Genomic DNA, 455,875 nt, shown 5'->3' on the forward strand with positions numbered 1-455,875 from the left:
CCTGCGCGTCGTGCTGAACGACGCCGAGCGTGCGGCCGTCACGTCGAACGTGTGGATGAACGACACGCTGTTCGCGTCGCTCGACGCGTGGATTGAGAAGCACTACCGCGACCGTCTCGCACCGGAAGACCTCGCCGATCCGACGCTGCTCGACGAATCGCGCACGGCGCTCGACGCGCTCACGCAGATCCTGCGCGTCGGGTCGCTGTATGACTTCCAGCGCTGAGCCACGCATGCCGGCCGCCGCGCTGCTCGACGACTTCCTCGCGTTCACGCTCGCGGGCGACGCGCCGGCCGTGAAGGACGGCGCGTGCGCCGACGGTGCGGTGCGCTGGCAATGGCTCGGTGACGGGCTGCTCGCGCTGGAGCCGGCGGCGGGCGACGATGCCGATGCGTCGCCGCGCGCGAGCGTGCTCGTGTCGGCCGGCGTGCATGGCGACGAGACCGCGCCGATCGAGCTGCTGTCGATGCTCGTGCACGATCTCGCAGCGGGCACGCTGCCGCTCGCGTGCCGGCTGCTCGTCGTGCTCGGCAACGTGCCGGCGATGCGCGCGGGCGAGCGCTATCTCGACGACGACCTGAACCGCCTGTTCAGCGGCCGTCACGCGCAAGTGCCGACGAGCCGCGAAGCGCCGCGTGCGTTGCAGCTCGAAGCGGCGGCCGCCGCGTTCTTCGCGGCCGCGCCGACGGGCGGTGCGCGCTGGCACATCGACATGCACACGGCGATCCGTGCATCGGTGTTCGAGCAGTTCGCGCTGCTGCCGCACACGGGCACGCCGCCGACCCGCGCGATGGTCGAATGGCTGGGCGATGCGCGCATCTCGGCCGTGCTGCTGCATACCGCGAAGGGCAACACGTATTCGCATTACACGGCCGAGCAATGCGGCGCGCTCGCGTGCACGCTGGAGCTCGGCAAGGTGCGGCCGTTCGGCCAGAACGACCTGTCGCGTTTCGCGCCGGCCGACCGTGCGGTGCGCAAGCTCGTCTCGGGCGCGGCGCGTGACGCTGGCGCCTCGTTGCCGCGCGTGTTCACCGTGATCGATCAGATCACGAAGCAGAGCGACGCGCTCGAGCTGTTCGTCGCGTCCGACGTCGCGAACTTCACCGCGTTCTCGCGCGGCACGGTGCTCGCGCAGGACGGCGACTACCGCTACACGGTGAAGCATGACGAGGAGCGCATCGTGTTCCCGAATCCGACCGTGAAACCGGGACTGCGTGCGGGGTTGCTCGTCGTCGACACGACGCGCGACACGCTTGCGGCACTCGTCTGACCCATGACCGGCTGCTTGCGGCTGCGGTGATCCGCGGCCCGCGCACCGCCCGGCAACAATTCCATTTTTGAGATGACGCCCGTACGCCGCGCAGACGGCCCGCGCGTCGCGCTTGCGTATTTGCGACATCGTCTTGCAAGTTCGCCGGGCCGCCGGGCTGCTGCCGGCGCACGCAGCGCAGCATCGCGTGCCGGCGGCCGCTTTGCCATATCGGGCCGCGCGGATTGGTACAATCGCGGCCTTGCGGCTGTTGCGCCGCATCAAGGCGCGGCATCGGGATTGTCGTTGTCATCCGACCCTGCAATGATGCATGCGCCCGTAGTTCCGGAACATTCGAGTATCGAGGAGAACACCTGATGAAGTTGGATTGGCGTAAAGTGGCCGCGCACGCGGTAGTGGCGGCATCGGCCGTGGCGGCAGGCAGCGCGACGGCAGCGGATCTGAAGGAGATCCGGTTCGGCGTCGAGGCCTCGTACGCGCCGTTCGAATACAAGACGCCCGACGGCAAGCTGACCGGCTTCGACATCGACATCGGCAACGCGGTGTGCGCGAAGCTGAAGACGAAGTGCGTGTGGGTCGAGAACGACTTCGACGGCTTGATCCCCGCGCTGCAGGCGCGCAAGTTCGATGCGATCAACTCGGACATGACGATCACCGACCAGCGCAAGCACGCGATCGCGTTCACCGATCCGATCTACACGATCCCGAACCAGCTGATCGCGAAGCACGGCAGCGGCCTGCTGCCGACCCCGCAAGCGCTGAAGGGCAAGCGCGTCGGCGTGCTGCAGGGCACGATCCAGGAAGCGTACGCGAAGAAGAAGTGGGCGCCGGCCGGCGTCGAGGTCGTGCCGTACCAGACGCAGGACCTGGCCTACGCCGACCTGAAGTCGGGCCGTCTCGATGCGACGTTCCAGGATTCGGAAGCCGGCTCGAAGGGCTTCCTGTCGAAGCCGCAAGGCCAGGGCTTCGGCTTCGCCGGCGGCACGGTCAGCGATGCCGAGATCCTCGGCTCGGGCGTCGGTTTCGGTCTGCGCAAGAACGACGCGGCACTGAAGACCGCGCTCGATCAGGCGCTGAAGGAGCTGAAGTCCGACGGCACGATCGACAACCTCGCGAAGAAGTACTTCAGCGTGCCGGTCACGCTCAAGTAAGCGTTTCGATCCGTCGCACGATGCAGCCGGCCGCTTTCGCGGCCGGTTTGCATTTGGGGCGCCGCTCGTCGCACACGTGCCGGCGAGGCGGCCGCCGGCTGCGTGTCGCGTGCATCACGCGGGGAAGAACCGCCCCAGTTCGCGCGCGAGCTCGTTGAGCACGCCCATCTCCTGCTGCGTGATCTTGCGCGCGGGCTGCGCGCCGGCCCAGTCGCCGTACAGCAGGCCGACGGTCTTCGTGCCGACGCGCACCGGCAGCAGCACGAATGCGCGCGTGTCGGGGAGCGCATCGAGGTACCACGCGGGCAGGCGCTTCACCATCTTCGGCTCCTGCGCCTGCTCGATGAAGATGCCGACCGAGTTCGTGATCGCGAGATGGAACACGTCCGGTTCGAAGCGCTCGTCGAAGCACAGCCGGTCGAGCGCTGCATCGACGCCCGGGCCGAAGCCGAGACGCGCGGCGAACGAGCCGTCGTCACGACGCACGAACATCACGGTGCGCGTGAACGCGAGGCCTGCGAGCAGGCTCTCCGACGCGAGCGCGAGTACTGGCGTCAGCACGTGCTCGGACGGCAGCGCGCGCAGGTCGGCGAGGCCGGCTTCGAGGCACGCCTCGGGCTCGGGCTGCGCCCGCGCGATCGCGTCGGCGTTCGCGCGCAGCTCGACGATCTCGCGCATCACGGTGTCGCTTGCTTCCTCGCGTGCGAGCCGGTCGGCAATTTCCACCAGCGCGTCGGAATCGATCTCCAGCTCCTGCCCGTAGTACTGCGCGAGCACCGCGATGTCCGCGTCGCGCTGCGGGCCCGCGGGCATCGCGAGCGCACCGGCGACATCGGTCGAGCAGCGGCTCACCGCACGCAGCCAGTGCACGCGCTCGGCGCCTTCGTCGCCGTAGGCTTCGGGCCGATGGCGATCGTCGCGGTCGTCGTCCTCGTCGAGGATGGCGGCGTGCGCGGTGCGACCGTCGCCGTCGGCCATCCCGGCGCGGATCACGTCGGGCAGCCGCCAGCTCGCGGCAGCCTCGAGACCGATCTCGTCGAAGCCGACGCCCAGCACGTCGACGCACGCGGCCGCGTCGTCGCCGTTCAGCTCGGCGGCGCGGCGGCGGATCCGGTCCCATTCGCTGTCGAGATAGCAGACCACGAGCAGCTTGCCGACCTGGCGCATCAGCGTGCAGACGATGGCTTCCTCGCCGCCGCGCAGCTCCGCATGCTCGGTGAGCTTGCGGGCGACGCAGCCGGAGAGCAGCGCGCGGTTCAGCTCGAGCTTCGCGTCGATGCGGCGCGGCGTGCTGTGGTGGAAATGGTCGACGAGCTTCAGCCCGACGACGAGATGGCCGACCGTGTCCATGCCGAGCACCATCAGTGCTCGCGTGACGGTCGTGATGTTGCCGCCGAACGCCATGTACATCGCGGAGTTGGCGAGCCGCAGGACTTTCTGCGTGAGCGCGAAATCCGACAGCACGACGCGTACGAGCGCGGTGAAGTCGAGATCGTCGTTCTTCATCGCGGCCATCGTCGCGCGTAGCGATTCCGACAGCAGCGGGAAGTCGCCCCGTTCGCTCATGCGGGCCCACAGCTTGTCGAGCAGCGCCGTGCGGGGCAGGTGTGCAGTGATTGACATACGGATCAGTCCGGTTCGCCGCGCGCGTCAGGCGGCGTGCAGGCGCAGCTGCTGCGCCTCGAAGCGCCGGGCGAGTTCCTCGGACGGCAGCGCCTGGCACACGAGCCAGCCTTGGATATGGTTGCAGCCCATCTCGGTCAGCAGCTCGCGCTGCGCCTCGGTTTCGACGCCTTCGGCGACGAGCTCGAGATCGAGCGTTTGCGCGAGGCCGACCACCGCCGACACGATCGCGCGATCGTTGCGCGACGTCAGCAGGTTCTCGACGAAGCTGCGGTCGATCTTCAGCTTCGCGAGCGGGAAGCGCTGCAGGTACGCGAGACTCGAATAACCGGTACCGAAATCGTCGATCGCGAAGCGGATGCCGAGCTCGGTCAGCTCCTCGAGCAGCCCCTTCGCCTGTACGGGGTCGTGCATCAGCAGGCTTTCGGTGATTTCCAGCACGATGCGGCGCGGGTCGATGCCCGTCAGCGCGATCGCCTCGCGCACGCTTTGCGTGAAGCGCGGGTCGCGGAACTGCTGCGGTGACACGTTGACCGCCACATACTGCAGCGCGAGCCCCTGGTGGTCCCAGGCGACGAGCTGCATGCACGCGGCCTTGAGTACCCAGTTGCCGAGATAGTTGATCAGGCCGATCGATTCGGCGAGCGGAATGAAGGTCGCTGGCGGCACGAGGCCGTGTACCGGATGACGCCAGCGGATCAGCGCCTCGACGCCGTCCACCGTACCGGACTGGCTACGCGTGATCGGCTGGAAATGGAGCGAGAATTCGCCGTTGCGCACGCCGTCGTACAGATCGGCCTCGAGCTTGAGCCGTTCCGCGTCGGCCGGGTCGTCGACCGGCTCGTGAAACGCGAGTGCATTGCCGCCCGACGCCTTCGCCTGCGCGAGCGCATGGTCGGCGCGGCGCAGCAGCGGGCTGTGGTGCTGCGCGCGATGGGGCGCAGTACGTTCGTCCGGGTACAGTGCGATGCCGATGCTCGCGGACAGGTGCACGGTCTGCCCCTGGAACACGTAAGGTTCGCGCACGGCGGCCTGCAGTCGGCGCGCGAGCGCGTCCGCGGCGTTGCTCGCGCGCGTGCGGTCCGGGGCACTGAACACGATCGCGAACTTGTCGCTCGCGACGCGCGCGAGCTGCTCGCCGGGCGCGACGAGCGCCCGCAGCCGCTGCGCGGTGTCGCGCAGCAGCGTGTCGCCGGCGTCGTAGCCGAGCGCGCGGTTGATGCGCTGGTAGTCGTCGAGGTCGAGCAGCAGCAGCGCCGCGCACGTGCCGCTCTCGTCGGCGGCCTGCTGCGCGCGCATCAGCGCGGGCACGAGCGCGGACAGGTTGTCGAGTCCCGTCATCGGATCGTGGTGCATCTCGTACGTCAGGCGGGCCTCGAGCGCACGCCAGGCCGACACGTCGAACGCCGCGATCGCGAAGCCGTCGACGCCGTGGTGGCGGCTCTTGAACGCGCGGATTTCCACGTCGAGCGGGTAGGTGAGCGACTTGACGATGCACATCGTCGCCTTCTCGACCTGGCCGGAGCGCGCGGCGCGCGCAAGCAGGCCTTCGAGCGCCGCGGTATCCTGTTCCGCGATCAGGTCGCGCAGCGTCAGCGTGTGCAGGTAGTCGCGGTGATAACCGATGAAGCGCAGGCTTGCATCGGATACGTACAGAAAGCGCAGCTCGCGGTCGACATGGGCGAGGAAATCCACCGTGCCGACCGTCTGTTCCAGCCAGTTGCGCACGGTATCGTCGCGCCGCGGCGCGCCGGCGCGCGCAGGCATCAGCGCGCCGCCCGACCAGGCGAAGCGGCGCAGCGTATGCAAGGCATTGCGCCAGGAGCCCTTGCGTGGCGTCTGTTTCCTGTTGGCTTCCATGTTTCTCGCTGACGTGAAGGGCTGGAACCGGTTGTCCGGAAGGAATAACGGCAGGCTGCGCGGAATCTTTAACCGGCCAGCCGGCAGCGGCTGGCACTGCCGCTGAACCGGGGCGTACATGCCGGCGTTCGACGGGCGAACGCCGACGTGGCCTCGATCGAGGCTGACTTTATAAGAAATGAGGACGCAGATGAAGCGAAAACTATTGGTGGGCGCCGCGGCGGCGCTGCTGGTGGCCGGTCATGCGCTGGTCGCGCAGGCGCAACCGAAGCCGGGCGACATGGCGCCCGACTTCACGACGCAGGCGTCGCTGGGCGGCAAGACTTACACGTACTCGCTCGCCGATGCGCTGAAGCACGGGCCGGTCGTGCTGTACTTCTACCCGGCCGCGTTCACGAAGGGTTGCACCATCGAGGCGCATGCGTTCGCGGACGCCGTCGATCGTTACAAGGCTTACGGCGCGACGGTGATCGGCGTATCCGCCGACAACATCGACACGCTGACCCGGTTCTCCGTGAGCGAATGCCGCAGCAAGTTCCCGGTCGCGGCCGATCCGGACGCGAAGATCATCCGCCAATACGACGCGAAGCTGCCCTTGCTCGATCGCGCGAACCGCGTGTCCTATGTCATTTCGCCGGAAGGGAAGGTGCTGTACGAGTACACGAGCCTGTCGCCCGACAAGCATGTCGAGAACACGCTCGGCGCGGTGAAGGCGTGGGCCGACGCACATCCGAAGCAGTAAGCCGCGGGCAGCCAGCCCGCATCGCGGGCCGCAGGCGCGACGAAACGCGCCGCCCGGGTGGCGGCGCGCGCATGGGTTACGCGCGCAATGCCTGTTCGATCGGCGCGCCGCCGCCGACGAACCCGATGACCTTGCGCGAGATGCCAAGCTTGATCGCCTCGATCGCGGCCCATGCCACATCCTGGCGCGACACCGGTGGCGCGGCGTCGAGCGGCTCCTCGGTCAGCGCGATCTTGCCGACGCCCGGGCCGTCCGCGAGCGGGCCGGGGCGCAGGATCACGTAGTCGATGCCCGACGCGATCACGCGCTCGTCGCCTTCGCGCTTCATCTGCGAATAGTGGCGCAGCGCGTCGCCGCTGCGCTCCGGCCAGTACGCGGTCAGCGAGCTGATCACGACCAGCTTTTGCACGTTGTAGGCGAGCGCATGCTCGGCCGCGCGCGCGACCGCGTCGCGATCGATCTGCTCCTCTTCGGCTGCGCCTTCCGATTCGGCCGAGCCGGCAGCGTAGATCACGTGCGTGATGCCCTGGAATGCGTGCGAGAAATCGCCCGTCAGATCGGCCTCGACGACCTTCGCGCCCGGCAGCACATAGCCGTGCCGGCGCACCAGCGCAGTCACCTCGAATTCCGGCTGCTTGAGCAGCAGATCCGCGCACGCCAGGCCTGTGCGGCCGGTCGCGCCAATCAGCAGTACCTTCGTCGTCATGAAACCGCTCCTTGCTCGATGCGTCATCCTTCCAGATAGGGACGGACGACCGATACTCAAGTGTATGTCGATTTGGGCCGGCGGCGCGCGGGTAATTGGGGCTGTACCGCTCGAGGCTTGCCGGCGAGGCCGGGCGGGGCCCCGTCGGTGCGCCGCTGTGCGCGCGGATTGCGGGATCGACCCGCCGACCGGCTATCATGTGCGCGATGCATTTTTCGCCGCTACGCAATACAACGCGGCGGCCAACCGGTTGGAGTACACATGGCATTACCCCTGGACAACGTCAGCATGGCCGTGTTCTGCGACTTCGAGAACGTCGCGCTCGGCGTGCGCGACGCGAAGTACGAGAAATTCGACATCAAGCCGGTGCTGGAGCGGCTGCTGCTGAAGGGCAGCATCGTCGTGAAGAAGGCCTATTGCGACTGGGAGCGCTACAAGGGCTTCAAGGCGTCGATGCACGAGGCGAGCTTCGAGCTGATCGAGATTCCGCACGTGCGCCAGTCGGGCAAGAATTCGGCCGACATCCGGCTCGTCGTGGACGCGCTCGATCTCTGCTACACGAAGTCGCACGTCGATACGTTCGTGATCATCAGCGGCGACTCGGATTTTTCGCCGCTCGTGTCGAAGCTGCGCGAGAACGCGAAGAAGGTGATCGGGGTCGGCGTGAAGAAGTCGACGTCGGACCTGCTGGTCGCGAACTGCGACGAATTCATCTTCTACGACGACCTGGTGCGCGAGCAGCAGCGCGCGCTGGCGAAGCGCGAACAGCAGCGCACGGGCAATGGCGGCGCGAAGCGCCCCGACGAGCCGTCGCGCAAGCCCGAGATGGAAGCGCGCCGGACCGAGGCGATCGCGCTCGCGGTCGAGACGTTCGATGCGCTGGCATCGGAGCGCGACGACGTCGGCAAGATCTGGGCGTCGGTGCTCAAGAGCGCGATCAAGCGCCGCAAGCCGGACTTCAACGAGTCGTATTACGGCTTCCGCGCGTTCGGCAACCTGCTCGACGAAGCGCAGGCGCGCGGCCTGCTCGATGTGGGGCGCGACGACAAGTCGGGCGCGTTCGTGTCGCGGCCGCGCCAGTCGGCGGTGGCCGAACCGGTGGCGGCGGCTCGTGATACGGGTGGCGCGCACCACGGTCACGGCGCGCGCCACGCGGAGGCTGCACCGGCCGGGCGTGAACCGCGGCGTCGCGGGCGGCAGGCGGAAGCCGCCGTGCACGAAAGCGTGCAGGTCGATGCGGAAGAGGCGACCGTCGTCGACGTCACGAACGAAGCGGCGAGCATGCCGGCAGGGCCGGTCGAAGCGGCCGAGACGCACGGTGACGCGAAGGACGGCCGCAAGCGCGCACGCAAGAGCGCGGCGAAGAAGACCGGCGCGAAGAAGGGGGGTGATGCGAAGGGCGCTGGCCATCATGCGGCGTCGAAGCCGGAGGAGGCCGCGCACGGCGGCGACAAGCATGCGGCAGGCAAGCATGCGGAAGGCAAGCACGCGGAAGGCAAGCACGCGGAAGGCAAGCATGCCGAGGCGAGGCATCGGGAGGCGGAGCACGGTGAGGACCGGCACGTCGCGGCGAAGCACGCGGCGCCGACTGCCGGCGAGTACGGTGCTTCAGCAGCCGGAGGGCAGCCGCCGCACGATGCGGCACCGGCCGCCCCGGCAGCCGAATCGACCAATGAAGCGGCCGGTGAAGCGGCTGCCGACGCCAAGCCGAAGAAACCGGCCCGCAAGACGGCGCCCCGCGCGCGCCGCCCGCGCAAGACGGCCGCCGCCGCCGAGTAACGGCGTCAGGGCGGAGCGGCGTCGGACCGAGGCGCCGCCCGTGTCGACCCGTCGGCCGGTGCAACGCCGGCCGACGCATCACGTCATCCGTTCAGCACGTACGGTTGCGTCATCACTTCGAGGAAGTGACCGTCCGGATCGTCGAAATACACCCCGCGCCCGCCGTAATGGCGGTAGATGTCATCGGGCTGCCGCTTCGCCGGATCGGCCCAGTGCGGCAGGCCGCGCTCGCGAATGCGCGCATACACGCGATCGAAGCCGGCCTCGTCGGTCAGGAACGCGTAGTGCTGGGCGGTGATCTCCCCCTCCTTTTCGTAGAAGTCGAGCGACACGCCGTTCTCGAGCGGGACGACCAGCATCGCGCCGAACGGCGTCGGCGGCGGCAGTTCCAGAAGCTCGGTGAGGAAGCGGCTCGACGCGTGCTTGTCGCGGCACCAGACGATCGTATGGTTCAGCTGGACGTTCATGGCGGGTCCCCGGGAAGGGGCGCGAGGGTGGACATGGACACACGATAGTCGATCGCCGCCGGCGTGCAAGCCGGATCCGCGGCGCAGGCGATCGACACTGCGTCGGCTGCGCGCGAATCGTCAGGTGAAACGATCTGGACGATCGGCCACATTTCGGGCGCAGAGGTCATTCGCTCGGCTTTTTGCGCCGCCAGGAATCTCCGGCACGTGCCCGCGATGCTCGACGGCGCGGTACAACGCTTGTCGGACGCGCTGCCCGATACGGCAGCCGTCGCCGAATACCGCTGGCGATTCCTGACGGGAAGCCCGCACGGCGCCCGACACGCAGCGCCGGCCGGCACACGGAGCGGGGCGGTGCGGCAGGCCCCGTCGATCCGTGTGCCGGCCGCGTGCCGTTATTCGCCAGCCACCGCCGGTCCGCCCGACTTGCCGCGGCGGTTGCGGCGCTTCTCGGCCCACACGCGCAGGCGGTCCATGTACAGATAGACGACCGGCGTCGTATAGAGCGTCAGCACCTGCGACATGATCAGGCCGCCGGCGATCGCGATCCCGAGCGGCGCGCGCAGCTCGGCGCCGTCACCGTGGCCGAATGCGAGCGGCAGCGCGCCGAGGAGCGCCGCCATCGTCGTCATCATGATCGGCCGGAAGCGCAGCAGGCACGCCTCGTGGATCGCATCGAACGACGACTTGTTGCCGTTGCGCGTCTGGTCGATCGCGAAGTCGACCATCATGATCGCGTTCTTCTTCACGATGCCGATCAGCAGGATCACGCCGATCAGCGCGATGATGCTGAACTCGGTCTTGAACAGCAGCAGCGCGAGCAGCGCGCCGACGCCGGCCGACGGCAGCGTCGACAGGATCGTGATCGGGTGGATGTAGCTCTCGTACAGGATCCCGAGCACGATGTAGACCGCCAGCAGCGCCGCGAGGATCAGGATCGGCTGGTTGTTCAGCGATTGCTGGAATGCCTGCGCGGTGCCCTGGAAAGTGCCGACGATCGTCGGCGGCACGCCGATCTGCGCCATCGTCTGGTAGATCACCTGGGTCGCCTGCGACAGCGACACGCCCGGCGGCAGGTTGAACGAGATCGTCGTCGCGACGAACAGGCCCTGGTGGTTGACCGACAGCGGCGTCGTGCTCGGGCCGAAGGTCGCGATCGTGGACAGCGGGATCATCGTCGACTTCGACGTCGACACCGCCGCGCCCGACGACGCGCTCGACTTGCCGCTCGACGCGATCGAGTTCAGCGCCTGGTTGCGCGCGGAATCGGACGCGATCGCCGCTGCGCTGGTGGCGGCCGTGCCGGCGCTCGACGTGCCGGCTGCGGTTGCCACGAAGGTGCCGGCCGCCGCGTTGGTCGTCTGCGAGCCGTTCGCGCTGCCGCCCGACGTGCTGATCCATACCTGGTTCAGCATTTCCGGGCTTTGCCAGTATTTAGGCGCGACTTCCATCACGACGTGGTACTGGTTCAGCGGGTTGTAGATCGTCGAGACCTGGCGCTGGCCGAACGCGTCGTACAGCGTGTTGTCGATCTGCGCGGGCTTGATGCCGAGCCGCGCGGCGGTCGCGCGGTCGATCGTCACCATCGCCTCGAGGCCGCCTTGCTGCTGGTCGGAGTTCACGTCGGTCAGCTCGGAACGCTTCTGCAGCGCCTCGGTCAGCAGCGGCCCCCACTTGTACAGGTCGGCGGTCGAATCGCCGAGCAGCGTGAACTGGTACTGCGCGTTGCTCTGCCGGCCGCCGACGCGGATGTCCTGCGCGGCCTGCAGGAACGTGCTTGCGCCGGCGACTTCCGACAGCGGCTTGCGCAACTGCTGGATCACCTGGTCGGCCGACAGCTTGCGCTCGGTGCGATCCTTCAGCATGACGAACATGAAGCCCGAGTTGGTCTGCGTGCCGCCCGTGAAGCCCGCGGCGCTCTGCACGTTCGGGTTGCTTTGCACGATCCGCATCATCTCGGTGAACTTCAGCTTCATGGCCTGGAACGACGTCGACTGGTCGGCCCGAATGCCGCCGATCATCAGCCCGGTGTCCTGCTGCGGAAAGAAGCCCTTCGGCACGATGATGTACAGATAGACGTTCAGCCCGATCGTCGCGAACAGGATCAGCAGGACCAGCAGCGGGCGGCGCAGCGCCCACGACAGCGAGCGCTCGTAGCCGCGCTGCATCCGTGTGAAGAAGCGCTCGAGGAAACGGCCGAAGCGGCCTTCCTCCTGCACGTCGTGCGACTCGCGCAGCAGCCGCGCGCACATCATCGGCGTGACGGTGAGCGATACCGCGAGCGATACGCCAATCGCGAGCGACAGCGTCAGCGCGAATTCGCGGAACAGGCGCCCGACGATGCCGCCCATCAGCAGGATCGGCAGGAACACCGCGACGAGCGAGATGCTCATCGACAGCACCGTGAAGCCGACCTCGCGCGCGCCGTCGAACGCGGCCTGCAGCCGCGGCTTGCCGTTCTCGATGTGGCGCGTGATGTTCTCGAGCACGACGATCGCATCGTCGACGACGAAGCCGGTCGCGACGATCAGCGCCATCAGCGACAGGTTGTCGATCGAGAAGCCGAGCAGGTACATCGCGCCGAACGTGCCGATGATCGAGATCGGCACGGCGACGCTCGGAATCAGCGTCGCGCGCCAGTTGCGCAGGAACAGGAACACGACCATCACGACCAGGCTGACCGCGATCAGCAGCGTGTGCTCGGTGTCCTTCAGCGATGCGCGGATCGTCGTCGAGCGGTCGAGTACCGGCGTCACCGTGATGTCGGCCGGCAGCGACGCGGTGAGCTGCGGCAGCGCCGCGCGCACGCGGTCGATCGTCTCGATGATGTTCGCGCCGGGCGAGCGGTACAGGATCACGAGCACCGCGCGCTTGCCGTTCGACAGACCGAGGTTGCGCAGGTCCTCGACGCCGTCGACGACCTCGGACAGGTCGGACAGCCGCACGGCCGCACCGTTGCGGTACGCGACGACCAGGTCGCTGTACTGCGACGCCTGCGAGGCCTGGTCGTTCGTATAGAGCTGGTAGTGCTTCGGGCCGAACTCGATCGCGCCCTTCGGGCTGTTCGCGTTCGCGGACGCAAGCGCGGCCCGCACGTCCTCGAGACCGATCCCGTAGTGGAACAGCGCATGCGGTTCGAGCTCGACGCGCACGGCCGGGTTCGCGGAACCGCTCACCGTCACCTGGCCGATCCCGTCGATCTGCGACAGCGACTGCTGCAGCACCGTCGATGCGGCGTCGTAGAGCTTCGCGGGCGACGACGTTTCCGACGTGAGCGACACGATCATGATCGGCGAGTCGGCCGGGTTGACCTTGCGGTACGTCGGGTTGCTCTTCAGCGACGCGGGCAGGTCGGCGCGCGCCGCGTTGATCGCCGCCTGCACGTCGCGCGCGGCGCCGTCGATGTCGCGGTTCAGCCCGAACTGCAGGATGATCCGCGCGTTGCCGACCGTGCTGGTCGACGTCATTTCGCTGACGTCGGCGATCGAGCCGAGGTGCCGCTCGAGCGGGCTCGTCACGCTGGTCGCGACGGTCTCGGGGCTCGCGCCGGGCAGCGACGCCTGCACCGAGATGGTCGGGAAGTCGACCTGCGGCAGCGGCGACACCGGCAGCTTGATGAACGCGAACAGGCCCGCGAGCGCGACGCCGAGCGCGAGCAGCGTCGTCGCGACGGGGCGGGTGATGAAGGGGCGCGACAGGTTCATCGCTTACGCACCCGTGTGCTTGCCGGCACCGGGGCCGTGCCGCTCGAACCAGCCGCGCACGCGGCGCGCGAGGCTGTCGAAGCCGAGGTAGATCACCGGCGTCGTGAACAGCGTCAGCACCTGCGACACGATCAGGCCGCCCGCGATCGCGATCCCGAGCGGCTGGCGCAGCTCGGAACCCGCACCGGCGCCGACGATCAGCGGCACCGCGCCGAGCAGCGCGGCGAGCGTCGTCATCAGGATCGGCCGGAAGCGCAGCAGGCACGCCTGGTAGATCGCCTCGCGCGGCGGCTTGCCTTCGACCCGTTCGGCCTCGAGCGCGAAGTCGATCATCATGATCGCGTTCTTCTTCACGATGCCGATCAGCAGCACGATCCCGATGATCCCGATGATGTCGAGGTCGTGCCCGGTGATCATCAGCGCGAGCAGCGCGCCGACGCCGGCCGACGGCAGCGTCGACAGGATCGTGATCGGGTGGATGTAGCTCTCGTACAGCACGCCGAGCACGATGTACATCGTGACGACCGCCGCGAGGATCAGGAACAGCTGGTTCGACAGCGATGCCTGGAACGCGAGCGCCGCGCCCTGGAAGCGTGTCTGGAACGAGCCGGGCAGGCCGATGTCCTTCTCGGCGGCGTCGATCGCCTTCACGGCTTCGCCGAGCGATGCGCCCGGTGCGAGGTTGAACGAGATCGTCGTCGACGGGAACTGCGACAGGTGCGCGACGAGCAGCGGCGACGGCCGCTCGTGGAACGACGCGATCGACGACAGCGGCACCTGGCCGCCGCCAGCGGACGGCAGGTAGATGTCGTTCAGCGATTCGGCGTAATGCTGCTCCTTCGGCTCCGACTCGAGAATCACGCGGTACTGGTTCGACTGCGTGAAGATGGTCGACACGATGCGCTGGCCGAACGCGTCGTACAGCGCGTTGTCGACGGTCGCCGGCGTGATGCCGAAGCGCGCGGCGTTCGCGCGGTCGATCTCGATGTAGACCGACTGGCCGTTGCTCTGCAGGTCGGTCGCGACGTCGGCGAGCGACGGCTCCTTCTGCAGCCGCGTGACGAGCTTCGGCACCCAGGTCGCGAACTCGTCCGGGTTCGGGCTCGTCAACATGAACTGGTATTGCGTCGGGCTCACGGTCGAGTCGATCGTCAGATCCTGCACCGACTGCATGAACAGCGTGATGCCGGTGACGTTCGCGACGCGCTGCTGCAGGTCGCGGATGATCTGCGCGGCGGTCTCGGAGCGGTCGTCGCGCGCCTTCAGGTTGATCAGCATGCGGCCGCTGTTCAGCGTGATGTTGCTGCCGTCCACGCCGATGAACGACGTGAGGCTCTCGACGTTCGGGTCCTTCAGGATCTCGGCCGCGAGCGCCTGCTGGCGTTCGGCCATCGCGCCGTACGAGATCGATTGCGGCGCCTGCGTGATCGCCTGGATCACGCCGGTATCCTGCGCGGGGAAGAAGCCCTTCGGCACGTAGACATAGAGCAGGGCGGTCAGCCCGAGCGTCAGCAGCGCGACGACGAGCGTCGAGCGCTGGCGGTTCAGCACCCATTCGAGCGCGACCGCGTAGCGCGCGATCACCCAGTCGATCGCGCGGTGCACGCGCGCCTCGAAGCGGTGGCTTTCGGGCGGCGGCGAATGGCGCAACAGCTTCGCGCACATCATCGGCACGAGCGTGAGCGACACGATCGCCGAGATCACGATCGTCACCGCGAGCGTGATCGCGAATTCGTGGAACAGGCGGCCGACCACGTCGCCCATGAACAGCAGCGGGATCAGCACCGCGATCAGCGACACCGTCAGCGAGATGATCGTGAAGCCGATCTGCCTCGAGCCCTTCAGCGCGGCCTCGAGCCCCGAATCGCCTTCCTCGACGTAGCGCGCGATGTTCTCGATCATCACGATTGCATCGTCGACGACGAAGCCGGTCGCGATGGTGAGCGCCATCAGCGACAGGTTGTTCAGCGAGAAGCCGGCCATGTACATCACCGCGAGCGTGCCGATCAGCGACAGCGGCACCGACAGGCTCGGGATGATGGTCGCGTAGATGTTCGCGAGGAACAGGTACATCACCAGCACGACCAGCGCGACCGCGAGCAGCAGTTCGAACTGCACGTCGCGCACGGCCGCGCGGATCATCGTCGTGCGGTCGGTGACGACCTGCACGTCGAGCGCCGCGGGCAGCGTCTCCTGCAGCTTCGGCAACTGCGCCTTGATCGCGTCGACGGTCGCGATCACGTTCGCGCCCGGCTGGCGCTGCACGTTCAGGATGATCGCGGGCTCCGAGTTCACCCACGCGCCGAGCTTGGTGTTCTCCGAGCCGGCGACCACCTTCGCGACGTCGGTCAGCATCACCGGGCGGCCGCTCTTGTACGCGACGACCGCGTCGTTGTACTGGTCGGCGCTGGTAAGCTGGTCGTTCGCGTTGATCGTGTACGCACGCGTCGGGCCGTCGAAGTTGCCCTTCGGCGTGTTGACGTTCAGGTTCGAGATCGTCGTGCGCAGGTCGTCGAGGTTCATCCCGTACTGCGCGAGCGCGGTCGGGTTCGCCTGGATCCGCACGGCCGGCCGGTTGCCGCCCGACAGGCTGACGAGGCCGACGCCCGCGATCTGCGAGATCTTCATCGCGAGGCGCGTATCGGTCAGGTCCTGCACCTGCGTGAGCGGCAGGGTCTTCGACTTGATCGCGAGCGTCAGCACCGGCGCGTCGGCCGGGTTGACCTTCGCGTAGATCGGCGGGGCCGGGAGATCGGACGGCAGCAGGTTGCCGGCCGCGTTGATCGCGGCCTGCACTTCCTGTTCGGCGATGTCGAGCGGCAGGTCGAGCGAGAACTGCAGCGTGATCACCGACGCGCCGGCCGAGCTTTGCGACGACATCTGGTTCAGCGACGGCATCTGGCCGAACTGCCGCTCCAGCGGCGCGGTGACCGACGACGTCATCACTTCCGGGCTCGCGCCCGGATAGAAAGTCTGGACCTGGATCGTCGGGTAGTCGACTTCGGGCAGCGCGGCGAGCGGCAGGAAGCGCAGCGCGACGAGACCGGCCAGCATGATCGCCGCCATCAGGAGGGCGGTGCCGACCGGCCGGAGAATGAAGAGGCGGGATGGATTCATCGAGCGGCCCGCGCGTTACTGGGCCGCGGGGGCCGCTGCCTGCGACGCGCCGTGCTTGTGTCCGCCGCGGTGGCCGGCCGCATCCGATGCGCCGGACGCCGCCCCGGCGCCGTGCGCGCCCGACGCGCCTTTCGGCTTGTCGGCCGGGATCGAGATCTTCGCGCCTTCGCGCAGCCGGTCGGAGCCGTCGGTGACCACGCGCTCGCCGAGCGCGACCCCGCTGACGATGCTGGTGCGTTCGCCATCGACCGGGCCGATCGTGACCTTGCGCACCGTCACGGTGTTGTCGGGCTTCACGATGTAGACGAACTGGCCGATCGAGCCCGTCAGCACGGCGGCCGTCGGCACGATCGTCGCATTGCGCAGCACGTCGACGAGCAGGCGCGTGTTGACGAACTGATTCGGGAACAGCAGGCCTTCCTTGTTATCGAACGTCGCGCGCAGCTTGACCGTGCCGGTGCTCGTGTCGATCTGGTTGTCGAGCGTTTCGAGCGAACCCGTCTCGAGCGGCACCGTGTTGTTGCGGTTGTATGCGGTGACCGACAGCTTCTGGCCCGCGTTCACCTGCTTGACGATCTGCGGCAGGTTGTCTTCCGACGTCGTGAAGATCACGCTCATCGGCTGCAGCTGCGTGATCACGACGATCCCGTTGGTGTCGCCCGGCGTCACGTAGTTGCCGGGGTCGACCTGGCGCAGGCCGACGCGGCCCGACACCGGCGCCGTGATGCGCGCGTACGTGAGGTTCAGTTTCGCGGAATCGATCGCCGCCTGGTCGGTCTTCACCGTTCCTTCGTATTGCTTGACGAGCGACGCCTGCGTGTCGACCGTCTGCGAGGCGATCGAGTCCTGCGACAGCAGCGTCTGATAGCGCTTCAGGTCGATGCGGGCCGTCGCGAGCAGCGCCTCGTCGCGCGCGTGCGTGCCTTCGGCGTTCTCGAGCGCCACCTGGTACGGGCGCGGGTCGATCTGCGCGAGCACGTCGCCCTTCTTGACGATCTGGCCTTCCTGGAATGCAACGGACTGCAGATAACCCGACAACTGCGTCTTGACCGTCACGCTCGCGAGCGGTGTCACAGTACCGAGCGCGGACAGCACGATCGGCATCTCGCCTTGCGTCGCGGTCGCGACCGATACGGGCTGCGGAATGTTCGCCATGGCGGCGGGGCCGCCGCGGCCGCGATGCCCGCCGCCGCCGGCGCTCGCACCGGAGGCGGCGCTGCCCGCTGCCGGCGTGCGGTTCCACGGGTGCCACCACAACAGGCCGCCGATGACGACGATCGCGAGCGTCCCGATCACCAGCGTGCGGCGCGAGCGGCGCGCGGCGGGCGAGGCGGGATCCTTCGAAGGGGGCGTGGGCTTTTGTTGATTGTCCATCGTGTTCTGTCAGGAAGACGGCGCGGCGTGCCGGGAAACGGGCGGGGAGCGGCGCGTGGGCATACGGTGCCGGGAGGGCCGGCTCGGTCCGGCTCTCCCGGTCCGCGCGGGAAAAGAGCGGTGCGCACCGCGAATGCGGTGCGACGATGGGCATGATGCTACGTCCCGTCCCCGTTAGAGTCCAGTGCGCTATCTTTCAACGGGTTACGGTCGTTACAGAACGCGACAGGACGATGACGGATCGATTACACGGCGCTGCGCCGGGCCGGCGCTCCGCCGATCTCGCGGGTGATTTTCGCGATGCACTCGTGCAGCGCGGGCACCACGTGTTCCTGCAGCCACTCGGGCGGGCACTGGCTCGATGCGCCGCCGCAATTCACCGAGTAGCGCTGGCCCGACGGACCGACGAAGCCGGCCGCGACCGCGTTCAGTCCTTCGCGCCATTCGCCGATCGCGATCGCATGGCCTGCGCGCACCGCGTCTTCGAGGGCGGGGGTCAGGCGCGCCGAGACGTGCGGCCAGTCGTCGCCGGCCGTCGCGCGCAGCGCGTCGAGCAGCGTGCGGCGCTCGTCGTCCTCCAGCGCCGCGAGATACGCGCGGCCGACTGCGGTGCGCGCGATGTCCATCCGCGAGCCGATCTCGAGGCGCGTGACAAGCACGGCCGAGCGCGGCCGGATCACGTCGATCGCGACCATGTCGAGCCGGTCGCGCACTGCGAGGTGCACCGACAGCGACGTGCGCTCGGCGAGCTCGATCATGAACGGCCGCGAGCGCGCGCGGATGTCGAAGTTGCGCAGGAAGCCGTGGCTCAGCTCCAGCACCGACGCGGTCAGCACGAAGCGCTCGCTGTCGGGCAGCTGGAACAGGAAGCCGGCGCTGACGAGCGTCGCCGTGATGCGCGACACCGTCGGCTTCGGGATGCCCGTTAATTCGGTCAGCTCGCGGTTGCTGACCGGGGCGTCGGCGGCCGCGATGCGGCGCAGCACGGCGAGGCCGCGCGCGAGCGCGGTGATCTCGTCCGGCGACGATTCGCGGTCTCGGGGCGCGGGAGGCGTTACAGATGTCGACACGAGGGGTTCTCTCTATTTCCGAAACTCGATTTCAATTTTGTTGGTATTGTAGGACGATTGTCAAAAGATGCATGTTCCATGGGTGAATCGTTCATTGGATGAGATTTTACGGGTTCACCCTTGGTTTATTAGGAAAGCGCTCAAAGGAGCCTTGCCGGAAAGTGCAGAAACCGGTGCAAATACCGCTTGACTTGTCGGGCGGAAACAGAAAGAATGTCTCACGTTTTCGAAACATCGTTTCAGGAGTTTAACCGGCAACGGTGTTTCGCGCAGTCTCTCAGGTTCTAGCACGGCCCTCGGAATGGCTAGAACTTTTTTAGCGCCACGGTCTCCGTGGCGCTTTTTTTTGCCCGTCCGCCGGCCGCGTCAGGCCCGTATTATCCCCCCGATCGCTGAAAACACCCGTTCGACCGGGTTCGCGCATGCCTGTGTGCTCACGTATCGTGACGTGACGCGCGCGCAAAAAAAAGCGCGACGCCCGCAACGGGCATCGCGCATGAAACGGCGTGGAGCGCCGACGAATGAAGCGTGATGAAGGGACGGACACCCGGCCAGGGGCGCCCGGCCAGGGGCGCCCGGCCAGGGACGTTCAGGCCTTCGCGAGCTTGATGCTGGTCGCCTCCGCCGTGAGGTAGCCGACGCTTGCGCCGAAGCGGTCCTTGTAGTTCGCGCGCACGAGCGGATCGAGCGTCGCCTTGACCTTGTCGTGCAGCGGCGACTCCCAGTCGCCTACGTGCTGGAAGTTGCTCATGATGTAGGTCCAGCCGTTAATCTCGTCGACCGCGTGCAGGCCCGTCGATTCGGCGCCGGCCGGGCACGACAGCACGCGCGCGAGCGACTTCGTGTCGACGTTGTACGCCCACAGGAAGTTGTTGACGTGCATGCCCGAGTCTTCGCCGATGAAGAGCGTGCGCAGCTTCTCGGAGAACTTCAGGTTGTCGGGGTTCGCGATCTTGTCCGGGTTCGCGAGGTTGCCGAGCGTGTCGGCCGCGGCGAGGTCCTCGCCGACGAGCGCGGCCGGCGCGCCCATGTCGACCGGCACCCATTCGCTGTCGATTGCGCCGCCCGACGTGTCGCGCTGGCCGGCCTTCAGGTTCAGCGCGTAAACGGCGCCTGCCGTGATCTTCTTGTCCACCGCGACGTCGCGCGATACCGCATTGCCGCTGACCATCGACGTCTCGATCCGCGACATCGCCGTGTAGACGATCTTGTCCTTCGCGTTGACCGTCGTGCCTTCGAGCTTCGTGAACGCCATGCTGCCGCCGATCAGCGCCGCGTAACGGTGCGTCTCGAGGAACGCGGCCGCCTTCTCCATCCCGGGCTTCACGCGCATCCAGTTGAACTTGCCGCCGAAGTGGATCTTCGTGTAGCTCGCGTCGTTCGGGTCGGTCGTCGTCAGGTCCATGATGTCCGACGCCTTCAGCGTGTTCGCGAGCGTCTCGATCTCGCTGCTCGTCGCGTGGCCGATTTTGATCCACGTGAGCGTTGCGCTGCCCGCGCCGGCGGACGACGTCTGCGTCCACTTCGCGACGTACAGCGTGCCGGCCGACAGGTCGGCCGCCTTGTCGGCGACGAACATGAACAGGCCGCCGTTGGTGGCATCGTCACCCATCATCACGGTGCGCTGGTCCGGCATCACCTGGATCAGCTCGTGCGAGATGCGGCCGAGGCAGTAGTGCTTCTTCACCGTGCCGGTGCCGTCCGGGTTCACCGTGATCTCGGGCAGGTGGCCGTAGTGGTAGGGGTTCGCCTTCGTCTCGTCGCCGAACGTGTTCTTGCTGAACGCCTTGAACTGCGCGTCGGTCGCGGCCTTCGTCGCGTCCGGCTCGTATTCCTCGCTCGACAGGTGCGTGCCCCACGGCGACAGGCTCGCGCCGCACGTGATCCACAGGCCGTGCGCCTTCGACGTGTCGACGTTGTGGTACTTGACGACCTTCAGCGCGCCGTTGGACGGATCCTGGTCGAGCGTGATCACCGCGATCGGCGACGGCAGCTGGCCGTACTGCGATGCGCTCGCCTGGTCGCGCGTCGTGTATTCGAACTGCACGACCGCGAAGACCGTGTTGCCCTTCACGCCGGCGACGTTCGTGTTCTTCAGCGTCAGCAGCGAGCTGCCGTCCGGGCAGTCCGAATAGAACTGGCGCTCCTTGCCGGCCACCGAGCGGTCGATGATCGGCTGGTTGTTGATGTCGTAGTAGCCGCCCGCGAGCGTCGTGCCGCCCTTGCCGTCCGGCACCATGTCGCCCGTCACGAAGAACGGCCGGTACGCGAGCTTGAAGTTGCGCGACGAGCCGTCCGAGAACGACACCGCGAGCGTCGAGCCGACCGTCGTGGTGGCCATCGCGGCCGCGTTGTCGAGCGTGGGCGCGGCCATTGCCGAGAACGCCGCCGACGTGTACGCGGCGGCGGCCGGCGTTGCCGCCGGACTGTCGTCGCCGCCGCAGCCCGTCAGCAGGGCCGGCAGCGCGAGGCCGGAGAGGGGCAGCATGGGCGCGCCGGCGAGGATCTTCAGGGCCTGACGACGGGAAGCATTGGGCAACGCGGGCATGTGGAGTCCAGTTTCGAATGTTGGAAGAATGGCCTTCGCGAGGCAGGCAATCGGCAAGCAATGCGAAGGCGAGTTGAAAACTGGACCGAAGTGTAGGGATGCTCGATGAAAGTTTTTTGAATTGAAAACGTAATGATGCGTCGGGCGTCCGTCAGGCGGGCTGCCGGACGCCGGTCGGACGCGTGACGGGGTTCAGTCGCGCTCGGGCGTGGCCGAGATGCGATGGATCGACAGGTCGGCGCCGTCGAATTCGGCTTCGCGATCGAGGCGCAGGCCGACGGTCGCCTTCAGCGCGCCGTACACGAGCGCGCCGCCCGCGGTGGCGATCGCGATGCCGCCGAGCGTGCCGATGAGCTGCGACACGAACGATACGCCGCCGAGACCGCCGAACGCGGGCTGTCCGAACACGCCGGCCGCGAGGCCGCCGAGCGCGCCGCACATCCCGTGCAGCGGCCACACGCCGAGCACGTCGTCGATGCGCCACTTGTTCTGCACGCAGGTGAACATCGCGACGAACACGGCGCCGGCTGCGGCGCCCGTGACGAGCGCGCCGATCGGGTGCATCACGTCGGAGCCCGCGCAGACCGCGACGAGGCCCGCGAGCGGGCCGTTGTACGTGAAACCCGGGTCGTTGCGCCCGGCCATCCATGCGGCGAGCGTGCCGCCGACCATCGCCATCAGCGAGTTCACCGCAACGAGGCCGCTGATCTTGTCGAGCGTCTGCGCGCTCATCACGTTGAAGCCGAACCAGCCGACCGCGAGCACCCACGCGCCCAGCGCGAGGAACGGAATGTTCGACGGCGGATGCGCGGCGATTCGGCCGTCCTTCGCATAGCGGCCGTGGCGTGCGCCGAGCAGCAGCACGGCCGGCAGCGCGACCCAGCCGCCGAACGCGTGCACGACGACCGAGCCCGCGAAATCGTGGAACGGCGCGCCGAACGCATGCGTGAGCCAGTCCTGCACGCCGAAGCGGTCGTTCCATGCGATCCCTTCGAAGAACGGATAGATGAAGCCGACGATGATCAGCGTCGCGACGAGCTGCGGATTGAATTTCGCGCGTTCCGCGATGCCGCCGGACACGATCGCGGGGATGGCCGCCGCGAACGTCAGCAGGAAGAAGAAGCGCACGAGCGCGTAGCCGTTGTGCTGCGACAGCGTGCCGATGTCGTCGAAGAACTCGACGCCGTACGCGATCGTGTAGCCGATGAAGAAGTACGCGAGCGTCGACACCGAGAAGTCGACCAGGATCTTCACGAGCGCGTTGACTTGGTTCTTCTTGCGGACCGTGCCGAGCTCGAGGAATGCAAAGCCCGCGTGCATCGCGAGCACCATGACGGCGCCGATCAACAGGAACAGTGTGTCGACGCCGGATTTCAGACCATCCATGCCGGAGCTTCCTTGCGCAAAAAACGGGCAAGGAATGCAAGTATCGAGCCAACTTGGTGAACGACTGCGTGCAATTGGTGCGGAAGACCGAGCGGTGCGGCATTCCGGTGAAGCATGCACGGTAGCGGGGCAGCACGTGTGCGGTCGGGATGCCGCGGCAAGTGCACGTGCGTGGTGCGAAACGTGCGCAACTGGTGCGTATGCCGTTCGGCGCGGTGCGGCGTGGTGCGCCGCGATGCACCGGTCTGGCGCGTCAGCGGCGCGCGAACAGCGTGCGCGGCCGTCGCAGCCGCAGCGCGCAGGCGGACCAGTACGCGGCGACGGTCGAAATCCCGAGTGCGGCGAGTGCGAGTGCGGCGAAGCCCGCGTGCGACTGTCCTTCGCCGTCGGGGCCGAGGATGCCTTGCGCGACGATCAGCGCGGCCGTCCAGAAGCCGATGACCGCTTGAGCAAGCAGGCGCGCGCACGCCACGCGGCGCGGGCGCCCGGCGGCGCGCAGGCGCGTCGCGGACGGTGAGCGAAGACACAGAAACAGGGTGGCGGCGAGCACGGCGGCCAGCGCGATGAACCAGTCGATGAGGAAAGCCATGAAGAAACGGAAAGCGGACGGAGCGAATGAAAGCCTGCCCACTTTAGTGTCGGCGCGCCTGCGATTGAATCAGACGAATCCGAAATTGAAAGGCATTTTTAATCGGGAGTGGTCATTGGCCCTGTTCCACAGGCGGTATCATCGACACCGGTCCAACCATTCAGGCCGTGCGGCGCACGGCCGGAGATTGCTGATGAAGATGAAGACTTCGCGGGCGCGTCGCGTGCCCGGGTTCGTGCTGGCGGCCGCGGCCGTCGGCGCGGCGCTGTTGCTCGCAGGCTGCGAGAAGTCCGGCACGCCGGCCACGCAACCCGATACGGCCGCGAGCGCGGCCGCCGATGCCGCGAACAACGCGGCCAAGGCGCTCGACCAGGTGGCGAGCACGGTCAACCAGCAGCTCAATGCCGCAAAGGCCGGTATCGCGTCGGCCGCATCGGCCGTGCCGGCGCTGTCCGCGAGCGGCCTCGCGTCCGCCGCGCAGGCACAGTTCGATGCGGCCGCTTCCGCGGTCGTCGCGCACGCGGCGTCCGAAGCGGGCGCGAGGATGGCGGAGGCCGGCAAGAAGCTGCAGCAGTGGAGCCAGCAGAATGCGTCCGGCGCGAAGCCGGCCAGCGGCGAGTAACCTGGGCCATTGCGCAATCCGTAAAATGTAATTATAGTGGTTACATATTGTCGCCGGCTGCCGTTCGGGCCGGCGTCGTCGAGTGAGTGAGGAATGAATACCAGCAGCCGGTTCGCGTTTGCCGTTCATGTGCTTGCGTTGCTGTCGATGCAGGAGGGCGCGCCGCTGTCGTCCGACATCATCGCGGGCAGCGTGAACACGAATCCGGCGCTGATTCGCCGTCTGCTGTCGATGCTGGCAGCCGCAGGGCTGACCACGTCGCAGCTCGGCGCGGGCGGCGGTGCGCTGCTGGCGCGCGAGCCTGATGAAATTACGCTGCTCGACGTGTATCGCGCGGTCGACGATGCGCAGCTCTTCGCACTGCACCGCGAGGCGCCGAATCCGGCGTGTCTCGTCGGGCGGCACATCCAGGGCGTGCTGATCGACTATATCGGCGACGCGCAACGCGCAATGGAAGCATCGCTGGCCACGCGCACGCTGGCGGACGTCACGGCAGACGTGCTCGAATCGGAGCACCGCAGCCGGCCTGCGGGAAGCGCCGGCGGGTGAGCGCAGGCAACGGGTGACGCAGGGCAGGAGGCCGGGCGGCGCGTACGCGCGGCGACCGGTACGACGGAGTTTCGCTCCGTTTTTTTTCGGTCTTATATGTAATCAATGTAGTTACTTTTTTCTGGAGAATCGTCATGACGCAACGTACCTTGAACATCGCCCTCTTCGGTGCCACCGGGATGATCGGCTCGCGCATCGCAGCGGAAGCCGCGCGCCGCGGCCATCGCGTGACTGCGCTGTCGCGCCGCCCGGGCACGGCCGGTGACGGCATCACCGTGAAGGCGGCCGACCTGTTCGATGCGGCCAGCATCGCGGCCGCGCTGCCGGGTCACGACGTCGTCGCGAGCGCGTACGGTCCGAAGCAGGACGATGCCGCGAAGGTTGTCGCGGCGGCGAAGGCGCTGGTTGCCGGCGCGCGCCAGGCGGGCCTGAAGCGGCTCGTGGTGGTGGGCGGCGCCGGTTCGCTCGAAGTCGCGCCGGGCAAGCAGCTGGTCGACACCGAAGGCTTCCCGGACGCGTACAAGGCGGTCGCGCTCGCGCACCGCGATGCGCTCGACTATCTGAAAACGGCCGGCGATCTCGACTGGACGTTCTTCGCGCCGGCCGCCCTGATCGCGCCGGGCGAGCGCACGGGTACGTTCCGCACGGGCGTCGGCAAGCTGATCGTGGACGCGCAGGGTAACAGCAGGATCTCGGCGGAAGACTACGCGGTTGCCTTCGTCGATGCGCTTGAGCAGCACAGCTTCGTGCGCGAGATCGCGACGGTCGCGTATTGAGCGGCATCGCGGCGAGGTGGCGCGCACGTGCCGCATTCGCCGTGAGCGGCCTGCAGCAGGCAGCGCAAATGGCAGTGACTTCAGGCGATTCCACCTCGACAGGTGGAATCGCCTGTTTCGTCCTGGGTGCCGATGATCGATGGACGGGCGCGCACGGGATCGCGCGCATCGCGCATCCTTTCCTTGCCTGATTGGTATTTATCCCGGTCGACGCCGCGTGGCGGTTTCCATATTGTTCCCCGTCATGCACGATGCATAGAAAAAATTTCTATCTACGAGGGACCGGGTAAATGGATGCCATCGATCGCAAGCTGCTGGAGCTGTTGCAGGCAGATGCCACATTGCCGATCGCGGAACTCGCGCAGCGCGTGAACCTGTCGCAGACGCCCTGCTGGAAGCGCGTGCAGCGGCTCAAGGAAACCGGCGCGATCCGCGCGCAGGTCGCGCTGTGCGATCCGCGCAAGCTCGGAGTCGGCACGACCGTGTTCGTCGCGATCCGCACGAACCAGCACACCGAGGAGTGGGCGCAGCGTTTCACGCAGGCCGTGCGGGACATGCCGGAAGTCGTCGAGGTGTACCGGATGAGCGGCGAGACCGACTATCTGCTGCGGGTCGTGGTGGCCGGCATCGACGACTACGATCGCGTGTACAAGCAGTTGATCCGCGCGGTGCCGCTGTTTGACGTGAGCTCGTCGTTCGCGATGGAGCAGATCAAGTATTCGACCGCGCTGCCGGTGCGCGATCTGTCCGAGCCGGCGTAGCGCGATACGGCAGCGCATCGCACCGGTACGCGTGCGTACCAGCCGACGTGTGCGCCATTATCGTTATCGCCTGCCGCCTGCCGCCTGCCGCCTGCCGCCTGCCGCCCGCTCAGCGGCCGCGCGCCAGTGCCTGGGCGCGTTCGTCCGCCAGCGCGTCGCGACGCACGAACTCGGCGATGAACGGGCTCGCCGGGTGATGGTGCAGTGCATACGGCGTGTCCCATTGCGCGAGCTGGCCATCCTTCATCACGCCGATCCGGTCGGCGATCGCGAACGCTTCCGCCTGGTTGTGCGTGACGAGGATCGCGGTATGACCCGTGCGCTTCAGGATGTCGCGCAGCTCGAACGCGAGCCGCTCGCGCGTATCGACGTCGAGATTCGAGAACGGCTCGTCGAGCAGCAACAGTTCCGGTGATGGCGCGAGCGCGCGGGCGAGGGCGACGCGTTGCTGCTGGCCGCCCGACAACTCGTGCGGATAGGCGTTGCCCGAATCGGCAAGACCGACGAGTTCGAGCATGTCCGCGACCCGGGTGCGCCGCTCGGCCTTCGGCATGCGCCGCAGGCCGAACGCGACGTTGTCGGCCGCGCTCAGGTGCGGGAATAGCGCATAGTCCTGGAACATCATCCCGATACGCCGCCGCTCGGGCGGCACATCGAGCGACGGTGCCGCGACGGGCATACCGTCCAGCATGATGCGCCCCATGCGCACGGGCTCGAAGCCCGCGATCGCGCGCAGCACGGTGGTCTTGCCGCAGCCCGATGCGCCGAGCAGGCAGCCGATGTCGCCGCGCGGCAGCGCGAGGCTCAGCCCGTCGACCACCGTGCGGCGGCCGTGCGGCGTGTCGTAGGTGACGCAGAGGTCGTCGAGTTCGAGCAGGTTCACGGTGTCAGGCTCCGATCTTGTGACGGGTGCGCGCGAGCAGGATCACGGGCACGAGCCCGGCCAGCACGATCGCGAGCGCGGCGACCGCGCCTTCCTCATAGGTGCCGCGCGCGGCTTCCGCATACAGCCAGGTCGCGAGCGTGTCGAAATTCAGCGGGCGCAGCAGCAGCGTCGCCGGCAGTTCCTTCATCGCGTCGACGAAGACGAGCAGGGCGCTCGTCGTGAGCGCGGGCCGCAAGAGCGGCAGGTGCACGCGGCGCAGCGTGCCGCCGGCCGTCTCGCCGAGCGAACGCGCGGCCTGTTCGAGCGACGGCGGAATGCGCGCGAGGCCGGCTTCGATGCTGCCGGCCGAGATCGCGAGAAAGCGCACGGTGTACGCGATCACGAGCGCGGCTGCCGAACCCATCAGCAGCAGCCCGTCGCGACCGAGTACCGCGCCGAGCAGCCGGTCGAGCGCCGCGAACGGGATCAGCAGGCCGATCGCGAGCACGGTGCCCGGCACCGCGTAACCGAGGCTCGCGATGCGTGCACACACGCGGGCAGGGCCCGTACGCGCGCTGTCGCGCTGCGCGCGTGCGGCCCATGCGACGACGAGCCCGCAGGCAAGTGTCGCGACGGTCGCGGCGGCCGCGATCGTCAGCGTGTTCGCGAGCCCGGTCAGCAATGGCGCGGACACGCCGCCAACGAGATGCAGCCGCTTGCCGGTCTCGACCGCGAGGTACGCAGCCGGCGCGCCGAACCCGAGCAGCACCGGCAGCCAGCCGAGCGCGGCGGCGCTCCACGCGGCCGTGCCCGTCAGCTTGCGCGGCGTGACGGCACGCATGCGCCGGCCGTGCGCGTAGCGCTGGCGGCGGCGTCCGTAGCGTTCGAGCACGATCATGCCGACGACGATCGCGAGCATCGCGAGCGCGATCTGCGCGGCGCCGGCGAGATCGGAGCGCGTGATCCACGTCGTGTAGACCGATACGGTCAACGTCTGGACGCCGAGGAATTCCGACGCGCCGATGTCGTTCAGCGTTTCGAGCAGCGCCAGGCTCACGCCGACCGCGATCGCGGGCCGCGCGAGCGGCACGACGACGCGCCAGAACGTCGCGATGCGTCCCGCGCCGAGCGTGCGCGAGGCTTCGAGCAGGCTCGCGGACTGCGTGACGAACATCGCGCGCGTGCTCAGGTACACGTACGGATACAGCACGAAGCCGAGCACGAAGATCGCGCCGGGCAGCGAACGCAGGTCGGGCAGGCGGAACTGGCGCGGGCTGTCGAAGCCGAGCAGCCAGCGGATCGCCCCCTGCACGGGACCGATCGGGTGGAGCAGGTCGAGATACGCGAATGCGACGATATAGGTGGGTACCGCGAGCGGCAGCAGCAGCGCCCAGGTCAGCATCCGGCGGCCGGGAAAGTCGTACGCGGTGACGAGCCATGCGCAGCCGGTGCCGACCACCGAGACGATCGCACCGACGCCCGCGAGCAGCAGCAGCGTGTTGGCGAGCGCCTGCGGCAGCACGAATGCGGCGAGATGCTTCCAGTGCGCGAGATCGGCGCCGAACGCGGCGGCGACCAGTACCGCGAGCGGCGCCGCGACCGCCGCGGCGATCGCGACGGCCGCGCCGAGCCAGAGGCTGCCCGCGCGCGCACGGAACGGCCGGCGGCGCGCGCGGACGAACGATGCATCAGTTGTCAAAGCCGACCTTGTCGACGAGCTGGCTGGCCGCCTTGCGGTGCTTCGCGATGTCGGTCAGCGGCAGCGGATCGACCTTCAGCGTGCCGAAGCTCGCGATCACCGGATCGAGCTTCACGTTCGCGCGCACCGGATATTCGTAGTTCGCCTGTGCATACAACGCCTGCGCGTCCGGCGACACGAGATACTCGAGCAGTTTCACCGCGTTGGCCTTGTGCGGCGCGTGCTTCGCGACCGTCGCGCCGCTGATGTTCACGTGCGTGCCGCCGCTCTTCGCGTTCGCGAACGTCGGCCGCACGACCTTGATCGCGTCGCCCCACTTGCGCGCGTCGGTGCCGGCTTCCGCGTTCTTCATGTGACCGACGTAGTACGCGTTCGCGAGGCCGACGTCGCAGATGCCGCCGAGAATGTCGCGCGCGACGTCGCGGTCGCCGCCCGTCGCCTTGCGCGCGAGGTTCGCCTTCACGCCGCGCAGCCATTTTTCGGTCGCGGCTTCGCCGTCGTGCGCGATCATCGCCGCGACGAGTGCCGTGTTGTACGGATGCTGGCCCGAGCGGATGCAGACTTTGCCCTTCCATTTCGGATCGGCGAGATCCTCGTAGCGGAATGCATCGACCTTCAGGTCCTTCTCCACATACAGCACGCGATCGCGCAGCGACAGCGCGTACCAGTCACCCTGCGCGCCGCGCAGGTTCGCGGGAATCGCTTCGTTGAGCACCTTCGAGCGCACCGGCTGCGAGAGTCCGCCGTCGACGAGGTCGAGCAGGTTGCCGATGTCGACCGTCATCAGCACGTCGGCTGGCGACTGCGCGCCCTCCGCCTTCACGCGCTCGAGCAGGCCGTCCTTCACGAACACCGTGTTGACCTTGACGCCGCTCTGCTTCGTGAACGCGTCGATCAACGGCTGGATCAGCTTCGGCTCGCGGGTGGTGTACAGGCTCACTTCCTCGGCCGCGTGGGCCAGCGGCGCGAACGCGGCGGCGGCAAGGGCGAGGGCGCCGGCGAGCGGCAGCAGGCGGGTGCGCGGGTTCGACATGGAGACTCCGGTGAGGCAGGCGGACGAAGAGGCGTTCCGGGGCGTGCCTGCCGCCTGGGCGACCCGAAACATTACAAAGCGAAAGATTTCGGATTCTAGATCGGAATGGGAATGATTATCAAATGAAAGATATCGGGAAGTCGCGGGAAAGGTGGGGGAGAGGGCGCGCAACGGGGCGTCGCAGCGCGGGCGCAAGCGCGTAGAATGCCCGCTTCAATGAATTCGACGGAGCCGCACCGACCATGAACGATCAGCGCAAGAAGAACCCTGTCCGCAACGTGAGCATCCTGATCGTCGTGGCGGTGCTGCTCGTGATCGGGACGATCCTCTACAACGCGATCTCGCAGAAGCGCGCGTACGACGAGGCCCATCCGGCCGAGGCCGCGAGCGCCGCGTCGCACTGACGCCGGCACGGCGAGCATGATCGCTGCGGCCCGGCTGATCGGGGCGCAAGCGACATGCGGAAACGGCGGGAGGCGCAGAAGGAGCGGCGGGCGACGCGCGATATCTCGCGTCGCGCCGGGACAGACACGGGCGCCGGACCCGGCGCGCCGCATGGAAAGATCAGTCGTGCGTCAACGTGACGCAGGCGCGAACTTCGGACGGACCCGCGCGTAGAACACGGCCGCGAGCAGCACGAGCCATGCCGCGCCGACGTAGAGCGCGACGCGCGTGTCTTCGAACCAGCCGAGCATCACGATCACGAAACCCATGAACGCGATCGTCAGCGCAGGCGCGACGGGCCACAGCGGCACCTTGAACTTCAGCGCGGCGACTTCCGCGCGCGACAGGCGACGGCGCATCGCGACCTGCGACAGCAGGATCATCAGCCACACCCAAACGGTCGCGAACGTCGCGATCGCCGCGACCACCAGGAACACGTCCTTCGGCATCAGGTAGTTGAGCAGCACGCCGACCAGCAGCGCGCCGGCCATCACGAGCACCGTGACCCACGGCACGCCGTGCCGCGACGTCGTCATCAGCACGCGCGGCGCCTGGCCCTGCCGCGCCATCCCGAACATCATCCGGCCCGCGCCGAAGATATCGCTGTTGATCGCCGAGATCGCCGCGCTGATCACCACGAGGTTGAGGATCGTCGCGGCCGACTTTACGCCGAGCGCCGAGAAGATCTGCACGAACGGGCTGCCGTCGCCGCCGACGCCGGTCCACGGGCTGATCGACATCAGCACGACCATCGTCAGCACGTAGAACAGCAGGATGCGCGCGGGCACCGCGTTGATCGCGCGCGGAATCACGCGCTCCGGATTCTTCGCCTCGCCGGCGCTCATCCCGATCACCTCGATGCCGCCGTACGCAAAGATCACCACCGACAGCGACGCGATCAGCCCGCCGATCCCGTTCGGGAAGAAGCCGCCATGGTTCCACAGGTTCGCGAACGTCGGCACGTCGGCCGAATGGCCGAAGTGCATGCCGGTCAGCAGGATCGCGACGCCGCCGCCGATCATCGCGACGATCGCGCCGACCTTGATGATCGACAGCCAGAATTCGAGCTCGCCGAACACCTTCACGTGGCACAGGTTCAGCCCGCAGATGACCGCGACGACGCCGAGCACCCAGATCCATTGCGGGACATCCGGAAACCAGAAGCCCATGTAGATGCCGAACGCGGTGATGTCGGCGATCGCGACGATCACCATTTCGAGCGTGTAGGTCCAGCCGGTGACGAAGCCCGCGAACGGGCCCAGATTTTCGGTCGCGTAGTGGCCGAACGAGCCGGCGACGGGCTCGCGCACGGCCATCTCGCCGAGTGCGCGCATCACCATGTAGACAGCGGCGCCGCCCAGGATGTAGGCCAGGATTACCGCCGGGCCCGCGAGCTGGATCGCGGACGCCGAACCATAGAACAGGCCGGTGCCGATCGCCGAACCCAGCGCGAGAAAGCGGATGTGCCGCGCGCTCAGATGGCGTTGCAAGTTTTTCATCGAGTCTCCGATATCGTTATGCGACGGACCGGGCGAGCGAGGCCGATCCGGTTGGCTTAAGTTGTCTATACAACTTAAATGTGAACGAATGATAACAAGCTGGGCCATGGGACCGGAATCGGGTATTCCCTGACTGGCGCAACCGGCGGAATCGGGAATGAGGCCAGCGCGCGGCGTGCGCACGGGCTGTGTGAGGCGGGCGGGTCATGCTTCGGGAGGGTATTGCGAGCGCAGGGAGGGCTGCCGGCCGGCCCGCTTGCGTGTGCGGGCCGGCGGCGGGACAACGTCATGCGGTCATGCGGTCATGTAATGCGGTCATGTAGTTACGCAGTCATGCGGGCAGGCGGATAACGCTCGCGTCCTTGCGGATCAGCAGCGACGACGCGAGCATCTGCTTGCACTGGTGCGCGAGGACCTTCAGGTCGTGCGTGAGATCGGCACCCACCGCGTCGGATTTCTCCGCGGACACGACCATCGCGTCGAGGTCGCGCGTGATCTGCTTCGTTGCATCGAGCTGGTCGGCCGGCGGCGGATCGCCGGCTTCCGCTTTCTCGAGGTTCTCCAGCACGGCGGACAGGCCGCGGTGCAGCGCGTCGTCGTGGACGAAGTTCTCGTCTGCCGCACATGCGCTGCGGATCAGCGGCGCGGCGGCGGTGATCTGCGCGCCGAGCACGTGCGTCTGCACGAGCAGGTCGTTCAGCTCCGGCACGAAGCGCTGGTGCGCCTTCGGCTCGATCATCATCCGCTGGAACGCCTGACCGAGGTTCGCGAACGCGATGTGCACGTCCTTGCGCGCGAGGCGGTAGCGGTAGTCGTCGTCGAGGGTAGTGGCAGGCGCTTCGATCGCCGCGGCGACGCCCGGCACGACTGCCGCGCCGTCGGCGGCCGGCACGGGCGGCGGCGATGCGCCGCGCCCGGCGCGCCACGCGGCCTCGAAATACTTGCGGGTCGACGTCAGCATGTCGGTGACGAGCTTGCCCATCAGCCGGTATTCCCAGTACGGGAACAGGCGGCTCGCGGCGATCGCGATCATGCACCCGACCACGGTGTCGATCGCGCGCTCGCCGATGATCCGCATGCTGCCCGGCGCGAGCAGGTGGAACATCAGCAGCACGTACGACGACGTGAACACGACGCTCGCCGCGTAGTTGAACAGCAGCAGGCTGTAGCTCATCACCATCGACCCGAACATGATCGCGATCAGCAGGTGCGGCTCCTTCACCGTGTAGATCAGCGCGATGCTCGCCGCGCAGCCGATCAGCGTGCCGACGATACGCTGCGCGTTGCGCTGCTTGGTCAGCGAGTAGCCGGGCTTCAGGATGATGATGGTCGTCATCACGATCCAGTACGCGTTCGTGAGCGGCAGCAGCCGGCCGAGCCAGAAGGCGACCGCCACCGCGATCGTCACGCGCAGCGCGTGGCGGAAGCTCGGCGAGCGCATGTTCAGGTTGGAGAAGATCAGGAGCGGCGACATCCGGCGCCGCTGCAGGAAGCGCGTGAGCGCCTTGTCGATCTTCAGTTCGGTTTGCTGCGGATCGGCATGACCCGACAGGTTGCGGCGCATCCGGTCGATGAGGCGCGTCGCGCTCCAGATGCGCCGGAACGTCGCGAGCACGGCCGCGTACGCCTCCGCATTGCTGGCCGGGAAGTTCTTCTTGCGCATCAGCTCGATCTCGTACTCGATCGCGCGCAGTTCGGCCTTCACGCTGATCCGCGAATGCGGCGCGCGGTTCTCGAGCACCGCGAGGCCGATCTCCTCGAGATCGGCGGCCGCCTTGCGGATCAGATCGCGATAGAAAATGATCAGGTCCGAGCCGCCGAACGTGTTGCGCACGAGCGGGTAGTCGGTGTGCGCGCCGACGAACAGCTCGTGCAGGTCGACGCTGTTGATGAACAGGTTGTACATCGTCGTGCGGCCGGGATCGAGCTTGCCGCGGCGCAGCTTCGGCAGGTTGCGCAGCACGATGTCGCGCGCGGTTTCCTGCGTTTCGACCGCGGTGATCTGCTTCGCGACCAGATTGCGGTAGCACTCGTCGAGATCGGCGTCGAGATCGTAGAACTGCGCGCGCGCGAGCAGGTAGTCGGCGCACGCGAACAGGCTTTCGGCGAGCGCCTGCTGCTCGATCCGGCGCGCCTGCCATTGCGACACGAACGTCGCCCAGTACGTGTACCAGAGGCCGCCTGCGAGAATCCAGCCCGCGTTGATGAACGCCTGCAGCGGCGTGAACTTCTCCTCGAGCGTCATCACCATCATGAACAGCGTCGCGAAACTGATCTGCGGCCAGCGGTTGCCGTAGACGACGATCAACGACAGCACGAACGTGAGCGGCACGATCGTCAGCCACAACGCGAAGATGTTCGGCGTGGCGAGGCCGGTCGCGAGCGCGGCCAGGAAGCCGATCACGCTGCACGCAAGCATTTCGTTGTGCTTGTACTTCAGCGGGCCCGGCATGTCGACGACGCACGCGCCGAGCGCACCCGTCGAGATCGTGAAGCCGAGCTCCCGGTTGTGAAACACGATCAGGCACAGCACGGCCGGCAGCGACACGCCAACCGCGATCCGCAGGCCGCCGAAAAAGTACTGGCTGTAGAAAAACTTTCTGATTTCGACCGAATAGCGCATCGATGGGCTGAATGACAGACGAAGACGCCCGGGGCGGCGTATTGACTGGCGACGAGTCTATCGTATTTCGCGGTCCGCAAAACCTGGCCGTTCGGACGAGGTTCGCCGCGACGCCCCTTTTGCTATCCTTGGTGCTCCTGTTCGCGCGGCCCGGCCGGCGCGAGGCTTTGATACCCGTTTCATGCTCCATCTCTTCTATTCGAACCGTCACGAAACGCTGGCCGACGCGCTGCTCGAGGACCTGGCCGCGTTCCCGGCCCGCAACGGCCCGTGGGCGCCACAACAGGTCATCGTGCCGAGCGCGGCGCTGCGCCGCCGTCTCGAGCTCGACATCGCCGCGCGCCACGGCGTGTGCGCGAACGTCGAGTTCACGTATCTCGCGCAATGGCTGTGGGCGCAGATCGGCCGCGTGCTGGCGGTGCCTGCGCGTTCGCCGTTCGCACCCGATCGCCTCGTGTGGCGCTGCTACCGGTTGTTCGCGCAGGCCGCGGGCGGCGCGCCGTGGCTCGCGTCGCCCCGGCTGGCCGCGTATCTGTCCGCATCCGACGACGCGATGCGCTACGAGCTCGCGCAGCGCGTCGCGGCTGTGCTCGATCACTACCTGACCTATCGGCCCGAATGGCTGGCAGCTTGGCAGGCCGGCGAGTCGGTGCTTGCGGGCGGCGCCGCGCCGCGCGGGATCAGCGATGCCGCGCGCGACGACGAACACTGGCAGGCCGCGCTGTGGCGCGCGCTGCTCGCGGAACTGAGCGACAGCGGCACGCCGCCCGCGCATCGCTTCCTCGTGGAGGCGCGCAACCTCGATCCCGAGACCGTCGCGCGCGCCGATTGGCCGGAATCGGTCAGCGTGTTCGCGCTGCCGACGATGCCACCGCTGCACGTTGCGCTGCTGCGCGAGCTGTCGCGCTGGATCGACGTGCGCGTCTATGCGCTCAATCCGTGCCGCGAATTCTGGTTCGACATCGTCACGGCCGCACATGCGGAAGCGCTCGATGCAGCCGGCCGGCTCGACTACCAGGAAGTCGGCCATCCGCTGCTCGCGGAGTGGGGCCGGCAGACGCAGGCGCAGCTGCACATGCTGCACGAACTGACTGAAAGCGCTGCGTCGGGCGACGCGTCGCGTTTCGTCGGAAATCCCGCACCGACCTGGCTCGCGCGCGTGCAGAACGCGATCCTCGACCTGCAGCCGGAAGCCGACCTCGGCGACGCGCCGGCCGAGCGCGGGATCGAGGTGCACGTGTGCCACAGCCTCGCGCGCCAGCTCGAGGTGCTGCACGACCGCCTGCTCGCGTGGTTCGATGCCGATGCGACGCTGCAGCCGTCCGACGTGCTGGTGGCGGTAGCCGATCTCGCGGCGGCCGGGCCGCTGATCGATGCGGTGTTCGGCACGGCCGGCGCCGGCGGCGCGCGCGTGCCCTACCGGATCACCGGCCTGCCGCCGTCGCAGGCGAACCCGGTCGCGCGCGTGCTGCTCGAATGGCTCGCGCTGCCGGAACGGCAGGTCGGCGCACCGGAGCTGGTCGAATGGTTGCGCGTCGACGCGGTGGCGGCCCGTTACGGCATCGACGCAGCCGCGCTCGAGACGGTTCAGACCTGGCTCGCGGCCGCCGGCGCGCGGCGCGGGCTGTCGCCGATGGCGAGCGACGATGTGGCGGTGCCCGCGCCGCGCCATACGTTCTCCGATGCGCTCGCGCGGCTCTTCCTCGGCTATGCGATGCCCGAAGGCGCCGCACCGGTCGGTGCATGGCTGCCGATCGAGGCGGCCACCGGCAGCGAGGCCGAACTGCTCGGCCGGCTCGCGCGCTTCACCGACGATCTCGACGGCTTCGCGCGGCGGCTTGCCGACGCGCACACGCCGCGCGCATGGAGCGAACTGTTTGCCGATACGCTCGCGCGGTTCTTCGACTCCGGCGCCGCGTATGCCGATGCACTCGCAGGCGTGCGCGACGCGCTCGACGCGATGCTTGCCGCAATGACGGAAGGCGCGCCCGACGAGGCCTTGCCCGCGGCCGTCGTGCGCGCTGGGCTGGCAGCCGCGCTCGACGATCCGGCGCGCGGCGGGGTGCCGTGGGGCGGCGTCACGTTCTCGTCGCTGACGAGCTTGCGCGGGTTGCCGTACCGCGTCGTCTGCCTGCTCGGGATGGACGACGGCGTGCTGCCGAGCCTCGCGCGCGCGGACGAGTTCGACCTGATGGCCGTCCTGCCGAAGCTCGGCGACCGGCAGCGCCGCGACGACGAGCGCAACCTGTTCCTCGACCTGCTGCTCGCCGCGCGCGATCGGCTGATGATTGCGTATACGGGGCGCAGCATTCGCGACAACGCGCCGTTGCCGCCCGCGGCGCTCGTCGACGAACTGCTCGACCATCTCGCGCTCGTCACGGCCGGCGCGGACGCAGCGCCAGATGCGGTCGATGCCGCGCGGCGCGGGTTCATCGTCGAGCATCCGCTGCAACCGTTCGCGGCCGAGTATTTCCGGCACGGCAGCGAACTGGTTTCCTACGATGCCGAACGCGCGACGCTCGCGTCGCTGCTGGCGGCCGAAGCCGCGCGCGATGCGACGCGCGAGCAGCCGTTCTTCGCGCAGCCGCTGCCGGCCGAGCCGGTCGAGCCCGTCGCGTTCAGCGAATTCGACCGTTTCTGGCGGCATCCGGCCCGCGCGCTGCTGCGCGCGCGGCTCGGCATCGTGTTGTCCGATGCGCAGGCCGAACTGCTCGACACGGAGCCGTTCGCACTCGATTTCGCTGGCAGCGACGCGCTCGCCGAGCGCGTGCTGCCGCTCCTGATCGAATCGGATGAAGGCGGCGTGCACGATCATGCGCTGCGCATCGCGGACGCCAGCCCGGAATTGCCCGGCGGCGCGACGGGCGCTGTCTGGCGGGACCAGGCGCTCGGCTCGATGACGCAGCTTGCGTCGAACGTGCGCCGTGCGCTGGCCGGCGGCATGGAACGGCGGCCGTTCACGCTCTCGATCGCGCCCGCATGGCCCGACACCGACCAGGCGCTGTTCGGCGCAGATGACGCGATGCTGTCGGCCGATGCGGTGAGTGCACCGCTCGAACTGTACGGTACGCTGAACCGGCTGACGCCGGCGGGCCAGATCATCTATCGCTATGCACGGCCGAGCGCGCGTGACTACCTGTCTGCCTGGCTTGCGCACGTCGTCTACTGCGCGGTGGAGCCCGGCGGCCCGCGCCGCACGCTGTGGTTCGGCAGCGGCGGTGCCTTCGAACTCACGCCGGTCGCCGCACCGCTCGAGCGTCTCGCGCCGCTCGCCGCGCTGTTTCGCGCGGGGCGGCGCATGCCGCTGCGGTTTTTCCCGCGCAGCGCATGGGCGCGCATTTCCGACGGCGAGGCGAAGGCCGCGAGCGTGTGGATCAACGAGCGCGTGGTGAGCGAAGCCGACGATCCGGCCATCGCGATTGCATGGCGCGGCGCACATCCGTCGCTCGACGAGCCATTCGGCACACTCGCACGGCTCGTATTCGAGCCGATGCTGGAACACCTGAAGGAGGTCGCATGAGCGCCGCATCCCAGCCGCAGGCGGCGCTCGAACTCGACGTATTCGCGTGCCCGCTCGACGGCGTCAACCAGATCGAGGCATCGGCTGGTACCGGCAAGACGTGGAACATCTGCGCGCTGTACGTGCGCCTGCTGCTCGAAAAGGATCTCGGCGCGGACGAAATCCTCGTCGTGACCTTCACGAAGGCGGCGACGGCCGAGCTGCATGAGCGTATTCGCGGTCGGCTCGCGCAGCTTGCGCATGCGCTCGATACCGGCGACGATGGCGGCGATCCATTCGTCGCGCGTCTGCTCGAGACGACGCTCGGTGAAGCCGGCTTGCTCGACCCCGAGACTGCGGCGAAGCGGATCCGGCGCGCGCTGCGCGCGTTTGACCAGGCCGCGATCCATACGATCCACGCGTTCTGCCAGCGCGCGCTGCAGGAGGCACCGTTCGCGGCCGCGATGCCGTTCGCATTCGACATGCAGACCGACGATGCGGCGCTGCGTTTCGAGCTCGCGGCGGACTTCTGGCGCACGCGCGTCGAACCGATGGCCGCACGCTGGCCCGGCTTTGCAACATGGCTCGTCGATTCGGGCGCAGGCCCGGCCGCGCTCGACGCGCAGCTCGCGCGCCGGCTGAAGAAGCCGCTCGCCGCGCTGCGTTGGGATGGTGTGGCCGAACCGGACGAATCGGCCGAGGCTGCTGCGATTGCGTGCTTCGAAGCGGCCGCGCGGATGTGGGCCGGCGAGCGCGATGCGATCGACGCGTTGCTACGTACCGCACAGCCCGCGCTCAACCAGCGCTCGCACAAGCCCGACGCGGTGGCCGATGCGCTCGGCGCGTGGGCCGCGCATTTCGCGCAGGGCGATGCGACGGCTGCGCTGCCGAAGGCGGCGCTCAAGCTCACGCGCGCCGCGCTCGTGAAGGCAACGAAAAAAGGCGGCGCGACCCCCGAGCACGCGTTCTTCGACGTGGCCGACGCGCTCGAAGCGGCGGTGGCCGCGGCCGAGGCCGCGCAGCGCGCGCGCTGGCTCGCGCTGATCGCCGACTGGCTCGACACCGCGCCAGGCGAGCTGGCCGAACGCAAGCGTACGCGCCGCGTCGTGTCGTTCGACGACCTGCTCGCGAACCTGTATCACGCGCTACACGCGCACCCGTGGCTCGCCGAGACGCTGCGCGCGCGTTATCCGGCCGCGCTGATCGACGAATTCCAGGATACCGATCCGCTGCAGTTCGCGATCTTCGACCGGATCTTCGCGCCGGGCGGGCCGCTCTTTCTCGTCGGTGATCCGAAGCAGGCGATCTACAGCTTCCGCGCGGCGGATTTGCATACCTATCTCGCTGCACGGGCAAGCGCGAGCGCGTGCTATACGCTCGCGGTCAACCAGCGCTCGACGCCGGCGATCGTCGACGCGTGCAACCGCTTCTTCATGTCGAACCCGCGCGCGTTCGTGCTCGACGGGCTCGACTATTACGCGGTGCGAGCCGGCACGCGCGTGCGTGCTCCGTTCGTCGACGAAACCGATCCTGGCCCATGCGGCGATTTCCGGATCTGGGCGCTGCCAGGCGGCGACGGCATGCTGCTCAAGCGCGACGCGCAGGCGCAGGCCGCGCAGGCATGCGCGGCCGAGATTGCCCGGCTGATGCGCGGCGCGCGCGAAGGGTATGTGCGGCTCGGCGATACGCCGCTGTCGCCGGGCGACATCGCGGTGCTGGTGCAGACGCACCGGCAGGGCAGTCTCGTGAAGCGCGTGCTCGCCACGTGGGGCATCGGCAGCGTCGAGCTCGCGCAGGCGTCGGTGTTTTCGACCGGGGATGCGGAGCAGCTCGAGCGTGTGCTGGCGGCGATCGATGCGCCGGGCGACCTGCGGCGCCTGCGCGCGGCGCTGGCAGCCGACTGGTTCGGCCTCGATGCGGGTGCGTTGTGGCGGATGGAGCAGGGCGACGGCGACGCATCGCGCGAAGCGGCGGACAGCGCGGACGCGATGAGCTGGGTCGAGCGCTTCTCACGCTATCGGCTGTTGTGGCGCGAACGCGGCTTCGCGGTGATGTGGCGTACGTTCACGCGCGAGCTGCGCATCGCCGAGCGGCTGATGGCCGGCGCGGACGGCGAGCGCCGCGTAACCGACCTCAACCATCTGGCCGAACTGACGCAGGCGCGCGCGTCCGCGCAGCCGGGCATCGCGCCGACGCTGCGTTGGCTTGCCGCGCAACGGCTCGACGGCGGCGGCGAGGAAGCGCAGCTGCGTCTCGAGTCCGATCGCAACCTCGTGCAGATCGTGACCGTGCACAAGTCGAAGGGTCTCGAATACGCGGTCGTGTTCTGTCCGTTCCTGAACGACGGCGGGCTGCGCGAGCCGCCCGCGTCGGGGTTGCCGGACGCGCGCGAGTATCACGACGACGTGGGCGACGCCGTGCTGCATTACGGGTGCGACGACGAAGCCGCCGCGCATGCCACGCGCCAGGCGCTGCGCGAGCAGGCGGCGGAACGCGCGCGGCTCGTCTACGTGGCGCTCACGCGCGCGGTCTATCGGTGCTATCTCGTCGCCGGGCCTTATCTGTCGTCGCGCTCGACCCGCGAGGCGCGGCGCAGCGTGCTGAACTGGCTCGTGGCCGGCGCCGGCCAGTCGTTCGACGCGTGGCTCGACGAGCCGCCCGACGAAGCGGTGCTCGACGCTGCGTGGCAAGCGCTGGCCGGTGGCCCCGTGAGCGTTGCACCATTGCCGATGCCGGCGCGTCGCGAACGGCTCGCGGCCGGCCACGATGCATCGCAGACGCTCGCGGCACGCCATGCGACGCGCGTGTTGCGCGACGCGTGGCGGATGGCGAGCTTCAGTTCGCTGACGGCGTCGATGGCGCGCGAGGAAGCGGGCGTCGCGCTCGTGCCGGACGACGAACTGCGGCCCGATCACGATGCGCTTGCCGCCGTGGCACCGGACGGCGCGGCCGTCCTGGCCGACACGGTCGCCGCCGAGCCTCCGGACGACGACATCCTCGTGTTTCCGCGCGGCGCTGCAGCAGGCGAGTGCCTGCACCGCTTGTTCGAACTCAGCCGCTTCACGGAGCCCGATTCATGGCGCCAGGCCGCGCTCGGCGCGCTGCATGACCGGCCGGTCGAGGCCGAGCCCGAGCTCGCGACGCGCCTGCCGGCGATGATGGCGCGGCTCGTTGACGATGTCGTGCGTACGGAACTCGTGCCGGGCATGCGGTTGGCGGATCTCGATCCCGCCAAGCGGCTCGATGAAATGGGTTTCCTGTTCCCGGCGCCGTCGCTCGAGTTGGGCGCGCTGCGCCGGCTGCTGGTCGCGCACGGTTATCCTGACGTTGCGCTCGACACGGGCATGCTCGCCGGCTTCATCAAGGGTTTCATCGACATGATCGTCGAACACGACGGCCGGTTCTGGATCGTCGACTGGAAGTCGAACCATCTCGGCAATACGCCGGATGCCTACGGCCCGCGCGCGCTCGACGTCGCGATGGCCGATCACGCGTATCACCTGCAGGCGCTGCTCTATACGGTTGCGCTGCATCGTTATCTGCGCGGGCGGCTGCCGGACTACGACTACGACACGCATATGGCGGGCTACCTGTACCTGTTCGTTCGCGGCGTGCGCCCGGGCTGGCGCAGCGGTGGCGAACCGGCCGGCGTGCATGCGCGGCGGCCCGAGCGCGAACTCGTCGACGCACTCGACCGGATGATGGAAGGGGGCCGCGCATGAATGCGTCCGACGATACGCTCGAATTCACCGGCGGCCTCGTCGCACGCCTGCCCGAGCCCGCGGATTTCGGCATCGCGCTCGCGGAAGGATTCGCGCGGCGCATCGGCGACCTGTCGCGCCGCGCGGGTGCGCCGGCCGCGGCCGCGCGCTGGGCGGCGCGTGCCGCGTTCGCGACGAGCCGGGCGACCGCGGGCGGTCATGTGTGCGTGTCGCTCGGCGCGCTCGCGCAGCGCTACGAAGAACCGGTCGACGACGTGCGCGCCGCGCTTGCCGCGAGCGGCGTGGTGGCGTTCGGCACGCTCGCGCGCGGCGACGAGCGGCCGCTGATCGTTGACCGGCACGACCATCTGTATCTGTCGCGCTATTTCGACTACGAACGGAGGCTCGCCGATGCGCTCGTCGCGCAGGCCGGCGTCACCGTGCCAGGCGACGCGCTGTCGCCCGACCGGTTGCGCGACAGTCTCGCGCGTTATTTCGGGCCCGCGACGGGCGAAGTGGACTGGCAGCGCGTCGCGGCGATCGTTGCGCTGACCGGACGCGTGACGATCGTCAGCGGCGGCCCAGGCACCGGCAAGACGACGACCGTCGTGGGCGTGCTGGCTTGTCTGCTCGATGCGCATCCGGGGCTGCGCATCGCGCTGGCGGCACCGACCGGCAAGGCCGCGCAGCGGATGCAGGAAGCGCTGCATGCGCGGGCGGGCGACCTGCCGCCGGAACTTGCCGCGCGCCTGCCCGATACGTCGTACACGCTGCATCGCCTACTGGGCGGCGGCGGAGCGGCGGGCTTCCGCCATCATCGCGACAATCCGTTGCCGTACGACCTGATCGTCGTCGACGAGGCGTCGATGATCGACGTCGCGCTCGCCGCGCATCTGCTCGATGCGCTTGCGCCCGGCGCCCGGCTCGTGCTGCTCGGCGACAAGGATCAGTTGGCCGCAGTCGAGGCCGGCGCGGTATTCGCCGAACTCAGCGCCCGGCCGACGTTTACCGCCGCCGCACGCACGCGCATCGCGGATGCGCTCGGGATCGACGAAGCGGCTTTCGTCGCGGCGTTGCCGGTGCCGGACGGCGAGGCGGCCGAGAGGGTTGCCGCGCCAGCTCCAGCTCCGGCTCCGGCATCCGCCCCGTTGTCGGCGACCGCTGCGCGCAAGCCGTCGGCGCGGCGGAACGTGGATACGCGCCAGGCGTCGCTGTTCGACGACGACCCGCAGGACGAAGCGGCGTCCGCTGCCGATGTCGCGCCGCCGGCCGCTTCGTTGCCGCCTGCGGCACCCGCACCGACCGGCATCGATAGCGCCAGCGCGGCAGCCGATCCCGCATGGATCGAGGCCGGCGAACTCGCGTGGCTCGACGCGGTCGAGCTCGTACCGTTCGGCCCTGCCGATGCGACGGGTTCGACGCTTGCGTCGACTAGCGCAACGCGAGCCGACGGCATCGCCGTCGCGTCGCCCGCACCCGCACCGCTCGCCGACTGCGTCGTATGGCTCGAACGCAATTACCGTTTCGGTCTCGATTCGCCGATCGGCCGCCTGTCGCTCGCGATCCGCCGCGGCGACGTGCAGGCCGCGCTCGATGCGTTGCCGATGGACGATACCGCTGCCGCGTCGTTTCATGACGACGCGGGCGATACGCTTGCTGCATCGACGGTCGTGCGGCTCGCGCATCGGTTCGGCGCGTACCTTGATGCCTTGCGCACCGCGTTGTCCGAGCCGGTGCCCGATCCGCTGCCCTTGTTCGATGCGCTCAACCGCTTCCGGATCCTGTGCGCGACGCGCACGGGCTCGCGCGGCGCCGAGCACGTCAATGCGCTGGTGGCCACGCACGTGCGACATGCCGCGCGCGTGCCGCTCGCGGTCGGCGCACACTGGTTCACCGGGCGGCCCATCATGGTGACGCGCAACGATTATGCGTTCGGGCTGTTCAATGGAGACATCGGCATCGCGTTGCCGGACGCGAACGGCGTGCTGCGCGTGTGGTTCCGGCGCGCGGACGGCACCGCGCGCGCCGTGTCGCCGGCCGCGCTGCCGCCGCACGAAACGGCGTTCGCGCTGACGGTCCACAAATCGCAGGGCTCCGAATTCGACGAGGCCGCGCTGGTGCTGCCGGCGTCGTTCGGGCGCGTGCTCACGCGCGAGCTCGTCTATACCGCCGTTACGCGCGCACGCACGCGCGTGCAGGTGATCGGCCCGCGACGCGTGCTGGCGCAGGCGGTCGCGACGCGCACACAACGCGATTCGGGGCTGGCGGCCCGCGTCGACGAGGCGCTCGCGCGGCGAAGCAAGGAGACGTCGCGATGATGATCCGCTACACGCTCGATCCGGCCGAAGTCGAATGGACCGCCGTGCGCGCCCAGGGCGCCGGCGGGCAGAACGTCAACAAGGTGTCGAGCGCGATTCACCTGCGCTTCGACATCCGCGCGTCGTCGCTGCCGCCCGTCATCAAGGAGCGGCTCCTCGCGCTGTCCGACCAGCGCATCACGCGCGACGGCATCGTCGTGATCAAGTCGCAGGAATACCGCACCCAGGAGAAGAACCGCGAGGCAGCGCTCGCGCGGCTCGATGCGTTGATCGGCAGCGTCGCGTTCACGCCGCGTGCGCGTGTCGCGACACGGCCGACGCGCGCATCGAAGGAGCGGCGGCTCGAACACAAGTCGCGGCGCAGCATGGTGAAGTCGGGAAGAGGCAAGGTGATCGACTGACGAAAGGCCGAACCGGCCAGGGCGGCGGGCGGATCCGTACCGCCCGCGCTCGCTACCGCATCACGGTGCCCGCGCTGTCGAGCACGAAGTCGACGCAGAACACGACGAGGCGACTTTGCGCGCGAATCGCGACGGCGGCCGTATAGCAGTCGCGGCCTTCGGTCAGCGAGAAGTGCGGGCCCATCAGCGCGACGCGTCCCGGCGCCGCGATCGCGCGCTGGAAGTACGGACGCCGCGACCAGTTGCTGTGCGTCTCCGGGAACAGCGGCGCGAGCCGTGCGCCGCTCGCCTGGCCGTCGTCGGGGCGCGCGCCGATCGACGGCAGGAACTGTTCGCCGATTTCGTCCGTCACGAACACGCGGCGCGCGGCCGGCACCGCGAATACGCGCTGCGCGGCGTCGTTCAGATTGCCGCTCGCGGAAAACGCGGCCGCGCCGGCGAGCACGAGCCGCTCGATCGCGTCGAAGCCCGGCTGCTCGGCGACCGCCGGTGTATGCCGCTGCGCGATGAATCGTTGCCACGCGGCGTCGAGCATTGCGGGCGCCGCTGCGCTCGCATATGCGATCGACGCATCGGGCTGGCCGAACTGGAAGCCCTGGACGAAATCGATATCGGCCTCCATCAGTGCCTGCAGCGCATCGTCGCTTTCGACGCCCTCGGCGAGCACCATCGCGCCGGCCTGGTGGAGCATCGATACCAGGTGATGCATGATGCGGCGATCGTCGGCCGACGAGTTCGCGCGCTCGACGAGCGATCGATCGAGCTTGACGATATCGGGCCGGGTGCGCCACACGCGGTCGAAATTCGAGAATCCGGTGCCGAAGTCGTCGATCGCGATCAGGAAGTCGCGATGCTGGATCATGTCGATCGTGCGGGCGAGCGCGGCTTCGTCGCGCGCCGGTTGCTCGACAACTTCCAGCACGATGCGGTTCGGCGGCAGTGCGAAATGCCGGCACAGTGCCTCGACGAATTCACGCTGTACGAGGCCCGAATCGAGTACGCGCGGCGTCACATTCAGGAACAGCCAGCCGTCGCCGATACCTTGCGCAACGAAGTTGGCCGTGTGCAGGCAGCGGGCGAGCCGGTCGAGCAGCAGCGCATCGGCAGCAGCGCGCGTCCTGTCGAACAGCGCGACCGGCGACACCAGCGTGCCGTTCTCGTCCACGACGCGCAGCAGCGCTTCATAGCCGACCACGCGCTTGTGCGTGATCGACAGCACGGGTTGAAACACGCTGCGCAGCGTCGTGTCGCGATACGTGGCGATCCAGCCGCTGGGCGTCGGTGTCAGGCGTTCGAGCAGGGAATCGAGCGAGATGTCGCGGGCGGGCTTCATGTCAACGGTGCCCTGCGGCGATCGGGGGGGCGGTGTCGTGCCGCCACGCCGAAGCCGTCGCACGCGCAGGTGGACGCGAAAGAACGTGGAGCATCGTAACCGCCTTCTGCGGATGAGTGTTTCGAGTGTAACGGGATTAGCGCGGTGCGCGTATCAGGGTAACTCCAGACGCAAACGCTACACTGACGCGCGAGCGGGGCTGTCCGTCTGGAGCGTGCACCATGCAGCAGCAGTCGCCGACTGTCCACGCGGCGATAGCGCCGCGTGTGTCGCGCGCATTGCGTGCGACGAATGCGAGAAATTCGGAAAGCGGCGGAATGCCGGCGCCGCTGCGCAACCGTGCGCGATCATCGGCATCGGGTGAAGAACGACATGCTCCGGCACGCGCCGGTCGATGGGCGGCGTTCGAAGACCGAAGGCTGGCGGCCGGCGCTTCGCCGGCAACGGGCAACGGGCGGTCGTCGGCTGAGCGAGCCGCGTATGCCGCTCAGGCCGCCTCGCCGCCCCGTGGGCGGAGCCCGGGAATCCGCTTGATCACGCCGGTCGCAAGCGCGGTGCCGACGAGCACGATCGCGCAGCCTTCGATCATCACGACCGATACGTGTTCGCCGAGGAACAGTGCACCCCACAGCAGGCCGAACACCGGGATCACGAACGTCACGGTAATCGCGCGGGCCGGGCCGACGTGCGCGATCAGATAGAAGAAGATGAAATACGCGATGCCCGTACAGGCGATGCCGAGCGCGAGCACGGCCCCCCACGCATGCGTGCTGACGGCCGCCGCCGGCCACGTCGCGATCGCGAACGGCAGCAGCAGCACGGTCGAGCCGATCATGCTGCCGGTCGCGTTGACGAGCGGATCGACGCCGCTCAGCTTGCGCTTCGTATAGTTGGCCGCGATGCCGTACAACAGCGTCGCGCCGAGCGCCGCGGCGGCGGCCAGTGCGGTCGCGCTGGCGCCGGTGCTGCCGTGCGCGTTCGCGATCTGATCCCACACGAGCGTGAGCACGCCGGCAAAGCCGATCACGAGGCCGAGCGCGCGCGGCAGCGACAGCTTGTCCTTCAGCCACAGGTACGCGACGAGCGCGCCCCACAGCGGCGTCGTCGCATTGATCACCGAGGTCACGCCGGCGGACAGCGTCAGTTCGGCATAGGCGAACAGGCAGAATGGTGCGCCCGAGTTCAGTACGCCGACGACGAACAATGGCCACGCGTGCCGGCGCAGCCGCGCGCCGAGGTCGGCGGGCTTGAAGCGCGTCAGCGCGAGGCCCGTCAGGAACAGCGCGCCGATACCCACCCGCAGCGCCATCAGCGGCGCGACGCCGAATTCGGCAACGCCGATCCGGATGAACAGGAACGACGCGCCCCACAGGGCAGCGAGGACGGTCAGCAGAAGGGCGTTCTTGGGTGACATCGAGCGTGGCGGGCGAGGGGACGGGATGCGGTGAATCTTACACCGCGTTACCGCACCGTCGTTTCACGATCGGATGAAACGACAAGAAACGAGAACTCCGCCTGCCGCCGACGCGAACCGGCCGGATGGCCGGCACGGCCGCTCAATGATGGTGCCGGCCGCCGCGTCCGCCAAACCCGAAGTTCAGCGACAGCGCGGGGCCCCAATAACCCCCCCATGCCGGGGCATATGCAGGGGCCGGATAGTAGTACGCGGGGCCGGGGTCGACATACACGGGCGCGGGCTGTACCGGCGCCGCCGCGTAATAGCCGGACGGATAGTAGCCGTAAGGGTAATAACAGCCGGCGAGTGTCGCGCACGCGAGCGTCGCGGCGACGAGGGTCCTGTTCATGATGTCTCTCCGGCGGCGCCGGCAATCGGCAGATGCTTAAGCTTAGGCCGCATGGAGGCAACACGGTGCGCAAAACGGTAACGGATCATTTCGGGGCATCGCCCCGGAGCGCCCGGGCGACCGCTACCGCCAGATGCGAAAACGGCGCTTCCGCACCGCGGAAACGCCGTCTGGCCGAAACCGAAACGCGCCGCGCAGCGTGCGGCACGCGGGCGCCGGGCCGGCTTACTTGCCGACCTGGTTGCCGATGATGCCGCCCGCTGCCGCGCCGCCCAGCGTCGACAGCGCGTTACCGCCGATCGCCGCGCCGGCGACGCCGCCGACACCCGCCCCGATGGCCGTATCGCGCTGGCGCCGCGTCATCGAATCGCATGCCGACAGGCTTGCCACCGTTGCGACGAGCAGAGCGCATACCCCAAAACGCCGAATCGAGTAACTCATGATCATTGTCCTTGTGGTAGTGAATGGAGGACGCGCGACCGGCTGACGGCCACACACAACCCCAATCTACCCGCCGCCCCGAGGGGCTGCTGTAAGGACTTGTTAAGGCTCGGACGGTTTCGTAATCAATTGTTTCCCCTGCGCCAGCAGGCATGCGGGATGCGGCCGCGCGCGCAAAAAAGCCCGCTCGAAAGCGGGCTTCCTGCAGCGCGTCACGATGCGATCCGTTTGGCGGACCGCAGCGTTCGCTTACTGACGATGATAGATCTCGGCACCGGTCTTCACGAACTCGACCGCCTTGACTTCCATCCCCTTCTTCAGCGCCTCGGTTTCCGACACGCCCTGCTGCGCCGCGAATTCGCGCACGTCCTGCGTGATCTTCATCGAGCAGAAGTGCGGGCCGCACATCGAGCAGAAGTGCGCGACCTTTGCCGAATCCTTCGGCAGCGTCTCGTCGTGGAATTCGCGCGCCTTGTCCGGATCGAGGCCGATGTTGAACTGGTCTTCCCAGCGGAACTCGAAGCGCGCCTTCGACAACGCGTTGTCGCGCACCTGCGCGCCCGGGTGACCCTTGGCGAGGTCGGCCGCGTGCGCCGCGAGCTTGTACGTGATGATCCCTTCCTTCACGTCGTCCTTGTTCGGCAGCCCGAGGTGCTCCTTCGGCGTCACGTAGCACAGCATCGCGGTGCCGAACCAGCCGATCATCGCGGCGCCGATGCCCGACGTGATGTGATCGTAGCCCGGCGCGATGTCGGTGGTCAGCGGCCCGAGCGTGTAGAACGGCGCTTCCTTGCACCAGTCGAGCTGGAGATCCATGTTCTCCTTGATCAGCTGCATCGGCACGTGGCCGGGGCCTTCGATCATCACCTGCACGTCGTGCTTCCACGCGATCTGCGTGAGTTCGCCGAGCGTCTTCAGTTCGCCGAGCTGCGCTTCGTCGTTCGCGTCGTAGATCGAGCCGGGGCGCAGGCCGTCGCCGAGCGAGAAGCTCACGTCGTACGCCTTCATGATCTCGCAGATCTCTTCGAAGTGTTCGTACAGGAAGCTTTCCTTGTGATGCGCGAGGCACCACTTCGCCATGATCGAGCCGCCGCGCGACACGATGCCGGTCATCCGGTTCGCGGTGAGCGGCACGTACTGCAGGCGCACGCCCGCGTGGATCGTGAAGTAGTCGACGCCTTGCTCGGCCTGCTCGATCAGCGTGTCGCGGAAGATTTCCCAGGTCAGGTCCTCGGCCTTGCCGTTGACCTTTTCGAGCGCCTGGTAGATCGGCACCGTGCCGATCGGCACCGGGCTGTTGCGGATGATCCACTCGCGCGTTTCATGGATGTGCTTGCCGGTCGACAGGTCCATCACCGTATCGCCGCCCCAGCGGATCGCCCACGTCATCTTGTCGACTTCCTCGCCGATCGACGACGTGACGGCCGAGTTGCCGATGTTCGCGTTGATCTTCACGAGGAAGTTGCGGCCGATGATCATCGGCTCGGATTCCGGGTGGTTGATGTTCGCGGGGATGATCGCGCGGCCGCACGCTACTTCCGAGCGCACGAATTCCGGCGTGATCTCGGCCGGCGCGTTCGCGCCGAAAGCCGCTGCGCCGAACGCCTGGCCCGGGTGCTGGCGGCCCATCATCGCGGCGAGCTTCGCGCCGTTCGGGCCGCTCGCCTTCAGGCTCTCGAGGTACTCGGCGCGGCGCTGGTTCTCGCGGATCGCGATGTATTCCATTTCCGGCGTGATGATACCCTGGCGCGCATAGTGCATCTGCGTGACGTTCTTGCCGGCCTGTGCGCGGCGCGGGTTGCGGTGCAGGCCCGGGAACCGCAGGTCGGCGGTGGCCGGGTCGGCCGCGCGCTCGAGGCCGTACTGGCTCGACAGGCCGCCGAGCACTTCGGTGTCGCCGCGCGCTTCGATCCAGCCCTGACGCAGCGCGGCCAGGCCCGCGCGGATGTCGATCTTCGCGTCCGGATCGGTGTAGGGGCCCGACGTGTCGTACACGTAGATCGGCGGATTCTTCTCGCCGCCGAAGCCGGTCGGCGTGTCGGCCTGCGTGATTTCACGCATCGGTACGCGGATGTCGGGCTGCGAGCCGGTTACATAAACCTTGCGGGAATTCGGCAGCGGGGCGACGGCCGCGGCATCGACATGAGCGTCGGCGGACAGAAACTTCGGATTGGCGTTCATGCAATCTCCTGTGTGAGCGCCGGACACGCGCTTCGGCGCTTGCCCGGAGCCCTTGACGAATGTGGGGCTCGAGCTAAGCAGGAGACGAGGTTTGGTGAGGCGGCGGATTTCGTCAGAAGGATGGCGGCGAAATCCGTACGCTTCCCTGCGCTGGCATTATCCAGATCAGGTTCAAAGGGTATTTCTCACCCGCAATGCCGGTTGTTTGACCGAACGCATTGCAGGACCCCCGCGTTAGCAAGGGCACACGATACACCGGCTTCGCGGCGGTTTCAACCGGGGGCAGATCCGATGCGGCGGTGCAGCCGCAGCATCGCGGGCGGTGCGCGCGGCTGTCGCCCGGCCGCCAGCGCGCCCGCCGGGGCGAAGCGGTGCAGCATCGCGGCCGTTCGGTTCCGGCCGAAAGCGTCGGCTAAAAAAAATTTCAACACGGCTGTCATTTCCGGCGTCCACGTCCGTCTATTCGGCTCCTTAAACCCATGTATCGGAGAAATGTCATGAAAAACGGAATCCTGGTCGCCTGTGTCGCCGCTATCGCGATGGTTGCCACGAGCGCTTATGCGCAGAGCGACGCGATGTCGAAGGACGGCATGTCGATGTCGAAGGACGCGATGGGCCACGACGCGATGGCGAAGGACGGCGCGATGAAGAAGGGCGCCATGAAGAAGCATGCGATGAAGAAGGACGCGATGTCGCACGACGCGATGGGCAAGGCGATGTCGGGCGACAAAATGGCGCCGTCGAACTGACGCAGGCGGGCCGGTCGGGTGGTGCGTGCATCGCATCGCCCGACGTCTCGCATCGAGTGCGTTTGCATCATCCCCGCATCCTCTGAGGCTCCACCATGCAAACCGTTCCCGCCACCGGTCGCGACGCGGCGTCACCGCCCGCGCGCCCGATCCATCCGCCGTGGGTGCGCGTGAGTCACTGGCTCAACGCGCTCGCGGCCATCGTGATGGCGCTGTCCGGCTGGCGCATCTACGATGCGTCGCCGATCTATCCGCCGTTCGCGTTTCCTCACGGCATCACGCTCGGCGGCTGGCTGGGCGGTGCGCTGCAATGGCATTTCGCGGCGATGTGGCTGCTCGCCGCCAACGGGCTGTTCTACCTGGCGATGTCGATCGCGACCGGGCGCTTCGCGCGCATGCTGCTGCCGGTCACGCCGGCGTCCGTCTGGCGCGACCTGCGTGCCGCACTGCGCGGGCGGCTGTCGCATGACGACCTCGGCGTCTACAACGCGGTGCAGCGCGCTGCGTACCTGGTCGCGATCGCCGATCTCGTCGTGCTGGTGCTGTCGGGGCTCACGATTTGGAAGTCCGTGCAGTTTCCGCTGCTGCGCGACCTGTTCGGCGGCTACGACATGGCGCGCGCCGTGCATTTCTGGGCGATGTCGCTGCTGGTCGCATTCTTCGTCGTGCACGTCGCGATGGCGCTGCGCGTGCCGCGCTCGCTGCTCGCGATGCTGCGCGGGCGCTGACCCGCAGCGTGCGGACAAAAGGAAATCATCATGTCGGAATCCGAAAGCACACGCGACCGTTCGCGCTGGACGCTCGATCGCACGTCGCTCGAACTCGACGTGCGCCGCACGCTCGAGATGCCGTCGCGGCGGCTCTTCAATCGCCGCATCCTGACGCTCGGCGGCTTGACGATGCTGACCGGCTGCACGCTGCAGGACGACGCGTCGGTCAACACGTTTCTCGAGCGGGTATCGCGGCTGAACGATCGCGTGCAGGCCTGGCTCTTCAGCGGCGAGCGGCTCGCGCCGACCTATACCGAAGCCGACATCACGCGGCCGTTCCCGTTCAACGCGTACTACGGCATCGACGAGGTGCCGCACGTCGACGCGGCGACGTACCGGCTCGTGCTGTCGGGCCGCGTGACGGGCAAGCGCGTGTGGACGCTCGACGAGCTGTATGCGCTGCCGCATGAGGAGCAGATCACGCGGCACATCTGCGTGGAAGGGTGGAGCGCGATCGGCCGCTGGGGCGGCACGCCGTTCGGCGCATTCCTGGCGCGCGCCGGCGCCGATACGCACGCGAAATACGTCGGCTTCAAATGCGCGGACGATTACTACGAAAGCATCGACATGCCGACCGCGCTGCATCCGCAGACGCTGCTTGCATTCGACTACGACGGCCGTCGCCTGCCGCCGGAATTCGGCTTTCCGATGAAGCTGCGGATGCCGACCAAGCTCGGTTACAAGAATCCGAAGCACATCATGGAAATCTTCGTGACCGATACCTACCCGGGCGGCTACTGGGTCGACCAGGGGTACAACTGGTTCGGCGGATCGTGAGCGACGAGGCGCGCCCGCCCGCGCCCGCCGTCGTGCCGCGCGGTGCGTTACGCGGATTCACGCACCTGCAGATCGACGCGCAGGCCGACGGCCGCCGCCATGTTCACGAGCGCGTCGAGCCCGAACAGGTTGATCTTGCCGCGCAGCAGATCGGACACGCGCGGCTGCGTGACGCCCAGCCGTTTCGCGGCCTGCGCCTGGCTGAGTTCGAGCTGCGCGATGCGCTGCTTGAGCGCGATCATCAGTTCGGAGCGCAGCTTCATGTTCTCGGCCTCGGCCGGCTGGTCTTCGATTGCGTCCCAGGCGCTCGCATGGCGTTCGTTGCTCATCGTTTCCTCTCCATCATCAGCGCCCGATAGCGCCGGGCGGCCAGCTCGATATCGGCCTTGCGGGTGCGCGCCGATTGCTTGCGCAAGCAGTGCAGCACGTAGATCGCGTCGGCGAAGGTCGCGACGTAGATGATCCGGAATGCGCCGCTCGCATCGCGCAGGCGAATTTCCCGCACGCCGGGGCCGACTGTGCGCATCGGTTTCCAGTCGTCGGGCGCCAGGCCGCGCTGCACCTGGTCGATCTGGTGGCCGGCTTCGCGGCGCGCCGGCAGCGGAAAGCCGCGAAGTGCGTCGAGCGCGCCGCCGGCGAAGACAACCGGCTTCGGCGGAAGAATGGTGGAATCATACAAAATTTTGTATGGAAGTGTGCGGATCGAATGAGCGGAACGTCGGCGGCCGGACGGGCATGCCGACCGTCACGATAAGCGGGAAGCGATACCTGACGCGCATGACTGGCCATCAGGCCGAGGTATCGATCGTGACGCGAGGGAAGGGGGGAGCAGGGCGCCCGCGACGCCCGTGCAGCGCGTATCCGGCGCCGGATTTCACACGTCCCGCGGCCCGAAAATTGTCGCGTCGAAACATCAGTCGATATCCTTTCAGACATGTCCGACGATGCTTTCGAATCCTTGATGCCATAATGCCGAGCGTGCGTGGACGAAGCCGTTCGCGCACGTTTTTTGACCCCCTGCCGCCGCTTGCCGGTTCTTATTCGTCGCCGTTCGCACTGCCATGTCGTCCCGCACGTTCGTCTCCGCCTTCCCGGTCCCGTCAGGGCCGTTTGCCGGCCTCTCCGGCGTCTTTCAGCGGAGCACGCAACGCGTCTCGTGCGGGCGGGCTGAACGATGACCCCGCTCGACCGTCTCCTCGATTTCTTCGCCCGCCTGCCGATCCGGATCCGCCTGCCGCAAAGCCGCGGCGGCCGCGTCGCACTGGCGCTGGTATTCATCTATTTCGTCTGGGGTTCGACCTACAGCGGCCTGCATTTCGCGCTGCAGTCGTTCCCGCCGCTGCTGCTGTCGGGGCTGCGCAACCTGCTCGGCGGGATCGGCCTGTTCATCTTCGCGCTGCGGCGCAAGCCCGAATGGCCGACGTTGCTGGAAATCCGCAACTCGGCGATCGTCGGCACGATGCTCGTCGCGCTGTCGTCCGGCACGATCGCGCTCGGGATGCGCACGGTCAGCAGCGGCTCGGCCGCGGTGATGGTCGCCACGGTACCGCTGTTCGCGACCGTGATCGCGGCGGTCGCCGGGCGCCCGGTAACGAAGGGAGAGTGGGCGGCCGTCGCGCTCGGGATGGTCGGCATCGTCGTGCTGAATTCGGGCGGCGCGGCCGCCGCGAACTCGGCGCTCGGCACGATCTGCGTGCTGGCGGGCGCACTGTTCTGGGCGGGCGGCGCGCATCTGTCGACACGGCTCAAGCTGCCGTCGGACCTGTTCCTGTCGACGTCGCTGCAGATCGGTCTGGGCGGCCTGATGTCGACGATCGCCGCCTGGCTGCTCGGCGAGCGCATCGAGCAGGTCGCGGCGGGGCCGGTGTTCGCGTTCCTGTACCTGATGGTGTTCTGCACGATGGCGGCGTACGTCGCGTACGGCTACCTGATTCGCCACACGAGCCCGATCATCGCGAGCAGCTGCATGTACGTGAACCCGATCGTCGCGGTCGCGCTCGGCGCGCTGATGCTCGGCGAGCCCGTGACCACGGCGACCGTGATCGCGACGATCGCGATCCTCGGCAGCGTGGGGCTGTCGTTCCTGTTCGATCCCGCGCGCCGTCCCGCCGCGCGCGCGGCGGCCGATGCGTCGTCGGCCGTGGCGGCCGTGGCCACCGATTCGGCCGCAAGTGCGGCGCCCGCACCGGCTCAGGCCGCGATGCCCGAGCCGGCGCCGATTCTCGCGCCTTCCGCGGTACCGCTTGCGGTGCCGGCACCGGCTGCCGTCGTGGATCCGGTCGCGGTCATGGATCCCGCGCAGGTATTCACGCCGCCGCCCGCCGGCGAACCGGCCGCGTCGCGGGCCGACGCTTGACGCCGGCGCGCGCGGCAGCGGTCAGCCGCGCCGTGCGCAGCGATGGTGGAACCAGCCGGCGAGCGCGGTAAACAGCAGTCCGGCCGTGCACATGCCGATCCAGCCGAATGCGCGCCACGCGGCGACGCCGGCCGACGAGCCGAGCGCGCCGCCGATGAAGTAGCACACCATGTACACGGTGTTCACGCGGCTGCGCGCCTCGGGCTTCAGCGCGTAGATGCGTGACTGGTTCGAGATCTGTGCGGCCTGCACGCCGACATCCAGCACGATCACGCCGATCACGAGCCCGACGAGGCTCGTCCCCGACAGCGCGAAAATCACGAACGACGCCGCGAGCAGCGCGATCGCGAGCGAGATGATCGCGCGCGGGCCGCGCGTGTCCGCGAAACGGCCCGCGTACGGCGCGGCCAGCGCACCGGCCGCGCCGACGATGCCGAACAGCCCCGCGGCCTGTGGGCCGAGATGGAACGGCGCGCCGGCGAGCAGCAGCGTGAGCACCGGCCAGAACGCGCTGAACGCGGCGAACAGCGCGGCGCCCGTCAGCGACGCCTCGCGCAGCCCGCGCAACTCGACGGCCAGATGCCACATCGAGCCGAGCAGCTTGCCGTACGACAGCGTCGACGTCGGCGAACTGCGCGGCAGCCGCAGCACGATCACCGCGGCCAGCCCGACGAGCGCCGCGACGGACGCACCGAACACCGCCCGCCACCCGAAATATTCGGCGACGAAGCCGGCCGCCGTGCGCGCCAGCAGGATGCCGAGCAACAGCCCGCTCATCACGGTGCCGACCGCATGCCCGCGCTCGGCGGGCGGCGCGATCTCGGCCGCGAACGGCACGGCCTGCTGCGCGATCGTCGCGAGCACGCCGATCGCGAGGCTTGCCGCGGCGAGCACCGCCAGCGACGGCGCGGTGGCGGCGACGATCAGCGCGATCGACAAGCCCGCGATCTGCAGCAGGATCAGCCCGCGGCGATCGAAACGGTCGCCGAGCGGCGCGAGCAGGAACATGCCGGCCGCATAGCCGAGCTGCGTCGCGGTCGGCACTGTGCCGATCCACGACGCGCCGTCGGGAAACGCCGAGCGGAAGCTGTCGAGCAGTGGCTGGTTGTAGTAGATGTTCGCGACTGACACACCCGCGATCGTCGCCAGCAGCAACAGCAGGCTGCGCGAGTAGTGGGGCGAGGCGGCGTCGGTCGGACGGTCGGTGGAGGCGGCGGACATGGCGGCAACGGAACGGAATGGGGCGGCGTGGCGCGCGGCGCGGCGTCGGTCGCGCAGGCGGCCGGGTGCCGATCAAGGCTGCCGATCATACCGGAGCACCGTGAATCCTGCCGGGCGCGCGGCCAGGCGGCTGGGCGGGCGCGATCCGGGTGCGGCGGGCCGCTGTCGGTGCCGATCGGCCGCAACGGGCGCCGACCGACGGCCGCCGCGCGTCATTCCGCGTCATTCGCTCGCGATGCGCGCCGTCAGTCGACCAGTTCCCCGTTCGGTTCATAGAACGGATAGGGCCCGTCGCCTTCGTCCACATATACGTGATGGGACATCATCCCCGTTTCCGGCGTATGGACGTGTACCGCGAACGCGGGCGGCTCGAGCCGGAACGCGGATGGCGCGTCCGCGCGCAGGTCGAACGCGACCTGATGCGCGGGCGCCGGCACGGCCGACGCGAGCGTGCCGCCGAAACGCGTGAACATCGTACGGTGCACGTGGCCGCACAGCACGCGCTCGACGTTCGGATAGCCGCGCAGCAGCGCATCGAGCTGCGCGGCGGCGGCGGGCGCGAGGCGCAGCGCGTCCATGTGCCCGATCCCGGACGCGAACGGCGGATGATGCAGCGCGACGATCACCGGCCGGTCGCGCGCGGCGTCGAGCTGCGTGGCGAGCCACGCGAGCCGCGCGTCGCAGAGGTCGCCGTGGCTCGTACCGGGCACCTGCGAATCGAGGGCGAGCACGCGCACCGCGCCGACGTCGAATGCGTATTGCACGAATTCGCCCTCGTGCAGCTCCGGGCGATCGGCGAACGCGCGGCGCAGCCCCGCGCGATCGTCGTGATTGCCGACCATCAGGTAGTACGGAATCTCGAGCGGCGCGAGCAGGTCGCGCAGATGGCGGTATTCGTCGTCGTGGCCGAAGTCGGTCAGGTCGCCCGTGACGAGCACGGCGTCGGGGCGCGGCACCAGCGCGTTCAGTTTCGCGATGCAGCGCGCGAGCGCGGCGGCCGTGTCGACGCGCCGGTACGCGAGCTGGCCCGGGCGCTTGATATGGAGATCGCTGATTTGAGCAAGCAGCATCGTCGTTCCTCGGAATGTCTGGTTATCGTGGGGCGGTGTTACGCGGCGAGTGCGATCAGGCCCTCCGACGCGATCGCGATGCCGACCGCCGTGCCGCGCGCAAGCTCGACGCGGCCCGGCACGTCGATCACGAGCGCGTCGGGCGCCGCATGCTCGATCGTGAGTCGCGTGCGCTCACCGAGGAACGCGCACGCGCCGATCGCACCGCGCAGCGGCGCATGCGCGGGATCGGCAAGCTGCGCGTCCTCCGGGCGGAAGAACCACTCGTCGGCGGCGTGCGGCGTGACGATCGAGCCTCCCGTTGTCACGAGCGCGCCTTCACGCCATTGTCCTGCAAGCCGGTTCAGCGTGCCGATGAACTGCGCGACCGTGCGGTTCGCGGGCCGGTAATAGATGTCGCGCGGCGTGCCGATCTGCTCGATGCGGCCCGCGCCCATCACGACGATCCGGTCGCCGAGTTCCATCGCCTCGGCCTGGTCGTGCGTCACGTACACGGTCGTCACGCCGAGTTCGCGCAATAGCGCATTCATCTCGCGGCGCAGCACGTCGCGCAACTTCGCGTCGAGCGCGGTCAGCGGCTCGTCGAGCAGCAGCACGCGCGGGCGCACCGCGAGCGCGCGCGCCAGTGCGACACGCTGGCGCTGGCCGCCCGACAGCTGATTGACGGGTTTGTCCGCGTGCGCGTCGAGCCGCATCATCGCGAGCAATTCGTCGACGCGTTCGCGCAGCGCGCGCGGCTCGGTCTTGCGGATCTTCAGCCCGTAGCCGACGTTGCCGCGTACCGTCAGGTTCGGAAACAGCGCGTAGTTCTGAAACACCATGCCGACCTGGCGGCGCTCGATCGGAAGCAGGGTCACGTCGTCGCCGCCGAACAGGATCGTGCCGCCAGCGTCCGGCGTGTCGAGCCCGGCGATCAGGCGCAGCGTGGTCGTCTTGCCGCAGCCGGACGGGCCGAGCAGCACGAGCGTCTCGCCCGCGCCGATCGACAGGTCGAGCGGTTCGAGCACGCGCGTGCCGCGGAACGTCTTCGCGCAGCGGGTCAGGGTGATGGGAGTGGAGTCGAGTTTCATGGGAGCGGTAGGTTCAGCGCGGCCGGCGCTTCAGTGCGCGCGTACCGGACGGATCGACGCCGAGCCACTGCATCGCGACGAGCAGCGGCAGCGTCATCAGCAGGAACACGATCGTGTAGGCGCTGCCGACTTCGAGACGCAGCGATGCGTAGGTGTCGGCGAGCCCGACGGGCAGCGTCTTGGTGTCGGGCGTATGCAGCATCCATGTCAGGTTGAATTCGCCGATCGACAGCGTGAGCACCGCGAGCGCACCCGCGACGATGCCGGGGCGCAGGTTCGGCAGCACGATCGTCACGAAGCGCGTGACGAACGATGCGCCGAGGCTCGCCGCGCCTTCCTCGAGCGTGCGCAGGTCGGCACCGGCCGCGACGGCCGCGACCGCGCGCACCATGAACGGCAGCGTGAACACGACGTGGCCGACGACGATGAACCACAGGCTCATCCGGAACGCGGTGAAGCCGCCGTACACGACCAGCAGCGCGAGCGCCGACGCGAGGCCCGGCAGCGCGACCGGCAGCACGAGCGCTTCCTCGATCACGCGGGCGACGCGGCTCTGGCTGCGCGCGAGCGCATAGCCGGCCGGCACGCCGACGGCGAGCACGATCGCGAGCGTCGCGAATGCGACGCCGAGCGACAGCGCGACCGAGCCCTGGTATTGCTGCCACACCTGTTCGAGCCAGCGCAGCGTGAGGCCGCTCGACAGCCCGCGGAAATAGTTGACGGTGAGGCCTGCGAGCACCGACATCACGACGGGCGCGATCAGGAACGCGCACAACAGCAGCGTGACGCCCCATTGCAGCGCGGCGATCGCGCGCGCGCCGGACACGCGCGGCGCGCGTCGTGCGGCGCCGTTCGCGTGCGACGCAGCGGGCGCTGGCGACGGCGCGGACGAACCGGAAAGCGATTGCATGACGGAATCCTCAGGCCGCGGCGGCGGCGGTGTGGCCGGTGAACCGGCGTGCGAGCGCGAGCACGGCCCACGTGACGATGCCGAGCACGATCGACAGGCCGGCGGCTGTCGCGATGTTCGCGTTCAGCGTGAATTCGGTGTAGATCGTCATCGGCAGCACGTTCAGGTCGGTGGCGAGCGTAAATGCGGTGCCGAACGCGCCCATCGCGGTCGCGAAGCAGATTGCGCCGGCCGCGATCAGGCCCGGCGCGAGCGCCGGCAGCACGATGTCGACGAAGATGCGCCACGGCGACGCGCCGAGCGAGCGCGCGGCTTCCTCGAGCGACGCGTCGAGCTTTGACGCAGCGGCAATCACGGTGACGATCACGCGCGGAATCGAGAAATACAGGTAGCCGACGAACAGCCCGGCAACCGAATACGCGAACACCCACTTGTCGCCGGTCAGCTTCGCGGACAGCATTCCGATCAGCCCCTGCCGCCCGGCAAGCATGATCACCATGAACCCGACCACGACGCCCGGGAACGCGAGCGGAAACGTGAGCAGCGCGAGCAGCACGCGCTTGCCCGGGAACTCGCGGCGCGCGAGCAGCAGCCCCGAGATCATCGACAGCGCGAGCGTCGCGAGCGTGACGCCGGCCGACAGCGCCACCGTCTCGCCGAGGCTCTTCATGTAGCGTGCATTGCCGAGCAGCGCCGCGTATTGCGCGAAGAACGCGCCGTCGGCGGACACCTGTACGAGTGCCGCCATCGGCAGCAGCCAGAACGCGGCGAACACCGCGAGCGCCGGCGCGACGAGCGCGATGCGCCAGCGTAGCGGGAAAGTCAGGTCGAGCATGGCGTGGTTCCGGCTGCTTACTGCATCACCTGCAGGTATTGCAGGCCGAACGCTTGCTGGCCGGCCGCCATCTTGCCGAAGTCGACCGGCTTCGCCCGCGCGTATTCGCTCGCCGGCAGGAACTTCGCGGCGACGTCGGCACCGAGCGTCTGTGCGCGCACCGGACGCAGGTACGCGTTGGCCCACAGCTTCTGGCCTTCGTCGGACAGCACGAAGTCGAGCACCTTCCTGCCGTTCGCGTCGTGCGGCGCGCCCTTCACGAGGCTCATCACGTAGGGCACCGCGATCGTGCCTTCCTTCGGAATCACGAACTCGACGTTCGCGTGATCCTTGTACTTCGCGCGATACGCGTCGAAGTCGTAGTCGAGCAGGATCGGAATCTCGCCGGACAGCACGCGCGCGTACGCGGTCTGCTTCGGCACGATCGGTGCGTTTGCCTTCAACTTGCGGAACCAGTCGAGTGCCGGCTTGAAGTTGTCGAGGCTGCCGCCGAGCGCCTGGTTGACCGCCACCGCGCCCGCGTAGCCGACGAACGCGCTCGACGGATCGAGGTAGCCGACCATGCCCTTGTATTCGGGCTTCAGCAGGTCGGACCACGAGCGCGGCACCGGCTTGCCGTCGAGCGCGTCCTTGTTCACGAAGAAGCCGAGCGTGCCCGAGTGGATCGCGAACCAGTAGCCTTGCGGGTCCTTCAGGTTCGCGGGGATGTCGTTCCAGTGCGCGGGCTTGTACGGCGCGATCACGCCCTTGTCCTTCGCCTGGAATGCGGACGACACGCCGAGATAGACGACGTCCGCGACCGGGCTCTTCTGCTCGGCGATCAGCTGCGCGATCGCCTGGCCCGAGTTCTTGTTGTCGAACGGCACGCGAATGCCGGTCTTCTGCTTGATCGCCGCGATCTGCGCGGCCCAGTCGGCCCATTCGGGCGGGCAGTTGTAGCAGATCGCGGTTTCGTCGGCGTGGGCGACGGGTGCGAGCGCGACGAGCGTGGCGCAGGCGACGGGCGCGGCGAGCACGCGCAGCAGCGAGGTCAGGCGAAAGGACACGGTGGGTCTCCGGGCGGGGTATGGGTATTTCGTCGCACCGCGCACGACACGCGCGGCGCGTTCGTTCAGGCGTGGCGCAACTTCAGGCGTGGCGCAACTGCAGGTCGGCAGCCGGCGGCGCGACCGTCGCGCCGTCGCGCACCGTGTGCGGCAGGATCAGCGACGTGCGCTCGATCGTCGCGCCGCCGATGCATTCGACGAGGCGCCGCCACGCATGGCGGCCGATGTCCTGGTTCGGCGTTGCGACGCTCGCGAGCGGCGGCGCGAGCAGCTCGCCGATCGCGATGCCGTCGAAGCCGAGCACCGACAGGTCGTCCGGAATCGAGAAGCCTGCGCGGCGCAGGCCGCGCATCACGACCATCGCGAGCAGGTCGTTGCTGCAGAAGAGGGCGGTCGGGCGCGTGGCTTGCGCGGTGAGGTGCGCGAGCACCGCATCGGGCAGCTCGGCCGCGTTGAAGTCGACTTCGACCGGCGGCAGCGTCGCGACACCGGCTTCCTCGAGCGCCTGCGCGTAGCCGAGGTGACGCTGGCGTGCGCGATCCGATGCGGCGAGCGAGCCGGCCAGCATCAGCACGCGGCGATGGCCGCGCGCGGTCAGCAGACGGACGCCGTCGTAGGCGGCGCGGCGGTTGTCGACCGACACCGATGGGCGGCGTTGCGTGTCGTTGTGCATCAGCACGTAGTGCGGACCGTCGTGGTCGAGCATGTCGAGCAGCGGATGCGTGTCCGCATCGGCGACGGTCAGGGTCAGTCCTTCGACGCGCTGCTCGCGCAGCGTCTCGATCGCGTGGCGCTCGCGCGCCGCGTCGTATTCGGTCGTCATCAGGATCAGCTTGAAGCCGGCCGCGGTCGCGAGTTCGTCGATGCCCTGCAGGCAGTCGGCGAACACCGGGTTCGACAGTGTCGGCACGATCACGCCGACGAGGCGCGTGCGCTCGCCGCGCAACTGCCGGCCGAGCGGGCTCGGGCGGAACTGCAGCGTGTCGATGGCGGTGCGGATCGTCGCCAGCGTGGCGGGGCTGACGGTATGTGGCGCGTTGATCGCGCGGGAGACGGTGGCGATCGAGAAGCCGGCGAGCGCGGCGACGTCCTTGATGGTCGGGGTCATGAAGTTACGCGATGTAAACGTTTTCGGCGGGGAAATTATCGAAAACGTTTGTGACTTCGCGATGACGCGCGAGATGTCGGTTTCGCAAAAAGCACGATACAAACATCAGACGTTTGACGCCTGGCGAGCGGGGCGGAGTCGATTGTATCGGTGGATGCTGCGGCGCGGGACGAAATCGATGACGGTGTTGCGCGATGTCGGTTGCGCATGTGAAGCCGCGCGAAGACGGAGCAGGCAAACATGCTGCGTCGCGATGTATTGCGCGTGAATCAGCGAACGCATGTGCAAGCAATGGTAGAATCGCGTCCGCCCTTTTGCCGGGGTGATGAAATTGGTAAACATAGCGGACTTAAACGATTGAGTGCCCGGCCGGAAACGGTCGGTGCAGAACCCTTCAAATTCGGCGAAACCCCTGATGTGCGCATGCGCATCGAGGCAACGCCGAGCCAAGCCTCGCGGGTACAGCGCCGCGAGGAAGGTGTAGAGACTAGACGGGGGGCGCCTAAGGCACACGGGTGGCGATCACGCCCGCGCGCGACGGCGAAGGCATAGTCCAGCGCACGAACGGCGTCGTTTCGACGACGCCGGCTTTGAAAGAAGCAGTGTGACGAAAATCCGCCGCCTTCATTGGCTTGCCGGTTCGAGTCCGGTCCCCGGCACCAGAAACTGTTCCAACGAATTCTGCTGAAATCCTGAAACCCGCGATAGCACAAGGCTTCGCGGGTTTTTTATTCCTGGTTCGTCCATGGACAGCCGGAGGCAAGTTCGGACAACGTTGGGGGGCGCTGCACCACTATCTCAGATTCTGCTCTGAAGTTGCCCCTGGCGGGGGCAAGCGGTGGCGGCTCCAGTGCTGACGGTCAGGTGGTGCGCGTGTATAGGCGGTTCGCGCTGGTCGGCGTGGCGGGGGAGTTGGCCGGCGAGGCGGGAATTACCGGGCGGGCACCTAGCGAATCCTTGGGTGCAGCTGCAGAGTGCTTCCGTAGCGGGATTGCCGATCGTGGCGGCGTGGGAGGTGGTGAGATGGCCGCGATTCTGCGGCAAGTGCGCGCGTTTTTCGAGGCGCGCGGCGAAAGCCGCTTTTCGGGCTTGGATGCGGTGGACGCTCTTTAAGCGGCGCGTTGTGCAGGCTTAAAACAAATTTTGTCGCATGGTAGATCGCCGTCGATGAAGCGCTGTTTGTCGCGCTCAAAGTAACGCACGCTGTTTAGTCTAATTGGCAATTGGCACGCAGGCGTAGTGTGGAGCCGTTTTGGGCGACGCGCGGTCCGACGCAGGGGAGAGCCATCTAACATGCCGGCGTGCCCGCGAACGTAGATCTGGCGGCCGGCAGGCATAACCGCAATGTGCGATCGAGCCGCCAAATTTTGGATCCTTACCCGGTGGCCCCCTATGCGGGTAACGCGCGACTCCCGCTATTCGTCTAGATGCATGCTGCCAACTTGGCTGGCAGCCAAAGTGCGTCGTGTTTCGGTGAGTACGACCAATCCGATTGCTGCGTGAACATTGCAATCGGCAATTGGAATCCCTTGTCCAACAGGTGATGGCGGCTAACATTACGTTAGTTTCACAACTGATCACGACACTTGCCGTATAGGCGCGAGCAGAACTCGCGCCTATACGCCTGATTCATGTCGCGGCCAACGAGACTTACTCGCCGATCAAGAACCGATTGCGATTCTTCGCATCCTTGATCCATGCCGGAGCGCGACCGCGACCAGACCATGTCGCGCCGGTCTTTGGATCGCGATATCTGGCCTCCGTCGGGGCCTTTGCCGGCGCTGCGGTTCCGCGGCGCCGCGGGCCGAATATGTCCTTCTCGGTAATGCCGTATTCCGCGACCTTGATGCGGATGTCCTCGATGACGGCTTGAAATTCTGCCAAGCGAGCAGCTTCAGCTTTCTCTGCTAGCGCTTCCATCTGTGCTTTGAGTTCCTTGTAAGTCGCCATGCTCTTTTCCTCCTTGATTACGTTATATCCATGATAGCCGGTTTGTATCGGTACAGGAAAGGCACAGGTGATTTGCTGTACTAAAGCATGTCGATCGTCGGAATCCCGCAGTTTCCACCTACATTTGCGTCCGTACCTGTACAACTGGCTCGCGCCAAAGATCTGGTCAAGCCTGCATTCGAGAGCACGCAACGTTCGGTGAAAAAGCTTCGTCGTCCACTCGAAGGCCAAGCATTTGAATTCGTTTGCCGCACCGCACTTCTCGCCAAAATAAAGTGATCTTCAACACCTTGCTAGCCGCTTTCCATACCGAAAAATAGTCTCCATTCTGGAGAGCACCTTTCCGCTGCCGGCCACTAACAGTAGAAAAACGGCTCATTACACTGCGCCCGTCGCATCGCGGGGGAACATCGACGCGGCACGCATTCGCAGCGCGCAAGCATTGCGACCGGCAAACGAACGACCTGGGGGTAAATCACATGAACAAGCGTTGGGGGATCATTGCGCCCGCCGCGTTGCTTGCAGCCGCCGCGCATGCACAAAGCAGCGTGACGCTGTATGGCAAGATCGAGGACGGGATCAACTACACGAGCAACGCACGCGGCCACGGAACCGTGCAACTGCAAAGCGGCTACGATTACGGCAGCCGCTGGGGCATCAAGGGTACGGAGGATCTCGGCGGAGGTTATCAGGCCATTTTCACGCTGGAGAGCGGCTTCGACGTCAACAACGGAAAAATGAGCCAGGGTGGCCGGGAATTCGGCCGCCAGGCTTTCGTCGGCATCGCGTCGGACCGTTACGGTACCGTGACGCTCGGCCGCCAATACGATCCGAGCGTCGACATTTTTTCGCCGCTCACCGCGAACGGAAACTGGACCGGCTATCTGTTCGCGCATCCGTATGACAACGACAACACCGATTACTCGTTCCGGGTGAACAACTCGGTGAAATACGTGTCGCCTGTATGGCACGGAATTACCGCGGAAGCGATGTACGGATTCAGCAACCAGGCGGGCGGCTTTGCGAACAATCGTCTGTATGGCGCCGCGCTGCAGTATCAGCAGGGAGGGCTGACGGTCGGCGCGTCGTATTTGAAGATCAACAATGCACGCAATGCCGATACGACAGGCGCGATCACCGGCGACAACACGTTCGACGCGTCGTCTCAGCAGAACATCGGCATTGGCGTGAACTACGCGTTTTCGAATGCGCTCGTCGGATTCACGTACTCGCACGTCGATGTGTACGATCCGACGTCGAATGCGTATTTCACCGGTACGACGCAGCCGGCGGGCGGCGCATGGAACGCGTGGAAATTCGATAACTTCGAGGTGAACGGGCTGTATCACTTCACTTCCGCGTTGTACCTCGGCGCGGCTTACACATACACGCAGGCCCGTGTCGCTTCGACGGTCGGCGCGTTCAATCCGAAGTGGCATCAGTTGAGCACCAAGTTGAATTACGACATGTCGAAACGCACGTCGGTATTCGTGGAAGGGGTCTATCAGCATGCGATGAATGCGCACACCGGAACCGACTTCGACTACGCGTACGTTCCGGGCGCTGCCGACATCTCGTCGAGCCCGAACCAGTACGTCGTGCGTGTCGCGCTACTGCATCATTTCTGACGTTGCTGCTGTTCGCCGGCTACCTCATCGGCTTCCCCGGCGGCCCGCACGCGACAGCGTGAAGGATCGCGGGGCTTTCTCCTTTTGCCGCGATTCCTGGCGCCGGGGCCTCGGCGAGACGCGCGAGAAGCGATGCACTCGCAGATTTTTGATTCGGCATGCCGCGTGCGCCGGCGTTGCAACACGGCCCGTGGCGCGCTTCACTGCGACGAATGTGAGGCCATGTGATACTTGGCAAAGGACGTCGCGCCGCACGCGTGTGCTCCACCGGCACACGCCTGCGCCGATTGCTTTCAACGCAATTTGCCAGTCGCAGGACCACCCGCCATGACGCACCCGACCTACCACTATTACGAACCCTCGCAAGGCCACGGCCTGCCGCACGATCCGTTGAATGCGATCGTGGGCCCGCGCCCGATCGGCTGGATCTCTTCCCGCGGCAGCGACGGCACGCTCAATCTCGCGCCGTACAGCTTCTTCAACGCATTCAACTATCGCCCGCCGATTATCGGCTTTTCGAGCACGGCCGCGAAGGACAGCCTGCGCAATGCGCAGGAGACGGGCGAGTTCGTATGGAACCTCGCGACGCGCGACCTTGCCGAGAGAATGAATCAGACCTGTGCCGCCGTGCCGTACGACGTCGACGAATTCGAACTCGGCGGCCTGACCGCGATTGCGTCGCGTCTCGTCAACGTGCCGCGCGTCGCGGAAAGCGGCGTCAACTTCGAATGCAAGGTGACCGACGTGATCCGGTTGCGCGATCACCACGGCGTCGAGACGCCGGCCACGCTGGTGCTGGGCGAGGTCGTCGCCGTGCATATTCGCCACGACCTGCTGAAGGACGGCATCTTCGACACGTTCGGCGCGGGCATCATTCTTCGCGCGGGCGGCCCGTCGGCCTATGTGCACGTCAAGCCGGACAGCCGCTTCGACATCGCGCGCCCCGACGCGTAACGCATCGTGCCGGAACGACCCGGCACACGGGTGCGGAAACGCCCGGGCCCCACCAAGACCCCGCCGAGATCCAGGATTTCGCGGGGTCTTTTGCTTCGCACCCTCCGGCATGATCGGCCGTACCGGTTCCGACCGGCCTCGATACGCGCCGCACCGGTCGTTGATGCATCGCAGCACGCGCGTGCTTCATCCGCGACGCCGGCAACACCGATCGCCCGCCGATACCCGCCATGGCAAATCTGCTCACCGTAATCGAGCGGCTTGGTCATCGACGTCGCGCGTCGCGAGGCATACATTCCCAAGGTTGGCGTGCTTATCCGTGCGCCAGCCCGCGCGCGAGCCGGCAACCGGCCGCGCGTTTCCAACAGCGTGAGACACAATCGAGCGTGGAGACAACACGATGAGCCTGTCAGAGCCATTGCGTCTGCATGTGCCGGAGCCCACCGGGCGTCCGGGCTGCAAGACGGATTTTTCCTATCTGCATCTATCGCCGGCCGGCGCGGTTCGCCGACCGCCGATCGACGTCGCGCCGGCGGACACCGCCCATCTCGCCCGCAGCCTCGTGCGCGTGCTCGACGACCACGGCCAGGCCCTCGGCCCGTGGGCACCGGACCTCGACGATGCGCGTCTGATCGCCGGGATGCGCGCGATGCTGAAGACCCGCATCTTCGACGCGCGCATGATGATCGCGCAGCGTCAGAAGAAAATCTCCTTCTACATGGTGAGCCTCGGCGAAGAGGCGATCGGCGCCGCGCATGCGATGGCGCTGCGCCACGGCGACATGTGCTTCCCGACCTACCGCCAGCAGAGCATCCTGATCGCGCGCGACGTGCCGCTCGACCGGATGATCTGCCAGCTGATGTCGAACGAAGGCGATCCGCTGAAGGGGCGTCAGCTCCCGGTGATGTACTCGGACCGCGAAGCCGGCTTCTTCTCGATTTCCGGCAATCTCGCGACGCAGTTCATCCAGGCGGTCGGCTGGGCGATGGCCTCGGCGATCAAGGGCGACACGAAGATCTCGTCCGCATGGATCGGCGACGGCGCAACCGCGGAAGCCGACTTCCATACCGCGCTGACGTTCGCGCACGTGTATCGCGCGCCGGTCGTGCTGAACGTCGTCAACAACCAGTGGGCGATCTCGACGTTCCAGGCGATTGCGGGCGGCGAGGGGACGACGTTCGCCGGGCGCGGCGTCGGCTGCGGCATCGCTTCGCTGCGCGTCGACGGCAACGACTTCCTCGCGATCTACGCGGCATCGACCTGGGCGGCCGAACGCGCGCGTCGCAATCTCGGTCCGACGCTGATCGAGTGGGTCACCTACCGTGCCGGTGCGCACTCGACGTCGGACGATCCGACGAAGTACCGGCCGGCCGACGACTGGGCCCATTTCCCGCTCGGCGATCCGATCGCCCGCTTCAAGCAGCACCTGATCGCGAAAGGCATCTGGTCGGACAGCGCGCACGACGCGCTCGCGGCCGAACTGGAAGCCGAGGTGATCGCCGCGCAGAAGGAAGCGGAGACGTTCGGGACGCTGGCCGACGACCGGATTCCGTCGCCGGCGTCGATGTTCGACGACGTGTACAAGGAGCTGCCCGCGCACCTGCGCCGTCAGCGCCAGGAACTGGGAGCGTGATCATGGCGCAACATGAAACGACGACGGCATCGGCGCAGCCGATGTCGATGATCCAGGCGCTGCGCTCCGCGATGGACGTGATGCTCGAGCGCGATGGCGACGTGGTCGTGTTCGGCCAGGACGTCGGCTACTTCGGCGGCGTGTTCCGCTGCACCGAAGGGCTGCAGGCCAAGTACGGCAAGTCGCGCGTATTCGATGCGCCGATCTCGGAAGGCGGGATCGTCGGTGCGGCGGTCGGGATGGGCGCGTATGGATTGCGGCCGGTCTGCGAGATCCAGTTCGCGGACTACTTCTATCCGGCGTCCGACCAGATCGTGTCGGAAGGCGCGCGGCTGCGCTATCGCTCGGCGGGCCAGTTCACCGCGCCGATGACGATCCGCATGCCGTGCGGCGGCGGCATCTACGGCGGCCAGACGCACAGCCAGAGCCCGGAGGCGATGTTCACGCAGGTTTGCGGATTGCGCACGGTGATGCCGTCGAATCCGTACGACGCGAAAGGGCTCCTGATCGCATCGATCGAGAACGACGATCCGGTGATCTTCCTCGAACCGAAACGCCTGTACAACGGGCCGTTCGACGGCCATCACGAGCGTCCGGTCACGTCGTGGCTCAAGCATCCGGGCAGCGTGGTGCCGGAAGGCTATTACACGGTGCCGCTCGATACGGCCGCCGTCGTGCGGCCCGGCAACGACGTGACGGTGCTGACGTACGGCACGACCGTCCACGTGTCGCTGGCCGCGGCCGAGGAGACCGGCATCGATGCGGAGGTGATCGATTTGCGCACGCTGTGGCCGGTCGATCTCGACACGATCGTCGCGTCGGTGCGCAAGACCGGGCGCTGCGTCGTGGTACATGAAGCGACGCGCACCTGCGGCTACGGCGCGGAACTGGTGTCGCTCGTCCAGGAGCACTGCTTCTACCATCTGGAAGCACCGATCGAGCGGACGACGGGCTGGGACACGCCGTACCCGCACGCGCAGGAATGGGCGTATTTCCCCGGCCCGGCCCGGGTTGGCGAAGCGTTGCGACGCGTGATGGAGGCCTGAGATGGGGATTCATGTCATCAAGATGCCGGATATCGGCGAAGGGATTGCCGAGGTCGAGCTGGTGGCCTGGCACGTGCAGCCCGGGCAGGTGATCGCTGAAGACCAGCCGCTCGCCGACGTGATGACCGACAAGGCGGCGGTGGAGATTCCGTCGCCGGTCGCGGGCAAGGTGCTCGAACTCGGTGGCCGGATCGGCGAGATGATGGCGGTCGGCAGCGAGCTGATTCGTCTGGAGGTCGAAGGCGATGGCAACCTGAAACAAGGTGCGAAGGCATGCGATGCCGGAGCGGAGGCGACGCCACGTCCGGTAGCCGTCGATGCGCCAGCGAAGTCGTCGACAGTCACCGAAGCAGCCGAAGCGCACGACGCGTCGAAGACGGCGCGTCAACCCGCTGATCGTGCGCCGGCCGAGCCGCGTCGTACCGGACACGCGGTGCCGCCGCGCGCGGCACTCGCGCCGGGCGAGCGGCCGCTCGCGTCGCCGGCGGTGCGCCAGCGCGCATGGGACATGGGCATCGAGCTGCGCTACGTGCGCGGCACCGGCGAAGCCGGGCGGATCCTGCACGCAGACCTCGATGCGTATGCACGTACGGGCGGCGCCGCGGTGCGTGGATCGCAAGCGCACGGCTACGACGAACGCAATGACGAAACCGAGGTGCCGGTGATCGGCCTGCGGCGAGCGATCGCGCGCAAGATGCAGGAAGCGAAGCGCCGCATTCCGCACTTCAGCTATGTCGAGGAGATCGACGTCACCGAGCTCGAATCGCTGCGCGCCGAACTGAACCGACGCCACGGCGACGCGCGCGGCCGGCTCACGCCGCTGCCGCTGCTGATCCGCGCGATGGTGATCGCGCTGCGCGACTTCCCGCAGATCAACGCACGCTACGACGACGAAGCCGGTGTCGTGACGCAATACGGTGCGGTGCACATGGGCGTCGCGACGCAGACGGACGGCGGCCTCACGGTGCCGGTACTGCGTCATGCGGAAGCGCGCGACGTATGGTCGATCTCGGCGGAAATCGCGCGGCTTGCGGACGCGGTGCGTGCGAACCGCGCGCAGCGCGACGAGCTGAGCGGCTCGACGATCACGATCTCGAGCCTCGGCGCGCTCGGCGGAATCGTGTCGACGCCGGTCATCAACCATCCCGAGGTCGGCATCGTCGGCGTGAACCGGATCGTCGAGCGGCCGATGATTCGCGACGGTGCGGTCGTCGCGCGCAAGATGATGAACCTGTCGTCGTCGTTCGACCATCGCGTCGTCGACGGTGCGGATGCGGCCGAATTCATCCAGGCCGTGCGCGGGGTGCTCGAGCGCCCGGCGCTGCTGTTCGTGGAGTGAGCGCGATGCCGAACGAACACACCACATTGCTCGTGGTCGGCGGCGGTCCGGGCGGCTACGTCGCGGCGATTCGCGCGGGGCAGCTCGGCATTCCCACGGTGCTCGTCGAGCGCGAACGCCTTGGCGGCACGTGCCTGAACATCGGCTGCATTCCGTCGAAGGCGCTGATTCATGTCGCCGACGCGTTCGAGCAGGCGTGCGGGCAGGCCGGTGAAGGCATGCTGGGGATTCGCGTGCGCACGCCGGAGATCGACATCGCGAAAAGCGTCGCGTGGAAGGACGGCATCGTCGAGCGGCTCACGCGCGGCGTCGGCGCGCTGCTGAAGAAGCACGGCGTGCGCGTGCTGCATGGCGACGCGTGCGTCGTCGACGGCAAGACGGTCGATGTCGTTGCCGGCGACGGCACGACGCGCATCGCATGCGAACATCTGCTGCTCGCGACGGGTTCGGAGCCGGTCGCGTTGCAGTCGATGCCGTTCGGCGGGCACGTCGTGTCGTCGACGGAGGCGCTGTCGCCCGCATCGTTGCCGAAGCGGCTGGTTGTCGTCGGCGCCGGCTACATCGGGCTCGAACTCGGGACCGTCTATCGCAAGCTCGGCGTCGACGTCAGCATCGTCGAAGCGGCGGAGCGCGTGCTGCCCGCGTACGACGCGGAACTCGCGAAGCCGGTGGCCGATTCGCTCGCGCGGCTCGGCGTCGGATTGTGGCTGGGCCACCAGGTGCTGGGCCTCGCGAGCGACGGCGCGGTGCGCGTGCAGGCACCCGACGGCGCAGAGAAGACGCTGCCGGCCGATCGCGTGTTGGTCGCGGTCGGCCGTCGGCCGCGCGTCGACGGCTTCGGGCTCGACGCGCTGCCGCTCGATCGCAACGGCCGCGCGCTGCGGATCGACGACGCATGCCGGACGTCGATGCGCAACGTATGGGCGATCGGCGATGTCGCCGGCGAGCCGATGCTCGCGCATCGCGCGATGGCGCAGGGCGAGATGGTGGCCGAGCTGATCGCGGGTCGGCGCCGCAAGTTCACGCCGGCGTCGATCCCGGCCGTGTGCTTCACCGATCCCGAGGTCGTCACGTCCGGCTGGTCGCCCGATGACGCGAAGGCGGCCGGCGTCGATTGCATCGGCGCATCGTTCCCGTTCGCGGCGAACGGACGCGCGATGACGCTGCAGGCGACCGACGGTTTCGTGCGCGTCGTCGCGCGGCGCGACACGCACCTGATCGTCGGCTGGCAGGCGGTCGGGCGCGGTGTGTCGGAGCTGGCCGCGGCGTTCACGCAGTCGCTCGAGATGGGCGCGCGGCTCGAGGACATCGGCGGCACGATCCATGCGCATCCGACACTCGGCGAAGCGATGCAGGAGGCGGCGTTGCGCGCGCTGGGGCACGCGTTGCACGTGTGACGCGCACGCCGGTATCGATGGCCGAACGAAGCCCCGCGGTGACGGGGCTTTCTGTTTGCGTCGTCAGCAGGCATGGATCGTTGTGCTCACGACAATTCCCGCGCCCGAGCGGGCTGCGCCGTCACGTCGCGATAGAACGCATCGATCGCCTCCACCATCTGCGCAAGCCCCGGCTGTTCGAGCGGATAGTGGCCGGCGTTCTCGAGCATCGCGACCTTGACCGGCACGTTGCGGATGCGCGCGAGGAACGGTTCGCTCAGGTGCTTCGGTGTCCAGCGGTCCGCGGCCGGCTGCGTGAGCAGGACAGGGCAGACGCGGAAATGCTCCGGCTCGAGCGCCGGCCGATACGACATGTACGAATCGAGAAAGGCCATCGTCATCGCGTTGCCGGCCGACGTGCGATCGGACAGCCATACCTTCAGCGCGTCGTCGCGGTTGACGAGCGCGTGCATCTTGCTCGCGAGCGACATCGGGATGCGCATCGCGCGCAGCGGCGTCTTCGCGGTGAAGTGCGTCATCGGGCCGCCGACGCGGCTCATGAACAGGTTGCGCGCGGTTTCGTCGCGCACCTGCTGAAGGCGCTGATCGAGGAACGTCATGCCGACGATGCCATCGACCCTGTCGTTCAACGCGGCCACATGATAGGTCAGCATGCCACCCGCGCTCAGCCCGTAGAGCACGACCGGGCGGTCGTCCTTCGCGCGCTCCGCGTCGATCAGGTCGCTGCCGGCGCGCACCCAGTCGTCGTAGCGCACGAGCGCGCCACGTGCGACTTCGGTCATCCCGTATTCGGGCATGTCGACCGCGATCGTCTCGTAGCCGCGACGCGCGAGCTGCTCGCCGGCGATCATCGACATCTGCCGCCCGTTGGTGCCGACGCCATGGAACAGGATCACCTTCACCCTGGCCTCGGGATTGCGATACGTGTCGAGGTGGAGGCGATGACCGTTCCAGTGCCACCATTCTTCGTGCGGCTCGCGCTCGGCCGTCCACTGGAAGTCGGGCGGCAGGAAGGCCTGCATGGCGCGCCAGGCGGGCTGGTCTGCATAGGTCCTGGACATGGCGGCGGTCTCCGGTCGATTGCCCGAAAGGGCGGGTTGCGATGGCTCCCATCATGATTCGGCGACCGGTCGCCGACCATGCTGGCGCGGGCCAACCGCTTTAGAATCTAGGCCAACATACGTCCAACACCCGTCACGAGGCGTCCGATGAACGTCTGGAATTTTGCCCGCAGCCCGGCTTCCGTCCTGCTGATGATCGCGTTCGGGCGCGCGCGCGGGATCGCGCCGGCGGCCTTGCTGAAGGGCTCGCAACTGACGCTGAAGCAACTCGCCGATCCGGACTTCACGGTGCTGGCCGCGCAGGAACTGACGGTCGCGTCGAACCTGCTTGCGCTGACCGGCGACGCACCCGGCGTCGGCCTGACGGTGGGCCTGTCGTACCAGCTTTCGGCATACGGGCTGCTCGGGTACGGGCTGCTGAGCAGCGCAACCGGCATGGACGCCGTGGCGCTCGCGGGCCGCTATCTGGCGCTGACCTATACGTTCGTCGGGATGACGTACCGTCGTGCCGGCCGGCACGACGCGATCGTATTCGACGCGGCGCCGGAGCTGTCCGCGCCGCTGCAGCGCTTCTTCGTCGAGCGCGCGATGGGGGCGACCTGCCGCGTGCTGCACGACGCGGTCGGCGACGCGTTCGAACTCGCGACGTTCGATCTCGCGTACGACGCGGAGCCGGGCGGTCGGCAGGTACTCGGCACGCGGCTCCGGTACGGGCGGCCGGCCAATACGATCACGTTCGAGCATGCGCACCTCGAACGGCCGTTGCCGCAGGCCAACGCCGCGACCGCCGCGATGTGCGAGCGCATGTGCGCGGAGCTGATCTCGCGCCGGCGCACGCGCGTCGATTTCGTGTCGTTCCTGAACGAGTACCTGTCCACGCGGCCGTTCGATCGCCCGCCGCAACTGAAGGACATCGCGACGCTGCTGAACACGAGCGAGCGCACGCTGAAGCGTCGGCTGCAGGAGGAGGGCGCGAGCTTTCGCGACATCTCGAATGCGGTGCGCAAGACGCGCGCGCAGACGCTGATTGCCGAAGGGCGGCTGTCGGTCAAGGAGATCGCGCAGGAGCTGGGGTTCAGCGACATGTCGTCGTTCTCGCAAGCGTACAAGCGTTGGACCGGTGTTGCACCGAGCGTGTCGCGGCAGGCGGGAACGGGGGCATAGCGGGCGGTTGCGGGTTGCCGTTGACCCGCCCGCGCGAAGCGTTCATCGTGTCGATTCCACGCTGATTCACCGGCGGCACCCGGTGGGACCACGGCGGCCTGTCATGGCGACAGCCGGTGCCGGCCTCATACGGAACAAACGAACATGAAACTGTTGCTCGTCGGCGCGACCGGACTTGTCGGGCGCCACGTCCTCGAAGTCGCACTGGCCGACGCGCGGGTGGACGAGGTCGTCGTGCTCGCGCGCCGGCCGCTGTCGCCGCATCCGAAAATGCGCGCGCTGACGATCGACTTCGATCACCTGCCAGAGGCGGCCGACTGGTGGCAGGCCGACGCGGTGATCTGCACGCTTGGCACCACGATGCGGGCCGCGGGCTCACAGGCCGCGTTCCGCCGCGTCGATCACGACTATCCGCTCGCGGTCGCGCGGCTCGCGCACCGGTCCGGCACGCCGACCTACGTGCTGAATTCCGCGCTCGGGGCGGACCCGGCGTCGCGCATCTTCTACAACCGCGTGAAGGGCGAGGTCGAGCGTGCGCTCGCGGGCATCGGGTTCGCGTCGCTCACCTGCGTGCGGCCGGGCCTGATCGGCGGCAACCGCGACGAGTTCCGGTTCGGCGAACGGATGCTGGTGCTTGCGCTGAGCATCGCCGGACCGCTGCTGCCGTCGAAATGGCGCGTGAATCCCGCGCCGCGCATTGCACGCGCGCTGCTCGACGCGGCCCTCGACGCGCGGCCGGGCGTGCATGTCATCGGATCGGAACGGCTCGCCTGATCCGGAACGGGCGACGTGCTGCCCACGCACGTCGCCGGCACGGATGAACGAGCGGACGCACGCGCCGGCTATTCGCGCGCGAAGCTGTCGAGCGGGCCGAACTGTCCCGCGAGCGCATCGCAGAGCGCGTCGTCCGCCGACACCTGAGCTTTCATCTTCCATACGCACGCCCGGCGCCTTCACGGTTGGGCGTGTCCCGTTTTCTCAGACGATTTCGAAAATTTCCGGACACCGGGTAATCACCGATATCACCAAAGTTGTATATACAAGATCATCCGCTGGCAATCTCGGCACACGTCGTGCCGGTTGCGCGCCAGCGTGCAGACCGTGCGTGCGTGGCGCATGCCGGCGATCCACGGCGCACCGCACCCGACGAGCCGAACGGCCGGCTCGGCACGTTTCCTGTCTCGTCCAAACCATTTGTGATCCTCAGTATCTTGGAGATTTTCCCGTGTCAACGAATCCCAGTGGAAAAGCCGGCGGCCTGATCGAGGTACGCTCGATCGATTTCATTCCCGACGCCGAGCGCCACGGCGGCCTGCTGAGCCAGTTCACGCTGTGGCTGTCGGCGAACATGCAGATCACGGCCATCGTCACGGGCGCGCTGGCGGTCGTGCTCGGCGGCGACGTGTTCTGGTCGCTGGTCGCGCTGCTGCTCGGCCAGTTCGTCGGCGGTGCCGTAATGGCGCTGCACGGCGCGCAAGGGCCGCAGCTCGGCTTGCCGCAGATGATCTCGAGCCGCGTGCAGTTCGGCGTCTACGGCGCGATGATCCCGATCGTGCTCGTGTGCCTGATGTATATCGGTTTTTCCGCCAGCGGCTCGGTGCTCGCCGGGCAGGCTGTCGCGCAATTGCTGCACGTCGACGACGCGGCCGGCATCCTGCTGTTTGCGGCCGTGATCGTCGTGCTGACGGTGTTCGGCTATCGCGCGATCCACTTCGTCGGCCGGATCGCGAGCGTGGTCGGCATCGCCGCGTTCGTCTACATGTTCACGCAGCTGTTCGCGAACCACGACGTCGGCGCGCTGCTCGCGAACAAGCACTTCTCGCTCGCGAGCTTCCTGCTGTCGATGTCGCTGTCCGCATCGTGGCAGATCGCGTTCGGCCCGTACGTCGCCGACTATTCGCGCTACCTGCCGCGCTCGACGTCGTCGGTCGCCACGTTCCTCGCGGTCGGCCTCGGCTCGGTGATCGGCGCGCAGGCCGCGATGGTGTTCGGCGTGTTCGCGGCCGCGCTGGCCGGCAGCCAGTTCGCACACCATGAGGTGTCGTACATCGTCGGCCTCGGCTCGACGGGCGCCGTCGCCGCGCTGCTGTACTTCAGCATCGCGTTCGGCAAGGTGACGGTGACCGCGCTCAACGCATACGGCAGCTTCATGTCGATGGCGACGATCGTCAGCGGTTTCCGCGGCAAGGGCGCGGTGTCGTCGCGCAGCCGTCTCGTCTACATCTTCGGGATGATCTGCGTGTCGACGCTGATCGCGCTCGCCGGCCGCCATTCTTTCCTGAAGGAATTCACCGCGTTCATCCTGTTCCTGCTCGCGTTCTTCACGCCGTGGAGCGCGATCAACCTGGTCGACTACTACTGCTTTACGCGCTCGCGCTACGACGTGCCGGCACTGTCCGATCCGGATGGCCGCTACGGCCGCTGGAACGTGATGGCGATCACGATCTACGTGGTCGGCATCCTGGTACAGCTGCCGTTCATGTCGACGCACATCTACACGGGGCCGCTCGTCGACGCGCTCGGCGGTACCGACATCTCGTGGATTCTCGGACTCATCGTGCCGGCCGCGCTGTACTACGTCGGTGCGCGTGCGTCGCGACGCAGCATCCCCGAGCGCCTGATCCTGCCGCTCGAGCGCGGCGAGGTTCACCACTGACGCATCGCGTCATCCATCGGGCCGGCCAGCAGTCGGCCTGAGCGGCCCGCCGCGCCTGGCAGCCGCGCTGCACATTCCTTCGTTATCCGCGATGCCGGCACGGCAGACCACCGTGCGCGGCATCGTTCCTTTCTCTTTTCATTGGATAGTATGACTAAACGAGTGAACGCACGAGACAATCGTTCCCGGGCGCGATCGGCGCATGCCGGTCTTCGCATGACCGTCGCGGCCGCATGTCTTGCCGGTTCAGGCGCCGCGCTCGCGCAGGACGGCGTCACGCTGTACGGGGTGATAGACGAATTCGCGCAGTACGTGAACACCGGCAACGGCTACACCGCGGCGATCGGCTCGGGCGGCCAGTGGGGCAGCCGCTTCGGGGTGAAGGGCGGCGAGGATATCGGCGGCGGCCAGAAGATCGAGTTCGCGCTCGAGAACGGCTTCAATCCGAACGACGGTTCGCTCGCGAGTTCGGGCAGCATGTTCAATCGTCAGGCGTGGGTCGGCATCGCGGGGCAGTGGGGCAAGGTGCGCGCGGGCCGCCAGAATTCGCCGCTGTTCAACGACCAGGGCGGGCAGGACGCGTTCGGTGGTGTCACGCAGGCGTCCGGCATGGACAACCTGACCGTGTTCTCGTTCCGCACGAGCAATACGCTGTCGTACCAGAGCCCCGAGATCGCCGGCTTCCAGGCCGGGCTGTACTTCGGCTTCGGCGATGCGGGCGGCGTGCGTTCGGCAGGCTCGAGCCAGCAGTTCGACGTGACCTACGAGCACGGTCCGTTCGCGGCGTTCGTCGCGGGGCAGTGGCTGAAGAACGCGACGGCGACCACGACCGATCGCACGATCATGGCCGGCGCATCGTACGCGATCGGCAAGGCGACCGTGTACGGCGGCTTCTCCGCGGTGAAGTGGGCCGACCTCGGGATCGATTCGCGCGTGTACGGGTTGTCGCTCAAGTACCAGCTCAACCCGGCGAACTATGTCGCGCTCGGCTATGCGTACCTGCACGACCAGACGTCGCAGGGCGACAACGCGGACCAGTTCGGGCTGATGTACGAATACGACCTGTCCAAGCGCACGAGCTTCTATGGTGCGCTGTCGTACCTGCGCAACCGCAATCAGGCCGGCTACACGCTCGCCGGTGCGGCGAACCCTGGCCTGCCGCTCGCATATCCGGGCGCGAACGCGCGCGGCGTGCAACTCGGCATCGTGCATCGCTTCTGACGGTGCATCGGGCGCTGGGCCGTGTGGCGCGGCGCCGGCTTCCTTCCTTTTGCGAGAGCGCGCATTCGCGCGCCTACATTCCCGGCCGTTCCGCTCGAGCGCCTCGATGCGCATGCGCATGCGTTCTTCGGCGGGTTCGCCACCGCGTGGATACGTCGAGGCGACGACGCGCGGCCCGTGAGCGAAAACGCCCGCGTCGAGATCTCCACGCGGGCGTTTTCAATTGCAGTGCCGTATATCGACGCCGCGCGCTTACGAATTCGCCGCGGCCGGCGCACGGCGGCGTTGCATCATCTGCACTGCGACCAGCGCAAGCCCTGCCGCGGCGATCAGCCCGCCGACGAGCGGCACGGCCGCGTAGCCGAAGCCGGCCGAGATCGCGGCGCCGCCGGCCGCCGCACCGACTGCGTTGCCGAGGTTGAACGCACCGATGTTGACGGCCGACGCGAGGCCCGGCGCGTCATGTGCGGCACGCATCACGCGCATCTGCAGCGGCGGGACCACCGCGAATGTGGCAACACCCCAGACCAGCAGCGTGACCGCGGCACCGGCATGCGTGCGGGCGAGCAGCGGGAACGCGGCCATCGTCACGATCAGCAGCACCAGGAAGCCGATCAGCGTGCCGTCGAGCGAGCGGTCGGCGAGGCGGCCGCCGGCGATGTTGCCGATCGAGAAGCCGACGCCGATCAGCACGAGCATCGCGGTGACGAAGCCGGGCGTCGCACCGGTCAGGTGTTCGAGCGTCGGTGCGACATACGTGTACAGCGTGAACATCGCGCCGGCGCCGAGCACCGTGGTCGCGAGCGCGCCGAGGACGACGGGGCGCGTCAGCACCGACAGTTCGGCACGCAGGTTCGGCATCTTGCCGGCCGCGCCCTTCGGCAGTGCGGCGAACAGGCCGGCGATCGCGATCACGCCGAGCGCCGCGGTAGCCGCGAACGACATGCGCCAGCCGATCATCTGGCCGAGCCAGGTCGCGGCCGGCACGCCGCCGACGTTCGCGATCGTGAGGCCCATGAACATCGTCGCGACCGCGCTGGCCTGCTTTTCACGCGGCACGAGGCCGGCCGCGACCACCGAGCCGAGCCCGAAGAACGCGCCGTGGTTCAGGCTCGTGACGAGTCGTGCGAGCAGCAGCGTCGTGTAGTCCGGCGCGACGGCCGACAGCAGGTTGCCGATCGTGAAGATCGACATCAGCGCGATCAGCGCCGAGCGGCGCGACCAGCGCGCGAGCAGCAGCGTCATCAGCGGCGCGCCGACCATCACGCCGATCGCATACGCGCTGATCAGCATGCCGGCCTGCGGAATCGACACGTGCACGCCGTCGGCGATCACGGGCAAGAGGCCCATCGGCGAGAACTCGGTCGTGCCGATGCCGAACGCACCGGCGGCGAGCGCCAGCAGCGGCAAAGCCGCGCTGCCGCCGGGGCGGGAAGGAGAAGAAGTCGTGGTGTTCACGCGATGCGCTCCTGTAAGCAGTGGGCAACGGCACCGGGCCGTTGTGGACAGGATGAAGTGTGCCTGCATGACTTTTGCGAAAAAAGCCGTGTTCGGACGAAATTATCTTGATTTCATGTCAACAATACGCGGATTCGGGGTGGCGTGTGCGGTGTGCGCGGCTCGCGGCGCCGGGGCTTGTGGCGATTCGTGGCTCGAAGCCGGCTGCCGGCCGTGCCGACGATCGACTGCGCGCCGGGTGAAAGGCTTTCGTCATCCGAAAGGCGTGTGGTGTCGGGACACGGAGCACGAGCCGGTTGTGCGCCGCGTTTGCGATGTGGCCGGCTTTCGACGCAGGGCGGGCGGCAGACGGCGGCGCAGTGTCGGTCAGCCGACTGGTCGCGGCGCGAACGCGTCATCCTTGCCACTGACCCTTTACCGGCGCGGCGCGAGGCCAAAAAAAACCCGGTCACAGGGGGACCGTGACCGGGGTAGAAAGGCATCCTCTCATTGGCACGAGGGTTGGATGCGGGCGCAGTATATTTCGGGGCAGAGCATTTCGAAATGACGTTAAACGGCTGTTTTTGGTGTCAATTTAAAAAGTACCGGCGTCACGGCGCCGATCGTCATCGATTTGAAAGATATTCCGTCCGTTCGAGCGGATGTTTGGCGTGCGATGACAGGGAAGCCGGCCGTCTTGCGACGCGCCGCGCAGGTGAGCGGATCCGCGGCCAGGCGATGCTGCGCAATCCGTCGCAGGCGCGCGGGTCGAGCACGCCGGCGGGCGGTCAGTCCGTGTGGCCGGCCGCGGCGCGCACCGCGTCGAGAAACCGCGCGACGACGGGGGAAGGCGGCGCCGCCGCGCCGTCGAACACGAACTCGATGTCGAAGCGGCTCGCGAGTTCGTCGAGCGCGACGAGCCTGACCGTGCGCGGACACGTCGGCGATGCGCTTTCCGGCACGAATGCGCAGCCCATGCCGGCCGCCACGAGACCGATCAGCGTCGGAATGTCGCTGCCGACCTGCGCGATGCGCGGCGTGAAACCGGCCCGCTCACACTGCGCCATCAGGAAGCGGTGGTGCGCGGCGGAGCGCTGCGCGTCGAACCAGACGAACGGTTCGTGCGCGACGTCGGCGAGCGTGCGCGGCGCGTGGAAGCGGCCGCCGGGCGGCGCGGGCATTGCCAGCACAAAGCGGTCGCTCAGCAGCCGCACGCCCGACAGATGCGGTGCCTCGTCGCGGCGCCACGCCATGATGCCGCCGTCGAGCTGGCCGCGCGTCAGTGCCGCCGCCTGTTCGGCCGACAGCATCGGCGCGATCGACAGCTTCACGTCCGGACACGCGTCTCGAAACGCCTTGAGCACGTTCGCGACGACCGGCAGCGGCAGCCAGTTCGGCAGCGCGCCGAGCCGCAGTTCGCCGAGCCGGCCGGCCGCGCTGCGCAACGCGCGCTCGCGGCTCTCCTGCAACGTCGCGAGCAGGCCGGTTGCATCCTGCAGGAAACTCGCGCCGGCCGCCGTGAGCGTGACGCCCGTCGCGCGGCGGACCAGCAGCGGCGTGCCGATCGCGTCCTCGAGTTCGCGGATCTGCCGCGACAGCGCGGGCTGGACGATTCCGGCCGCGCGGGCGCCGGCCATCACGCTGCCGGCTTGCGCGACCGCCACGAAGTAACGCAGGTGACGCAGTTCGATCTGACGCATGCGGGGCGGGCTCCGGTTTCGATTCAGTGCGATTCAGTGGATATGCCTGTAAAGCATAGCAAGTGCCATTCAATAGTATTGGAAAGCATGACGGGCGTGTCGTACGATGGTCGCCGTTGCCGGGCCTTTCAGAGGCCGCGTGCGTTCCCTTCGTCCCGACCGCGTCCCGCACCATGCCGCTTCATATCCAGACCCCCTATATCCGTTCGCAAATCGCGTCGCGCCGCCTCGGCACGAACATCCGGCTGAAGCTCGACGCGCTGCAGCCGTCCGGCTCGTTCAAGTTGCGCGGCATCGGCGCGGTTTGCGAAGCGCGGCATGCGGCCGGCGCGCGCCGGTTCGTGTCGTCGTCGGGCGGCAACGCGGGCATCGCGGTCGCGTATTGCGGTCGCGAGCTCGGCGTGCCGGTGCTCGTCGTCGTGCCGGAAACGGCATCGGCCCGCGCGCGCGAGCTGATCCGCGTTGAAGGCGCGGAGGTGGTCGTGCACGGCGCGAGCTGGGCCGAGGCGAACGCATTCGCGCTGTCGGCCGTCGGCGCGCACGACGCGTTCGTGCATCCGTTCGACGACCCGGTGCTGTGGCAAGGGCACGCGACGATCATCGACGAGATGGCGGCGACCGGCCCGAAGCCCGACGCGGTCGTGCTCGCGGTCGGCGGCGGCGGGCTGCTGTGCGGCGTGCTCGAGGGGCTCGCGCGCAACGGCTGGCACGACGTGCCGGTCGTTGCGGTCGAGACGGAGGGCGCCGACAGTTACGCGCGCTCGCTCGCGAAGGGGCACCCGATCGAATTGCCGGCGATCACGAGCATCGCGACGTCGCTCGGTGCGAAGCGGCCGTGCGACGCGGCGGTCGAATGGGCGACGCGGCATGCAATCCATCCGGTCGTGGTGTCCGATGCGCAGGCGGTCGCTGCATCGCTGCGGTTCCTGGAAGAGCACCGGATCGTCGTCGAACCGGCGTGCGGCGCCGCGCTGGCCGCGCTCGAACGGTCGGTGCCGGTGCTCGCTTCGGCGGCTGATATCGCGGTGATCGTGTGCGGCGGCGTGACGGCGACGGTCGAGCAGTTGCAGACGCTGAACGCGACGTTGCGGTAACGCGTCAACGCGCGTGACACGGCGCAGCCGGCAGGCGATGCGGCCGAAGACGTAGCGGCAGGGTGACGGCGGGGCGGGAACGGCCGCGGGCATCCGCGAAACCCCGATTGGCGTTGTCTGTCGCGACGGACTGTTCCCGAGCGCCGGTCACGTCACGGCGAGCATGCGCAGCCGGTGGGCGGGTGTGCGGCCCACTCGCCGGACGGTGACAGGCAGCGGCGCACGTGGCGCGCCGCGCGCAATGGGCGCACGGCGCGCAGAGGCGGTCGCGCAGTCAGTTCGTGGATGGTGCGCTGGCACCGGTCGGTGCGGACGAGGCGACGGGATTGGCAGCTGGAGGCGCCGGCGTCTTCTCTGCCGATGCCGAAGCAGCGTTCGACGGTGCAGATGCGGATGCCTCAGATATGGGCGTGGACGATGCCGGCGTTGCGGCAGAAGGCGTCGATGCCGAAGCGGGTGTCGGAGCAGAGGCGGGTACCGAAGCCGAAGCAGGGGCCGGGGCCGAAGCACTAGCCGGAGCCGAAGCACGGGCTGAAGCTGAAGCACTGGCCGGAGCCGAAGCACGGGCTGGAGTCGAAGCCGTGGTCGGAGCCGAAGCAGGCGCCAAGGTCGAAGCCGGTGCCGAAGCAGAAGCCGGCACCGAAGCCACACCAGCCCCCACACCCCGCATCGCCCCCGGCGCGACCACGGCCGATGCCGCGCCAGGCACGGCCGGCACGACGGGCGTGCCCGAAGTCGGCGCGACGCTCGGCACCGACAGCGGCACCGGCGCGGCCGGCGGCGTCGGCACGACGGGCGTCGTCATCTTCATCGGCTCGCCTTGCGGCGTCGGCGCGGGTTCGGGCAGCGGCGTGACCGGCTCCTTCTCGGCCGCCTTCACGGTCGCGCGATCGCGGTGGGCCGGATCGATCTTCAGGAAATGCTCGACGAGATTGAAGAAGCGCTCGTAGAACACGCCGGCGGGAATCGTCTCGCTCGCGGTCTTCACGAGCGCGTCGTCGCTCGACCCGATCGGCAGCGACAGCGAACCGAACACGCTGAGCCCGACGCTCGCCGACGTATTCGACTTCTTCAGCGTGTAGCGGTCCTGCACCGCGTTCACGTACGCGATGCTCGACGTGCCGTCCGCGTTCGCGTCCGCGCACACGACGTGAAACTCGATCACGACGTGCATGTCGTTGCTCGGCTGGAAATTCTTGCTGCCGTCGACCGCATCGTTGCGCGACGACGACACGACATAGCCCTGGCTCAGCAGCGCGCGACGCGCGGCCTCGCAGGCCGCGTCGGATTTCGAGCGGAACGTGTGCGCATACGGGCTGCTCGTCGCGTCGAACTGCTCCTGCTGGTAGATCGGCTTGGGCGGCGACGAGCACGCCGCCAGCACGGTCGCGGCCGCGAGTGCGCACGAAACGGAAAACAGGCGAAATCGGTTGTGCATGGCGTCTTTCAAAAGGCTCGGCGAGATGCCGCGCGGGGCTGCGGCGCAGGGCGCACAACGGCGGTGCCGGTGCGATGCGCGTGGCAATCTCGTATGGCCGGGGCGTCATTATAGTTTCGTTTGATGTCGCGCTTGCTTCAGCCGGCCGGCGCCGGCCGCGCGGCGGCGAGCAGTTGCGACGCGAGCGGATGGTGTTCGCCGCGCCGTGAGCGGATCGCGTGGATTTCCTCGGTCACGTCGCCCGCACGGCCGAGCCGGCGCAGCCCACGCAGCAGCGACGCGTCGTTCGCGCCGAGTTCGCTGAGCGGAAACACGCCGAGGCCGCGTGCCGCGAACACGGCCATCAACGCGCTGTCCTCGAATTCCCCAGCCACGCGCGGTACGACCCGTTCCTGCTCCAGCCACCGGTCGAGGCGTGCGCGCAGCGCCGAATGGGCGGTCGGCAGCAGCACCGGCAGCTCGGCGAGGCACTGCGGAAAGCGCTGCCGCGCGGCCGGCGTGACGAGCACGGCCGGCCCGTACCAGTCGACCGGCGATGCGACGAGCCGCTCGCTCGTCACGCGCAGATTCGACCCCGACGGCGCACCCTGGCCGGCCAGCACGAGATCGAGGTGATGTAGCGCCAGCTCCGCGAGCAGTGCATCGTGCTCGCCCTCGTGGCACAGCAGTCGCAGCGTGGGCGTATCGAGCACCGGTGCGAGAATCGCATGCGCGGCGAGCTTCGAGATCCCGTCCGCGAGGCCGACCGCGAGCCGCACGGTCGGCTGGCTGGCCGCCGCGCGCACTTCGTCGGGGATCAGCCGGCCCATCTCGAAGATGACCTCAGCGCGCGCATACGCGGCCTGGCCGGCATCGGTCATCGCGACGCCGCGCCCGGCCGGGCGCAGCAGCTGGTGGCCGAGCGACTTCTCCAGTTCGCGCACCTGCGCGCTGATCGTCTGCACGGCCATGTCGAGCCGCTCGGCGGCGCGCGCGAAGCCGCCTTCCTTCACGACGACCCAGAAATAGTACAGATGTCGGAAATTCAGCATCGGATCAATATTTCGGAAAAACCGAACCAAAAATCAGATTCTCTCTGATTTTTGCGAAGTCGTGAGTCGCCTATCATCGGGCTTTCCACATTCGAATCGGCCCTTTTCATGGACTACCTGCTGACGCTTGCCGCCGACCCCGCCGTCTGGGCTGCGCTCCTGACGCTCGTCGTGATGGAAGTCGTGCTCGGCATCGACAACCTGATCTTCATCTCGATCCTCAGCAACAAGCTGCCCGAAGCGCAGCGCGCCCGCACGCAGCGCCTGGGCATCGCGCTCGCGCTCGTGATGCGCCTCGCGCTGCTCGGCAGCGTCGCGTGGATCGCCAGTCTCACCGAACCCGTGTTCACGCTGTTCGATCACGCGTTCTCGTGGCGCGACATGATCCTGCTGGCGGGCGGCCTGTTCCTCGTGTGGAAGGCGACCACCGAGATCCACCATCACGTGTCACATGACGGCGACGGCGCGGGCGCATCCGGCGGCGCGGCCGGCCTGACGGTATGGGCCGCGATCGGCCAGATCGTGATGCTCGACATCGTGTTCTCGATCGACAGCATCGTGACCGCGATCGGCATGACCGAGCACATCCCGATCATGTTCGTCGCGGTGATCGTCGCGGTGAGCGTGATGTTGTTCGCCGCGCAGCCGCTCGCACGCTTCATCGACCGCAACCCGACCGTCGTGATGCTCGCGCTGTCGTTCCTCGTCGTGATCGGCATGACGCTGATCGCGGAAGGTTTCGGTTCGCACGTGCCGAAGGGCTATATCTACGCGGCGATGGCATTCTCGGCGTTCGTCGAGGGCATGAACATGCTGGCGCGGCGTGCGAAGGCAAAGCGCGCGGCGCGGGGCGAAGCTCACTGAGCAAGCGGGCGGGCCGAGGCCCGTCCTTGATTCGGAATTCTCAACGAAAGGAGAAGCGCGATGAAATGTCCGGTCTGCAAGACGCCCGACCTGCTGATGGCGGAGCGCCAGTCGATCGAGATCGACTACTGTCCGACGTGCCGCGGCGTGTGGCTCGATCGCGGCGAACTCGACAAGCTGCTCGCACGCGAAACCGGCGACGTGCCGGCACGCCGCGACGAGCCGCCCGTGCGGCACGATGCGCATGCACCGCGCGGGCGTGACGATGGCTGGGGGCGCGACGGTCGCCCGCACGATGATCGTTACCGGCACGACGGCCAGCGTCGCAAGAAGTCGGTGTTCGACCTGTTCGATTTCGATTGAGCGCGACGGCGTGCGCGTGTCACGTCGCATGTTGAAAAAAGCCCCGCCAGGTGTCATGCCTGGCGGGGCTTTGTCATGCGCGTTACGCGATGAGCACGTGCCGGCGCTTACGCGTTGCCGGCCGTCACGTCGATGCGGCGCGGGCGCGTTTCCTCGCGGCGCGGAATCGTCAACGTGAGCACGCCGTCGCGCAGGCTCGCATCGATTCTCGACGTATCGAGGTCGGGGCTCAGCACGAACGTGCGCACGAAGCGCGGCGCGCGGACTTCGGCGTGCCGCACGCGCAGGTCGGCCGGTGTGTCGATGCGCGTGTCGGCTTCGATCGTCAGCGTGTTGTCGTGCACCTTCACGTCGAGGTTCTCGCGCGGCACGCCCGGCAGGTCGGCGCGCAGCGTGACGCGCTGCCTGTCTTCGACGATATCGACGGCCGGCGTGATCGCAGGCCGGCGCGCGGCGTCGATGGCAGCCGCATGGGCGGCACCGGTCTGGCGTTCGCTCAGGGTCTGGCTCGTATTCATGTCGTTCTCCTGAAGGTTACTGAACGGGGATCGCACGCGGCTTCGATGCCTCGCGCCGGCCGACGCGAATCAGCAGGCAGCCGTTTTCATAGCGGGCGCTGACGTTGTCGGCGTCCGCGTTCTGCGGCAGTTCGACGACGCGGCGGAATGCGCCGTGAAAGCGCTCCTGCGCATAGGTGCGCAGCTCGTCGCCGGCATCCTGCGGCACGGGCTTGCGCTCGCCGCTGATCGTCAGTAGCTCCTTGTCGATCGATACGTCGAAGTCGGCCGCGGCCATGCCGGGAGCGAACGCGACGATCTCGATCGCGTCGTCGGTCGCGCCGACGTTCAGCGCGGGAAACGCGCTCGGCCGCACCGCGCGGATGCCGGTCGGAAGCTCGCCGAACAGGCTCGCCATCTGCCGCTGCACGCGGGCGAATTCGTCGAACAGGTCGTGGCCGTTATGGATGCTGCTCATGAAGGTCCTCCGGAACATGGAACGCGAAAGACGCGACGACGCGACGCCGATGGCGAGTGCGACGCGCGGTTTTCCGCTGAGTCGAAACGGGGGCAGTGCGCGTGACGGGCACTGCCTGACAACCGGTAATTAGAGGCTGCCGCAGCGGTTTTCAAGAGGGAAATTGCAACCGGCATCAACGCGTGGCGATGCGGTTCGATGCGACAATCGTCGCGCTATCCACAGACCACGGAGACGGAACGGACATGGACATTCAACGCATCGCGATCGTCGGGGCCGGCGTGATCGGCGCGAGCTGGGCGGCTTTCTATCTGTCGAAGGGCTTCGACGTCGTCGCGACGGATCCCGCGCCGCAGGCCGACGCGCGGCTGTGCGACGCACTCGCTGCATTCCTCGGCGAGCGCGCCGCCGAGCTTTCCGCGCGGCTGTCGTTCGACGCGGATCTCGTGCGCGCGCTCGACGGCGTCGATTTCGTGCAGGAAAACGGCCCCGAGCGGCTCGACCTGAAGCGTGCGCTGTACCGGCAGATGGACGCCGTGCTGCCCGCGCGCGTACCGATCGCGTCGAGCTCGTCGGGCCTGAAGATGTCCGAGATCCAGACCGCGTGCGACAAGCATCCGGAACGCTGCCTGATCGCGCATCCATTCAACCCGCCGCACCTGATTCCGCTCGTCGAGCTGGTCGGCGGCGACGCGACCGACCCCGGCGTGATCACGCGCGTGAAGGATTTCTACGACGCACTCGGCAAGCAGACGATCGTGCTCAACAAGGAAATGACCGGCCACGTCGCGAACCGGCTCGCAGCCGCGCTGTTTCGCGAGGTATATCACCTCGTGGGCGAAGGCGTGGTGAGCGTCGCCGATGCGGACAAGGCGGTCGCGTGGGGCCCGGGGTTGCGCTGGGGCCTGATGGGACAGTGCCTGACCTATCACCTCGGCGGCGGCGCGGGCGGGATCGCGCACTTCCTCGAACACTTGTCGGGGCCGATCACGTCCTGGTGGGACGACCTCGGCACGCCGTCGTTCGATCCGGCCGTCGATCGCAAGCTGAACGACGAACTGCGCGCGATCCAGGGCGAGCGTTCGATGCAGGAACTGGCGGCCGAGCGCGACCGGCTGCTCGTCGAGCTGATCGACGCGCGGCGCCGCAGCTTCCTGCCCTGAGCGGGTCGCCGCGCCGCGTTTCGGCCGGGTCGTGAAAGGGCTATTGCTGCGTGACCATCTGCGGTGCCTGCGGCGTCTGCGCGAGCCACGCGGGCTGCACGGCCTGCACCAGTTCGCGATTGCGCGCGCGCGTCGCGGCATTCGGCGGATAGTTGCCGTCGTTGGTCGGCAGTTCGCCGTCGAGATAGGCCTGCTTCAACTGGGCGATGACCTCCGCACGCGTCAGGCCCTGTGCGGGTACCGTGGCATCGGTTTGCGCAAAGGCGGGGGACAGCAGCGCGGCTGCGGCGGTCGCGACGGCGAATCGCAAGACGTTCATGGTGTGCTCCGATCAAGGGGACGGGACAGCGGGCGCGCGGCACACTGCCGTGCGTTCCGATGGGTCCCATTGTCGCGAGCGCGTACTGCACGGACGCTGACGCGTTCCGGGCGAGGCTGTCAGTTGCGCGCGAACGCCGCCGCGGGGCGGCACCGGCGCGATGGCGAAGGCTTTCGCTACAGTTCGGCCGCCGCCGCGATCAGCGTCGCTTCGAGCGCGAGCGTCGAGCGTGACGCAGCCGCGGGCCGGTCGATCACGTATTCGAGTTCGCCGAGTTCGGGCAGCCCCGCGTCGAGCCGCGCGAGCCCGGCCGGAATCACGTAGCCCGCGAATGCGCTGACGCCGAGCCCCGCGCTCGCGGCCGCGCGCAGCACCGCGATGCTGCTGCTCACGACGGCGATCCGGTAAGGGCGGCCGACCGCCTCGAGCGATTCGAGCACGCGGCGGCGCGACACGCTCGGCTCCGGATGCATCGCGAGCGGCAGCACGGCTTCGTGACCGGTGATCCGCGAATCGGGGCCGGTGCACCAGTACAGCGGTTCGCTGCGGATCACGCGGCCGCGCCGGCTGCCCGCGACGCGCTTCGCGAACACGAGATCGTGGCGGCCTTCGTCGAGCGCATCGAACAGGTCGCCCGACAACCCCGTCGAGATCGCGAGCTCGACTTCCGGATTGCGCTGCACGAAGCTCGCGAGCGCGGCCGTCAGGTGCGCGGACGCGAAATCCTCCGACATCGCGAGCCGCACCTTGCCCGACAGCGGCGGCCCGCACACCGACGTGACGGCCTCGTCCATCAGTTCGAGGATGCGCACCGCGTAGCGGAACAGCGCGTCGCCGTGCTGCGACAGGTGCACGTTGCGCGTATCCCGCTCGAACAGCGGCCGGTCGAGCAGCTCCTCGAGGCGGCGGATGTGCTGGCTGACGGTCGACTGCGACAGGCTCACGCGCTCGGACGCGGCGGTGAAGCTGCCGGACTGGGCGACGGCGACGAAGCTGCGCAGCAGCTCGGGCGGTAAGGGACGCATTGCTAAATCCACTGAATCGGTTTCGACAACTTCATAAATGGCCGGATTTTGCGGCGCTAGTATCGGATCACGCCCTGGTGCGGCCCATGCAAGCGGGGCGCACCGGACGCGTAGCCCGTGTCGCGCCGCCGGCTTGCTTCGGTCAGTCTAAGCCATCCGGCGTCCGGCCCGAAACCGCATCATTCCATCGACCCCGAGAACGCGCTCGCACGACGAGCCGCCGGGCCGCGGCGCACCGCCGCAGGAGACAGGCAGTCCGCACGGGATCGGCGTGCGGGCCCGGCTCCCGCAGGTGTCAGGCGCCCGTCACGAAGAGACTGGAGACGACTCATGATCATCTATGGAACCGCGCTGCTGGCGTTCTGCCATCTGGCCGGACTGTTCCTCGGCGACCTGCTGGGCGCCGCGATCGGCGTGAAGACCAACGTCGGCGGCGTCGGTATCGCGATGCTGCTGCTGATCTGCCTGCGCCTGTGGCTGCACCGGCACGGCTGGCTGCCGAAGGAGACCGAAGCGGGCGTCGGTTTCTGGGGCGCGATGTACATCCCGGTCGTCGTCGCGATGGCCGCGAACCAGAACGTCGTCGCCGCGCTGAAGGGCGGGCCGGTCGCGCTGCTCGCGGCCGTCGGCGCGGTGGCGATCTGCGCATGCTGCATCGCGGTACTCGTGCGCATGGGGCGCGACGACACGGCCTTCGCGGGCGTGCCGCAATTTGAAGAACAGTGACGGAGGCCGCCATGCTGCAGATGCTCGAAAAAACCGTCGCCCACAACGGGCTCGTCGCGTCGTTCGCGCTGGTCGGCCTGATCATGTGGCTGTCGTCGATCGCGTCGCGCAAGCTGACGTTCGGCCGCGTGCACGGCTCCGCGATCGCGATCGTGATCGGTCTTGCGCTCGCGTATGTCGGCGGCGCATTCACCGGCGGCGAGAAGGGAATCGCCGACGTGCCGCTGTTCGCCGGCGTCGGCCTGATGGGCGGCGCGATGCTGCGCGATTTCGCGATCGTCGCGACCGCGTTCGAAGTGCAGCCGACCGAGGCGCGCAAGGCCGGGCTCGTCGGCGTCGTGTCGCTGCTGCTCGGCACCGTGCTGCCGTTCATCGTCGGCGCGTGCATTGCGCGTGCGTTCGGCTATACCGATGCGGTCAGCATGACGACCATCGGCGCGGGCGCCGTCACCTATATCGTCGGGCCCGTCACGGGCGCGGCGATCGGCGCGAGCTCCGACGTGATCGCGCTCAGCATCGCGACGGGCCTCGTGAAGGCGATCATCGTGATGGTCGGCACGCCGGTCGCGGCTAACTTCATGGGCCTGAAGACGCCGCGCTCCGCGATGATCTTCGGCGGGCTGGCCGGCACCGTCAGCGGCGTGAGCGCGGGCCTCGCCGCGACCGACCGCCGGCTCGTGCCGTACGGCGCGCTGGTCGCGACGTTCCATACCGGCGTCGGCTGCCTGCTCGGCCCGTCGGTGCTGTTCTTCGCGACGCGCGCGCTGATCGGCGCGTAGCCGCCGCGAGCGATTCGGGCGGCCTGTGCGTGCAGCCGGTGCGCGCGGGCCGCATCCATCGCGGCGTCCTCTGAGTCGCATTCGTCAACATCATCAATCGGCGGCGGCGCCCGGCTTAGAATGCCGCTGAACCATCGAAGCGGGAGAACTGTTCATGACGGGATGGAATCACGCGCGGCAAGCGCGCGATGCACGCCTCGCGGCCGGCGCGGCGTACGCGCAGGGCAAGCGGGTCGATGCGCGCGACACCGTCGCGTTGCTCGAAGCGGTGCTGCGGCCGGGCGACCGCGTCTGCCTCGAAGGCGACAACCAGAAGCAGGCCGACCTGCTCGCGACGGCGCTCGCCGATGTCGACAGCGCGAAGATCCACGACCTGCACATGGTGCAGTCGGGCGTCGTGCTGCCCGAGCATCTCGACGTGTTCGAGCGCGGAATCGCGAAGCGTCTCGACTTCGCGTATTCGGGCCCGCAGTCGCAGCGGATCGCGAAGCTGCTGTTCGGCGGGAAGATCGCGCTCGGCGCGGTGCACACGTATCTCGAGCTGTTCGCGCGCTACTTCATCGACCTCACGCCGCAGGTCGCGCTGATCGCGGCGGTCAGCGCGGACGCGGACGGCAACCTGTACACCGGCCCGAACACGGAAGACACGCCGACCGTCGTCGAGGCCACCGCATTCAAGGACGGCATCGTGATCGCGCAGGTCGACCGCATCGTCGACAAGGTGCCGCGCGTCGACATTCCGGGCGACCGCGTGCATTTCGTCGTCGAGGCCGGCCGGCCGTTCTACGTCGAGCCGCTGTTCACGCGCGACCCGGCCGCGATCACCGAAACGCAGATCCTGACCGCGATGCTCGCGATCAAGGGCATCTACGAACCGTACGGGATCAAGCGCCTGAACCACGGGATCGGCTTCAACACGGCCGCGATCGAGCTGCTGCTGCCGACCTACGGCGCGAAGCTCGGGCTGAAGGGCAAGGTCTGCACGCACTGGGCGCTCAATCCGCACCCGACGCTGATCCCCGCGATCGAATCGGGCTGGGTCGAGCAGATCCACTGCTTCGGTTCCGAAGTCGGGATGGACGACTACATCCGCGCGCGCTCCGACGTATGGTTCACCGGTCCCGACGGGTCGCTGCGCTCGAACCGCGCGTTCTGCCAGACTGCCGGCCTCTATGCGTGCGACATGTTCATCGGCTCGACGCTGCAGATCGACCTGTCCGGCCATTCGTCGACGGTCACGGCCGAGCGGATCGCCGGTTTCGGCGGCGCGCCGAACATGGGCAGCGACGCGCGCGGCCGGCGTCACCCGAGCGAGCCGTGGCTGAAGGCCGGCGCCGAAGCCGACCCCGACACGCCGGCGGCGCTCAGGCGCGGCCGCAAGCTGGTCGTGCAGATCGGCGAGACGTTCGGCGACAAGAACGTGCCGATGTTCGTCGAGAAGCTCGACGCGCTGAAGCTTGCCGACAAGCTGCAGCTCGACCTCGCGCCGATCATGGTCTACGGCGACGACGTCACGCACATCGTCACCGAGGAAGGGATCGCGAACCTGCTGATGTGCCGCGACAAGGATGAACGCGAGCACGCGATCCGTGGCGTCGCCGGCTATACGGAAATCGGCCGCGGCCGCGACCGGAAGATGGTCGAGCGGCTGCGCGAGCGCGGCGTGATCCGCCGCCCGGAGGATCTCGGCATCGATCCGCTCAACGCCGATCGCCGCTGGCTCGCCGCGCGCTCGATCAAGGATCTCGTGCACTGGTCGGGTGGGCTCTATGCACCGCCGGCCCGGTTCCGCAACTGGTGAGGAAGAGGGCATGGAACAGTTGAACTATCGCTTCACCGCGCGCGAGCGCGCGAAGGGCGAGCAGGCCGCGGCGCTCGTCGGCGTGGTCGCGTCCGGCAACCTCGAGGTGCTCGTCGAGCGCGTGCTGCCGGGCAACGAATGCGAGATCGACATCCGCACCGCGGCGGTCGGCTTCGGCACGGTATGGCAGGCCGTCGTGTCGGACTTCGTCGAACGGCGCGCGCCGGGCGGCCTGAAGCTGTCGATCAACGACGGCGGTGCGCGGCCAGACATGGTGTCGCTGCGGCTCGCGCAGGCCGTGCGCGCGATCGAGGGGGACGCATGACGAACGAAGTGATCCACGACGCGCCCGCGTTCGTCGCGAACGGCGCGAGCTGGTACGAAGCGTCGGCGCGCCAGCGTGTCGACGGGCTGCTCGACGCGGGCAGCTTCACGGAATTTCTCGGCCCGGGCGAACGCGTGACGAGCCCGCACCTGCCGCTGTTCGACCTGCCGCAGCAGTTCGACGACGGAATGGTGGCCGGCCACGGCCGGCTCGACGGCCGGCCGGTGTTTGTCGCCGCGCAGGAAGGTCGCTTCATGGGCGGCGCGTTCGGCGAAGTGCACGGCGCGAAGCTCACGGGCTTGCTGCGCGCGGCGCGCGACCTCGGCACGCCGGTGCTGATCCTGTTCGATACGGGCGGCGTGCGGCTGCAGGAGGCGAACGCGGGCGAACTCGCGATCGCCGAGATCATGCGTGCGCTCGTCGAGGCGCGTGCGGCCGGCGTGCCGGTGATCGGGCTGATCGGCGGGCGCGCGGGCTGCTACGGCGGCGGCGGGCTGCTCGCGGCGTGCTGCTCGGCGCTTGCGGTGTCCGAGCAAGGGCGCATCAGCGTGTCGGGCCCCGAGGTGATCGAGACCAATCGCGGCGTCGAGGAATTCGACGCGAAGGATCGCGCGCTGATCTGGCGCACGATGGGCGGCAAGCATCGCCGGCTGATCGGCGGCGCGGACCGCTATGTAGCCGACACGCCCGACGCGTTTCGCGCGGCCGCGCTCGAACTGATCGGCCGTGCGCCGACGTTCGATGCGGCGATGCTGCGCGCGGAACAGGCGCGTCTCGAAGCGCGCGTCGAACGGTTCGGTGGATGCAAGGACGCGCTCGACGTGTGGCGCGCGCTCGGCGCGAACACGCCGGAAGCGATCCCCGGCATGCCCGACGATGAATTCGCGAAGCTCGCCGATCAATTGCAGGAGCAGAAATGAAACGACCCCCACGCTCACTTCGTTCGCTGTCGACCGGAGTTAGCGCTTCAGCGCTTACTCCGGTCCCATGCACGGCTCCCCCCGAGGGGGCGCCTGCCGTCCACGGCCGGCTTTGCAAAGCCGACCGGCTGCGCGGGCGCGGAGCGATGCTCCGCGAATTCTCCGCTACGCCCCTTGGGGCGGCCCGGCGGGAGGCAGCATGACGCTCGATGAAGTACTGACCTCACTGTTCCCCCAAGGCCATTCGATCGCGCGCACCGGTGGCCTGCTGACGGGCCACGCGGATCTCGCCGGCACGCGCGTCGACGTGATCGGCGTCGCCGACCGCTTGCCGTTCGGCATCGACGAAGCCGTGACGCTCGCGTCGCACGTGCTCGACACGATCGCGCGCAGCGGCGGCACGCCGATTCTCGTGCTCGTCGATAGCGACAGCCAGCGGATGAGCAAGCGCGACGAACTGCTCGGCCTGAACGAAGGGCTGTCGCATCTCGCGAAATGCCTGATGCACGCGGAGCTCGCCGGGCACCGGACGATCGGCGTGCTGTATGGCCATACGGCCGCCGGTGCGTTCATCGCGACCGCGCTCGCGACGCGCACGCTGCTCGCGGTGCCGGGCGCGGAGCCGGAGGTGATGGACCTGCCGTCGATGTCGCGCGTGACGAAGCTGCCGATCGACGTGCTGAAGGAGATGGCGCGCTCGACGCCGGTATTCGCGCCGGGGCTCGACAATCTCGTGAAGATGGGCGCCGTCGACGCCGTGCTCGATCCGGCTCGCGCGCTCGACGCGCAGGTTGGCGAATGGCTCGGCAAGCCGGCCGATCGCGGCGATGGTCGTGCGGCACGCGGCCGGCCGGTCGCGGCCGACGTCGCGCGGCGTGTCGAGGCACTCGCGCGTGCCGCACGCTGACACGCCGCTGCGCCGCCACACGCTCGTCACGCTGACGGCGGCCGGGTGGGGCGCGGCATGCGCGCGCGATCCCGCGCTGGCGGCCGATCCGCTCGTGCAAGCGTGGGCCGCGTACGGCTGGCCGCTGATCGTGCGCCGCGCATCGCCCGACGAGGCCGATGCGCGGCGCATCCCGCTCGGCCTGCCGCTGCCGCCTGCCGCGGGCAAGCGGCGCATCGCACTGAACGTCGGCGTCGACGCCGTGAAGTCGGTCGGCCCGCTGCCCGCATTGGCCGACGTGCTCGTTGTCGCGCCCGACGCATGGCATGCGACGTTGCGCGAACTGGATGCGCTCGGCGCGCGCTGCGGTGTGCCGGGCCGCGTGTTCGGCAGCCTCGCATGGCAGGCGCTGACGGGCGAGCGCTACCTGAGCGCGTCTTCCGATCTCGACGTCGTGTTTCCGCTGCCGGACGCCGCGTCGCTCGCTGTGCTGCTCGACGGCCTGGCGGCGCTCGACGCGCGGGCGCCGATGCGTATCGACGGCGAACTGCTGCGCGACGACGGTGCGGGCGTGAACTGGCGCGAACTGCATGCGCGGCTGCCTGAAGTCGCGGTCAAGACGGCGATCGCGGTCGAATTGATGTCTGCCGAGGCATTCGCCGGAGGCCTGCGATGAGTGCATCGGCCGCCCGCCGCGTGACGGCGCCGTCCGACGCCGAGCGCATCGCCGAACTCGCCGAGCGCAGCCTCGTGCTCGAAATCGACACGTATCCGAAACCGGGGCTCGTCAGTCACGTCGACACCGGCAGCCATGCGGACATGGATGCCGCGACGTTCGCGCGCAGCGCGGCGGTGCTGCGGCCGTACTTCGCGGAACTCGCCCACGCCGGCGCGCGCGACGCGGACATGGCCGTGCTGCGCAAGATCGGGCTGCGCGCGGAACACGCGATGCTTGCCGTGACCGGCGGCGTTAACACCCATCGCGGCGCGATCTTCGGGCTCGGGCTGCTGTGCGCGGCCGCCGGTCGCCGCACGGTGCCCGGCACGGCCGCACGCACGATGACGCTCGGCGCGTTCGTCGCGCAGCGCTGGGGCACCGAGATCCTCGGCGGCCCGCGGCTGCCCGACAGTCACGGCGAGCGTGCAAGCCGCCGTTACGGCGTCGGCGGCGCACGTCGCGAGGCGGCCGACGGATTCGCGACCGTGTACTGCGTCGGGTTGCCGGCGTTGCGCCGTGCGCGGCGCAGTGTTCCGGACGACCCGGAAGCCGCGCGTGTCGACGCATGCTTCGCGCTGATCGCCGCGCTCGACGATACGAATCTCCTGCATCGGGGCGGTCAGGCCGGCCTCGATTTCGCGCGGGCCACGGCACGCGCCTTCGTCGCCCGCGGCGGCATCCGCGCCCGCGACTGGCGATTGCGCGCGGCCGCCGCACACCGCGCCTTCGTCGCGCGCCGGTTGAGCCCGGGCGGCGCGGCCGACCTGCTGGCGATGAGCGTGTTCGTCGATGCACTCGAAGCGGACGAGGAGGAGCGATGACGCTGGCGATCCTGTGTTCGGGGCAAGGTGCGCAGCGCGCGGACATGTTCGAGCTGACCGGCGCGGTGCCGCAGGCCGACGCGCTGTTCGCGCACGCGGGCCGGCTCCTCGGCGACGATCCGCGCAACTGGGTGCGGCACGCCGAACCGGACGCGCTGCGCGAGAACCGCGCCGCGCAGATCCTCTGCACGGTGCAGGCGCTCGCGGCGGCCGCGTTGCTCGAGGCGGTGTGGCCGCGGCGGCGCTGTGTCGCCGGATACAGCGTCGGCGAAGTCGCATCGTGGAGCGTCGCCGGGATGATCGACCCGCACGATGCGCTGGATCTTGCCGATGCGCGCGCGCGCGCAATGGACGCCGCGAGCGGGGGCGATGAACGAATGGTGTTTGTACGCGGGCTGGCGCGTGCGCAGCTCGCGCAGCTGTGCGACGGCCGCGATGCAGCGATCGCGATCGCCAATCCCGGCGACGCGTTCGTGGTGGCGGGGCGGCAGGCCGACGTCGACGCAGTGGCCGACGCTGCCGCACGCGACGGTGCGCTGCGCGTTGCCCCCGTGTGCGTGCGGATCGCATCGCACACGCGCCGGCTCGCGGCGGCGGTGCCCGCGTTTCGCGCGTCGCTGGCCGCGGTGAACGTGCGCCGGTCGCTGCCCGGTACGCGACTGTTTTCGGGGATCGACGGCGCGTCGGTGCTCGATGTCGATGCGGGCCTCGACAAGCTCGCGCGGCAGATCGCGGAGCCGGTCGAATGGGCGGCCTGCCTGGCCGCGTGCGTCGAGGCAGGCGCGACCGCTTTCCTCGAACTCGGCCCGGGCCGCGCGCTGGCCGAAATGGCGGGCGGCGCGTATCCGGCGCTGCCGGCGCGCAGCGTCGCGGATTTCCGTTCCGTCGACGGCATCGCGAGCTGGCTCGCGCGCGTCGCGGCCGGCTGACCGTCGGCGCGCAAGCGGCCCGGCAACGCGGCGAAATCGATTCGGGAATCGGCCCGCCGGTTGATCGTTCGGCAGCGGGTGTTGCGCCGGCGCAGCACCGTTTCAGCAGGCGCTTGCCACGCGAATTGGCGTCGCTACAATGGCGCCCGCCATGAGACCAGCCGCCTTCCTCCTCGCCGCGTTCGGCTACGCGGCGAGTGCCCACGCCAGCCCGATTCCGTCCGACGCCGCCTCCGTCGGCAGGTACTTTTCGTATGACAATGCAGCCGCCGACGCGACCGTCGACCTGATCGGGCAAGCGCAGCGCCGCGTGCTGCTGGCCGGCTACGCGTATGTGCCGCCCGCGGTTGCTGCGGCGCTGTGTGCGGCGCGCTCGCGGGGGATCGAAGTGCGGGTCGTGCTGGTGCGTTCGTCGCGTGCGGGCAAGTACAGCGGCGCGGGCTATCTGAAATCGGCCGGCATCGATGTCGCGATCGACTCGCGGCACGGCGATCCGGCGCCACGCTTTGTGATCGTCGACGACAGCGTTGCGCTCGCGACGCTGTCCGACGGCGCGGCCGCGCGCGCGGAAACGGTGAACGTGTTCCAGCGCGCGCCGGAGCTTGCGCAGTCGTACGCGCAATCGTTCTGGCGGCTGTACCGGCAGGCCGGCGGGCTCTGATCGACGGCCCGCCCGGCCGAACGCCATTCATCCCCTTTCTCGTCGCAAACTGCACGCTGTCCACGCCGGTGTGACCCCGCTTGCATCAGTGCGACCGATGAACCATGCTCGTTGGACAGGCGCCGGCGCGAGTGTCGCGCATCCGACGCAACGGCAGGGAGCCAATCGTGACCGAATGTTTTGCCGATCGCGCCGACGCGGGGCGCCGGCTTGCGCACGCGCTGCGCGACTATGCGGGGCGTCGTGACGTCGTCGTGCTCGCGCTGCCGCGCGGCGGCGTGCCGGTGGCATTCCCGATCTCGCAGGCGCTGCGCGTGCCGCTCGACGTGCTGGTCGTGCGCAAGCTCGGCATGCCGTCCGATCCTGAATTCGCGATCGGCGCGATCGCGACCGGCGGGGCGATCCACCTGCAGCACGCGGCGATCCGCGCGATGGGCGTGACCGATGCGCAACTGGCCGACGTGATTGCACGCGAAACCGCCGAGCTGCAGCGCCGCGACGCGCTGTATCGCGGCGCCTGGCCGCCGCTGCCGGTCGACGGCCGCATCGCGATCGTCGTCGACGACGGCGTCGCGACCGGCGCGTCGATGCGCGTTGCCCTGCAGGCGCTGCGCGAGCGCCATCCTGCGCGCATCGTGGTTGCCGTACCGGTCGCGCCGGCCGGCGCGCGGCACACGTTCGACGGTCTGGCCGACGCGTTCGTCACGGCGTCGGAGCCGCTCCGGTTTTTCGGCATCAGCCAGTTCTACGCGCGTTTCGACCAGACCAGGGACGACGAGGTGCGCGCGCTGCTCGAGGCGGCGCGCGCGCAGGACGACGGCATTACGTCCGCTTGATCCGGCGCCGGCGCGCGCCGGGGCGACCGGCTTCGGCCAGTGCGAACACGCGCTGCAGCGCCGGATGGACGTCGCCGTGCCAGCGGTCGCCGGTGAACAGCCCATAGTGGTCGCAATCGTCGATATCGCTGCGATGACGCTCGCCGGCCGTGAGGCCGCGGCACATGTCGTGTGCCGCATGCGTCTGGCCGGCGCCGGTGACGGCGTCGCAACCGCCTTCGACCGTCAGCAGCGCGACGTCGCGCAGCGCGGCCGGCTCGACGCGCTGGCCGCCGACGTCCCACGTGCCGTTCGCGAGGCACATCCGCTGGAATACGACATCGACGGTATCCAGGAAGTATTCGGCCGGCATGTCGAGCAGCGCCGTGTATTCGCGCAGCGCGCGCCGCGCGTCCGTCAGCGCGGTCAGGTCGAAGCGGGACGCTGCGCGCGCGTAGTCCTCGATCAGCGTCAGGAAGCGCTGCGGATACAGCAGCGCGATCTCGCCTTGCTGAAGATAGGTCGGGAACACATGACGGCCATGGCCGGGGAAGCAGGGCGGCACGATGTCGATCAGGTGGCGGCGGCACCACGCGAGCGACCGGGACGCGGCGGTGGTGCCGAGCACGCTCGGGTTGACGCGCGCGTCGAGCGGCCCGCCGATCAGCGTGATGCTCGCGGGCGGCGCGAGGCCGCGCGCGGCGCGCAGCGCGAGGGCGCCGAGCGCGGGAACGGTAGCCTGGCACACGGCGACGACGTGCAGCGGCCGGTCGTCACGGGCAAGCGCGTCGACGAAGCCGTCGAGTGTCGCCACGTACTCGTCGAGCCCGAAGCGGCCCGCTGCGAGCGCAACGTCGCGCGCATTGACCCAGTCGGTCACGCACACGTCGCCGTCGGCGAGCAGCGTCTCGACGGTTTCCCGCATCATCACGGCCGCGTGCCCCGCGAGCGGCGCGCACAGCAGCACCGTGCGCCGCGCATCGTCGCGCGCGAAGCGCCGCAACTGGCAGAACGGCGTGCGCGCGACGATCCGCTCGTCGACGGCCGGCCGCCGGATCTCGAAGCGAGGCGGCCCGATGGCCGGCCCGAGCAGCGGCTCGAAAAGATCGTCATAACACGACGACGCGGCGTGCGGCAGCGTCGTGGCGGGCCACACGTCGAACGCGTGACGTGTCGCCGCGCGCCAGGAGCGCATCCATTCCCTCTGCTGCTCGACGACGGCATACCACATGGCAAACCTCGGGGCGGAAGGGGCGTGAATCTGCATTATGGTCACTCTGGCCGCGCAGCGGGTGTCGGATACGTGACCGGGTAACGCGCATCAAGCGCAGATCGGGCACGCATCGCTAGGCGGCAACGCACGGCGCTGCTACAGTCGTCGGTCCCATTCCCTCAAGCGGAGCAATTTGCGATGAAGCTGATCGGCATGCTGGATTCCCCGTTCGTGCGCCGTGTCGCCATTTCGGCGAAGCTGCTCGACCTGCCGTTCGAACACGAGTCGGTCTCGGTGTTCCGGCACTTCGACCGGTTCCGGACGCTCAACCCGGTCGTGAAGGCGCCGACACTGATTACCGACGATGGCACGACGCTGATCGAATCGTCGCTGATCGTCGACTACCTCGATCATCGCGTCGCGCCGGAGCGGCGCCTGCTGCCCGACGCCGCCGACGAGCGGCTGCGCGCGCTGGTGCCGGTCGGTTTCGCGCTGGCGGCGGCCGAGAAGACGGTGCAGGTCGTGTACGAGCAGGCGCTGCGGCCGGCCGACAAGCAGCACGCGCCGTGGCTCGAGCGCGTGCTGAGCCAGCTCGAGGCTGCGTATGGCGAACTCGAACCGCTCGTCGCGGCCGCGAACGGCTGGCTCGGCGGCGCACGCCTGCTGCAGTCCGACGTGACCGTCGCCGTCGCATGGCGCTTCACGCAGTTCATGGCCGCGGATTACCCGGCACTCACACGCATCGATCCGGCCCGTTATCCGGCGCTCGCCGCGCATTCGGCACGCGCGGAAGCGCTGCCGGCGTTTGTCGAGACACCGCTCGACTGAAGCCGGCGTCGAGCGCGGCGGCGCAGGAGAAAAGAGGGCGGGGCGGCGCGAGCAGCGCGTGGCCTCGCTGGAACCTGCGCCGGCATCCGGCACGGATCGACCCGGCCGTCATCGACCGTGCGGCCGCCCGTTTTCTCCACAGCCGTTCGGCTCGGCGTCGGCAAAACCACCGCAGGTTCGTCCGTTTTGCGCTCCCGGGCTGTCCGGCGCCACCGGCTCAGCCCCGTCGGATAAAGGGCCGGCCGATTGTTCACTGCCGCCAACAAGTGACTTCGCATTCGTGCTGTTTATCCGGATGAGGGTCATCCCTAGAATCCACTCCATCGAACATGCATTGCCTGATGGAGCAAATGATGAGAGCCCTGATCGAATCGAGCCTGTACCACCCGGCCGTCGTGTTGCCGCTTGCCGCGCTGACGCAGCTGATGGTCGAGCGCGATTTCAATCTCGGCCAGGTCGGCCTGATCGTCGCCGCTCGCGGTGCGCAGGCTGCCGTGTCGCGTTCGCGTGCGCTGATCTTCTGCCGCCACTGCGAAGCGCACGCGTGAACGCGCGTTTGACGAACATATGAAAAAGCCCGGCCGGCGCAAGCCGGTCGGGCGGATCGGATTCGATCGGGCCCCGGCTTTTGCCGGGGCTTTTTCATACGCGACGCTCAGGCGCGCGCGGTCGACACGACGCTGTAGATCTGCGATTCGTCGTCCTCGCGCAGCTGGCGCACCAGCTGGTGCGCCTCGCGGCGCGACGCGACGGCCGGCGGCGAGCCCTTGAGCGGCTGGCGCGCGGTTTCGGCGAGCGCGACGACCGACACGATGCCGATCACGGCGGCACCCATCATGTAGTACGCGGGCATCATCAGGTTGTGGGTCACATCGACGAGCCACGCGGTCATCAGCGGCGTCGTGCCGCCGAACAGCGATACCGACACGTTGAAGCCGATCGCGAGCGCGCCGTAGCGGATCTCGGTCGGGAACAGCGCCGGCAGCGCGGACGGCATCACGCCGGTGAAGCACGACAGCAGCACGCCGAGGATCAGCAGGCCGCTGAACACCGACGCGGTGCTGCCCGCATGGACCAGCATCATCGACGGGATTGACAGCACCAGCAGGCCGACGCAGCCGGCCAGCATCACGGGCTTGCGGCCGATCTTGTCCGACAGGCGGCCGGCGGCGAGCGTCATCGGCATCATCAGCACCATCACGATCAGCACCAGCACGAGGCTGTGCGATTCGTCGAAGTGCAGCGTCGACGACATGAAGCTCGGCAGGTACGACAGCACCATGTAGTCGGTCACGTTGAAGATCAGCACGAGGCCAACGCAGAGCAGCAGCGCGCGCCAGTTGCGCAGCAGCGTCTCGCGAAAGCGTGCCTTCGGCACGGCCTTGTCCTGCGCTTCGCGCTCTTCGGCCTGGCGCTTGAACGCCGGCGTTTCCTCGAGCTTCATCCGGATGTACAGACCGATCAGACCGAGCGGGCCCGCGATCAGGAACGGCACGCGCCAGCCCCACGACAGCAGCGCTTCCTGCGACAGCGACGCGGTGAGCAGCGCGACGACGCCGGCGCCCATCACATAGCCGATCAACGTGCCGAACTCGAGGAAGCTGCCCATGAAGCCGCGGCGCTTGTCGGTCGAGAACTCGGCGATGAAGGTGGCGGCGCCGCCGTATTCGCCACCGGTCGAGAAGCCCTGCACGAGGCGGGCGACGAGCAGCAGCACGGGCGCCATGATGCCGATCGATGCGTAGCTGGGGATCAGGCCGATCGCGAAGGTGCCGGCGGCCATCATGATCATCGTGGCGGCGAGCACGCGCTGGCGGCCGATGCGGTCGCCGAGCGGGCCGAACACCATGCCGCCGAGCGGGCGTACGAGGAAGGCGGCCGCGAACGTGCCGAAGGTCGCGAGCAGCTGCGCGGACGGGTTGCTCGACGGGAAGAACACCTTGCCGAGCGTGACGGCGATATAGCTGTAGACGCCGAAGTCGAACCATTCCATCGCATTGCCGATGGCCATTGCGCTGACGGCGCGCTTGAGCAGGCTCTGGTCGACGACGGTAATGTCGTCCGCGGCGAGCGGGGCCTCGCCGGAAGACGTGGAGGAAGAGGCAGCGGTCGGGCTGACGTGTGTTGCGGTCAAGGTCATGCACTCCTTTGACTGCGCCGGAACGGGCGGGCCGTCCGACACGGTTTGCCGGCGAGCGCGATGTCGTGTGCTGCGCGTCGGGGCAAGCCTTTAAGCACTTACTGCACACGGGGCGGTAAGAGGCTGCAAGGGACTGCTTCGACGCGGGCCCGAAGGGCCGTCGCGACGGTGCGCTCATGAAGAATGGGCCGCGTGATGCGAGCGGCAGATGCCGGTGCGGACGGGGTCCGGCGTTCCGGCAAGCGCCCCGAAAGGGGCAACGAAACGAGAAAAGCGGGCCTGTCGGGCGGGCTTTCCTGTGGATGCAATTTCGGTCGAAGCACCGGCCCGCAACGCGCGGACGGACTTCTTTCGAAATCGAATAGACAGAGATTGAATGTTGAAACAGGCGACATGATAGCACGATGGCAGACGATCGTGCAAATTGCCCGGAATCCCCCGTGTGGCGGCGGTTTCGGCGGAGCCGGCTCCGGTATGATCGGCGGCGCGCGACGGCATCGCGCGGCCCGCTGGGCGACGGGCGAATCCACGAGGAACCGGATGACCGAACTGATGAAGATCGCGGCGCTGTTCGCCGTCACCGCGCTGGCCGAAATCGTTGGCTGCTACCTGCCGTGGCTCGTGCTGAAGGGCGGGCGGCCTGCATGGCTGCTGGTGCCGGCCGCGCTGTCGCTCGCGCTGTTCGCGTGGCTGCTCACGCTGCACCCGAGCGCGGCGGGGCGCACGTACGCGGCGTACGGCGGCGTGTATATCGCGGTGGCGCTGATCTGGCTGCGGATCGTCGACGGGATCGCGCTCACCCGCTGGGATGTGATGGGCGCAGTACTCGCGCTAGGCGGGATGGCCGTCATCGCGCTGCAGCCGCGCGCGTGAGCGCGGGCTGCAGCGCGGCTGGCGTGTGCGGCCCGCGTCAGGCGGCTTCGGCGGTGTCGACGTCGGCGGACTTGCGCCACACGCAGGTGCCCTTGACCGACTTGTCGAGCTCGTCGAGCTGGGTCTGGTGGGCGGCGAGCTCGTCGTCGCTCGCCGCGAGAACCGGCAGGTCGAGCGACGCGAGCGATACGCGCTGGCCGTTCGCCGCGCCGCCGTCTGCACCTGCGTCGTCGAGCATGTCGATCACGAGGCTGTCCTGGCCGCGCGTCATCGCGAGATAGACCTCGGCGAGCAGCTCCGAGTCGAGCAATGCGCCGTGCAGCGTACGGTGCGCGTTGCTGATGCCGAACCGGTCGCACAACGCGTCGAGCGAGTTGCGCTTGCCCGGGAACATCTGCTTGGCTTGCACGAGCGTGTCGATCACGCCGCCGCAATGCTCGGTGAACGGCGGCAGGTCGAGCCGCGCGAACTCGGCGTCGAGGAACCCGAGGTCGAACGGCGCGTTGTGGATGATCAGCTCGGCGTCCTTCACGAAGTCGCGGATCTGGTCGACGACTTCCGCGAACTTCGGCTTGTCGCTCAGGAATTCGGTCGTGAGGCCGTGCACGGCCAGTGCGCCCGGATCGCTGTCGCGTTCGGGGTTCACGTAGATGTGCAGGTTGTTGCCGGTGAGCCGCCGGTTCAGCAGCTCGACGCAGCCGATTTCGATCAGGCGGTCGCCCGTGCGAGGGTTGAGGCCGGTGGTTTCGGTATCGAGAATGATCTGGCGCATGTCGGATAAATCGGGAAAGACAGTGGGGCGGCCTGCGTTCAGGCCACGAGCGATTCGACGCCGCGATTCGCGAGCGCGTCCGCGCGTTCGTTTTCGGGATGGCCCGCGTGACCCTTCACCCAGCGCCACTCGACCTCGTGCTGCGCGACGAGCGCGTCGAGCCGCTTCCACAGGTCGGCGTTCTTCACCGGGGTCTTCGCCGCGGTGACCCAGCCTTTCTTCTTCCAGCCGTGGATCCACTCGCTGATGCCTTTCTGCACGTACTGCGAATCGGTATGGACGATCACGCGGCACGGCCGTTTCAGCGCCTCGAGCGCGGCGATCACGCCCATCAGTTCCATGCGGTTGTTGGTCGTGTTGGGTTCGCCGCCGAACAGCTCCTTTTCGCGGTCGCCGTAGCGCAGCAGTGCGCCCCAGCCGCCGGGGCCGGGGTTGCCCTTGCAGGCGCCGTCGGTATAGATGTCGATGGTGTCGGTGGTCATGAGTGCTCTTGATGGGTGGTTGGGGTGGCCGCCGGCGTCAGGCCCGGCGCGAGCACGGGCTTCTTCATCTTGATCGGGCCGACGAGGCGCATGCCGCGCACGCGCTTGACGGCCGTGACCATGTAGACGGCGCCGAAGATCGGCCACCAGCGGTCGCCGGCGGCTTCCATGAAGCCGTAGCGGGCAAGCCATTTGTCGGTGACGAGCGGCGGCCGGTAGCAGCCGAAGCGGCCGCGCTCGAGATCGAAGCCGAGCAGCTTGATCCAGTCCTTGAGCCGGATGAACGCGATCTGGTCGCGCGTGGCCGGCACGAACGGGCGGTTCGCCATGCGCCCGAACGATTGCCGCATGCCCCACAGGCTCAGCGAATTGAAGCCGGTGATCACGAGCTGGCCTTCCGGCATCAGCACGCGTTCGGCCTCGCGCAGCAGGCGGTGAGGGTCGGACGTGAATTCCAGCGTATGCGGCATCACGATCAGGTCGACGCTCTGCGACTCGAACGGCAGGTCGAGCAGGTCGCACCAGGTCGTGCTGCGATCGGCCGGCGCATGTTCGGGCGCGCGCGCCTCGCGCGCCCACGGAAACTGGTAGGGCGCACTGGCGCCGCTCGCCGGATCGAGCACGAGGCCGCGATACGGCATGCGGTTCTCGCGCAGCGCATCGAGCTGCGGCAGGCCGAGCTGGAGCGCGTGAAACCCGAAGACGTCGGACACGATCCGGTCGAGCTGCGCCTGCTCCCAGTCCAGCACGTAGCGGCCGGGCGGCGAGTCGGTCCAGGCGGGCCAGTCTATAATTTGACGATCGGACATAACGATGATTGCGCGCCCATGAACGAGCTGGAATACGTGCCGGTGCCGGCATTCGAAGACAACTATATCTGGCTCGTCTCGGACGGCCGCGATGCGATCGCCGTCGATCCGGGTGAAGCCGCGCCGGTACGCCGTGTTCTTGCCGAACGCGGCTGGCGGTTGACCGCTATTTTACTCACGCACCATCACGCCGACCATGTCGGCGGTGTTGCCGCACTGCGCGATAGCCAACCGGACGATGTGCCGCTCGTCGTGTGCGGCCCGGCGGCCGAGGCGATCGGCGTGGTCACGCGGCCGCTCGCAGGCGGCGATCGCGTGACGCTCGATGCGCCGGCGCTCGCGTTCGACGTGCTCGACGTGCCCGGCCATACGCGCGGCCACATCGCGTATTTCCAGACGGCCGGTCAAGGCACGGGCGGGCAGGGCGCCGTCGCCCCGCACGTGTTCTGCGGCGACACGCTGTTCTCGTGCGGCTGCGGCCGCCTGTTCGAAGGCACGCCCGCGCAGATGCTCGCGTCGCTCGACGCGCTCGCGGCGCTGCCGGGCGACACGCGCGTGCATTGCGCACACGAATACACGCTGTCGAACATCCGCTTCGCGCTCGCGTGCGAGCCGGGCAATGCGGCGCTCGCCGCCTGGCGCGACGACGCGCAGGCGCTGCGCGCGCGCGGCGTGCCGACGCTGCCCACTACGATCGCGCACGAACGTGCCGTCAACCCGTTCATGCGATCGGACAGCGCGGCGATCCATGCGACGCTCGAGGCCGAGCTGCACGAAACGGTGTCGGATCGCCTGGCGGCGTTCACGCTGATGCGGGAGTGGAAAAATCGTTTCCGGTGACGCTTTCCGGAGGACTCCAAACCTCAGGTGGCGTCTGTAAAAATTGCTGCAAATGTAGGATTTCGCTGAGTTTTCGGTGTTTTTATTGACGTGAAGCACGCACTTCCGTAGTATCGCCTGCAATTTCCAGCCGTCGGAAGCCGAGATTTTCATGCGACTTATATTGAGCGCGCTGATGGTCCTGCTACTCGCCGCTTGTGCGAGTCAGGGCCCTGTCGCCAACACCGCCGCCGATTCGCAGGCGACGTCCAACTACCTCCGCAAATCAGCCACCGCCAAAGAAACTGTCGACGTCGACAAGCAATCCGTCGGCGACCTGACCAGCGCAGACTCCGATCTGTGGGGGCGCATTCGCCGCGGCTTCCAGATGCCCGACCTGCAGAGCGACCTCGTCGACATGCAGACGACGTGGTACACGCAACGCCCCGATTACGTGCAGCGCATGACCGAGCGCTCGCAGAAGTACCTGTATCACATCGTCGAGGAACTCGAAGCGCGCCACATGCCGACCGAGCTCGCGCTGCTGCCGTTCATCGAATCCGCGTACAACCCGCAGGCACTGTCGGTCGCGAAGGCGGCCGGCATGTGGCAGTTCATGCCGGGCACGGGCCGCACGTACAACCTGAAGCGCAACATGTGGCAGGACGAGCGCCGCGACGTGCTCGCGTCGACGAGCGCCGCACTCGACTACCTGTCGCGCCTGCATGACATGTTCGGCGACTGGTATCTGGCGCTGGCCGCCTACAACTGGGGCGAGGGCAACGTGCAGCGCGCGATCGCGCGCAACCAGGCAGCGGGCCTGCCGACCGACTACCAGAACCTGCGGATGCCGAACGAGACGCGCAACTACGTGCCGAAGCTGCAGGCGGTGAAGAACATCATCGCGAATCCGCAGCAGTTCGGCCTGACGCTGCCGGACATCCCGAACCACCCGTATTTCGTGACGGTCACGACGTCGCGCGACATCGACGTGGCGGTGGCCGCGAAGCTCGCGAACCTGTCGCTCGACGAGTTCCGCTCGCTGAATCCGTCGTTCTCGAAACCGGTGATCCTGGGCGCGACCGAGCCGCAGATCCTGCTGCCGTTCGACAACGCGGCGGCGTTCGAGAAGAACCTGAAGGCGTACAACGGCCAGCTGTCGTCGTGGACCACCTACACGGTCAGCGAGCGCACGCGCCCGGCCGCGATTGCCGAGAAGATCGGTGTCGACGCCGATACGCTGATGTCGGTCAACAAGATTCCGGCCGGCATGCGCCTGAAGCCCGGTTCGACGATCGTCGTGCCGCGCGGCGATGACGACGACGAGGACATCAGCGCCGACGTCGCGGAAAACGGCGTGCTCGCGATGGAGCCCGACGTGCCCGATACGCGCAAGATGCTGATCCGCGTGCGCCGAAAGCAGTCGATGGCCGCACTCGCTGGCCGCTACGGCGTGTCGGTCGGCCAGCTGAAGGCATGGAACCGCACGCACCGCGATCTCGTGATGCCGGGCCAGGCGCTCGTGCTGCACGTGCCGGTCGGCCGTGCGGTGCCGGCCGAGCCGGGTCCGGAGCGGATCGCGACGTCGACGGGCAGCGCGCATATCGAGCGCGCGAGCCTGTCCGTCGGCGGCAAGTCGCGCGGTGCGAAGCAGGGTGCCGCGAAGCCGGCGGCTCGCACGGCGAAGGCTGCTCCCGCGAAGGCGGCGCCGGCCAAGGCTGTGCCGAAGGCCGCTGCACACAAGGGCAAGAAGAAGTAACGCGCGATCGTGATCGCAGCGCGACTGCGCTATCATCCGACGAACGCGCAGCAACGCCGTCACCGAGGTGACGGCGTTTTCGTTTGTGCGCGGCAGCGGGGCCGCTGCTGCGCGGGCCGTGGAATCACGAGCCCGGAACAACAAGGAGAGGCGATGTCGTCGGTGCAGGTGAGGGTGCTCGCGCTGTTTGCGATCGGGTATTTCGTGTCGTATGTGTTCCGCGGCGTCAATCTCGGCTTCGCGCCGTTCGTCACGCACGAGCTCGGGCTGTCGGCCGCCGATCTCGGGCTGCTCACCAGTCTCTATTTCCTCGGCTTCGCGGGCGCACAGATTCCGGCCGGCGTGCTGCTCGACCATTTCGGCCCGCGCCGCGTGGCGGCCGGCATGCTGCTGTTCGCGGCGGCCGGTGCCGCGGTGTTCGGCGTCGCGCACGACCTCGGCACGATGATGGCGGGTCGGCTCCTGATCGGCGTCGGCGTGTCGGTGTGCCTCGGTGCGGCGTTCAAGGCGCTCGCGCAGCATTTTCCGGTCGGCCGGCTGCCGCTCGTCAACGGTCTCGTGATGGCCGTCGGCGGTCTCGGCGGCGTCGCGGTCGGCTCGCCGCTGACCTGGCTGCTCGGCGTGACGAGCTGGCGCGCTGTCTGCGGCGGTCTCGCGGTGCTGACGATCGTCGTCGCGGCCGCGATCGGCTTCGGTGCGCCGGAAGCCGAGCGGCCGCGCCACCAGGGTGGGCTCGTCAGCCAGTTCAAGGGCACCTGGCACATCCTGGGCAGCCGCGCGTTCTGGAAGATCTCGTCGTTCTCGATCGTCACGCAGGGCGTGTTTTACGCGATGCAGTCGCTGTGGGTCGGGCCGTACCTGCGCGATGTCGCGGGGTTCGATGCGCAGCACGCCGCACGGCTCGTGTCGGTGCTCGGCTTCGCGATGATGGCCGGCTGCGTCGGCTTCGGCGCGGCGGCGCGCGTGCTCGAGCGGCGCGGGGTGTCCGTCCACGCATTTTGCGGCATCGGCATGGTGCTGTTCGTCGCCACGCAAGCCGCGATCGTCGCGCGCGTGCCGCTGCCGCCGGCCGTGCTGTGGGCCGCCTACGGGATGTTCGGCGGCGTCGGGATCCTGACCTACGCGGTGCTGGCCGGTCACTTCCCGGCCCATCTGATCGGCCGCGCGAACACGACGCTCACGCTCGTGATCTTCGTGCTGATCTTCGCGTTCCAGATCGGCATCGGCGCGGTGCTGTCGCACTGGCCGGCCGTCGACGGCCATTACCCGGCGGCCGCGCACATTACCGCGTGGAGCGTGCTCCTCGCGCTGCAGCTCGCGAGCGCGGTCTGGTCCGTGTGGCCCGCGCGCGGCGCTGGCAAGCAGGTTGATCCGGCGGTACGCTGACGGGTAGGGCGGCTGCGGAAACGGGGCCGCAGCAGCGCTTGCCGCGCGCGGCTGTCGCGGCGGCATGTGTGCCGCACACACGATCGGACGGCCATATCGATTGAAAATATGGTCATTTTCGGGCTATAATTTGAAAGTTTGTGCTGATCAACCTCGCACCCTAGCGCCTACCTCACTCATCCCGTTCATCCGCCGCACGCCGCCTGTCGGGCGATGCCGCGAAGCCTCGTGCGCCACGCGCCGGGTTCGCGTCTCGACAACGCAGGTCGCGTCCAGCTAGCGACTCCGCGCGCCTACGCAGCGCGGCGCTCGCGCGGCAGGGTAAACAGGTCGGCAGCAGGGTGTTCCCCAAGGAGCCTCCCGTGTTGCCGTCTTTTTCTCCCGCCTTGCTTGCACTCGCCGACGGCACGGTCTTTCGTGGTTATTCGATCGGGGCCGAAGGCCATACGATCGGTGAAGTCGTGTTCAACACCGCGATTACCGGCTATCAGGAAATCCTGACTGATCCGAGCTACGCGCGTCAGATCGTCACGCTCACCTACCCGCATATCGGCAACGTCGGCGTCAACGCCGAAGACGTCGAAGCCACGAAAGTCCATGCCGCCGGCCTGATCATCCGTGATCTGCCCACGCTCGCATCGAACTTCCGCATGAACCGCACGCTCGGCGATTACCTGCGCGACGAAGGCGTCGTCGCGATCGCCGGCATCGATACCCGCAAGCTGACCCGTATCCTGCGCGACAAGGGCGCGCAGAACGGCTGCATCCTGGCCGGTTCGGACGACGAGGCGAAGGCGATCGAGCTCGCGCGCTCGTTCCCGGGCCTCGCCGGCATGGATCTCGCGAAGGTCGTGTCGACCACGAAGCCGTTCGAGTGGAAGCAGACCGAATGGCGCCTCGGCAGCGGCTACGGGATGCAGGAAGCCCCGAAGTACCGCGTCGTCGCGTATGACTTCGGCGTCAAGTACAACATCCTGCGCATGCTCGCGGAACGCGGCTGCCACGTGACCGTGCTGCCCGCGCAGGCGAGCGCGGAAGATGCGCTGGCGCTGAATCCGGACGGCATCTTCCTGTCGAACGGCCCGGGCGACCCGGAACCGTGCGACTACGCGATCGCGGCCACGAAGCAGTTCATCGAGCGCGGCGTGCCGACCTTCGGCATTTGCCTCGGCCACCAGATCATGGGCCTCGCGGTCGGCGCGAAGACGCTGAAGATGAAGACGGGCCACCATGGCGCGAACCACCCGGTGAAAGATCTCGGCGACGGCCGCGTGGTGATCACGTCGCAGAACCACGGCTTCGCGGTCGACGCGGATTCGCTGCCGGCCAACGCGCGCGTGACGCACGTGTCGCTGTTCGACGGCACGCTGCAGGGCTTCGAGCTGACCGACAAGCCGGCGTTCTGCTTCCAGGGCCACCCGGAAGCGTCGCCCGGCCCGCACGACATCGGCTATCTGTTCGACCGTTTCACCGCACTGATGGACGCGGCGAAGCAGCGCAACGCCTGACGTCACCGAAGCAACCGAAGAACGGGAGATTCGCATCATGTTCGGCCACGCACTCGGCATCACGGATATCTGGACCTACGTGTTCGGCGTGATCTTCATCATCCTGCTGCCGGGGCCGAACTCGATGTACGTGCTGTCGCTCGCGGCGCAGCGCGGCGTGAAGGTCGGCTATCGCGCGGCTTGCGGCGTGTTCCTCGGCGACACGGTGCTGATGGTGCTGTCCGCCGCGGGCGTCGCGTCGCTGCTGAAGGCGAACCCGCTGCTGTTCTCCGTCGTCAAGTACGGCGGCGCCGCGTACCTGCTGTACATCGGCACCGGGATGCTGCGCAGCGCGTGGCGGAAGCTGCGCGCGCGTGCCGATGCGCCGGCGGACGCGCCGCGTACGGTCGACGGCGAGCAGCCGTTCCGCAAGGCGCTGATCGTGAGCCTGCTGAATCCGAAGGCGATCCTGTTCTTCATCTCGTTCTTCATCCAGTTCGTCGACCCGGCATTCCCGCATCCCGCGCTGTCGTTCGTCGTGCTCGGGGCGATCGCGCAAAGCGCGAGCTTCGTGTACCTGAGCACGCTGATCTTCGCGGGCGCACGGCTCGCCGAGCATTTCCGCCGCCGCCGCAAGCTCGCGGCGGGCGCGGCGAGCAGCGTGGGCGGCCTGTTCATCGGTTTCTCGGTGAAGCTCGCGCTCGCCACCATGAGCTGAGCGCAGCCGGCCGACCCACGACAACGATTACTTATTGAATTCACAAGCCATGCCAAAACGCACAGACATCAAAAGCATCCTCATCATCGGCGCCGGCCCGATCATCATCGGCCAGGCTTGCGAGTTCGACTATTCGGGCGCGCAGGCTTGCAAGGCGCTGCGTGAAGAGGGCTACAAGGTCGTCCTCGTGAACAGCAACCCGGCGACGATCATGACCGACCCGAACACGGCCGACGTCACGTACATCGAGCCGATCACGTGGGAAGTCGTCGCACGCATCATCGAGAAGGAGCGTCCGGACGCGATCCTGCCGACGATGGGCGGCCAGACCGCGCTGAACTGCGCGCTCGACCTGCACCACCACGGCGTGCTCGAGAAGTTCGGCGTCGAACTGATCGGCGCGTCGCCGGAAGCGATCGACAAGGCGGAAGACCGCCAGAAGTTCAAGGACGCGATGACCAAGATCGGTCTCGGTTCCGCGAAGTCGGGTGTCGCACACTCGATGGAAGAAGCGACCCAGGTGCACGCCGAGATCATGGCGCTCACCGGCGGCAGCGGCTACCCGGTCGTGATCCGTCCGTCGTTCACGCTCGGCGGCTCGGGCGGCGGCATCGCGTACAACCGCGAGGAATTCGAGGAGATCTGCAAGCGCGGTCTCGACCTGTCGCCGACGCGCGAACTGCTGATCGAGGAATCGCTGCTCGGCTGGAAGGAATACGAGATGGAAGTCGTGCGCGACCGCGCCGACAACTGCATCATCGTGTGCTCGATCGAAAACCTCGACCCGATGGGCGTGCACACCGGCGACTCGATCACGGTCGCGCCGGCGCAGACGCTCACCGACAAGGAATACCAGATCCTGCGTAATGCATCGCTCGCGGTGCTGCGCGAGATCGGCGTCGACACGGGCGGTTCGAACGTGCAGTTCTCGATCAACCCGAAGGACGGCCGCATGGTCGTGATCGAGATGAACCCGCGCGTGTCGCGCTCGTCGGCGCTCGCATCGAAGGCGACCGGCTTCCCGATCGCGAAGGTCGCGGCGAAGCTGGCCGTTGGCTACACGCTCGACGAGCTGAAGAACGAGATCACCGGCGGCCAGACGCCGGCATCGTTCGAGCCGACGATCGATTACGTCGTCACGAAGATCCCGCGTTTCGCGTTCGAGAAGTTCCGCGAAGCCGATTCGCGCCTGACCACGCAGATGAAGTCGGTCGGCGAAGTGATGGCGATCGGCCGCACGTTCCAGGAATCGTTCCAGAAGGCGCTGCGCGGCCTCGAAGTCGGCGTCGACGGTCTCGACGAGAAGTCGACCGACCGCGACGAGATCGCGATCGAGATCCACGAGCCGGGCCCGGATCGCATCTGGTACGTCGGCGATGCGTTCCGCATCGGCATGACGGCCGAAGAGATCTTCGCGGAAACCGCGATCGACCCGTGGTTCCTTGCGGAGATCGAACAGATCATCCTGAAGGAGAAGGCGCTGTCGGGCCGCACGCTCGCGTCGCTGACGTTCGACGAGTTGCGCTACCTGAAGCAGAGCGGCTTCTCGGATCGCCGCCTCGCGAGGCTGCTCGGGGCGACGCCGGAAGACGTCCGCAAACGCCGCGTGGAACTGAACGTGCGCCCGGTCTACAAGCGCGTCGACACCTGCGCGGCCGAATTCGCGACGAAAACCGCGTACATGTACTCGACCTATGAGGAAGAGTGCGAGGCGCAGCCGACCACCAACAAGAAGATCATGGTGCTGGGCGGCGGCCCGAACCGGATCGGCCAGGGCATCGAGTTCGACTACTGCTGCGTGCACGCGGCCCTCGCGATGCGCGAGGACGGCTATGAAACGATCATGGTCAACTGCAACCCGGAAACGGTGTCGACCGACTACGACACGTCCGACCGCCTGTACTTCGAGCCGCTGACGCTGGAAGACGTGCTCGAGATCGTCGACAAGGAAAAGCCGGTCGGCGTGATCGTCCAGTACGGCGGCCAGACGCCGCTGAAGCTCGCGCTCGACCTCGAGGCGCACGGTGTGCCGATCGTCGGCACGTCGCCCGACATGATCGACGCGGCCGAAGACCGCGAACGCTTCCAGAAGCTGCTGCAGGACCTCGGCCTGCGCCAGCCGCCGAACCGCACCGCGCGCGCCGAAGACGAAGCGCTCGCGCTGGCCGCCGAAATCGGCTATCCGCTCGTCGTGCGCCCGTCGTACGTGCTGGGCGGCCGCGCGATGGAAATCGTCCACGAGCCGCGCGACCTCGAGCGCTACATGCGCGAGGCCGTGAAGGTGTCGAACGATTCGCCGGTGCTGCTCGACCGCTTCCTGAACGACGCGATCGAATGCGACGTCGACTGCATCTGCGACGGTGAGTCGGTGTTCATCGGCGGCGTGATGGAGCACATCGAGCAGGCGGGCGTCCACTCGGGTGACTCGGCATGCTCGCTGCCGCCGTATTCGCTGTCGAAGGAAACCGTGGCCGAGCTAAAGCGCCAGACGGGCGCGATGGCGAAGGCGCTGAACGTGGTCGGCCTGATGAACGTGCAGTTCGCGATTCAGCAGGTGCCGCAGGCGGACGGTTCGAAGCAGGACATCATCTACGTGCTCGAAGTGAACCCGCGCGCATCGCGCACGGTGCCGTACGTGTCGAAGGCGACCAGCCTGCCGCTCGCGAAGATCGCGGCGCGCGCGATGGTCGGCCAGAAGCTCGCGCAGCAGGGCGTGACGAAGGAAGTCGAGCCGCCGTACTTCAGCGTGAAGGAAGCGGTGTTCCCGTTCGTCAAGTTCCCGACCGTCGATCCGGTCCTCGGGCCTGAAATGCGTTCGACCGGCGAAGTGATGGGCGTCGGCCAGACGTTCGGCGAAGCGCTGTTCAAGTCGCAGCTCGCGGCCGGTTCGCGCCTGCCGGAATCGGGCACGGTGCTGCTGACCGTGATGGACGCCGACAAGCCGAAGGCGGTCGAAGTCGCGCGCATGCTGCACGACCTCGGCTACCCGATCGTCGCGACCAAGGGCACGGCTGCCGCGATCGAAGCGGCCGGCGTGCCGGTGAAGGTCGTCAACAAGGTGAAGGACGGCCGTCCGCACATCGTCGACATGATCAAGAACGGCGAGATCGCACTCGTGTTCACGACGGTCGACGAGACGCGCCAGGCGATCGCCGATTCGCGTTCGATCCGCATGAGCGCGCAGGCGCACAAGGTCACGTACTACACGACGATGTCGGGCGCGCGCGCGGCTGTCGAAGGCTTGCGCTACCTGAAGGATCTGGAAGTCTATGATTTACAAGGTCTTCATGCTCGCCTAAACTAAGCAGTCAGTTACCTGTCGAAGCAACACGTGCCGCGGTTAAGCGGTGTTTCCGGTTCGCCGGAAACGCGCTTAATCGCGGTGATTTTTTTTATAGCCGTTTTTTAGCGATTGAGCCGTTTATGAGCACCATTCCGTTGACAAAGCGTGGCGCAGAACTCCTGCGCGATGAATTGCAGCGCCTCAAGTCCGTCGAGCGGCCGGCCGTGATCAACGCGATCGCGGAGGCCCGCGCACAGGGCGATCTGTCCGAAAACGCCGAATACGATGCGGCGAAGGAAAAACAGGGCTTTATCGAAGGCCGTATCGCCGAACTCGAATCGAAGCTGTCCGCCGCGCAGGTCATCGACCCCACCGTGCTTGATGCCGAAGGCCGCGTGGTCTTCGCGTCGACGGTCGAACTCGAGGATCTCGAGTCGGGCGACACCGTCAAGTACCAGATCGTCGGCGACGACGAAGCCGATATCGATCACGGCCTGATCTCGGTCAGCTCGCCGATCGCACGCGCACTGATCGGCAAGTCCGAAGGTGACGTCGCGGCCGTGCAGGCACCGAGCGGCGTGCGCGAATACGAAATCATCTCGGTCAGCTACATCTGAAGCGGGGCGACGTGATGCCGCATCGCGTGTTTCGCCTGCTGTCGGCCGTGTGGGTCGGCAGCCTGCTGACGATCGGGTACGCGGTCGCGCCCGTGCTGTTCAAGACGCTGGAGCGGATGACGGCCGGTTCGGTCGCCGCTCAGCTGTTTCGCATCGAGGCGATCCTCGGCGTCGTGTGCGGTGTGCTGCTGCTCGCGCTGTCGAACCAGCAGGTGCGGCGCGGCAGCGGCGATTATCGTCGCGTGCGCTGGATCGTCGCGGCGATGGTCGCGTGCGTGCTGGTCGGGTATTTCGCGCTGCAGCCGTTCATGAACGCGCTGCGGGTGGCAGCGATGGAAGCGGGCACCGATATCGCGAACTCGCCGTATGCGAGCCGCTTCGGGATGCTGCACGGCGTCTCGAGCCTGTTCTATCTCGTCGAGAGCGTGCTGGGGCTGATGCTGATCTGGCGTCTGCCGGCGCAAGACGCCTGAACGGCCCGAGCGCCGCTCGGGCAGCGCGGCACGGGGTGTCCCGTGCCGGCAGGCAAGATTACTTGTCCTGGTGTGGCCGCTTCGTGCTGGCCTGACGCTTTTTCGCCCGCTTCACGGTGCCGCCCGCCGTCACGCGCTCGTTGCCGCGCACGACAACCTTGGTCGGCTTCGGGCGCCGCACCGGGCTCGCGTTCGGCGATACCTTGACGACCTTGACGGTGCGCGGCGCACGGCCTTTCTTGTCGTCGGCGGCTTCGGCCGCGCTCGGCAGCGCGCCGGCACGGCGGCCGCGAGCAGGGGTTGCCACGGCAGCCTCGGGCTTCCAGATCACCAGCAGCTTGCCGATGTGCTGGATCGGCGCCGCATTCAGGCGATCGCAGATCTCGTCGTAAATGGCGACGCGTTCGTCGCGCTCGTCACCGAACACACGGATCTTGATCAGCTGGTGCGCGGCGAGGTGCACCTTGATTTCCTTCAGCACGGCGTCGGTCAGCCCTTCGGCGCCGATCAGCACGACGGGCTTGAGCGCATGGGCCTGGGAGCGCAGCGCGGAGCGCTCGGCGGGGGAAAGCGAAAGGGCGGGCATGGAAATGTCGAAATCTAAATAAGGGCGCGCTGCGTCAGAAGCGAATCGCGGGAAGTTACCGCATCAGCCGCGCGCCGAAACCACGTAAAATCGCGGCTTGGGCCTCAAAAGGGGCCGCAGCCGCGCGAAGAAGACGCGTATTATCCGCCAAAAGCACGGCTTCACGAAGCAAATAGCAGCAATCTCTCTCTCGAATGGCAAAAAACCGCTTTAACCAGCACTGGCTGCACGACCACATCAACGACCCGTACGTCAAAATGGCGCAGCGGGAGGGCTATCGCGCGCGTGCCGCGTACAAACTGAAGGAAATCGACGAGCAGGACAAGCTGATCCGTCCGGGCCAGGTGATCGTCGACCTCGGCGCGACGCCGGGCAGCTGGAGCCAGTATGCCCGCAACAAGCTCGCGCAGGGCAAGAAGCGTGACGCGGAGCGCGAAGGCGGCATCGACGGCACGATCGTGGCGCTCGACATCCTGCCGATGGAGCCGATTGCCGACGTCCACTTCCTCCAGGGCGATTTCCGCGAGGACGACGTCCTCCACCGGCTCGAAGAAGTGCTCGAAGGTCGCTCGGTGGACCTTGTTATTTCCGACATGGCCCCCAACCTCTCCGGCGTGGCCTCGGCGGACGCGGCGCGCATCGAGCATCTGTGCGATCTGGCGCTCGAATTCGCGCAGAACCATCTGAAGCCGGACGGTGCGCTGCTCGTGAAATGTTTCCACGGCAGCGGCTACAGCCAGATCGTCGAAAAGTTCAAACAGCAGTTTAAGGTCGTCGCGCCACGCAAACCGAAGGCGTCGCGCGACAAATCGTCCGAAACGTTCATTTTGGGCCGGCAGCTCAAGCATCCGCGGTGACGCGGAGCGCGGTGCCGCAAACGGGCTCCGGCCCTTGCCAGGCAAGCGAATCGCTATCGCGACGGTTGTCAATGCTTATGGCAGGGGTGGTCGGACTGGATTAGAATGACCGAGGAGCGCCGCAAGGAAAATGTAGGCGCTCGTCTACGAGTGAAGGAGTGGTGCTTTGAACAACAATATGTTTTCGAAGGCAGCAGTGTGGCTGGTGATCGCACTGGTGCTGTTTACGGTGTTCAAGCAGTTCGACAAGCCCCGCGTCCAGGAAGGTGTGTCCTATTCGCAGTTCATGGACGACGCCAAGAACGGCAAGGTCAAGAACGTCGTCGTGCAGGGGCGCAACCTCACCGTCACTCCGGCTGATGGCCAGAAATACCAGATCGTGTCGCCCGGCGACATCTGGATGGTCGGCGATCTGATGAAGTACGGCGTGCAGGTCAGCGGCAAGGCCGACGACGAGCCGAACGCGCTGATGTCCGCGCTGTATTACCTCGGGCCGACGATCCTGATCATCGTGTTCTGGTTCTACATGATGAGGCAGATGCAGGGGGGCGGCAAAGGCGGCGCATTCTCGTTCGGGAAATCGCGCGCGCGGCTGATCGACGAGAACAACAACGCGGTCAACTTCTCCGACGTCGCCGGCTGCGACGAAGCGAAGGAAGAAGTGTCCGAGCTCGTCGACTTCCTGCGCGACCCGCAGAAATTCCAGAAGCTGGGCGGTCGCATTCCGCGCGGCGTGCTGCTCGTCGGCCCCCCGGGTACCGGCAAGACGCTGCTCGCCCGCGCGATCGCCGGTGAAGCGAAGGTGCCGTTCTTCAGCATCTCGGGTTCCGACTTCGTCGAAATGTTCGTCGGCGTCGGTGCGGCCCGTGTGCGCGACATGTTCGAGCAGGCGAAGAAGCACGCACCGTGCATCGTGTTCATCGACGAAATCGATGCGGTCGGTCGTCATCGCGGCGCCGGCATGGGCGGCGGCAACGACGAGCGCGAGCAGACGCTGAACCAGATGCTGGTCGAGATGGACGGCTTCGAGGCGAACTCGGGCGTGATCGTGATCGCCGCGACCAACCGTTCCGACGTGCTCGACAAGGCGCTGCTGCGTCCGGGCCGTTTCGACCGCCAGGTCTATGTCGGTCTGCCGGACATCCGCGGCCGCGAGCAGATCATGCGCGTGCACCTGCGCAAGGTGCCGATCGCGAACGACGTCGACGCAGCGGTCATCGCACGCGGCACGCCGGGCTTCTCGGGCGCCGATCTCGCGAACCTCGTGAACGAAGCGGCGCTGTTTGCCGCCCGCCGTGGCAAGCGCATCGTCGAGATGCAGGATTTCGAGGACGCGAAGGACAAGATCTTCATGGGTCCGGAGCGCAAGTCGGCGGTGATTCGCGAAGAAGCGAAGCGCGCGACGGCTTACCACGAGTCGGGCCACGCGGTGATCGCGAAGCTGCTGCCGAAGGCCGACCCGGTGCACAAGGTCACGATCATCCCGCGCGGTCGCGCGCTGGGCGTCACGTGGCAGTTGCCGGAGCATGACAACGAGACGTACTCGAAAGACTATCTGCTCGACCGCCTGGCGATCCTGTTCGGCGGCCGCGTGGCCGAGGAGCTGTTCCTGAACCTGATCAGCACCGGCGCGTCGGACGACTTCAACAAGGCGACGCAGACGGCGCGCGCGATGGTGGCCCGTTTCGGCATGACCGACGCACTCGGACCGATGGTCTACGTCGACGACGAGAGCGATAACGGCCCGTTCGGCCGCGGCTTCACGCGCACGATCTCGGAAGCGACGCAGCAGAAGGTCGACGGCGAAATTCGCCGCGTGCTCGACGAACAGTACGGCCTTGCGCGCCGCCTGCTCGAAGAGAACCGCGACAAGGTCGAGGCGATGACGGCCGCGCTGATGGAGTGGGAAACGATCGACGCCGATCAGATCAACGACATCATGGAAGGGCGTCCGCCGCGCTCGCCGAAGAGTTCGCCGGCTGTCGGCGGCGACTCGTCGGGTGGCGGCACGACCGCCGAAGTGAAGCCCGGCAATGCGCCGGCGCCTGCTTCGCCGGCCTGACTTCCGCTGTAGTACCGTTCACGGGCTGGTGTGGCTTCACACCGGCCCGTTTTGCATTCATCAACGCCTCCCGTCCGTGTCCGATTCCGCTGTTTCCGCGTTCATTCCCGCGCCGCTCCAGTGCGGTCGCTTCTCGTTGACGTTTGAGCGCCCGCTCGTGATGGGCATTCTCAACGCCACCCCCGATTCGTTTTCCGACGGCGGCCGCTTCCTCGCGCGCGACGATGCGCTGCGTCAGGCCGAGCGGATGATCGCCGAAGGCGTCGACCTGATCGACATCGGCGGCGAGTCGACGCGCCCAGGCGCGCCGCCCGTGCCGCTCGACGAGGAGCTCGCGCGCGTGATCCCGCTCGTCGAAGCGCTGCGGCCGCTGAACGTGCCGCTGTCGGTCGACACTTACAAGCCGGCCGTGATGCGTGCGGCGCTCGCGGCCGGCGCGGACCTGATCAACGACATCTGGGGCTTCCGCCAGCCGGGCGCGATCGACGCGGTGCGCGACGGCAACAGCGGGCTGTGCGCGATGCACATGCTCGGCGAGCCGCAGACGATGCAGGTTGGCGAACCTGACTACGGCGACGTCGTGACCGACGTGCGCGACTTTCTCGCCGCGCGTGCGCAAGCGTTGCGCGACGCGGGCATCGCGCCGGAACGAATCTGCGTCGATCCCGGTTTCGGGTTCGGCAAGGCGGTGGTCGAAGACAACTACGCGCTGCTGGCCGCATTGCAGGACACGGCGCCCGCGCGGCCCGACGGGCACGCGTATCCGATTCTCGCGGGCATGTCGCGCAAGTCGATGCTCGGCGCGGTGATCGGCGGCAAGCCGCCGATGGAGCGCGTCGCGGCGAGCGTGGCGGCCGCGCTGTGCGCGGTCGGGCGCGGTGCAGCGATCGTGCGCGTGCACGACGTTGCGGCGACGGTCGATGCGCTGAAGGTCTGGAACGCCGTGCGCGAAGCCGCGCGGCAACGATAAGTCAGAACAGAAAGACGAAGGAGGAAGGTTCGCCATGGGACGTCGATATTTCGGCACGGACGGCATTCGCGGCACGGTGGGCGAGGCGCCCATCACGCCTGATTTCGTGTTGCGTCTCGGCTATGCAGCCGGCAAGGTATTGGCCGGCACGGCCGACGTCGCGGCGGGTGCGCGTCCGACGGTGCTGATCGGCAAGGACACGCGCGTGTCGGGCTACATGCTCGAGGCCGCGCTCGAGGCCGGCTTCTCGGCAGCCGGCGTCGATGTGATGCTTGCCGGTCCGATGCCGACGCCGGGCGTCGCGTACCTGACGCGCGCGCTGCGCCTGTCGGCCGGCGTCGTGATCAGCGCATCGCACAACCCGTATCAGGACAACGGGATCAAGTTCTTCTCCGCGGACGGCAACAAGCTGCCCGACGATACCGAAGCCGCGATCGAAGCGTGGCTCGACAAACCGCTCGAATGCGCATCGTCGGACAGGCTCGGCAAGGCGCGCCGCCTCGACGACGCGGCCGGCCGCTACATCGAGTTCTGCAAGAGCACCTTCCCGGCCGCATATGACCTGCGCGGGCTGAAGCTCGTGATCGACTGCGCGCACGGCGCCGCGTACCAGATCGCACCGCACGTGTTCCACGAGCTCGGCGCGGACGTGATCCCGATCGGCGTCGCGCCGAACGGCTTCAACATCAACGACGGTGTCGGCGCGACGGCGCCCGATGCACTGGTGCGCGCGGTCCGTGCGAACCATGCGGATCTCGGCATCGCGCTCGACGGCGATGCGGACCGCCTGCAGGTCGTCGATTCGACGGGCCGGCTGTACAACGGCGACGAGCTGCTCTACGTACTCGTGAAGGACCGGATCGCGACCGCCGGCAAGGTCGACGGCGCGGTCGGCACGCTGATGACGAACCTCGCGGTCGAGGTCGCGTTGCAGCGCGAGGGCGTGCAGTTCGTGCGCGCGGCGGTCGGCGACCGCTACGTGCTCGAACAGCTGCGCGAGCGTGGCTGGCAGCTCGGCGCGGAAGGCTCGGGCCACATCCTGTCGCTCGACCGTCATTCGACCGGCGACGGCATCGTGTCGGCGCTGCTGGTGCTCGCTGCGCTCAAGCGCAGCGGCCGCACGCTCGCGCAGATGCTCGACGGCGTCACGCTGTTCCCGCAGAAGCTGATCAACGTCCGGATGAAGCCGGGCGCCGACTGGAAGGGCAGCACATCGATTCGCGCGGCGATCGACGCGGCCGAAAGCGCGCTTGCCGGCCGCGGCCGCGTGCTGATCCGCGCATCGGGCACCGAACCCGTGCTGCGCGTGATGGTCGAGGCGCAGCATGCGGCCGACGCGACCCGTCACGCGGAAGCGATCGCCGACGCGGTGCGCGTGGCGACGAGCTAAGCCGGATCGGTGGTGGCGCGCGACGGTCCGACCGTGCGCGCCGCCCCCTCCGGTGATTGGACTTGCGGCGCCTCCGGGCGCCGCAATTCGTCAGACGCAAAGGTTTGCGCCATTAAATAGAGGGGGGCTTCGGCGCGAATTTCATCCGCAGAAGAAACCATTCGACCCTCAGTCGCGGCAGCGTACAGGCAAGGGCTGGCCGTCTGCTTCCGCAGCGACATGATCGCCCGCACACCTTCGTCAGGGACTTCGGGGCGCTCCTTTCCGGCCGGCAATTCTTGCCGCCGTCCCCCGCCGCGCCGCGCCTGCGCGGCTGCCCGCGCGGGCCCGATATACCCTTTCAAGTAGTCATGTTACTGTCACGCCAGTTTCATCGATTGTCACATTATCGTCATGAGGAGCCCCTAACCTTCGCGGTGCCGTAGTCATCCGCTCACACACTGGAGGTCTCATGAAATTGATGCAAACCGCGATTGCCGGCCTGGCTGGCGCGCTTTTCGCAGTCGCCGCGCAAGCTGCCGACATCACGGGCGCAGGCAGCACGTTCGCAATGCCGATCTATACGAAATGGGCTGCAGACTACCAGCAGTCCGGCGGCGCGAAGGTGAACTACCAGGGCATCGGTTCGTCGGGCGGCCTGAAGCAGATCAATGCGAAGACGGTCGATTTTGCCGGTTCGGACGCTCCGCTGAAGGATGACGAACTCGCGAAGGAAGGCCTGTTCCAGTTCCCGACGGTGGTCGGCGGCGTGGTGCCGGTCGTCAACGTGCCGGGCGTGAAGGCCGGTGAACTGACGCTGTCGGGCCCGGTGCTCGGCGACATCTACCTCGGCAAGATCAAGAAGTGGAACGATCCGGCGATTGCCGCACTGAACCCGAAGGTCAAGCTGCCGGACACGGACATCGCCGTCGTTCGCCGTGCTGACGGCTCGGGCACGAGCTTCATCTGGACGAACTACCTGTCGAAGGTCAACGACGAGTGGAAGTCGAAGGTCGGCGAAGGCACGACGGTCAACTGGCCGACGGGCACGGGCGGCAAGGGCAACGACGGCGTCGCAGCGTTCGTGCAGCGCCTGCCGGGCGCAGTCGGCTACGTCGAGTGGGCGTACGCGAAGAAGAACAACATGGTCTACACGGCCCTGAAGAACTCGACGGGCACGGTGGTCGAGCCGAAGACGGAAACGTTCAAGGCCGCTGCTGCCGGCGCGAACTGGTCGAAGTCGTTCTACCAGATCCTGACGAACCAGCCGGGCAAGGAAGCATGGCCGGTCGTCGGCGCGACGTTCGTGCTGCTGCACGCGAAGCAGGACAAGCCGGAGCAGGGCGCGGAAACGCTGAAGTTCTTCAGCTGGGCGTTCAAGAACGGCGAGAAGGCAGCGGACAGCCTCGACTACATCTCGCTGCCGGCGTCGGTCGAGACGGAAATCCGCAAGCAGTGGAAGACGAAGGTCACGGACGCATCGGGCAAGCCGGTCGCCGCGGAGTAAGCATTGCAGCGGTTCGCTGCCCGGCCGTGCCGGTCGGGCAGTGTGTGCGGTAAGGCCGGGCGTCAAGGCGCCCGGCGATCGAGAACAGGCACCCATGTCTGAAATTTCCTATTCGTCCTCCCGGTCCGCCGACGCCGCGTCGCAACGTGCGCCGAGCCGTCTCGGTGACGTTCTGTTCGGCGGCCTCGCACGGCTTGCCGCGATCGTGACCCTGCTGCTGCTGGGCGGGATCATCGTTTCCCTGATCATTGCGTCGATGCCGACCATCGAGAAGTTCGGCCTCGGCTTCCTGTGGCAATCCGAGTGGGATCCGAACTCGGATGTCTACGGCGCACTCGTGCCGATCTACGGCACGCTCGTGACGTCGCTCATTGCACTCGTCATCGCGGTGCCGGTCAGTTTCGGCATCGCGCTGTTCCTCACTGAACTGTCCCCCGTGTGGCTGCGCCGCCCGCTCGGCATCGCGATCGAGCTGCTCGCCGCGATTCCGTCGATCGTGTACGGCATGTGGGGCCTGCTCGTGTTCGCACCGATCTTCGCCGAATACTTCCAGAAGCCGATCGGCCGCATCTTCAAGGACGTGTGGGTGCTCGGTCCGCTGACGTCCGGGCCGCCGATCGGCATCGGTATCCTCGCGGCTGGCGTGATCCTCGCGATCATGATCATCCCGTACATCGCGTCGGTGATGCGCGACGTGTTCGAAGTCACGCCCGTTCTGCTGAAGGAATCGGCGTACGGGATCGGCTGCACGACGTGGGAAGTGATGTGGAAGGTCGTCCTGCCTTATACGAAGACCGGTGTGATCGGCGGCGTGATGCTCGGCCTCGGCCGCGCGCTCGGCGAAACGATGGCCGTGACCTTCGTGATCGGCAACACGAACCTGCTCGACAGCGTGTCGCTGTTCGCGCCGGGCAACAGCATCACGTCGGCGCTCGCGAACGAATTCGCGGAAGCGCAACCGGGCCTGCATACGTCCGCGCTGATGGAACTGGGCCTGATCCTGTTCGTGATCACGTTCATCGTGCTGTCCATCTCCAAACTGCTGCTGCTTCGTCTCGAGAAGGGAGAGGGCAAGAAATGAGCGAGTCCATCATGAATTTCCCGGGGCCGAACGGCGCCGCGCTCGACGCGATGCGCAACCGCCTGCAACGCAAGCGCAAGGTCACCAACGCGATCGCGCTGACCGCGTCGCTCGGTGCGATGGCATTCGGCCTGCTGTGGCTTGTGTGGATTCTCTACACGACGGTGCATCTCGGCATCGGCGGCCTGTCGCTGCAACTGTTCACCGAGTCGACGCCGGCACCGAACACGGAAGGCGGCGGTCTGGCCAACGCGATCGTCGGCAGCCTGCTGCTGTGCGGTTTCGGCACGCTGGTCGGCACGCCGATCGGCATCCTCGCGGGCGTCTATCTCGCGGAATACGGCCAGAAGAACCTGCTCGCGAGCACGATCCGCTTCATCAACGACATCCTGCTGTCGGCGCCGTCGATCGTCATCGGCCTGTTCGTATACGCGATCGTCGTCGCGAAGTCGGGCCGCTTCTCGGGCTGGGCCGGCGTGATCGCACTCGCGCTGCTGCAGATTCCGATCGTGATCCGCACGACCGAGAACATGCTGAAGCTCGTGCCGAACGCGCTGCGCGAAGCGGCCGTCGCGCTCGGCACGCCGAAGTGGCGCATGGTGATGAAGATCACGCTGCGCGCATCGGTCGGCGGGATCGTGACGGGCGTGCTGCTCGCGGTCGCGCGGATTGCCGGCGAAACGGCGCCGCTGCTGTTCACCGCGCTGTCGAACCAGTTCTTCTCGTGGGACATGAGTCAGCCGATGGCGAACCTGCCCGTCACGATCTACAAGTTCGCGATGAGCCCGTTCGCGGAATGGCAGTCGCTCGCATGGGCGGGCGTGTTCCTGATTACGCTCGGGGTGCTCGGACTCAACGTCCTGGCGCGCTCGATCTTCTCGAAAAAGTAACGGCGGAGCAATCCGATGAATATGGCAGAAAGCCACCTGAATCCCGTCGAGCGCACCGCTGCGCCCGCCGGCACGCAAGATGCGGCGCATGGTCGTCCGCTGGCGCCGCTGAACGCGAAGATCGAGGTCAACAACCTCAACTTCTTCTACAACAAGTTCCACGCGTTGAAGAACATCAACCTGCGCATTCCCGAAGGGAAGGTGACGGCGTTCATCGGCCCGTCGGGCTGCGGCAAGTCGACGCTCCTGCGTACGTTCAACAAGATGTACGCGCTCTATCCGGAGCAGCGCGCCGAGGGCGAAATCCTGATGGACGGCGAGAACCTGCTGACCACCAAGCGCGACATCTCGCTGCTGCGTGCGCGAATCGGCATGGTGTTCCAGAAGCCGACCCCGTTCCCGATGTCGATCTACGACAACATCGCGTTCGGCGTGAAGATGTTCGAAAAGCTCACGCGCTCGGAGATGGACGACCGAGTCGAGTGGGCGCTGACGAAGGCCGCGCTGTGGAACGAAGTGAAGGACAAGCTGAACCAGAGCGGCTACGGGCTGTCCGGCGGCCAGCAGCAGCGTCTGTGCATTGCGCGCGGCATCGCGATCCGTCCGGAAGTGCTGCTGCTCGACGAGCCGTGCTCGGCGCTCGACCCGATCTCGACCGGCCGCATCGAGGAACTGATCGCGGAGCTGAAGAGCGACTACACGGTCGTGATCGTCACGCACAACATGCAGCAGGCCGCGCGCTGCTCGGACTTCACGGCCTACATGTACCTGGGCGAGTTGATCGAATTCGGCGAAACCGAAAAGATCTTCATCAAGCCGGTGCGCAAGGAAACGGAAGACTACATCACCGGCCGTTTCGGCTGATGACGGAGAACAACAACCATGTCGGATAAACATCTGTCGAGCCAGTTCGACGCGGACCTGAATGCCGTGTCGTCGAAAGTGCTGGAAATGGGCGGACTCGTCGAGTCGCAGATCGTCGGCGCGATGCATGCGCTGAACGAATTCGACCGCGAGACGGCCGAGAGGGTGATCGCGGCCGAGGAAACGCTGAACGCGATGGAAGTCGACATCGACCAGGAGTGCGGCAACATCATCGCGCGGAGGCAGCCTGCCGCGCGCGACCTGCGTCTTCTGATGTCGATTTCGAAAACGATTACGAACCTCGAGCGCGCCGGCGACGAAGCCGAGAAGATCGCGAAGCGCGTGCGCCGCCTGATCGACGAGCCTGCCGCGCGCGCGGTGAACATCGCCGAGATCAAGATATCGGGCGAGATGGCCGTGACGATCCTGCGCCGCGCGCTCGACGCGTTCGCGCGCCTCGATACGGTGGCTGCCGCGCAGATCGTCAAGGACGACAAGGAAATCGATCAGGAATTCCGCGCGTTCGTGCGCAAGCTCGTGTCGTACATGCAGGAAGATCCGCGCACGATCTCGGTCGGTCTCGAATACTTGTTCATCGCGAAGGCGATCGAACGGATCGGCGACCACGCGAAGAACATCGCGGAGTTCATCATCTACATCGTGAAGGGCACGGACGTGCGGCACCAGCCGCGCGACACGCTCGACCGCGAAGCCAACAGTTAACGCGACCACGCACAGGAAAAGAAAGAGGTGCCGATGCCCAGCAACATTCTCGTCGTTGAAGATGAGCCCGCGATTTCCGAACTGATCTCGGTGAATCTCCAGCATGCCGGTCACTGCCCGATCCGCGCGTACAACGCGGAGCAGGCGCAGAACCTGATCAGCGATGTGCTGCCCGATCTCGTGCTGCTCGACTGGATGCTGCCGGGCAAGTCCGGTATCGCGTTCGCGCGCGACCTGCGCAACAACGAACGGACCAAGCACATCCCGATCATCATGCTGACCGCGCGTGGCGACGAGCAGGACAAGGTGCTCGGCCTCGAGATCGGTGCGGACGACTACGTGACGAAGCCGTTCTCGCCGAAGGAACTGATGGCGCGCATCAAGGCCGTGCTGCGCCGCCGCGCGCCGCAACTGACCGAGGACGTCGTGTCGATCAACGGGCTGCGCCTCGATCCGGCCACGCACCGGGTCGCCGCACATGGCGACGGCAGCGAGATCAAGCTCGATCTCGGCCCGACCGAATTCCGCCTGCTGCATTTCTTCATGACGCACCCGGAGCGCGTGCACAGCCGCACGCAACTGCTCGATCAGGTCTGGGGCGATCACGTGTTCGTCGAAGAGCGCACCGTCGACGTGCACATCAAACGATTGCGCGCGGCCTTGAAACCGGCTGGCTGCGATGCGATGATCGAGACCGTGCGCGGCAGCGGCTACCGGCTCGCCAAGCACGCGTAACGTATCCGGGCATGCCGTGTGCCACGGCATGCCGTTCATTCTTTCGGGCGCTGAATCATGAACATCATCTGGGCGCGCTTTCTCGTGTCGCTCGTGCTGCTCGTGCTGATCAGCGTATTGGTCGGCGTGTTCGCCGGCCCGATCGCGGCCCTCGGGTTCGCGGTCGTGATGCTGGTCGCGCAGGGCTTCTTCAGTACCTTCCATACGCAACGCCTGTGGCGCCTGCTCGATGCGCCCGTCTACGGCGAGGTGCCGAGCGCACCCGGCATCTGGGGCGAAATCTACTATCGGCTGCACAAGCTCGCGAAGCAGTGGCACGCGCAGGTGCGGCAGGTCGAGCAGCAGCATTCGCGCTTCATCCAGGCGATCCAGGCGTCGCCGAACGGCGTCGCGATGCTCGACGATCATGACCAGATCGAGTGGTGCAACGCGATCGCCGAGGTGCACTTCGGCCTCGATGCGAAACGCGACCTGCGCCAGCACATCACGAACCTGGTGCGTCATCCGGATTTCGTCCGCTACCTGAACGCGCAGCATTACGACGAGACGCTCGTGATGCGCGGGATGGGCGGCTCGCGGCAGAACGTGCTGGAAGTGCAGGTGTTTCCGTACGGCGAGAACCGCAAGCTGCTGCTTACGCAGGACATCACGGAGCTCGAGCGGACCGACGCGATGCGGCGCGACTTCGTCGCGAACGTGTCGCACGAACTGAAGACGCCGCTCACCGTACTGTCGGGCTTTCTCGAGACGATGCGCGAACTGCCGCTGAACGAAGAGGATCGCGCGCGCTATCTCGAGATGATGGAGCAGCAGGCGTCGCGGATGCGGCACATCGTCACCGACCTGCTGGTGCTCGCGAAGCTCGAGGGCGAAAGCAAGCCGCCGATGGATCACGCGATCGACATGCGTGCCGTGTTCGACCATCTGAAGGAGGATGCGCAGACGCTGTCGAACGGGCATCACGAGATCGCGTTCACGATCGACGAGACGCTCGGCGTCACGGGCGCACAGACCGAAGTGTTCAGCGCATTCGCGAATCTCGTCACCAACGCGATCCGCTATACGCCGGACGGCGGCAAGATCGTCGTGTCGTGGCGGCGCGAGGGGGCACAGGGCGTGTTCTCCGTCACTGACAGCGGCTTTGGCATTCCGGCCGCCGACCTGCCGCGGCTGACCGAGCGCTTCTACCGCGTCGACCGCAGCCGTTCGCGCGACACGGGCGGCACGGGGCTCGGTCTTGCGATCGTCAAGCACGTGCTGCAGCGGCACGACTCGCACCTGTACGTGCAGAGCGAGGAAGGGCGCGGCAGCACGTTCACCGCGCGGTTCCCGGCGTCGCGGATCATCGCGATCAGGCCGGCTGCGTTCGAGGCGTGAGCGTATGAGCGCGTGATGCGGATGGGGCGCCTCACGTCGGCCCCCCCCCCCGGAAACAAAAAAGCACAGCCCGAGGGCTGTGCTTTTTTGTTTGTTGCCGCGGCGCGTGAAACCGCGTGCCGTGTGCCTACGAACAGAACTTCGCAAGCAGCCCGAGTTGAGCGTTGCGGATCGTCTTGCCCGCGCGACGCCGGCGGTAGTGGCCGTCGCTGTGCATCTGCCATGCCGACTGGTTGTCGCCGAGGCAGACCGACAACCCTTCTGCGATCACGCGGCGCTTCAGCTTGCGCTCGCGGACCGGGAACGCGACTTCGACGCGGCGGAACAGGTTGCGGTCCATCCAGTCGGCGCTCGACAGATAGACGTCCTCGGCACCGCCCGCGTGGAAATAGTAGATGCGGTGGTGTTCGAGGAAGCGGCCGACGATCGAGCGCACCGTGATGTTTTCGGACAGCCCCGGCACGCCCGGCTTCAGCGCGCACACGCCGCGCACGATCAGGTCAACCTTGACGCCGGCCTGCGACGCTTCGTACAGCGCGGCGATCACCGACGGCTCCAGCAGCGCGTTCATCTTCGCGACAATGCGTGCGCGCTTGCCGGCTCGTGCATTGTCGATCTCCGCGCGGATCGATTCGATGATGCGCGGATGCAGCGTGAACGGCGACTGCCACAGCTCGTGCAGCGTGAGCTCGCCGCCGATCCCGGTCAGTTGCTGGAAGACGTGGTGGACGTCCTCGCAGATCTTCTGGTCGGCCGTCATCAGCCCGAAGTCGGTATAGAGGCGGGCGGTGCGCGGGTGATAGTTGCCGGTGCCGAGGTGCACGTAGCGTCGCAGCGTCGCCTTGCCGCCCTGCACGACGCGGCGCACGATCAGCATCATCTTCGCGTGGCACTTGTGACCGACCACGCCGTACACGACATGCGCACCCACGGCTTCGAGTTGCGACGCCCAGTTGATGTTGGTTTCCTCGTCGAAGCGCGCGAGCAGCTCGACGACGACGGTCACTTCCTTGCCGTTGCGCGCGGCTTCCATCAGCGCGTCCATTAGCGGCGAATCGGTGCCGGTCCGGTAGATCGTCTGCTTGATCGCGACGACGCTTGGGTCCTTCGCGGCCTGCTGAAGCAGTTCGAGCACCGGCTGGAAACTTTCGTACGGATGGTGCAGCAGGATGTCGCCGTCGTCGATCGCGTCGAACATCGTCGGCGCGTTGGCGATCGCGGGCGGGATCGACGCGGCGAACGGCGCGAACTTCAGGTCCGGGCGGTCGACGAGATCGGGGATCTGCATCAGTCGCACGAGATTCACGGAGCCGGACACGCGATAGCAGTCCTTCTCGCCGAGCAGGCTTTCCTCGAGCAGGCGGCGCACGATATGTGCCGGCGTGTCGGCCGACACTTCGAGCCGCACCGCGTTGCCGAGGTGGCGCGCGGGTAGTTCGCCCTGCAGCGCGACGCGCAGGTTGGTGATTTCGTCCTCGTCGACGAACAGTTCGCTGTTGCGCGTGATGCGGAACTGGTTACAGCTCTTCACGACGAGTTGCGGGAACAGTTCGCCGACGAAGCGCTGCATGAACGAGCTGAGCAGCACGAAGCCGTGCTCGAAGCCCGACAGCGCCTGTGGCATGCGCACGACGCGCGGCAGCGCGCGCGGCGCCTGAACGATACCCATCACCGCCTGGCGGCCGAACGCGTCGCGGCCTTCGAGCTCGACGACGAAATTCAGGCTCTTGTTCAGCACGCGCGGGAACGGGTGCGCGGGATCGAGGCCGATCGGCGTCAGCACCGGCAGCAGTTCGTCGAGGAAGTAACGGCGCGCCCATTCGAGCTGCTCGTCGTTCCACGTGTCGCTCGCGTGGAAGTAGATGCCTTCCTGTTCGAGCGCGGGCAGCACGGTTTCGTGCAGCATCGTGTACTGGCGGTGCACGAGCCGTTGTGCGCGCTCGACGACGAGATCGTAAGCGTGCTGTAACGACATGCCGTCAGGCGTCAGTGCGCCGGGGTTGTCGCGGATCTGTTCCTGAAGGCCGGCCATCCGGACTTCGAAGAACTCGTCGAGATTGCTGCTGGTGATGCAGATGAAGCGCAACCGCTCGAGCAGCGGAATCTGCGGGTCAGCCGCCTGGGCCAGCACGCGCTCGTTGAAACCGAGGATGCCGAGTTCACGATTGAGAAGCGGATAACGGACGGACATCGGCAGAGTAGGGGGTAATTCGGGCGATGATTCGAAAGGATGCTCGGAAACTCTCACGGTACGATGACGTGCTGATGACGATAATGTATTTATATCGGGAAATTCTACGCCGTGACCGTTTTGTCTCATAAATGTTTCGGCCATATACAATCTACCCGTGTACATGCCCGTGAAGCGTGGCAACGGCAAGCGTTCCACGCTTAAAATGTCGCCTTTGAATGATCGTCCAGCATGGCCGCAGCGGCTGCCGCGGGCGAACGCGCACGGAGCTCCCTTCTGATGGTTACATCCCCCCACTTGCTGGCTGCCGTCGATCTCGGCTCGAACAGCTTCCGGCTGATTGTCGGGCGCGTCGAGGAAACGCCGGCGGGCAGTCAGATCTATCCCGTCGATGCGCTGCGCGAGCCCGTTCGACTGGCCGCGGGCCTGTCGAGCGACAAGATGCTCGATCGCGCGTCGCAGGAGCGTGGCTGGGAGGCGCTCAAGCGGTTCGGCGAGCGCCTGCGCGATTTCCATCCCGATCATGTGCGCGCGGTGGCGACCAACACGCTGCGTGTCGCGAAGAATGCGGGCGAATTCCTCGGCGAGGCCGAAGCGGCGCTCGGTTTTCCGATCGAAGTGATCGCGGGCCGCGAAGAGGCGCGCCTGATCTATGCGGGTGCCGCGCATTCGGTGCCGGCGAGCGCCGGCAAGCGGCTCGTCGTCGACATCGGCGGCGGCTCGACCGAATTCATCATCGGCTCGCACTACACGCCGATCGTGATGGAGAGTCTCTACATCGGCTGCGTGAGCCATAGCCGTGCGTTCTTCCCGGCCGGCAACGTCGACGAATACACGATGCGGCAGGCCGAACTCGCGGCCAAGCGCGAGATCCAGATCATTTCGAGCGAGTACAAGAAGGCCGGATGGGACCAGGCGATCGGTTCGTCCGGCACCGCGCGTGCGCTCGCGGAACTCGTCGAGGCGAACGGCTTCAACGACCCGGGCATCACGCACGGCATTTCGCGCGGCGGGCTCGAACGCCTGAAGCGCGCGCTGATCAAGTCGGAAAACGTGAACCGGTTGAAGCTGATCGCGCTGAAACCCGACCGCGTGCCGGTGCTCGCCGGCGGCCTCGCGATCATGCTCGCGGTGTTCGAGGAACTGGGTGTCGACTATGTCGATACCACCGACGGCGCGCTGCGTCTTGGCGTGCTGTACGACCTGCTCGGGCGGACCCAGCACGAGGACATGCGCGCGGTGACCGTCGAAGGCTTCACGCGCCGCTACGGTGTCGATCGCGCGCAGGCCGAGCGCATTGGTGCACTGGCCGTGCGGTTCTACGACGAACTCGACGTGTCCGACGACGAAGAACGCGAGGAAGGCCGGATGTTCCTCGGCTGGGCCGCCGCGTTGCACGAGATCGGCTTGTCGATCTCGCACAGCTCGTATCACAAGCATTCGGCCTATATCGCGAGCAACGCCGACATGCCGGGTTTTTCGCGTACCGACCAGGCGCGCCTCGCCGCGCTCGTGCTCGGGCATGCAGGCAAGCTCGGCAAGCTGTCGCAGGCGCGCGACGTCGAATGGCCGCTGCTGTTCTGTCTGCGACTCGCCGCGCTGCTGTGCCGGCGCCGGACCGATGCCGGGCTGCCGGACATTTCCGTGTCGCAGATGAAGAAGGGCGGGTATGAAGTGCGCCTGCCGAGCGCATGGGTCGAGCAGAATCCGCTGACCGACTATAGTCTCAGCCAGGAAGCGGCCGAGTGGGAGAAGGTCGGCATTCCGTATCGCGTGGTTTATACGGGCGCGTAACGAGACGACCCCGGAGACGATACCGACGCGGCGCGCTCGCGCCGCGCAATTTTCTTTACGACACGCTCAGTCCGAGCACACGATCGCGGTCAGGAACGGGAATGCCTGCTTGACGGTCGCGTCGCTGCCGGCCTTGCGCACGGCCTGCTCGACCGCGTTCTTTGTGCCGCGTACCACGACGCCGTACGCCCAGTTACCGATCGGCGTGCCGTCGCCCGGCTGGAAGATCGGGTCGTTCGCCTGGTAGCCGAGCACGACATAGACACCGAAGCCGTAGGCAGTCAGCGGGTGATTCGTGCGGAACGCGTTCACCGAATTCGCTTCGACGTGCATCGGCTCCGACTGGATGTCTCCGGCCGCGAGCAGCGGCGCGACGAACTTGTGGCCATTCGAATGGCAGTCGAGCGCGTCGTCGAGCGATTTGGCCGACACGGCGCCCGACGCGCCGAGTGCGAGCAGCGCGCCGAGCAGGGTGGTCTTGAAAACGTGGTTTTTCATGCGCGGTTGCAGGTTGGTCGCGGACATTATCGCGTGTTCCAGCAAGTTTCGTGCGCGGGGTGCGGACGGAGCGGCGATCGATGGAAGGAAGCAGGCGGCGGACAAAACGAAAAAGGGTCGCAAGCGCGATGCCCGCAGTTGCTGCCTCGCGACAACGCGTTTTCTACTCCCCGCGACTAAACGGCGGCCATTGAAGCAATCGGCGACCGATGACGAAGGAGATGCTGTTATCTATTCCGGCGTCAGTTGCTCGCCGCAAATCGGTCGAACATCACATGGCCTACCATTCGCTCGCAATCGGCAGTGGCAATGCGTTGATCGTCGCGTAACTGTTCAACGCGGTCTACTGCGCATCCTTCGTTCACGAAGCGACAGAGGGGCGAAGTGACCTGGATGTTTTCCGTGTCGCTGAAGCGGCGCTTCACGATTGCGCCGTTCGCGGCAAAGCTGAAGGTAAATTTTCGACCGCGGCCGATGGCATGATCGCGGTCCAGAGGGTGCTCACCCTCCGCGACGATCAATTGATGATTCCTTCCCACGTCATCTCCGACGCTTAAGCACGGCTTGTCAAATTTCTGACCAACGACTTGCTGTCGCCTATTGTGCCGGAATGCGAGTCCCTAATAGGTGATCTGGCGCCAATTTTTGTCAAGCCAAACTATATTTGTCAGATTTTAGATAAAATCGCGCGAGCGACTTGCTGTCGCAATGGCTGACCGTCTTTGTGCCACTGTTTTGACGGTCGAACCTGAGAGAGATAACGAAAATGGATATCAGACCGTCCGCACTCGGGGACCTGAAGTTGCGCGACCTCCGTGAGGCGATAAGCAAGGGCGTTTTGCAGCAGGGGCGACTGTTGATGCTGGATACGCCGCTCGGCAAGAATGCGTTGGTGCCGCTACGTGCGCGCGGATCGGCCAGAATCGGGCGTGACTATTCGTACACGATCGACGTTGCGTCGACACGCGACGATACTGCACTGCTGTCGCTGATGCACCAGCCCGTTACGTTGCAGATTCAGCAAGTCACGGCTCCCTTTGCTGTTCCCGTTTATCGCCCAGTCCACGGCTTCGTGCATCGGGTCGCCTATTTGGGCGGAAACGGTGGCCTTTCGACGTACCAGCTCGAGTTTTCATCGGCGTTGGTCTTCCTTGAGAAAACCCACAACGAAGAAGGCTGGCTCGAGAAAGACGCCCGCGAGATCATTTCCGACGTGTTTGATCGATATCCGCAACTGCGCGGACAGTACCGTTTCGCGCTGTCGTCCGATCCTGTCAAGCGCTCGTGGTGCAGGCAAAGCGAATCCGATCTTCACTTCGTGAACCGCCTGGCTGAAGCCGAGGGCTGGTATTTCTACTGGACTCACGAAAACGTTGGCGAAGGTGACGCCCCCACGACGACGCTCGTAATCGTTGACCGCGTCTCGACACTTCCCGACGCGAAGTCGGTCGAATTTATTCGGGCCAACGATAGCAACGAATCCGACGGTTTCGCCCATTGGGCTGCAGTGCAGACGATGCAGAGCACGCGTTACATGTCACGCGCGTTTGACTACAAGCGGCCCACTTCCGATTTTCAGGTCGAGAGCGGGCTCGCCGCGACGAGCTATGTCACGGAGGAGCGCCGCCAGAAAGCTGAGCATAGCGTTCCTAATGCGCCGATGACGGTCTACGAATCGACGGCTTACGGCTATTCCAGCTCAGACACGGGCGAGGTGCGAGCGCGTCGGCGAGTAGAGATATGGGATGCGCGAGCAAGCCGATATTTCGGCGTCGGAGGCGTGCGGTGGCTCGATGCCGGTTCGCGGTTTGCGTTGAACGGACATCCCCGCCACGAAGACGGTGATGCGAAGAAGCGAGAGTTTCTGGTGGTCGAGGCGCGTTGGTTCATCGAGAACAACGTCCCGATTGGTCAGCAGACGGCCGAGTTTCCGCAAAGTCTTCGTGCAACGCTGGCCGAGCAACAGGCGATTCACCGTGAGCGGTTCAAGACGCTTGGACATGAGGCGGATGGTTCGGCCGGATTTTTCGTGCTCGAAGTCGAAGCGCAGCCCACGGCTGTTGAATACCGGAGTCCGTTGGATCATCCGAAGCCGGTCATGTCGATCGAACACGCGCTTGTCGTGACCCCGGATGGCGCGGAAGCGTGGACCAACGACCGAAACCAGATCAGGGTGCATTTCGCATGGGATCGCAAGAATCCACTGCACGCCTTCAATTCCTCACCGTTGCTGTCGTCGCTTCAATCCGATACCGGGAACGGTTATGGAGCGGTTCATGTTCCGAGGGCGCGGGAATGGGTCATCGTCGGTTACTGGAACGGCGACTGTGACAAGCCGTTCGTGTTGGGGCGAATCAATGGCGGGACGACCCCTTCCCAATGGCATTCGAACGCATTACTTTCCGGGTTTAAGTCGGAAGGGTTCGGCAAAACAGGCGCCTACAACTCGTTCGTCCATGACGATTCCACGAATCAAAGCGGGACGCGGCTGGTCAGCTACACGGGCAAGAGCTATGCGGCCCTGACACAGGGCTACCTGATCAAGCAAGACGGCAACACACGAGGTCAGTATTTGGGTGCCGGCTTCATCTTGCACGCTGACGAGTTCGGTGCGGTTCGTGCCAGCAAGGGGCTCTCTATCAGTGCGCACTCGAAATCCTACGACGACGAGCAGATGGGCGTGGACGAGGCGCGATCGCAGTTGCAGCAGGCGGGAATGCTGGTCGAGTCGTTGTCCAGCGCAAGCACGACCGCTCAGGCGGAATCGCTGCAAACCGGACAGGATGCGCTCAAGGCGCTGTCGAAGGACATCCAGCACCCGGTATCGGGCGATACGTCAGGTGGGGTGACGGCAGGCGGTGGTACTGGTAGCGCGAACGGATTTGCGCAGCCGAACATCTTGGTATCGACGCCGAAGGACATCGCACTGATCGCGGACAGCTCGACGCATATCGTCGCCGAGAAAGAGGTCAACGTTGTCAGTAACGAGAACACGTACGTTGCAACTGGCAAGTCGTTCGTCGTGGCGGCTGCAGAAAAGGTGAGCTTCTTCGCGCAGAAACTCGGTGCGTACTTCGTGACCGCGAAAGGGCCGATCAAGCTGTCGGCCAACACGGATGACGTGAGCGTCAACGCGGGGAAAGACGTGACTGTAAAGGCCAAGCGCATTGTGCTTGATGCCGATGAAATCATCATCAAGGCTGGCGGGTCGTACACAAGGTGGGTAGCAGCGGGTATTGAGGATGGTACACAAGGCCCGCGCACGATCAAATCGGCGTCGCTCAGCCGACGGGGGCCGAGTTCGATTGCGCAGCACATGAATAACCTGCCGCAGGCCAAATTCAACGATCCCTATGTGCTGCGAGATCGCATCTCTGGCGAGGTGTTGAAGAATCACCCCTATGAACTGGTGCGGGGCGACGGCACTCGCATCAAGGGAATGACGAATGAGCTGGGTCACGTTGCAGAGCAAAAGAATGAGGACATCGAGACGCTGAAATTGCATGCGCTTCGTCCGGAGCTGCCCGCGAGCTCGGGCAACGGCTCGGAATGATCTCTTCGTGACCGATTGAAACTGATCCAGAAAATTCTATGAGCGACAATCAGGCAGGTAATCAAGGGGGCGACTCGCCATTCAGCGACGATGCGGAGCAGGAGGTCGTGCGACAGACGGGACGTACAGCTCCGGACGGCTCGTCCTATGGAACGTTTACGCTTACCCCGGCGAGCGATACGCGGCAGAAGGAACTGTTGTGTGACGTACGGCCCATTATTCCCGTGATCTTTCTGCCGGGCGTGATGGGATCATTGCTGACGGATAACGAAAATGGCAATGAACTGTTCTTTGCACCAAACACGGACGGCATGCTCGGTAACCTGGGTGCGCTTCCGGCGCTGCTTGGCTTGTGGTTCACGAGCGCAACAACGCGGGAAAGGCAGTTCGATCCGACTAGGGCGGCGGTGACGCCGCTCGGGCCGATCAATGTCGGCAAGCATGGCAAGAACGATGTTCCTGAGCAGTTCGTCGACGAAAAAGAAGCCAGACGGCGCGGATGGGGCTCGATTCACCGCACGAGTTATCACCCGGTGCTGGCGTGGCTCGAAGAAACGCTGAATCAGCCGAAGCTTTTGGGGGAACCGCACGGGCCGTGGGTCACGCCAGACCCCGACGGCGAGAAATGGACGCTCAAGCCCGTGATCGACACCGATCCAGCCGAATACGGTGCGCTTGGGAAGGGCGGGAAGATTACTCTGAATTCTGCGGAATTCGAGCATTTCTCGAAGTTCCGGTATCGCGTGTATGCAATCGGCTACAACTGGTTGCAGTCGAACGCGGACTCGGGAAAGCAGGTGGTTGAAGGATCCAATTACCAAGACCCGAAGACGAAGAAAATAACGCGCCTGATGGGAATCAAGGAAATCATTGCAGAGAACCATAGTGGTAAGGCGATCATCTTGACGCACTCTATGGGGGGGCTGGTCGCGCGGATGGCGATTGCAATGCATGGCGCGGAAGATTTGATGCACGGAGTGTTTCACAACGTGCAGCCGGCGACTGGCGCGCCTGTTGCTGTCAAACGGTTCAGGACCGGCGGCGGTAATGAAGGTGGGATGAACAGCTTTATTAATGGCAGCCTGGTTGGTCGTGATGCGGACGAGTTTGTGGCGGTGATGGCGAATGCACCAGGGCCGTTTGAACTGACACCCATGCCGGATTACATCAATGGCAAACCATGGTGGGTGTTCGCGCGACTCAATAGTGAGGTGGTCATGGAGTTGCCCAAGAATGGCGATGCATACAAAGAAATTTATACGAATTCAAAATGGTATGGCTTGGTGCCTGATCCGTCCTTGTTAGACCCGGCGGGAATCGTGAAAAAGAGGCTCGATAAAATTGGGCAGGGGAAAACGGTTTTGGACAATTTTTATGAAACCATCAAGGATGTTGTTGCGAAGCAGAATAAAATAACGAACCTTTATCATGCGAGAACATACGCGGCATATAATGGAATTGGAGAGTTGCATAAAAAATCGCAAGATGAAGATGAAGATGAAGCTGAAGGTGGGGGCAAAGATAAGCCGGGCATCGAAAAAGGTCTGCCGCTCGAAAAGTTGCTAACGTTTGGTAAAGTGATTTGGAAGGGAAATATCCCGGCAGGCGTTACGGAGGAGGAATTGCGCGCCGCTCGGTTCATGCGTGCGGATGATTCGCATAGAGGGAACGTGCGGGTGTATTTGGATTCGCGCAACGCAACCATCGATTTTGAGGTGCAGAAGGTTGCGAAGTTGCCCGCTGAGGCAACTGTCCCCGATCCGGATAAGAACGGAATCATTGCTGGTGATGCTACGGTGCCCGCGTGGTCGGCCGATGCGCAGGCACGTGGGTTGAGACCGGGAGTAGACGGTGATCCGGCACAAGGCGTACAGATGGCGTTTGTGCAGGGCGGCTACGATCACCAGGGGAGCTTTAACCATCCGTGGACTCGATGGGCGTTGCTCTACAGCATCGTGCAGATCGCGCAGGATGCGCAGGAGCCATCATGCTGAAACGATTCCTGAAATTTCTGTTGTTTGTGGCGGGCGTGTGCGCCTGTTCGATTGTGTTTTCCGGGGAACCGACGATGACTAATCCCTTGCTTTCCAAATCGCGTCCGTGGTGTATCGGTCGTTTCGTGTTCAACCGGCCCGTGATGAGCGAAATTTCGAATCAGCGATATGAGTTTCGTGGGGAGAAGTTGCAGACCACGTACAATGTTTCGCTTGCAAATTATCAAGCTAAGGTTGAAACGAGGGAGAGCGAGTTACGCAATAAGCGACGTATAGACCCTGGAAATAAAAATAAAGAAACGAGTCATCCGTGGCTTGAAAGGGCATTTTCTCCGGTCAAGGATTCGAGGGTGTTCGTGTACCAGGATGCTGCGACTGAGGGGGTTGTGCTACCTTTTAATACCGAGGGATTTGTCTATGATAAAGGCACGCTTTTTCATACGACTGGTGGAGTTGGTTCATCTGCAATTGGTAGGGTGGAAGATATTTATAATGATACGATTCGTCGTATCAAGGCGCGCGATAACTGGACGGTGCCTGCGGAATCGGGATTCTGTTTCGACGGTGGAATCGTCACCGGTTCATCGACCTATACTGAGGAAGTTAGCCAGTCATTCGCATTGATGCCGGGCCGACCGGCGTTGCTGGTGATTAAGATGCGTGACGCAGTGGACACGGATCTGAAAGAGCCGTTGACCAAGACGTTGCCGCAATTGCGCGCGCAGATGGATCGATTGCCCGGCCATTATCGAATCCTGCGACAAGGCAAGCGCACGGTTGCGGGGATGGATGCAGAGGAAGTGTTGTTCGAGTTGAAGGAGGGCGATATTACGTCATACCGTTTTTATCTTCTTGCACCGGGCGATGAAAGCACGCTGGCGAAACCACATACGGCAATTCAGATGTTGCTTGGCGCGAGCAGTCCCGACTTGAAGCCGGAAGAGGCAACATCGCCGGTAGATGAAGCAGGGGCGCTGCAAACGTGGGACACGTTGCTAAACAGTTTGCGGCTGCGTCCAGGTGCCGTGTGAGCGGAGGGCCGAATGAAGCGATACGACATCGTGAAGGGCGACAAGACAACGGTTGGTGGAGTTGTCCAGGCCGGGGATAGCACCGACCAGATCGGGGGCCGTGAACAGGCGCGCGAACTTGATCCGGTCTGGTGTCCCGTCTGCAAATCCATCGGCAAGATTCAATGCACCGGTCCCCGGATTTCGAGCACCGGGCCGGATGGGCGCGAGGCGGCGTTGAGCGACGATCTTTGTATCTGTCAGTGCTCTCCGCCGCCGAAACTTGTAGCGTCACAGTCGGTGTCGTATATCGATGTCTGAACAAAGGAGAATGAGATGATCCGAAATATGATGAGTTGGGTTGCGTTGCTGGTGCTGGCAGTGAGCATGTCGGGGTGTGCCTCGACCGGCATACTGAACGGGGCTATGTAACCATCGTGCACCGGCACGGGTGCCGTGCCGGGTTGTTGTATGGAACGTGGTTTGTTATTGGGAACGGGCCCAGTCTTTATTGACCCTGACCCAAGAAGTAGTCCGGTTCAAAAGTAGAGAAATTCGGCACGAGTACTTCGTTCTCGACGCAGACACCGGTGACTTTTGATGCCAACAAGTGGCTTCTTTGCGTCCATCGGTCCGGGGAATTGATTACGTTGACCGTATTGCAGGCAAACAGCCAGGCCAATGTGCCGCGCGGGGCGCGCGATCTCGATGCTTCTCCAGCAGTTCCGCCCCACTGCTGCCCGGGTTCGGCATGTCGCTGATTTGCCACTTTCGCCGGACGGCATCCTTGACGGGATACACAAAGTGATTGCGATGCTGTCTCGCGTAATCACGATAGAGCATGTGTGGATCGAGAGGGTCCGGCTCACATAGTGTGTAAGCGGGTCCATCGGATACGGAGTTGCCGGGACGTTGAGGTAAACGTCCTTACAAACTCGGTAGTCGTGTGCATATTCGCCGCTGCGCAGTAGCAGTTCCCAAGCCCAAATTGATGGATCGTTGACTTCTGGGGCGGGATATTGTGTACCGCCGCGCCAGTCGGCGCGGGCAGCGAACAGGGGATGCTGGACGGGGATTGGGGCGGTCGGCCATCTTCACGGTTCCTCTACGGAAATCGCCCTACTGGATGGTAGCAAAATAGTAACAATAGTCCGGCGAAACGGCAAAGAAAAAGGGGTTAGCATCAGCTAACCCCTTGATTCCTTTGGTCGGAGCGATAGGATTCGAACCTACGACCCTCTGATCCCAAATCAGATGCGCTACCAGGCTGCGCTACGCTCCGACGAGCCAAAGATTCTATCGCCTTATGGGGGGCGGGTCAATCACGTTATGCATACGACCCACATCATCACGAATCGCTCATGATTGGCGACAATGCGGATGATGATCGCCCGGCACGCACGTGTGCGACCGGATCGTTCGCCGACGCATGGAGAGACATCATGATGAACCTGATCCTGTGGCGCCACGCCGAAGCCGAAGACTACGCGACAAACGACCTCGCACGCCAGTTGACGGCCCGCGGGCGCAAGGAAGCACAGGCAATGGCCAAATGGCTGCGCAGCCGGCTCGAGTCGAGCTGCGTGATCCTCGCGAGCCCGGCGGTGCGTACCGTGCAGACGGTCGAGGCGCTGACCGACCAGTACCGGACCATCGATGCGCTCGCGCCGGGCGGCAGCGTCGACGACGTGCTGGCGGCCGCCGGCTGGCCGGACGGCATCGCGCCGACGGTCGTGATCGTCGGGCACCAACCGACGATCGGCAGCGTCGCCGCGCAGCTGATCGCCGGCAACGATGATAGCTGGAGCGTCAAGAAGGGCGGCATCGTATGGCTCGCGAGCCGCACGCGCGACGGCAGCCGTCAGGCCGTGCTGCGCGCATTATTGACGCCGGACCTGGTGTGAAGGGGTTTGAAGGCATTGATCATACGGTTTCGCAAGCTTTCTGCTAAAGTCAATTCGGCGACACGTCATTGAAAGGACACGGTCGTGCCACAGAACGGTAACGACCGGTTACTACATTGGCTGGCATGTCGTCCTATTCCTTACGATCAGGAAAGCCTAATGCGAGAACTGCCGACGCCTACGCTCCCTTTTGCCTCGCTTCCCCTAGACACGACGCGGCGTCACCTGCCGCGCGCTGCTGAAACCGTCACATCCGAGTACCGTCTGCGTGCCGCCTGGGCGCGCACGGAAGACGAGTTGCGCGAGGCCCAGCGCCTGCGCTACACCGTGTTCGCCGAAGAGATGGGCGCGCAGGTCAGCGGCCCCTCCGGTCTCGATGTCGATCCGTTCGATGCCTATTGCGACCATCTGCTGGTGCGCGATCTCGACACGCTGAAGGTGGTCGGCACGTATCGCGTGCTGCCGCCGCACCAGGCCGCGCGTGTCGGCCGCCTGTACGCGGAAGGCGAATTCGATCTGTCGCGCCTCACGCACCTGCGCGGCAAGATGGTCGAGGTCGGCCGCTCGTGCGTGCACAGCGACTACCGCAGCGGCGCCGTGATCATGGCGCTGTGGGGCGGCCTCGGCGCGTACATGATGCAGAACGGCTACGAGACGATGCTCGGCTGCGCGAGCGTGTCGATGGCCGACGGCGGTCACTATGCGGCGAACCTGTATCAATCGCTGCCGGCCCACTCGCTGACGGCGCCGGAATACCGCGCGTTCCCGCATACGGCGCTGCCGGTCGACGAGTTGCAGACGGGCACCGTGGTCGCGCCGCCGCCGCTGATCAAGGGCTACCTGCGCCTCGGCGCGAAGATTTGCGGCGCGCCGGCCTGGGATCCCGACTTCAACTGCGCGGATTTCCTGACCTTGTTCCGCCTGTCGGACATCAACGCTCGCTACGCCCGCCACTTCCTGGGCTGAGCAAAGCGAATCGTGGCGCCGGTTACGGCGCGCACGCATGCGAACACCCGTCGCGTCGCAGTCTGCTACGCGACGGGTGTTCGACCGTTCGGATGGTGCGAATGTATCCGGCCCTGTTAATTTCAACGACACGCGGCCACCGCCGTGCCGCAACGACACGTTCGCGGGCGGGCCGCGCGTGCTGCGGCCCGGGCGACAGGGCGGAGCGTGCCTAGTGCTTGCGCCGCCAGTCGAGTAGATGGTGTTCGGCCATCCAGTGATGGATCATCCCTTCGCCGCCGTGGCTGCGCTTGTATTCGCGCGATTCGAAGTAGGACAGGGCGACGAGCACCATCAGGCCGATGAACAGGCCGATTAGGCCAGCGATTTCTTCAGACGACATGGCAGCCTCCTTTCAACGGCACAGCGCCATGGCTCCATAGTAGAACATGCGCGGGACGACCCCTAACCCGGAATTCGGCTAGACTCGGCGCGGTTCTGGCGCGCGATGGGCGCGCCGTTTTCCGGAGCCTTCCCGATGACCCGTTTCATGCTGGCCGCGTCCATTCTTGCCGGCTGTGGCAGCGACCCCCGCCAGACCCGTCGCGGCCACCCGCCGCAGGATCCCGCCGATTACCACGGCGTGCCGACCGACATGACGCCACCCTCGATGCTTGGCAATCCGTCGTCGTCGGCACCCGCGCCTACCCCGGTGCAATAACGCCCGGCCCGTGCGGCCGTCAGGCGCTGGCCGCGGTTGCGTCGGCGCCGATCCGCCGCGTCAGCGCCGGCAGGTAGCGCGCGAGCGTTGCGCCGCGCGCGACCATGAACAGCAGCAGCGCGAACCACAGCCCGTGATTGCCGAACGGGCCGACGGCCGCCAGCGTCGCGGCAATGAAGATCGCGAACGACGCGACCATCGCGCGCATCAGCGATTGCGTCTGCGTCGCGCCGATGAACACGCCGTCGAGCAGAAACCCCCACACGGACACGATCGGCGAGATCGCCGCCCACGGCAGGTATTGCAGCGCGACCGCGCGGATCGCCGCCTGATCGGTCAGCTGCGCGACGATCCAGCCGCCGGCTGCCCAATAGACGAATGCGAACAGCAGTGCACCGAGCGCGGACCACAGCAACGTGACGCGCACGGCCTGCCGGAATGCGACGCGGTCGCGTACGCCGGCTGCGGCACCGACGAGCGCTTCGGCCGCATGTGCGAAGCCGTCGAGCCCGTACGCCATGAAGGTCTGGAAATTCAGCAGCAATGCGTTGGCCGCGAGTATCGCGTCGCCTTGTTTGGCGCCGAGATGCGCAAACCAGCCGAACGCGCCGAGCAGGCACAGCGTGCGCAGGAAGATGTCGCGATTCAGCGCGATCAGCCGCTTGAGCGCCGCACGGTCCGCCAGTGCGCGCGCGGCGAGCGGCGCGAGGCCGCGCGGCCGCAGCCGCCACAACATCCACGCGCCGAGCGCGAAGCCGCACGCGTCGGCGGTCGCGGTCGCCGCACCGATCCCGGCAATGCCCCAGCCGAAACCGTACACGTACAGCAGCACGGCACCGATGTTCACAGTATTGATGAAGACCTGCGCGACGAGCGCGAGCCGCACGCGCTGCACGCCGAGCAGGTAGCCGAGCACGACGTAGTTCGCGAGTGCGAATGGTGCGCTCCAGATCCGCGCGTGGCCGTAGGCCAGCGCGGTTGCGCGGACGGCCTCGCTGCCGCCCAGCGCGGTCAGCGCGAACGACAACAGCGGCACCTGCAGCGCGAGCACCGTGGCGCCGAGCGCGAACGCGACGATCAGCGCGCGCAGCACGTTCAGACGGATGCCGGCGGCGTCGCCGGCGCCGTGCGCCTGCGCGACGAGGCCGGTCGTGCCCATGCGCAGGAAGCCGAAGCCCCAGAACACGAAGTTGAAGAACAGCCCGCCGAGCGCGACGCCGCCGAGATACTGCGCGCCTTCGAGGTGGCCGGCGACGGCCGTGTCGACCGCGCCGAGGATCGGCTGGGTCAGGTTCGCAAGAACGATCGGAAACGCGAGCGCGAGGACGCGCCGGTGCGAGACGGCGGCCGACCCGGCGCCGGTTCCGTGCGGTAATGCGGATTCGGACATGGCGGACGCGTCAGGCGCGTTCCTGCACGCAGACCCACGGCGATACGACGACTGCCCACAGCTCCGGATTGCGCGCCGCGAAGGCGGCGGCGGTTTCCGCCGGCATGCGCGCGACGAGGCCGGACGACAGCCAGCGCGTGACCTGTTCCGCATCGTCGCCGGCAATCGCTTCGGCGACGCTGACGAGATCGAGATCGCGCGCGACCGACAGCAGCTTGCCCTGCGCGAAGAAGCGCTCGAGATCGCACCAGTCGATCTTGGCGGTTTCGCCGAGGAGTTTGGCGTAGAGCGGGCTGTGCGACGCGCCCGCAGCGGATTCGTGTTGGTGGGAGGACATCGGTCGTGTATTGGAAAGACTGCGTGGCGCCACTATAAACCATCCGGGCGACCGGCCGGCCGCCCGGCACGGCCGCGCCCGGTTCACGCGTCACGGAGCGCGCGGCGCACGATCTTGCCGGTCGCCGTCATCGGCAGGCCGTCGACGAACGCGATCGCGCGCGGGTACTCGTGAGCGGCCAGGCGCGTGCGCACGTGCGCCTGCAGCGCCTGGACGAGCGCGTCGTCGCCGACATGGCCGGGATTCAGCACCACGAACGCCTTGACGATCTCGGTGCGCGTCGGGTCGGGTACGCCGACGACGGCCGCCATCCGCACCGCCGGATGCGTGAGCAGGCAGTCCTCGATCGGCCCCGGGCCGATCCGGTAGCCGGCGCTCGTGATCACGTCGTCGTCGCGGCCGACGAAGCGCACGAAGCCATCGGCGTCGATCGTGCCGGTGTCGCCGGTGAGCAGGTAGTCGCCCGCGAACTTGTCGCGCGTCGCGGCCGGATTGCGCCAGTATTCGATGAACATCACCGGGTCGGGGCGGCGCACCGCGATGCGCCCCTCGACGCCGGTCGGCAGCGGCGTGCCGTGCTCGTCGACGATCGCGACCGTATGCCCGGGCACGGCCTTGCCGATCGCGCCGGGCTGCGCATCGAACAGCGCGGCGCACGACGACAGCACCATGTTGCATTCGGTCTGTCCGTAGAACTCGTTGATCGTCACGCCGAGCGCGTCGCGCCCCCAGGCCGTCAGCTCGGTGCCGAGCGATTCTCCGCCGCTCGCGACCGATTTCAGCGTCAGCGTGTGGCGCTCGCGCGGCGCCGGCACCGTGCGCATCAGCTTCAGCGCGGTGGGCGGCAGGAACGCGTGGGTCACGCCGTGCCGCGCCATCAGCGCGAACGCGGCCTCGCCGTCGAACTTCTCGAAGCGGCGCGCGAGCACGGGCACGCCGTGATGCCATGACGGCAGCAGCACATCGAGCAGCCCGCCGATCCACGCCCAGTCGGCGGGCGTCCAGAACAGGCGCGCGTCGCGCGGGAAGCATTGCTGCGACATCTCGACGCCCGGCAGGTGGCCGAGCAGCACGCGATGCGCGTGCAGCGCGCCTTTCGGCTTGCCGGTCGTCCCGGACGTGTAGATGATCACCGCCGGATCGTCGGCGGCGGTGTCGGCCGGCACGAACTCGGGCGATTCGGCCGCGAGGGCTGCGTCGTAGCGCAGCACGCCCGGCGCGTCGGGCACGTCGTCGCCGATGCAGTAGCACGTGCGCAGCGCCGGCAGTTGCGCGCGCAGCGGCGCGATCTTGGCGTAGCCGGCCGCGTCGGTGACGAGCGCGGCGGCTTCGCTGTTCGCGAGCCGGTATTCGAGCGCGTCGGCGCCGAAAAGCGTGAACAGCGGCACCGCGATCGCGCCGAGCTTGTACGCGGCGAGATGAGCGATCGCCGTTTCGGGGCCCTGCGCGAGGAAGATCGCGATCCGGTCGCCGCGTTGCAGGCCGGCACGCGCGAGACTGTTCGCGAAGCGGTTAGAAGCATTCTTCAGGTCGTCGAACGTGAAGCGCGACTCGTCGCCTTGCGACGTTTCGTGGATCAACGCGAGCCGTCCGCTGCCGTCGGCCCACTTGTCGCAGACGTCCACGCCAATGTTGTAGCGGGCCGGAATGTCCCATCCGAAGCGGGAGAGCAGGTCGTCGTAGCGTTCGGCGGCGGGCAGCATCACGGGTCTCCTTGGCGTCGATCGAGGGGGCGGTCGATGACTTACATCAGCATTTCACGAGGCCGAAACCACAATGGCGCCTGATAGATAGGGAATGTTCGGGCTCGTGCAACGGGTGCGGCTCAGTGCACGATTCCACAATGACGCATAAGATCACGACAAAACAGTGATGTGACCATGGATTTGCTTTTGATAGCTGCGGGGTTCAGCCTGTTCGGAATCGGTGCGCTGGTGGTGTTTGCCAGCCGCGTCGATCCGTTGTCCGGCCGGTTCACCGGCCGTCTGCGCAAGCGCTGACACAACCTTCCCGATTTTCCTCGCGACGACATGCGATGCATGCCGGCATCGCGTGTCGCCCCTCGTCGGCGGTGGCGCACTCAGCGCGCCGGCAGGTAGCGTGCCGGATCGATCGAGCGGCCGCCGTAGCGCAGCTCGAAATGCAGCGCGACGCGATCGCTGTCGCTGTCGCTGTTGCCCATCTCCGCGATCGTCTGCCCCTGCGTGACCGATTGGCCTTCCTTCACGAGCAGCGCACGGTTGTGCGCGTAGGCCGTCAGGTAATCGGCGTTGTGCTTGAGAATGATCAGGTTGCCGTAGCCGCGCAAGCCGTTACCTGCATAGACGACCGTGCCCGGCGCGGCGGCCAGCACCGGCGTGCCCGACGCGTTCGCGATATCGATGCCCTTGGATTTCGATCCGTCGAACGTGCGCACCACGTTGCCGGCGGACGGCCAGATCAGCGCGATGTTGGTGGCCGGCTTGACGGCCGATTCGACCGGCGCGGAAGGCGCGGGACGGCTGCGGCCCGCGCTGCCGGTGCCGGTGGTCGACGCTGTTGTCGTGCCGGGCGGCGGCGCAACGCGCAGCACCTGGCCGACCTCGATCGCGTCGGGGTTCGTGATCTGGTTCCAGCGCACGATGTTCGCCGTCGACGTGCGATTCTCGCGCGCGATCCTGTAGAGCGTGTCGCCGCGCTCGACGCGGTAGTAACCCGGGCCGACGGGGGCGGAGCCGCACGCGACGAGCAGCGCGGCGCAGGCGGCCGCGAAGAGCCGCTTCGTTGTTGTTCCGAACATTGAACCTCGCAAAACCCTGCCGCGCGCGACGCGGCAGGCAATACAAAACGTCAGATTTTAACGGGTTCGACCCGCGCACCGCAGTTTCGAGCCGCGGGCGCGGCCTGCGCGTACCGGTTCGATGCGGCCGGTGTCAGCCGGCGAGCGGCAGTACGCGAATCCGCAGCGTGGCCGTTTCGGTCGCGCCCGGCGCGAGCATGCGCAGCCCGAGACCGTTGTGGATCGCGTCCGGCAGCCCGAGCCACGGCTCGACGCAGTAGAAGTCCGATTCCGGTTTTTCGGTCCAGGTCGTGACCGCATACCACGGGATCGAGCCCGGGACGTCGAGTGCGATCTCGATCGTGCGACCGCGGCCCGGCATCACGATGCGCACAGGCGTGGAAGGCGCGCGGTCGAGGCAGTGGAAGCGGTCGAGGATGTCCGGATCGCCGAGGCTGTACGACGCTTCGCCGGGCTCGAGCGGGCTGATCGAGCCGTCGGCGCGCTGCAGGCAGCGATGCGTCGGCGGCAGTTCCAGCGTGGTTTGCGCGCGTTCGCCGTGCGGCAGCGCGAAATAGAAATGGTGGCCCGCGTAGTAGGGCAGCGGCGTGTCGCCGCGGTTGGTCGTGGTGAGCGCGACGTCGAGCGTATGCGCGTCGGCGAGCCGGTAGGTCGTCTCGAACCGGAAATCGAACGGATAGCTGTCGCGCAGCGCGTCGTTCGCATCGAGTGTCATTGACAGCGCGGCGCCGTCGGCCGACGGCTGTGCCGCGAACGGCAGGTCGCGCGCGAAACCGTGCATCGGCAGGTCGCGGACCACGCCGGCGGCATCGCGCCAGCGGCCCAGTTCGCCGTCGACACGGTGGCGGCCGAGGAACGGGAACAGCAGCGGATTGCCGCCGCGCACGCGCGCGAGGTTGCTCCAGTCGGCCGTTTCCGGCCAGAAGATGACCGGCTCCCCGTCGACGTGCCAGGACAGCAGGCGGCCGCCGAATTGCGGGGCGACCCGAACGAGCGACGGGCCGGCGTGAAGTTCATGAATGTCGTGCTGCTGGAAGATCGGCATGGCGAATCGGTATGAACAGGGTGGGCGGGGGGGCGCGATGGCGCGCTCCATTATCGGGCCGCGAGGCGGTCGGGGAAAACCCTTCTCGGGAAATCGCGAGTTTTTCAGATTGTCAGCTGTCGGGATAATGCCTCTAAACCGGTGATGTTGCCGGGTCATGACACTTCGTGGAGGGGCCATGGATCTGGCAATGGCAATGGGACTCGCACTGTTCGGCATGTTCACTGGCAGCACGGTATTGTTTTTCTATCAGCTCGGCCGCTGACGGCAATTTCTGCCGGAATCGAAAGGCCCGCCATGCAAATGGCGGGCTTTTTGCTTTCCGGTCGCTTACAAATTGCAAGCGTTTGTGTGCAATGCCGCAATAATCCGCCAAATGCCTTGGCGCGGTAATCCTGGCTCGGCATAATCGGGGCGCGTTTTTTCGGACGCGCGATGCGTCGTCCGCTTTTCTACCCGATTGATCACCACTAAAAGGACCGACGCGTGAGTCTCTGGTTTCTGGTATTCCTGAGCGTCCTGCAGGGCGTCACCGAACTCTTCCCCGTCAGCAGTCTCGGCCATACGCTGCTCGTGCCCGCGCTGTTCGGCATGCACATCGACAAGCATGCGCCGCAGTTGCTGCCGTTCCTCGTCGCGCTGCACCTCGGCACCGCGCTCGCGCTGCTGTGGTATTTCCGTGCACGCTGGATCGCACTGATCGGCGGCTTCTTCGCGCAGCTCGGCGGCCGCAAGAACGACGACGGTCACCTGATGTGGGCGCTGATCATCGGCACGATCCCGACCGGGATCGTCGGGCTGCTGCTCGAGAAGCGCATCGAGCGCGTGTTCCACGATCTGCGGATCGTCGCGATCGCGCTGATCATCAACGGCGTGCTGCTGTGGGTCGGCGATCGCATCCAGCGCAGCCGTGCGCACCAGCCGCCCGAGAAGATGACGTTCAAGCAGGCGTTCTTCGTGGGCCTCGCGCAGATCGGCGCGCTGATTCCGGGTTTCTCGCGCAGCGGGCTGACGATGATCGCCGGCAATGCGGCCGGGCTGACGGCGGAGAAGGCGGCGGAGTTTTCGTTCCTGCTTGGCACGCCGATCATCTTCGCGGCGGGCGTGCTCGAGCTGCCGAAGCTGTTCCATGCGCGCGACCAGCTCGCGGACGCGCTGCTCGGCGGCGTGCTGACGGCGATTGCGGCTTATCTGAGCGTGCGGTTCTTGATGCGCTATTTCGAAGGGCGCGGGCGGTTGGCCTCGTTCGGCGTGTATTGCGTGATTGCCGGGCTGTTCTGTTTCGGGTGGTTCATGCTGCATGCGCAGCCGGTTTGATGGCTGCAGTGCTGGTCACGCGTGATATGACGCAATGATCGGGTATAATTTAGGGCTCGGCTTCATGCCGGGCCCGTTTCGTTTCGGGGCTTTGAGTTCGTGGTTGTTGTGGCGGTGCTCGAAGCCTCACGCGTCAAATGCGGTCCGGGTTGTGTGGCCGTGTCTTTTTCCCTCGACCGCCCTTAGCTCAGTTGGATAGAGCAACGGCCTTCTAAGCCGTAGGTCACACGTTCGAATCGTGTAGGGCGGGCCAGTAAAATCAACGGGTTACGTGTTTTTTTGTATGTGCCCGGCATCCCTCTGTCTCGCTAGGTCTACACTAGGTCTACACAATTCATAACCCGGTGTGGGACGGTGAGTCGGCACCATATGTGTATGGCGAGGCACGCGAGCAGCCCCGCGATAGCTATTGGCGGCGACTGCGAACGTAACTTCACGGCGTGTGACTGGCCGTTGCCGACCCATCACGGCCGTTCGGGCTGTCGCGAGGTCGACGGCGGCTTCCAAGGCATAACGGCCATTTCCTCGTTGCCTCAATGCGGTCCCTGGACTTCGCGTTGGGGCGATGGCAGTGTCCGCGGTCAAACAGCCATCCTTTTGAGCGGATTCTCCCGGAGGATGTCGCATCCTGTCCCGTGTGCCGGGCCCAACTATTTACCGTGTGCTGTCTACGACGCCATGCATTCGACACACTCGGTTTATTTGACAGTGCGATCACGCTGCGTTGTCCCACAGGCCTGGGTAAGTTGACGACAACGTCGGGTAAGTACGCCCTGGCATGTCGAATAGGCGTACCTCAATAATCCTTGTGGATGGCGGCGGGACTGACGTCGCTGAGGATAACGTCGAACGTGCACAACGTCACAGCGAAAATTGTCGACCGGTGGAGCGTGGGTAGAGTCGGTCATTCGACCGGCCTATACGAGCGCTAATATCGTCCAACGATAGGCAACATCCGGGAGCATACATGGCTCAGATGCCCAGATGGATCGCGGCTTCAATTGTCGTCGCGGCATGCTATGGCCTTGCCGTCGAAGGCGGCTTAGTGCGAGTCGCACAAGCGCAAACGTTACCCACTACGCTCGACAAGGAGATGAAGTATTTCTACCGGGCGCCGAGTACGGAAGCGGTAACGAAGATTCTCAAGGACTTCAGCAAACCGCCATACGTCAGCAACGCTGCGACTTACCCGCCGTTGGCCGGTTTTCTCGCGGCGTTTTTTTTCAGGTATCCAGGCAGCGTCGACGCAGTTGTCGCGACTGATGTCGATCCGCGCGTTTTATGGTCCATTGCAATTGGCTTACGTCTGGCGGGACAGGCCCAGAAGGTAGAGGCGGTCGCGGCGCGCATGCAGGCAGCGGGACTCAAGCCGCCCGAATTAGACAAACTTCCCGCATCGCTCGGCATGATACGTGCGCAGACGCCATTCGACTTCGACCTGCTATGGGGGGCGAGTTCTGCGACTGGCGATGCACGCTATTGCCTCGTCATTCTTGACGCATTTCGGTCCTATGCGAACGAGGGCAATAATGCCAAGGTGGTGGTTGCCATCGAAAAAGAGGTCAAAAAGGGATCGAAGGGTGATCTGCACTGGGTTCGCCAGCAATGGGGGGACGCGAAAGCGGTTGAACTCATCTACATGGCCGCTGCGCTCTGGGGACTCAGATCGAATGCCGCCCAACATGACTTTGTCAGGAGCGCAATTGGTCGATATATAGCAGCACATCCCGACGAGCCTGCAGCCCATGCATTGGTGGGCAAGGTTTGATTGGTGCGATTACGCAAGATGAGATGGAGCGAGGCAGTTCAATACGGGTATCGCCTGGCGTTTTGACGACCGATAAAGCGCGCTATCAGTCACACCGCCCATACGGGAGAGTCTATGCGTGATAGGAATGTTCTCCGTACCTTGGTAATGCTCTGGCTCGTCATCCTTATGGTTCTTTGGTTGGCTAGAGCCGAATACTGGGGTGTAAAGACTACGGTGATCGTTCAAGCCGGGGCAGCAGTGGCGACAGTCATATTAATTTTTATTTATGCAACCGGAAAAAGAAAAACTAGCGAGAACGAAAGTAAACAAACACCCGAAATGATCAAGGACGCCGCCCAGTTAGGCGTACCTCAGCGAAAGACTATGTCCGCCAGCATGAAATTGGTGGCTGTTGTCCTGCTAGTGATTGGGTTCCCCTTACTTCGCCCAGTATTCGGGTTGGTCCGCCACGCCGACACCCTACGTACGGAGCAGAGTTGGCCATCAGTGAGAGGGCGAATTCAGACAGTTCAGGTCGCGTCACAAACGTCGAAAAGTGGCCACGCATTCTGGTATCCAGTCTGGTCTTATTCTTATCTCGTTAATGGCAAACCATACCATTCCGGAAGCAGAGACCTAAAGGGGCGCTTTGCACTGATCGAATACAACTCGATGGGCGACGCCAATGCCACCGCAGCCCAGAGGCCAGTCGGAGCAGAGGTGACTGTCTATTATGATCCCTCCGCCCCGCAACATTCCGTGCTCGACCGACGGACCTGGGACCTCCTCGATTGGGCGGTAACCTTGGTCGTTCTAATCGTGTCCGTGACAGTCTTCGGTGGCGCAGCGGTCCTGTATCGCGCCAGTTCCAAATGTTGACAGCGCCATCGTCACGCAACATTCCGCGGCCAGACGTCTGCTGGTTGAGCAGATCTGACATTCGAGCGTCATGCTTAGAGTTGAGGTGAACGACAGAAACTGGCCGGCTAGTGCCTGATGACGCTTGGTGGGAGCCGACGCACAAGAGCCCTCCGATACGCCTTGGCAAGGTGGTAACCGAGGGTTTCACAGGACAAAACTTTCATTCGCATCAGCCGATAACGCGAGGAGGAACCCCCTGGACGGTCGCCGGACAGCCAGCCGGCGCCATTCGGTGCGCCCATTCACGTGCCACCTCGCATGGGCCTGCGCGGTTTCCACTCGTTTGCTCAAGGACTCGGGATGCACAAGCTCAGTTTTAAGCAGAAGCTGTGGTTGCCGCTGATCATTAGCCTCGTCGCGTTGCTCGCTGTGTCCGTATCAGCGGCGTGGCAGTCGCGCGAGACGCGGATCGAGGAACGTAAGCACGACCTCACGAACATCGCGCACGTCGGGCTTGGCATCATGACGGAGTATGCGGCGCTGGCCCAAAGCGGCGCGCTGCCGGAGGCCGATGCCCGCAAGCAGGCACTCGAACGACTGCGCGGCGTCCGCTACGGCGAAGACGGCTATTTCCTCGTGATCAACTCGAAGCCGCAGATGGTGATGCATCCGATCAAGCCGGCGCTCGAAGGCAAGGATCTTTCAGGCAGCGCGGATGCCGACGGTCGTCACCACTACGCGGCGTTCGCGTCGGCTGCACAGGCGCCGGACGGCGGCTTCGTCGACTACGTGTTCCCGCATCCGGGCGCGGTGTCGGCGCAGGCGGTCGGCAAGATCGGCTACGTGGTGCGCTATGCGCCGTGGGACTGGATCATTGCAACCGGCGCCTATGTCGATGACATCGACGCTGCGTTCATGGCGTCGCTGTGGCTGATCGGCGGGATCTTCCTAGCAGTGTCAGCAGTACTCGTGACGCTCGTCGCGGTGACGAACCGTAGTATCGCATCTACGGTCGGCGGCGATCCGGCCTATGCGGCGAATGTGGCGGAAGCGATCGCATTGGGCGACCTGACCGTTACGATCCATACGCGCGACGGCGACACGTCGAGCCTGCTGCACGTGATGCGGCGAATGCGTGACGCGCTGACCACCACTATCTGTCAGATCAAGCATGCTTCCGACAACGTTGCGTGCGGCGCGAACGAGATCGCGAACGGCAACGCGGACCTGTCGTCGCGCACCGAGAGCCAGGCGGCGTCATTGCAGGAAACTGCGTCGAGTATGGAGCAGATGACCGCGATGGTCCGTCAGACTGCGGACAACGCGCGCACCGCCAGCGAGCTTGCGGCCGGCGCCACGAAAATCGCGAACCGCGGCGGCGACATGATCACGCAGGCCATCGCGGCGATGAAGGGTATCTCGAACGAATCGGGCCGCATGGTCGAGATCATCGCGACGATCGAGGGTATCGCGTTTCAGACCAACATCCTCGCGCTGAATGCGGCGGTCGAAGCGGCACGCGCGGGCGAGCAGGGCCGCGGCTTCGCTGTCGTCGCGAGCGAGGTGCGCAGCCTCGCTCAGCGTAGCGCGACCGCGGCGAAGGAAATTCGCGAGCTGATCGGTCATGCGGTGGGCAGCGTCGGCAGTGGTGCGACGCTGGTCGAAAACACCGGCTCGACGATCGACGAAGCGCGCGACGCGATCATGCGTGTGACAGGTGTCCTGCAGGAGATCGCGGCGGCCGCTGCGGAACAGAGCGCCGGCATCGATCAGGTGAATCTCACGGTCACGCAGATGGACAGCATGACGCAGCAGAACGCGGCGCTCGTCGAGCAGGCGGCAGTAGCAGCGCAATCGCTGAAGGAGCAGGCGATGAGCCTGCAACGCTCGGCCGCGGCGTTTCAGGTAAACGACGTCGACGCTAACGGCGGTGCACCGCTCGCGCCGGCTTCGGCGCAGCACCGCGCAGTGTTTGCGTAAGGACCGGCGCCGCAATCTCGCGACGAATCTCGCGGTCCATGGCACGTCCGTGCGGCTTTTTGGACTGTCACCTTGCGACCCTTAGGGGACGCTCTCGCTACTGTGACTCGGGCGGCGGCTCATGGACGCAATTTGCCCATTCGTTAAAAGCGACATCCTAAGCTGCTGGGCGAACTGCCGACGCCACACGGCATGAAGGCGGACGTTCTCGAGCGACTCGCAACGCTGCCGCTGGCCAAGCGATAATGCGATGGCAACTCAACCTTAAACCGAAGAGGCGTGCCGTATGTCGGATACGAAAGAAATTCAGGACAAAAAGGTAGGCAAATAACGCTAGTCATGGGTGACTTCGAGGAGAACTGCGAGGCATATCACGGGGACAAGAAGATCGGCCGTTTCGAATTTAAGGAAATCGAGAGCGGCGGTACCGGCCCAGATCTTCGCTTGGTCACTTATTGCTTCCTAAACGAACAACCCGGCTACACGCATTGCGGGATCGGCCGGGAAATTGTGAAGTTCGTAGCTGAGTACGGCCATCTCGTGGTCATGAGCCACGACGACGGACAAAGACGTCAGGATTCTTCGCACCTGACGGGCGATGCTCCGGGGTTTGCCCGCACGCTCGAAAAAGAGAAGCTCATTTGCCGTTATTGAAAGTCCGGTTAGCTCTGCTCGCACACGTGACTGCAGGACGGAAAGAAACGAGCCCGCAATGGGCTCGTTCAAAGGATATTCGCGTCAGAGGAGCACGTTGCCATCAATGTCTGGCGTAGCTCCCGAACGACGTTCGTCCGGGCTGTCCATTCTTCGCATACCGCATGCATTCTCGCCTGGCGATACGCCGGCCAGATGACGATGTCGCCCAAGCCATTGCCCTGCGACAGCGCGTGGACTTCCGAAATGACCAGCAGCAGCAACGTTCGCCCTGTGACTCAGGCGTGAGTGACCGCAGCCCGCAGTTCAGTAGTCGTCCGAGGGACCGACCCGCCGACGGCATGTCTGACCGCATTTGGCCGTGCGACGCCGTTGTGATCGGGTAAAGCCCCACACAGCATTCGTTGCGTCTCTGGAACGCCGCATCGTCGTATCAGTGACGTTTCGGTCCGAAAGCAACCCGAAGAACCGGAGCTTTCCGGCTGAAGGCGCTTAACCGGTTAAGGGGCAAATGGTGACGGGCGGTCTCAGGATAAACGGCCACTATGTTTCGAGACAGGCACGGGGGCTCTGTGCGGCCGAGATCCGGTTGAGTCATTCACGCGTTCGCTCACGCTGAAAAAGAAGAGCGCGCAGTGTGCTGGCGGTCCATTGAAGAGGGCGGCCATTCAGCAATCGAGCGTTGCACGACCGAGGCGGGATGCGGCGTATGAATGCGAGATAAACGCAGTAATGTCAGGTCGACTATCGTCTCGCCAGCTTGTCTTCGATATCGATGGAGACGCACATTAGCGGGGTGCCACGAGCGGGAGAGTCAGGCGGTTCGAGTCGCAGCAGAAAGTCGAAATATCGTTCGGTGAGCTTCGCGAGTTGTTCCTGTACCGCGCCAAGCCGGATCAGGCATTGGGCGTCCCAGTTCATGCCCACAACCAGTTCGCTTGTCTCGCCGTTCCACTCGCTCACGAGAATTGCGGCGGCGCGGGCATTTTCCTCGGCGAATCGTTCGACGCGCTGCTCAATGTAGCGCACGTCGTCGCGCATTAGTGTGCCGGAAACGCGAAGCGAAACGGCATGCGCTACTTCGTCGTGCCTGAGGTGCACCGAGGCGATGCCGCCCAGATGGCGGGATACGCGATCAAGCTGCTCGTCCTCAAGATCGTCTTGCACGGCGAGCGCGCCGCTCAGGACGTACGGGGCTGGCTCTTCCATTATGAACCTCCGGGGATCGGATTTTCCCAGCACGACGGATAGCGCTGGGATGTCGGTGCTTCCGCGCTCTAGCTCGCCACCGGTCGAAATTTCTCGAGAATCCGCGCCTGGCGTTGGAGAAAGGCCTCCAACTGGACGTGCTCATCGGCGAGTTCTCTGAGCAAGTCCACGTGCAGGGCGAGGCCGAGTGGCACACACGACTGCTCTCCGTAGCGCACTCGTCTGAAGATACTGCCGGTCCGTGCCCATTTCTGGGAGAATTCCCCAAGCGCGTTCTCGACGATCTCCGCTTCGGTGTCGGTCAGTACGCCGCGAATGCGGATCACGAGCGAATGCGTGACGGCATCTGTCGCGAAGTAAATGTCGGCAGGGTCGGCAATCGTTTGGGCGAACTGCTGCGCGTGGTAGTGCCGGAAGTTGTCCAGGACGGACAAGGCACCGCAGATTTCATAGGTGAATGACATATAGCCTCCGCATCAAGGAATCGCGGTCAGCGAGGGACAGGCGTATGTCCCCGCCGAGGTGCGATACGCTAGCAATCGGATACCTCTGAAGCTCAGTTTAGAGTCGTTTGATATATTGTCAAGGGGAAAGAATATCAAATGGATGATTTCGAGGCACGCTTGAAAAGGGAACGATTGCGTTTGGGACTGAATCAGACCGAGCTGGCAACGCTCGGTGGGGTCCAGAAACACGCGCAATTTCAGTACGAAAAAGGGATGAGGCGACCCAACTCCGATTACCTGAGTGCGATCGCTGCTGCGGGCGTGGACATTTGTTATGTTCTGACCGGCGAGGAAGGCGCGCGCCTAGAGAGTCCCGACGAGCAGCGGATCGTATCTGGGTTTCGGGCGCTCGACGCGCGCAGACGAGAGGCGATTTTGACGCTGATCGAGGCCATTGCTGAGTCTCCGCCACAATAGGAGTGCCACTGAGTTTTTCCTCAGGGACACTAACGTCTCGGGAATGTATTCCGCCGACGCCACGCTTCCCCTTATCGTTTGATTGCATCAATTCGCGCGATCGAAACGCACTATCGTCGAGAAGTAGTCGTAGAGTTCGTCGCGGCGAAGTAGTGCGTGATCCCGACGTCATCGGTGTGTGAGCTGTCGGCTGATCGCTGCCCACTACACTCGTTGCGTAGACATGACGCGCGTGCAGCGTACGGCGGTTTCCCATCGCCCGACATGTTCAGTCGCGTTTTGCATCAGCGGCTTATGTCCTCTGGTCGGGCCTCGTGTTACGTCTCGCAAGATCCCGCTCACGCTTCGCAACCACCAGGTCGTTCTGCCGTATTGCCGATGTACCGCGCGATTGCGGACACGGCGCCCAAAACCGGCGCAAGCCTATCCTGCAGTCACTCATTTTTCATCTTGTTTTCTCTGCCGAGCGTGACTTCCGTATGCGCGATGTGCAAGCTATATGCATTCTCAAATCGCGTCCGTGTAATTGCCGTGTGCGGCGCGTTTGATGCAGCGGTGTGAAGAAGTGAGCCGGGCATACACGATCGCATGATCTTGAGCGCATCACATGTAAACGCGTGGAGAATGCCTGAAAGCATGTCTTGAGTGATTGGTGCGTCCGACGCATCGCGTCGCGTCGTGCCGGTGGTACTCGAGTTTGGTCCGCAGTGGCGCGACGGTGAATGTCCGCGTAACGCCGGTGCGCGCGTGTAGCGCTGGCGTTGAAAGGGCCGGGCAGAAGAGGTGAGTGCCGAATGCGCGCCGATGGCAACGAATGCGTTCTGGATTGCTCCTCAGCGCGAATCGACGTGCAGCAGTGTTCACTGCAATTCGTGTCCATGCGCGCGCGAATGAGAAGTCAGATGAGGCCTCTGGCGAGAGAAAAAATATTTCTTGTTCCGTCATATTCCTATGTATTCCTCTGCATTCAGTTTGCTTCGCAAACGACATGGAACGAGGGTTGACGGAGCGTAAACACGTGCGCAAGATGCAGTGAAGGGTGTGCGTCGGAGGTCGTCATGTCGGTTGCCAGAAGATTTACTCGAGGACAGTGGGCAGCGTTCGGTCGTAGGCTGGATGCGCTGCCGGAAAAGCCGAAAGACGCACAACCTGTCAAGGTGGGGGACGGTGTCAAATCTATACAGACACAGATCGTGGCGGCGCGGGAGAAGGGATATACGTTGTATGAACTGATAGAGCAGGCCGCGCAAGATGGCATCGACGTGAATCTCAATTCGCTGAGATATGCGATGCGCCGTGCGGACGGAAAGGGAAGGGTTCGGCGAGGCAATCGAGACATGACACGAGAGCAGGCGACAGCGCCTGCTCGAGGCAGGAAGTCAGCACGGGCCAATGCGTCACGCGATAACCCGCCGCGCACGGGATTGCAGCAGAATGAGAACACGGGGACAACCAGGCCGGGGCAACAGGTACAGGGCTTTCTTGGATTTCCGATCAGCCCGGATACCGAGAACTTGTAGAGGTCTCACATGGCAAGGCAAAATCCCCCCATCTATATGGTTGGTGGTAGCAAGGGTGGTGTCGGCAAGAGTTTTGTGACGCTGGCGCTGGTCGACTATCTGCAACGCACGGACATCAACGTCGTGCTGGTGGAGACGGACACGTCCAATCCTGATGTCATGAAAGCGGTCCATGCCGAAATCGAGTGCGCGTCATGTAATTTGGACGACGTCAGCGGCTGGATCGACTTTGTTAACTTCTGCGATACGCACCGGGATGCGATCGTTGTCGTCAACACGGCAGCCCGGAGTCAGGCGGGTGTCGAGCAGTACGGCGGAACGCTCGCTAGCGCGCTCGATGAGCTCGCTCGGCGTCTGGTCGTGTTGTGGGTCATCAACCGGCAACGCGATAGTCTCGAATTGCTGCTCAAGTTCGGCGCGACGTTCCCGAAAGCAATCACGCATGTCGTGCGCAATGGCTACTTTGGTTCGCCGGAAAAATTCACCCTTTATCGGGACTCGCAATTACGCAACGCAGTTGAAGCACAAGGCCAATCGTTGGATTTTCCCGACCTTGCAGATCGCGTCGCGGACGAGCTGCGTAGCCAGCGTCTGTCGGTCGGGAGGGCGGCGCAAACGATGCATATTGGTGAGCGGGCGGAACTGCTGCGCTGGCGTGCGATATACGGCACGATGTTCGCCAAGCTGACAGCTCATGCGCAATTGGCGCGGTGAGGTCGCCCGGTGCGTTCGCGCGCCTGTTACACGAGGTTGGAACGACCCGTCGGTGAGAATATTCGGGAGCCGCGCAGACTTTTCCAACCGCCGTTTGGCAGCCGTGATATGGCTTATATGACGGACTCAAGGAGAGCCTGTCAGGACAAAAGGATAGTTATCCTGACAAGCTTGGTTTGAGTAGGGCGACGCGATGCCGCCCTACGGTATTTACACCTTCATTTGGCGCATGGCGTCGGCCAGCATCCACAGGGCGCGATTGAGCTTTACGTCCTGATCGATTCCAGTAATGGGGCGTGTGGACATCGCGCGCCCGGTCCGCGAGCGGCCATGCAGCCCGCCTTTCGTGAGATTTTCCTGCACCCGGTTAAACACCGTCCAGAGGTCGTCGCGGCGATCCTCGAAACGGCGGGGAGCGAGCAACTGGCTTTCGGTGATCGGGGCAGGAGCCTCGGCATCGGTTGGATCGTAGCGCAGCGCGAGCGCGGAGCGGGCGAGCGCATGCTGCTCGTCACGGTTCAGCGAAACGTCGCACATGCCTTCCTTTTGTTCGCGAATGAGCTCGAAACCGTCGAGCACGTCGAACGCACCATTGATGACGTTCTGAATGATGTTCCCTTTGTGCGGCACGCGAATATCGGCGACGTCGTCGCCCGCGACCATGCCATTCTGGCAGACAAAACGCAGCAAGCCGGCGAGCATCTGATAGCTACTCGTGCCGTCGTGCGAGTTCAACAACACGATTTCGTTGGCTTCGTCGCCATTGATCTGCTCGGCGTGGCGAAGGCGAAGCATGTGCTTCGTGTAGTCGCGCTTGCCCGGATCGCGCACGCGGGTCTGGCAGATCATAAACGGCTGGAATCCTTCGTTACGCAAGCCTCGCAATACGTCGATTGTCGGAATGTAGGTGTAGCGCTCCGAGCGGCTTTCGTGCTTGCGGTCGCCGAAGATGGACGGGGCAACGCAGCGAATCTGATCGTCCGACAGAGGCGAGTCGGCCCGAAGCATCGGGGAGCTGTAATGGAAAGAAGAAGCGAGTTGCATGGCAATCTCCACAGCAAAAAGGGTTGAACGGCGGGCTGTGGGATGACCTTGCCGCTTACGCGGAAAACTCTCCCGGTGGAACTCGGGGTTGGCTTTTGCTTTTGCCTGACACCCTGTTTCCTGCCCGTGCGATCCAAGGAGCCGAGCGCGGGACGGTGTCAAGGAAGGAGGCGAGGGATGGTGCGGGCAACTCGGTCCCTCGCCCCTTGATGCCGTCCCGCGCTTGGCTACGGTCGCGGGACAGGGCAGGAAATAGGGTGCCAGGCGCAGGCCAAGGCAGGAGTTTCACGGGAAGAATGACGAAGCCCCGGTTATTCACAGTCTCTGGGGGCAACGCTGTGAACAACTTTCGCGGCCGGAGCGTAAGTGATTGAGGTGTCTTGGATTTCGGGGCGAACGGTGCGGTAAGCGTGAATCGGGTCAGGATTCGGGAATTCGATCGCCCGGGAGTGTCAGAATTTCCGTGTTCAAGGCGGGTTGAGATTCATACGGATGGTCGAACGAATCGATCCTCGTAGAGGATAGCGAACTGGTTCATCGCCGTCTTCCAATCATGAGCCGCACGCCCCCAATCGGCAGTGATGTTGCGCAGTGCCAGCCAGATGAGCTTGGTGGCAGCCTCGTCGGTCGGGAAGTGTCCTCGGGTCTTGATGATCTTGCGCAGCTGCGAGTTGATGTTCTCGATGGCGTTCGTAACCGGCATGATATAGCCGGTGCCTCGCGTTCCCGCGCCGAGTGGTTTGAGCGTATGGTGTGACCATCCGGGACAGGGGCACTGGGGAGCACTTCGGGTGGGCAGGCCGTTGTTACACGATGAGCCGCGAGCTCGTGTTTGTAGTTGGCCGCCCCTGCGACCCGCCCGGTTGCGCTGTGAGCGCGAATCCGTAGTTGTCGTGCTGTCCCACCGGCTCCCAGCAGTGATCTGATACGGGAGACGGTTATGCGAATCGTGGGGTTTGATGTCTCGCGCTCTGTGGGCGAGATCGCGTACCTAGAGGATGGCACGCTGCATGCAGGTGGCCGCACCGGGTTGCGACGCGACGAACTGGAGCGTTTTGCCGAGAAGCTGCGCGCCACCGATCATGTGGTGCTCGAAGCAACCGGCAACACTGCCGCCATCGTCAACGTGCTTCGTCGGCACGTCGCGCGCGTGGCGATTGCCAATCCGCTGCAGGTTCGGCTGATCGCGGAGGCACGCGTCAAGACGGACAAGATCGACGCGGCTGTGCTGGCGCAACTGTATGCAAGCGGCTTTCTGCCGGAAGTATGGATGCCGGACGAGCACACGCTGGCGTTGCGTCGACAGATCTCGCGTCGTTCACAGCTGGTGCGGCAGCGCACGCGGCTGAAGAACGAGATTCATGCGGTTCTGGCCGCGCATCTGATCGAGCGATGCCCCGCCACCGATCTGTTTGGCAAGAAGGGGCGTGCCTGGCTCGGCGTTCAACCGCTTCCGTTGGACGAGCGACTCGGTGTTGAGCAGCGGCTGCGCGAACTGGACCGCCTCGGCGAGGATCTGCGCGAGGTGGAGCAAGCACTCGCGCAAGCGACCATCGACGACGCGCGATTGCGCGTGATGCTGACGATCACCGGCGTCAACACCACGGTGGCGATCGGGCTGCTATCTGCCATTGGCGACATCGAGCGGTTTCCGAATCCGGAGAAGCTGGTGAGCTACTTCGGGCTCAATCCGTCGGTCTATCAGTCCGGCCCGACACCGGCCAGGCACGGCCACATCACCAAGCGCGGCCGCTCTTACGCACGGGCGATGCTGGTCGAGGCTGCCTGGGGCGCCACGCAGGCGCCTGGGCCGCTGCGCGCCTTCTTCCTGCGCGTGCGCGATCGCCGCGGCCAGCAAATTGCCGTCGTCGCGACCGCTCGCAAACTCGCAGTGATCGTATGGTATGTGCTGACACGCAACGAGCCGTTCGCGTGGGACCGTCCCGCGTTGACCGCACACAAGTTACGCGCGCTGGAACTGCAGGCTGGAATGCCGGCGCAGCATGGCTCGCGCAAAGGTTCGGCTGCCGCCTACAGTCTGAAGAGTGTCCGTCAGCAAGAGCGAGCCGTGGCTGAGCAGTCTGAGCGAACCTATCAAAGACTATTTAACCGGTGGAAGCAGTCGCGCCCCAAACCAGATAGCGCGCCGATACGATGGCCGGAAGCGCGGACATAGCGAACGAGCGAAGTACGGCGTGGGGGCTTGTGTATTTCATCCGTAGTGTAGATAACCTTGCGAACCGCCGGCGGAAACGCGAAGAATGGAATCACACGATCCCAGGCGTTGCGCCACGCCGCGCTGACCGTCGGGAATCTCTGGCCCCATGGCCCGTTGGCAAAGGCATCGAGTTCTGCCTGAGCCGCTTCGGCGCTCGGCGCGGTGTAGATCGGGCGAATCACGGCGGCTAATCCTCGACGGTCTTTCCAACTGGCGTAATCGAGACTGTTGCGGATCAGGTGAACGATGCAGGTTTGCAGCGTGGTCGCCGGAAACACGGCGGCCAGCGCCTCGGGCATGCCTTTGAGGCCATCGGTCACGGCGATCAGGATGTCGTGGACGCCACGCGTTTTGAGGTCGTTGAACACCTTCATCCAGAACTTGGCGCCTTCGGTGCCTTCGATCCACAAACCCAGAATATCGCGCGTGCCGTCGGGCAGAACGCCCAGTGCAAGGTAGATCGCCTTGTTGCGGACCACGGCGTCTTCGCGAATCTTGACCCGCAGCGCATCGAAGAACACCACCGGATACATCGGTTCGAGCGGCCGTGCTTGCCAGGCGGTCACTTCGGCCATGACCTCGTCGGTGACCGAGCTGATGAAATCGGGCGAAACCTCGGTGCCGTATTGCTCCTGCAAAAATCCCTGGATCTCGCGCACGGTCATGCCCCGGGCGTACATGGCGACGATCTTGTCGTCGAAGCCCGTGAAGCGTCTATCGTGTTTGGGAATCAGCAGCGGTTCAAAGCTGCCGTCGCGGTCGCGAGGCACCTCGATACGGATCGGGCCGTCCTCGGTCAGGACTGTCTTGGCGCCCGTGCCATTGCGCTGGTTGGTCACGGCGCTCGGCTTGGCAGCGCCTGGCGGGTAGCCGAGATGGTGACTCATCTCGCCGCCCAGCGCCCGCTCGATCAGCGCCTTCTTGAGGGCCAGCGTCGCGGCATTGATCGCGTCTGCGGTCATCGGGCCGTTGCCGAATTGCTTAAGCAACTCGGCGGGAATAGCCGGCAGGTCTACCGGCTTGGCTTTCGGTTTGCGAGGCATACATCCTCCTTCGGAGCATCATATGCCTTGAACACGAAATTACTGACAGGCCCGATCGCCCAAGTTCACTTTCGCTCGGAACCACATGGGCATCAGAAGTTATGCTGCTGATGACGCGAGATCCAGCGGCACAACTGGTTGGTCCATGGCCGCCCGGGCGATCGATACCCCCGGTTTCAGGCAAAACTCGACCAGCTCCCGCACGGCACCTTCATCAAATTCCCGCCGGCCATCCCGTCTGCGGCCAAGCACCAGTCTGCATCGAAGGTCCTGTTTCTCTGTCATCACGGTCTGAGTGCACGTGTCCACGCGGACACTTAGCATGTGACCTTCTGCCTACCATTGGTAGGGCGTCGACCATGAAACCTTCTTGTCAATTAGCCAGCTCCTGAGCCGGCTAGGCCATCCGTCGACACGTTCGCCGATGCATCGCTGATGCCGCCACAAAGCCCGCCGCTGTACATACGGTTCCATTTGACAATCTCTGCACACTTGACGATACTGACTTAATGGTCAAAATAAAAGTATGAATGGTATTTTGGTCAGCGGCAGGTGGGCGATATCGCGCTGGATGTGGTGTCTGGGTGCGTGATTGTCCTATTCGGACGGAGGTTTAATGGCGGTCTACAAATTCGCGGAATTGCGTCCGGTCGTGCACGAAAGTGCATTCGTAGCAGAGTCCGCGGACATAATTGGGGACGTTCTTCTCGAGGAAAACAGCAGCGTCTGGTTTGGCGCGGTGTTGCGAGCCGACGATGCACGAATTACGGTGAAAGCCGGGACAAGTATTCAAGAAAACGCGGTGCTTCATGTAGATGACGGATTTCCGCTAGAAGTTGGGCCGAACGTGACCGTGGGTCACCAGGCAATGCTGCATGGCTGCACGGTTAAGGAGCAGTCGTTGATTGGCATGCAGGCGATTATCATGGATGGAGCGGTCATCGAGCGGAACTGCATAGTGGGCGCGGGAGCAGTCGTGCCGGCTGGCAAGACCTATCCTGAAGGGTCCCTCATTCTTGGTTGTCCCGCTAAGGTAGTGCGAGCATTGACCGACGCAGAGATTGCTAACCTTAAGGAGGCGACGGACTTCTATGTCAACCAGCGTCACCAGTTCAAGCACAAGCTTGTTCGGATTGGATGACTTTGATTTCCAGTCGACCTGATTGAGCAGATTCGACCGTTGCTGATACTTCGTTGGCTAACGTGCCATGGTGCCTCGGAGCGAGCGAATCAATGATTTCGAGAGCGTTACCGCTCGAGGCGGAGCGTGTTGTCACGGCCGCGGGTTCAGTGCTTACCTTGAAGTCCCACTGAAGGGCGATAGGTCAGACATGTGTGTCAAGGTACCGAAGCAGTCTGGAAGAGGCCGCCCCCGCAAGATTATTTTGACATACCATAAAACCTGACATACTGACCCATCGTTCAAAATGTTAACTTCATGGGTTTTCTGAACGGCTCCAACCTATGCTGCTACCGCCGCATCTGAAACTATTTGATTGGCGAAGGCGTTTTGGGGTTCTGGGCGAACCGTTAAGGGTACAAAGCGGAGTTCGGCGCAGGCGAGTCCCTGAGGCCGCGTTGCTCTTGTTGGTAAATATCGTTGCAGTTGCGGCCCTTGGCTGCCCCGCTTGGATGAAAGCATGAACCACGCTCAGACTAAAGATACTATCGACTATCAAGCGCGTTTCGAGGCGCTTGCCTCACTTATGCGTGAGCGCCACTCGTGTCGGGTGTTTAAGCCCGGCCAAATTCCTCGAGACCAACTCGTTCGGCTGCTTACCTTGGCACAAAACACTGCCTCTGACTGTAACACTCAGCCGTGGAAGACGACCCTCGTTAGCGGTGATGCTCTGGAATCGTTGAGACGCGCGATGTATGAGCGAGCGAGCAGTGGTGCAGCGCCCGTGGCCGACATTGCTCCAATCGCCGCCTACACGGGTGTCTATCAAGACCGGCGCCGTGCATGCGGTTGGCAACTGTACAGTACTCTAGGGATTGAACGTGGCGACCGGGCCGCTTCCGCAAAACAGGCTCTCGAAAATTTCCGATTCTTTGGTGCTCCGCACCTTGTGCTTATCACTACCCATGCGTCCTTGGGTGCGAGAGGAATGCTCGATTGTGGGGGATACGTGACCAATCTCATGCTCGCAGCGCAGGCTATGGGCGTCGCAACGGTGCCTCAGGCGTCGATTGCCTACCGGGCCGACGTCCTCCGCGAGCAACTGCAGATTCCTGAAGACGACCACATCGTTTGCGGTGTGTCGATTGGCTGGCCCGACGGCGACCACATTGCCAACAGCTACCGCATGTCTCGTGCTTCAATCGAAGAGGTCGTGAGATTCGTTGATTGAGTTCAATAGGTACAACGGTTAATCAATATTGCACGTCTAGTTGAACACGGAATTGAAGGCTACGGGTAGCGAGAATCTGAAAGCCGCGACGCTGTACGAGCGACTGACTGAGGTCGCGTCCGAGCGCCAGGACGCGGTGGCGTTGACGTTTGGCAGCAAGTCGTGGACGTTCAGCGAAATTGTCGCTGAAGTGGACCGAGTGGCTAAAGGACTGCGGCGCCTAGGCATTGATAAGGGGGATGCCTTTGCGATGTATGGCCGAAACCGTCCAGAGTATTTCACGGCCTACCTCGGGGCCGCGAAACTCGGCGCCGTCTTCGTGCCGATTAACTCCAATGTGACCGAGTCCGAAGTCGCGTACATCCTCGAGCATAGCGACGCGAAGTTCATGTTCCACGACGACTTCGTTGCTGAAGTCGCGCAAAGCGAAACTCTTCGTCGATTTTCGCGTCCGCTCATGGAGCTTGCTGATGCGAGCGAAGCGGCTTCAGGAGAGCCATCCGCTAATGCCTCGAACGCATCTTCGGACGACGTGCTAATCATCTATACGTCGGGCTCGACGGGACAACCGAAGGCAGTGGTCCTGACGCATGAGGCGCAACTCGGTGCTGCAGACTCAATGGCCGAGCTCTGGTCTTTGTCATCGGACGACACCACTGTCGTTGCAGCGCCGATGGGTTTTCTCCTTGGGCTCTCGACCGCCGGCCTCGTCCCCATGCTTGCTGGAATGAAGGTGGTTCTTAACACGAGATTCCATCCCGCAGAGGTGCTCGAAGCCCTCGTGGTGTCGGAGGCTACGCTCTTCCATGGGGTGCCAACGATGTACTCGATGATGCTGGACTACTCAGAGCAACAGAATCGAAACTTCGACCTGTCGAACGTTCGGGTCTTGATTTGCTCGGGCGCTCCACTTCGCGCCGAGATGGTTGTGCGATTCGAGAAGCGGTTCGGAAAGGCGCCTCAGAATTACTTCGGTATGACCGAGTGCTATCCAATCGCCGGCAAATACACCAGCGATGCGACTCCTTTGCCGCTTGGCGCAGTCGGCAAGCTGGCTCCGGCAGCACAGGTCAAGTTCGTCGATGAAGCAGGGCGAGAATGCGGCGTCGGCGAAGTTGGCGAAATGTATGCGCGCGCAGCGTCGCTGCTAAAGCGATACCACAAGGCTTCCGAGCTAACCGCGAGCGTCTTCACGGATGGTTGGTTTCGTACTGTGACAGTGGGTACGTCGACGCTGACGGATATGTGTACATCACTGGTAGATTGAAGGACCTGATTATTCGAGGTGGCGCCAATATTGCCCCGCTGGAAATCGAGAACGTCCTTGGCAAGCTCGACGCAGTTCAGAGCGTTGCAGTCATAGGTGTTCCGGACCCACTGTATGGCGAGGTGCCGATAGCCTATGTCGTACGTCAACGCAACTCGACCATCAGTGCGGAGGAGCTTGCAGCATTCGCGAAGACCCATCTGGCTGATTTCAAGATTCCAAAACAGATCCTGTTCCGCGACGCACTTCCTCTCGGGAGCACAGGAAAGATTGATAAGAAAGCGCTGAGAAGGCAGTGGGAAGTGGAGACCGCTTCCGCGACAAGTTAACTGGCTCCCCTCGGCCGCCAAACGGCGGTCGTTATCGGAAGTTGGGCCGCTGCATTTTGAGGGAACGATGTCAATTGAACTAACGATTGAAGATTCAATCGCCTACGTGCTCATCAATCGTCCGAATAAGCTCAACGCACTGAACCTAGCTGCGTTTCAGGCGCTGGACGAACTTATCGACACGTTTAACTCGGATTCGAATACTCATGCTGTCGTCTTCCAAGGTGCTGGAAACAAGGCTTTCAGCGCCGGCGCCGACGTCTCCGAGTTCGTTGGTATTACTGTTGCTGAAGCGACAAAACAGGCTCGTTTTCGCCAGGGTGTGTTGACGAGGCTTTCAGAACTCGCGCAACCGACCGTAGCCGCCTTGCATGGCTACGCGCTCGGTGGCGGGGCGGAGCTCGCGCTTGCATGTACGTTTCGGATAGCGTCGCAAAGTACAAAATTTGGCTTGCCAGAAGTGAAAATCTGCCAGCTACCGGGGGCTGGCGGTACGCAACGGCTGTCGAGATTGATTGGGCCGTCGAGAGCACTCGATTTGATGCTGACTGGTCGATTGGTAGGCGCGGAGGAAGCGCTGGCGTTTGGCCTCGTGAATCGGGTAGTCGAGGATGCCAAAGTCGGTGTCCAAGCGTTCCTCGCTGAATTCTTGGGAAACAGTTCTCAAGCGGTACGAGCTATCACGCGCGCCGTGCTCGCGTCCGACCTTCCGCTTGAGTTCGGACTTCAGTATGAGGCAGACAGACTGGCCGAACTCAACCTGACAGAGGACGCAGGTGAGGGGAAGCGGGCGTTTCTTGAAAAACGTGCGCCAGTGTTTCACCAGCGATAGGCACCCGCGTCGAAGACCTCACGACGAAACTGTCAAATATCAGTTCCTGTCCCGTGCTATGAATCCGTTTGGGCATCAACTCGACTACCATTCACTGAACAATCGCCGCGACCGGCGGAAGTGATGGAGATAGCGTTCGGCCTATCTTGGGTCAAGATGCCACTGCCGTTTGCACTGGACCACATCAACCCCTGGCTACCGCGCGACCAGATTGATGGCGTGCGCGGTTGGACAGTCGTGGATAGCGGGGCTGGCACGGCTGAGACGGTGGAGCTTTGGGAACGAATCTTCGCCGAAGGTTTAGATGGGCTTCCCATCCTGCGAGTGATTGTTACGCACTGCCATCCCGACCATCTTGGTCTTGCGAGCTGGTTGTGCACGGGCGGAGCGAAACTTCAAGGTACTAAAAGCGCGTTGCTCGTTCGACGAACTGTAGAGCATCCAAAGTGGTTGGAGGGTGCTGGACCGCCGGATAAAGCTGCAGCGCAAGTACATGTCGAAGGTGCTGAAAGTTGTCGGTGCGCGGCAGTTGCGGCGGCAGCGGGGCGCGCTTCGGCTGCTCGCGTTGCCGTTCAACTCGTGTCGGCTCGAGCTGCCCGAGCTCCATCTCGATGGCAAACAGGTCGCCATCGATGGCTTCGTCGAGCAGGTTCATCTGCCCACTGTTGAGCTGTTCGCTGCGCCGGCCGAACCGATGGCGCTTGAGGATCGAGACCTCATGAGTGAGTTGATCGATGCGGGTCTGACCACGCGCGCCAGGGCCGTGTCGAAACCGGCACGCATGTCCAGTGGATCGACCGCCAGCCAGATCTCGTCGACACGGATCACCGCATCCATTCTCGCAACCAGGCGGCACAATGGGATGCCTCGGATACCGGCCAGCTCACCATGATCGACTGATCTCCACGGTGTACCTCGATGCGGATCTCTGGCGAATGAGGACTCAGCGGCGTTTCCAATGCCACCGGCACAAAGGCTGGCAGCGACGGCGGCGTAGCAGGTGGACGGCCCAGAGGTCGCCTGGGAAGTCGACCTTCTGCCTGAGCGATCCAGCGTCGCAGCAGATTCGCATTGAGCTTGTGTTCCAGCGCGATCGCGGCAACCGATACGCCGATTCCCTGGCAGGCAGCAACCACCTGCGCCTTGAACTCCTCGCTGTAGCGTTGCCGACGACGACCGCTCGGGGAGTGATTCCGATTCGATAGTGTTCACGTGTCCGCTTCGCACGCATCGACAGCTCAGCCCAGAAAGCTCTCCGCGAAGTTTCGCTCCATTCCTTCCTGACTCAACTCACGTTTTTAGTCACCCTCGTTTCCTAGGCGAGTTAGGGACGTCCTATGCCGCACTCGTCGGTAATTTCCCTAGGCCTTCGAAAAACTATTTTGATACGGTTTTTGTTTGCGCCATACTGACCGGGCGGTCTAATTACATGTCTGGCCGGTCAAATTAAGGACATGCTGTCACGCGCAATTAGTTCCACCTTTACTTGGACTGTTGCGAGTCATTGCCGCTTCGTATGGGTCTCGTTAGTGAAATAGCTCAGAGGACCGCAATGAACGATGTACTGGAGGCGGTCGCAATGAAGGGTGAACCCAGCGCAGGCTCGTTCGAGGAGAAGTTGAACGTAGCCGGCGTTGCCTCCAACGCCGAGAACCGAGGTAGCCGGGGGCGAGCTTTTACGATGAGCCTGTGAAGTTCGTGACTTACCGGATATTAAATTAGGTATACAAAATAAAGAGGCGGATGATGAAAGCGACGTCGTTGACTGGTATCGCATTAGTACTCGGGGCCTTCTCCTGCAGCGCAAGCGCGCAGAGCAGCGTGACGCTTTATGGTGTCATTGATGTGGGCATGGATTTCGTCAACAATTCTGCCAGGAACAAAGTATGGGCGATGAGGGACGGTACATATACGGGAATCTATGGCAGTCGTTGGGGGCTGTTGGGTAAGGAAGACCTTGGTGACGGACTGAGCGCCATCTTTCGAATCGAAAATGGATTCAACCTCCCCAATGGAACGTTAGCGCAAGGTGGCCTAGAGTTCGGCAGGCAAGCGTATGTCGGTCTTTCTTCGACAAAATACGGTACTGTTACGCTCGGTCGCCAATATGACTCAGTGGTCGATTTCCTGCAGTTCGCCGGTTCTAGCTCGCAGATGGGAACTTTCGCGGCACATCCCGCGGATGTGGATAACCTCGTGAATTCCTTCCGAGTCAACAATGCAATCAAATATGCCAGCCCCACATTAGGCGGCTTCAGATTCAGCGGCATGGCTGCGCTTAGAAGCTCTCAAGTCGACGGCGGCCCACGTCAAGTGCCATTTTGGAGTGTCGGTGGCGACTACGTCTATAAGGGACTACGTGTCGCAGCTGCTTACCTCTATGCTGACCAACCAGCAGTTCTGTTCACGGGCGGCGATGGTCACTTTGTCGCGAACACAACCGGCGGTGCTATTGGTGCTGCTGGTCCCTTTAGCTACATCGGTCATCCCGACCACGTGAGCATCTGGGGAGCAGGTACGACATATACGTTTGGTGCCGTTACGTTGGCGGGGCTGTACACACGGTCGAATTACTCCGACGCAAACGGAACAAGGTCAGAAGTCGCCTACGATAACTATGACGTGTCCCTGCGATACATGCTTACTCCGGCCGTTAAGCTGTTCGTGGGTAACCTCTATACGGTCGGACATATCAGCTACTCGGGTCAAAAGTTGAAGTATGACCGTGTCGCTCTCGGGGTCGACTACGCGCTTTCGAAGCGCACCGAGGTATATGGAGTAGTCGTTGCGCAGCAGGCCTTCGGCGACGCCAACTACGCAAATATCTACCAAGGGGCTCTGGCACTCCAATCGACTACCAACCGCCAGGCTGGCGGCCGAGTCGGCATCGTGACCAAATTCTAGGACAGAGTCCAACAGCTCTAAAAATTCTGCGAGGCAGGCTGGGCCACACCAGCCGTCCACAATCTGACTGGAAGCTCTCTTATGGCGTCGACCCATTCACCCGGTACGCAAGTCAAAACAACCCGGAAAATAGCCGTGCTACGTCAGGCTCTAGCGGTAGGAAAAATCCGCTGGGCTATGCTCGCGCTGATGTTTGGAGCAACCGCTCTCAACTACGTAGACCGTGCATCGCTCGGAATTCTCCAACCCATCCTCAGTGCGGCTTTGGGCTGGACGACGATGGACTACGCGAATATCAACTTCTGGTTCCAGGCCGGATATGCAGTCGGATACTTCGGGCAAGGCATGCTTATCGACCGGTTTGGGGTCAGGCGAGTGTTCTTCTTGGCAGTCTTGCTTTGGAGCATTGCGATTGGCGCGCACGCTTTCGCCACGACCGTGGCCGGCTTCATGGTGTGTCGATTGATTCTTGGTTTCAGTGAAGGAGCAAACTATCCCGCAGGCGTCAAAATATCGAGTGTTTGGTTTCCTGCGCAGGAACGGGCTGTTGCGGCTGGCCTTTTCAATGCTGGGACCCATGTCGGTGCGGTCATCACACCGGTCCTCTTGCCTTGGATTTTGACCACGTGGGGATGGAGAGCTGTCTTCATCGTGATTGGATGTCTCGGGTTGTCCTGGGCCCTCATTTGGTTGCGGTATTACTTCGACCCGGAGAAGCATCTGAAGGTGTCGGCGAAGGAACTGGCGTACATCCGCGACAATGAAGAAAGGTCCGAAGCCAAAGTGCCAATTTATCGAGCACTGATGCAGCGAGGCACGTGGGCCTTTGTCCCGGCGTTTACTCTGACGGCTCCCGTCTTCTGGTTCTACTTGTACTGGTTGCCGGCTTACCTCCATCAGCACTATTCGTTGGGAATTAGCGTCACGCAAATTGGTCCGCCTCTCATCATCATCTATGTGATGGCTGACATCGGTAGTGTCGGAGGAGGGCTGCTTTCCTCGTTCCTCATTACGCGTGGCATGCGGCCCGTAAATGCACGCCTGGCTACGATGCTTTTGTGTGCACTTTCGGTCACCAGTATCGCTGCTGCGAACTCGAGTCATCTTTGGTCGGCCGTCTTCGCGATTTCTCTTGGTCTTGCAGCCGGCCAGGCATGGATAGCGAATCTCTACAGCCTCGTCATGGACTTCTCGCCTAAGTCGATGACAAGCACTGTTTTCGGCTTTGGCGGCATGTGTGCGGCCGTGGGAGGGATGTTTATGACGCAAATCGTCGGCTATGTGCTTACGGTTACGCACAACAACTATCAGCTCCTCTTCGCGTCAATCCCCGCACTCTATGGTGTTGCACTGGTGTGGTTGTACTTCATGGCGCCGCGTCGACCAGCATAAGGCGACCGATTGCTAGGATTATCGAAGCGCGTCCTTCGTGGCGTGTTTTTTTGGACGCTCGCGATGCCAGCGCGAATCATGCCAATTGCAAAGAAGCGCTGCAGTGCTGAGTGACAAGCAGTGCTGCTCTGGTCAAGCCCATCCAAATTGGCCGCTATCTTGCGTTCAGGGAAAACACCGACGGCAGGAAAGGCCCACAAACATTGGGTTCATCGCGGATTACCGGGGAACGCGGCGCGGATCTTGAGGAAGAAGTATTCCTCGTCGCGGTACCCGTAGGCCGTAAGCGGCCGGGTATCTGCGTACCGGAGACCTCGCGTATATGGATGAGTATGGCTATATCTACATGGTGGATCGCCTGAAGGACATGATCATCACCGGTGGTTTCAACATCTACCCCGCCGAACTGGAAGGCGTCCTCTGCGAACATCCCGCTGTCGCGATCGCTGCGGTGGTGGGTGTCGCGGACCCGCTCAAAGGCAAATTGGCGAAGGCCTTTGTCGTCTTGGCGCAAGGCCGGACGGTAACCGAGCAGGAATTGCTGGACTTCTGCCGGGCCAGGCTGGCCGCGTATAAGGTCCCGCGGCTTCTCGCGTTCGTGGAGGATCTGCCCAAAACGGGATCAGGGAAAATGTTGCGGCGCGCTTTGCGCGAGTAGCAATCAGCCAGGCTACGGAAGCGTTGCGCCCATCATCTTTTTTTAGCGAACTGCCTCATGATTACCCTATACCATTGCATGAGCGCGCGGTCGTTCCGCCCGCTCTGGATGATGGAAGAACTCCTGCTGGACTACCAGTTGGTGGTGCTGCCTTTTCCGCCGCGCGTGTATGCCCGACAGTACCTTGACATCAACCCACTCGGCACGATTCCATTGCTGGTCGACGGCTCGACGCGCATGACGGAATCGGCGGCGATCTGCCAATATCTGTGCGCGCGCAACGCGCCAACGCCGCTACAGGTTTTGCCCTCAGAAGACGATTTTGGGGCTTATCTCAACTACCTGCACTTCGGCGAGGCGACGCTTACGTTTCCGCAGACGCTCGTGCTGCGCTACTCGCGCTTCGAGCCCCCACCGCGGAGGCAGCCGGGCGTTGCGGAAGACTATAAGAAGTGGTTCATGGCCAGATTGCGCACGCTCGAAGCGCTACTGATCAAGCAGGAATACCTGTGTGCCAGCCGCTTTACCGCCGCCGACATATCGGTAGGCTATGCGCTGATGCTGGCGCAGTACCTCGGCCTGGCCGAGCGATTCACACCTGCCGTGTCAGCTTACTGGTCGCGCTTGCAACAGCGCGATGGGTATCTGCGCGCCCTGCGCTCGCAGGAAGCCGCGGCATTGGCACAGGGTGTATCGACAACGCCCGCGCCCAACACGCTTCCCGACGGACACTGAACCAGGAGGGAGTGAATCATCGCGGACGCACGAATCGGCGAAGTCGGCGGCGCCGGCCCGAACTAAAGTCGATGGCTCATGTGGTACTCGCGTACGATTCGGGCGAAGTTCAATACCGTAGGTGCCTCTTCGCGGGGCCGGTAAATCAATGCGATGGCTGTCGACAGCGGTTTGCCGCTCAGTTCGTGATACGAAACGCCTGCAACCTGTACTTGACGCATCGAGGACGGCACCAGGGCGACGCCAAAGCCGGCAGAAACGAGGTTCGCTGCCGATGATAGGTGCGTCTGAACTGTTGCATCGTCAACGCCATGGCGGGATGAAAGACCGTTGACCCTGCGAAGCCGAGAGATAGACGGCCCATATGTCCTCGACCGGCACTTTGTGCGTCTGCCAGAGCCTGCTCCGCATCACTTACGATTTTCTGCGCTCGCTCGCGTAAGAGATGGCCCGCCTCGGTCAGCTCAACGCGCCGCGCGTGTCGGACGAAAAGCGCCGTCCCGATCTCGCGCTCGAGTGTCAAGACCTGCTGACTGGGCTATGCCCAGATGAAACGCCGCCTCGGTGAAGTGGAGATGCTCGGCGACCGAAAGGAAGTAGCGTAGCTGTCGGAATTCCATATCTTTCTCGTCTTGAAGTCGGCCATTCAAGATATTGGACTAATACCAGTCTGCATTCTAAGCTCTCGGCACTTGGCGCATGCAAGCGAGCGCCCAATGCACGAATAGGAGGGACCAGTGGAACGCATCGGAGAAGCAAATTGCGAGGAACCCGGCGACGACCAGGAGGCGTTGCTGTCTTCACTGCGACGTGTCGTTGGCGGTAGGTACGTCTTGACCAGCGATTTCGCTACGCGTGCCTACCGCAAGGGTTTCCGTTTCGGAAATGGGCGCGCGCTAGCGGTGATCCGGCCAGGAACGCTTGTCGAGCAATGGAAGGTACTCGAAGCTTGTATCGCTGCGAACGTCATCGTGATTGTGCAGGCATCGAACACCGGCCTAACAGGGGGCTCTACGCCTGACGGCGACGACTATGATCGCGACGTCATAATCGTCAGTACCACGAGGCTAAAGAAGATCTACGTAATCGACCAGGGCAGGCAAGTGGTCTGCCTGCCGGGAGCTACGCTCGATCAATTAGAAAATATTCTCAAACCGCTTGGACGCGAACCGCATTCGGTTATTGGATCGAGTTGTATCGGGGCATCGGTTCTCGGGGGAGTGTGCAACAACTCGGGTGGCGCTCTAGTGAGCCGAGGGCCGGCTTACACGGAATTGGCGCTCTTCGCCAGAGTAGAGGCCAATGGCGGATTGCACCTCGTGAATCATTTGGGCATCGCACTAGGCAGCGAGGCAACGGAGATTCTTGATCGCCTCGACCGTGAGGCGTTCACCGATTCGGACCTGCGATACGACGTTGGCGCGGCGTCCGATCACCGCTACGCTGAACATGTGCGAGACGTGGATGCAGATACGCCCGCTCGTTTCAATGCAGACCCGCAGCGGCTGCACGAGGCGTCAGGTTCGGCGGGAAAGCTAATGGTTTTTGCGGTGCGCCTCGACACGTTTCCGATCGAGCTCGATACCAAGGTGTTCTACATCGGAACGAACGAGCCAGCCGAGCTTACCGACATACGGCGACACGTCCTCCGCGAGTTCGAGCTGCTGCCAATTTCCGGCGAATACCTGCACCGGGACGCATTCGACATTGCAGAGACGTACGGGAAAGATACTTTCATCGCTATCGATTGGCTGGGTACGCCACGCGTTCCTGCCTTTTTCGCGTTCAAGAGCCGTCTCGATGCGTTCGTCGAACGATTGCGTATATTTCCGCCGAATACGACAGACCGGCTCTTGCAGAAGTCGAGCCGACTGCTCCCCAACCTTGTCCCGCATCGTATCAAGGGATTTCGCGACGCTTACGAACACCACCTGATGTTGAAGGTAAGCGCTGCAAGCGTCCACGAAACTCGAATGTTCCTTGAGAAGTACTTCTCAGCCGCAAGCGGAGCCTTCTTCGAGTGCACCGCCGACGAGGGCCGTAAAGCTTTTCTGCTTCGCTTTGCCGCGGCTGGCGCTGCCGTGCGATATCGCGCCGTCCATGCCGAGGAGGTCGAGGATATCGTGGCGCTCGATGTCGCTTTGCGTCGAAACGAGAGGGACTGGGTCGAGAGGCTCCCGCCCGATATAGACAAACAGATCTCAACGAAGCTTTACTACGGCCACTTCCTTTGCCATGTTTTCCATCAGGACTACGTAGTGAAGAAGGGGAGTAATTGCGTTGACGTCGAGCACAAGATATGGAGCTTGTTGGACAGTCGGATGGCGGAATACCCGGCTGAGCACAACGTCGGCCATCTCTATCCAGCGAAGCCCGCCCTTGCCGAGTTCTACCGGCAACTAGATCCTTGCAACTGCTTCAATGCGGGCATCGGGAAAATGTCGAAGTTTGTGCACTATCGAGATCCGGCCGGCTGAGGCCACTAAATCGATGCGGGAAAAGAAACGCCCCTCCTGTGTGGGGTTCTTCGTTCCGTAGTCGCATAACCCAGCTTGAGGCACATCCCTCCAGATCTCGAGGCGGCGGGCAGGGCGGCTGGTCTGGATGCCAGTTAGCCGGACGGAACGCGTGCGGCCGCGTCAGCCGTGTCGAAGAAGGTTGACGTGGCCCATTTTTCGTTCATACTGACTGGTCAGTGAGAAAATTTGGTTTTATGGTACTGGAGGGTAGGGAATTCCCCCTGGTTCGAAAGAGCCACCTTCGTTCCTGGATCCGAAGTCCACTCGTCCAGAGATCACTGTTTTGTCTAAGGATGTCGTGGTTCTGCTCTCGGTTACCCTTGCACCAAGGGGGTGGCCCGAGGGTCTATAGCCAGCCTCTCGGCCTTTTATCTGCATGAAAATAGTTAACGAACTCAACGGCGTCGAATTCGAGGCGCGTGGCGACGTCGACATCGTGAGCGCGTCGATTCAGGCACACAGCGCCGTCAGCCATTCTTGCCGTCGGGGTATTTGTGGACAGTGTGCTGGGCTAGTGCACGACGGCGCGTTCTCGAACAGCATCGACGGCGAGACACAGATCGTTTCGCGGGACGGTAAGCCTGTCAGTGTGCTGATGTGTCAAACGTTCGCGCGGTCCGACTTGGTCGTGGAATGCAACGATTATGGGACCGCGCCCCCAACCCGGGCCGTCCAGGTGCGTTCCATCACATTCCCGACGCCAGAGGTCGCTATCGTCGATCTCGACTTCATGGACGGGCAAGCGTTCGAATTTCAGGCAGGTCAATTCGTGTCGATTCGCTGGACCGGCGACCGTCAGAAGTACTTTTCCATTGCGAGCAAGGAACGCGACTCGAGCAGCATTCAACTACACATTAGGCGACAGGCTCAGGGAGAGTTCACTGGTTGGTTGTTCGAGGCAGCGAGAGCGGGCGATGTCTTCGGACTCGAAGGCCCTTTGGGTAAGTTCGCGTGGACGACGCCCGACGAGCGCCCCGTCGTCTTGATGGCCACCGGCACGGGGTTCTCCCCGATTCAGTCGATGGTCGAAACACACGAGTTGTGGCGGCGCAGATCCCCGGTGTATCTGTATTGGGGAGGGCAAACCGAGCACGACGTCTATCGCCCGGACCTTGCTCGTCGTTGGTCGGAGATGGGAGAAAATTTTCACTTCGTTCCGGTCGCCGCGGCGCCGATAGGCGAGTGGTCGGGAAGAATCGGATATCTGCAGGATTGCGTCGCACAAGACCATCCGAGTCTCGGGAGCTTCGATGTGTACGCCTGCGGCTCGCCGATCATGATCGCGCATGCACAACAAAAGCTGATCCGCGACCTTGGCCTCCCGAGCGAGCGCTTCTTCACCGATTCGTTTAACGTAAAGCCGCCCCAAACGGACGGCACCCCGAGCCTCGTCGATTTCGTCGTGCAATTCGAGGGTGCCGTAGAAGGGCGTCTGCATGCCGAAGGCGGATGCACGCTCCTTCAGGCGCTGATGCGCGCGGGCCTGAATCTCGATCACTACTGTGGCGGCGGTGCGGTGTGCGGCACCTGCAGAGTCAGGGTCGAGCCCGCGCTCCTCAGCGGAATGAACGAAGACGAGAAGGATCTCCTCGAATGCTTGCCTTCCCCGTGCGACGAGCATCGGCTCGCCTGTCAGTTCGAGTTGACCCGAGACGTCGAGTCCCGAACCGTTTATCTACCGGGCACGCCTGGCCGAGTTTCCGCTTTGAAGGATTGAAATGAACAACGCACCAATTCAAAGCGAGCACGTCGGCAAAGCCTTCAGGCATGAGGGCATGCTTGAGGCTCGCAGGAGAACGTGGCTCGCCGTCGACGACATCGCGGCCGCGATCGAGCCCGGAATGACCGAACCCCAGGCCACCCAACTTGCGCGCAAGACGCTCAAGAAGCATGGGCTGTTGCAGGGATGGCACGCGATCTGCATCCGGTTCGGCTGCAACACCATGCTCGAGTATGGCGCACCATCGAAGCTGGATATCGTACTGGGAGAGAACGACATTTTCACGCTCGATATCGGTCCGTTATGGGACGGGTATGAAGCGGATTCTGGCGATACGTTCGTGGTCGGAAACGATGAGGAAATGTTGCGCGCAAAGACGGACGTTAAGGTCTTATGGAACCGCGTGCAGGACGCGTGGCGGGAGCGGGAATTGACGGGTGTCGAGCTCTACGACTTTGCTGCGGCAGAGGCAGACAAGCTGGGTTGGATCTTCGATTCGGTCATGTCCGGCCACCGGGTGGGCGATTTTCCCCATCAGTATCACGGGACCCTTCGGTCGATGGACGGCGTGCCGACTCGCAACATCTGGATTCTGGAAACGCTCATCCGACATAAGACGCGACCGTTCGGCGCGTATTTCGAGGACTTATTGACCTAGGAGCGGCGCCGCTCGTACGGTGGCGTGGGCGGCGGCGCTCAGGAATCGTCATCTGCGCCGCACCTGGCTGCATGTGCGCGCTGATGGCGCCGTGGCACGCGGCCAAGGCGCGGACAAACTGGTTGACTAGTGGGTCAAAAAAAAAGACAATACATCAAGCTGCGAGGCGTCTGCGTATCCATCAAGGAGACCAATGGGAATCCCAACGTTCAATGGCGTTGTTTATCCGTCGCAAACGGATGCGATGGGGCACATGACAGTCCAGTATTACATCGCGGCATTTGATCAAGCGATGTGGCATCTCGTGTCGCGCCTCGGGTATGACCCTGAGTGGCGAAATTCTAGAGATGAGGGTTGGGCCGACGTTCGCTATGAGATCGACTTTCGCTCGGAACTTCGAGTGGGCGATCTTTACACAGTAGAGAGCGAAGTCGTTGACCTCGGTAGGACCTCGCTCAAGTCCAAGCACCGACTGCTGGCACGAAGCGGCGAGTTGGCCGCCGAGCTCCTGATGACATCGGTGTACTTTCATCTGAAAGAGAGAAAGAGCATACCGATACCCGATTCCGTTCGGTCGGGGGTTCGTACGCTGACCGAATCGTCCGACGCAAAGAACGTTTCCGCGTGACGCGAAGCACCGAACTAGAACTTAATGCTGATTCTGGGAAAACATTATGAAAATCGATCGTAGAGAACAGCTGAAGGCGAAGAAGCAGGCTTACGTACAGGACGAAATTATTGCTTCCGCCGTCGTTTTGTTCGCGGAGAGAGGTTTCCGCGCCGTCACGATCGATGATGTGGCAGCGAATCTCGGCTATACGAAATCGGTGGTTTACTACTATTTCAAAAGCAAGAACGAAATCCTGTGGCAGATTTTCAATCGTATCTACGATAGCTACTTCGAGATGATTTCATCGGTAGTGGCGAAGAACTTGCCTCCCGATCTCGCACTGAAAGAGCTTTTGAAGGGCCACGCTCTGTTGGTCATGGAGCGCCGGGATTGGACCGCGATCTACAACCGCGAAGAGAGCGAACTCGACGAGAAGCAGCTCAAGCTGCATGTCCAGCGTCGGCGCGAATACGATGCCGTTATCAATGGCGTGTATAAGGATGGCGTCAAGAAAGGCGTATTCCGTGACATTCCCGCGAATATCGCTGTCGCCGGATTCTTGGGGATGTGCAATTCTCTGTATCGCTGGTACAAGGAGCAAGGTCCGATTTCCGCGCCGGAGATCGCCGACTACTACGTGGATATTTTGACGAGCGGTTACATGGTCCCTCAAGCCGCTAAGCCGGCCGCTAACAAGGCGACAACTGCGCGCAAAACCACGACGAAGGCCGCGAGGGTAGCTACTACCGCGTAACTGTCTGGATAGACGAGTGGGAGCACGTTCGAGGGCCGCGTTGTTCAAGCTGAGGCCGAGCGCAATGAGCGCAGCTCGGCCTCGTTCTTGCGAGCTCAGTCACCTACCGCCCGCTTCAGCGCGGACATCGAATCGCGAATATAAGCTCGGGCGACTTGAGCGGTATCGACCAGATCGAAAGCGTGCGGGGCGCCCGGATAGATGTGAAGCTCAGTCGGCACGCCCGCTAGCATCAGCCGGCGGGCGTAGTCCATGTTCTCCAGTAGAAAAAGATCTATCGCCCCGCAGGCGATGAAGGTGGGCGGAAGACTCTCGACATTGTCTGCACGCGCCGCTGCGGCGTACGCCGGCACATCCGCGCCACCCGGCGGCCCGCCTAGCAGTGACGTCCATCCGAAGAAGTTGTTCGCTGGTGTCCAAACGAACTGGCCCAGATGGGGCGACGGTTCGGCGCACACGGCCGTTCTATCATCGAGCATCGGGTAGAGCAGATGCTGAAAAGCGACGGAGATTTCGCCTCGGTCGCGGGCGAGGAGTACCAATGCCGCAGCCAGGCCACCACCGGCGCTCTCGCCCGTAACGACGATCCGACGTGGGTCGGCGCCTAACGCTTCTGCCTCGACGTTGAGCCAGCGCAGCGCGGCGTAGCAGTCCTCCACCGGTCCGGGATGCGGGGTCTCGGGCGCTAACCGATAGCCCACGGATACGACAGTCGCGCCCAATTCGAGCGCATATGCAGCGTCGGTAGCAAGGTTGATCTCCGGCAGGCCCATGACGTAACCGCCACCGTGGATGTGAAGAAAAGCCGGGCCAACGCTCCGCCTCCCTTTTGCCCGTGTGATGACCACACGCACATCCGGCGCACCGGCCGGCCCAGGGATCATGCGCTCGACGATTTCCACCCCATCCGGCGGCGGCGGAAACCATACGCCGATGCTTTCCGCCATCACGGCCCGCGACTGCGGCAGCGTGCTGAGATCCACCGGGGACGAAGTCTCTTCCCCAATCAGCGCACTGAGTTCCGGATCCACGAGATGTCTTGACGGCACGGCCGACCTCCTTTTGATATGGCGTTTAGCCGATGCGAGTCTTGCTGGGGACGACCGCAATGCCATCGACCTCGATTCGTGCTCGCGGATCGAAGAGCTTCGCAACGGGGATGAACGTGCTCGCCGGCGGATTTTGACCGGTGATGAACTCCGCCCGGACCCGCTTGAAGACCGGGAGCAGACGCTCTTCGAAATCCGGGACGTAGTAGGTGAAGCGGGCGACCGCTTCAAAGCCCACGCCCGCGGCTCGCAACGTTCGCTCGAGCGCCCTGAACGTGTTTCGCACCTGCGTTTCGAAGTCACCATCGACAAAATTGTCTTTTTCGTCTGACGAGACGTGGCCGCCCAGCACCAGGACGTCGCCGGAACCCTGAATCGCTTGTGAAATGCCGGGATAGGAGATCCCGGGCTGATTGATTGCCGTAAGCATTGTTTGCCCCTACGTTGACGAGAGAAGTCTTGGCGCGCCGTCCAGCCGATTATAGACTATATGGACAAAAATTTGTCCAGGAAGTATATTTTAATCCTTATGGGTCTATTTGCTGGGACGGCGACTAACCGTGGCACATAGGATCGGACAATCAAACTGAGGGATGGGATAGGGAATGACAAGTTCTGTAAAGCAGGCGTGGGAATCGTCGGTCAGCCACGTTGAAGAATCGAGCGTTTTCATTCGTGGTTACGATTTGGGGGAGCTGATCGGGCAACTGTCCTTTGCGTCGGCCTCCTATTTGCTGATCCGCGGCAGGCTGCCGACACCCGGCGAGTCGAAAATGATGGACGCGATTCTGTGCTCGGTGCTCGACTATTCGCTAAAGAAGCCCGGCACGGTGGCCGCGCGCTATTGCGTTTCCGGCAATCCATCGATGGTGGCGGGTTTGGCGACGGCGGTGCTGTCGGCTGGCGAATACACGCTCGCGCCCGACGCCACCGGCGAGTTCATTTTGTCCACGTTCGCTTCATACAAACGGCAAGACGGCTCGATGGCGGATGCGGCTGATGTCATCGTCGCGGAGCTTCGGGCGAAGCAGCAGCGAGTCCCAGGCTTCGGGCATCCCAACTTCCGCTACACGGACCCGCGAGCGCAAAAACTCAAGGCCATTGCAAAGGAGAACGGGGTCTGGGGCGAGCTGTGCGACTGGTACGAAGCCATCCATGCATCGTTTATCAAGCAGGCAAACAAGCCTGATCTCGTGATCAACGAAGTGGGGTTGATGGCTGCAATCTTGGCGCAGATGCAGTTCACGCCGGCTGAAATGACTGGGTTGGCGTTGGTGTCGACGATGCCTGGCCTCATTGCTCATATTTCCGAGGAGCTCAGGTCGAAGATCCGCATTCGCGGCGTGGCGGATGCCGACGCGTCGTATGCCCAGGAACGTAAGAACCTCAAGGAAGATCTGCTGGGCGCGGGATGGCTAGGCGTATAACCGCACCGACGAACGGGCCCGACATCTCGAGGAGGTGTCGGGCCCGTATTGCGTTTCCGTCGTCACATATTGGGGTAGTTGGGCCCGCCGCCGCCTTCGGGCGTCACCCAGACAATGTTCTGGGTCGGGTCCTTGATGTCGCATGTCTTGCAGTGCAGGCAGTTCTGCGCGTTGATCACGAGCCGTTCGCCGCCATCGTCGTTTTTCGCGAACTCGTATACCGCAGCCGGGCAGTAACGGCTTTCGGGGCCGGCATACGTCGCAAGGTTCACGCTAATCGGTACCGTCGGATCCTTGAGCGTGAGGTGAGCAGGCTGATTCTCTTCATGGTTCGTGTTCGAGATGAAGACGGAAGAGAGGCGGTCGAACGTCAGCTTGCCGTCCGGCTTCGGATACTCGATGGGCTCGCACTCGGACGCCGGCCTGAGCATCTCGTGATCATGATGTCGATGGCGCAGCGTCCAGGGTACGTTACCGCCGAGCAGCTTCTGCTCGATGCCCACCATGAGCGTGCCCAGGTACAAGCCCTTGCTCATCCACTGCTTGAAGTTGCGTGCCTTGTAGAGCTCGGTGTGAAGCCACGAGTTTTCGAACGACTCCGGGTAGGCTGAGAGCTCGTCGTGTTCTCGCCCGGCCTGCACGGCGTCGAATGCCGCGTCTGCCGCCAGCATGCCGGTCTTGATTGCGGCGTGCGAGCCCTTGATGCGCGACGCATTCAGGAAGCCCGCATCATCGCCGACGATGGCGCCGCCCGGAAACGTCAGCTTCGGCAGCGACAGCAATCCACCCGCGGTGATCGCGCGCGCGCCGTAGGACAGCCGCTTGCCACCTTCGAAGAATTTGCGGATTTCCGGGTGCGTCTTGTAGCGCTGGAATTCCTCGAATGGGGAGAGGAACGGATTCGAATAGCCGAGGCCGACGACGAAGCCCACCATCACTTGATTGTTGTCGACGTGATAGAGGAACGAGCCGCCATAGGTTTGCGTATCGAGCGGCCAGCCGGCGGTATGGATGACGAGCCCTGGCTTGTGTTTCGCCGGATCGATTTCCCACAGTTCCTTGATGCCGATGCCGTACACCTGCGGATCGGAGGTGTCTCGGAGTCGGAAGTTGTCCTGTAATTGACGACCCAGGTGGCCGCGAGCGCCCTCGCAGAACAGCGTGTATTTCGCGTGCAGTTCCATCCCCAACTGGAAGTTTTCCGTCGGCTCGCCGTTCTTGCCGATGCCCATGTTCCCCGTCGCGACGCCTCTCACTGAGCCGTCGTAGTTGTACAGCACTTCGGCTGCGGGAAAGCCAGGGAATATTTCGACGCCGAGTGCTTCCGCCTGTTGGCCGAGCCAGCGTGTGACGTTCGCAAGGCTGATCACGTAGTTGCCGTGATTCTGGAAGTTGTTCGGCAACGCCCAGTTCGGCACGGCCTTCGCGCCGGATTCCGACAAAAATAGAAAGCGATCTTCGGTGACTTCGACGTTCAGCGGCGCGCCTTTCTCTTTCCAATCGGGGATCAACTCGTTCAGTGCGCGCGGATCCATCACGGCGCCGGAAAGTATATGAGCGCCGACTTCGGAACCCTTTTCGAGGACGCAAACGCTGATCTCGGTGCCGAGCTCAGCGGCACGTTGCTTGAGACGAATCGCAGCTGACAACCCAGCCGGGCCGCCACCCACTATCACAACATCGTATGCCATCGACTCTCGTTCCTGAGCTTGGATGGCGACGTCAACTGCCATGATCGAACAACTCCGTCGGTGAAAGAGATTGGTAGGGCGGGCGTCTCACGGCGTGAGGTCGGTCGCATGCCGATGCCTGCCCCAGAGTGGCGCTTTCCGTTTAATGCAATGCTTTCGCCAGTTCCGGCACCAGTTCGAAGAGGTCGCCGACGAGCCCGTAATCGGCAACACTGAAGATCGGTGCGTCGGCGTCCTTATTGATCGCAACGATGACGTGCGAGTCTTTCATGCCGGCCAAGTGCTGAATCGCGCCTGAGATGCCCACTGCAATGTAGAGGCGAGGCGCCACGATCTTGCCCGTCTGCCCGACTTGATAGATGTTCGATGCGAAGCCGGCATCGACGGCGGCGCGCGATGCGCCGACGGCCGCGTTCAGTGCGTCGGCCAGCGGCGTCAGCACCGACTCGAAGTTTTCCCTGTTGCCAAGGCCGCGTCCGCCCGATACCACGATGCTCGCGGTCGTGAGCTCCGGGCGTTCCAGCTTGGCGATTTCGCGCGAAACGAAGTTCGCGCGGTCCGTCGCCGGGGGCGGCATAATGACCTCGATTGCGGCGTTGCCGCCTTCGCTTGCCGCAGCCTCGAACGCAGTGGAGCGGACCGTGACGACCTTGATCGGATCGTACGACTGCACGGTGGCAATCGCACTGCCGGCGTAAATGGGGCGCTGGAACGTATCGGTGGCATCGACAGCGATGATGTCGCTGATCTGCGCGACGTCGAGCTTTGCCGCAACCCTGGGCAGGACGTTCTTGCCGTACGCTGTCGCCGGTGCGAGCAGGTGAGTGTAGTTCGGCGCAATGCGAAGGACCGTCGCCTCGACGTTTTCGGCGATGCCCTCCGCGAGATGCGGGGCATCTGCCAGCAACACCTTTGTCACGCCGGCGATTTTCGCGGCGGCGCTAGCTGCGGCTTGCGCGTTGTGACCCGCGACCAGCACGTGCAGATCGCCGCCGACCTTCTGCGCGGCGGTGACGGTGTTCAACGTGGCGGGATTCAACGCTGCGTTGTTGTGTTCAGCGATAACCAGGATGGTCATGTCATCAATCTCCGCGTTGTCTCAGATGACCTTGGCTTCGGTCTTGAGTTTGTCCACCAATGTTGCGACGTCTGCGACCTTCTGGCCTGCCGCGCGCTTCGCCGGCTCCGCGACGCGTAGCGTCTTGAGCCGTGGTTTGACGTCGACGTGCAGTTCGTCCGGTGTCGTGACCGCCAGGGGCTTCTTTTTCGCCTTCATGATGTTCGGAAGCGTCACGTAGCGAGGCTCGTTCAAACGAAGGTCTGTCGTCACCAGAGCCGGAAGGGTGAGCGTCAGCGTCTCGGTGCCGCCGTCGACCTCCCGAGACACGGTTGCTTTGCCGCCTGCGATGGCGATTTTCGATGCGAAGGTCGCTTGGGGGATCCCCGCAAGCGCGGCAAGCATCTGACCGGTTTGATTGGAGTCGTCATCAATGGCTTGCTTTCCCACGATGACGAGCTCCGGCCTTTCTTCTTCAACCAGGGCATGCAGGAGCTTTGCAACGGCCAGCGGTTGGAGCTCTGTCTGCGTTTCTACGAGAATGGCGCGATCGGCTCCCATTGCGAGTGCCGTGCGAAGCGTCTCTTGACATTGAGCCACGCCGCACGAAACGACAATAACCTCGCCCGCGACGCCTGCCTCTCTCAGGCGCACGGCCTCTTCAACGGCAATCTCGTCGAAGGGGTTCATCGCCATCTTCACTGCGGCAATGTCGACCCCCGTGTTGTCCGATTTGACGCGAACCGAGACGTTGAAGTCGACGACCCGCTTCACTGCTACTAGTACCTTCATCCTGACCTCCAATACATTGATGATGGGGTGACTCGATGTCCTCGTTATCAGCGTCAGGCGTATGCTCGCCGGTGGAGCGGGTGGCTTTAACGCTCCTCCGGGCCTTCCCAATCGCTACACGATTGCCCCAGGGCATTGAACCCATGTGCGGCCCTTGGTCAGCTTGCGCGCTTTGACGACGTTCAAAAAACTGCTGATAATAAAAAAATGACCGCCTAGTATATCCCGGGGAAATCGCGGTGTGCAAGGAGGGACGATGGCCGGGTGTACGCCCGACCGTCACCCTTAAGCGTCGCCGTCCTACACGCGAAGGACTACTCGTATGTCCCAACGCGAACGCCGGGCCGAGGGAAGAAAGTTTTTTGACTTTGCGGCTCATTGGTGCATACTGACCGAAGGGTCTAATTATTCTATCTTTCGGTCGTTTTTTGAGTGCGTGGAACTCTCTCGTACCACGGCAACCGCGGGTTGTCGGTCCCGAGCAATCGGGGGTCTTCGGGGGAATTCCGGACGGGCGGCTGGTTGACGATAGCTTGGCGGGGCGACTTATTCGGATGGAGAGACAAATGCAGATCGTAGTAACCCTGAAGCAGGTCCATGACCCCAATACCGCACCAGAGCGCTTGGTACTCGGGACAGACGGTAAATCACTGACTAATCCGCCAGGTGTGAGCGACGTGGCGAACGGGTACGACGTCAACGCCGTCGAAGAGGCGCTCAAGATACGCGAGGCATTGGGCGGATCGGTTACCGTTCTGGGCGTGGGCGGCGAGGCGCTGAAGGGGCATCTTCGCCGTGCGATCGCCATGGGCGCGGATAAGGCGATCCACATCGAGGGAGCGGGCGGGATCGACTCCGATCCGGCGCCCGTTGCGACGCTGCTCGCGGCGGCGATTCGTACACTCCCGTCGGTGGACCTTGTTTTGTGCGGCAGGCAATCGTCCGACACCGATAACGGGCAAGTGCTGTTCCGGCTCGCGGAGCAACTCGGCTTGAGCGCGGTATCGCCAGTAAAACGCATGGTCGATGTCGCGGCGGATGCGGTCCATGTCGAGCGGCTGACAGACGATGGCGTTCAGCGCGTTCGATCGGCATTGCCGGTGTTGCTGGGTATTTCGAACGAAGCGAACAAGCCCCGTTCTCCTTCGCTCAAGGGTGTCATGGGTTCGAAGAAGGCCGAGATTCCAACGTTGAGGGCGGCCGATCTGGGCGTTGATCTGCCCTCTCCGAGTATGGTGCTTCGGCGGGTCTACTTCCCCGAGGTCAGCACGGCGCGCGCTGAAATTGTTTCTGCAGCGGACGGTGCGGCGGCAGGCAGAGCCCTGGCCGATCGGTTGCATGAAGAAGGAGTGATCTGATGGCGGGCATCTTGTTTTTCGGTTGTGCGGCGAACGGCGTGTTGCTGCCCGGCGCTCGCGAGGTCGCTGCTGCGGCGCGGCAGCTCGCACAGGCGCTCGGTACATCGGTAACTGGAGCGATTTTGGGCTCGCGCGTGGAGAAAGCGGCATCCGAATTAGGCCAAGTCGCGGGTTCGGACGTTTATTTTGTCGATGATGAGCGCCTGAAGTCGTATCTTGGCGATGCGTACGTCGCTTCCGCGAGCGCGATCGTCGATGCGGCAGCGCCGGAGTTCGTGCTGTTTCCACAAACATCGGAAACGAATGAGTGGGTGCCACGGCTGGCCGCGCGATTGGATGCAGCACTGGTTACGTCGTGCAGCGGTCTCGTCGTAATCGACGGTGAAATCGTCGCCACGAAGCCGGTGAGCGGTGGCGCAGCCAAAGCTGAGTACACCTTCAATCGCGCCTTGCGAATGGCGATTGTCGCGTCCGGTAGCTATGAGCCCATCACGGACGATGCGGTTGCGGGTCGGCTCCACCGAGTCACTGCGCCGGAAATCAACACGTGGGTTCAAGTCCTGGAAGATATTGCGGACCCGGTTGGAGCCGGCCCACAATTGAAGAGCGCGCGAGTCGTGATATCGGGCGGGCTTGGCATCGGCGACAAGGAAAACTGGAAGCTGATCGACGACGCGGCGGCGGCCTTGGGTGCCGGCGTAGGAGGTAGCCGAGCCGTGGTCGAACTCGGCTGGATACCGCCTTCCAAACAAGTCGGTTTCAGCGGTGTGAAGATTCGGCCGGATGTGTATCTTGCCGTGGGAATTTCCGGGGCGGTTCATCACCTGGCCGGTATCTCTGGCGCAAAGACAGTGGTCGCGATCAACAACGATCCGGACGCGAATATTTACCGAGTGGCGCGTTTCGGCGTCGTGGGTGACGCGAAGGAAGTCCTGCCGGCATTCGTTGCGCGGGTGAAGGAACTGCGCGTTCAAAACGGATAAGTGTGGTTATGGAAACGACTAAGCACGTGATAGTGGTGGGCGCGGGCGTCGCGGGTTGTGCAGCCGCTCTTGAAGCCGCCAATGCGGGGTTGCGGGTGACGATCATCGACGAGCACCCTCAAGAGGTATCGGCGATGAGCCTCGATGCGCCTTATTTTTATGGCGCTCGGCTCCCTTCCGTCCTATCGGATCAGGGCCTCATCGCAGAGCGGGTCTTGGGCTCGAACGAGCCCCTGATGGCGTGTCTCGAAGCGGGTGTCGACGTGGTGACGGGCACCGCCGTTTGGGGCAGCTTCCGACCGAGCAAAAACAACACGCATCAGAAGACTTATCAGATCGGGGTGGCGGATGCCGAGCGCAGCTCACTGCTCGATTACGACTACCTGATCGTCGCGCCAGGCTCCCGCGATCTCGTGTTGTCTTTTCCCGGCTGGAATTTGCCGGGCGTTCTGGGCGCCAATGGCGCAAGCGCGCTGCTGTCGCGCTATGAAGCGCTTGGTGGTACGAAGATCGTCGTGCTCGGCAGCGGCAACCTCGGCCTACGCACGGCTCAGCTGGCGCTTTCCAAGGGTATCTCAGTCGCCGCCATCGTTGAGGTCGCGGCCGAGATCAAAGGCGATAGGGAGCTGGCACGGGAGCTCGAGAGCGCCGGTGTCACCTTCCATCTTTCGACGGCAGTCCTGCGCGCGACCGGCGATACCGAAGTCAAAGGAATCGAACTCGTGGCCTTGGACGAGTCGGGTCAAGCCGTGGCGGGCAGCGCTGTCGAAGTGCCGTGCGACACCATTTGCATGGCGTTTGGCGCAGTGCCGAATATCGAGCTGGCGTCCGTCACGGGCTGCAAAACCGAGTTCCATCGTGAACTCAACGGATGGGTGCCCGCCGTTAGCGCCAACATGCAAACGAGCCTGCCGAACGTTTTCGTCGTTGGCGATGGCGCGGGTGTGACGGACCGAATGGTGCTCGACCCGAGCGAAGCCGAAGCGCAAGGTCGCCGGGCCGCACAGTACATAGCGGCACACGCCGATAGCGATTCGCTGCCGATCGATTCGCAGCCGCGAGCGCTGCCGTCGGAAGCGGCTGCCGACTACCCTGCCGACGCATGGCTCGACGCTTTCGTTCGCGTGCAGGGGCTCGACGTGACTGTGTGTCAGTGCGAAGAAGTGTCGCGCCAGGAATTGCTCGATGTCAGCCCCCCGGGCTACTTGAAAGCCGAAAACCGGGTGCCGTGCGGCGGCCTCAAAGGGTTGTCGGAAGTCGGACAGGCCAGTCAGGATCTCGTCAAGCGACTGACGCGGGTCGGTATGGGCCACTGCCAAGGAAAGCGTTGTCGCGACCAGTCTTCGATGCTGCTAGCGAAGGCGGCGGGCAAGGCGCTCGAAACCATTACGCCCGGGTCCTATCGCTGCCCGGTTCGCCCCATTCCCTTGCAAGTCATTGCGGAATACGAAGAGACGCAGGAGATGCGCGCCGGCTGGCTGTACTGGCCCGCTCCGCCGGTCGACCACGAATGACGTGAGTCGAATCCGACTGATCGGTGTAGTAAAGAACGGTGCGAATGGATTAGCAAGAGGAGTTTCATGGAAACCGCTGACGTAGCTGTTGTGGGTGCTGGGGTCGTTGGCCTGTCGACCGCATACTGGCTGGCAAAGGCCGGGGCGAAGGTCGTCGTGTTGGACAAAGGTAGGACTGCTTGGGAGGCGTCCGGTCGCGCGAGCGGGTACTTGAGCCTGCGCGGCGAGACGCCCATCGAAGCGCGTGTCGCCGCGGAAGCGGAACGGATCTGGAATACGTTGGACGATGAGCTCGGATACGTAACCGAGTGGTGCCCCAAGGGCCGTCTATGGGCCGCATTTCCATACGAATGGGAAGAGATGCAGGCGACGTATGAAGCCTTCAAAAAGACCGATTTCGAGTTTCGGCTGATCGACGGCAAAGAGGCGCGGGAGTTGTTGCCTTATCTGAGTGAATCCGTCGTCGGCGGCATTCACACGACTCGCGCGGGGCATGCCAACCCGCAGCGAACCGCGCAGGCGTTTGCTTGGGCCGGGAACGATCGCGGTGTGAAAATTCTGGAGAATTCGCCGGTGTTGTCGATCACGACGTCAGGCGGGGCGATAACGGGACTCAAAACCCCCAATGGCGAAATCTCCGCGCCGAAGATCGTGAACTGCGCCGGCCCCCAGGCCGGCATGATCGCCGACATGATCGGCGGTTATGTGCCGGTCGCCGCAGCCAGGCTCGAAGCGATGGTCACGGCGCCGCTGCCGCCGATGTTTACGTTCGCGATGATCGGGAACGGCGTATCGGTGCGGCAGACGCATCGCGGCAACCTGCATTTCAACGGCGGCCCGCACGAGTGGATCGACGTCGATTTGACTTCGGAGCCCGACAAGCCCACTACACCGATCATCCGCAACGCCGCGCGTCGCGTCGCGGAACTGCTGCCGTCGGCCGCGAGCATTCCGCTGTTGCGATGCTGGGGTGGTGTGATCGATCTGACGCCCGATCACTCCCTGATCTTGGACAAGGTCCCGGGGCCTGAGGGCATGTACGTGGCGGTTACGTCGGGTCATGGCTTCGGCTTGTCGCCCGCGATCGGCAAGGCCATGGCGGAATTGACGCTGACGGGAGAGAGCAGCATTCCCATCAAAGAGCTTGGCCTGTCGAGATTCGCGAAGCTTCCGAAAGACTGGCGCACGCAATACAAATGGGATGCAGGCAATTACAACACCTGATCCTCGAAATACGAACGGCCAAGCATCGCGTCTTGGCCATTTTACCTTCCGTGACTAGAGCGAAATGCGGGCAATAGGCCTAATGCCGTTCAGTTAAGGTTCTTTCTGAGGAACCGGACAGCGTAACGAGCAGGACGGGACTTGACGGCCCGATCGCATTTGCGATCGGGCCGTTTTACGTTGATGAGCAACTTGAGGTACTCGCGAAGTCGCTTGAGGACGGCGGGCAACTTGGCGAAGGCAGGCGTTCGCGCAGCCCACATCATCTCGTGCTGGATCAGATGGAACGAGCGAACGAAGCTCAGTTCGGTCGGCTCGCACTTGGCTTCGAAGGCGGCGCAGGCCATTTCTCGGCGAATCAGGTTGTAGGCGATCAATGCGCCCCAGATCTCTTGATAGATGCCCTCGACGGTTCGGCTGCGTAGCGTCAGTTCGCTACCCAGCATGGACTGCTTCAGTTCACGGTAGCTGGTTTCGATCTGCCAGCGCCGCTCGTAGCAAGCCACCAGGTCAGCCAACTTGAAGCGGCGCCGATCGGTCAAGGACGTCAGCAGTACTCGCTGCCGCCCCTGTGCATCCTGAATGCGCACCGCACGTGCCGTCCACCACTCCGGCAGATCGGGGCATTTCCGCCGAGCCTGAGGCGAGACGCGCATGCGCACTAGTGCATCGTCCGGTTTGCCGGACAGCACCTCCCAACGCGTATTGGACTTTGCCGGAATGAGGAAGTGGCGATTGCGTTCGCCCGAGCTCAGGCCGCACAGGATCTCGGCTGCCAGGAAGCCTTTGTCGAAGACCGTGAGCGAATGGTCGGGAATCTGCGCCAGCAGATCCTTGGCGTAGATCATCTCGTTGGTGTCGTAGCGACCAAACGCGATGTTCGCCACGAGATGCGTCGGGATCGAGGTCAGCGTGACAGCCCGCACTTGTGGGTAGCTCGCCACCTTGCCGCTCGCGTAGCGTTGGGCCCCAAAATGTTCCCGATTCGCGGCACTATCCGGCGTGCGTAGCGTGGTGCCATCCATGGCCCATAGGCTGAGGCCTTTGAAGCCATGACGAACAGCGTCCTGCTTGCACCATGCCTGCGTGGTTTACTCGAACAGCCAAGCTATCGCGGGGCTTGGCCCAAGCGTTGCCGGGCCTGGGTAACGGCGCTCTTGCTGACGAAGGTGGCCTCGTTGGGCAACACTAGCTCAAGGCTGTCCACCACTTCACTGATCGATCAATGACGATAGATCGCCAGCGCAATCACCAGCCAGACCACCTGTTCGGCGGGCAACCGACGGCGACGAATGCTCGCCGTGCCGGTCGCTTCGACGGCTAGCTCGATCCATGCATGCGGCAGATGCTCCGCCAACCGGTTCAGATCGGTTGGTCCGGCATCCAGCTTGAAGGTCAGGTGGTCGGTCAGCATCGCGCCAAAAGCTAACATCTCAGCGCAGCGTTTACAACCATTCCTTCCCCAAAACAAAAATGCCGTTCAGTTGCTTAACTGAACGGCATTAGGGCAATAGGCCCGCATATTTTTTACTGGATCGTCCAACCGCCGTCGATCACGAGCGAGTGGCCGTTCATGTAGTTCGAGTACGGCGACGCGGCGAACAGGATCGCATTGGCGATATCGTTGGGCACGCCCTTTTTGCCGGCGGGGACGCGCTTCAGTGCATCGGGGTTGACGCCGACACCGCGCATCGGCGGGGCATCGTCGGCCAGAATGCGCGTGGAATGCTTGCGCATATCGGTCTGGATCATGCCGGGGCACACGGCGTTGACTTTGATGCCCTTGGCGGTCAAATCGCACGCCATCTGACGCGTGAGACCGATCACGCCAAACTTCGACGAGGTATAAGCCAGGCCATCGGCGCCGCCAATGACGCCGCCGACGGAAGCGACATTGACGATGGCGCCTTCGCCACGCGGCATCATGTACTTCAAGACGGTGCGGCTCATCAAGAACGTCCCGCGCAGATTGGTGTTGATGACTTTGTCCCACAGGGCCGTAGTCGTTTCATTGATGCCGGCGAATCCATCGAAAATCGAGGCGTTGTTCACCAGAACATCGATTCGACCATACTTGGCGATGACCTTTCCGGTAACGTCTTCGATCATTGCCTCGTTCTGAACGTCGGTCTTCATGAACTCGGCCTTGAGGTTTTCTTTCGCAAGCGAGGAGACCACATCGTCGCCCTCGTCTTCGAGAAAGCCCGCGATCACCACGGTACCGCCTGCGCGAGCAAACGATTCGACGGTGGCACGGCCGATCCCGGTTTCGCCGCCCGTCACAACGATAATCTTGTCTTTGAAGTCGAACATCATTCGCACCTTTGAGTTGAGAGCGGCTCGTGACATCGCGCCGCGACCGCTCGTAGACATGTTTGCCCGCGATCAGCCGTGGCCGACCACCGATTTCACTTCGAGGTATTCCGTCAAGCCATAGGCGCCCGCTTCCCGGCCATTGCCGGAGCGTTTGTAGCCCCCGAACGGCGCGCGCACATCGAAGTCCGGGCTGTTGACGAAGATGGAGCCGGCACGCAGGCGCCGGGCGACACGTCGAGCGCGCTCGAGGTCGCCTGAAGAGACGTACCCGGCGAGCCCGTATTCCGTGTCGTTGGCGATCTCGACGGCCTCGTCTTCACTGTCGTAGGGAATCAAAACCAGCACTGGGCCGAAGATCTCTTCGCGTGCAATAGCCATGTCGGGGGAAACGTCGGCAAAGATCGTCGGCCGGATATAGAAGCCGCGGTCGAGGCCTTCCGGACGTCCGGGGCCGCCCGCCGCTACCCGCGCGCCTGCGGCCACGCCATTCGAAATGAGGCGCTGAATCTTTTCGAACTGAACGCGATTGGCAACCGGCCCCACCATCGTTTTCGGATCGGTCGGGTCGCCCACCGTATGCTTGCGCGCTTCGTCCGCGGCAATCTCAACGGCTTTCTCGTACTGGTGGCGCGCGATGAGCAATCGCGTCGGTGCGTCGCAGGTTTGCCCGCTGTTGGCGCAGATGGCTCGCACGCACGATCGAACCGCGGCGTCCATATCCGCATCGTCGAAAACGATGTTCGCGGATTTACCGCCCAGCTCTTGCGTCACGCGTTTCACCGAGTCCGCCGCAGCCTTGGCGACGAGAACGCCCGCTCGGGTCGAGCCGGTGAAGGACACCATGTCGATGTCGAGGTGCCGCGAAATGGCTTCGCCGACCGTCGGGCCGTCGCCATTGACGAGATTGAACACGCCGGCAGGAAGACCGGCTTCCGCGAGAATCTCCGCAAAGATCGTCGCATCGAGGGGAGCGATCTCACTGGGCTTCAACACGATCGTGCAACCCGCCGCGAGCGCATAAAGCACCTTGCAGACGACCTGGTTCAGCGGCCAATTCCACGGCGTGATGAGACCGACGACGCCGATGGGTTCCTTGATGATTCGGGTGCTGCCGACCTGCTCTTCGAACGCGTACGACTTCAAGACGTCGATGACCGTTTCGGTATGCGCGATACAGGACGTGACCTGTGCTTCGTTGGCGAAGGTGATGGGGCAACCCATCTCTTGCGAGATCAACGAGGCGATCTCTCCATGGCGCCGCTTGAGGATCGGGAGCACGCGCTCGAAGAATGCGACCTTTTCCGCAGTCGATGTTTGCGCATAGCTCGGGAAGGCCGAGCGAGCGGCCTTCACCGCGCGGTCGACATCGGCTTGCGATCCCATCGAGATGTAGGCAGCCGGTTCCTCCGTCGCCGGATTGATGACGGCCGCCTTGCGCGGTTCGACGGGGTCGACCCACTGACCGGCGATGTAAAACTTCAAGAATTTATCCATGGTTGTCTCGTTAGCAATCGGAACTGGACAAGGAAGCCCGCGCTTCCCCGAGCAACGGAGCGCAAAGCGAATCTCGAGAGCAGGCTGTCGATACGACGCGGGCCGCAGGCATGGTGTTGCCGGCCATCATCTGGATGCCATCTTGGACAGCAATGGGACGGACTACCCGTGCCATGCGTGGGCGACGCGCTCCTGCTCCGCTCACAATATACCGCATAGTCAGATTTATGTCCTGGTCATTCAAATTTAAAGGAATGTAGGCGAGCAGCCCGTTTCCCCGGAATTGATGGGTTGCGCCGAACGATCTAGGGAAATCCCTAGCACGCGCGGCGTCTATATATGGAGCAAGGCTGCGAGCCTTGTTCGCCAACCTCCGAAAAAATTATACTACGTAGTCATTTTTACAGTACCATCGGTCTAAACACTATCCGCGTTGTTGCTGCCATGAACATCAAAGACTTCAAATTGCCCGACCAGAGTTTCGACTACATCGTCGTCGGCGCTGGATCCGCCGGGTGCGTTGTCGCGTCACGGCTGTCCGAGGATCGTTCGATCACCGTCCTTCTCGTCGAAGCAGGGCCGGAAGACAAAAGCTGGACCATCGACATGCCCCTTGCTGTCGAAAGCCTTGTATCTGGCAGTGAGTTCAACTGGCAGTACGTCAGCGATCCAGAAAAGTATTTGTCCGGGCGGCAGGTCGACCATCCGCGCGGGAAGGTGCTTGGCGGATCGTCCTCGATCAACGGGATGGTGTATACCCGAGGCAATGCGCTCGATTACGACGGCTGGGAACAAACCTACGGTTGTACCGGCTGGAGCTACGCGGATGTTCTGCCGTACTTCAAGCGATCCGAGACGTTTTGCGGAGACGGCAACGATTATCGAGGCCGCCACGGCCCGTTGCGAGTCAGCCGCCCGGACGTGGCGAAGGACCCGCTCCAGGCGGCCTTCATGGAAGCGGGAAAGCAAGCCGGGTATCCGACGACCGACGATTCCAATGCGTATCAGCACGAGGGCTTCCACCCCAGCGAATGCACGATTTACGGTGGGCGGCGCTGGAGTTCGGCCCGCGCGTATCTTTCACCGGATGTGCGCCGCCGCGCCAACCTCACCATCAGCACCAATACGCTCGCCGAGCAGATCGTGTTCGCGGGCAAACGGGCGACGGGCGTCCGGCTTCAGAAGCATGGCGAAAGCCGGGTCGTGACTGCGCGCAAGGAAGTGATTCTCTGTTCGGGCTCGATCGGCTCGGCGCAACTCTTGCAGCTCTCGGGCGTGGGGCCGGCTGACGTGCTGCGCGCCGCCAACGTCGAAACGGTTCATGAGCTACGTGGTGTCGGTGCGAACCTTCAGGACCATCCGGATATCACGCTGCAAGTCGAATGCCGGCAGCCGTTCGGGCTGGCCGCATTCACGAAATTTCCTCGCAAGCATCTTGCCGGCGCGCAATGGTTCCTGACGAAGACGGGGGTGGCGGCGAGCAATCAGTTCGAGGCCGCGGCCTACATTCGAACGCAGGCAGGGGTGCGCTACCCCGATTTGAAGCTGGAGTTCTTGGGCTTGGCGTTTCAGCCGGACACGTTTGCGCCCTACCCCGGATACAGTTTCCAAATTCATATGACGTTGATGCGGGCGCAGAGTCGGGGCAGTCTTGCCATCAAAACGAACCGTGCGACCGACCAGCCCTACCTGAAATTCAATTATCTCGAGGCGGAAGCCGATCGCGAAAGCTTTAGGAATGCGTTGCGCCTGACGCGTGAAATCGTCGCGCAAAAGGCATTCGATCCCTATCGGGGGAAAGAATTGGCCCCAGGAGAAGACGTCCAGACCGACGCGCAGATCGATGCTTGGGTCGCCTCCCGCGTTGCGACTGCTTATCACCCGTCAGGAACTTGCCGCATGGGCGCTGCAATCGACGACGATGCAGTGGTCGCGCCGAATTTGAAGGTGCGCGGCTTGGAAAACGTCAGAGTGGCCGACGCGTCGATCATGCCCCTCGTTGTGGCGGCCAATACGAATGCGCCTTGCATCATGATCGGTGAAATGGCGTCGGATCTTATCCGGGGCCGGAAGCTGGCGCCGGAACGGCGGCCGCATTACGTTGCAGAAAATTGGATGACGTCGCAGCGGTAGCAAGCCGGCGACGCCAGCATGAGCTTCGGAGACGCATATCTGTCGTCCCGAGCGTAATCAACCCTAGGAAGACGGAAAAATGAATTCTGCGGTTTCTGAATCAGCAATTCCTGATGTGATGCGCGCCGTGTTGCTCACCGGCTATGGCGGCATCGATATGCTGCAATATCGAGAAGATGTCCCGGTGCCGCACCCCAAGAAGGGCGAAGTGCTGATCAAGGTGGGCGCATGCGGCATCAACAATACCGACATCAACCTTCGCACCCAGTGGTACGACCGCGCAGCGGGCGCAACGCTGACCGAGGAGGTCGGTCTGCGCGGGGTTCAGGGCATCGCGGATAAGCAAGAAGAAGCGGCCGCCACGTGGAAGCAGGAAGCGATCGTGTTCCCTCGCATCCAGGGCGCCGCTATTGCAGGGCGGATCGTGGCCGTGGGCGATGCGGCGAATGTCGGGTGTGTGGGCGAGCGCGTGATCGTCGATCCGCAGGTGCGCGATTTGTCGTTGCCCGAGCGAGCACAACTCGTCGAATACATCGGAGGCGAGCGCGACGGTGGATTCGCAGAATATGTGGCGGTACCCGCAGAGAACGCGTATGCGGTGACGTCATCGCTTAGCGACGCCGAACTGGCTACGTTCCCGACTTCGTATGACACCGCGGAAGAGATGCTGGAGCGGGCGCGTCTTTCGGAAGGCGAAACGGTCGTCGTCACCGGAGCATCGGGGGGGGTGGGTACGGCGCTCGTGCAACTCGCGTTGATCCGGAAGGCGCGGGTCATCGCGATTGCGGGCGAGTCCAAGGAAGATCGAGTTCGAGCGCTCGGCGTGCATGCCTTTATTCCGCGCGAGTCGGAGAGCATCAAGGCCGCCGTCGAAAGAATCGTTGGCGCCAACAGCGTAGATGTGGTCGCGGACGTCGTCGGCGGGCAGGCATTTGGCGATTTTCTGAAGGTACTGCGCCGCGGTGGTCGGTACACGACCGGTGGTGCGATCGGCGGCCCTATTCAACCGATGGATCTTCGAGATCTCATCTATAAGGATCTCGAAATGTATGGGATCACTTGCCCGACGCCGGCGACGTTCGCGCGCGTGATCGCGCATGTGTCGTCGGGGAAACTGCGCCCGTTGCTCGACAAAGCATACCCGCTCGAGCAACTTGCTCAGGCGCAGACGGATTTCGTCAAGCGCACGCACGTAGGAAAATTTGTTATCGAACCCACCGGGCGATAGCACATCTTCGCGGAGCGAATCAGTGTTCGTTACGTGAGTGCTGCGAGCGCGGCGCAAGCACGCACTCGGTGACGCATTGGGTGCCATCTACGGCTGATTGCTTTGCCTGTTGACCCGCAATACTGAGAAGTATAGTTTACGTACCATTTGGTCGGTGCGGCGCTTCGAGCAAGCAATGCATGCTCGAGACTGCACAGCCGCGGACGGTCGTGTCCGGGATGAAACTGAAGATAGGATGCTTCGATGAAGACTGAACTTGGGTCCCAATTCGGGATTGATCTGCCGATCTACGCTTTCTCTCACTGCCGCGATGTCGTTGCGGCGGTCACCAAGGCGGGTGGGTTGGGTGTGCTGGGCGCGGCGTGGATGACGCCCGACGAACTGGCGATGTCGATTGACTGGATTGAAAAGCAAGTAGACGGCAAGCCCTTCGGCGTAGACCTCGTTTTCCCCGGTACGGGCGGCGACGAGAAATCGCCCGAGGAATATCTGAAGCAAATCCCCGAAAGCCATCTGTCGTTCGTCAAGAACGTCCTGGACGAAGCGGGTATCGCCGACATGCCTGAGGCGGACCGCAATGCATACATGGCCGAGTATGCGACGAAGATGTCCATGACGAACAAGAAGAGCCAGGAACAGCTCGACGTGGTCCTCAGTAAGCCCGTTAGCTGCGTCGTCGGCGCGCTGGGCGTCACCCCGGACTGGGTGGTTAAGCAAGCCCACGCCCGCGGGATCAAGGTCGGGGCGCTCGTGGGAAGCGGTCGCCACGCAAGCAAGCAAAAAGACGCCGGCGTCGATTTCTTGGTGGCTCAGGGGACGGAGGCTGGCGGCAGCGTCGGCTCCATCGCATCCATGGTTCTATGGCCGCAGGTAGTCGAAGCCGCAGCAGGGCTTCCCGTTCTCGCAGCCGGCGGCGTTACGCGCGGGTCGCACATTCTTGCGGCGCTGGCGCTCGGATGTCAGGGCGTTTGGATCGGTTCGTTGTGGCTCGGGACCGCCGAGAGCGACCTGAACATGGAGATGCGCGAGAAGCTGTTCCAATCGGAATCGGAAGACGCCAAGTTGAGCTTTGCCATGACCGGCAAGCAGTGTCGCATTCTCAACACGGACTACATGAAGGCGTGGGCGCAGCCTGGCGCCCCCAAGCCGCTGAAGTGGCCAATGCAATCGATCCTTGGCGGCTACCCGTTCAAGCGGGCGGAGCGTTCGCACAACATGGACTATTGGAGCTACTCGGTCGGCCAAGCCATCGGCGACATGAAGGGGCATACCACGGTCAAGGGGGAGTTCGAGCGGCTGTTGAACGAATATTTGGAAGCCCTCGAAGCACTCAACGCCAAGACGTCGTACGAGTAAGTAAAGGATGGGTAGCAGCCGCACGGCCCGCCGTGGAGAGAGCCGAGATCACCGGCGGTTCCAGATGCTGGAGCGGCTTCTCGACGTGCGGCGGTCGTGCAGTGCGTTCACATCCGACCCTGTCGCGCACGATACGATCTTGCGCATCTTGTCCGCGGCGCAGATGACCGCCTCCGACTGCAACATACAACCGTGGCGAACGAGGACCATCGGCGGTCAGGCGCTCGATAGGCTCCGCCACGCGATGTACGAGCGAGCAGCGACCGGCGCCGCGCGGGTATGGGACATACGGCCGATCACAAGTTACTCCGGTGTGTTTCAGGAGCGTAGGCGTGATTGCGGTCGGCAGCTCTACGGCTCGCTTGGTATCGAGCGTGGCGATCGCACCAAATCAGGTCGGCAGGCGCTCGAAAACTTTCGCTTTTTCGGAGCCCCGCATCTGGCGCTAATTACGGCGCCCGCTTCGCTCGGCGTGCGCGGCATATTGGATTGTGGGGGGGTATCTGACCACGTTCGTACTCGCGTCATGCGCGCTCGGTGTCGGCACGGTCCCTCAGGCGTCGATCGCGTATCGAGTGGACGTGATCCGTGAACAGCTTGCAATTCTCGGTGACGAGCACGTTGTCTACGGCGTGTCGTTCGGCTGGCCGGACGAATCGCATCCGGTGAACGGCTATCGGAGGTCCCGCGCGTCACTCGAACAAGTGGTCGATTTCATCGATGTTTAACGGATGACTGGACTATGGTGCCGGACTGGGATAAGTCGCACGAGCAACTGACGCTGTCATCCGCCTATTAATTTGCAGGCCGGCCAGCCGCGAGTACGCCGGCTTCATGGGGCAGAAATGAAATTATCAGAGTACATGCAATACGATGCGCTCGGCTTGGCCGCGCTGCTCAGAGAAAAATCCGTTTCGCCCGAAGAGTTGATGAATTGTGCGATCGAGCTTGCAATCAAGCTCGATCCCAAGATTCATGCGCTTTGTTATCCGGACTTCGACGGCGCGCGGGCGCGAGCGAAAACGGCCGAAATTAAGGGCGTATTCGGCGCCGTACCGTTCTTGCTCAAGGATTCTGCCCTGGCGTCGAAGCAATTCCCGACGAGTATCGGATCGAATCTGTTCCGTGATATCCCGTTCAAGTACGACGCCACGCTCGTCGATCGATTCAACGACGCGGGGCTGCTCTCGTTTGCTCGCACGACGGTGCCGGAACTGTGCATGGCGCCGACAACGGAAGCCACTGCGAACGGGAACCCTACTAAGAATCCTTGGGACCTGAGCCGTTCGTCGGGCGGATCGAGCGGCGGTGCGGCAGCTGCGGTGGCCGCCGGAATCGTTCCGATTGCGCACGGCAGCGACGGGGGCGGATCCATTCGGATTCCCGCGTCGTGTTGTGGCGTATTCGGATTGAAGCCGTCACGTGGACGGATTCCGATGGGTCCGTCTCGTGGCGAAGGCTGGGGCGGACTCGCCGTCGAGGGCGTGCTGTCGAAAAGCGTACGTGACACCGCGGCGGCGCTGGATGCGGTCGGAGGCGACGAGGCGGGGGCTCCTTACGCCTCGCCTTGCGCGCCCGCATCCTACGTGGACCTTCTCGGACGCGATGTCGAAAAGCCGCTACGTATTGCGAAATGGACGTCCGCCTTCAACGATATTCCGGTGGCTCAAGAGTGTCTCGACGCCGTCGAGTTCGCAGCGGCGCTGCTAAAGCGCGCAGGCCACGAGGTGGTGGATGCGCCGCTGCCGCCCGTCGACTACGACGAATTGGTTCATGCCCACGTCACGGTATTGATGGCGAATGCCTACGCGTCGATCGCGGGCATGGTCAAGGGCCGGGACGAAACGAGCTGGAAGTCTAGCGTCGAGCCCGCCATTTTCGACGCCTACAAACGAGGCAGCGAGTTGAGCGCCGCGCAATACATCGCGGCGATCAACACGTTCCACAGCGTTGGCCGGCGCATGGCCAGGGGCATGAAGGATTTCGACCTGGCATTGACGCCTACCCTGACGCAGCTTCCGGCGCCTTTAGGGCAGCTTTCGATGACCACGGATTTCTGGTCGTTTCGTCGGACGGTGTCGAAGTACACCGCGTTCTTGACGATCATCAACGCGTCCGGGCAGCCCTCGGCTAGCGTTCCGTCTTATTGGACGGCAGCGGGGTTGCCGGTCGGGGTCCAGCTCATCGGGCACTTCGGAAGGGAAGATCAAATCCTCGCGGCGGCAGCGCAAATCGAGAAACTCGCGCCATGGTCCGGGCGAATGCACAATTTGTAAAAAGCGATCCAGCAAACTGTTCACCGCCGCCGTTGAGGTTTTCCCCAATGATGTCGTTCAGGCCTTTGCAGGCGCAGCATCGCTCGAATTTTGACTTGCCGGTCTAATTTTTATGTTGTAGAGTACATAAACATTAGCCGGGCTGGAAGGTCCGAGCTTCGCGCGGGATGTCTCTTGCGGGCGATAGCATCGATGGGGCGTCGACCGCGTTCTGATTAGGATTTAGACCAATGACGACTGTTTGCTTGACGTTCGATTTCGACGCACTCTCGATCTGGTTCAGCACGTTCAAGCAGACCACCCCGACGGCGTTGTCTCGGGGCGAGTACGGTGTTCGCGCGGGGCTGCCGCGGATCCTCGCCATGCTTGCTCGCCAAGGACTCAGGGCAACGTTTTTCATTCCCGCGCATACGGCACGCAATTTTCCCGCTGCGCTCGAAGCAATTGTAAGCGGCGGTCACGAAATCGCTGCGCATGGTCTTCTCCACGAAAGCCCGGTGGGGCTCCCGATCGACGAGGAACGCGATCTGTTGCGCCGCAGCCTGGAAGAGCTTCAGGCGATGACCGGCAAGCGGCCGAGCGGATACCGCTCGCCAGCGTGGGACTTGAGCGATAACAGCATCGTGCTTCTGGAGGAAGCAGGCCTTCAATACGACAGCAGCATGATGGCTAACGATTTCCAGCCGTATTTCGCTCGGCGAGGCGACGTGATGTCGGAGGAGAAGGTCACCTTTGGCGTAGACAGTTCGATCGTCGAGCTTCCGGTGGCCTGGGAGCTCGATGACTACCCCTACTTTCATTGGTCGGCGCGCCCGTATAACGCCGGGTTGCGCGCCACTGAAGATGTTTTTGCGGCGTGGAGGGGCGAGTTCGACACGGCACATGCCGAGGATGGTTTTTTCACGTTGACGTGCCACCCGGAGATCATCGGTAGAGGTCCAAGGGTGGCGATGCTCGAACGCCTGATCGGTCACATGCGGACTCGACAGGGCGTCAGTTTCATGACGATGGAAGAAGCGGCGAAGCAGTTCAAGGCAGCGGCGTTATCCGAGAACGTCAAGTAACCAAATCAAACGAAGTGAGGAATTGAACATGTCTACGATTGAGGCCCCGATCGCTGATCAGCTTGGCCCGAATGCAAAGTACTACGAGGATCTGGAAGTGGGCCGGGAGTGGGTGACGCCGCGCCGCACAATCACCGAGGCCGACATTGTGCTGTTTACGGCGGTAACCGGCGACCAAAATCCGGTTCACACCGACGAAGAATTTGCCAAGAATAGTGTCTTCGGTGCGCGCCTGTTGCACGGCCCGGCCGTGTTTGCGATTGCAACGGGGCTCGAATTCCGCCTCGGCCTGAAAGAAGGCACCGCCATCGCTTTCCTGGGCATGACCTGGGACATGAAGGGCCCCGTGAAGGCTGGAGATACGTTGCACGTGCGTCAGCGCGTCACGTCCAAGCGTGAGACGAAAAAGCCCACGGCCGGCATCGTGTTCTTCCATGTCGCGGTGGAGAATCAACGCGGGGAAGTGGTGCAGGAAGGTGAGTGGAAGGTCATGATGAAACGCAAGCCCGGTTTCGCCTTATAAATTTGCCAGATGGTCATGCAGGCATGAATAGCAACCTGATAACAGCGGAAATCGAAGCACACGCGGAGCGCGACAGTGAACGCGTTGCGCTGCGCAGCGCAGACGCGGTGTTGACCTACGGGCAACTCGTGCAGCAGGTGGGCGCGCTTGCCGACCGGCTCAAGCACATTGGCATCGGGCCTGGCAGCACCGTTGCTGCTCTTTGCGAGAATCGCGTCGAAGTGATCTTGCTCTATTACGCGATGGGCAAGATCGGCGCGACCTTCGTTTCGGTGAATCCCAGCTTGACGGCGCATGAGGTCGCATACATCCTCGACCACGCAGGTGTCGCGCTCTTGTTGCATGACGAGAAAATGCGGGATGTTGCACAATCAGCTGCTGCGAGTGTGCCTGCTACGCGCTTGGCGTCTCTCGATGGCCTAGGCGAGCTCGGTGCCATTGGCGAATCGCGGACCCTCGACGCGCAAACTCACATTTTTCAGATCGCGTACACGTCGGGTTCCACCGGGCGTCCCAAAGCGGTCGCGTTCGATCAGGCCGCGGAAGTGGGCGGCAATCGATCGCTTATCGAGTTGTGGGCGATGACACCGGCGGACGTCACGGTCGTCGCATTACCTCTCGGGTTTCTGTACGGTCTTTCGACTGCATCTTCGATGACTCTGCAGGCTGGAGCGGAAGTCGTGCTGATGCGGCGATTTCACCCGCGCGAAGTGTTGGAGGCGTTCTCGTTCCACAACGCGACGGTGTTCCACGGCGTGCCGACGATGTTTGCCATGATGCTCGAGTATGCCGAACAGAACGACTTGCGCATCGACTTATCCTTTATGCGCCTGTTGGTGTCGGCCGGTGCCCCATTGTCGCGCGACCTTCGCAATCGATTCGAGGCCAGGTTCAACAAAAGGATCGATGACTACTACGGGCTGACGGAAGTTCGACCCGTTTTCGGTCGATTTGCCAATGATCTCGCGCCGGTCCCAGACAGTGCAATCGGGAAAGCCGCGCCAGGCGTCATCATCAAGATCGTCGATGCCGATGGCAACGAAGCGAAGCCCGGGGAAGTGGGCGAGTTGCTGGTGCGCGCGCCTTCGACGACGTGTGGTTACTACAAGAACCCTGAATTGACGGCGGCTACCTTCGAGCAGGGCCTGATGAGAACCGGAGATCTCGGCTATCGAGACGACGAAGGGTTCTACTACCTCACGGGCCGAATCAAGGACATCATCATTCGTGGCGGCGCGAACATCGCGCCTGCGGAAGTCGAAGAAACCATTGCGTCGCATCCGGACGTTCAATCCGCTTCGGTCATTGGCGTCCCGGATGAGAAGTTTGGCCAGGTCGTTGCTGCATACGTGGTTTTGCGCGAAGCCAAGCACGTGTCGGCGGAGGCGTTGACCGACTATTGCAAGGCGAGACTCGCTGATTTCAAGGTTCCTAGCCAGATCTATTGGACCAACGAACTGCCGCTCGGCATCACCGGCAAGGTCGATAAGAAGGCTCTCCTTGCGCGCTGGACTGACGAGCACGCACCGGCATCAGCGTAAATTCCGGGCCTCATGCGTGAGGCCCTTTCGACAGACAGTAACATGACGACGCACAAGATCGCGGTAATAGCAGGTGATGGGATTGGTAAGGAAGTGATGCCGGAGGGCCTACGCGTTGTCAAGGCCGCCGCAATGAGGTATGGAATCCGCCTCGAGTTCGAGACGTTCGATTGGGCGAATTGCGATTACTATGCCGAGCATGGAGACATGATGCCGGCCGACTGGTTCGACCAACTTCGCGGTTTCGAGGCAATTTATTTCGGTGCGGTCGGCTGGCCTGAAATCGTTCCGGACCATATCTCTCTGTGGGGTTCGCTTCTTAAGTTTCGGTGCGAATTCGACCAGTATGTCAACTTGCGTCCTGTGCGGCTCATGCCAGGTGTACCGTGCCCGCTCGCGGGGAAGAGCCCGAGCGATATCGACTTCTACGTCGTGCGTGAAAACACGGAAGGAGAGTACTCCTCGGTTGGCGGACACATCTTTGCCGGAACCGATCGCGAGGTTGTTCTCCAAGAGGCTGTGTTCTCGCGCCACGGGGTCGATAGAATCGTGAAGTTCGCCTATGAGCTCGCGAACAGTCGCCCGAAGAAGCATCTCACGTCGGCGACGAAGTCGAACGGTATCTCGATCTCCATGCCGTTCTGGGACGAGCGCGTTGCCGCGATTAGCGCAACCTATCCCGAGGTGAGGACGGACAAATACCACATCGATATCCTCTGCGCGCGTTTCGTTCTCTCGCCGGAGCGCTTCGACGTCGTCGTCGCGTCGAATCTGTTCGGCGATATCCTTTCGGATCTCGGGCCGGCTTGCGCCGGTACGATCGGCATCGCGCCCTCGGCGAACCTGAATCCGGAAAGAACGTTTCCGTCGCTGTTCGAGCCCGTGCATGGCTCGGCGCCCGACATTTTCGGCAAGAACATAGCAAACCCGCTCGGAATGATCTGGACCGGCGCGATGATGCTCGACTTTCTCGGGCGAGGGCAGGGCAAATATCGCGCTGCGCACGATGCTATTTTGCGGGCCATCGAGGAAGGCATTGCGCAGGGGCCGCGCACGCCGGATTTGGGCGGAACCGCCAATACGACGCAGGTGGGTATCGATGTCAGCGAGCGCGTAAGGTGCGGATTTCGGTGATGGTGATCAGCCGTTCCGGCGAACGTGATCAGTCTGGAAGGTGGTGTTGCGCGGTCAATGGATTATAGCGAAGGTGATCACGATCAGGATGCGGAGGACTGCTTGGCGTTGGTCTTTCGCATCGATTCACCCTTCAACGGTAGCTTGTGGGCCTGATGGACGAGCCGATCGAGAATCGGGTCGGCGAGCGTCGGGTCCTGCAGCCACGCATGCCAGTGTTCGAGCGGTAGCTGGCTGGTAATGATCGTGGATCGCGTGCCGACGCGATCGTCGAGCACTTCGAGCAGGTCGTTTCGGGCACTCTGATCGAGGTCCTGCAAGCCCCAGTCGTCGAGCAGGAGGACGTCCATCTTGGCGAGCTGCGCGAGCCGCCGCGTGAAGCTGCCGTCGCCGTGGGCGATCTTCAATTCCTCGAACAGCCGCGCAACGCGGACGTACATCACGGAGAAGCCCTGTCGGCAGGCCTGCTGACCAAACGCGCAGGCGATCCATGTCTTGCCCGCGCCGGTCGGCCCCGTCAGGATGAGGTTTTGCGCATTGCGGATCCAGTCGCAACCGGCGAGTGCGGCAACGACGCTTTTGTCGATACCGCGGCTCTGCCGGTACTCGATGTCCTCGATGCAGGCCTGAGGATTCTTGAGTTTTGCGGACTGCAGCAGCCGCTCGAGCCGCCGGGTATCGCGCCAGGCGAGTTCGCGATCGACGACCATGCCGAAGCGCTCTTCGAACGACAGGCTGGTGCTGGCGGTCAGCGCCGCCTGCTCCTCGAACGCGCGAGCCATGCCGTCGAGCTTCAGGGACTTGAGCTGGGTGAGGGTTTGCTGCATCAACATCGTGACCTCCTTGGGTCAGTGGTAATAGTCGGGCCCGCGCACGTTCTCGTGATCGGGCGAATGCCATTCGGTGAGCGGAATCGGGAGCATCGGCTGTCGGTCCAGGCCAGATTCGAGGATTGACAGCACGGAGCGACGGGTCGGTGAGCCGATCACGAGCGCCCGCTGGCAGGCGGCTTCCAGTCGTTCCTTGCCGTACTTGCGCGAGAGCGACAGCAGTCCGAGGCACGCGCGGTATCCCATCTCGGGGTGCGGCCGGTTCGTCAGCAGGTGTTTGACGATCGCCTCGGCACCGGGACCGATAGAGGCGCCCCAGTTCAGCAATCTCCCAGGCGTCCATTCCATGTGGGAGCGGTGCGCCGCCGGCATGTGCTCGGGCAACGTCGTATGCTTGTTCCGGAGTCGACTGCGGGCGTGGGCGGCAACGCGCTTGCCGCGGTGCAGGATCTCGACGCCGTGGCGTGTGACGCGCGCGTAAACCTCCTGACGTACGAGGCTGTGCGGGACGCTGTAATAGTGGTGATCGACTTCGACGTGGTAGTCGATGTTGACGCGGCACTTCACGAAGGTCGCGATCTCGTAGCGGCGTGCCGGCAGCGGGCGTAGCGCTGGCCGGTCGAGACGCTCGAACCATTCGTGGCGGTTGCCCTCGAGCTTTTTGAACGGACGCCGGTTCAGGTCGGCAATCAGCTTGCCGATCGCCTTGTTCAGCTCGGCCAGACTGTAGAAGCGGTGGTTGCGCAGCCGTGCGAGGATCCAGCACTCGACGATCTGTACGCCGACCTCGACCTTCGCCTTGTCCTGCGGCTTGCGCGGCCGCGCCGGCAACATGGCGGTCGCGTAGTGGTTCACAAAGTCCTGCGTGGTGTTCCCCAGCACCGGTTCGTACCGGTCGGCCTTGGCGATCAATGCCTTGGGATTGTCGGGCACCAGCAGTTCGGGAACGCCGCCGTAGAATTCCAACGCGTCGATCAGGCTGCCGATCCAGTCGGGCATGGCCTCGGAACGCGTCGCACATGCATAGGTGTAGTTCGAGGCGCCGAGGACGGCCACGAACACGTGGGCCTTGAACGCGATGCCGCCGTCGCGGCCGAGAATCGGCACGGTTTGACCGGCGAAGTCGGCGAACAGCTTCTCGCCGGCACGGTGTTGCTGGCGCATCGAGCGCTTCAGTGCCGCGGCCCAGTCCTTGTACCGCTGGCAGAACTGCGTATAGCGGTAGGTGCGCTGGTCGGCATGGGCTTCGACGTACTCCTCCCAGAGCAACTGCAGCGTCACGCCCTTGCGGCGCAGGTCGCGGTGCATCGCCGCGTAATCCGGTTCGACCCGCCGGGTCGGGGCCGCTGTTTCTTCCGGCAGATCCAACCTGATCTCGAGCTCGTCATCGGCAAGCGGTTCGACGGCAGTCCAGTCGAGCCCCGCCGCGCTGGCGCGTGCAGCGTATGCCGAGATGGCACCGACGCTGATGCCGATCGCGCGGCTGATCTGGCGGTGCGATAGGCCGCACGCCCACTTCAACCGCAATACTTCCTTCAGTTTGCGCATGCTCATCCGATGTGCCGGCATCAACCTGTCCCCTAAAAAGAGACAAGGCTAACGCCCGTCGTTGATCACATGCGCAACACCACCGCCGTGCCGGAGCGGCCATCCCGCTTCGGTCGCGTGATCAGCTGTTTCGGTTCGCTGATCACTCATTCCGGGAACGTGATCACCCGTTTCGGCAAGATGATCGCTCGTTTCGGAAACCGGTGATCAGCGATCACCTTCGACCGAAACGGCCGATCACCATCATTCGGAACCACCGATCACGTTCAACCGAAATCGCTGATCACGTTCGCCGAAATACGCACGTAAGGCAAGCGTAAAGGCACGAGGACGGCTCGGAGGCATCAGGCGGCGACATAGGGGAAACTCCTATGTCGCCGCTAAGCTTTGATGGGCCTGGCTCTCGCAGCCGCGTAGCGGTAGCCGGGCACAAAGTCCTTGTTTCAAAATACTCGGCGCACTAAAGTTTCGACATACCAGTCGTTCTTCTAATTTGACTGATTAGTATAGGCGGCTGCGTGAGGCGACCCGGGCCACATAAACTTGGCGCAATGAACGGAAGCATACTGCCTCGCAGTGAGTTGCCCGAGCTTCCCGCCACGAACCATCGAGGAGTTGGTGGAAGTATGGAAACGTTGAGTAACAGTGCGAATGGGATGGCGGCGAGTTCCGAAGGTGAAGGCATGACGGATGGCGCGCGGCCCGTTACGCTATCAGGGCATCTGGGAACGTTCGACATTGTGTTTACGGTGCTCGCTTATAACGCGCCGCTTACGGTCGTCACCGGCTTTATTGGGCTGATGTTGTCGATGGGGAATGGCTTGGGCGCGCCCGCGACGTTTTTGATCGCCGGCAGCCTCATGTTGTTGTTTTCGATCGGCTTTACAACCATGTCGAAGCACGTGCGCAACGCTGGGGCGTTCTACGCGTATATCACCGCAGGACTGGGCCGTCCTATCGGATTCGGCGCCGCGTTGATGGCCATGCTGGCATATGGCTTCATGATGGTCGGCATTTATCTGTATGCCGGGGTGGCCTACACCTCATTGTTCAAGCATCTTTTCAATAGCTCCCCGCTCGTCTGGTGGGGGTACTCGCTGATTTTGCTCGCCATCGTCGCCGTCTTCGGCTACCTGCGCATCACCTTCTCCGCAAAAGTGCTCACGCTCGCACTGATTTGTGAAGTCGTGCTCGTATTCGTGTGGGAGATAGCGGTTGCCTTGATTAAGGGGCCGCACGGAATCTCGCCGGTTTGGCTGACGCCAAGTGCGGTCACATCCGGCTCCCTTGGGCTCGGTCTGCTTTTTGCCGTGACCAGTTTCGCCGGTTTCGAGGCGACGGCCGTTTTTCGCGAAGAGGCTCGAAACCCAGAGGTAACCGTTCCCCGCGCGACCTACGCTGCGGTGATCGTTTTGGCGGTGTTGTTTGCCTCGGCGTCTTATTTCCTGATCTGCAGCTACGGGCCCGCCGCTGCAATCGCCAAGGCGAGCGCGGACCCATCGACCGTAGCACTCGACAGTATCGGCATGTATTTGGGCAAGGCGGGTCTCGAGGCTGTCAACGTGCTCTTGTGCTCCAGCATATTCGCTTGTCTGCTGGCGTTGCACAATATCCTGTCGCGATACATCTATTGCCTCGGCATTGACGGTACGGCCCCGCGCGCATGCGCAGCGGTGCATAAGCGCCACGGATCGCCGTACCGCGCGTCGATGATGGTGAGTGTCCTCATGCTCGCAACCATGGGGTTCGAGATCAAGCGCGGTGTCGAGCCGTACGCCGAGTACGGCGCGCTCACTGGCGTCGGGGGCTATGCGCTCCTTATGCTCTTGATTCTGACTTCGCTTTCCGTATTGATGTTTTTCGTGCGCAAGCCAAGCGGTGCAAGCGTTCTCAAAACCAAGATAGCGCCGTTCATCAGCTTCGTTTTGTTGTCTGTGGTCGGCTATCTTGCAACGGTCAATATGGATGTGCTGACGGGCAACGTGAAGACCGCCGAGACGTTGCTGGCATTCATCTTCGGTACGCTAATCATAGGGTCCCTGTACGCGCGACGCTTAAAGACGACGAAGCCGGAGGTGTACGCCGCGATCGGCCGCCAAAAGATATGAGGCCAGCGAGCGGCCTGCCGTGCCTGAAACGCACATAACTTTGCGGCTCGCCCACCTCCTTTCGAGGTAGTCGGATTTCAGAAGCGCTGAGCAATGCTTGACTGCTGTCCGATGTGCTTTATGGATGTATTTGACGCCTGATGACAATGATGGACGCCGAACGGAAATCCTACGTTCACTGGTCGACAAAAGGCTCACGCCTACAGCCGCGAGGCCTGCGCGGCTAACGGGATTCGGGCGTACCGCACAGGGACGGCGTTTCGTGCGCCTGGAGGAACTGCAGTTGGCCAATCCGCTGACGATATTTTTCTTCTATCACAGAGACGGCGGGTGCGGGGTGTTTCCACCGGAAAGGAACCCGCGTGCGATGACCGCGGCGGGCCAGTCGCGGCCCGACGCGGGCAATAGCCGGCCTCGTCATGCGTCGATTGGCGACGTGCGTGTCTGTCAGTAGCCGGCATCGATCGTGAGTACGCCGAGAGCCCAAGAAAACGAGCGTGGGTTTTGGTGCCACTCACCGCAGCTTCAGGTCGGTGCCCACACCAAAATATAAAGGTAGCACTCGCCATACGTCGTTGGCACTACAAAAAAGCGGAACGCTAAAAGGTGAGCAATATCGTGACATCGGGGAAGGATGGGATTTGGGCGCATCTTGGTGCGACGACATTCGTCAGTCCGTCGTCGTGGAGCCTGCGGACCCGATTATTGGCGGTCACGGTTCTTACCGTCTTGATGGGTTTTGTGATCAGCATATCGTTGTTGACGTGGCAGTCGACGGAGGCCCAAAAGGCTTCGGCGTTTATGTACACCGAGCAGTTGGCCGACACGATTGCGGCAAGTATCGAAGCGCAGTTGAACGCCGCAAGCAGCACGGCCCATCAACTCGCGGAGTTTCTCGCTGCCGATCGCGCGCAAGGCGGCGCCAACCGCCAATTGGCGGTCGACTTCATGCGGCGCATCGCGGAAGCAAATCCCGATTATCTGGCGGTGTGGACGATTTGGGAGCCCAATGCCTTCGACGGCCGCGATAGTGAGTTTGTGAGAAAGACGGCAGCCGATGACAAGGCCGGCCGCTTCGTTCCGACCTGGGGCAGATACACGGGAAAACTTGCGCTCGAGCCCGCGCTCAACTATGACCTCGACACAGCGGACGGTGAGTACTACCGGCTGCCTCAGCGCGCGGGGCACGATATCGTCATGGAACCGAGCACGTACAGTACCGGGGGAATCGATGTCCTGCTGTCGTTCATCGAGGTACCAATGTTCGAGAACGGAAAGTTTCTCGGCGTGACGGGTGTCGATATCTGCTTCCCGAAGCTGCAGGCGGAACTTGAGCGGATCCGCCCCTTCGGTACTGGATTTATTAGCTTGGTGTCGCAAGCAGGGAAGGAGATCGCCGACGGACGAGGAGCGGCCAAGCCCTCGGTGAGCGAGAGTTTCGACCTCCAACAACGTGCGGCCGCTCGTGCAGGGAGGCGGCTCGTGACCGAAACCACGTTTGACGGCGAGAAGGTGCTGAGAATGATGATTCCGGTTCCAGTCGGTAAGACAGGCACTTCCTGGTCGCTTGTCGTCACGGTCCCTGAGCGGGCGGTGTTAGCGGGCGTGGTGAAGCAACGTATGTGGGCGGCGGCAATGTGCGTATTGAGCATACTGGCTGTATCGATGTTGTTGGCACTTAGCATCGATCGCTCGGTCCTGCGCCCGATGGGCGGGGAGCCCGAGACAGCTCAAAGTATTGCGTCGCGCGTTTCGGCAGGCGACCTGACGGGACAAGTCTCCTTGGCGCAAGGGGATACATCGAGCGTGATGGCGGTGATGGCAACCATGCAGCAGAGCTTGCGTCGCATCGTGTCGACGGTCCGCCACAACGCGGAAAGCATCGCTGTTTCATCTACGCAGATTGCCGAGAGCAACGAGGATCTAAGCGGTCGGACGTCTCAGCAGGCGGCTGCGATAGAGGAGGCCAGCGCGTCGATGGAGGAGTTTGCAGCAACGATTCAGGAAAACTCGTCGAACGCATTCGAAGCGAATGCGCTAGCGTCCGATGCCGCCATTGCCGCGGCGAAAGGGGGCGATGCAGTGGGACAAGTGGTGACGACCATGCGCCGCATTCGCGAGAGTTCGAAGGAGATCACCGACATCGTCGGATTGATCGAATCGATCGCCTTCCAGACGAACATCTTGGCGCTTAACGCAGCGGTAGAGGCCGCGCGCGCGGGAGCGAACGGCCGAGGGTTCGCCGTCGTCGCCTCAGAGGTACGAAATTTGGCGCAGCGGTCTGCGTCGGCGTCCAAAGAGATTAGAGAGCTCGTTGCAACCAATCAAGATCTGGTGACGCGCGGGACCGGTCTTGCCGACGAGGCGGGCACGACGATGAACGATATCGTGGAGAAAATTCAGCGGGCCGCTTCGATCGTTGGCGAGATCTCGGTTGCGAGTATGGAGCAAGAGAAAGCGGTTACCCAGCTCGACGCAGTCGTGCGAGGAATCGACGACAACACGCAGCGCAATGCCGCGCTGGTCGAACAGAGCGCGGCCGCTACGCAAGGTCTCCGGCATCAAGCGCAAGAGCTCGTCAAACTGGTGTCGATGTTCAAGATACCGGCGCACGCCGACCCAAGATCGTGACGGTCCTCTTGTCCGCGCCGCGAGCCAAACACATTAGGGGAAGCACTGGCAGCGCGCAATGCCTTGCCCAGAGCGGATCGCGTTCGATGTTGGTGATATGCGGGCAAAAAAAGCTTGTACCAAGAAATTCGTTGTAATAGATTTTTGGTAACGGGGTACTGGGTGTGGTTGCCGAGATCACCCGTCGCGGTGGAATGTTGTAGAGGTGGCATTACCCGGTGCGAATGGGCGTCGCGATCAGTGTGAGAGCCGACCGGTAAGAACAGCCAAACAACTTTGAGCTGTTTTTTTTGGGCGGTTTACGTACCAACTAGTCAGTTAAAAACCATACGGGTCAGGATTGTCGGGCGCATTTGTGCAAGTGATGACCGATGTTCATGGCGCGTCCATCGCGGTAGCCATCTGACGATAGGTCTGAGTTCATAAAGAGGAGAGTAGGATGAAGATGAAAAAATCGGTGTTTGCGCTGGCGGCGCTCACGCTCTTTGCAGCCAACCCATGGCCGGTTACGGCGGCTGACGCTTCAAAACTCGGGCAGGAGCTGACCGTCACGGGCGCTGAGAAGGCAGGAAGCAAGGATGGTCAGATCCCAGCCTTTGAGGGACAGTCCACACCAGTCGGGAATTGGACTTACGGCAAGAATCGCCAGGACTATTGGAAATACAAGGACGAGAAACCGCTGTTCGTTATCGACTCGTCGAACGTCGATAAATACGCTGACAAATTGACGGCCGGTCAGATCGAGCTACTCAAGAAAGTCCCGGGTTATACGATGCCGGTCTATCCGACACATCGTGACTGTGGTGTACCGGACAACGTGGCAGAAAACACGAAGGAAGGAGTGACAAAGTCTGCAATCGCGAGCGATGGGTGGTCTCTGAAAAGCGCCGTGTTGCCTGGCGTACCTTTCCCCGAGCCGCAAAACGGCATCCAGGCCATGTGGAACTTCTTGACGCATTACCAAGGTGCTGGAACCGTCTACCCGGACATCTTCACGTATCTTTCCCCGCGGGCCGGCTCCGACCAGTCAATCGAATTTCATTCGGAAGCGGTTGGCTACTTCCCATGGGGAGATAAGGGCAAGCACAGCCCGAATGACAACGGCGGGTTCCAGTATGGAGCGTACTACGTCTACAGCACGCCGGCAGCTCTTGCGGGGCAGGGAACGATTCAACGCTATTACTTCGGCAAGGACACGGACACGTTCTATTACTTCACGGGTCAGCGGCGGGTGCGACGCCTTCCGGCGTACTCGTACGATGCTCCGATGATGGGGTATGAAAACGAGTACACGATCGATTCGCCGGGCATCTTCGGCGGTAACCCCGACCGGTTTGACTGGAAGCTGGTAGGCAAAAAGGAAATCTACATTCCCTACAACGTCTTCGCCATGCAGAACGTGCGGGCCAAGTTTTCTGACGTAGCGAAGCCGCATTTCGTCAGTCCGGCGTTCCGGCGTTATGAACTCCACCGGGTCTGGGAAGTTGTCGGGACCGTCAAGAGCGGTATGCGACATTCTACGCCGAAGAAGGTGATTTACCTCGACGAGGATAGCTGGATTGCCGCCGTAGGCGACGACTACGATGCCCAAGGCAAGGTCTGGAAAGCCAAGGAGAACGCCATTACGCCGCAGTGGGATCTCGGGGCGTGCAACCTGAACGGCTTTGTTCAAAACGACTTGGTCAACGGTAGATACGTCATCGACATGACGGTTGTCGGCACCGGCAAGGACTTCAAGAATATCCGAGATGCAAAAGACGATCGACGTCTGACAGACGGATTCTTTACTGGAGAGAACTTGCAGGCTGTCAGCGCACAATGAATCGATAATTGCTGAGGCTTCCAGGGAGGCGCGCAATCCACGCTTTCCTGGGCCGAGCTTCTTAGCGACCGCAAATATCTGGCCATAGAACGATGAAACGAGCTATGAATGCGGTCGAAATGTATGGGCAGAAGGTGAAAATGCTCTTGTGTTAAACGAATCAGTTCGGAAGGGTGCTCAGCGAGAAGGCAGCACCTCGGCATCGAGGAAATCGTAATAGACCACAGGCAGGGGAGATGAACGTGAAGAGAAAAGTATTAACATTAGTTATCCCAACTGTATTCACCGTTTTGTCAAGCGGGCAGGCGGCTGCCTATTCGTTCAGCACCGGATTCGGGGACTTGACAGGCCAGTGGAATACCAATGTCACAGGCGGGATTTCGGTGAGAACCAAAAACCCTAGCTGTTCGTTGACAGGAGACCCAAATGCCGCCAATTGCGGCGGTGGCGCGAATACTGCCCTGTGGTCGAATGGTGACGACGGCGATCTCAACTATCGTAAGTATCAGCCCACCAGTGCCTACCTAAGTCTAACGTCCGAACTGCTTCTGACGATGCCATCGGAGGGATACAAGTTCATGATCCGCGGCACCGGAATGTATGATTTCGCCGCCGCGCATACACAGCGAACCGATCTATCTCCGGGCGCGTATAACCAACTCGTCCGGAACGTGCAACTGCTCGATCTCTGGGCACAAAAAGACTTCCAAATTGGAGATCAGCGGGCGCATGTGCGTGTTGGCAATCAGGTCATCAATTGGGGTGAAAGCTATTTTGCATCCGGTGGTATCAACGCAACCAATGGCCTAGATGTCCAGAAGTTACTTGTTCCCGGTACGCAGCTAAAGCAGGCGCTGTTGCCCGCGCCAATGGTCAGCTTCGCAAGCAGTCTTCCCGGGGGATTCTCGACGGAAGCCTATTATCAGTGGCAGTGGGTCGGGAATCGGTATCCGCCCGTTGGTGGTTTCTGGTCGGCTTCTGACGTGTTCGGGCGTGGGGCGCAGCCAGCGTCCATTAGCGGTAACAACTTCAATGTGGGCGGCATTGACGGTGCGACCATCGCAGGCGGAAACCATATTAGCAATGGCACACTGGGTGCGACCAATGCAAACCTTGTCAATGGTGCATATACGAATCTTCCGACTAACCCAATCGGGGTTCCTTTCAGCAACAATCTGCCGAGCAGTACGCCACAGTATGGCGTGAAGATCGGATATCGACCGAGCTTCATCGATGCGACGTTCGCGTTCTATTACGAGAACTATACGGACAAAACACCGGTTCTCTCCACTTTGGCAAACGGCACGGAGCAATTCTCATATTTGCGGAATCGTCAGCTCTTCGGGCTAAGTACGAATTTCTCGCTGGGAGACTGGGCGATCGGTAGCGAGCTTTCCTATCGTCCGCGTGATGCTGTAGCACTCACGGGATGCTACGGGGTCGGTGGTCCAGCCGATGCCAATACAAACGGTGTCGCTGGAACATGCAATTCGTACTCCGACATGAAGAAATTCCAGTTTGATATCAACGGCCAATTGAACCTCACGAAGTCGTCGTACCCGTTCCTCCGGTATCTGGGCGCGGACATGGCCGTCTTTACCGCCGAATTCACTGCAATCGACTATCCGGGCCTCAGTTCGGATTCGAAATTTTACCGCACGGTGAACGGCGTCCCTGCATACCAGCTTCCGGCTGCCGGGTACGGCACGTGGCTGACCAATTCGAATCTGGGGTACCCAATCGTGACCGGAAAGGGTACGGCGCTTTCGACGGGGATAACGCTCGATTTCAACTGGACATATGACGGTACCTTAATTCATGGATGGCAGGTCACTCCGGGCGTCACATTCTCTGCTGCGTTAACGGGAAATACGCCGAGTATGTCAGCAAACTACGAGCAAGGGGCAAAGTCCGTTAACTTGTACGTATTATTTAACCAAAATCCGACGATTTGGCAAGCTGGGCTTAACTATACGATGTTTTTTGGCGGGAATTCGATCAGTCAACCTTACGCAGACCGAAATTTTGTGGGGCTGTTTGTCACGCGGAACTGGTAAGGTCTGAAAGGATGTTACGGGCCTTCGATTGTGAAAGGCCCGTCTTAGGAGAACGTACGTGTTAGGTCGACGCATCAAACGAATTGAAGACTGGCTGTTTCGGCGCCGTGGATTAGTCTTGGGGGCATTCCTGCTCTTTACGGCAGTTATGGCGTTTTTTGCTGCTCAGCTAAGAATGGACGCCGGCTTCGAAAAGCAGATACCCGTGGGACACGAGTACGTAAGCACCCTAAATAAATACCGCGCGAATCTTTTTTCCGCGAATCGTCTTACCGTTGTGTTGCGCGTACGTAACGGCACGATTTGGACGAAAGAGGGACTCTCGCAGTTGGCTGCGCTGACGCAAGCTGTGGTTTACCTGCCCAGCGTTGACCGGCTGGGTGTGCAGTCGCTGTGGACGCCGAATAGCTTTGTCAATGAAATTACGGAGGAGGGGTTTCGGTCCCAACCGTTGATACCTGGAACGGTCACTCCCGAAGGTTTGACGCCGCAGATCATATCGCAGGTCCACCGCTCAACGGTCGAGGGCGGATTCGTTGGTTCGCTGGTCTCACGTGATGGCAAGGCGGCGATGATTACTGCGGAGCTCAGTGAGATTGGTGCTGACGGGAAGAAGCTGGACTACATCGCTTTCAATCACCTTCTCGAACGCAGCATCCGTAAGCCGTTCGAGAACTCGAATTACGAGGTTCAAATCATCGGCTTCGCCAAGCAAATCGGCGACATCGCCGATGGCGCGAAGTCGGTGCTGGTTTTTTGCGCGATCGCCTTGCTGCTGACGGGTCTTGCCGTCTACTGGTATTGCCATTCGATTCGCTTCACTATTTTGCCGATTGCCTGTTCGCTGAGCTCGCTGGTGTGGCAATTTGGCTCGTTGAGGCTATTGGGATTCGGGCTTGATCCATTGGGCGTACTGGTCCCATTCCTGGTCTTCGCAATTGGCGTGTCGCACGGCGTTCAGCAGATCAACTACATCACCCGCGAACTCGCGCATGGAAGGACGTCCATGCAGGCTGCGCGAACAAGCTTCAGCGGTCTGCTTATCCCCGGCACGTTGGCGCTGGTCACGGCGTTCGTTTCTTTCGTCACGCTGCTGCTGATCCCGATTCCGATGATCCGTGAATTGGCCATCACGGCGGCGCTGGGCGTCGGCTACAAAATCTTGACCAACCTTGTGATGTTGCCGCTGGCGGCCTCGTATTTCGACTTCGATCAGAGCTATGCCGACTCGATGATGAAGCGGCGCGAGCAGCGCTCGAATTGGTTGAGAGTCCTTTCCCGCGTCGCGGAGCCGCGCAACGCAATCTGCACTCTGCTGATCCTCGCGGGGGTGTTCTCCGCTTCTGTTTGGGAAAGCCGTGATCGTGTCGTCGGGACGCTTCAGCCCGGTGCTCCCGAGTTGCGGCCCGATTCTCGGTTCAACCGCGATGCGGTCTCCATCGCCAACAACTTCGACATGGGTCTCGATTGGCTTTCTGTCGTCGTCGAGGCGCCGGAGAATTCATGTGAAACCCCAGGCGTCGGCATGTTCGACGATAAGCTGACTTACGCGCTGCAAACCGTGCCCGGTATCGTTTCGATCGCGTCATATCCCGGCATGGTTCGGTCGTATAGCCAAGGGTACAACGAGGGCAATCCGAAGATGAGCGTGATTCCGATCGATGCGGGAAACTATGCCAGTCTCAGTTCGGAAATCGGGCGGGTGCGGGGATACCTCAACCAGGATTGCAGCATGACCGCAATCCATCTCTATCTCTCCGATCACAAGGCCGCAACGATCAATCGTGTGATCGACGCAGTGAAGCAATTCCGTGACACACATGCGACGCCGGGAGTGCGGATTCGCTTAGCCGCGGGCAACGCGGGCGTACTGGCTGCGATTGACGACGAAGTTGCCAAAAGTGAGCTGCCGATGATGCTCTATGTGTACGCCGCGATTATCCTTCTCGTCTTCTTCGTGTATCGGGACTTGCGGGCGGTGGTGGCGTGCTGCCTGCCTCTCACCGTCGGTACGTTTATCGGATATTGGTTCATGAAGGAGTTTCAGATTGGCCTCACGGTGGCGACGCTGCCGGTGATGGTGCTGGCGGTGGGGATTGGCGTCGATTACGCGTTTTACATCTACAACCGTCTTCAGTCACACCTGTCCGAGGGAGAAAACATCGTCGATGCGCTCGAGCACGCGATCCTCGAAGTGGGGATGGCGACGATCTTTACCGCCATCACGCTCGCGATCGGTGTGGCCACGTGGAGTTTCTCAAGCCTCAAATTCCAGGCGGATATGGGCAAGCTATTGGCGTTCATGTTCATTGTTAACCTCATTATGGCGATGACTGCGCTGCCAGCTTTGGCCGTGGTCCTCGAACGGATTTTTCCGCGTCGCAAGCCGGTCCGTGCCCCTAGTGTCGTCGGCCACTGACAGGAGGCGAGAAATGATTAGTAAATTGAAAATTAAGACTGTCGCCGTAGGCTTTTTCGCTCTCATGGCCAGCGGCTTCGCTTTGGCCGCCCAGCACGACTTGCCACCCATTAAAGGCAAGGCGGAAATTCAAATCCATGCTGCCGAGCCTAGCCGCTCGCTTCAGACCACGCAGATGCTCGGCTCAGCTCGGACATCATCGGGGCGCATCGTTGCCGTCGGCGACCACGGCGTTATCGTACTGTCCGATGACAACGGAGCGTCGTTTCGACAGGCCCGAGCGGTGCCAGTCGACACGACACTCACGGCCGTGTCGTTCGTCGATCGCGACAATGGCTGGGCGGTCGGCCACGGAGGGGTGATCATTCACACCTCCGATGGCGGCGAGCAGTGGGCGCTCCAGCGAAAGGATCTCTCGGTTGACCAACCTCTTTTCAGCGTCTATTTTAAGGACCGTCAAAACGGGTGGGCTGTGGGCTTGTGGTCGTTGATGCTCCAAACGAAGGACGGCGGCTTGAGTTGGGAAGTGATCAAAGCTCCGGTCCCGCCCGGCGCCAAGAAGGCCGATCGCAATTTTTTCTCCGTTTTCGGAGACGACAAGGACCGGGTCTACGTGTCCTGCGAGCAGGGGCTCATTCTCCGATCCACCGACGGTGGTGCAACGTGGTCGTATGTCCAGACAGGCTATGAGGGCTCACTGTGGGCTGGCCTAGTTCTGCCGGACGGCGCCGTCCTCGTTGGAGGACTGCGGGGAAATATTTATCGAAGCGATGACGGCGCGACGACCTGGACCCATTCGACGGTCGATTTCAAAAGTTCCGTCACCGATTTTTCCGCAGGGCCTAACGGCACTGTCTTCGCCTCCGCGTTGGATGGCGTTGTGCTGGAGAGCCATGACGATGGCAAAACCTTTCACGGCACTCAGCGAACGGCGCGCGAGCCGCTTACCGCGGTGAGCGTCGCGAACGGCGGAAAACCGGTGCTTTTCTCGCAGGCAGGCATTCTCAAATGACGTGGCGCTCCGCTCCGTGCTGACGACCAGGCGGGGCGGAGGCCCGAGTGTCGCAGGCCGCTTCCAATGCGATGGCTGAATCGTTTTCTCATCAAAGTGAGCGGCGCAAAAACATAGAAAAAGGACAACGCAATGACAGACCAGCATCGGAAGAATGCCGAGGATGATCGCCGGAGCGGCGCCCTTACCCGCCGCGAGTTTTTGCAGGTGGGTGGCGCGATCGCGGCAGCCGGTGTCGCGATGGCAGTACCCGGGTTGAGCGTCGCGGCAACCCACACGGAGTTCCGTACTGTTACGACCACGAACGGGAAGATTCGGGGCCGAGTGAGCCGCGGTGTCGCCGAGTTCAAAGGCGTCCACTATGGCGCCTCGACCGCCGGGGCTAACCGATTCCTGCCGCCCCAACCTGTCGTTCCGTGGACGGGTGTGCGCGACGCATTGGTGCTGGGTAACAAGTGCCCGCAAGTCAACCTGGACTATCCGGCATGGCTCGATAGCAGCCCATCGAGCGAGGACTGCCTGGCGCTTAACGTGTTCGCCCCCGAAGGGGCAAACGCGCAATCGCGCCTGCCGGTGATGGTGTGGCTTCATGGTGGGGCTTACATTTTCGGGGCCGCATCGTCGCCCCTCTATAAATGCGAGAACCTCGCTCGATTGGGGAACGTGGTGACCGTGGGGATTAACCACCGGCTCAACGTCTTCGGCTACACGTTCCTTGGCGATTACGCCGGCCATGAGTTTGCGACATCGGGAAACGCCGGCCACCTCGATATCGTTGCTGCGCTGAAATGGGTCCAGCAAAACATCGCCGCGTTCGGGGGAGATCCGGACAACGTAACGCTCTTTGGCGAATCGGGCGGCGGCGGCAAGATCACCGCGTTGCTGGGCATGCCGGCCGCCAAAGGGTTGTTTCATAAAGCGATCATTCAGAGCGGGTCGCTGCTCCGCCAGAAGGATCCGAACGAGGCAACGGAAGTCACCGACAAGATGTATTCTGCGCTAGCCATACGTCGTGGCGACGTGCGAGCGCTGCAACGTCTGAGCACTAACGCGCTGCTCGATTGGTACAAGCAGCTGCTGACAAATGCGGAGCTCCCCGGCGGACTGTTGACCCACGGACCAGTTGCGGATGGAATCGTTATCCCGCCCCACCTGTGGGACGGTCATGCGCCGGAATTGTCGAAGGACATACCCATCGTCGTGGGAACGAACACTCACGAATCAGTCTTATTCATTGATCAGGAACTGTTTAAGCCAATCCCTGATGACGGTGTACTGGCCAAGAGAATCGCGAAGTTTCCGGTGCTAGGGAAGGCGGACGAGCAGCAGGTACGTCCCCTCATTTCTCTCTACCGCCAAAAGATGCCTGGCCTTAACGACCGGGAATTACTGGTAAGGATTTCGACGGATATCGGCTTCTGGAAGCGCGCGGTGCTGCAAGCGGAGATGCTCGCACGTGCGGGCGGCGCGCCCGTCTACATGTACGAATGCACATGGGAAACGCCCTGTTACGGCGGGAAATGGGCGCCACATGCCATTGACGTTCCATTCGTATTTGGCGTGCAGCACTATCCCACGGCCTGGGACGGGACGGACACCGATGCGGTCAGATCCGCGGCGGATCCCGAGAATCATTGGAGCGTGGTGAGCAAGCAGATGATCGGTGCGTGGACTGCCTTTGCTCGCACAGGAACTCCTTCAACTCAAGGGCTTGAGTGGTCACCTTACGACCTGACCCGGCGCGCGACCATGATGTTCGGCGAACGGACCGGTACAGTCGACGATCCGCGGTCGAGTGTCCGCGAAGCGGTGCTCGCCATTTGACAGGGTGATGGCCTATGGGAAAGTGAAAGAGGCGCCGGTTCTGCCGCCTGCATAGGCAAGGCGCAGGGGCCTGAGTGCCCCGGGAGCGGCCGCGCATATCCGGTCGCTCCGCTCATGAACGTTGCGTTCGAGGACTGCTGTCAGGCTATCGAGCTTTCATGCTAGTTTGCCGGCGTAGCTCTCCAAGACATTCCAGGCAGGAGCGCTAAGCTTTTCCCTCCACGCACGATAGAACCCTGCCTTCGCGAGCCGCGCGCGAAATGGCGCGGGGTCTGGGTTGGTGAATTTGAGGCCGAGCGTGGTCAGGTCTTGCTGCAGCGTCTTATTGGACAGCACGACATCGTCCCGCTGCTGCACGGCCGCAGCGTTGATATGAGTGGCAATCACGTTGCGCAGGTTTTCCGGCAGCCGCTCCCATGCGGCCTTATTCGCCAAAAACCAAAAGCCGCTCCACATGTGATTGGTCAGTGCGCAGTACGATTGCACCTCGTAGAGCTTGGCTGCTTTGACCAATACCAATGCATTGAGCTGGCCGTCGACCAGGCCGGTTTGAAGCGCCGTATACAGCTCGTTAAAACTCAAGCTCGTCGGAGAGGTGCCGAGGGCCGTGTCAGGGGGCGGCGTAATGGAGCCGGGGATGGTCGCCGTAATGGCGCCAGTAGAACGGTGGTTAAAGCGCGGGTTCGAACGGTTTCAAGGTTGCGGTTTTTTGCCGCTTTTGGCAACTGTATTTTGGGGTGGATCAGGCATAGGTTTCGGTGCGCGCCTGCTGTCGCCTTCAAGCACGAGCCGGTAGGCGCCGTGGCGTAACCGGTCTAGGGTTGCCGTGCCAAGGATGCGGTTGTCGGGGAACGCTGCGCCCCATTCGTCGAAGTGCAGATTCGATGTGAGGATCGTCGCCGCGCGCTCGTAACGGGCATCCACGAGGTCATGGAAGTCCTCGTCCTGCGGAGTATGTAAGGGTTTGAGCGCGAAGTCGTCGACGATCAGCAACGGCACCTTGGCAAACTGCTGGAACCGGCGTTCGTAAGTGCCAGTCGCCCGAGCGGCGTTCAGCCGCTTGAACAGCTCCGTCTGCGAGATGAACAGCACATCCCGTCCCTGGCGAGCTGCGCAGTGGCCCAGCGCCTGCGCCAGATGGCTCTTGCCCGTACCCGTTTGCCCGGCGATCAGGATCGAGACCTTCTCGTCGAGGTAGCGGCCGGTCGCGAGATCGTAGACGTAGGCACGATTCAGTGCCGGCAGCAGGTCGAAGTCGAACGACTCGAGCGTCTTGCCGATGGCGAAGCCGGCACGCGAGAGGCGGATGGCGAGCTTGCGGTTCTCACGACGGGCAACCTCGTCGTGCAGCAGCATCGCGAGGAACTCGGTGTAGGCGAGCTGCCCGTCGATGGCTTCGCGGTTGCGCTGTTCGAGCGAGTCGAGGATGCCGGACAGGCGAAGCTGCTTGAGGATGGAATTCAGTTCGGGGCTCGGATTCATGGATTCAGTGGATCAGCAGGGATTGAAGGTCACGGCCGAAGCGGCCGCCGTCCTGGTAGGTGCCGCCCGGCGTCGCGGCAGGACGCGTTGTGGCTTGGCCGTCCAGACCCTTGTCGAGGATCCCCTTGACGGTGCGGTACTTCGGGCTGCTGAAGGCGAGCGCGCGTTCGCAGGCTGCTTCGAGCCTGACGTCACCGACCTTCTCGCGCAGCCGGATGAGGCCCTGCGCGCCACGCAGGTTCACGAGCACCGTGTCGTTGAACAGTGCGAGGATCACGCCGTGGCACGACGGCCCGATCTCCTTCGCACGGGCCAGGCACCACTGCGGATCATGTTCGAGCCAGGCTTGGGCCTCGGGCGGTTGGTGGTCCCGTACCGTATGGCGACCGCCGGCTCGTTGCCGCGGATGGGTCGCGACGAGCTGGTGCTGGTGGTACAACTGGATGACCGTGTCGGTAGCCTTCAGCCAGAGGGCCTTGCTGACCAGTGCGTACGGCACCGAGTACAACGCGTTACGATAGACGACGTGACCATCGCGGTGGACGCTGACTTCCTTCCAGACGGAGATCACTGGCGGCACGTCTGGCAACGCCGCGAGCAGTGGCTTCTCGATCGCGAAGCGCGCGAGCGGCTGCTCGTGGGTCGTGCCGTGCGTACGCGTGCCGGCTTCCTGCATAACCCATTCGCGAAGCTGCCGGTTGGCGTCGGCCAGATCCCGGAACTCGCGCAGCGGCACGAAGGACTTCTTGACGTATTTGACGCCCGACTCGACGACCCCCTTCTTCTGGGGATCGCGGGGCGGGCAGGCGTCGATCTTGAAGCCGTAGGCCTCGGCAAGCGCGGCGTAGGAGCGTTGCACGGCCGGATCGTACCGGCAGGCGCGGATGATCGCGCACTTCGCGTTATCGATAATGACTCGCCCGGGGCGACCCCCGAACCATTCGAAGGCGCGCCGGTGGCAGGCCAGCCATGTCTCGACGGTCTGGTCCAGCACGATCTCGGCGTACTGGTGGCGCGACCAGCACAGCGTCATAACGAAGATCCATGTGCGCACATCGATGCCCTCGACGCTCAGCACGGGACCGGCGCCGAAGTCGACCTGCACCGCGTCGCCCAGCGCGAACTCGAGGATCGTCGTGGCGGTCACGCCGCGCTCGGCGGCAAGGTGACGCACCATGCGCTTCACGGCGCTGTAGCTGCCGGTGTAGCCGTGGTCGCGTCGAAGCGCGGCGTGGATCGTAGTGCCCTGAACGTCGGCGGCAAGCCAGCCGCGAATCTGCTCGCGAAACGGCTCCACCGTCGACACGCAGGTACTCGGCAGATGCGGCGTGCGGCCAAAGACCCCTGCAATCACCGTATCGTCCGGCAATGGTTGCGTGGGATCAAGCCAACCTCGCGCTTGGGCTTCGCGGCGCACGCTGGTGAGCTTCTTGCGCCCCATCAATCCGCCGCGCGCGATGTCGCGGTCGGAGTCGCCTTGCCGCATACGGACAAGGACTTGGCGATACTCAAACAATTCGAACCTCCGATTGGCCATGGACGCTCCGTTCAAAAAGAACGGAGCGTACCGACTTGGAAAGTTCGAACCGCGCCTTTACTCCAGTGCTACTGGCGCCTATGCGCCGACCCTGCAGTGGCTCCTTTACGCCGACCCGGAGCCGGCGCCATTACGCCGACCCAGGGCTGGCGCCTATACGCCGCCCCTCAGGTGGCGCCTTTACGCCGACCCCGGAATGGCTCCATATCGCCGACCCGTGACAGGCCGTACACATCTGGACCTGCAGCGCGCTGGGGCCCGTGCGAATCTTCAAGCCGGGCATATCGTCGGGCGCATGGATCGGCTTCGATCGCGTGGTGATCTGGTGAAAGCCGTTATCCCATTGCCGTTCCATCGCGATCAAATTGAACTTCGCGATTTCCGATCGAACGGTCTGACCGAGCTTGCCGTCGACTGCTCGCCAGACGGCCGGATAGTCGGGAAAGGCATAGGGGATGCCGTCTATGCTCGCAATCGGCACAAGGGAGGCGAGCAGAAGGCCGCCCATTAAGAAGAACTCCACACCACCGGCGCGAACCTGGCTCAATACGTCCGGGTCGGTGCCGAGCGCGGAATTGGCGAAGATCTTTATGTCGACACGCCCCGCGGTCTCCTCGCGAATTTTGTCCGCGGCTTGTTTGGCGCGGATATTGACGGGGTGATTGAGAGGAAGGTTGTTCGCGAACTTGTAAGTGAATTCGGCGGCGTTCGCGAAACGCGGCAGAAGGATGCTCGATGCCACGGTCCCGGCGGCGCCTGCAATCCATGCACGACGAGTGAGTGCCATTGGATGTCTCCTTTGTAATTGGAATCCCCACGAAAGCGGGGTAATCGCGCTAATTTCGTTTGCACCTCGTGCGCGGACAAGGCGGCGCTACCTGCCTTCTTCCGCGCTTTACTTGCCCCAAATCTCCGATCACCATTGAGTTCACGCTTCGCTTGCGCGTACCGGCGCGCTCGCAGTTTTCGATGCAAACGTGTCTTGAAGGAGCGATACGTATTCCCTGGCCGTCATTCCCACGCGAGCACCGTAGCGCGCGGCGGTTTCGTTGACGAAGGACAGGATTCCCTCGGTGAAGACCGACATTCCGTTGCCGATCCGGGCGGTATGGACGGATACCGCCGCGCCCGGTTTGCCATGCAGATCGAGCTTCTTGATTCTGCTTACCGCGATGTCATCTTTGCCGAAGCCAGCGTCGCAGAAAAGCGCGCCCAGTGCGTCGCCTGCTAGCAGGATGCGGTCATCCATCGGCAAAATCGCGCCGTGAGAGCCCGCGACCGTGACCGAATTCGCGTCTCGTGGCAGCAGCAAGGCCAGCGAATCGATCACGACCACTTCTGCTCGTCCTGCCGCATCCGCGATGACGGTGCGACTTTCCTCTTTTGCTGGAACCGGATAGGTGAATGCGGGCGCGGCCAGCATCAAGCCGGCGCATTCGCGGGTAGCCTGAGAGGCCCTGCAACCGAGCGCCCGCGCCGTTTCGTTCACATGGGAAATCACGCCGTTCTCGAAACTGTCCTTGCCGTCGCCGATATGCGCGGAGAGGTGCGAGGTCGTAGCAGCGGGGACCCCTAGCGCATCGAAGTAAGAAAGGGCATGAATTCCCTCGGCGTCTTTGCCGACTCCCGCGTCGTTGAATATCGCGGCCCGGACTTGAGCACGGGCGGCGCAGTAAGCAGCGTAGCCTCCTCCGTGTGATCCGGCCACGATGACTGCGCCGGCGTGGCGTTCGTCTAGCTTGGTCACCGTGTCGACCCAGGTGATGGCGTCAGATGTCATGTGTGTCTCCGTCGAATGATTTATGCATGCCGGCACGTGCAAGCCGAGGGCTAGCCTGCGGGCCTCAAGCGATTGCAGGCGAGGGTTCGAAACTACCCGCCGCGTACATGCCGCCGTCGACACAGAGCGTGTGTCCTGTCACATAGGCGGAGCGGCGCTCGTCCAATAAAAACGCCACCCCCTGTGCGATTTCCTCAGGGGTGGCATAGCGGCCTTGCGGCACTGATCTGAGCAGTCGCTCGCGCTCCGAGCCGCGGTGCATGCCCGCAGCCATCGAGGTCAGCGTGGGGCCGGGGGCGAGGGTGTTGACGCGAATACGCTCGGGCGTAAGTTCGACTGCCATGATCTTGCTAAGCATTTCGACCGCTGCCTTGGAGGCGCCGTAGGCGGATCGGCCAGCGTTGGCCCGGAGGCCGGAGACCGACGTGATGTTGACGATCGAGCCGCCTTTCCCGTGCCTCGCCATCCGCTGGGCAGCCGCTTGGCAAAGCGAAAACGTCGCCATCAGGTTGACGTCGAATACGGAGCGCAACGAACTGAGAGATAACTCGAGGAACAGTGTGTTATCCCCTTTGGCGGCACAGCACACCAACCCGCGCAGGGGGACATCGTCGGCCAATTCGGAGACGATCCGCTCGATTTCGTTGGTATGTGTAATGTCGACGGCGTCGACGGAGAGACCGGCGGCATTGCCGTGTTCCAGACGCAGTTTCTCGAGGGCTAGCGCATCGCGATCGATCGCCACGACTTGCCAACCTTCGAGCAGCAAGCATGTGGCGGTTGCACGGCCGATGCCCGAGGCAGCTCCGGTCACGATGACGCGCCCGGGGCTGAACGGCTCTCCGTTGAGTGTTTCAGTGTCTCGCATATTTTGTTTTCCTATCGAGCCGCCTGTGTGCCGAACGATGACTTGGCCAATAAGTGTGCCGGGTGGCCATCGGCTATCTGCCCGATGGTTGCTCAATGGTTCACATATCGGACCAAATGTGATGGTGTGATTTCAGTATATGCGGCATATCTTTGACAAAAAATGAACGAGCCATTATAAAATGGACCGAAATATGGACCGATTGACTGGAGAGGCGATGCGAGGAGCGATAGCGAACGACGTCGTGACAGACGGAGCGCAAACACTGCGCAGAGGCTTGCGGATTTTGAAGGTGCTGGCCAGATCCCAAGCGGATGGGTTGGGTGTCAGCGAGATCGCGCGGCGGATGGATTTGACGAAGACGACCGCGGTCAGGCTCACGCGTACGTTGCTCGACGAGAGGTTCGTGGTCCAAGATCCGACGACGAGACGGTATCGGCTCGGGCCGGAAGCCTACGCGGTGGGCCTCGCAGCCGAGCCGAGCTACGCCATTCAACGTGTCGCGGCACCGGTGCTCCGATCACTGGCGTTGGAGACCGGTGACTGGATTTTCTTCACGGTGCGGCACGGCCTCGAGGCCATATGCATTTCCCGCGCGAGCGCGAACAAGCAGTATCCGCAAAGCGCCTTGCGCGTGGGCGATCGACATCCCCTTGGCCTCGGCGCCGGCGGTTTGGCGATTCTCGCGGCGATGCCCGATGAGGAAGTCGAATCGATCATCCGGGCCAATGCTGACCGGTATGGCGCTGTGTACACCCATATGTCGGCGGACATCGTACACAAGCAGGTCACGGAGACGAGGGCGCGCGGCTACGCGTTCATCCCGGGCACATTGGCGCCGGGGTTTTGGGGCATTGCCGTGCCCTTGCTGCAGGAGGACGGCAATCCGATTGCGGCCATGGTGCTGGTATCCACGCCGGCGCGACTGAGCGACGCCCGTCGCGCGGCGCTGGGCGACCGGCTGCAGAAACTCGGGAAGGAAGTGATGAACAATGCGTGCGTCTCGGGCGACGATTCGACGGATGAATCTCTCTTTCATCAGGCCGATTGAAGCGACTCACAGAAGGTCGCTAGTCGAATGACGCGCTGGCGATAAATCGAGCCCGAGACGTCAGTTGCCGCATCGCCAGCCAAATACGTCGGCGTGCAGTGGTGTCCGCGCTAAGCCCCCAGCATGATGTCCCACGTCTCGCGGCAAGTTAGGGAAAGTACTGTAGTGGCTCGTCATCGCCCAACTGGCTCGGTTTTCACCGCGATGCTTGCGATGAGGGCCCCGGAAAACCCTTGTATAAAAACTTTTGCTCCCGTAAAGTTCACTTCATCGTACTTACCGTTCTTTTGATTTGACCAATTAGTATGAATCGCGCAGCGGGAGGGACACCCGCTGGAGGAACGGCTCTTGGTGGCGGTGATCCGTCATTTGTATAGATGTGGAGTCCGCGTTCTCGTCGCTTGTTTGCTCTTGTCGAGCCAGGCGTCGCCAGGACGCAACTGGCTTTCTGGGCCGGAGGTGGACTACCTTGGAACGAAAAGCGGGAGCAGGAGTGAATACGTTGATCGACAGTAATGAAAGGGCCGCGCTGCCGGAATTCGCCACACCCTCTGGCGAGAATCGTCCCGCCACGCTTTCCGGGCAGTTGGGGATGCTGGAAATCGTGTTTACCGTGCTGGCGTATAACGCTCCGCTAACCGTTGTTACCGGCATGGGGGTCATGATGACCCTCGGCAACGGGCTGGGTGCGCCAGTCACGTACCTGGTCGCGGGGGCGCTCATCCTGATTTTCGCGGTGGGATTTACCGCAATGTCGAAGCACGTACCCAATGCGGGTGCGTTCTATGCATACATTACCGCGGGGATCGGGCGACCTCTGGGCCTCGGTAGCGCGCTGATGGCGATGCTTGCCTATGGCTTTATGATGATAGGCATCTACCTCTATTCCGGCATCGTCTACGCTTCGTTGGTGAAGCATCTGTTCAATGCACAGCCGCTTGTTTGGTGGGCATATTCGCTTCTGCTGCTTGCCGCCGTCGGCGTATTCGGCTATTTGCGCATTACGTTTTCGGCTCGCGTTCTCACGCTCGCACTGATTTGCGAAGTGTTGATCGTATTCGTCTGGCAGATCGCTGTGGCCGCGGTTAAGGGCGCAGCCGTCCTGTCGCCGTCATGGCTGACGCCTAGCGCTGTGACATCGGGTTCCGTTGGGCTCGCCTTATTGTTCGGGGTGACCTGCTTCGCCGGGTTTGAGGCGACCGCCGTATTCCGAGAGGAGGCTCGTGATCCGGAGGTGACGGTTCCGCGAGCGACGTATTGCGCGATCTTGGTCATGGCCACTTTGTTCAGCTCTGCATCGTATTTTTTGATTTGTGCATACGGTCCGCAATCGGTCCTAGAGAGGGCCGCAGCCGATCCTTCGCAGATCTCCCTGAACGCGATCGGCCTCTATCTGGGCAAGGCCGGTTTGGAAGCCGTGAACGCTTTGCTATGTTCGAGCGTCTTTGCCTGTTTGCTCGCCCTGCACAATATCCTTTCTCGATACATCTATTGCTTGGGGCTCGATGGCACGTTTCCGCGCGCCTTGGCCACCGTACATGAACGCCATGGTTCGCCTCACCGCGCTTCGGTCGTCGTAACCGGCTTGATGTTGGTCATTTTGATCGGTGTGATCAAGAGCGGAGTAGAGCCGTTCGGCGCCTTTGCTGTGCTGACCGGGGTGGGCGGATATTGTTTGCTGCTGCTGCTGATTTTGACGTCGTTGTCGGTGCTGGTGTTCTTTGCGCGCAATATGAAAGGTCAGAGTTTCTTGAGAACCAGAGTTGCGCCCACCGTGAGTTTCTTTCTCCTTTCGTTTGTCGGTTGGCTGGCAACGGCGAATATGAAAGTCTTGACTGGGAATGTGCGGGTTTCGCACGCTCTGATCGCTGTCGTCTTCGGAACGCTTTTGATTGGCGTCCTTTATGCGCGGTACTTGAGGCGCGCGCGGCCGGACATCTATCTCGCTATTGGGCGGCAAGTGATTTGATGCGGCGCCGGCCGTCGGTCGCATGACCTCGGCGGTCATTCGTAGCACGAGTTTCTTTACATCAGGCCGGCGGCGCACGTGTCGTCGGGCGTTGGCGCTCGGGCATGCGCCAGTACGCCGATTCAATGACTGATATTTATTTAGGGAATCGAGATCGTGAACATTGCAGTTGGACAAGTCGAAAAAGATCGTGGAAACGGCGTGGACTCGTTTAGGGTGGTCGACACCCAGTACGGCAAACTGCGCGGTCGTGTGAGCGATGGCCTTGCATCCTTTCTAGGTGTTCGATATGGCGCCAATACTTCGGGTACGAATCGGTTCATGCCGCCGCAACCCGTCACTCCGTGGACCGGAATTCGCGATGCATTCGTATTCGGCGATCACTGTGTGCAAACCAACCCCGACTTTCCGGTTTGGCTCAGTCCCGGCCCGGCGAGCGAAGATTGCCTGACGTTGGAGGTTTTTTGCCCGGCTAGTGCCTCTGAGTCGTCACGATTGCCGGTCATGGTGTGGCTGCACGGCGGCGGCTATTCGTTCGGCTCAGCCTATGCGCCTGGGTACAACTGCGGCAACCTTGCCAAGGGCGGCAACGTCATTACGGTGGCGGTTAATCAACGCCTGCACGGATTCGGCTATACCTACCTGGGCGACGACGAACGCTTCGGCACGGCAGGCAATGCAGGCCACCTCGATATCATCGAGGCGCTCAAGTGGGTGCAAACCAACATCGAGCGCTTCGGCGGTGACGCGAGCAACGTCACCGTGTTCGGGCAATCGGGCGGGGGCGGCAAGATCACCATGCTCTGCGGCATGCCGGCTGCGCGGGGTCTCTTTCATAAGGCCATCGTTCAGAGCGGTTCGATCATGAAAATCCGAACTGCTCATGAAGCGTCGATGCTGACCGATGCCGTTTTCGATACCTTGCAGCTAAAGCGTGGCGACGTCCGCGCGCTGCAGGCCGTCCCGGCCGACACGCTCGTTCGGTGCTTCGACAAAGTTGCCGAGGAAACCAACACTTACTACACGCCGTATCTCGCATATGGCCCCACGGTGGATGGGCGCGTCATGCCTGAAATGGTCTGGCGCGACAAGGCGCCCGATTTCGTGCGCGACATTCCGTTTCTGATCGGCCTGAACACCGACGAGGGGGCGACGTACGTTGGACTCGACATGTATGGTCCATTGCAAGCGGATGTGGACGTCGCAAGGCTGTGCGCGAAAAGTCAATTGCAATGGAACTTCAGTGTCGAAGAGTTGCTACCCGTTGTCCGAAAGTATCGTGAATTGATGCCCCATCTTTCCGACGCGGAGATGGTTGTTCGGGTGGCCTCCGATGTCAGCTTTAGGAAGGGCGCAACCATTCAGTCCGAGCTCCTCATTGCGCGTGAGGGTGCGCAAGTCTACATGTACGAATGTGCATGGAAGACACCGTGCTTCCGGGCGGAATGGGCCGTGCATGGGGTGGAATTGCCATTCATCTTTGGCCTTGGCGATTACGGTACGGCGTGGGACGGAGAGGATACCGACGCGCTGCGTGCGGCGGCCGATCCTGAGAACAAACGTGCCGTTGTCGGCCGTCAAATGTTCGACGCGTGGGTGAACTTTGCTCGAAGCGGAAATCCTTCGACGAAGGAGTCGCCTTGGCCGACGTACGATTCCGCCTCGCGCACGACCATGGTCTTTGGCCCGGCGACGAAGCTGGTCGATGATCCTCAACGGGACGTTCGAGATCTCTTGCTGGGCTTGTGAGCGGGACGGAGAAGATGGGCAAGCCCGTAGCGACCGTTCTCGTCGTGCATGGCGCCGGAATGGAGAAGCGCGGGCTGGAAGCGATCGAGACTTTCGGATCGATGAAGCTCGGCGAATACGAAGAGGCGATTCGCGGGTACGCGACAGAAGTGGGCTTCGACGTGACGTTTTTTCATTCGAACGACGAGACGGTAGTGGCGAACAGGTTGAGCCAGATTCATGATTCGATCCATGCAGTCATCATCAATCCGGCTGGCTTCCTATCAGGCACACCGAAGGTCATCGCTGCCGTTCAAGCTCTGCGCTGTCCCTGTGTCGAGGTTCATGTAAGCAACCCTGCGGCGCGTGGCATTGCATCACCTTTTGCCGCCTGCTGCAGCGGTTCTGTCACCGGCTTTGGCATCAGGAGCTATGAGCTCGCGTTGAAGGGCCTGGCGGCGTAGGAATTTATGGAACTACTTTCTCTGTATCGCAGCATGGCGCGCATTCGTGCGTTCGAGCTCGCGGCGGAAGAGCTTAGCCTCGGCGGCGTGGCTGTCCTCGGGCAGCATATCGACGAGCGCGCGAAAGTGCGCGGACCGCTGCACGGGTCGATCGGTCAAGAGGCGGTAGCCGCCGGCGTGTGCGCCCATCTCGAACGGGACGATCTACTAACCAGCAGCCATCGCGGCCATGGGCATACGCTTGCGAAGGGGGCGGACATGCGCAGAATGATGGCCGAACTGTTCGGCCGGCGCGATGGGACCAACTCCGGCAAGGGCGGCTCGATGCACATTGCGGACTTTTCGGTCGGCATGCTGGGCGCGAATGGAATCGTGGGAGCCGGCTTGGCTATCGCATGCGGCGCCGCTCAGGCGATGAAGCTTCAGGGTAAGCCCAATATCGTGACCTGCTTTTTTGGCGATGGCGCTGTGAACCGAGGCCCATTCCTAGAAGCACTCAATTGGGCGGCTTTGTTCAAGTTGCCTGTGCTCTTTGTGTGCGAGGACAACCGCTGGTCGTCGACTAGCAGCACACATGAACTCACGGCGGGGCCTGGCGTCGTCGCTCGCTCGGCGGCTCTTGGGGTCCCGGCCGAGCGTGTCGACGGCAACGACGTCGAGGTTGTGTGCGCGTTGGCGGAACGCCTGGTGCGCGAAATCCGCGCCTGCGAGGGGCCACGCTTGATGCACGCGCTAACCCGGCGCATGCGCGGCCACCTTTCCGCTGACAAGCAAGCTTATCGCGATCCGACCGACATCGAGATTGCGGCGAAAGAGGAACCGATGCTGCGCGCGAGGGGACGTCTTCTGGAGACGGGGACGTCGCAAGCTCAACTCGACCGCGTCCACGAGGAGGTATCACGGGAGTTGCAAGAAGCGCTCGCTTTTGCCGAAGCGTCGCCCATGCCAGCGGGCGTGGAAGCGTTTGCGGACGTCCAGACGCTGGGAGGCGGCACGTGGTACTGAAAACCATGACCTACGCGGAGGCCGCGCAGCAGGCGCTGCGCGAGGCAATGACTCACGACGCCAATGTGGTTGTCGTAGGCGAGGATGTCGGACGCGGTGGCATATTCCAGCAGTACAAGGGTATTCAGGCGGAGATTGGAAATGAGCGCGTGATCGACGCACCGATTTCCGAAAGCGCGATCGCTGCCGTTGGCGTCGGAATGGCGCTCGCCGGCTTGCGCCCTGTCGTAGAGCTGCGTGTCATCGACTTTGCGTTGTGCGCGATGGACGAGATCGTCAACCAGGCGGCGAAAGCACGCTATATGTTTGGCGGACAGGGGCGCGTTCCAGTGGTTTTTCGCATGCCCATAGGACATTGGAGCAGTAGCGCCGCACAACACTCGCAAAGCTTGGAATCATGGTTCGCGCATCTGCCTGGTGTAACCGTCATGTGCCCCGCTACCCCGCAGGACAGTTACACCATGCTGGCGGATGCGTTACGTGGTGAGGATCCCGTGATCTACATGGAGCACAAGGAATTGTGGGCCATGAGCGGTCAGGTCGATACGGGCGCCATTGTTCCGCCCGGCCGTGCGCGCGTCATCCAACGAGGCGCGGATCTAACCATCGTTTCCTGGTCGGCCGCCGTGCATGTTGCACAGCAGGCCGCCGCTGCGCTCGCGACCGAAGGTATTTCCGCCAGCGTTATCGACCTGCGTTCGATTTGGCCGTGGGACCGAGAGACGGTCCTCGCGGACTGTGCGCGCACGAAGAAACTGCTAGTGGTGCATGAATCCGTGCAGGTTGCGGGCTTCGGCGCGGAAGTAGCGGCTACCGCAGCACAGGAGACCGGCTGCCGCGTCTCCCGGCTGGGCGCTCCACGCATTCCGGTCGGCTATGCGCAGACGCTCGAGGTCGTTTCTCGCATTCAGGCGCAGGACGCTGTCCGAGCGGCGCGCGCTTTGTTCGATCAACCCAGCATGGCGGCTTAAGCCCAGCAACCATCCGAAAGGAATTTTTATGAAAGTTTTTTACGACAAAGACGGCGATCTGAGCCTCATCAAAAGCAGGACCGTCGCGATTATCGGCTATGGCTCGCAAGGCCACGCACACGCGCAGAACTTGAGCGATAGCGGTGTGAACATCGTGGTGGGGTTGCGCAAGGGTGGCGCTTCCTGGCCCAAGGTAGAGAAGGCCGGCCTGAAGGTTGCGGAAGTAGTCGGCGCCGTGAAGCAAGCCGACGTCGTCATGATCCTGCTGCCCGACGAGCAGATCGCCAACGTCTATAAGAACGACGTCGCGCCACACATCAAGGAAGGCGCCTCGCTCGTTTTTGCCCACGGCTTCAACGTGCATTACGGCTTCGTGCAGCCGCGCGCCGACCTCGATGTGTGGATGGTCGCTCCTAAGGCGCCGGGCCATACCGTACGTAGCACCTACACGCAAGGAGGGGGCGTGCCCCACCTCGTGGCGGTACATCAAGACAAGAGCGGCAAGGCTCGCGACTTGGCCCTGTCGTATGCCATCGCTAACGGCGGTGGCAGAGCCGGCATCATCGAGACCAACTTCCGGGAGGAGACCGAGACCGACTTGTTTGGCGAGCAGGCGGTGCTGTGCGGCGGCGCCGTGGAGTTGATCAAAGCCGGTTTCGAGACGCTGGTGGAGGCAGGGTATGCACCCCAGATGGCCTACTTCGAGTGCCTGCACGAACTGAAGCTGATCGTCGATCTGATCTATGAAGGCGGCATCGCCAACATGAACTACTCGATCTCGAACAACGCAGAGTATGGCGAATATGTCACCGGCCCGCGCATCGTCACGGAGGAAACCAAGTCCACGATGAAGAAGGTGCTTCGCGACATCCAGACCGGCGAGTACGCCAAAAGCTTCGTCTTGGAGTCCGCCAGCGGCGCCCCCACGTTGATCAGCCGCCGTCGCTTGAACGCCGAGCATCAGATCGAGACGGTGGGGGATCAGCTGCGCGCGATGATGCCTTGGATCAAAGCCAACAAATTGGTCGACAAGAGCCGCAACTGAGAATCAGCGCCGCGCCGCCGATCTCGATGTGACGGCGGCAGGCGTTGATCTGCGGTTCAGGATGCGACGGCGCCGGCGAAAGACTTCGTCAGCGCCCAGTTCGAATGCACGATGCGTCATTGCTCATCGACCAGGCGGTAAACCTCGGTCGAATTCCATGCCCTCAGCAACTTCTCGCCGCCCGACTGGTCGGTTACAAAGGTGTTGAGGTTGTAGCTAAGCACCGCCAGGTCACCCTCACCACTGACGATCACGTGCGGATTGAGATACTCGCACCGCACGATGTGCGGGTTGCTGTAGATCTTCGAAATGTGTGCCACGACCGTGGACCGACCGACAAGCAACGTTTCTGTCACTGGGTCGAAATAGCTGATGTCTTCATGGTAGTTCTCGAGATAGCCGCCGCTGTCACCGGAACTCCATCGCTCATTGAGCGACCGTTCCAACGCCATGAGTGTGTCGCCGATCTGTTTCACGTCTGCTGCCATGTGCGCTCCTATTATTGCTTCCGCGAAGATGTCGTCCGGCAAGGCAGCGGCATCGATGTATGCCAGGCCTCCGAAGTCAGTCAACTGCTCGCCCGCCAGTGTTGGCTGACTGTGTTGCGCTTCCTCGACGGCACGGGCAACAATTTTGACGCGCCGCGCCATCGAGGGCATACTGACCAGAAGGTCTAATTTTGGTTCTAAATGGTTGAATTGCAAGTCTAGCCGGTCAACGCCAGCGATCGAGACCCGTGTTCACGGCTATGTTGCGCTGTGTGACGCGACGCATCCCCAATTTTCGTGGAGTCAAATGTCGAAACCATCTTCGTCGGCGTGGCGGTCTTGGAATCTCAAGGGCGTTGCCCGAGACCTCGCCGCCGAGTTGGGGCACGACCCCGGCCGAATCCGGCTGTTCAACGCGGTCAGAGCAGTCGTCGCTTCATTGGGCTCCGGCCTCGTGCTTTACCAGTTCGCCGTTCGTTCCGAGCAAGCCATCGCGCTTGCCGCGCCAGGATTCTTGATTTCATTCCTGTGGGTCGTGCTCGCACGCGAGACGCGATTTCGCGGGCAGTTGGAAATGTTGTTCGCATCGAGCGCAACGATCGCTGCGACCGTCGTCATCGTTTCGCTGCTCAGGGACTGGCCGCCTTGGTTCGGGGCTATCTACCTTTGTGTCGGCATGTTTCTCGGTACGTTGGTCCAAGATTGCGTGCGACGGGCCTCCGGTATAACAGTCATGTGGTTCGTTGTGACTTGCGTCGAACTCTACTCGAGTCCTTCGATTGCAGCCGTGCGATTTCAGATGACGTCGATTGCAATCGGCGCCGCGATAACCTTCGTTATCTGCATTCTGTTCCTGCCCCACTCATCCTCCCGCGTCTTGCGTAGCGCTTTATCCGACTTTCAATGGAATGCAGCGCTAATCCGCCATAACGTTCTGAGGCGATCCTCAGGAGACGATGTATACAAGAAAGCCGACCAGAGGGCCTACGATCGACTAGGACGGTCGATAGCAGTCATCGAGAGCGAACTTAGCGGACATAGCCTCGCCCAATCCGATGCCTTTTTTTATGCCTTGGCGCGAGCCCATGTAGAAGCGCAAATCGTAAGGGAAGCGTCTATCTCGGCCGCACATCGGAGGGGCTCAGATACGCAGCTCCTCACTCGAATCTCCGCACGCATTGCTGTGCTCGATGACGCGGTGTCAACGCTGCGTACAATCGCGGAAAAGATGGAAATTCGACCAATCGTTTCGGCCCACAAGACGCCTATTTTCATCGGCGCGCTTGCTTGGCGGCCAGCGATCCAAGTCACGGCCGCCGTTACCATGGCGTTGTCATTTGCTGAATGGATCGTACCCGGACGATGGTACTGGGCAGTTGTTACGGCAAATGCTGTTCTTGCTCGCTCCAACACCACAACCATCCATAGAAGTTTTCTCCGGCTTGCCGGCACCGTTACGGGGCTAATAATAGGATTGTTGATAGGCTGGCTTATCGGCGGAAACATGTCGTTGTCATGCGCGGCAATCTTTGTTGTGATTTTCGCGTTGCATTTTTATCTCCCAGTCAACTACGGGGTTGGAGTGCTTTTTGCGACGATTTTCGTGGGTCTGCTGTACGCCTCGCTCGGCTTCTCTGAGACGCAGATTCTCCTCATGCGATTCGAGGAAACCATGATCGGCGTGTTGGCTGCGGTGCTCGTCGCAACAGTGGTGTTTCCGGTGCGAGCAGCGAGCGAGGCGTCGCCGGCTGAGCGCGCGGCGCTCCGTGCATTGAAGGAGGTTGTCGATGCGCTCGCAAGTGGCCGCGACGCGGGTCTTACTGAAGCATACGTACGATTGCACGTTTTGCATCAAAGGCTGAGCGAGGCCAAGCAAGCACTGCGGCCTGTCATCACTGTCGAGGGCGTCATCGGCAGGCGCGATACCTATGAACGATGGCGCTGTTTGGACGATTGCAGGTCCTGGATCATGATTGCGCTTCACAACTACAACCTGAATTCTTGTGAGCCCATATCGGCGGTGGTTCACCTTCAGTCGTTGTCGATCATGCTCGAAGGCATGATCGATGGGACGTACGTGCCCCGAGGCGAATCGAATCGGACATTCATCCAACGCGGTCATGAAGAAAATGCAGCAACGCAGGCAGCAGCAGAGGCCGCCGCTGCGCTCGATCGATACTGGGCTGCATCTTCCTGCAGGCGTCCACGTCGATGCGTGCCGGGTCTCTGACCTGGTAAACGGGTCCTTCTTCAGGCCGGACGGCTACTAGGTATTTTCCCGGCCGAGATCAAAAACAATTTTGACGCGCCACGCCCGCCAGTGCATACTGACCATGTAGTCTAATTTTAATTCCAATGGGTCAAATCGAAAAGACGGTGACCTACTAGAGCGCGACACGCCTTGTTCATGGGGCCAGGCCGGTTGGACCGTCTGATGCCGAACGACAGTCTCGCAAATCGATTGACGGAAAGGTCCGCAATGAGCGATCTCTCGGAACCCACCGCTGCTCGCCGAACCTCAACGAGCACGACGCCACATCTGGTCACGCTCGATCGCGTCGGGAAGGTATATGGCGATCATCGCGTCCTGCACGATATTAGCCTCGAGATTGCCGCTGGCGAAGTGGTCGCAATCATCGGCCCAAGTGGCTCGGGGAAGAGCACGCTGCTGCGGTGTATCAACCAGCTCGAACCGCCCACGTCTGGGTCGGTGACGGTCGACGAGGTGCAAATTGCGGCCGGCACGCCCCTGGACGCGGCGAAACTCATGCACTTTCGTAGGTCGTTGGGCATGGTGTTTCAGTCGTTCAATCTCTTCCCGCACATGACCGTCCTCGAGAACGTCAGTCTCGCGCAACGTCGAGTGCTAGGTCGTTCCAGCGAAGAGGCGAACGCTCGATCAATCGAGTTGCTTACCCGCGTGGGATTAGCCAACAAAGCCGTCCAATACCCGGCCCGATGCTCAGGCGGGCAGCAACAGCGAATCGCAATCGCGCGCGCCTTAGCCCTCGACCCGAAAATCATGCTGTTCGATGAGCCGACATCGGCGCTGGATCCGGAGGTGGGTCTCGAGGTGCTCGCGGTGATGCGGGAACTCGCTGACGACGGTATGACGATGATGGTCGTGACACATGAAATGCGCTTTGCAGAGAGCGTGTCAGATCGTGTGATCGTGATGGCCGATGGTGTCGTGTTGGAGGAGGGGCCGAGCGCGGATGTCATGGCGAACCCGAAGACGGAGCGCGTCCAGCGTTTCTTGTCGGCGGTAAGGGATCGATGATGTCGGCTCTAGTCGTGCAGATCTTCGGAGAGATCGTAGCTGCGCTGCCGTGGACGATCGCGCTCACCGTCACGTCGTTCGTGATGGGTGCGTTGTTGGCGGTACCGCTATGCAGGCTTCGCATCGCCGGTAATCCGCTGGTCAGAAACGGCGCGGTAGCGCTCATCCTGACTTTCAGATCGATTCCGCCGATCGTTTGGCTCTTCATCATCTTCTTTGGGCTCGGGAGCGATGTCGTTTCGCTTAGCCCGTTCGCTTCAGCCGTCATTGGGCTTGGCCTCATCACGGCGGCGAATGTCGCCGAAATCTATCGTGGGGCCATCAAGGCGGTGCCGACCGGCCAATTCGAAGCGGCGCGGGCGCTCGGGTTGCCGGCGCGCTGGCAATACAGCGATGTATTGATCCCGCAGATATTTCGGCTCGTGCTTCCCACGATGGCCAGCTATGTCATCGGCCTATTGAAGGACACGGCCGTCGCCTCGACGATCGGTGTGCATGATCTGGCGTTCTCCGCCTACCGCGTATCGCAAGAAACGTTTCGCGGCATCGAGGTCTACGCCACCTACGGGCTCGTGTATTTCTTGATCAGTGTCGCAGTTGCGTATCTCACGCGCGGATTCGATCGGCGACTCAGAGAAAGGATTTCGCGATGACCGCACTCGTGAGCTTGTGGGCGCAATGGTTGCCGAGTCTCTTGTCCGGATTGCTGACTAGCCTCGAGGTGACCGTTTCCTGCATGGCGATCGGCATACCGCTGGGCTTGCTGTTTGCGCTGGGCGTGGGTGCGGCCGACAACGCCGTTCGTCATGTGACGGTGGTGATCGTGGAACTAGGGCGGGGCGCTCCCGCACTCATCCTTCTGCAGTTCTTCTACTTCGGGCTGCCGGCGCTGCACATCACGCTGTCATCGTTCGTGTCGTCTGTATTGGCTTTGGCGTGGTGTACGGCCGCTTACACCAGTGAAATCATGCGCGCGGGCCTGCTTTCTGTCCCCCACGGGCAGCGCGAGGCCGCCTACACGATCGGATTGAAAGAGATCGACACGCTCAGATTGATCGTATTGCCGCAGGCTTTTCGGGTTTCTTTGCCGCCCCTGCTGGGCTTCGCCTTGGTCATGCTGCAGGCGACTTCGCTGTGCTTCACGATAGCGCTTCCCGAACTGGTGACACGAGCCAATCAAATCGGCACCGGGACATTCCTGTATATGCCGGTCCTCACGTTGACGGCTCTGCTTTACGCTTGCATCTGCGTACCGTCGACGTTGTTGGTGTCATCGCTGGAACGGAGGCTTTCAAGGCACGAGACGTGAGCAATACCGGCGCGAGGGTACATGGGACCGGTATGGGCATCGACACGCGGTGTCTCGAAACGATCATTCATTTTTCACAACGCGCTCGACGGGAAATAGTCAGATGAAGCTCGCACAACACATTCTCTACGGTACGGCTGCGATTGCACTCGGTATGTTCGGTGTCTCCAGCGACGCCTATGCGGATTGCAAACCCGCACACCCAATGAAGACAGTGGTGCCCGGTACGTTGACCGTATCGACGATGATGCTTCCGCCCTACAACATTCCTGGTAAAGACGGCTCCATGTCAGGCGTCGAGGGCGACATCCTCAAACGGGTCGGCGACATGGAATGTTTGAAGATCCATGCTTTGCAAGTTGATACCGCGGCGGAAATTCAGTACGTGACGACAGGAAAGGCCGACATGAGCGCCGGAAACTGGTATGCCACGGCAGAGCGAGCGAAGGTCCTCGGGCTCACCGCCCCGGTATATCTCGATCAGGCTGGCATCTTCTCCAAAGAGGGTTTCACGAAATTCTCTCAACTGAAGGGCAAGACAGTCGGGACCGTTCAAGGCTACAACTGGGTTGGCGATCTGCAGAAGATGTACGGCGACGACCTGAAGCTTTACCCGACACCGGTGGCCCTCGAACAAGATCTCGCGACCGGGCGGGTGGATTCCGGCGTGGACAGCCCAGGTGCGGGCATATACGTGCAGAAGAAGGGTGGGTATCCCCACATCAAGATCAAGGTCGCCGATCCTGATCCGAAAATTCGCTCCTCCGTTGAGCCGGCACAGATCGTATTTCTGTATCCGAAGAGCAGTGTTCAGCTCGGGGAGGCGCTCAATGCGGATATCGCTACGCTGCGTAAAAACGGTGCGATCGCTGAAATCCTCAAATCGTATGGGCTGGATGCGCGCAGCGCTGACGTCGGGCCAGCGCGCCTGATTAATTGAACGGGCAAAGCGGCACTGTCTGGCAAGGCGCCGCGCCTATGTGTGCGGGGCGGCGCTGTCCATGAAGAAACGAGAGGTGAGATGACTGTTGCAATCAAATTCATCAACCCGTTCGGTACAGATCAATACAACGGGTTGATCAGTGAGACGATGGCTCCATATTTGCGAGACGGGACGGAGCTTGTCGTCGCGAATACGAGCAATTGCCCCGAAAACATCGATTACTACTACAACAAGCATCTCATCGAAGAGGCCATTTTCGAAGAGGTGATCAAGGCCGAGCGGGAGCGATTCGATGCTGTCATTGTCGGGTGCTGCTATGACCCGGGGGTAAGAGTTGCCCGTGAGCTTGTGGACATACCGGTCATTGGACCACTTGAAGCGGCGATGTATTTCGCACCGTACTTTGGCCACGACTACGTCGTCGTCACCGACCACCACAAAGCCGTGCCATATCTTCGAGACCTCGTTCGGCTATATGGCCAGCAGGCGAATTGTCTCGACGTTTCGTGTATCAACTGGTTTGTCACCGACATGATCAAAGATACGGACGGCGTTGCCAGGGATGCGATGAGCGCAGCAGCGGCTGCGATGATAAACAAAGGCGCCGAAACTGCCATTCTCGGCTGTACGATCATCTCCGCAAGCTACGAAAAATTGATCTTGCAAACTGGGGAGGAGCGCAATCGCGCGGTATTGAATCCGAATACCTGCGCACTCAAGATGGCGGAGTCGCTTGCCGATCTCAAGCGCCAAGGCATCTATCAGATCAGCCGTCGCGGCTATTACCAGCAGCTCCAGCAATATAACCCCATCGAGTACGCAGCGGTGCGAAAACGATTCGCGCACCGTGGACAGGGCGAGGTTTGACAACGATCGGCGCTTGCGATCGGCCACTTGCCCGGCACTGCGTCAGCAAGCGGCCCGGCTCCACTTTTGCGTCGCGGCTGCAGATGGAGTGGCTTTACCCGTTCTTCGTCAATTCGAAGCTATCGTCAATCACGTCCAATACGTCGCGCTCGGGAACCGACCCATCGAGAACAACGGTGACCCAATGCTCCTTGTTCATGTGGTAGGCCGGCAAGAAGCCGGGGCGTTTGCGCAGGGCCCCGACGAGTTCTATCCGCGCCTTCACGTCGATTACGTCGACCTCTCCGTCTCCCGCGAGGCCAAGCTTCGCGCGCGGCACATTCATCAACAAGCAAAACCACTTTTCATCGTCAGGATGCCGGAAGACGGCATACGCCGGGTAGCGATTCCAAGGGTAGTCGGGTTTCACGCGATACTTCTTTTTGATGTAGTCAAAGACCTTCGACTTCACATCCATTAAACGCTCCTTGTCGAACTATTTTCATCTTGCGGGTATCGCGGAAAATTCTCCTCGGCGAGGCATGGCCGTTATTGAATGAAGCCGACCGATATCCACGGGACGAGCACGACTACCACCAGTGCAATGACGAGTGCGGCCATGTAAGCCCAGATCCGATTCATCGCCGACTCGGGCGGCACTTTTCCGATCGCGCACGCGGTGTAGAAGCCGACGCCCAACGGCGGCGCAAAGAGACCGACACCCATCGACAACACCACGACCATCGCATAATGGACGTCATTGATGCCGAGGGCCCGCGCCACCGGAAACAACAACGGTCCGAACAGCACGATCGCGGGGATGCCTTCGAGCACGCTGCCGAGCACGATGAACACCGCCATCGAAGCAAATAAGAAGCCTGTGGCCCCGCCGGGCATCGACTGCACGACCGCGACCAACTGTGCCGAGAAGCCCGATTGCGTCAGCGCCCAGGCCATCGCCGTGGCCATACCGATGATGAGCAAGATGGCGCCGGATAACGCAGCAGAGTCGACAAGCATCGGATAGACCCGTCGAAAATCGATCTGCTTGCGAAACAAGTTCAAGATAAGTCCAACCACGACCGTATAGAGGATGCCGACCGTCGACACCTCCGTCGCGGTTGCGACGCCTTCGATGACCGCGGTACGAATGAGCAGCGGCAGCGCAAGAGCGGGCAGGGCCACGACGAGCTTGCTCGCGATTTCACCGAGCGACGCGCGCCGTGCCGCGGGCCGCGGTTCCTTGCGCGTGCGCACGAAGCACACCGCGACGATGGCGAGCGTGGCGACGCAAGCGGGCAGAAGGCCGCCCACGAACAGCGCGGAGATCGACACACTGCAGACCGCGCCGATGGTGATCATCACGAGGCTTGGCGGGATCGTCTCAGTCATGGCGCCCGTGGCTGCGAGCAGCGCAACCAAGTCCTCAGGCTTCGAGCCGTGCCGCTTCATCTCTGGGAACAAGGCCGGCGCGACGGCCGCCATGTCGGCCGCCTTGGACCCGGAAATGCCGGATACGAGGAACATCGCGCCAAGCAGCACGTATTGCAGACCGCCGCGCACGTGGCCGAGCAGCGCCGCCATGAAGTCGATCAAGCTGCGGGCCAGGCCGCTCAATTCGATCAGCCCGCCCAACAGCACGAACAGCGGCACGGCGAGCAGGACGAGACCCGACATGCCTTCGTCCATCCGGCTCACGACGATGAGCAGTGGCGCGTGCGTGGTGAGCGCGAGGTAGGCGAACGTCGCCGTGCCGAAAGCAAACGCAATCGGAATTCCGCCGAGCACGCAGAACCCGACGAGCACGACGAAGAAGACGACGAGATTGTAGTTGCCCATGTCGGTCAAGGCGGACCGCCCGAGCCACAACAGGCCGCCGATCGCGATCAACACGGCGAGGCCCGTTACGAACTGACGCAGCGTCGTACGCTGCGCCATCCGCGACACGGCGGCGACGAACATGAGCACGATGCCGACTGGGAGGGCGGCGGCGCGCCAGCCGTCGGGCAGCGAGAGCGCGGGTGTCGTGATCGGCATTTGCTCGGCCGCGTGCTGCCAAGCGGGCAGAATGATGAACGCGACGAACACGCAAACGACGAGGGCCGACATCGTCTCGAACCAGCCGCGCCAGTTGGACGGCAATCGATTGACGACAGCCGAGAGCCGCATGTGTTCGCCGCGATCGAGCGCGAGGACCGCACCCAGCATCGAGAGCCAGATGAACAGCATGGACGCGAGTTCATCCGACCAGGACAACGGGTTGTCGAGCACGTATCGCGAAACGACACCTGCGAGGAGGATCGCGGTCTCAGTGACTAGAAGGAGCACCGCCGTTGCCTCGGTTAGCCGCATCACGGTGCGATTGATGAGGCCGAATGCGCGCGCTAAGGGGTGTCCGGACGCTGCAGGAATGATCATGACAGTCATTTACGCCAGCCTCCCGGTGTATTTCTCGAGTAGAGCCCATGCGTCCGGCCCGAACTTCTTGTGCCAATCGTCGTAGAAGCCTGCACTGCGAAGCTTGTCGCGGAATCCGGCTGTCGAGACGTCATTGAACTGCATGCCCTTCGTCTTCAGGTCCGCCATCACGGAATCGTTGACTTTGCGGACGTCCTCGCGCTGCTTGACTGCGGCTTCGTTCACGTTTGTTCGCACGATTTCCCGCAGGTCCTTCGGTAGCTTTTCAAACGATGCCTTGTTGGCGAGGAGCCAGAAGCCGTCCCACATGTGGTTGGTCATCGAGCAATACTTCTGCACTTCGTAAATCTTCGCGGTCGCGATAATTGCGAGAGGGTTCTCTTGCCCATCGACGATATGAGTCTGCAGCGCCGAGTACGCCTCGGACCAGTTGATCGTGGTCGGCGACGCGCCGAACGCTCTGAACATGGATGTCCATAGTGGGCTGTTCGGCACCCGGATTTTGAAGCCTTTGAAGTCCTCAGGTTTGGCGATGGGGTGTGTGCTGGACGTGGTCTGCCGATAGCCGTTGTCGAAAATCTTTTCAAACGCGAATACGCTGGTCTTGGCGATTTCCGCACGCACGTGTTCGCCTAAGGCGCCGTCCATGGCGGCCCACACCTCGTCGTAATTCTTGAAGGCGAACCCGATCCCACTGACCTGCGCGGCCGGCACTAGCGTGCCGAGAATGAGCGGCGATAGGGTGAAATAGTCGATCGCGCCCGAGCGGAGCTGCGCGAGCATATCGCTGTCCGATCCGAGCTGGTTGTTCGGGTAGATCTGCAAATCGATACGACCTTTCGACTGCTCGGCGATCTTTTTTGCCATTTCCTGCGCACGCACATTCAACGGATGCGTCGTCGGCAGGTTGTTCGCGTACTTGAGCGTGAATTCAGCAGCATACGACGGCAAGCGGTACAGGCCTGTGACTGCCGCGGTCGATGCAATGGCGACCGTTTTCATGAAACTGCGGCGATCGAATCGGGTCATGCAGTTGTCTCCTTGGGTCCATATGTCGGACCAATCTTTTAAAAAGTGGTCCGATATACGGACCGAGTATCTCTACTGATTTGTGTATCTACTTTTTAGCACCTAAACTGGCGCTGTCAAATCAAGGTTTTCACCATGAAATAAGGTCCGTATATTGGACCATGGAGACAAATCGGTGTCGGCTAATCAAAAGGATGAAGGGCGGATCGCAGGCGTCGCCGCCAGCCAGACGTTGGACCGCGCCATGCACGTGCTGCAACTCGTCGCGGGCTCGCGAGCCGATGGTATTGGGCTCTCGGAGCTCGTTAAGAGGACGGGGCTCACCAAGCCGACCACACGGCGGCTGCTGCTCGCCTTGATCGATAACGGGCTGGTGGAACAGAACGAAGAAGATCGACGCTATTACGCCGGCGCTGAGACATACGCCTTGGGAATGCTCGCTTCAGAACGTTTCAGCATTCATCGTCTGGCTGCCGAAAGCCTCGTCAGCATCGCGGCGCGCAGTGGCGATGCCGCATTGCTTAGCGTTCGACGCGGGTACGAGACAGTCTGCCTCGGAAGGGAAGAGGGGACGTATCCGCTGCGCTCTCATGTATTGAAGCCCGGCGATCGTCATCCCCTTGGTGTGGGCGCCGGAGGTTTGGCGCTCCTTTCGATCATGCCGGATGCCGAAGTCGAACATGTGTTGGCCTTCAACGCCGAGCGGTATGCCGCGCACTACCCGGCTCTTTCGCCAGAGCTTCTGAAGCGGCAAGCGCAGGAAACACGTGAGCGCGGTTACTCGATCAATCCCGGGCTCATCGTGAAAGGCTCCTATGCCATCGGTGTCGCCATACGGGACCCGCTCAGCGGCGCATCAGCCGCGCTTGCGATTGCCGGTGTGGAGAGCCGCTTTACCGAGACTCATATTCAAGAACTGGCGGCAATCCTCCTCGCGGAAGAGGATCGCCTGCAGGCGCGCATGCAACGTTTCGAGCCCGCTTCCAGTGATGCGAAGCGCGGGGCGCCGGCCAAGCGCTCATCGGAAATTGCTCAATCGCTGACTCATCCATCAGGAGAAAGAACTCATGTCTAAACGAGCCGTCATTGTTGGCTGGGGCCACACGGAATTCGGCAAACTCGATGACCCGGACGTCGAGTCGCTCATCACCCGAGTGTCCGCCGCTGCATTGGACCACGCGCACATCGCGGCATCGGACGTCGATGTCGTTACGGTCGGTGTGTTCAACAATGGATTGACGCCGCAGGGATTCGAAGGCGGTCTTGTTTCGCTGGGTAATCCCGCTTTGCGTTTCACGCCGGCGGTGCATGTGGAGAACGCGTGCGCAACCGGAACGGCCGCGATTTATACCGCTGCGGACTTTATCGAAAGCGGTCGCGGGCGGATCGCACTGGTCATCGGCGCTGAAAAAATGACGGCGGTGTCGTCGCGTGAGATCCCGGGAATTCTGCTGAGCGGTTGTTATCGCAAGGAAGAAGAGAATCCGGAAGGGTTCGCTGGAATCTTCGGTCGAATCACGCAGGCTTATTTCGACAAATACGGGAACCACAGCGAAGAGTTGGCGATGATCGCCGCGAAGAACCACGCGAACGCGCTGGCGAATCCCTACGCGCACGTGCGCAAGGACCTGGGGTTCGATTTCTGCAACGAAGTGTCCGATCGCAACCCGCGTGTGGCAGGGCCGCTGCGTCGCACCGACTGTTCGATGGTGTCGGACGGCGCCGCCGCGGTCGTGCTCGCGGACGAAGAGACGGCTGCCACGTTGCGGAGGGCGATCCGCTTCCGAGCGCGGACTCAAGTGAACGACTTTCTGCCGCTGTCGCGCCGCGATCCGACGGCATTCGAAGGAGCGCGGCACGCGTGGCAGAAGGCGTTGAAGGCGGCAGGCGCGACGCTTCGCGATTTGAGCCTAGTTGAGACGCATGACTGCTTCACCACTGCCGAAATGATCGAATACGAGGCGATGGGCTTGGCGGCCGCCGGACAGGGATGGACGGTTATCAGAGAAGGCATGACCAGAAAGGACGGACAGCTTCCGGTCAATGTCTCGGGCGGCCTGAAGGCGCGGGGGCATCCGCTAGGCGCCACTGGCGTTTCACAGCACGTTATGGCTGCGATGCAGCTTGTCGGCGAAGCGGGAGACATGCAATTGAAAGATGCAAACCTTGCCGGCGTTTTCAACATGGGCGGCGCCGCCGTCGCAAACTATGTGTCGATTTTGGAGCGGGCGCGATGAACCAAGTTTTCCAAACGCCGACATCCACGCGCGTGATGAACCTGGCTTACTGGCCGACCCACAATGCGCGCAGGCTGGCCGACCATGTGGCTCTTGTGTGGGGTGAGAAGTCTTGGACGTGGGCCGAATTCGATGCGCGCGTGAGCGCCTTCGCGGCTGCGCTCGCGGACCAAGGTGTGGGACCAGGAAGCACCGTCCTCGTTCATTCGAAAAACAGCAACGAGATGTTCGAGTCGATGTTCGCCACCTTTAGGATCGGTGCGACATGGGTTCCGACGAACTTTCGTCTCATGCCTGATGAGGTGATCTACATAGCGACCAAATCGAGAAGCCGGGTGTTCCTGTGCCAAAGCGACTTCCCCGACTATGCTGCCGCTGTTTGTGCCGCGCGACCCGATACAGAGGTGATCTGGATGACCGGTGCCGAACCCGCTCCGGATGAAAGGCCTCGGGCTTCCGAGCTCATAGCAGCTCGGGTCGGGTGTACTGTCCCGAATGCCGCCGTGGATCGCGATACCCCTTGCTGGTTCCTTTTCACGTCCGGCACGACGGGCAAACCGAAAGCCGCGGTCCTCACGCACGGTCAGATGGCGTTTGTGGTCAACAACCATCTTGCTGACATGATGCCGGGAACGGATTGTCACGATGGCGGGTTGGTGGTGGCGCCGCTTTCGCATGGCGCGGGTGTCCACCAGTTGATTATTGCTTCGCGAGGCGCAAAGACAGTCCTGCTCCCGTCGGAAAAGTTCTCAGCGGAGCAGGCGTTCCAATTGATCGAGCAGTACCGCCTCAGCAGCATGTTTACGGTGCCGACCATTCTAAAAATGTTGGTGGAGCATCCAAGCGTCGATACCTACGACCACTCGAGCCTGCGCTATGTCATCTACGCGGGTGCGCCGATGTACGAGGTCGATAAAAAGCTCGCCCTCGAAAAGCTCGGGCCGGTGCTCGCGCAGTATTACGGATTGGGAGAGGTGACGGGCAACATCAGTGTCTTGCCGCCGCAAGATCATGGCGGCACTGCCCCGGCCCGCGCTGGCACATGCGGCTACGAACGCACGGGGATTCAAGTGTCGGTTCAGGACGACGAAGGCAACGAGCTTCCCTACGGCGAGACGGGAGAAATCTGCGCGATCGGCCCGGCCGTCTTTGTGGGCTATTACGACGATCCCGCAGCGAACGCAAAGGCATTCCGCAACGGTTGGTTCCGTACGGGCGATTTGGGGTACATGGATCGCGACGGATACCTTTACCTGACGGGACGGCACTCGGACATGTACATCTCCGGCGGATCCAACATCTATCCGCGCGAGCTGGAAGAAAAGATTCTCACGCACGGCGATGTGGCTGAAGTTGCGGTGCTGGGTCTACCGGACGCGCAGTGGGGTGAAATCGGCGTAGCGGTGTGTGTGCTTCGGCCGGGGGCGACGCTGACTGAGGAGCAACTGCTCGAGTGGATGTCCACGCGCATCGCACGCTACAAGGTGCCCAAGCGCGTCTACTTCTGGAACGACCTGCCGAAATCAGGCTACGGCAAGGTGCCGAAGCGATTGGTGAAGGATGAGCTAGCGCGGCGAGGCGTTCCTGTCGAGCTCGTGATCTCCAAGGAGGAGAGCGATGCGCCACATTGAGCATCCGGGGCCGGTTGCTGATGGACGGCGCTGCACGGCGGACTGCGACATCCGGCGCATTGACGTTAGGTTGCCTCCCGGCAACGCGCTGCTCGCCACCTTGGCGGCGGTGCTGGAAGCCAACCATGCGAAAAGCGCCGTCGCACGGCTGCGCGGCGGAAGCTTCGATCCGTTAGCTTACTGCATGCCGGCCCTGTCTCCAACGCCCGAGCATGCCGTGTATTTCAGTGAGCGCTATCAGCCGCGCGAGGCCGTTCGGCTGGAACGCGCGAGCGTAACCCTAGGGCAGCGCGATGGTCAGCCTTGGCTTCATTGCCATGGCATCTGGTATGACGCCAGCGGCCAGCGGTTGGGTGGGCACGTATTGCCGAACGACGCCGTCATCTCCGAGCCGATCGACGCAACGATATGGCTTCTCGACGGGGCGTCTTTTGAGGTCGTTCCAAGTGAGGAAACCGGCTTCTCATTGCTCGAGCCTGTTGCGCAGCCTGCATTCACCCCGCAGAGGAACAGCCCGTTTGCGATGTCTATCCGTCCGAACGAAGACTTTTGCAGTGCGCTCGAAGCCGAATGCAGGGAGCGTGCAGTCTCGCGCGCTTGGGTGCATGGCGGAGTGGGGAGCCTCATCGGCGCTACGTTCGACGACGACCGGGAGGTCGTTCCCTTTGTGACGGAAGTCTTCGTTCGCGACGGCGTTGTCGCCATGACGAACGAAGGCGAACTCGCCGCTAACGTCCACGTATCGCTAGTCGATCACCTTGGTGGCCTCAGCGAGGGATGTCTCAAGCGAGGCGAGAATCCCGTTCTCGTGACGTTCGAACTGTTGGTCGAGCCCATCGAGGTTGCGAATGCAAGGAGTGACGATCTAAATGAACGTTAGCCTTCAGACTGCCGAGCGCATCGCAGTCGTCACGGGCGCGGCCGGCGGGATCGGCGGTGCGATCGCACGGCGCCTGGCTCGCTTGGGAATGCATGTGGTCGTTACCGACTTGAGCGTGGAAGCGGCGCAGGCCGTCGCTACCGGTATAGCGGAAGAAGGAAATGCCGCTACCGCCATGTCGCTTGACGTCGGCAATATTGAGGCGATCGCCGAGTTTTTTGCGAAGCTCGACGAGCAATTTGGGTGTTGCGATGCCCTCGTGAACAACGCGGGTGTCGCTAGCCTGACGCCTTTCGAACAGTTGCCGGTGGACGCATGGCGTCGCACCTTCGAGATCAACGTGACCGGTCCCCTTGCGCTGGCTCAGCATGCCGTGACGCGAATGAAAGTGCGTGGCTGGGGGCGAATAATCAACATCGCCTCGATCAGCGGAATACGCGCGGGCGCCGGGCGGGCAGGCTACGGCACGTCCAAGGCAGCGCTGATCGCACTGACCCGGCAAATGGCCGTCGAACTCGCCATCCACGGCATTACTGTGAACGCTGTCGCGCCTGGCCCAATTGAAACGGCGCTTGCGCGCAATCACTCTCAGGCAGCACGCGAGGCATATCTGCGCCAGGTTCCGATGAAGCGATACGGTATGCCGGACGAGGTCGCTGCCGCGGTTGCTTTCTTTGCCACCGACGATGCGGCATACGTGACGGGTCAAACGCTCGCCGTCGACGGCGGGTTCGTGGTAGCGGGCATGCTCGAAGCGTAGAGCGCACTACTACATCGCTTCGTCGATGCTGCAGCGAGATTTTCAGGAGTTTAATCTTGGTTGATCGTCTCAAGGACAAGGTTGCCATCGTGTTCGGGGCAGGTGGGCCGCCCGGCGAATGGAGCAACGGTAAAGCAACGGCTGTCGCCTTTGGTCGCGAGGGCGCGGCTGTGATCTGTGTGGACCGAATAGCCGAAGCGGCGGAGGAAGCTGCGCAGGTAATCCGCGCCGAAGGCTATCAGGCAATCGCCGTGGTTGCGGATGTCACGCAGACGGAACAGGTAAATCGCGCGGTTCAGGTCGGCATCGAACGCTTCGGACGGCTGGATATCCTGCATAACAACGTTGGCGTTGCATCTCCGGGCGGCCCGCTAGAGCTGGATGACGCCGCTTTCCAGCGCACCATGGACATCAACGTCGGTTCGGTACACCGAACCGTGCGGGCGGTGCTGCCGCACTTTCTGGCGCAAGGGAGCGGCGCCATCGTCAACGTCTCGTCGCTAGCGGCGATCCGCTGGAGCGGGTACTCGTACTTTGCTTATTACGCATCTAAAGCGGCAGTCAATCAAGCTACCGTTGCCATCGCGTTGCAGTATGCCGACAAGGGTATTCGTGCCAACGCAATCATGCCAGGCGTGATTGACACGCCGCTCGTCTACAAGCAGATCTCCGCTCAGTACTCGTCGGTCGAGGAAATGGTGGCGGCACGCAGCCGTGCGGTTCCAATGAAACGGCCCGGCTCACCTTGGGACATCGCGAGCGCCGCGGTTTTTTTGGCCTCTGACGAAGCAAACTTCATAACTGGTGTCTGTTTGCCCGTCGACGGGGGGCACGCGTGCGTGATGCCGGGACTCGTGTAGTGGGCCGGTGCGAGCGCCGAATGTCTCGTCGAATTGTTCGACTGCCCGATCAGATGGAAGGCGTGAGTGCATTTTTGGATACGTGCTCGACCATTTGCCCTTGCCATGAACGACGAGTTCCCCCGAACGCCAGTGAATGTCGTCGAGTTCGATGGCAACGATTTCTCCGGCACGTAGACCGAGCCGCGCCAACAACAGCAGGATTGCGTAGTCACGGCGCCCAGTCGGAGTCGACCGGTCTGCAGATGCAGTGAGAGCTTCTTGCTGCTCAGGCGTGAGGAACGTTGGCACAGTTGATTGTCGCCACTTACGAACCGAAGGCACTGACTCATACAGGTCTCGGGCCGTATCACCGCGCAAAAAGAGGAAATGGCAGAACGAGCGAAGCGCAACTGCCATTAGCCGCGTGTACTCTGCCGATCGGCCTTTGCTGCGGGCAAGAAGATGATTCCGGATCGTTACCGCGTCAAATGCATCTGGCAATAAACTTCCGTCGCCGGCCGAGTGGCTGTCGAGAAACTCGCGAATGAACGGGCCATAGACGAGCAGAGAGTTCTTCGCGAGTCCGCGATCCTGCCTCAGATAGTCCAGGTATCGACCATAGATGTGCGCGATCGCGGACTGGCGGCCCGACGTCGGCGGGCACACAATGGCTTCGGCACGCAGATAGGCGAGAAACTGCCGTAATGTGGGTAGCGCACGCTGGACGCGGTCTCGTGATGCGTCAATCATGCGCTTCATAAAACGAGCCGTGACAGACTCGTCGAGATCAATCAGGTCGATGTGCCTGTTCTTCATCCACCCAGAGAGCGCACACAGGACTCTTCGTTTCTTGCGAAGCGATACCTCGGAATAGTGTGCCGTCCGTAGACGATCAAGAAACGCATCGATGTGATGGGCCGGCAGCCCGCCAGATTCGCTGACTGAGCGTTTCGCATTCGTATGATTTCTCCTGGCCAGCGCGATAGCCAGCCTGAGAAACCATACGTTTATGCCGACACAGCGTTCATGAAAGGCCATGCCCACCGTCACGCGCATGTACGACGCGGCATAATCGGGGAGTCGGCATAACTGGGTTCATGCCGCTAGCGGCATGAACCCAGTTGTTGTCGATCGGCACGTTCCCGTCATCGAGATAGCGCGTGAGTGCTTCCCAACGTTTCAGGCTGTAGTCCAGCGCCTTCGCCTTCACAATCGCCGAGCCCTCCGTAAAGGGTTTGCGCTGCGCCACCAGCCATTCGTGGAGCGCATCGCACACCGGTTTGGCCCGGCGCTGGCGAAGCTGCTGCCGTTCGTCGGCATTCATTGCCGCAGCCTCGCGTTCGATGTCGTAGAGCGCGGTAAAGAACAGCAGGGCCTGCCCGGCAATCTGGCTGCTGTGGTTGGCATGCAGCTCAAAGAACTTGCGTCGGGCATGGGCCGCGCATCCGATCTCGGTGATGCCGTGCCGGAACGAGGTCTTGTACCCGCTGTAGTCATCGCACACCAGTTTGCCGTGCCAGCCCTTCAGGAACGTGCGAGCGTGCTCACCGGCGCGGCTTTCGGCGAAGTCGTAGACCACTGCGCGCAGTTCGCTGAACTGAGTCGGCGTATACGCCCACAGGTACGCCCGGTGCGTCTTGCCCTTGCCGGGGCTGAGCATCTGTACGGGCGTCTCGTCCGCGTGCAGCACGCCCTGTTGCAGGATGGCCGGCGGAGTGCATCGACCAGCGGCTGCAACTGCACGCCGCACCGGCCCACCCAGGCACCAAGCGTGGATCTCGGAATGGCCAGTCCCGCACGACCAAAGATCTGTTCCTGGCGATACAGGGGCAAGTGGTCGCCGTACTTGGCGACCAGCACTTGCGCGAGCAACCCGGCGGTGGGCACGCCCTTGTCGATCACATGCGGCGGAACCGGCGCATGGATCAGCGTCTCGCATGCCTTGCACACCCACTTGCCGCGGATATGCCGCTCCACCGTGAACACGCCCGGCGTGTAGTCTAGCTTCTCGCTCACGTCCTCGCCGATGCGTATGCGTTCGCAACCGCACTGGCACGTCGTGCTATCCGGTTCGTGATGGATGTCGGTGCGCGGCAGTTGCGGCGGCAGCGGTGCGCGTTTCGGCTGCTCGCGCTGCCGAACAACTCGTGTTGGCTCAAGCTGTTCGAGTTCCATCTCAATGGCAACCAGGTCGCCATCGATTGCCTCGTCGAGCAGGTTCATCTGCTCACTGTTGAGCTGTTCGCTGCGCCGGCCGAACTGCTGGCGCTTGAGGACCGAGACCTCGTGGGTGAGTTGATCGATACGGGTCTGCCGGTAGCGTAGCTCTTGGTCTCGCTCACTGGCTTCCCGCTCCTTCTCCTTGATCGTCTGGTCCTTCGCCTCGACCTCGGCTATCAGTTGCGCTGTCAGGGCGCGCAACTGTTCCGGGCTGAGTGCGTCGAGGTCGGCAGGCAAGTTCATGCGGGCCAGTCTGCCAGAACCCCGCAGACGGCGGAAGCGCAACTGTTTACGTCCCGCGGGACTTAGACGACACGGATCACGCCGTCCTCGCCGATGCGCTGCCACGGCAAGCCCAGTACCAGGCCGGCCAGCTGTTCGTGCGTCAAGGCACGCTGCTTGGGTTCGCTGCCGAGGTGCGGCCAGGCGAACTGCCCCTGGTTCAGGCGTCGCGCGGCCAGCCAGATGCCGAGCCCGTCGTGAATCAGGACCTTCATGCGGTTGGCGCGCCGATTGGCGAACAGATAGGCATGGTGTGGGTGCGCGGCGCCGAACACCTTGACCACACGCGCCAAGGCCGTATCGAAACCGGCGCGCATGTCCAGTGGATCGACCGCCAGCCAGATCTCGTCGACACGGATCACCGCAGCCACTCACGCAGCCAGGCGGCGCACTGGGTTGCCTCGGACACCGGCCAACTCACCGTGATCGACTGATCTCCCCGGCGCACCTCGATGCGGATCTCTGGCGAATGCGGACTCGGCGTTCCCAATGCGAACGGCACAAAGGCTGGCAGTGACGGTGGCGTGGCCGGTGGTCGGCCCAACGGCTTCTTGGGAAGTCGACCTTCCGCCTGATCGATCCAGCGCCGCAGCAGATTCGCGTTGAGCCTGTGTTCCAGCGCGACTGCGGCAACCGATACGCCGATTCCCTGGCAGGCCGCAACCACCTGCGCCTTGAACTCCTCGCTGTAGCGTTGCCGACGACGACGCTCCGGGAGTGATTCCGATTCGAGAGTGTTCACGTGTCCGCTTATTCGTTAGGTGGACACGATACTCCCAAGCGCCTCGGTCAAACTCAAGACGGGTTGCCGAGCCGCTTACCCCCATGTCCCGGATGGCTACACCATACGCTCAAACCGCTCGGCGCGGGAATGCGAGGCACCGGCTATATCATGCCGGTTACGAACCCGATTGAATCGACCTTCGCGACGGTGCGCCATCGCACGAAGCGCACGCGCAACTGTGTCTCGCGCGCGACGTTCCTCGGCCTGGCATTCAAGCTGATCGAGTCGGCCGAAGAGTCCTGGCGGCGCATCCGTGCCCCGGAAAAGCTCACTTCGATGCTTGACGGAATGACGTTCAAGGATGGAGAACCGGTGACCGACAGCACACCGGCTCAGCAACCGCTGGCCGCCTGATTATGCCGAGACCCGCATACACCAGATTTGACTGTAACTCCCATGGCAATCCACGCCCTCCAGAGTGGCGTCACAAATCTGCGCTTGCCCGTGCAACGTGTCGCGCATTGCCGGCGCTCAGTCTTGTCCGTTCCAGTCAAAAGCTTCGTGTGCCGCGAAGCTAGACTCGAAATCAACCAACTAATGCGAAAAAAGGAGCGAGACATGTTCTTACAGAACGCTTGGTATGTCGCCTGTACACCTGACGAAATCGTGGAAAAGCCGCTCGGGCGCAAAATCTGCGGTCAATCAATGGTCTTCTATCGCACCGAGACCAAAGGAGTGGTCGCGCTTGAAGACTTCTGTCCTCACCGTGGTGCGCCATTGTCTTTGGGCTTCGTTCAAGGAGACTCGCTCGTTTGCGGTTATCACGGACTGAAAATGGGATGCGAAGGCAAAACGGAAGCGATGCCTTGTCAGCGCGTGAGTGGATTCCCAAAGATCCGTAACTTTCCTGTTATCGATCGATACGGGTTTATCTGGGTCTGGCCGGGCGACCCGGAACAGGCAGACCCGGAAAAGCTTCACAAGTTGCATTGGGCCATGGATCCGTCGTGGGCGTACGGTGGTGGGTTGTACCACATCAAGTGCGACTATCGCTTGATGATCGACAACTTGATGGATCTGACGCACGAAACCTACGTGCACGCCAACAGCATTGGACAAAAGGAAATTGACGACGCGCCGCCTAAGACCACGTCTAGCGGAGATACCGTCATTACCAGCCGCTTCATGGAGAACGTGACCGCGCCACCGTTCTGGCGTCTCGCGCTCCGTGGAAATGGCCTTGCTGATGACGTTCAGGTGGACAGATGGCAGATTTGTCGATTCACCCCACCCAGCCACGTCATGATTGACGTCGGGGTCGCGCACGTCGGAAACGGTGGCTATGACGCACCAGTTGACAAAAAAGCTGCGGCAATCGTCGTTGACTTCATAACACCGGAAACAGAGAACTCAATCTGGTACTTCTGGGGCATGGCGCGGAACTTCAAGCCTGAAGATGCCGAACTGACGAAGACGATCCGCGAGGGTCAGGGAAGAATCTTCAGCGAGGACTTGGAGATGCTCGAGCGCCAGCAACGTAATCTCGAAGCGTGGCCGAACCGCCCCTTGCTGAAGCTGAATATCGATACCGGCGGCGTGCTTTCCCGCCGTGTTGTTGATCAGCTCCTGCAAGAGGAGCTGACCTTGAAAGCAATCAAGGAACCGATTGAGTCAGAGAAGGTTTAGTCATGAATGAAGCAACCTTTACGGTTCGAGTCGCTCGAAAGGCTAGCGAAGCTGTTGGTATCTGTAGCTTTGAATTGGTCAGAGCGGAAGGTGGTGATCTCCCGAGATTCAGCGCGGGTTCGCACGTCGATGTATATCTACCGAACGGCCAAGTGCGTCAGTATTCGCTTTGCAATGACCCATCCGAGACTCACAGATACCTGATTGCGGTTCTCCGTAACGACGCAGGACGCGGAGGCTCAAAGTCCATCCATGATCAGGTGCAGGAGGGCGATGCAATCCAGATCAGCGCTCCGCATAATCATTTTCCGCTGAGCGAGGATGCTCCACACCATCTTCTTATCGCGGGCGGTATTGGCATCACGCCAATCCTCTGCATGGCCGAGTGGCTCGCAAAAATAGACCAGAGTTTTTCGATGCACTACTGCACCCGCTCGCGCGAACGAACCGCCTTCTCTGAACGCATCACTCAGTCCGCGTTTTCGTCCTTAGTCAAGATGTATCACGATGAAGAAGAGCGGATTGATCTTGAGTCGACTCTTTCAAACGCACCGGTTGGTGCTCATCTTTACGTTTGTGGTCCGCAGGGTTTGATGGACGCCGTACTGCGCATCGCGAAAGAGCAGGAGTGGCCGGAGGAGCGACTTCATTACGAGTTCTTTGGCGCCACAGTTGAAAAGAAAGCGTCCGACACCAGCTTTCAGATAAAAATCGCAAGCACGGGGGCAGTGATTGAAGTAGCTCCGGACTGCACGGTGATGGAAGCCCTGTTAGCGCACGGAGTGAAGCTACTGAGTTCGTGCGAACAAGGGGTTTGCGGAACATGCCTCACTCGCGTTATTGACGGTACACCAGATCACCGGGATTCCTATCTAACGCCGGACGAAAGGCAAGCAAACGATCAGTTCCTTCCATGTTGCTCGCGATCCAGATCCCGTGTTCTGGTATTGGATCTCTAAGCCGTGGGTGCCCTGTCTAAACGAAACCAAAATATACAGGGCACCTCCTGTCGCTCCGGGAAAGTGGAAATCCCGTGATCGCGGCCTTCGCGTCTCGTGAACTTGCGACCACAGAAGAGAGGGCGCTATTGACTCTTGAACAGAATGTCTCGCCATACAGAGCGCCGCCTCTTCACTGTCGGTCGACCAAATCGCCTTGCTCCGGATAGTTCCCGGTTTGGAAAGTGGCGTGTGGCTCAGCACAAGCCCATGCTTCCCGTAGTCCAAGTAGCCCTTGTATTCGCCAGCTTTTTCCTACGATACCTTTCCGGATGCGCTGCGATGTCTAATATTGGAACGCGACTAACACTTATTTTTGCGGCAGTCGGGATGCTCAGCGTCGGGCTCGTTACACTGGCCCTGAACGGATTTTCCCTTGAGAACAAGCGAGCCGAACGGGTGTATCGAGAGGTGACGTTGCCCGCGCAGTATTTTTCCGAGGCCTATCGGACCATGCTCATCGTTGCATTGCAAGTGTATGAGGCAGATCGATTGACCGATCCGAGTGCACGGCAATCTCAGTTCGCTGTAATCGATCGCCTTCTTCCAGTGCTAGAGAAAGACATGGAACTATTCAAAAATAGCACAAAGCCGGCTGGCACGGAGACGATTGCGGCAGATCTGGTCCGCGATATGGAGGGGGCCTTGCCAGGTCTCATCGAGTCAGTGCAACTTGCCAAAAGTGGCGATGTAGCGGCATCGATGAATGTGATGACGGGAAAATCGCGCTCGTATGGTATTGCCGCTGGCGCAGACATGGCGAAATTGAATGCCCTGTTCAATTCCGAGGCGGAAGCGGCACATCTGGAGGCTGCATCCAGCTATCGGAAAATGCGTGCGTTGCTGTCGGGCGCGCTGGTTGCGGCCGGCGCGTCGTTGGCGTTCGTGGTTTGGCGGCAAATGCGATCGCTGGCGAAAAGTCTCAAAGGAATTCAGGGAACGTTGCTTGACGCCAGCCATTCGCTGGATTTGAGCAAGCGAGCGGAGTCATCCAGAAATGACGAGATAGGGCGCACTGCACATGCATATAACGCACTAATGAAATGCGTCGGTGACGCACTCCGCGATGTCAGATTGGCCGCCATGGCAGTAAAAAGTGCGGCGCTGAAACTGGCAACTGGGAACGAGAATTTGGCGACGAGAACAGAGGAGCAGGCCACTTCGTTAGAGGAAGCCGCGTCAACCATGACTCAGTTGACGGAGAAAGTGAAACAAAATGCGGAGAATGCACTAAACGCAGATGTTTTGACGGGCCACGCAGTTGAACTGGCAGACGCTAGCCACGTCTCAATGAGAGAAATGGTTACCACGATCAAGAAGATCAGCAGTGGTTCTCAGAAAATAACAGAAATCACTGGAATGATTGAGGAAATTGCATTCCAGACGAACATCCTGGCTCTGAACGCCGCGGTGGAATCTGCGCGCGCTGGAGAGCACGGCCGCGGTTTTGCTGTGGTAGCAGGTGAGGTACGCAGTTTGGCGCAACGTTCGGCTGCAGCTGCGAAGGAGGTCAAGCAGTTGATAACAACGTCACTATTCGTGATCCAAGATGGCGAGACCCAGGCAGGTGAAGTTGGGGGCGCGATGGACAATCTCAAGCAGGCAATTACGCAGATCTCAGCGATTGTCCGAGAAATCAGGACAGCTTCTCAGGACCAAAGCCTCGGTATCGAGCAGGTAAATCAGACCATCGTCCGGATGGATGAAGTTACGCAGCGCAACGCTGCACTGGTCGAGGAAGCTTCTGCCGCAGCACACTTGCTGGAGGAACAGTCGATCAGGCTAGCTGAGGCCGTGTCCGTCTTCAAGATCGACGACCGGCAGGCAATGCGCTAGCCCGCTTAGGTTGAGTTTCCGCTTAAGTCCAACGCCGAGTGGACGCAAGGAAGATCGCTCGGCGCACAAATGTCCCTGGTGGGTCCGTAGCTGCTAACGGCGCAGCAGCTCTCGTCTGATTGCTGTCGGCGGCGCGCCATAGCGCTCTGCAATCGCCCTGCTGAAATGCGCAGAGCTGGAGTACCCGCATCGGAACGCAATTTCGGAAATCGACAGATGCGCCATCAAGGGGTCTATGAGATATCGCCGCGCCTTCTCGGCGCGCTTTTCCCAAAGATATTCGGCAGCCGAGCAGCCATCAGCGCAAAACAAGCGATTCAGATGCCGCGTGGAAACACCGACGCGTTGGGCGACTTGCGAGCAGTTTAGGTCAGGATCGAACAAGTTATCGATTATAAATCGCTTCGCTTCAATAAGATAAAATATAGATGGATGTAAATTGTGCTCTGGCTTTGTCTGTGAATTAATAATTGATTTTAATAGGAAGTTTGTTTTCTCGGCAAATGAGGAGAGCGAGTCAGTGGGAGGGGTTCTGAGCAAGTCAGATAGATTTCTGAAAAGCTCGCCGTGTAAGGCTTCATCGATCCGCTTTTTAGGGGTGATCTTGTACGGCAAGCGGTCGATATCAACGCCCCAACTCTTTTCCGCCAGATCTATAGGTAAGTCAACGAGAAATTGGCGCATTGGTGTGGGAAATCCGTAAGTATACGGCTTTCGCGTGTCGTAAATGATCGTTTCGCCAGCAGTCAGTTGCGTCACCTTTCCACCCTGCACGAAATAGGCACTGCCGCTTACGAGCTGGCACGAGAAGATGGAGCTCTTCGGGAACTCCTCAACGAAGCTCTGGTTCCTTTCAACACAATGGACGCTACCTTCGATTTCGAAGACCTTTAGCTCCTCCAAGGCGCAACCGGCGAGGCGCGCAGTGAAATCGGCGGGGAGAGCCGAAGACGTGCGCAAGCCGACAAGCTTCTCGGCGCTATACCGGTCCCAATAGCTTAGTCGGGAAGGTGAATCTATCTGCGCCGTGGTGGCGCTCATAACCGTGGGGAACGTACTTCTAGTCATGCCTGTCTCCGAATCTTCGCTCCGTCTCGTCGGACGAATTACGCGCTTGCTGACGCATTTCGCATAGTTGTTCTATGAATGAACGCTACCACGTGGAGGAGCTGGAGGAAAGTGGCGCGGCTAGTGGTATGTCCGTTTGAGTCAAATGATGAGTCCACTTGGGTAAAAAGCACGGGCGCGACGCCGGATAGAGTTCTCTACACCCCATATTTCACCGGAGAGAGACCATGGTAGAGAAAGCAAATACGGAATTTTGGCGCGAAATCGAGCCTATTAAGAATGTATTTAAACCAAATGCACTTCCAGAAGTGCACATCAGCAACGCCGCGTCTGACGACTCGAGGCTGTACGTTCCGATCACCGATACGGTTTCGTCCCGCCCGCTGTGGATTTCTCCGAACGAGAACAAGTGGTGCGACGTCCTGATGGCTACTGCGGCAGGCTTGGTCAATCGCCACTACCATCCGCACGAAGTGTTCGCCTATACGATTTCCGGCAAATGGGGCTACCTCGAACACGACTGGACGGCCACAACGGGTGACTTCGTTTACGAATCGCCGGGTGAAGGGCACACGCTCGTCGCCTTCGATGACCCGGAGCCGATGCGCGTTTTCTTCATCGTTCATGGCCCTCTTATCTGGCTAGATGAGAACGGAAATTCTTCGGGCCATTTTGACGTCCACGACTATATCGCCCTGGCTGAAGATCACTACGAGAAGGTTGGTCTTGGTGCAGGCCGAATCAAGAAGCTGATGCGATAGAACGCACCATACCTAACACAATTAAATAGGAGGCGGCTATGTCGTTTTTGTTGAATTCATGGTATGTGGCAGCACTGGACTCTGAAATTACAGGTGAACTTCTTTCGAGAACAATTTGCGGTAAGTCTGTCCTTTTCTTCAGAAAAAAAGACGGTAAGTGCGTTGCTTCGTCCAATCGGTGCCCACACAGGTTTGCGCCACTCGATCAGGGGAAGATCGTGGCAGATGGGGTTGTTGAATGCCCATACCATGGACTTCAGTTCGATATCCAGTCAGGGAACTGTGTTCACAACCCGCACGGTGATGGAAAGATCCCGAAAGCAGCTTGCGTAGCGTCGTATCCCGTTGTCGAGCGACACGGAATGATTTGGATTTGGCTAGGCGAGCCGACGCTGGCCAGAGCGGAGCAGATTCCGGACTTCTCCTTTCTTACCGCGGAGAAATTCCGTACGCTGCGCGGCGTGATTAGCGTCGCCTCGAACTACGAACTGATTGTTGATAATTTGATGGATTTGTCGCATGTCGAGTACCTGCATGCCGGCGGCCTGGGTAGCGAGGCGATCAAGCGCGGGGAAATCGAAGTCGTTCAGATCGAAAACACCGTTCACTCGAATAGATGGTGTCCAGACGGGATGGCGCCACCTGTTTGGGATGCGTTGTTTGATGACTATGGGAAGCCGGTAGATCATTGGTTGAACATGAGGTGGGATGCCCCTGCACTGCTTTGCCTCGATGTGGGCGTTGCCCCTGTCGGTGCTTCGCGGAAAGATGGCGTCTGGGGTTACTTCAGTCATTTTCTTACTCCGGAAACTGAAACAACTACGCATTACTTCTGGACCGCGAGCCGACCGTTCAAGATCGATAACAAGGAGCTGGATGCTGCTCTGTCAAGTGCGATTCATCAAGCATTTGTCGCTGAAGATGTACCGATGATTGAGGGTGTTCAGCGCATGATGGGCGGGATTGCGTTCGACGATATGCAGCCGGTGCTACTGCAACCGGACGCGGGTGCGCTGCGAGTACGTCGTGTCTTGAGGCAGCTAATTGATGAAGAGCGTGCCGTACAACAGGTCTCTTAGCTAAGTAACGCGTCGCCGCACCGGGAGCGAAAAATCTCCCGGAACGCGCCCGTTACTATGACGCTTACCGACACAATTTGTTTGATTGCTGTCATTTAATCTCGAAAGCATAGGTCAATAAACCTACAGCTACGGTACGTTGCGCTTTTAAGTTAATAAGTATAACGAAGCAAATTTCATAGATGATGATCGTCACAATCTTGATGATCTGGTGAAAATAAATATTAAGGTTAAGGAGACGTCGAAATGGGAAAGACCGGTAAGGTGGCTGTTTTTATTGGGATTGCTCTGGCAGGAACGTCAGCATTTGCTCAAAGCAATGTGACATTGAGTGGACTTCTCGATGCTGGCGTCTCGTATTCCAACAACGAGAATGGTCATCCGAACGTGAAGTTTGATGATGGCATCTATGTCCCGAATTTGTTGATCTTCAGTGGCACAGAAGATCTTGGCGGTGGGAATCGCGCTGTCTTCAATTTGACCAATCAATTTTCACTCGGGACTGGATCTGTTATCCCTGGACAAGGACTCTTTGGACGTACGGCGTATGTGGGTATCGATAGTGACCAGTTCGGCAAGGTAACCTTGGGGAATCAATATGATTTCATGCCGGATTCGTTATTTGCTGGCTTTAATGATGCTGCAATCTTCTCGGCGGGCCTGTATCAATTCAGAAATGGTCCGTTCAATAAGCTAAATATTCCAAACAACCCGACGGGGGCTTTTGACTGGGATCGACTGGCGGGAGAACGCGTATCTAATTCTGTGAAGTATCAAAGCCCCGTCTTCAATGGATTCTCGGGCGGGGCGATGTATGGCTTCGGCAATGTCGCTGGTTCGATCGGATCAAGTAACGCCTCAAGCTTCGGACTGAATTATTCAAATGGGGCATTCGGAGCAAACGCTGCCTATACGCTCGTAAAATCAGCTACGGCAAATGGCCAGGTCGGCATCCGAAACTGGGGGGCTGGCGCCCACTACAGTCTGGGCTCATTCACGGGAACAGTGCTCTTCACGACAGTTCGCAATACGGCCAGTGGGGCAGGCGTTTGGCAGGCGGAGGCCGGTGGCCTGTGGAAAATTAACCCCTTCTTGTGGCTGAGTGGATCGTACTCGTACATGAAGGGTAACGCTGGTGTTGACAACAACCATGCGCACCAACTGAGCGCGACGATGCAGTACCTGTTGTCCAAGCGTACCAATGTCTATTGGACTGCAGTCTATCAGCGCGCGAGTGCGGGAGCCGCGGCACAGGTTAATGGCGACTTTGTCCCTTCTAGCAGCCCAACGCAGGCGATTGTTCGCGTCGGTGTGATGACCCGGTTCTGACGGGGTCGCAGCGTGAAGGTAGTTTGCTGAATGACAGAGATCTTCCGTTTTCCAAAACTAAGATTCGAATCGCGGATGTGGGGTAGTGCATGTGCAGAACTGGCGACAGTGCACTGCGCCTATCGGTTCAGCGAAAATAGCATAGGCGTTTCTTAATATCATGAAATTGGAGTCGTTATGTCAGGAAATCGTGGTGTAGTTTATGTTGGACCTGGCAAGGTCGAGGTCCGCGGCATCGCATTCCCGGAGTTGACCGATCCGTCTGGTCGCAAGGCCAATCACGGGGTTATCCTTCGCGTCGTCGCCACAAATATCTGCGGTTCGGACCAGCATATGGTTCGCGGTCGGACCACGGCTCCTGAAGGGCTCGTTCTGGGGCACGAGATAACCGGCGAAGTTATTGAGGTCGGTTCCGACGTTCTCACGTTGGTGAAAGGCGACCTCGTCTCAGTCCCGTTTAATGTGGCATGCGGGCGTTGCCCGATGTGCAAGGGGCAAAACACAGGTGTCTGTCTCAGCGTGAATCCGGCACGCGCGGGAGGTGCCTACGGTTACGTTGATATGGGCGGCTGGATTGGCGGCCAGGCCGAATACGTCATGGTGCCTTACGCGGACTTCAACTTGCTGAAGTTCCCGGACCGAGACCGAGCGATGACGAAGATTCGTGACCTCACCTGTTTGTCAGACATTCTGCCGACCGGCTATCACGGGGCCGTAACCGCGGGCGTCAGCCCTGGAGCGACGGTGTACGTTGCAGGCGCAGGTCCTGTCGGCTTGGCGACCGCAGCGTCCGCGCGGCTCCTGGGCGCGGCCTTAACGATTGTCGGTGACGTCAATCCCGTGCGTCTGGAGCATGCACGCCGCGTCGGGTTCGAAACTGTAGACCTGTCGCAGGACGCCTCCCTCACTGAGCAGATTGCGGCGATTCTTGGCGAGCCGGAGGTCGACTGTGCAATCGACTGTGTCGGCTTTGAGGCCCGTGGCCACGGCCATAGCGGTTCGCAGGTCGAGGCACCCGCGACCGTGCTGAACTCCCTGATGGAAGTCACGCGCGTCGCCGGGCGAATCGGGATTCCGGGCCTCTATGTGACCGATGACCCAGGTGGCGTCGATGCGGCAGCAAAGCACGGCGCACTTTCGGTTCGACTCGGTCTCGGCTGGGCAAAGTCGCATAGCTTCTTCACCGGCCAGACTCCGGTGATGAAATACAACCGAAACCTCATGCAGGCCATCCTTCACGACCGGCTGAACATTGCCGAGGTCGTCAACGTGAACGTCATCACTTTGGACCAAGGACCGAGCGGCTACGCAGAATTCGATTCTGGCGTGCCAAAGAAGTTCGTCGTTGACCCGCACGGCCTCCTGGCTGCTGCGTAGCGATCAGGCGTGGAATGCGCGAGTTCCTGCTGAACTCGCGTACTTTTGATCGAAGCCCAACTGGCCACTGCCGGCGGGCTTTTTCAGGATGCCGATATTGAGCGATTTCGAACGCTTCTTGCATGACGACACCTTCTGCTGCCGGTCGAGGACGACCGTAAGACCCTGATTCGCTCACTGATCCCGCCGCTCGTCAAGGCCGGCTTCCGTCGGTGCAAGTAAATTTGTTAGTGCGCCGGGAGACCGGCAAGGAGTAAAGAGTGCAAGTCTCTTACAACGAAGGTCTAGCAAACCACGTTGTCCCCGAGACATGCTGCGAAGCGTTGACAGGGGTGATGAACGGACGGGAGAAGGCAGACTCCGCCATAGTAGCGAAGAAGCTTGCGAACAACGTCGGGGAACCGGCCGTGGATTGGGCGGAGCGAAGGGCGGGGACCAAGGAGAACATGGGCCAGTCGGTACTATTCTCGCCGATTCCTCACGAGACCAGCAGACTGCCGGGACTGCGAGCGAGAAAGTGCCGAGGACGAACTTCGGCTTTCTGCCATCGGACAAACGGCGTCAAGCTAGAGTTGACCGATGTTGTATCGAGGGGCTCGTTCGAGCGGACATGGCGGTATCAGTGGCGATATCGCGCTCCCAATCGCCCCGACACCGCCGGCGTTCGGGATTTTTCAACGAAGGCAGGCGCTGATTTTGCGGTGCGGTCCGACGACAGCAGTCAAGTTGAGGGAGATTTTCGGTATCGCTAGCCGTATCAACTTCGAACGACCTGATGGTAACGTTGTCCCCACATGAACGAGGCTCAAACGGTGGCAGCACGCTCGGCGGAAGGCCTCCAGGGATAGTTTGACGGCCGAATGTCGAGCGCTCCCAAGGACACGAACGGAGCTTCAACAGCCGCAGGATCGAGTGTTGGGGGCAACTATGGGGGCCACTATTCAGCGACAAAAGATCATCGGCTTGATAGTAAAGGCTCATATCGGTTAATTCGATTCAGGCCTCAGGTCGAGCAGGGGCGGCACCTCGACGACCTGAAGATATTCCAGAGGATCGGTGTAATCGTGGGCGGTTCAACCGAGGAGGCGGAACGGCAATACCAGGAGAGCCTGAAACTGATCATGATCGAGAGCGCACTCGATCATCTCGGCCGGTTTTTCGAGCATCAAGATTTCAACCGATATCCGCTTGACGAATCATTTCCGGAGATTGGCGACCTGGGAGGCAGCAGTTTCCGCAGCGGGACGGACGAGATCAAGCACAATGCTCGCGAGCGCGGATTGACGTTGCGCCAGGTCGCTCGCGAATCGGCTGCACCGCGTCCGCGTTTCATCGGTACGCCGGAGCGCATCGCGGACGGCTTGCAGGAATAGTTCGAGGCCGACGCAGCGGACGGCTTCATCGTCGGTGGCGGGACGCCTGCAGCGTTTACCGACTTCGTCGAACCGGTGGTGCCGATCCTTCGGGAACTCGGTCCGCTTCGCGCTGAGTACGAAGGCACAACCTTACGGGACCATCTCGATGCGCGCTATCCGCTATCCGCGCAATCCCTACGCGGCGAGATGAACTCTGCGGTAACTTGCTCACCAGCCGGGCTGGCGCGATCGTGCAACGATTCGTAACCCGGCTGCCCGGCACAGACCGGGACGACCAACGTGCCGTTTCCGCATATCATCCGAACAGATATCTATCGAAAAAATAACCATTTGGTACACGCTTCGGCAGGCACTAAAGTCTCGCATCCCGATGCCGGTGCGACACCGGCGATGTTGCCGTTATCCGAGAAGCCTGCCAAATGAAGCGTTTGATGTATTCAACGGTCCGCCGTGCTACGGCCGCGCTGTTCGTACTCGGTCTTGTGCCGGCAGCCCATGCGGCTCAGCCGGTACTGCGCGTCGGCATCGACGCCGAATCGTACCCGCCGTTCTTCTCGAAGGATGCAGCCGGCAAGTGGAAAGGCTGGGAAGTCGACCTGCTCGACGCCGCATGCGGCAAGCTCGATGTGCGCTGCGAACTCACCGACATCGCATGGGACGGGCTGATTCCGGCGCTACAAAACCGCAAGATCGATGTGATCTGGTCGTCGATGACGATCACCGGCGAACGGCAGAAGGCGATCGACTTCAGTCGCGCCTATTACGAATCGCCGACGGTTTTCGTCGGCGCGAAAAGCGATCGACGTCGTATCGATTGCGCGGTGCCCGCAACCTTCAAGGATCGCGTGATCGGTGTGGAGGCCGGCACGAATTTCTCGGCATTCCTCGATGCACGCTTCAAGCGTGACGCGCAAATCAAGGCGTTCGACAAATTCGACAACGCGCTCGCGGATCTGGTCTCGGGCCGGGTCGATTACGTCCAGGAAGCAAAGGGCTTGTTTACGGCCTTCCTGTCGTCGCGCGACGGGAAGGATTTCGAGGTCAAGGCTACCTGCGCGGACAACCCGGTGCTGGGTCTCGGCATCGGCGCGGGCGTGCGGCAAGGCGATGCATTGCGTGGCCGGTTATCGACCGTGATTGCGCAACTGCAGCAGGATGGCACGTGGGATACGATCACCGCGCGCTATCCCAACCTGAAGGGTACGATCGAGAAGGGTCGTTGAGCGGATGGCCGCGGATGATTCGCTGCTGGCATTGCTTGCGTTCGGCGACGGCGGTTACGGCCGCATCTTCGCCGGCGCGTTCGCATTGACGCTCGGCGTCGCGTCTGCGTCGTTCTGCGCCGGGACGCTGCTGGGCATCGCGGGCGCGCTCGGCAAGCTGTCGCGGCACGCGCCGCTCGCGTGGCTGGCACGGCTTTACACGACACTCGTGCGCGCGCTGCCTGAACTGTTGTGCCTGCTGCTCGCGTTCTATGCGGTCGCACCCGCGCTCGAGTCCGCGTTGCACGGCAGCGGTCTGGTGCCCGACGGCTTCGCATTCGATCCGTTCATCGTGGCCGCGTTGTCGCTCGGCTTCATCCAGGGCGCCTATCTGACCGACATCTTCCGCGCGGCGCTCGTCAACGTACCGGTCGGGCAGATCGAGGCCGCGCACGCGTACGGAATGAGCCCGTGGCAAACCTTGACACGCGTCCGGCTTCCGATCGCGGCGCGGCTCGCGCTGCCCGGCGTCGGTAACGTGTGGCTGAACGCGACCAAGGATGCGTCGTTCATCAGCGTGCTCGGCTCCTTTACGGATCTGCTGAAGGCGAGCCAGCTCGCCGCCGGTGCGACGCGGCATTATGTGTTCTTTTACCTGGTCACGGCCGCGCTGTTCCTGTTGTTGAGCATCACGTCGGCGGGTCTTTTCGCCACGCTCGAGCGGTATGCGAATCGCGGCACGAGGCGCGCGTCCACATGAGCTTCTCGCTGACGTTTCTGCTCGACACGGTGATGCCGAAGCTGCTCGCGGCGGTGCCGACAACCCTGGCACTATTGCTGTTGTCCGGCATCGCCAGCGTGGTGATCGGCGTTCCGCTCGCGCTTGCGGCAAGCTCGCGTCACGCACCGTACCGCTGGTCCGCACGCGGCTGGATCATGCTGATTCGCGGTACACCGCTGCTGGTGCAGCTCTATCTGCTGTATTACGGCTTCGGCCAGATCGTCCCGCGCGAATGGATGCGCGACAGCTGGGCGTCGCCGTTGTTGCGGGACGCGTTCTGGTACGCCGTCGTCGCGTTGAGCGTGAACGAGGGTGCCTATGTCGCGACGATCCTGCGCGGCGCGATTGCCGGGGTGCCGGCCGGCGAAATCGAGGCCGGCTACGCATACGGAATGACGCGGGCGGGTGTACTGCGCCGGATCGTCGGTCCGCGTGCGTGGCGACTCGCGCTGCCCGCGCTCATCGGCGAAGCGATCTTGCTGCTGAAATCGACCGTGCTCGCGTCGACCGTCACGGTGTTCGACGTGATGGGGACGGCCAATACGCTGCGCTTCGAAACATTGCGAGTTTACGAACCGCTGGCCGGCGCGGCGATCGTCTATGTCGTGCTGGTCGCGCTGCTGACGATTCCCGCCGCCCGTCTCGAGAAGCACCTCAACCGCTACCTGACGCGCGAGCCCGACGATCGCATGCCCGCACGGCGGCGCGGCGCATCGTCCGGCGCGTGGGCGGCACCCAACTGAATCCTGCTTTTTGCACTGAATACGACGATGTCCGATCCTCGCCCCTTGCTGTTTTCCCTTTATGAACAGGCCAGCGTCGGCTGCGGCGGTGCGCCGAGCCTGTGGACCCATCCCGCCGACGAACGGCTGCGTGCGAATACGCTCGCGTTCTGGTCGAACCTCGCGCGTACGGCCGAGCAGGTCGATCTCGACATGCTGTTCTTCGCGGACGTGCTCGGCCTGTACGACGTCTATGGCGGGTCGGCCGACGCGGCGGTCCAGTGGGCGGTCGAGGCGCCCGCGAACGATCCGATGATGCTGATTCCGGCGCTCGTCGCGCAGACCGAGCGGCTCGCATTCGGCGTGACCGCGAGCACGACGTATGAACATCCATTCGCGCTCGCGCGGCGCTTCAGCACGCTCGACCACCTGAGCAACGGCCGGATCGGCTGGAACATCGTGACCTCCTACCTGACGAGCGCGGCGCGCAATTTCGGGCTCGACCGGATGATCGGCCACGACGAGCGCTACGCGCGCGCGGAGGAGTTTCTCGACGTCGTGTACAAGCTGTGGGAAGGGAGCTGGGCGGACGACGCGGTCGTCGCCGACAAGCGCGAGCCGCGCTACGCGCGCGGCGACCGTGTGCGGCCGATCGAGCACGAAGGCACGCATTATCGCGTGCATGGCCCGCACGTCTGTGCGCCATCGCCGCAGCGCTCGCCGGTGCTGATCCAGGCCGGCTGGTCGGGGCGCGGGCGCGAGTTCGCGGCGAAGCACGCCGAAGTGGTGTTCGTCGCGAAGTCGAATCCGCATGAGATCCGCACCGGCCTCGATGAAATCCGGCGGCTGGCGGTCGAAAACGGCCGGGCAGCGGCGGATGTGAAGGCGCTCACGGTGCTGCGGATCGTGACGGCGCGTTCGTCGGCCGACGCGAAGGAGAAGTACCACGCGCTGCAGCAGCACTATCACCTGCAGGCTCAACTCGTCAGCTATGCGGGCGATACCGGCATCGACATCGATCGCTACGCGGACGACGAGCCGTTGACGACACAAACGGAAGGGCTCACGTCCTACGTGGTGCGGCCGGACGGCAGCGGCAAGCCGCTCACCGCCGGCGACGTGCGGCGCAAGTTCGCGAATGTCACGCGCGGCACCGACCTGATCCTCGTCGGCTCGCCTGACGAAGTTGCCGACCAGCTCGCCGAGCATGCGCGGCAATCGACGACGAGCGGCTACATGCTCAATCCGCTGATCAGCCCGGGCACGCTCGACGATTTCGCCGAACTGATCGTGCCGGAACTGAAAAAGCGCGGCCTGTACCGACCGACGCCGGCGAGCGGCACCTTCCGTTCACGGCTGAGCGGGCGGGACCGCCTGCCGGACACGGCCTATGGCGCTTCGTTCCGGTTTCCCGTGGCTGAAGCCGGCTGACCAGCCGATCAAGGCCGGACGACTTTCATTGGAGTGGCGTGACATGATCGATGACGACCTGTTCCTGCTGCAACCGCGTCGTGCCGACTGGACGCTTCCGGCATGAATCGCGCGACGAACGAGACCATCGACGCGACGCGCGGAGCTCGACCCCCTCGATCGGCGTCGCCACCGGTCCTGAGCGCCACGGGCATCGCGAAGCGCTTCGACGCGACCGTCGCGCTGTCGGCGCTCGACCTGTCGATCGGCGCCGGCGAAGTCGTCGCGTTGATGGGCGCAAACGGCGCGGGCAAGTCGACCTTCGTCAAGATCCTGAGCGGTGCGCTGCAAGCGGACTGCGGCACGCTGACGCTATGCGGCGAACCCTATCGACCGGCGTCACCGCACGGGGCCAAGCGGCTCGGCGTCGCGACCGTGCACCAGTCCGTGGCCGACGCCGTCGTGCCGACGCTGTCGATCGCCGACAACCTGCTGCTGGACCGGCTGTGCGATTCGGCCTCACGTTGGCGCGTGCCGCCGGCCGCTCGGCGCAGCGCGGCGCGATCGCTCGCCGCGCGGGTCGGGCTCGAAGTCGACTTGACGGCGCAGCTCGCCTCGCTGTCGCTGGCCGACCAGCAGCGCGTGACCCTGGCGCGTGCGCTGGCCGGGCAGCCATCGTTGCTGATTCTCGACGAGCCGACTGCCAGCCTGTCGGCGGCGGAGGCCGAGCGGCTGTTCGTGCTGATGGACGCGTTGCGCCGCGACGGTGTCGCCATCCTGCTGGTGTCGCATCGGCTCGGCGATTTGCGCCGCATCGCCGACCGCGCGGCGGTCGTCCGCGACGGGCGGATCGTCGCTGATCTGGCCGCGCCGATCGATTTCGACGCGGCTGTGGAAACGATGATCGGCCGGCCGTTGCCGCGCACGCGTACGCGCGCACCGGCGCCGGAGCGTGCCGGGCTGGCCGGATCCGGGGCCGACCCAGGCTTCAGCGTGCGGCAGATGCGGCTGACGCCGACCAGTAGGCCGTTCGACCTCGATGTCCGGCGCGGCGAGATCGTCGCGATCGCTGGCCCCGTCGGCGGCGGCAAGTCGCGCTTCGCGCGGACGATCTTCGGCGCGGTGCGGGCGGCGGCCGGCCAGATGACGCTCGACGGCCGGCCGTGGCGGCCACGTTCGCCGGCCGACGCGATTCGTGCCGGCGTATTCCTGGCCGGCGAGGACCGCTGGCGCACGTCGTTGTTTCCCGACAGCGTTCCGTTCGCATCGATCGCGGGAACGATCGGCTTTCCGTTCCTGTCGCGCTGGTTCGCGAGCGGCGCGGTGCACCGAACGCGCGAACGCACGGCGGCCGCGACGGCGATCGCGCGGTTCGGCATTCGCTGCGACGGGCCGGACGATCGCGTCGCGCACCTGTCCGGCGGCAACCAGCAGAAGGTCGTGCTCGCGCGCTGGCATGCCGAGCCGGCACGGCTGTTGCTGCTCGACGAGCCGTTCCAGGGCATCGATGCGGGTGCGCGCGCCGATATCGTCGATACGCTGCGGCGTCATGCGCATGAGCGCACGACGATCGTGTTCGTCGGTGATCTCGAGGAAGCGGCCGAGATCGCCGATCGTATCGTGCGATTCGATCGCGCGACGCTCGATTGCCTGCCTCCCACTTCCTCCATCGTGCGTGCCTGCTCATGAAACCCGTGACTTCTTCCACCGTACGCCATGCCACATCCGTCGGACGGTCGTCGCGCCGCGGGCCGGCGCGCATTCGCGATGTGCTCGAACGAACGGGCATCCTGCTCGTGCTGGGCGTCCTCGTGGTCGTGTTCGCGCTCAGGGAACCCGCGTTCCTGAACGTCGACAATCTGTTCAGCATCCTGCAGGCGGTGTCGATCGTCGCGTTGCTCGGCATCGGTGTGACGGTCACGCTCGCGGCCGGCGGCTTCGACCTGTCGGTCGGCAGCGTGGCTGCGACCGCGCAGATGGCCGCGAGCTACGTGCTGGTCGTCTGGCACGGCAGTGCATGGGCGGCCGTGCTCGCCTGCGCCGTGCTTGGCGTGGCTGCCGGGTTGTTCAACGGCTTGCTGATTACGCGGCTGCGCGTGCCCGACCAGCTCGCGACGCTCGGCACGCTGTTCCTGCTGGCCGGTCTGCAGTTGATCCCGACCGGCGGCCGTTCGCTCGCGACCGGCTCCGTGCTGCCCGACGGCACGGATGCGACGGGGGTATTCCCCGATGCGTTTCTCGCGCTCGGCCGGCTGCGCGTGTTCGACGTCGTACCGTTGCCGGTGCTGGTGCTCGCGGCCTTGACGGTGCTGGCCTGCATCACGATGGAGGCGACGCGCTGGGGCCGCGTGATTTACGCGATCGGAGGCAACGAAACGGCAGCGCGGCTTGCCGGCGCGCCGGCCGCGCGCTACCGCGTCGCCGCGTATGTCGTGTCGGGTGCGATCGCGTCGCTGGGAGGCGTGCTGATCGCCGCGCGGGTTGGCCGCGGCGACGTGAGCGCGGGCCACTCGCTGCTGCTCGATGCGGTGGCGGCTGCGCTGATCGGTTACGCGGTGTGGGGCGCGAAGCGGCCCAACGTATTCGGCACGGTCGTCGGGGCGGTGTTCGTCGGCGTGCTGCTCAACGGGCTCACGATGCTGAACGCACCCTACTATATGCAGGATTTCATCAAGGGCGTACTGCTCGTGCTGGCCCTTGCATTCACGTTCGGCATCGGTCGCCGTACGGATGGCCGGGCGTGATGCGTGAGATCCTCCGAGACTCGGCTCGCGCACCCACGGGTTCGAAGAATCTGCAGGCAGGACCGTTTGTTATCCAAAGTAATATCCATTGCCGAAACGGTCGGTTTGAATTCGCTTGGCGCGCTGATAGATTGAGCCGAAATCGTCCTTGTATGGAGACAGACACGCCATGCGCTCGTTGCTTCGCCGAAAGTCGCGCATCGAACTGAAGCTCGCTGCACTCGTGCTGGGCACCGCGCTCGTGCTCGGTGTGCCCACGGCCCACGCCGGTCCGCTCAAGGGGGCGCCTGCGCCGTTCGACAAGGGCGGCGTGAAGATCGCGCTCGTCAACTACCTGTCGACCGGCGATTTCTTCCAGGCCTACGAAGCCGGCGCGCAGAAGCAGGCGCGTGCGCTCGGCGTCGATCTGCGCATCTACGAAGGCCGGCAGGACGCTGCCGAGCAGCGCGAGCAGTTGCAGCAAGCGATCAGCATCGGCGTGTCCGCGATCATCGTCAATCACGGCCTGCCGGAATCGCTGAAAGACGTCGTTCAGCGCGCACTCGACAAAGGCATCAAGGTCGTCGCGTTCGACGTCGACCTCGCCAATCCGAAGGTGCCGCAGATCGAGCAGAACGATCGTGACTTGGCGAACCTGCTGCTGAATCAGGCCTTGAAGGACAACGGCGACGCGTTCGCGGCAGGGTACGTGTACGTGGCCGGATTCGCGCCGCTCGACCGGCGCGATGCCGCGTGGCGCGATTTCAAGCGTGCGCACCCGAAGGTGCAGGAAAAGGCGCGCTGGGGCACCGTCGACAATCCGATCGCGCAATCGGTCGCGAACCAGGCGGCGGCTGTGTATCGCGCGAATCCCGACATTCGGGTCGTGTTCGCGCCGTACGACGAATTCGCGCGCGGCGCAAAGCTCGCGGCGGACGAGGCCCGGCTCTCGTCGAAAATCCGCATATACAGCGCGGACGTGTCGACGGCCGACATCGAGGCCATCCGCGCGCCGAACAGCGCGTGGGTCGCGACGGCCGCGACCAATCCGGCGGTCGTCGGCGCGGTGTCGGTGCGGGCCGCGGCGCTGCTGGTCGCGGGGCAGGACCCGGGCGTGCGCATCGCGGTCAAGCCGACGCTGATCACGCGCGACGATCTCGTGAAGTACGACATCCATACCGTGGCCGAACTCGGCGCGAAGTTTCCGGCGTTCCGCGCGAGCGACGCAGCGACTGCCGCATGGATTCCGGCGGTCGACTGATCGCCTCGGCACGCAGCGAATCGACCCGCCGCCTGCGTGCAGCCTACTCGTGACCTGGTCCTAAACGACTAGCTCGCACACTAGCGCAATGCGTGGCACGCGAAGCAGCAGGCAGCCCGTAACGATCCCGATCTCAAGGCGGCGCCTCTGCGACCGTGCGCGCTCGGTCGCAGAGGCGCGCGCGAGATCCGGATTCGCGATTTCCGGGTGATCAGCGATAGCCCGCCCGATTTCGCCGGCTATAAGTTGGGCCCACGTCGCCGGAACTGCAGTTGGGCGTGCTCGGCAGCTGCCCCGCGTATTACGTTTATCCACGGCACGGAGCGGGGCCTGAAGTTCGACGCAATCGAAGTCGAAGTCATCGGCGACCAGCATCCGATCTCCCAACAGCCGGGATTCATAAGTGCCTAGAATGGATCATTGTCGATTCGACTGCGGTCGTAAACAGGGTGGTCCGGTACTCATGTGCAACACCCTTTACTTCGCGGCGAATTCAACCGCATCTGTGGCTTGATCTCGGTTGCCCAATGCGCGCTGCAGGTTGACTGAAGGTGCGAGTGAGGTATTCGTCGTGGCTATTTCGCGCAAAACAGTTTGATATTAATTGACATAATTACCACTCTCAACGGAAACGCATGTGCGGATTTCGCAGTCCCGTTCGTGACCTCGAACCGTGCGAGCGAGGGCGGTTTCGAACTGGGTTATCGAGAATGACTCATTCCCATAGGTCATCGCCTTTGCAATAGGGCTGTCCTACGGTGATTCTTTCGCTGCTTTCTCCGCTCTGGTTGGATCTGGAATATGGCGTTAGTGCCTTTGCCTTTCTTGCTTGTGATCCATGCTTCCCAGCGAGCCAAGATTGACCGAATCTGGCGGCTATAGTCGGCACGGTCATAGTGTCGGTTTTGGACGCCGCCAAGTCCGTGAGAAAGAATCTGCGAGCGTAGATCCTTCGAAACACCCAACTCCTCGACCAGAAGTGTTTCGACAGTGCGCCGAATATCGGTCCACCCGAATCCGGCTACGGCTTCGTCACTGGCGACCATTGCGGCAGAAATCTTTGATACGACGTCACTCACGGTGTCGGGTACCGTTGTGCCGAATATCCGTTGGTCTTCTGCATCCGTCTGAACCAGGCAAAGACATTGGGTGACGATAGCGACAGCTCCCGCAGGCAATGGGATATCGTGTCTGCGTGGTACCTGCCGACGTCCTTTGTGATCGAATAACGTGAGGATTTTTGCATCGCGGTCGTAGTCCTGGCGCTTCACTCGCAAGAGTTGCGCAATACGTTGCGCGCCGGCGAGTACCGCGACCTTTACCGCAGCGGCTGCAACCCCTTCTGTTGCCGATAGGCGGGACCAGAACGCGCGGAACTCGGTAGCTGACAGGTGGCGTTGCCCCACTCGATTAAACTGGTTCAGAGCTTTTGTGGCTGCGATTGGGTTGAACGCAATGCCGAAGCCAGTCATCGTAGACGGCGCGGCCGCATCGCCATCGATTCCCAGCGCCAGTTCAAACGCCGCGTGCAAAGATGTGCGTACTTTGCCCGCCGTTCGACCCTTGCCAGCTTCAACCAGCCTACGAAAAATTTCAGTTGCTTGCTCCCGCGTGAACTCTTTCGCAGGTGACGATGCATATTTCGGGAATGCCTCATAGACGTGCAGAGTGGTCATCCGTCTGACATCGCCGGCACTCGGCTTGCCGGCGCCATTCAGATGCGAGATGTAGGCGTCCATCAAGGCTTTGAGCGTGAATTTTGTTCTCGCTAGGGCTTCGGCCGCAGCGGCAGTTGCAGCGCGCGACTCGTTCTCTTTTCGTTTGTGCTCTGCAGCTAGTTTTGCGCGCTCGCTCGCGTGTAGATCGCCATCAATCACAGTCTGACGCTTCGCTGCTGCGCCGCTGCACTGGACCCGGGCATCGGCGAGGGTAAGTCGATCAGATTGGTCTCCGTAGGCCCCGAGGGGGAAGTATTTATTCCTCCGTTCAACAGAGTACCGGTAGTACCACGCGGCCGTACCCGATGCGGCGATCTTAAGCGATAACGCGCCTTGTCCCCGCCCGCGGGATTCATGCAACCAGCATACTTTCCCTGATCGACGGGCTTCCTGGACAGCTGCAGCGATGGTCCGTTCCGTCAGCATTTTTGCCTCCACTACAAGTGGCAAAGTGACGGTCTGAGTCTACACTAGGTCTACACAACTCAGGTGGAACTCAATGAAACTCGACGGAGCGAAAGGGAAGTGATGTTTTTCTAAGTATTTGATTGTGTGCAATATTTTTACTTTTCGACGAATCTCGACGAACAAGCGCGGAAGGAATGAATGCTGCCTTCTAAGCCGTAGGTCACACGTTCGAATCGTGTAGGGCGGGCCAGAAATTCCAGAAAGATCAACGTGTTGCACTCGGTCTGTTTCCCGTCGACGGTCACGTAACCCGCATCAGTCCTCGAAACTCGATTCGGCAGCGGGAAATCGGTTGCAGAGAATGCGCACTGATCGCCTCCACGGCGCGCATGCATCATCTTGCGCAGAAGGGCGCGTCTTGCAGTCACATACTCGGGACGATTTCTTCATGCGGAGCAGACACTTAAACTATTCACACCGCTAATTGTTCGCACTGCAGTGCGATACCCGACAGATTGTCCGTTCTGAACGGATTGTTACCCCGGTTGTTCCGCGCAGCTCAAGAAACTAGATTCGATCCTGCGTAATGCACGGTCCTGCAAGGGCGCTCGCCCGGCAGCCGCTCCGTTGCACGTTGATGACTTTCCACGCAGGAGTATTTCGATGTCGCATCAATCCAGACTTTATGTCATCACCGGTTCCGCTTCGGGTATCGGCCGGGAGACGAAGCAACTGCTCGAGTCGCAGGGGTACCGGGTAATCGGGGCCGACATCCGCGATGCGGACGTGATCGCGGATCTCGCCACGCCCGAGGGGCGCACGGCGCTGGTCGAACAGGTCACGACACTCAGCGGCGGCATCGTCGATGCCGTGCTGGCCGTCGCCGGGGTCGACCTTGCGGGCCCGGCAACGGTGGCGATCAACTACTACGGTGCGATCGCTACGCTCGAGGGATTGCGGCCCTTGCTGCTGCGTTCGCGTGCGCCGCGCGCGGTGGCTGTCTCGTCGATCACGTCGGTTCATCCGTTCAACGACCAGTTACTCAACGCGCTGCTGGACGGCACGGAAGCCTTCGCGCTGGAGAAGGCGGCCGAAGTGCCGTACGTCTATGCGACGACGAAGCGCGCGTTGTCGCGCTGGATCCGGCGCAATGCGCTGAAAGCGGAATGGGCCGGCTCGAACATCCCGCTGAATGCGATCGCGCCAGGGCTCGTCAAAACCGAACTGCTCAAGCGGCTGTTTGAAGATCCCGAGACCCGGCAGCGCATCAACGCCGGTACGCCGATGCCGCTCGGTGGGCCGTACGAGCCAGTCGCGGCCGCGGAGTTGCTGGCGTGGCTGTCCAGCGAAAAGAACGGGCACATGACCGGCCAGACGATCTTCATAGACGGCGGCGCGGACGTGATGATTCGCGGCGATGCCGTGTGGTGAGTGCCGGTCGCGGGACTTCGCTCGTCGTCGCAGGACCGCAGCCGGCGTGTTCGCGAGAGTTTCGGCGCTACAATCGCGGACACGACAACGGATGGCGTGGCTCCATGCGCCATCCCCGACAGGAGTGCACTTGTGGCAAAGGTCAATGCCGACGCGCAAAAAGAACAGATCCTGAACGCGGCGGCGAAGCTCTTCATCGAGAAGGGATTCGGCGGTGCTTCGATGCAGGAAATCGCGGAATCGCTCGGTGTGACGCGTACTGCGGTCTACTACTACTTCAAGAACAAGGACGAGATCCTGACCGCGCTGGTCGAGGAAGTCACGCTGCGTGCGAGGCGCGAGTCGAGCCGCGTGGCGGCGGAAGCAGACGCCGACCCGAAGGAGCGGCTGCGTGCGCTGGTGTACCAGCACGCGATGCTGATCCTGAAGCATCACAACGAATTCCGCGTGATCGACCGTACCGAACGGCAACTGCCCGAACGCGCGTACCGTGCGAACGAAGAGGCCAAGCGCGCGGTGCTGGACAATTTCACCGCGGCCATCGAGGCCGGCGTGCAGACCGGCGTGTTCCGCGTGGTCGACGCGAAGGTAGCGGCGTTCACGATGATCGGCATGTGCAGCTGGCCGGCATTCTGGTACAAGCCGGACGGCGCGAAGAGCGCGGAAGAAATCGCGGACGAGATCGCCGAACTCGCGGTGCACTCGGTCATCCGGCCTGCCAAGCGTCAACTCAAGCGGGCCGGCGACGTGACGGAAGCGCTGGCGCTGCTGCGAGAGGATCTCGATCATCTGGAACTGATTGTCGAAAAAGCACCGAAAGCAGGCTAGGAAAATTTTTTGCACTGAATTTGACATCATCGTCAAAAAACATATACTTGTGTCAAATCAAGGAGACGACTCGATGAACGATCTGACTGAAGGGCTCGCCGACACGCAGGCTCGCGCGCTGGCGATCGACTGGTTTCCGCAAACGCCGCCGCAGTCCGCCCGGCAGTTCGGCGTGACATTGCGGACGGAGGATGGCGCGGCGACCTCGGGCATCCTGTATCGCGGCGAGTCGTCGAAGACGGTGGTGTGCCTGATGCATCCGCGCGAGAACTTCGCGTTTCACTACATGATTCCGGCCTTGCTGAACGCGGGTGCGTCGGTCTGGGCGCAGGCCAGTCGATCGGTCGGCAACGACTTGCGTCTCGAGCACGAACTGGCGTTGCACGATGTGGCTGCCGGCATGCGCTACTTGCGCGAGTCGGGTTTCGAGCACATCGTGATGCTCGGCAACTCCGGCGGCTCGGGGTTGTACAGCCTTTACCACCAGCAAGCCACGCGTCCGGCCGAAAGCCGGATTGCGCGGACGCCCGGCGGCAGGGCGACACAGCTCGAAACGGCCTCGTTGCCCGTGGCGGACGCGATGATCTATCTTGCGCCGCATCCGGGTCAGGGCCGTCTGCTGCTCGGCTGCATCGATCCGGCGGTGACGGACGAGGCCGATCCGCTTTCCGTCGACGACAGCCTGAACGCGTTCAATCCGGCAAACGGATACTCGCGCGAACCCGGCCAGACCCGGTACAGCCCTGAATTCGTGACGCGTTACCGGCAGGCCCAGCGCGAGCGCGTCGCACGGCTCGACGAGCACGCCCGTGCACTGATCGCGGTGCGGCAGGACGCGCGGCGGGCCGTGAAGGAACAGCGGGCGACGTCGCGTCAGAAGGCCGAGGCGAATCACACGCCGGTCCTGACGGTCTGGCGGACCGACGCCGACCTGCGCTGTCTCGACCAGACGCTGGACCCGTCGGATCGTCTGCCGGGTTCGCTGTGGTCGTCGAACCCGGTTATTTCGAACTACGGATCAGTCGGCTTCGGTCGCTTGTGCTCGCCCGAGTCGTGGTTGTCGACGTGGTCCGGGATTGCGTCGAATGCGGCGCTCGAGCTGACCGCACCTGCTGTCGAGGTGCCGGCGCTACTCGTGGAATACACCGGCGACCAGACGACGTTTCCCGACGCGATCCGCGACATCTTCGCGGCGATCGGCGCGACTGACAAAACCCATCTGCGAGTGCGCGGCGATCATCATGGCCGGCCGCTCGGATCGGGTGAGGAGGCCGGCCGCTATGTCGCCGGGCGGCTGATTGCGAACTGGCTGAAAGAGCGAGATTTCCTGTAAAACGAGGAGTTCCAGCATGAACCTGTCATCACCGCTCCGGCTGAAAGGAGTCGATCACACGGCCCGACCCACCTGGAAGTTGCGCGAGACCGTCGAGTTCTATCGCGACATTCTGGGGTTGCCGCTGATCCACACCATCTCGGCGCGCGGCTGGGGCCCGGAAACGCACCCGGACTTCCTGCATTTCTTCTTCGACAGCGGCAACGGCAGCACGATCGCGTTTTTTTACTATCTCGGCGAGCCGCAGCCGGCGGATCGTCCGTCGATGCCGCCGACGCCCGACGATCACGTGTTCGATGCGACGCATACCGCATGGCTGGCCGACAGCGAGGCCGAGCTGCTGGCCTGGAAGGCGGCACTGGAAGCAAGGGGTGTCGAGGTGTCGTCGACCACCCGGCATGAAGTGATCGAGTCGATCTACTTTCGCGACCCGAACGGCTATTTCATCGAGATCACGGTGAAGCTGCGCCCGCTGCAGCAACTGGACGAGCAGGATGCGGCGCTGACGCTGCAGGCCGCCATCAACGCCGAACGCGCGGCGGCGCCGTCAGCGGGTGGTGTGCGGGCGATCGATATCGTCTGGCGCGAAAAAGGCAGACTGCTCAGCAGCGCATTCGGGATCGCGAGCGATGCGCCGGGCATGTTCGTCCCAGCACTGGCCGAATTCGCAAGCGTCGTCGACGCCGCCCGGCAGAACGCCGAATATCGGGTGTCGCAGCCGTCGGCCGATTATTTCCTGATCGAAGGCCGGACGGCCCTCGAATTCGACCGCAAGGCACTCGGGATGAAACCGGCAGTGTGGTACGGGCTCTTCACCGGTGGCCTGCGCGGCAGCATCGAAGTGTTCGACAAAGACCGCGTGCGTGTCGTGGCCGCATAGCCCGGAACAGGAGGAGATGACCATGACGGGCATTCATTTTCCGATCGACGGCGTCGTCTATTGCGATCCCGCCGACGCGCGGCGTTACCTGCGGGCCGGCGCGTGGATCGACCGCACGTTCGGCGAGGCATTGGCGGAGACGGCGCGGCGGCTCCCGGACAAGGCTGCATTCATCGCCGACGACCGGACGCTGACGTTTCGCGAACTGGACGAGCAGAGCGACCGCCTCGCTGCAGCACTCGTGCGTCTCGGACTGAAGCCGGGCACGCGCGCGATGTTCCAGATGGGAACGACCATCGATACTGCGCTCGCATTGTGCGCTAGCTACAAGAGCGGTGTCGTGCCGGTCTGTTCGCTGCCGCAATACCGCGAGGTCGAAATCGGCAAGCTCGCCGACCTCGCGCGACCGGAAGCCTACTTCGTGCAGGCCGATATCGGCCGCTTCGATCTCGTCGGGTTTGCGCAGACGATGTGCCGCGAACACGCATCTTTCCGGCATCTGATCGTTGCGCGCGGCGACGCGCCGGCCGGCGCACAGTCGATGTCGGAGCTGGCGTCGTCACTTTCGCTGGACGAAGCGCGACGGGTGCTGGCCGACGTCCGGATCGGATCGGAGGACGTGCTGAGCTTCCAGTTGTCCGGCGGCACGACGGGCGTGCCGAAGATCATCCCGCGCTTTCATGCGGAATACCTCGGCCATTCTCTGGCGTGGTCGCGGCATGTAGACGGCGGCGAGCACGCCACGCTGATCTGGTCGCTGCCGTTGCTGCACAACGCGGCGCACCTGTACGCGCTCGTGCCGACGATCGCGGCAGGACAGACCACGATCCTGATGGCGTCCGTCGACGTGGTGCAGATGGCCCGGCTGATCGAGCGGCACCGCGTGACGCATGCGGTGTCGATCGGCCCGGTGGCGCCGCAGATCATGGCGAATCCGCAGGTGCTCGACCACGATCTATCGTCGCTGAGGCTGTTCTTCTGCCTCACGCGCGCCGACAACCTCGAATCGTACCTCGGTGTGCGTTGCTCGAATATGTACGGTACGACAGAGGGATTGCTGATTGGGTCAGGCGCAGGCGTCGACGAACACGTTCGCCATCACACGCACGGCCGCTCGGGATGCGACCAGGACGAGCTTGTGCTGCTCGATCCCGACAACGAGGCGCCGGTTCCCGTGGGGCAAGTGGGCGAACTCTGCTTTCGCGGGCCGTCCAGTCTCCGTGGTTACTTCAGTGCACCGGAGGCCAACGCGACGGCCTTTACGAAGGACGGCTTCTTCCGCACCGGCGACATGATGCGCGCGCATGTGATCGACGGCGTCATGTATTTCTCGTTCGAGGGACGCCTGCGCGACAACATCAATCGTGGCGGCGAAAAGATTGGCGCGGAAGAAGTCGAGGCGTTCCTGAGCCATCACCCGGCGGTGCTCGACGCGAAGCTGGTCGCCATGCCCGATCCGGTCTACGGCGAGAAAGGCTGCGCGTTCCTGATCCTGCGGCCGGGACATGTCTCACCGACGATCCCTGAGCTGATCGACTTCCTCGGCGCACAGGGCCTCGCGAAGTTCAAATGCCCGGAGCGCATCGAAGTGGTGGACGAATTTCCGGTTACCCGGGTCGGCAAGGTGGACAAGCCGGCCATGCGACGCACGATCGCCGCCATTCTCGAGACGGAGCAGTTGTCCCATCCCCCCAGGCAGGAGCAATGACATGAGCCAGGTCAGCTATCGAATCGGCCAGATCGTACCCAGTTCGAACACGACGATGGAAACGGAAGTACCGGCGCTGCTGCGCCGCCGCGAACTGGTTGCGCCGGAGCGCTTCACGTTTCATTCGAGCCGTATGCGCATGCACAAGGTGACGAAGGAAGAGCTCGTCGCGATGAACAAGGAAGGGCTGCGCTGCGCGGCCGAGCTCGCGGATGCGCGCATGGACGTGATGAGCACGGCATGCCTCGTCGCCATCATGGCGATGGGACCGGGGTACCACCGGACCGTCGAGCGTGAGCTGGAGGAGGTGGCGCGGGCCAACCGTTGTGATGCGGCCGTGATGACGTCGGCCGGTGCGCTGATCGACGGGCTGCGCATCATGGGCGCGCGTCGGATTTCGCTGATGGCGCCGTACATGAAGCCGCTGACGAAGCTGGTGGTCGAGTACATCGAGAGCGAAGGCATCGAGGTGATCGATGCGCTGTCGTTCGAGATTCCAGACAATCTCGACGTCGGCCGCCGCGATCCGATGCGACTCGTGAACGATGTTGCGCGGCTGAACACCGCGAATGCCGATGTCGTGGTGGCGTCCGCATGCGTGCAGATGCAGTCGCTGCCGGCGATCGAGGCGATCCAGGCGTCGCTCGGGATACCGGTGACTTCGACTGCCGTGTGTACCACGCGGCGGATGCTCGACAAGCTCGGCTTCGATGCGGTGATTCCCGGCGGCGGCGCGCTGTTGACGGAGGCGTACGCCGGTCGTGTCGCCGCAGCGGAGGCCTGACATGAACGTGACGTCAGGGTTCGACGCGGGCCCGTCGGAGTGGCTCGTCAGCGAGCATCCGTTCGTGGTGCGGCGTTGCGTGAAATGGGGCGAGTGCGATCCCGCGGGTGTCGTCTATACCGTGAACTTCAGCGAATACGTGATCGCACTCGCGAACCGGTTCTACGCGTACCTGCTCGGCGGGTCGCTCGAATCGGTCAAACGTGAACACGGTTTCGGAACGCCGGTCAAGGCGTTGAGTTTCGTGTTCAACCAGAGCCTGCGCCCGGACGAACTGTTCGATATGCGGCTCACCGTCAAGGATGTGCGCGAGCGCTCGTTCGATCTGACGGTCGAAGCGGTCGACCTGTCCGGCGCGAGCGTGTTCTCGGCAAAGCTGAGCCCGATCTGCGTCGCGCGTCCGGAGCGCCGCTCCATCGCGATTCCGCCCGCGCTCCGGGCGAAGTTGCTGGAGCGGCTGGAGGGAAAGGCGCGGCGGACATCGGAAGGAGAAGCGTGATGAAGATCGATGTGATCGGCGGTGGTCCCGGCGGGCTGTTCTTTGCCTACCTCGTCCGGAAGCAGAATCCGGACTGGCGGGTCCGGGTATTCGAACAGAACGGTGCAGACGCAACCTACGGATGGGGCGTCGTGTTCTCGGGCGTGGCGTTGTCGTTTCTCGAGCAGGTGGATCCTGCATTCTTTCGCCGTTTTACGGCGCTGCATGCACGCTCCGATCATATGGAGATCGTGCATCGCGGCGTGCACGTTCCGATCGACGGCAACAGTTTCTCGCGCGTCGCCCGGCTGGCGATGCTGCAGTTCCTGCAGGCGGAGTGCCGCGCGGTGGGTGTCGAGCTGCACTTCAACGCGCGAGTGGACGACGTCGGGCGACTGGACGATGCCGACCTCGTCGTTGTTTCTGATGGGGTACATAGCCGTACGCGCACGCAGTTGGCGTCCGCTTTCAGGCCGTCGTTCACGCAGCGCCGCAACAAGTTTGCGTGGTACGGCACGTCGCGGCTGTTCTCTGCCGTCTCGCTGATCTTTCGCGAAACGCAATACGGGGTATTCATCGCGCACAGCTACCAGTACAGCGACCGGATGAGCACGTTCCTGGTCGAGACCGATCCCGATACGTGGCGGCGCGCCGGGCTCGACGGGATGGACGATGCCGGCAGCCGTGCGCTGTGCGAGGACGTCTTTGCCGACGACCTGCAGGGACATGCGCTGCTGTCCAACAAGTCGGCGTGGTTCGAGGCCGTGACCGTCAGGAACGAGAACTGGCACGACGGCAATCGGGTCCTGCTCGGTGATGCGTTGCGTTCGGTGCATTTTTCGCTGGGCTCGGGCACGCGCATGGCGATGGAGGATGCGATTGCGCTGAGCGACGGCGTGTGCCGGCATCGCGACGATCTGGGCGCCGTGTTCGAGCACTTCGAGACGGTCCGGCGTCCGGCGTCGGAACGCTTCCAGCTGGCGGCCGCGAAGAGCCTGGATTGGTACGAGAACGTTGCCGACCGGATGCACCTGGATCCGTATGCATTCACGTACGACTACATGCTGCGTACCGGGCGCGTCACCCACGACGACCTGCTGAAGCGCGCGCCGGAGTTCATCCGGCAGTACGACGCGCAGCGTGCGGAAGCGGCGGGTTGATGTGCGTCGCGCGGCAGGCGTGAATGGGTAGGACAAGAAGGCGGACCGCGATCACGCGGCCGTCCGGATCGTCATGAGGCGGCGAAGGGTTGCGGCGAATCCGCCGCAACTGTAGAAACCCGTCAGGGCACGGAGGAGACAATCATGGCTGCGTCGTCGGACGAGGCGGTTCTTTCGGTATTCGATGCGCGCCCGATGGGGCGGCTGCAATGGCTTGCGCTATCGCTGTGCGGTTTGTGCATGGTCGTCGACGGATACGACGTGCAGGCGATGGCTTATGCCGCGCCGGCCTTGATGAAGACATGGGGTATCGAGCGGGCGGTGCTGGGGCCGGTATTCGGCGCAGGACTGCTCGGCATGTTTGCCGGGTCGTTGCTGCTTGCGGGATTGGCCGACCGGATCGGGCGCCGCCCGTTGCTCGTTGCCGCGAGCGTATGGGTTGCCGGCTGCATGGCGGTGACGACGCACGCGGGTACGCTCGATCAACTGATTGCCATCCGGTTCGCGGCGGGTATCGGGATGGGCGCGATCGTTCCCAATGCGATGTCCCTGGCCGGCGAGTACAGCCCGCGCCGCTTTCGGGTGACGCTGATGATGGCAGTATCGTCAGGCTATATCGCTGGCGGTGTGCTGGGGGGCGCCGTGGCCGCGTTCGTCATCGAGACCCTCGGATGGCGTGGCGTGTTTCATGCTGGTGCGTTGCTGACGGCCGTACTGTCGGCGGCGATGTGGATCGCATTGCCCGAATCGCTTCAGTTTGCCTTGGCACGACGCCCGGGGCGACCGCAGACGCTGCGTCTTCTCCAGCGCGTGGCGCCCGACACGACGTGCGCATCTCAATTCCGCACGGAGAGGCCGGTTCGGCAACATGCGGTCGCGACATTGCTCGGCGGCGGCAGGGCCGTGGCGACGCCGCTCCTGTGGGGCGCGAATTTCGCCAACATGCTGTGTGCATACTTCCTTGCAGCGTGGATCCCGTTGCTGATGGCCGGTACGGACGCGTCGCCTGGCACGCCAGTGCTTGCGGGCACGGCGCTGTGGCTGGGCGGACTGCTCGGAAACTGGCTACTCGGGCTGCTGATCGACCGCCGGGGCTACGCCGTGGTGCTGATCGCGAATTTCGCGGTCGGCGGCATGGCCATCGTCGGGATCGGCATGTTCCATTCGTTGCCGATTCCCGCACTGGCCTGCATCTCGCTGGCAGGCTTCTGCGTGCTCGGCGGGCAATCGGGCCTCAATGCGTTGGCCGTTGTTCTCTATCCGAGCGCGGCGCGGGCGACAGGCGCCGGATGGGCGCTAGGTATCGGGCGGCTCGGCGCCGTACTGGGGCCCGTCGCAGGTGGTTACCTGATGGCGATGACGTGGACGGCGGAGCAGACCCTGATTGCGTCCGCATTGCCCGCGATGGCCACGGCGGCGGCGGTCGGCATGCTGGGCCGGATCTGCCGACAGGGCGCCGTGCCGGTTGCGCAGACCGCGGCGTGATGCGGGCTGCCAGTCGGATTGGCGCGGTACGTCATTGCATTGCGTAGCCGTGCGATGCTCGATTCGGTGCAACCGGAACAACGAGCCGCGCGGCACGGAGTCGTCCGTGCGCACACCGGTGGCGTACTCATGCCGGCAATGCGGTGGTCTGGTGCAACGCCAGCCGCCACGCGTCCTGCTCGCGGCGCCAGACAACCGTGAACACCGAGTGAAGGGTGCGTGGCGTGCCGCGCAGCGTGACGCTCATCTTCACGGTGCCGTTGACGAAAAAGGCCGCATCGCCGAGCGGCTCGACAAAAGCGATGTCGCGATCGGCAGAATGATAGACGACGGCGCCGGTTTCGATGGATGCGAGATAGGAGTGCTTGTCGTCGTTCAGCCCGGTCGAATGAATGAACCGGAGATCGTCGGACAGCAAAGCGGCGAGCGCGCGGGCTTCGCCATGCAGGATACGGTTCCAGCGGAGTGCCTCGAGTTCATTGGCGAGTTGCAGGAGGGTTGGTTCGGTGGTCATGAGGTCGTCCTGTCGGAGGCGGTTTAACGTCGTCGCACATGTCGCGCGGGATATCGGGAAAGTTATCGTCTTTTCCAACGAGAATTAAGTCAGGTAGAGTTCCCCGCTGAACGGACAATCTGTCCGCTATTCAAGGAGCGTCGGCTCATGGACAGCTTCGCGCTGAACGTTTTTGTACAGGCTGCGGATACACGCAGTTTCGTTGCGGCTGGCCGCGTACTCGGCATCTCTGCATCGGGCATCGGCAAGAGTGTGACGCGGCTCGAACAAAGCCTTGGGGTGCGATTGTTTCATCGCAGCACGCGCAGCGTTGCGCTGACGACGGAAGGCGCGCTGTTTCTCGAGCGCGCGCGGCGAATCCTCGCAGAGTTCGATGCGGCGCAGGCCGAGCTGTCGGAGGCGAGTTCGGTTCCTCGCGGGCGGCTGCGGATCGGCTTGCCGATGGTCGGCGATCCGTTCCTGCCGGTGTTTGCAGCGTTTCGTCAGCGTTATCCGGAGATCGAACTCGATCTCGATTTCGACAACCGCATGGCGGACATCATCGACGAGGGCTACGACGCCGTCGTGCGCAGCGGCGACGTCGACGATTCTCGTCTGACCGCACGGCCGCTGGGCCGTTTCAGGATGATGCTGGTCGGCGCGCCCGACTACTTCGCGCGACGCGGGACGCCGTTGCATCCTCGCGAACTCGGCGGGCACGATTGCATCCGATTCAGGATGCCGAATACGGGGAAACTGCAGACGTGGCGGCTGCGGTGCGACGCGGGCGACGAGCAAGAGCTGCAATTGCCGACTGCGATCACGTGCAATACCAACGAGGCCCGCATGTATTTCGCGGTCGCGGGTGTCGGCATTGCTTACGTGTCGGAATTTTCCGCGCGTGATGCGCTTGATGCGGGGCAACTGGTGACGGTGCTCGACAACTACGTGGCCGAGCAGAATACGTTTCAGTTGCTTTGGCCGTCAGGCCGTCATGTGACGCCGCGATTGCGTGCGTTCATCGATTTTCTCTCCGAGCACGTGCAACTCGACAAGACGCGTCGGTGACGCGGGCATGCAGGCAAGGAGATCCCGCGCCTGCGCCCGCGTCTGCGTCCGTGCTTACGCGTGTGCAGCCGCTTCGCTTCCCGCGATCGGCTTCCAGTTCGGCAGCGGGGTCAGGTAGTGCAGCTCGAATCGGCGCTGCGTAAAGGCCCAGCGGCCCTTCCGGCGTTCGAAGGTGTCGCGATACAAACCACTGATCTGTGCCGGGCCGAGTTCGACGTGAGTGACGAGCGCATCGAGCGCTACTTTGCCGGACGCGCGGTCATCGTCGATATCAAGCAGTGGATTGGCCATCCAGTGATGCATGTGCGGCATTTGCTGCCAGTTCCGGTGTGCCGATTCGACGATCGCATCGATCCCCGTATAGTTGCCGAAGGCGTCGCCGAGCAGCAGACGCGCGTCGTCGTGCCAGATGTCGCGCAGCAGCGCCTCGTCGTGAGTGTCAAACGCCTGGTTATACGCCGCAATCAGACGTTCCAGTGCAAACCGGCTTTCCAGCGCGTCGAGTCGCGCTTCGTAGTTCTGCATGTTCATCAGGGCTCCACAAGATAATTCAGAAATCGGTGGAAAGCGTCAGGTCGCGCCACGCGGCAATATCGTCGGCTACTGCCGCCAGCTTCGCTTCGACCACGTGCAGGGCGTCCGCGCCGGCGACAAAACGCAGCGGCGGTGAAGAGTCTTCAGCGAGACGGACGAGTGCAGTGGCGAGCTTGTCCGGATCGCCTCTCTGCTGGTGGTTGCGCTTCTCGAACACGGCTTTTGCTCCGCTCCAGAATGCCGCATAGTCATCGATCGGCAGATCGCCGTAGCGCAGAACCTGGCTGTCGAGAAAATTGGTGCGAAACGCACCCGGTTCGACGATGGTGACCTTGACGCCGAATGCCGCGACTTCCTCGGCGAGCGACTCGGAGAATCCTTCGATCGCGAACTTGGAGGCCGAGTACATCGATGCGCCACTCACCCCCTTGAAACCACCGTTGGACGACATGTTGATCACGTGCCCCGCACGTTGCCGGCGCAACACGGGCAGGACTGCCCGCGTGACGTTGAGCGTGCCGAACACATTGGTGGCGAACTGGCGTTCAATCGCTTCTGGCGCGATCGTCTCGAACGGTCCGAACTGCCCGTAGCCGGCGTTGTTGACCAGCACATCGATTCGTCCGAAGTGCGTGAGGGCGGCAGCGACTGCGGATTCGGCCTGCTCCGGGTGGCGGATGTCGAGCTTCACGGTCAATGCATCGGTGCCGTAAGACTCGTACAGCTCGCCAAGGCGTGCCGTGTCGAGATCGCTCACGACGACGCGGTTTCCGGCCGCGAGCGCGGCCTTTGCGATACTGGCGCCCAAGCCATTTGCGCCGCCAGTGATAAACCATACCTGGCTCATGCGGACATCTCCCGTTCGATCCATGTTTGTGCCGACGTATGCACGGGTTGCCAGCCGAGCTCCCGGCGTGCGCGTCGTGCCCGGACGCGGCTGTTGGTGCCGAACGTGTAGTGGGTGTGCATTTCGCCCCAATGCGGCAGTGCCTCTTCCGCTTGCCATGACTGAACCGGCTCCATCCCAAGTCGAGCGGCGATTGATGCACCGATTTCCGCGAACGACGCCTCACCGTTCTCGGCGAAGTAATAGGCACCGGCGGGCGCATCGTTCAGTGCAAGCAGATAAAGTTCGGCCAGGTCGGCGACATGCACGTTGGACCATCGGTTCAAGCCGCGCCCGACGATACGGACGACACCAGTCTCACGTGCATGTGAGACGAGAAACGGAATCTGGAAACTATCCGCAGTCAGACCTGAGCCGGTACCGTAGACATTGCTCGGGCAGATGACGATCGAACGCACGCCGACGTCCTTTGCCGCCAGGATGCGTAGCTCGTTGTCACGCCGCGGCTGCTTGAAGGGCAGCACGACGAATGGGGTGTCCTCGTCGTAGATCGCGTCCGTGGCGCTTTCCCCACGCGCATCGTCGGCGATCACGCTCGACCCGCTGGTGTGGATGAATGGCTTGTTTGATGCGTGCAGTCCGTGCAACAACGCGTCGATTGCACTCGCATGGTCACTGTCGGCGGCATTGATCACCCCGTCGGCGTTGGAGGCTTCTCGCGTCAGCAGTGCGCTGTCGTCGAGATTGCCGATGACGGGATCGATCGACATGGCGCTCAGGCGAGCTGCCTTTTCGCGGTCTCGAACGAGTCCACGGACGGTATGACCCGCTTCGACGAGTCGTCGTGAAACGGTTCCTCCAATAAAGCCGGATGCTCCGGTAACGAAGATGCGCATGATTGAGTCTCGTGTCGTAGAAGGAGCTTCGAGGCTACCTGCTTCGGAGGTGGGGACAAACCCGGTCTGCGCTCCACTCAGAACGGACGGGATGTCCGGAGTCGAGCAGTGTCTCGCCGTGTTCTTCGAAATGCGTGGGGCGCGTGATCCGGCCGTTGGCGTCCCCGCCACCGCAGAAAAGATCAGAACGGATACGTCGGGATCTGTTGGCGAGTCGTGATCCATTGCCACTCGCTGAACTGGTCGGCGTTGGTCAGCGTGCCGTGATTGAAGCCGTTGCCGGACGTGCCGATGCCGCCGATTGGACCGTAGACTTCATGCAGGACTGTCTGGTCGTTTATGTGAATGATGCCGGCGTGCAGCCGGTCCGCAATGCACTGCGCGTGAGCGAGATCGGCCGATGCAACGGCGGCGACCAGCCCGTAATCGGTGCCGTTGGCCAGTGCAACGACCTCGTCGTCGCTGCTGAAGGTCGTTATGGGCGCGACGGGCCCGAAAATCTCCTCGTCGAATGCGGCCATGCCGGGGCGCACGCCGACGATCACCGTCGGTTCGAAGAACAGCCCGCTGCGCGTGCCACCGGCCAGGACGATGGCGCCCTGATCGCGCGTGACGGTGACGATTCGATCCACATTCGCCGCTTGCTGCTCATTGATGATCGGGCCAATCTGCACGCGCTCGTCGAACGGATCGCCGACCACGAGTGCCTTGGCCTTGCGCACGAGTGCGGCCGCATAGGCCTCGGCGACGCGCTCGTGGACGAGATGCCGGCCAGCCGTGAGACAGATCTGCCCCTGGTGGAAGAACGCTCCCCATGCGCCGGCGCTTGCTGCCGCCTCGATATCGGCGTCTTCGAGGACGATGTACGGGTTGTTGCCGCCGAGTTCGAGCGACACACGCTTCAGCTGGCCACCCGCGATTGAACCGATCTGCCGGCCGACGCGGGTTGACCCTGTGAAGCTGATCATGTCGACGAGCGGTTCGCTGACGAGTGCCGCACCTGTGTCCGCACCACCGGGTATGACGTGGAAGAGTCCTACGGGCAGGCCGGCTTCCTCGAACAGACGGGCGAACGTTACACCGCCGGCGATCGGCGTCTGTACGTCGGGTTTCAGAATCACGGCGTTGCCCATCGCCAGCGCGGGACCGATTGCCCGGGAACCGAGAATGAATGGCGAGTTCCACGGTGTGATGATACCGATCACGCCGACCGGGATGCGGCGCGCGATACTCTGGCGGCCGGCCTCGGCCGTGGCGACGAGCACTCCCTGCGGTTGGCTGCCGAGGGTAGCGGCTTCGAGGACTTCGCGTGCCGAGACTTGCACTTCCCACAGCGCCTTGGCGCGAATCGACCCGGTTTCCCTGACGATCTGGTCGGCGATCTCGTCGGCATGGACGAGCGCGAGCCGGGCGAACTCCCGCAGCACGTCGCCGCGCTTCGGTCCGGGTACGCTTGCCCACGCCTTTTGGGCCTCGCGTGCAATGGCTGCAGCCTTGGCGACATCCTGCGACGATGCAATGCCGATGGAGCCCAGACGTTTCCCCGTTGCCTTTTCCAGCACGTCTTCCGTGTTAGCGAAATGGGATCGGGTCCATCCGTTGCTGTAGATCTTTTCGCTCCATACGTCTGCGGGCGAGAGAAGGGCCTTGCTGGTCAAGATTTTTCTCCTGTCATGAAACGTTCAAATCGAACAAGATTTGAACTACTGATTAAAATACAATCGAGTCGCTGGCGGAGCGGTGCACTTACCGATACGAGTGCCGTTCGCTCAGGCCGTCATCGTCGCGGCTATACGCTCGGCAAGCATGATGGTCGTCACGTTCGTCGGCGCGGAAGGGATCTCAGGCATGATTGACGCATCGACTACCCGCAATGCGTCGACGCCACGCACGCGACCCCACGGGTCGACAACGGCGGACGAATCCGACTCGGCACCCATCGGTGCGGTCGATGTCGGATGCAGGTAGGCCGCGACATTGGCAACGATATTGGCGCGCAATGCGGCCGGATCGTCGGTACGGATGCCGGCACCCGGCGCCATCTCGCGATAGATGAGCGAGGAGAATGGTGCCGTCCGCCCGATTTTTCGCGACAGCTGGACCGCCTCGGCCATCCGGTCGAGATCGTTCGTGTCGCTGAAGAAGTTGTAGCGAATACGGGGCGCGACACGCGGATTGCGGCTTGCCAACCGAAACTGGCCGAGCGACTTCGGTAACGTGACCGCGCAGGCAAGCACGATCGCGGCGCCGGTCGGGCTGATCTTCGGGTCGACCAGATGCGTGGCGGAAATCTGCAGGTCGAGATCGTCGGGTGCTGCGCTGAGCGAACCGGTCCAGACAATCGCCCCCGCCGCGGGTGTCATCGCATTGGCTTCACGCTTCAATGCGTAGACGTTGTAGAAAAACGGATGGTCCTGTAGCCGGTTTCCGACCGGAAGGTCTACGACGGCAGTGATACCCAGATCCCGCAGGTGCGAGGATGGGCCGATGCCTGAGCGCATGAGGATCGAAGGGCTGCCAAACGTACCTGAACAGAGGATGACCTCTCCTGCGGGAATGAATTCCCCGCTGATGAGCTTCACACCCATTGCGCGTTGGCGCTCGATCATTACGCTATCGACTTCGGCCTCGCCGCGGATGACGAGATTGGGGCGCGCACGCACGGTGGCAGTCAGGTATGCCATGCCAGTGTTGATTCGTACGCCGTCGACGACGTTCAGCGCATAGTAGCCGACACCGCGCGGATCCGGACCGTTAAGATCCCGTACGTGACTCAGACCTAGAGCCTGCGAACCATCGACGAATGCGCGCATCGCCGGCGTGTCTTCTTCGGCTGTTCTTTGACGAATCGGGAAGGGACCTGAGCGCCCATGCCATGCATCATCGCCGGACGGCGTGTTCTCCATCGCCTTATATGCGGGGAGAACGTCGTCCCACGACCAGCCGTCGATGCCACGCCGTGTCCAGCGAGCGAAGTCGGAGGGGCGCGCGCGCATCGCCACGGCCGCGTTGACTGCGGAACTGCCGCCGACGACACGGCCACGAGGGACGGGGATGTTGTGGCCAAGGCGGGCGGCATCGTCAGTGTGGTAATGCCAGTCGTAGGTGGGTGAGCCCGCAACGATATTGGCATTCTTGAGCACCGCCGGATAGCTGCCGGGCGCGAAGTTCGGTCCCGCCTCAAGCAGCAGGACGCTGCGGTTAGCGTCGGCGCTCAGTCGCGCAGCAAGCACTGCACCAGCTGAGCCGCCACCGACAATCACTATATCGAATGCAGTCCTTGATCGTTCACCTGCAGTGGCCTTGAGGCCGGATACGGCACTCATTGCCGCTGCGGCTCCGGTGACGAGAACATCGCGTCTTGACATCTTCACTGCCTGTCTCCTGAATATGTTTCCGGTGCGTGCTGGCGTCCGGTAGCGTTTGCCGAAAGGAATCTTGCGGCAGTGTGTTCAGGATGGCGTTGGATCAGGAGGGCAACAATATGGATATTTGGGAACCTGCGTCCAGTTGGCTGGACGATCTGGTCAGGACACCGCTTCGGGAATTCTCTGGGCGAGATAGTCGAGAAAGACACGCACGGACGGTTGCATACCGTGTCGGAATGGAATCACGGCAGTGATGTTGGCTTCACCAGCCAGCCAGTCAGGAAGGACACGCTGAAGAGCGCCCGTCTGAATCTCATCGCGACACACATAGTGAGGCAACGCAATGATGCCGAGACCGTCTCGTGCGGCCTGTTTGAGCGTGACGATATCGTTGCCAGCCAGCCGCGGCTTGAGCGGAACGACAACTTCGCCCTGCGTCGGATGTTTCAACTTCCACGTTTGCGGGTGACCGTGCCGAAGCATGATCAGCGTGTCGTGTCGGGTAAGGTCGCCGATCGAGAGTGGTATGCCACGCTGCTGGAGATAATCCGGTGCGGCGAACAGGAACCAGGGTGCTGGCGCAAGCGTGCGCTGCACCAGCGCGGAGTCTGAAAGTGGGCCAGTGTGTGCCCGCAACGCGAGATCGTAGCTTCCGCCGACGATGTCGACCTGATCGTCACTAACGTGCTGGATGACGTTAACTTTGGGATAACGTTTGATGAAGTCGGGCAATATCTGCCGGATTGCAAACAGCGATGTTGCTGCAGCAGTTGTGAAACGAATCGTGCCGCTGGGTTCGAGGAGGCGCTCTCGGACGACAGCTTCGGCAAGCTCTGCTTGCTCGAGGGTAGCGACGGCGTGACGATAGAACACATCGCCGGCATCGGTCACGCTCAGGCTTCGGGATGTCCGGTTGATCAGTCGAATACCCAACGCGGCTTCAAGCTGCTGGAGGCGATGGCTCACAGTTGATTTGGGCACGTCGAGATTACGGCTCGCAGCTGTGACTCCGCCACATTCCACGATTCGAACGAAATAACGAAAGTCATTGAGGTCGAGCATTTGCGCACCTTATCGTTCAATCTAGAGCGTTGTGATTCCATCAGTGGCGTTGAACGGGCATCCGGGAGCGGTCCACCGTGCAGGCGCCTTGCTTGAGTGCCTCTGCTTGAGCGCGCCTGGATATCATTTGACTATTGTGTCAAATATCTGTCTGATATGTCGAGTAATATTGCGTGGCGCAGGTGTGCCGCTGCCTGGGGATAACGCAGTTCACCTGGAGAAGCTGCACAACCCGACGTCACGTGTTGACGATTTCGCACGGTTCGTATCGAGGCAGCGGCGCATGTTCTTGCGCCACGAGCCAGCGGGATATCGATCCTTCGTCGGATACACCGGCCAAGGGCTGATGTCGGTGAGTGCTATAGGTGTTTTGAACGCCATCAAAACAGCAAGTACGGGTTGCTAGCCAATCTGACGATAGTAGTCGATATACCGGTATCGCAAGAGGACTGCTTAGCACTTGCGCGAAGTCGTAGCATGACATGCACGTCGTGACTTCAATGCGTGACGATGCGGACCACCCCAACACAGGGACACCTCATGTCAGAATTTCGGGATCATCCCACCGTCGCGGCCGTCCCGCCCGTTGACAATCCTGGCGGCTTCGGCCATTGGCGACGCAATCTCGTGGTCTGTGTTTTTGGATCATTTGCGATGGCCGTTGCCATGACGCTCATGCTCCCGTTCTTGCCCCTCTACGTTGAGCAGCTCGGCGTTTCTGCCCCGCCTGCTGTGATCCAGTGGTCCGGAATCGCATATGGCGCGTCGTTTTTTTCCGCTGCCCTGACTGCGCCACTTTGGGGACGCGTCGCTGACCGCTACGGTCGAAAGCTTACGCTCGTGCGCGCGAGCCTTGGGATGACGATCGTCATGTCGTTGATGGGATGCGCGCACACTGTTGAACAGCTCGTAATTCTTCGTTTGTTTGCCGGGCTCCTCGGTGGTTACACGTCTGGCTCGATGGTACTCGTGGCGATGCAAACGCCGAAGGCGCGCTGTGGTTGGGCACTCGGCGTGCTGTCGTCGGGAATCATGGCGGGTAATGTCGTGGGCCCGCTGATCGGCGGTACGCTGCCATCGATGATCGGCATCCGCGCGACGTTCCTTGCTGCGGGCGCGGTAATCGGCGTCGCGTTTGTCGCGACCGTGTCATTTGTGAAGCGCGACTACCCAACCGCAAAGCGCGGCGAGCATGCGACCGAGAATAAGGGGTGGGGTGCGGTTCCGGACAAACGTCCAATTGTCGCTATGCTGCTGACAGGAATGCTGCTGCTGCTGGCTAACATGTCGATTGAGCCCATCATCTCCGTGTACGTGGGTCAACTTGTCACCACGCCTGACCACGTCACGTTGGTCGCAGGTCTCGTGATGTCGGGCGCGGCGCTCGGCAGCATTCTGTCTGCATCATGGCTCGGCCGACTTGCCGATCGGATTGGTCACTGGCGCGTTATCGTAGGGAGCCTCTTCGCATGCGCGATCCTGCTCGTGCCACAGGCGTTCGTTACGCATGCGTGGCAGTTGATCGCGCTGCGCTTTTCGATGGGCATTGCACTCGGCGGGTTGTTGCCGTCTATCGCAAGCGTGATTCGGCATTCGGTACCGCCCAATGTGACTGGCTCGATGCTCGGCTATTCGACGTCTGCGCAGTATGCGGGCCAGGTCGCCGGCCCGCTCGTCGGTAGCTATTTCGGCAGCCACTACGGGATGCGCTCGGTGTTTTGGAGTACTGCATTGCTGATGTCGGTCGGCGTGCTCGTCAACTGGATCGTGCTCACACGCATTCGACATCGCCCGACGAACGTGCGGCCATCGGGACACTGCCGCGCTGACGTACTTTGCAACGGCACGCCAGCGCAGACGCGCGTAGCAGAAGCAAATGCCGAGGGATGAGGGCGCGGTCCATGTCAACGCCCGGCGGCGCACCGGCGAACTGGTCCGAGAGACACGCGCCAGGCGTCGACGACGCCGAAGCGGTTCGACCGAACTGATGCTCCGACCGCCCGAATCCGCCGAATCGCCCCGATCCGACGACAATCGCGAATTCATCTGATAATACGTGCGGCGATCCACACGAAGGAGCAATCGTCCGAACCCCGCCAAACCGTTGCACAGGCAACCGGGCGGCAGCATCGCCGCGATTGCGTCGTCACCCGACGCAATCCGAAAACGAAACGGCGTCAGGCCCACCTGGTCGTTCGGAATGTGCCCAGCGCCGTTCAAATCCCCACCCGACGCCCACGCGACGCGGCGCCGCAAACAGGAGGTGAACGATGATCACGCTGACCGTCAACGGTAGCGAACAGCATTTCGACGGCAATCCCGACATGCCGTTGCTCTGGTATCTGCGCGACGTCCTCGGCCACACGGGCACCAAGTTCGGCTGCGGGATGGCGCTGTGCGGCGCGTGCACCATCCATCTCGACGGCGTGGCCATCCGTTCGTGCATCACGCCCGTCGCGGCCGCCGCCGGCAAGAAAGTGACGACGATCGAGGGCCTGTCGACGGACGTGAACCACCCGCTGCAGCAAGCCTGGCGGGAACTGAACGTCGCGCAATGCGGCTACTGCCAGTCTGGACAGATCATGCAGGCTGCGTCGCTGCTGAAGACGAATCCCCATCCGAGCGATACCGACATCGACGACGCGATGTCCGGGAACATCTGCCGCTGCGGCACCTATACGCGCATTCGTGCGGCGATCCGGCTGGCGGTGCGCCGCGGAGGTGCCGCATGAACGCACCGGAACTCTCCATCCACAACGAAAGCCGCCGGGCCTTGCTGCTCGGCTTCGCATCCGGCGGGCTGCTGCTCGCATTCGGCGTGCCGTCGATCGCGCGCGCGGCCGGGCCGGTGCAGCCGCCGGTCAGCCCGAATCCGCAGTACGGCGGCGCGGGCATGCCGCACGGATTGCGCGACGATCCGAACCTGTTCGTCGCGATCGCGCCGGACGGTACGGTCACGGTGACCTGCATTCGCTCCGAGATGGGCCAGGGCGTGCGAACGAGCGTCGCGCTGGTGGTGGCCGACGAACTCGGTGCGGACTGGGCACGCGTGAAGGTTGCGCAGGCCGTCGGCGACGAGCCGCGCTACGGCAACCAGAACACCGACGGTTCGCGCAGCCTGCGACAGAGTTTCGCGGCGCTGCGGCGCGCGGGTGCGGCCGCGCGCACGATGCTCGAGCAGGCCGCGGCGACGACGTGGGGCGTCGACGTGCGGCAGGTGAAGGCGAAGGTGCACGAGGTCGTCGATATGAAAACCGGGCGCAAGCTCGGCTTCGGCGAATTGGCCGCGAAGGCGGCCGCGCTGCCGGTGCCCGATACGAAAACCGTGCCGTTGAAGGGGCTGGCCGAGTTCCGCTACATCGGCAAGGGCACAACGGCATTGATCGACGGACGCGACATCGTCGGCGGCCGCGCGCACTACGGGATCGACACGCGGCTCGACGGCATGCTGTACGCGGTCGTCGCGCGTCCGCCGGCCTATGGCGATACGGTCGCATCGTTCGATGCGTCGGCCGCGGAGAAGCTGCCGGGTGTCGTCAAGGTCGTGCAGCTCGCGTCGACGCCGCTGCCGTCCGGGTTCCAGCCGCTCGGCGGCGTGGCCGTGATCGCGCGCGACACGTGGACGGCCATCCAGGCGCGTGCGCAACTGAAGATCGACTGGAAGCACGGGCCGCACGCAGGCTACGACTCGGCCGCCTACCGCAAGACGCTCGAGGCGGCGGCCGCGCAGCCGGGCGACGTGATCCGCAACGACGGCGATACGGCCGGGGCGCTTGCGGGCGCCGCGAAGCGGGTGCGTGCGACGTACTACATTCCGCATCTCGCGCACGCGACGATGGAGCCGCCCGCGGCGGTCGCGCGCGTGGCTGACGGCCGCTGCGAAGTGTGGACCTGCACGCAGGCGCCGCAGACCACGCGCGACGAAATCGCGAAGGCGCTTGCGCTGCCGGCCGAGCGCGTGACGGTCAACGTGACGCTGCTCGGCGGCGGCTTCGGCCGCAAGTCGAAGCCGGACTACGTGGTGGAGGCGGCACTGCTGTCGAAGGCGGTGGGGGCGCCGGTCAAGCTGACGTTCACACGCGAGGACGACATCGCGCACGACTATTTCCACGCGGTGTCGCTGGAGGCGTTCGACGGCGGCCTCGATGCAGCGGGGAAAGTGGTCGCGTGGCAGCATCGCACGGTCGCCCCGTCGATCCAGTCGACCTTCAGGGCCGGCGTCGTGCACGAGCAGCCGGGCGAGCTCGCACAAGGTATCGCCGATCTTCCATTCGCAGTCCAGAACGTACGGATCGAGAACCCGGCCGCGGAAGCGCATACACGGATCGGCTGGTTTCGTTCGGTATACAACATTCCGCACGCGTTCGGGATCCAGAGCTTCGTGTCGGAACTTGCGCACGCGGCGGGCCGCGATCCGAAGGATTTCCTGCTCGACCTGATCGGGCCGGCGCGACGCTTCGAGCCGCACATCACGGTGAAGAACGTGAACTACGGCGAGGATCCGGCGTTGTATCCGGTCGATACCGGGCGGCTGCGGCGCGTGATCGAGACAGTCGCACGTGAAGCCGGCTGGGGCCGCAAGCTGCCGAAGGGGCATGGGCTCGGGATCGCCGCGCATCGCAGCTTCGTGTCGTACACGGCGGCGGTGTGCGAAGTGCAGGTCGGCGCGGATGGCGCGATTACGGTGCCGCGCGTCGACATCGCGATCGACTGCGGCCCGCAGGTCAACCCGGAGCGCGTGCGCTCGCAGCTCGAAGGCGCGGTGGTGATGGGGCTTGGCATCGCGCTGCACGGCGAGATCACGTTCAAGGACGGGCACCCGGAGCAGAGCAATTTCAACGGCTTCCAGGTGCTCAGGATGAACGAGGCGCCACGTGAAATCCGTGTGCATCTGGTCGCGCCGGACGACTATGCGACACCGCTCGGCGGCGTAGGCGAGCCGGGCCTGCCGCCGGTCGCGCCGGCGCTGACCAATGCGATCTTCGCGGCGACCGGCACGCGGATTCGCAGCCTGCCCGTCGCGGATCAGCTCGCGAAGCAAAAGGTGGGTTGATACGCGGTCGCGCGCCGGGCCATACGCGTGGTCCGGCGCGCGTACGGGTTGCCAGCGTCTCCGGCGCGGCGCACCGATCGAATGCCTGCGCTCCCTGAACGGTGGCGCGGGAGTTCCGAGCATTGTTGTTTTAGAACGATCGTGCTAAATTCTCCGCCAGCACCTGCAGTCACCGACCCAATCATCCGGTTCCGGCAACCGGAGCCAATGGGCGCGCCGGCGCGCCGCCCGACCGCGAAGCATGGGACCAAAGTAAGCGCTAAAGCGCTAAAGCGCTAACTCTGGTCGACAGGAGACAGACGTGATGGAGCATGTATCGATCGAGCGCCCGCCGATCGAGCGGGCCGCGCACGAGCGGCCGTCGGCGACGCGGGAAAGGCGAGCCACGAGGAGGGCGTCACGATGAGCCTGTTGATGTCGCGACGCGACCTCGCGTTCCTGTTGTACGACTGGCTCGATGCCGAAGCGCTCGTCGCGCTGCCGCGCTATGCGGAACACAGCCGCGAGACGTTCGATGCGGTGCTCGACACCAGCGAGCGGATCGCGGCCGACCTGTTCGCGCCGCATGCGGCGCGCGGCGATCGCGAGGAGCCGCGCTTCGACGGCGAGCGCGTGACGCTGATCCCGGAAGTCGAGCCGGCCGTGCGGGCCTTCGCCGATGCCGGCCTGATCGCCGCGGGCCAGGACGAAGCGTTCGGCGGGATGCGGCTGCCGAAACTCGTCGAAGCCGCATCGTTCCTGTTCTTCCAGGCCGCGAACATCGCGACCGCCGCGTATCCGTTCCTCACCGTCGCGAACGCGAACCTGCTGCTCGCGCACGGCAGCCCTGCGCAGATCGACGCGTTCGCGCGTTCCGAGCTGGAAGGGCGCTTCTTCGGCACGATGTGCCTGTCCGAGCCGCAGGCCGGCTCGTCGCTGTCCGACATCGTCACGCGTGCCGATTTCGAATGCGCGTCGCCGCTCGGCCCGCGCTACCGGATCACCGGCAACAAGATGTGGATTTCCGGCGGCGAACACGAGCTGGCGGAGAACATCGTCCACCTCGTGCTCGCGAAGATTCCCGACGAGCACGGCAGGCTCCAGCCCGGCACGCGCGGCATCTCGCTGTTCATCGTCCCCAAGTATCTGCCGACCGAAGACGGCGCCGCGCGCGGCGAGCACAACGACGTGGCGCTTGCCGGCCTGAACCACAAGATGGGCTATCGCGGCACGACCAACTGCCTGCTGAACTTCGGCGAGGGCACGCGCCATCGTCCGCAGGGACGCGCCGGTGCGATCGGTTACCTGGTCGGCGAGCCGAATCACGGCCTCGCCTATATGTTCCACATGATGAACGAGGCGCGTATCGGCGTCGGCGCGGGCGCGGTGGCGCTCGGCTATACCGGTTACCTGCACGCGCTCGACTATGCGCGCAACCGGCCGCAGGGGCGTCCGCTCGGACCGGCCGGCAAGGACGCGGCCGCGCCGCAGGCGCCGATCGTCGCGCATCCGGACGTGCGGCGCATGCTGCTCGCGCAGAAGGCGTACGTCGAAGGCGGGCTCGCGCTGATCCTGTACTGCGCGCGGCTCGTCGACGCAGCGCGCGCGCACGGTGATGCCGCTGTGTGTGCCGAGGCCGCGCAACTGCTCGACATCCTGACGCCGATCGCGATAAGCTGGCCGTCGCAGTGGTGTCTTGCGGCCAACGATCTCGCGATCCAGGTGCATGGCGGCTACGGCTATACGCGCGACTATCCGGTCGAGCGGCTCTATCGCGACAACCGCCTGAACCCGATTCACGAGGGTACGCACGGCATCCAGGCGCTCGACCTGCTGGGCCGCAAGGTCGGACAGGACGACGGTGCGCTGCTGCGCACGCTCGATGCGCGCATCGGCGCGACGATCGAACGCGCACGGGCCGCGGACGGCGACGCACGCGCGCATGCCGATGCGCTCGCTCGACGCTGGGCGCGGCTCGTCGACGTCACGCGCGCGCTGGCCGCGCTCGGCGATCCGCAGGTGCGGCTCGCGAATGCGAGCGTCTATCTGGAGGCATTCGGCCATCTGGTCGTCGCGTGGCTGTGGCTCGACGTGACGCTCGCCGCGCACGGGCACGACGGCGATTTCCACGACGGCAAGCGTGCCGCCGCGCGTTACTTCTTTCGCTGGGAGCTGCCGAAGGTGGATGCGCAGCTCGATCTGCTGGCGAGCGCCGACACGACGACGCTCGACATGCGCGACGCATGGTTCTGAGTGTCGCGCTGCACGGATGACGGCGTGGCGGTGCAGGCCGGTGCGCCTGCGCCGCGCGCCGGTCGCGCGGGCGTGTCCCGCTGACGTATCGATGCGCGGCGACGTCGCGCGAGGAGAGAGGAAAGCATGAAAGCCCTGTTGTGTACCGCATTCGGCCCGATCGACCGCTTGCGTATCGACGACGTCGCGATTCCCGAACCGGTCGGGGGCCAGGTGCGGATTCGCGTGAAGGCGGCGTCGCTCAATTTTCCCGATGCGCTGATCGTCCAGGGGCTGTATCAGGTGAAGCCGGCGTTGCCGTTCTCGCCCGGCGCGGAATTCGCCGGCGTGATCGACGCGGTCGGCGACGGCGTGAGCGCATGGCGGCCGGGCGACGAGGTGGTCGCATTCACCGGTCACGGCGGTTTCGCCGAGCAGTGCGTGGCCGACGTGCACCAGATCGCGGCGCTGCCGCCGGGGATGACGTTCGAGCAGGGTGCGGCGCTGGTGCTGGCCTACGGCACGTCGCTGCATGCGCTGCAGCAGCGCGCGCGCCTGCAGCAGGGCGAGACGCTGCTGGTGCTGGGTGCGGCGGGCGGCGTCGGGCTGGCGGCGATCGAGATCGCGAAGGCGCTGGGCGCGCGGGTGATCGCGGCCGCGTCGAGCGCGGACAAGCTCGCGCTGTGCCGCGAAGCCGGCGCCGACGACACGATCGACTATGCGACCGACGACTTGCGCCGCCGCGTGGACGAACTGACCGGCGGACGCGGCGCGGACGTTGTCTACGATCCGGTCGGCGGAGCGTACAGCGAGGCGGCGCTGCGCGCGACCGCATGGCGCGGCCGGTTCCTCGTGGTCGGTTTCGCGGCCGGCGAGATTCCGAAGATCGCGCTGAACCTGGCGCTGCTCAAGGAGCGCGATATCCTCGGCGTGTTCTGGGGCGACGCGGTGCGGCGCGATCCCGCGCAGCACGCGGCGAACATGCGCCAGCTTGCGCAATGGTTCGCGGCCGGCAAGGTGCGCCCCGCGATCACCGAGCGCGTGCCGTTGTCGGCTGCGGCCGACGCGATCGCGCGAATGGCGAACCGGCAGGTCAAGGGCAAGGTCGTGATCCTGCCGGACGCATGATCACGCCGGCGCCGAATCATGCGGCGGTGGCCCGAACGGGCGTCGCCCTCGATCGAGATTCGTTTGTGTGACGTTACCGGAGTCGTTGAGCATGCAATCCCTGTCGAATCTGCATCCCGCCGTTGCGAACTCGCTCGCTGCGTGGCACGCGATGATCGCGCGCAAGGATTTCGGCGAACTCGGCACGATCGTCCATCCGGATGCCGTGTTCCGCTCGCCGATGGCGTTCAAGCCGTACGGACCCGCGCCCGCGCTGCTGCTGGCGCTGCGCACGGTACTCACGATCCTCGAGAACTTCGAATACCACCGCGAGTTCGCCGACGACGACGGCACGAGCGTCGTGCTGGAATTCAGCGCGACGGTCGGTGACAAGCGGCTGAAGGGGATCGACATGATCCGCTTCGACGGCGACGGACGAATCGTCGAATTCGAGGTGATGATCCGTCCGTTCAACGCGCTGCAGGCGCTCGGGGCGGAAATGGGCGCGCGGCTCGGACAGCAGCTTCCGGGGTTCAAGGTCGGTGGATGAGCGACCGCGGCGCCTGCGCTTCGTTCGCAACCGGCACGGGCGACGACAGTATCGTCTGGCTGATCCGGATGCCGCGCGCGCTGCTCGCCGCGATCGTCGTCGCCTCGTTCGCGACCGGGGCGATGGTCGCGGTGAGCGGCACGATCGGCTTCGTCGGGCTCGTGACGCCGCACCTGTGCCGCCGCATCGTGGGCGCCGAGCACGGCCGGCTGCTGCCGGTCGCCGCATTGACGGGCGCGATCCTGCTCGTGTGGGCCGACGTCGCCGCGCGCACGCTTGCGGCGCCGGAGGATCTGCCGATCGGTATCGTGACCGCGCTGTTCGGCAGCCTGTTCTTCGTCGCGCTGTTGCGGCGGCGCTGAGCGTCCGGCGAGGCGGCGCGGGCGAGAGTGGGGCGGCGCCTCATGTGTCGTCGCGCCGCCGCCCCCGTGTTTATCGAAGCGGTGAAACGGCGTGGTCGGCCCGGGCGCGTGCCGCACTCGTCTGCGCGTCGCCCAGGAAGTCCGGCAAGGTTCGCGCCGGCAGCGAAATCACGAAGCGCGCGCCGCCGAGCGGCGAATCCTCGAGCCGCACGTTGCCGCCGTGCACGAGCGCGACGCGCCGCACGATCGCGAGCCCGAGACCGAACCCGCCGGTCTGCCGGTCGCGGCTCGAATCGAGCCGCTGGAACGGTTCGAACACGCGCGCGCGTTCGGCGGCCGGAATGCCCGGGCCGTCGTCGTCGACGCTCAGCACCAGCGCGCCGGACGCATCGTGCGTCGCGGACAGCAGGACGGTGTGCGACGCATAGCGTGCGCCGTTGCGAATCAGGTTCAGCAGCGCGCGGGCGACGAGTTTCGGATCGCACACGTGGGTGGCGGGCGCGCCAGTCGTCGATACGCCGAGCGTGAGGCCGCGGTCGGCGACGTCGTTCGCGACGTTGCCGGCGACGCTGTCGAGCAGCGCATCGACGACGACGTCCATCGGCGCGAGCTCGCTGGCGCCTTGCTCGAGCCGCCCGATCGTCAGCAGCTCGGTCACCAGTTCGTCGAGTTCGCGCACGTCGCGCCGCAGTTCGTCGCGGCGTTCGCGCATCCGGCCGCTCTCGCCGGATTCGGCGAGCAGCGCGAGCCCGAATTCGAGGCGTGCGAGCGGCGTCTTCAGCTCGTGCGAGATTCCGTGCATCATCTCGCGCTGCTGCTTGATCGATGCCTCGATCCGCTCGGCCATGTCGTTGAATTGCTGCGACAGTTCGTAGATGTTCGAGCGGCCGGACAGCTCCACGCGTGTCGACAGGTTGCCCGCGCCGAATGCGTGGGCCGCGGCCTGCAGCTTGCGCAGGTCGCGCCAGTGATACGAGATCCACACCACGACCGCGAACAGCGCGGCGAACGCGAGCAGCAGATACGCATAGATCTTGATGTCGAGGTCGGGCGCCTCGATTGGTCGCGCGTGCAGCACGGAGCCGTCCGCGAGCGGCATGTAGTAATCCTTGCCGTCGTAGCTGATCGCGATTCGGCCGGCGTCGAGATCGCGCAGCGGCGTGCCGCTCAATTGCGCGCGGGCGTCGGCTATCGTCATGAAGCGGAGTCCCTCGTTGCCGTGCTTCGCGAGTTCGCGCAGCGCGAGCGTGCGCTGCGCGCCCGGATGGCGTTCCAGATAATCGTTCAGCACGAACGCATAGGTTGTCAGTGAGGCGCGCTGCGCTTGCGCGACGCGTTCGTAGAAGATCCGGTCGAACGTGAACTCGATGAACATGATCGATCCGGCAACACACAGGATCACGATGAGGTACAGCCTGATCAACGGGCGCAGCATTTATTCGTCCCACGCGGAAGGGCTGAACAGGTAGCCGCGACCCCAGATCGTCTTGATCTTGTGCGGCTCCGACGACGCATCCTCGAAACGGCGGCGCAGCTTCGAGATGCCGGAATCGACCGAGCGGTCAAGGCCGTCGAATTCGATCCCGCGCAACTGCTTCAGGATGTCGTCGCGGCTCAGCACGGTGCCGGCCGCGCGCGCGAGGATCAGCAGCAGGTTGAATTCGGCCGTCTTCAGGTCGACCGGCTCGCCGCGCCACGTGACCGTCCGGTTCGGCGGCGAGATCGTCAGTTCACCGAATACGAGCGCGTCGGGCACGGCAGCGGGCGTTTCGGTCGCGGCCGGCTGCGCGCGGCGCAGCAGCGCGCGGGCGCGCGCCACCAGTACGCGCGGCTCGATCGGCTTCGTCACGTAGTCGTCGGCGCCGGTTTCCAGGCCCGCGACCTGGTCGTAGACGTCCGCACGCGCGGTGAGAATCAGCACCGGGACGTTGGTGAAGGCGCGAATGCGCCGGCACACCTCCATCCCGTCGAGATTCGGCAGCATCAGGTCGAGTATCACCAGCGCGGGCTGGTGCTCGCGCACCGCCGCGACGGCCAGGTCGCCGCGCCGCACGACCGTTACCGCGAACTCGTAGTTGTCGAGGTATTCGCGCACGAGCTGCGCGAGGCGATCGTCGTCCTCGATCAGCAGTACACGGTATTTGAGCGGATTGTCGTACATGGTCTCCTCGATATGCACGCGTTGTCTCGCATCCGGCTGGCGGATGCGCGGCGCGGCACGCGAATTCTAGCCGGCGTTCCGGCGGCCCGGGCGGCAGGGCGACAATCGCGAACAATCGAACACAATTGAGCACAGATTCCTCGCAGATTCCGGACAGTCTCGGCGCACGGCGACACCTAGACTTCGGGCTCCGTCACTCTTATCTCGATATTGTGCGCTCAACCCTCCGCCGCTCCCGTTATTGCGTGCCGCTTGCCGGCCTGACCCTTGCCGCCGCCGCCCACGCGGAAAACCAGTATTCGCTTTCGCTCGGCGGCGGGTTCGCGCCGCGCTACCCGGGCAGCAATCAGTATCGCGGCGTCGTCACGCCGGGGTTTTCCGCGAAGTTCGGCAACGGCTTCTTCATCGACGGTACCGAAGGCGCTGGCTACAGGCTGGACCTGCCGCACGGCGCGTTCGTGTCGGCGGCGGTGAGTTACGACCCGGGCCGTGCGGACGAGAACCGCTTCGACCTGCCGGGTTCGGACTACCTGAAGGGGATGGGCCGGGTTCCGGGCTCGGTGCTCGTCGGCGTGCGGGCGGGTGTGACGCTGTTCAACGCGGCCGTGTTGAGCGTCACGGTCGACACCCCGGTGACGCATACGTCACGCGGCGTGTCGGGGCATGCCGACCTCGCGGTGCCCGTATTCAAGACCGCGCAGCACGAGATCGTCGTGACGGGCAGCGTGCATGCCGGCACCGGTCGCTATATGCAGACGTTCTATGGCGTGACCGATGCACAGTCGATGACGAGCCGCTTCCGGCCGTATTCGACGGGCGGCGGGATCGACAGCGCGACGATGTCGGTCGCGTGGAACCGGAACGTGTCGCGGCACTGGTCGGTGCTCGCGACGGGCGGCGTGACGCGGTTGCTCGGACGCTATGGCGACAGCCCGATCGTCCGGTCGCGCAGCAACTACTACGGGATGGCCGGCGCGACCTACAAGTTCTGAACGGGTTGCCGGCGCGCACATGCGGCACGCGATGCGTCGGCGTCGCGCCTTCGCCGCACATCGCGTCCGGTAACATGCAGGCAGATGCGGTACCACGCCAGGGGCGGGACGCCAGTGCGCCGAAGCGGATCGGCGGCGTCGAACCGATCACGCATGCAATGCCCGGTCATGCGCGAGCGCCGCACATGGACTGCCGGGCCGCGACAGGGAGAAGCCGATGAAGAATACGAACACGATCGCGATGCTCGTTGCACTCGTTGCGAGCGCAACCTTTTCAGGATGTTCGGACATGAACACGAAGCATCCGAATGCCACCGCCGGCGGCGCCGCACCGATCGCCGCGCCTGCGTGCAAGGCGGACGCCGCGCCGGACGACGCGTTGATCGGCAGGACCGAGGCCGATGCGGCCGCGCTGCTCGACGGCTGCCTGTGGCGCGTGCTTGAACGCGACGGCAAGTCGTTGCCGGGCACGATGGACTATCGCCAGGAGCGCCGCGACCTCGGCATTCGCGACGGCAAGGTGATCTGGGTGCGGCGCGGGTGACGGATTCGGGCGGTGGGAAGGTGGCTCGAGAGATCGGTTTGAATGCCGGATCCACGGCGTTTGCCGCTCGACTTCTGATGTTCGCGGCCATCCTGCTGGGGACGCTCGGGTGTTCGCGATCGTTCGGCGAGTCGCCGTCGGGCGTCTCGGCCGCACCCGAAACGATGGCGTTGAAATTGAATGCCCTCAACTACACCGACGATCCGATCGGTGCGTTCTATGTCGACGGCAGGTGGGGCGGCGCAGTACCGTCGCGCGTCGGCAGCGGCGGCGGCGCGATCGTCTGCTGTGTTGCATTGCCGAAAAAATGGCATCCGGGCCTGACCGTCAACCTGCAATGGCGGGACGATAATCTGTACGAGAAGGATCCGAAGGCGCTCGCGAGCCGGATCGTGCCCGTCGAGCGCTACGACGAATTCTCGGACGGGTTCCTGTGGGTCCTGTTCTTTCCGCACGATCGAATCACGGTCTACGCATCGCAGTGGATACCCGGCTACCGCGGCTTTCCGCAAGACCTTCAGCCGCCCGACGAAGCCTGCCCGGGAAACTTCACATTGCGCAACAGCGATCCGCTATGTCCGAATCCTGATAAAAGGATCGCGCCGTGAGCTTTCGATTGGTGTCGCGGTGTTGAACAGGGCGGGCGGACGGCAGTTGATCGAACGGGTTCGTTCGCAGATCCGCGCGTTGCGCAGGGGCGGCAACCACGGCGCAAATGTGCGAAGGATATCGATGAAATTCAGGGCAGGGATGCACGCCTGGACGCTGATCGGGCTCGCTGTGCTCGCTTCATGCGGCAAGCATGGCGTCGACGTGTCGGCGGAGCCGCATGACGTGTGCGTCACCGGGTACAACGAGTACGGCCGCAAGCTGCACGAATTCTGGCTCGACAACGAGCATAAGTCGGGATGCTTCGGCAATCCGTCGGCGCGGGAGAGCGGCGAGGCATTCGGCGGCGGCGGCGGTTTCGCGTGCGGCTGCAAGGTGACGCCGGGGCAGAGGGTGAAGCTGTTCTGGGAATTCGCGCAACCGCTGGACGAGATTCGGCGTGGCATCCGGCCAGAGCGCAAGACGATCGATGTGACGATTCCGCAGCCGGAATCGCCGGCTTCGCGCTATTTGCGTGTGTATTTCCGCAAGGACGGCACTGCCGAGCTGCAGTGGGTCGACGACATGAACGCGCCCGAGCTCAAGCCGACTCAGGAAAAGTGAGCGCCATCGCCGAACCAACCTGAACGGTGGCGCGATGACGCTCGGCCGGCAGCTCCCCGGCCGATTCACGCCGGCCATCCAGGCGCAGCCCTTCCGCACGTTACTTCGAGATATACCAGAGCGCGTCCGTGCTGATGCGTGCGGCCGGCGTTGTCGCAGCTGGCGCCCGAGGCGTCGCAACGGGCGCCGTCGTGTTCGACGTCACTGCGGTGGGCCATGTCGCCGGCGTATCCGACGCGGTCGATGTCGTCGAGGAATTTGCCGTACTCGAGGTCGCTGCCGGACCCGACGTCGACGCCGTATCGATATACCAGAGCGCATCGGACGATGCGGTGCGCTTGGCCGCGGCATTCGCAGTGTGTTTCGAGGCGGGCGGCGTGGCGGCGGTTGTCGTCGTCGCGCCCGCGCGCTGCGTGCCCGCACCCGCCTGCGTGGTCGCGCCGGCGCCCGCCGTCCCTGCCGTGCCCCGCTGCGCGCGCGCCTCGAACGGCCCGAGCTGGAAGATTAACGTTTGCGCGGGACGCGTCAGAACGGCATACGGGAACTGCAGCTCCCACGACATCAGCACGCGGCCCGACGACGTTTCGGTGAAGATCGCCGGCACATGCTTCATGTCGCTGAACTGCACGTAGATCCGCGCACCGTCGTCGAACACCTGGGTCGGCTTGGCCTGGTCGGCGCCCGTCACCGTCCAGCCGAAGTTGTACGTGCCGGCCGGGCCGGCGGGCCCGCCTTGCGGCGGCGGGGCGGCCGGCGCGAGCGTGCGGGCACGCGCGACCGGCGGCGCCGACACGCTCAGGCTCGCGAACGGGTTGTACGTCTGCACCTGTTGCGGCGGCGTAAAGGAGGGAGGCAGGATGGGCATGGGAGTATCCGGCGAATCCGGCATGGTCCGGATTGCATCATAGACCTTGCGGGCATACGCGAGGCGCTTGTCGGGCGACGCGGCGTTGTACGCACCGATCGCGTTCCAGTTGGCGCCGAGCTGGCGGATGTTCTGCGACAGGATCCACGCGCCGACGTACGCGTTGGTGCACGCATCGAACAGGCTTTCCCGCGTGATGCCTTCGCGCGCGAGCGTCGGCAGCCAGGTGCTGTTGATCTGCATCAGGCCGATATCGACGGTGCCGTTCGTGTTGGTGTTGACGGCGTTCGGATTCATCCCCGATTCGACCTGCGCGATGCCGCGCAGCAGGCTCACGCTCACGTGCTGAAACGTGGCCGCGTCGTCGAGGCAGTCGGCCCGTGCGAGCCCGTGCAGCGCGCACGACAACGCGATCGTCGCGGCGATCTTCGGCGTGGCGTGGCTGATCGAACGGGCAGTCTGACGCGGCATGGCAGGATGGGGCGGGATCCGGCCGCCCGGTGCAAGGAAATTATGCAGACGCGAAGTGTGCCATAGCGCGCAGACAAATGGCTCGCGTCAAACTTTCCTTTGCATTTGCCGGCGCTTTTGCCGGGCATTTTCCTTGGCGTCGGTATCGCAGCGCGACGCAATGGAATCGGTAAAAAGGGCTGATTTTCGCGCGCAAGCCGGCACCCGGTCACAGTCGCAATACTGACGTCGCGCGTCAGTTGGGTCGCGAATACGGTAATGAATGATGCACCGATAAGGAAAAGGAAAAAACGCGGCGCGAACGCCGCGCGGGCCGAAAACGACGACGGCGGCCGTAGCCGCCGTGTCGGTGAATCAGCCATCCGGAATTCGCCACGCGATTCAGGCCGGCCGCGCGACACCGCGCGCAGCCGGCCGTCGTCGATCAGAAGCGGTGACGCAGGCCGAGGTTGACCATCGTCTGCGAGCTCGTGCCCGCATAGCCGTACGAACCGATCGACGCCTGCGCGGCCATCGACCCGCCGTTGCCGTCGCCGGTCCGGCCGCTCGCGTGCTGGTACGCGGCCGTCAGGTACACGTCGGTGCGCTTCGACAGGTTGTAGTCCGCGCCGGCCGACACCTGATGATAGGTCGCCGACGTATCGCCGCCCGAGCGCGTATAGCTGTAGCCGACGCCGACAAGCAGCGCATTGGTCGCCTGGTAGTTCACGAAGCCTTGCCCGGTGTTGTAGTGCTCGTTCGAGTCGAACACCGAGCTTGCGTCGCGGCGGTACTGCGCATTGCTGTAGCCGAGGCCGAACGTGAACGGGCCGGCGACGTACTGGCCCGCGATGCGGGCGATGCCGATCGAGTGCGCGCTCGCATAGCCGTTGTTGATCGGGCCGTCGAAGGTGCCGTCCGACGAGCTGGTCCAGCCGTTGCGCAGCCCGTTCGACGCAGGGCTGTTGGTCGCATGGAAGTAGCCGCCCGCGACGCTGAACGGTCCGTTGTTGTACGACACGGCCGCCGAATACGACTGCGCGGCGCCGGTGCTGCCGGCGATGCCGCCGAACGAGTACATCGCCGCGAACTGCAGGCCCGAATACACGGCCGACGTGTATTTCACCGCGTTGTCGACGCGGAAGCTGTTGTCGTAGTTGTCGACGTCGCCCGGCGTCGCGAACACGCTGCCGAGAGTGTTGTCGGCGGTGATGCCCTGCACGAGGTCGACGAGCGGATCGTACTGGCGGCCGAACGTGAGCGTGCCGTAGCGGTCGCTCGTCAGCCCGACGAACGCTTGCCGGCCGAACAGGCGGCCGCCCTGGCCCTGCCGGCCGTTGCTCGGGTCGAAGCCGTTCTCGAGCTGGAACAGCGCCTTCAGCCCGCCGCCCAGATCCTCGGTGCCTTTCACGCCCCAGCGGCTGCCGGCGAGGTTGCCCGCGCTGCTGTTGCCGAGCATCCACGCATTGTCCTTGCCCTGCGCGTGATTCACGTACGTGATTGACGTGTCGATCACGCCGTACAGCGTGACGCTCGACTGCGCATGCGCGGCGGGAATCGCCGCGAACGACGCGAGCGAAATCAGCGAGAGGGTCGTGCGTTTCATTTCAATTCTCCTTGCGTATTGGCTTGCTTTCCTTAACCGGAATGGCAGGAGACTACCGAGCCACGGACGAACGGCAAAAACGAAATTCTCCGATGTGACCTAAAGCAGACATGTGCGTGCTTCAGCAAGGTCCATTGAGAGATTCGCATTATTGATGGTTGTGCATCAATCGATTTTGATTTCGAGACGGGGCGATTGATGTATTGCCGGATTCGTGACAATTCCGCGCGATTGTCGGGAGGGCGGCGCGTTTGTCGTCAATTCATCAATTGATTATTGAATGAATTGAATGGCGAGCGGCAGGCTGGATATGTTATTTGCGCGTGCGTCGGGTCGTGTCGACGTTGAGAGACGACGCCGACACAGGACGACATGCGCAACCTGGCGCAGTGTCAGCGGCGATCCGCATTGGGTGCGAGAATGCGGCCTTCGGTCGTCGCGCGCTGCGCCGCTCATCAGGGAACCCGCATGGACAGTCACATCGCTCCGGTGGAGCTGAAGAAAGCCTACCGTCTCCTCAATCACGGCCCGACCGTGCTCGTGTCGGCGCGTCACGACGGCGTCGACAACGTGATGGCCGCCGCGTGGGCCTGCGCGCTCGATTTCCTGCCGCCGAAGCTGACGGTCGTGCTCGACAAGTCCACGAAGACGCGCGAACTGGTCGAGCGCAGCGGCACGTTCGTGATCCAGGTGCCGACGGCTGCGCAGCTGCAGCTCACGCATGCGGTCGGCAGTCACAGCCTCGCCGAGCGGCCCGACAAGCTGCGCGACGCGGGCGTCACGCTGTTCGACGTCGAAGGCCACGACCTGCCGTTCGTCGCCGGCTGCTCCGGCTGGCTCGCGTGCAAGCTGATTCCCGAACCGCACAACCAGCAGGCCTACGACCTGTTCATCGGCGAAGTGGTCGGTGCGTGGTCCGACACGCGCGTGTTCCGCGACGGTCACTGGTATTTCGAATCGGCCGATCCGGCGCTGCGCAGCCTGCACTACATCGCGGGCGGCAACTTCTATGCGATCGGCGAATCGCTGCACGTCGATCCCCCGGATCCGCAGTAAGCAGCCGGCCGGTTGTCGGCCATCGTGCCGGCCGTCGTTCCAGGCGCGCGGCTCACGCGCGCTTTTTCAGTTCCGCGAGCATCACGTCGGCGAACGCCTGCGTGACGCGCGGCAGCGTGCGCCCGCGCTTCGCGACGAGCGCGATCGGCCGCACGAACGCGGGGTCGTCGATCGGCTTCGCGACGAGGTCGGGTTCGGCGCGCACTTCGCGCGCGGTCGCCGGCAGGATCGTCACGCCGAGGCCGCCGCGCACCATCGCGACGGCCGTCATCATGTAGGTCGGTTCGCACGCGATGTCGGGCGTGCAGCCCGCTGCGTCCAGCGCGGCATCGACGACGCTGCGCACGCTCGTGCCCTGCGCGGTCAGCACGAGCGGCACGGCGGCGACGTCGGCGGTGCGCACGCGCCGTTTGCGCGCCAGCGGATGATCCTTCGGGCACACGGCGACGAGTCGGTCGGCACCCACGTACAGCACGTCCAGCGACGCATCGAACGCATCGCCGCCGGTCAATCCGAGATCGGCTTCCTCGTTGCGCACCAGCGCAGTGACGAGGCTCGCGACGCCGTCGCGGATCTCGAAGCCCGCGCGCGGCACGTCGCGCCGGAACGACTGGATCAGCTCGGGCAGCAGGCTCGATGCGAAGGTCGGCAGGCACGCGAGCCGCACCGTGCCGCTCGCGCCTTCGCCGAGCGCACGTGCATCGCGCAGCACGCGCTCCATGTCGTCGAGCGAGCGCTGCAGCAGCGGCAGCAGTTCGCGCCCGGTCTGCGTGAGCGCGACGCTGCGGCTGTTGCGGTCGAACAGCCGCGCGCCGACGATGTCCTCGAGCCGCCGGATCTGCACGGTCAGCGCCGGCTGCGACAGGTGCAGCCGCGCGGCCGCGCGCGTGAAGTTGCCGGCGTGCGCGACGGTGACGAACGCGCGAATGTCGCGAAGGTTCAGATCCATAACGGTTCGTGATTGCTGCGATCAAATCATTTCAATTGTGCTATCGCTGCGCCGACCTTACGCTCGTCTCCAACAAAAGACAAGGTAGGAGACACGGATGCTGCCGTTACTCGGGCTTGGCACGATCGTCGTGCTGCTGGCCGCGATTCTGTCGAAGCGGATGTCGCCGCTCGTCGCGCTGATCATCGTGCCGATCGCGGCGTCGCTGATTGGCGGCTTCGGGCTGCACACCAGCAAATTCGTGATCGACGGACTGAAGGGACTCGCGCCCGTGGTCGGGATGTTCGTGTTCGCGATCCTCTATTTCGGGACGATTACCGACGCCGGCACGCTCGATCCGATCATCGATCGCATCCTGCGCGCGGTCGGCACGCGACCCACGCGCATCGTGATGGGCACGACGCTGCTCGCGCTGCTGATCCACCTCGATGGTTCGGGCGCCGTCTGCTTTCTCGTGACGATTCCCGCGGTGCTGCCGCTGTACGACCGCCTGAAGATGGACCGGCGCGTGCTGGCCGCCGCGGTGTCGATGGCCGCGGGGATCAACTTCCTGCCGTGGACGGGGCCGATGATCCGCGCGTCGGCGTCGTTGCACCTGCCGGTGTCGGCGCTGTTCAATCCGCTGATTCCCGTGCAGGCGATCGGGCTCGTGTTCGTGTTCGGCGTCGCATACTGGCTCGGTCGGCGCGAGGAGAAGCGGCTCGGCCTGTCGCGCGACGATGCGTCGATTCCGCTGCCGAAACGCGAACTGACACCCGACGAGCAGGCGCTGCGCCGGCCGCATCTGTTCTGGTTCAACCTGGTGCTGACGCTCGTCGTGCTCGGCACGATGGTCGTGATGGGTGAGAAGATCCCGCCCGCGATCATGTTCATGGTCGGGCTGTGCATCGCGCTGATGGTGAATTACCCGGACGTCGACATGCAAAGGAAGCGCATCGACGCGCATGCGCGCGCGGCGCTGATGATGGCCGGCATCCTGCTGGCGGCCGGCGTGTTCACCGGGATCATGCAGGGCAGCGGGATGCTGAAGGCGATGGCGCAGGCGGCGGTCGGCTTCGTGCCGCCGTCGATGGCCGGCCACATTCCGGTTGTGCTCGGCCTCGCGTCGATGCCGCTCAGCATGCTGTTCGATCCCGATTCGTTTTACTTCGGCGTGCTGCCGGTGATCGCGGAAGTGGCCGGCCAGCTCGGCGTGCCGGCCGTGCATGTCGGGCAGGCCGCATTGCTCGGCCAGATGACGACCGGGTTTCCGGTCAGCCCGCTCACGCCCGCGACGTTCCTCGTCGTCGGCCTGTGCGGGATCGAGCTGGCCGAGCACCAGAAGTTCACGTTCCCGCTGCTGTTCGGCGCCTCGATCGTGATGACGATCGCGTGTGTCGTGCTGGGTGTTTTCTGATTTTTCCCGGCGCGGCGCGCCGGATGACGGTACCGACATGACAGCAAAGTCACTACACGAACGGCGCGTGCGCATCGGCGCGGGCGCCGGCTACTCGGGCGACCGGATCGAGCCGGCAGTCGAGCTGGCCGAGCACGGGCAGCTCGACTATCTCGTCTTCGAATGCCTGGCCGAGCGCACGATCGCGATCGCACAGCAGGCGCGGCGCAAGGATCCGTCGCTCGGCTACGATCCGCTGCTCGACGCGCGCATGCGCGCCGTGCTGCCGGTGGCCGCCGGCAAGCGCGTGCGGATCGTGTCGAACATGGGAGCGGCCAACCCGCGCGCGGCCGCGCGGCGCACCGCGCGGATCGCGCAGTCGCTCGGCCTCGAGGCGCTGAAGGTCGCGGCGGTCGAAGGCGACGACGTGCTCGACGTCGTGCTGCGCGGCGCATTCCGCTTCGAGGAGTCGGGCGACGAAGTCGCCGCGTATCGCGACCGCATCGTGTCCGCGAATGCGTATCTCGGCGCGGCGCCGATCGTCGATGCGCTCGCGGCCGGCGCGGACGTCGTGCTGACCGGTCGCGTCGCCGATCCGTCGCTGTTCACCGCGCCGCTGATCCACGCGTTCGGCTGGCGGATGGACGACTGGGACACGCTTGGCGCCGCGACGGTCGTCGGCCATCTGCTCGAATGCGCGGGGCAGGTGACGGGCGGCTACTTCGCCGACCCCGGCTACAAGGACGTGCCGAATCTCGCGCGGCTCGGATTCCCGATCGGCGAGGTCGCGGCCGACGGCTCGGTCGTGATCACCAAGGTGCCGCATGCGGGCGGCCGCGTCAGCGCGGCAACCTGCAAGGAACAGCTGCTGTACGAGATTCATGATCCGGCGCGCTACCTGCAGCCGGACGTCGTCGCGGATTTCACGCGCGTGGCCGTCACGGAAGAGGCCCCGGATCGCGTGCGCGTGACGGGCGGGCGCGGCACCGCGCGCCCCGATACGCTGAAGGTGTCGGTCGCATACGTCGACGGCCATAGCGGCGAAGGGCAGATCTCGTACGGCGGGCCGGGGGCGCTGGCGCGCGCGCGGCTCGCGCTCGAGATCGTCCGCGAGCGGCTCGCACTGACCGGCGTGGCCGCGACCGAGTTGCGCTTCGATCTGATCGGCATCGACGCGCTGTATGGCGACGCGACACCCGCCGGGCGTGGCGAGCCGGCCGAAGTCCGCGTGCGGGTGGCCGGCCGTGCGGCGAGCGCCGCCGAAGCCGCGCGGATCGGCAACGAAGTCGAGACGCTTTATACGAACGGGCCGGCCGGCGGCGGCGGTGCGTTCAAGTCGACGCGCGAGGTGATCGCCGTGCAGTCGGTGCTGCTGCCGCGCGCGGCCGTGACGCCGTCGTTTTCATTCGTGGAGGCCTGATGCAACTGCGTGAACTGGCGCATGCGCGCACCGGCGACAAGGGCAATACGCTGAACGTGTCGGTCATCTGCCGCGATCCGCGGCACTACGAACACCTGCGCGCGCATCTCGATGCGCCGGCGGTGAAGGCGTGGCTCGCGGGCATCGTGCACGGCGACGTCGTACGCTACGAACTGCCTGCGCTTGCCGCGTTCAACTTCGTGTTGCGCGATGCGCTTGGCGGCGGCGTCACGCGTTCGCTCGCGCTCGACGCGCACGGCAAGTCGGTCAGCTCCGCGCTGCTGGCGATCGAGGTGCCGGAGCCGGTGTGACGACGAGACGGTGTGCACTGCAGGCGGGGTGCGCGCTCGCGGTCACGTTCGTGGTGACGGAATCAGCAGTTCGCGGCGACCGTCCGCGTGCTCTATGCGTTTGCCGGTGATGTGCAGGCGCTGATCCGCGCGATGGTCGTAGACCGCGCGCGACGCGGCGACCTGATCGAGACCGAGTTCGACCGTGTGACGCGATTCGCCGTGACCGGCTTCGAACATCAGGTTGCTGAACGGATCGGCCGCGAGGCTGCCGCCCGCGAACACCACGTCGTGCGTGCTGCCGCCGACGCGGTTCGCGACGACCGCGGCATTCAAGCGCGTGCTGCTGGTGCGTGATGCGCTGACCGACGTCGCGAGCGGGAGCGGCGACCTGACGAAGCGGTTGCGGGCGGACGGCAACGACGAAGCTGCGCAGATCGCGCGCGCGTTCAACGTGTTTGCGGAAAAGATCTCGGCGATCCTGCTGCAGATCCGTGGATTCAGTGAATCCGTGAGCGTGGCGAGCGCCGAGATCGCACAGGGCAACCAGGACCTGTCGAGCCGCACCGAGCATGCGGCGTCGAGCCTGCAGGAAACCGCGGCCGCGCTCGAGGAGATTGCCGGCACGGCGCGCAACTCGGCCGATGCGGCGACGCAGGTGAACCGGCTCGCGGAATCGGCGTCGGGCGTCGCGATGCGCGGCGGCGAGGTGGTGAGCCAGGTGGTCGCGACGATGGGCGAGATCACGGCGGCGTCGAACGAAATCTCGAACATCATCGGCGTGATCGACGGCATCGCGTTCCAGACCAACATCCTCGCGTTGAATGCGGCCGTCGAGGCGGCGCGCGCAAACGAGCACGGACGCGGCTTCGCGGTCGTCGCGGGCGAGGTGCGCACGCTCGCGCAACGCAGCGCGCAGGCCGCCAAGGAAATCAAGCAGCTGATCCAGGCGTCCGTCGACAAGATCGAGGGCGGGTCGGGGCTCGTGCACACGGCGGGCGCAACGATGGACGAGATCGTCGAGGGCGTGCGGGGCATCACGAGCGTGATCGCGGAAATGACGGTCGCGGCGAACGAGCAGAGCACCGGCCTCGCGCAGGTGAACCAGGCGGTGTCGCAGCTCGATCACTCGACCCAGCAGAACGCGGCGCTCGTCGAGGAGTCCGCCGCGGCCGCGGCGCTGTTGCGCGAGCAGGCGGCGCAGCTCGCGCAAACGGTGGGTGAATTCAAGCTCGCGCGTCCGCAAGCGGCCGATACGGCGCCAGCGTGATGCGGCTCGCGCCGATGCGCGCTTGCGATGCCGTGCCGTGCGTGTACGCTACGGGCTCGCGGGCATCGGCCCGCGCGTGCGGCACGGGCCGCGCGCATCGACCGGATCCTGGAATGAAGAACGAGATCGTAACGCCCGCCGTCGCGGTGTTCACCGCGCTCGCCGCATTGTCACCTGTTCATGCCGCCGAACCGGCGCCTCCCGAACGCGAGCTGCAAACGTTCATCCATGACACGTACGGCACGTGGCGTGCCGATCGCAAGGGCTGGCAGTCGGACGCCGGCGATTTCATCTACGCATCGTGCGGATCGCTGCGCGTCGCGACGGCCGACGGCCCGCGCACGCTGCTCGCGATGTGCGGCGAGACCGAGGACGCCGTGCAGAACGGGAGGCCGGGGATGGATTCCGATGCCACGCCGGGCACGATCGACCTGTACGTGCTGCGACCTTCGCAGGACGGGGCGACGCTTGAACCGGTGCTGAAGAAGACGGGCATCGCGTCCGGCGGGCGCGGCGATCCCGGCACGGTGAGCATCCAGCGGCTCGGGCCGCACATGTTCGGTTTCGTCATCGGCAACAGCGACTCGCGGCAAGGCTATACGCAAAGCATCCGCTCGATCTGGCTGCCGTACGGCGACGCGCTGGTGCTGGCGGCGGCGCGCATCGACGAAGCGCTCGACAATGCGGAATCGACCGAATGCGCGAACGATCCGGCTCGCTGCGAGGAACGCCGCTTCGCGATTGCGCCGGACACGAGCGCCGACGATAGCGTCTACCCGCTGATCGTGACCGAAACCGGCACGCGAGGCGATCGCGCGATTCACGTGCGCCATACGGTGAAGTTCGACGCATCGCGCGGCCGCTACATCGTGCCGAAGGCCGTGCGTGACGGGTATTGAGCGGCGCGCGCGCGGAACCGGGCGGCGTCGCGCCGCCCGCACATCACACGTACAGGTAGCGCACGAGGTGGAAGAACACGGGCGCCGCGAAGCAGATCGAATCGACGCGATCGAGCATCCCGCCGTGTCCCGCGATCATCGAGCCCCAGTCCTTGGTGCCGAGCGAGCGCTTCACGGCCGACAGCACGAGACCGCCGACGAAGCCCGCGATCACGATCGCGAGCGAGATCCCGAACGCCGCGCCGAAGCTGAACGGCGTCACGCGATACAGCGATGCACCGCACAGCGTCGCGAGCAGGCCGCCGCCGACGAAGCCTTCGACCGTCTTCGACGGCGACAGGCGCGGCGCGATCTTGCGGCGTCCGCACAGCTTGCCGACCACATACTGCAGCACGTCGCTGATCTGCACGACGAACAGGAAGAAGAACAACAGCAGCGCGTTCTGCCCCACGTAGCGCGGAATGTCGAGGATCAGCACGGCCGGCGCGTGGCTCAGCCCGTACACGCACACCATCAGCGCCCAGTTGATCTTCGCATTGCGGCTCAGGAATTCGCGCGTGTCCTGCGTGAGCGCCGACACGAGCGACATCGCGAAGAACAGGTGCACCGGCACGAAGATCGAGTACATCCCGTACCAGTTGATCGCGAGCAGCAGGTACTGCACCGGAATCGCGACGAAGAACGCGATGAACAGCGTCGTATGGTCGCTCGCGGTGGTCGGCGTGAGCGTGATGAATTCGCGCAGCGTCAGGTACGACAGCAGCGCGAACACGAGGTACGTGACGTTGTTGCCGAGGCTGATCGCGATGACCATGATCGCGATCATCGCCCACCACGCGCGGATGCGCTGGTTCAGGTTGACGATGGTTGCGCTGGTGCCGCCGCTGCGCGCGCCGAGGATCGCGCCGATCACGGTCGCGAGCACCAGCACGCCGGTGACGCCCGCGACCAGTTCCCAGAAGAGAGTTCGCATGAAGAGGTCCGGAAAAGGGAGGGGAGGGCGTCGTTCAGCCGGCCGGCCGCTGCGGCGGCGCGAGCGCGACGATCGCGTCGCGCATGCGGGCGAGGAAGGTCGGCTTGTCTTCGCCGACGCCGAGCGCATCGTTCGCGCCGAAGTGCACCTTGCAGATCAGCGGCACGGGCCAGATCGCGCCCTTCGGCATGATGCGCTGCAGGTTCTCGAGATAGACGGGCGCTAGCGCGACGTCCGGAAACTCGGTCGCGAGATGGAACAGGCCGCTCTTGAACGGCTGCGGCAATACGTCGGCGCCGCGCGTGCCTTCCGGGAAGATGATGATCGAGTGGCCTTGCCGCAGTGCGTCACGCACCGGGTCCAACGGGTCGCCGCCGGTCTCGCGATGACGGTCGATCAGCACGACGTTCAGCAGTTTCTGCGCGATGTGGCGCTTCAGGTCGCCGCTGTCCCAGTAGTCGCGCGCCGCGACGGGCCGCACGACCGCGCGCACGTCGCGCGGCAGCGCGGCGAGGATCGCGAGCGTGTCGATGTGGCTCGTGTGGTTCGAGAAGTAGATCTTCTGCGTCGGCGACGGCGGCGCCTGATGCCAGACCGGATACGCGCCGGCGACGAGCCGCACGATCGACAGCAAGAAATCGCGCTGCCAGACGTTCAGGATGTTCATCGGCGCGGCGCCTCCTGCGTGCATGTTCGCGCCGCCGCGCACGCGCGGCGGGCGGAATCCCGGAATGCCGGCGCGGCAGGATGCGCGCCGGACGGCCATTGTTTAAGTTTTTTCAAATTCGTGGCTGCCTGTCGCAGGGCCGCGATGATCGGACGACTCGCCGCGGACGTTGCGTCGCGGCAAAAGCGCCGGTCGGCGGCGTGATTATCGGCTGTTGCACGAGCGCCCGGTCACAGTTCGAATGAATTGCTGCGTTCACGAGCCAGCGGATTATCGCGAGTTTCCGTCAAAAACACCAGATTGAGCGGCGCGGCGCGAAGCGGGCCGCGGCTTGACGCGTCGGGGCCGCTCGGCGACGATTACGACCACCTGTCAGCCGCTTCGGGTGGTGGCGCCGCCCGGGGCATGGCGGCTGGAAACGTGTCCGAATGTGCCGAACCAATAAAACGATGAGCCTTTACGCACTCAAACCGAAATTCCAGAACCGTCTGCGTCCGCTCGCGGATTCGCTTGCCGAACGCGGCGTCACCGCCAACCAGGTCACGCTGTTCGCGGCCGGCGGCTCGATCGTCGTCGGCGCGCTCGCGGGGCTCGGCGTGTTCGCCCGCGTGCTGTTCCTGCTGATCCCGATCTGGCTGTTCGTGCGGATGGCGCTCAATGCGATCGACGGCATGCTCGCGCGCGAGCACGGGCAGAAGAGCACGCTCGGCGCCTACCTGAACGAGCTCGGCGACGTGGTGTCCGATGTCGCGCTGGTGCTGCCGTTCCTCGCGATTCCCGCGTTCGCGCCGACAGACGTCTGGCTGTTCGCGCTGACGGCGGTCATCGTCGAATGCGCGGGGCTGATTGGCCCGCTCGCCGGCGCGACGCGCCGCTACGACGGCCCGTTCGGCAAGAGCGATCGCGCGCTTGCGCTCGGCGCGTTCGCGCTGTGGATCGGCTTCGGTCTGCCGGTCGGCAGCGTCGCCGCATGGCTGTGGCGTGTGCTGATCGTGCTGTCGATCGTGACGGTGGTGCGGCGCGTGCAGGCCGGCGTCGCCGAAGCGGGCGGCTGACGGCCGCAGCCGGACCGGCGCCGAAGGGCGGCGCCGCATGATTCGAATAACGAAACGAGAGAAACGCATGAGCGCACGCATGGCCCGCGAGGCCAACTTCATCACGCACGACGGCGAAACGCTGTTCTATCGTCACTGGCCCGCGACGGGCCCGCGCTGCCGCGGCGCGATCGTGCTGCTGCATCGCGGCCACGAACATTCGGCGCGCGTCGCGCACCTCGTCGACGAGCTCGACCTGCCGGACTTCGCGTTCTTCGCGTGGGATGCGCGCGGCCACGGCCGCTCGCCCGGCGCGCGCGGCTACAGCCCGAGCGCGGCCGCGTCGGTGCGCGACCTGCAGACCTTCGTCGAGCATATCCGCGACCTGCACGGCATCGCGATCGAGGACATGGCCGTCGTCGGGCAGAGTGTCGGCGCGGTGCTCGCCGCCACCTGGGTACACGATTACGCACCGCCGATCCGCTGCCTCGTGGTCGCGTCGCCGGCGTTCCACATCAAGCTCTACGTACCGTTCGCACGGCCTGGGCTGCGGCTGATGCACAAGCTGCGCGGACTGTTCTACGTGAACAGCTACGTGAAGCCGAAATTCCTCACGCACGACCCCGAACGGATCGCGAGCTATGCGGCCGATCCGCTGATCACGCGGCCGATCGCCGTCAACATGCTGCTCGACCTGCACGACACCGCGAAGCGGATCGTCGCCGATGCGGCCGCGATCACCGTGCCGACACAAGTGCTGATCTCGGGCGCCGACTGGGTCGTGCATCGCGGCCCGCAGGACAGCTTCTTCGAGCGGCTCGGCGCCGCGCGCAAGGAGCGCATCGTGCTGCCCGGCTTCTACCACGACACGCTCGGCGAGCGCGACCGCGCGCAGGCGCTCGCGCCGCTGCGCACGTTCGTGCTGCGCGAGTTCGATACGCCGAGCCCGCGTGTGTCGCTGGCCGACGCCGACCGGCGCGGCGCGTTCCATGACGAATACACGGCGCTCGGCCGGCCGCCCGCGAACCCGTTCGCACGCGCGTACTGGGCGATCACGCGTGCAGGGCTGAAGGCCGGCGGCGCGCTGTCCGACGGCATCGCGCTCGGGCTGCGGCTCGGCTTCGATTCGGGCTCGACGCTCGACTACGTGTACCGCAACCGCGCGCAGGGCCGGCTTGGCGTCGGCGCGCTGATCGACCGCACCTATCTCGATTCGCCGGGCTGGGTCGGCATCCGTCAGCGCAAGGTGCATCTGCAGGAGCTGATCGGCGCGGCGATCGGCCGGCTGCGCGGCCACGGCGAACCCGTGCGGATCGTCGACATCGCGGCCGGGCACGGACGCTACGTGCTCGACGCGATCGCGACGGCCGCCGAGCGCGACGGCGCGGCGCCCGACGACATCACGCTGCGCGACTACAGTCCGCCGAACGTCGAGGCCGGGCGCGTGCTGATCGCGCAGCGCGGCCTCGAGCCGATCGCGCGCTTCGAGCGCGGCGACGCGTTCGACGAGGCGTCGCTCGCGGCGCTCGAGCCGCGCCCGACGCTCGCGATCGTGTCGGGGCTGTATGAGCTGTTCGGCGAGAACGCACTGATCGAGCGCTCGCTGCGCGGGCTCGCGCAGGCCGTGCCGCCCGGCGGCTATCTCGTCTACACGGGGCAGCCGTGGCATCCGCAGCTCGAATTCATCGCGCGCACGCTGAACAATCACCGCGGCGACGCGACCTGGGTGATGCGCCGCCGCTCGCAGGCCGAGATGGACGAGCTCGTCGCGCGCGCCGGTTTCCGCAAGCTCGACCAGCGCATCGACGCGATGGGCATCTTCACGGTCAGTCTCGCGCAGCGGGTCGACGCGTCGTGAGCGCGCTCGGCGGCGGCGCGGGCGCGGGTGGGGGTTTGGCCGAGCCGGCGGCCGGCGCGCGCGACGCGTCGTTCGCGCTGCGCGTCGGCTGGCTCGCGGCGATGGGCGCGGTGTTTTTCTCCACGTACGGTTTCGCGAACTGGCTCGCCGCGCGCCGCGCCGAAGTGCCGACCTTCGCGTTCGGCTGGGAACACGCGATTCCGTTCGTGCCGTGGTCCATCGTGCCGTACTGGTCGATCGACCTGCTGTACGCGCTGTCGTTCCTCTTCTGGACCCGCCGCGACGACCTGCTCGATCACGTGAAGCGGCTGTTGACCGTGCAGCTGATCTCGGTCGCATGCTTCATCGCCTGGCCGCTGCGTTTCGGCTTCGAGCGGCCCGCCGCGGGCGGCGTGGCAGGCGCGCTGTTCACGCTGCTGATGGGGTTCGACAAGCCGTTCAACCAGGCGCCGTCGCTGCACATCGGCCTGCTCGTCGTGCTGTGGGCCGTCTATGCGCGGCAACTGCGCGGCACGGCCGCGCGCATCGTGCTGCATCTGTGGTTCGCGGCGATCGGCGTGTCGGTGCTGACGACCTACCAGCATCATGCGATCGACGTGCCGGCCGGCGCGGCCGTCGGCTGCCTGGCGCTGTTCCTGTTTCCGTTGCGCGACGCCGCGGGGCGGTTGCCGGGTGCCGTCGGCTCGCCGTCCGCCGCCGGCCGTGCGCTCGCGCGCCGCTACGCGCTCGGCGCGGCGCCGGTCGCGCTCGCGGCGCTTTACTGCGTGTCGCGTGCACCGGGCTGGGCGTTGGCCGCCGGGTGGGGCGCGCTGGCGCTCGCGTGCGTCGCATGGATCTACCGGCGCGGGGCGCCCGGTGCGTTCCAGAAGGACGAGGCGGGCCGCTTCCCGGTATTCGTCCGCTGGCTGCTCGCACCGACGATCGCCGGTGCGTTCGTTAATTCGCGGCTATGGACGTTCCGGCAGCCGGCGCCGGTGCGGATCGACGAACGCGTGTCGATCGGCCGCACGCCGACCACGCGCGACGTGCGGCGCCACGGCTTTACGGCGCTCGTCGACCTGACGGCCGAGATGCCGCGCTGGGCCGCGGCCGACGCGTCTCTCGCGTATGCGGCGGTGCCGCAACTCGACCTCGTCGCGCCCACGCCCGCGCAGCTCGCGGCGGCCGTCGCGGCGCTCGAACGCCTGCATGCCGAAGGGCGCGACGTGCTGGTCTGCTGCGCGCTCGGCTACGGGCGCAGCGTGTTGTGCGCGGCCGCGTGGCTCGCCGCGCGGCGCGGGCTCGGCGACGCGCGCGACGCACTCGCGGCGGTACGGGCGGTGCGGCCGCACGCGGTATGGTCGGACGACGGCGTGGCCGTGCTGCAGGACTGGATCGACCGCCGTCGCGCAACGGGAGGGCCATGATGCGCGACCCGTCCGCACCGTTCCGGATCGCCGCGGCGCGCGGTGCGCTCGATGCAGGCGCATGGGCGATCGCGGCCGCGCTGGCCGCGGCCGGCGCGGGTTGGTGGATCGCGTCGGGCTGGGCGCCGGCGACGATCGCGCGCGTGCTGCTGGCCGTGGTCAGCACCGGGTCGGGGATTGCCGCGCTGTGGTATGCGGTGCGCATCGAGATCGACCGGCGGCTGTTCGCCACGCTGGCGCGGGCGGCGTCGGGCGATGCGTCGGTCGACGACGAGCTCGCCGCGCTCGATCGCGCGCTCGCCGATCTCGGCTGGATCGATGGGGGGAAGGCAGGGCGCGCGCTCGACGCGCGCGTGCGCGGCGCAGTGGGGCTGTGCCGTGCGGGCGTGCTGGTCGCGATCGTGCAGTGGATCGTGGTCGGGTTGGCGATCGCGGTGCCGCAGGTCGGTTAGCCGCGCGTGCGCGGCCTGGGCGGCCCCGGTGGCCGGACGCGGTGCGCGTCGCGCATCACGCGTGCCCCGTCCGCTGCGTGCGCGTGCGCTTCACCTCGTACATCGCCTGGTCCGCATGCTCGATCAGCGCGTTCATGTCGGTACCGTCGTCGGGCAGCATCGCGACGCCGACACTGACGCCAAGCCGCAGCGGATGCCCCTCGAATTCGAACGGCTCGCCGACCTGCCGGGCGAGCCGTGCGCGTTGCGCATCGACGTCGCCGCGGCTGCCGACGTTCGGCAGGATCACCGCGAACTCGTCGCCGCCCACCCGCGCCACCGTATCCGAGCGCCGCACGGCGCCGAGCATCCGTGTGGCGATCTCGCGCAGCGCGGCGTCGCCCGCGCGGTGGCCGTGGCCGTCGTTGATCGGCTTGAGCCCGTCCATGTCGATGTTGAGGATGCCGAGCCGGCCGTTCGCGCGCAGCGCCGTGTGCATCGACTGGCGCAGGCGATCGTAGAACAGCGCGCGGTTCGGCAGGCAGGTGAGCGCATCGTGCGTCGCGCGCAGGTACAGCTCGTTGGCCTCGTTGCGCGCCGCGTGGAACATCGCGGCGGCGATCAGGTCGGCCGTGAGCCGCAGCGTACCGGCATCGGCGGCCGAGAAGCCGTCGACGTCCGGCGACATTACCTTCAGCACGCCCACCGTCGTGTCCGCATGGGTGAGCGGCATCACCAGCATCGAGCGCAGCCCGACCCGGCGGCAAGCGTCGCGATCGACGCGAGGGTCGGTCTCCGAATCCATGCAGCGCAGCAGTTCGCCGCGCGTCACGCACAGGCCGGACAGGCTGCCCGAGCGGCGCAACCGCAGCCCGAGCATCCCGGCGGCGGAGCCCGACGCGGCGCGGTACACCATGTCGTCGCCTTCGGCGAACTCGACCGCCGCGCCGCTCGCGCCCGTGAGTTGCGGCACCTGCTCGGTCACGTAAGCCATCACACTGCCGAGATCGAGGCCGAGTTTCGCGATCTCGGTCTGCGCGGCGATGATGCGCAACAGCGTGTCGGAAGACGGGGTGGCGGTGTCGGAGATTTGATCCAAGTCAGTTTTCCATCAAGAAAACGCGGCGCGAAGCGCGGGCTTGCGGTAGCATACGCGCCGCTCACGCGGCAGCGCGTTCCGGCGGCCCGCAACAGGTCGCACGCTGTCCGGTCGGCCCGGCAGTATGCCGGGCGGCCCGGCCGCCAGCAATGACGTAATTCTTGCTATTCAATTGCGGCGCGCGGCATTTCCGACCGAATTGAGTTTTTTTCGCTTCGCTATCCCGAATCAGGGTAAGTTTTGTCCTATTTTTGAGATAGTGTGACGAATGAGCGAGCGCGGATGGCAGGCGCGTAGTACGACGAACTGGCTGCACAAGAATCCGCCGCGTCGTTTCGATAATTGCATTCAGGCCAGAGCCAGACATACATGAGAGGAAGCAGTGGGGATGTGCACTCACGGGCATAGCTGCTTTACGTGCATCGATCGCGATGCGCTTGACGACCGGATGATCACGCCGATGCGGAGCCGCGCATGAAGCCGGCCACGTCGTTGTTCGTCCTGTCGGTCGCCGCGTTCGGCGCGCTCCATGCGGCCGCGCTGTCGGCCGCGCCGATGCCGGCGGTGCCGGCCGCCGCTTCGGCGTCCGTCGACGGTCCGGGCGCGCCGGCGCTCGCCAGCGGCGCGGCCGTGCCGACGCTCGCCGCCGCACCGGGCGCCACCGGTACTTCCGCGTCCGCCGGCCTGCCGGCGACGACTTTGCGCCTGCCGTTCGCGTCGCTCGGCGCATTCGACCCGGTGCGCCTGCGCGGTGCCGACGACGCGCGCACGATCAACGCGGGCGTGCGGCTCGATCGCGTGGTCACCGGCGCGCGGCTGCGCCTGACCTACGCGTATTCGCCGTCGCTCGTGTTCCCGATGTCGCACCTGAAGGTGTCGGTCAACGGCGAGGTGGTCGCGACCGTCCCGTTCGACGCGACGCGTGCGGGCCGCACGGTCACGCAGGACATCCCGATCGATCCGCGCTACTTCTCCGATTTCAACCAGATCGGCTTGCGCCTGATCGCGCATTACTCGCTCGATCACTGCGAGGACCCGTCGAACTCGGCGCTGTGGGCCGACGTGAGCCCGACGAGCGAGCTGATCCTCGACGAATCGCCGGTACGCCTGCCGAACGATCTCGCACTGCTGCCCGCGCCGTTCTTCGATCGGCGCGACAACGGGCTGCTGCGGCTGCCGTTCGTGCTGCCGGCGTCGCCCGATTCGGCGACGCTGCGCAGCGCCGGGGTGCTCGCGTCGTGGTTCGGCGCGCAGGCCGACTACCGGCAGGCGCGCTTCCCGGTCGCGGCGACGCTGCCGGCCGACGACCAGGCGGTGGTGATCGGCACGGCCGCGACCCTGCCGGCCGGCCTCGCGCTGCCGTCGGTCAACGGCCCGTTGCTCGCCGTTGCCGACAACCCGGCTGCGCCGGGCCGCAAGCTGCTGGTCGTGACGGGCCGCACGGCGGCCGAGGTCGACGACGCGGTCGCGACGCTCGTGCTCGGCCGAGCGGCGCTGTCGGGCCCGGCGGCGACGGTTGCGCACGTCGATCTCGGCGCGCCGCGCAAGCCGTACGATGCGCCGCGCTGGCTGCCGGTGAACCGGCCGATCACGTTCCGCGAGCTGGTGTCGGATCCGCGCGAACTCGAGGTGCGCGGCACGTCGCCCGACGCGATCCGCCTGAACCTGCGCGTGCCGGCCGATCTCCATTCGTGGAACGGCTCGGGCGTGCCGATCACGCTGCGCTACCGCTATACGGCGCCGACCGTGCAGGACAACTCGACGCTCGCCGTCGAGATCAACGACCAGCTCGTGAAGTCGTACCGGCTCGGGCCGGCCCATGCGGAAGATGCGCGCGGGCGCATGCAGCTGCCGCTGCTGTCGGTGCCGGAAGGGCGCGTGACGAGCGATGTCGACATTCCGGCGTTCCGCGTCGGCAGCGGCAACCAGCTGCAGTTCCGCTTCACGCTCGATTCGCAGAAGACGGGGCTCTGCTCGAGCACCGCGACCGAGCCGCAGCGCGCGGCGATCGATCCCGATTCGACGATCGACTTCTCGCACTTCGTCCACTACGCGCAATTGCCGAACCTCGCGTTCTTCGCGAACAGCGGCTTCCCGTTTACGCGCTACGCCGACCTGTCGCAGACGGCCGTCGTGATCCCCGACCGGCCGTCGCCGCAGGAGCTCGAAGCCTACCTGACGATGCTCGGCCACATGGGCCAGTGGACCGGCTTCCCGGCGCTGCGCGTGCAGGTCGCGCGGCCCGGCGACGTCGCCGCGCTCGCGGGCCGCAAGGACCTGCTCGTGATCGACGGCTCGCCCGCGTCGCCGCTGCTGTCGCGCTGGCGTGCGGCGCTGCCGCTGTCGATCGACCAGCAGCCCGGCACGGGCACGACGCGCGTCGCTTTCTCGGTGAAGGAGCGCTGGCGCAACGGCATCGGCATGGCCGACGGCAGCGCGCATATCGAACAGACGGGCTCGCTTGCCGCGCTCGCCGGCTTCGAGCTGCCGGGCAGCCACGGCCGCAGCGTCGTCGCACTGACGGCGACCGACCAGGCGCGCCTGGCCGACCTGCTCGACGTATTCCAGAAGCCGGGCCTCGTGTCGCAGCTGCAGGGCGACCTCGCGCTGGTGCGGCCGGGGCAGGTCGACAGCCTGCGCGTCGGCGAGCCGTACGTGGTCGGCTTCGTGCCGTGGTATGCGCGCGTGTGGACGCACGCGGCGCGGCATCCGGTCGTGCTCGGCGTGGTCGGCGTCGTCGCGGGGCTGTTGCTCGCGCTCGGCGTGTTCAGCGTGCTGCAGAGAATCGCCGCGCGCCGACGGGGGATGTAACGGATGGCGTGGGCATTTGCAAGGCGACGGGCCACGCAGCCGGCATGTCGCGCCGGCGCGACGCTCGTGCTGGCCGTCGCGGCAGCGTGCGCGGCGACCGGCGCCGCCGGGCGCGCGCAGGCGGCGCAAAGCGGTGCGACCGATGTGCAGTGCGGCGCGGCGTGGCCGCGCTGGGATGCGTTCAAGCGCGATTTCGTGTCGGCCGACGGCCGGGTGATCGACGTCGGTTCGGCCGATTCGCGCACGGTATCGGAGGGGCAGGCGTATGGACTGTTCTTCGCGCTCGTCGCGAACGACCGGCGCACGTTCGACACGATCCTCGCATGGACCGAGAACAACCTCGCGCAGGGCGACCTGAGCGCTCGTCTGCCGGCGTGGCTGTGGGGCCGCGCGCCGGACGGCGCATGGCGCGTGCTCGACGCGAACGCGGCGTCGGATGCCGACCTGTGGATTGCCTATACGCTCGTCGAAGCCGGCCGGCTGTGGCGCGAGCGCAGCTATGCCGCGCGTGGCGCGCTGCTCGCGAAGCGCGTGCTCGACGACGAGACGGCCAGCGTGCCGGGCCTCGGCCTCACGCTGCTGCCCGGCCCGACCGGGTTCAAGCTCGCCAATGGTCAATGGCGCGTGAACCCGAGCTATTCGCCGCCGCAGGTGATCCGCGGGCTCGCGGCGCGCCTGCCCGACGATCGCCGCTGGGCCGCGCTCGCGGCCAGCACCGGCCGCGTGCTGCTCGACACCGCGCCGAAGGGTTTTTCGCCCGACTGGTCGTTGTATCGTGCGGGCGCCGGCTTCGGGCCCGATCCGCAGACCCACGCGGAAAGCGCGTACAACGCGATCCGCGTGTACCTGTGGGCCGGCATGCTCGATCGTGCCGATCCGCTCGCCGCGCCGCTGCTCGCGCGGTTTGCACCCTTTGCCGACTACATCGCCGCGCATGGCGCGCCGCCGGAAAAGGTCGACACGACGACCGGCGTCGCGGGGCCGAACGACGGCAACGGCGGCTTCTCCGCGGCGGCCGTGCCGTTCCTCGACGCGCGCGGCCAGCATGCGCTCGCCGATGCGCAGGCGGCCCGTGTCGATGCGCTCGCGCGCCAGTCGGCGCCCGGTTACTACACGAGCGTGCTGACGCTGTTCGGCCTCGGCTGGCGCGACGGCCGCTACCGGTTCGGCGCGGACGGGTCGCTCGACGCGCGCTGGGAGGGCCGTCCATGCGCGGTCCGATGAAGCGCACCGCACCGCGCGTCGCGGGGTTCGCGTGGCTTGCGTCGTCGGTCTGGGCGGCGGTGCCCGCCGCGGCCGCCGTCGCCGCGACGCCGCCGAAAACCGTCGCGCCGAAGGCCGCGCCGGCGCCGGCCACGGCCGATCCGTCCGACGCGCGGCGCCAGCTCGCGACCGCCCGCATGTGGGGCGCGAAGCATCGCGACGACCTCGCGCGCGATGCGCTGCGCAAGGGGCTCCTGATCGCGCCGGACGATCCCGAACTGCTCGCGGAACAGATGCGCGTGCTGCTGCGGCTCGGCGACGCGCAAGGCGCGCAGGCCGCACTGGCACGCCTGCAGGCACGCGCGAGCGCGGCGCCCGACACGCGGCGCGCGGCCGACGAATACCGCGTCGCGACGAGCGGGCGCGGCGAGATGGCGCAGATCCGCCTGCTCGCGCGCAGCGGCCGCGCCGACGAGGCGGCCCGGCGGATCGTCGCGCTGTTTCCGAACGGCGCGCCGGCCGGCGCGCTCGGTGCCGAGTACTACCAGATCGTCTCGAACGCGCCGGGCGGCCGCGAGCCGGCGGTCGCCGCGCTGCGCCGCGCGGTCGCGGCCGATCCGCAGGACGCGAGCGCGGCGCTGGCGCTCGCGCGGCTCCTGAACCAGCGCGACGACACGCGCGCGGAAGCGAACCGGATCGCGTGGTCGCTCGCGAAGCGGGCCGACGTCGACCATACGGAAGCGATGGCCGTGTGGCGGCGCGTGCTGCAGTCGGCCGGCAACGATCCCGCGTATCTCGATGCGCTGCATGCGTATCTCGCGCTCGTGCCGGACGACACCGAATTCAGCGATCGCGTCGCCGCACTCGACCGGCAGCGCGACGTGCAGCGCCGGCTCGAACGCGATCCCGACTACATCGCGCAGCAGCGCGGCCTGCAGGCGCTCGCGCGCGGCGACCTGGCCGGCGCCGATCCGCTGCTCGCGCGCGCCGCACGGGCACGCTCCGACGATGCCGATGCGCTCGGCGGGCTCGGCCTGCTGCGTTTGCGCGAGGGCCGGCACGACGAAGCGCGCGCGCTGTTCACGCGTGCCGCGGCGCTGTCGACCGACCAGCGCGGCAAGTGGCAGAGCCTCGCGCGCACCGCGCAGTTCTGGGGGCTGCTCGCACAAGGCCGCGCGGCGGCTTCGGCCGGGCGGTCGCAGGACGCCGAGCGCGCGGCGCGCGCCGCGCTCGCGATGCAGCCCGGCAGCCCCGACGCGAAGCTGCAGCTCGCCGATGCGCTGCTCGCGCAGCGCGACTGGGCACGCGCAGAGCCGCTGCTGCGCGAACTACTGGCCGCCCGTTCGCCGAACGTGTCGGCCGTGCGTGACACCGCGACGCTGTACGAGAACACCGGCCGCGCGGACCGCATCGGCCCGCTGCTCGACGCGCTGCAGGGCCGCGTGACGGGCCGCGACGATCGCCGCGCGCTCGACGGCCTGCGCGCCGACCTGCTCGAGAACCAGGCGCGGGCGCTTGCGGAGAAGGGCGAACGCGGGCCGGCCGCGCAACGCTACGAAGCAGCGGTGCGCGCGGCGCCCGATGCGCCGTGGACGCGCTTCGCGCTCGCGCGGCTGTATCGCGACATGGGGCTGCCGCAGTTCGGCCGCACGGTGATGGACGACGGGCTCGCGCAGAGCGATACGCCCGAGATGCGCTATGCGACCGCGCTGTATCGCAACTCGCTCGACGACATCGCCGGCGCGCAGGCCGCGCTCGCGGGCGTCGACGACGCGCACCGCTCGGACGGCATGCGTGCGCTCGCGCGCAAGCTCGACGCGCAAAGCGCGCTGGCCGACGCGCGCGGCGCGCTTGGCCGCGGCGATCGCGCGGCGTTTGCCGCGTCGCTCGCGCATGCACAGGCGAGCGCGCCGGACGATCCCGACATGCTGGCCGCGATCGGCGCGCAGTGGATCGATGCGGGCGAACCCGAGCGCGGCCTCGCGCCGTTGCGCGACTGGATCGCCGCGCATCCGCACGAGGCCGATACCGACGTGCGGCTGCGCTACGGCGACCTGCTCGGCAGCGCGGGGCGCGACGACGCGCTCGCCGCGTGGCTCGATACGCTGCGCCGCGAACCGGCACTGACGCCCGCACAGACCGCGCGCCTCGAGGATCAGTCGCTGCGGCTCGTGCTGCGGCAGACGGACGACGCGATCGCGCAGCAGGACTATGCGCGCGCCCGCACGCTGCTCGATCGTGCGACCCCGGCCGGCCGCGCGGACAAGCGCTACGCACTCGAACTGGCCGATCTCGAACGCGCGCAAGGGCACTACGATGCGGCGCGCGACGCACTCGCGCCGCTCGTCGCGCGCACGCCGGACGATGCCGATACGCAGCTCGCGCTCGCGCGGATCGACGAGGACAGCGGCCATCGCGCGGCCGCACTCGCCCGCGTGCAGGCCGTGCTCGCACGCACGCCGGACGACGACGTCGATACGCGACTGTCGGTCGTACGCCGCCTGAACGCGCTGCGCCGCCCGGACGAAGCCGCGCGGGTAACCGACGAGCTGCAGGCCGCGTATCCGGCGCGCGCCGACGTGACGGTTGCAGCGGGGCGCGTGGCCGAGGCACAGGGCCGCTATGACGATGCGGCGTCTCTGTACCGGCTGTCGCTGTCGCAGGAACGCGCGAGCGGCGTGAGCCCGGGCCGCGACGGCCGCACGCCCGCGCAGGCCGCGTTCGCGGATCTCGAGCAGCGGCGCGACCCGGAGATCGAGATCGGCTGGCTGCCTGCGTACAAGTCGGGCGACGAAGGGATTTCCGCGTACCGCGCGCAGCAGGTGCCGATCTACATGCAGGTGCCGGTGCGCTACGACGGGCATGCGTTCCTGCAGCTCGACACCGTGCATCTGGATGCCGGCACGCTCGATACGCGCGACCCGAACGCGTATTCGCTGAAGACCTTCGGGACTTACGGGGGGCTCAACGCCCTGGCCGGATCGTCAATGTTTCCGTGGAATCTGCTGGCCGCCGGGGTGATCGCGAATCGACAGGGCGACCTGCACCAGCCGATGACGGGCGTCGCGATCGGCGCCGGCTATCGCACCGACGCGTGGCGCTTCGATCTCGGCACGTCGCCGCTCGGCTTCCCGGTGCATTACCTGGTCGGCGGCGTGCGCTATCGCTTCGACGCGGGCCCCGCGAGCTTCACCGTGAACGCGTCGCGGCGGCCGGAAACGAGCAGCGTGCTGTCGTATGCGGGGATGCGCGATCCGTGGACCGGTGCGGTGTGGGGCGGCGTGCGCCGCGATGGCGTGAACCTGCGCGCATCGGTCGACGTCGGCCGCGTGAACGTGTTCGCCGAACTTGGCGCGGGCGTGCTGTCCGGCGAGAACGTCGAGCGCAATGCGGAAGTCACGCTGCGCTCCGGTTTCACGGTGCCCGTGTACGAACGTGCGACGATGAAGGTGAGTACCGGGCTCGTCGGCAACGCGTGGCACTACGCGCAGAACCTGCGCTACTACACGTACGGGCAGGGTGGCTATTACAGCCCGCAGCGCTACCTGTCGCTCGGCGTGCCGATCGAGTGGGCGGGGCGGCGCGATGCGCTGTCGTGGGACCTGACCGTCACGGCCGGGATCTCGAACAGCTATGAGAAGGATTCGCTGTTCTACCCGACCTTCACGGACCAGCGCGCCCTGCAGGAGGCCGCCGGACTCGTCTACACGGGCAGCTCGACGCGCGGCGTGTCGTTCTCGTACGGCGTAAACGGCATCGTCGAGTATCGCGTGAATCCGCACCTGAGCGTCGGCGCGCAACTGCACGTCGACCGGTCGCACGACTATGCGCCGAGTTCGGCGCTCGTGTACCTGCGCTATGCGTTCGACGCACGCGCGCAGCGCAGCTGGCTCGTCACGCCGACGCCGGTACGGCTTTATTCGGATTACTAGAGGAACGCGTGAATACGGAAATCGATGCAACCCGTCCCGCGCTCGGCGCCGCCAGCCTGCTGGGCCGCCTGCGCGCGCTGCTGCGCATGGGGCCGGTGGGCGGCCGTACCGGCCCGCTGAGCCGGCTCGCGATCGACGGGCTGCCCGATACCTGGACGCAACTGGAAGCGGGCGGCCTGTACGTCGTCTATGCGGCCGCCGGCACGCCGGCGTGCGACGCGCTGGTGTGGGAAAGCGCGCGGCAGTCGCGCACGCGCGACGTGACGGTCGTGCTGTCTCGCGACGCGGCGCGCGTTGCCGCGCAGATGCAGGCGCGCGGTTTCGCGGGCGGCGCGCAGCCGGCCGGCTGGCCGCGCAACCTGAACGTGCTGGCGATGCCGCCCGCGCCCGCGGCGGCCGACGGCGATGCCGCGATCGAACCCGCCGCGGCGCGCCGCGCGGCGCCCGGTCCGTTCGCCCGGCTCACAGGCGGCTTGCGCGCGATGAAGCGTTACGGTTTTCGCGCACGCTCGCTGTATTTCATCGAAGGTGCGCAACGCTGGTTCAGCTGGGAGGATCCGGCCGCGCTCGCGGAAGAAGCCCACGCGCTTGCCGACTGGTGCCGCACGCACCGGATCGCGCTGGTGCTGCTGGTCGATCCCGAGATCGTGCGCACCGGCGCCGATCCGGACACCGACGATCCGCCGCTCGTGCGCGACGCGAATCGCGCGCCGCGCAGCGGCTTTCATGGCGTGTGCTCGGGCGTCGCGCAGCTGCAGCGCACGCATGGCGAGCTGCTGTGGGTCGTCGATTTCTGGCGCGCGGGCGAGACCCTCGCGGCCGGCGAAGTACGGCCGCTGCGCTTCGCGCCGGGCGGCCGGCTCGCGGCGATCGTCGACGGCGGCGCCGTCGAACCGTCGCGCCGGATGAAGCTCGCAACCGACGAGGATCGCGTCGTCGTCAGCCGCGCGGTGCTCGATGACGCGGGCCGCGTGCCCGCCGGCTGGGAAATCGTCGACGACAACGCAGCGGTTGTCGCGGCCTGTGCGCACGCGCAGGCCGCGACCGCGGTGCTCGCGTTCCGCTCGCATGCGCAACTCGAGGCGCTGTGCGCAGCCGTTCACGCGCTGCGCCGGCAGTGCGGCGGTGCACTGAAGATCGCCGTCGTCGAACGCGACGAGGTGCTGCGCCAGCAGTTCGAGATGCTGGTGCTGAGCGTCGGCGCGAACCGCGTCGTCGCGCGCGACCTGCCGGCGTCGCGGATGCAGGCCGCCGTGCACGCGCTGCGCGGGCAGCTCTACGCGCGGCCCGTCGCGCCTGACTATCGGGCGGCGCTCGCGGCGGCGCTCGGCGATTCGGTGCTCGGCTACCTGCCGGTCGGCGCGTTCTGCCTGCGGATTCGCGCGGTGCTCGATCGCGGCGCCGTGCTCGCGCTGCCGCAGACGCTCGCGAAGATCGCGCTGCTGCCCGGCGTGTCGCACGTCGATGCGCTGCGGCACTGCCGGCCGCGCCGCGCGGGCGATGTCGTGACGGCCGATGCCGGACACCTGTACGTGTTCCTGTTCGCGTGCGAGCCGGCCGATGCCGAGGACGCGCTCGCGCGGATCTTCGACGTGCCGGTCGATACGCTGTCCGATCGCGTCGTGTGTCTCGGGGCAGGCAGCATCGACACCGAGCTCGATGCGCTGAAGACCGAGAACCGGCGCGCGCCGATCGCCGACTACAGCGACCTCTTCGCGGCCACGCAGCCGGCGGGCGCCGCGCGTGCGCCGGCGGCGCGCGCCGATCTCGGCGCGGCGTCGGCCGAAGCGAGCGACATCAGCGAAGTCAGCAGTGCGATCGACGCGATCGATACGATTGTCGCGCTCGAGGCGATCGGCGCGACGCTGGCGCCCGAGCCCGTCGACACATCGGTGCCGGAACCCGACATTCCCGTCGCGCGCACGCGCGGCGCCATCCGCAGCGCGATGCCGCTGCGCAAGCCGGAGGACGCATGATCGCCGAACTCGTCATCGGATTCATCGTCGGCATCGCGATCGCGGTGCCGGTGTGGATCGTCGCGCAGCACCTGGGCATCGGCCGCGGTTTTCATGCGCCGCGCGGGCTGCAGCGGCGCGAAGCGGTGCCGTGCGAGCTCGTGCCGGTCGCGCTGCGCGGGCGCCTGCTGCCCGATGCCGGCGGCGTCGACGAGGCCGCGCAATGAAGACGATCGCCATCACGTCGACCACCGGCGGCGCGGGCCGCACGACGCTCGCCGCCGCGCTCGCGGTGCTGCTCGCACGCCGCGGCCGGCCGGTCGTCGCGGTCGAGTTCGACGCGCAGAACCTGATGGGCGCGACGCTCGGGCTCGACACGCTGGCCGAACACGGGCTTGCGCACAGCCTGCTCGGTGACGCCGCGCCGTGGCACGCGCATACGTGGCGCAATGCCGACGGCGTGCTGTTCGTGCCGTACGGGCAGGTCGATGCGGCAGGCGCTGCCGCCTGCGATGCGCGGCTCGCGGCCGATCCGGCCTGGCTGTCGCGCGCGCTCGACGAAATCGCGCTGCCGGCCGACGGTGTCCTGCTGGTCGACACGGCCCGCTATCCGTCTCCACAGGCCGAGCAGGCGATTCGCCGCGCCGACCTGACGCTCGTCGTCGTGCCGCCCGAACCGGCCGCCTGCGCAACCGTCGCCGCGCGTCTGGACGCGCTGCGAGCCGGCCACCGCGATCTGCGGATCGTCGTGAACCGGCTGAACCCGGCGCGCGACATGCAGCGCGATGCGCTCGCGATGCTGCGCGCGGTCGCGGGGCCGGCGTCGATGCTCGAACAGCGGATCCACGTCGACGCGGCCGTGCCCGAAACGCTCGCGCGCGGCAGCTGGATCTTCGACGACGCGCCGTATTCGCAGGTGTCGCACGACCTGAACGGCGTCGCGAACTGGGTCGACACGTGGCTCGCGGCGGCCGCGGCCGGCCGTGCGGGAGCGTCGCGATGAAAGCCGCGTTCGCGTCGCGCTGGCGTGCCGCGGTCCGACGTGCGACCGACTGGTGCGCGCACGGGATCGGGCTGCCGGCACAGCGCACGCTGCTCGACTGGCTCGTGCGGCTGTTCTTCCATGCGCCGCCGCCCGGCCGGCCCGATCGCGTGCGCCGCTGGATGCGCACCGCCTTCCTGTGGCTCGCACGCGAGTGGGGTGTGCTGCAGCCACTGAGCCCGCGCGAATGGCTGTGGCGCTCGATCGTGCGCGCGCCGCGCGCGGCCGACGGCCAGCCCGCGCGCGATCCGCTCGCGTGGTTCGACAAGTTCGTCGTGCCGGTCTACGTCGTGGTGCGCGCACTCGGCGCACGCGTCGACGCGCTGCTCGAGCGCCTGCCGTGGGCGCGCTGGGGCGGCTGGCTCGACGCGCGTGCGCACGGCGTCGGCCGGCACCGCTGGCTCGCGCCGCTGCTGCTGATCGCCGGCGCGCTGATGTGGGCCGCGGCCGGGATGTCGCCGCTGATGCCCGGCGCGCAATTCGCGTTCTTCGCGATCGTCGCGGTGCTGGCGCTCGCGCTGCGTCGCCTGCCGGGCCATCTGCCGACCCTCGCGCTCGCGTCGCTCGCGCTGCTCGCCACGGTGCGCTACGTGTGGTGGCGCACGACCCAGACGCTCGATTTCCGCAGCCCCGTCGAGGCGGTCGCCGGCTATCTGTTGTACGGCGCCGAAGCCTATACGTGGATGATCCTGCTGCTCGGCTTCGTGCAGACCGCGTGGCCGCTCGACCGGCCGATCGTGCCGCTGCCCGACGATCCCGAAAGCTGGCCGAGCGTCGACGTCTACATCCCGACCTACAACGAACCGCTGTCGGTCGTGAAGCCGACCGTGTTCGCCGCGCAGAGCATCGACTGGCCGACCGAAAAGCTGCGCGTGTACCTGCTCGACGACGGGCGGCGCCCCGAGTTCGCGGCGTTCGCGCGGGAGGCCGGCATCGGCTACCTGACGCGCGACGACAACCGTCACGCGAAAGCCGGCAACATCAACCGCGCACTGCCCAAGACGCACGGCGAATACATCGCGATCTTCGACTGCGATCACGTGCCGACGCGCTCGTTCCTGCAGACCACGATGGGCGTGTTCCTGCACGACCCGAAATGCGCGCTGGTGCAGACGCCGCACCATTTCTTCTCGCCCGATCCGTTCGAGCGCAACCTCGGCACGTTCCGCGAGATCCCGAACGAGGGCAACCTGTTCTACGGGCTCGTGCAGTCGGGCAACGACCTGTGGAACGCGACGTTCTTCTGCGGATCGTGCGCGGTGCTCAAGCGCACCGCGCTGGAGGAGGTGGGCGGCGTCGCGGTCGAGACCGTGACCGAGGACGCGCATACGGCGCTCAAGCTGCATCGCCGCGGCTATACGTCGGCGTACCTGCCGACCGTGCAGGCGGCGGGCCTCGCGACCGAGAGCCTCGCGGGCCACGTGAAGCAGCGCACGCGCTGGGCGCGCGGGATGGCGCAGATCTTCCGCATCGACAACCCGTTCCTCGGGCGCGGGCTCGGCTTCATCCAGCGGATCTGCTACGGCAACGCGATGCTGCATTTCTTCTACGGGATCCCGCGGCTCGTGTTCCTGACGATTCCGCTCGCGTACCTGTTCTTCCATCTGTACTTCATCAATGCGTCGTCGATCGCGCTCGCGAGCTACGTGATCCCGTACCTGGTGCTCGCGAACGTCGCGAACTCGCGGATGCAGGGGCGCTATCGCCATTCGTTCTGGGCTGAGGTCTACGAATCGGTGCTCGCGTGGTACATCGCGCTGCCGACCACCGTCGCATTCTTCAGCCCGAAGCACGGCAAGTTCAACGTGACCGACAAGGGCGGCAAGATCGACGAAGGCTACGTCGACTGGTCCACGTCGAAACCGTACCTCGTGCTGTTCGCGCTGAACGTGCTCGCGATCGCGGCCGGACTGTGGCGGCTCGTGGCCGAGCAGGGCGACGAGGCGTCGACGATCCTGATCACGCTCGGCTGGACCGTCTACAACCTCGCGATGCTCGGCGCGGCGCTGGCCGTCGCGCGCGAGACCAAGCAGGTGCGCGTCACGCACCGGATCGCGATGCGCGTGCCGGCGACGCTGCTGCTTGCCGACGGTTCGACGGCCGCATGCTTCACGAGCGACTACTCCACGGGCGGGCTCGGCCTCGAAGCGGTGCCGGGGCTGCCGCTCGCGGTGGGCGACACGCTGACGGTGTGCGTGACGCGCGGCGACCGGCCATTCCCGTTCCCGGTGCGCGTGAGCCGCGTGACGCCGACCCACGTCGGCGTGAGCTTCGAGGCGCTGACGCTCGAGCAGGAGCGCCAGCTCGTGCAGTGCACGTTCGGCCGTGCGGACGCGTGGCTCGACTGGCACGCGGGCACGCGCGCGGACACGCCGCTGCGCGGGCTGAAGGAAGTGCTGCGCGTGGGCCTGGACGGTTACGTACGGATGTGGAAGGGTGTGGCGCGCGGCGTGCAGTCGATGCTGGCACCGAAGCTCGATCGGGCGCGCGACTGACGCGGCGCCCATCACGGAGTGGTTTAGATGACGTTCTGGAATCTGTATTTCATCCTGAAGTTCGCGTTGTTCGCGACTGGCCATCTGCAGCCGATGTGGCTCGCGAACCTCGCGTTCGCGCTGGCGCTCGCGGCGAGCGCGCCGATCCGGCAGCGCGTATGGCGCGTCGTGCGGCAGCTCGTCGCGATCGCGATCGCGGTGCCGCTCTTCGCGCGCGAACTGCATGCGCCGCCGCTCGCGCGCCTCGCGGAAGCCGCGCGCGAGGTCAGCACGTTCCGCCTCGACTACTGGATGGAGCTGCTGCCGCGCCTGTTGCCGCCGGTGCTGGTGCTGACGGTGGTGGGCGTGCTGATCGTCTATTTCATCGTCAACCGCTGGGTGCGCGTCGCGACCTTCGTGCTCGCCGTGCTGATCGTGATGCCGCTGTGGCAGGCCGGCAACGGACTGATGGCGCGGGTCGTCGCGCCGCTTCCGCAGCAGGCCAACGCGGCGGGCGCGCGCTCCGGCCAGCCCGAGGATCACAATGCGGCGCTCGCGACGTTCCGCGCGCAGGAGTCGCAGCGGCAGGTCGCGTTCGGCCATCTCGCGAGCGATCCGTCCGCGCAGTTCGACGTGATCGTGCTGCACATCTGCTCGCTGTCGTGGGACGACCTCGATGCGGCGAAGGTGCGCAACCACCCGATGCTGAGCCACTTCGACTACCTGTTCAACAACTTCAGCACGGCCGCGAGCTACAGCGGCCCGGCCGCGATCCGCGTGCTGCGCGCGAGCTGCGGGCAGGAAGCGCATGCGGACCTGTACAAGAGCGCGCCGCAGCAGTGCTACCTGTTCTCGCAGCTCGCGTCCGCCGGCTACACGGTGCAGTCGCTGCTGAACCACGATGGCCACTTCGACAACTTCCTGCAGGTCATTCACGACAACATCGGCGTGCCCGACGCACCGATGATCTCGAATGCGGCAGCACCGGTCGCGATGCACGCGTTCGACGGCTCGGCGATCAAGGACGACTACGGCACGCTCGCGAACTGGTACGCGCAGCGCGCGTCGGTGCCGGGGCCGGTCGCGCTGTACTACAACACGATCAGCCTGCACGACGGCAACCGCGTGGTGGGCAGCTCGCTGACCAGCATCGATTCGTATCCGCAGCGCGCGACCAGGCTGATGAACGACTTCGACCGGCTCGCCGACCTGATCGCGCAGTCGGGCCGGCGCGCGGTGATCGTGTTCGTGCCCGAGCACGGCGCCGCGTTGCGCGGCGACAAGAACCAGGTCGCGGGGCTGCGCGAGATTCCGACGCCGCGCATCATTCACGGGCCGGTCGGCGTGCGGCTCGTCGGTTTCGCCGGCAACCACGGCGCGACGACCGTGATCGACCAGCCGACGAGCTTCCTCGCGCTCGCGCAGCTGCTGTCGAATCTCGTGTCGAACAGCCCGTTCAAGTCCGGTGTGACGCTCGCGCAATACGCGGCCGACTTGCCGAGCACGCGGATGGTCGGCGAGAACGAAGGCACGGTGACGATGCAGACGAACGCCGGCTACGCAGTCAAGACTCCGGATGGTGTATGGATCGACGAACAGTAATCAACATTGGCGAAGGCGACGACGATCGCCTGTCGCAACCGAACGACGTGCTCGGCCTCGCGCGGCACCTGCCCGCGCTGGATCCGGCCCGCTATGTCGACGAGCAGGCGCGGCGCGCGTTCGTCGAATCGCTCGACCGCTGGCCGGTGCTCGCGAAGCTGATGGGATTGAAGCGGTAAACGGACGACGGCCGGCGTGCGTGCCGGCCGTCGTGCGTCGATGAACGGACCGACTTACTGTGCCCTGCGCTCCGGCTGGCGCGTCCACTCGTTCTCTTCGCCCGGCACCTTGCCGAAGGTCTGCGCGGCCCACGCGTTGCGGGCCGCCTCGATCTTCGCGCGCTCGCTCGACACGAAATTCCATTCGATGAACCGCTCGCCCGGCAGGTGCGCGCCGCCGAGCAGCATCACGCGCGCGCCGTTCGTGCTCGCGAGCGCCACGGTCGCGCCGGGTTCGAGCACGGCCATCGTCGCGCTCGCGAGCGGCGTGCCGTCGATCGAGAGGTCGCCGTCGACGAGATACACGCCGCGCTCGTCGTGTTCCGCATCGAGCGCGAGGTGCCCGCCGGCCGCGAATTGCGCATACGCGTAGAGCGTCGGCGAGAACACCGCGACCGGCGACGTGAGCCCGAACGCGGTGCCCGCGATCACGCGCACGCTTGCGCCGTCGCGCGTGAACGACGGTAGCGTATCGGCCGCGTGATGCACGAATGCGGGCGCGGTGTCCTCGTGCTCGACCGGCAGCGCGACCCAGGTCTGGATCCCGTGCACAGGCTGCTCATGCGGCCGGTCTTCGTCGGGCGAACGCTCCGAGTGGACGATGCCGCGTCCGGCCGTCATCCAGTTCACGTCGCCGGGCACGATCTTCTGGCGGAAGCCGAGGCTGTCGTGATGCATCAGCGTGCCGTCGAACAGGTAGGTGACGGTCGCGAGGCCGATGTGTGGATGCGGCAGCACGTCGATGCCGCTGCCGGCCGGCAGCACGGCCGGCCCCATCTCGTCGAAGAAGATGAACGGGCCGACGAGGCGGGCGGCGCGCGCGGGCAGCACGCGGCGCACGACGAGGTTGCCGATGTCGCTTTCGCGCGGCGTGAGCAGGGTCTTGATCGATGCGGACATGGTGGGGATCTCGTGGGTCGGAGGCAATACGTCAGGCGATGGCCGTATCGATCGTGATCGGGTGCGTGAGGATCTTGTGCACCGGGCATGCGTTCGCGATCTGCAGCAGCCGCTCGCGCTGCTCGTCCGACAGGTCGCCGTCGAGCGTGATGCGGCGCACGATCGTGCTGCCTGCGCTGCCCGATTCGTGTGCGAGCTTCACGTGCACTTCGGCGAGCGGCCAGCCCTTGCGTTGCGCGTACATCTTCAGCGTGATCGCGGTGCAGGCGCCGAGGCTCGACAGCAGCAGCGCGACGGGCGTCGGCGCGGCATCGCCGCCGCCGAGCGATGCGGGTTCGTCGGCGCGCCACTGATGGACGCCGTCGGTGAAATGGACCAGGTAATCGACCGAGCCGATGCTCGCTTCGACGGACAGTTCGCTCATTGCAATTCCGTGTGGGGAAGAGGGTGGCCCGGCAGCCGGCCGGGCATGGCCGGATGTTACGGTTCGAGCAGACGCTGCAGCCGCAGTTCCTCGAAATCCAGCTCGGATTCTATGCGGTGCAGCACGGTGTCGTCGACCCGGCCGTCGCGGTGCAGGTCGAGCAGCGCGTCGCGCGACACGCCGACCAGCTCGAGCTCGACGCGCAGCATCCGCGCGCGCATGTCCGCCGGTTCCGCGCCGTCGCGGTGCGCGCGTTCGTTGAGCGCGACGCGGCTGCGATATTCGGTCAGCAGCCGGTCGAGCGATGCGCGTTCGAGGCCCGAGCCGCGCTGCTCGCGCGCGTCGAGCTCGGCGAGCGCCGCGCCGAACGTATGCGCGCGCACCGCGTGCTCGGACATCGTGTGCCGCGCGGCCGGGCGCAGCTTCAGCGCGCGGATCAGCGGCGCGAGCGTGCCGCCCTGCACGACCAGCGTCGCGATGATCAGCAGGAACGTGCTGAACAGGATCAGGTCGCGGCCGGGGAAGTCGCTCGGCAGCGCGATGGCGGCCGCGAGGCTCACGACGCCGCGCATGCCGGACCAGCCAAGCACGACGGCCTCACGCCACGACCACGGCGCATGACCCGCGCGCGGGGCGCGCAGGCGGCCCGGCAGCCACATCGCGACGAACACCCATACGACGCGCGCGGCGATCGCGGCGGCCGTCGCCGGCAGCGCGACGCGCAGGCCGGCCATCAGCACCGCGCCTTCGTGGTTCACACGCGCGAGGATCGCGTGCAGCGCGAGGCCGATCAGGATGAACACGAGCGCGTCGAGCACGAACACGATCGCTTCCCAGGTTGCCTTCGCCTTGATCCGCATGTCGGCGCCGAACACGCGATGCTGGCGCACGCCGAGCACGAGGCCGCAGGTCACGACCGACAGCACGCCGGAGCCGTGCACGGCTTCCGCGATCCCGTAGCTGCCCCACGCCATCGCAAAGGTTACGACGATACCGAGCATCGGCTCGCGCAGGCGCTGCAGCACCCAGCACATCGCATGGCCGCACGCGAGGCCGACCGCGATGCCGATCAGCGTGAGCGAGAAGAACAGGCCGGTGGCGCTCGCGGTCGTGAGCGTGACGGCAAGCGCGGCGGACACGGCCATCTGATACAGCAGCAGGCCCGACGCATCGTTGACGAGGCTTTCGCCTTCGAGCACCGCAACGAGCCGCGCGGGCAGCGGATGGCGCTGCAGGATCGCCTTCGCGGCGACCGCATCGGGCGGCGACACGATCGCGCCGAGCGTGAAGCATGCGGCCCATGGCAACGCCGGATTGGCCGCATGCACGGCGAGCGCGACCGCAACCGTCGTGAACACCACCGCGCCGAGCGCGAGCGACGCGATCGAGGCGAGTTCGTGCCGGAATTCCTTCCACGCGGTGTAGAAGCCGCTCGACATCAGGAGCGGCGGCAGCACGGCCGCGAGCAGCAGCGCCGGGTCCATGTCGGGCACGCGCTTGCCGGCGACGGCCACGACGCAGCCGCCGAGCAGCAGCACGACGGCCGGTGGAATGGAGATCCGCTCCGCGAGCAAGGTGAGCGCGCCGGCGCCGCAGATCAACAGCAGCAGGTAATGGAACAGCTCGACGTTGCTCATGTGCGGCAAGTGCGGGGCGCGCGCATCATGAGGGTTTGCGTTCGTTCGTGCTGCCGCCGGGCAGCGGGCCGAACATGTGCTGGCTGCACTTCGCGTCGCGCCATGCGGCGTTCAGCCGATGGCCGGCGAGCATGCGGCGTGCGACGGGCAGGATCTGTTCGCCGGCCAGCATGCCGAGCAGGCCGGTGAGCGCGATGATCGGCGGCGCGGGCGAGTTCACGCCGATCGCGCCGTAGATGACGCCGGCGAGGATGCCGGCGAGCAGCGAGAAGACATACGGTTTCATGGAGGAGCGCCTCGTGATGGCCGAGCGGCACCGCAACGGCACCGTCAAAGTTTTGAAAGCGTATCGGGTTTGCGTGAAGAAAAAAAGAGCGGGCGGCCCCGAACGGACGCCGTTTCCGGAATCGCATCGATTCTGTTTGTTGGGTGTTCGCGCTACGCGTTTTCGGATTAAATATTTCGAGCCGGATGACGATCCGGTACGACACACCGCCGGCTCCTCCCGTTTTCACGGTCGAGGAAGGCCGCCCTTTTTTCGTTCACAGGACGCCATGCGCCATGAGCAATCCGAAGCTTGAAGTACTTACTCCGCAGAACAGCCAGCTGATCTTCATCGACCAGCAGCCGCAGATGGCGTTCGGTGTGCAGTCGATCGATCGCCAGACGCTGAAGAACAACGTCGTTGGTCTCGCGAAGGCCGCGAAGGTGTTCAACATCCCGACCACGATCACGACGGTCGAAAGCGAGAGCTTCTCGGGTCATACCTATCCCGAGCTGCTCGACGTGTTCCCGAACCAGAAGACGCTCGAACGCACGTCGATGAATTCGTGGGATGACCAGAAGGTGCGTGACGCACTCGCCGCGAACGGCCGCAAGAAGGTGGTCGTATCCGGTCTGTGGACGGAAGTCTGCAACACCACGTTCGCACTGTGCGCGATGCTCGAAGGCGACTACGAGATCTACATGGTGGCCGACGCATCGGGCGGCACCACGCAGGCCGCGCACGATTTCGCGATGCAGCGGATGGTGCAGGCGGGTGTCGTGCCCGTCACGTGGCAGCAGGTTCTGCTCGAATGGCAGCGCGACTGGGCGCGCCGCGAGAGCTATGACGCGGTGATGGCGATCGCGAAGGAGCATTCGGGCGCGTACGGGATGGGCGTCGACTATGCGTACACGATGGTCCACAAGGCGCCGCAACGCACGGCGACGCCGCACGAGTCGATCGCGGCCGTCCCGGCGAAGTAACCGGCCACCGGCCGGATCGCCGCGGCCGGCATGCATTGTGCATGCGCGATGCATGCGCCGGCCGCGGTGCTCGCCGGTCGCCGCGCGCTCAGGCCGCGGGCAGTGCCCACGGCGCGTGCGCGAAGTGTTCGGCGAGGAAATCGAGCAGCACCGTCACGCGCGCGGCGCGCAGCATGCCGGGCGGCGTGACGAGGTTGACGTTGATGTCGGCGATCTTCCAGTCGTGCATCACTTCCTCGAGTTCGCCGCGCTGCAATTCGTCCCACACCAGGAATTCGGGCTGCAGCGCGAGGCCGTGACCGGCGACGAGCGCGGGGGCGATCACGTCGGCGTTGTTGGTGCGGATGCGTCCATGCACCGAGACGCCGGTTTCCTCACCCGATGCCGGATTGCGAAAGCGCCAGTACTCGGGCGTCGGCAGGTTCGTGTAGGTGAGGCACACGTGCTGTTCGATGTCGCGCGGATGCGTGGGCCGGCCATGCTGGTCGAGATACGCGGGCGATGCGACGAGCGGACGGCGCACCGCGCACAGGCGGCGCGAGCGCAGCGACGAATCGCTCAGCTCGGCGATGCGGATCGCGACGTCGAAGCCGCCGGACACGATGTCGACGATGTGGTCGGTCAGCACGAGGTCGATGTCGACGCGCGGATAGTGTTCGAGAAACGCGGGCAGCAGCGGCGACAGATGGCGCAGCCCGAACGACATCGGCGCGTTCACGCGCACGAGGCCGTGCGGTTCGAGCGCTTGTGCGGAGGCCTCGCTCTCGATCAGTTCCGCATCGGCGAGCAGGCGGATCGCGCGGTCGCGCAGCAGTTCGCCGGTCGGCGTGAGCGCCAGCTTGCGCGACGTGCGGTACAGCAGCATCGCGCCGAGGCGCTTTTCGAGGCGTGCGATGGCCTTCGATACGGTCGGTTGCGAGATGCCGAGCAGTTCCGCGGCTTTCGCGAACGAACCGGTTTCCGCGACGCGCGCAAAGATGGCCCAGGCTTCGAGATCAGGAAGGGATTGCATGGTCGGACAGGATGACAGGGACGCGAAGTGGGAACGACGGCGGCGCAACATGCGGCCGACGCGATGCGGGTCATTCTAATCCGGCCGGGAGAGAAACGTTATGGAATCTTATCTATCGTCGTTGGCAGCCGGCGTGCTGATCGGCGTCGTGTACAGCGTGATCAAGGTGCGCTCGCCGGCGCCGCCGCTGATCGCGCTGATCGGCCTCGCCGGCATGCTGATCGGCGCACAGGCCATCGGGCCCGTGCGTCACTGGCTCGGCTTCTGAACGCATCGAGGACATGTTAATGAGCGCAACCGATACTCAACCGGATCTGATCCTGCACAACGGGCGCATCACGACGCTCGACCGCGCGAACCCGACAGCGACAGCCGTGGCGATCGCCGCGGGCCGCTTCGTCGCGGTCGGCAGCGAAGCGGAGGTGATGCCGCTCGCGGGCCGCGCGACCAAGGTCGTCGACCTCGGCGGCCGCGCGGTGCTGCCGGGCCTGACCGACAACCACTGCCACGTGATCCGCGGCGGCCTGAACTACAACATGGAGCTGCGCTGGGACGGCGTGCGCTCGCTCGCCGTCGCGATGGAGATGCTCAAGCAGCAGGTCGCGATCACGCCGGCGCCGCAGTGGGTGCGCGTGGTCGGCGGCTTCACCGAACACCAGTTCGCCGAGAAGCGCCTGCCGACGATCGACGAACTCAACGCGGTCGCGCCCGATACGCCGGTGTTCATCCTGCACCTGTACGACCGCGCGTTGCTGAACGCGGCCGCGCTGCGGGTGGTCGGCTACACGAAGGATACGCCCGAGCCGCCGGGCGGCACGATCCTGCGCGATGCCGCGGGCAACCCGACGGGCTTGCTGCTCGCGAACCCGAACGCGACGATCCTCTACGCGACGCTCGCGAAGGGCCCGAAACTGCCGTTCGAGTATCAGTACAACTCGACGCGCCACTTCATGCGCGAACTGAACCGGCTCGGCGTGACGGGCGTGATCGACGCGGGCGGCGGCTCGCAGAATTACCCCGACGATTACGAAGTGATCCGCAAGCTGCACGACGCGGGCGAGATGACGATCCGCATCGCCTACAACCTGTTCACGCAGAAGCCGAACGCGGAGAAGGAAGACTTCGTGAACTGGACGAAGAGCGTCAAGTATCACGACGGCACCGACTATTTCCGCCACAACGGCGCGGGCGAGATGCTGGTGTTTTCGGCGGCCGATTTCGAGGACTTCCGCGTCGCGCGCCCGGACCTGCCCGCGCAGATGGAAGACGATCTCGAAGGCGTCGTGCGCGTGCTCGCGCAGAACCGCTGGCCGTGGCGCATGCACGCGACCTACGACGAAACCATCAGTCGCGCGCTCGACGTGTTCGAGAAGGTCAACGAGGATATTCCGCTGGAAGGGCTGAACTGGTTCTTCGATCACGCGGAAACGATCTCCGAGCAATCGATGGACCGGATCGCGGCGCTCGGCGGCGGCATTGCGGTGCAGCACCGGATGGCGTACCAGGGCGAGTACTTCGTCGAGCGTTACGGTGCGCAGGCGGCCGAAGCGACGCCGCCCGTCGCGAAGATGCTCGCCAAGGGGCTCAAGGTGTCGGCCGGCACCGACGCGACGCGCGTGGCGTCGTACAACCCGTGGGTGTCGCTCGCGTGGCTCGTGGCGGGCAAGACGGTTGGCGGAATGCGCCTGTATCCGCAGCGCAACCTGCTCGATCGCGAAACCGCGCTGCGGATGTGGACCGAGTACGTGACGTGGTTCTCGAACGAAGAGGGCAGGAAAGGGCGCATCGCGGTCGGGCAGCTGGCCGACCTGATGGTCCCGGATCGCGATTTCTTCACGTGCGCGGAGGACGATATCGCCGATACGACGGCGTTGCTGACGGTGGTCGGTGGCCGGATCGTGTGGGGCGCCGGGCCGTTCGCGTCGCACGACGCGCCGATTCCGCCCGCGATGCCGGACTGGTCGCCGGTGCGCGCCTACGGCGGCTATGGCGGCTGGGGCGCGACGCAGCGCGACGGCGCGCCGCTGCAACGGGCGGCGGCTGCGGCGATGTGCGGCTGCGCGAGTGCGTGCGGGATGCACGGCCATGCACATGCCAGCGCATGGAGCCGCACGTTGCCGACGTCGGACGCGAAGGGCTTCTGGGGCGCGTTCGGTTGTTCGTGCTGGGCGGTCTGACATGACGGCGCGCACCGTCCATGGCAACCCGGCGTGGGTCCGCGCGCTGCTGTCGCAGCCGTGGATCCTGCCGCTCGCGCGGCTTGCGCTGGTGTCGGCCTATCTGCTCGGCGGCGTCGCGAAAGCGCTCGACTTCGACGGCGCGGTCGCGGAGCAGGCGCACTTCGGTCTGCAACCGGCCGCGCTGTGGGCGGCGCTGGCGATCGCGGTCGAGATCGGCGGCTCGCTGTGCGTGGTGTTTCGCCGCTTCACGTGGCTCGGCGCCGGCAGCCTCGGTATGCTGACGCTCGTCGCGATGGTCGTGGCGAACGATTTCTGGAACCGCTCGGGTGCCGAACATTTCATGGCGCTCAACAGCTTTTTCGAGCATCTCGGGCTGATCGCGGCACTCGTGCTCGCGACCGTGCTCGACGATGCGCGGCAACCGGCCGGCGACGGCCGCTCCATTCGATGACGATGCAACAACCAGGAAATCCTGTGATGAAATCCATTCGTTCAATGCTGCTCGCCGTGATGGTCGCGGGCGGCCTTGCCGTCGCGCCGGTGGCGTTCGCGAAACCGCCCGTGCCGCCCGCGGTCGCGCCGACGGTGACCGTCGGCCCGCAATACGACACGACCCACGTGTGCGTCGCGCCCGAAGACTTCGACCGCTTCACCGACAGTTTCGTCGCCACGTTCGGCGGCAAGAAGTCGAAGCAGGGCGTGTTCCAGGTCACGCCGACGCCGAGCCAGACGATGTCGCAGCTCGTGCTCACGCCGGTCGGCACGGTTTCGGTGTTCGGTTTCAAGACGCCGATCCCGTATCCGTTCTGTGCGGAGCGCACCGGCTACCTCGTCACCGATCTCGACGTCGCGGTGAAGTCGGCACGCGAGCACGGCGCCGACGTGATCGTCGACACGTTCCCCGATCCGATCGGCCGCGATGCGATCATTGCGTGGACGGGCGGCGTGAACATGCAGCTCTACTGGCATACGCAGGCGCCGAACTACGACGCACTTCAGACCATCCCCGAGAATCGCGTCTACGTGTCGCCGCAAAGCGTGCGCAAGTTCGTGCACGATTTCGTCAAGTTCTCGAAGGGCAAGGTGGTGTCCGACAACCTGAAGGCGCCGGGCATCGAGATCGGCCGGCCGAACGACACGTACCGCCGCATCCGCATCGAGTCGGGCTTCGGCAAGATGACCGTGCTCGTGACCGACGGCCATCTGCCGTATCCGTTCGGGCGCGAGATGACGGGCTACGAAGTACCCGATCTCGCCGCGACGCTGAAGAAGGCCGAAGCCGCGGGCGTGACCGTGCTCGTGCCGGCGTTCGCGTCGGACGGCCGCGACGCGGCGCTCGTGCAGTTCCCGGGCGGCTACGTTGCCGAGATCCACGCGAGCGCGGCGCGATGAAGCACGAGGACACGATCCTTGCCGCGGTGGCCGGCTTCGTCGACACGCTGAGCTTCGTCGCGCTGTTCGGGCTGTTCACCGCGCACGTGACCGGCAACTTCGTGCTGATCGGCGCGGGCATCGCTGGCTTCGGCCAGGGTGTCGTGCTGAAGCTCAGTGTGTTTCCCGCGTTCGTGTGCGGCGTGATCGCGGCGAGCCTGATCGCGCGGTCGCTGTCCGCGCGGCCGGCCTGGCAGGGCACGCGCGCGCTGCACATGGTGCAGGCCGTGCTGCTGCTCGGTTTCTGCGCGGCCGGCGTGTGGGCGACGCCCGTCACGCAGTCCGACAGCCTGCCGGTGCTGGTGGCCGGCATCGTCGGCACGTTCGCGATGGGCGTGCAGAACGCGCATCCGCGCGTCATCGCACGTGCCGGCGTGCCGAACACGGTGATGACGGGCAACGTCACGCAGGCGATCCTCGACGTCGTCGACCTGCTGTCGGCCGGCACGGCCGACAGCGCACGCGCGGCGGCGCGGGCCCGCTTCGGCAAGATGCTGCCTGCGATCGTCGCATTCGCGCTCGGCGCGGCGTGCGGAGCGCTTGGCTTCCGCTACGTTGGATTCTGGGCGCTGCTCGCGCCGGTCGGCGCGCTCGCCACGCTTGCACTGTGTGCGGCGCAAGCGGCCGGACCCGTCGCGCAGGAGCGAGCATGACCGGGCGGGGGCAGGGGAGACAGCGGAGACACCGCGGCCGGCGCTTCGAGCGGGCCGCGCGCCTGTCGATCGTCGCGGGACTGTTGTTCGCGAGCGCCGACGTGGCGTTCGCGGAAACGGCGGCATCGGCATCGACAGCAACATGCACGGCGAAGCGGCCGACGGTGCTGTTCAACCGCTGGCAGGAAGACTGGTCGGTGCTCGCAAACCCGTGCGTGCCGCGCGCGCCGCTCGACGGGCTGAAATACATTCCGCTCGGCAATGATCCGGCATCCTATCTGTCGCTCGGCGTGAACCTGCGCGAGCGACTGGAGACCAACGACGCGCCGCTGTTCGGGATCGGCTCCGCGCAATCGGATACGTACCTGATCCAGCGCGTCGAAGTGCATGCCGATGCGCATCTCGGCCAGCACTGGCAGTTCTTCGTGCAGTTGCAGGACGATCGCGCGTTCGGCAAGAACACGATCGCGCCGGTCGACAAGAACCCGCTCGATCTCGAACAGGCGTTCGCGACCTACACGGGCGCGCTCGGCGGCGGCACGTTCAAGCTCCGCGTCGGCCGGCAGGAGATGGCGTTCGACCTGCAGCGTTTCATCGCCGCGCGCGACGGCCCGAACGTGCGGCAGGCGTTCGATGCGGTCTGGGCCGATTACGAATACGGAAAGTGGCGCTTCATCGGCTATGCGACGCAGCCGGTGCAGAACCGCAGCGCATCCGATTTCGACGACGTGTCCAATCGCGACCTCACGTTCAGCGGCGTGCGCTTCGAGCGGCAGTCGGTCGGGCCGGGCGACCTGTCCGGCTACTGGTCGCGCTACAACCGCAGCAACGCGCGCTTTCTCGATGCGAGCGGCCCCGAGCATCGCGACGTGTGGGACCTGCGCTACACGGGCACGCAGGGCCGCTTCGACTGGGATCTCGAGACGATGTTGCAGACCGGGACGGTCGGCAACAACACGATCGGTGCATGGGCCGTCGGCTCGATCGCCGGCTACCGGCTCGACGCGCCATGGTCGCCGCGTATCGCGCTGCAGGTCGATGCGGCATCGGGCGACCGGCATCCGCACGACGGCCGCGTCGGCACGTTCAACCCGCTGTTTCCGAACGGCTATTACTTCACGCTGGCTGGCTACACGGGCTACTCGAACCTGATCCACGTGAAGCCGTCCGTGACGCTGAAGCCGTCGCCGAACCTGTCGCTGCTCGGCGCGCTCGGCTTCCAGTGGCGCGAGACGACCGGCGACGCCGTCTATCAGCAGGCGAATGTCGCGGTGCCGGGCACCGCGGGCAAGGGCGGCCTGTGGACGGGGATGTACGTGCAGTTGCGCGCGGACTGGACGATCGCGGCGAACCTGATCGGCGCGGTCGAGGCCGTGCACTTCCAGGTCGGCGATGCGATCCGGCAGGCGGGCGGGCACAACGCCGACTACGTCGGCGTCGAGCTGAAGTATGGGTGGTAGCGTGCGTGCCGCGGCGCGTCCGCCGTCGCATGGCTGCACGGTGGGCGGTGTCGCATGAGCGCGCGGGTGCAGGTGCTGGCTTATTCGGACGAACTGCTGATCGTGCGCTGGCATGCGGCGGGTCGCGCGGAACAGCGCTGGTCGCCCGGGCGAGCGCTGCGTTCGGGGCATTGCGCGTTGTCCGGCGAGAAGATCGTCTGCGGCGACGTTGTTTTCAGCCCGCGCGGGCGCGCGGCGGCCGATCCGAACGCGATGATCCTGGCTGCCGCGCTCGACCGTCCGCACGTGTCGACGGTTCGTCCGCAGGTGCGGGTGCTCGAGCGCTCGTCGCAATTGCTGCTCGTGCGCTGGGTCGAACCGGGGCGTGCGCATTTCGGCGAGCAGCACTGGAAACCCGGGCGCGCACGGCAGGCCGGTACCTGCGCGCTGTCGGGGGCGCGGATCGCGCGCGGGGATCGCGTGTTCCGTCCGAGCGGACGACCGATGCCGCCGAATGCGGGTGCGATGATTCTGGCGATCGCGCTCGATGGTGCCGATCTCGCACGCACATGAGCGGGATGCGAGCGCGCGCATGAAAAAGGAGCGGCCCCGCGGGGCCGCTCTTCGTTCGTCAGGGCCGGCAGCGCGGCCGGCCCGTTCACGGTGATGTCGTTACACGTTACAGGTTCGGCGACAGCGCGAGCGCGTTCGTCAGGTCGCCCATCGGCTGCGCACCGTTCGCCTTCAGCGCGTCGTCGCGCTGTTGCAGGCCCGCGAGGCGCGGCAGCGAGAAGCGGCGCGTGATGAAGCGCAGGATCGACGCGGTGTCGTACTGCGTGTGGTCGACGAAACCCTTCTTCGCGAACGGCGACACGATCAGCGCCGGAATCCGCGTGCCCGGGCCCCAGCGGTCGCCCTTCGGCGGCGCCACGTGATCCCAGAAGCCGCCGTTCTCGTCGTACGTGACGACCACGATCATGTTCTTCCACTGCGGGCTCGCCTGCAGGTGCGCGAGCACGTCCGCGATGTGCTGGTCGCCGCTCGCGACGTCCGTATAGCCCGGGTGTTCGTTCAGGTTGCCCTGCGGCTTGTAGAACGCGACTTGCGGCAGCGTGCCCGCGTCGATCGCCTTGATGAACGCGCTGCCGTCCGTGCCGCCGTCGAGCAGATGCTGCGCACGGTTCGTGCTGCCCGGTGCCTGGTTCGCGTAGTAGTTGAACGGCTGATGGTGCGGCTGGAAGTTCGGCGCCGTCATGTTCGGGCCGTAGATCACGTTCGCGATGCCGCTTTGCGCGGCCTGCAGCGCCTGACTCCACGCACCGCTGTACCACGCCCACGACACGCCCGCGTTGGTCAGCAGGTCGCCGATGTTCTGCTGCGTCTGCGGCGGCAGCGTCGTCGCGGCCGACGGATCCGCGAGGTTCGGGTCGCCGCCCGATGCGGCCTTGTTGCCGCTCGGCTGGTACGGCGGCTGCATCGTGTTGATCGCGTAGAAGTCCGGCGTCAGGTTGCCCGAGTTCACGAACTTCGGAATGCCGTCGAGCGCGGAGGCCGGCGAGTTGCTCGCGAGCTGCAGCGACTTGCCGTCCGCGGCGACCGCCGAGATCGAACCGGCCGCCGGGCTCTTGTCCGCATTCGCATAGAACGGCGCACACGCGCAGATCAGGTACTGGTGGTTCAGGAACGAGCCGCCGAACGCACCCATGAAGAAGTTGTCGGCGAGCGTGAACTGCTGCGCGATCTTCCACAGCGGCAGCTTCGACGCGTCGGGCGTGTAGTGGCCCATCACGAGGCCGCCCGAGTCGGCCCAGGCGGCGAACATGTCGTTCTTGCCGCCGTTGATCTGCATCTGGTTCTCGTAGAAGCGGTGATACAGGTCGCGCGTCGTCAGGCTCATCGACGTGTTGAACCCCTTCGGATCGTCGATCGCGAACGGTGCGTTCGGCAGGTTGGCCGTCATCGCCTCGGTCACGGCCGGCGTCACGCCTTTCGCGGTCAGGCCGTTCCAGACCTTCGGCAGCGTCGCGAGCGGCTGGCCGTTGCGGTCCTTCTGCTGCGCGCTCGCCGCCGTCACGTTCTGCAGGCCGTTCGCGCCCGGAAAGTTGCCGTACAGGTTGTCGAAGCTGCGGTTTTCCGCATAGATCACGACGACGTTCTTCACCGTCGACAGGCCTTGCTGCTGCACGTCGTCGCCGCCGCAGGCGGTGAGGGCGGCGGCCGCCGCAACGGCGATCGGCGTAAAGCGAATCCAGGCGTGGTTTTTCATGCGTTCTACTCTCATCTCTCTTGTCGCGTGGGGGACCGGAGCATCCGTTTGCGGCCGGTTCTCGAAGGTGGCCGTCGCGTGTCCGGTTGTAAGCATTTTCAGGGGGCGATTTGACAGGCGGGTGTAGGCGTCCTTTCGATTGCCTGTCAGTGGGGCGTCATGGAATGGTCATGCGGTTGACATAAACTCCGGCCGCTCATGAACCCTCTTTCCGACGAATCGATGAAGCCTCGCCAATCGGCAGCCGGTGCGCTTGCGCGCTCGTGGCTGCATCTGACCGGTGCGCTCGCGCTGGCCACCGCGCTTGCGACCCTTGCCGGCTGTGACGGACAGCCGGGTGCCGGCACGTCGACCGCGCAGGCCGCAGGCGCATCGCATGCATCGGGTGCCGCGCAACAGGTTGCGTCCGCAACGATTGTGGCGAGTGGTCCGGTGGTCGCCGCGAACCAGCCGCAGACCCGCGCGCAAGTTTACGAAGGCGTGCGCCGGATGACGGCGCTCGGCAAGCAACTTTTCTTCGACCCTACGCTGTCAGGTTCCGGCAAGCTGGCGTGCGCGTCGTGCCATAGCCCCGAGCATGCGTTCGGCCCGCCGAATGCGCTGGCCGTGCAGTTCGGCGGCGACGACATGAAGCGGTCCGGGTTTCGCGCGGTGCCGTCGCTCAAGTACCTGCAGGGCGTGCCGCAATTCACCGAGCACTTTCACGATTCCGACGACGAAGGCGACGAGAGCGTCGATGCGGGCCCGACGGGCGGCCTCACGTGGGACGGCCGCGTCGACACGGGCGCCGAGCAGGCGCGCATTCCGCTCACGTCGCCGTTCGAGATGAACAGCACGCCCGCGAAGGTCGCACGGGCAGTGAAAGCCGCGCCGTACGCGGACGAGTTCCGCGCGGTGTTCGGCGTGCAGGTGCTCGACGACGACGCGGCCGCATTCAAGGCGGTGCTGCGCGCGCTCGAGACGTTCGAGCAGACGCCCGAACTGTTCTCGCCGTATTCGAGCAAGTACGACGCTTACCTCGCCGGGCATGCGCAGCTTACGCCGGCCGAACTGCGCGGGCTGCAGCTGTTCAACGACGAGAAGAAGGGCAATTGCGCGAGCTGCCACATCAGCCAGCGCGCGCTCGACGGCACGCCGCCGCAGTTCAGCGATTTCGGCCTGATCGCGATCGCGGTGCCGCGCAACCGCGCGCTGCCGGTCAATCGCGATCCGCGCTTCCACGATCTCGGCGCGTGCGGCCCCGAGCGCACCGACCTGAAGGGCCGCGACGAATTCTGCGGGCTGTTCCGCACGCCGTCGCTGCGCAACGTCGCGCTGCGCAAGACCTTCTTCCATAACGGCGTGTACCACTCGCTCGAGGACGTGATGCGCTTCTACGTCGAGCGCGACATCCATCCCGAGAAGTTCTATCCGGTCGTGCACGGCAAGGTGCAGGTCTACGACGACTTGCCGAAGCGCTACTGGCCGAACATCAATCGCGAGCCGCCGTTCGACCGCAAGCGCGGCGACGCGCCCGCGCTGAACGCGGCCGAGATCAAGGACGTGATCGCGTTCCTGAACACGCTGACTGACGGATATCAACCGGCGTCGATGCAGGCCGCCCGCTGAAAGCGTCGCACGCGGCACGCATGCTATGCTCGCTCGCTGACGGGCGTGGCGCGTGCCGGTTCAGCCGGCCGCGCGCCGCGCCGTTCGATCGAACATCCAAGGAGAACAACACATGTCGATGCGTGCATCCCTTTCCGTCGTCACGCGCGTGCTGGCCGGCGCCGCGTGCGCAGCCGCGATGCTGCCCGTCCACGCGCAAAGCAACCTGGGCTTCCTGAACGACACGCCGCTGACCTACTTCAGCAAGACCGACCGTGCGTCGCTGACCAAGGCCGTCGCGCAGGTGCGTGACGAAGGCAAGGACGGCGAGACCACGACGTGGCAGAGCAGCGGCCGCGGCACGCAGATCGACGCGAAGCTCACGCCGTCGACGTCCGAGAGCGATGGCAAGACCTGCCGCGAGATCGCCACCGACATCGCCGCGAAGGGCCAGACGATGACGCTCAAGCCGGTCTTCTGCAAGACCGCCGCGGGCAAGTGGCAGCTGCAGAAGCGCTGAGCACGCGTGCGATGAAGCGCAGCGGTGCGCCGCGCACGGTATCGTGCGGCGTCGTGATTCTCGACGGGGCTGGCCGCGTATTCCTCGCGCATGCGACGGATACCACGCACTGGGACATCCCGAAGGGGCAGGGCGAGCCCGGCGAGTCGCCGGCCGACGCGGCGCTGCGGGAGTTGCGCGAGGAAACCGGCATCGAGCTCGCGCTGGCGCGACTGCTCGATCTCGGCCGCTTTGCATACCGTCACGACAAGGATCTGCACCTGTTCGCGGTGCAGGTCGCGGACGACGAGATCGATCCCGCGCACTGCACGTGCACGTCGCTGTTTCCGAGCCGTCGCGACGGTTCGCTGATTCCCGAGATGGACGCGTATCGCTGGACCGCGCCCGGCGACGTCGACGCCTATGCGAGCCGCAGCCTTGCGCGGCTGTTCCGCACGACGCTGCCGCTCGCGGACCTGCATCGGCGGCTGACGGGCGCGTGAGCGCTGCTGCGTCGATTCCGCGGATGGCGCGCACGCAATAAAAAACCGGCCCGAAGGCCGGTTTTTTTATCGTCGCGCGACGACGGCCCGAAGCCGTGCGCCGCAGGCCGTCAGGCCGGCTTGCCCCAGCTGTCGCGCAGCCCGACGATCCGGTTGAACACGGGCTTGCCCGGTTTCGAATCGACGCGATCGGCGACGAAATAGCCGTGACGCTCGAACTGGAAGTGTGTTTCCGGTGCGACGTCGCCGGCGCCCGGTTCGACGTAGGCCTGCGTGATCTTCTTCGAATTCGGGTTCAGCGCCTCGAGGAAGTTCGCGCCGCCCGCGTCCGGGTGCGGCTCCTTGAACAACCGGTCGTAGATCCGCACCTCGGCCGGCTGCGCATGCTTCGCGCTGACCCAGTGGATGTTGCCCTTGACCTTGTAGTTGTTCGCGCCTTCCGTGCCCGACTTGCTGTCCGGGAAGTAGGTGCAGTGCACGGCCGTCACGTTGCCGTCGGCGTCCTTGTCGAAGCCCGTGCATTCGATCACGTAGCCGTAGCGCAGGCGCACCTTGTTGCCCGGGAACAGGCGGAAATAGCCCTTCGGCGGGTTCTCGACGAAGTCCTCGCGTTCGATCCACAGCTCGCGCGAGATCGGGAACGTGCGCACGCCGCGCTCCGGATGATGCGGATGCACGGGGGCCGTGCACGCTTCCTCGAGGTCTTCCGGATAATTGTCGATCACGAGCTTCAGCGGATCGAGCACGGCGACCGTGCGCGGCGCCTTGTCGTCGAGGTCGTCGCGCAGCGCGCCTTCGAACACGCTCATGTCGATCCACGAATCGACCTTCGTCACGCCGATCCGCTCGCAGAACAGGTGGATGCTCTCCGGCGTGAAGCCGCGGCGGCGGATCCCGACGATCGTCGGCATGCGCGGGTCGTCCCAGCCTTCGACGTGACCTTCGGTGACGAGCTGCAGCAGCTTGCGCTTGCTGGTGATCGCATACGTGAGGTTCAGGCGCGAGAATTCGATCTGTTGCGGCAGCGGACGCGTGAACATGCCGGCTTCCGCGAGTTCGTTCAGCACCCAGTCGTACAGCGGGCGGTGATCCTCGAACTCGAGCGTGCACAGCGAGTGCGTGATGCCCTCGAGCGCATCCGAGATGCAGTGCGTGTAGTCGTACATCGGATACACGCACCAGGCATCGCCGGTGCGGTAGTGGTGCGCGTAGCGGATCCGGTAGATCACCGGGTCGCGCATGTTCATGTTCGGCGAAGCCATGTCGATCTTCGCGCGCAGCACGTGCTCGCCTTCCTTGAACTCGCCGGCCTTCATCCGGCGGAACAGGTCGAGGTTTTCCTCGGGCGAGCGCTCGCGGAACGGCGACCGCTTGCCGCCTTCGGTGAGCGAGCCGCGGTTCGCGCGCATTTCCTCGGCGCTCTGGCTGTCGACGTACGCACGGCCGCGCTGGATCAGCAGCTCGGCGAATTCGTACAGCTTGTCGTAGTAGTCGCTCGCGAAATATTGATGATCGACTGCATCCTTGCGCCAGTCGAAGCCGAGCCAGCGCACCGCGTCGACGATCGAGTCGACGTACTCGACACTTTCCTTTTCCGGGTTCGTGTCGTCGAAGCGCAGGTGGCATACGCCGCCGTAGTCGCGCGCGACGCTGAAGTTCAGGCAGATGCTCTTCGCATGGCCGATGTGCAGATAGCCGTTCGGCTCGGGGGGGAAGCGCGTCTCGACACGGCCGCCCCATTTCCCGGTGCGGTTGTCGTCGTCGATGATGTTGCGGATGAAGTTGGAAGCCGCGGGGGCGTCGTTACGTTCGGTGCTCATGCGGTTGGCGTCAGGTTGTGTCGGCGCGTCGCGCCGGTTTAATCCTGTAATTCTACCTGACCGGGGTCCGTCCCGCGCGGGTTGCGGCACTGCGCGGGTGCGTTCGCGACGCGGATCGCAATATCTCCATAGTGTGTCGGCTGTAACACGACGTAAATCGGATTGCCCGGCGCGTTTGGGTTTTCCTATGATGGCTTTACCGATTCAATGCCGCCACGGGTACTTTTTGCCTGGCGGGAGGAACCCAACAATCATGATGAAGAAGACCACTTTTCTCGTTCGTACCGCGGTAATCGTCGCGGCCCTGTCGCAACTCGGCGCATGCGCGATGACGCATACGCAACGTAACGCCGGTATCGGCGCGGCCGCGGGCGGCGCGCTCGGCTACCTGATCACGGGCGGCCCGGTCGGCACGGTCGCCGGCGCCGCGGCAGGCGGTCTGGTCGGCGCCGGCGTGCGCTGATCGAAGCCGGCGCGTGAGCGCCGGCCGGGCGTGACGGCATCCGCAACGCGTCACGCCCCACGGTTTCTCGCACATCCATTCCGCGATTCGACAGGCAGCATCAGGGAGGAGCGGGTGTGCGACACTTCGTCGACATCACATAACGACTTCATTCGTCGACGAACCTTCCATGAGCGACTCTCTCGTTTTCGTGCTGCCGGGCTACGGCAACTCCGGCCCGCTCCACTGGCAAAGCCGCTGGGAGCGTGCCGACGCGCGTTTCGTGCGCGTCGCGATGCCCGACTGGGACCGTGCGTTCCGCAACGGCTGGTGTCTCGCGCTCGACCGCGCGGTCGAGGCCGCACCGGGCCACGTGACGATCGCCGCGCACAGCCTCGGCACGCTGACCGCCGCGTGGTGGGCGACCCGCTACGCGCGGCCGGCCGCACTCGCGAAGGTGCGCGGCGCGCTGCTCGTTGCGTTGCCCGATCCGGCCGGGCCGGCGTTTCCGGCCGATGCGCATGGCTTCGGGCCGGTGCCGCACGAGCGGCTGCCGTTTCCGACCCGCGTGGTGGCGAGCAGCGACGATCCGTACGGTTCGCTCGCGTTCGCGCGCCGCTGCGCGCACGCGTGGGGCAGCACCTTCCATGACCTCGGCCCGCGCGGCCACATCAACGCGGACAGCGGACTGGGCGACTGGCCCGACGCACGCGGCTGGCTCGACGCGCTTGCGCGTTAGTTTGCGGGAGTCGGCACGAGTCGTAATGAGTCGGCGTTAGCCGGCACCAATCGGCGTCAGCGAGTCGGCGCGCGTTCGCGTCGACCGATCAGCCAATCGGTCCGGCCGCTGCGAGGCCGCGTCCGCGCACATCGCCGCGCGTGCCCTAACGGCGCCGCGCGGCTGCCGTGCCGGTGCGCTCAGATCGCCTGTTTCGCCTTCAGCGCCGCGATGCGCGCATCGTCGTAGCCGAGCATGTCGCGCAGCACGTCTTCCGTCTGCGCGCCGAGCAGCGGCGGGGCGGTGCGCGCATCGGGCGGCGTCGCGCTCATCCGGATCGGATTGCGCACGAGCTTAACGTCCGCGCCGCACGGGTGCGGCAGCGACACCTGCATCCCGCGCGCGACCACCTGCTCGTTGTCGAACACTTCGTCGAGTTCGTTGATCGGCCCGCACGGCACGCCGGCCGCTTCCAGCGCGCCGATCCAGTCGGCCTTGCCGCGTGTCTTCACCATCTCCGCGAGGATCGGCACCAACGTGTCGCGATGGCGCACGCGCGACGGATTCGTCGCGAACCGTGCGTCGTCGGCCAGCTCGGGCCGGCCGCCGGCCTCGACGAACTTGCGGAACTGCCCGTCGTTGCCGACCGCGACGATGATCCAGCCGTCGCTCGTCTGGAACGTCTGATACGGCACGATGTTCGGATGCGCGTTGCCCCAGCGCACCGGCGGCTTGCCGCTCGCGAGGAAGTTGGTGTTCATGTTCGCGAGCAGCGCGACCTGCACGTCGAGCAGCGCCATGTCGATGTACTGACCTTCGCCCGTGCGATCGCGGTGCGCGAGCGCGGCGAGCACGGCGATCGTCGAATAGAGGCCCGTCGCGAGATCGGCGATCGCGACGCCGGCCTTCTGCGGGCCGCCGCCCGGCTCGCTGTCGCGCTCGCCGGTGATGCTCATGAAGCCGCCGATGCCCTGGACGATGAAGTCGTAGCCCGCGCGATGCGCGTACGGGCCCGTCTGGCCGAAACCCGTGACCGAGCAGTAGACGAGGTCGGGCTTCACCGCGCGCAGCGATTCGTAGTCGAGCCCGTATTTCTTCAGCTGCCCGACCTTGTAGTTCTCGAGCACGACGTCGCTCTGCGCGGCGAGCTCGCGCACGATCTGCTGGCCTTCGGGCGTCGCGATGTCGACCGTCACCGAGCGCTTGTTGCGGTTCGCCGCGAGGTAGTACGCGGCCTCGGCCGTATCGGCGCCGGTCGCGTCCTTCAGGTACGGCGGCCCCCAGTGGCGCGTGTCGTCGCCGGCGCCGGGGCGCTCGACCTTGATCACGTCCGCGCCGAAATCGGCAAGCGTCTGCGCGCACCACGGGCCCGCGAGCACGCGGGTGAGGTCCAGCACGCGGATATGGCTCAGGGCACCCATCGTCGAATCGTCTCCTTTTGTGGCTCGCCCGGCCGGAGCAAGGCGGATTGGCATGCCGAGCATCTTAAGGCGAATCGGCCGCGCGGGTGGCCCAGGCCGGTCGTCCGGCGCGGCGGGCCGCTGCCGTCCGGGCGGCCGGTCTTTAGCCGGTCTGTATCGTATAATCGACCGTTTACGATATTTGCCCGCCGTGCGTCCGCGAGGACGGCCGGCGTTTGAAGCCGTCTCAGCCAGACATTCCCCGCACGCCATGAAAGCTGCCGAAATCCGCGAGAAATTCCTCAAATTCTTCGAATCGAAGGGCCACACGATCGTCCGCTCGTCGAGCCTCGTGCCCGGTAACGACCCCACGCTGATGTTCACGAACTCGGGCATGGTCCAGTTCAAGGACGTGTTCCTCGGCACGGACCCGCGTCCGTACTCGCGCGCCACCACGGCGCAGCGCAGCGTGCGCGCGGGCGGCAAGCACAACGACCTCGAGAACGTCGGCTACACGGCGCGCCACCACACGTTCTTCGAGATGCTCGGCAACTTCTCGTTCGGCGACTACTTCAAGCACGACGCGATCCGCTTCGCGTGGGAGCTGCTGACCACGGTCTACCAGCTGCCGAAGGAAAAGCTGTGGGTCACCGTCTACCAGGAAGACGACGAAGCGTACGACATCTGGGCGAAGGAAGTCGGCGTGCCGGCCGAGCGGATCATCCGGATCGGCGACAACAAGGGCGCGCGCTACGCGTCGGACAACTTCTGGACGATGGGCGACACCGGCCCGTGCGGCCCGTGCACCGAAATCTTCTACGACCACGGCCCGGACGTATGGGGCGGCCCGCCGGGATCGCCTGAAGAAGACGGCGACCGCTACATCGAGATCTGGAACCTCGTGTTCATGCAGTTCAACCGCGATGCGCAGGGCAACATGACGCGCCTGCCGAAGCAGTCGGTCGACACCGGCATGGGCCTCGAGCGCCTCGCCGCGGTGCTGCAGCACGTGCACAGCAACTACGAGATCGACCTGTTCCAGAACCTGATCAAGGCCGCCGCGCGCGTGACCGAGATCAGCGACCTCACCAACAACTCGCTGAAGGTGATCGCCGATCACATCCGCGCGTGCTCGTTCCTGATCGTCGACGGCGTGATTCCCGGCAACGAAGGCCGTGGCTACGTGCTGCGCCGCATCGTGCGCCGCGCGATCCGCCACGGCTACAAGCTCGGCCGCAAGGGCTCGTTCTTTCACAAGCTGGTGGCCGACCTCGTCGCCGAGATGGGCGCAGCCTATCCGGAGCTGAAGGAAGCCGAGCAGCGCGTGACCGACGTGCTGCGCCAGGAAGAAGAGCGCTTCTTCGAGACGATCGAGCACGGGATGTCGATCCTCGAGGCCGCGCTCGCCGACGTCGAGGCGAAGGGCGGCAAGGTGCTCGACGGCGAACTCGCGTTCAAGCTGCACGACACCTACGGCTTCCCGCTCGACCTCACGGCCGACGTGTGCCGCGAGCGCGGGATGACGGTCGACGAGCCGGCGTTCGACGACGCGATGGCGCGCCAGCGCGAGCAGGCGCGCGCGGCCGGCAAGTTCAAGGCTGCACAGGGCCTTGACTACACGGGTGCGAAGACCACCTTCCACGGTTACGAGGAAATCGCGTTCGACGACGCGAAGGTCGTCGCGCTGTACGTCGACGGTTCGTCGGTCAACGAAGTGAAGGTCGGCCAGGATGCGGTCGTCGTGCTCGACCACACGCCGTTCTATGCGGAATCGGGCGGCCAGGTCGGCGACCAGGGCGTGCTCGCGAACGCCGCGACGCGCTTCGCGGTGGCCGACACGCTGAAGGTGCAGGCCGACGTGATCGGCCACCACGGCACGCTGGAGCAGGGCACGCTGAAGATCGGCGACGTGCTGCGCGCGGAAATCGACGCGCGCCGCCGCGCGCGCACGCAGCGCAACCACTCGGCCACCCACCTGATGCACAAGGCGCTGCGTGAAGTGCTCGGCGCGCACGTGCAGCAGAAGGGTTCGCTCGTCGATGCGGAGAAAACCCGCTTCGACTTCGCGCACAACGCTCCGCTGACCGACGACGAAATCCGTCGCGTCGAGCAGATCGTCAACGACGAAGTCCTCGCGAACGCGCCGGGTATCGTGCGCGTGATGCCGTACGACGAAGCGGTGAAGGGCGGCGCGATGGCGCTGTTCGGCGAGAAGTATGGCGACGAAGTGCGCGTGCTCGACCTCGGCTTCTCGCGCGAACTGTGCGGCGGGACGCACGTGCATCGCACCGGCGACATCGGCTTGTTCAAGATCGTCGTCGAAGGCGGCGTCGCGGCCGGCATCCGCCGCGTCGAGGCGATCACCGGCGACAACGCGGTGCGCTACGTGCAGGAACTCGACGCGCGCGTAAACGAAGCGGCTGCCGCGCTGAAGGCGCAGCCGTCGGAGCTCACCCAGCGCATCGCGCAGGTGCAGGATCAGGTGAAGTCGCTCGAGAAGGAACTGGGCGCGTTGAAGTCGAAGCTCGCATCGAGCCAGGGCGACGAGCTCGCGCAGCAGGCCATCGAAGTCGGCGGCGTGTACGTGCTGGCGGCGACGCTCGACGGCGCGGACGCGAAGACGCTGCGCGAGACGGTCGACAAGCTGAAGGACAAGCTGAAGAGCGCGGCGATCGTGCTGGCGGCCATCGAAGGCGGCAAGGTCAGCCTGATCGCGGGCGTCACGCCGGATGCGAGCAAGAAGGTCAAGGCCGGCGAGCTCGTGAACTTCGTCGCGCAGCAGGTCGGCGGCAAGGGCGGCGGCCGTCCGGACATGGCGCAGGCAGGCGGCACGGAACCGGCGAACCTGCCGGGCGCGCTCGCGGGCGTGAAGGGCTGGGTCGAAGAGCGTCTTTGATCGTCACGGCTGAGGCGATGCGGTTTCGTTGACCGGATCGCATCTCACGAAAAAACGACCCGATCGGCAGATGTGCCGGTCGGGTCGTTTTGTGTTTACGTGCGATTGGAGCGGGTTCCGAGTACTGGGAACGGGCCCACCCATCCGCCTCAAACCGGCGTCGCCACGCGCGATTTCACCGCATCTACCGTCTCCCGCGCAGCGTCGCCCAACGCATCGCGCAGCGCCGCCAGCGCCGCCGACGCGTAGCCCTGCCGCCACGCGAGCACCGTATCGATCCCTTCGAGCTCGGCGATCGTGTGGGCCGTGACGTTGCCGGTCTCGGGCTGCAGGTCGAGCACCGAGCGCGGCGCGACCGCGATGCCCGCGCCGGCCGCGACGCACGCGACGATCGCGTGATACGAGCCGAGTTCGAGCACGCGCGCGGGTTTCATCCCGTGTGCCGCATACCATTGCTCGACGTACTTCCGGTACGTGCAGCCGCGCTCGAACGCGATCAGCGTCGGCAGGATCACGTCGCGCGGCGTGCGCACCGGCGGATGGCCGCGCGGCGTCAGCAGCACCAGGTCCTCGCGGAAGATCGGCACCATCTCGAACGTGTCGGGCAGCGTGTCCGGCGCGGGCGGACGCGCGAACAGCGCCGCGTCGATCTCGAAGTCGCGTACCTTGTCGATCAGCCAGCCGGTCGTACCCGTCACGAGTTCCAGCGACACGTCGGGCCACGCATGGTGATAGCGCGCGAGCACGGTCGGCAGCCGGCTCGCGGCCGTGCTTTCCATCGTGCCGAGCCGCAGCCGCCCGCGCGGCGTATCCTCGCGCACCGCGTCGCGTGCCTCGTCGGCAAGCGCGAGCAGCCGCTCCGCGTACGGCAGCAGCGTGTGCCCGGCCGGTGTCAGCACGAGCCGGCGGCCGTCGCGCACGAACAGCGCGGCGCCGAGCTCCTCCTCGAGCTGCTTGATGCGCGTCGTCACGTTCGACTGCACGCGATGGAGCTTCGCTGCCGCGCGCGTCACGCCGTTCTCGCGCACGACGGCCCGGAAAATCGCCAGCGCCGCCAGATCCATGATTCTCTCCGGGAGATATGTGGAATCTTGATTATTCATTTTTCGAGAACGTTTGGTCAAGCTACGATACCGGCATTCCGATTCCTGTTCCGGCCGGCGCGTATCGCGCACGGCCCACGCTGCCATGTCCCGTTCCGATGCTCCGAGCGCCGTTGCCGGCGCGCACTTGTCCGATGACGCCGACCGCCGCGCCCGCGCGGCCGCGCTCGCCTGCATGATCGGGCTTGCGGTCGCGCTCGGCGTCGGCCGCTTCGCATTCACGCCGCTGCTGCCGCTGATGCTCGCCGACGGCTCGATCGGCCTGAAGGCCGGCAGCTGGCTCGCGTCGGCGAACTACGCGGGCTATTTCATCGGCGCGGTCAGTTGCGCGGCGGTGCGCGTGGCGCCCGCGCGGATGGTGCGCTTCGGGCTCGTCGCCACCGTGCTGCTGACCGCCGCGATGGGCGTTGGCCATCTGCTCTCCGTGTGGCTCGTGGTGCGCTTCGTCGCGGGCGTCGTCAGCGCATGGACGTTCGTGTTCGTGTCGCAATGGGGGCTGCGGCGGCTCGCCGAGCTGCACGCGCCCGAATGGAGCGGGGTGATCTACGCGGGGCCAGGCGTCGGCATCGTGCTGACGGGGCTGATCGGCAGCGCGCTGGCCGGCCATCGCGCGGCGCCTGGCTGGCTCGGCTTCGCGGCGTTGTCGGCGGTGCTGTCGGTCGCGATCTGGCGCACGTTCGGCAGCGCGCCGCAGGCGGCAGTTGCGTCGCCGGCCGCGCCCGCCCGGCAGGCGGCAACGGCCGCGGCACCGCACGACGCGCGGCGCCATCGGGCCGACGCCGCATGGCTCGTCCTGCTGTACGGGATGCCGGGCTTCGGCTACATCATCACCGCGACGTTCCTGCCGGTGATCGCGCGCGCCGCGCTGCCGGCCGGTTCGCCGTGGCCGGACCTGTTCTGGCCGATGTTCGGCGCGGCGCTGATCGTCGGCGCGCTCGCCGCCGCGCGGCTGCCCGCCCGCTGGGACAACCGGCTGCTGCTCGCCGCCGGCTGCGCGACGCAGGCGCTCGGGATCGCGGCGGGCATCGTGTGGCCGAACGCGGCCGGCTTCTCGGTCGGCAGCGCGCTGCTCGGCCTGCCGTTCACCGCGATCACGCTGTTCGCGATGCGCGAGGCGCGGCGGCTGCACGGCGAGCGCGCGGCCGGGCTGATGGGCTATGCGACCGCGTCGTACGGGGTCGGGCAGATTCTCGGTCCGCTCGTCGCCGCGCCGCTGACCGCGCGTTTCGGGTCGTTCTCGCCGGCGCTGTGGGTCGCGGCGGGCGCATTGCTCGTCGGGGCCGCCGGCTTCGCGGCGACCGCCGCGCGCGGGCGCGCGCGACCCTGACGCGATCGGGGCCGGATCGTCTGCGGCGCGGGCAAACTCGCTAGAATGAAGCCTTTCCCGCGCCGAGCGGGCGCGAGGCGGCTTGCGGGCCGCCGCCGGCGTCCGCCAGATCCCCATCGATGACCACCGCCGACTACCGTTTTTGCCCGCGCTGCGCGAGCCCGCTGACCGAGCGCGCCGATCCCGAACACGAGGGCGGCCGCGTCCGCCGTGCCTGCCCGGACGACGCGTGCGGCTACGTGCACTGGAACAACCCGCTGCCGGTGGTGGCCGCGATCGTCGAACTCGACGGCAAGATCCTGCTCGCGCGCAACGCGGCCTGGCCGGAAGGGATGTTCGCGCTGATCACCGGCTTCCTCGAGAACGGCGAGACGCCCGAGGACGGCATCGCGCGCGAGGTGTTCGAGGAAACCGCGCTGAAGGCCGAGCAGGTCACGCTCGTCGGCGTCTATGAATTCATCCGCAAGAACGAGCTGATCATCGCGTACCACGTGCGCGCATCGGGCACCGTCGCGCTGTCGCCGGAACTGCTCGAATACCGGCTCGTCGATCCGCCGCGGCTGCGCCCGTGGCGGGCCGGCACCGGCTACGCGCTGGCCGACTGGATGCGCGCGCGCGGCCTCGATTTCGAATTCGTCGATCGAGCGGGGCAGTGACGGCCCGCGCCGCTCCCGGTATTTCATCCGTCGCGCCGCGCACGCTCGCGTCGCGGCACCGCGCCGTTTCCCGGCATGCCGTTCCGCGCGGCCGCCGCGCGGCGTCCCACTCGTCCTGACCGCCATCGCCATGTCCGACAAGCCGCAGCCGCGTCCGCGCGACGCCTATCGCCACTTCCTGCCGATCACGACCCGCTGGATGGACAACGACGTCTACGGACACGTGAACAACGTCGTCTATTACAGCTACTTCGACACCGTCGTGAACGAATACCTGATCCGCGCGGGCGTGCTCGACGTCGAGCACGGGCAGACGATTGGGCTCGTGGTCGAGACGCAATGCAACTACTTCGCGCCGCTCGTGTTTCCGCAGTCGGTCGACGCGGGGCTGCGCGTCGCGAAGCTCGGTACGTCGAGCGTGCGCTACGAGATCGGGCTGTTCGCGGCAGGGGAGCTCTCGCCGGCGGCGCAGGGGCATTTCGTGCACGTGTACGTCGATCGCGGCACGCGCCGCCCGGTGCCGCTGCCGGACGCGCTGCGCGCGGCGCTCGAACCGCTCGCCGGCTGACAGGCGCACGGCGGTGCACGCGTTCGCGCTCCAGGCGTTCAACGGCCTCAGCTACGGGTTGCTGCTGTTCATGCTGTCGGCCGGCCTGACGCTGATCTTCAGCGTGCAGGGCGTGCTCAACTTCGCGCATGCGAGCTTCTACATGCTCGGCGCGTACGTCGGCTACAGCATCGCGGCCGGTGCGGGTTTCTGGCCCGCGCTGGTGCTCGCGCCGCTCGCCGTCGGGCTGCTGGGCGCCGGCTGCGAGCGCTGGCTGCTGCGCCGCGTGCAGGCGCGCGGCGGCCATACGAGCGAACTGCTGCTGACCTTCGGCCTCGCCTACCTGATCGGCGAGGGCGCGAAACTCCTGTGGGGCCTCACGCCGCTGCCGGCCCCGGTGCCGCCGCTGTTCGACGGCGCGCCGGTGACCGCGTTCGGCCTCGCGCTGCCGCGCTACCGGCTCTTCATGATGACGATGTCCACGGCGATGCTGGTTGCGCTCGGCGCGCTGCTGCGCGTGTCGCGCATCGGGCTCGTCGTGCGCGCCGCGCTCACGCACCGCGCGGCCGTCGAGGCGCTCGGCTACGACGTACCGCGCGTGATGACGGGCCTGTTCGGCGCGGGCACCGCGCTCGCGGCGCTGGCCGGCGTGATCGGCGCGCCGCTCGCGGTGATCGAACCGGCGCTGGCCGAGACGGTCGGGTCGGTGGTGTTCGCGGTGGTCGTGATCGGCGGGCTCGGTTCGCTCGGCGGTGCGTTCGTCGCGTCGCTCGCGGTCGGCTTCGCGCAGACCTTCGCGGCGTCCAGCGACACGTCGCTGCGCGACCTCGCGCAACGGGCGGGCGTCGCGCTGCCCGACAGCGTCGCGGCCGTATCGATCGCGCAGCTCGCCCCGCTGGTTCCGTACCTGCTGCTCGTCGCGGTGCTGGTCGCCCGTCCGCGCGGCTTGTTCGGCGAGCGTGTCGATGGATAGCCGCGCGCGGGCCGGCGCGCTGCGCTGGGTGCTGTTCGCCGCGTGCGTCGCGCTGCCCGCGTGGCTGTGGCCGCATGGCGCGGTGCTCGGCTATCTCGCGCAGACGGCCGCGCTCGTCGTGCTCGCGCTGTCGTACAACCTGCAGCTCGGCACGACGGGGCTGCTGTCGTTCGGCCACGCCGCGTTCGCGGGCCTCGGCGCATTCGCCGCCGCGCACTGGTTCAATCGTGTCGGCGGCCCGTTGCCGCTGCTGCCGCTCGTCGGCGGCGTGGCAGGCGCCGGCTTCGGGTTCATGGCCGGCCTGCTTGCGACACGCCGCGCGGGCACCGTGTTCGCGATGATCACGCTCGGTCTCGGCGAATGCGTCGCGGCCGCCGCATGGAGCGTGCCCGCATGGTTCGGCGGCCTCGGCGGCGTGCCGATCGACCGCGCGAGCGGCACGCCATGGGGCGGCTGGCAGTTCGGCGCGCCGGCGCAGGCCTACGCGGTGATCGCCGCGTGGTGCATCGTGTCGGCGCTGGCGATGCGCGCGCTGACGCGCACGCCGCTCGCGCGGCTCGCGAACGCGGTGCGCGACAACCCCGCGCGCGTGGCGGCGCTCGGCACCGAGCCGCGCCGCGTGCGGCTCGCGATTGTCACCTGCGCGTCGTTCTTCGCGGGTATCGCCGGCACGCTGACGCTGATCGACGTCGAGATCGCGACGCCCGACAGCCTGTCGATGGCGCGCTCGGCGACCGTGCTGATCGCCGCGGTGATCGGTGGTACCGGCACGTTCTTCGGGCCGGCGGCCGGTGCCGTGGTGCTGACCGCGCTGAGCGTGGTCGTCGCGGGCGTGTCGCGTGCATGGGCGCTGTATCTCGGCGTGCTGTTCGTCGCGGCGCCCGGCGGGATCGCGGGCGTCGCACAGACGTTCGTGCATGCGTTGCGCCGCGACGCGCCGGCCGCCGAGCGCTGGCGCGTGCTGTGCGGTGTCGGCGCCTGCGTGTTCTGGGGCGTCGCGATCGTCTGCGCGGCCGAGCTCGGCTATGCGTGGCGCTTCGCGCAGGACGACGGCGCCGGCACTGCATTCGGCGCGTGGGGCATCGATGCCGATGCGCCGGCCGGCTGGGTCGTCGCGTGCTCGGCGGCCGGCATCGGCACGCTGCTGTGGGGCTGGCGCGCGCGGCTGATGAACCACGGGCATGGCAAGCGGGAGGGCGAGCGATGAACGGCAACGCGATCGCGCTCCACGGGATCGTGCAGCGCTTCGGCGCGCAGACCGTGCTCGACGGTATCGAGCTGAACGTGTCGGCCGGCGAGCGTCACGCGCTGATCGGGCCGAACGGCGCGGGCAAGTCGACGCTGTTCGGCGTGATTGCCGGCGCGACGCGGCCGACGCGCGGACGCGTCGTGCTGCACGGCGTCGAGTTGCGCGGGCGCGGGCCGGTCGTCGCGAGCCGGCTCGGCATCGGCCGCAGTTTCCAGCAGACGAGTGCGTTCGCGCGGCTCTCCGTGTTCGACAACCTGCGCTGCGCGGCGCTGCATGCGCCGGACGAGCGGCGGCGCTGGTGGAACCGGCTGCGCGAATCGGCGTCGGTCGATCGCGCGGCCGCGCGCGTGCTGCACGACATCGGCCTCGATGCGCGGCGCGACGCGCCGGCCGGCGAACTCGGCTACGCGGAACAGCGCGCGCTCGATCTCGGCATCGCGCTCGCGAGCGGCGCGCGCACGCTGCTGCTCGACGAACCGACGGCCGGCATGAACCGCGACCAGGCCGCGCGGATGATCGCGCTGATCTGCGCGACGACGCAGGGCCGCACGGTGCTGATGATCGAGCACGACATGGATGCGGTGTTCGGCTTCGCCGAGCGCGTCACGGTGCTCGTGCGCGGCACGGTGGTCGCGACCGGGGCGCCGGACGCGATCCGCGCGGACCGGGCCGTGCGCGCCGCCTATCTCGGCGAGGACGCATGAGCGCGCTGCTCGACATTCGCGGCCTGCGCGCGTGGTACGGGATGCAGCCCGTGCTCGACGGCGTCGATCTCGCGCTCGCGCCGGGCGAGACGCTCGCGCTGCTCGGCCGCAACGGCTCGGGCCGCTCGACGCTCGCGAAGGCCGTGATGGGGCTCGTGCGCACCGCGGGCTCGGTGCGCATCGCCGAAATCGAATGCGCGGGCGCCCGCACGTTCGAGATCGCGCGACGCGGCGTTGCCTACGTCGCCGAAAGCCGCGACGTGTTTCCGCTGCTGAGCGTGCGCGACAACCTGCGGCTCGGGCTGCGCGGGGCACGCGGCGCGGCCGAACGCACCGCGCTCGACTCGTTGTTCGCACGCTTTCCGCTGCTGGCCGCGCGCGCGGACGTGAAGGCAGGGCGGCTGTCCGGTGGCGAACAGCAGGTGCTCGCGCTGGTGCGCGCGCTCGCGGGCCGCCCGCGCGTGCTGATCGTCGACGAACCGGCTGAAGGGCTCGCGCCGCTGGCCGTCGACGAGGTCGGCGCGTGTCTCGCCGCGCTGCAGGCCGACGGCGTCGCGATCCTGCTGATCGAGCAGCGGCTGCAGCTCGCGCCGCGGCTTGCGCAGCGCGTCGCGGTCATGGGCCGGGGTCGGATCGTCTACGACGGCGCGCTCGACGGGCTCGGCGGCGACGTCGTCAGTGCGTGGTTGAGTGCCGGCTGACCTCACGCCGGCCGATTGTTCGGCAAACCCCGCCAGTCAATTCGCGTCGAGCCGCTTTATCGTCGCCGCGCTAATCGCGAAGATTGCCAGCAAGGCCGGTGCGCCGCGACACACGCGACCGGTACCCATCCATCGAAGTATTCCAACTGAGGAATGAAATCATGAGCAAGCTGGCAGGCAAGGTAGCGATCGTCACGGGCGGGTCCAAGGGTATCGGCGCCGCGATCGCGAAGGCGCTGGCCGCCGAAGGCGCGTCGGTCGTCGTCAACTATGCGAGCAGCAAGGCCGGCGCCGACGCCGTCGTGAGCGCGATCGTCGAAGCGGGCGGCCGCGCGGTCGCGGTCGGCGGCGACGTGTCGAAGGCAGCGGACGCGCAGCGCATCGTCGATACCGCGATCGAGACCTATGGCCGTCTCGACGTGCTGGTCAACAATTCCGGCGTCTACGAATTCGCGCCGATCGAGGCGATCACCGAAGAGCACTATCGCCGGCAGTTCGATACGAACGTGTTCGGCGTGCTGCTGACGACGCAGGCGGCCGTCAAGCATCTCGGCGAAGGCGCGAGCATCATCAACATCAGCTCGGTGGTGACGAGCATCACGCCACCCGCGAGTGCCGTGTACAGCGGCACCAAGGGCGCCGTCGACGCGATCACGGGCGTGCTCGCGCTCGAGCTCGGCCCGCGCAAGATTCGCGTGAACGCGATCAACCCGGGGATGATCGTGACCGAAGGCACGCACAGCGCGGGCATCATCGGCTCGGACCTCGACCGGCAGGTGCGCAGCGAGACGCCGCTCGGCCGCCTCGGCGAGCCGGACGACATCGCGTCGGTCGCCGTGTTCCTCGCGTCGGACGATGCACGCTGGATGACCGGCGAGCGCCTCGTCGCGAGCGGCGGGCTGCACTGACCGGGCGAGTCGGCGCGCGCCGCTACGCGATCATCGCGAGCGCGTTCGCGCCCACATGCCAGCGCAGGCTCTCGACGACGAGCGCGTGGTCGCGTTCGTCGTCGAGCCCTGCGATCGTCATCGCGCCGACGATCCCGCCGCCGGCAAGCCGCAATGGCACGCCGCCGCCGTCGAGCGCATAGTCGGCGTCCGACAATCCCTGCGACTGCAACGACCATCCGGCGCGGCGAAAGCGCGCGCCGACCTCGAGCGAGCTGGCGCCGAAACGGAACACCGTGTTCTGCCGGCGGCGGATCGCGTCGCTGTCGTCCGCGCGGCTGCCGTCGAGCGCGCAATAGAACAGCGGTGCGGTTTCACCGGCGATGCCGACCGCGATCGGCAGCCCGCGGCGCGATGCGAGATTGACCGCGATGTCGCCGAGCCGGCGTGCGACGTCGGCATCGAAGCGCGGCAGCATCGGCGCCGACGCTGGGTCGCGGAAGGGCGTGGGTGCGAAGCGCGGGAAGGGGATTGCCATGGCGGCTCCGTGTCGTCGCAAGTCCGGCTCGTGCGCGCGCGTGCTGCGTCGCGCGCCGGCCGTCGATCGTTCAGCGCATCAAACCGTCAGCGCTTGGGCGCCGCGTCGAGCATCCATTCGTGCGCGGGATCGTTCCTGAACGCCCACGCGCGGCTCGGCCCGGCCATCACGTTCAGGTAATACAGGTTGTAGCCGTGCGGCGCGACGACCGGGTGGTAGCCGCGCGGCACCATCACGACGTCGTGGTTCTCGACCGCGCACGCTTCGTCGAGGCTGCGATCGTCCGTGTACACGCGCTGGAACGCGAAGCCCTGCGGCGGATCGATCCGGTGGTAATAGGTTTCCTCGAGCGACGTTTCGTCGGGCGCCGCATCGCGATCGTGCTTGTGCGGCGGATAGCTGCTCGAATGGCTCGCGGGCGTGATCACTTCGACGACGAGCAACCGGTCGGCAGCCGGGTTGTCGCCCATCAGGATGTCGCACACGTAGCGCGTGTTGGTGCCTTGTCCGCGCACCGCGCGGCGCATCCGTTCGCCGTCGAGGCGCTGCACGCGCTTGTCGCCGCTCGCGTAAGGCGCGGTGCACAGCGCGACTTCCGCGTCGCGCGTCGCGACCAGCGTGACGGTCTTGCCGCCCGGCACATACAGCGCGTCCGGCGATACTTCCTCGAACACGCTGTCGCGCTTGCCGAGCGCGTCGTAGGTTTCGCCGTCGACTTCGGCACGCAGCGTGCCGGTGAGCACGACGACGCACAGTTCGCGCGCGCCGGTGTCGAGCGTTTCGGTGTCGCCGGCCTTCAGGCGCAGCGCGCGAAAGCCGACGTGTTTCCAGCCGGCCGACTCGGGCGTCACGTTGCAGATTTCGCGGTCGGCGGATGCCTTGACCAGCAGGGGAGAAATCGTCATGGGGTGAGGGTCCTCGATGAGATGACAGGGCTCACGCGCTCAATCGGTCGACGATCGCGCGCAGCGACTCGTAGCCCTTCTTCGCATACTGATAGCTCGGCGCGACGGCCGGGTCCTGCTCGGCCTCGACGACGAGCCAGCCTTCGTAGCCGGCGTCCTTCAGCGTGCGCAGCGTCGCTTCGTAATCGAGCGCACCGTCGCCCGGCACCGTGAAGGTGCCGTTGATCACGCCGTTCAGGAAGCTCCAGCCGCCGTTGCGCGCCTGCGTGACGACCTGCGGGCGCACGTCCTTGCAATGCACGTGCACGACGCGTGCCACGTGCTTCTTCAACAGTGCGACCGGATCGGCCGCGCCGCCGAAGTACGCATGGCCCGTGTCGAACAGCAGGAATACCTTCGCGGGATCGGTCAGCGCCATCAGGCGGTCGACGTCGTCCGGCGATTCGACGTACGCGCCCATGTGGTGATGGTAGGCGAGCTTGATCCCGTAGGTCTCGAGCAGGTGTGCGCCGAATGCGTCGAGGCGTGCCGCGTAGCGCCGCCAGGATTCATCGTCGACGAAGCGTGGCCGCTTCGCGACCGGCGTGTCGATGCTGCCCTGGATCGTGCCCGCGCATTCGCCGTACACCACGACCTTCACGTCGTTGATCTGCAGCTTCGTCATGTGCGCGCGGCAGCGCTCGATCTCGGCGGCGAGCGCGTCGGCATCGCTCATGCCCGGCGCGACTTCCGCGAGGAAGCCCGAATACCAGCCCGACACGCACACGAGCCCGAACTCGGCGAGCTTCGCCTTCAACTCGGGGCCGGTCTTCGGGAACTTGTTGCCGAGCTCGAAGCCCGCATAGCCGATCTCGGCGCCTTCCTTCAGCGCCGTCTCGAGCGGCGTCTCGCCGCCGAGCGACGGCAGGTCGTCGTTCATCCACGACAGGGGATTGATACCGATGCGAACGTTCCAGCTCATGACGTGCTTCCTTGGTTCGAATGTTGTTTTCGCGGGGCGGGGCAGGGAAACGAATCAGCGCCGCTGCCGGGTTTTCTCGTCGAGATACGTCTGGTGCGCGCGTTCGACGCCGGCGCGCGCGGACACCTGCGGCACCGCGACTTCCCACCATGCGCCGCCGTCCGCGGTCGTGCGCGCGTGCGTCGTGTCGATCACGAGCACCTGGCTCGTCTTCGCCGCGCGCGCACGCTTCATTTCGCGGCGCAATTCGCCCACGTCGCGCACGTGCACGGCTTCGGCGCCCATCGCGCGCGCATGCATCGCGAAGTCGATCGTCGAGCGTTCGCCGCCTTCGGGCACGCAGTCGTCGAGCATGTTGTTGAAGCTCGCGCCGCCGCAATTCAGTTGCAGCCGCTCGATGCAGCCGTAGCCGCGGTTGTCGAGGATCACGACGATGATCTTGCGGCCGAGCATCACGGACGTCGCGAGCTCCGCGTTGAGCATCATGTACGAGCCGTCGCCGACGATCACGATCACTTCGCGCTCGGGCCGCGCGAGTTTCGCGCCGAGGCCGCCCGCGACCTCGTAGCCCATGCACGAGTACGCATAGTCCATGTGATAGTTGCCCGGCATGCCGCTGCGCCACAGCTTGTGCAGCTCCGCCGGCAGCGTGCCGGCCGCGCACACGACGAGATCGTCGCGCGCGCTGTCGCGCCCCGCGTCGGCCGCGGAGTCGCGCACCGCGCCGATCACTTCCGCGTCGTACGGCAGCGTGTCCTTCGGCACGCGGGTGGTCAGTTCGGTCACGCGCGCATGCCACGCGGCGGCCTGGTCGCGGTTTGCGGCGGTCCACGCCGCCTCCGCTTGCCAGCCCGCGAGCGCGGCCGACAACTGGCCGAGCCCCGTGCGCGCATCGGCGATCAATTGCCGGCCGCGCTTCTTGCCCGCGTCGAACGGCTGCACGTTCAGGCTCAGCAGCGTCGCATGGCCGAACAGCGCGTGCGAGCCGGTCGTGAAGTCCTGCAGGCGCGTGCCGACCGCGAGCACCACGTCGGCCTGCGCGGCCGCGCGGTTCGCGGCGGGCGAGCCCGTCACGCCGATCGAGCCGAGGTTCAGCGGGTGGTCCCACGCGAGGCTGCCCTTGCCGGCCTGCGATTCGGTGACCGGCACGCCGTGCGTATCCGCGAACGCGCGCAGCGCGTCCCACGCCTGGCTGTACAGCACGCCGCCGCCGGCGACGATCAGCGGTTTCTTCGCAGCCTTCAGCACGTCGAGCGCTTCCGCGAGCTCGAGCGCGTCGGCCGGCGGCCGGCGCATCCGGATCACCGGCGGCGCGAAGAAATCCTCGGGCCAGTCGTATGCGAAGGTCTGCACGTCCTGCGGCAGCGCGAGACACACGGGCCCGCACTGGGCGGGATCGGTCATCACCTGGATCGCGCGCGGCAGCGCGACGAGCAACTGCTCGGGCGACGTGATCCGGTCGAAGTAGCGCGTCACCGGCCGGAAGCAGTCGTTCGCGCTGAGGTCGCCCTGCTCGAAATCCTCGACCTGCTGCAGCACCGGGTCGGGCAGCCGCGATACGAACACGTCGCCGGGCAGCAGCAACAGCGGCAGCCGGCCGACGTGCGCGAGCGCGGCGGAGGTCAGCATGTTGGTCGCGCCGGGGCCGATGCTCGACGTCGCGGCCATCATCCGCTGGCGGAAGTTGGCCTTCGCGAACGCGACGGCCGCATTCGCCATCCCTTGCTCGTTATGCGCGCGCAGCGTCGGCAGACGGTCCTTCTCGGCGTGCAGCGCCTCGCCGAGCCCGGCGACGTTGCCGTGGCCGAAGATCGCGAACACGCCGCCGCAGTACGGCAGGATCTCGGTGCGGCCGTCTGGCTGGACGACTTCGGCGCGCAGGGCGGCCAGGTAGCGCACGAGCGCCTGGCTGACGGTCAGTCTCACGGTGGTGGTCATCGTTTGTCGATCATGAAGAGTCGGGTGGTCATCACGGGCATCGGCATCAGGCGGCTGCGGCGGCGCGCGCGGCGGCACGGCGGCCGAGCCACGCGTCGACCAGCTGCGCGAAATTGCCGGCCACTTCGTCGATCAGCGCCTGGTCGTCGATCCGGCCGGCAAGCCAGTGCAGCGACGCGTCGGCCCACAGCGTGCGCCCGACCATGAAGCCCTTGACGATCGGGTTGGTCGCCGAGCGGAAGCTGTCGACGAGGTATTGCAGCGGCTGGTTCAGCCCGAGGATCACCGCGCCGCGGCAATGGCGGTCGCGCTCGGCCACGAGCGCCTCGAGCCGCGCCCAGCCGTCGGCGCTCATCGGCGCGAGCTTCCACCACTCGGGCATCACGCCGAGGTTGTAGAAGCGCGCGACCGTGCGCAGCACCGCGTCGTCCTCGGTGCCGGCTGGCGTGACCGCGCGCGGCGGAATGATTTCCAGCAGCAGTTCGTTGCCGCTCGCGCGCGTGGCTTCCCACAGCTCCAGCACGCGCTGCTCCTGCGCGACGCGCAGGTCGACGTCGTCGTCCGGGTGGTAGTGGACCAGGCACTTCACGACCTGTTCGGTCGGCCAGTGCGTGAGCGACGAGCCGACCGAGCGCGTGTCGTCGAAGCACAGCGGCCGCGAGCCGGGCAGCTCGACCGGGCGGCCGACCCACCAGCCGCGGCCGGTGGCCGATGCGAGTGCGTCGCTGCCGTATGCGCCGCCGTCGATCAGCACGCCGACATGACCTTCGATATGACGATCGCGCTCGACCTGTTCGGCCGCGCGCACGAGCAGGCGCTTCAGCGTCTTGATCCGCGCTTCGTCCGCGCCGGCCTGCACCGCGAGTTCGTAGAACTGGCTGCGATGGTCGAACGCCATCACGCACAGGTCGTCCCATTCGCGACGCGGCACCGTCACGCGATGCAGGTGTGCCAGCGTGCGATCGGCGTCCACCTGCGGGTTGCGGCTGCCGCCGAACCAGTGCGCGAGTTCGGCGGGCGTCGGCATCGCGGCCGAGCACGCGTGGCGCGACACGACGATCGCGCCGCACGCATTCGCGATGCGCGTCGATTCGGCCCAGTCGCGCCCGCGTAGCAGCCCGGACAGCAGGCCCGACAGGAACGCGTCGCCCGCGCCGAGCACGTTCAGCACGTCGACGCGTTCGCCGTGGAAGGTCGGTGCATCGTCGATGCGGGCGGGGATGTCGCCCTCGATCACGCAGCAGCCGAGCGCGCCGCGCTTGACCACCAGCACCGCGCTGCTCGCGCGGCGCACGGCCTGCAGCGATGCGATCAGGTCGTGCGGCACGCCGCCCGCGATCAGGAACTCCTCTTCGGTGCCGACCAGCAGGTCGAATTCGCCGAGCACCTGCTGCAACTGCCGCGTGACGTGCGCATCCGGCACATAGCGGTTCTCGCCGGCGCCGCGCGCGGTCAGCCCCCACAGCACGGGCCGGTAGTCGATGTCGAGGATCCGCACGACGCCGTGGCGGCGCGCATACGCCAATGCCGTCAGCGACGCTTCGCGGGTGCCGGGTGTCGAAAGATGGGTGCCGGTGATCGCGAGCGCGCGGCAGCCGGCGATGAAGTCCTCGCGGATCTCGTCGGCGCGCACGGCCATGTCCGCGCAGTTCTCGCGCACGAACAGCAGCGGGAACGTGTCGCGATCCTTCAGCCCGAGCAGCACCAGCGCGGTCAGCCGTTCCGGATCGGTCTGCAGCTGGCTCGTGTCGCAGCCTTCGCGCTCGAGCGTCTCGCGCACGAAGCGGCCCATCTGCTCGTCGCCGACGCGCGAGATCATCGCGGTTTTCAGCCCGAGCCGGGCGACGCCGAACGCGACGTTGCCCGACGAGCCGCCGAGATACATCTGGAAGCTGCGTGCGTCCTCCAGGCGGCTGCCGTACTGCTGCGCGTAAAGATCCACGGCGACGCGGCCGAGGCAGGCGAGATCGATGGGGCGGTCAGTCGGAAAGTTCAACGGGCTCATATCACGTATCACGCTCGCGGCCGGCGTGCGACCCTGCCGGCAGATTGGGGGACCGATCCTGCGACGGCGCTCCGTCACGTGTGCGGCACGACACGGGAATACCTGCCGCGAGGAATCGGGCTACGGAACGGAGTCTAGACTTTTTGGAAATCCAGTTCCCTAGGTGAAATCACGTAGAAATAAATTTCCAAATTTTCGAGGAAGTGATCTACAGTTTCATCCGGATGCTTGAGTCCGGATCGGACTCGGCCCGACGGCGCGCAACGCGCCGCTTTCCGCCCCCGGAGATGAGAGGAGACAGAGTGATCATGAAGACCAAGCTGATGGCCGCCGCGGCCGCCGCGATCCTGGCCATGCCGCTCGCGCATGCCGAGAAGATCGGCGTGACGATGGCATCGTTCGACGACACGTTCCTGACGATCCTGCGCAACAGCATCGGCGACGCGGCAAAGAAGGACGGCGCGACCGTGCAGATCGAGGACGGCGGCAACGACGTCGGCAAGCAGTTGAGCCAGGTCCAGAACATGATCGCGCAGAAGGTCGACGCGATCATCGTGAATGCGGTGGACACCGACGCGACGCCGAAGATCACGAAGATGGTGACCGCCGCGAAGATCCCGCTCGTCTACGTGAACCGCAAGCCGGTCGACTTCGACAAGCTGCCGGCCGGCGTCGCGGTCGTCGCGTCCGACGAGAAGCAATCGGGCACGCTGCAGGCGCGCCAGGTGTGCAAGCTGCTCGACGGCAAGGGCGACATCCTCGTGCTGATGGGCGAGCTGTCCAACGAGTCGGCGCGCGCGCGTACCAAGGACATCGAGGACGTGATCGCGACCAAGGACTGTTCCGGCATGAAGATCGTCGACAAGCGCGAAGGCAAGTGGAGCCGCACGCAGGGCCAGGACATCACGATGAACTGGCTGAGCTCCGGGACCAAGTTCGACGCGATCGTGTCGAACAACGACGAAATGGCGATCGGCGCGATCAACGCGCTGAAGGCCGCGCGCAAGCTGACGCCGAAGACGGTTGTCGCGGGCATCGACGCGACGCCGGACGGGCTCGCGGCGATGAAGAGCGGCGAGCTGAAGGTGTCCGTCTACCAGAACGCGGCCGGGCAGGGGCAGCAGGCCGTCGCGGCCGCGCTCAAGCTCGCGAAGAAGCAGCCTGTCGACCGCTACGTGAACGTGCCGTTCGAGCTCGTCACGCCGGAGAACATGAACCAGTACGCGAAGCACTGACCGGTTTTACCGCTGAACTGCGCGAGCCCGGCGCGTCCGGGCTCGCGTGTGACTTTCGAGGAACGTCCATGTTTACAGCCAGGATGGCGCGCTCGATGGCCAGCGAAAGCGCGCCGGCCGCCTCGCGCGCCGCACCCGGTTCGCCCGGTGCGCCCGCCGCCGATTGCCTGCTCGAGGTGCGCGGCGTCGGCAAGTCGTTTCCCGGCGTCGTCGCGCTCGACGGCGTGCAGTTCCGCGTGCGCCGCGGCACCGTGCATGCGCTGATGGGCGAGAACGGCGCCGGCAAGTCGACGCTGATGAAGATCATCGCCGGCGTCTACACGCCCGACCAGGGCGAGATCCTGATCAACGGCGAGCCCGTCGTGCTGAACGGCCCGCTCGACGCGCTCGATCGCGGGATCGCGATGATCCACCAGGAACTCAACCTGATGCCGTACATGACGGTCGCGGAGAACATCTGGATCCGCCGCGAACCGAAGAACCGCTTCGGCCTGATCGATCATGCCGAGCTGCGCCGCCGCACCGCCGCGCTGTTCGAGCGGCTGTCGATCGACATCGACCCGGAAGCCGACGTGCGCACGCTGACGGTCGCGAGCCGCCAGATGGTCGAGATCGCGAAGGCCGTGTCGTTCGACTCCGACGTGCTGATCATGGACGAGCCGACTTCCGCGCTGACCGAGAAAGAGGTCACGCACCTGTTCCGGATCATTCGCCAGCTGCGCGAGCAGGGCAAGGGCATCGTCTACATCACGCACAAGATGAACGAGCTGTTCGAGATCGCCGACGAGTTCTCGGTGTTCCGCGACGGCAAGTACATCGGCACGCACGCGTCGACCGACGTCACGCGCGACGACATCATCCGGATGATGGTCGGCCGCGAGATCACGCAGATGTTCCCGAAGGAAGAAGTGCCGATCGGCGAGGTCGTGCTGGCCGTGAAGAACCTCGGCGTCGACGGCGTGTTCCGCGACGTCAGCTTCGAGCTGCGCGCGGGCGAGATTCTCGGCGTGGCCGGCCTCGTCGGCTCGGGGCGCTCGAACGTCGCGGAGGCGCTGTTCGGCGTCGTGCCGGCCACCGCCGGCGAGATCCGGATCGACGGCAAGCCGGTGCGCATCACGACGCCCGCGCAGGCGATGAAGCACGGGATGGCCTTCCTCACCGAGGACCGCAAGGACACCGGCTGCTTCCTGAATCTCGACCTGCTCGCGAACATGGAAGCGGCCGTGCTCAGCAACCGCTACGTGAAGTTCAATTTCGTGCGGCAGGCGCAGCTGAAGCGCGACTGCGAGGAAATGAGCCGGATGCTGCGCGTGAAGACGCCCGGGCTGCACGAGGAGATCCAGAACCTGTCGGGCGGCAACCAGCAGAAGGTGCTGATCGGCCGCTGGCTCCTGACCCAGCCGCGCATCCTGATCCTCGACGAGCCGACGCGCGGGATCGACGTCGGCGCGAAGGCCGAGATCCACCGGCTCGTCAGCGCGCTCGCCGGCAAGGGCGTCGCGGTACTGATGATCTCGTCGGAGATGCCGGAGGTGCTCGGCATGAGCGATCGCGTGATGGTGATGCACGAAGGCCGGATGACCGGCATCGTCGAACGCAAGGACGCCGACCAGGTCCGCATCATGGACCTGGCCTCGCGCTGAGCCGCAACAAGCATGGAGACAACTGAAATGGGCAACCTGAATCCGGTCGCGGACGCGCAGTCCCTGACGATCAAGACGCGGCACGCGAAGTGGCCGCCCGAACTGAGCATCTTCCTGGTGCTGGTGGGCATCAGCCTGTTCTTCGAGGTGATCGGCTGGATCGTCGTCGGGCAGAGCTTCCTGTTCAACGCGGAACGGCTCGAGATCATCGTGCTGCAGATGGCCGTGATCGGCATCATCGCGGTCGGCGTGAACCTCGTGATCATCACCAGCGGGATCGATCTGTCGTCGGGGTCGGTCGTCGCCGCGGCGGCCGTCGTGTCGGCCAGCCTTGCGCAGGTGTCCGATTTTCCGCGCGCGGTGTTCCCGCACCTGACCGACCTGCCGATCATCTGGCCGGTGCTGGCGGGCGTATGCGTCGGGCTGCTGGTCGGCCTGCTGAACGGCTCGCTGATCGCGCTGACCGGCATCCCGCCGTTCATCGCGACGCTCGGCACGATGGTGGCCGCGCGCGGCTTCGCGAAGTGGTTCACCAACGGGATGCCGGTGTCGATGCTGACCGACCAGTTCGCGGCGATCGGCGCGGGCGCGAACCCGGTGATCATCTTCGTCGTGGTGGCCGCGATCTTCCACGTCGTGCTGCGCTACACGCGCTTCGGCAAATACACGTATGCGATCGGCGCGAACCGCCACGCGGCCGTCGTGTCGGGCATCAACGTGACGCGCCACCTGGTGTTCGTCTATGCGATCGCGGGCCTCCTGAGCGGCATCGCCGGCACCGTGACGGCCGCGCGTGCGATCTCCGGCCAGTCGGGCATGGGCGTGATGTACGAGCTCGACGCGATCGCGGCCGTCGTGATCGGCGGCACGTCGCTGTCGGGCGGCCTCGGACGCGTGACGGGCACCGTGATCGGCGTGCTGATCCTCGGCGTGATGACGTCCGGCTTCACGTTCATCCGGATCGACGCGTACTACCAGGAGATGGTCAAGGGCGCCATCATCGTCGCGGCCGTGATCGCCGACCAGTACCGCAACAAGAAGTCGCGCCGCTGAGCGGCTGCGATCGATGCCGACAGCGACCGGGAAGAAGATGAAGATTGCTCTGGATCCCTGCATGATTCGCGACCTGCCGCTCGACCGGCTGCCGCACGCGTTCGCCGAGCTCGGCGACGACCGGATCAAGCTGTCCGGCGCTACGTCGAGCGCCATTTCGAGCACGCGGCGCGCTGACCCGCTGTTGGCCCGCGGTCGCCCCGTTGCCTGACCCATTGCAGACCGGCGCGGCACGGGCCGCGCCGTTGATGAACGACAGACTGGAGATATCCGGATGACCTTGCAAATCGGCGTGATCGGCTGCGGCGCGATCGGCCAGGACCATATTCGCAGGCTCACGCGCACGCTGTCCGGTGCACGCGTGGTGGCCGTCAACGACATCGATCCGCAGCAGGCGCGCGATGCAGTGACGACGTACGGGCTCGACGCGGAAATCTACGCCGACGGCCACGACGTGGTCGCGGCCGCGGACGTGCAGGCCGTGCTCGTCACGTCGTGGGGGCCGACGCATGAAGCGTTCGTGCTCGACGCGATCGCGCACGGCAAGCCGGTGTTCTGCGAGAAGCCGCTCGCGGTGACCGCCGAAGGCTGCATGCGGATCGTCGAGGCCGAGGTCGCGCACGGCCGCCGGCTCGTGCAGGTCGGCTTCATGCGGCCGTACGACGAAGGCTATCGCGCGCTGAAGCGCGTGATCGACAGCGGCGAGATCGGCGCGCCGCTGATGCTGCATTGCGCACACCGCAACCAGTCGGTCGGTGAGCGCTACACGACCGACATGGCGATCACCGACACACTGATCCACGAGCTCGACGTGCTGCGCTGGCTGCTCGGCGAGGACTACGCGAGCGCACAGGTCGTCTACCCGAAGAAGACGCGCCATGCGAGCGCGCATCTCGCCGATCCGCAGATCGTGCTGCTCGAAACCGCGAGCGGCGTGCGCATCGACGTCGAGATCTTCGTCAACTGCCAGTATGGCTACGACATCCAGTGCGAGGTGGTCGGCGAGAACGGCATCGCGAAGCTGCCCGACCCGCCGGCCGTCGGGCTCAAGCATGCGGCGCGGCAATCTGTCGAGATCATGACCGACTGGAAGGAGCGCTTCATTGCGTCGTACGACGTCGAGCTGCAGGCATTCATCGACGGCGTGCGGCAGGGCGCGCTGACCGGCCCGTCCGCGTGGGACGGCTACGCGGCGGCGGTCGCGGCCGACGCGTGCGTGCGCGCGCAGCAAAGCGGGGCGGTCGAGCCGATCGCGATGGCCGAGCGTCCGGCGTTCTATCGCGGCTGACCCGCGGCCATGCGGCTACGCGCGCGGCCGTGTGCCGCCTTCGTGCCGGACTGACCGACATGACGATGCGGATTGGCCGCGCACCTCGCTGCCGGGGCGTCGATGACATGAGCAACCCGCACCAGCCGCCGTGGCGGCAGGTGCGCGCCGACGCCGCGCAGGCCGGCTATTCGTCGGGCATCGAGCTCGGGCCCCCGCGGCTACCTCCCGCTCGAACTCGACGTGGTGAGCGCTGAGCTCGACCGGCAGCGCCTGGGCATCACTGCCGGCACGATCTTCGACGATCTGGTGTCGCCGGAGAACCTGCCGAACCCGCTGCGCCAGACGCGCGAGATCTGCGCGCTGGTCCCGCGTCGGCCGGATTCGCGTGAACGATCGACTGCCTGAACCTCTGAACCTCTGAACACGGACAGGAACACGACAATCATGATCGACGGACAGATTCTGCTCGGACATTCGATTCCCTGGGGCATGGTCGGCGGCGGCCTCGGCAGCCAGATCGGCTACAGCCACCGGTCGGCCGCGGTGCGCGACGGCAGCTTCCAGCTGGTTGCCGGCGCGTTCGATATCGATGCCGAGCGCGGCCGGCAGTTCGGCGTGAAGCTCGGTGTCGACGCCGAGCGCTGCTACCCTGACTACCGGACGATGTTCGACGCCGAGGCGAAGCGCGCCGACGGCATCCGCGCGGTGTCGATCGCGACGCCGAACAATACGCACTTCGAGATCTGCCGCGCGGCGCTGAACGCGGGGCTGCACGTGGTCTGCGAGAAGCCGCTGTGCTTCACGACCGAGGAGGCCGAGACACTGCAGCGGCTGTCGGTCGAGAAGAACCGCATCGTCGGCGTCGCGTACGGCTATTCCGGACACCAGATGATCGAGCAGGCGCGCGAGATGATCGCGCGCGGCGATCTCGGCGAGATCCGCATCGTGCAGATGCAGTTCGCGCACGGCTTTCACAGCGAGGGTGTCGAAGCCGCCAGCGCGGCCGCACGCTGGCGCGTCGACCCCAAGTTCGCGGGCCCCAGCTACGTGCTCGGCGACATCGGCACGCACCCGCTGTACATCTCGGAAGTGATGGCGCCCGCGCTGAAGATCCGCCGGCTGATGTGCTCGCGGCAGAGCTTCGTGAAGAGCCGCGCGCCGCTCGAGGACAACGCGTTCACGATCATGGAATACGACACGGGCGCGATCGGCTACGTGTGGTCGAGCGCGGTGAACGCCGGCTCGATGCACGGGCAGAAGGTGCGCGTGATCGGCTCGAAGGCGAGCGTCGAATGGTGGGACGAGCATCCGAATCAGTTGCGCTACGAAATCCAGGGGCAGCCCGCGCAAGTGCTCGATCGCGGGATGGGCTATCTGCATTCGCACGCATTGCGCGAGGATCGCATCGGCGCCGGGCACCCGGAAGGGCTGTTCGATGCGTGGTCGAACCTGTATGCGCGCTTCGCGCTCGCGATGGACGCAGCCGATCGCGGCGACGCACAAGCGTTGAAGGACATCCGCTTTCCGGACGTTCACGCGGGCGTCGAAGGCGTGCGGTGGGTCGAGAATTGCGTGCGTTCCGCCGACGCGGGCGGCGTGTGGGTCGACTATCGTTGAGCGTTGCCGGCCGGCGTACCGCATCGGGCGCCGGCCTTGGTAGACGCCCTAATCTTTACGACGCCGCGAGCACGTTGGAAAATTGTTTCCAGCAGCACATGGAGCGTGTGCAGGTGATGATCGAGCGCGTGGGAGCGAGCGTGCGGCACGGGCCGTGCCGCAAACGTGATTAAATTCGCCCTTCATGCATGTATTCAGGGGAGTCCCGGGCCGCGGCCGTCAGCTGCGCGCGCACCGGGGCCGTCAACTTCGCGCTATCCGATGAGTTCATCCGAGAAACCTCCCGCCACCGTCGAGCAGTTCCTGCAGCATCTGACGCAGGAATACGACGGCCTCAGCAATCGCCTGAAGGTGATTGCGCGTCACGTGGAAACGCATCGGGACCAGCTTGGCCTGGAAGGCATCCAGTCGCTCGCGGAGGCGTGCGGCGTCCAGCCGTCGGCCGTCGTGCGGTTCGCGAAGCATTTCGGCTTCTCCGGCTTCTCCGAGATGCAGCGTCTGTTCCGCGAGGGCCTGGCCCAGCAGATCGCGCCGGGCCGCGCGTACAACCTGCGATTGCGCGACGTGATCGAATCGGGCTCGTCGAGCCTGCAACCCGAGCAGATCGCCGACGAATTCATCAAGGGCAGCATTGCCGGGATGCAGCAGCTGCGGCAGACGCTCGATCCGCAGGCGCTCGCGCAGGCCGTCGACCTGCTCGCCGACACGCAGGCGATCTGGATCGCCGGCTCGCGGCGCGCGTTTCCGATCGCCGTGTATCTCGACTATGCGCTGCAGCACACCGACAAGCGCATCGGCCTGTTCAGCGCGCTCGGCAGCATGCATCTCGGGCAGATCCGCTCGGTGCGCGAGGGCGACGTGATGATCGTGATCTCGTTCATGCCGTATGCGGAAGAGACGGTGCAGGTCGCGCAGCAGGCCGTGCAGCGCGGCGCGCGCCTGATCGCGATCACCGACAGCCGGATGAGCCCGCTCGCGCGGGAGGCCGAGGTGACGCTGATGGTGCAGGACAGCGAGACGTTCGGGTTCCGCGCGCTGACCGCGACGATGGGCCTCGCGCAGAGCCTGTTCGTCGCGCTCGCGTACCGGCTCGAGCTGTCGTACCTGCCGACCTCGGACGGCGCGCACGGCACGAAGGCCGGCTGACGCCGGCCTTGCATTTGGCCGCCGCGCGCGGAATCGACCGGCGGGCGGCGCGTCGACGACGCTTACTTCGCGGTCGGCATCGCGAACTCGGCGCCCTTGCCGATGCTCGACGACCAGCGCTGCATCACCGACTTCTGACGCGTGTAGAAGCGCACGCCTTCCTCGCCGTACGCATGCATGTCGCCGAACAGGCTCTTCTTCCAGCCGCCGAAGCCGTGCCATGCCATCGGCACCGGAATCGGCACGTTGATGCCGACCATGCCGACCTGGATGCGCCGCGCGAATTCGCGCGCGATGCCGCCGTCGCTCGTGAAGCATGCGACGCCGTTGCCGAACTCGTGCGCGTTGATCAGGTCGACCGCTTCGCCGAAGTCCTTCACGCGCACGCAGCCGAGCACCGGCCCGAAGATTTCTTCCTTGTAGATGCGCATGTCGGGGCTCACGTGATCGAACAGCGTGCCGCCGGTGAAGAAGCCTTCCTCGCGACCCGGCACACGCAGCCCGCGGCCGTCCACCACGAGCTGCGCGCCTTCGCTGACGCCTTGCTCGATATAGCCTTCGATGCGCTTGAGCGCCTCGCCGGTGACGATCGGGCCCATCTCGACTTCCGGTGACATTCCGTCGCCGATCACCAGCTTGCGCGCGCGCTCGGCCACCGCCGGCACGATCTTGTCCGCGACGTCGCCGACCAGCACCGCAATGCTGATCGCCATGCAGCGTTCGCCGGCCGAGCCGTACGCGGCGCCGATCAGCGCATCGACCGCCTGCTCGATGTTCGCGTCGGGCATCACGACGAGGTGGTTCTTCGCGCCGCCGAGCGCCTGCACGCGCTTGCCCGACTGCACCGCGCGCTGCTGCACGTAGGCCGCGATCGGCGTCGAGCCGACGAAGCTGACGGCCTGCACGTCCGGATGGTCGAGCAGCGCGTCGACCGCGCCCTTGTCGCCCTGCACGACGTTGAACACGCCGGCGGGCAGGCCGGCCTGCGTGAGCAGGTCGGCGATGAACAGCGCAGCCGATGGGTCGCGTTCGCTCGGCTTCAGCACGAACGTGTTGCCCGTCGCGAGCGCGACCGGGAACATCCAGCACGGCACCATGCACGGGAAGTTGAACGGCGTGATGCCCGCGACGACGCCGAGCGGCTGGCGCATCGTCCAGTTGTCGATGCCGGTGCTGACCTGGTCGGTGAAGTCGCCCTTCAGCAATTGCGGCACGCCGCATGCGAATTCGATGATGTCGATGCCGCGCGCGACTTCGCCCTGCGCGTCGGAGAACACCTTGCCGTGCTCGGCCGTGATGATCGCCGCGAGCGTGTCGCGGTGCTCGTTCATCAGCTGCAGGAAGCGGTGCAGCACGCGTGCGCGGCGGATCGGCGGCGTCGCGGCCCAGGCCGGGAACGCGGCGTGGGCGGAGGCGACGGCCTGCTGCACTTCGTCGCCGTCGGCGAGCGCGACGCGGCGCACCGCGCGGCCGAGCGCGGGATTGAGGACGTCCTGGAAGCGGCCGCTGCGGCCGGCAACGGACGCGCCGTCGATGTAGTGGCCGATGTCGGCGTCGGACGTGTAGGCGGGAACCGGGTTCATCGTGTCTCCTGGGGATGGGGGTGGACGGAACCTAGTCTAGGCAAAGCGGCGGGGCGGGAGAAGGCCGCGTAGCTTGATTCACTGTTCAGAATTCTGAATAATCAGTGGATGAATCAGCAAAATGTCCAGGCGCTCTGGCCGCATATCCATTCGCTGACGGTGCTGGCCGCGGCCGGCAGTTTCACGGCCGCCGCGCAGCGGCTCGGCATCAGCAAGGCCGCGATGAGCCAGCGCATCGCCGATCTCGAGAAGGCGGCCGGCGTGCCGCTCGTGCGGCGCACCACACGCAGCGTGCGGCTCACCGATGCGGGGCAGACGCTCGTCGACAGCACGCGCGACGCGTTCGAGTCGATCGGCCAGCACTTCGCACGGGTGAAGGACCTGGCCGGCGAACCGCGCGGGCTACTGCGCGTGACGGCGCCCGTCGCGCTCGGGCGCCAGCAGGTGGTGCCGCACCTGCCCGATTTCCTGCGGCAGCATCCGGGCGTGCACATCGAGCTCGACCTGTCCGACCGGCTGCATTCGCTGACGCAGGAGGGTTTCGACCTCGCGATCCGCCATACGACGACCGCGCCGCAGACCCACGTCGCGTGGAAATTGTGCGACACGCGTTCGTTGCTGGTCGCGAGCCGCGACTACCTCGACGCGCGCGGCGCGCCGCGCCACCCGAGCGAACTCGTCGACCACAGCTGCCTGTGCTACCTGCGCGACAACGAGCCGGCCGCCTGGAGCTTCGAGCCGGACGGCCGGCGCCGCCAGCGCGTGAGCGTGCCGGTGCGCGGCAGTTTCGCGGCCAACAACAGCGAGGCGATGCGCGAGGCCGCGCTCGGCGGGCTCGGCATCGCGCTGCTGCCGGATTTCAGCGCGCAGCGCGATCTCGACGCCGGCCGGCTCGTCGCGCTGCTCGACGGCTGGCGGCCGTCGGGCGCATTCGGCGACCACATCTTCGCGATCCGGCCGTACAGCCCGGTCGTGCCGAGCGCGGTGCGCGCGCTTGTGCGGCACCTGCGCGAGCGGCTCGCGGGCGGTTTCTCCGGCGCCTGACGCGCGCTTGGCGGGACGAGCGCGGGCGTGCCGCGTCGCATGGCCGGCCGCCCGGGCAGCCGCAGTCGCGCTGCGGTAAAATCGCCGCTTCCTCCAGCGCCCGTGTGGCGCGTCATTCGAAGGTCGACAGCCGATGCAGATTCACAAGGAAGTGGACGCGCGCGGGCTCAATTGCCCGTTGCCGATCCTGCGCGCCAAGAAAGCGCTCGCCGATATGGAGAGCGGGCAGATCCTCAAGGTGCTCGCGACCGATCCCGGCTCGCAGCGCGATTTCGCCGCGTTTGCGAAGCAGACGGGCAACGAGATCGTCGAAGTGACGACCCAGGACAAGACGTTCGTGTTCCTGATGCGCCGCCGCTGACGGCACGCATCACGCGCCTCTCGCAGCACCCGGGCGGGCCGCGCCTCCGCCGCCTCTGACAATTCTTAAACCTCGTCGCACGGCCGGCTGCTTATACTGGCCCGGCCGGTCGTCCGTCCCGGATGGATGCGCCGGCCACGGTACGTCATGCGAGGCAGGCACGGGGGGCTGCCTGACGCTGCCGTCGCAGAAACGGGGAGAGCATGTCCTTCATACCAGGGACCATTCGAAGTCCGTCCGCAGCGGAACGCTTCGCGCCCGCGTGCGCGACGGGGTCGAGCCGGATCGAGCTCGACCCGCAACAGGATCGCCACGCGCGTGCCGCGCTGGAGGCGTATGCCGATTCGGCGGCGGCCGAGATGCCGTGGCTGGCCGAATCGCTCGACGAACGGCTGCGCGACGCCGCGCAGGACGACCGCGCGGGCCTCACGTATTGCGGTGCGACGATCGAGCGCGTGTTCGATCTCGCACAGGCGTGGGCGGCGAGTCAGCCCGACTATGCGGCGCCGGCGTGGGAGCGCGTGCGCGGCCAGTTGGAGCGGATGCTGAGGCAGCCCGCGCTGCGGCAGCCCGAGCGGGCGCTCGTCGCGCGGTTGCGGCGCATGTCGACTGACGATTTTGCCGGGCCGGTGGCCGGCATGGCGGGCGCGGACTAGGCACGCGATCGCGCGAAGAGAAGGATTATTCGAACAAAGGACCGTAGTCCGCGCAATTTCTTGGCGAATTTCATACTACTATGATGAAATCGCCGGTTCGTCCGTGCCCCGTTTTTGAGATATTTCGCCGGGGCGCCGTGCCGCGCAGGTTGCGCGCTCGGCAAACGACGGCTCGCCGGCCGGTGTCGAAAGCCGCGCACGTGTTGCGCGGCGGGGTACGCGCGGGGAGCTGAACTGGACGAATCGATTTCGATTTGCGGGGTGCTATGAGAATTGCTGTACTGGATGACGATCCGGCCCAGACGGATTTCGTCAGTCAAACGCTGACGGCCGCCGGCCACACGTGCTATGCGTTCAAGGAAGGCAAGGCCCTGAAGAAGCGTCTGCAGCGCGAGACGTTCGACCTGCTCGTGCTCGACTGGAACGTGCCTGACATGTCCGGCGAGGAAGTGCTCAAGTGGGTGCGTGCGAACCAGACCGAGCACAGCCTGCCGATCATCTTCATGACGAGCCGCGACGACGAGGCGGGGATCACGCAGATCCTCAACGCCGGCGCCGACGATTACGTGGTCAAGCCCGTGTCGGGCCCGATCCTGCGCGCGCGCATCGGCTCGCTACTGCGCCGTGCTTATCCGGTCAACGCCGAAGCCACCGTTCGCGAGTTCGACCAGTTCCGCTTCGACGTGAACCTGAAGCAGGCGTACGTCGGCGACAAGGCCGTGAGCCTCACGCAGAAGGAATTCGAGCTCGCGCTGCTGCTGTTCCAGCACCTCGACCGGCCGCTGTCGCGTGCGCACATTCTCGATCTCGTGTGGAAGCAGGCGACGGACATCCCGTCGCGCACGATGGACACGCACGTCTCGATGCTGCGCACGAAGCTCGGTCTGCGGCCGGAAAACGGCTATCGCCTTGCGCCGATCTACGGCTACGGCTACCGGCTCGAGCGGGTCGGCCAGGGAGAACCGGAGTGACCACGCGAATCACGCGGCCCGCGGCGGCACTGCTCGCGGCGTGCGCGGTCGCATTTGCGTTCGCGGCACAGCAGGCCGCTGCGCAGCCGCCGGCTGCCGCGGGCAAGATGGTCGTCTACCGTACGCACGCCGGCGACACGCTGTACGACGTCGCCGCGCGCTATCTGCAGGGTCCGGACGACTGGCAACTGCTGCAGCAGATCAACGGCGTGCCGGCTCCGAAGCACCTGCAGCCCGGTATCGCGCTGAAGCTGCCGGTCGCGCGGCTGCGCAAGGAAAAACTGACCGCGCGCGTCGTCGCGGTGCAGGGCACGGCCGAGCGCGCGTCCGGCGACGCCTACGCGCCGCTCGCGAACGATGCGGCGCTCGGCGAGGGCGACCGCGTGCGCACCGGCGCGAACGGCTTCGTGACGCTCGAACTCGTCGACGGCACGCACATGAGCCTGCCCCCCGACAGCCAGCTCGACCTGAAGACGCTGCGCCGCACCGTGCTGACCGGCACGCTCGATCGCGAGTTCGAACTCACGCGCGGCTCGGTCGACAGCGAAGTCACGCATCTGAAGAAGCGCGACGACCGTTTCCAGATCCGTTCGCCATCGGTCGTGGCTGGCGTGCGCGGCACGCGGTTTCGCGTGAACTACGACGCGGCCGGCAACGCGGCGACGCGCGTCGAAGTGCTCGACGGCACCGTCGGCGTCGCGGGCAAGCGGCAGCCGGCCGACCCGACGCTCGTGCATGCGAACTTCGGCAGCATCGCGACGTCGTCCGGCGCAGTCGGCGCACCCGTCCAGCTGCTGCCCGCACCGGCGCTCGCGCACCCGGACAAGGTGCAGGACGAGCCCGACGTCGCGTTCGACATCGCGCCGCTCACCGATGCGCATGCGTACCGCCTGCAACTCGCGCACGACGCGGGGATGCTCGACCTGTTCCGGGAAACGCATACCGATACGCCGCGTGCGGTGTTCCGCGACGTGCCGAACGGCACGTACTTCGTGCGGGTCGCCGCGATCGACGCTAACGGCCTCGAAGGCTTGCCGCGCACCTATGCGTTCGAGCGGCGCCAGATGGGGCTCGACGCGACCGCGTCACCCGGCGCCGGCGGCTACGAATTCCGCTGGTCGCCGAACGGCTCGGGCAAGGATGCGCACTATCGGTTCGTGCTGTCGCGCTCGAAGGACCTGAGCGCGCCCGTCGTCGATCAGGTCGGCCTGCAGGCGCGCAAGATCACCGTTGCGCATCTGCCGCCCGGCGACTACTACTGGGCGGTGACGGTCGAGGAGTTCGAAGGCGGCAAGTTCTATCAGAAGACGAGTCCGGTCAGCGCGTTCACGTTGTCGCGCTGACTCGCGGCGCATGAAAACCGACTCCGTTTCTCCGCGGCGGCGCCTCGGCCGCCGCTTCCTGATCGAGTGGATCGCGATCGGCTGCCTCGGGATCGCGGTGATCCTCGCGTGCGCGCTCGGCCGGCTGTCGACGAGCGTCGACGGGCTGATCTACGATCGGTTGCTGATGCTGCGCAGCCTGCCGCTGTCGCCCGACATCGTCGTCGTCGACATCGACAACCAGAGCGTGTCCGCACTCGGCCGCTGGCCATGGCCGCGCAGCGTGCATGCGCGGCTGCTCGACGCGCTGGTGCGTGCGCAGCCGGCCGCGGTCGTCTACGACGTGCTGTTTACCGAGCAATCGCCCGAGGATCGCGCGTTTGCGGACGCAATGGCCCATGTGCCGACCTTCCTGCCTGTCCTGCTGAGCCCCGAGCAGGCAGACGGCACGCGCACCGTCGATCCGCCGGTGGCCGAGCTGTCGGCACGTGCGATGGGGCTCGGCCACATCAATCTCGAAGTCGATCCCGACGGCATCGTGCGCAGTGTCGCGCTGTTCGAAAGCGACGGGCGTGTGCGCTGGCCGCAGCTGATGGTCCCCGTCTATCGTGCGATCCAGGCCGGGCGGCTGCATCCGGCCGGCGGTGCGCCCGGCGCGGATGCGCACGACCTGTCGCGCGACGCGACGGGCGAGGGCCGCTACCTGATTCCGTTCAGTCGCAACACGCCCGCGTATCCGACGCTGTCGTTCGACGACGTGCTCGCAGGGCGCGTGAAGCCGGACGCGCTGCGCGGCAAGATCGTCGTCGTCGGCGTGACCGCATCCGGCCTCTACGACCGCTTCGCGACGCCGGTGTCGGGCGATTTCGGCCCGCTCGCCGGCGTGTACATCCATGCGAACGTGCTGGACATGCTGACGACCGGCAGCGCGATCCTGCCCGCGTCGCGCGTCGGGCTCTTCGCCGCGTCGCTGCTGCCGCTCGCCGTGCTGCTGGGCGGCTTCCTGATGCTGTCGCCGTGGCGCGCGCTGCTGCTGACGCTGAGCCTGGCCGCGCTGGCCGTCGTCGCGAGCCTGGCGCTGCTGTTCGGGGCGCGCGTATGGCTGTCGCCCGCGCCCGCGATCTTCGGGCTGATCGCCGTGTACCCGATCTGGAACTGGCGCCGCCTGGAAATGACGATGTCGTATCTGCGCCGCGAGCTGCAGCGGCTGGCCGACGAGCCGCACCTGCTGCCCGAGGCGCCGCGCACGCGCAGCGTCGGCGGCGACGCGCTCGAACGGCAGATGGCGCTGATGGCGCAGGCCGCGCAGCGCGTGCAGGACATGAAGCGCTTCGTGTGGGACAGCCTCGACAGCATGCCGGAGCCGATCTTCGTCACCGACCTGGCCGGGACCGTGCTGATCGCGAACCATGCGGCGAAGCGCTACGGGTCGCGGCTCGCGCTGCCGTTGCCGGAAGGGCGGCCGCTGCGCGCCGCGCTCGGCGAGCTGACCTTCATGAAGACCGTCGACGGCAACGTCGAACACGACGTCGCGATCCGCGAGCATTGGCCGGCCGCGCTCGACCCGACGCTCGAGGCTGAATACGACGCGATGGCGCGCGGCATCGAGGTGCGCGACCGCGACGGGCTCGACCATCTGTTACGCTACGCGGCATGTACGAATGCGCAGGGCCGCGTGACGGGCTGGATCGCCGGCCTCGTCGACGTGACCGAGCTCCATGCGGCCGAGCGGCAGCGCGAGGAGGCGCTGCACCTGCTGTCGCACGACATGCGCTCGCCGCAGTCGTCGATTCTCGCGCTCGTCGAGATCGAGCGCGAACGCGTCGAAACCGACGCGATGCGCGGGCTGCTTGCGCGGATCGAGCGGTATGCGCACCGTGCGCTGCTGCTTGCCGACGAGTTCGTGCAACTGGCGCGCGCGGAGTCGCAGACGTACCAGCTCGAACCGACGAGCCTCGTCGACGTGCTGATCGACGCGAGCGACGAAGTCTGGCCGCAGGCGCAGGCGAAGCGCATCCGCATCGACACCGACGTCGGCACCGACATGGGCTGGATGCGCGCCGACCGCTCGCTGATCACGCGTGCGTTCGTCAACCTGTTGAACAATGCGGTCAAATACAGTCCGTCCGACACCGTGATCGCGTGTACGCTGACGATCGAGCATGCATCGAAGCGGATGTTCTGTACGATTCGCGATCAGGGGTACGGCATCGCGCCGGAAGATCAGCGGCATCTGTTCGAGCGTTTCAAGCGGTTCCATGCCGGCGAGCGGCCCGAAATCTCGGGTTCCGGGCTCGGCATGGCGTTCGTGAAGACGGTCGTCACGCGCCACGGCGGCAGCGTGACGGTCGACAGCGAAGTGGGTATCGGCACCGCGGTGACGGTGTCGCTGCCCGCGATCGACGAGCCGTCCGCCTGACAGGGCCGGGCACGACGGCAGGCATTTGGGGGAAGTCATGAGAAAGGAATGGGCAGCGACCGCGCTGGCGGCGTTGCTGTTGACGGGTTGCGCTGGCGTCACGACCGGCGTGAGCGCGCTCGGGCAGCCGAATGCGTTCGCATCCGGTGCGCACGGCTACGATTTCGTCCGCACGGCCGCTCAGGCCGATGATGCCGAGTACCGGCAGATCGAGACGCTCGTGCGCGACGAGCTCGCGCACCGCGGCTTCGACGCACAACCCGGGAAGGCCGCGCGCTACCGGCTGTCGATCGCCTATGCGACGCAGCCGGCGTCGGTCGCGGCGACGGCCGACCAATGCGGCGCCGCGAGCAGCGCGTGCGTGACCGTCGACGGGCCGGCGCCGTTCGCGCTGCCGTTCGCGGGCAAGGTGTACCGCCACGTGCTGACGTTGCGTTTCGTCGACGCGAGCTCGGGCGCCGACGTCTATCGCGTATCGGCGTCGCTGCGCGATCGCGATGCGGGCACGCAGCAGGCCGCGTCGACGCTCGTGAAGAGCGCGCTTGCGAAGCTGCCGTTCGAGCAGGGCGATGGCTGGCTCGTGAAGACGAAAAAAGACGACGCGGGCGCAATGCCGGGCGTCGTCTCGGTGAAGTCGGCCGCTACGCGCTGACGCGCCGGCCGTGAGGTGAGGGCGGGCCCGCCGGGAAGGCGAGGCCGGCCCGTGCCGCGTTCAGGCGGCCGGTTGCGCGTTGCCGCGCGCGCGCAGGTACGCGTCGAACTCGGTGCCGACTTCCGGGTGGCGCAGTGCGAATTCGACCGTCGCCTTCAGGTAGCCGAGCTTGCTGCCGCAGTCGTAGCGCGTGCCCTGGTACTTGTAGGCCAGCACCTGTTCGTCGGCGAGCAGCGCCTGGATTGCGTCGGTGAGCTGCAGCTCGCCGCCCGCACCCGGCTTCAGCGCGCGCAGGTGTTGGAAGATCCGCGGCTTCAGGATGTAGCGGCCGACCACGCCAAGGTTCGACGGCGCGACTTCCGGCTCAGGCTTCTCGACGATCGCCGACATCTTGACGATCGACTCTTCCCACTCCTTGCCGTCGACGATCCCGTACGACTTCGTCTCCGACGGCGGGATCTCTTCCACGCCGATCACCGAGCTGTGATAGTGGTCGAACACGTCGACCATCTGCTTCATCACGGGCGGGTTGCCGTCGAGCAGGTCGTCGGCGAGGATCACCGCGAACGGGTTGTCGGCCACGAGCTTTTCCGCGCACAGCACCGCATGGCCGAGGCCGAGCGCTTCCGGCTGACGCACGTAGAAGCAGTCGACATGGCTCGGCTTGATGCTGCGCACGAGCTCGAGCAGCTTTTCCTTGCCGCGCGCCTCGAGTTCGGCCTCGACTTCGTACGACTTGTCGAAGTGATCCTCGATCGCGCGCTTGCTGCGCCCGGTCACGAAGATCATCTCGGTGATGCCCGCGGCGATCGCTTCCTCGACCGCGTACTGGATCAGCGGCTTGTCGACGACCGGCAGCATTTCCTTCGGGCTCGCCTTCGTTGCCGGGAGGAACCGCGTGCCGAGACCGGCAACGGGAAATACCGCCTTGGTGACTTTCAACATGATCGAACCTTTATTCCTGTAATCGACTTGTCAGATGGTCTATGTTCACGTTCCGATTATAGTGAACGCAAACGACCTTACGGTTTGTTACGCAGGCAAGCGATCGAGCTGGGCGCGCAGTTTTTCCAGCGTGCTCTGGAAATCGGCGACGCGCTTCTGCTCCTGTTCGACCACGGCCGGCGGCGCTTTCGCGACGAATGCCTCGTTGCCGAGCTTCGCATTGCACTTCGCGATCTCGCCCGTGAGGCGCGCGATTTCCTTCGACAGGCGCTCGCGTTCGGCCGCGACGTCGATCTCCACCTTCAGCACCAGCTTGTTCGGGCCCACGATCGCGATCGGCGCGCCGTGCGCTTCCTTGTCGAGGGCCGCTTCGTCCGCGAGGATCTGCACGTCGGACAGGCGCGCGAGGGCCTGAACGTACGGTGCGAACGAGCGCAGGCGCTCGGCGTCGCCCGCTGCGAGCAGCGGCACCTTGGTCGCCGGCGACAGGTTCATCTCGCCGCGCAGGTTGCGGCACGCGTCGACGATCGCCTTCAGGTCGGCCGCCCATTGCTCGGACGCCTCGTCGATCTTCTGCAGGTTCGCGACCGGATACGCCTGCGTCATCAGCGACGCTTCGCCCTCGGCCTTGCCTTGCGGATAGCGGCCCGCGAGCGGTGCGACCTTCTGCCAGAGCGCCTCGGTGATGAACGGGATGATCGGGTGCGCGAGGCGCAGCACCGTTTCGAGCACGCGCAGCAGCGTGCGGCGCGTCGCGCGCTGCTGTTCCGGCGTGCCGTTCTGGATCTGCACCTTCGCGAGCTCGAGGTACCAGTCGCAGTACTCGTCCCACACGAACTTATAGATGCTGGTCGCGATGTTGTCGAAGCGGTAATCGGCGAAGCCCTTGGCGATGTCGGCCTCGGTGCGCTGCAGCAGCGACACGATCCAGCGGTCGGCCGCCGAGAAGTCGAGGTAGCCGCCGGGGCCGCAATCGCCCGCGCCGCACACTTCCGGCTTGTCGCTGCCGCAGTCGTGGCCTTCGCAGTTCATCAGCACGAAGCGCGTCGCGTTCCACAGCTTGTTGCAGAAGTTGCGATAGCCTTCGCAGCGTGCGAGGTCGAAGTTCACGTTGCGGCCGAGCGTCGCCATCGACGCCATCGTGAAGCGCAGCGCGTCGGTGCCGAACGCGGCGATGCCGTCCGGGAATTCCTTGCGCGTCTTCTTCTCGATGGTGGCGGCCTGCTTCGGGTTCATCAGGCCCGTCGTGCGCTTCGCGACCAGCGTTTCGAGATCGATGCCGTCGACGATGTCGATCGGGTCGAGCGTGTTGCCCTTGCTCTTCGACATCTTCTGGCCTTCCGCGTCGCGCACGAGGCCGTGCACGTAGACGGTATGGAACGGCACCTTGCCGGTGAAGTGCGTCGTCATCATCACCATCCGGGCGACCCAGAAGAAGATGATGTCGAAGCCCGTGACGAGCACCGATGACGGCAGGAAGTGCTGCAGTTCAGGCGTTTCGTTCGGCCAGCCGAGCGACGAGAACGGCACGAGCGCCGACGAGAACCACGTGTCGAGCACGTCCTCGTCGCGCTTGAGCGCGCCGGCATAGCCCTTTGCGGCAGCCTGCGCGCGCGCTTCTTCCTCGTTGCGCGCGACGAACACCTCGCCGTTCTCGCCGTACCACGCGGGAATCTGGTGGCCCCACCACAGCTGGCGCGAGATGCACCAGTCCTGGATGTTCTCGAGCCACTGGTAGTAGGTGGTCGTCCAGTTTTCCGGCACGAACTTGATCTGGCCGCTGCGCACGACGTCGAGCGACGTTTCGGTGATCGACTTGCCCGGGTTGAACGTGCCTTCCGGCGCCGGCTTCGTCATCGCGACGAACCATTGGTCGGTCAGCATCGGCTCGATCACGACGCCCGTGCGGTCGCCGCGCGGCACCATCAGCTTGTGCGGCTTCACCGAGTCGAGGAAGCCTTCTGCGTCGAGGTCGGCGACGATGGCCTTGCGCGCGTCGAAGCGGTCGAGGCCGCGATACTGCGCGGGGCCGTTGTCGTTGATCTTCGCGTCGAGCGTCAGGATCTCGATCGGCGCGAGGTTGTGGCGCAGGCCGACCTGGTAGTCGTTGAAGTCGTGCGCGGGCGTGACCTTCACGACGCCCGTGCCGAACTCGCGATCGACGTAGTCGTCGGCGATCACCGGGATCTCGCGACCCGTCAGCGGCAGCGTGACGAGCTTGCCGATCAGGTGCGCATAGCGCTCGTCTTCCGGATGGACCATCAGCGCGACGTCGCCGAGCATCGTCTCGGGGCGGGTGGTCGCGACGGTCAGCGAGCCCGAACCGTCGACGAGCGGGTAGCGGATGTGCCACAGGTGGCCGTTTTCCTCCTCGCTCGCGACCTCGAGATCCGACACCGCGGTGAGCAGCACCGGATCCCAGTTGACGAGCCGCTTGCCGCGGTAGATCAGGCCCTGTTCGTAGAGCGTGACGAACACGTCGCGCACGGCGGCCGACATCTTGTCGTCCATCGTGAAATATTCGCGCGACCAGTCGGTCGACGCGCCGAGACGGCGCACCTGGCCCGTGATCGTCGAGCCGGACTGCTGCTTCCACTCCCACACGCGCTCGACGAACTTCTCGCGGCCGAGGTCATGGCGCGACACGCCCTGCGCATCGAGCTGGCGCTCGACGACGATCTGGGTCGCGATCCCCGCGTGGTCGGTGCCGGGCACCCACAGCGTGTTCTCGCCGAGCATCCGGTGGTAGCGCGCGAGGCCGTCCATGATCGTCTGGTTGAACGCGTGGCCCATGTGCAGCGTGCCGGTGACGTTCGGCGGCGGCAGCTGGATCGCGAAATCGGGGCGGGTCGGGTCGAATGCCGGGGCGGCATAGCCGCGTTTTTCCCACTCCGGCCCCCATTGGGACTCGATGGTGTGGGGCTCGAAACTCTTCGCAAGCGTGCTGTCGCTCATGGTTGGAAATCTGCCGAAAAATGCGTGAATTGGATGCCGAATCCGACAATTATAAATGGATGCACATCGACCAGCTATCGCCTTGCCCGCGCGGGCCCGTCGCGACGCGCTCGCAGCGCGGCGGCGGCGTGTGATCGAACGGATCGGAAAGGCATCGCGCGACCGACTTATAATGGCGGGTCCGCATTTTTCTCGCACGTCCGCTGCCGCTCCATGCCCGATCTGCTCGCCAATCTGAATCCTGAACAATATGCCGCCGTCACGCTGCCGAACGAACCGGCGCTGATCCTCGCGGGGGCGGGCAGCGGCAAGACCCGCGTGCTGATCACGCGCATCGCGTGGCTGATCCAGCAGGGCTACGCATCGCCGGCCACCGTGCTGGCCGTCACCTTCACGAACAAGGCCGCGCGCGAGATGATGGCGCGGCTGTCGGCGATGATGCCGATCGATACGCGCGGGATGTGGATCGGCACGTTCCACGGCCTGTGCAACCGGATGCTGCGCACGCACTGGCGCGACGCCGGCCTGCCGCAGACCTTCCAGATCCTCGACACGGCCGACCAGCTGTCGGCGATCAAGCGGCTGATGAAGGCGGCGAACGTCGACGACGAGAAATATCCGCCGAAGAACGTCCAGTACTTCATCAACAACGCGAAGGAGCAGGGGCTGCGCCCCGACAAGGTCGACGCGTCCGACAACTTCAACCGCAAGTTCGTCGAGCTGTACCAGGCGTACGACCAGCAGTGCCAGCGCGAGGGCGTCGTCGACTTCCCCGAGCTGCTGCTGCGCTGCTACGAGCTGCTCGCGTACAACGCGCCGCTGCGCGCGCACTACCAGGCGCGCTTCAAGCACATCCTCGTCGACGAGTTCCAGGACACCAACAAGCTGCAGTACGCGTGGCTCAAGATGCTCGCGGGCGGCGAGAACGCGATCTTCGCGGTCGGCGACGACGACCAGTCGATCTACGCGTTCCGCGGCGCGAACGTCGGCAACATGCGCGACTTCGAAGACGAATTCCGCGTGCGCAACCTGATCAAGCTCGAGCAGAACTACCGCTCGCACGGCAACATCCTCGATGCGGCGAACCAGCTGATCTCGAACAACGCGCACCGCCTCGGCAAGAACCTGCGCACCGACGCCGGCCACGGCGAGCCCGTGCGCGTGTACGAGGCGAGCACCGATGCGCAGGAAGCCGGCTGGATCGTCGAGGAGATCCGCTCGCTGATCAACACCGGCATGTCGCGCAGCGAAGTCGCGGTCCTGTATCGCAGCAACGCGCAGTCGCGCGCGATCGAGCACACGCTGATGACGTCGGGCATCCCGTATCGCGTGTACGGCGGCCTGCGCTTCTTCGAGCGCCAGGAAGTGAAGCATGCGCTCGCGTACCTGCGCCTGATCGACAACCCGAACGACGACACCGCGTTCGTGCGCGTCGTGAACTTCCCGACGCGCGGGATCGGCGCGCGCTCGATCGAGCAGCTCGCGGACGCCGCACGCCTGTACGACTGCTCGATGGCCGCCGCGATTCCCTACGTGACCGGCAAGGCCGGCACGAGCCTCGGCGCGTTCGCGACGCTGATCGCGAAGATGCGCGCCGAGACGCAGCAGATGAGCTTGCCGGAGACGGTCGAGTACGTCGTGCGCGCGAGCGGCCTCGCCGATTTCTACCAGGGCGAGCGCGAAGGCCAGGATCGCCTCGAGAACTTGCAGGAACTCGTGAACGCGGCCACCGCGTTCGTCAGCGAGGAAGGCTACGGGCTCGACGCGCCGGCCCGCTCGATTCCGCTGCGCGCGGGTGCGATCGCGGCGCCGGAAATCGGCGTGGACGCGAACGATCCGTCGGTCGACGTGCTCGATCCGGCGCCGCTCGACGACCCCGCGCAGAACCCCGACACGATGACGCCGCTCGCGGGCTTCCTGTCGCACGCATCGCTCGAAGCCGGCGACAACCAGGCGCAGGCCGGCCAGGATGCCGTGCAGCTGATGACGGTGCACGCGGCGAAGGGGCTCGAATTCTCGGCCGTGTTCATCACCGGCCTCGAGGAAGGGCTGTTCCCGCACGAGAACAGCGTGCTCGAATCGGACGGCCTCGAGGAAGAGCGCCGGCTGATGTACGTCGCGATCACGCGCGCGAAGGAGCGGCTCTACCTGTCGTTCGCGCAGAGCCGGATGCTGCACGGCCAGACGCGCTACAACGTGCGCTCGCGCTTCTTCGACGAATTGCCTGAGCACGTGCTGAAGTGGCTGACGCCGAAGGTCGAGGCGGGCTCGCGCTGGGGTGGCCGCTCGGACAATGCCGGCTGGGGGCGCGACTGGTTCGCGCGACCGGGCGGCGGCAGTCGCGAGCAGGTCGTCGATGCCGCGGTCTCCGCGCCGCTGCCGGCGTTCGCGAACAAGCAGCGCGCGGCCGATACCGGCTTTCGCGTCGGCCAGCAGGTCTTCCATACCAAGTTCGGCGAAGGTACGGTCACCGCGCTCGAAGGCAACGGCGCCGATGCGAAGGCGCAGGTGAAGTTCAAGCGGCACGGCGAGAAGTGGCTCGCGCTGGCGGTCGCGAAACTGCAAGCGGTGGAATGATGAGCATCGACATGGTTGAAACGGTTTCGACGCGCCCGCTCGGCATTCTCGCCGCGCTGCCCGAGGAACTCGGCGACCTGATCGCCGCGATGCGCGCGGAGGGCGTGATGAAGACGATCACGCTCGGCCGCCGCGATTACCACGTCGGTACCGTGCACGGCGCGGCCTGCGTCGTCACGCTCGCGCGGGTCGGCAAGGTCGCGGCTGCCGCGACGGTCAGCGCACTGATCCATGTGTTCTGCGTGTCCGGCATCGTGTTCACCGGGGTCGCGGGCGGCGTGTCGCGCACGGTACGCGTCGGCGACGTCGTCGTCGCCGATACGCTGCTGCAGCACGACCTCGATGCGTCGCCGCTGTTTCCGCGCTACGAGGTGCCGCTGCTCGGCATCACGCGGTTTGCGACCGACGCGGAACTGACGGCCCGCCTGAAGGCTGCCTGCGCGCTGTTCGTCGCCGAGGAGGGCGCGCAGTTCGCCGAGCGCTTCGGGCTGGCCGGCGCGACGCTGCACGGCGGGCTGATCATCAGCGGCGACCGCTTCGTGTCGAGCGAGCGGGAAGTCGTCGCGTTGCGCGACGCGCTGCCGGACGCGCTCGCGGTTGAGATGGAAGGCGCGGCGATCGCGCAGGTGTGCGCCGAACACGACGTGCCGTTCGCCCTCGTGCGCACGATCTCCGACACGGCCGACGACCACGCGACGCAGTCGTTCTCGCACTTCCTGTCGGCGATCGCGAGCAGCTATTCGTCCGGCATCCTCAAGCGGTTTCTGACGCTGCATGCGACGGAGCGTGGCGCGGCAATCATGTAGGGAGGCGCGCCGTGCTTGGGCGCTGCAATGACGAAGGGTCCATGATGGATTAAGCTCTCACGGCTGCCCGGGAAGTTGGGGCAGTCAGGACGAATGTACTTTCTCGTTGAACCGTCAACGCTCGTCCGTCCTGCATTGCACGGGTTTCGGGGTAGTCGCCGCGTTCAGCGGCAATGGTCGATACGTCAATGATCCGAATTCGACAACCGTTCCCAACGACGGGCCGTTGCCGGCCGGTGTTTATTACATCGTGGATCGCCAGAGCGGTGGACGCATGGGGTGGTTGAACGACTTTCGCTCCGATCTGCTTGCCGGTACTCATCGCGCGGATTGGTTCGCGTTGTATCGCAACGATGGTGTGATCGACGACTGGACGTCGATCAACGGCATCCGGCGCGGCCACTTCCGGTTGCATCCCGTCGGATACTGGGGCATCAGCGAAGGCTGCATCACGCTACCGAACAAAACCCAGTTCGATGCGCTTCGCAAGTTCCTGAAGTCGCAGGCCGTCGGCACGATTCCAGGCACCGGGATGAAGCACTACGGTCGAGTGGTCGTCCAATGAAAGCGCTTCTTCGTCTGCTCGCCGCGGTCGCATTGACGATTCCGGTCTATCTCGGCCTGGCGAATTCTCCTCTGGACGACTGGTTTCAAAGCGGCGCCGGTTGGCGAGCGTTTGAACCGCTGTTCAACGTGTTCGAGACGCTCGGTGTTCACGGCCAGGGTGACATCCTGATCAGTACCATGCTCGGCGTCAGTTTCGTGATCGCGTTGGCGCTGGTCTGGCTGGGCGCTCGAATATTCGACCGTCGCATGCGAGAGTCCCGGCATCGATAGCTGTTTGGCGAAACGGATCGTAACGTTCTTGAGCCACCGGCCGCGGCACGCATGCCGCGGCCGTTTCATCACGCCTTCTTGCGCCGGCTGCTTTCGAGGTTCGGCAGGAGCACTGTCAGCACGCCGATCAGCGGCAGGAACGAGCACACCTTGTAGACGAACGTGATGCTCGTCGCGTCCGCGAGCTGGCCGAGCACGGCGGCGCCCACGCCGCCCAGGCCGAACGCGAAGCCGAAGAACAGGCCCGCGACCATCCCGACCTTGCCGGGCATCAGCTCCGTCGCATAGACGAGGATCGCGGCGAACGCCGACGCCAGCACGACGCCGATGATCACGGAGAGCACGCTCGTCCAGAACAGGTTCGCATACGGCAGCAGCAGCGTGAACGGCGCGACGCCGAGGATCGACACCCAGATCACGTACTTGCGGCCGATCCGGTCGCCGACCGGCCCGCCGATCAGCGTACCGGCCGCCACGGCCGCGAGGAACACGAACAGGTGGATCTGCGCGGCCTGCACCGACAGGTGGAACTTGTCGATCAGGTAGAACGTGAAATAGCTGTTGATGCTCGCGAGGTAGAAGTACTTCGAGAACACCAGCAGCACCAGCACGCCGATCGCGGCCAGCACGCGGCCCTGCGACAGCGTCGGATGACCGGCCGCCGCCGCCTTCTTCTTCATCGACGGATGCTTCTTGTACCAGTGGCCGATCTGCGTGAGCACGACCATCGCGACGAGCGCGGCCGCCGAGAACCACGCGATGCTGTGCTGGCCGTGCGGGATGATCACCAGCGCGGCGAGCAGCGGCCCGAGTGCCGAGCCGGCGTTGCCGCCGACCTGGAACAGCGACTGCGCGAGCCCGTGCCGGCCGCCCGACGCCATCCGCGCGACGCGCGACGATTCCGGATGGAACACCGACGAGCCGCAGCCGACCAGGGCCGCGGCCACCAGCAGCGTCGGGAAGTTCTGTGCGGCCGACATCAGCAGCAGCCCCGCGAGCGTGAAGCCCATCCCGACCGGCAGCGAATACGGTTTCGGCCGCTTGTCCGTGTACAGGCCGACGAGCGGCTGCAGCAGCGACGCGGTGATCTGGTAGGTCAGCGTGATCAGGCCGATCTGCGCGAACGACAGCGCGAACTGGCTCTTGAGCATCGGATAGATCGCGAGGATCAACGACTGGATCATGTCGTTGAGCATGTGCGAGAAGCTGATCGCGCCGAGCACCGGATAGACGGTGCGCGCGGCGGGTGGCGCAGACGGCTGGACGGCGGCGGTGCCGGCGCCCGTATCGAGGCTGGTTTCCATGTGAGCTGAGCGAGTTGAGGTGGCGGGACGCGCTTTGATGGGGATCGGCGCGTTCGAATCGTTGTTGCGTCAAAGAAGTGTAATGTGGCGTATCGAGAATGTCAGGCCAAGTTTTGTCGCGATTCAGACATTGATGTGACGATTCGGTCATTCCCCCTTTTTTTGGCCGGGTATAACGCAGGCGGCGCGTCCGCCTGTCGACGGGGCCGCGTGGGGCCGGCTCGGTGTTAGTCCCGACTCAAGGTCGGCTGATGGCGGCCGTAGAACGACGCAACGACAACAGAGGCGCGCCGCGCCTGGCACCGGCCACGAGCCGGGCGGGCACAGGACGCGCGGCCTGGCCAGCCATCGCGGGGACCGCCGGAACCGACCTTTCCGGCGGCGTGATCAATACGGGGATATATCGATGAAAGCAGCACCATTGCATCCGCAGCCGGGCGCGGCCACCAGCGCATCCGGCGCATCCGGCGCAGCCGCCGGACTCGCCGCACGACGTCCGCGCGCAGCCCGGCGCGAACGCCGGCCGTGGACCGTGAAAGCGACGTTGCGCGCAGCGTTCGCGATCCTGCTGGCCGGCACGCTTGCGATCGGCGTGTTTTCGCTGTGGCAGATCAGCCGGCTGAACGCGTCGATCGCGTCGGTCTACGAGCAGGGGCACGTCGCGAGCCGCGCGGCGGAGGAGGTGCGCGCCGAGGTGCTGCGCGCGAGCCGCGCGCAGAAGATGCTGCTGACCGCAACCACCGCGAAGGAGCGTGACGACCTGGGCGCCGAGGTCGGCGCGGGGCTCGCGTCGATCGGCCAGGCACTCGCGACGCTGCAGCGTTACGCGGATCCGGCCGATGCGGATGATTCCGCGCGACTGCGCGCGTTCTCGATGGCGGTCGGCACGTGGAGCGGCCATCTGCGCGATTTCGTCGCGCTCGTGCGTGCGCAGCCGCTCGACCTGTCGCAGATGAACTGGCAGGTCGGCACGCAGGACGTGTCGCTGCTGGTCGAGACCGGCAAGCTCGAGAAGCTCGTCGCGATGCTCGTGAAGACGCGTGGCGCGAAGTCGAAGGCGACGCTCGATGCGTCCGCAACGATCTTCTCGTCGTCGTTCGCGATGATCGCGGCGATGACGGCCGCGCTGATCGTGCTGGCGGTCATGATCGCCGAACGGGTCGTGCGCCGCCTCGCGGCACAGCTCGGCGGCGAGCCCGCGGAGGCGAAGGCGATTGCCGCCGACATCGCGCGCGGCGACCTCACGCGGCCGATTCCACTCGGCCGGCACGACCGCGACAGCATGGTGCGTGCGCTGTCCGACATGCAGACCGGGCTCGCGGCGACCGTCGGCGAGATCGCCGTCAGTGCGGAGGCGATCGCGGCCGCGTCCGGCGAGATTTCGACCGGCAACCTCGACCTGTCGCGGCGCACCGAGCAGCAGGCCGTCGCGCTCGAGCGCACCGCGGCCAGCATGGAGCAGCTCACGTCGACCGTGCGGCAGAACGCCGAAAACGCGCGGCAGGCGAGCGCGCTCGCGGCCAATGCATCGGCCGTCGCGGAGGCGGGTGGCAAAGTCGTCGGGCGCGTGGTCGCGACGATGAGCGAGATCGACGACAGCGCGAAGAACATTCGCGACATCATCGGCACGATCGAGGGAATCGCGTTCCAGACCAACATTCTCGCGTTGAACGCGGCGGTCGAAGCGGCGCGCGCCGGCGAGCAGGGGCGCGGTTTTTCGGTGGTCGCGGGCGAGGTGCGGCTGCTCGCGCAGCGCGCGGCAACCGCGGCGAAGGAGATCCGTGCGCTGATCGGCGCATCGGTCGAACGCGTCGCGAACGGCGCGGCGCTCGCGCACGATGCGGGTCGCACGATGGACGACGTGGTGCGGGCGGTCAAGCGCGTGACCGACATCATCGCCGAGATTTCCGCGGCATCGGACGAGCAGAGCGCCGGGATCGACGAGATCGGCCGCGCCGTCACGCAGATGGATGCAGGCACCCAGCAGAACGCGGCGCTCGTCGAACAGGCGGCCGCCGCAGCGAATGCGCTCGACGAGCAGGCGCAGGCGCTCAAGGCGCTGGTCGGACGCTTTCGCGTCGCGGCGTAAGCGCCCGGCCGCTGGCGGTTACGACTTCTTCTGCTTGTCCGGGTCGATGATGACCGTGCAGGTCGTGCCCGCCGACAGCACCACGTCGGCCGGCACTTCATCGATCTTGATGCGCACCGGCACGCGCTGTGCGAGGCGCACCCAGTTGAAGGTCGGGTTCACGTCCGCGACGAGGTCGCGGCTTTGCGGATTGTCGCGATCGTAGATGCCGCGCGAGATGCTCTCGACGTGGCCCTTCATCACGCCGCCGCTCATCAGCCGCATCTCGGCCGGTGCGCCGATCTTCACGCGCGGCAGCTTGGTTTCCTCGAAGTAGCCGTAGACCCAGAACGAATGGCTGTCGACGATCGCGAGCTTCGCCTGGCCGGCCACCGCGTAGTTGCCCTTGAACGTCTGCAGGTTCGTGATGTAGCCGTCCACCGGCGCGACCACGCGCGTGCGTTCGAGATTGAGCTTGGCGGCGTCGAGCGCGGCGATCGCCTGCTGGTACTGCGCGTCGGCGCTCGACGCGCTGTGCGCCGCGTTCTCGCGGTTTTCCTTCGACACGACGAGCGCGTCGAGGTCGGCGCGACGGGCCGCGTCGTCGCGGCGCATCTGCAGTTCCGCGCGGCGGGCGGCGACGGCCGCCTGTGCCTGCTCGACCGCAATCTGGTAGTGCGACGGGTCGATCTGCATGATCAGGTCGCCCTTTTTCACGAGCTGGTTGTCATGCACGGGCAGCTCGACGATCGCACCCGACACGTCCGGCGCGACGTTGACGATCTCGGCCCGCACGCGCCCGTCGCGCGTCCACGGATCGTCCATGTAGTGCACCCACAGCGAGCGCCCGATCAGGATCGCGACGAGGAGGATGACGGCGGTCGCGACGAAGCCGAAGAGTTTTCTGAGAATCATGATGGTTCGGAATCAACGGTAAACGGCAAGACTCAGTCCGCCGCAAATGCAGACGAGAAGGCACGCGCGGAACAGCGACGGGTGCCAGACGAGACGGTAGAGGCCCGTATAGGCGAGCAGGCGGTCGACGGCCCAGGTCGCCAGCGCGCCCAGGACGAACATCAGGACCACCGTGGGCATGTAGGCATCGAGAATGGCGATTTCACGCGGCATCATGACGAGGCTCCTTGTTGGGGACGCACGGGGCGGTTGCGGTTGAGCGGCTCGAGCGGCGATTCCGGATCGAGCAGCGCCGTGCGTACGAAATGCAGATGGCTCAGGATGCGCTGCAGCCGGTGGCGCTCCTCACGCGACGGCGTGAACGCCTCGAGCGTCTGCCGGGTCGCGTCGATCGCGGCGTTGACCGCGGCGAGCGTTGCGTCGAAGCGCTCCGCGTTCGGCTTGCTGAACAGCGCGGACAGCGCGGTGCGCATCGTCTCGATCGTGCGTCGCCACGGCGTCGTCGGCGCATAGCGCGGGTCGGACGGCAGCGTCGCCAGCTCGGCGCGCAGGTCGAGCGCCGCGTTGCCCGTTTCCAGCACCGCGAACATCCAGCGCAGCGCGTCGCGCTGCACGTCGGGCTGGTCGGTCGACAGCGTATGCGCCTGGTACATCAGGTCGCGCGCGCCGCTCTCGAAGCGCGTGCGCAGCCCGGCCAGCCGTGCGTGGCATGCCGCGACCACCTGGTGGCGCAGGTCGGCGAACAGCCGCTTCTTCAGCCACGGCGCGGTCGGCGGGAACAGCACCGCGAACGCGATCGCCGAGACCAGCATCGACAGCACCAGCGCGAGCGCATCGTTCATGAAGCTCGTCGGGTCGTAGTGCGTGACGCTGTCCGGGCCGGCGAGGAAACAGAAGAAGATCAGGTAGCCCATCCCGTAGCCCGCGAGCTTCGGCTTCAACGTCATGTAGATGCCGATCGAGAGCAGCGGCGCGAGGGCCACGCACAGCAGCGGGAAGCCGTCGATGTGCGGGTAGATGCCGAACGTCAGCAGGAAACCGGTGCAGACGGCCAGCGCGGTCCCCATGCCCATTTGCGCGGACATCGCGGTCGGGCGCGGCGTCGACGACGCGAGCGCGCAGGTGGCCGCCGCCGTCAGCGTCATCGTCACGCCGCTCGGCCACGCGGTCGCGATCCAGAACCAGCCGAGCACGAGGATCACGGTCGCGGTGCGAATCGCCGCGATCACCATCGCCGTCGCGTTGGTGCGCGGCTCGTAGCGCTCGATCCAGCGTTCGCGCTCGTGCGTCGCGGTCGACAGCGACGCGTAGGTCGCCGCGTATTCGTGCAGGTCGGTGATGAAGCGGTACAGCAGCTCGGCGGCCGTGTCGAAATCGAGCAGCGGAAAATCCGGCTGCGTTTCGAGCGCCGCGCGGGTCGCGCGGATGCGGCGCGGCAGCGCGTCGCGCCATGCAAGCAGCTGTTCGGCCGCGCGCGCCGCGTCGGCCGCCGTGCGCACGGGTTCGCCATTGCGGGTCAGGAGCGGCGCGATCTCGCGGAAGTACGGCTCGATCGCATCGATCGCGGCCTGTGCGCCGGCCGCACGCAGCCGGTTCATCAGCTGGTGCAGCGCGTGGAAGCGGCTCGACACGCTCATGAATTCGCTGTTCAGCCGCGCGAGGCGGCCGCTGCGCATCCGCGTGTCCGGATCCTCGAACACGGCCATGCTGCGCGCGGCTTCGAAACCGACCACGTCGGCGACGAAGCGCGTATGGATCGTCTCGATGTGCGCGCGGTCGAGCTTGCCCGACAGGGCTGCCGCGACGTAGTCGACGAAGCTGCCGAAGCGCGTGCGCACTGTCGTGCGCATCTGCTCGCCCGTATACTGCGGAAACACGAGCGCGCTGACGACGCCGGCCGACACGATCCCGATGATGACCTCGGACACGCGCGTCATTGCGCTCATGAACGCGCCGTCCGGATGCTGCGACGCGGGCAGGCCGATCAGCGCGGTCGTATAGCCGGCGAGCAGGAAGCCGTAGCTGCGGAAGTTGCGGTTGCGCGCGGCGCCGGCCGTGCACAGTGCGATCCACAGCGCGACCGCGAGCAGGAACAGCTGCGGCTGCTGCGGGAACAGCCCGACGAACGTGAGCGTCGCGATCAGCCCGAAGATCGTGCCGGCGACCCGGTAGAAGCTCTTCGCGAGCACGGCGCCGCTTTGCGGCTGCATCACGATGAACACCGTGGTCATTGCCGTCTTCGGCGCCGGCAGGTCGAGCCGCATCGATACGCCGGTCGCGATGAATGCGGCGAGCAGGGCCTTGAACAGATAGAGCCACGCGGCGCCGTCGCTGCGGGCCCAGTCGCCGAACGCGGCGTACCAGGCCGCGAGCGGGCCGCCGGCGTGCGTGGAAGCGGGGGAGGAGGCTGGCATGACGGTCGCTCCGCGTTACCGTGCGGCCGGCGCGGCGGTCGCACCGGCCGTCGCGACCTGCGCGGGCCGGGCGACGGCCGCGACGGGTTTCGCACCCGATGCGGCGGTCGGCGCGGCGGCACCCGCGGCGGATTCGTCGTGCGACGGATGGCCGCCCCGTCCGTCCTCGCCCGTTTCGACGCCGCCGCCGAGCGCGGCCATCAGCTGCGCGTGCGCGGCGAGGCGTTCCGCGTCGATGCGGGCCGCCGTCTCCTGGGCGCGCAGCAGCTGCTGTTGTGCGACCAGCACATTCACGTAATCGGTCAGCCCGCGGCGGAAGCCTTCGCGCGACAGCTGGTAACTGCGGTCGTTGGCGGCCACCGAGCGCGCGGCGTCCTTCTTCTGCGTATCGAGCGAGCGGATCCGCACGACCTGGTCGGCGATGTCCTTCAGCGCACTGACGACCGTCTGGTTGTAGCGCTCGACCGCCTGGTCGTAGCCGGCGTCGGCCGCACCGAGTTGCGCGCGCAGGCGGCCGCCTTCGAAGATCGGCAGCGACAGCGCGGGGCCGGCCGTCCAGCCGCCGTTCATCGCGCGCAGGAAGTCGGTGAACGGCGCGGTCACGCCGAAGCCGCCGACCGTCGCGAGCAGGTCGATGTTCGGGTAGAACGCGGCTTTCGCGACATCGATGCCGCGGGCCTGCGCATCGACCATCCAGCGGGCCGCGACGACGTCCGGGCGGCGGCCGAGCAGGTCGGCCGGCAGCGCGGACGGCAGGCCGGCCGGCGCGTCGAGCGACAGGCTCGGCCGCTTGATCGCGTCGCCGGCGCCCGGGCCCTTGCCCGCGAGCGCGGCGAGCTGGTGGCGCGCGAGCTGGATGGCTTCTTCGTAGCTGTCGATCTGGCGCTCGTAGTCGGGCAGCGTCGATTCGGCCTGGCTGACTTCGAGCTGCGTGCCGAGCCCGGCCTGCAGGCGCTTGTGCGCGAGATCGGCCAGTGAGCGCTGGCGTTCGAACGTTTCGTGCGCGAGGTCGAGCAGCGCGTAGTTCATCGACATGCCGACATACGCGCGCACGACGTTGACCTCGAGCTCGAGCTTCGCCGCCCGGGCGTCGGCCGCGGTCGCATGCGCGGTGTCGAGCGCACGCTCGGTCGCGTTCTTGTCCTTGCCCCACAAATCGAGGTGGTACGACAGGCCGAGGGTGCCGGTGTTGTTCCAGGTATCGGCGTTCGCGAGCGGGCCAGGACCGTAGAACACGTTGTCGGGCCAGTGCTGGCGCATCAGCGACAGGTTGCCGTTGATCTGCGGCAATTCCGCCGAACGGGCCACGCGCGCCATCGCCTGCGCTTCGCGCACGCGGGCCTCGGCTGCCGCGAGGGTCGGGTTGCCGGCCTGGGCGTTGGCGATCCATGCGTCGAGCTGCGGATCGCGGTATGCGCGCCACCAGTCGGACGCGGGCCAGCCGGCATCGCGGTCGGCCGCGCGAATGGCAGCGCCCGCGTCGAGCGCGTTCGCTTCGATGCGGGCGGACTGCGGCTTGTTGTCGCCCATGCTCGCGCATCCGGCCATTATTAATGAGACTGCAAGAACCGCCAGTGCCAGCGTCCCTTTTGTTGCCGGAGACCGCACGATTTTCTCCCTTTCGGATATAGATGAGTCGGATGCGATTATATTTTTCAGTGATTCCTGAATAAATGGACAACGGTGCAAGTCATTTTTACGAATCCTGAGATAATATTTGTTCGCCCCTGTGCAACAATCCATCCGGATTCAAACGGGTAATGGGATGGATACGTTACAAAACATGCGGGTATTCGTCCGTGTGGTCGACGCGGGGAGCTTTACCGCGGCCGCCCAGCAGATGAATTCGACGACCGCCTATGCGTCGCGCGCCGTGTCGGACCTCGAGTCGCACCTGCGCACGCGCCTCCTGAACCGGACGACACGCCGGATCGCGCTGACCGAAGCGGGCGAGCGCTACCTGCAGCGTTGCGAGCAGATCCTCGCGTACGTCGACCAGGCCGAAGCCGAAGCGGGCGATGCGCACGCGCGCCCGTCGGGCAAGCTGAAGGTCCACTGCTTCACGAGCCTCGGGCAGCACTACCTGGTGCCGGCCATCGCGCGCTATCGGCAGCGCTATCCGGACGTACACGTCGAGCTGACGCTCGCGCAGCGGATGCCCGACCTGCTCGACGAGGGGTACGACGTCGCGATCGTCGTTGGCCGCGACCTGCCCGATTCGGGGCTCGTGTCGCAGCGGCTTGGCGAGAGCTACAGCGTCGTGTGCGCGTCGCCGGGCTATGTCGACGCGCACGGCGTGCCGCAGACGCCCGCGGATCTCGAGCAGCACGTCTGTCTCGGGATGGTCGCGCCGGGTTTTCACTTCGACGAGTGGTCGCTGTCGGGGCCGCGTGGCGACGAGGTGATTCCGATCACGGCGCCGCCGTTCCGCGTGAACGTCGCCGAGGCGCTCGCGGTGGCCGTGCGGGAAGGGATGGGGATCGGCGGCTTGCCGCTCTATTCGGCGATCGGCGGGCTGCGCAGCGGACACATCGTGCGCGTGATGCACGAATACCGGTCGCACGTGATGAACATCTATGCGCTGTATCCATCGCGCCAGTACCTCGACGCGAAAATTCGCACCTGGGTCGATTTCCTGCGCGACGAGTTGCCGGCCACGCTCGCAGCCGACGAAGCCGCGCTCGCGCAGCTCACGGCTGCGACATGACGGCGCGGCCGCGCGCAATCTGACGAGATTTGTCGTTCACGCAACATTTTTTTACCAACGGACGGCAGACAGTTTGATACTGTTGAAACATAGAGAAGATTTGGATCTGCCCACACCCGGAGTCGTAATGGATACGCAACTGATGATCGGCCTTGGAATTCTGCTTGGCGCGGCCGCTGCCGCCGCGGCGACGCGCGATCTGCTGCGCGCGATGAAGGCGCGGATGAAGCCGGTGCCGGTGCGGGTGCGCGCGCCGTCGAACGGATCGCGCCGTACCGATCGCTGATCGGACAGCTGTTCAGAACGGGGAGGGCCGCATCGCGCGGCCCGATGGCTTGCTGGCTCGGCGTTCAGCCGAGCTCGACCACTCTGTCCCACGCAAACGCGGGATTTTCCAGCTCACCGGTGCGCCGGTGGATATAGCCGCGCGGGTTGCACACCACGTGCGTGCCGCTGTCGGTCACGTAGTCGAATGAAGTATGCGTATGGCCGTGGATCCACAGGTCCACGGGCGGCCGCACGAGTTCCGCCATGTCCGTGACGAATCCCGCAGACGCCAGGTCTTCCGCATAACGCTCCGCCAGCGAGCGCAGGTGCGGCGCATGATGGGTGACGACGATCGTGCGGCCTGCGAACGGCGTCGCGAGCCGCGCCTCCAGCCACGCGCGGCTTTGCCGGTGCAGCGCGATCGCGTCGGCCGGCGTGAAATCCCGCTCCGGCGTCTGCGCGGCATGCAGTGCCGCGTCGTGCGGCCACGTCACCTGGATCAATCCCTTGAAATCGAGCATCACGCGCATGCCAGCCTCGATCGCGTGCGCGACGCTTGCATCGTCCGACCCGAACAGCGAGAAATCGCTCCACAGTGTCGTGCCCAGCACGCGAAAGCGCTGTGCCGGATCGACGTACACACCGTTGTTCAGGTAATGCACGTTGTCGATCGCATGCGCGGCGTCGCGCATCGCGGTTTCGAGCGCGCCGAATTCCCCGTCGTAGTACTCGTGGTTGCCCGGCACGTAGACCACCGGCACGCCCGGATCGAACGTCTCGGCAGCCCAGCGCAGGCCTTCCGCGTGATTGTGGATGTCACCGGCCAGCACGACGAGATCCGCGTCGGCATGCGCGATCGTGTCGGGCTGGTTGCTTTCGAGATGCAGGTCGGACAGGACGCGAACTCTCATGGACATCGCTCCGGGGTGGGGGCTTCAGCGCAGGACCTTGCCGGGATTCATCAGCCCGCGCGGGTCGAACGCGGTTTTCAGCGTGCGCATGAGCGCCGTTTCGACGGGCGACTTGTAGCGCTGCGCGTCGTCGATCTTCAACTGGCCGATCCCGTGTTCCGCGCTGATCGTACCGTGGTGGCGGTGCACGTTGTCGTAGACGATGCGGTTGATCGGCTTCTGGAATGCCGCGAGGAACGCCTTCGGATCGCCGCCTTCGGGCGTCTGCACGTTGTAGTGCAGGTTGCCGTCGCCGAGATGGCCGAACGTGACCATCCGCGCACCCGGCGCGGCCTGCTGGATCGCCGCGTCGGTTTCGTCGATGAAGCGCGCGATCGACGAGATCGGCACCGCGATGTCGTGCTTGATGTTGAGTCCCTCGTCGGCCTGCGCGAGCGGAATGTGTTCGCGCAGGTCCCAGAACGCGCGCGATTGCGCGAGATTTTCCGCGACCACCGCGTCGACCACGAGCCCGGCCTCGAACGCCTCTTCCATCAGCTTCTCGAACAGCGCGCGCGCATGCGTTTCGCTCTCGTTGTCCGACAGCTCGAGCAGCACCGTCTGTGCATGCGTGCGGTCGAACGGGTAGCGCAGCTGCGGATAGTGCTTGCCGACGAGCTGCATGCAGAAGTCCGACATCAGCTCGAAGCCGGTCAGCAGCGGGCCGGCCGCGCGCTGCGCGAGCGCGAGGAAGTCGAGCGCCGCGTGCGGCGACTCGAGCGCGGCCAGCGCGGTGACCTGCGCGGCCGGCAGCGGGTGCAGCTTCATCACGGCGGCCGTGATGATCCCGAGCGTGCCCTCCGCGCCGATGAACAGGTCGCGCAGGTCGTAGCCGGTATTGTCCTTGCGCAGCCCGCGCAGGCCGTCCCAGATCTCGCCCTGCGGCGTCACGACCTCGAGCCCGAGGCACAGCTCGCGTGCGTTGCCGTAGCGCAGCACCGCGGTGCCGCCGGCGTTGGTCGACAGGTTGCCGCCGATCGTGCAGCTGCCTTCGGCGGCGAGGCTCAGCGCGAACAGCCGGCCGCCTTCGCGGGCGCGCGCCTGCACGTCGGCGAGGATCACGCCGGCTTCGACCGTGATCGTGTTGTTGTGCGGATCGAGCGCGCGCACGCGGTTCAGGCGCGCGAGGCTCAGCACGGCCTGGGCACCGCTCGCGTCGGGCGTCGCGCCGCCGGCCAGGCCCGTGTTGCCGCCCTGCGGCACGAGCGAGACGCCATGCGTGTTCGCAAGTCGCACGAGCGCGGCGACTTCCGCTGTATCGGCCGGTTTCAGCACCGCGCACGCGTTGCCCTTGTAGCGGCGGCGCCAGTCGGTCAGGAACGGTTCGGTGTCGTGCGGATCGGTCAGCACGCAGGCTGCGCCGATCGCGTCGCGGCAGGCGGATACGAAGGCGTCGGGAGAAATCATCACGTTCGGTCGCGTAAGGGTCAGGACGCAGCGCGCTGCTTCTTCGCCGCGCGCTTGAACGGCGCGACGTAGGCAAGCGCGGCCACGAAGAAGCCGACGGCGAGCGCGGTCTCGCACCAGCCGAGCGTCGCGGACAGCCCGCGGTCGGACATGCCGCGCACGATGCCTTCGGCGAAATAGACGAGGATCAGCATGCTCGCCCACTGCATCGTATAGATGTTACGCCGCCAGACGCCGGGCAGCGCGAGCGCCAGCGGCACGGCCTTGAGCATCAGCGCCGAGCCGCCCGGGCGCAGCGGCGCGAGCCACAGCTCCCATGCGAGCGACAGCGCGATCAGCGCGACCAGGCACGCGGCGGCGGCCCGCGCGTAGTGCGGCCGGGCGGCGACGGTGGGGCGGGCGAGCGCGTTCATGCGGCCCCGGTAGCGTGGGCGGCGGACAGCGCCGCCGCCGCGCGGGCGAGCCGCACGCCGAGCGCGGCCGCGAGCGCCTTTTCGTCAGCCGACAGCCCTGCGGGCGCGCTGCGGTCGTGCGGCGACACGTGTGATGCGCCGTAAGGCGTGCCGCCGGTGCGCGTCGTGCTGAGCGCGGATTCCGTATACGGGATCCCGACGATCATCATCCCGTGATGCAGCAGCGGCAGCATCATCGACAGCAGCGTCGATTCCTGGCCGCCGTGCAGGCTGCCGGTCGACGTGAACACGCTCGCCGGCTTGCCGGTCAGCGCGCCCGACAGCCATTGCGGGGTTGTGCCGTCGAGGAAATACTTGAGCGAGGCGGCCATGTTGCCGAAGCGGGTCGGCGAGCCGAGCGCGAGGCCGGCGCATTCCTCGAGATCGCGCAGCTCCGCATACGGCGGGCCGTCGGCGGGGATGTCGGGGGCGGTGGCTTCGCAGACCGTCGAGACGGGCGGCACGGTGCGGATGCGCGCCTGCATGCCGGGCACGCTGTCGATGCCGTTCGCGATCGCGAGCGCGAGATCGCGCGTGGCGCCGTGACGGCTGTAATAGAGGACGAGGATGTCTTTCATGGGCGACGGGGCCGCGTGCGGCCGCGCGCATGCCCGGTGCAGTCGGCCCCTGCTGGATCGAGCGGCTATTATAGGGGCTGAAGTCGTCGCGCAGCGCGGCGGCGGCGCGCCGTCGGGCGCGCGGCATCGAGAAGGAGAAACCGTTTGCCGAAGTTGAGCGTCGATCTCGACACCATCAAGCGCCTCGCGCAGTTCGCGGCCCGGCGCAGCGCCGAGGATCGCATCCCGCAAGTGGCGGGCAGCCTCACGTTCACGACGATGCTGGCACTCGTGCCGCTCGTGACGGTCGCGTTCGCGCTGTTCACCGCGTTCCCGATGTTCGCGTCGTTCCAGATCTCGCTGCAGGGCTTCCTCGCGGATCACCTGATGCCCGCGCAGTTCAACGTCCAGATCTTCAAGTACCTGAACCAGTTCGCGTCGAAGGCCAAGGGGCTGACGACGGCCGGCCTGATCGTGCTGGTCGTCACGTCGGTGATGACGATGATGACGATCGAATCCGCATTCAACCTGATCTGGCGGGTGCGCAAGCCGCGGCCGTTCGCGCAGCGCGTGCTCGCGTACTGGGCGCTGATCACGCTCGGTCCGCTGCTGTTCGGCGTGAGCCTGTCGATCTCGTCGTACCTGTTTACGCAATCGCTGGCGTTCACCGGCGCCGCGCCGTCGACGTCGATCGTCGAGTGGCTGCTCGCGCTCGCGTCGCTGCCGCTGACCGTGCTCGCGTTCACGCTGCTGTACGTGTACCTGCCGAACTGCACGGTCGCGTGGCGCGACGCGGTGATCGGCGGGCTGTTCGCCGCCATCGCGTTCGAGCTCGCGAAGCGCGGCTTCGGCTATTACGTGCGGCGCATTCCGACCTATACGGCCGTCTACGGCGCGTTCGCGGCGCTGCCGGTGTTCCTGCTGTGGGTGTACCTGAGCTGGTTCGTCGCGCTGCTCGGCGCGATGGTGGCGTCCGCGCTGCCCGCGATCCGCGTCGGCCAGTTCCATCGCATCCACTATCCGGGCAGCGATCTGCTCGACGCGCTCGAATTGCTCGCGCGGCTGGCCGAGGCGCGCGCAGTCGGCAAGGCGGGCTATACGGCAATCCGGCTCGCGACCATGCTGCGCTGCGACATGGAAACCGCGCAGCGGCTGCTGCTGACGATGGAGGAACGGGAATGGATCGCGCGGCTGGATGGCGGCGAACTCGCGCCGAGCTACATCCTGCTGGCGAACCCGGAGCAACTGACGCTGGCGCAACTGTTCGACGTGCTGGTGATCGACCGCACGGAACTGACCTACCAGCTGCAGCGGCGCCGCAGCCACGTCGAAGGCGCGGCATTGCTCGAGGTACTGTCGAACGACCGGTTCGATGTATCGCTCGCGTCGCTGATCGCCGCGCACCGGCTGGCGGGGGCGCAGCCGGCGGCGACCGAGCCCGGGCCGGTGCCCGATGGGGCGCCCGACCCACACGCGCGGCCGCCGAAAACGGCGTGACGCGGTGCCGGGCGGGTGTTAGAGCGGAATCTTGCCGGTGCAGATGTCCTTGAACATCACCCAATCGCCCATCAGGCTGTAGATCGGGTGCCGGAACGTGGCGGGGCGGTTCTTCTCGAAGAAGAAGTGTCCGACCCACGCGAATCCGTAGCCGCACACGACCGCTGCCGGCAGCCACAGCCAGTAGCCCGTCGCGATCGCCATCGCGACGCAGCCGATCACGCCGAGCGAGCCGATGAAATGCAGCCGCCGCGACATCAGGTTCTGGTGTTCGTTCAGGTAGTACGGATAGAAATCAGCGAAGCTGGCGAATTGCTCCGAATGCGTATGCGCCATGGCCGTCTCCTCGGGCCGCCGTCCATGCAGTCATTGTGCGGCGGGCGGCCCGTGTCCGCAAGCGGGGGCGGCCGCGCCGCGCGGGGCCTGCGCTTTCCTTTTGGCAGGCTTTCCGATAGGATCGAAAGAGATTTTGCATTCAAGCATGAGGGGACTACGATGCGCGTCAGCGATATTCTGAAAGTGAAGGGCAACACGTTGTTTACGGTGACGCCCGATAAGCCGCTGCGCGAAGCGGTCGATACGATGGCCGAACACGATATCGGTTCGCTCGTCGTGATGGAGTACGGCGATCTCGTCGGGATGCTGACGTTTCGCGAGATCATCCTGCGCCTGCATGTCAACGGCGGCGCGATCGGCGACGTGCAGGTGCGCAAGGTGATGGACGAGCCGCTCACGTGCACGCCGGAAACCGACGTCAACGAGGTGCGCCGGATGATGCTCGAGCGCCATGCGCGCTACATGCCGGTGCTCGACAAGAAGGTGCTGATGGGCGTCATCTCGTTCTACGACGTCGCGAAGACGGTCGTCGAGGCGCAGAGCTTCGAGAACCGGATGCTGAAGGCGTACATCCGCGACTGGCCGGAATCCGAATCGGAAGCCGAAGCGCACAAGTCGTGAAACACGTCGCGCCCGGTGCCATGACGCGCGGGCGCTGCCATTCGGCGCACGGCGGCGCAGGTTCAGCCTGCGCCGCCGTTTTTTCGACAACAACACAAGGCCCGCGCAGCTTCGCCCAGACGATGCGCGCGTATTCCGCATGAGCGATCACACGCAAGTCTCTTCCGCGTCGCGCGGCGAACGACGCGCCCACGCGTCGCAGTTCGAGCTGTTGCGTCAGCGTCGTTTCGCGCCGTTCTTCACGACCCAGTTCCTGGGTGCGCTGAACGACAACGTGTTCAAGATCGGTTTCACGTCGCTCGTCACCTATCACACCGCGCGCTTCTCCGGCGTCGATGCGAAGACGGCCGCGTTCCTGATTTCCGCGATCTTCATCTTGCCGTTCGTGCTGTTCTCGGCCACGTCCGGCCAGATCGCCGACAAATACGACAAGGCGACGCTCACGCGCTTCGTGAAGACCTTCGAGATCGCGCTGATGCTGGTCGGCGCGGCCGGTTTCGTCACGCACAGCGCGACGCTGCTGTATCTGTGCACGTTCATGATGGGGATGCATTCGACGCTGTTCGGCCCCGTCAAGTATTCGTACCTGCCGCAGCACCTCGGCGACCATGAGCTGGTGGGCGGCAACGGCCTCGTCGAGATGGGCACGTTCATCGCGATCCTGATCGGGACGATCATCGGCGGCGCGGCCGCGGGCATCGAAGGCAGCGGCGAGCGCGTGCTCGCCGTCAGCGTCGTCGTCATCGCGCTCGCGGGGCGGCTCGTCGCGCAGCGTGTGCCGCCAACGCCGGCGCCGCAGCCCGATCTCGTGATCAACTGGAACCCGTTCAGCGAGACGTGGCGCAACCTCGGGCTCGCGCGGCAGAACCGCACCGTGTTCCTGAGCCTGCTCGGCATCTCGTGGCTGTGGTTCGTCGGCGCGACGTTCCTCACGTCGTTCTTTAATTTCGCGAAGGACGTGCTGTCCGCGAGCCCCGACGTCGTCACGGTCCTGCTCGCGACGTTCTCGGTCGGCATCGGCCTCGGCTCGCTGCTGTGCGAGCGGCTGTCGCAGCGGCGCGTCGAGATCGGCCTCGTGCCGCTCGGCTCGATCGGCATCAGCGTGTTCGCGATCGAGCTGTATTTCGCGAGCCGCTCGCTGCCGTCGCCCGGACATCTGCTGTCGGTCGGCGAGTTCCTGGCCGGCGCGCGCCACTGGCGCATCCTGGCCGACCTGTTCCTGCTCGCGATGTTCGGCGGTTTCTACAGCGTGCCGCTGTATGCGCTGATCCAGAGCCGCAGCGCGCCGACCCACCGTGCGCGGATCATCGCCGCGAACAACATCCTGAACGCGCTGTTCATGATCCTGTCGGCGCTGATGGCGATGGGGCTGACCAAGGCCGGCGTCGACATTCCGGGCCTGTTCCTCGTCACCGCGCTGCTGAACGTCGTCGTCGCGACGTACATCTACCTGCTCGTTCCCGAGTTCCTGCTGCGCTTCGTCGCGTGGGTGCTCGTGCACACGTTCTACCGGATTCGCCTCGTGCATGCGGAGCGGATTCCGGAAGAGGGCGCGGCCGTGCTCGTGTGCAACCACGTGAGCTACGTCGATGCGCTCGTGCTGGCTGCCGCGAGCCCGCGACCGATCCGGTTCGTGATGGATCACCGGATCTTCAAGACGCGCTTTGCGAGCTGGGTGTTCCGGCATGCGAAAGCGATCCCGATTGCGCCACGCCACGAGGATCCCGACATGCTCGCGCGTGCGTACGACGCGTGCGAGGCCGCGCTGAAGGACGGCGAACTCGTGTGCATTTTCCCCGAGGGCAAGCTGACCAAGACGGGCGACATCAACACGTTCCACCACGGCATCACCGAGATCCTGGGCCGCACGCCGGCGCCCGTGATTCCGATGGCGCTGCGCGGGCTGTGGGGCAGCTATTTCTCCCGTCATGCCGATGCGCGGATGCCGCGGCCCATCAAGCGCGGCGTGATGAGCCGGCTGACGCTCGCGGTCGGCGAGCCGATGCCGGCATCGGTTGCGACCCCCGAGGCGTTGCAGGCCGCAGTGACCGAACTGCGCGGCGCGCGCAAATAAGCGGGGCGAGCCCGACGGCATCGAGCCGCGGCCTTGATGGCCGCCGCGAACCGGCCTGTTCGGCCGAACGGCGCGGGTGACGACCGCCGCGCCGGGCCGCATTCCTCGCCGGCCCGTGTGGTCTGAACGGTTCACACGGCCCGCGGCCCCCGGACGGCTGGCATAATAGCGGTTTACCCCTTTTTCTCGACCGGCAAACGATCGGCCTGCCTGCGGCCCCGGCAGCGCATCGGTTTGCCCATTTCTATTTGGGCGGTTCCATCATGTCCGGCAATACCCTCGGCACGCTTTTCACTGTCACGACCTTCGGCGAATCGCACGGTCCCGCGATCGGCTGCGTGATCGACGGCTGCCCGCCGGGCATGGGGCTGACCGAAGCCGACATCCAGGTCGAGCTCGATCGCCGCAAGCCCGGCACGTCGCGGCACGTGACGCAGCGCCAGGAGGCCGACGAGGTCGAGATCCTGTCCGGCGTGTTCGAAGGCGTGACGACCGGCACGCCGATCGCGCTGCTGATCCGCAACACCGACCAGCGCAGCAAGGACTACGGCAACATCGTCGAGACGTTCCGTCCCGGTCATGCCGACTACACCTACTGGCAGAAGTACGGCATTCGCGACTACCGCGGCGGCGGCCGTTCGTCCGCGCGCCTGACCGCGCCGATCGTCGGGGCGGGCGCGATCGCGAAGAAGTGGCTGCGCGAGCGTTTCGGCGTCGAGGTGCGCGGCTACATGAGCGGTCTCGGCGAAATCGACGTGCCGTTCGTCGACTGGTCGCATGTGCGCGAGAACCCGTTCTTCTCGCCGAACGCGGCGATCGTGCCGGAACTGGAAGCCTACATGGACGCGCTGCGCAAGGACGGCGACTCGATCGGCGCGCGCATCGACGTCGTTGCATCGGGCGTGCCGGTCGGCTGGGGCGAGCCGGTATTCGACCGTCTCGATGCGGACATCGCGAAGGCGATGATGAGCATCAACGCGGTGAAGGGCGTCGAGATCGGCGCGGGCTTCGATAGCGTCGCGCAGCGCGGCTCGGTGCACGGCGATGAACTGACGCCGGCCGGCTTCGTCGGCAACCATGCGGGGGGCGTGCTCGGCGGGATTTCGACCGGGCAGGACATCACCGTGTCGATCGCGATCAAGCCGACGTCGAGCATCCGCACGCCACGCCGTTCGATCACGAAGGCCGGCGAAGAGGCGACGGTCGAAACCTTTGGCCGCCACGACCCGTGCGTCGGCATTCGCGCGACGCCGATCGCCGAGTCGATGCTCGCACTGGTGCTGATCGACCATGCGTTGCGCCATCGCGCGCAGTGCGGCGACGTCGAGACGCCGACGCCGAAGATCGCGGGCAGCGCGACCTGACACGACGGCGCCGGCGATTCGCCGGTAACCGACACGATGCGAAACGGGGCGCCTGGGGCGCCCCGTTTTCATTGGGCTGCCGGCTGTGGCGGCGCGGCCGACTCACGCACCCGCAGTTCGGGCAGTACCGCGCAACCGGGCCCGGCTTCGCCGTTCTCGAGTGCGTCGAGCAGCGCGTGGGCGGCTTTGCGCCCGATCGCAGCGGTGTCGACCCACATGGTCGTGAGTGACGGCCGGATTTCGCGAGCCAGCGCGACGTCGTCGAATCCGGTGATCGACAACTGCGACGGCACCTCGATGCCCAGCGCCTGCGCCTCGAGCAGCGCGCCGAGCGCGAGCGCATCGTTGCCGCAAATCACGGCCGTCGGGCGCGTCGTTCCATTGTCGGCAATCGCGCGCAGGCTCGCCCGCCCGAACGCGATCGTGGCCGCGCCCTCGTGCTGGTGTACCGGGCGGACCGCGAGCCCGCGCGCGGCAAGCGTGTCGTGAATGCCGCGCAGGCGGGCCTGCACGCGGTCGTTGTCCGCGCTAGGCTGCATGATGATCGCGAAATCGCGATGACCGAGGTCGAGCAGGTGCGTGGTGAGCTGCGCGAATGCCGCGCGGTTGTCGAAGCCGATGCAGCAGTGCGGGCTGCCGTCGCGATACGCGTAGGTCACGACATACGGCACGCGGTGCTGGCCGAGCAGCTCGAATACTTCCGGCGGATACGCTTCACCGACCAGCGACACGGCTTCCACGCCGCGCGACAGCATCGCGCGCACCTGCGCCAGCGCTTGCGCCGGGTCGTAATTCGAGCAGCCCAGAAAGAGGGTGATGCCGTGTTCGGCCATGACCGCCTGCATTCCCGCTACCTGCGACGCGAACACCTGGTCGTCGAGCGTCGGGATGATCGCCCCCGTGATGTGGGTGCGCGTCGACGCGAGTGCGCGGCCGGCGGCGTTCGGAATCCAGTTCAGCGCGCGTGCGGCATCGCGCACGCGCTGCTGTACGTCAGCCGACACCTTGCCGGGATCGTTGTACACGCGCGAAACGGTCGCGGTCGACACGCCGGCGAGTTTCGCGACATCGCCAAGCACCGACCGGCCGCTGCCGCGCCGCGCGCGCGCCGTGCCGCCGCTGGATGGAGGCGTGCTCATCGGTTGCCCCTGGCCGCGGCTGCCGCGCAGACCGCGCACGTTCTCAAAAACGCCATCGTTTACCCTCGATTCATCGTGGTCCCGCTTGCATTCCCGGTCTCGCCTGTGAGAATGTAAGCGCTATCTTGATGCCAATCCGTATTATGTCAGACACAGGTTCCAACCGCATTGCGAAGTTTTCGTCGACGTCGGCCTTTCCGGCCATTTTGTTTGCTGCAAATGTAAGCGGTTACATTCGATGATGAATCACGGAAAGCCACCCCGAATCGCCGTCGTCGGTAGCGTCAACGTCGATCTCGTCACGCGCGCGCCGCGTCTGCCCGTACCGGGAGAAACGCTGCTCGGCAGCTCGTTCCAGACCGTCCACGGCGGCAAGGGGGCGAACCAGGCGGTGGCCGCCGCGCGCCTCGGTGCATCCGTCGCGATGATCGGCTGCGTCGGCAACGACGCATTCGGGGCACGCCTGCATGACGCGCTCGCGGCGGAGCGCATCGACGTGACGCACCTGCACCGGATCGACGGCGAGGTAACCGGGGTCGCCACGATCACGGTCGACGCACACGGGGCGAACAGCATCGTCGTCGTGCCCGGCGCGAATGCATGCCTCGATGCCGCATTGATCGACGCGTCGCGCGACGTGATTGCCGGCGCGGCACTGATGGTGTGCCAGCTCGAGGTGCCGATCGAGACCGTTGCGCGCGCCATCGGCAGTGCGATCGCACATCGGACGCCCGTGCTGCTCAATCCGGCGCCTGCCCGGCCGCTGTTCGACGCATTGCTGGCCCGAATCGACTACCTCGTCGTCAATGAAACGGAAGCGGAGTCGCTGACCGGCATCGCGGTCGCTGACGACGCATCGGCGGTACGCGCCGCCGATGCGCTGTGCGCGAAGGGCGTCGGCAACGTGCTGGTCACGCTTGGCGCGCGCGGCGTCTGCTGGCGCGGGAGTGCAGGACACGGCAGCCACCGGGCCATGGCGGTGGTCGCCGTCGATACGACGGCGGCCGGCGACACCTTCGTCGGCGGGTTCGCCGCGGCGCGGGCGAGCGGTGCATCGATGGACGACGCAATTGCGTTCGGCCAGCGTGCGGCCGCGATCAGCGTGACGCGCTACGGCGCGCAGACCTCGATTCCGACACGCGAAGAAGTGGAGCGTGCGGCCGTATAGATTCCGCGACGACGGAAAGGGCCGGAGCCCGGCAACCATTCAGGACAATGGAGACAAACGCAATGAACGAGAATCATGCTGTTCCGACTGCGCCGCCACGCATCCGGCGCGGACAACGTATCGCGCTCGCGCTGCTGATGGTGAGCGGGATCGTCAACTATCTCGACCGCGGCACGCTGGCCGTCGCGAGTTCGGCCATCCGGAACGATCTCGGTCTGTCGCTTTCCGAGATGGGCTTGCTGCTGTCGGCATTTTCGTGGAGCTATGCGCTGTGCCAGTTCCCGGTCGGCGGACTCGTCGATCGTATCGGACCGCGCCGGCTGCTCGGCGTCGGGCTGATCGTCTGGTCGCTTGCGCAGGCGGCGGGCGGCATCGTCGCCACCTTCGGCTGGTTCATCGTCGCGCGCATCGTGCTCGGCATCGGCGAGGCGCCGCAGTTCCCGTCGGCGGCGCGGGTGGTGAGCAACTGGTTTCCGCTGCGTGCACGCGGGACGCCGACCGGGATCTTCAACGCGGCATCGCCGCTCGGCACCGCACTCGCACCGTTGCTGCTGTCGGTGCTCGTCGCCTCGCTCGACTGGCGCTGGGCGTTCGTCGCGACGGGGGCGCTCGGCCTCATCGTCGCCGTCATCTGGTTTGCACTGTACCGCGATCCCGCGCGTGCGCAGCTGACTGCGGCGGAACGCGCGTATCTCGATGCCGGTGCGCAGCCGGCCGTCGCCACGCCGAAACTGACCTTCGCCGACTGGCGCAGCCTGTTCTCGCACGGCACGACCTGGGGCATGCTGATCGGATTCTTCGGTTCCGTGTATCTGAACTGGGTCTACCTGACCTGGCTGCCGGGGTATCTGACGATGGAGCGTCACATGAGCCTCATTCGCACCGGATTTGCGGCGTCGGTGCCGTTCCTGTGCGGATTCGTCGGCTCGCTGGTCGCCGGCTGGCTGTCGGACCTGGTCACGCGCCGCAGCCGCTCGCCGGTCGTGAGCCGACGCAACGCGGTGGTCGTCGCGATGCTCGGGATGGTCGCGTTCACGATTCCGGCCGCACTCGTGCAGAGCAACACCGTCGCGCTCGCGTGCATTTCGGTCGTAATCTTTCTCGCCAATGCGGCATCGGCATGTTCGTGGGCGCTCGCGACGGCGGCCGCGCCGCCTAGCCGCGTCGCATCGCTCGGCGCGATCCAGAATTTCGGCGGTTTCATCGGCGGGGCGCTCGCGCCGATCCTGACGGGCGTCATCGCGCAGAAGTGGTCGTTCGTGCCGGCGCTGCTGACGGCGGCGGCAATCGCGTTCGCCGGTGCGATCGCCTACCTGCTGCTGGTTCGCAAGCCGATTCCCGAACAGGCCTCGAGTGCCGCGCCCGGCGCGCTGCCGGCCTGAGCACCGCGTCTACATCGCGCATTTACTGAAGCAAGGAGAAAACAGATGCAACACCATCAGCAGTCGACCGCGACCATCGAGGGGATCGTACCGGTGATGCTGACACCGTTCGACGACGCCGGCGCGATCGATTACGCGGGGCTCGAGCGACTCATCGAATGGTATCTGGCGCACGGCTCGGATGCGCTGTTCGCGGTCGCGCAATCGAGCGAGATGCAGTTCCTGAGTCTGGCCGAACGGGCAGAGCTCGCGCGTTTCGTGGTCGAACGCGTGGCCGGGCGCGTGCCCGTCGTCGCGTCCGGCCACATCAGCGAAGATCTGGATGCGCAGGCCGCCGAGTTGTGCGCGGCGGCGGAATCGGGGGCGCAGGGCGTCGTGCTCGTGACCAACCGCCTCGACCCGCAGCGCAAGGGCAGCGCCGCGTTTCTCGACCATCTTCACAAGCTGCTTGCGCGACTTCCGTCGGATTTGCCGCTCGGCTTGTACGAATGCCCGGCGCCTTACCGCCGATTGCTGTCCGATGATGAACTGCGTGCGTGCATCGACACCGGCCGCTTCGTGATGCTCAAGGACGTGAGTTGCGACCTGGAGACGGTGAAGCGGCGCGTTGCGCTCGCCGAGGGATCGCCGCTGAAGATCCTGAATGCGAACGCCGCGATCGCGTGGGATGCGATGAAGGCGGGCTCGGCCGGCTTCAACGGCGTGTTCACCAACTTTCATCCGGATCTGTATCGCTGGTTGCGCACGCAGGGCGGCTCGGATCCGGCACTCGCCGATGAGTTGTCGACGTTCCTGGTGGTGTCGGCGGTGTCGGAAGCGCTGGGCTACCCGGCGCTTGCGAAGATCTATCACCAGCGGATCGGCACGTTCGCGTCGATTCGTTGCCGCGCGATCGACTACGACGTGCGCGAGCGCTTCTGGGCGCTCGACGCCGTGCTCGACAAGATTGTGTCCGGTACCGAGCACTTCCGTCGGCGGATCGCGGCGCGCTGACGCGGCCGGCGTGCCCTGCGTGAATCGCACGCCGGATGGCGGGCAGGGCAAGCCGGCTGTCGAACGGACGAAGAAAACGCCGTGCGAGGCGGCGTTTTCCGGCAGGTTACATGTTCGGGTAATTCGGCCCGCCGCCGCCTTCCGGCGTGACCCACACGATGTTCTGCGTCGGGTCCTTGATGTCGCAGGTCTTGCAGTGCACGCAGTTCTGCGCGTTGATCACCAGCCGATCGCTGCCGTCGTCGTTCTTCACGAACTCGTAGACGGCCGCCGGGCAGAAGCGACCCTCGGGGCCCGCGTAGGTGCTCAGGTTCACGTTCACCGGCACGCTCGCATCCTTCAGCGTCAGGTGCGCCGGCTGGTTCTCCTCGTGGTTCGTGTTCGAGATGAACACCGACGACAACCGGTCGAACGTCAGCTTGCCGTCCGGCTTCGGATACTCGATCGGCGTGCATTGCGATGCCGGCTTCAGCATCTCGTGATCCGCATGCTTGTGGTGCAGCGTCCACGGCACGTTGCCGCCCATCACCTTCTGCTCGAGACCGACCATCAGCGTGCCCAGGTACAGCCCCTTGGCCATCCACTGCTTGAAGTTGCGCGCGCGGTACAGCTCCGTGTACAACCACGATTGCTTGAACGCATCCGGGTACGCGTTGAGCTCGTCCGACTGACGGCCGGCCTGCACCGCATCGAACGCGGCGTCCGCGGCCAGCATGCCGGTCTTGATCGCCGCGTGGCTGCCCTTGATCCGCGATGCGTTCAGGAAGCCCGCGTCGTCGCCGATCAGCGCGCCGCCCGGGAACACCGTCTTCGGCAGCGACAGCAGGCCGCCCGCCGTGATCGCGCGCGCGCCGTACGACACGCGCTTGCCACCTTCGAGGAATGCGCGGATCGACGGATGCGTCTTGTAGCGCTGGAATTCCTCGAACGGCGACAGGTACGGGTTCGTGTAGCCCAGGCCCACCACGAAGCCGACCACGACCTGGTTGTTGTCCATGTGATACAGGAACGAGCCGCCGTACGTATCGGACTTCAGCGGCCAGCCGGCCGTGTGGATCACGAGGCCCGGCTTGTGCTTGGCCGGATCGATTTCCCACAGCTCCTTGATGCCGATCCCGTACGCCTGCGGATCGGCGTTCGCGTCGAGCTTGAACTTCGAGATCAGCTGGCGGCCCAGGTGGCCGCGGCAGCCTTCGGCGAACAGCGTGTACTTCGCGTGCAGCTCCATGCCGAGCTGGAAGTTCTCGGTCGGCTCGCCGTCCTTGCCCACGCCCATGTTGCCGGTGGCCACGCCCTTCACCGAGCCATCGTCGTTGTACAGAATCTCGGCGGCCGGGAAGCCGGGGAAGATCTCGACGCCGAGCGCCTCGGCCTGTGCCCCGAGCCAGCGGGTCACGTTGCCCAGCGAAATCACGTAGTTGCCATGGTTCTGGAAGTTGGCGGGCAGCGCCCAGTTCGGCGTGGTGATCGCGCTGTTCTCGGACAGGAACAGGAAGCGGTCTTCGGTCACCTCGACATCGAGCGGCGCGCCGCGTTCCTTCCAGTCGGGGAACAGTTCGTTGATCGCGCGCGGATCCATCACCGCGCCCGACAGGATGTGCGCGCCGATCTCGGAACCCTTCTCGAGCACGCACACGCCGATCTCGGTGCCTTTCTCGGCGGCCAGCTGCTTGAGCCGGATCGCCGCCGACAGCCCGGCGGGGCCGCCGCCGACGATCACGACGTCGTATTCCATCGATTCGCGCGGGCCGTACTGCTCGATGAGGCTTGCGGGGGTCATTGGCGTTCCTCTAACCGTTAGAATGCTTTTATTCGGGAGCGTATTGTCTGCGAAACAAAACGCTTGCCGCAACAGCATGCGAATAGATTAGCACGATCGTTCTATTTTATGTGCTAGGGTTATGCTGCGCAGGACAGGGCGCCCGTCGCGGCGAAACGACATCGAAAGGGGATGTGCAATGGGTCGATCGATCAATCTGGAAGGCAAGGTCGCGCTGGTTACGGGTGCATCGAGCGGCCTCGGGCAGCGCTTTGCGCAGGTGCTGTCGCAGGCCGGCGCGAAAGTCGTGCTCGCGAGCCGCCGCGTCGAGCGCCTGAAGGAGCTGCGTGCGGAGATCGAGGCGGCGGGCGGTGCCGCGCACGTCGTGTCGCTCGACGTCACCGACGTGCAGAGCATCAAGGCGGCCATCGCGCACGCGGAGACTGAGGCCGGCACGATCGACATCCTCGTGAACAATTCGGGCGTCTCGACGATGCAGAAGCTCGTCGACGTGACGCCGGCCGATTTCGAATTCGTGTTCGACACCAACACGCGCGGCGCATTCTTCGTCGCGCAGGAGGTCGCGAAGCGGATGATCATGCGTGCGAACGGCAACGGCAAGCCGCCGTACCGGATCATCAACATCGCGTCGGTGGCCGGTCTGCGCGTGTTCCCGCAGATCGGGCTGTATGCGATGAGCAAGTCGGCGGTCGTGCAGATGACGCGTGCGATGGCGCTCGAATGGGGCCGCCACGGGATCAACGTCAACGCGATCTGTCCGGGCTATATCGATACCGAAATCAATCATTACTTGTGGGAAACCGAGCAGGGCCAGAAGCTGCAGTCGATGCTGCCGCGCCGGCGCGTCGGCAAGCCGCAGGATCTCGACGGGCTGTTGTTGCTGCTCGCGGCCGACGAGTCGCAGTTCATCAATGGCTCGATTATCTCCGCCGACGACGGCTTCGGCCTCGCCTGAGTGGATGACATTCAGCAACAAAGAAGACTGCGATGAGCGAATATTCCCCCGTATTTGAAATGTCGATGCCGATCCGCTGGGGCGACATGGACGCGTTCGGCCACGTGAACAACACGGTCTATTTCCGCTACATGGAACAGGCCCGGATCTCGTGGTTCGAGGAACTCGGCATCGCGGGCGGCAACGGCGAGGGGCAGGGGCCCGTGATCGTCACGGCGTCGATGGAGTTCCTGAAGCAACTGCACTATCCGGGCGACGTGATCGCGAAGATGTCGGCCGCGAAGCCGGGTCGCAGCAGCTTCGACACCGGTTTCGAGCTGACGCGCGCGGACGATCCGCAACACGTCTATGCGCGCGGCAATGCACGCTGCGTGTGGGTCGACTATGCGCTCGGCAAGTCGGTGCCGCTGCCGCAACTGCTGCGCGATACGATCGAGCGTGCGCTCGCGGCGAAGATCGACTGAGCGCCGCGGCATCGGACCCGGCGCGCGGGCGCCGGTGTGCCGCCATTTCCTGATGATCCCCCCGAATCGGCCGCGTCATGCGGCCGATTGCCATTGCGGGGCGCGTGTTACTGGCCGAGCAGGCGCTGCAGCAGCTCCGGCGTATTGTTCGTGCCGTACTTGCGCATCAGCCGCGCGCGGTAGATGTCGACCGTGCGCGAACTGATATCGAGCACGCGTCCGATCTGCTTGCTGGTCTTGCCGGTCGCGAGCTGCGCGGCGATCTCGCGTTCGCGCGGCGTCAATTCGACAGCGACGCGGCGCGTCGCGCTCAGGTCTTCGAAGGTCCAGACGCCGGCCGCGAGCGGCGCGGTGCGGTCGAGTGCGCGGCCCGTCACGTGGCACCAGAACAGCTCGCCGTCGGCCCGTTTCATGATTCTGTCATCGGCGTAGGTGCCGTTCGCGATCATCACGCGCGAAATGCGTTCGCCGATGCGCTGGAATTCGTCCGGCGACGGATAGAGCACCTCGTATGACTTTCCGATCAGGTCAGCCCGCGTGCAGCGGAAGATCGACGCGAGCGCGTCGTTGCAGTCCTCGATCACGCGGTCGCGCGACATTACGAGGCCGAGTGGCGCGAGGTGGAAGGCAGTCTGGTAATCGAGAGCGGGCATGGCGCGGGCAAGCGGAGGCAAATGCTTATGTATTTTTGCGTATTGTGCCGTATCTGCGCCGCATCGTACCCTTTCGGGCATCTCGCGGCGGTTTGTCGCGATATAAAAACAGCGCGCTTCGACGCAGGGTTCGCCGTGCATGCATAGAATGAGGCGGCGGGCTTGCGGCCCAATGGGCGCGTGAACCGGTTTTGCTGGTTTCCATAGAGGAAGGGACATACAGATGAACAAAGTCTATCCCAGCGCGGCTGCCGCGCTGGAAGGGATCGTCCGCGACGGACAGACCTTCGCGGTGGGCGGCTTCGGCCTGTGCGGGATTCCCGAGGCGCTGATCGCCGCGCTGCGCGATTCCGCCGTCAAGGGCATCACCTGCATCAGCAACAATGCGGGCGTCGACGGCTTCGGTCTCGGCCTGCTGCTGGAAACGCGCCAGATCAAGAAGATGATCTCGTCGTACGTCGGCGAGAACAAGGAGTTCGAGCGCCAGTACCTGGCCGGCGAACTCGAGCTCGAATTCACGCCGCAGGGCACGCTCGCCGAGAAGCTGCGCGCGGGCGGCGCCGGCATCCCCGCCTTTTTCACGAACACGGGCTACGGCACAGTGATCGCGGAAGGCAAGGAAACGCGCCAGTTCGGCGATCGCCACTACGTGCTGGAGCCGTCGCTGACGGCCGACGTCGCGCTCGTGAAGGCGTGGAAGGCCGACAAGTCCGGCAACCTGATCTATCGCCGCACCGCGCGCAACTTCAACCCGATGTGTGCGATGGCGGGCAAGATCACCGTGGCGGAAGTCGAGGAGATCGTCGAGAACGGCACGCTCGATCCGGACCAGGTCCACACGCCGGGCATCTTCGTGCAGCGCATCGTGCTGAACGCGACGCCCGAGAAACGCATCGAACAACGCGTCGTACGCGCGAAAGGAGACTGACATGGCCTGGAATCGTGACCAGATGGCCGCGCGCGCGGCGAAGGAACTGCAGGACGGCTTCTACGTGAACCTCGGCATCGGCCTGCCGACGCTCGTCGCGAACCACGTGCCGGAGGGCGTCGAGGTGTGGCTGCAGTCGGAGAACGGCCTGCTCGGCATCGGTCCGTCGCCGACCGAGGACGAAGTCGACGCCGACCTGATCAACGCCGGCAAGCAGACCGTCACGACGCTGCCGGGCTCGTCGATCTTCTCGTCGGCCGATTCGTTCGCGATGATTCGCGGCGGCCACATCAACCTCGCGATCCTCGGCGCGATGCAGGTCAGCAAGCAGGGCGACCTCGCGAACTGGATGATCCCGGGCAAGATGATCAAGGGCATGGGCGGCGCGATGGATCTCGTCGCGGGCGTCAAGCGCGTCGTCGTGCTGATGGAGCACGTCGCGAAGGGCGACCAACACAAGATTCTCGACGAATGCAACCTGCCGCTGACGGGCGTCGGCGTGGTCGACCTGATCATCACCGATCTCGGCGTGATCGAAGTAACGCCGGACGGCCTGAAGGTGCTCGAGCTCGCCGACGGCGTGAGCGCGGAAGAGATCCAGGCGAAGACGGGCGCACCGCTCGACGTGAGCGCGGTCGCCTGAGGGCCGTCGTCCCGCATCTCTCGACGCCCCGCGTTCCGTCAGGAGCGCGGGGCGTTTTGTCATGGCTGCGTCATGCGATCGCGCCGCCGCCGTCGATCAGCACCGTCGAACCGGTCGCATAAGGCGTTGTCGCCAGATACACGATCGCATTCGCTATGTCCTCCGGTTGGCCGACGTGGCGTGCCGGAAGGCGCTGGGCGGCGCCGGCGTACATCGCGTCGCGTGCATCGGGCGCGAGCTTGTTCCACAGCGGCGTCGCGACCAGGCCCGGCGATACGGTATTCACCCGCACGGGCGCCAGCTCGAGAGCAAGGCCGCGGGCGAGCGCCTCGAGCGCCGCGTTGATCGCACCCTGCAGCACCGACGATGCGTTCGGCCGTACGCTGAGGTAACCCGACACGAAGGTCAGCGAACCGCCGGGTGCGATATCGATCGAGCGGGCGACGCGGTATGCGCCCCAGAACTTGCTGTCCATCGCGGCCTGCGCGTCGGCAAGCGGCAGTGCGCGGATCGGGCCCGTGGCTGTCTTCGCGGCCGAAATCACGACGTGGTCGAACTGGCCGGCACGCGCGCAGAACGCATCGACGGCCGCCGTATCGGTGATGTCGAGCGCTTCGGTACGCATGTGGCCGCCTGCCGTGATACCCGCGCCTGCCCTGGCCGGGTCGCGCGACGCGATCGTCACGACGGCGCCACGTTGTGCGAATGCTTGCGCGGTGGCGGCGCCGATGCCGGAGCTGCCACCGACGACGAGGACTTTCTTTCCGTTGAGCGGATCATTCATGATGGTCTTCCCGAAGTGATGAGCGGGGTGGAAGCCGGTCAGATCGTTTCGGCTTCGCGCAGCGTCGACCGGCTGCGCAACGCAAAGCGGGCGATGTCGTCCTTGCGCATGAAGGCCACGCCTGGATGCGAGCGTGCATAGTGCAGGAATGCGTCCCACGCGCGGACCATCTGCGGAGTGCCGCTGATCCGGTCGTGCGCGCTGATCGACATCAATCTGCGCCGCTGCCCGGCTTCCGCGTACAACTGGTCGAAATCCAGCTTGATCTGCTCGAGAAACATCGTCGGCGAGTAGTTGCGGCCTTCGATCAGCAGGATGTCGTTGTTGCGCAGCGTGTACGGGACGACCGCGAAATCTCGGCCGTCGACGGTCTCGATGAAGGGCTCGTCGCGACTGACGTCGTCGATGTGGTACACGTAGCCGAGCTCCTGCAGCAGCGACAGCGTATGCGGGCCGCGCCGCAGCCAGTTGCAGTTGTAGCCGATCGGGCGCCGTCCCGTCGCCGCTTCGACCATGTCGCGGGCTTCGGTGAGGAAGCGGCGCTCGTCGTCGCGGTTCATCGCGAATTGCGACCGCCATGTCGGTCCGTGCGCGGCCGCTTCGTGGCCGCGCGACACGATCTCGCGTGCGAGTTCGGGGTGCCGGCGAGCGGCTTCTCCGATCATGTGCGACGTGACTTTCACGCCGTGCCGGTCCCACAGGTCGAGAAGGCGTGGAATCCCTTCACGATAGCCATACGCGAACCACGTGGCCGACGCCAGGTCGACCGGCACCGACGGTGGAAATTCGACGGACGGGAACGGACTGTCCGCGCCCTTGGACGGTTGTCCACCGGCTTCGAACTGCATCGAGATCGAGATGACGAGCCGCATATCGTCCGGCCAGAACCCGCCGGCGTCCATCCTTGCGGGATCCGGTATCGGCGCAGCCGTTGCCGGCCGGGAGGCGCCCGCGGCCATCGCGATGCTGGCCGCCAGCCCGGCACTCGCCTGGGCAAGAAACGTGCGGCGCGCCGGATGCGTCGCCGAATCGTAGTCGCTGTGAGTCATCGTCTCCTCCGTCACCCGACGAGCCCGAGCTGGCGCATCAGCGTCAGGTTGTCCTCGATGTGCCAGTTTTCCGCGATCCGGCCGTGATCGATCCGGTAGATGTCGGTCGCGATGAAGTCGACCGTCTGCCCGTTTCCGGTCGTTCCATTGAAAGTGCCGGTGAAATGCCCGCGAAAATGCAGGTGCATGACGACACGATCGCCCGCGACGATCATCTGTTCGATGTTGCAATGCAGGTCCGGGATGGCTGCGCGCATGGTTCTGGATGCCGCGAGCGGTCCCGGTACGCCCTGTGCGCGGCCGGCCGGCAGCGTTCGATCGATGAAATCGGCGGCGAGCGCCGTGCGGGCGAGGGCGGCATCGCCCGTATCCCAGAACGTGCCATACCGACGTGCGGCGAGGATTTGCGCGCGTGCCTGCGCGGCCGGCACGTCGGCCGCGACGGTCAGGCTCTGCGGCTCGACGAGGTCGGCGGCGCGGGATGCGGCAGGCGACAGCATAACGACGCAGGCCGCCGCAGCGATGACGCGGGCGATTGGGCGAGCGACCGAAGGAAGGTGGATCGACATGGTTTCGGGTGTCCTGTGAATGGCGCCGAGCGACGACGCGGAACAGGTATGGTAGGTTTCCGTTTGCAACGCAAATACGGGATAAAAACGAATGAATTATTCGAAAAATGGAAAGGATTGGCGAGGCGCGGTGCCGCGATGCTGATCGATGATCTCCCGGCGCTCGATACCTTTGCGAGAATCGTGTCGGCTGGCAGCCTGTCTGCGGCGGCGCGCGAGCTGGACTTGTCGCTGTCCGTCGTCAGCAAGCGGCTCGCGCATCTGGAATCGCAGCTCGGCGTGCGTCTGCTGCACCGGACGACACGGCAGCAAACGCTGACCGACGACGGCGCGCAGTTCCATGCGCAGGTGCTGCGCATCCTGGCCGAGGTCGATCGCGCCGAAACGCTGATGAGCGACCGCCGCGGCACGGTCAGCGGCATGCTGCGCCTGACGGCGCCCGGCGAGCTCGGCCGCCTGCGGATCGCGCCGCTCGTCGCGGCGTTTCAGCGTCAACATCCGGAGTTGACCGTGCAGCTGATGCTGACCGACACGATCGTCGATTTGCTCGCGCAGGATATCGACATTGCCGTGCGGATCGGCAGGCTCGCCGATTCGACGATGATCGCGCGCGAACTGGCGCCGAATCATCGCGTGCTTTGCGCGTCGTCGAGCTATCTTGCCGTGCACGGGCTGCCGGCCCATCCTGCCGAGCTTCGTGCACATCGATGCATCGTGATGGGCGACCAGCCGCGGACGGAGTGGCGGTTCAAAGGTGTGCAGGGTGCGGTGACGGTCGAGGTGACGGCCGCGCTGCTGACGAACGATGGCGGTGCGGCTCGTACGTTGGCGCTGGAGGGTGCCGGCATTGCGCTGAAGTCGATCTGGGACGTCGGTGCCGATCTCGAGGCCGGTCGGCTTGTCCGCGTGCTGCCGGCGTTCGCGGCGCCCGCGGCACCGCTTCATGCCGTCTATCCCGGCGGTCGTCACGTGCCGTTGCGCGTGCGCGCATTCGTCGATTTCCTGCGCGAGCAATTGCGCGACGCGTGGCGCCTCGGCGCGTGAGCCGTTGCGAACGATGCGCCGGATGACCGCCGGCGCGTGACGCCCCGCCGTTACGAAGCGGTTTACAATCGTTTGCATCAGGCGGCGCAAGCGTTGCCCGCCGCGCCGCCCACGTTCGACAGGATGCCAACGATGCCAACAACTTCAACGAATCCTCCGCTTCCCCGTCAGCGACGCGTGCAGTGTGCGAGCGCCGCCGGCCTTCATCATGTCGCCTACACCGAATGGGGCGACCCCGCCAATTCGCGCGTGCTGGTCTGCGTGCACGGCCTGACCCGCTCGGGGCGCGACTTCGACCGGCTCGCCGCCGCGCTGTCCGATACGTATCGCGTCGTGTGCCCCGACGTCGTCGGGCGAGGCCGCTCCGACTGGCTCGCCGATCCGCGGCATTACGCGATTCCGCAATATGTGGCCGACATGGTCACGCTGATCGCGCGGCTCGACGTCGAGTCGGTCGACTGGTTCGGCACGTCGATGGGCGGGCTGATTGGCATGGCGTTCGCGGGGCTCCCTGGTTCGCCGCTGCGCCGGATGATCGTCAACGACGTCGGCCCGCGCATCGAACCCGATTCGCTGACGCGCATCGGCGAATACCTCGGCGTGCAGCCGCGCTTCGCGACCGAGCAGGAGGGCGTCGACTATCTGACGTCGCTGTCGCTGCCGTTCGGTGCGTTGACCGGCGACGAATGGCGCGAGATCAACGGGCCGTTGCTGCGCGAGTTGCCCGACGGCGGCTGGACGATGCGCTACGATCCGCGCATCGCCGAGCCGTTCAAGGCGACGACGCCCGAACTGGCCGCGCTCGGCGAAGCCGCGCTGTGGCGCGCGATCGAGACGACCGATGCGTCGCTGCTGGTCGTGCGCGGCGCCGAGTCGGACCTGCTGTCGCGCGAGACCGTCGCCGAGATGGTGCGCCGCGGCCGGCATGTGGCGCAGGCGGAAATTCCCGGCACGGGGCACGCACCGGCATTCCTGAGCGCCGACCAGATTGCGCTCGCACGGCGGTTTTTCGTCGAAGGCGACGCATAAACGCGTCATAATGTATGGTTCGGCGACATGCGGGCCGCGTCGTCGCCGATTCTTCACCCATTCAAACGACCGGAACATTCCATGGCAGTCATTCGTCACCACGTCGGGGCCCGTCTCTCCGAAACCGCGATCCACAACGGTACCGTGTATCTGGCCGGCCAGATCGCCGAAGACACCACCCAGGACATCAAGGGCCAGACGCGCGAAGTGCTCGGCCACATCGACCGCCTGCTCGCCGAAGCGAACAGCGACAAGGCGCATCTGCTGTCGGTGCAGATCTACATTTCGGATCTTGCGAACTTCGAAGGCATGAACGCGGAGTGGGACGCGTGGGTCGCGCAGGGCAACACGCCGCCGCGTGCCACCGTCGAGGCGAAGCTCGCGGATCCGGCGCTGCTCGTCGAGATCGTCGTCGTCGCCGCGCAGCGGAGCTGAGCGAAGCATCACGATGACCGCAATACGCCAGGCAGTGCGATGACCGAGTCCGTTTCCGCTTCTTCCGTCGCGGCGCCGTCGTTCGATGACGTGCTCGCGTTCGTTCGCGAGCGGGCCGGCGACGCGCGCCTGTCGTCGGGCGAACTGCTCGCCGATCACTCCGCGGGCACGGCGGCGATCATGCGCACGCTGAACGTCGATCCGCATGCAATGCAGGCGGCCGCGCTGTTCGTGCTGACGCCGCACTTGAACGACCCCGAACGGGAGCTGACCGAACGGTTCGGCGAAGAGGTCGCGCGGCTCGTGTCCGATGTGCGCAAGCTGCTGCGGCTCGGTACCGTCAGCCTGCGCGCCGCGCAGAACGCGATGCCCGACGCCGGGCGCGACGCCGCGGAGGAGCGGCGTACGCAGATCGAGGCGCTGCGCAAGATGCTGCTCGCGTTCGCGCAGGACATCCGCGTGGTGCTGATCCGCCTGGCGTCGCGGCTGCAGTCGCTGCGCTACTACGCGGCGGCGAAGATCGATCCGCCGCCCGACGTCGCGCGCGAGACGCTAGAGATCTATGCGCCGCTTGCGAACCGTCTCGGCATCTGGCAACTGAAGTGGGAGCTCGAGGACCTCGCGTTCCGCTTCGAGGATCCGGTCACCTACAAGCGCATCGCGAGGCTGCTCGACGAGAAACGCGTCGAACGCGAGGCGTACGTCGCACAAGCGATCGAGCGGCTCCAGCACGAACTGGCGGAAGCGCACATCCCGGCCGACGTGAGCGGGCGGCCGAAGCATATCTACAGCATCTGGCGCAAGATGCGCGGCAAGGAACTCGACTTCTCCGAGCTGTACGACGTGCGTGCGTTCCGCGTGATCGTGCCGGACATCAAGGATTGCTACGCGGTGCTCGGCATCGTGCATCACCTGTGGCAACCGGTGCCGAAGGAATTCGACGACTACATTTCGCGCCCGAAGCCGAACGGTTACAAGTCACTGCATACGGTCGTGATCGGCGACGACGGGCGTGCGTTCGAAGTGCAGATCCGCACACAGGAAATGCACCGCTTCGCCGAGTACGGCGTCGCCGCGCACTGGCGCTACAAGGAAGCGGGCGCGCGCGGCTATGGCGGCCAGTTCTCGGCGAGCGACAAGTACGACGAGAAGATCGCGTGGCTGCGCCAACTGCTCGCATGGAAGGACGACGTCGAGGACGGCACCGAAGTATCGGGTGACCAGGCATGGGCCCAGTTGCGCGAGACGTCGCTCGACGACGACCACATCTACGTGCTGACGCCGCAGGCGCGCGTGATTGCGCTGCCGCAGGGCGCGACGCCAGTCGATTTCGCGTATCACCTGCACAGCGAGCTCGGCCATCGCTGCCGCGGCGCGCGCGTCGATGGCGTGATGGTGCCGCTGAACACGTCGCTCGCGAACGGTCAGACGGTCGAGATCGTCGCGGTGAAGGAGGGTGGACCGTCGCGCGACTGGCTGAACCCGCAGCTTGGCTATCTGAAGAGCCCGCGCGCGCGACAGAAGGTGCGGGCGTGGTTCAACTCGATCGAGCAGGAAGAGAACATCGCGCATGGTCGCGCGCTCGTCGAAAAGACGCTGCAGCGCGAGGGCAAGACGTCGGTCAACCTCGACAACCTCGCCGCGAAGCTCGGCTTCAAGTCGCCCGAGGAACTGTTCTCGGTCGTCGGCAAGGAAGAGTTCAGCCTGCGCAACGTCGAGCACGCGCTGTCCGATGCGCCGCCGCCCGAGCATGCGCCCGAGGCTCCCGCCGATTTCGAGAAGCGCAGCAGCGGGGCAAGTGTCGCGCACGGCGCGTCGACCGGCGTGCTGGTGGTCGGCGTCGATGCGCTGCTGACCCAGCTCGCGCGTTGCTGTCGTCCGGCACCGCCCGACCCGATCAGCGGATTCGTGACGCGCGGCAAGGGAATGTCGATTCACCGCAGCGACTGTCCGACATTCCGGCGGATGGCCGAACGGGCGCCGGAGCGCGTGCTGCAGACGACCTGGTCGGCCGACGTGCTGGGTGGGCGCGGCGTGTCCGTCTATCCGGTCGACCTGATGATCGAGGCGAGCGACCGGCAAGGCTTGCTGCGCGACATCTCCGAAGTGTTCGCGCGCGAGAAGATGAACGTGGTGGGCGTGAAGACGCAAAGCCGCCGCAATGCGGCCTTCATGCAGTTCACGGTCGAGGTGTCGAATTCCGCGCAAGTGCAGCGGGCATGCACGCTGCTCGGCGAGGTGCCGGGCGTCGTGCGGGCGGGGCGCAAGGCATGACGTCCCCATAATGGGGCGGGAGCCGGATCATTTTGCTGCGACTGCATAAAAACGCTTGCCAAGTCATCGGTAGCCCCATATAATCTTAGCTTCTCTAGGCTCGTAGCTCAGCTGGTTAGAGCACCACCTTGACATGGTGGGGGTCGTTGGTTCGAGTCCAATCGAGCCTACCAACGAATTGAGAATGCCCGGTTTCCGGGTGTTTGATGCAGTAAATAACTCAACGCGAACAAGGCGAATACGGTTATGACACCGCGAACGTTGACCGAAACCTTTTCGGAGCGACGCTAGTCGAGGAACGTTTTCGCCCTTTCAGTTTGAGTGAAGTATCGAATGCGGCCCCTCGAAAGCGGGGCCGCATTTTTTTTGTCGCGGAATTTTCGCGCGTGACTTTTACATCGCGTGCTTGGTTTGCCGCCCACTGTCGGCATCACGGAGATTGCTATGGTTTCGATACGCTTGCCTGACGGCTCAGTTCGACAATACGAGCATCCGGTGACAGTTGCCGAGGTTGCGGCCTCGATCGGTCCCGGCCTTGCGAAGGCTGCGCTTGGTGGCAAGCTCGACGGTGAACTCGTCGATACGTCCACGGTCATCGATCGCGACGCATCGCTCGCGATCGTCACGGACAAGGATGCCGACGGTCTCGACATCATCCGTCACTCGACCGCGCACTTGCTCGCGTACGCGGTGAAGGAACTGTATCCGGATGCGCAGGTGACGATCGGTCCCGTGATCGATAACGGCTTCTACTACGACTTCTCGTATAACCGCCCGTTTACGCCTGAAGATCTGGAAAAGATCGAAAGGCGCATGCAGGAACTCGCGAAGAAGGACGAGCCGGTCACGCGCCGCGTCGTGTCGCGCGACGAGGCGGCCGGCTATTTCCGCAGCCTCGGCGAGAAGTACAAGGCCGAGATCATCGAATCGATTCCGCAAAGCGACGAAATCAAGCTGTACTCGCACGGTGGCTTCACCGACCTGTGCCGCGGCCCGCACGTGCCGTCGACCGGCAAGCTGAAGGTCTTCAAGCTGATGAAGGTGGCGGGTGCGTACTGGCGCGGCGACTCGAAGAACGAGCAGCTGCAGCGCATCTACGGCACGGCCTGGACGAAGAAGGAAGACCAGGATCAGTACCTGCACATGCTCGAGGAAGCGGAAAAGCGCGACCACCGCAAGCTCGGCAAGCAACTGGACCTGTTCCACATGCAGGAAGAGTCGCCGGGCATGGTGTTCTGGCATCCGAAGGGCTGGGCGCTGTGGCAGCAGGTCGAGCAGTACATGCGCCGCCGCGTGAACGATGCCGGCTACCTCGAGATCAAGACGCCGATGATCATGGACCGCTCGCTGTGGGAGGCGTCGGGCCACTGGCAGAACTACCGCGAGAACATGTTCACGACGGAGTCGGAGAAGCGCGACTACGCGATCAAGCCGATGAACTGTCCGGGTCACGTTCAGGTGTTCAAGCACGGCCTGCGCTCGTACCGCGACCTGCCGCTGCGCTACGCGGAATTCGGTTCGTGCCATCGCAACGAGGCATCGGGTGCGCTGCATGGCCTGATGCGCGTGCGCGGCTTCGTGCAGGACGATGCGCACATCTTCTGTACGGAAGAGCAGTTCATCGCCGAGTCGATCGCGTTCAATACGCTGGCGATGAGCGTGTACAAGGATTTCGGGTTCGAGCACATCGACATCAAGCTGTCGTTGCGCCCCGACCAGCGTGCGGGCACGGACGAAACGTGGGATCGCGCCGAGCAGGGCCTGCGCGACGCGCTGACGGCGTGCGGCCTGTCGTGGGAAGAGCTGCCGGGCGAAGGTGCGTTCTATGGTCCGAAGATCGAATACCACATCAAGGATGCGCTCGGCCGTTCGTGGCAGTGCGGCACGCTGCAGCTCGACATGGTGTTGCCGGAGCGTCTCGGTGCCGAGTACGTCGCGGAAGACAACAGCCGCCGCCGGCCGGTGATGCTGCACCGTGCGATCGTCGGTTCGATGGAACGATTCCTCGGTATTCTGATCGAGCACCATGCCGGTGCGATGCCGGTCTGGCTCGCGCCGTTCCAGGCAGTTGTGCTCAATATCGCCGAAAGTCAGGCGGAATATGCACAATCTCTGGCCCAAACGTTGCAAAAACAAGGGGTTAGAGTGGCGGCCGATTTGCGCAACGAGAAGATTAGTTATAAAATACGCGAGCACACGCTGGAAAAGGTGCCTTATCTCCTCGTCGTGGGTGATAAGGAGCGTGATGCGCAAACGGTAGCCGTGCGTGCCCGTGGCGGCGTCGATCTTGGCGTTATGCCGATCGAAGCCTTCGTTGAGCGTCTGCAGGAAGACCTGCGCTCGTTCAAGTAACCGCCCTGGCAGCGCGGCTCGTTTTTTTAATTTTTAGAGGAAACGTAACATCGCTACTGATAAGTCGTCGCATCGCATCAACGGTGAAATCACTGCGCCGGAAGTGCGTCTGGTCGGGATCGAGAACGAACCGCTCGGTATCGTAAAACTCACTGATGCTTTCCGTAAATCGGAAGAGTTGGATGTTGACCTGGTGGAAATCGCGCCGCAAGCGGTTCCGCCGGTCTGCCGTCTGATGGACTATGGCAAGTTCAAGTATCAGGAGTCCAAGAAGCAGCACGAAGCGAAGCTGAAGCAGAAGGTCATCCAGGTGAAGGAAGTCAAGTTCCGCCCGGGTACCGATGACGGTGACTACAACGTCAAGCTTCGCAACCTCGTGCGCTTCCTCGAAGAGGGCGACAAGACGAAGATCACGTTGCGTTTCCGCGGCCGCGAAATGGCTCACCAGGAGATCGGCATGCGGATGCTTGAGCGTCTGCGCACGGATCTCGAGGAAGTCGGCCAGGTCGAGCAGATGCCGAAGATGGAAGGGCGCCAGATGATCATGGTGCTCTCGCCGAAGAAAAAGAAGTAACGGGCCCGCGCGCCACGCGCGCAGGTTCGAAAGTGGTTCGGTGCGTTGCCCGGTCAGGGCGGCGCGCCAACAATGACGGCGGCTGCGCAAGCGGTTCGCCGTACACAAGTGGACTGGGTTTCGAAGGGCGGGTCAAGGGCGCAAGCCAACCGCACACCCATCGCCATCAAATAAACTGGAGTTGTTCGTCATGCCTAAGATGAAGACCAAGAAGAGTGCTGCAAAGCGCTTCGTGGTGCGTCCGGGCGGCACCGTCAAGCGCGGTCAAGCCTTCAAGCGTCACATCCTGACCAAGAAAACCACGAAGAACAAGCGTCACCTGCGCGGCGCAACGGCAGTTCATGATTCCGATCTGAACTCCGTCCGCGCGATGCTGCCGTTCGCGTAACCCCTCAACTGATACTCTAAGGAGAGAAACATGCCTCGAGTCAAACGTGGGGTAACCGCACGGGCCCGCCACAAGAAGATCATCAACCTGGCCAAGGGTTATCGCGGCCGTCGCAATAACGTCTACCGCATCGCCAAGCAGGCGGTGATGCGCGCTGGTCAGTACGCGTACCGCGATCGCCGCAACAAGAAGCGTGTGTTCCGCGCACTGTGGATCACGCGTATCAACGCGGCAGTCCGCCAGCACGACATGACCTACAGCGTGTTCATCAACGGCCTGAAGAAGGCGTCGATCGAACTCGACCGTAAGGTCCTGGCCGACATGGCGGTGTTCGACAAGGCTGCTTTTGCTGCGATCGTCAAGCAGGTGAAAGCCGCCGTTGCAGCCTAATTGCGAAATTAGCACTGCGTGGTGAGTTGCAGCGATGTTCCGGTAGTCTCGGCCGCTGCAGCGAAAACGGGGCTCTTCCGAGCCCCTTTTTTGTTTGGTGAGCAGTTTTGCTTGCCAAGACCGAATGACGTTGGAAATGATGGGATCTATGGATCTGGACCAGATTGTCGCCGACGCGCAGCAGTCCTTCGAACAGGCTGCCGACATCACCACGCTCGAAAACGAGAAAGCACGATTTCTCGGCAAGTCGGGTGCGCTGACCGAGTTGCTCAAGGGCCTCGGCAAGCTCGATCCCGAAGCACGCAAGACCGAAGGCGCACGCATCAACGTCGTGAAGCAGCAGGTTGAAGCCGCGCTGACCGCTCGCCGCCAGGCGCTCGCCGACGCGCTGTTGAACCAGCGCCTCGCCGCCGAGGCGATCGACGTCACGTTGCCGGGCCGCGGCGCCGGTGCAGGCAGCCTGCACCCCGTGATGCGCACGTGGGAGCGCGTCGAACAGATTTTCCGCTCGATCGGCTTCGACGTGGCCGACGGTCCCGAAATCGAGACCGACTGGTACAACTTCACGTCGCTGAACAGCCCGGAGAACCATCCGGCGCGTTCGATGCAGGACACCTTCTACGTCGAAGGCAAGGATGCCGACGGCCGCCAGCTGCTGCTGCGCACGCACACGAGCCCGATGCAGGTGCGTTACGCGCGCATGAACCGTCCGCCGATCAAGGTGATCGCGCCGGGCCGTACGTATCGCGTCGACAGCGATGCGACCCACTCGCCGATGTTCAATCAGGTCGAGGGGCTGTGGATCGACGAAAACATCAGCTTCGCCGACCTCAAGGGCGTCTATACCGACTTCCTGAAGAAATTCTTCGAGCGCGACGACATCCTCGTGCGCTTCCGTCCGTCGTATTTCCCGTTCACGGAACCGTCGGCCGAGATCGACATGATGTTCGAGCACGGCAAGAACGCCGGCAAATGGCTCGAGATCTCGGGCTCGGGGCAGGTGCATCCGACCGTGATCCGCAACATGGGCCTCGATCCCGAGCGCTACATCGGCTTTGCGTTCGGCAGCGGCCTCGAGCGCCTGACGATGCTGCGCTACGGCGTGCAGGATCTCCGGCTGTTCTTCGAGAACGATCTGCGTTTCCTGCGCCAGTTCGCATAACGCACGCGCCGCGCCGACATGTGCCCGCGCACGCCCCGCCGGACGTTTCCGACGGGGCCCGGGCGTCGATCTAACCTGTTTCGAACGTAGACATCCATGCAATTCCCTGAATCCTGGTTGAGAACCTTTGTCGACCCGCAGCTGACGACCGACGAACTGTCGCACGCGCTGACGATGGCGGGGCTCGAAGTCGAATCGCTGAGCAAGGCTGCGCCGCCGACGTCGAAGATCGTCGTCGGGCGCGTGCTCGAAGTCGTCAAGCATCCGGATGCGGACAAGCTCAATGTCTGCCAGGTCGACGCCGGCACCGGCGCGACGCTGAATATCGTGTGCGGCGCACCGAACGTGTCGCCCGGCATCAAGGTGCCGGTCGCGCTGGTCGGCGCGGAACTGCCGCCGGCAGAAGAGGGCGGCAAGCCTTTCGCGATCAAGCTGTCGAAGCTGCGCGGCGTGGAGAGCCAGGGGATGCTGTGCTCGGCGCGCGAGTTGAAGCTGTCCGAGGACCACAGCGGCCTGCTGATCCTGCCGGAAGACACGCCGATCGGCCAGGACATCCGTGACACGCTCAATCTCGACGACACGATCTTCGAAATCAAGCTGACGCCGAACAAGGCCGACTGCCTGTCGGTATTCGGCATCGCGCGCGAGACGGCCGCGATCACCGGCGCGCCGCTGACGCCGGTCGATATCCGTCCGGTGCGCGTCGAGCTCGACGAGACGCTGCCCGTGCGCATCGCCGCCCCTGATCTGTGCGGCCGCTTCTCGGGCCGCGTGATCCGCGGCGTGAACGCGCACGCGAAGACGCCGCAATGGATGGTCGAGCGCCTCGAGCGCTCGGGCCAGCGCAGCGTGTCGGCGCTCGTCGACATCTCGAACTACGTGATGTTCGAGCTCGGCCGTCCGTCGCACGTGTTCGACCTGGACAAGATCCACGGCGGCATCGAGGTGCGCTGGGGCAAGCGCGGCGAGTCGCTGAAGCTGCTGAACGGCAACACGGTCGAACTCGACGAAACGGTCGGCGTGATTGCGGACGACCGTCAGGTCGAAAGCCTCGCGGGCATCATGGGCGGTGACAGCACGGCCGTCACGCTCGACACGACGAACATCTACCTGGAGGCCGCGTTCTGGTGGCCGGACAGCATCCGTGGTCGCGCACGCAAGTACAACTTCTCGACCGATGCGGCTCATCGCTTCGAGCGCGGCGTCGACTATGCGACGACCGTCGAGCACGTCGAGCGCATTACCCAACTGATTCTCGAGATCTGCGGCGGCAAGGCCGGCCCGGTCGACGATCAGGCGGTGAACCTGCCACAGCGCGCACCGGTGAAGATGCGCGTGTCGCGCGCGAACCGCATCATTGGCGTGAAGATCGACGCCGACGAGATCGCGAACATCTTCACGCGCCTCGGCCTGCCGTTCGAGCGTGACGACGACGCATTCCTGGTCACGCCGCCGTCGCACCGCTTCGACATTGAGATCGAGGAAGACCTGATTGAGGAAGTCGCGCGCATTTACGGCTTCGAGAAGATTCCGGCGCGTCCGCCGGTCGCGACGAGCGAGATGCGCGCAACCAACGAGACGCAACGTTCGATCCATGACATCCGTCATGCGCTCGCGGCGCGCGACTATGCGGAAACGGTCAACTTCAGCTTCGTCGATGCGGAATGGGAGCACGATTTCGCTGGCAACGACAACCCGATCCGCCTGCTGAACCCGATCGCGAGCCAGCTGTCGGTGATGCGCACGACGCTGTTCGGCAGCCTGATCTCGGTGCTGCGCCACAACCTGAACCGTCGCGCGGATCGCGTGCGTGTGTTCGAGGCGGGCCGCGTGTTCCTCGCCGATCCGTCGGTGAAGGCCGGCGAACTGACCGTCGAAGGCTACACGCAGCCGAAGCGTGTCGGCGCGCTCGCGTACGGCCCGGCGGTCGACGAGCAGTGGGGCGTGGCGACCCGCCCGGTCGATTTCTTCGACGTGAAGGGCGATCTCGAGGCGCTGCTCGCGCCGGCCGCCGCACGCTTCGTGAAGGCCGAACATCCGGCCCTCCATCCGGGCCGCAGCGCGCGCATCGAAGTCGATGGCCGCGCGGTCGGCTGGATCGGCGAGCTGCATCCGCGCCTGATGCAGAAGTACGAGCTGCCGCACGCGCCCGTGATGTTCGAAATCGACGCGGACGCGCTGATCGCGCGTGCGTTGCCGGCACCGACCGACGTGTCGAAATTCCCGCCGGTACGGCGCGATATCGCGGTCGTGGTCGATCAGGCGGTCGAGGTTCAGGCACTTTTCGACGAAATGAAGAAGGCACTGGCCGAAGACGCCTGCCGATTCGTTCAGAAGGTTGTACTCTTCGACGAATTTCGTGCAAAATCAAATACTTCCGGTGGCCTTGCCGCGCACGAGAAGAGCCTTGCCTTCCGCGTGACGCTGCAGGATGCGGCTGGCACGCTACAGGACGAGGTCGTCGATCAGGCGATCCAGACGCTGGTCGAGCGGATGGCGCGTGCCGGTGCTCGTCTGCGCGGCTAAGGAGAAGGGCCGCCCGTTCGCGGGTGGCTTTTCCCTATCGTAAGTTTTGGTTTAACGCGCTGTATGGCAGATATGAACGACATGACCTCGAGTGAATTCGAAGCCCTCCTGACGGCGCAACGCAGCGCCATGAACCGCGACGCTTCGGCGCCGGCGTCCGCCGAGACGCCGACGCTGACGAAAGCGGAACTGGCGGAGCTGTTGTTCGACAGTGTCGGGCTGAACAAGCGTGAAGCGAAGGACATGGTCGAGGCGTTTTTCGAAGTGATCCGCGACGCGCTCGAAAACGGTGAAAGCGTCAAGCTGTCGGGGTTCGGCAACTTCCAACTGCGCGACAAGCCGCAGCGTCCGGGCCGCAACCCGAAGACGGGCGAGGCGATTCCGATCGCGGCCCGCCGGGTGGTAACCTTCCACGCGAGCCAGAAGCTGAAGGCGCTGGTCGAAAACGGCACGGAGTAACGCCCCGCGCCGACGTCTCCGCGCGACCGCCGCGCACCCTTTACCGACGGTTAACCGACGATGACCACTACGGTTGAGAAAGTCGTCCTGCCTCCGATTCCCGCGAAGCGCTACTTCACGATCGGTGAAGTCAGTGAACTATGCGGGGTCAAGCCGCATGTGCTGCGTTACTGGGAACAGGAATTTACGCAGTTGCGGCCGGTGAAGCGGCGTGGCAATCGCCGGTACTACCAGCACCACGAAGTGCTGCTGATCCGTCGGATTCGCGAGTTGCTGTATGAACAGGGCTTCACGATCAACGGGGCGCGCAACCGGCTCGATTCGCCGGGCGGCGAACGCGCTGCCCCCGCACCGGACGAATCCGACGTACCGGCCACCGATGTGCGGGCGCCTGGCAAGCCGGGTGCGACGGTCGACGTGATCGCGTTGCGACAGGCGCTTCTTGATGTAATCGACGGACTGAAGCACGACTGAGTGCGACCTCGAATCGGCAAAAAGCCCGGTTGGCGAAATGAAGTGCCACCGGGCTTTTTCATGCATGCGGGTTCGCGATATCAGCGAGACGCGAGCGGATTCGGCTTGCCCATGTCGACGACCAGCGTGCCGTCCGGCAGCATCCGCACCGAGCCCTGCGCGACCTGGCTGCGGTAGTCGTACAGGTCGAAACGCATCGGGCCGGTTTCGGCCGAGTTCCGGATCAGCGCGCGCACGTTCAGTTCGAGCACGTTGAACATCTTCATGTCGCCGCCTTCCATCCACATGTAACTCGATGCGTCGATCTGCGGCCGCTTCGGCACAGGTGCGTCGGTGGCGCGCCGGAACGTGAGGCGCAGTCCGTCGCGTTCGACCGTCGCCTGGCCGAGCTTGCCGTTCAGCATCGGCGGCGGAAATACGGTGTACTGGTCGAGCACGAGCGTGTCGCCGCGCAGTCGCGCGCCGCGGCGCTGCAGCGGTGTCAGCGCCGCGAGCTCGATGCCGAGCGAGCGCAGCAGCTTTGCCTGCGGGATGCCGAGTACCGACACCTGCGACGGCTTGAACGCGAGGTGCCGGTCGTCGAGTACCGACAGCGAGCCCTTCATGTCGGTCGGCAGCCACACGCCGGGCACGTGATTCCAGAGCTTGATGCCGCCCTGGACGCGCAGGTCCTGCCCATCCGCGCTCAATTGCAGGTCGTTCAGCGAGCGCGGCGAATAGTCGAGCAGATAGTTGTTGAAGAGCGCCGACATCGCCTTCCACGATTCGACGACCATGCCGCCGAGAATGCGGATGTCGTACTGGTTCGGATCGTCGAGGTCGACCGGTTCGCCGGGTCGTTTCGCGACGAGCTGCACGTCGAGATCCTCGACATGGAAGCCGATGTCGCCGGACAGGTTGAAGTCGACGTTGTGCAGATGGATCGTCGGGTTGCGGTTCGACACGTGCCGCTCGTTGAACGGCGTGGTCGACGAGCGCCGCATGGAGACTTTCTGCATGCCGGGCTGCGCGGCGCCGGCTGCGAGCGCAAACGCTTCCCAGTGCTGGCGCGAGTCGCGCAACGCATTCTGCTGCGCGGCGAGGAAGCTGTCGTTCAGGCGAGCGGCCGCATTGCCGAGCGCGGCGCCGCTCGCGGGGCCCGCATACGACGGCATCCGGATTGCCATCGCGCCGCTTTCGTCGAAATTGAAATAGCCGGCCGATACCTGATCGCGATAGTGGTACAGGTCGAACACAAAATTCTGGTCGCGTTTCGTTGGGTCGACCGGGCCGATCAGGATGTCGGCGTTCATCGGCATCGAGCGCATGAACTTCACGTCGCCGCCGCGAATGTACATCGCCTGTTGCGGCGCATTCGCGGGGAGTGCGAAGCCGGCGTGCGAGCCGTCGTCGAGCGTCAGGTCGAGGCCGGCCGGCGTCACGCGCAGCGCTGTGATCCTGATCTTCAGTCGCGGCGGCGGCATCAGCTTGTCGACCGACATTACGAGGTCATCGCCCGCGAGCCGCGCGATCGGCGTCTCGACCTTCAGCAGGTCGGCCATTTTCACGTTGGCCGCGCGCATCACCGGCTGTGCATTGATGCCCGATACGCGCACGCCGGTCGGATGGAACACGAGCTGGCTGCCGTCGCGAATCGCGAGCGTGCCGGTCAGCGAGAACGGCACCCAGCCGTCGCGCTGCATCTCGCCTTGCAGATGGATCACGCCGTCGCCGGCCGATACCGCGAGCTTGCGCAGCGGTGCGTTACGGTAACCGAAGATGTAGGTATTGAAGAGTGCGGTCAGCTTCGCGTCGTCGAGCGTGACCGTGCCTTCGTGCACGTCGATCTCGAAGCTCGTCGGATCGTCGAACACGATCGGTGCGCCGGCCTGCGTCGGCACGAGTGTCGCGGACAACTGGTGGATGAAGAAGCCGAGATTGTTGACGATGCGGAAATCGACATCGCGCAGAAACGTCATCGCACCGTTCTGGCCCGAGTCGCGCAGCGTGAACGGGCGCGGCTGCGTGAGGCTGATCGACGCGAGCGACGGTACGGTGCGGGCGATCTGCTGTTCACGGGCGAGGCGTTCGGCTTTGGCGCGCTCGATCTTCGTCGAGGCGACCGAGGCGTTGCCGTCGCGCTGCGCAGCCGGTTCCGCGCAGCCGGCGCAGAGCAGCGCGAGCGCGAGCGTGCCGCAGCCGAGCGCACGGGAGGTGCCGTGTGAGACCGAGGCGGCCGCGCGTCGCGGGCCGGCCATCCAGTCGAAAATTGCCAAAGGCGTGCGATGGCCGCGCCGGACCGCATTCCGCATCGTCTGTCTCCATGTCTTGTCGTGATCGACGACGGCGCGCGGCCGATGCACGGCGCGGATGTCGATGCCGTGCAGTGTGGCATAGCCCGCTAGAGCGGCGTTACCAAACAGCGGTGGTCCGGGCAATGCCGGTCGGTGCACGACAGGACAATGGATTCACGGTGGCGGGGCGCCGAGATCAAACGGTCGTTTGGTTTTGCGGTCGAGGCTGACGCCACGCACTGCGCCGATCGGCAAATCCGGCGTCGGCATGGGCTGACGCGGGTTTCCGTGCCGGATGAAGGGCGCGTTCGATTCGGGGCGCAGGCGACTGCGCGGCGACGGACATGGTTTCGCTATCGCCGCCTGCCCGGCCAATCAGACCAGCATGCGTTGCCGGATCGCATTCTGCGTCGTCTGGTCCAGCTGCAGGCCGTTATCGATGTACGACGTCATCGAGCCGTACGACGTGACGACCTGATCGAATGCCGCTTGCAGATAGGCGGTCTGCGCGCTTTGCAGCGCGGCCATCATGTCGGCCGCGTCCTGCCCGCCGCTCTTCTGCGCTTGCGCGACATAGGTGGTGATTTCCGACGCGCTGTAGACGTTGGTCAGCAGATAGTCGGCGAAAATCGTGTGCCGCGGAACGCCGAGGATCGTGTGCAGAATGGCCGTCGCCCAGCCGGTGCGATCCTTGCCGGCCGTGCAGTGAACGACCAGGTTGCCGCCGGATGCGGCAAAGCCGGCGAATAGCGAGTGGTAACTCGTCCGTGCCGTTTCCGACGTCACGAACGCCCGATACATGCTTTGCATGAAGGCCGAGGCAGTCGTGCCGCTGGTCGGAAGCGGGCCGAGATTGGCGGTGCCGAGCACGTTGAGGTTCTGCCAGGTGGCGCCTGCCAATGGCACATCCGGCTGCGCGTGGATCTCGGAAGGCGTGCGCAGGTCGCAGACTTGCGTGATGCCGAACGTATCGACCGTTGCGAGGTCGGCCGCGGACAACGCGAGCGCGGGCGACCGGTAGATCACGCCTTTTTTCGTCATTGCGCCGCTTGCGGTGGCATAGCCCGTTCCGTCTGGTCCCGCGGTGTCGCGAAAGTTCGCTGCCGAACCGAGCCTGGGCATCGTGACGGGGGCGACCGCGATCGAATCGCCGCCGCACGCGGACAGAAGTGACGCGCTTCCCAGCGCGATGCCGAGCGTGCCGGCGCCCAGCCGGAGAAAGTGTCGACGGGAAATTTCGTTTTTCTGATTCATTCACTGGCCTTTGTCGGAGACGGTGACAGGACGTTGCGACCGCGGTTGCGACCGAAGCCGTTGCTGGTATGCCGCGCCGCGCGGCGAAGCGCAGACGTGCCATATCGATCGGCATACAGTCGGACGATGCGCCGTGCGCGTCGATCTCGCGCCGGGTAAGCGCACGGTAGCGATCCGCGGCGAAACGGCCATCGTCCTTTTCGATTAGGACGCGATGCGGGTTGCCGGTGCGATTCGCGCAACTTGCTGTACGTGCAACGGCTGCGGCGCGGTAAGATCGGCATCGGTAGCGGGATGGATCA

General features: G+C 65.0%; 394 protein-coding genes, 3 tRNA genes, 13 pseudogenes and 1 riboswitch (1 of these 411 running past the window's edge). Of the genes and pseudogenes, 267 read left to right on the forward strand and 143 right to left on the reverse strand.

Annotation, left to right across the window (positions count from 1 at the left end; all coding sequences use genetic code 11):
• The 3 genes from astB to AC1Z3W_RS24310 all read left to right on the forward strand — a co-directional run.
• A protein-coding gene (astB, locus tag AC1Z3W_RS24300) for an N-succinylarginine dihydrolase (protein WP_175826008.1) crosses the window boundary here: on the forward strand, positions 1-226 show its 3' portion. It extends 1,115 nt beyond the left edge of the window; 226 of the gene's 1,341 nt are visible here — the last part of the coding sequence; the start codon falls outside the window, past its left edge; it ends in the stop codon at positions 224-226.
• 7 nt (positions 227-233) lie between these two features.
• Positions 234-1,271, forward strand: a complete 1,038-nt coding sequence (gene astE, locus AC1Z3W_RS24305) for a succinylglutamate desuccinylase (RefSeq protein ID WP_173938504.1) — start codon at positions 234-236, stop codon at positions 1,269-1,271.
• Positions 1,272-1,627: 356 nt separating this feature from the next.
• The gene (locus tag AC1Z3W_RS24310) at positions 1,628-2,422 is read left to right on the forward strand and encodes an ABC transporter substrate-binding protein (RefSeq protein ID WP_057927813.1); all 795 of its coding nucleotides are present in this window, start codon (positions 1,628-1,630) and stop codon (positions 2,420-2,422) included.
• 114 nt (positions 2,423-2,536) lie between these two features.
• On the opposite strand, the gene AC1Z3W_RS24315 is transcribed toward AC1Z3W_RS24310, so the two are convergent.
• Both AC1Z3W_RS24315 and cdpA read right to left on the reverse strand, forming a co-directional pair.
• The gene (locus AC1Z3W_RS24315; RefSeq protein WP_175826010.1) at positions 2,537-4,045 is read right to left on the reverse strand and encodes an HDOD domain-containing protein; all 1,509 of its coding nucleotides are present in this window, start codon (positions 4,043-4,045) and stop codon (positions 2,537-2,539) included.
• 27 nt (positions 4,046-4,072) lie between these two features.
• Positions 4,073-5,812 (reverse strand): cyclic di-GMP phosphodiesterase CdpA, encoded by a 1,740-nt coding sequence (gene cdpA, locus AC1Z3W_RS24320; RefSeq protein ID WP_199866607.1) that lies wholly within the window; start codon positions 5,810-5,812, stop codon positions 4,073-4,075.
• Positions 5,813-6,095: 283 nt separating this feature from the next.
• On the opposite strand from cdpA, the gene AC1Z3W_RS24325 reads away from it, so the two are divergent.
• The gene (locus tag AC1Z3W_RS24325) at positions 6,096-6,647 is read left to right on the forward strand and encodes a peroxiredoxin (RefSeq protein ID WP_057927816.1); all 552 of its coding nucleotides are present in this window, start codon (positions 6,096-6,098) and stop codon (positions 6,645-6,647) included.
• A gap of 76 nt (positions 6,648-6,723) precedes the next feature.
• On the opposite strand, the gene AC1Z3W_RS24330 is transcribed toward AC1Z3W_RS24325, so the two are convergent.
• Positions 6,724-7,353, reverse strand: a complete 630-nt coding sequence (locus tag AC1Z3W_RS24330; RefSeq protein WP_057927817.1) for an NAD(P)H-binding protein — start codon at positions 7,351-7,353, stop codon at positions 6,724-6,726.
• Between the two features lie 261 nt (positions 7,354-7,614).
• On the opposite strand from AC1Z3W_RS24330, the gene AC1Z3W_RS24335 reads away from it, so the two are divergent.
• The gene (locus AC1Z3W_RS24335; RefSeq protein ID WP_483508582.1) at positions 7,615-9,132 is read left to right on the forward strand and encodes an NYN domain-containing protein; all 1,518 of its coding nucleotides are present in this window, start codon (positions 7,615-7,617) and stop codon (positions 9,130-9,132) included.
• 83 nt (positions 9,133-9,215) lie between these two features.
• Here the strand turns inward: AC1Z3W_RS24335 and AC1Z3W_RS24340 are convergent, their stop codons facing one another.
• The 8 genes from AC1Z3W_RS24340 to AC1Z3W_RS24375 all read right to left on the reverse strand — a co-directional run bounded on the left by AC1Z3W_RS24340 (position 9,216) and on the right by AC1Z3W_RS24375 (position 23,387).
• Positions 9,216-9,599, reverse strand: a complete 384-nt coding sequence (locus AC1Z3W_RS24340) for a VOC family protein (RefSeq protein WP_057927819.1) — start codon at positions 9,597-9,599, stop codon at positions 9,216-9,218.
• Positions 9,600-9,994: 395 nt separating this feature from the next.
• Entirely contained in the window at positions 9,995-13,303 is a 3,309-nt protein-coding gene (locus tag AC1Z3W_RS24345) for an efflux RND transporter permease subunit (RefSeq protein WP_483508583.1), read from the reverse strand.
• Positions 13,304-13,306: 3 nt separating this feature from the next.
• Positions 13,307-16,420, reverse strand: a complete 3,114-nt coding sequence (locus tag AC1Z3W_RS24350) for an MdtB/MuxB family multidrug efflux RND transporter permease subunit (RefSeq protein ID WP_175826012.1) — start codon at positions 16,418-16,420, stop codon at positions 13,307-13,309.
• A 15-nt stretch (positions 16,421-16,435) separates the two neighbouring features.
• A complete protein-coding gene (locus tag AC1Z3W_RS24355; protein ID WP_483508584.1) occupies positions 16,436-17,794 on the reverse strand; it encodes an MdtA/MuxA family multidrug efflux RND transporter periplasmic adaptor subunit in 1,359 nt (452 codons plus the stop codon).
• Positions 17,795-18,039: 245 nt separating this feature from the next.
• Entirely contained in the window at positions 18,040-18,864 is an 825-nt protein-coding gene (locus AC1Z3W_RS24360; RefSeq protein WP_057927823.1) for an IclR family transcriptional regulator, read from the reverse strand.
• A 589-nt stretch (positions 18,865-19,453) separates the two neighbouring features.
• Positions 19,454-21,412: an alkaline phosphatase PhoX gene (locus AC1Z3W_RS24365; protein WP_175826014.1), complete on the reverse strand. Its 1,959-nt coding sequence runs from the start codon at positions 21,410-21,412 to the stop codon at positions 19,454-19,456.
• Between the two features lie 192 nt (positions 21,413-21,604).
• Positions 21,605-22,798, reverse strand: a complete 1,194-nt coding sequence (locus AC1Z3W_RS24370; RefSeq protein WP_124833383.1) for an ammonium transporter — start codon at positions 22,796-22,798, stop codon at positions 21,605-21,607.
• A gap of 253 nt (positions 22,799-23,051) precedes the next feature.
• Positions 23,052-23,387, reverse strand: coding sequence for a hypothetical protein (locus tag AC1Z3W_RS24375; RefSeq protein ID WP_057927826.1), 336 nt, complete (start codon positions 23,385-23,387; stop codon positions 23,052-23,054).
• A 193-nt stretch (positions 23,388-23,580) separates the two neighbouring features.
• Between AC1Z3W_RS24375 and AC1Z3W_RS24380 the strand changes: the two genes are divergently transcribed.
• The 4 genes from AC1Z3W_RS24380 to AC1Z3W_RS24395 all read left to right on the forward strand — a co-directional run bounded on the left by AC1Z3W_RS24380 (position 23,581) and on the right by AC1Z3W_RS24395 (position 26,095).
• Positions 23,581-24,009 carry a BCAL1086 family glycoprotein gene (locus AC1Z3W_RS24380; RefSeq protein WP_057927827.1) on the forward strand — a complete coding sequence of 143 codons (429 nt, stop codon included), beginning with the start codon at positions 23,581-23,583 and terminating at the stop codon, positions 24,007-24,009.
• Between the two features lie 93 nt (positions 24,010-24,102).
• Positions 24,103-24,558 (forward strand): Rrf2 family transcriptional regulator, encoded by a 456-nt coding sequence (locus tag AC1Z3W_RS24385; protein WP_124833381.1) that lies wholly within the window; start codon positions 24,103-24,105, stop codon positions 24,556-24,558.
• A gap of 134 nt (positions 24,559-24,692) precedes the next feature.
• Complete coding sequence (locus AC1Z3W_RS24390; RefSeq protein WP_175826017.1) at positions 24,693-25,334, forward strand: NAD(P)H-binding protein; 642 nt, start codon at positions 24,693-24,695, stop codon at positions 25,332-25,334.
• Positions 25,335-25,624: 290 nt separating this feature from the next.
• Complete coding sequence (locus AC1Z3W_RS24395) at positions 25,625-26,095, forward strand: Lrp/AsnC family transcriptional regulator (RefSeq protein WP_006754321.1); 471 nt, start codon at positions 25,625-25,627, stop codon at positions 26,093-26,095.
• Positions 26,096-26,204: 109 nt separating this feature from the next.
• Here the strand turns inward: AC1Z3W_RS24395 and AC1Z3W_RS24400 are convergent, their stop codons facing one another.
• The 3 genes from AC1Z3W_RS24400 to AC1Z3W_RS24410 are packed head-to-tail and all read right to left on the reverse strand — an operon-like array spanning position 26,205 to position 29,692.
• Positions 26,205-26,978 (reverse strand): ABC transporter ATP-binding protein, encoded by a 774-nt coding sequence (locus AC1Z3W_RS24400; RefSeq protein ID WP_483508585.1) that lies wholly within the window; start codon positions 26,976-26,978, stop codon positions 26,205-26,207.
• 4 nt (positions 26,979-26,982) lie between these two features.
• Positions 26,983-28,659 (reverse strand): ABC transporter permease, encoded by a 1,677-nt coding sequence (locus AC1Z3W_RS24405; protein WP_483508586.1) that lies wholly within the window; start codon positions 28,657-28,659, stop codon positions 26,983-26,985.
• Positions 28,649-29,692: a Fe(3+) ABC transporter substrate-binding protein gene (locus tag AC1Z3W_RS24410; RefSeq protein ID WP_483508587.1), complete on the reverse strand. Its 1,044-nt coding sequence runs from the start codon at positions 29,690-29,692 to the stop codon at positions 28,649-28,651. The genes AC1Z3W_RS24405 and AC1Z3W_RS24410 overlap by 11 nt, the downstream gene beginning before the upstream one ends.
• A 242-nt stretch (positions 29,693-29,934) precedes the next feature.
• On the opposite strand from AC1Z3W_RS24410, the gene AC1Z3W_RS24415 reads away from it, so the two are divergent.
• Positions 29,935-30,096 (forward strand): hypothetical protein, encoded by a 162-nt coding sequence (locus AC1Z3W_RS24415; RefSeq protein ID WP_009688068.1) that lies wholly within the window; start codon positions 29,935-29,937, stop codon positions 30,094-30,096.
• Positions 30,097-30,267: 171 nt separating this feature from the next.
• Here the strand turns inward: AC1Z3W_RS24415 and AC1Z3W_RS24420 are convergent, their stop codons facing one another.
• Both AC1Z3W_RS24420 and AC1Z3W_RS24425 read right to left on the reverse strand, forming a co-directional pair.
• Positions 30,268-31,635 carry an amino acid permease gene (locus AC1Z3W_RS24420; protein ID WP_124833377.1) on the reverse strand — a complete coding sequence of 456 codons (1,368 nt, stop codon included), beginning with the start codon at positions 31,633-31,635 and terminating at the stop codon, positions 30,268-30,270.
• Between the two features lie 331 nt (positions 31,636-31,966).
• The gene (locus tag AC1Z3W_RS24425) at positions 31,967-34,258 is read right to left on the reverse strand and encodes an FUSC family protein (RefSeq protein ID WP_057927833.1); all 2,292 of its coding nucleotides are present in this window, start codon (positions 34,256-34,258) and stop codon (positions 31,967-31,969) included.
• Between the two features lie 181 nt (positions 34,259-34,439).
• On the opposite strand from AC1Z3W_RS24425, the gene recC reads away from it, so the two are divergent.
• From recC to arfB, 4 genes are read left to right on the forward strand one after another with little or no spacing between them, the layout of a single operon-like run.
• On the forward strand, positions 34,440-37,778 hold the full coding sequence (gene recC / locus AC1Z3W_RS24430; RefSeq protein WP_483508588.1) for an exodeoxyribonuclease V subunit gamma: 3,339 nt from the start codon (positions 34,440-34,442) through the stop codon (positions 37,776-37,778).
• Positions 37,775-41,479 (forward strand): exodeoxyribonuclease V subunit beta, encoded by a 3,705-nt coding sequence (gene recB / locus AC1Z3W_RS24435; RefSeq protein ID WP_483508589.1) that lies wholly within the window; start codon positions 37,775-37,777, stop codon positions 41,477-41,479. The genes recC and recB overlap by 4 nt, the downstream gene beginning before the upstream one ends.
• Entirely contained in the window at positions 41,476-43,776 is a 2,301-nt protein-coding gene (locus AC1Z3W_RS24440; RefSeq protein WP_483508591.1) for an AAA family ATPase, read from the forward strand. Before recB ends, AC1Z3W_RS24440 begins: the two co-directional genes overlap by 4 nt.
• Positions 43,773-44,177, forward strand: coding sequence for an alternative ribosome rescue aminoacyl-tRNA hydrolase ArfB (gene arfB / locus AC1Z3W_RS24445; protein WP_059449423.1), 405 nt, complete (start codon positions 43,773-43,775; stop codon positions 44,175-44,177). Before AC1Z3W_RS24440 ends, arfB begins: the two co-directional genes overlap by 4 nt.
• 52 nt (positions 44,178-44,229) lie before the next feature.
• On the opposite strand, the gene AC1Z3W_RS24450 is transcribed toward arfB, so the two are convergent.
• The 5 genes from AC1Z3W_RS24450 to thiC all read right to left on the reverse strand — a co-directional run bounded on the left by AC1Z3W_RS24450 (position 44,230) and on the right by thiC (position 49,937).
• Complete coding sequence (locus AC1Z3W_RS24450) at positions 44,230-45,510, reverse strand: EAL domain-containing protein (protein ID WP_124833373.1); 1,281 nt, start codon at positions 45,508-45,510, stop codon at positions 44,230-44,232.
• Positions 45,511-45,997: 487 nt separating this feature from the next.
• Positions 45,998-46,924, reverse strand: a complete 927-nt coding sequence (locus AC1Z3W_RS24455) for a DMT family transporter (protein ID WP_057927840.1) — start codon at positions 46,922-46,924, stop codon at positions 45,998-46,000.
• A gap of 142 nt (positions 46,925-47,066) precedes the next feature.
• Positions 47,067-47,315 carry a hypothetical protein gene (locus tag AC1Z3W_RS24460; protein ID WP_057927841.1) on the reverse strand — a complete coding sequence of 83 codons (249 nt, stop codon included), beginning with the start codon at positions 47,313-47,315 and terminating at the stop codon, positions 47,067-47,069.
• A gap of 225 nt (positions 47,316-47,540) precedes the next feature.
• Complete coding sequence (locus tag AC1Z3W_RS24465; RefSeq protein ID WP_057927920.1) at positions 47,541-47,756, reverse strand: glycine zipper 2TM domain-containing protein; 216 nt, start codon at positions 47,754-47,756, stop codon at positions 47,541-47,543.
• Between the two features lie 249 nt (positions 47,757-48,005).
• On the reverse strand, positions 48,006-49,937 hold the full coding sequence (thiC, locus tag AC1Z3W_RS24470) for a phosphomethylpyrimidine synthase ThiC (RefSeq protein ID WP_048024440.1): 1,932 nt from the start codon (positions 49,935-49,937) through the stop codon (positions 48,006-48,008).
• 124 nt (positions 49,938-50,061) lie between these two features.
• Positions 50,062-50,178, reverse strand: a riboswitch (TPP riboswitch).
• Between the two features lie 256 nt (positions 50,179-50,434).
• Between thiC and AC1Z3W_RS24475 the strand changes: the two genes are divergently transcribed.
• The 3 genes from AC1Z3W_RS24475 to AC1Z3W_RS24485 all read left to right on the forward strand — a co-directional run bounded on the left by AC1Z3W_RS24475 (position 50,435) and on the right by AC1Z3W_RS24485 (position 52,233).
• The gene (locus AC1Z3W_RS24475) at positions 50,435-50,686 is read left to right on the forward strand and encodes a pentapeptide MXKDX repeat protein (protein WP_175826022.1); all 252 of its coding nucleotides are present in this window, start codon (positions 50,435-50,437) and stop codon (positions 50,684-50,686) included.
• 95 nt (positions 50,687-50,781) lie between these two features.
• A complete protein-coding gene (locus AC1Z3W_RS24480) occupies positions 50,782-51,414 on the forward strand; it encodes a cytochrome b/b6 domain-containing protein (RefSeq protein ID WP_057927843.1) in 633 nt (210 codons plus the stop codon).
• Between the two features lie 30 nt (positions 51,415-51,444).
• Positions 51,445-52,233, forward strand: a complete 789-nt coding sequence (locus tag AC1Z3W_RS24485) for a molybdopterin-dependent oxidoreductase (protein ID WP_124833371.1) — start codon at positions 51,445-51,447, stop codon at positions 52,231-52,233.
• Between the two features lie 47 nt (positions 52,234-52,280).
• On the opposite strand, the gene AC1Z3W_RS24490 is transcribed toward AC1Z3W_RS24485, so the two are convergent.
• Both AC1Z3W_RS24490 and AC1Z3W_RS24495 read right to left on the reverse strand, forming a co-directional pair.
• Entirely contained in the window at positions 52,281-52,562 is a 282-nt protein-coding gene (locus tag AC1Z3W_RS24490; protein WP_483508594.1) for a helix-turn-helix domain-containing protein, read from the reverse strand.
• The gene (locus tag AC1Z3W_RS24495; protein ID WP_175826023.1) at positions 52,559-52,912 is read right to left on the reverse strand and encodes a type II toxin-antitoxin system RelE/ParE family toxin; all 354 of its coding nucleotides are present in this window, start codon (positions 52,910-52,912) and stop codon (positions 52,559-52,561) included. Before AC1Z3W_RS24495 ends, AC1Z3W_RS24490 begins: the two co-directional genes overlap by 4 nt.
• A 495-nt stretch (positions 52,913-53,407) precedes the next feature.
• Between AC1Z3W_RS24495 and AC1Z3W_RS24500 the strand changes: the two genes are divergently transcribed.
• Positions 53,408-54,589, forward strand: a complete 1,182-nt coding sequence (locus AC1Z3W_RS24500) for an EamA family transporter (protein WP_483508595.1) — start codon at positions 53,408-53,410, stop codon at positions 54,587-54,589.
• 21 nt (positions 54,590-54,610) lie between these two features.
• Here AC1Z3W_RS24500 and AC1Z3W_RS24505 read toward each other — a convergent pair whose 3' ends face one another.
• The 8 genes from AC1Z3W_RS24505 to AC1Z3W_RS24540 form a co-directional block, all read right to left on the reverse strand.
• A complete protein-coding gene (locus AC1Z3W_RS24505; RefSeq protein ID WP_483508596.1) occupies positions 54,611-55,810 on the reverse strand; it encodes an MFS transporter in 1,200 nt (399 codons plus the stop codon).
• 245 nt (positions 55,811-56,055) lie between these two features.
• The gene (locus tag AC1Z3W_RS24510; RefSeq protein WP_124833367.1) at positions 56,056-56,880 is read right to left on the reverse strand and encodes a phosphodiesterase; all 825 of its coding nucleotides are present in this window, start codon (positions 56,878-56,880) and stop codon (positions 56,056-56,058) included.
• A gap of 38 nt (positions 56,881-56,918) precedes the next feature.
• Positions 56,919-57,950 carry an ABC transporter ATP-binding protein gene (locus tag AC1Z3W_RS24515; protein WP_483508597.1) on the reverse strand — a complete coding sequence of 344 codons (1,032 nt, stop codon included), beginning with the start codon at positions 57,948-57,950 and terminating at the stop codon, positions 56,919-56,921.
• 13 nt (positions 57,951-57,963) lie between these two features.
• Positions 57,964-58,860 (reverse strand): ABC transporter permease, encoded by an 897-nt coding sequence (locus AC1Z3W_RS24520; RefSeq protein ID WP_124833366.1) that lies wholly within the window; start codon positions 58,858-58,860, stop codon positions 57,964-57,966.
• Between the two features lie 10 nt (positions 58,861-58,870).
• On the reverse strand, positions 58,871-59,695 hold the full coding sequence (locus AC1Z3W_RS24525) for an ABC transporter permease (protein ID WP_483508598.1): 825 nt from the start codon (positions 59,693-59,695) through the stop codon (positions 58,871-58,873).
• Between the two features lie 17 nt (positions 59,696-59,712).
• A complete protein-coding gene (locus tag AC1Z3W_RS24530) occupies positions 59,713-60,741 on the reverse strand; it encodes an ABC transporter substrate-binding protein (protein WP_483508599.1) in 1,029 nt (342 codons plus the stop codon).
• An 82-nt stretch (positions 60,742-60,823) separates the two neighbouring features.
• Positions 60,824-61,849, reverse strand: a complete 1,026-nt coding sequence (locus AC1Z3W_RS24535; protein WP_483508600.1) for a LacI family DNA-binding transcriptional regulator — start codon at positions 61,847-61,849, stop codon at positions 60,824-60,826.
• A gap of 1,650 nt (positions 61,850-63,499) precedes the next feature.
• On the reverse strand, positions 63,500-63,799 hold the full coding sequence (locus tag AC1Z3W_RS24540) for an H-NS histone family protein (protein WP_057927921.1): 300 nt from the start codon (positions 63,797-63,799) through the stop codon (positions 63,500-63,502).
• A gap of 479 nt (positions 63,800-64,278) precedes the next feature.
• On the opposite strand from AC1Z3W_RS24540, the gene AC1Z3W_RS24545 reads away from it, so the two are divergent.
• From AC1Z3W_RS24545 to lpdA, 6 genes are all read left to right on the forward strand, one after another.
• Complete coding sequence (locus AC1Z3W_RS24545; protein ID WP_057927855.1) at positions 64,279-65,427, forward strand: porin; 1,149 nt, start codon at positions 64,279-64,281, stop codon at positions 65,425-65,427.
• Positions 65,428-65,754: 327 nt separating this feature from the next.
• Positions 65,755-66,381 (forward strand): flavin reductase family protein, encoded by a 627-nt coding sequence (locus AC1Z3W_RS24550; RefSeq protein ID WP_483508602.1) that lies wholly within the window; start codon positions 65,755-65,757, stop codon positions 66,379-66,381.
• Positions 66,382-66,781: 400 nt separating this feature from the next.
• Positions 66,782-68,014, forward strand: a complete 1,233-nt coding sequence (locus AC1Z3W_RS24555) for a 3-methyl-2-oxobutanoate dehydrogenase (2-methylpropanoyl-transferring) subunit alpha (protein ID WP_057927857.1) — start codon at positions 66,782-66,784, stop codon at positions 68,012-68,014.
• Positions 68,015-68,016: 2 nt separating this feature from the next.
• Positions 68,017-69,060 carry an alpha-ketoacid dehydrogenase subunit beta gene (locus AC1Z3W_RS24560; RefSeq protein WP_057927858.1) on the forward strand — a complete coding sequence of 348 codons (1,044 nt, stop codon included), beginning with the start codon at positions 68,017-68,019 and terminating at the stop codon, positions 69,058-69,060.
• Position 69,061: 1 nt separating this feature from the next.
• On the forward strand, positions 69,062-70,399 hold the full coding sequence (locus AC1Z3W_RS24565; RefSeq protein ID WP_483508603.1) for a dihydrolipoamide acetyltransferase family protein: 1,338 nt from the start codon (positions 69,062-69,064) through the stop codon (positions 70,397-70,399).
• Positions 70,400-70,404: 5 nt separating this feature from the next.
• The gene (gene lpdA, locus AC1Z3W_RS24570) at positions 70,405-71,796 is read left to right on the forward strand and encodes a dihydrolipoyl dehydrogenase (RefSeq protein WP_483508604.1); all 1,392 of its coding nucleotides are present in this window, start codon (positions 70,405-70,407) and stop codon (positions 71,794-71,796) included.
• Positions 71,797-71,882: 86 nt separating this feature from the next.
• Here the strand turns inward: lpdA and AC1Z3W_RS24575 are convergent, their stop codons facing one another.
• On the reverse strand, positions 71,883-72,857 hold the full coding sequence (locus AC1Z3W_RS24575; protein ID WP_175826041.1) for an alpha/beta fold hydrolase: 975 nt from the start codon (positions 72,855-72,857) through the stop codon (positions 71,883-71,885).
• A 147-nt stretch (positions 72,858-73,004) separates the two neighbouring features.
• Here AC1Z3W_RS24575 and AC1Z3W_RS24580 point away from each other — a divergent pair, with 147 nt between their 5' ends.
• From AC1Z3W_RS24580 to AC1Z3W_RS24600, 5 genes are all read left to right on the forward strand, one after another.
• Positions 73,005-74,021: an AraC family transcriptional regulator gene (locus AC1Z3W_RS24580; RefSeq protein ID WP_124833285.1), complete on the forward strand. Its 1,017-nt coding sequence runs from the start codon at positions 73,005-73,007 to the stop codon at positions 74,019-74,021.
• A 144-nt stretch (positions 74,022-74,165) separates the two neighbouring features.
• Entirely contained in the window at positions 74,166-74,795 is a 630-nt protein-coding gene (locus AC1Z3W_RS24585) for an NAD(P)H-binding protein (RefSeq protein ID WP_057927862.1), read from the forward strand.
• A gap of 15 nt (positions 74,796-74,810) precedes the next feature.
• Positions 74,811-74,942: a hypothetical protein gene (locus AC1Z3W_RS24590; RefSeq protein ID WP_282434884.1), complete on the forward strand. Its 132-nt coding sequence runs from the start codon at positions 74,811-74,813 to the stop codon at positions 74,940-74,942.
• Between the two features lie 304 nt (positions 74,943-75,246).
• Positions 75,247-76,677 carry a purine-cytosine permease family protein gene (locus AC1Z3W_RS24595; protein WP_057927863.1) on the forward strand — a complete coding sequence of 477 codons (1,431 nt, stop codon included), beginning with the start codon at positions 75,247-75,249 and terminating at the stop codon, positions 76,675-76,677.
• Positions 76,678-76,827: 150 nt separating this feature from the next.
• Complete coding sequence (locus tag AC1Z3W_RS24600) at positions 76,828-77,898, forward strand: porin (RefSeq protein ID WP_124833284.1); 1,071 nt, start codon at positions 76,828-76,830, stop codon at positions 77,896-77,898.
• 252 nt (positions 77,899-78,150) lie between these two features.
• On the opposite strand, the gene AC1Z3W_RS24605 is transcribed toward AC1Z3W_RS24600, so the two are convergent.
• Together AC1Z3W_RS24605 and AC1Z3W_RS24610 are read right to left on the reverse strand one after the other, a co-directional pair.
• Positions 78,151-79,356 carry an MFS transporter gene (locus AC1Z3W_RS24605; protein ID WP_175826043.1) on the reverse strand — a complete coding sequence of 402 codons (1,206 nt, stop codon included), beginning with the start codon at positions 79,354-79,356 and terminating at the stop codon, positions 78,151-78,153.
• A 767-nt stretch (positions 79,357-80,123) separates the two neighbouring features.
• The gene (locus AC1Z3W_RS24610) at positions 80,124-81,035 is read right to left on the reverse strand and encodes a LysR family transcriptional regulator (RefSeq protein ID WP_057927866.1); all 912 of its coding nucleotides are present in this window, start codon (positions 81,033-81,035) and stop codon (positions 80,124-80,126) included.
• A gap of 173 nt (positions 81,036-81,208) precedes the next feature.
• Here AC1Z3W_RS24610 and AC1Z3W_RS24615 point away from each other — a divergent pair, with 173 nt between their 5' ends.
• Positions 81,209-82,129 (forward strand): pyridoxal-phosphate dependent enzyme, encoded by a 921-nt coding sequence (locus AC1Z3W_RS24615; RefSeq protein WP_124833282.1) that lies wholly within the window; start codon positions 81,209-81,211, stop codon positions 82,127-82,129.
• Positions 82,130-82,403: 274 nt separating this feature from the next.
• On the opposite strand, the gene AC1Z3W_RS24620 is transcribed toward AC1Z3W_RS24615, so the two are convergent.
• Together AC1Z3W_RS24620 and AC1Z3W_RS24625 are read right to left on the reverse strand one after the other, a co-directional pair.
• Positions 82,404-83,567, reverse strand: a complete 1,164-nt coding sequence (locus AC1Z3W_RS24620; RefSeq protein ID WP_483508605.1) for a DUF2242 domain-containing protein — start codon at positions 83,565-83,567, stop codon at positions 82,404-82,406.
• 137 nt (positions 83,568-83,704) lie between these two features.
• A complete protein-coding gene (locus AC1Z3W_RS24625) occupies positions 83,705-84,598 on the reverse strand; it encodes a LysR family transcriptional regulator (RefSeq protein WP_057927869.1) in 894 nt (297 codons plus the stop codon).
• A gap of 108 nt (positions 84,599-84,706) precedes the next feature.
• Between AC1Z3W_RS24625 and AC1Z3W_RS24630 the strand changes: the two genes are divergently transcribed.
• Both AC1Z3W_RS24630 and AC1Z3W_RS24635 read left to right on the forward strand, forming a co-directional pair.
• Complete coding sequence (locus tag AC1Z3W_RS24630) at positions 84,707-85,462, forward strand: TerC family protein (RefSeq protein WP_057927870.1); 756 nt, start codon at positions 84,707-84,709, stop codon at positions 85,460-85,462.
• 60 nt (positions 85,463-85,522) lie between these two features.
• A complete protein-coding gene (locus AC1Z3W_RS24635; RefSeq protein WP_057927871.1) occupies positions 85,523-85,825 on the forward strand; it encodes a TFIIB-type zinc ribbon-containing protein in 303 nt (100 codons plus the stop codon).
• A 107-nt stretch (positions 85,826-85,932) separates the two neighbouring features.
• On the opposite strand, the gene AC1Z3W_RS24640 is transcribed toward AC1Z3W_RS24635, so the two are convergent.
• Positions 85,933-86,343 (reverse strand): Hsp20/alpha crystallin family protein, encoded by a 411-nt coding sequence (locus AC1Z3W_RS24640; protein WP_057927872.1) that lies wholly within the window; start codon positions 86,341-86,343, stop codon positions 85,933-85,935.
• Positions 86,344-86,359: 16 nt separating this feature from the next.
• Positions 86,360-86,800 (reverse strand): Hsp20/alpha crystallin family protein, encoded by a 441-nt coding sequence (locus AC1Z3W_RS24645; protein WP_057927873.1) that lies wholly within the window; start codon positions 86,798-86,800, stop codon positions 86,360-86,362.
• Between the two features lie 245 nt (positions 86,801-87,045).
• Here AC1Z3W_RS24645 and AC1Z3W_RS24650 point away from each other — a divergent pair, with 245 nt between their 5' ends.
• The gene (locus tag AC1Z3W_RS24650; protein WP_124833278.1) at positions 87,046-87,963 is read left to right on the forward strand and encodes a 3-hydroxyacyl-CoA dehydrogenase NAD-binding domain-containing protein; all 918 of its coding nucleotides are present in this window, start codon (positions 87,046-87,048) and stop codon (positions 87,961-87,963) included.
• 40 nt (positions 87,964-88,003) lie between these two features.
• Here the strand turns inward: AC1Z3W_RS24650 and AC1Z3W_RS24655 are convergent, their stop codons facing one another.
• Positions 88,004-88,282 carry a DUF4148 domain-containing protein gene (locus tag AC1Z3W_RS24655; protein WP_124833277.1) on the reverse strand — a complete coding sequence of 93 codons (279 nt, stop codon included), beginning with the start codon at positions 88,280-88,282 and terminating at the stop codon, positions 88,004-88,006.
• A gap of 176 nt (positions 88,283-88,458) precedes the next feature.
• Positions 88,459-89,307 (reverse strand): LysR substrate-binding domain-containing protein, encoded by an 849-nt coding sequence (locus AC1Z3W_RS24660; RefSeq protein WP_039322076.1) that lies wholly within the window; start codon positions 89,305-89,307, stop codon positions 88,459-88,461.
• A 330-nt stretch (positions 89,308-89,637) separates the two neighbouring features.
• Here AC1Z3W_RS24660 and madL point away from each other — a divergent pair, with 330 nt between their 5' ends.
• The 11 genes from madL to AC1Z3W_RS24715 all read left to right on the forward strand — a co-directional run bounded on the left by madL (position 89,638) and on the right by AC1Z3W_RS24715 (position 98,709).
• The gene (madL, locus tag AC1Z3W_RS24665; RefSeq protein WP_057927876.1) at positions 89,638-90,033 is read left to right on the forward strand and encodes a malonate transporter subunit MadL; all 396 of its coding nucleotides are present in this window, start codon (positions 89,638-89,640) and stop codon (positions 90,031-90,033) included.
• Positions 90,034-90,044: 11 nt separating this feature from the next.
• Entirely contained in the window at positions 90,045-90,812 is a 768-nt protein-coding gene (gene madM, locus AC1Z3W_RS24670; protein ID WP_057927877.1) for a malonate transporter subunit MadM, read from the forward strand.
• Positions 90,813-90,966: 154 nt separating this feature from the next.
• On the forward strand, positions 90,967-92,613 hold the full coding sequence (gene mdcA / locus AC1Z3W_RS24675) for a malonate decarboxylase subunit alpha (protein WP_483508606.1): 1,647 nt from the start codon (positions 90,967-90,969) through the stop codon (positions 92,611-92,613).
• Between the two features lie 10 nt (positions 92,614-92,623).
• Positions 92,624-92,938: a malonate decarboxylase acyl carrier protein gene (gene mdcC / locus AC1Z3W_RS24680; protein ID WP_057927879.1), complete on the forward strand. Its 315-nt coding sequence runs from the start codon at positions 92,624-92,626 to the stop codon at positions 92,936-92,938.
• A complete protein-coding gene (locus AC1Z3W_RS24685; RefSeq protein ID WP_483508607.1) occupies positions 92,935-93,858 on the forward strand; it encodes a biotin-independent malonate decarboxylase subunit beta in 924 nt (307 codons plus the stop codon). The genes mdcC and AC1Z3W_RS24685 overlap by 4 nt, the downstream gene beginning before the upstream one ends.
• A 199-nt stretch (positions 93,859-94,057) precedes the next feature.
• The gene (mdcE, locus tag AC1Z3W_RS24690) at positions 94,058-94,765 is read left to right on the forward strand and encodes a biotin-independent malonate decarboxylase subunit gamma (RefSeq protein ID WP_483508608.1); all 708 of its coding nucleotides are present in this window, start codon (positions 94,058-94,060) and stop codon (positions 94,763-94,765) included.
• Positions 94,752-95,420 (forward strand): malonate decarboxylase holo-[acyl-carrier-protein] synthase, encoded by a 669-nt coding sequence (mdcG, locus tag AC1Z3W_RS24695; protein ID WP_483508609.1) that lies wholly within the window; start codon positions 94,752-94,754, stop codon positions 95,418-95,420. Before mdcE ends, mdcG begins: the two co-directional genes overlap by 14 nt.
• Positions 95,417-96,283, forward strand: coding sequence for a triphosphoribosyl-dephospho-CoA synthase MdcB (gene mdcB / locus AC1Z3W_RS24700; protein WP_124833274.1), 867 nt, complete (start codon positions 95,417-95,419; stop codon positions 96,281-96,283). The genes mdcG and mdcB overlap by 4 nt, the downstream gene beginning before the upstream one ends.
• Positions 96,280-97,212: a malonate decarboxylase subunit epsilon gene (gene mdcH, locus AC1Z3W_RS24705; RefSeq protein WP_124833273.1), complete on the forward strand. Its 933-nt coding sequence runs from the start codon at positions 96,280-96,282 to the stop codon at positions 97,210-97,212. Before mdcB ends, mdcH begins: the two co-directional genes overlap by 4 nt.
• A 139-nt stretch (positions 97,213-97,351) precedes the next feature.
• Positions 97,352-97,873 carry a phospholipase D-like domain-containing protein gene (locus AC1Z3W_RS24710; protein WP_057927884.1) on the forward strand — a complete coding sequence of 174 codons (522 nt, stop codon included), beginning with the start codon at positions 97,352-97,354 and terminating at the stop codon, positions 97,871-97,873.
• A gap of 167 nt (positions 97,874-98,040) precedes the next feature.
• Positions 98,041-98,709, forward strand: a complete 669-nt coding sequence (locus tag AC1Z3W_RS24715) for a phosphoribosyltransferase (protein WP_483508610.1) — start codon at positions 98,041-98,043, stop codon at positions 98,707-98,709.
• Here AC1Z3W_RS24715 and phaZ read toward each other — a convergent pair.
• Positions 98,696-99,919: a polyhydroxyalkanoate depolymerase gene (gene phaZ, locus AC1Z3W_RS24720; RefSeq protein ID WP_483508611.1), complete on the reverse strand. Its 1,224-nt coding sequence runs from the start codon at positions 99,917-99,919 to the stop codon at positions 98,696-98,698. The two genes, AC1Z3W_RS24715 and phaZ, sit on opposite strands and share 14 nt — an antisense overlap.
• A gap of 180 nt (positions 99,920-100,099) precedes the next feature.
• Between phaZ and AC1Z3W_RS24725 the strand changes: the two genes are divergently transcribed.
• Complete coding sequence (locus AC1Z3W_RS24725; protein ID WP_057927886.1) at positions 100,100-100,729, forward strand: glutathione S-transferase family protein; 630 nt, start codon at positions 100,100-100,102, stop codon at positions 100,727-100,729.
• A gap of 350 nt (positions 100,730-101,079) precedes the next feature.
• Entirely contained in the window at positions 101,080-101,277 is a 198-nt protein-coding gene (locus tag AC1Z3W_RS24730) for a hypothetical protein (RefSeq protein ID WP_057927925.1), read from the forward strand.
• Between the two features lie 107 nt (positions 101,278-101,384).
• Here AC1Z3W_RS24730 and proP read toward each other — a convergent pair whose 3' ends face one another.
• The gene (gene proP / locus AC1Z3W_RS24735) at positions 101,385-102,869 is read right to left on the reverse strand and encodes a glycine betaine/L-proline transporter ProP (protein WP_483508612.1); all 1,485 of its coding nucleotides are present in this window, start codon (positions 102,867-102,869) and stop codon (positions 101,385-101,387) included.
• A gap of 540 nt (positions 102,870-103,409) precedes the next feature.
• On the opposite strand from proP, the gene AC1Z3W_RS24740 reads away from it, so the two are divergent.
• Positions 103,410-103,742 (forward strand): YnfA family protein, encoded by a 333-nt coding sequence (locus AC1Z3W_RS24740; RefSeq protein WP_057927926.1) that lies wholly within the window; start codon positions 103,410-103,412, stop codon positions 103,740-103,742.
• A 37-nt stretch (positions 103,743-103,779) separates the two neighbouring features.
• Here AC1Z3W_RS24740 and dnaQ read toward each other — a convergent pair whose 3' ends face one another.
• From dnaQ to AC1Z3W_RS24755, 3 genes are read right to left on the reverse strand one after another with little or no spacing between them, the layout of a single operon-like run.
• Positions 103,780-104,514 (reverse strand): DNA polymerase III subunit epsilon, encoded by a 735-nt coding sequence (gene dnaQ / locus AC1Z3W_RS24745; protein WP_057927888.1) that lies wholly within the window; start codon positions 104,512-104,514, stop codon positions 103,780-103,782.
• A 38-nt stretch (positions 104,515-104,552) separates the two neighbouring features.
• Positions 104,553-104,996 carry a ribonuclease HI gene (rnhA, locus tag AC1Z3W_RS24750; protein ID WP_057927889.1) on the reverse strand — a complete coding sequence of 148 codons (444 nt, stop codon included), beginning with the start codon at positions 104,994-104,996 and terminating at the stop codon, positions 104,553-104,555.
• Positions 104,993-105,805, reverse strand: coding sequence for a class I SAM-dependent methyltransferase (locus tag AC1Z3W_RS24755; RefSeq protein WP_057927890.1), 813 nt, complete (start codon positions 105,803-105,805; stop codon positions 104,993-104,995). Before AC1Z3W_RS24755 ends, rnhA begins: the two co-directional genes overlap by 4 nt.
• A gap of 18 nt (positions 105,806-105,823) precedes the next feature.
• On the opposite strand from AC1Z3W_RS24755, the gene gloB reads away from it, so the two are divergent.
• The 8 genes from gloB (at position 105,824) to AC1Z3W_RS24795 (ending at position 116,347) form a co-directional block, all read left to right on the forward strand.
• Positions 105,824-106,645, forward strand: a complete 822-nt coding sequence (gloB, locus tag AC1Z3W_RS24760; protein ID WP_057927891.1) for a hydroxyacylglutathione hydrolase — start codon at positions 105,824-105,826, stop codon at positions 106,643-106,645.
• A 151-nt stretch (positions 106,646-106,796) separates the two neighbouring features.
• Complete coding sequence (locus AC1Z3W_RS24765) at positions 106,797-108,383, forward strand: transglycosylase SLT domain-containing protein (protein WP_124833268.1); 1,587 nt, start codon at positions 106,797-106,799, stop codon at positions 108,381-108,383.
• Positions 108,384-108,536: 153 nt separating this feature from the next.
• The gene (locus AC1Z3W_RS24770; protein ID WP_124833267.1) at positions 108,537-109,769 is read left to right on the forward strand and encodes an MFS transporter; all 1,233 of its coding nucleotides are present in this window, start codon (positions 108,537-108,539) and stop codon (positions 109,767-109,769) included.
• Between the two features lie 362 nt (positions 109,770-110,131).
• The gene (gene carA, locus AC1Z3W_RS24775) at positions 110,132-111,277 is read left to right on the forward strand and encodes a glutamine-hydrolyzing carbamoyl-phosphate synthase small subunit (protein ID WP_057927894.1); all 1,146 of its coding nucleotides are present in this window, start codon (positions 110,132-110,134) and stop codon (positions 111,275-111,277) included.
• 37 nt (positions 111,278-111,314) lie between these two features.
• Positions 111,315-111,974 (forward strand): leucine efflux protein LeuE, encoded by a 660-nt coding sequence (gene leuE / locus AC1Z3W_RS24780; RefSeq protein WP_057927895.1) that lies wholly within the window; start codon positions 111,315-111,317, stop codon positions 111,972-111,974.
• A gap of 49 nt (positions 111,975-112,023) precedes the next feature.
• The gene (gene carB / locus AC1Z3W_RS24785; RefSeq protein WP_124833266.1) at positions 112,024-115,278 is read left to right on the forward strand and encodes a carbamoyl-phosphate synthase large subunit; all 3,255 of its coding nucleotides are present in this window, start codon (positions 112,024-112,026) and stop codon (positions 115,276-115,278) included.
• 119 nt (positions 115,279-115,397) lie between these two features.
• Complete coding sequence (gene greA, locus AC1Z3W_RS24790) at positions 115,398-115,874, forward strand: transcription elongation factor GreA (RefSeq protein WP_057927897.1); 477 nt, start codon at positions 115,398-115,400, stop codon at positions 115,872-115,874.
• Positions 115,875-115,888: 14 nt separating this feature from the next.
• Positions 115,889-116,347, forward strand: a complete 459-nt coding sequence (locus AC1Z3W_RS24795; protein WP_057927898.1) for a DUF4149 domain-containing protein — start codon at positions 115,889-115,891, stop codon at positions 116,345-116,347.
• Between the two features lie 58 nt (positions 116,348-116,405).
• Here the strand turns inward: AC1Z3W_RS24795 and AC1Z3W_RS24800 are convergent, their stop codons facing one another.
• On the reverse strand, positions 116,406-116,933 hold the full coding sequence (locus tag AC1Z3W_RS24800; RefSeq protein ID WP_057927899.1) for a YhbY family RNA-binding protein: 528 nt from the start codon (positions 116,931-116,933) through the stop codon (positions 116,406-116,408).
• A gap of 194 nt (positions 116,934-117,127) precedes the next feature.
• Between AC1Z3W_RS24800 and AC1Z3W_RS24805 the strand changes: the two genes are divergently transcribed.
• The 11 genes from AC1Z3W_RS24805 (at position 117,128) to phoR (ending at position 129,368) form a co-directional block, all read left to right on the forward strand.
• Positions 117,128-117,790 carry an RlmE family RNA methyltransferase gene (locus AC1Z3W_RS24805; RefSeq protein ID WP_124833265.1) on the forward strand — a complete coding sequence of 221 codons (663 nt, stop codon included), beginning with the start codon at positions 117,128-117,130 and terminating at the stop codon, positions 117,788-117,790.
• 166 nt (positions 117,791-117,956) lie between these two features.
• Positions 117,957-119,852 carry an ATP-dependent zinc metalloprotease FtsH gene (gene ftsH, locus AC1Z3W_RS24810; protein ID WP_057927901.1) on the forward strand — a complete coding sequence of 632 codons (1,896 nt, stop codon included), beginning with the start codon at positions 117,957-117,959 and terminating at the stop codon, positions 119,850-119,852.
• Between the two features lie 76 nt (positions 119,853-119,928).
• Entirely contained in the window at positions 119,929-120,822 is an 894-nt protein-coding gene (folP, locus tag AC1Z3W_RS24815; protein WP_483508613.1) for a dihydropteroate synthase, read from the forward strand.
• 34 nt (positions 120,823-120,856) lie between these two features.
• Positions 120,857-122,212, forward strand: a complete 1,356-nt coding sequence (gene glmM / locus AC1Z3W_RS24820; protein WP_057927903.1) for a phosphoglucosamine mutase — start codon at positions 120,857-120,859, stop codon at positions 122,210-122,212.
• Between the two features lie 451 nt (positions 122,213-122,663).
• Complete coding sequence (pstS, locus tag AC1Z3W_RS24825; protein WP_057927904.1) at positions 122,664-123,698, forward strand: phosphate ABC transporter substrate-binding protein PstS; 1,035 nt, start codon at positions 122,664-122,666, stop codon at positions 123,696-123,698.
• Positions 123,699-123,792: 94 nt separating this feature from the next.
• Entirely contained in the window at positions 123,793-124,779 is a 987-nt protein-coding gene (pstC, locus tag AC1Z3W_RS24830) for a phosphate ABC transporter permease PstC (RefSeq protein WP_057927905.1), read from the forward strand.
• Positions 124,776-125,669, forward strand: coding sequence for a phosphate ABC transporter permease PstA (gene pstA / locus AC1Z3W_RS24835; protein ID WP_057927906.1), 894 nt, complete (start codon positions 124,776-124,778; stop codon positions 125,667-125,669). Before pstC ends, pstA begins: the two co-directional genes overlap by 4 nt.
• Positions 125,670-125,684: 15 nt before the next feature.
• The gene (gene pstB / locus AC1Z3W_RS24840) at positions 125,685-126,533 is read left to right on the forward strand and encodes a phosphate ABC transporter ATP-binding protein PstB (protein WP_057927907.1); all 849 of its coding nucleotides are present in this window, start codon (positions 125,685-125,687) and stop codon (positions 126,531-126,533) included.
• Positions 126,534-126,551: 18 nt separating this feature from the next.
• Positions 126,552-127,256: a phosphate signaling complex protein PhoU gene (phoU, locus tag AC1Z3W_RS24845; RefSeq protein WP_057927908.1), complete on the forward strand. Its 705-nt coding sequence runs from the start codon at positions 126,552-126,554 to the stop codon at positions 127,254-127,256.
• Positions 127,257-127,289: 33 nt separating this feature from the next.
• On the forward strand, positions 127,290-127,991 hold the full coding sequence (gene phoB / locus AC1Z3W_RS24850) for a phosphate regulon transcriptional regulator PhoB (RefSeq protein WP_006750313.1): 702 nt from the start codon (positions 127,290-127,292) through the stop codon (positions 127,989-127,991).
• A gap of 57 nt (positions 127,992-128,048) precedes the next feature.
• Positions 128,049-129,368, forward strand: a complete 1,320-nt coding sequence (phoR, locus tag AC1Z3W_RS24855) for a phosphate regulon sensor histidine kinase PhoR (RefSeq protein ID WP_057927909.1) — start codon at positions 128,049-128,051, stop codon at positions 129,366-129,368.
• Positions 129,369-129,495: 127 nt separating this feature from the next.
• Here phoR and ppk1 read toward each other — a convergent pair whose 3' ends face one another.
• Positions 129,496-131,559 carry a polyphosphate kinase 1 gene (gene ppk1 / locus AC1Z3W_RS24860; protein WP_057927910.1) on the reverse strand — a complete coding sequence of 688 codons (2,064 nt, stop codon included), beginning with the start codon at positions 131,557-131,559 and terminating at the stop codon, positions 129,496-129,498.
• A 279-nt stretch (positions 131,560-131,838) separates the two neighbouring features.
• Between ppk1 and ppx the strand changes: the two genes are divergently transcribed.
• A complete protein-coding gene (gene ppx / locus AC1Z3W_RS24865) occupies positions 131,839-133,353 on the forward strand; it encodes an exopolyphosphatase (RefSeq protein WP_057927927.1) in 1,515 nt (504 codons plus the stop codon).
• 66 nt (positions 133,354-133,419) lie between these two features.
• Here ppx and AC1Z3W_RS24870 read toward each other — a convergent pair whose 3' ends face one another.
• Together AC1Z3W_RS24870 and AC1Z3W_RS24875 are read right to left on the reverse strand one after the other, a co-directional pair.
• A complete protein-coding gene (locus AC1Z3W_RS24870; protein WP_057927928.1) occupies positions 133,420-133,851 on the reverse strand; it encodes a hypothetical protein in 432 nt (143 codons plus the stop codon).
• Positions 133,852-134,093: 242 nt separating this feature from the next.
• A complete protein-coding gene (locus AC1Z3W_RS24875) occupies positions 134,094-134,390 on the reverse strand; it encodes a hypothetical protein (RefSeq protein ID WP_124833262.1) in 297 nt (98 codons plus the stop codon).
• 227 nt (positions 134,391-134,617) lie between these two features.
• Between AC1Z3W_RS24875 and AC1Z3W_RS24880 the strand changes: the two genes are divergently transcribed.
• The 4 genes from AC1Z3W_RS24880 to AC1Z3W_RS24895 are packed head-to-tail and all read left to right on the forward strand — an operon-like array spanning position 134,618 to position 140,729.
• Positions 134,618-137,404 (forward strand): type VI secretion system Vgr family protein, encoded by a 2,787-nt coding sequence (locus AC1Z3W_RS24880; protein WP_483508616.1) that lies wholly within the window; start codon positions 134,618-134,620, stop codon positions 137,402-137,404.
• Between the two features lie 38 nt (positions 137,405-137,442).
• On the forward strand, positions 137,443-139,398 hold the full coding sequence (locus AC1Z3W_RS24885) for an esterase/lipase family protein (protein WP_483508617.1): 1,956 nt from the start codon (positions 137,443-137,445) through the stop codon (positions 139,396-139,398).
• Complete coding sequence (locus AC1Z3W_RS24890; RefSeq protein WP_348982585.1) at positions 139,392-140,429, forward strand: T6SS immunity protein Tli4 family protein; 1,038 nt, start codon at positions 139,392-139,394, stop codon at positions 140,427-140,429. Before AC1Z3W_RS24885 ends, AC1Z3W_RS24890 begins: the two co-directional genes overlap by 7 nt.
• Positions 140,430-140,441: 12 nt before the next feature.
• Positions 140,442-140,729, forward strand: a complete 288-nt coding sequence (locus tag AC1Z3W_RS24895) for a PAAR domain-containing protein (RefSeq protein WP_483508618.1) — start codon at positions 140,442-140,444, stop codon at positions 140,727-140,729.
• Positions 140,730-141,613: 884 nt separating this feature from the next.
• Here AC1Z3W_RS24895 and AC1Z3W_RS24900 read toward each other — a convergent pair.
• A tRNA-Pro gene (locus AC1Z3W_RS24900) sits at positions 141,614-141,690 on the reverse strand.
• Between the two features lie 160 nt (positions 141,691-141,850).
• Between AC1Z3W_RS24900 and sixA the strand changes: the two genes are divergently transcribed.
• The gene (gene sixA / locus AC1Z3W_RS24905) at positions 141,851-142,312 is read left to right on the forward strand and encodes a phosphohistidine phosphatase SixA (protein ID WP_483508619.1); all 462 of its coding nucleotides are present in this window, start codon (positions 141,851-141,853) and stop codon (positions 142,310-142,312) included.
• A 159-nt stretch (positions 142,313-142,471) separates the two neighbouring features.
• Positions 142,472-143,278 (forward strand): GNAT family N-acetyltransferase, encoded by an 807-nt coding sequence (locus tag AC1Z3W_RS24910; protein WP_057927915.1) that lies wholly within the window; start codon positions 142,472-142,474, stop codon positions 143,276-143,278.
• Between the two features lie 211 nt (positions 143,279-143,489).
• Here the strand turns inward: AC1Z3W_RS24910 and AC1Z3W_RS24915 are convergent, their stop codons facing one another.
• Entirely contained in the window at positions 143,490-143,660 is a 171-nt protein-coding gene (locus tag AC1Z3W_RS24915; RefSeq protein WP_162840567.1) for a hypothetical protein, read from the reverse strand.
• Positions 143,661-143,795: 135 nt separating this feature from the next.
• Here AC1Z3W_RS24915 and AC1Z3W_RS24920 point away from each other — a divergent pair, with 135 nt between their 5' ends.
• A complete protein-coding gene (locus tag AC1Z3W_RS24920; RefSeq protein ID WP_483508620.1) occupies positions 143,796-143,978 on the forward strand; it encodes a hypothetical protein in 183 nt (60 codons plus the stop codon).
• 19 nt (positions 143,979-143,997) lie between these two features.
• On the opposite strand, the gene AC1Z3W_RS24925 is transcribed toward AC1Z3W_RS24920, so the two are convergent.
• The 5 genes from AC1Z3W_RS24925 to AC1Z3W_RS24945 form a co-directional block, all read right to left on the reverse strand.
• Complete coding sequence (locus AC1Z3W_RS24925) at positions 143,998-145,368, reverse strand: MATE family efflux transporter (protein ID WP_175826060.1); 1,371 nt, start codon at positions 145,366-145,368, stop codon at positions 143,998-144,000.
• A 10-nt stretch (positions 145,369-145,378) separates the two neighbouring features.
• Positions 145,379-145,705, reverse strand: coding sequence for a DUF2288 domain-containing protein (locus AC1Z3W_RS24930; RefSeq protein ID WP_057927917.1), 327 nt, complete (start codon positions 145,703-145,705; stop codon positions 145,379-145,381).
• A gap of 83 nt (positions 145,706-145,788) precedes the next feature.
• Positions 145,789-147,408: an acyl-CoA synthetase gene (locus AC1Z3W_RS24935; RefSeq protein WP_483508622.1), complete on the reverse strand. Its 1,620-nt coding sequence runs from the start codon at positions 147,406-147,408 to the stop codon at positions 145,789-145,791.
• Positions 147,409-147,785: 377 nt separating this feature from the next.
• On the reverse strand, positions 147,786-148,484 hold the full coding sequence (locus tag AC1Z3W_RS24940) for a peptidoglycan DD-metalloendopeptidase family protein (RefSeq protein WP_483508623.1): 699 nt from the start codon (positions 148,482-148,484) through the stop codon (positions 147,786-147,788).
• A gap of 133 nt (positions 148,485-148,617) precedes the next feature.
• Complete coding sequence (locus AC1Z3W_RS24945) at positions 148,618-149,529, reverse strand: aldose epimerase family protein (RefSeq protein WP_175826062.1); 912 nt, start codon at positions 149,527-149,529, stop codon at positions 148,618-148,620.
• Between the two features lie 486 nt (positions 149,530-150,015).
• Here AC1Z3W_RS24945 and AC1Z3W_RS24950 point away from each other — a divergent pair, with 486 nt between their 5' ends.
• From AC1Z3W_RS24950 to AC1Z3W_RS24975, 6 genes are all read left to right on the forward strand, one after another.
• Positions 150,016-150,846, forward strand: a complete 831-nt coding sequence (locus tag AC1Z3W_RS24950) for an undecaprenyl-diphosphate phosphatase (RefSeq protein WP_057928434.1) — start codon at positions 150,016-150,018, stop codon at positions 150,844-150,846.
• A gap of 176 nt (positions 150,847-151,022) precedes the next feature.
• Positions 151,023-151,099, forward strand: a tRNA-Arg gene (locus tag AC1Z3W_RS24955).
• A gap of 714 nt (positions 151,100-151,813) precedes the next feature.
• On the forward strand, positions 151,814-152,614 hold the full coding sequence (locus tag AC1Z3W_RS24960) for a hypothetical protein (RefSeq protein WP_483508624.1): 801 nt from the start codon (positions 151,814-151,816) through the stop codon (positions 152,612-152,614).
• A gap of 378 nt (positions 152,615-152,992) precedes the next feature.
• Positions 152,993-153,475 (forward strand): DUF3592 domain-containing protein, encoded by a 483-nt coding sequence (locus tag AC1Z3W_RS24965; protein WP_483509590.1) that lies wholly within the window; start codon positions 152,993-152,995, stop codon positions 153,473-153,475.
• Between the two features lie 342 nt (positions 153,476-153,817).
• Positions 153,818-155,437 carry a methyl-accepting chemotaxis protein gene (locus AC1Z3W_RS24970; protein WP_483508625.1) on the forward strand — a complete coding sequence of 540 codons (1,620 nt, stop codon included), beginning with the start codon at positions 153,818-153,820 and terminating at the stop codon, positions 155,435-155,437.
• 339 nt (positions 155,438-155,776) lie between these two features.
• Positions 155,777-156,091 (forward strand): hypothetical protein, encoded by a 315-nt coding sequence (locus tag AC1Z3W_RS24975; protein ID WP_483508626.1) that lies wholly within the window; start codon positions 155,777-155,779, stop codon positions 156,089-156,091.
• 744 nt (positions 156,092-156,835) lie between these two features.
• Here the strand turns inward: AC1Z3W_RS24975 and AC1Z3W_RS24980 are convergent.
• Both AC1Z3W_RS24980 and AC1Z3W_RS24985 read right to left on the reverse strand, forming a co-directional pair.
• A complete protein-coding gene (locus AC1Z3W_RS24980; RefSeq protein ID WP_124715519.1) occupies positions 156,836-157,300 on the reverse strand; it encodes a hypothetical protein in 465 nt (154 codons plus the stop codon).
• A 68-nt stretch (positions 157,301-157,368) separates the two neighbouring features.
• Positions 157,369-157,764, reverse strand: coding sequence for a hypothetical protein (locus AC1Z3W_RS24985; protein ID WP_124715518.1), 396 nt, complete (start codon positions 157,762-157,764; stop codon positions 157,369-157,371).
• Positions 157,765-157,902: 138 nt separating this feature from the next.
• On the opposite strand from AC1Z3W_RS24985, the gene AC1Z3W_RS24990 reads away from it, so the two are divergent.
• From AC1Z3W_RS24990 to AC1Z3W_RS25000, 3 genes are all read left to right on the forward strand, one after another.
• A complete protein-coding gene (locus AC1Z3W_RS24990) occupies positions 157,903-158,223 on the forward strand; it encodes a helix-turn-helix domain-containing protein (protein ID WP_124674252.1) in 321 nt (106 codons plus the stop codon).
• Between the two features lie 1,058 nt (positions 158,224-159,281).
• Entirely contained in the window at positions 159,282-159,743 is a 462-nt protein-coding gene (locus AC1Z3W_RS24995; RefSeq protein WP_483508627.1) for a hypothetical protein, read from the forward strand.
• Between the two features lie 9 nt (positions 159,744-159,752).
• Positions 159,753-160,457, forward strand: coding sequence for a nucleotide-binding protein (locus tag AC1Z3W_RS25000; protein ID WP_483508628.1), 705 nt, complete (start codon positions 159,753-159,755; stop codon positions 160,455-160,457).
• A gap of 210 nt (positions 160,458-160,667) precedes the next feature.
• Here AC1Z3W_RS25000 and AC1Z3W_RS25005 read toward each other — a convergent pair whose 3' ends face one another.
• Both AC1Z3W_RS25005 and AC1Z3W_RS25010 read right to left on the reverse strand, forming a co-directional pair.
• Positions 160,668-161,501 carry a DUF932 domain-containing protein gene (locus AC1Z3W_RS25005; RefSeq protein ID WP_483508629.1) on the reverse strand — a complete coding sequence of 278 codons (834 nt, stop codon included), beginning with the start codon at positions 161,499-161,501 and terminating at the stop codon, positions 160,668-160,670.
• Positions 161,502-161,985: 484 nt separating this feature from the next.
• Positions 161,986-162,207 (reverse strand): annotated as a pseudogene (locus AC1Z3W_RS25010) (transposase); the annotation flags it as partial.
• A gap of 234 nt (positions 162,208-162,441) precedes the next feature.
• Here AC1Z3W_RS25010 and AC1Z3W_RS25015 point away from each other — a divergent pair.
• On the forward strand, positions 162,442-163,677 hold the full coding sequence (locus AC1Z3W_RS25015; protein WP_483508630.1) for an IS110 family RNA-guided transposase: 1,236 nt from the start codon (positions 162,442-162,444) through the stop codon (positions 163,675-163,677).
• Here AC1Z3W_RS25015 and AC1Z3W_RS25020 read toward each other — a convergent pair.
• Positions 163,656-164,762 (reverse strand): annotated as a pseudogene (locus AC1Z3W_RS25020) (IS256 family transposase); the annotation flags it as partial. The gene AC1Z3W_RS25015 and the pseudogene AC1Z3W_RS25020 sit on opposite strands and share 22 nt — an antisense overlap.
• A gap of 616 nt (positions 164,763-165,378) precedes the next feature.
• On the opposite strand from AC1Z3W_RS25020, the gene AC1Z3W_RS25025 reads away from it, so the two are divergent.
• The 6 genes and pseudogenes from AC1Z3W_RS25025 to AC1Z3W_RS25050 all read left to right on the forward strand — a co-directional run.
• Positions 165,379-165,903, forward strand: coding sequence for a gamma carbonic anhydrase family protein (locus tag AC1Z3W_RS25025; RefSeq protein ID WP_483508631.1), 525 nt, complete (start codon positions 165,379-165,381; stop codon positions 165,901-165,903).
• Between the two features lie 499 nt (positions 165,904-166,402).
• On the forward strand, positions 166,403-167,113 hold the full coding sequence (locus AC1Z3W_RS25030; protein ID WP_483508633.1) for a nitroreductase: 711 nt from the start codon (positions 166,403-166,405) through the stop codon (positions 167,111-167,113).
• Positions 167,114-167,153: 40 nt separating this feature from the next.
• Positions 167,154-168,380, forward strand: coding sequence for a class I adenylate-forming enzyme family protein (locus tag AC1Z3W_RS25035; RefSeq protein WP_483508635.1), 1,227 nt, complete (start codon positions 167,154-167,156; stop codon positions 168,378-168,380).
• Positions 168,377-168,709 (forward strand): AMP-binding enzyme, encoded by a 333-nt coding sequence (locus AC1Z3W_RS25040; RefSeq protein ID WP_483508636.1) that lies wholly within the window; start codon positions 168,377-168,379, stop codon positions 168,707-168,709. Before AC1Z3W_RS25035 ends, AC1Z3W_RS25040 begins: the two co-directional genes overlap by 4 nt.
• 67 nt (positions 168,710-168,776) lie before the next feature.
• Complete coding sequence (locus tag AC1Z3W_RS25045; RefSeq protein ID WP_483508637.1) at positions 168,777-169,541, forward strand: enoyl-CoA hydratase/isomerase family protein; 765 nt, start codon at positions 168,777-168,779, stop codon at positions 169,539-169,541.
• 58 nt (positions 169,542-169,599) lie between these two features.
• Positions 169,600-169,934 (forward strand): annotated as a pseudogene (locus AC1Z3W_RS25050) (MBL fold metallo-hydrolase); the annotation flags it as partial.
• A gap of 121 nt (positions 169,935-170,055) precedes the next feature.
• Here AC1Z3W_RS25050 and AC1Z3W_RS25055 read toward each other — a convergent pair.
• A pseudogene (locus AC1Z3W_RS25055) lies at positions 170,056-170,286 on the reverse strand (transposase domain-containing protein); the annotation flags it as partial.
• 79 nt (positions 170,287-170,365) lie between these two features.
• Positions 170,366-170,704 (reverse strand): annotated as a pseudogene (gene tnpA, locus AC1Z3W_RS25060) (IS66-like element accessory protein TnpA); the annotation flags it as partial.
• 583 nt (positions 170,705-171,287) lie between these two features.
• On the opposite strand from tnpA (AC1Z3W_RS25060), the gene AC1Z3W_RS25065 reads away from it, so the two are divergent.
• From AC1Z3W_RS25065 to AC1Z3W_RS25080, 4 genes are all read left to right on the forward strand, one after another.
• A complete protein-coding gene (locus tag AC1Z3W_RS25065) occupies positions 171,288-172,445 on the forward strand; it encodes a porin (RefSeq protein WP_483508638.1) in 1,158 nt (385 codons plus the stop codon).
• Positions 172,446-172,526: 81 nt separating this feature from the next.
• Positions 172,527-173,837 carry an MFS transporter gene (locus AC1Z3W_RS25070; protein ID WP_483508639.1) on the forward strand — a complete coding sequence of 437 codons (1,311 nt, stop codon included), beginning with the start codon at positions 172,527-172,529 and terminating at the stop codon, positions 173,835-173,837.
• A 322-nt stretch (positions 173,838-174,159) separates the two neighbouring features.
• Positions 174,160-174,495 carry an AMP-binding enzyme gene (locus AC1Z3W_RS25075; RefSeq protein WP_483508640.1) on the forward strand — a complete coding sequence of 112 codons (336 nt, stop codon included), beginning with the start codon at positions 174,160-174,162 and terminating at the stop codon, positions 174,493-174,495.
• 57 nt (positions 174,496-174,552) lie between these two features.
• Positions 174,553-175,230 (forward strand): glutathione S-transferase family protein, encoded by a 678-nt coding sequence (locus AC1Z3W_RS25080; protein ID WP_483508641.1) that lies wholly within the window; start codon positions 174,553-174,555, stop codon positions 175,228-175,230.
• 62 nt (positions 175,231-175,292) lie between these two features.
• Here AC1Z3W_RS25080 and AC1Z3W_RS25085 read toward each other — a convergent pair whose 3' ends face one another.
• A complete protein-coding gene (locus tag AC1Z3W_RS25085) occupies positions 175,293-175,583 on the reverse strand; it encodes a LysR substrate-binding domain-containing protein (protein ID WP_483509592.1) in 291 nt (96 codons plus the stop codon).
• A 152-nt stretch (positions 175,584-175,735) separates the two neighbouring features.
• Positions 175,736-175,850: pseudogene (locus tag AC1Z3W_RS25090) on the reverse strand (LysR family transcriptional regulator); the annotation flags it as partial.
• A 117-nt stretch (positions 175,851-175,967) separates the two neighbouring features.
• On the opposite strand from AC1Z3W_RS25090, the gene dld reads away from it, so the two are divergent.
• From dld to AC1Z3W_RS25115, 5 genes are all read left to right on the forward strand, one after another.
• Positions 175,968-177,707, forward strand: coding sequence for a D-lactate dehydrogenase (dld, locus tag AC1Z3W_RS25095; protein WP_483508643.1), 1,740 nt, complete (start codon positions 175,968-175,970; stop codon positions 177,705-177,707).
• A gap of 418 nt (positions 177,708-178,125) precedes the next feature.
• Positions 178,126-179,466 (forward strand): 2Fe-2S iron-sulfur cluster-binding protein, encoded by a 1,341-nt coding sequence (locus AC1Z3W_RS25100; RefSeq protein WP_483508644.1) that lies wholly within the window; start codon positions 178,126-178,128, stop codon positions 179,464-179,466.
• Between the two features lies 1 nt (position 179,467).
• On the forward strand, positions 179,468-180,127 hold the full coding sequence (locus tag AC1Z3W_RS25105; RefSeq protein ID WP_483508645.1) for a M24 family metallopeptidase: 660 nt from the start codon (positions 179,468-179,470) through the stop codon (positions 180,125-180,127).
• A gap of 193 nt (positions 180,128-180,320) precedes the next feature.
• A complete protein-coding gene (locus tag AC1Z3W_RS25110; protein WP_483508646.1) occupies positions 180,321-180,755 on the forward strand; it encodes an acyl-CoA thioesterase in 435 nt (144 codons plus the stop codon).
• Between the two features lie 46 nt (positions 180,756-180,801).
• Entirely contained in the window at positions 180,802-181,491 is a 690-nt protein-coding gene (locus AC1Z3W_RS25115; protein WP_483508647.1) for a TetR/AcrR family transcriptional regulator, read from the forward strand.
• Between the two features lie 95 nt (positions 181,492-181,586).
• On the opposite strand, the gene AC1Z3W_RS25120 is transcribed toward AC1Z3W_RS25115, so the two are convergent.
• Entirely contained in the window at positions 181,587-182,522 is a 936-nt protein-coding gene (locus tag AC1Z3W_RS25120) for an alpha/beta hydrolase (RefSeq protein WP_483508648.1), read from the reverse strand.
• Positions 182,523-182,565: 43 nt separating this feature from the next.
• Positions 182,566-182,970, reverse strand: a complete 405-nt coding sequence (locus AC1Z3W_RS25125; protein WP_483508649.1) for a RidA family protein — start codon at positions 182,968-182,970, stop codon at positions 182,566-182,568.
• A 175-nt stretch (positions 182,971-183,145) separates the two neighbouring features.
• On the opposite strand from AC1Z3W_RS25125, the gene AC1Z3W_RS25130 reads away from it, so the two are divergent.
• Entirely contained in the window at positions 183,146-183,967 is an 822-nt protein-coding gene (locus AC1Z3W_RS25130) for a citryl-CoA lyase (protein ID WP_483508650.1), read from the forward strand.
• Positions 183,968-184,029: 62 nt separating this feature from the next.
• On the opposite strand, the gene AC1Z3W_RS25135 is transcribed toward AC1Z3W_RS25130, so the two are convergent.
• The 3 genes from AC1Z3W_RS25135 to AC1Z3W_RS25145 all read right to left on the reverse strand — a co-directional run bounded on the left by AC1Z3W_RS25135 (position 184,030) and on the right by AC1Z3W_RS25145 (position 187,507).
• Positions 184,030-185,700, reverse strand: a complete 1,671-nt coding sequence (locus AC1Z3W_RS25135; RefSeq protein WP_483508652.1) for an electron transfer flavoprotein-ubiquinone oxidoreductase — start codon at positions 185,698-185,700, stop codon at positions 184,030-184,032.
• 100 nt (positions 185,701-185,800) lie between these two features.
• Positions 185,801-186,736 (reverse strand): electron transfer flavoprotein subunit alpha/FixB family protein, encoded by a 936-nt coding sequence (locus tag AC1Z3W_RS25140; RefSeq protein WP_483508653.1) that lies wholly within the window; start codon positions 186,734-186,736, stop codon positions 185,801-185,803.
• Positions 186,737-186,757: 21 nt separating this feature from the next.
• Positions 186,758-187,507, reverse strand: coding sequence for an electron transfer flavoprotein subunit beta/FixA family protein (locus AC1Z3W_RS25145; RefSeq protein ID WP_483508654.1), 750 nt, complete (start codon positions 187,505-187,507; stop codon positions 186,758-186,760).
• A gap of 566 nt (positions 187,508-188,073) precedes the next feature.
• Between AC1Z3W_RS25145 and AC1Z3W_RS25150 the strand changes: the two genes are divergently transcribed.
• The 4 genes from AC1Z3W_RS25150 to AC1Z3W_RS25165 all read left to right on the forward strand — a co-directional run bounded on the left by AC1Z3W_RS25150 (position 188,074) and on the right by AC1Z3W_RS25165 (position 192,586).
• Positions 188,074-188,865, forward strand: coding sequence for an electron transfer flavoprotein subunit beta/FixA family protein (locus tag AC1Z3W_RS25150; RefSeq protein ID WP_483508656.1), 792 nt, complete (start codon positions 188,074-188,076; stop codon positions 188,863-188,865).
• Positions 188,865-189,848 carry an electron transfer flavoprotein subunit alpha/FixB family protein gene (locus AC1Z3W_RS25155; RefSeq protein ID WP_483508657.1) on the forward strand — a complete coding sequence of 328 codons (984 nt, stop codon included), beginning with the start codon at positions 188,865-188,867 and terminating at the stop codon, positions 189,846-189,848. The genes AC1Z3W_RS25150 and AC1Z3W_RS25155 overlap by 1 nt, the downstream gene beginning before the upstream one ends.
• A gap of 8 nt (positions 189,849-189,856) precedes the next feature.
• On the forward strand, positions 189,857-191,362 hold the full coding sequence (locus AC1Z3W_RS25160; protein WP_483508658.1) for an FAD-dependent oxidoreductase: 1,506 nt from the start codon (positions 189,857-189,859) through the stop codon (positions 191,360-191,362).
• A gap of 66 nt (positions 191,363-191,428) precedes the next feature.
• Positions 191,429-192,586: an NAD(P)/FAD-dependent oxidoreductase gene (locus AC1Z3W_RS25165; protein WP_483508659.1), complete on the forward strand. Its 1,158-nt coding sequence runs from the start codon at positions 191,429-191,431 to the stop codon at positions 192,584-192,586.
• 89 nt (positions 192,587-192,675) lie between these two features.
• On the opposite strand, the pseudogene AC1Z3W_RS25170 reads toward AC1Z3W_RS25165, so the two are convergent.
• The 3 genes and pseudogenes from AC1Z3W_RS25170 to AC1Z3W_RS25180 all read right to left on the reverse strand — a co-directional run bounded on the left by AC1Z3W_RS25170 (position 192,676) and on the right by AC1Z3W_RS25180 (position 196,396).
• A pseudogene (locus AC1Z3W_RS25170) lies at positions 192,676-194,000 on the reverse strand (IS4 family transposase).
• 113 nt (positions 194,001-194,113) lie between these two features.
• Positions 194,114-194,899, reverse strand: coding sequence for an SDR family NAD(P)-dependent oxidoreductase (locus AC1Z3W_RS25175; protein WP_483508660.1), 786 nt, complete (start codon positions 194,897-194,899; stop codon positions 194,114-194,116).
• Positions 194,900-194,971: 72 nt separating this feature from the next.
• On the reverse strand, positions 194,972-196,396 hold the full coding sequence (locus AC1Z3W_RS25180; RefSeq protein WP_483508661.1) for an aldehyde dehydrogenase family protein: 1,425 nt from the start codon (positions 196,394-196,396) through the stop codon (positions 194,972-194,974).
• A 444-nt stretch (positions 196,397-196,840) separates the two neighbouring features.
• Between AC1Z3W_RS25180 and AC1Z3W_RS25185 the strand changes: the two genes are divergently transcribed.
• The 10 genes from AC1Z3W_RS25185 (at position 196,841) to AC1Z3W_RS25230 (ending at position 207,651) form a co-directional block, all read left to right on the forward strand.
• On the forward strand, positions 196,841-198,529 hold the full coding sequence (locus AC1Z3W_RS25185; protein WP_483508662.1) for a choline dehydrogenase: 1,689 nt from the start codon (positions 196,841-196,843) through the stop codon (positions 198,527-198,529).
• A gap of 79 nt (positions 198,530-198,608) precedes the next feature.
• Positions 198,609-199,757 (forward strand): alcohol dehydrogenase family protein, encoded by a 1,149-nt coding sequence (locus AC1Z3W_RS25190; RefSeq protein WP_483508663.1) that lies wholly within the window; start codon positions 198,609-198,611, stop codon positions 199,755-199,757.
• Positions 199,758-200,000: 243 nt separating this feature from the next.
• A complete protein-coding gene (locus AC1Z3W_RS25195) occupies positions 200,001-201,113 on the forward strand; it encodes a nitronate monooxygenase (protein WP_483508664.1) in 1,113 nt (370 codons plus the stop codon).
• 64 nt (positions 201,114-201,177) lie between these two features.
• A complete protein-coding gene (locus AC1Z3W_RS25200; protein ID WP_483508665.1) occupies positions 201,178-201,705 on the forward strand; it encodes a nitroreductase family protein in 528 nt (175 codons plus the stop codon).
• Entirely contained in the window at positions 201,689-201,841 is a 153-nt protein-coding gene (locus tag AC1Z3W_RS25205; protein ID WP_483509647.1) for a hypothetical protein, read from the forward strand. Before AC1Z3W_RS25200 ends, AC1Z3W_RS25205 begins: the two co-directional genes overlap by 17 nt.
• Positions 201,842-201,958: 117 nt before the next feature.
• The gene (locus tag AC1Z3W_RS25210) at positions 201,959-203,389 is read left to right on the forward strand and encodes an amidase (RefSeq protein ID WP_483508666.1); all 1,431 of its coding nucleotides are present in this window, start codon (positions 201,959-201,961) and stop codon (positions 203,387-203,389) included.
• Between the two features lie 245 nt (positions 203,390-203,634).
• The gene (locus AC1Z3W_RS25215) at positions 203,635-204,453 is read left to right on the forward strand and encodes a polysaccharide deacetylase family protein (protein WP_483508667.1); all 819 of its coding nucleotides are present in this window, start codon (positions 203,635-203,637) and stop codon (positions 204,451-204,453) included.
• Between the two features lie 28 nt (positions 204,454-204,481).
• Positions 204,482-204,976, forward strand: coding sequence for a MaoC/PaaZ C-terminal domain-containing protein (locus AC1Z3W_RS25220; RefSeq protein WP_483508668.1), 495 nt, complete (start codon positions 204,482-204,484; stop codon positions 204,974-204,976).
• 23 nt (positions 204,977-204,999) lie between these two features.
• Positions 205,000-206,517 (forward strand): class I adenylate-forming enzyme family protein, encoded by a 1,518-nt coding sequence (locus AC1Z3W_RS25225; RefSeq protein WP_483508669.1) that lies wholly within the window; start codon positions 205,000-205,002, stop codon positions 206,515-206,517.
• A 42-nt stretch (positions 206,518-206,559) separates the two neighbouring features.
• Positions 206,560-207,651, forward strand: a complete 1,092-nt coding sequence (locus AC1Z3W_RS25230) for a tartrate dehydrogenase (RefSeq protein WP_483508670.1) — start codon at positions 206,560-206,562, stop codon at positions 207,649-207,651.
• A gap of 83 nt (positions 207,652-207,734) precedes the next feature.
• Here the strand turns inward: AC1Z3W_RS25230 and istB (AC1Z3W_RS25235) are convergent, their stop codons facing one another.
• Complete coding sequence (gene istB / locus AC1Z3W_RS25235) at positions 207,735-208,484, reverse strand: IS21-like element ISBmu3 family helper ATPase IstB (protein WP_483508671.1); 750 nt, start codon at positions 208,482-208,484, stop codon at positions 207,735-207,737.
• A 15-nt stretch (positions 208,485-208,499) separates the two neighbouring features.
• Positions 208,500-210,050 carry an IS21 family transposase gene (istA, locus tag AC1Z3W_RS25240; RefSeq protein WP_483508672.1) on the reverse strand — a complete coding sequence of 517 codons (1,551 nt, stop codon included), beginning with the start codon at positions 210,048-210,050 and terminating at the stop codon, positions 208,500-208,502.
• A 48-nt stretch (positions 210,051-210,098) separates the two neighbouring features.
• On the opposite strand from istA (AC1Z3W_RS25240), the gene AC1Z3W_RS25245 reads away from it, so the two are divergent.
• From AC1Z3W_RS25245 to AC1Z3W_RS25280, 8 genes are all read left to right on the forward strand, one after another.
• Entirely contained in the window at positions 210,099-210,236 is a 138-nt protein-coding gene (locus AC1Z3W_RS25245; RefSeq protein WP_483508673.1) for a hypothetical protein, read from the forward strand.
• Between the two features lie 419 nt (positions 210,237-210,655).
• Positions 210,656-212,137, forward strand: a complete 1,482-nt coding sequence (locus AC1Z3W_RS25250; RefSeq protein ID WP_483508674.1) for an APC family permease — start codon at positions 210,656-210,658, stop codon at positions 212,135-212,137.
• Positions 212,138-212,743: 606 nt separating this feature from the next.
• Complete coding sequence (locus AC1Z3W_RS25255; RefSeq protein WP_483508676.1) at positions 212,744-214,768, forward strand: methyl-accepting chemotaxis protein; 2,025 nt, start codon at positions 212,744-212,746, stop codon at positions 214,766-214,768.
• Positions 214,769-215,207: 439 nt separating this feature from the next.
• Positions 215,208-216,590 carry a DUF1329 domain-containing protein gene (locus AC1Z3W_RS25260; protein ID WP_483508677.1) on the forward strand — a complete coding sequence of 461 codons (1,383 nt, stop codon included), beginning with the start codon at positions 215,208-215,210 and terminating at the stop codon, positions 216,588-216,590.
• 236 nt (positions 216,591-216,826) lie between these two features.
• Entirely contained in the window at positions 216,827-218,647 is a 1,821-nt protein-coding gene (locus AC1Z3W_RS25265) for a DUF1302 domain-containing protein (protein ID WP_483508678.1), read from the forward strand.
• Between the two features lie 58 nt (positions 218,648-218,705).
• On the forward strand, positions 218,706-221,066 hold the full coding sequence (locus AC1Z3W_RS25270) for an efflux RND transporter permease subunit (protein WP_483508679.1): 2,361 nt from the start codon (positions 218,706-218,708) through the stop codon (positions 221,064-221,066).
• Positions 221,067-221,079: 13 nt separating this feature from the next.
• A complete protein-coding gene (locus AC1Z3W_RS25275) occupies positions 221,080-222,078 on the forward strand; it encodes a WD40/YVTN/BNR-like repeat-containing protein (RefSeq protein ID WP_483508680.1) in 999 nt (332 codons plus the stop codon).
• A gap of 132 nt (positions 222,079-222,210) precedes the next feature.
• Positions 222,211-223,902 (forward strand): carboxylesterase/lipase family protein, encoded by a 1,692-nt coding sequence (locus AC1Z3W_RS25280; RefSeq protein ID WP_483508682.1) that lies wholly within the window; start codon positions 222,211-222,213, stop codon positions 223,900-223,902.
• A 156-nt stretch (positions 223,903-224,058) separates the two neighbouring features.
• On the opposite strand, the gene dctP is transcribed toward AC1Z3W_RS25280, so the two are convergent.
• The 6 genes from dctP to AC1Z3W_RS25310 form a co-directional block, all read right to left on the reverse strand.
• Positions 224,059-224,553, reverse strand: a complete 495-nt coding sequence (gene dctP / locus AC1Z3W_RS25285; RefSeq protein WP_483509593.1) for a TRAP transporter substrate-binding protein DctP — start codon at positions 224,551-224,553, stop codon at positions 224,059-224,061.
• Between the two features lie 42 nt (positions 224,554-224,595).
• Positions 224,596-225,384 carry an IS21-like element helper ATPase IstB gene (gene istB / locus AC1Z3W_RS25290; RefSeq protein WP_483508683.1) on the reverse strand — a complete coding sequence of 263 codons (789 nt, stop codon included), beginning with the start codon at positions 225,382-225,384 and terminating at the stop codon, positions 224,596-224,598.
• A gap of 4 nt (positions 225,385-225,388) precedes the next feature.
• Positions 225,389-226,900 carry an IS21 family transposase gene (gene istA / locus AC1Z3W_RS25295; protein ID WP_483509595.1) on the reverse strand — a complete coding sequence of 504 codons (1,512 nt, stop codon included), beginning with the start codon at positions 226,898-226,900 and terminating at the stop codon, positions 225,389-225,391.
• A gap of 151 nt (positions 226,901-227,051) precedes the next feature.
• Entirely contained in the window at positions 227,052-227,708 is a 657-nt protein-coding gene (locus AC1Z3W_RS25300; protein WP_483508684.1) for a TRAP transporter substrate-binding protein, read from the reverse strand.
• Positions 227,709-227,849: 141 nt separating this feature from the next.
• Positions 227,850-228,701, reverse strand: a complete 852-nt coding sequence (locus AC1Z3W_RS25305) for a hypothetical protein (RefSeq protein ID WP_483508685.1) — start codon at positions 228,699-228,701, stop codon at positions 227,850-227,852.
• Positions 228,702-228,765: 64 nt separating this feature from the next.
• Positions 228,766-229,569 carry an SDR family NAD(P)-dependent oxidoreductase gene (locus AC1Z3W_RS25310; RefSeq protein ID WP_483508686.1) on the reverse strand — a complete coding sequence of 268 codons (804 nt, stop codon included), beginning with the start codon at positions 229,567-229,569 and terminating at the stop codon, positions 228,766-228,768.
• Positions 229,570-229,762: 193 nt separating this feature from the next.
• Between AC1Z3W_RS25310 and AC1Z3W_RS25315 the strand changes: the two genes are divergently transcribed.
• The 7 genes from AC1Z3W_RS25315 (at position 229,763) to ilvC (ending at position 237,802) form a co-directional block, all read left to right on the forward strand.
• Positions 229,763-230,620 carry an IclR family transcriptional regulator gene (locus AC1Z3W_RS25315; protein ID WP_483508687.1) on the forward strand — a complete coding sequence of 286 codons (858 nt, stop codon included), beginning with the start codon at positions 229,763-229,765 and terminating at the stop codon, positions 230,618-230,620.
• A gap of 493 nt (positions 230,621-231,113) precedes the next feature.
• Positions 231,114-232,589 (forward strand): APC family permease, encoded by a 1,476-nt coding sequence (locus AC1Z3W_RS25320; RefSeq protein WP_483508688.1) that lies wholly within the window; start codon positions 231,114-231,116, stop codon positions 232,587-232,589.
• A gap of 156 nt (positions 232,590-232,745) precedes the next feature.
• The gene (locus AC1Z3W_RS25325; protein ID WP_483508689.1) at positions 232,746-234,338 is read left to right on the forward strand and encodes a carboxylesterase/lipase family protein; all 1,593 of its coding nucleotides are present in this window, start codon (positions 232,746-232,748) and stop codon (positions 234,336-234,338) included.
• A gap of 14 nt (positions 234,339-234,352) precedes the next feature.
• Positions 234,353-234,781: a type II 3-dehydroquinate dehydratase gene (locus tag AC1Z3W_RS25330; RefSeq protein ID WP_483508690.1), complete on the forward strand. Its 429-nt coding sequence runs from the start codon at positions 234,353-234,355 to the stop codon at positions 234,779-234,781.
• A 6-nt stretch (positions 234,782-234,787) separates the two neighbouring features.
• Positions 234,788-235,786 carry a thiamine pyrophosphate-dependent dehydrogenase E1 component subunit alpha gene (locus AC1Z3W_RS25335; RefSeq protein WP_483508691.1) on the forward strand — a complete coding sequence of 333 codons (999 nt, stop codon included), beginning with the start codon at positions 234,788-234,790 and terminating at the stop codon, positions 235,784-235,786.
• The gene (locus AC1Z3W_RS25340) at positions 235,777-236,757 is read left to right on the forward strand and encodes an alpha-ketoacid dehydrogenase subunit beta (protein WP_483508692.1); all 981 of its coding nucleotides are present in this window, start codon (positions 235,777-235,779) and stop codon (positions 236,755-236,757) included. Before AC1Z3W_RS25335 ends, AC1Z3W_RS25340 begins: the two co-directional genes overlap by 10 nt.
• A gap of 28 nt (positions 236,758-236,785) precedes the next feature.
• Entirely contained in the window at positions 236,786-237,802 is a 1,017-nt protein-coding gene (gene ilvC / locus AC1Z3W_RS25345; protein WP_483508693.1) for a ketol-acid reductoisomerase, read from the forward strand.
• A gap of 116 nt (positions 237,803-237,918) precedes the next feature.
• On the opposite strand, the gene AC1Z3W_RS25350 is transcribed toward ilvC, so the two are convergent.
• Positions 237,919-238,506: a YybH family protein gene (locus tag AC1Z3W_RS25350; protein WP_483508694.1), complete on the reverse strand. Its 588-nt coding sequence runs from the start codon at positions 238,504-238,506 to the stop codon at positions 237,919-237,921.
• 91 nt (positions 238,507-238,597) lie between these two features.
• Between AC1Z3W_RS25350 and AC1Z3W_RS25355 the strand changes: the two genes are divergently transcribed.
• The 6 genes from AC1Z3W_RS25355 to AC1Z3W_RS25380 all read left to right on the forward strand — a co-directional run bounded on the left by AC1Z3W_RS25355 (position 238,598) and on the right by AC1Z3W_RS25380 (position 244,689).
• Positions 238,598-240,520 (forward strand): FUSC family protein, encoded by a 1,923-nt coding sequence (locus AC1Z3W_RS25355; protein WP_483508695.1) that lies wholly within the window; start codon positions 238,598-238,600, stop codon positions 240,518-240,520.
• Positions 240,521-240,769: 249 nt separating this feature from the next.
• The gene (locus AC1Z3W_RS25360) at positions 240,770-241,570 is read left to right on the forward strand and encodes an amino acid ABC transporter ATP-binding protein (protein WP_483508696.1); all 801 of its coding nucleotides are present in this window, start codon (positions 240,770-240,772) and stop codon (positions 241,568-241,570) included.
• 14 nt (positions 241,571-241,584) lie between these two features.
• Positions 241,585-242,223, forward strand: coding sequence for an amino acid ABC transporter permease (locus tag AC1Z3W_RS25365; protein WP_483508697.1), 639 nt, complete (start codon positions 241,585-241,587; stop codon positions 242,221-242,223).
• On the forward strand, positions 242,220-242,879 hold the full coding sequence (locus tag AC1Z3W_RS25370) for an amino acid ABC transporter permease (protein ID WP_483508698.1): 660 nt from the start codon (positions 242,220-242,222) through the stop codon (positions 242,877-242,879). Before AC1Z3W_RS25365 ends, AC1Z3W_RS25370 begins: the two co-directional genes overlap by 4 nt.
• Positions 242,880-242,982: 103 nt before the next feature.
• Positions 242,983-243,819, forward strand: a complete 837-nt coding sequence (locus AC1Z3W_RS25375; RefSeq protein ID WP_483508699.1) for a substrate-binding periplasmic protein — start codon at positions 242,983-242,985, stop codon at positions 243,817-243,819.
• Between the two features lie 81 nt (positions 243,820-243,900).
• Positions 243,901-244,689: an aspartate/glutamate racemase family protein gene (locus AC1Z3W_RS25380; protein WP_483508701.1), complete on the forward strand. Its 789-nt coding sequence runs from the start codon at positions 243,901-243,903 to the stop codon at positions 244,687-244,689.
• 94 nt (positions 244,690-244,783) lie between these two features.
• Here AC1Z3W_RS25380 and AC1Z3W_RS25385 read toward each other — a convergent pair whose 3' ends face one another.
• From AC1Z3W_RS25385 to AC1Z3W_RS25395, 3 genes are all read right to left on the reverse strand, one after another.
• Entirely contained in the window at positions 244,784-245,146 is a 363-nt protein-coding gene (locus AC1Z3W_RS25385; RefSeq protein ID WP_483508703.1) for an MmcQ/YjbR family DNA-binding protein, read from the reverse strand.
• Between the two features lie 71 nt (positions 245,147-245,217).
• Positions 245,218-247,095 (reverse strand): TRAP transporter large permease, encoded by a 1,878-nt coding sequence (locus AC1Z3W_RS25390; protein ID WP_483508704.1) that lies wholly within the window; start codon positions 247,093-247,095, stop codon positions 245,218-245,220.
• Complete coding sequence (locus tag AC1Z3W_RS25395) at positions 247,096-248,115, reverse strand: TRAP transporter substrate-binding protein (protein ID WP_483508706.1); 1,020 nt, start codon at positions 248,113-248,115, stop codon at positions 247,096-247,098. It lies immediately after the preceding gene.
• Between the two features lie 175 nt (positions 248,116-248,290).
• Between AC1Z3W_RS25395 and AC1Z3W_RS25400 the strand changes: the two genes are divergently transcribed.
• From AC1Z3W_RS25400 to AC1Z3W_RS25425, 6 genes are read left to right on the forward strand one after another with little or no spacing between them, the layout of a single operon-like run.
• Positions 248,291-249,190 carry an IclR family transcriptional regulator gene (locus tag AC1Z3W_RS25400; protein WP_483508707.1) on the forward strand — a complete coding sequence of 300 codons (900 nt, stop codon included), beginning with the start codon at positions 248,291-248,293 and terminating at the stop codon, positions 249,188-249,190.
• Positions 249,183-250,352 (forward strand): acetyl-CoA acetyltransferase, encoded by a 1,170-nt coding sequence (locus AC1Z3W_RS25405; protein WP_483508708.1) that lies wholly within the window; start codon positions 249,183-249,185, stop codon positions 250,350-250,352. The genes AC1Z3W_RS25400 and AC1Z3W_RS25405 overlap by 8 nt, the downstream gene beginning before the upstream one ends.
• Complete coding sequence (locus AC1Z3W_RS25410; protein WP_483508709.1) at positions 250,349-251,983, forward strand: acyl-CoA synthetase; 1,635 nt, start codon at positions 250,349-250,351, stop codon at positions 251,981-251,983. Before AC1Z3W_RS25405 ends, AC1Z3W_RS25410 begins: the two co-directional genes overlap by 4 nt.
• Complete coding sequence (locus AC1Z3W_RS25415) at positions 251,970-252,863, forward strand: PCC domain-containing protein (RefSeq protein ID WP_483508710.1); 894 nt, start codon at positions 251,970-251,972, stop codon at positions 252,861-252,863. The genes AC1Z3W_RS25410 and AC1Z3W_RS25415 overlap by 14 nt, the downstream gene beginning before the upstream one ends.
• Positions 252,853-253,623, forward strand: coding sequence for an SDR family NAD(P)-dependent oxidoreductase (locus AC1Z3W_RS25420; protein WP_483508711.1), 771 nt, complete (start codon positions 252,853-252,855; stop codon positions 253,621-253,623). The genes AC1Z3W_RS25415 and AC1Z3W_RS25420 overlap by 11 nt, the downstream gene beginning before the upstream one ends.
• A 56-nt stretch (positions 253,624-253,679) precedes the next feature.
• A complete protein-coding gene (locus tag AC1Z3W_RS25425) occupies positions 253,680-254,483 on the forward strand; it encodes an SDR family NAD(P)-dependent oxidoreductase (protein WP_483508713.1) in 804 nt (267 codons plus the stop codon).
• Here the strand turns inward: AC1Z3W_RS25425 and AC1Z3W_RS25430 are convergent.
• The 4 genes and pseudogenes from AC1Z3W_RS25430 to tnpA (AC1Z3W_RS25445) all read right to left on the reverse strand — a co-directional run bounded on the left by AC1Z3W_RS25430 (position 254,364) and on the right by tnpA (AC1Z3W_RS25445) (position 257,709).
• Positions 254,364-255,521, reverse strand: coding sequence for a tyrosine-type recombinase/integrase (locus AC1Z3W_RS25430; protein ID WP_483508714.1), 1,158 nt, complete (start codon positions 255,519-255,521; stop codon positions 254,364-254,366). The two genes, AC1Z3W_RS25425 and AC1Z3W_RS25430, sit on opposite strands and share 120 nt — an antisense overlap.
• 58 nt (positions 255,522-255,579) lie before the next feature.
• Positions 255,580-256,928, reverse strand: a pseudogene (gene tnpC, locus AC1Z3W_RS25435) (IS66 family transposase); the annotation flags it as partial.
• A 62-nt stretch (positions 256,929-256,990) separates the two neighbouring features.
• Positions 256,991-257,338 (reverse strand): IS66 family insertion sequence element accessory protein TnpB, encoded by a 348-nt coding sequence (tnpB, locus tag AC1Z3W_RS25440; RefSeq protein WP_483508715.1) that lies wholly within the window; start codon positions 257,336-257,338, stop codon positions 256,991-256,993.
• Complete coding sequence (gene tnpA, locus AC1Z3W_RS25445; protein WP_483508716.1) at positions 257,326-257,709, reverse strand: IS66-like element accessory protein TnpA; 384 nt, start codon at positions 257,707-257,709, stop codon at positions 257,326-257,328. The genes tnpB and tnpA (AC1Z3W_RS25445) overlap by 13 nt, the downstream gene beginning before the upstream one ends.
• Before the next feature lie 159 nt (positions 257,710-257,868).
• Between tnpA (AC1Z3W_RS25445) and AC1Z3W_RS25450 the strand changes: the two are divergent.
• The 4 genes and pseudogenes from AC1Z3W_RS25450 to AC1Z3W_RS25465 all read left to right on the forward strand — a co-directional run.
• Positions 257,869-258,105, forward strand: a pseudogene (locus AC1Z3W_RS25450) (IS256 family transposase); the annotation flags it as partial.
• Positions 258,106-258,309: 204 nt separating this feature from the next.
• Complete coding sequence (locus AC1Z3W_RS25455; protein ID WP_483508717.1) at positions 258,310-259,377, forward strand: Rieske 2Fe-2S domain-containing protein; 1,068 nt, start codon at positions 258,310-258,312, stop codon at positions 259,375-259,377.
• A 2-nt stretch (positions 259,378-259,379) separates the two neighbouring features.
• Positions 259,380-260,336, forward strand: coding sequence for a PDR/VanB family oxidoreductase (locus AC1Z3W_RS25460; protein ID WP_483508718.1), 957 nt, complete (start codon positions 259,380-259,382; stop codon positions 260,334-260,336).
• 321 nt (positions 260,337-260,657) lie between these two features.
• Positions 260,658-262,211, forward strand: coding sequence for a methyl-accepting chemotaxis protein (locus AC1Z3W_RS25465; protein ID WP_483508719.1), 1,554 nt, complete (start codon positions 260,658-260,660; stop codon positions 262,209-262,211).
• Positions 262,212-262,304: 93 nt separating this feature from the next.
• Here AC1Z3W_RS25465 and AC1Z3W_RS25470 read toward each other — a convergent pair whose 3' ends face one another.
• A complete protein-coding gene (locus AC1Z3W_RS25470) occupies positions 262,305-263,279 on the reverse strand; it encodes a helix-turn-helix domain-containing protein (RefSeq protein WP_483508720.1) in 975 nt (324 codons plus the stop codon).
• A 227-nt stretch (positions 263,280-263,506) separates the two neighbouring features.
• On the opposite strand from AC1Z3W_RS25470, the gene AC1Z3W_RS25475 reads away from it, so the two are divergent.
• From AC1Z3W_RS25475 to AC1Z3W_RS25535, 13 genes and pseudogenes are all read left to right on the forward strand, one after another.
• Positions 263,507-264,040: a 2,4'-dihydroxyacetophenone dioxygenase family protein gene (locus AC1Z3W_RS25475; protein ID WP_483508721.1), complete on the forward strand. Its 534-nt coding sequence runs from the start codon at positions 263,507-263,509 to the stop codon at positions 264,038-264,040.
• A gap of 38 nt (positions 264,041-264,078) precedes the next feature.
• Positions 264,079-264,402: pseudogene (locus tag AC1Z3W_RS25480) on the forward strand (Rieske 2Fe-2S domain-containing protein); the annotation flags it as partial.
• A complete protein-coding gene (locus tag AC1Z3W_RS25485) occupies positions 264,403-265,119 on the forward strand; it encodes a hypothetical protein (protein WP_483509597.1) in 717 nt (238 codons plus the stop codon).
• A gap of 246 nt (positions 265,120-265,365) precedes the next feature.
• Positions 265,366-266,448: a porin gene (locus AC1Z3W_RS25490; protein ID WP_483508722.1), complete on the forward strand. Its 1,083-nt coding sequence runs from the start codon at positions 265,366-265,368 to the stop codon at positions 266,446-266,448.
• A 177-nt stretch (positions 266,449-266,625) separates the two neighbouring features.
• Positions 266,626-267,825: a formaldehyde dehydrogenase, glutathione-independent gene (gene fdhA / locus AC1Z3W_RS25495; protein WP_483508723.1), complete on the forward strand. Its 1,200-nt coding sequence runs from the start codon at positions 266,626-266,628 to the stop codon at positions 267,823-267,825.
• A 1,064-nt stretch (positions 267,826-268,889) separates the two neighbouring features.
• Positions 268,890-269,198, forward strand: coding sequence for a hypothetical protein (locus tag AC1Z3W_RS25500; protein WP_483508724.1), 309 nt, complete (start codon positions 268,890-268,892; stop codon positions 269,196-269,198).
• Between the two features lie 422 nt (positions 269,199-269,620).
• Positions 269,621-270,424 (forward strand): transporter substrate-binding domain-containing protein, encoded by an 804-nt coding sequence (locus tag AC1Z3W_RS25505; protein ID WP_483508725.1) that lies wholly within the window; start codon positions 269,621-269,623, stop codon positions 270,422-270,424.
• 4 nt (positions 270,425-270,428) lie between these two features.
• The gene (locus tag AC1Z3W_RS25510) at positions 270,429-271,163 is read left to right on the forward strand and encodes an ABC transporter permease (protein ID WP_483508727.1); all 735 of its coding nucleotides are present in this window, start codon (positions 270,429-270,431) and stop codon (positions 271,161-271,163) included.
• Positions 271,160-271,927, forward strand: a complete 768-nt coding sequence (locus AC1Z3W_RS25515; protein ID WP_483508728.1) for an ABC transporter permease — start codon at positions 271,160-271,162, stop codon at positions 271,925-271,927. Before AC1Z3W_RS25510 ends, AC1Z3W_RS25515 begins: the two co-directional genes overlap by 4 nt.
• 27 nt (positions 271,928-271,954) lie before the next feature.
• A complete protein-coding gene (locus AC1Z3W_RS25520; protein ID WP_483508729.1) occupies positions 271,955-273,337 on the forward strand; it encodes an NtaA/DmoA family FMN-dependent monooxygenase in 1,383 nt (460 codons plus the stop codon).
• 102 nt (positions 273,338-273,439) lie between these two features.
• On the forward strand, positions 273,440-275,005 hold the full coding sequence (locus AC1Z3W_RS25525) for a sugar ABC transporter ATP-binding protein (RefSeq protein ID WP_483508730.1): 1,566 nt from the start codon (positions 273,440-273,442) through the stop codon (positions 275,003-275,005).
• Complete coding sequence (locus tag AC1Z3W_RS25530; protein WP_483508731.1) at positions 275,002-276,060, forward strand: ABC transporter permease; 1,059 nt, start codon at positions 275,002-275,004, stop codon at positions 276,058-276,060. Before AC1Z3W_RS25525 ends, AC1Z3W_RS25530 begins: the two co-directional genes overlap by 4 nt.
• 169 nt (positions 276,061-276,229) lie before the next feature.
• Positions 276,230-277,300 carry a substrate-binding domain-containing protein gene (locus tag AC1Z3W_RS25535; RefSeq protein WP_483508733.1) on the forward strand — a complete coding sequence of 357 codons (1,071 nt, stop codon included), beginning with the start codon at positions 276,230-276,232 and terminating at the stop codon, positions 277,298-277,300.
• Positions 277,301-278,028: 728 nt separating this feature from the next.
• On the opposite strand, the gene AC1Z3W_RS25540 is transcribed toward AC1Z3W_RS25535, so the two are convergent.
• A complete protein-coding gene (locus tag AC1Z3W_RS25540; RefSeq protein ID WP_483508734.1) occupies positions 278,029-279,444 on the reverse strand; it encodes a tyrosine-type recombinase/integrase in 1,416 nt (471 codons plus the stop codon).
• 645 nt (positions 279,445-280,089) lie between these two features.
• On the opposite strand from AC1Z3W_RS25540, the gene AC1Z3W_RS25545 reads away from it, so the two are divergent.
• The 9 genes from AC1Z3W_RS25545 to AC1Z3W_RS25585 all read left to right on the forward strand — a co-directional run bounded on the left by AC1Z3W_RS25545 (position 280,090) and on the right by AC1Z3W_RS25585 (position 289,513).
• Positions 280,090-280,857: an SDR family oxidoreductase gene (locus AC1Z3W_RS25545; RefSeq protein WP_057928386.1), complete on the forward strand. Its 768-nt coding sequence runs from the start codon at positions 280,090-280,092 to the stop codon at positions 280,855-280,857.
• Positions 280,858-280,989: 132 nt separating this feature from the next.
• Positions 280,990-281,685: a TetR/AcrR family transcriptional regulator gene (locus AC1Z3W_RS25550; protein WP_124833255.1), complete on the forward strand. Its 696-nt coding sequence runs from the start codon at positions 280,990-280,992 to the stop codon at positions 281,683-281,685.
• Positions 281,686-281,758: 73 nt separating this feature from the next.
• Positions 281,759-283,018 carry an alpha/beta fold hydrolase gene (locus tag AC1Z3W_RS25555; protein ID WP_124833391.1) on the forward strand — a complete coding sequence of 420 codons (1,260 nt, stop codon included), beginning with the start codon at positions 281,759-281,761 and terminating at the stop codon, positions 283,016-283,018.
• Positions 283,019-283,034: 16 nt separating this feature from the next.
• Complete coding sequence (locus AC1Z3W_RS25560) at positions 283,035-283,898, forward strand: VOC family protein (protein ID WP_057928383.1); 864 nt, start codon at positions 283,035-283,037, stop codon at positions 283,896-283,898.
• A gap of 22 nt (positions 283,899-283,920) precedes the next feature.
• The gene (locus tag AC1Z3W_RS25565; protein WP_057928440.1) at positions 283,921-285,606 is read left to right on the forward strand and encodes an AMP-binding protein; all 1,686 of its coding nucleotides are present in this window, start codon (positions 283,921-283,923) and stop codon (positions 285,604-285,606) included.
• Position 285,607: 1 nt separating this feature from the next.
• A complete protein-coding gene (locus AC1Z3W_RS25570) occupies positions 285,608-286,390 on the forward strand; it encodes a maleate cis-trans isomerase family protein (protein WP_483508735.1) in 783 nt (260 codons plus the stop codon).
• A 1-nt stretch (position 286,391) separates the two neighbouring features.
• Positions 286,392-286,889: an acyl-CoA thioesterase gene (locus tag AC1Z3W_RS25575; protein WP_483508736.1), complete on the forward strand. Its 498-nt coding sequence runs from the start codon at positions 286,392-286,394 to the stop codon at positions 286,887-286,889.
• A complete protein-coding gene (locus AC1Z3W_RS25580) occupies positions 286,889-288,028 on the forward strand; it encodes an FAD-dependent monooxygenase (protein WP_057928380.1) in 1,140 nt (379 codons plus the stop codon). Before AC1Z3W_RS25575 ends, AC1Z3W_RS25580 begins: the two co-directional genes overlap by 1 nt.
• Before the next feature lie 144 nt (positions 288,029-288,172).
• Positions 288,173-289,513 (forward strand): MFS transporter, encoded by a 1,341-nt coding sequence (locus tag AC1Z3W_RS25585; protein ID WP_124833251.1) that lies wholly within the window; start codon positions 288,173-288,175, stop codon positions 289,511-289,513.
• Positions 289,514-289,640: 127 nt separating this feature from the next.
• Here AC1Z3W_RS25585 and AC1Z3W_RS25590 read toward each other — a convergent pair whose 3' ends face one another.
• A complete protein-coding gene (locus AC1Z3W_RS25590) occupies positions 289,641-290,027 on the reverse strand; it encodes a nuclear transport factor 2 family protein (RefSeq protein WP_063791561.1) in 387 nt (128 codons plus the stop codon).
• A 147-nt stretch (positions 290,028-290,174) separates the two neighbouring features.
• Between AC1Z3W_RS25590 and AC1Z3W_RS25595 the strand changes: the two genes are divergently transcribed.
• A complete protein-coding gene (locus tag AC1Z3W_RS25595) occupies positions 290,175-291,074 on the forward strand; it encodes a LysR family transcriptional regulator (RefSeq protein ID WP_057928377.1) in 900 nt (299 codons plus the stop codon).
• A 54-nt stretch (positions 291,075-291,128) separates the two neighbouring features.
• Here the strand turns inward: AC1Z3W_RS25595 and AC1Z3W_RS25600 are convergent, their stop codons facing one another.
• From AC1Z3W_RS25600 to AC1Z3W_RS25625, 6 genes are all read right to left on the reverse strand, one after another.
• On the reverse strand, positions 291,129-291,605 hold the full coding sequence (locus tag AC1Z3W_RS25600) for a nuclear transport factor 2 family protein (protein WP_483508737.1): 477 nt from the start codon (positions 291,603-291,605) through the stop codon (positions 291,129-291,131).
• A gap of 19 nt (positions 291,606-291,624) precedes the next feature.
• Positions 291,625-292,455 carry an SDR family NAD(P)-dependent oxidoreductase gene (locus AC1Z3W_RS25605; protein ID WP_057928376.1) on the reverse strand — a complete coding sequence of 277 codons (831 nt, stop codon included), beginning with the start codon at positions 292,453-292,455 and terminating at the stop codon, positions 291,625-291,627.
• Positions 292,452-293,351, reverse strand: coding sequence for an NAD-dependent epimerase/dehydratase family protein (locus tag AC1Z3W_RS25610; protein ID WP_124833249.1), 900 nt, complete (start codon positions 293,349-293,351; stop codon positions 292,452-292,454). Before AC1Z3W_RS25610 ends, AC1Z3W_RS25605 begins: the two co-directional genes overlap by 4 nt.
• Positions 293,352-293,533: 182 nt before the next feature.
• Entirely contained in the window at positions 293,534-295,009 is a 1,476-nt protein-coding gene (locus AC1Z3W_RS25615; RefSeq protein ID WP_483508738.1) for a benzaldehyde dehydrogenase, read from the reverse strand.
• A 111-nt stretch (positions 295,010-295,120) separates the two neighbouring features.
• Complete coding sequence (locus AC1Z3W_RS25620) at positions 295,121-296,677, reverse strand: GMC family oxidoreductase (RefSeq protein WP_483508739.1); 1,557 nt, start codon at positions 296,675-296,677, stop codon at positions 295,121-295,123.
• 201 nt (positions 296,678-296,878) lie between these two features.
• Complete coding sequence (locus AC1Z3W_RS25625) at positions 296,879-297,781, reverse strand: LysR substrate-binding domain-containing protein (RefSeq protein WP_057928372.1); 903 nt, start codon at positions 297,779-297,781, stop codon at positions 296,879-296,881.
• 540 nt (positions 297,782-298,321) lie between these two features.
• Here AC1Z3W_RS25625 and AC1Z3W_RS25630 point away from each other — a divergent pair.
• The 7 genes from AC1Z3W_RS25630 to AC1Z3W_RS25660 all read left to right on the forward strand — a co-directional run bounded on the left by AC1Z3W_RS25630 (position 298,322) and on the right by AC1Z3W_RS25660 (position 307,064).
• The gene (locus AC1Z3W_RS25630; RefSeq protein ID WP_483508741.1) at positions 298,322-299,671 is read left to right on the forward strand and encodes an MFS transporter; all 1,350 of its coding nucleotides are present in this window, start codon (positions 298,322-298,324) and stop codon (positions 299,669-299,671) included.
• A gap of 380 nt (positions 299,672-300,051) precedes the next feature.
• Positions 300,052-300,513 (forward strand): (2Fe-2S)-binding protein, encoded by a 462-nt coding sequence (locus tag AC1Z3W_RS25635; protein WP_057928371.1) that lies wholly within the window; start codon positions 300,052-300,054, stop codon positions 300,511-300,513.
• Entirely contained in the window at positions 300,510-302,834 is a 2,325-nt protein-coding gene (locus AC1Z3W_RS25640) for a xanthine dehydrogenase family protein molybdopterin-binding subunit (RefSeq protein WP_483508742.1), read from the forward strand. The genes AC1Z3W_RS25635 and AC1Z3W_RS25640 overlap by 4 nt, the downstream gene beginning before the upstream one ends.
• 402 nt (positions 302,835-303,236) lie before the next feature.
• Complete coding sequence (locus tag AC1Z3W_RS25645) at positions 303,237-305,066, forward strand: acyl-CoA dehydrogenase (protein WP_483508743.1); 1,830 nt, start codon at positions 303,237-303,239, stop codon at positions 305,064-305,066.
• A 126-nt stretch (positions 305,067-305,192) separates the two neighbouring features.
• Positions 305,193-306,173, forward strand: coding sequence for an NADPH:quinone oxidoreductase family protein (locus AC1Z3W_RS25650; RefSeq protein WP_483508744.1), 981 nt, complete (start codon positions 305,193-305,195; stop codon positions 306,171-306,173).
• Positions 306,174-306,264: 91 nt separating this feature from the next.
• Entirely contained in the window at positions 306,265-306,702 is a 438-nt protein-coding gene (locus AC1Z3W_RS25655) for a nuclear transport factor 2 family protein (RefSeq protein ID WP_124833243.1), read from the forward strand.
• Positions 306,699-307,064, forward strand: coding sequence for an iron chelate uptake ABC transporter family permease subunit (locus tag AC1Z3W_RS25660; protein ID WP_063791560.1), 366 nt, complete (start codon positions 306,699-306,701; stop codon positions 307,062-307,064). The genes AC1Z3W_RS25655 and AC1Z3W_RS25660 overlap by 4 nt, the downstream gene beginning before the upstream one ends.
• 70 nt (positions 307,065-307,134) lie before the next feature.
• Here AC1Z3W_RS25660 and AC1Z3W_RS25665 read toward each other — a convergent pair whose 3' ends face one another.
• Together AC1Z3W_RS25665 and AC1Z3W_RS25670 are read right to left on the reverse strand one after the other, a co-directional pair.
• The gene (locus AC1Z3W_RS25665; RefSeq protein WP_483508745.1) at positions 307,135-308,499 is read right to left on the reverse strand and encodes an ATP-binding protein; all 1,365 of its coding nucleotides are present in this window, start codon (positions 308,497-308,499) and stop codon (positions 307,135-307,137) included.
• On the reverse strand, positions 308,500-309,225 hold the full coding sequence (locus tag AC1Z3W_RS25670) for a response regulator (protein ID WP_057928365.1): 726 nt from the start codon (positions 309,223-309,225) through the stop codon (positions 308,500-308,502).
• Positions 309,226-309,470: 245 nt separating this feature from the next.
• Here AC1Z3W_RS25670 and AC1Z3W_RS25675 point away from each other — a divergent pair, with 245 nt between their 5' ends.
• Positions 309,471-310,217: a MipA/OmpV family protein gene (locus AC1Z3W_RS25675; protein ID WP_124833390.1), complete on the forward strand. Its 747-nt coding sequence runs from the start codon at positions 309,471-309,473 to the stop codon at positions 310,215-310,217.
• Positions 310,218-310,364: 147 nt separating this feature from the next.
• On the opposite strand, the gene AC1Z3W_RS25680 is transcribed toward AC1Z3W_RS25675, so the two are convergent.
• Positions 310,365-310,508 carry a hypothetical protein gene (locus tag AC1Z3W_RS25680; protein ID WP_260428230.1) on the reverse strand — a complete coding sequence of 48 codons (144 nt, stop codon included), beginning with the start codon at positions 310,506-310,508 and terminating at the stop codon, positions 310,365-310,367.
• On the opposite strand from AC1Z3W_RS25680, the gene AC1Z3W_RS25685 reads away from it, so the two are divergent.
• The 3 genes from AC1Z3W_RS25685 (at position 310,459) to AC1Z3W_RS25695 (ending at position 311,973) form a co-directional block, all read left to right on the forward strand.
• The gene (locus AC1Z3W_RS25685) at positions 310,459-310,761 is read left to right on the forward strand and encodes a hypothetical protein (RefSeq protein WP_260428229.1); all 303 of its coding nucleotides are present in this window, start codon (positions 310,459-310,461) and stop codon (positions 310,759-310,761) included. The two genes, AC1Z3W_RS25680 and AC1Z3W_RS25685, sit on opposite strands and share 50 nt — an antisense overlap.
• A gap of 32 nt (positions 310,762-310,793) precedes the next feature.
• Positions 310,794-311,369, forward strand: a complete 576-nt coding sequence (locus AC1Z3W_RS25690; protein WP_483509599.1) for a DUF3304 domain-containing protein — start codon at positions 310,794-310,796, stop codon at positions 311,367-311,369.
• A 124-nt stretch (positions 311,370-311,493) separates the two neighbouring features.
• Entirely contained in the window at positions 311,494-311,973 is a 480-nt protein-coding gene (locus AC1Z3W_RS25695) for a DUF3304 domain-containing protein (RefSeq protein ID WP_124833240.1), read from the forward strand.
• Positions 311,974-312,073: 100 nt separating this feature from the next.
• Here AC1Z3W_RS25695 and AC1Z3W_RS25700 read toward each other — a convergent pair whose 3' ends face one another.
• Together AC1Z3W_RS25700 and AC1Z3W_RS25705 are read right to left on the reverse strand one after the other, a co-directional pair.
• Positions 312,074-313,309 carry a transglycosylase SLT domain-containing protein gene (locus AC1Z3W_RS25700; RefSeq protein ID WP_483508746.1) on the reverse strand — a complete coding sequence of 412 codons (1,236 nt, stop codon included), beginning with the start codon at positions 313,307-313,309 and terminating at the stop codon, positions 312,074-312,076.
• A gap of 424 nt (positions 313,310-313,733) precedes the next feature.
• A complete protein-coding gene (locus AC1Z3W_RS25705; protein WP_057928360.1) occupies positions 313,734-314,894 on the reverse strand; it encodes a porin in 1,161 nt (386 codons plus the stop codon).
• 468 nt (positions 314,895-315,362) lie between these two features.
• Between AC1Z3W_RS25705 and AC1Z3W_RS25710 the strand changes: the two genes are divergently transcribed.
• A complete protein-coding gene (locus AC1Z3W_RS25710) occupies positions 315,363-315,950 on the forward strand; it encodes a flavin reductase family protein (RefSeq protein ID WP_483508747.1) in 588 nt (195 codons plus the stop codon).
• 52 nt (positions 315,951-316,002) lie between these two features.
• Here AC1Z3W_RS25710 and AC1Z3W_RS25715 read toward each other — a convergent pair whose 3' ends face one another.
• Complete coding sequence (locus AC1Z3W_RS25715) at positions 316,003-316,899, reverse strand: LysR family transcriptional regulator (protein WP_483508748.1); 897 nt, start codon at positions 316,897-316,899, stop codon at positions 316,003-316,005.
• 97 nt (positions 316,900-316,996) lie between these two features.
• On the opposite strand from AC1Z3W_RS25715, the gene AC1Z3W_RS25720 reads away from it, so the two are divergent.
• From AC1Z3W_RS25720 to AC1Z3W_RS25730, 3 genes are read left to right on the forward strand one after another with little or no spacing between them, the layout of a single operon-like run.
• Entirely contained in the window at positions 316,997-318,295 is a 1,299-nt protein-coding gene (locus AC1Z3W_RS25720) for a CitMHS family transporter (protein WP_057928357.1), read from the forward strand.
• 37 nt (positions 318,296-318,332) lie between these two features.
• Entirely contained in the window at positions 318,333-319,694 is a 1,362-nt protein-coding gene (locus AC1Z3W_RS25725; protein WP_483508750.1) for an acyclic terpene utilization AtuA family protein, read from the forward strand.
• Positions 319,694-320,005 carry an AtuA-related protein gene (locus AC1Z3W_RS25730; RefSeq protein ID WP_124833234.1) on the forward strand — a complete coding sequence of 104 codons (312 nt, stop codon included), beginning with the start codon at positions 319,694-319,696 and terminating at the stop codon, positions 320,003-320,005. Before AC1Z3W_RS25725 ends, AC1Z3W_RS25730 begins: the two co-directional genes overlap by 1 nt.
• A gap of 42 nt (positions 320,006-320,047) precedes the next feature.
• On the opposite strand, the gene AC1Z3W_RS25735 is transcribed toward AC1Z3W_RS25730, so the two are convergent.
• Positions 320,048-320,320 (reverse strand): carbon-nitrogen hydrolase family protein, encoded by a 273-nt coding sequence (locus AC1Z3W_RS25735; protein WP_244104950.1) that lies wholly within the window; start codon positions 320,318-320,320, stop codon positions 320,048-320,050.
• On the opposite strand from AC1Z3W_RS25735, the pseudogene AC1Z3W_RS25740 reads away from it, so the two are divergent.
• Both AC1Z3W_RS25740 and AC1Z3W_RS25745 read left to right on the forward strand, forming a co-directional pair.
• Positions 320,304-321,254 (forward strand): annotated as a pseudogene (locus AC1Z3W_RS25740) (methyl-accepting chemotaxis protein); the annotation flags it as partial. The gene AC1Z3W_RS25735 and the pseudogene AC1Z3W_RS25740 sit on opposite strands and share 17 nt — an antisense overlap.
• A 113-nt stretch (positions 321,255-321,367) precedes the next feature.
• On the forward strand, positions 321,368-322,153 hold the full coding sequence (locus AC1Z3W_RS25745; protein WP_483508751.1) for a topoisomerase IV: 786 nt from the start codon (positions 321,368-321,370) through the stop codon (positions 322,151-322,153).
• A 43-nt stretch (positions 322,154-322,196) separates the two neighbouring features.
• Here the strand turns inward: AC1Z3W_RS25745 and AC1Z3W_RS25750 are convergent, their stop codons facing one another.
• Positions 322,197-323,126 carry a phosphatidate cytidylyltransferase gene (locus AC1Z3W_RS25750; RefSeq protein ID WP_057928352.1) on the reverse strand — a complete coding sequence of 310 codons (930 nt, stop codon included), beginning with the start codon at positions 323,124-323,126 and terminating at the stop codon, positions 322,197-322,199.
• Between the two features lie 34 nt (positions 323,127-323,160).
• Positions 323,161-323,793 (reverse strand): lysophospholipid acyltransferase family protein, encoded by a 633-nt coding sequence (locus AC1Z3W_RS25755; protein WP_057928437.1) that lies wholly within the window; start codon positions 323,791-323,793, stop codon positions 323,161-323,163.
• A gap of 449 nt (positions 323,794-324,242) precedes the next feature.
• On the opposite strand from AC1Z3W_RS25755, the gene AC1Z3W_RS25760 reads away from it, so the two are divergent.
• From AC1Z3W_RS25760 to AC1Z3W_RS25775, 4 genes are all read left to right on the forward strand, one after another.
• The gene (locus tag AC1Z3W_RS25760; RefSeq protein WP_057928351.1) at positions 324,243-324,848 is read left to right on the forward strand and encodes a CDP-alcohol phosphatidyltransferase family protein; all 606 of its coding nucleotides are present in this window, start codon (positions 324,243-324,245) and stop codon (positions 324,846-324,848) included.
• Between the two features lie 67 nt (positions 324,849-324,915).
• Positions 324,916-326,685 carry a bifunctional alpha/beta hydrolase/class I SAM-dependent methyltransferase gene (locus AC1Z3W_RS25765; RefSeq protein ID WP_124833228.1) on the forward strand — a complete coding sequence of 590 codons (1,770 nt, stop codon included), beginning with the start codon at positions 324,916-324,918 and terminating at the stop codon, positions 326,683-326,685.
• Positions 326,682-328,091, forward strand: coding sequence for a phosphatase PAP2/dual specificity phosphatase family protein (locus AC1Z3W_RS25770; RefSeq protein ID WP_483508752.1), 1,410 nt, complete (start codon positions 326,682-326,684; stop codon positions 328,089-328,091). The genes AC1Z3W_RS25765 and AC1Z3W_RS25770 overlap by 4 nt, the downstream gene beginning before the upstream one ends.
• Positions 328,091-328,543 carry a hypothetical protein gene (locus AC1Z3W_RS25775; protein WP_057928436.1) on the forward strand — a complete coding sequence of 151 codons (453 nt, stop codon included), beginning with the start codon at positions 328,091-328,093 and terminating at the stop codon, positions 328,541-328,543. Before AC1Z3W_RS25770 ends, AC1Z3W_RS25775 begins: the two co-directional genes overlap by 1 nt.
• Positions 328,544-328,598: 55 nt before the next feature.
• On the opposite strand, the gene AC1Z3W_RS25780 is transcribed toward AC1Z3W_RS25775, so the two are convergent.
• On the reverse strand, positions 328,599-329,621 hold the full coding sequence (locus AC1Z3W_RS25780; protein ID WP_483508753.1) for a diguanylate cyclase domain-containing protein: 1,023 nt from the start codon (positions 329,619-329,621) through the stop codon (positions 328,599-328,601).
• 474 nt (positions 329,622-330,095) lie between these two features.
• Here AC1Z3W_RS25780 and bcsB point away from each other — a divergent pair, with 474 nt between their 5' ends.
• Genes bcsB through AC1Z3W_RS25825 form a run of 9 tightly spaced genes read left to right on the forward strand, consistent with a single transcriptional unit; the run spans position 330,096 to position 344,819 of the window.
• Complete coding sequence (gene bcsB / locus AC1Z3W_RS25785; RefSeq protein ID WP_175826919.1) at positions 330,096-332,432, forward strand: cellulose biosynthesis cyclic di-GMP-binding regulatory protein BcsB; 2,337 nt, start codon at positions 330,096-330,098, stop codon at positions 332,430-332,432.
• A gap of 3 nt (positions 332,433-332,435) precedes the next feature.
• On the forward strand, positions 332,436-333,656 hold the full coding sequence (gene bcsZ, locus AC1Z3W_RS25790) for a cellulose synthase complex periplasmic endoglucanase BcsZ (RefSeq protein ID WP_175826920.1): 1,221 nt from the start codon (positions 332,436-332,438) through the stop codon (positions 333,654-333,656).
• Complete coding sequence (locus AC1Z3W_RS25795; protein WP_483508754.1) at positions 333,641-337,567, forward strand: cellulose synthase subunit BcsC-related outer membrane protein; 3,927 nt, start codon at positions 333,641-333,643, stop codon at positions 337,565-337,567. The genes bcsZ and AC1Z3W_RS25795 overlap by 16 nt, the downstream gene beginning before the upstream one ends.
• Before the next feature lie 8 nt (positions 337,568-337,575).
• Positions 337,576-339,543 (forward strand): cellulose biosynthesis protein BcsE, encoded by a 1,968-nt coding sequence (gene bcsE, locus AC1Z3W_RS25800; RefSeq protein ID WP_175826922.1) that lies wholly within the window; start codon positions 337,576-337,578, stop codon positions 339,541-339,543.
• Entirely contained in the window at positions 339,540-339,749 is a 210-nt protein-coding gene (locus AC1Z3W_RS25805; RefSeq protein ID WP_057928343.1) for a hypothetical protein, read from the forward strand. Before bcsE ends, AC1Z3W_RS25805 begins: the two co-directional genes overlap by 4 nt.
• On the forward strand, positions 339,746-340,525 hold the full coding sequence (gene bcsQ, locus AC1Z3W_RS25810; protein ID WP_057928342.1) for a cellulose biosynthesis protein BcsQ: 780 nt from the start codon (positions 339,746-339,748) through the stop codon (positions 340,523-340,525). Before AC1Z3W_RS25805 ends, bcsQ begins: the two co-directional genes overlap by 4 nt.
• Positions 340,522-343,059, forward strand: coding sequence for a UDP-forming cellulose synthase catalytic subunit (bcsA, locus tag AC1Z3W_RS25815; protein ID WP_057928435.1), 2,538 nt, complete (start codon positions 340,522-340,524; stop codon positions 343,057-343,059). The genes bcsQ and bcsA overlap by 4 nt, the downstream gene beginning before the upstream one ends.
• 27 nt (positions 343,060-343,086) lie before the next feature.
• Positions 343,087-344,640 carry a cellulose biosynthesis protein BcsG gene (bcsG, locus tag AC1Z3W_RS25820; RefSeq protein ID WP_124833222.1) on the forward strand — a complete coding sequence of 518 codons (1,554 nt, stop codon included), beginning with the start codon at positions 343,087-343,089 and terminating at the stop codon, positions 344,638-344,640.
• Positions 344,622-344,819: a hypothetical protein gene (locus tag AC1Z3W_RS25825; RefSeq protein ID WP_006761544.1), complete on the forward strand. Its 198-nt coding sequence runs from the start codon at positions 344,622-344,624 to the stop codon at positions 344,817-344,819. The genes bcsG and AC1Z3W_RS25825 overlap by 19 nt, the downstream gene beginning before the upstream one ends.
• A gap of 54 nt (positions 344,820-344,873) precedes the next feature.
• Here the strand turns inward: AC1Z3W_RS25825 and AC1Z3W_RS25830 are convergent, their stop codons facing one another.
• From AC1Z3W_RS25830 to AC1Z3W_RS25845, 4 genes are read right to left on the reverse strand one after another with little or no spacing between them, the layout of a single operon-like run.
• Positions 344,874-345,758 (reverse strand): pirin family protein, encoded by an 885-nt coding sequence (locus tag AC1Z3W_RS25830; protein ID WP_124833221.1) that lies wholly within the window; start codon positions 345,756-345,758, stop codon positions 344,874-344,876.
• Between the two features lie 31 nt (positions 345,759-345,789).
• Positions 345,790-346,182 (reverse strand): OsmC family protein, encoded by a 393-nt coding sequence (locus AC1Z3W_RS25835; protein ID WP_124833220.1) that lies wholly within the window; start codon positions 346,180-346,182, stop codon positions 345,790-345,792.
• Positions 346,183-346,238: 56 nt separating this feature from the next.
• Positions 346,239-347,819: a Na+/H+ antiporter gene (locus tag AC1Z3W_RS25840; protein ID WP_483508756.1), complete on the reverse strand. Its 1,581-nt coding sequence runs from the start codon at positions 347,817-347,819 to the stop codon at positions 346,239-346,241.
• Positions 347,820-347,844: 25 nt separating this feature from the next.
• A complete protein-coding gene (locus tag AC1Z3W_RS25845) occupies positions 347,845-348,105 on the reverse strand; it encodes a XapX domain-containing protein (protein WP_057928337.1) in 261 nt (86 codons plus the stop codon).
• Between AC1Z3W_RS25845 and AC1Z3W_RS25850 the strand changes: the two genes are divergently transcribed.
• Together AC1Z3W_RS25850 and AC1Z3W_RS25855 are read left to right on the forward strand one after the other, a co-directional pair.
• Complete coding sequence (locus AC1Z3W_RS25850) at positions 348,104-348,400, forward strand: hypothetical protein (protein ID WP_124833219.1); 297 nt, start codon at positions 348,104-348,106, stop codon at positions 348,398-348,400. The genes AC1Z3W_RS25845 and AC1Z3W_RS25850 overlap by 2 nt on opposite strands.
• Entirely contained in the window at positions 348,381-349,067 is a 687-nt protein-coding gene (locus tag AC1Z3W_RS25855; RefSeq protein ID WP_124833218.1) for a hydrolase, read from the forward strand. The genes AC1Z3W_RS25850 and AC1Z3W_RS25855 overlap by 20 nt, the downstream gene beginning before the upstream one ends.
• A gap of 88 nt (positions 349,068-349,155) precedes the next feature.
• Here the strand turns inward: AC1Z3W_RS25855 and AC1Z3W_RS25860 are convergent, their stop codons facing one another.
• Complete coding sequence (locus AC1Z3W_RS25860) at positions 349,156-350,079, reverse strand: LysR family transcriptional regulator (RefSeq protein ID WP_057928336.1); 924 nt, start codon at positions 350,077-350,079, stop codon at positions 349,156-349,158.
• Between the two features lie 100 nt (positions 350,080-350,179).
• On the opposite strand from AC1Z3W_RS25860, the gene AC1Z3W_RS25865 reads away from it, so the two are divergent.
• The 7 genes from AC1Z3W_RS25865 to AC1Z3W_RS25895 are packed head-to-tail and all read left to right on the forward strand — an operon-like array spanning position 350,180 to position 356,355.
• Positions 350,180-350,347: a DUF1427 family protein gene (locus AC1Z3W_RS25865; protein ID WP_057928335.1), complete on the forward strand. Its 168-nt coding sequence runs from the start codon at positions 350,180-350,182 to the stop codon at positions 350,345-350,347.
• Between the two features lie 19 nt (positions 350,348-350,366).
• Positions 350,367-352,256: an amidohydrolase gene (locus AC1Z3W_RS25870; RefSeq protein WP_483508757.1), complete on the forward strand. Its 1,890-nt coding sequence runs from the start codon at positions 350,367-350,369 to the stop codon at positions 352,254-352,256.
• A gap of 1 nt (position 352,257) precedes the next feature.
• A complete protein-coding gene (locus AC1Z3W_RS25875; protein ID WP_057924231.1) occupies positions 352,258-352,710 on the forward strand; it encodes a DoxX family protein in 453 nt (150 codons plus the stop codon).
• A gap of 26 nt (positions 352,711-352,736) precedes the next feature.
• Positions 352,737-353,651: a VOC family protein gene (locus tag AC1Z3W_RS25880; protein WP_057924232.1), complete on the forward strand. Its 915-nt coding sequence runs from the start codon at positions 352,737-352,739 to the stop codon at positions 353,649-353,651.
• A complete protein-coding gene (locus tag AC1Z3W_RS25885) occupies positions 353,648-354,343 on the forward strand; it encodes a YoaK family protein (RefSeq protein WP_124835194.1) in 696 nt (231 codons plus the stop codon). Before AC1Z3W_RS25880 ends, AC1Z3W_RS25885 begins: the two co-directional genes overlap by 4 nt.
• Positions 354,340-355,803, forward strand: coding sequence for an alginate export family protein (locus AC1Z3W_RS25890; protein WP_124835192.1), 1,464 nt, complete (start codon positions 354,340-354,342; stop codon positions 355,801-355,803). Before AC1Z3W_RS25885 ends, AC1Z3W_RS25890 begins: the two co-directional genes overlap by 4 nt.
• A gap of 54 nt (positions 355,804-355,857) precedes the next feature.
• A complete protein-coding gene (locus AC1Z3W_RS25895) occupies positions 355,858-356,355 on the forward strand; it encodes a DUF3331 domain-containing protein (RefSeq protein WP_082664560.1) in 498 nt (165 codons plus the stop codon).
• A gap of 106 nt (positions 356,356-356,461) precedes the next feature.
• On the opposite strand, the gene AC1Z3W_RS25900 is transcribed toward AC1Z3W_RS25895, so the two are convergent.
• Entirely contained in the window at positions 356,462-358,063 is a 1,602-nt protein-coding gene (locus AC1Z3W_RS25900; RefSeq protein ID WP_311771992.1) for an acid phosphatase, read from the reverse strand.
• A 207-nt stretch (positions 358,064-358,270) separates the two neighbouring features.
• Between AC1Z3W_RS25900 and AC1Z3W_RS25905 the strand changes: the two genes are divergently transcribed.
• From AC1Z3W_RS25905 to AC1Z3W_RS25915, 3 genes are all read left to right on the forward strand, one after another.
• Complete coding sequence (locus AC1Z3W_RS25905) at positions 358,271-359,656, forward strand: cytochrome-c peroxidase (RefSeq protein ID WP_483508758.1); 1,386 nt, start codon at positions 358,271-358,273, stop codon at positions 359,654-359,656.
• Between the two features lie 112 nt (positions 359,657-359,768).
• Positions 359,769-360,155, forward strand: a complete 387-nt coding sequence (locus AC1Z3W_RS25910; protein WP_057924236.1) for a hypothetical protein — start codon at positions 359,769-359,771, stop codon at positions 360,153-360,155.
• An 11-nt stretch (positions 360,156-360,166) separates the two neighbouring features.
• Positions 360,167-360,637, forward strand: coding sequence for an NUDIX hydrolase (locus tag AC1Z3W_RS25915; RefSeq protein ID WP_175827054.1), 471 nt, complete (start codon positions 360,167-360,169; stop codon positions 360,635-360,637).
• A 110-nt stretch (positions 360,638-360,747) separates the two neighbouring features.
• Here AC1Z3W_RS25915 and AC1Z3W_RS25920 read toward each other — a convergent pair whose 3' ends face one another.
• Positions 360,748-362,457, reverse strand: coding sequence for a glutamine--tRNA ligase/YqeY domain fusion protein (locus AC1Z3W_RS25920; protein ID WP_483508760.1), 1,710 nt, complete (start codon positions 362,455-362,457; stop codon positions 360,748-360,750).
• Between the two features lie 253 nt (positions 362,458-362,710).
• On the opposite strand from AC1Z3W_RS25920, the gene AC1Z3W_RS25925 reads away from it, so the two are divergent.
• Both AC1Z3W_RS25925 and AC1Z3W_RS25930 read left to right on the forward strand, forming a co-directional pair.
• Entirely contained in the window at positions 362,711-362,920 is a 210-nt protein-coding gene (locus AC1Z3W_RS25925; RefSeq protein ID WP_006497729.1) for an ornithine acetyltransferase, read from the forward strand.
• A 169-nt stretch (positions 362,921-363,089) separates the two neighbouring features.
• Positions 363,090-363,638, forward strand: coding sequence for an RBBP9/YdeN family alpha/beta hydrolase (locus tag AC1Z3W_RS25930; protein WP_057924238.1), 549 nt, complete (start codon positions 363,090-363,092; stop codon positions 363,636-363,638).
• Positions 363,639-363,817: 179 nt separating this feature from the next.
• On the opposite strand, the gene AC1Z3W_RS25935 is transcribed toward AC1Z3W_RS25930, so the two are convergent.
• Complete coding sequence (locus tag AC1Z3W_RS25935; RefSeq protein WP_057924239.1) at positions 363,818-365,038, reverse strand: CaiB/BaiF CoA transferase family protein; 1,221 nt, start codon at positions 365,036-365,038, stop codon at positions 363,818-363,820.
• A 250-nt stretch (positions 365,039-365,288) separates the two neighbouring features.
• On the opposite strand from AC1Z3W_RS25935, the gene alaS reads away from it, so the two are divergent.
• Positions 365,289-367,913 carry an alanine--tRNA ligase gene (gene alaS, locus AC1Z3W_RS25940; protein ID WP_057924240.1) on the forward strand — a complete coding sequence of 875 codons (2,625 nt, stop codon included), beginning with the start codon at positions 365,289-365,291 and terminating at the stop codon, positions 367,911-367,913.
• A gap of 149 nt (positions 367,914-368,062) precedes the next feature.
• On the opposite strand, the gene AC1Z3W_RS25945 is transcribed toward alaS, so the two are convergent.
• Complete coding sequence (locus AC1Z3W_RS25945; RefSeq protein WP_057924241.1) at positions 368,063-368,977, reverse strand: LysR family transcriptional regulator; 915 nt, start codon at positions 368,975-368,977, stop codon at positions 368,063-368,065.
• Between the two features lie 124 nt (positions 368,978-369,101).
• Between AC1Z3W_RS25945 and AC1Z3W_RS25950 the strand changes: the two genes are divergently transcribed.
• From AC1Z3W_RS25950 to AC1Z3W_RS25985, 8 genes are all read left to right on the forward strand, one after another.
• Positions 369,102-370,343: a YbfB/YjiJ family MFS transporter gene (locus tag AC1Z3W_RS25950; RefSeq protein ID WP_124835182.1), complete on the forward strand. Its 1,242-nt coding sequence runs from the start codon at positions 369,102-369,104 to the stop codon at positions 370,341-370,343.
• Between the two features lie 119 nt (positions 370,344-370,462).
• Entirely contained in the window at positions 370,463-370,999 is a 537-nt protein-coding gene (locus tag AC1Z3W_RS25955) for an NUDIX domain-containing protein (RefSeq protein WP_006756026.1), read from the forward strand.
• Between the two features lie 130 nt (positions 371,000-371,129).
• Positions 371,130-371,567, forward strand: a complete 438-nt coding sequence (locus tag AC1Z3W_RS25960) for an acyl-CoA thioesterase (protein WP_124835180.1) — start codon at positions 371,130-371,132, stop codon at positions 371,565-371,567.
• Between the two features lie 13 nt (positions 371,568-371,580).
• Entirely contained in the window at positions 371,581-372,519 is a 939-nt protein-coding gene (locus AC1Z3W_RS25965) for a branched-chain amino acid ABC transporter permease (RefSeq protein WP_124835178.1), read from the forward strand.
• On the forward strand, positions 372,512-373,726 hold the full coding sequence (locus AC1Z3W_RS25970) for a branched-chain amino acid ABC transporter permease (protein WP_483508761.1): 1,215 nt from the start codon (positions 372,512-372,514) through the stop codon (positions 373,724-373,726). Before AC1Z3W_RS25965 ends, AC1Z3W_RS25970 begins: the two co-directional genes overlap by 8 nt.
• Positions 373,723-374,472, forward strand: coding sequence for an ABC transporter ATP-binding protein (locus tag AC1Z3W_RS25975; protein ID WP_483508762.1), 750 nt, complete (start codon positions 373,723-373,725; stop codon positions 374,470-374,472). Before AC1Z3W_RS25970 ends, AC1Z3W_RS25975 begins: the two co-directional genes overlap by 4 nt.
• A complete protein-coding gene (locus AC1Z3W_RS25980; RefSeq protein WP_057924247.1) occupies positions 374,469-375,173 on the forward strand; it encodes an ABC transporter ATP-binding protein in 705 nt (234 codons plus the stop codon). The genes AC1Z3W_RS25975 and AC1Z3W_RS25980 overlap by 4 nt, the downstream gene beginning before the upstream one ends.
• Positions 375,174-375,334: 161 nt before the next feature.
• On the forward strand, positions 375,335-376,081 hold the full coding sequence (locus AC1Z3W_RS25985; protein WP_124835170.1) for a glucose 1-dehydrogenase: 747 nt from the start codon (positions 375,335-375,337) through the stop codon (positions 376,079-376,081).
• Between the two features lie 22 nt (positions 376,082-376,103).
• Here AC1Z3W_RS25985 and AC1Z3W_RS25990 read toward each other — a convergent pair whose 3' ends face one another.
• The 5 genes from AC1Z3W_RS25990 to AC1Z3W_RS26010 all read right to left on the reverse strand — a co-directional run bounded on the left by AC1Z3W_RS25990 (position 376,104) and on the right by AC1Z3W_RS26010 (position 382,407).
• Positions 376,104-376,598, reverse strand: a complete 495-nt coding sequence (locus tag AC1Z3W_RS25990; protein ID WP_057924249.1) for a heme-degrading domain-containing protein — start codon at positions 376,596-376,598, stop codon at positions 376,104-376,106.
• 86 nt (positions 376,599-376,684) lie between these two features.
• Entirely contained in the window at positions 376,685-377,503 is an 819-nt protein-coding gene (gene iolB, locus AC1Z3W_RS25995; protein ID WP_483508764.1) for a 5-deoxy-glucuronate isomerase, read from the reverse strand.
• Positions 377,504-377,534: 31 nt separating this feature from the next.
• On the reverse strand, positions 377,535-378,464 hold the full coding sequence (gene iolE, locus AC1Z3W_RS26000) for a myo-inosose-2 dehydratase (RefSeq protein ID WP_057924251.1): 930 nt from the start codon (positions 378,462-378,464) through the stop codon (positions 377,535-377,537).
• A gap of 54 nt (positions 378,465-378,518) precedes the next feature.
• Entirely contained in the window at positions 378,519-380,402 is a 1,884-nt protein-coding gene (iolD, locus tag AC1Z3W_RS26005; protein ID WP_057924497.1) for a 3D-(3,5/4)-trihydroxycyclohexane-1,2-dione acylhydrolase (decyclizing), read from the reverse strand.
• Between the two features lie 46 nt (positions 380,403-380,448).
• Entirely contained in the window at positions 380,449-382,407 is a 1,959-nt protein-coding gene (locus tag AC1Z3W_RS26010) for a bifunctional 5-dehydro-2-deoxygluconokinase/5-dehydro-2-deoxyphosphogluconate aldolase (protein WP_483508765.1), read from the reverse strand.
• A gap of 308 nt (positions 382,408-382,715) precedes the next feature.
• Here AC1Z3W_RS26010 and AC1Z3W_RS26015 point away from each other — a divergent pair, with 308 nt between their 5' ends.
• From AC1Z3W_RS26015 to AC1Z3W_RS26050, 8 genes and pseudogenes are all read left to right on the forward strand, one after another.
• A complete protein-coding gene (locus tag AC1Z3W_RS26015; protein ID WP_124835164.1) occupies positions 382,716-383,642 on the forward strand; it encodes a sugar ABC transporter substrate-binding protein in 927 nt (308 codons plus the stop codon).
• Positions 383,643-383,710: 68 nt separating this feature from the next.
• The gene (locus AC1Z3W_RS26020) at positions 383,711-385,285 is read left to right on the forward strand and encodes a sugar ABC transporter ATP-binding protein (RefSeq protein ID WP_124835163.1); all 1,575 of its coding nucleotides are present in this window, start codon (positions 383,711-383,713) and stop codon (positions 385,283-385,285) included.
• Between the two features lie 27 nt (positions 385,286-385,312).
• Positions 385,313-386,338, forward strand: a complete 1,026-nt coding sequence (locus AC1Z3W_RS26025) for an ABC transporter permease (protein WP_057924255.1) — start codon at positions 385,313-385,315, stop codon at positions 386,336-386,338.
• 37 nt (positions 386,339-386,375) lie between these two features.
• Positions 386,376-386,474, forward strand: a pseudogene (locus tag AC1Z3W_RS26030) (sugar phosphate isomerase/epimerase); the annotation flags it as partial.
• 138 nt (positions 386,475-386,612) lie between these two features.
• The gene (iolG, locus tag AC1Z3W_RS26035) at positions 386,613-387,626 is read left to right on the forward strand and encodes a bifunctional inositol 2-dehydrogenase/D-chiro-inositol 1-dehydrogenase (RefSeq protein ID WP_057924256.1); all 1,014 of its coding nucleotides are present in this window, start codon (positions 386,613-386,615) and stop codon (positions 387,624-387,626) included.
• 59 nt (positions 387,627-387,685) lie between these two features.
• Positions 387,686-387,986, forward strand: a pseudogene (locus tag AC1Z3W_RS26040) (AP endonuclease); the annotation flags it as partial.
• A 66-nt stretch (positions 387,987-388,052) separates the two neighbouring features.
• A complete protein-coding gene (locus tag AC1Z3W_RS26045) occupies positions 388,053-389,225 on the forward strand; it encodes a Gfo/Idh/MocA family protein (RefSeq protein ID WP_124835162.1) in 1,173 nt (390 codons plus the stop codon).
• Positions 389,226-389,486: 261 nt separating this feature from the next.
• Entirely contained in the window at positions 389,487-390,371 is an 885-nt protein-coding gene (locus tag AC1Z3W_RS26050) for a MurR/RpiR family transcriptional regulator (RefSeq protein WP_057924258.1), read from the forward strand.
• 62 nt (positions 390,372-390,433) lie between these two features.
• Here AC1Z3W_RS26050 and AC1Z3W_RS26055 read toward each other — a convergent pair whose 3' ends face one another.
• Positions 390,434-391,954, reverse strand: a complete 1,521-nt coding sequence (locus AC1Z3W_RS26055) for a CoA-acylating methylmalonate-semialdehyde dehydrogenase (protein ID WP_124835161.1) — start codon at positions 391,952-391,954, stop codon at positions 390,434-390,436.
• A gap of 108 nt (positions 391,955-392,062) precedes the next feature.
• Here AC1Z3W_RS26055 and AC1Z3W_RS26060 point away from each other — a divergent pair, with 108 nt between their 5' ends.
• From AC1Z3W_RS26060 to AC1Z3W_RS26090, 7 genes are all read left to right on the forward strand, one after another.
• The gene (locus AC1Z3W_RS26060; protein WP_006759565.1) at positions 392,063-392,998 is read left to right on the forward strand and encodes a LysR family transcriptional regulator; all 936 of its coding nucleotides are present in this window, start codon (positions 392,063-392,065) and stop codon (positions 392,996-392,998) included.
• A 133-nt stretch (positions 392,999-393,131) separates the two neighbouring features.
• Complete coding sequence (locus AC1Z3W_RS26065) at positions 393,132-393,359, forward strand: sulfurtransferase TusA family protein (RefSeq protein WP_006753156.1); 228 nt, start codon at positions 393,132-393,134, stop codon at positions 393,357-393,359.
• Positions 393,360-393,562: 203 nt separating this feature from the next.
• A complete protein-coding gene (locus AC1Z3W_RS26070) occupies positions 393,563-394,015 on the forward strand; it encodes a peptidase (RefSeq protein WP_175827038.1) in 453 nt (150 codons plus the stop codon).
• Positions 394,016-394,281: 266 nt separating this feature from the next.
• Positions 394,282-394,986, forward strand: coding sequence for a response regulator transcription factor (locus AC1Z3W_RS26075; RefSeq protein WP_057924261.1), 705 nt, complete (start codon positions 394,282-394,284; stop codon positions 394,984-394,986).
• The gene (locus tag AC1Z3W_RS26080; RefSeq protein ID WP_124835160.1) at positions 394,983-396,329 is read left to right on the forward strand and encodes a FecR family protein; all 1,347 of its coding nucleotides are present in this window, start codon (positions 394,983-394,985) and stop codon (positions 396,327-396,329) included. The genes AC1Z3W_RS26075 and AC1Z3W_RS26080 overlap by 4 nt, the downstream gene beginning before the upstream one ends.
• Positions 396,330-396,339: 10 nt before the next feature.
• Positions 396,340-398,727 carry a CHASE2 domain-containing protein gene (locus tag AC1Z3W_RS26085; RefSeq protein WP_124835159.1) on the forward strand — a complete coding sequence of 796 codons (2,388 nt, stop codon included), beginning with the start codon at positions 396,340-396,342 and terminating at the stop codon, positions 398,725-398,727.
• 37 nt (positions 398,728-398,764) lie between these two features.
• Positions 398,765-399,379 carry a DUF4136 domain-containing protein gene (locus tag AC1Z3W_RS26090; protein ID WP_057924264.1) on the forward strand — a complete coding sequence of 205 codons (615 nt, stop codon included), beginning with the start codon at positions 398,765-398,767 and terminating at the stop codon, positions 399,377-399,379.
• Positions 399,380-399,439: 60 nt separating this feature from the next.
• Here AC1Z3W_RS26090 and galU read toward each other — a convergent pair whose 3' ends face one another.
• Together galU and AC1Z3W_RS26100 are read right to left on the reverse strand one after the other, a co-directional pair.
• Positions 399,440-400,324 (reverse strand): UTP--glucose-1-phosphate uridylyltransferase GalU, encoded by an 885-nt coding sequence (gene galU, locus AC1Z3W_RS26095; RefSeq protein WP_057924265.1) that lies wholly within the window; start codon positions 400,322-400,324, stop codon positions 399,440-399,442.
• Positions 400,325-400,411: 87 nt separating this feature from the next.
• Positions 400,412-403,279, reverse strand: coding sequence for a valine--tRNA ligase (locus tag AC1Z3W_RS26100; protein WP_124835158.1), 2,868 nt, complete (start codon positions 403,277-403,279; stop codon positions 400,412-400,414).
• Positions 403,280-403,492: 213 nt separating this feature from the next.
• On the opposite strand from AC1Z3W_RS26100, the gene AC1Z3W_RS26105 reads away from it, so the two are divergent.
• The 4 genes from AC1Z3W_RS26105 to AC1Z3W_RS26120 all read left to right on the forward strand — a co-directional run bounded on the left by AC1Z3W_RS26105 (position 403,493) and on the right by AC1Z3W_RS26120 (position 407,499).
• Positions 403,493-405,856, forward strand: a complete 2,364-nt coding sequence (locus AC1Z3W_RS26105; protein WP_057924267.1) for a UvrD-helicase domain-containing protein — start codon at positions 403,493-403,495, stop codon at positions 405,854-405,856.
• Positions 405,853-406,662: a 5'-methylthioadenosine/adenosylhomocysteine nucleosidase gene (locus AC1Z3W_RS26110; RefSeq protein ID WP_057924268.1), complete on the forward strand. Its 810-nt coding sequence runs from the start codon at positions 405,853-405,855 to the stop codon at positions 406,660-406,662. Before AC1Z3W_RS26105 ends, AC1Z3W_RS26110 begins: the two co-directional genes overlap by 4 nt.
• A 106-nt stretch (positions 406,663-406,768) precedes the next feature.
• Positions 406,769-407,227, forward strand: coding sequence for a DUF2778 domain-containing protein (locus AC1Z3W_RS26115; RefSeq protein WP_483508766.1), 459 nt, complete (start codon positions 406,769-406,771; stop codon positions 407,225-407,227).
• Entirely contained in the window at positions 407,224-407,499 is a 276-nt protein-coding gene (locus tag AC1Z3W_RS26120; protein ID WP_057924270.1) for a hypothetical protein, read from the forward strand. Before AC1Z3W_RS26115 ends, AC1Z3W_RS26120 begins: the two co-directional genes overlap by 4 nt.
• A gap of 68 nt (positions 407,500-407,567) precedes the next feature.
• On the opposite strand, the gene AC1Z3W_RS26125 is transcribed toward AC1Z3W_RS26120, so the two are convergent.
• Entirely contained in the window at positions 407,568-408,803 is a 1,236-nt protein-coding gene (locus AC1Z3W_RS26125; RefSeq protein ID WP_124835156.1) for an MFS transporter, read from the reverse strand.
• Between the two features lie 406 nt (positions 408,804-409,209).
• Here AC1Z3W_RS26125 and AC1Z3W_RS26130 point away from each other — a divergent pair, with 406 nt between their 5' ends.
• Positions 409,210-410,892, forward strand: a complete 1,683-nt coding sequence (locus AC1Z3W_RS26130) for a methyl-accepting chemotaxis protein (RefSeq protein ID WP_483508768.1) — start codon at positions 409,210-409,212, stop codon at positions 410,890-410,892.
• 18 nt (positions 410,893-410,910) lie between these two features.
• Here the strand turns inward: AC1Z3W_RS26130 and AC1Z3W_RS26135 are convergent, their stop codons facing one another.
• The 4 genes from AC1Z3W_RS26135 to AC1Z3W_RS26150 are packed head-to-tail and all read right to left on the reverse strand — an operon-like array spanning position 410,911 to position 415,808.
• Positions 410,911-411,786: an efflux RND transporter periplasmic adaptor subunit gene (locus tag AC1Z3W_RS26135; protein WP_057924273.1), complete on the reverse strand. Its 876-nt coding sequence runs from the start codon at positions 411,784-411,786 to the stop codon at positions 410,911-410,913.
• A gap of 12 nt (positions 411,787-411,798) precedes the next feature.
• Positions 411,799-412,002, reverse strand: coding sequence for a DUF1656 domain-containing protein (locus AC1Z3W_RS26140; protein WP_011351756.1), 204 nt, complete (start codon positions 412,000-412,002; stop codon positions 411,799-411,801).
• Positions 411,999-414,200: an FUSC family protein gene (locus AC1Z3W_RS26145; RefSeq protein ID WP_483508769.1), complete on the reverse strand. Its 2,202-nt coding sequence runs from the start codon at positions 414,198-414,200 to the stop codon at positions 411,999-412,001. The genes AC1Z3W_RS26140 and AC1Z3W_RS26145 overlap by 4 nt, the downstream gene beginning before the upstream one ends.
• Positions 414,201-414,215: 15 nt before the next feature.
• Complete coding sequence (locus AC1Z3W_RS26150; protein ID WP_483508770.1) at positions 414,216-415,808, reverse strand: efflux transporter outer membrane subunit; 1,593 nt, start codon at positions 415,806-415,808, stop codon at positions 414,216-414,218.
• 157 nt (positions 415,809-415,965) lie between these two features.
• On the opposite strand from AC1Z3W_RS26150, the gene AC1Z3W_RS26155 reads away from it, so the two are divergent.
• Complete coding sequence (locus tag AC1Z3W_RS26155) at positions 415,966-416,907, forward strand: LysR family transcriptional regulator (protein WP_124835152.1); 942 nt, start codon at positions 415,966-415,968, stop codon at positions 416,905-416,907.
• Positions 416,908-417,034: 127 nt separating this feature from the next.
• Positions 417,035-417,193 carry a hypothetical protein gene (locus AC1Z3W_RS26160; protein ID WP_162840544.1) on the forward strand — a complete coding sequence of 53 codons (159 nt, stop codon included), beginning with the start codon at positions 417,035-417,037 and terminating at the stop codon, positions 417,191-417,193.
• A 64-nt stretch (positions 417,194-417,257) separates the two neighbouring features.
• Here the strand turns inward: AC1Z3W_RS26160 and AC1Z3W_RS26165 are convergent, their stop codons facing one another.
• The 4 genes from AC1Z3W_RS26165 to wrbA are packed head-to-tail and all read right to left on the reverse strand — an operon-like array spanning position 417,258 to position 420,561.
• Positions 417,258-418,085 carry a metallophosphoesterase gene (locus tag AC1Z3W_RS26165; RefSeq protein ID WP_057924276.1) on the reverse strand — a complete coding sequence of 276 codons (828 nt, stop codon included), beginning with the start codon at positions 418,083-418,085 and terminating at the stop codon, positions 417,258-417,260.
• A gap of 24 nt (positions 418,086-418,109) precedes the next feature.
• Positions 418,110-419,531, reverse strand: a complete 1,422-nt coding sequence (locus AC1Z3W_RS26170; protein WP_124835196.1) for an FAD-binding oxidoreductase — start codon at positions 419,529-419,531, stop codon at positions 418,110-418,112.
• 20 nt (positions 419,532-419,551) lie between these two features.
• Positions 419,552-419,944, reverse strand: a complete 393-nt coding sequence (locus AC1Z3W_RS26175; RefSeq protein ID WP_175827029.1) for a DUF2069 domain-containing protein — start codon at positions 419,942-419,944, stop codon at positions 419,552-419,554.
• Entirely contained in the window at positions 419,941-420,561 is a 621-nt protein-coding gene (gene wrbA, locus AC1Z3W_RS26180) for an NAD(P)H:quinone oxidoreductase (RefSeq protein ID WP_124835150.1), read from the reverse strand. Before wrbA ends, AC1Z3W_RS26175 begins: the two co-directional genes overlap by 4 nt.
• A 144-nt stretch (positions 420,562-420,705) precedes the next feature.
• Here wrbA and AC1Z3W_RS26185 point away from each other — a divergent pair, with 144 nt between their 5' ends.
• A complete protein-coding gene (locus AC1Z3W_RS26185) occupies positions 420,706-422,037 on the forward strand; it encodes a YihY family inner membrane protein (protein ID WP_057924280.1) in 1,332 nt (443 codons plus the stop codon).
• Positions 422,038-422,055: 18 nt separating this feature from the next.
• On the opposite strand, the gene AC1Z3W_RS26190 is transcribed toward AC1Z3W_RS26185, so the two are convergent.
• On the reverse strand, positions 422,056-422,373 hold the full coding sequence (locus AC1Z3W_RS26190) for an Mpo1-like protein (RefSeq protein WP_124835149.1): 318 nt from the start codon (positions 422,371-422,373) through the stop codon (positions 422,056-422,058).
• A gap of 159 nt (positions 422,374-422,532) precedes the next feature.
• Between AC1Z3W_RS26190 and AC1Z3W_RS26195 the strand changes: the two genes are divergently transcribed.
• The 3 genes from AC1Z3W_RS26195 to aroC all read left to right on the forward strand — a co-directional run bounded on the left by AC1Z3W_RS26195 (position 422,533) and on the right by aroC (position 426,432).
• Positions 422,533-422,994 carry a CBS domain-containing protein gene (locus AC1Z3W_RS26195; protein WP_057924282.1) on the forward strand — a complete coding sequence of 154 codons (462 nt, stop codon included), beginning with the start codon at positions 422,533-422,535 and terminating at the stop codon, positions 422,992-422,994.
• Positions 422,995-423,133: 139 nt separating this feature from the next.
• Positions 423,134-425,068: an MFS transporter gene (locus AC1Z3W_RS26200; RefSeq protein ID WP_057924283.1), complete on the forward strand. Its 1,935-nt coding sequence runs from the start codon at positions 423,134-423,136 to the stop codon at positions 425,066-425,068.
• A 263-nt stretch (positions 425,069-425,331) separates the two neighbouring features.
• Complete coding sequence (gene aroC / locus AC1Z3W_RS26205) at positions 425,332-426,432, forward strand: chorismate synthase (protein WP_057924284.1); 1,101 nt, start codon at positions 425,332-425,334, stop codon at positions 426,430-426,432.
• A gap of 68 nt (positions 426,433-426,500) precedes the next feature.
• Here the strand turns inward: aroC and AC1Z3W_RS26210 are convergent, their stop codons facing one another.
• Positions 426,501-427,571, reverse strand: coding sequence for a LacI family DNA-binding transcriptional regulator (locus AC1Z3W_RS26210; RefSeq protein WP_057924498.1), 1,071 nt, complete (start codon positions 427,569-427,571; stop codon positions 426,501-426,503).
• Between the two features lie 238 nt (positions 427,572-427,809).
• Between AC1Z3W_RS26210 and rbsK the strand changes: the two genes are divergently transcribed.
• The 3 genes from rbsK to AC1Z3W_RS26225 all read left to right on the forward strand — a co-directional run bounded on the left by rbsK (position 427,810) and on the right by AC1Z3W_RS26225 (position 431,114).
• Entirely contained in the window at positions 427,810-428,739 is a 930-nt protein-coding gene (gene rbsK, locus AC1Z3W_RS26215) for a ribokinase (protein ID WP_057924285.1), read from the forward strand.
• Positions 428,740-428,801: 62 nt separating this feature from the next.
• Positions 428,802-430,121: an MFS transporter gene (locus AC1Z3W_RS26220; protein WP_057924286.1), complete on the forward strand. Its 1,320-nt coding sequence runs from the start codon at positions 428,802-428,804 to the stop codon at positions 430,119-430,121.
• 45 nt (positions 430,122-430,166) lie between these two features.
• The gene (locus AC1Z3W_RS26225) at positions 430,167-431,114 is read left to right on the forward strand and encodes a dihydrodipicolinate synthase family protein (RefSeq protein WP_057924287.1); all 948 of its coding nucleotides are present in this window, start codon (positions 430,167-430,169) and stop codon (positions 431,112-431,114) included.
• 106 nt (positions 431,115-431,220) lie between these two features.
• On the opposite strand, the gene AC1Z3W_RS26230 is transcribed toward AC1Z3W_RS26225, so the two are convergent.
• On the reverse strand, positions 431,221-432,894 hold the full coding sequence (locus AC1Z3W_RS26230) for an electron transfer flavoprotein-ubiquinone oxidoreductase (protein ID WP_483508771.1): 1,674 nt from the start codon (positions 432,892-432,894) through the stop codon (positions 431,221-431,223).
• Between the two features lie 178 nt (positions 432,895-433,072).
• On the opposite strand from AC1Z3W_RS26230, the gene AC1Z3W_RS26235 reads away from it, so the two are divergent.
• Together AC1Z3W_RS26235 and AC1Z3W_RS26240 are read left to right on the forward strand one after the other, a co-directional pair.
• Positions 433,073-433,849, forward strand: coding sequence for an SDR family oxidoreductase (locus AC1Z3W_RS26235; protein WP_059467666.1), 777 nt, complete (start codon positions 433,073-433,075; stop codon positions 433,847-433,849).
• Positions 433,850-433,881: 32 nt separating this feature from the next.
• Positions 433,882-434,313 (forward strand): acyl-CoA thioesterase, encoded by a 432-nt coding sequence (locus AC1Z3W_RS26240; protein WP_057924290.1) that lies wholly within the window; start codon positions 433,882-433,884, stop codon positions 434,311-434,313.
• A gap of 107 nt (positions 434,314-434,420) precedes the next feature.
• Here AC1Z3W_RS26240 and AC1Z3W_RS26245 read toward each other — a convergent pair whose 3' ends face one another.
• Entirely contained in the window at positions 434,421-434,966 is a 546-nt protein-coding gene (locus AC1Z3W_RS26245; RefSeq protein WP_014897242.1) for a LuxR C-terminal-related transcriptional regulator, read from the reverse strand.
• Between the two features lie 223 nt (positions 434,967-435,189).
• Here AC1Z3W_RS26245 and AC1Z3W_RS26250 point away from each other — a divergent pair, with 223 nt between their 5' ends.
• Together AC1Z3W_RS26250 and AC1Z3W_RS26255 are read left to right on the forward strand one after the other, a co-directional pair.
• Positions 435,190-435,894, forward strand: coding sequence for a CoA transferase subunit A (locus tag AC1Z3W_RS26250; protein ID WP_012363722.1), 705 nt, complete (start codon positions 435,190-435,192; stop codon positions 435,892-435,894).
• 1 nt (position 435,895) lies between these two features.
• On the forward strand, positions 435,896-436,537 hold the full coding sequence (locus AC1Z3W_RS26255) for a CoA transferase subunit B (RefSeq protein WP_124835107.1): 642 nt from the start codon (positions 435,896-435,898) through the stop codon (positions 436,535-436,537).
• A gap of 70 nt (positions 436,538-436,607) precedes the next feature.
• Here AC1Z3W_RS26255 and AC1Z3W_RS26260 read toward each other — a convergent pair whose 3' ends face one another.
• Genes AC1Z3W_RS26260 through AC1Z3W_RS26270 form a run of 3 tightly spaced genes read right to left on the reverse strand, consistent with a single transcriptional unit; the run spans position 436,608 to position 438,939 of the window.
• Positions 436,608-437,321 (reverse strand): SDR family oxidoreductase, encoded by a 714-nt coding sequence (locus AC1Z3W_RS26260; protein WP_124835106.1) that lies wholly within the window; start codon positions 437,319-437,321, stop codon positions 436,608-436,610.
• Positions 437,322-437,359: 38 nt separating this feature from the next.
• Complete coding sequence (locus AC1Z3W_RS26265; RefSeq protein WP_124835105.1) at positions 437,360-438,370, reverse strand: polysaccharide deacetylase family protein; 1,011 nt, start codon at positions 438,368-438,370, stop codon at positions 437,360-437,362.
• 11 nt (positions 438,371-438,381) lie between these two features.
• Entirely contained in the window at positions 438,382-438,939 is a 558-nt protein-coding gene (locus AC1Z3W_RS26270) for an ester cyclase (RefSeq protein WP_057924294.1), read from the reverse strand.
• A gap of 138 nt (positions 438,940-439,077) precedes the next feature.
• Between AC1Z3W_RS26270 and AC1Z3W_RS26275 the strand changes: the two genes are divergently transcribed.
• The 13 genes from AC1Z3W_RS26275 (at position 439,078) to AC1Z3W_RS26335 (ending at position 452,046) form a co-directional block, all read left to right on the forward strand.
• Positions 439,078-439,983, forward strand: a complete 906-nt coding sequence (locus tag AC1Z3W_RS26275) for a LysR family transcriptional regulator (protein ID WP_057924295.1) — start codon at positions 439,078-439,080, stop codon at positions 439,981-439,983.
• Between the two features lie 132 nt (positions 439,984-440,115).
• Complete coding sequence (locus AC1Z3W_RS26280; protein WP_057924500.1) at positions 440,116-441,012, forward strand: alpha/beta fold hydrolase; 897 nt, start codon at positions 440,116-440,118, stop codon at positions 441,010-441,012.
• A gap of 81 nt (positions 441,013-441,093) precedes the next feature.
• Positions 441,094-441,447, forward strand: coding sequence for a RidA family protein (locus AC1Z3W_RS26285; protein WP_014897238.1), 354 nt, complete (start codon positions 441,094-441,096; stop codon positions 441,445-441,447).
• Positions 441,448-441,486: 39 nt separating this feature from the next.
• Positions 441,487-443,721, forward strand: a complete 2,235-nt coding sequence (locus AC1Z3W_RS26290; RefSeq protein ID WP_057924296.1) for a RelA/SpoT family protein — start codon at positions 441,487-441,489, stop codon at positions 443,719-443,721.
• 96 nt (positions 443,722-443,817) lie between these two features.
• Positions 443,818-443,894, forward strand: a tRNA-Val gene (locus AC1Z3W_RS26295).
• Between the two features lie 271 nt (positions 443,895-444,165).
• Positions 444,166-446,073 carry a threonine--tRNA ligase gene (gene thrS, locus AC1Z3W_RS26300; RefSeq protein WP_057924297.1) on the forward strand — a complete coding sequence of 636 codons (1,908 nt, stop codon included), beginning with the start codon at positions 444,166-444,168 and terminating at the stop codon, positions 446,071-446,073.
• Between the two features lie 49 nt (positions 446,074-446,122).
• Entirely contained in the window at positions 446,123-446,647 is a 525-nt protein-coding gene (gene infC, locus AC1Z3W_RS26305; protein WP_082664562.1) for a translation initiation factor IF-3, read from the forward strand.
• A gap of 190 nt (positions 446,648-446,837) precedes the next feature.
• A complete protein-coding gene (gene rpmI, locus AC1Z3W_RS26310; RefSeq protein WP_004191477.1) occupies positions 446,838-447,035 on the forward strand; it encodes a 50S ribosomal protein L35 in 198 nt (65 codons plus the stop codon).
• 30 nt (positions 447,036-447,065) lie between these two features.
• Complete coding sequence (gene rplT / locus AC1Z3W_RS26315; protein ID WP_004192938.1) at positions 447,066-447,425, forward strand: 50S ribosomal protein L20; 360 nt, start codon at positions 447,066-447,068, stop codon at positions 447,423-447,425.
• Between the two features lie 148 nt (positions 447,426-447,573).
• Positions 447,574-448,587: a phenylalanine--tRNA ligase subunit alpha gene (pheS, locus tag AC1Z3W_RS26320; RefSeq protein WP_014897235.1), complete on the forward strand. Its 1,014-nt coding sequence runs from the start codon at positions 447,574-447,576 to the stop codon at positions 448,585-448,587.
• Positions 448,588-448,683: 96 nt separating this feature from the next.
• On the forward strand, positions 448,684-451,113 hold the full coding sequence (pheT, locus tag AC1Z3W_RS26325; RefSeq protein ID WP_057924299.1) for a phenylalanine--tRNA ligase subunit beta: 2,430 nt from the start codon (positions 448,684-448,686) through the stop codon (positions 451,111-451,113).
• A 72-nt stretch (positions 451,114-451,185) separates the two neighbouring features.
• Positions 451,186-451,572, forward strand: coding sequence for an integration host factor subunit alpha (locus tag AC1Z3W_RS26330; RefSeq protein WP_057924300.1), 387 nt, complete (start codon positions 451,186-451,188; stop codon positions 451,570-451,572).
• Between the two features lie 60 nt (positions 451,573-451,632).
• Positions 451,633-452,046 carry a MerR family transcriptional regulator gene (locus tag AC1Z3W_RS26335; protein WP_057924301.1) on the forward strand — a complete coding sequence of 138 codons (414 nt, stop codon included), beginning with the start codon at positions 451,633-451,635 and terminating at the stop codon, positions 452,044-452,046.
• 80 nt (positions 452,047-452,126) lie between these two features.
• On the opposite strand, the gene AC1Z3W_RS26340 is transcribed toward AC1Z3W_RS26335, so the two are convergent.
• Positions 452,127-454,337 (reverse strand): hypothetical protein, encoded by a 2,211-nt coding sequence (locus tag AC1Z3W_RS26340; protein ID WP_483508773.1) that lies wholly within the window; start codon positions 454,335-454,337, stop codon positions 452,127-452,129.
• 357 nt (positions 454,338-454,694) lie between these two features.
• Positions 454,695-455,573 (reverse strand): tyrosine-protein phosphatase, encoded by an 879-nt coding sequence (locus tag AC1Z3W_RS26345; protein ID WP_057924302.1) that lies wholly within the window; start codon positions 455,571-455,573, stop codon positions 454,695-454,697.
• Positions 455,574-455,875 lie beyond the last annotated feature (302 nt).

This window comes from Burkholderia sp. 10_S31 (assembly GCF_056930375.1).

Coding starts and splice junctions, on each gene's coding strand:
- astE (WP_173938504.1), top strand. CDS start 234: ATGCCGGCCGCCGCGCTGCTCGACGACTTCCTCGCGTTCACGCTCGCG.
- AC1Z3W_RS24310 (WP_057927813.1), top strand. CDS start 1,628: ATGAAGTTGGATTGGCGTAAAGTGGCCGCGCACGCGGTAGTGGCGGCA.
- AC1Z3W_RS24315 (WP_175826010.1), bottom strand. CDS start 4,045: ATGTCAATCACTGCACACCTGCCCCGCACGGCGCTGCTCGACAAGCTG.
- cdpA (WP_199866607.1), bottom strand. CDS start 5,812: ATGCCTGCGCGCGCCGGCGCGCCGCGGCGCGACGATACCGTGCGCAAC.
- AC1Z3W_RS24325 (WP_057927816.1), top strand. CDS start 6,096: ATGAAGCGAAAACTATTGGTGGGCGCCGCGGCGGCGCTGCTGGTGGCC.
- AC1Z3W_RS24330 (WP_057927817.1), bottom strand. CDS start 7,353: ATGACGACGAAGGTACTGCTGATTGGCGCGACCGGCCGCACAGGCCTG.
- AC1Z3W_RS24335 (WP_483508582.1), top strand. CDS start 7,615: ATGGCATTACCCCTGGACAACGTCAGCATGGCCGTGTTCTGCGACTTC.
- AC1Z3W_RS24340 (WP_057927819.1), bottom strand. CDS start 9,599: ATGAACGTCCAGCTGAACCATACGATCGTCTGGTGCCGCGACAAGCAC.
- AC1Z3W_RS24345 (WP_483508583.1), bottom strand. CDS start 13,303: ATGAACCTGTCGCGCCCCTTCATCACCCGCCCCGTCGCGACGACGCTG.
- AC1Z3W_RS24350 (WP_175826012.1), bottom strand. CDS start 16,420: ATGAATCCATCCCGCCTCTTCATTCTCCGGCCGGTCGGCACCGCCCTC.
- AC1Z3W_RS24355 (WP_483508584.1), bottom strand. CDS start 17,794: ATGGACAATCAACAAAAGCCCACGCCCCCTTCGAAGGATCCCGCCTCG.
- AC1Z3W_RS24365 (WP_175826014.1), bottom strand. CDS start 21,412: ATGCCCGCGTTGCCCAATGCTTCCCGTCGTCAGGCCCTGAAGATCCTC.
- AC1Z3W_RS24370 (WP_124833383.1), bottom strand. CDS start 22,798: ATGGATGGTCTGAAATCCGGCGTCGACACACTGTTCCTGTTGATCGGC.
- AC1Z3W_RS24375 (WP_057927826.1), bottom strand. CDS start 23,387: ATGGCTTTCCTCATCGACTGGTTCATCGCGCTGGCCGCCGTGCTCGCC.
- AC1Z3W_RS24380 (WP_057927827.1), top strand. CDS start 23,581: ATGAAGATGAAGACTTCGCGGGCGCGTCGCGTGCCCGGGTTCGTGCTG.
- AC1Z3W_RS24385 (WP_124833381.1), top strand. CDS start 24,103: ATGAATACCAGCAGCCGGTTCGCGTTTGCCGTTCATGTGCTTGCGTTG.
- AC1Z3W_RS24390 (WP_175826017.1), top strand. CDS start 24,693: ATGACGCAACGTACCTTGAACATCGCCCTCTTCGGTGCCACCGGGATG.
- AC1Z3W_RS24395 (WP_006754321.1), top strand. CDS start 25,625: ATGGATGCCATCGATCGCAAGCTGCTGGAGCTGTTGCAGGCAGATGCC.
- AC1Z3W_RS24410 (WP_483508587.1), bottom strand. CDS start 29,692: ATGTCGAACCCGCGCACCCGCCTGCTGCCGCTCGCCGGCGCCCTCGCC.
- AC1Z3W_RS24415 (WP_009688068.1), top strand. CDS start 29,935: ATGAACGATCAGCGCAAGAAGAACCCTGTCCGCAACGTGAGCATCCTG.
- AC1Z3W_RS24420 (WP_124833377.1), bottom strand. CDS start 31,635: ATGAAAAACTTGCAACGCCATCTGAGCGCGCGGCACATCCGCTTTCTC.
- AC1Z3W_RS24425 (WP_057927833.1), bottom strand. CDS start 34,258: ATGCGCTATTCGGTCGAAATCAGAAAGTTTTTCTACAGCCAGTACTTT.
- recC (WP_483508588.1), top strand. CDS start 34,440: ATGCTCCATCTCTTCTATTCGAACCGTCACGAAACGCTGGCCGACGCG.
- recB (WP_483508589.1), top strand. CDS start 37,775: ATGAGCGCCGCATCCCAGCCGCAGGCGGCGCTCGAACTCGACGTATTC.
- AC1Z3W_RS24440 (WP_483508591.1), top strand. CDS start 41,476: ATGAATGCGTCCGACGATACGCTCGAATTCACCGGCGGCCTCGTCGCA.
- arfB (WP_059449423.1), top strand. CDS start 43,773: ATGATGATCCGCTACACGCTCGATCCGGCCGAAGTCGAATGGACCGCC.
- AC1Z3W_RS24450 (WP_124833373.1), bottom strand. CDS start 45,510: ATGAAGCCCGCCCGCGACATCTCGCTCGATTCCCTGCTCGAACGCCTG.
- AC1Z3W_RS24455 (WP_057927840.1), bottom strand. CDS start 46,924: ATGTCACCCAAGAACGCCCTTCTGCTGACCGTCCTCGCTGCCCTGTGG.
- AC1Z3W_RS24460 (WP_057927841.1), bottom strand. CDS start 47,315: ATGAACAGGACCCTCGTCGCCGCGACGCTCGCGTGCGCGACACTCGCC.
- AC1Z3W_RS24465 (WP_057927920.1), bottom strand. CDS start 47,756: ATGAGTTACTCGATTCGGCGTTTTGGGGTATGCGCTCTGCTCGTCGCA.
- thiC (WP_048024440.1), bottom strand. CDS start 49,937: ATGAACGCCAATCCGAAGTTTCTGTCCGCCGACGCTCATGTCGATGCC.
- AC1Z3W_RS24475 (WP_175826022.1), top strand. CDS start 50,435: ATGAAAAACGGAATCCTGGTCGCCTGTGTCGCCGCTATCGCGATGGTT.
- AC1Z3W_RS24480 (WP_057927843.1), top strand. CDS start 50,782: ATGCAAACCGTTCCCGCCACCGGTCGCGACGCGGCGTCACCGCCCGCG.
- AC1Z3W_RS24485 (WP_124833371.1), top strand. CDS start 51,445: ATGTCGGAATCCGAAAGCACACGCGACCGTTCGCGCTGGACGCTCGAT.
- AC1Z3W_RS24490 (WP_483508594.1), bottom strand. CDS start 52,562: ATGAGCAACGAACGCCATGCGAGCGCCTGGGACGCAATCGAAGACCAG.
- AC1Z3W_RS24500 (WP_483508595.1), top strand. CDS start 53,408: ATGACCCCGCTCGACCGTCTCCTCGATTTCTTCGCCCGCCTGCCGATC.
- AC1Z3W_RS24505 (WP_483508596.1), bottom strand. CDS start 55,810: ATGTCCGCCGCCTCCACCGACCGTCCGACCGACGCCGCCTCGCCCCAC.
- AC1Z3W_RS24510 (WP_124833367.1), bottom strand. CDS start 56,880: ATGCTGCTTGCTCAAATCAGCGATCTCCATATCAAGCGCCCGGGCCAG.
- AC1Z3W_RS24515 (WP_483508597.1), bottom strand. CDS start 57,950: ATGAAACTCGACTCCACTCCCATCACCCTGACCCGCTGCGCGAAGACG.
- AC1Z3W_RS24520 (WP_124833366.1), bottom strand. CDS start 58,860: ATGCAATCGCTTTCCGGTTCGTCCGCGCCGTCGCCAGCGCCCGCTGCG.
- AC1Z3W_RS24525 (WP_483508598.1), bottom strand. CDS start 59,695: ATGCTCGACCTGACTTTCCCGCTACGCTGGCGCATCGCGCTCGTCGCG.
- AC1Z3W_RS24535 (WP_483508600.1), bottom strand. CDS start 61,849: ATGACCCCGACCATCAAGGACGTCGCCGCGCTCGCCGGCTTCTCGATC.
- AC1Z3W_RS24540 (WP_057927921.1), bottom strand. CDS start 63,799: ATGGCGACTTACAAGGAACTCAAAGCACAGATGGAAGCGCTAGCAGAG.
- AC1Z3W_RS24545 (WP_057927855.1), top strand. CDS start 64,279: ATGAACAAGCGTTGGGGGATCATTGCGCCCGCCGCGTTGCTTGCAGCC.
- AC1Z3W_RS24550 (WP_483508602.1), top strand. CDS start 65,755: ATGACGCACCCGACCTACCACTATTACGAACCCTCGCAAGGCCACGGC.
- AC1Z3W_RS24555 (WP_057927857.1), top strand. CDS start 66,782: ATGAGCCTGTCAGAGCCATTGCGTCTGCATGTGCCGGAGCCCACCGGG.
- AC1Z3W_RS24560 (WP_057927858.1), top strand. CDS start 68,017: ATGGCGCAACATGAAACGACGACGGCATCGGCGCAGCCGATGTCGATG.
- AC1Z3W_RS24565 (WP_483508603.1), top strand. CDS start 69,062: ATGGGGATTCATGTCATCAAGATGCCGGATATCGGCGAAGGGATTGCC.
- lpdA (WP_483508604.1), top strand. CDS start 70,405: ATGCCGAACGAACACACCACATTGCTCGTGGTCGGCGGCGGTCCGGGC.
- AC1Z3W_RS24575 (WP_175826041.1), bottom strand. CDS start 72,857: ATGTCCAGGACCTATGCAGACCAGCCCGCCTGGCGCGCCATGCAGGCC.
- AC1Z3W_RS24580 (WP_124833285.1), top strand. CDS start 73,005: ATGAACGTCTGGAATTTTGCCCGCAGCCCGGCTTCCGTCCTGCTGATG.
- AC1Z3W_RS24585 (WP_057927862.1), top strand. CDS start 74,166: ATGAAACTGTTGCTCGTCGGCGCGACCGGACTTGTCGGGCGCCACGTC.
- AC1Z3W_RS24600 (WP_124833284.1), top strand. CDS start 76,828: ATGACTAAACGAGTGAACGCACGAGACAATCGTTCCCGGGCGCGATCG.
- AC1Z3W_RS24610 (WP_057927866.1), bottom strand. CDS start 81,035: ATGCGTCAGATCGAACTGCGTCACCTGCGTTACTTCGTGGCGGTCGCG.
- AC1Z3W_RS24615 (WP_124833282.1), top strand. CDS start 81,209: ATGCCGCTTCATATCCAGACCCCCTATATCCGTTCGCAAATCGCGTCG.
- AC1Z3W_RS24620 (WP_483508605.1), bottom strand. CDS start 83,567: ATGCACAACCGATTTCGCCTGTTTTCCGTTTCGTGCGCACTCGCGGCC.
- AC1Z3W_RS24625 (WP_057927869.1), bottom strand. CDS start 84,598: ATGCTGAATTTCCGACATCTGTACTATTTCTGGGTCGTCGTGAAGGAA.
- AC1Z3W_RS24630 (WP_057927870.1), top strand. CDS start 84,707: ATGGACTACCTGCTGACGCTTGCCGCCGACCCCGCCGTCTGGGCTGCG.
- AC1Z3W_RS24635 (WP_057927871.1), top strand. CDS start 85,523: ATGAAATGTCCGGTCTGCAAGACGCCCGACCTGCTGATGGCGGAGCGC.
- AC1Z3W_RS24640 (WP_057927872.1), bottom strand. CDS start 86,343: ATGAATACGAGCCAGACCCTGAGCGAACGCCAGACCGGTGCCGCCCAT.
- AC1Z3W_RS24645 (WP_057927873.1), bottom strand. CDS start 86,800: ATGAGCAGCATCCATAACGGCCACGACCTGTTCGACGAATTCGCCCGC.
- AC1Z3W_RS24650 (WP_124833278.1), top strand. CDS start 87,046: ATGGACATTCAACGCATCGCGATCGTCGGGGCCGGCGTGATCGGCGCG.
- AC1Z3W_RS24655 (WP_124833277.1), bottom strand. CDS start 88,282: ATGAACGTCTTGCGATTCGCCGTCGCGACCGCCGCAGCCGCGCTGCTG.
- AC1Z3W_RS24660 (WP_039322076.1), bottom strand. CDS start 89,307: ATGCGTCCCTTACCGCCCGAGCTGCTGCGCAGCTTCGTCGCCGTCGCC.
- madL (WP_057927876.1), top strand. CDS start 89,638: ATGATCATCTATGGAACCGCGCTGCTGGCGTTCTGCCATCTGGCCGGA.
- madM (WP_057927877.1), top strand. CDS start 90,045: ATGCTGCAGATGCTCGAAAAAACCGTCGCCCACAACGGGCTCGTCGCG.
- mdcA (WP_483508606.1), top strand. CDS start 90,967: ATGACGGGATGGAATCACGCGCGGCAAGCGCGCGATGCACGCCTCGCG.
- mdcC (WP_057927879.1), top strand. CDS start 92,624: ATGGAACAGTTGAACTATCGCTTCACCGCGCGCGAGCGCGCGAAGGGC.
- AC1Z3W_RS24685 (WP_483508607.1), top strand. CDS start 92,935: ATGACGAACGAAGTGATCCACGACGCGCCCGCGTTCGTCGCGAACGGC.
- mdcE (WP_483508608.1), top strand. CDS start 94,058: ATGACGCTCGATGAAGTACTGACCTCACTGTTCCCCCAAGGCCATTCG.
- mdcB (WP_124833274.1), top strand. CDS start 95,417: ATGAGTGCATCGGCCGCCCGCCGCGTGACGGCGCCGTCCGACGCCGAG.
- mdcH (WP_124833273.1), top strand. CDS start 96,280: ATGACGCTGGCGATCCTGTGTTCGGGGCAAGGTGCGCAGCGCGCGGAC.
- AC1Z3W_RS24710 (WP_057927884.1), top strand. CDS start 97,352: ATGGCGCCCGCCATGAGACCAGCCGCCTTCCTCCTCGCCGCGTTCGGC.
- phaZ (WP_483508611.1), bottom strand. CDS start 99,919: ATGTGGTATGCCGTCGTCGAGCAGCAGAGGGAATGGATGCGCTCCTGG.
- AC1Z3W_RS24725 (WP_057927886.1), top strand. CDS start 100,100: ATGAAGCTGATCGGCATGCTGGATTCCCCGTTCGTGCGCCGTGTCGCC.
- AC1Z3W_RS24730 (WP_057927925.1), top strand. CDS start 101,080: ATGATGAGAGCCCTGATCGAATCGAGCCTGTACCACCCGGCCGTCGTG.
- proP (WP_483508612.1), bottom strand. CDS start 102,869: ATGACCTTGACCGCAACACACGTCAGCCCGACCGCTGCCTCTTCCTCC.
- AC1Z3W_RS24740 (WP_057927926.1), top strand. CDS start 103,410: ATGACCGAACTGATGAAGATCGCGGCGCTGTTCGCCGTCACCGCGCTG.
- dnaQ (WP_057927888.1), bottom strand. CDS start 104,514: ATGCGCCAGATCATTCTCGATACCGAAACCACCGGCCTCAACCCTCGC.
- rnhA (WP_057927889.1), bottom strand. CDS start 104,996: ATGACCACCGACACCATCGACATCTATACCGACGGCGCCTGCAAGGGC.
- AC1Z3W_RS24755 (WP_057927890.1), bottom strand. CDS start 105,805: ATGTCCGATCGTCAAATTATAGACTGGCCCGCCTGGACCGACTCGCCG.
- gloB (WP_057927891.1), top strand. CDS start 105,824: ATGAACGAGCTGGAATACGTGCCGGTGCCGGCATTCGAAGACAACTAT.
- AC1Z3W_RS24765 (WP_124833268.1), top strand. CDS start 106,797: ATGCGACTTATATTGAGCGCGCTGATGGTCCTGCTACTCGCCGCTTGT.
- AC1Z3W_RS24770 (WP_124833267.1), top strand. CDS start 108,537: ATGTCGTCGGTGCAGGTGAGGGTGCTCGCGCTGTTTGCGATCGGGTAT.
- leuE (WP_057927895.1), top strand. CDS start 111,315: ATGTTCGGCCACGCACTCGGCATCACGGATATCTGGACCTACGTGTTC.
- carB (WP_124833266.1), top strand. CDS start 112,024: ATGCCAAAACGCACAGACATCAAAAGCATCCTCATCATCGGCGCCGGC.
- greA (WP_057927897.1), top strand. CDS start 115,398: ATGAGCACCATTCCGTTGACAAAGCGTGGCGCAGAACTCCTGCGCGAT.
- AC1Z3W_RS24795 (WP_057927898.1), top strand. CDS start 115,889: ATGCCGCATCGCGTGTTTCGCCTGCTGTCGGCCGTGTGGGTCGGCAGC.
- AC1Z3W_RS24800 (WP_057927899.1), bottom strand. CDS start 116,933: ATGCCCGCCCTTTCGCTTTCCCCCGCCGAGCGCTCCGCGCTGCGCTCC.
- AC1Z3W_RS24805 (WP_124833265.1), top strand. CDS start 117,128: ATGGCAAAAAACCGCTTTAACCAGCACTGGCTGCACGACCACATCAAC.
- glmM (WP_057927903.1), top strand. CDS start 120,857: ATGGGACGTCGATATTTCGGCACGGACGGCATTCGCGGCACGGTGGGC.
- pstS (WP_057927904.1), top strand. CDS start 122,664: ATGAAATTGATGCAAACCGCGATTGCCGGCCTGGCTGGCGCGCTTTTC.
- pstC (WP_057927905.1), top strand. CDS start 123,793: ATGTCTGAAATTTCCTATTCGTCCTCCCGGTCCGCCGACGCCGCGTCG.
- pstA (WP_057927906.1), top strand. CDS start 124,776: ATGAGCGAGTCCATCATGAATTTCCCGGGGCCGAACGGCGCCGCGCTC.
- pstB (WP_057927907.1), top strand. CDS start 125,685: ATGAATATGGCAGAAAGCCACCTGAATCCCGTCGAGCGCACCGCTGCG.
- phoU (WP_057927908.1), top strand. CDS start 126,552: ATGTCGGATAAACATCTGTCGAGCCAGTTCGACGCGGACCTGAATGCC.
- phoB (WP_006750313.1), top strand. CDS start 127,290: ATGCCCAGCAACATTCTCGTCGTTGAAGATGAGCCCGCGATTTCCGAA.
- phoR (WP_057927909.1), top strand. CDS start 128,049: ATGAACATCATCTGGGCGCGCTTTCTCGTGTCGCTCGTGCTGCTCGTG.
- ppk1 (WP_057927910.1), bottom strand. CDS start 131,559: ATGTCCGTCCGTTATCCGCTTCTCAATCGTGAACTCGGCATCCTCGGT.
- ppx (WP_057927927.1), top strand. CDS start 131,839: ATGGTTACATCCCCCCACTTGCTGGCTGCCGTCGATCTCGGCTCGAAC.
- AC1Z3W_RS24870 (WP_057927928.1), bottom strand. CDS start 133,851: ATGAAAAACCACGTTTTCAAGACCACCCTGCTCGGCGCGCTGCTCGCA.
- AC1Z3W_RS24880 (WP_483508616.1), top strand. CDS start 134,618: ATGGATATCAGACCGTCCGCACTCGGGGACCTGAAGTTGCGCGACCTC.
- AC1Z3W_RS24885 (WP_483508617.1), top strand. CDS start 137,443: ATGAGCGACAATCAGGCAGGTAATCAAGGGGGCGACTCGCCATTCAGC.
- AC1Z3W_RS24890 (WP_348982585.1), top strand. CDS start 139,392: ATGCTGAAACGATTCCTGAAATTTCTGTTGTTTGTGGCGGGCGTGTGC.
- AC1Z3W_RS24895 (WP_483508618.1), top strand. CDS start 140,442: ATGAAGCGATACGACATCGTGAAGGGCGACAAGACAACGGTTGGTGGA.
- sixA (WP_483508619.1), top strand. CDS start 141,851: ATGATGAACCTGATCCTGTGGCGCCACGCCGAAGCCGAAGACTACGCG.
- AC1Z3W_RS24910 (WP_057927915.1), top strand. CDS start 142,472: ATGCGAGAACTGCCGACGCCTACGCTCCCTTTTGCCTCGCTTCCCCTA.
- AC1Z3W_RS24915 (WP_162840567.1), bottom strand. CDS start 143,660: ATGTCGTCTGAAGAAATCGCTGGCCTAATCGGCCTGTTCATCGGCCTG.
- AC1Z3W_RS24920 (WP_483508620.1), top strand. CDS start 143,796: ATGACCCGTTTCATGCTGGCCGCGTCCATTCTTGCCGGCTGTGGCAGC.
- AC1Z3W_RS24925 (WP_175826060.1), bottom strand. CDS start 145,368: ATGTCCGAATCCGCATTACCGCACGGAACCGGCGCCGGGTCGGCCGCC.
- AC1Z3W_RS24930 (WP_057927917.1), bottom strand. CDS start 145,705: ATGTCCTCCCACCAACACGAATCCGCTGCGGGCGCGTCGCACAGCCCG.
- AC1Z3W_RS24935 (WP_483508622.1), bottom strand. CDS start 147,408: ATGCTGCCCGCCGCCGAACGCTACGACGACCTGCTCTCCCGCTTCGGA.
- AC1Z3W_RS24940 (WP_483508623.1), bottom strand. CDS start 148,484: ATGTTCGGAACAACAACGAAGCGGCTCTTCGCGGCCGCCTGCGCCGCG.
- AC1Z3W_RS24945 (WP_175826062.1), bottom strand. CDS start 149,529: ATGCCGATCTTCCAGCAGCACGACATTCATGAACTTCACGCCGGCCCG.
- AC1Z3W_RS24960 (WP_483508624.1), top strand. CDS start 151,814: ATGGCTCAGATGCCCAGATGGATCGCGGCTTCAATTGTCGTCGCGGCA.
- AC1Z3W_RS24965 (WP_483509590.1), top strand. CDS start 152,993: ATGAAATTGGTGGCTGTTGTCCTGCTAGTGATTGGGTTCCCCTTACTT.
- AC1Z3W_RS24970 (WP_483508625.1), top strand. CDS start 153,818: ATGCACAAGCTCAGTTTTAAGCAGAAGCTGTGGTTGCCGCTGATCATT.
- AC1Z3W_RS24975 (WP_483508626.1), top strand. CDS start 155,777: ATGGGTGACTTCGAGGAGAACTGCGAGGCATATCACGGGGACAAGAAG.
- AC1Z3W_RS24980 (WP_124715519.1), bottom strand. CDS start 157,300: ATGGAAGAGCCAGCCCCGTACGTCCTGAGCGGCGCGCTCGCCGTGCAA.
- AC1Z3W_RS24985 (WP_124715518.1), bottom strand. CDS start 157,764: ATGTCATTCACCTATGAAATCTGCGGTGCCTTGTCCGTCCTGGACAAC.
- AC1Z3W_RS24990 (WP_124674252.1), top strand. CDS start 157,903: ATGGATGATTTCGAGGCACGCTTGAAAAGGGAACGATTGCGTTTGGGA.
- AC1Z3W_RS24995 (WP_483508627.1), top strand. CDS start 159,282: ATGTCGGTTGCCAGAAGATTTACTCGAGGACAGTGGGCAGCGTTCGGT.
- AC1Z3W_RS25000 (WP_483508628.1), top strand. CDS start 159,753: ATGGCAAGGCAAAATCCCCCCATCTATATGGTTGGTGGTAGCAAGGGT.
- AC1Z3W_RS25005 (WP_483508629.1), bottom strand. CDS start 161,501: ATGCAACTCGCTTCTTCTTTCCATTACAGCTCCCCGATGCTTCGGGCC.
- AC1Z3W_RS25015 (WP_483508630.1), top strand. CDS start 162,442: ATGCGAATCGTGGGGTTTGATGTCTCGCGCTCTGTGGGCGAGATCGCG.
- AC1Z3W_RS25025 (WP_483508631.1), top strand. CDS start 165,379: ATGGCGGTCTACAAATTCGCGGAATTGCGTCCGGTCGTGCACGAAAGT.
- AC1Z3W_RS25030 (WP_483508633.1), top strand. CDS start 166,403: ATGAACCACGCTCAGACTAAAGATACTATCGACTATCAAGCGCGTTTC.
- AC1Z3W_RS25045 (WP_483508637.1), top strand. CDS start 168,777: ATGTCAATTGAACTAACGATTGAAGATTCAATCGCCTACGTGCTCATC.
- AC1Z3W_RS25065 (WP_483508638.1), top strand. CDS start 171,288: ATGAAAGCGACGTCGTTGACTGGTATCGCATTAGTACTCGGGGCCTTC.
- AC1Z3W_RS25070 (WP_483508639.1), top strand. CDS start 172,527: ATGGCGTCGACCCATTCACCCGGTACGCAAGTCAAAACAACCCGGAAA.
- AC1Z3W_RS25075 (WP_483508640.1), top strand. CDS start 174,160: ATGGATGAGTATGGCTATATCTACATGGTGGATCGCCTGAAGGACATG.
- AC1Z3W_RS25080 (WP_483508641.1), top strand. CDS start 174,553: ATGATTACCCTATACCATTGCATGAGCGCGCGGTCGTTCCGCCCGCTC.
- AC1Z3W_RS25100 (WP_483508644.1), top strand. CDS start 178,126: ATGAAAATAGTTAACGAACTCAACGGCGTCGAATTCGAGGCGCGTGGC.
- AC1Z3W_RS25105 (WP_483508645.1), top strand. CDS start 179,468: ATGAACAACGCACCAATTCAAAGCGAGCACGTCGGCAAAGCCTTCAGG.
- AC1Z3W_RS25110 (WP_483508646.1), top strand. CDS start 180,321: ATGGGAATCCCAACGTTCAATGGCGTTGTTTATCCGTCGCAAACGGAT.
- AC1Z3W_RS25115 (WP_483508647.1), top strand. CDS start 180,802: ATGAAAATCGATCGTAGAGAACAGCTGAAGGCGAAGAAGCAGGCTTAC.
- AC1Z3W_RS25125 (WP_483508649.1), bottom strand. CDS start 182,970: ATGCTTACGGCAATCAATCAGCCCGGGATCTCCTATCCCGGCATTTCA.
- AC1Z3W_RS25130 (WP_483508650.1), top strand. CDS start 183,146: ATGACAAGTTCTGTAAAGCAGGCGTGGGAATCGTCGGTCAGCCACGTT.
- AC1Z3W_RS25135 (WP_483508652.1), bottom strand. CDS start 185,700: ATGGCAGTTGACGTCGCCATCCAAGCTCAGGAACGAGAGTCGATGGCA.
- AC1Z3W_RS25140 (WP_483508653.1), bottom strand. CDS start 186,736: ATGACCATCCTGGTTATCGCTGAACACAACAACGCAGCGTTGAATCCC.
- AC1Z3W_RS25145 (WP_483508654.1), bottom strand. CDS start 187,507: ATGAAGGTACTAGTAGCAGTGAAGCGGGTCGTCGACTTCAACGTCTCG.
- AC1Z3W_RS25150 (WP_483508656.1), top strand. CDS start 188,074: ATGCAGATCGTAGTAACCCTGAAGCAGGTCCATGACCCCAATACCGCA.
- AC1Z3W_RS25155 (WP_483508657.1), top strand. CDS start 188,865: ATGGCGGGCATCTTGTTTTTCGGTTGTGCGGCGAACGGCGTGTTGCTG.
- AC1Z3W_RS25160 (WP_483508658.1), top strand. CDS start 189,857: ATGGAAACGACTAAGCACGTGATAGTGGTGGGCGCGGGCGTCGCGGGT.
- AC1Z3W_RS25165 (WP_483508659.1), top strand. CDS start 191,429: ATGGAAACCGCTGACGTAGCTGTTGTGGGTGCTGGGGTCGTTGGCCTG.
- AC1Z3W_RS25175 (WP_483508660.1), bottom strand. CDS start 194,899: ATGTTCGACTTCAAAGACAAGATTATCGTTGTGACGGGCGGCGAAACC.
- AC1Z3W_RS25180 (WP_483508661.1), bottom strand. CDS start 196,396: ATGGATAAATTCTTGAAGTTTTACATCGCCGGTCAGTGGGTCGACCCC.
- AC1Z3W_RS25185 (WP_483508662.1), top strand. CDS start 196,841: ATGAACATCAAAGACTTCAAATTGCCCGACCAGAGTTTCGACTACATC.
- AC1Z3W_RS25190 (WP_483508663.1), top strand. CDS start 198,609: ATGAATTCTGCGGTTTCTGAATCAGCAATTCCTGATGTGATGCGCGCC.
- AC1Z3W_RS25195 (WP_483508664.1), top strand. CDS start 200,001: ATGAAGACTGAACTTGGGTCCCAATTCGGGATTGATCTGCCGATCTAC.
- AC1Z3W_RS25200 (WP_483508665.1), top strand. CDS start 201,178: ATGCTGGAGCGGCTTCTCGACGTGCGGCGGTCGTGCAGTGCGTTCACA.
- AC1Z3W_RS25210 (WP_483508666.1), top strand. CDS start 201,959: ATGAAATTATCAGAGTACATGCAATACGATGCGCTCGGCTTGGCCGCG.
- AC1Z3W_RS25220 (WP_483508668.1), top strand. CDS start 204,482: ATGTCTACGATTGAGGCCCCGATCGCTGATCAGCTTGGCCCGAATGCA.
- AC1Z3W_RS25225 (WP_483508669.1), top strand. CDS start 205,000: ATGAATAGCAACCTGATAACAGCGGAAATCGAAGCACACGCGGAGCGC.
- AC1Z3W_RS25230 (WP_483508670.1), top strand. CDS start 206,560: ATGACGACGCACAAGATCGCGGTAATAGCAGGTGATGGGATTGGTAAG.
- istB (WP_483508671.1), bottom strand. CDS start 208,484: ATGTTGATGCAGCAAACCCTCACCCAGCTCAAGTCCCTGAAGCTCGAC.
- istA (WP_483508672.1), bottom strand. CDS start 210,050: ATGCCGGCACATCGGATGAGCATGCGCAAACTGAAGGAAGTATTGCGG.
- AC1Z3W_RS25245 (WP_483508673.1), top strand. CDS start 210,099: ATGCGCAACACCACCGCCGTGCCGGAGCGGCCATCCCGCTTCGGTCGC.
- AC1Z3W_RS25250 (WP_483508674.1), top strand. CDS start 210,656: ATGGAAACGTTGAGTAACAGTGCGAATGGGATGGCGGCGAGTTCCGAA.
- AC1Z3W_RS25260 (WP_483508677.1), top strand. CDS start 215,208: ATGAAGATGAAAAAATCGGTGTTTGCGCTGGCGGCGCTCACGCTCTTT.
- AC1Z3W_RS25265 (WP_483508678.1), top strand. CDS start 216,827: ATGAACGTGAAGAGAAAAGTATTAACATTAGTTATCCCAACTGTATTC.
- AC1Z3W_RS25275 (WP_483508680.1), top strand. CDS start 221,080: ATGATTAGTAAATTGAAAATTAAGACTGTCGCCGTAGGCTTTTTCGCT.
- AC1Z3W_RS25280 (WP_483508682.1), top strand. CDS start 222,211: ATGACAGACCAGCATCGGAAGAATGCCGAGGATGATCGCCGGAGCGGC.
- istB (WP_483508683.1), bottom strand. CDS start 225,384: ATGAATCCGAGCCCCGAACTGAATTCCATCCTCAAGCAGCTTCGCCTG.
- AC1Z3W_RS25300 (WP_483508684.1), bottom strand. CDS start 227,708: ATGGCACTCACTCGTCGTGCATGGATTGCAGGCGCCGCCGGGACCGTG.
- AC1Z3W_RS25305 (WP_483508685.1), bottom strand. CDS start 228,701: ATGACATCTGACGCCATCACCTGGGTCGACACGGTGACCAAGCTAGAC.
- AC1Z3W_RS25310 (WP_483508686.1), bottom strand. CDS start 229,569: ATGCGAGACACTGAAACACTCAACGGAGAGCCGTTCAGCCCCGGGCGC.
- AC1Z3W_RS25315 (WP_483508687.1), top strand. CDS start 229,763: ATGGACCGATTGACTGGAGAGGCGATGCGAGGAGCGATAGCGAACGAC.
- AC1Z3W_RS25330 (WP_483508690.1), top strand. CDS start 234,353: ATGGGCAAGCCCGTAGCGACCGTTCTCGTCGTGCATGGCGCCGGAATG.
- AC1Z3W_RS25335 (WP_483508691.1), top strand. CDS start 234,788: ATGGAACTACTTTCTCTGTATCGCAGCATGGCGCGCATTCGTGCGTTC.
- ilvC (WP_483508693.1), top strand. CDS start 236,786: ATGAAAGTTTTTTACGACAAAGACGGCGATCTGAGCCTCATCAAAAGC.
- AC1Z3W_RS25355 (WP_483508695.1), top strand. CDS start 238,598: ATGTCGAAACCATCTTCGTCGGCGTGGCGGTCTTGGAATCTCAAGGGC.
- AC1Z3W_RS25360 (WP_483508696.1), top strand. CDS start 240,770: ATGAGCGATCTCTCGGAACCCACCGCTGCTCGCCGAACCTCAACGAGC.
- AC1Z3W_RS25370 (WP_483508698.1), top strand. CDS start 242,220: ATGACCGCACTCGTGAGCTTGTGGGCGCAATGGTTGCCGAGTCTCTTG.
- AC1Z3W_RS25375 (WP_483508699.1), top strand. CDS start 242,983: ATGAAGCTCGCACAACACATTCTCTACGGTACGGCTGCGATTGCACTC.
- AC1Z3W_RS25380 (WP_483508701.1), top strand. CDS start 243,901: ATGACTGTTGCAATCAAATTCATCAACCCGTTCGGTACAGATCAATAC.
- AC1Z3W_RS25385 (WP_483508703.1), bottom strand. CDS start 245,146: ATGGATGTGAAGTCGAAGGTCTTTGACTACATCAAAAAGAAGTATCGC.
- AC1Z3W_RS25390 (WP_483508704.1), bottom strand. CDS start 247,095: ATGACTGTCATGATCATTCCTGCAGCGTCCGGACACCCCTTAGCGCGC.
- AC1Z3W_RS25395 (WP_483508706.1), bottom strand. CDS start 248,115: ATGACCCGATTCGATCGCCGCAGTTTCATGAAAACGGTCGCCATTGCA.
- AC1Z3W_RS25405 (WP_483508708.1), top strand. CDS start 249,183: ATGTCTAAACGAGCCGTCATTGTTGGCTGGGGCCACACGGAATTCGGC.
- AC1Z3W_RS25410 (WP_483508709.1), top strand. CDS start 250,349: ATGAACCAAGTTTTCCAAACGCCGACATCCACGCGCGTGATGAACCTG.
- AC1Z3W_RS25415 (WP_483508710.1), top strand. CDS start 251,970: ATGCGCCACATTGAGCATCCGGGGCCGGTTGCTGATGGACGGCGCTGC.
- AC1Z3W_RS25420 (WP_483508711.1), top strand. CDS start 252,853: ATGAACGTTAGCCTTCAGACTGCCGAGCGCATCGCAGTCGTCACGGGC.
- AC1Z3W_RS25430 (WP_483508714.1), bottom strand. CDS start 255,521: ATGCGCGTGACGGTGGGCATGGCCTTTCATGAACGCTGTGTCGGCATA.
- AC1Z3W_RS25455 (WP_483508717.1), top strand. CDS start 258,310: ATGTTCTTACAGAACGCTTGGTATGTCGCCTGTACACCTGACGAAATC.
- AC1Z3W_RS25460 (WP_483508718.1), top strand. CDS start 259,380: ATGAATGAAGCAACCTTTACGGTTCGAGTCGCTCGAAAGGCTAGCGAA.
- AC1Z3W_RS25465 (WP_483508719.1), top strand. CDS start 260,658: ATGTCTAATATTGGAACGCGACTAACACTTATTTTTGCGGCAGTCGGG.
- AC1Z3W_RS25470 (WP_483508720.1), bottom strand. CDS start 263,279: ATGACTAGAAGTACGTTCCCCACGGTTATGAGCGCCACCACGGCGCAG.
- AC1Z3W_RS25475 (WP_483508721.1), top strand. CDS start 263,507: ATGGTAGAGAAAGCAAATACGGAATTTTGGCGCGAAATCGAGCCTATT.
- AC1Z3W_RS25485 (WP_483509597.1), top strand. CDS start 264,403: ATGATTTGGATTTGGCTAGGCGAGCCGACGCTGGCCAGAGCGGAGCAG.
- AC1Z3W_RS25490 (WP_483508722.1), top strand. CDS start 265,366: ATGGGAAAGACCGGTAAGGTGGCTGTTTTTATTGGGATTGCTCTGGCA.
- fdhA (WP_483508723.1), top strand. CDS start 266,626: ATGTCAGGAAATCGTGGTGTAGTTTATGTTGGACCTGGCAAGGTCGAG.
- AC1Z3W_RS25505 (WP_483508725.1), top strand. CDS start 269,621: ATGAAGCGTTTGATGTATTCAACGGTCCGCCGTGCTACGGCCGCGCTG.
- AC1Z3W_RS25510 (WP_483508727.1), top strand. CDS start 270,429: ATGGCCGCGGATGATTCGCTGCTGGCATTGCTTGCGTTCGGCGACGGC.
- AC1Z3W_RS25515 (WP_483508728.1), top strand. CDS start 271,160: ATGAGCTTCTCGCTGACGTTTCTGCTCGACACGGTGATGCCGAAGCTG.
- AC1Z3W_RS25520 (WP_483508729.1), top strand. CDS start 271,955: ATGTCCGATCCTCGCCCCTTGCTGTTTTCCCTTTATGAACAGGCCAGC.
- AC1Z3W_RS25525 (WP_483508730.1), top strand. CDS start 273,440: ATGAATCGCGCGACGAACGAGACCATCGACGCGACGCGCGGAGCTCGA.
- AC1Z3W_RS25530 (WP_483508731.1), top strand. CDS start 275,002: ATGAAACCCGTGACTTCTTCCACCGTACGCCATGCCACATCCGTCGGA.
- AC1Z3W_RS25535 (WP_483508733.1), top strand. CDS start 276,230: ATGCGCTCGTTGCTTCGCCGAAAGTCGCGCATCGAACTGAAGCTCGCT.
- AC1Z3W_RS25540 (WP_483508734.1), bottom strand. CDS start 279,444: ATGCTGACGGAACGGACCATCGCTGCAGCTGTCCAGGAAGCCCGTCGA.
- AC1Z3W_RS25545 (WP_057928386.1), top strand. CDS start 280,090: ATGTCGCATCAATCCAGACTTTATGTCATCACCGGTTCCGCTTCGGGT.
- AC1Z3W_RS25555 (WP_124833391.1), top strand. CDS start 281,759: ATGAACGATCTGACTGAAGGGCTCGCCGACACGCAGGCTCGCGCGCTG.
- AC1Z3W_RS25560 (WP_057928383.1), top strand. CDS start 283,035: ATGAACCTGTCATCACCGCTCCGGCTGAAAGGAGTCGATCACACGGCC.
- AC1Z3W_RS25565 (WP_057928440.1), top strand. CDS start 283,921: ATGACGGGCATTCATTTTCCGATCGACGGCGTCGTCTATTGCGATCCC.
- AC1Z3W_RS25570 (WP_483508735.1), top strand. CDS start 285,608: ATGAGCCAGGTCAGCTATCGAATCGGCCAGATCGTACCCAGTTCGAAC.
- AC1Z3W_RS25575 (WP_483508736.1), top strand. CDS start 286,392: ATGAACGTGACGTCAGGGTTCGACGCGGGCCCGTCGGAGTGGCTCGTC.
- AC1Z3W_RS25580 (WP_057928380.1), top strand. CDS start 286,889: ATGAAGATCGATGTGATCGGCGGTGGTCCCGGCGGGCTGTTCTTTGCC.
- AC1Z3W_RS25585 (WP_124833251.1), top strand. CDS start 288,173: ATGGCTGCGTCGTCGGACGAGGCGGTTCTTTCGGTATTCGATGCGCGC.
- AC1Z3W_RS25590 (WP_063791561.1), bottom strand. CDS start 290,027: ATGACCACCGAACCAACCCTCCTGCAACTCGCCAATGAACTCGAGGCA.
- AC1Z3W_RS25595 (WP_057928377.1), top strand. CDS start 290,175: ATGGACAGCTTCGCGCTGAACGTTTTTGTACAGGCTGCGGATACACGC.
- AC1Z3W_RS25600 (WP_483508737.1), bottom strand. CDS start 291,605: ATGAACATGCAGAACTACGAAGCGCGACTCGACGCGCTGGAAAGCCGG.
- AC1Z3W_RS25605 (WP_057928376.1), bottom strand. CDS start 292,455: ATGAGCCAGGTATGGTTTATCACTGGCGGCGCAAATGGCTTGGGCGCC.
- AC1Z3W_RS25610 (WP_124833249.1), bottom strand. CDS start 293,351: ATGCGCATCTTCGTTACCGGAGCATCCGGCTTTATTGGAGGAACCGTT.
- AC1Z3W_RS25620 (WP_483508739.1), bottom strand. CDS start 296,677: ATGAGTGCCGTATCCGGCCTCAAGGCCACTGCAGGTGAACGATCAAGG.
- AC1Z3W_RS25625 (WP_057928372.1), bottom strand. CDS start 297,781: ATGCTCGACCTCAATGACTTTCGTTATTTCGTTCGAATCGTGGAATGT.
- AC1Z3W_RS25630 (WP_483508741.1), top strand. CDS start 298,322: ATGTCAGAATTTCGGGATCATCCCACCGTCGCGGCCGTCCCGCCCGTT.
- AC1Z3W_RS25635 (WP_057928371.1), top strand. CDS start 300,052: ATGATCACGCTGACCGTCAACGGTAGCGAACAGCATTTCGACGGCAAT.
- AC1Z3W_RS25640 (WP_483508742.1), top strand. CDS start 300,510: ATGAACGCACCGGAACTCTCCATCCACAACGAAAGCCGCCGGGCCTTG.
- AC1Z3W_RS25645 (WP_483508743.1), top strand. CDS start 303,237: ATGAGCCTGTTGATGTCGCGACGCGACCTCGCGTTCCTGTTGTACGAC.
- AC1Z3W_RS25650 (WP_483508744.1), top strand. CDS start 305,193: ATGAAAGCCCTGTTGTGTACCGCATTCGGCCCGATCGACCGCTTGCGT.
- AC1Z3W_RS25655 (WP_124833243.1), top strand. CDS start 306,265: ATGCAATCCCTGTCGAATCTGCATCCCGCCGTTGCGAACTCGCTCGCT.
- AC1Z3W_RS25660 (WP_063791560.1), top strand. CDS start 306,699: ATGAGCGACCGCGGCGCCTGCGCTTCGTTCGCAACCGGCACGGGCGAC.
- AC1Z3W_RS25665 (WP_483508745.1), bottom strand. CDS start 308,499: ATGCTGCGCCCGTTGATCAGGCTGTACCTCATCGTGATCCTGTGTGTT.
- AC1Z3W_RS25670 (WP_057928365.1), bottom strand. CDS start 309,225: ATGTACGACAATCCGCTCAAATACCGTGTACTGCTGATCGAGGACGAC.
- AC1Z3W_RS25685 (WP_260428229.1), top strand. CDS start 310,459: ATGCTCGTTGCACTCGTTGCGAGCGCAACCTTTTCAGGATGTTCGGAC.
- AC1Z3W_RS25680 (WP_260428230.1), bottom strand. CDS start 310,508: ATGTCCGAACATCCTGAAAAGGTTGCGCTCGCAACGAGTGCAACGAGC.
- AC1Z3W_RS25695 (WP_124833240.1), top strand. CDS start 311,494: ATGAAATTCAGGGCAGGGATGCACGCCTGGACGCTGATCGGGCTCGCT.
- AC1Z3W_RS25700 (WP_483508746.1), bottom strand. CDS start 313,309: ATGCCGCGTCAGACTGCCCGTTCGATCAGCCACGCCACGCCGAAGATC.
- AC1Z3W_RS25705 (WP_057928360.1), bottom strand. CDS start 314,894: ATGAAACGCACGACCCTCTCGCTGATTTCGCTCGCGTCGTTCGCGGCG.
- AC1Z3W_RS25710 (WP_483508747.1), top strand. CDS start 315,363: ATGGACAGTCACATCGCTCCGGTGGAGCTGAAGAAAGCCTACCGTCTC.
- AC1Z3W_RS25715 (WP_483508748.1), bottom strand. CDS start 316,899: ATGGATCTGAACCTTCGCGACATTCGCGCGTTCGTCACCGTCGCGCAC.
- AC1Z3W_RS25720 (WP_057928357.1), top strand. CDS start 316,997: ATGCTGCCGTTACTCGGGCTTGGCACGATCGTCGTGCTGCTGGCCGCG.
- AC1Z3W_RS25725 (WP_483508750.1), top strand. CDS start 318,333: ATGACAGCAAAGTCACTACACGAACGGCGCGTGCGCATCGGCGCGGGC.
- AC1Z3W_RS25730 (WP_124833234.1), top strand. CDS start 319,694: ATGCAACTGCGTGAACTGGCGCATGCGCGCACCGGCGACAAGGGCAAT.
- AC1Z3W_RS25745 (WP_483508751.1), top strand. CDS start 321,368: ATGAAGAACGAGATCGTAACGCCCGCCGTCGCGGTGTTCACCGCGCTC.
- AC1Z3W_RS25750 (WP_057928352.1), bottom strand. CDS start 323,126: ATGCGAACTCTCTTCTGGGAACTGGTCGCGGGCGTCACCGGCGTGCTG.
- AC1Z3W_RS25755 (WP_057928437.1), bottom strand. CDS start 323,793: ATGAACATCCTGAACGTCTGGCAGCGCGATTTCTTGCTGTCGATCGTG.
- AC1Z3W_RS25760 (WP_057928351.1), top strand. CDS start 324,243: ATGAGCCTTTACGCACTCAAACCGAAATTCCAGAACCGTCTGCGTCCG.
- AC1Z3W_RS25765 (WP_124833228.1), top strand. CDS start 324,916: ATGAGCGCACGCATGGCCCGCGAGGCCAACTTCATCACGCACGACGGC.
- AC1Z3W_RS25775 (WP_057928436.1), top strand. CDS start 328,091: ATGCGCGACCCGTCCGCACCGTTCCGGATCGCCGCGGCGCGCGGTGCG.
- bcsB (WP_175826919.1), top strand. CDS start 330,096: ATGAAGCCGGCCACGTCGTTGTTCGTCCTGTCGGTCGCCGCGTTCGGC.
- bcsZ (WP_175826920.1), top strand. CDS start 332,436: ATGGCGTGGGCATTTGCAAGGCGACGGGCCACGCAGCCGGCATGTCGC.
- AC1Z3W_RS25795 (WP_483508754.1), top strand. CDS start 333,641: ATGCGCGGTCCGATGAAGCGCACCGCACCGCGCGTCGCGGGGTTCGCG.
- AC1Z3W_RS25805 (WP_057928343.1), top strand. CDS start 339,540: ATGATCGCCGAACTCGTCATCGGATTCATCGTCGGCATCGCGATCGCG.
- bcsQ (WP_057928342.1), top strand. CDS start 339,746: ATGAAGACGATCGCCATCACGTCGACCACCGGCGGCGCGGGCCGCACG.
- bcsA (WP_057928435.1), top strand. CDS start 340,522: ATGAAAGCCGCGTTCGCGTCGCGCTGGCGTGCCGCGGTCCGACGTGCG.
- bcsG (WP_124833222.1), top strand. CDS start 343,087: ATGACGTTCTGGAATCTGTATTTCATCCTGAAGTTCGCGTTGTTCGCG.
- AC1Z3W_RS25825 (WP_006761544.1), top strand. CDS start 344,622: ATGGATCGACGAACAGTAATCAACATTGGCGAAGGCGACGACGATCGC.
- AC1Z3W_RS25830 (WP_124833221.1), bottom strand. CDS start 345,758: ATGTCCGCATCGATCAAGACCCTGCTCACGCCGCGCGAAAGCGACATC.
- AC1Z3W_RS25835 (WP_124833220.1), bottom strand. CDS start 346,182: ATGAGCGAACTGTCCGTCGAAGCGAGCATCGGCTCGGTCGATTACCTG.
- AC1Z3W_RS25840 (WP_483508756.1), bottom strand. CDS start 347,819: ATGAGCAACGTCGAGCTGTTCCATTACCTGCTGCTGTTGATCTGCGGC.
- AC1Z3W_RS25850 (WP_124833219.1), top strand. CDS start 348,104: ATGGAGGAGCGCCTCGTGATGGCCGAGCGGCACCGCAACGGCACCGTC.
- AC1Z3W_RS25845 (WP_057928337.1), bottom strand. CDS start 348,105: ATGAAACCGTATGTCTTCTCGCTGCTCGCCGGCATCCTCGCCGGCGTC.
- AC1Z3W_RS25855 (WP_124833218.1), top strand. CDS start 348,381: ATGAGCAATCCGAAGCTTGAAGTACTTACTCCGCAGAACAGCCAGCTG.
- AC1Z3W_RS25860 (WP_057928336.1), bottom strand. CDS start 350,079: ATGCAATCCCTTCCTGATCTCGAAGCCTGGGCCATCTTTGCGCGCGTC.
- AC1Z3W_RS25865 (WP_057928335.1), top strand. CDS start 350,180: ATGGAATCTTATCTATCGTCGTTGGCAGCCGGCGTGCTGATCGGCGTC.
- AC1Z3W_RS25870 (WP_483508757.1), top strand. CDS start 350,367: ATGAGCGCAACCGATACTCAACCGGATCTGATCCTGCACAACGGGCGC.
- AC1Z3W_RS25875 (WP_057924231.1), top strand. CDS start 352,258: ATGACGGCGCGCACCGTCCATGGCAACCCGGCGTGGGTCCGCGCGCTG.
- AC1Z3W_RS25880 (WP_057924232.1), top strand. CDS start 352,737: ATGAAATCCATTCGTTCAATGCTGCTCGCCGTGATGGTCGCGGGCGGC.
- AC1Z3W_RS25885 (WP_124835194.1), top strand. CDS start 353,648: ATGAAGCACGAGGACACGATCCTTGCCGCGGTGGCCGGCTTCGTCGAC.
- AC1Z3W_RS25890 (WP_124835192.1), top strand. CDS start 354,340: ATGACCGGGCGGGGGCAGGGGAGACAGCGGAGACACCGCGGCCGGCGC.
- AC1Z3W_RS25895 (WP_082664560.1), top strand. CDS start 355,858: ATGAGCGCGCGGGTGCAGGTGCTGGCTTATTCGGACGAACTGCTGATC.
- AC1Z3W_RS25900 (WP_311771992.1), bottom strand. CDS start 358,063: ATGAGAGTAGAACGCATGAAAAACCACGCCTGGATTCGCTTTACGCCG.
- AC1Z3W_RS25905 (WP_483508758.1), top strand. CDS start 358,271: ATGAAGCCTCGCCAATCGGCAGCCGGTGCGCTTGCGCGCTCGTGGCTG.
- AC1Z3W_RS25910 (WP_057924236.1), top strand. CDS start 359,769: ATGTCGATGCGTGCATCCCTTTCCGTCGTCACGCGCGTGCTGGCCGGC.
- AC1Z3W_RS25915 (WP_175827054.1), top strand. CDS start 360,167: ATGAAGCGCAGCGGTGCGCCGCGCACGGTATCGTGCGGCGTCGTGATT.
- AC1Z3W_RS25920 (WP_483508760.1), bottom strand. CDS start 362,457: ATGAGCACCGAACGTAACGACGCCCCCGCGGCTTCCAACTTCATCCGC.
- AC1Z3W_RS25925 (WP_006497729.1), top strand. CDS start 362,711: ATGATGAAGAAGACCACTTTTCTCGTTCGTACCGCGGTAATCGTCGCG.
- AC1Z3W_RS25930 (WP_057924238.1), top strand. CDS start 363,090: ATGAGCGACTCTCTCGTTTTCGTGCTGCCGGGCTACGGCAACTCCGGC.
- AC1Z3W_RS25935 (WP_057924239.1), bottom strand. CDS start 365,038: ATGGGTGCCCTGAGCCATATCCGCGTGCTGGACCTCACCCGCGTGCTC.
- alaS (WP_057924240.1), top strand. CDS start 365,289: ATGAAAGCTGCCGAAATCCGCGAGAAATTCCTCAAATTCTTCGAATCG.
- AC1Z3W_RS25945 (WP_057924241.1), bottom strand. CDS start 368,977: ATGGATCTGGCGGCGCTGGCGATTTTCCGGGCCGTCGTGCGCGAGAAC.
- AC1Z3W_RS25950 (WP_124835182.1), top strand. CDS start 369,102: ATGTCCCGTTCCGATGCTCCGAGCGCCGTTGCCGGCGCGCACTTGTCC.
- AC1Z3W_RS25955 (WP_006756026.1), top strand. CDS start 370,463: ATGACCACCGCCGACTACCGTTTTTGCCCGCGCTGCGCGAGCCCGCTG.
- AC1Z3W_RS25960 (WP_124835180.1), top strand. CDS start 371,130: ATGTCCGACAAGCCGCAGCCGCGTCCGCGCGACGCCTATCGCCACTTC.
- AC1Z3W_RS25970 (WP_483508761.1), top strand. CDS start 372,512: ATGGATAGCCGCGCGCGGGCCGGCGCGCTGCGCTGGGTGCTGTTCGCC.
- AC1Z3W_RS25975 (WP_483508762.1), top strand. CDS start 373,723: ATGAACGGCAACGCGATCGCGCTCCACGGGATCGTGCAGCGCTTCGGC.
- AC1Z3W_RS25980 (WP_057924247.1), top strand. CDS start 374,469: ATGAGCGCGCTGCTCGACATTCGCGGCCTGCGCGCGTGGTACGGGATG.
- AC1Z3W_RS25985 (WP_124835170.1), top strand. CDS start 375,335: ATGAGCAAGCTGGCAGGCAAGGTAGCGATCGTCACGGGCGGGTCCAAG.
- AC1Z3W_RS25990 (WP_057924249.1), bottom strand. CDS start 376,598: ATGGCAATCCCCTTCCCGCGCTTCGCACCCACGCCCTTCCGCGACCCA.
- iolB (WP_483508764.1), bottom strand. CDS start 377,503: ATGACGATTTCTCCCCTGCTGGTCAAGGCATCCGCCGACCGCGAAATC.
- iolE (WP_057924251.1), bottom strand. CDS start 378,464: ATGAGCTGGAACGTTCGCATCGGTATCAATCCCCTGTCGTGGATGAAC.
- iolD (WP_057924497.1), bottom strand. CDS start 380,402: ATGACCACCACCGTGAGACTGACCGTCAGCCAGGCGCTCGTGCGCTAC.
- AC1Z3W_RS26010 (WP_483508765.1), bottom strand. CDS start 382,407: ATGAGCCCGTTGAACTTTCCGACTGACCGCCCCATCGATCTCGCCTGC.
- AC1Z3W_RS26015 (WP_124835164.1), top strand. CDS start 382,716: ATGAAGACCAAGCTGATGGCCGCCGCGGCCGCCGCGATCCTGGCCATG.
- AC1Z3W_RS26020 (WP_124835163.1), top strand. CDS start 383,711: ATGTTTACAGCCAGGATGGCGCGCTCGATGGCCAGCGAAAGCGCGCCG.
- AC1Z3W_RS26025 (WP_057924255.1), top strand. CDS start 385,313: ATGGGCAACCTGAATCCGGTCGCGGACGCGCAGTCCCTGACGATCAAG.
- iolG (WP_057924256.1), top strand. CDS start 386,613: ATGACCTTGCAAATCGGCGTGATCGGCTGCGGCGCGATCGGCCAGGAC.
- AC1Z3W_RS26045 (WP_124835162.1), top strand. CDS start 388,053: ATGATCGACGGACAGATTCTGCTCGGACATTCGATTCCCTGGGGCATG.
- AC1Z3W_RS26050 (WP_057924258.1), top strand. CDS start 389,487: ATGAGTTCATCCGAGAAACCTCCCGCCACCGTCGAGCAGTTCCTGCAG.
- AC1Z3W_RS26055 (WP_124835161.1), bottom strand. CDS start 391,954: ATGAACCCGGTTCCCGCCTACACGTCCGACGCCGACATCGGCCACTAC.
- AC1Z3W_RS26060 (WP_006759565.1), top strand. CDS start 392,063: ATGAATCAGCAAAATGTCCAGGCGCTCTGGCCGCATATCCATTCGCTG.
- AC1Z3W_RS26065 (WP_006753156.1), top strand. CDS start 393,132: ATGCAGATTCACAAGGAAGTGGACGCGCGCGGGCTCAATTGCCCGTTG.
- AC1Z3W_RS26070 (WP_175827038.1), top strand. CDS start 393,563: ATGTCCTTCATACCAGGGACCATTCGAAGTCCGTCCGCAGCGGAACGC.
- AC1Z3W_RS26075 (WP_057924261.1), top strand. CDS start 394,282: ATGAGAATTGCTGTACTGGATGACGATCCGGCCCAGACGGATTTCGTC.
- AC1Z3W_RS26085 (WP_124835159.1), top strand. CDS start 396,340: ATGAAAACCGACTCCGTTTCTCCGCGGCGGCGCCTCGGCCGCCGCTTC.
- AC1Z3W_RS26090 (WP_057924264.1), top strand. CDS start 398,765: ATGAGAAAGGAATGGGCAGCGACCGCGCTGGCGGCGTTGCTGTTGACG.
- galU (WP_057924265.1), bottom strand. CDS start 400,324: ATGTTGAAAGTCACCAAGGCGGTATTTCCCGTTGCCGGTCTCGGCACG.
- AC1Z3W_RS26100 (WP_124835158.1), bottom strand. CDS start 403,279: ATGAGCGACAGCACGCTTGCGAAGAGTTTCGAGCCCCACACCATCGAG.
- AC1Z3W_RS26105 (WP_057924267.1), top strand. CDS start 403,493: ATGCCCGATCTGCTCGCCAATCTGAATCCTGAACAATATGCCGCCGTC.
- AC1Z3W_RS26110 (WP_057924268.1), top strand. CDS start 405,853: ATGATGAGCATCGACATGGTTGAAACGGTTTCGACGCGCCCGCTCGGC.
- AC1Z3W_RS26120 (WP_057924270.1), top strand. CDS start 407,224: ATGAAAGCGCTTCTTCGTCTGCTCGCCGCGGTCGCATTGACGATTCCG.
- AC1Z3W_RS26125 (WP_124835156.1), bottom strand. CDS start 408,803: ATGGAAACCAGCCTCGATACGGGCGCCGGCACCGCCGCCGTCCAGCCG.
- AC1Z3W_RS26130 (WP_483508768.1), top strand. CDS start 409,210: ATGAAAGCAGCACCATTGCATCCGCAGCCGGGCGCGGCCACCAGCGCA.
- AC1Z3W_RS26135 (WP_057924273.1), bottom strand. CDS start 411,786: ATGATTCTCAGAAAACTCTTCGGCTTCGTCGCGACCGCCGTCATCCTC.
- AC1Z3W_RS26140 (WP_011351756.1), bottom strand. CDS start 412,002: ATGATGCCGCGTGAAATCGCCATTCTCGATGCCTACATGCCCACGGTG.
- AC1Z3W_RS26145 (WP_483508769.1), bottom strand. CDS start 414,200: ATGCCAGCCTCCTCCCCCGCTTCCACGCACGCCGGCGGCCCGCTCGCG.
- AC1Z3W_RS26155 (WP_124835152.1), top strand. CDS start 415,966: ATGGATACGTTACAAAACATGCGGGTATTCGTCCGTGTGGTCGACGCG.
- AC1Z3W_RS26160 (WP_162840544.1), top strand. CDS start 417,035: ATGGATACGCAACTGATGATCGGCCTTGGAATTCTGCTTGGCGCGGCC.
- AC1Z3W_RS26165 (WP_057924276.1), bottom strand. CDS start 418,085: ATGAGAGTTCGCGTCCTGTCCGACCTGCATCTCGAAAGCAACCAGCCC.
- AC1Z3W_RS26170 (WP_124835196.1), bottom strand. CDS start 419,531: ATGATTTCTCCCGACGCCTTCGTATCCGCCTGCCGCGACGCGATCGGC.
- AC1Z3W_RS26175 (WP_175827029.1), bottom strand. CDS start 419,944: ATGAACGCGCTCGCCCGCCCCACCGTCGCCGCCCGGCCGCACTACGCG.
- wrbA (WP_124835150.1), bottom strand. CDS start 420,561: ATGAAAGACATCCTCGTCCTCTATTACAGCCGTCACGGCGCCACGCGC.
- AC1Z3W_RS26190 (WP_124835149.1), bottom strand. CDS start 422,373: ATGGCGCATACGCATTCGGAGCAATTCGCCAGCTTCGCTGATTTCTAT.
- AC1Z3W_RS26195 (WP_057924282.1), top strand. CDS start 422,533: ATGCGCGTCAGCGATATTCTGAAAGTGAAGGGCAACACGTTGTTTACG.
- AC1Z3W_RS26200 (WP_057924283.1), top strand. CDS start 423,134: ATGAGCGATCACACGCAAGTCTCTTCCGCGTCGCGCGGCGAACGACGC.
- aroC (WP_057924284.1), top strand. CDS start 425,332: ATGTCCGGCAATACCCTCGGCACGCTTTTCACTGTCACGACCTTCGGC.
- AC1Z3W_RS26210 (WP_057924498.1), bottom strand. CDS start 427,571: ATGAGCACGCCTCCATCCAGCGGCGGCACGGCGCGCGCGCGGCGCGGC.
- rbsK (WP_057924285.1), top strand. CDS start 427,810: ATGATGAATCACGGAAAGCCACCCCGAATCGCCGTCGTCGGTAGCGTC.
- AC1Z3W_RS26220 (WP_057924286.1), top strand. CDS start 428,802: ATGAACGAGAATCATGCTGTTCCGACTGCGCCGCCACGCATCCGGCGC.
- AC1Z3W_RS26225 (WP_057924287.1), top strand. CDS start 430,167: ATGCAACACCATCAGCAGTCGACCGCGACCATCGAGGGGATCGTACCG.
- AC1Z3W_RS26230 (WP_483508771.1), bottom strand. CDS start 432,894: ATGACCCCCGCAAGCCTCATCGAGCAGTACGGCCCGCGCGAATCGATG.
- AC1Z3W_RS26235 (WP_059467666.1), top strand. CDS start 433,073: ATGGGTCGATCGATCAATCTGGAAGGCAAGGTCGCGCTGGTTACGGGT.
- AC1Z3W_RS26240 (WP_057924290.1), top strand. CDS start 433,882: ATGAGCGAATATTCCCCCGTATTTGAAATGTCGATGCCGATCCGCTGG.
- AC1Z3W_RS26245 (WP_014897242.1), bottom strand. CDS start 434,966: ATGCCCGCTCTCGATTACCAGACTGCCTTCCACCTCGCGCCACTCGGC.
- AC1Z3W_RS26250 (WP_012363722.1), top strand. CDS start 435,190: ATGAACAAAGTCTATCCCAGCGCGGCTGCCGCGCTGGAAGGGATCGTC.
- AC1Z3W_RS26255 (WP_124835107.1), top strand. CDS start 435,896: ATGGCCTGGAATCGTGACCAGATGGCCGCGCGCGCGGCGAAGGAACTG.
- AC1Z3W_RS26260 (WP_124835106.1), bottom strand. CDS start 437,321: ATGAATGATCCGCTCAACGGAAAGAAAGTCCTCGTCGTCGGTGGCAGC.
- AC1Z3W_RS26265 (WP_124835105.1), bottom strand. CDS start 438,370: ATGACTCACAGCGACTACGATTCGGCGACGCATCCGGCGCGCCGCACG.
- AC1Z3W_RS26270 (WP_057924294.1), bottom strand. CDS start 438,939: ATGTCGATCCACCTTCCTTCGGTCGCTCGCCCAATCGCCCGCGTCATC.
- AC1Z3W_RS26275 (WP_057924295.1), top strand. CDS start 439,078: ATGCTGATCGATGATCTCCCGGCGCTCGATACCTTTGCGAGAATCGTG.
- AC1Z3W_RS26280 (WP_057924500.1), top strand. CDS start 440,116: ATGCCAACAACTTCAACGAATCCTCCGCTTCCCCGTCAGCGACGCGTG.
- AC1Z3W_RS26285 (WP_014897238.1), top strand. CDS start 441,094: ATGGCAGTCATTCGTCACCACGTCGGGGCCCGTCTCTCCGAAACCGCG.
- AC1Z3W_RS26290 (WP_057924296.1), top strand. CDS start 441,487: ATGACCGAGTCCGTTTCCGCTTCTTCCGTCGCGGCGCCGTCGTTCGAT.
- thrS (WP_057924297.1), top strand. CDS start 444,166: ATGGTTTCGATACGCTTGCCTGACGGCTCAGTTCGACAATACGAGCAT.
- rpmI (WP_004191477.1), top strand. CDS start 446,838: ATGCCTAAGATGAAGACCAAGAAGAGTGCTGCAAAGCGCTTCGTGGTG.
- rplT (WP_004192938.1), top strand. CDS start 447,066: ATGCCTCGAGTCAAACGTGGGGTAACCGCACGGGCCCGCCACAAGAAG.
- pheS (WP_014897235.1), top strand. CDS start 447,574: ATGGATCTGGACCAGATTGTCGCCGACGCGCAGCAGTCCTTCGAACAG.
- pheT (WP_057924299.1), top strand. CDS start 448,684: ATGCAATTCCCTGAATCCTGGTTGAGAACCTTTGTCGACCCGCAGCTG.
- AC1Z3W_RS26330 (WP_057924300.1), top strand. CDS start 451,186: ATGAACGACATGACCTCGAGTGAATTCGAAGCCCTCCTGACGGCGCAA.
- AC1Z3W_RS26335 (WP_057924301.1), top strand. CDS start 451,633: ATGACCACTACGGTTGAGAAAGTCGTCCTGCCTCCGATTCCCGCGAAG.
- AC1Z3W_RS26340 (WP_483508773.1), bottom strand. CDS start 454,337: ATGCGGAATGCGGTCCGGCGCGGCCATCGCACGCCTTTGGCAATTTTC.
- AC1Z3W_RS26345 (WP_057924302.1), bottom strand. CDS start 455,573: ATGAATCAGAAAAACGAAATTTCCCGTCGACACTTTCTCCGGCTGGGC.